Annotated in this window: 431 protein-coding genes, 10 tRNA genes, 1 other RNA gene, 1 pseudogene and 2 riboswitches; of the genes and pseudogenes, 163 read left to right on the top strand and 280 right to left on the bottom strand. The window is 60.4% G+C overall.

What is annotated here, in order from left to right:
- Positions 1-28: 28 nt before the first annotated feature.
- Together HAV21_RS05180 and HAV21_RS05175 are read left to right on the top strand one after the other, a co-directional pair.
- Positions 29-955, top strand: a complete 927-nt coding sequence (locus HAV21_RS05180) for an alpha-E domain-containing protein (RefSeq protein WP_142939199.1) — start codon at positions 29-31, stop codon at positions 953-955.
- On the top strand, positions 952-1,803 hold the full coding sequence (locus tag HAV21_RS05175; protein WP_142939198.1) for a transglutaminase family protein: 852 nt from the start codon (positions 952-954) through the stop codon (positions 1,801-1,803). Before HAV21_RS05180 ends, HAV21_RS05175 begins: the two co-directional genes overlap by 4 nt.
- A 73-nt stretch (positions 1,804-1,876) precedes the next feature.
- Here the strand turns inward: HAV21_RS05175 and HAV21_RS05170 are convergent, their stop codons facing one another.
- Both HAV21_RS05170 and glgC read right to left on the bottom strand, forming a co-directional pair.
- Positions 1,877-3,328 carry an SDR family NAD(P)-dependent oxidoreductase gene (locus HAV21_RS05170; protein WP_142939197.1) on the bottom strand — a complete coding sequence of 484 codons (1,452 nt, stop codon included), beginning with the start codon at positions 3,326-3,328 and terminating at the stop codon, positions 1,877-1,879.
- A gap of 73 nt (positions 3,329-3,401) precedes the next feature.
- The gene (glgC, locus tag HAV21_RS05165) at positions 3,402-4,814 is read right to left on the bottom strand and encodes a glucose-1-phosphate adenylyltransferase (RefSeq protein WP_347877606.1); all 1,413 of its coding nucleotides are present in this window, start codon (positions 4,812-4,814) and stop codon (positions 3,402-3,404) included.
- Between the two features lie 93 nt (positions 4,815-4,907).
- Between glgC and glgA the strand changes: the two genes are divergently transcribed.
- Positions 4,908-6,104, top strand: coding sequence for a glycogen synthase (gene glgA / locus HAV21_RS05160; protein WP_166840731.1), 1,197 nt, complete (start codon positions 4,908-4,910; stop codon positions 6,102-6,104).
- Positions 6,105-6,220: 116 nt separating this feature from the next.
- Here the strand turns inward: glgA and HAV21_RS05155 are convergent, their stop codons facing one another.
- Together HAV21_RS05155 and HAV21_RS05150 are read right to left on the bottom strand one after the other, a co-directional pair.
- Positions 6,221-8,320 (bottom strand): acyl-CoA dehydrogenase, encoded by a 2,100-nt coding sequence (locus tag HAV21_RS05155; protein ID WP_142939194.1) that lies wholly within the window; start codon positions 8,318-8,320, stop codon positions 6,221-6,223.
- 46 nt (positions 8,321-8,366) lie between these two features.
- Complete coding sequence (locus HAV21_RS05150; protein ID WP_166840729.1) at positions 8,367-9,155, bottom strand: TetR/AcrR family transcriptional regulator; 789 nt, start codon at positions 9,153-9,155, stop codon at positions 8,367-8,369.
- Here HAV21_RS05150 and HAV21_RS05145 point away from each other — a divergent pair.
- The 3 genes from HAV21_RS05145 to HAV21_RS05135 are packed head-to-tail and all read left to right on the top strand — an operon-like array spanning position 9,154 to position 12,793.
- Positions 9,154-10,506, top strand: coding sequence for an acetyl-CoA C-acetyltransferase (locus tag HAV21_RS05145; protein WP_142939192.1), 1,353 nt, complete (start codon positions 9,154-9,156; stop codon positions 10,504-10,506). The genes HAV21_RS05150 and HAV21_RS05145 overlap by 2 nt on opposite strands.
- Positions 10,507-10,517: 11 nt before the next feature.
- Positions 10,518-11,870: a 3-oxoacyl-ACP reductase gene (locus HAV21_RS05140; protein WP_166840727.1), complete on the top strand. Its 1,353-nt coding sequence runs from the start codon at positions 10,518-10,520 to the stop codon at positions 11,868-11,870.
- Complete coding sequence (locus HAV21_RS05135) at positions 11,867-12,793, top strand: MaoC/PaaZ C-terminal domain-containing protein (RefSeq protein ID WP_166840725.1); 927 nt, start codon at positions 11,867-11,869, stop codon at positions 12,791-12,793. The genes HAV21_RS05140 and HAV21_RS05135 overlap by 4 nt, the downstream gene beginning before the upstream one ends.
- A gap of 186 nt (positions 12,794-12,979) precedes the next feature.
- Here the strand turns inward: HAV21_RS05135 and HAV21_RS05130 are convergent.
- A tRNA-Leu gene (locus tag HAV21_RS05130) sits at positions 12,980-13,065 on the bottom strand.
- 269 nt (positions 13,066-13,334) lie between these two features.
- Between HAV21_RS05130 and HAV21_RS05125 the strand changes: the two genes are divergently transcribed.
- Positions 13,335-14,639, top strand: coding sequence for a M20/M25/M40 family metallo-hydrolase (locus tag HAV21_RS05125; protein ID WP_142939189.1), 1,305 nt, complete (start codon positions 13,335-13,337; stop codon positions 14,637-14,639).
- Between the two features lie 16 nt (positions 14,640-14,655).
- Positions 14,656-15,816: an acyl-CoA dehydrogenase family protein gene (locus HAV21_RS05120; protein ID WP_142939188.1), complete on the top strand. Its 1,161-nt coding sequence runs from the start codon at positions 14,656-14,658 to the stop codon at positions 15,814-15,816.
- Positions 15,817-15,848: 32 nt separating this feature from the next.
- Here HAV21_RS05120 and HAV21_RS05115 read toward each other — a convergent pair whose 3' ends face one another.
- Positions 15,849-16,082, bottom strand: coding sequence for a DUF5703 family protein (locus HAV21_RS05115; RefSeq protein ID WP_011774832.1), 234 nt, complete (start codon positions 16,080-16,082; stop codon positions 15,849-15,851).
- A 39-nt stretch (positions 16,083-16,121) separates the two neighbouring features.
- On the opposite strand from HAV21_RS05115, the gene HAV21_RS05110 reads away from it, so the two are divergent.
- The 14 genes from HAV21_RS05110 to HAV21_RS05045 all read left to right on the top strand — a co-directional run bounded on the left by HAV21_RS05110 (position 16,122) and on the right by HAV21_RS05045 (position 31,944).
- Entirely contained in the window at positions 16,122-16,379 is a 258-nt protein-coding gene (locus HAV21_RS05110) for a hypothetical protein (RefSeq protein WP_142939187.1), read from the top strand.
- 267 nt (positions 16,380-16,646) lie between these two features.
- Positions 16,647-18,326 carry a sugar transferase gene (locus tag HAV21_RS05105; protein ID WP_166840723.1) on the top strand — a complete coding sequence of 560 codons (1,680 nt, stop codon included), beginning with the start codon at positions 16,647-16,649 and terminating at the stop codon, positions 18,324-18,326.
- A gap of 57 nt (positions 18,327-18,383) precedes the next feature.
- Complete coding sequence (locus HAV21_RS05100; RefSeq protein WP_166840721.1) at positions 18,384-19,493, top strand: Gfo/Idh/MocA family oxidoreductase; 1,110 nt, start codon at positions 18,384-18,386, stop codon at positions 19,491-19,493.
- The gene (locus tag HAV21_RS05095) at positions 19,490-20,509 is read left to right on the top strand and encodes an NAD-dependent epimerase/dehydratase family protein (RefSeq protein ID WP_166840719.1); all 1,020 of its coding nucleotides are present in this window, start codon (positions 19,490-19,492) and stop codon (positions 20,507-20,509) included. The genes HAV21_RS05100 and HAV21_RS05095 overlap by 4 nt, the downstream gene beginning before the upstream one ends.
- Complete coding sequence (locus HAV21_RS05090) at positions 20,506-21,669, top strand: DegT/DnrJ/EryC1/StrS aminotransferase family protein (protein ID WP_142939183.1); 1,164 nt, start codon at positions 20,506-20,508, stop codon at positions 21,667-21,669. The genes HAV21_RS05095 and HAV21_RS05090 overlap by 4 nt, the downstream gene beginning before the upstream one ends.
- Positions 21,666-22,328: an acetyltransferase gene (locus HAV21_RS05085; RefSeq protein ID WP_142939182.1), complete on the top strand. Its 663-nt coding sequence runs from the start codon at positions 21,666-21,668 to the stop codon at positions 22,326-22,328. The genes HAV21_RS05090 and HAV21_RS05085 overlap by 4 nt, the downstream gene beginning before the upstream one ends.
- Complete coding sequence (locus tag HAV21_RS05080; protein WP_208095874.1) at positions 22,325-23,398, top strand: glycosyltransferase family 2 protein; 1,074 nt, start codon at positions 22,325-22,327, stop codon at positions 23,396-23,398. Before HAV21_RS05085 ends, HAV21_RS05080 begins: the two co-directional genes overlap by 4 nt.
- Positions 23,395-24,891 carry an oligosaccharide flippase family protein gene (locus HAV21_RS05075; RefSeq protein WP_166840715.1) on the top strand — a complete coding sequence of 499 codons (1,497 nt, stop codon included), beginning with the start codon at positions 23,395-23,397 and terminating at the stop codon, positions 24,889-24,891. Before HAV21_RS05080 ends, HAV21_RS05075 begins: the two co-directional genes overlap by 4 nt.
- Positions 24,888-25,823, top strand: coding sequence for a DUF6492 family protein (locus HAV21_RS05070; RefSeq protein WP_223940333.1), 936 nt, complete (start codon positions 24,888-24,890; stop codon positions 25,821-25,823). The genes HAV21_RS05075 and HAV21_RS05070 overlap by 4 nt, the downstream gene beginning before the upstream one ends.
- The gene (locus tag HAV21_RS05065) at positions 25,820-27,061 is read left to right on the top strand and encodes a glycosyltransferase family 4 protein (protein WP_166840713.1); all 1,242 of its coding nucleotides are present in this window, start codon (positions 25,820-25,822) and stop codon (positions 27,059-27,061) included. Before HAV21_RS05070 ends, HAV21_RS05065 begins: the two co-directional genes overlap by 4 nt.
- A gap of 17 nt (positions 27,062-27,078) precedes the next feature.
- Positions 27,079-28,509: an O-antigen ligase family protein gene (locus HAV21_RS05060; protein ID WP_166840711.1), complete on the top strand. Its 1,431-nt coding sequence runs from the start codon at positions 27,079-27,081 to the stop codon at positions 28,507-28,509.
- Positions 28,497-29,336 (top strand): chain-length determining protein, encoded by an 840-nt coding sequence (locus HAV21_RS05055; protein WP_208095871.1) that lies wholly within the window; start codon positions 28,497-28,499, stop codon positions 29,334-29,336. The genes HAV21_RS05060 and HAV21_RS05055 overlap by 13 nt, the downstream gene beginning before the upstream one ends.
- A gap of 20 nt (positions 29,337-29,356) precedes the next feature.
- A complete protein-coding gene (gene epsE / locus HAV21_RS05050; RefSeq protein ID WP_166840709.1) occupies positions 29,357-30,580 on the top strand; it encodes an exopolysaccharide biosynthesis GT4 family glycosyltransferase EpsE in 1,224 nt (407 codons plus the stop codon).
- 23 nt (positions 30,581-30,603) lie between these two features.
- The gene (locus HAV21_RS05045; RefSeq protein WP_166840707.1) at positions 30,604-31,944 is read left to right on the top strand and encodes a hypothetical protein; all 1,341 of its coding nucleotides are present in this window, start codon (positions 30,604-30,606) and stop codon (positions 31,942-31,944) included.
- On the opposite strand, the gene HAV21_RS05040 is transcribed toward HAV21_RS05045, so the two are convergent.
- From HAV21_RS05040 to rfbB, 4 genes are all read right to left on the bottom strand, one after another.
- Positions 31,945-32,781 (bottom strand): glycosyltransferase, encoded by an 837-nt coding sequence (locus HAV21_RS05040; RefSeq protein WP_166840705.1) that lies wholly within the window; start codon positions 32,779-32,781, stop codon positions 31,945-31,947.
- On the bottom strand, positions 32,778-34,676 hold the full coding sequence (locus tag HAV21_RS05035; protein WP_243753140.1) for a WecB/TagA/CpsF family glycosyltransferase: 1,899 nt from the start codon (positions 34,674-34,676) through the stop codon (positions 32,778-32,780). Before HAV21_RS05035 ends, HAV21_RS05040 begins: the two co-directional genes overlap by 4 nt.
- A 191-nt stretch (positions 34,677-34,867) precedes the next feature.
- Complete coding sequence (locus HAV21_RS05030) at positions 34,868-36,277, bottom strand: bifunctional dTDP-4-dehydrorhamnose 3,5-epimerase family protein/NAD(P)-dependent oxidoreductase (RefSeq protein WP_166840701.1); 1,410 nt, start codon at positions 36,275-36,277, stop codon at positions 34,868-34,870.
- Between the two features lie 3 nt (positions 36,278-36,280).
- A complete protein-coding gene (gene rfbB, locus HAV21_RS05025; RefSeq protein WP_142939171.1) occupies positions 36,281-37,279 on the bottom strand; it encodes a dTDP-glucose 4,6-dehydratase in 999 nt (332 codons plus the stop codon).
- Between the two features lie 53 nt (positions 37,280-37,332).
- Here rfbB and rfbA point away from each other — a divergent pair, with 53 nt between their 5' ends.
- Positions 37,333-38,199 (top strand): glucose-1-phosphate thymidylyltransferase RfbA, encoded by an 867-nt coding sequence (rfbA, locus tag HAV21_RS05020; protein ID WP_142939170.1) that lies wholly within the window; start codon positions 37,333-37,335, stop codon positions 38,197-38,199.
- Positions 38,200-38,205: 6 nt separating this feature from the next.
- Here the strand turns inward: rfbA and HAV21_RS05015 are convergent, their stop codons facing one another.
- The gene (locus tag HAV21_RS05015; RefSeq protein ID WP_142939169.1) at positions 38,206-39,138 is read right to left on the bottom strand and encodes an aldo/keto reductase; all 933 of its coding nucleotides are present in this window, start codon (positions 39,136-39,138) and stop codon (positions 38,206-38,208) included.
- 52 nt (positions 39,139-39,190) lie between these two features.
- Here HAV21_RS05015 and HAV21_RS05010 point away from each other — a divergent pair, with 52 nt between their 5' ends.
- Both HAV21_RS05010 and mshC read left to right on the top strand, forming a co-directional pair.
- Positions 39,191-40,024, top strand: coding sequence for an undecaprenyl-diphosphate phosphatase (locus HAV21_RS05010; RefSeq protein ID WP_166840700.1), 834 nt, complete (start codon positions 39,191-39,193; stop codon positions 40,022-40,024).
- Positions 40,025-40,039: 15 nt separating this feature from the next.
- Entirely contained in the window at positions 40,040-41,317 is a 1,278-nt protein-coding gene (gene mshC / locus HAV21_RS05005) for a cysteine--1-D-myo-inosityl 2-amino-2-deoxy-alpha-D-glucopyranoside ligase (RefSeq protein ID WP_142939167.1), read from the top strand.
- A 74-nt stretch (positions 41,318-41,391) separates the two neighbouring features.
- On the opposite strand, the gene HAV21_RS05000 is transcribed toward mshC, so the two are convergent.
- Complete coding sequence (locus HAV21_RS05000) at positions 41,392-42,297, bottom strand: PAC2 family protein (protein WP_166840698.1); 906 nt, start codon at positions 42,295-42,297, stop codon at positions 41,392-41,394.
- Between the two features lie 30 nt (positions 42,298-42,327).
- Here HAV21_RS05000 and HAV21_RS04995 point away from each other — a divergent pair, with 30 nt between their 5' ends.
- From HAV21_RS04995 to HAV21_RS04910, 18 genes are all read left to right on the top strand, one after another.
- Positions 42,328-43,140, top strand: coding sequence for an HAD family phosphatase (locus HAV21_RS04995; protein WP_166840697.1), 813 nt, complete (start codon positions 42,328-42,330; stop codon positions 43,138-43,140).
- Positions 43,141-44,307 (top strand): site-2 protease family protein, encoded by a 1,167-nt coding sequence (locus tag HAV21_RS04990; protein WP_166840696.1) that lies wholly within the window; start codon positions 43,141-43,143, stop codon positions 44,305-44,307.
- Between the two features lie 118 nt (positions 44,308-44,425).
- Positions 44,426-45,490 (top strand): tRNA (adenine-N1)-methyltransferase, encoded by a 1,065-nt coding sequence (locus HAV21_RS04985; protein WP_142939163.1) that lies wholly within the window; start codon positions 44,426-44,428, stop codon positions 45,488-45,490.
- Positions 45,491-45,587: 97 nt separating this feature from the next.
- The gene (gene arc / locus HAV21_RS04980) at positions 45,588-47,396 is read left to right on the top strand and encodes a proteasome ATPase (protein ID WP_347877605.1); all 1,809 of its coding nucleotides are present in this window, start codon (positions 45,588-45,590) and stop codon (positions 47,394-47,396) included.
- 50 nt (positions 47,397-47,446) lie between these two features.
- Positions 47,447-49,066, top strand: a complete 1,620-nt coding sequence (gene dop, locus HAV21_RS04975; RefSeq protein WP_166840929.1) for a depupylase/deamidase Dop — start codon at positions 47,447-47,449, stop codon at positions 49,064-49,066.
- A gap of 119 nt (positions 49,067-49,185) precedes the next feature.
- Positions 49,186-49,389: a ubiquitin-like protein Pup gene (locus tag HAV21_RS04970; protein WP_142939162.1), complete on the top strand. Its 204-nt coding sequence runs from the start codon at positions 49,186-49,188 to the stop codon at positions 49,387-49,389.
- Positions 49,390-49,468: 79 nt separating this feature from the next.
- Positions 49,469-50,278, top strand: coding sequence for a proteasome subunit beta (gene prcB, locus HAV21_RS04965; RefSeq protein WP_142939161.1), 810 nt, complete (start codon positions 49,469-49,471; stop codon positions 50,276-50,278).
- Position 50,279: 1 nt separating this feature from the next.
- Complete coding sequence (prcA, locus tag HAV21_RS04960; RefSeq protein WP_142939160.1) at positions 50,280-50,987, top strand: proteasome subunit alpha; 708 nt, start codon at positions 50,280-50,282, stop codon at positions 50,985-50,987.
- A 1-nt stretch (position 50,988) separates the two neighbouring features.
- Positions 50,989-52,353, top strand: a complete 1,365-nt coding sequence (pafA, locus tag HAV21_RS04955; RefSeq protein WP_142939159.1) for a Pup--protein ligase — start codon at positions 50,989-50,991, stop codon at positions 52,351-52,353.
- A gap of 129 nt (positions 52,354-52,482) precedes the next feature.
- Positions 52,483-53,415: an FKBP-type peptidyl-prolyl cis-trans isomerase gene (locus HAV21_RS04950; protein WP_347877604.1), complete on the top strand. Its 933-nt coding sequence runs from the start codon at positions 52,483-52,485 to the stop codon at positions 53,413-53,415.
- A 70-nt stretch (positions 53,416-53,485) separates the two neighbouring features.
- A complete protein-coding gene (locus HAV21_RS04945) occupies positions 53,486-53,881 on the top strand; it encodes an FKBP-type peptidyl-prolyl cis-trans isomerase (RefSeq protein ID WP_017200957.1) in 396 nt (131 codons plus the stop codon).
- Between the two features lie 97 nt (positions 53,882-53,978).
- Positions 53,979-55,997: a WYL domain-containing protein gene (locus HAV21_RS04940; protein WP_347877603.1), complete on the top strand. Its 2,019-nt coding sequence runs from the start codon at positions 53,979-53,981 to the stop codon at positions 55,995-55,997.
- Positions 55,998-56,006: 9 nt separating this feature from the next.
- Complete coding sequence (locus HAV21_RS04935; protein ID WP_166840692.1) at positions 56,007-56,357, top strand: hypothetical protein; 351 nt, start codon at positions 56,007-56,009, stop codon at positions 56,355-56,357.
- Positions 56,358-56,393: 36 nt separating this feature from the next.
- Positions 56,394-56,663: a Sec-independent protein translocase subunit TatA gene (gene tatA / locus HAV21_RS04930; protein WP_142939155.1), complete on the top strand. Its 270-nt coding sequence runs from the start codon at positions 56,394-56,396 to the stop codon at positions 56,661-56,663.
- 6 nt (positions 56,664-56,669) lie between these two features.
- On the top strand, positions 56,670-57,506 hold the full coding sequence (tatC, locus tag HAV21_RS04925) for a twin-arginine translocase subunit TatC (RefSeq protein ID WP_142939154.1): 837 nt from the start codon (positions 56,670-56,672) through the stop codon (positions 57,504-57,506).
- A gap of 24 nt (positions 57,507-57,530) precedes the next feature.
- A complete protein-coding gene (locus HAV21_RS04920; RefSeq protein ID WP_166840690.1) occupies positions 57,531-60,506 on the top strand; it encodes a DEAD/DEAH box helicase in 2,976 nt (991 codons plus the stop codon).
- A gap of 47 nt (positions 60,507-60,553) precedes the next feature.
- Positions 60,554-62,212: an amidohydrolase family protein gene (locus HAV21_RS04915; protein WP_166840689.1), complete on the top strand. Its 1,659-nt coding sequence runs from the start codon at positions 60,554-60,556 to the stop codon at positions 62,210-62,212.
- Positions 62,213-62,361: 149 nt separating this feature from the next.
- On the top strand, positions 62,362-63,105 hold the full coding sequence (locus tag HAV21_RS04910; protein ID WP_166840687.1) for a polyprenol monophosphomannose synthase: 744 nt from the start codon (positions 62,362-62,364) through the stop codon (positions 63,103-63,105).
- A gap of 100 nt (positions 63,106-63,205) precedes the next feature.
- Here HAV21_RS04910 and HAV21_RS04905 read toward each other — a convergent pair whose 3' ends face one another.
- The 4 genes from HAV21_RS04905 to HAV21_RS04890 form a co-directional block, all read right to left on the bottom strand.
- Complete coding sequence (locus tag HAV21_RS04905) at positions 63,206-63,553, bottom strand: RNA polymerase-binding protein RbpA (protein ID WP_011774875.1); 348 nt, start codon at positions 63,551-63,553, stop codon at positions 63,206-63,208.
- A 256-nt stretch (positions 63,554-63,809) separates the two neighbouring features.
- Complete coding sequence (locus HAV21_RS04900; RefSeq protein WP_166840685.1) at positions 63,810-64,787, bottom strand: SPFH domain-containing protein; 978 nt, start codon at positions 64,785-64,787, stop codon at positions 63,810-63,812.
- Between the two features lie 92 nt (positions 64,788-64,879).
- Positions 64,880-65,341, bottom strand: coding sequence for an NfeD family protein (locus HAV21_RS04895; protein ID WP_166840927.1), 462 nt, complete (start codon positions 65,339-65,341; stop codon positions 64,880-64,882).
- An 80-nt stretch (positions 65,342-65,421) separates the two neighbouring features.
- Entirely contained in the window at positions 65,422-66,264 is an 843-nt protein-coding gene (locus tag HAV21_RS04890) for a putative RNA methyltransferase (RefSeq protein ID WP_166840684.1), read from the bottom strand.
- Between the two features lie 68 nt (positions 66,265-66,332).
- Here HAV21_RS04890 and HAV21_RS04885 point away from each other — a divergent pair, with 68 nt between their 5' ends.
- Positions 66,333-68,348 (top strand): S9 family peptidase, encoded by a 2,016-nt coding sequence (locus HAV21_RS04885; RefSeq protein WP_166840683.1) that lies wholly within the window; start codon positions 66,333-66,335, stop codon positions 68,346-68,348.
- Between the two features lie 6 nt (positions 68,349-68,354).
- Here the strand turns inward: HAV21_RS04885 and HAV21_RS04880 are convergent, their stop codons facing one another.
- Complete coding sequence (locus HAV21_RS04880; protein ID WP_142939148.1) at positions 68,355-69,029, bottom strand: peptide deformylase; 675 nt, start codon at positions 69,027-69,029, stop codon at positions 68,355-68,357.
- Between the two features lie 53 nt (positions 69,030-69,082).
- Here HAV21_RS04880 and HAV21_RS04875 point away from each other — a divergent pair, with 53 nt between their 5' ends.
- Positions 69,083-69,490 carry a nuclear transport factor 2 family protein gene (locus tag HAV21_RS04875; protein WP_142939147.1) on the top strand — a complete coding sequence of 136 codons (408 nt, stop codon included), beginning with the start codon at positions 69,083-69,085 and terminating at the stop codon, positions 69,488-69,490.
- A 16-nt stretch (positions 69,491-69,506) separates the two neighbouring features.
- Here the strand turns inward: HAV21_RS04875 and HAV21_RS04870 are convergent, their stop codons facing one another.
- From HAV21_RS04870 to HAV21_RS04860, 3 genes are read right to left on the bottom strand one after another with little or no spacing between them, the layout of a single operon-like run.
- On the bottom strand, positions 69,507-70,637 hold the full coding sequence (locus tag HAV21_RS04870) for an NAD(P)/FAD-dependent oxidoreductase (protein ID WP_166840681.1): 1,131 nt from the start codon (positions 70,635-70,637) through the stop codon (positions 69,507-69,509).
- A complete protein-coding gene (locus HAV21_RS04865) occupies positions 70,630-71,343 on the bottom strand; it encodes a class I SAM-dependent methyltransferase (protein WP_142939145.1) in 714 nt (237 codons plus the stop codon). Before HAV21_RS04865 ends, HAV21_RS04870 begins: the two co-directional genes overlap by 8 nt.
- Positions 71,340-72,476, bottom strand: a complete 1,137-nt coding sequence (locus HAV21_RS04860; protein WP_142939144.1) for a type III polyketide synthase — start codon at positions 72,474-72,476, stop codon at positions 71,340-71,342. The genes HAV21_RS04865 and HAV21_RS04860 overlap by 4 nt, the downstream gene beginning before the upstream one ends.
- A 131-nt stretch (positions 72,477-72,607) precedes the next feature.
- Here HAV21_RS04860 and HAV21_RS04855 point away from each other — a divergent pair, with 131 nt between their 5' ends.
- The 3 genes from HAV21_RS04855 to HAV21_RS04845 all read left to right on the top strand — a co-directional run bounded on the left by HAV21_RS04855 (position 72,608) and on the right by HAV21_RS04845 (position 77,079).
- Entirely contained in the window at positions 72,608-75,001 is a 2,394-nt protein-coding gene (locus tag HAV21_RS04855) for an excinuclease ABC subunit UvrA (RefSeq protein ID WP_208095862.1), read from the top strand.
- Between the two features lie 348 nt (positions 75,002-75,349).
- Positions 75,350-75,511: a hypothetical protein gene (locus tag HAV21_RS22165; protein ID WP_238703413.1), complete on the top strand. Its 162-nt coding sequence runs from the start codon at positions 75,350-75,352 to the stop codon at positions 75,509-75,511.
- Between the two features lie 599 nt (positions 75,512-76,110).
- Positions 76,111-77,079, top strand: coding sequence for an Lrp/AsnC family transcriptional regulator (locus HAV21_RS04845; protein ID WP_208095860.1), 969 nt, complete (start codon positions 76,111-76,113; stop codon positions 77,077-77,079).
- A 21-nt stretch (positions 77,080-77,100) separates the two neighbouring features.
- On the opposite strand, the gene HAV21_RS04840 is transcribed toward HAV21_RS04845, so the two are convergent.
- On the bottom strand, positions 77,101-77,523 hold the full coding sequence (locus tag HAV21_RS04840) for a VOC family protein (protein WP_142939131.1): 423 nt from the start codon (positions 77,521-77,523) through the stop codon (positions 77,101-77,103).
- A 159-nt stretch (positions 77,524-77,682) separates the two neighbouring features.
- On the opposite strand from HAV21_RS04840, the gene HAV21_RS04835 reads away from it, so the two are divergent.
- Positions 77,683-78,072 carry a DUF3054 domain-containing protein gene (locus tag HAV21_RS04835; protein WP_142939130.1) on the top strand — a complete coding sequence of 130 codons (390 nt, stop codon included), beginning with the start codon at positions 77,683-77,685 and terminating at the stop codon, positions 78,070-78,072.
- A gap of 72 nt (positions 78,073-78,144) precedes the next feature.
- Positions 78,145-78,423: an Lrp/AsnC ligand binding domain-containing protein gene (locus tag HAV21_RS04830; RefSeq protein WP_017197606.1), complete on the top strand. Its 279-nt coding sequence runs from the start codon at positions 78,145-78,147 to the stop codon at positions 78,421-78,423.
- Positions 78,424-78,441: 18 nt separating this feature from the next.
- On the opposite strand, the gene trpD is transcribed toward HAV21_RS04830, so the two are convergent.
- On the bottom strand, positions 78,442-79,500 hold the full coding sequence (gene trpD, locus HAV21_RS04825; protein WP_142939129.1) for an anthranilate phosphoribosyltransferase: 1,059 nt from the start codon (positions 79,498-79,500) through the stop codon (positions 78,442-78,444).
- A gap of 148 nt (positions 79,501-79,648) precedes the next feature.
- Here trpD and HAV21_RS04820 point away from each other — a divergent pair, with 148 nt between their 5' ends.
- The 4 genes from HAV21_RS04820 to HAV21_RS04805 all read left to right on the top strand — a co-directional run bounded on the left by HAV21_RS04820 (position 79,649) and on the right by HAV21_RS04805 (position 83,979).
- Entirely contained in the window at positions 79,649-80,287 is a 639-nt protein-coding gene (locus tag HAV21_RS04820; protein WP_142939128.1) for a heme-copper oxidase subunit III, read from the top strand.
- Positions 80,288-80,375: 88 nt separating this feature from the next.
- On the top strand, positions 80,376-81,164 hold the full coding sequence (locus HAV21_RS04815) for a c-type cytochrome (RefSeq protein WP_142939127.1): 789 nt from the start codon (positions 80,376-80,378) through the stop codon (positions 81,162-81,164).
- Between the two features lie 93 nt (positions 81,165-81,257).
- Complete coding sequence (locus HAV21_RS04810) at positions 81,258-82,328, top strand: Rieske 2Fe-2S domain-containing protein (RefSeq protein WP_142939126.1); 1,071 nt, start codon at positions 81,258-81,260, stop codon at positions 82,326-82,328.
- Positions 82,306-83,979: a ubiquinol-cytochrome c reductase cytochrome b subunit gene (locus HAV21_RS04805; RefSeq protein WP_142939125.1), complete on the top strand. Its 1,674-nt coding sequence runs from the start codon at positions 82,306-82,308 to the stop codon at positions 83,977-83,979. The genes HAV21_RS04810 and HAV21_RS04805 overlap by 23 nt, the downstream gene beginning before the upstream one ends.
- An 82-nt stretch (positions 83,980-84,061) precedes the next feature.
- Here HAV21_RS04805 and HAV21_RS04800 read toward each other — a convergent pair whose 3' ends face one another.
- On the bottom strand, positions 84,062-84,850 hold the full coding sequence (locus tag HAV21_RS04800) for a GntR family transcriptional regulator (protein ID WP_142939124.1): 789 nt from the start codon (positions 84,848-84,850) through the stop codon (positions 84,062-84,064).
- Positions 84,851-85,006: 156 nt separating this feature from the next.
- Between HAV21_RS04800 and HAV21_RS04795 the strand changes: the two genes are divergently transcribed.
- Positions 85,007-85,300, top strand: coding sequence for an HPr family phosphocarrier protein (locus HAV21_RS04795; protein WP_166840678.1), 294 nt, complete (start codon positions 85,007-85,009; stop codon positions 85,298-85,300).
- Between the two features lie 141 nt (positions 85,301-85,441).
- Here the strand turns inward: HAV21_RS04795 and HAV21_RS04790 are convergent, their stop codons facing one another.
- The 5 genes from HAV21_RS04790 to HAV21_RS04770 form a co-directional block, all read right to left on the bottom strand.
- A complete protein-coding gene (locus HAV21_RS04790) occupies positions 85,442-85,843 on the bottom strand; it encodes a cytochrome c oxidase subunit 4 (RefSeq protein ID WP_142939122.1) in 402 nt (133 codons plus the stop codon).
- On the bottom strand, positions 85,840-87,564 hold the full coding sequence (ctaD, locus tag HAV21_RS04785) for a cytochrome c oxidase subunit I (protein ID WP_011774899.1): 1,725 nt from the start codon (positions 87,562-87,564) through the stop codon (positions 85,840-85,842). Before ctaD ends, HAV21_RS04790 begins: the two co-directional genes overlap by 4 nt.
- Before the next feature lie 10 nt (positions 87,565-87,574).
- Positions 87,575-88,447 carry a cytochrome c oxidase subunit II gene (coxB, locus tag HAV21_RS04780; protein ID WP_062069602.1) on the bottom strand — a complete coding sequence of 291 codons (873 nt, stop codon included), beginning with the start codon at positions 88,445-88,447 and terminating at the stop codon, positions 87,575-87,577.
- A gap of 183 nt (positions 88,448-88,630) precedes the next feature.
- A complete protein-coding gene (locus tag HAV21_RS04775) occupies positions 88,631-89,023 on the bottom strand; it encodes an iron-sulfur cluster assembly accessory protein (protein WP_011774901.1) in 393 nt (130 codons plus the stop codon).
- A gap of 164 nt (positions 89,024-89,187) precedes the next feature.
- On the bottom strand, positions 89,188-90,621 hold the full coding sequence (locus HAV21_RS04770) for a dipeptidase (RefSeq protein WP_142939121.1): 1,434 nt from the start codon (positions 90,619-90,621) through the stop codon (positions 89,188-89,190).
- 133 nt (positions 90,622-90,754) lie between these two features.
- On the opposite strand from HAV21_RS04770, the gene HAV21_RS04765 reads away from it, so the two are divergent.
- Positions 90,755-91,348, top strand: a complete 594-nt coding sequence (locus tag HAV21_RS04765) for a DUF3043 domain-containing protein (RefSeq protein WP_142939120.1) — start codon at positions 90,755-90,757, stop codon at positions 91,346-91,348.
- Between the two features lie 84 nt (positions 91,349-91,432).
- Here HAV21_RS04765 and HAV21_RS04760 read toward each other — a convergent pair whose 3' ends face one another.
- The gene (locus HAV21_RS04760) at positions 91,433-92,512 is read right to left on the bottom strand and encodes a quinone-dependent dihydroorotate dehydrogenase (protein ID WP_166840677.1); all 1,080 of its coding nucleotides are present in this window, start codon (positions 92,510-92,512) and stop codon (positions 91,433-91,435) included.
- A gap of 68 nt (positions 92,513-92,580) precedes the next feature.
- Between HAV21_RS04760 and HAV21_RS04755 the strand changes: the two genes are divergently transcribed.
- From HAV21_RS04755 to HAV21_RS04745, 3 genes are read left to right on the top strand one after another with little or no spacing between them, the layout of a single operon-like run.
- Positions 92,581-94,263, top strand: a complete 1,683-nt coding sequence (locus HAV21_RS04755; protein WP_166840676.1) for an FAD-binding dehydrogenase — start codon at positions 92,581-92,583, stop codon at positions 94,261-94,263.
- Between the two features lie 9 nt (positions 94,264-94,272).
- Positions 94,273-95,298 carry an alpha/beta hydrolase gene (locus tag HAV21_RS04750; RefSeq protein WP_166840675.1) on the top strand — a complete coding sequence of 342 codons (1,026 nt, stop codon included), beginning with the start codon at positions 94,273-94,275 and terminating at the stop codon, positions 95,296-95,298.
- Positions 95,295-96,368, top strand: a complete 1,074-nt coding sequence (locus HAV21_RS04745) for an alpha/beta hydrolase (protein ID WP_166840673.1) — start codon at positions 95,295-95,297, stop codon at positions 96,366-96,368. Before HAV21_RS04750 ends, HAV21_RS04745 begins: the two co-directional genes overlap by 4 nt.
- A gap of 31 nt (positions 96,369-96,399) precedes the next feature.
- Here the strand turns inward: HAV21_RS04745 and HAV21_RS04740 are convergent, their stop codons facing one another.
- From HAV21_RS04740 to leuA, 3 genes are all read right to left on the bottom strand, one after another.
- Positions 96,400-97,224 (bottom strand): isoprenyl transferase, encoded by an 825-nt coding sequence (locus HAV21_RS04740; protein WP_142939143.1) that lies wholly within the window; start codon positions 97,222-97,224, stop codon positions 96,400-96,402.
- A gap of 2 nt (positions 97,225-97,226) precedes the next feature.
- Positions 97,227-97,979 carry a DNA repair protein RecO gene (recO, locus tag HAV21_RS04735; RefSeq protein ID WP_142939115.1) on the bottom strand — a complete coding sequence of 251 codons (753 nt, stop codon included), beginning with the start codon at positions 97,977-97,979 and terminating at the stop codon, positions 97,227-97,229.
- Between the two features lie 85 nt (positions 97,980-98,064).
- The gene (gene leuA / locus HAV21_RS04730) at positions 98,065-99,804 is read right to left on the bottom strand and encodes a 2-isopropylmalate synthase (RefSeq protein ID WP_166840672.1); all 1,740 of its coding nucleotides are present in this window, start codon (positions 99,802-99,804) and stop codon (positions 98,065-98,067) included.
- 249 nt (positions 99,805-100,053) lie between these two features.
- Between leuA and HAV21_RS04725 the strand changes: the two genes are divergently transcribed.
- A complete protein-coding gene (locus HAV21_RS04725; protein WP_166840671.1) occupies positions 100,054-102,006 on the top strand; it encodes a M13-type metalloendopeptidase in 1,953 nt (650 codons plus the stop codon).
- Between the two features lie 73 nt (positions 102,007-102,079).
- Here the strand turns inward: HAV21_RS04725 and HAV21_RS04720 are convergent, their stop codons facing one another.
- From HAV21_RS04720 to HAV21_RS04700, 5 genes are all read right to left on the bottom strand, one after another.
- Positions 102,080-103,642, bottom strand: coding sequence for an LCP family protein (locus HAV21_RS04720; protein WP_166840669.1), 1,563 nt, complete (start codon positions 103,640-103,642; stop codon positions 102,080-102,082).
- A gap of 106 nt (positions 103,643-103,748) precedes the next feature.
- A complete protein-coding gene (gene era / locus HAV21_RS04715) occupies positions 103,749-104,744 on the bottom strand; it encodes a GTPase Era (protein WP_166840668.1) in 996 nt (331 codons plus the stop codon).
- Complete coding sequence (locus tag HAV21_RS04710) at positions 104,695-106,026, bottom strand: hemolysin family protein (RefSeq protein ID WP_166840666.1); 1,332 nt, start codon at positions 106,024-106,026, stop codon at positions 104,695-104,697. The genes era and HAV21_RS04710 overlap by 50 nt, the downstream gene beginning before the upstream one ends.
- Positions 106,023-106,496, bottom strand: coding sequence for an rRNA maturation RNase YbeY (gene ybeY / locus HAV21_RS04705; RefSeq protein WP_142939110.1), 474 nt, complete (start codon positions 106,494-106,496; stop codon positions 106,023-106,025). The genes HAV21_RS04710 and ybeY overlap by 4 nt, the downstream gene beginning before the upstream one ends.
- A complete protein-coding gene (locus HAV21_RS04700) occupies positions 106,493-107,593 on the bottom strand; it encodes a PhoH family protein (RefSeq protein WP_166840665.1) in 1,101 nt (366 codons plus the stop codon). Before HAV21_RS04700 ends, ybeY begins: the two co-directional genes overlap by 4 nt.
- 443 nt (positions 107,594-108,036) lie before the next feature.
- Here HAV21_RS04700 and HAV21_RS04695 point away from each other — a divergent pair, with 443 nt between their 5' ends.
- Positions 108,037-108,909: a GerMN domain-containing protein gene (locus HAV21_RS04695; RefSeq protein WP_166840923.1), complete on the top strand. Its 873-nt coding sequence runs from the start codon at positions 108,037-108,039 to the stop codon at positions 108,907-108,909.
- A gap of 11 nt (positions 108,910-108,920) precedes the next feature.
- Here HAV21_RS04695 and HAV21_RS04690 read toward each other — a convergent pair whose 3' ends face one another.
- Genes HAV21_RS04690 through hrcA form a run of 3 tightly spaced genes read right to left on the bottom strand, consistent with a single transcriptional unit; the run spans position 108,921 to position 111,879 of the window.
- The gene (locus tag HAV21_RS04690; RefSeq protein ID WP_166840664.1) at positions 108,921-109,694 is read right to left on the bottom strand and encodes a 16S rRNA (uracil(1498)-N(3))-methyltransferase; all 774 of its coding nucleotides are present in this window, start codon (positions 109,692-109,694) and stop codon (positions 108,921-108,923) included.
- A gap of 2 nt (positions 109,695-109,696) precedes the next feature.
- Complete coding sequence (dnaJ, locus tag HAV21_RS04685) at positions 109,697-110,821, bottom strand: molecular chaperone DnaJ (RefSeq protein ID WP_166840662.1); 1,125 nt, start codon at positions 110,819-110,821, stop codon at positions 109,697-109,699.
- A gap of 50 nt (positions 110,822-110,871) precedes the next feature.
- Positions 110,872-111,879, bottom strand: a complete 1,008-nt coding sequence (gene hrcA, locus HAV21_RS04680) for a heat-inducible transcriptional repressor HrcA (RefSeq protein ID WP_062069563.1) — start codon at positions 111,877-111,879, stop codon at positions 110,872-110,874.
- A gap of 191 nt (positions 111,880-112,070) precedes the next feature.
- On the opposite strand from hrcA, the gene HAV21_RS04675 reads away from it, so the two are divergent.
- Both HAV21_RS04675 and HAV21_RS04670 read left to right on the top strand, forming a co-directional pair.
- Complete coding sequence (locus tag HAV21_RS04675) at positions 112,071-112,922, top strand: DUF3097 domain-containing protein (protein WP_166840661.1); 852 nt, start codon at positions 112,071-112,073, stop codon at positions 112,920-112,922.
- A gap of 122 nt (positions 112,923-113,044) precedes the next feature.
- On the top strand, positions 113,045-113,458 hold the full coding sequence (locus HAV21_RS04670) for a DUF4870 domain-containing protein (RefSeq protein ID WP_026005318.1): 414 nt from the start codon (positions 113,045-113,047) through the stop codon (positions 113,456-113,458).
- A gap of 52 nt (positions 113,459-113,510) precedes the next feature.
- On the opposite strand, the gene hemW is transcribed toward HAV21_RS04670, so the two are convergent.
- Positions 113,511-114,740: a radical SAM family heme chaperone HemW gene (gene hemW / locus HAV21_RS04665; protein ID WP_166840659.1), complete on the bottom strand. Its 1,230-nt coding sequence runs from the start codon at positions 114,738-114,740 to the stop codon at positions 113,511-113,513.
- The gene (gene lepA / locus HAV21_RS04660; protein ID WP_187697191.1) at positions 114,741-116,594 is read right to left on the bottom strand and encodes a translation elongation factor 4; all 1,854 of its coding nucleotides are present in this window, start codon (positions 116,592-116,594) and stop codon (positions 114,741-114,743) included.
- Positions 116,595-116,753: 159 nt separating this feature from the next.
- Between lepA and HAV21_RS04655 the strand changes: the two genes are divergently transcribed.
- Both HAV21_RS04655 and rpsT read left to right on the top strand, forming a co-directional pair.
- Positions 116,754-117,296 (top strand): type II toxin-antitoxin system PemK/MazF family toxin, encoded by a 543-nt coding sequence (locus HAV21_RS04655; protein ID WP_166840657.1) that lies wholly within the window; start codon positions 116,754-116,756, stop codon positions 117,294-117,296.
- Positions 117,297-117,474: 178 nt separating this feature from the next.
- The gene (gene rpsT / locus HAV21_RS04650; RefSeq protein WP_011774926.1) at positions 117,475-117,735 is read left to right on the top strand and encodes a 30S ribosomal protein S20; all 261 of its coding nucleotides are present in this window, start codon (positions 117,475-117,477) and stop codon (positions 117,733-117,735) included.
- Between the two features lie 122 nt (positions 117,736-117,857).
- Here rpsT and holA read toward each other — a convergent pair whose 3' ends face one another.
- The 8 genes from holA to HAV21_RS04610 all read right to left on the bottom strand — a co-directional run bounded on the left by holA (position 117,858) and on the right by HAV21_RS04610 (position 129,584).
- Positions 117,858-118,874 (bottom strand): DNA polymerase III subunit delta, encoded by a 1,017-nt coding sequence (gene holA / locus HAV21_RS04645; RefSeq protein WP_166840655.1) that lies wholly within the window; start codon positions 118,872-118,874, stop codon positions 117,858-117,860.
- Positions 118,793-120,466 carry a ComEC/Rec2 family competence protein gene (locus HAV21_RS04640; RefSeq protein WP_208095854.1) on the bottom strand — a complete coding sequence of 558 codons (1,674 nt, stop codon included), beginning with the start codon at positions 120,464-120,466 and terminating at the stop codon, positions 118,793-118,795. The genes holA and HAV21_RS04640 overlap by 82 nt, the downstream gene beginning before the upstream one ends.
- A 64-nt stretch (positions 120,467-120,530) precedes the next feature.
- On the bottom strand, positions 120,531-121,349 hold the full coding sequence (locus tag HAV21_RS04635; protein ID WP_166840653.1) for a helix-hairpin-helix domain-containing protein: 819 nt from the start codon (positions 121,347-121,349) through the stop codon (positions 120,531-120,533).
- A gap of 73 nt (positions 121,350-121,422) precedes the next feature.
- Positions 121,423-122,457, bottom strand: coding sequence for a DegV family protein (locus HAV21_RS04630; protein WP_166840651.1), 1,035 nt, complete (start codon positions 122,455-122,457; stop codon positions 121,423-121,425).
- Positions 122,458-122,465: 8 nt separating this feature from the next.
- Positions 122,466-124,991 (bottom strand): leucine--tRNA ligase, encoded by a 2,526-nt coding sequence (gene leuS / locus HAV21_RS04625; protein ID WP_166840649.1) that lies wholly within the window; start codon positions 124,989-124,991, stop codon positions 122,466-122,468.
- Positions 124,992-125,283: 292 nt separating this feature from the next.
- The gene (gene glpK, locus HAV21_RS04620; protein WP_142939098.1) at positions 125,284-126,798 is read right to left on the bottom strand and encodes a glycerol kinase GlpK; all 1,515 of its coding nucleotides are present in this window, start codon (positions 126,796-126,798) and stop codon (positions 125,284-125,286) included.
- A gap of 80 nt (positions 126,799-126,878) precedes the next feature.
- Positions 126,879-127,631 (bottom strand): MIP/aquaporin family protein, encoded by a 753-nt coding sequence (locus HAV21_RS04615; RefSeq protein WP_142939097.1) that lies wholly within the window; start codon positions 127,629-127,631, stop codon positions 126,879-126,881.
- Positions 127,632-127,802: 171 nt separating this feature from the next.
- Positions 127,803-129,584, bottom strand: coding sequence for a glycerol-3-phosphate dehydrogenase/oxidase (locus HAV21_RS04610; RefSeq protein WP_142939096.1), 1,782 nt, complete (start codon positions 129,582-129,584; stop codon positions 127,803-127,805).
- 122 nt (positions 129,585-129,706) lie between these two features.
- Here HAV21_RS04610 and HAV21_RS04605 point away from each other — a divergent pair, with 122 nt between their 5' ends.
- From HAV21_RS04605 to HAV21_RS04590, 4 genes are read left to right on the top strand one after another with little or no spacing between them, the layout of a single operon-like run.
- A complete protein-coding gene (locus HAV21_RS04605) occupies positions 129,707-130,669 on the top strand; it encodes a sugar-binding domain-containing protein (RefSeq protein ID WP_166840647.1) in 963 nt (320 codons plus the stop codon).
- 34 nt (positions 130,670-130,703) lie between these two features.
- Positions 130,704-131,600 (top strand): aldo/keto reductase, encoded by an 897-nt coding sequence (locus HAV21_RS04600; protein WP_166840645.1) that lies wholly within the window; start codon positions 130,704-130,706, stop codon positions 131,598-131,600.
- 10 nt (positions 131,601-131,610) lie between these two features.
- Positions 131,611-132,555: an alpha/beta hydrolase gene (locus HAV21_RS04595; RefSeq protein WP_166840643.1), complete on the top strand. Its 945-nt coding sequence runs from the start codon at positions 131,611-131,613 to the stop codon at positions 132,553-132,555.
- Entirely contained in the window at positions 132,552-133,652 is a 1,101-nt protein-coding gene (locus HAV21_RS04590) for a glycosyltransferase family 1 protein (RefSeq protein ID WP_166840641.1), read from the top strand. The genes HAV21_RS04595 and HAV21_RS04590 overlap by 4 nt, the downstream gene beginning before the upstream one ends.
- On the opposite strand, the gene HAV21_RS04585 is transcribed toward HAV21_RS04590, so the two are convergent.
- The 13 genes from HAV21_RS04585 to pyrR all read right to left on the bottom strand — a co-directional run bounded on the left by HAV21_RS04585 (position 133,619) and on the right by pyrR (position 148,632).
- Positions 133,619-135,730 carry a primosomal protein N' gene (locus HAV21_RS04585; protein WP_166840639.1) on the bottom strand — a complete coding sequence of 704 codons (2,112 nt, stop codon included), beginning with the start codon at positions 135,728-135,730 and terminating at the stop codon, positions 133,619-133,621. The two genes, HAV21_RS04590 and HAV21_RS04585, sit on opposite strands and share 34 nt — an antisense overlap.
- Positions 135,731-135,891: 161 nt before the next feature.
- The gene (gene metK / locus HAV21_RS04580; RefSeq protein WP_142939090.1) at positions 135,892-137,121 is read right to left on the bottom strand and encodes a methionine adenosyltransferase; all 1,230 of its coding nucleotides are present in this window, start codon (positions 137,119-137,121) and stop codon (positions 135,892-135,894) included.
- 76 nt (positions 137,122-137,197) lie between these two features.
- Positions 137,198-138,448 carry a bifunctional phosphopantothenoylcysteine decarboxylase/phosphopantothenate--cysteine ligase CoaBC gene (coaBC, locus tag HAV21_RS04575; RefSeq protein WP_166840637.1) on the bottom strand — a complete coding sequence of 417 codons (1,251 nt, stop codon included), beginning with the start codon at positions 138,446-138,448 and terminating at the stop codon, positions 137,198-137,200.
- Positions 138,449-138,475: 27 nt separating this feature from the next.
- Positions 138,476-138,736, bottom strand: a complete 261-nt coding sequence (rpoZ, locus tag HAV21_RS04570) for a DNA-directed RNA polymerase subunit omega (RefSeq protein WP_017197559.1) — start codon at positions 138,734-138,736, stop codon at positions 138,476-138,478.
- Positions 138,737-138,775: 39 nt separating this feature from the next.
- Complete coding sequence (gene gmk, locus HAV21_RS04565) at positions 138,776-139,348, bottom strand: guanylate kinase (protein ID WP_011774946.1); 573 nt, start codon at positions 139,346-139,348, stop codon at positions 138,776-138,778.
- Positions 139,349-139,369: 21 nt separating this feature from the next.
- Positions 139,370-139,696, bottom strand: a complete 327-nt coding sequence (mihF, locus tag HAV21_RS04560; RefSeq protein WP_142939088.1) for an integration host factor, actinobacterial type — start codon at positions 139,694-139,696, stop codon at positions 139,370-139,372.
- A gap of 97 nt (positions 139,697-139,793) precedes the next feature.
- Entirely contained in the window at positions 139,794-140,669 is an 876-nt protein-coding gene (gene pyrF, locus HAV21_RS04555) for an orotidine-5'-phosphate decarboxylase (protein ID WP_166840635.1), read from the bottom strand.
- Positions 140,662-143,970, bottom strand: coding sequence for a carbamoyl-phosphate synthase large subunit (carB, locus tag HAV21_RS04550; RefSeq protein ID WP_166840633.1), 3,309 nt, complete (start codon positions 143,968-143,970; stop codon positions 140,662-140,664). Before carB ends, pyrF begins: the two co-directional genes overlap by 8 nt.
- The gene (carA, locus tag HAV21_RS04545; RefSeq protein ID WP_347877601.1) at positions 143,970-145,193 is read right to left on the bottom strand and encodes a glutamine-hydrolyzing carbamoyl-phosphate synthase small subunit; all 1,224 of its coding nucleotides are present in this window, start codon (positions 145,191-145,193) and stop codon (positions 143,970-143,972) included. Before carA ends, carB begins: the two co-directional genes overlap by 1 nt.
- Positions 145,194-145,197: 4 nt before the next feature.
- Complete coding sequence (locus HAV21_RS04540; protein ID WP_166840629.1) at positions 145,198-145,719, bottom strand: hypothetical protein; 522 nt, start codon at positions 145,717-145,719, stop codon at positions 145,198-145,200.
- The gene (locus tag HAV21_RS04535; protein ID WP_166840627.1) at positions 145,719-147,044 is read right to left on the bottom strand and encodes a dihydroorotase; all 1,326 of its coding nucleotides are present in this window, start codon (positions 147,042-147,044) and stop codon (positions 145,719-145,721) included. The genes HAV21_RS04540 and HAV21_RS04535 overlap by 1 nt, the downstream gene beginning before the upstream one ends.
- Positions 147,044-148,051, bottom strand: coding sequence for an aspartate carbamoyltransferase catalytic subunit (locus HAV21_RS04530; protein WP_166840626.1), 1,008 nt, complete (start codon positions 148,049-148,051; stop codon positions 147,044-147,046). The genes HAV21_RS04535 and HAV21_RS04530 overlap by 1 nt, the downstream gene beginning before the upstream one ends.
- The gene (pyrR, locus tag HAV21_RS04525) at positions 148,048-148,632 is read right to left on the bottom strand and encodes a bifunctional pyr operon transcriptional regulator/uracil phosphoribosyltransferase PyrR (protein WP_024816826.1); all 585 of its coding nucleotides are present in this window, start codon (positions 148,630-148,632) and stop codon (positions 148,048-148,050) included. Before pyrR ends, HAV21_RS04530 begins: the two co-directional genes overlap by 4 nt.
- A gap of 110 nt (positions 148,633-148,742) precedes the next feature.
- Here pyrR and HAV21_RS04520 point away from each other — a divergent pair, with 110 nt between their 5' ends.
- The gene (locus HAV21_RS04520) at positions 148,743-150,038 is read left to right on the top strand and encodes a PrsW family intramembrane metalloprotease (RefSeq protein WP_166840624.1); all 1,296 of its coding nucleotides are present in this window, start codon (positions 148,743-148,745) and stop codon (positions 150,036-150,038) included.
- A gap of 54 nt (positions 150,039-150,092) precedes the next feature.
- On the opposite strand, the gene nusB is transcribed toward HAV21_RS04520, so the two are convergent.
- The 14 genes from nusB to HAV21_RS04450 all read right to left on the bottom strand — a co-directional run bounded on the left by nusB (position 150,093) and on the right by HAV21_RS04450 (position 163,766).
- The gene (gene nusB / locus HAV21_RS04515) at positions 150,093-150,503 is read right to left on the bottom strand and encodes a transcription antitermination factor NusB (RefSeq protein WP_011774956.1); all 411 of its coding nucleotides are present in this window, start codon (positions 150,501-150,503) and stop codon (positions 150,093-150,095) included.
- Positions 150,503-151,066 carry an elongation factor P gene (gene efp, locus HAV21_RS04510; protein ID WP_011774957.1) on the bottom strand — a complete coding sequence of 188 codons (564 nt, stop codon included), beginning with the start codon at positions 151,064-151,066 and terminating at the stop codon, positions 150,503-150,505. The genes nusB and efp overlap by 1 nt, the downstream gene beginning before the upstream one ends.
- Positions 151,067-151,219: 153 nt before the next feature.
- A complete protein-coding gene (locus HAV21_RS04505) occupies positions 151,220-151,741 on the bottom strand; it encodes a tetratricopeptide repeat protein (RefSeq protein ID WP_142939080.1) in 522 nt (173 codons plus the stop codon).
- Positions 151,738-152,829: a 3-dehydroquinate synthase gene (gene aroB / locus HAV21_RS04500; RefSeq protein ID WP_166840622.1), complete on the bottom strand. Its 1,092-nt coding sequence runs from the start codon at positions 152,827-152,829 to the stop codon at positions 151,738-151,740. Before aroB ends, HAV21_RS04505 begins: the two co-directional genes overlap by 4 nt.
- Positions 152,826-153,335, bottom strand: coding sequence for a shikimate kinase (locus HAV21_RS04495; RefSeq protein WP_208095849.1), 510 nt, complete (start codon positions 153,333-153,335; stop codon positions 152,826-152,828). Before HAV21_RS04495 ends, aroB begins: the two co-directional genes overlap by 4 nt.
- A 47-nt stretch (positions 153,336-153,382) precedes the next feature.
- Positions 153,383-154,582 (bottom strand): chorismate synthase, encoded by a 1,200-nt coding sequence (gene aroC, locus HAV21_RS04490; protein ID WP_142939077.1) that lies wholly within the window; start codon positions 154,580-154,582, stop codon positions 153,383-153,385.
- Positions 154,583-154,608: 26 nt separating this feature from the next.
- Positions 154,609-155,463 (bottom strand): shikimate dehydrogenase, encoded by an 855-nt coding sequence (locus HAV21_RS04485; RefSeq protein WP_166840620.1) that lies wholly within the window; start codon positions 155,461-155,463, stop codon positions 154,609-154,611.
- The gene (gene mltG / locus HAV21_RS04480; protein ID WP_166840618.1) at positions 155,460-157,253 is read right to left on the bottom strand and encodes an endolytic transglycosylase MltG; all 1,794 of its coding nucleotides are present in this window, start codon (positions 157,251-157,253) and stop codon (positions 155,460-155,462) included. Before mltG ends, HAV21_RS04485 begins: the two co-directional genes overlap by 4 nt.
- A complete protein-coding gene (ruvX, locus tag HAV21_RS04475; protein ID WP_166840616.1) occupies positions 157,250-157,840 on the bottom strand; it encodes a Holliday junction resolvase RuvX in 591 nt (196 codons plus the stop codon). The genes mltG and ruvX overlap by 4 nt, the downstream gene beginning before the upstream one ends.
- Before the next feature lie 2 nt (positions 157,841-157,842).
- The gene (gene alaS / locus HAV21_RS04470) at positions 157,843-160,521 is read right to left on the bottom strand and encodes an alanine--tRNA ligase (RefSeq protein ID WP_166840614.1); all 2,679 of its coding nucleotides are present in this window, start codon (positions 160,519-160,521) and stop codon (positions 157,843-157,845) included.
- Between the two features lie 114 nt (positions 160,522-160,635).
- Positions 160,636-160,866, bottom strand: coding sequence for a hypothetical protein (locus HAV21_RS04465; protein WP_208095847.1), 231 nt, complete (start codon positions 160,864-160,866; stop codon positions 160,636-160,638).
- A 48-nt stretch (positions 160,867-160,914) separates the two neighbouring features.
- The gene (locus HAV21_RS04460) at positions 160,915-161,289 is read right to left on the bottom strand and encodes a DUF948 domain-containing protein (protein ID WP_142939072.1); all 375 of its coding nucleotides are present in this window, start codon (positions 161,287-161,289) and stop codon (positions 160,915-160,917) included.
- 158 nt (positions 161,290-161,447) lie between these two features.
- Entirely contained in the window at positions 161,448-162,068 is a 621-nt protein-coding gene (gene rpsD / locus HAV21_RS04455; protein ID WP_142939071.1) for a 30S ribosomal protein S4, read from the bottom strand.
- A 204-nt stretch (positions 162,069-162,272) separates the two neighbouring features.
- Positions 162,273-163,766, bottom strand: coding sequence for a replication-associated recombination protein A (locus HAV21_RS04450; RefSeq protein ID WP_166840612.1), 1,494 nt, complete (start codon positions 163,764-163,766; stop codon positions 162,273-162,275).
- A gap of 41 nt (positions 163,767-163,807) precedes the next feature.
- Here HAV21_RS04450 and HAV21_RS04445 point away from each other — a divergent pair, with 41 nt between their 5' ends.
- Positions 163,808-164,407 carry a Vms1/Ankzf1 family peptidyl-tRNA hydrolase gene (locus tag HAV21_RS04445; protein WP_166840610.1) on the top strand — a complete coding sequence of 200 codons (600 nt, stop codon included), beginning with the start codon at positions 163,808-163,810 and terminating at the stop codon, positions 164,405-164,407.
- A gap of 26 nt (positions 164,408-164,433) precedes the next feature.
- On the opposite strand, the gene HAV21_RS04440 is transcribed toward HAV21_RS04445, so the two are convergent.
- The 3 genes from HAV21_RS04440 to hisS form a co-directional block, all read right to left on the bottom strand.
- Positions 164,434-165,216 (bottom strand): GNAT family N-acetyltransferase, encoded by a 783-nt coding sequence (locus HAV21_RS04440; RefSeq protein WP_166840608.1) that lies wholly within the window; start codon positions 165,214-165,216, stop codon positions 164,434-164,436.
- A gap of 87 nt (positions 165,217-165,303) precedes the next feature.
- A complete protein-coding gene (gene aspS / locus HAV21_RS04435; protein ID WP_142939067.1) occupies positions 165,304-167,097 on the bottom strand; it encodes an aspartate--tRNA ligase in 1,794 nt (597 codons plus the stop codon).
- 109 nt (positions 167,098-167,206) lie between these two features.
- Complete coding sequence (hisS, locus tag HAV21_RS04430; protein ID WP_166840606.1) at positions 167,207-168,556, bottom strand: histidine--tRNA ligase; 1,350 nt, start codon at positions 168,554-168,556, stop codon at positions 167,207-167,209.
- A 205-nt stretch (positions 168,557-168,761) separates the two neighbouring features.
- Here hisS and HAV21_RS04425 point away from each other — a divergent pair, with 205 nt between their 5' ends.
- The 3 genes from HAV21_RS04425 (at position 168,762) to HAV21_RS04415 (ending at position 171,978) form a co-directional block, all read left to right on the top strand.
- Positions 168,762-169,556, top strand: a complete 795-nt coding sequence (locus tag HAV21_RS04425) for a peptidylprolyl isomerase (RefSeq protein WP_208095845.1) — start codon at positions 168,762-168,764, stop codon at positions 169,554-169,556.
- 66 nt (positions 169,557-169,622) lie between these two features.
- Entirely contained in the window at positions 169,623-171,263 is a 1,641-nt protein-coding gene (locus HAV21_RS04420) for a DUF349 domain-containing protein (protein ID WP_166840604.1), read from the top strand.
- Positions 171,264-171,366: 103 nt separating this feature from the next.
- Positions 171,367-171,978, top strand: a complete 612-nt coding sequence (locus HAV21_RS04415; protein WP_142939064.1) for a hypothetical protein — start codon at positions 171,367-171,369, stop codon at positions 171,976-171,978.
- Between the two features lie 22 nt (positions 171,979-172,000).
- Here the strand turns inward: HAV21_RS04415 and HAV21_RS04410 are convergent, their stop codons facing one another.
- The 9 genes from HAV21_RS04410 to pdxT form a co-directional block, all read right to left on the bottom strand.
- Positions 172,001-174,394 carry a bifunctional (p)ppGpp synthetase/guanosine-3',5'-bis(diphosphate) 3'-pyrophosphohydrolase gene (locus HAV21_RS04410; protein WP_024816847.1) on the bottom strand — a complete coding sequence of 798 codons (2,394 nt, stop codon included), beginning with the start codon at positions 174,392-174,394 and terminating at the stop codon, positions 172,001-172,003.
- A gap of 165 nt (positions 174,395-174,559) precedes the next feature.
- On the bottom strand, positions 174,560-175,555 hold the full coding sequence (gene secF, locus HAV21_RS04405; protein ID WP_142939063.1) for a protein translocase subunit SecF: 996 nt from the start codon (positions 175,553-175,555) through the stop codon (positions 174,560-174,562).
- On the bottom strand, positions 175,555-177,306 hold the full coding sequence (gene secD / locus HAV21_RS04400; RefSeq protein ID WP_142939062.1) for a protein translocase subunit SecD: 1,752 nt from the start codon (positions 177,304-177,306) through the stop codon (positions 175,555-175,557). Before secD ends, secF begins: the two co-directional genes overlap by 1 nt.
- 114 nt (positions 177,307-177,420) lie before the next feature.
- Positions 177,421-177,804: a preprotein translocase subunit YajC gene (yajC, locus tag HAV21_RS04395; RefSeq protein WP_024816850.1), complete on the bottom strand. Its 384-nt coding sequence runs from the start codon at positions 177,802-177,804 to the stop codon at positions 177,421-177,423.
- A gap of 143 nt (positions 177,805-177,947) precedes the next feature.
- Entirely contained in the window at positions 177,948-179,024 is a 1,077-nt protein-coding gene (ruvB, locus tag HAV21_RS04390) for a Holliday junction branch migration DNA helicase RuvB (RefSeq protein WP_024816851.1), read from the bottom strand.
- Entirely contained in the window at positions 179,017-179,661 is a 645-nt protein-coding gene (gene ruvA / locus HAV21_RS04385; protein ID WP_142939061.1) for a Holliday junction branch migration protein RuvA, read from the bottom strand. Before ruvA ends, ruvB begins: the two co-directional genes overlap by 8 nt.
- Before the next feature lie 113 nt (positions 179,662-179,774).
- Positions 179,775-180,353, bottom strand: a complete 579-nt coding sequence (gene ruvC / locus HAV21_RS04380) for a crossover junction endodeoxyribonuclease RuvC (RefSeq protein ID WP_166840602.1) — start codon at positions 180,351-180,353, stop codon at positions 179,775-179,777.
- 65 nt (positions 180,354-180,418) lie between these two features.
- Positions 180,419-181,174: a YebC/PmpR family DNA-binding transcriptional regulator gene (locus tag HAV21_RS04375; RefSeq protein ID WP_166840600.1), complete on the bottom strand. Its 756-nt coding sequence runs from the start codon at positions 181,172-181,174 to the stop codon at positions 180,419-180,421.
- A gap of 3 nt (positions 181,175-181,177) precedes the next feature.
- Positions 181,178-181,879 carry a pyridoxal 5'-phosphate synthase glutaminase subunit PdxT gene (gene pdxT / locus HAV21_RS04370; protein WP_142939058.1) on the bottom strand — a complete coding sequence of 234 codons (702 nt, stop codon included), beginning with the start codon at positions 181,877-181,879 and terminating at the stop codon, positions 181,178-181,180.
- A gap of 103 nt (positions 181,880-181,982) precedes the next feature.
- On the opposite strand from pdxT, the gene HAV21_RS04365 reads away from it, so the two are divergent.
- Positions 181,983-183,314 (top strand): Mur ligase family protein, encoded by a 1,332-nt coding sequence (locus HAV21_RS04365; protein WP_166840598.1) that lies wholly within the window; start codon positions 181,983-181,985, stop codon positions 183,312-183,314.
- Entirely contained in the window at positions 183,311-184,081 is a 771-nt protein-coding gene (locus HAV21_RS04360; RefSeq protein ID WP_166840596.1) for a glutamine amidotransferase, read from the top strand. Before HAV21_RS04365 ends, HAV21_RS04360 begins: the two co-directional genes overlap by 4 nt.
- A 3-nt stretch (positions 184,082-184,084) precedes the next feature.
- On the opposite strand, the gene HAV21_RS04355 is transcribed toward HAV21_RS04360, so the two are convergent.
- Positions 184,085-185,350: a CapA family protein gene (locus tag HAV21_RS04355; protein WP_166840594.1), complete on the bottom strand. Its 1,266-nt coding sequence runs from the start codon at positions 185,348-185,350 to the stop codon at positions 184,085-184,087.
- Positions 185,351-185,423: 73 nt separating this feature from the next.
- Here HAV21_RS04355 and HAV21_RS04350 point away from each other — a divergent pair.
- A pseudogene (locus tag HAV21_RS04350) lies at positions 185,424-187,436 on the top strand (M3 family metallopeptidase).
- Positions 187,437-187,497: 61 nt separating this feature from the next.
- On the opposite strand, the gene pdxS reads toward HAV21_RS04350, so the two are convergent.
- The 7 genes from pdxS to HAV21_RS04315 all read right to left on the bottom strand — a co-directional run bounded on the left by pdxS (position 187,498) and on the right by HAV21_RS04315 (position 197,056).
- Positions 187,498-188,424 (bottom strand): pyridoxal 5'-phosphate synthase lyase subunit PdxS, encoded by a 927-nt coding sequence (gene pdxS, locus HAV21_RS04345; protein WP_017197521.1) that lies wholly within the window; start codon positions 188,422-188,424, stop codon positions 187,498-187,500.
- Between the two features lie 255 nt (positions 188,425-188,679).
- Positions 188,680-189,309 carry a phosphatidylinositol phosphate synthase gene (gene pgsA / locus HAV21_RS04340; RefSeq protein ID WP_142939052.1) on the bottom strand — a complete coding sequence of 210 codons (630 nt, stop codon included), beginning with the start codon at positions 189,307-189,309 and terminating at the stop codon, positions 188,680-188,682.
- Positions 189,299-189,892 carry an HIT domain-containing protein gene (locus HAV21_RS04335; RefSeq protein ID WP_166840592.1) on the bottom strand — a complete coding sequence of 198 codons (594 nt, stop codon included), beginning with the start codon at positions 189,890-189,892 and terminating at the stop codon, positions 189,299-189,301. Before HAV21_RS04335 ends, pgsA begins: the two co-directional genes overlap by 11 nt.
- A gap of 19 nt (positions 189,893-189,911) precedes the next feature.
- Positions 189,912-191,921, bottom strand: coding sequence for a threonine--tRNA ligase (thrS, locus tag HAV21_RS04330; protein ID WP_142939050.1), 2,010 nt, complete (start codon positions 191,919-191,921; stop codon positions 189,912-189,914).
- Positions 191,922-192,072: 151 nt separating this feature from the next.
- Entirely contained in the window at positions 192,073-195,573 is a 3,501-nt protein-coding gene (gene dnaE / locus HAV21_RS04325; protein WP_166840591.1) for a DNA polymerase III subunit alpha, read from the bottom strand.
- Positions 195,574-195,576: 3 nt separating this feature from the next.
- Positions 195,577-195,921 carry a DUF6504 family protein gene (locus tag HAV21_RS04320; protein ID WP_166840589.1) on the bottom strand — a complete coding sequence of 115 codons (345 nt, stop codon included), beginning with the start codon at positions 195,919-195,921 and terminating at the stop codon, positions 195,577-195,579.
- 79 nt (positions 195,922-196,000) lie between these two features.
- Positions 196,001-197,056: an FAD-dependent monooxygenase gene (locus HAV21_RS04315; RefSeq protein ID WP_166840587.1), complete on the bottom strand. Its 1,056-nt coding sequence runs from the start codon at positions 197,054-197,056 to the stop codon at positions 196,001-196,003.
- A gap of 58 nt (positions 197,057-197,114) precedes the next feature.
- Between HAV21_RS04315 and HAV21_RS04310 the strand changes: the two genes are divergently transcribed.
- Together HAV21_RS04310 and HAV21_RS04305 are read left to right on the top strand one after the other, a co-directional pair.
- Entirely contained in the window at positions 197,115-197,651 is a 537-nt protein-coding gene (locus HAV21_RS04310) for a TetR family transcriptional regulator (protein WP_166840585.1), read from the top strand.
- 46 nt (positions 197,652-197,697) lie between these two features.
- Positions 197,698-198,087, top strand: a complete 390-nt coding sequence (locus HAV21_RS04305; RefSeq protein ID WP_014921999.1) for a hypothetical protein — start codon at positions 197,698-197,700, stop codon at positions 198,085-198,087.
- 21 nt (positions 198,088-198,108) lie between these two features.
- Here HAV21_RS04305 and HAV21_RS04300 read toward each other — a convergent pair whose 3' ends face one another.
- Positions 198,109-198,855, bottom strand: coding sequence for an SOS response-associated peptidase (locus tag HAV21_RS04300; RefSeq protein WP_243753094.1), 747 nt, complete (start codon positions 198,853-198,855; stop codon positions 198,109-198,111).
- Positions 198,856-199,023: 168 nt separating this feature from the next.
- On the opposite strand from HAV21_RS04300, the gene HAV21_RS04295 reads away from it, so the two are divergent.
- From HAV21_RS04295 to HAV21_RS04285, 3 genes are all read left to right on the top strand, one after another.
- Positions 199,024-199,281, top strand: coding sequence for a mycoredoxin (locus tag HAV21_RS04295; RefSeq protein WP_018777778.1), 258 nt, complete (start codon positions 199,024-199,026; stop codon positions 199,279-199,281).
- Between the two features lie 142 nt (positions 199,282-199,423).
- Entirely contained in the window at positions 199,424-200,509 is a 1,086-nt protein-coding gene (locus HAV21_RS04290; protein ID WP_142939044.1) for an S-(hydroxymethyl)mycothiol dehydrogenase, read from the top strand.
- Entirely contained in the window at positions 200,506-201,144 is a 639-nt protein-coding gene (locus HAV21_RS04285; RefSeq protein WP_166840581.1) for an MBL fold metallo-hydrolase, read from the top strand. The genes HAV21_RS04290 and HAV21_RS04285 overlap by 4 nt, the downstream gene beginning before the upstream one ends.
- A gap of 37 nt (positions 201,145-201,181) precedes the next feature.
- On the opposite strand, the gene HAV21_RS04280 is transcribed toward HAV21_RS04285, so the two are convergent.
- The 3 genes from HAV21_RS04280 to HAV21_RS04270 are packed head-to-tail and all read right to left on the bottom strand — an operon-like array spanning position 201,182 to position 203,254.
- Entirely contained in the window at positions 201,182-201,931 is a 750-nt protein-coding gene (locus HAV21_RS04280) for a lipoate--protein ligase family protein (RefSeq protein ID WP_166840580.1), read from the bottom strand.
- Positions 201,931-202,734 (bottom strand): thioesterase family protein, encoded by an 804-nt coding sequence (locus HAV21_RS04275; protein WP_166840578.1) that lies wholly within the window; start codon positions 202,732-202,734, stop codon positions 201,931-201,933. Before HAV21_RS04275 ends, HAV21_RS04280 begins: the two co-directional genes overlap by 1 nt.
- A gap of 31 nt (positions 202,735-202,765) precedes the next feature.
- The gene (locus tag HAV21_RS04270; RefSeq protein ID WP_166840576.1) at positions 202,766-203,254 is read right to left on the bottom strand and encodes a VTT domain-containing protein; all 489 of its coding nucleotides are present in this window, start codon (positions 203,252-203,254) and stop codon (positions 202,766-202,768) included.
- A gap of 79 nt (positions 203,255-203,333) precedes the next feature.
- Here HAV21_RS04270 and HAV21_RS04265 point away from each other — a divergent pair, with 79 nt between their 5' ends.
- Entirely contained in the window at positions 203,334-204,323 is a 990-nt protein-coding gene (locus tag HAV21_RS04265; protein ID WP_166840574.1) for a hypothetical protein, read from the top strand.
- Here the strand turns inward: HAV21_RS04265 and HAV21_RS04260 are convergent.
- Entirely contained in the window at positions 204,320-205,822 is a 1,503-nt protein-coding gene (locus tag HAV21_RS04260; protein ID WP_166840572.1) for an FAD-dependent oxidoreductase, read from the bottom strand. The genes HAV21_RS04265 and HAV21_RS04260 overlap by 4 nt on opposite strands.
- 67 nt (positions 205,823-205,889) lie before the next feature.
- On the bottom strand, positions 205,890-206,381 hold the full coding sequence (locus tag HAV21_RS04255) for a DNA alkylation repair protein (protein ID WP_166840570.1): 492 nt from the start codon (positions 206,379-206,381) through the stop codon (positions 205,890-205,892).
- A 60-nt stretch (positions 206,382-206,441) separates the two neighbouring features.
- Between HAV21_RS04255 and HAV21_RS04250 the strand changes: the two genes are divergently transcribed.
- Positions 206,442-207,530, top strand: coding sequence for a PDDEXK nuclease domain-containing protein (locus HAV21_RS04250; RefSeq protein ID WP_166840568.1), 1,089 nt, complete (start codon positions 206,442-206,444; stop codon positions 207,528-207,530).
- A gap of 18 nt (positions 207,531-207,548) precedes the next feature.
- On the opposite strand, the gene HAV21_RS04245 is transcribed toward HAV21_RS04250, so the two are convergent.
- Positions 207,549-208,532 (bottom strand): dienelactone hydrolase family protein, encoded by a 984-nt coding sequence (locus HAV21_RS04245; protein WP_166840566.1) that lies wholly within the window; start codon positions 208,530-208,532, stop codon positions 207,549-207,551.
- A gap of 429 nt (positions 208,533-208,961) precedes the next feature.
- Between HAV21_RS04245 and HAV21_RS04240 the strand changes: the two genes are divergently transcribed.
- From HAV21_RS04240 to HAV21_RS04220, 4 genes are all read left to right on the top strand, one after another.
- Positions 208,962-210,170, top strand: coding sequence for an exodeoxyribonuclease VII large subunit (locus tag HAV21_RS04240; RefSeq protein ID WP_166840564.1), 1,209 nt, complete (start codon positions 208,962-208,964; stop codon positions 210,168-210,170).
- A gap of 68 nt (positions 210,171-210,238) precedes the next feature.
- The gene (locus HAV21_RS04235) at positions 210,239-211,567 is read left to right on the top strand and encodes an HNH endonuclease signature motif containing protein (RefSeq protein ID WP_166840562.1); all 1,329 of its coding nucleotides are present in this window, start codon (positions 210,239-210,241) and stop codon (positions 211,565-211,567) included.
- Positions 211,568-212,513: 946 nt separating this feature from the next.
- Entirely contained in the window at positions 212,514-213,155 is a 642-nt protein-coding gene (locus HAV21_RS04225) for a hypothetical protein (protein ID WP_166840560.1), read from the top strand.
- Between the two features lie 512 nt (positions 213,156-213,667).
- Positions 213,668-214,441 (top strand): hypothetical protein, encoded by a 774-nt coding sequence (locus tag HAV21_RS04220; protein ID WP_166840558.1) that lies wholly within the window; start codon positions 213,668-213,670, stop codon positions 214,439-214,441.
- Positions 214,442-215,278: 837 nt separating this feature from the next.
- Here HAV21_RS04220 and HAV21_RS04215 read toward each other — a convergent pair.
- The 6 genes from HAV21_RS04215 to HAV21_RS22155 all read right to left on the bottom strand — a co-directional run bounded on the left by HAV21_RS04215 (position 215,279) and on the right by HAV21_RS22155 (position 227,315).
- Complete coding sequence (locus tag HAV21_RS04215) at positions 215,279-216,622, bottom strand: hypothetical protein (RefSeq protein WP_166840556.1); 1,344 nt, start codon at positions 216,620-216,622, stop codon at positions 215,279-215,281.
- Positions 216,623-216,624: 2 nt separating this feature from the next.
- Positions 216,625-218,385, bottom strand: coding sequence for an Hsp70 family protein (locus HAV21_RS04210; protein WP_166840554.1), 1,761 nt, complete (start codon positions 218,383-218,385; stop codon positions 216,625-216,627).
- Positions 218,382-219,761, bottom strand: a complete 1,380-nt coding sequence (locus tag HAV21_RS04205; protein WP_166840552.1) for a hypothetical protein — start codon at positions 219,759-219,761, stop codon at positions 218,382-218,384. Before HAV21_RS04205 ends, HAV21_RS04210 begins: the two co-directional genes overlap by 4 nt.
- Positions 219,761-220,894 (bottom strand): hypothetical protein, encoded by a 1,134-nt coding sequence (locus tag HAV21_RS04200; protein ID WP_166840550.1) that lies wholly within the window; start codon positions 220,892-220,894, stop codon positions 219,761-219,763. Before HAV21_RS04200 ends, HAV21_RS04205 begins: the two co-directional genes overlap by 1 nt.
- Before the next feature lie 462 nt (positions 220,895-221,356).
- Entirely contained in the window at positions 221,357-226,174 is a 4,818-nt protein-coding gene (locus HAV21_RS22555; protein ID WP_166840548.1) for a DUF3883 domain-containing protein, read from the bottom strand.
- 394 nt (positions 226,175-226,568) lie between these two features.
- Complete coding sequence (locus HAV21_RS22155) at positions 226,569-227,315, bottom strand: transposase family protein (RefSeq protein ID WP_243753093.1); 747 nt, start codon at positions 227,313-227,315, stop codon at positions 226,569-226,571.
- A 60-nt stretch (positions 227,316-227,375) separates the two neighbouring features.
- Between HAV21_RS22155 and HAV21_RS22150 the strand changes: the two genes are divergently transcribed.
- Positions 227,376-227,831: a hypothetical protein gene (locus HAV21_RS22150; protein ID WP_243753092.1), complete on the top strand. Its 456-nt coding sequence runs from the start codon at positions 227,376-227,378 to the stop codon at positions 227,829-227,831.
- A gap of 220 nt (positions 227,832-228,051) precedes the next feature.
- Complete coding sequence (locus HAV21_RS04185) at positions 228,052-229,602, top strand: hypothetical protein (protein WP_166840546.1); 1,551 nt, start codon at positions 228,052-228,054, stop codon at positions 229,600-229,602.
- Positions 229,603-229,642: 40 nt separating this feature from the next.
- Here HAV21_RS04185 and HAV21_RS22550 read toward each other — a convergent pair whose 3' ends face one another.
- Both HAV21_RS22550 and HAV21_RS04175 read right to left on the bottom strand, forming a co-directional pair.
- The gene (locus tag HAV21_RS22550; RefSeq protein WP_347877600.1) at positions 229,643-229,900 is read right to left on the bottom strand and encodes a hypothetical protein; all 258 of its coding nucleotides are present in this window, start codon (positions 229,898-229,900) and stop codon (positions 229,643-229,645) included.
- Positions 229,901-230,320: 420 nt separating this feature from the next.
- Complete coding sequence (locus HAV21_RS04175) at positions 230,321-232,423, bottom strand: zinc-ribbon domain-containing protein (protein WP_166840543.1); 2,103 nt, start codon at positions 232,421-232,423, stop codon at positions 230,321-230,323.
- Here HAV21_RS04175 and HAV21_RS04170 point away from each other — a divergent pair.
- Positions 232,306-232,701 carry a hypothetical protein gene (locus tag HAV21_RS04170; protein ID WP_166839769.1) on the top strand — a complete coding sequence of 132 codons (396 nt, stop codon included), beginning with the start codon at positions 232,306-232,308 and terminating at the stop codon, positions 232,699-232,701. The two genes, HAV21_RS04175 and HAV21_RS04170, sit on opposite strands and share 118 nt — an antisense overlap.
- A gap of 205 nt (positions 232,702-232,906) precedes the next feature.
- On the opposite strand, the gene HAV21_RS04165 is transcribed toward HAV21_RS04170, so the two are convergent.
- The 6 genes from HAV21_RS04165 to nrdH form a co-directional block, all read right to left on the bottom strand.
- Positions 232,907-233,422, bottom strand: a complete 516-nt coding sequence (locus HAV21_RS04165) for a hypothetical protein (RefSeq protein WP_166840541.1) — start codon at positions 233,420-233,422, stop codon at positions 232,907-232,909.
- Between the two features lie 479 nt (positions 233,423-233,901).
- Positions 233,902-234,912, bottom strand: coding sequence for a hypothetical protein (locus HAV21_RS04160; protein WP_166840539.1), 1,011 nt, complete (start codon positions 234,910-234,912; stop codon positions 233,902-233,904).
- A 598-nt stretch (positions 234,913-235,510) separates the two neighbouring features.
- Positions 235,511-236,485, bottom strand: a complete 975-nt coding sequence (gene nrdF / locus HAV21_RS04155; protein ID WP_166840537.1) for a class 1b ribonucleoside-diphosphate reductase subunit beta — start codon at positions 236,483-236,485, stop codon at positions 235,511-235,513.
- Between the two features lie 116 nt (positions 236,486-236,601).
- Entirely contained in the window at positions 236,602-238,743 is a 2,142-nt protein-coding gene (nrdE, locus tag HAV21_RS04150) for a class 1b ribonucleoside-diphosphate reductase subunit alpha (RefSeq protein WP_347877612.1), read from the bottom strand.
- 11 nt (positions 238,744-238,754) lie between these two features.
- Entirely contained in the window at positions 238,755-239,225 is a 471-nt protein-coding gene (nrdI, locus tag HAV21_RS04145) for a class Ib ribonucleoside-diphosphate reductase assembly flavoprotein NrdI (protein WP_142939032.1), read from the bottom strand.
- A 62-nt stretch (positions 239,226-239,287) separates the two neighbouring features.
- A complete protein-coding gene (nrdH, locus tag HAV21_RS04140; protein WP_142939031.1) occupies positions 239,288-239,530 on the bottom strand; it encodes a glutaredoxin-like protein NrdH in 243 nt (80 codons plus the stop codon).
- Positions 239,531-239,927: 397 nt separating this feature from the next.
- Here nrdH and HAV21_RS04135 point away from each other — a divergent pair, with 397 nt between their 5' ends.
- Together HAV21_RS04135 and HAV21_RS04130 are read left to right on the top strand one after the other, a co-directional pair.
- Positions 239,928-240,893 carry a LysR family transcriptional regulator gene (locus HAV21_RS04135; protein ID WP_142939030.1) on the top strand — a complete coding sequence of 322 codons (966 nt, stop codon included), beginning with the start codon at positions 239,928-239,930 and terminating at the stop codon, positions 240,891-240,893.
- A gap of 50 nt (positions 240,894-240,943) precedes the next feature.
- Positions 240,944-241,450, top strand: coding sequence for a DUF2004 domain-containing protein (locus tag HAV21_RS04130; protein WP_142939029.1), 507 nt, complete (start codon positions 240,944-240,946; stop codon positions 241,448-241,450).
- Between the two features lie 17 nt (positions 241,451-241,467).
- Here the strand turns inward: HAV21_RS04130 and HAV21_RS04125 are convergent, their stop codons facing one another.
- Genes HAV21_RS04125 through HAV21_RS04100 form a run of 6 tightly spaced genes read right to left on the bottom strand, consistent with a single transcriptional unit; the run spans position 241,468 to position 246,541 of the window.
- The gene (locus HAV21_RS04125; RefSeq protein WP_166840535.1) at positions 241,468-242,175 is read right to left on the bottom strand and encodes a hypothetical protein; all 708 of its coding nucleotides are present in this window, start codon (positions 242,173-242,175) and stop codon (positions 241,468-241,470) included.
- Entirely contained in the window at positions 242,172-243,173 is a 1,002-nt protein-coding gene (locus HAV21_RS04120) for a VWA domain-containing protein (protein WP_243753091.1), read from the bottom strand. The genes HAV21_RS04125 and HAV21_RS04120 overlap by 4 nt, the downstream gene beginning before the upstream one ends.
- Complete coding sequence (locus HAV21_RS04115; protein ID WP_166840531.1) at positions 243,170-244,141, bottom strand: VWA domain-containing protein; 972 nt, start codon at positions 244,139-244,141, stop codon at positions 243,170-243,172. The genes HAV21_RS04120 and HAV21_RS04115 overlap by 4 nt, the downstream gene beginning before the upstream one ends.
- Positions 244,132-244,602 carry a hypothetical protein gene (locus tag HAV21_RS04110; RefSeq protein ID WP_166840529.1) on the bottom strand — a complete coding sequence of 157 codons (471 nt, stop codon included), beginning with the start codon at positions 244,600-244,602 and terminating at the stop codon, positions 244,132-244,134. Before HAV21_RS04110 ends, HAV21_RS04115 begins: the two co-directional genes overlap by 10 nt.
- On the bottom strand, positions 244,592-245,521 hold the full coding sequence (locus HAV21_RS04105) for a DUF58 domain-containing protein (protein WP_166840528.1): 930 nt from the start codon (positions 245,519-245,521) through the stop codon (positions 244,592-244,594). The genes HAV21_RS04110 and HAV21_RS04105 overlap by 11 nt, the downstream gene beginning before the upstream one ends.
- A gap of 12 nt (positions 245,522-245,533) precedes the next feature.
- Positions 245,534-246,541 carry an AAA family ATPase gene (locus tag HAV21_RS04100; protein WP_166840526.1) on the bottom strand — a complete coding sequence of 336 codons (1,008 nt, stop codon included), beginning with the start codon at positions 246,539-246,541 and terminating at the stop codon, positions 245,534-245,536.
- 85 nt (positions 246,542-246,626) lie between these two features.
- On the opposite strand from HAV21_RS04100, the gene HAV21_RS04095 reads away from it, so the two are divergent.
- On the top strand, positions 246,627-246,860 hold the full coding sequence (locus HAV21_RS04095) for a hypothetical protein (protein ID WP_142939022.1): 234 nt from the start codon (positions 246,627-246,629) through the stop codon (positions 246,858-246,860).
- Between the two features lie 7 nt (positions 246,861-246,867).
- Here the strand turns inward: HAV21_RS04095 and HAV21_RS04090 are convergent, their stop codons facing one another.
- The 5 genes from HAV21_RS04090 to HAV21_RS04070 all read right to left on the bottom strand — a co-directional run bounded on the left by HAV21_RS04090 (position 246,868) and on the right by HAV21_RS04070 (position 252,584).
- Positions 246,868-247,686 carry a carbohydrate ABC transporter permease gene (locus HAV21_RS04090; RefSeq protein WP_166840525.1) on the bottom strand — a complete coding sequence of 273 codons (819 nt, stop codon included), beginning with the start codon at positions 247,684-247,686 and terminating at the stop codon, positions 246,868-246,870.
- Entirely contained in the window at positions 247,683-248,552 is an 870-nt protein-coding gene (locus HAV21_RS04085) for a sugar ABC transporter permease (RefSeq protein ID WP_142939020.1), read from the bottom strand. The genes HAV21_RS04090 and HAV21_RS04085 overlap by 4 nt, the downstream gene beginning before the upstream one ends.
- Positions 248,549-249,937, bottom strand: a complete 1,389-nt coding sequence (locus tag HAV21_RS04080) for an extracellular solute-binding protein (RefSeq protein WP_166840524.1) — start codon at positions 249,935-249,937, stop codon at positions 248,549-248,551. Before HAV21_RS04080 ends, HAV21_RS04085 begins: the two co-directional genes overlap by 4 nt.
- A gap of 101 nt (positions 249,938-250,038) precedes the next feature.
- On the bottom strand, positions 250,039-251,238 hold the full coding sequence (locus HAV21_RS04075) for an ROK family transcriptional regulator (RefSeq protein ID WP_166840522.1): 1,200 nt from the start codon (positions 251,236-251,238) through the stop codon (positions 250,039-250,041).
- Between the two features lie 224 nt (positions 251,239-251,462).
- Positions 251,463-252,584, bottom strand: a complete 1,122-nt coding sequence (locus tag HAV21_RS04070; RefSeq protein ID WP_243753130.1) for a methyltransferase — start codon at positions 252,582-252,584, stop codon at positions 251,463-251,465.
- Between the two features lie 206 nt (positions 252,585-252,790).
- On the opposite strand from HAV21_RS04070, the gene HAV21_RS04065 reads away from it, so the two are divergent.
- A complete protein-coding gene (locus tag HAV21_RS04065) occupies positions 252,791-253,168 on the top strand; it encodes a cupin domain-containing protein (RefSeq protein ID WP_166840520.1) in 378 nt (125 codons plus the stop codon).
- 62 nt (positions 253,169-253,230) lie between these two features.
- Here the strand turns inward: HAV21_RS04065 and HAV21_RS04060 are convergent.
- Positions 253,231-253,303: transfer RNA gene (locus tag HAV21_RS04060), tRNA-Ala, on the bottom strand.
- Between the two features lie 390 nt (positions 253,304-253,693).
- Between HAV21_RS04060 and HAV21_RS04055 the strand changes: the two genes are divergently transcribed.
- The gene (locus HAV21_RS04055; protein WP_166840519.1) at positions 253,694-254,284 is read left to right on the top strand and encodes a ScbR family autoregulator-binding transcription factor; all 591 of its coding nucleotides are present in this window, start codon (positions 253,694-253,696) and stop codon (positions 254,282-254,284) included.
- A 79-nt stretch (positions 254,285-254,363) separates the two neighbouring features.
- Here HAV21_RS04055 and HAV21_RS04050 read toward each other — a convergent pair.
- The 12 genes from HAV21_RS04050 to HAV21_RS03995 form a co-directional block, all read right to left on the bottom strand.
- A tRNA-Ala gene (locus HAV21_RS04050) sits at positions 254,364-254,439 on the bottom strand.
- A gap of 116 nt (positions 254,440-254,555) precedes the next feature.
- Entirely contained in the window at positions 254,556-254,960 is a 405-nt protein-coding gene (gene rsfS / locus HAV21_RS04045; protein WP_142939014.1) for a ribosome silencing factor, read from the bottom strand.
- Positions 254,961-255,062: 102 nt separating this feature from the next.
- Positions 255,063-256,304, bottom strand: a complete 1,242-nt coding sequence (locus HAV21_RS04040; RefSeq protein ID WP_166840517.1) for a hypothetical protein — start codon at positions 256,302-256,304, stop codon at positions 255,063-255,065.
- Positions 256,305-256,311: 7 nt separating this feature from the next.
- Positions 256,312-256,941: a nicotinate-nucleotide adenylyltransferase gene (nadD, locus tag HAV21_RS04035; RefSeq protein WP_279538991.1), complete on the bottom strand. Its 630-nt coding sequence runs from the start codon at positions 256,939-256,941 to the stop codon at positions 256,312-256,314.
- 46 nt (positions 256,942-256,987) lie between these two features.
- Positions 256,988-257,227, bottom strand: a complete 240-nt coding sequence (locus HAV21_RS04030; RefSeq protein ID WP_142939011.1) for a hypothetical protein — start codon at positions 257,225-257,227, stop codon at positions 256,988-256,990.
- Positions 257,228-257,311: 84 nt separating this feature from the next.
- Entirely contained in the window at positions 257,312-258,676 is a 1,365-nt protein-coding gene (locus HAV21_RS04025; RefSeq protein WP_142939010.1) for a glutamate-5-semialdehyde dehydrogenase, read from the bottom strand.
- Positions 258,673-259,854: a glutamate 5-kinase gene (proB, locus tag HAV21_RS04020; protein WP_142939009.1), complete on the bottom strand. Its 1,182-nt coding sequence runs from the start codon at positions 259,852-259,854 to the stop codon at positions 258,673-258,675. The genes HAV21_RS04025 and proB overlap by 4 nt, the downstream gene beginning before the upstream one ends.
- Positions 259,844-261,430: a GTPase ObgE gene (gene obgE, locus HAV21_RS04015; RefSeq protein ID WP_142939008.1), complete on the bottom strand. Its 1,587-nt coding sequence runs from the start codon at positions 261,428-261,430 to the stop codon at positions 259,844-259,846. Before obgE ends, proB begins: the two co-directional genes overlap by 11 nt.
- Positions 261,431-261,584: 154 nt before the next feature.
- Positions 261,585-261,848 carry a 50S ribosomal protein L27 gene (rpmA, locus tag HAV21_RS04010; protein WP_003803426.1) on the bottom strand — a complete coding sequence of 88 codons (264 nt, stop codon included), beginning with the start codon at positions 261,846-261,848 and terminating at the stop codon, positions 261,585-261,587.
- Positions 261,849-261,909: 61 nt separating this feature from the next.
- Positions 261,910-262,218: a 50S ribosomal protein L21 gene (gene rplU / locus HAV21_RS04005; protein ID WP_018777818.1), complete on the bottom strand. Its 309-nt coding sequence runs from the start codon at positions 262,216-262,218 to the stop codon at positions 261,910-261,912.
- A gap of 398 nt (positions 262,219-262,616) precedes the next feature.
- Positions 262,617-264,161 (bottom strand): bifunctional hydroxymethylpyrimidine kinase/phosphomethylpyrimidine kinase, encoded by a 1,545-nt coding sequence (gene thiD, locus HAV21_RS04000; RefSeq protein ID WP_142939007.1) that lies wholly within the window; start codon positions 264,159-264,161, stop codon positions 262,617-262,619.
- A riboswitch (TPP riboswitch) is annotated at positions 264,152-264,250 on the bottom strand. Its footprint overlaps the gene before it by 10 nt.
- Before the next feature lie 183 nt (positions 264,251-264,433).
- Positions 264,434-267,622, bottom strand: coding sequence for an Rne/Rng family ribonuclease (locus HAV21_RS03995; protein ID WP_166840514.1), 3,189 nt, complete (start codon positions 267,620-267,622; stop codon positions 264,434-264,436).
- Positions 267,623-268,094: 472 nt separating this feature from the next.
- On the opposite strand from HAV21_RS03995, the gene HAV21_RS03990 reads away from it, so the two are divergent.
- Positions 268,095-268,763, top strand: a complete 669-nt coding sequence (locus tag HAV21_RS03990) for a vitamin K epoxide reductase family protein (RefSeq protein WP_142939005.1) — start codon at positions 268,095-268,097, stop codon at positions 268,761-268,763.
- A gap of 80 nt (positions 268,764-268,843) precedes the next feature.
- Here the strand turns inward: HAV21_RS03990 and ndk are convergent, their stop codons facing one another.
- Genes ndk through ileS form a run of 4 tightly spaced genes read right to left on the bottom strand, consistent with a single transcriptional unit; the run spans position 268,844 to position 274,420 of the window.
- Complete coding sequence (gene ndk, locus HAV21_RS03985; protein WP_142939004.1) at positions 268,844-269,263, bottom strand: nucleoside-diphosphate kinase; 420 nt, start codon at positions 269,261-269,263, stop codon at positions 268,844-268,846.
- Between the two features lie 41 nt (positions 269,264-269,304).
- Positions 269,305-269,757, bottom strand: coding sequence for a DUF4233 domain-containing protein (locus tag HAV21_RS03980; RefSeq protein WP_166840513.1), 453 nt, complete (start codon positions 269,755-269,757; stop codon positions 269,305-269,307).
- Between the two features lies 1 nt (position 269,758).
- Positions 269,759-271,120 (bottom strand): folylpolyglutamate synthase/dihydrofolate synthase family protein, encoded by a 1,362-nt coding sequence (locus tag HAV21_RS03975; protein ID WP_166840512.1) that lies wholly within the window; start codon positions 271,118-271,120, stop codon positions 269,759-269,761.
- A gap of 3 nt (positions 271,121-271,123) precedes the next feature.
- A complete protein-coding gene (gene ileS / locus HAV21_RS03970) occupies positions 271,124-274,420 on the bottom strand; it encodes an isoleucine--tRNA ligase (RefSeq protein WP_166840510.1) in 3,297 nt (1,098 codons plus the stop codon).
- Between the two features lie 325 nt (positions 274,421-274,745).
- On the opposite strand from ileS, the gene HAV21_RS03965 reads away from it, so the two are divergent.
- Positions 274,746-275,807 (top strand): endonuclease/exonuclease/phosphatase family protein, encoded by a 1,062-nt coding sequence (locus tag HAV21_RS03965; protein ID WP_166840509.1) that lies wholly within the window; start codon positions 274,746-274,748, stop codon positions 275,805-275,807.
- Between the two features lie 61 nt (positions 275,808-275,868).
- On the opposite strand, the gene HAV21_RS03960 is transcribed toward HAV21_RS03965, so the two are convergent.
- Positions 275,869-276,660 (bottom strand): SDR family oxidoreductase, encoded by a 792-nt coding sequence (locus tag HAV21_RS03960; protein ID WP_166840508.1) that lies wholly within the window; start codon positions 276,658-276,660, stop codon positions 275,869-275,871.
- 73 nt (positions 276,661-276,733) lie between these two features.
- On the opposite strand from HAV21_RS03960, the gene valS reads away from it, so the two are divergent.
- Positions 276,734-279,355, top strand: coding sequence for a valine--tRNA ligase (gene valS, locus HAV21_RS03955; protein WP_166840506.1), 2,622 nt, complete (start codon positions 276,734-276,736; stop codon positions 279,353-279,355).
- A 343-nt stretch (positions 279,356-279,698) separates the two neighbouring features.
- Entirely contained in the window at positions 279,699-280,574 is an 876-nt protein-coding gene (locus tag HAV21_RS03950; RefSeq protein ID WP_165450190.1) for an Fpg/Nei family DNA glycosylase, read from the top strand.
- 32 nt (positions 280,575-280,606) lie between these two features.
- Here the strand turns inward: HAV21_RS03950 and HAV21_RS03945 are convergent, their stop codons facing one another.
- From HAV21_RS03945 to HAV21_RS03920, 6 genes are all read right to left on the bottom strand, one after another.
- Positions 280,607-281,251, bottom strand: a complete 645-nt coding sequence (locus HAV21_RS03945; protein WP_142938996.1) for a DsbA family protein — start codon at positions 281,249-281,251, stop codon at positions 280,607-280,609.
- Between the two features lie 78 nt (positions 281,252-281,329).
- Positions 281,330-282,619 carry an ATP-dependent Clp protease ATP-binding subunit ClpX gene (clpX, locus tag HAV21_RS03940; RefSeq protein ID WP_024816917.1) on the bottom strand — a complete coding sequence of 430 codons (1,290 nt, stop codon included), beginning with the start codon at positions 282,617-282,619 and terminating at the stop codon, positions 281,330-281,332.
- 182 nt (positions 282,620-282,801) lie between these two features.
- Positions 282,802-283,461, bottom strand: coding sequence for an ATP-dependent Clp protease proteolytic subunit (locus HAV21_RS03935; protein ID WP_142938995.1), 660 nt, complete (start codon positions 283,459-283,461; stop codon positions 282,802-282,804).
- 38 nt (positions 283,462-283,499) lie between these two features.
- Positions 283,500-284,111 carry an ATP-dependent Clp protease proteolytic subunit gene (locus HAV21_RS03930; RefSeq protein ID WP_014922040.1) on the bottom strand — a complete coding sequence of 204 codons (612 nt, stop codon included), beginning with the start codon at positions 284,109-284,111 and terminating at the stop codon, positions 283,500-283,502.
- Between the two features lie 220 nt (positions 284,112-284,331).
- Complete coding sequence (gene tig, locus HAV21_RS03925; RefSeq protein ID WP_166840505.1) at positions 284,332-285,714, bottom strand: trigger factor; 1,383 nt, start codon at positions 285,712-285,714, stop codon at positions 284,332-284,334.
- A gap of 68 nt (positions 285,715-285,782) precedes the next feature.
- Positions 285,783-285,857: transfer RNA gene (locus HAV21_RS03920), tRNA-Pro, on the bottom strand.
- A 128-nt stretch (positions 285,858-285,985) separates the two neighbouring features.
- Here HAV21_RS03920 and HAV21_RS03915 point away from each other — a divergent pair.
- Positions 285,986-286,059 (top strand) — tRNA-Gly (locus HAV21_RS03915).
- 56 nt (positions 286,060-286,115) lie between these two features.
- Here the strand turns inward: HAV21_RS03915 and HAV21_RS03910 are convergent.
- From HAV21_RS03910 to HAV21_RS03900, 3 genes are all read right to left on the bottom strand, one after another.
- Positions 286,116-287,003 (bottom strand): DNA glycosylase, encoded by an 888-nt coding sequence (locus HAV21_RS03910; protein ID WP_142938993.1) that lies wholly within the window; start codon positions 287,001-287,003, stop codon positions 286,116-286,118.
- Positions 287,003-287,485, bottom strand: a complete 483-nt coding sequence (locus tag HAV21_RS03905) for a ribose-5-phosphate isomerase (RefSeq protein WP_011775062.1) — start codon at positions 287,483-287,485, stop codon at positions 287,003-287,005. The genes HAV21_RS03910 and HAV21_RS03905 overlap by 1 nt, the downstream gene beginning before the upstream one ends.
- A gap of 88 nt (positions 287,486-287,573) precedes the next feature.
- On the bottom strand, positions 287,574-288,569 hold the full coding sequence (locus HAV21_RS03900; protein WP_166840503.1) for a hypothetical protein: 996 nt from the start codon (positions 288,567-288,569) through the stop codon (positions 287,574-287,576).
- Between the two features lie 131 nt (positions 288,570-288,700).
- Here HAV21_RS03900 and pepN point away from each other — a divergent pair, with 131 nt between their 5' ends.
- Together pepN and HAV21_RS03890 are read left to right on the top strand one after the other, a co-directional pair.
- A complete protein-coding gene (gene pepN / locus HAV21_RS03895) occupies positions 288,701-291,262 on the top strand; it encodes an aminopeptidase N (protein ID WP_166840502.1) in 2,562 nt (853 codons plus the stop codon).
- A 58-nt stretch (positions 291,263-291,320) separates the two neighbouring features.
- The gene (locus HAV21_RS03890; RefSeq protein WP_142938990.1) at positions 291,321-291,800 is read left to right on the top strand and encodes an OsmC family protein; all 480 of its coding nucleotides are present in this window, start codon (positions 291,321-291,323) and stop codon (positions 291,798-291,800) included.
- Here HAV21_RS03890 and HAV21_RS03885 read toward each other — a convergent pair.
- Entirely contained in the window at positions 291,797-292,810 is a 1,014-nt protein-coding gene (locus tag HAV21_RS03885) for an NAD-dependent epimerase/dehydratase family protein (RefSeq protein WP_166840500.1), read from the bottom strand. The two genes, HAV21_RS03890 and HAV21_RS03885, sit on opposite strands and share 4 nt — an antisense overlap.
- Positions 292,811-292,897: 87 nt before the next feature.
- On the opposite strand from HAV21_RS03885, the gene HAV21_RS03880 reads away from it, so the two are divergent.
- Positions 292,898-293,596, top strand: a complete 699-nt coding sequence (locus HAV21_RS03880) for a mechanosensitive ion channel domain-containing protein (RefSeq protein WP_142938988.1) — start codon at positions 292,898-292,900, stop codon at positions 293,594-293,596.
- Positions 293,589-294,065: a globin gene (locus HAV21_RS03875; RefSeq protein WP_166840499.1), complete on the top strand. Its 477-nt coding sequence runs from the start codon at positions 293,589-293,591 to the stop codon at positions 294,063-294,065. The genes HAV21_RS03880 and HAV21_RS03875 overlap by 8 nt, the downstream gene beginning before the upstream one ends.
- Before the next feature lie 3 nt (positions 294,066-294,068).
- Here HAV21_RS03875 and HAV21_RS03870 read toward each other — a convergent pair whose 3' ends face one another.
- Entirely contained in the window at positions 294,069-294,740 is a 672-nt protein-coding gene (locus tag HAV21_RS03870) for a hypothetical protein (protein ID WP_142938986.1), read from the bottom strand.
- A gap of 63 nt (positions 294,741-294,803) precedes the next feature.
- On the opposite strand from HAV21_RS03870, the gene HAV21_RS03865 reads away from it, so the two are divergent.
- Entirely contained in the window at positions 294,804-295,709 is a 906-nt protein-coding gene (locus HAV21_RS03865; RefSeq protein WP_166840498.1) for an acyl-CoA thioesterase II, read from the top strand.
- A gap of 96 nt (positions 295,710-295,805) precedes the next feature.
- Here HAV21_RS03865 and ettA read toward each other — a convergent pair whose 3' ends face one another.
- From ettA to HAV21_RS03850, 3 genes are all read right to left on the bottom strand, one after another.
- Positions 295,806-297,488: an energy-dependent translational throttle protein EttA gene (gene ettA, locus HAV21_RS03860; RefSeq protein WP_142938984.1), complete on the bottom strand. Its 1,683-nt coding sequence runs from the start codon at positions 297,486-297,488 to the stop codon at positions 295,806-295,808.
- Between the two features lie 56 nt (positions 297,489-297,544).
- A complete protein-coding gene (locus HAV21_RS22015; RefSeq protein ID WP_238703414.1) occupies positions 297,545-298,060 on the bottom strand; it encodes a hypothetical protein in 516 nt (171 codons plus the stop codon).
- 136 nt (positions 298,061-298,196) lie between these two features.
- Positions 298,197-298,269, bottom strand: a tRNA-Arg gene (locus tag HAV21_RS03850).
- Positions 298,270-298,488: 219 nt separating this feature from the next.
- Here HAV21_RS03850 and HAV21_RS03845 point away from each other — a divergent pair.
- Entirely contained in the window at positions 298,489-299,043 is a 555-nt protein-coding gene (locus HAV21_RS03845) for a single-stranded DNA-binding protein (RefSeq protein WP_166840496.1), read from the top strand.
- Positions 299,044-299,311: 268 nt separating this feature from the next.
- On the opposite strand, the gene map is transcribed toward HAV21_RS03845, so the two are convergent.
- Positions 299,312-300,079, bottom strand: coding sequence for a type I methionyl aminopeptidase (gene map / locus HAV21_RS03840; protein WP_166840495.1), 768 nt, complete (start codon positions 300,077-300,079; stop codon positions 299,312-299,314).
- A 98-nt stretch (positions 300,080-300,177) separates the two neighbouring features.
- Between map and HAV21_RS03835 the strand changes: the two genes are divergently transcribed.
- Positions 300,178-300,864: a DNA alkylation repair protein gene (locus tag HAV21_RS03835; protein ID WP_166840494.1), complete on the top strand. Its 687-nt coding sequence runs from the start codon at positions 300,178-300,180 to the stop codon at positions 300,862-300,864.
- A gap of 33 nt (positions 300,865-300,897) precedes the next feature.
- Here the strand turns inward: HAV21_RS03835 and mptB are convergent, their stop codons facing one another.
- Positions 300,898-302,508 (bottom strand): polyprenol phosphomannose-dependent alpha 1,6 mannosyltransferase MptB, encoded by a 1,611-nt coding sequence (gene mptB / locus HAV21_RS03830; RefSeq protein WP_238703409.1) that lies wholly within the window; start codon positions 302,506-302,508, stop codon positions 300,898-300,900.
- Between the two features lie 93 nt (positions 302,509-302,601).
- On the opposite strand from mptB, the gene orn reads away from it, so the two are divergent.
- From orn to HAV21_RS22545, 4 genes are all read left to right on the top strand, one after another.
- The gene (gene orn, locus HAV21_RS03825; protein WP_142938980.1) at positions 302,602-303,237 is read left to right on the top strand and encodes an oligoribonuclease; all 636 of its coding nucleotides are present in this window, start codon (positions 302,602-302,604) and stop codon (positions 303,235-303,237) included.
- A gap of 133 nt (positions 303,238-303,370) precedes the next feature.
- Positions 303,371-303,446, top strand: a tRNA-His gene (locus HAV21_RS03820).
- 151 nt (positions 303,447-303,597) lie between these two features.
- Positions 303,598-304,170, top strand: a complete 573-nt coding sequence (def, locus tag HAV21_RS03815; protein WP_166840492.1) for a peptide deformylase — start codon at positions 303,598-303,600, stop codon at positions 304,168-304,170.
- Between the two features lie 3 nt (positions 304,171-304,173).
- The gene (locus HAV21_RS22545; protein WP_166840490.1) at positions 304,174-304,986 is read left to right on the top strand and encodes an acyltransferase domain-containing protein; all 813 of its coding nucleotides are present in this window, start codon (positions 304,174-304,176) and stop codon (positions 304,984-304,986) included.
- Here HAV21_RS22545 and HAV21_RS03805 read toward each other — a convergent pair.
- From HAV21_RS03805 to rnpB, 4 genes are all read right to left on the bottom strand, one after another.
- A complete protein-coding gene (locus HAV21_RS03805; RefSeq protein WP_142938977.1) occupies positions 304,971-305,771 on the bottom strand; it encodes an HNH endonuclease family protein in 801 nt (266 codons plus the stop codon). The genes HAV21_RS22545 and HAV21_RS03805 overlap by 16 nt on opposite strands.
- Positions 305,772-305,892: 121 nt before the next feature.
- Positions 305,893-306,102 carry a hypothetical protein gene (locus HAV21_RS03800; RefSeq protein ID WP_166840488.1) on the bottom strand — a complete coding sequence of 70 codons (210 nt, stop codon included), beginning with the start codon at positions 306,100-306,102 and terminating at the stop codon, positions 305,893-305,895.
- Between the two features lie 73 nt (positions 306,103-306,175).
- Positions 306,176-307,663, bottom strand: a complete 1,488-nt coding sequence (locus HAV21_RS03795; RefSeq protein ID WP_142938975.1) for a glyceraldehyde-3-phosphate dehydrogenase — start codon at positions 307,661-307,663, stop codon at positions 306,176-306,178.
- 263 nt (positions 307,664-307,926) lie between these two features.
- An RNA gene (rnpB, locus tag HAV21_RS03790) (RNase P RNA component class A) lies at positions 307,927-308,319 on the bottom strand.
- A 57-nt stretch (positions 308,320-308,376) separates the two neighbouring features.
- On the opposite strand from rnpB, the gene HAV21_RS03785 reads away from it, so the two are divergent.
- The gene (locus tag HAV21_RS03785; RefSeq protein WP_166840486.1) at positions 308,377-309,141 is read left to right on the top strand and encodes a peroxide stress protein YaaA; all 765 of its coding nucleotides are present in this window, start codon (positions 308,377-308,379) and stop codon (positions 309,139-309,141) included.
- A gap of 24 nt (positions 309,142-309,165) precedes the next feature.
- Here the strand turns inward: HAV21_RS03785 and HAV21_RS03780 are convergent, their stop codons facing one another.
- Together HAV21_RS03780 and HAV21_RS03775 are read right to left on the bottom strand one after the other, a co-directional pair.
- Positions 309,166-309,903, bottom strand: coding sequence for a C4-type zinc ribbon domain-containing protein (locus tag HAV21_RS03780; RefSeq protein WP_166840484.1), 738 nt, complete (start codon positions 309,901-309,903; stop codon positions 309,166-309,168).
- Positions 309,904-309,991: 88 nt separating this feature from the next.
- Complete coding sequence (locus HAV21_RS03775) at positions 309,992-310,903, bottom strand: Nif3-like dinuclear metal center hexameric protein (RefSeq protein WP_166840482.1); 912 nt, start codon at positions 310,901-310,903, stop codon at positions 309,992-309,994.
- Between the two features lie 145 nt (positions 310,904-311,048).
- On the opposite strand from HAV21_RS03775, the gene msrA reads away from it, so the two are divergent.
- The 3 genes from msrA to epsC all read left to right on the top strand — a co-directional run bounded on the left by msrA (position 311,049) and on the right by epsC (position 313,201).
- Positions 311,049-311,573, top strand: a complete 525-nt coding sequence (gene msrA / locus HAV21_RS03770) for a peptide-methionine (S)-S-oxide reductase MsrA (protein ID WP_166840480.1) — start codon at positions 311,049-311,051, stop codon at positions 311,571-311,573.
- A 66-nt stretch (positions 311,574-311,639) separates the two neighbouring features.
- Positions 311,640-312,575 (top strand): cysteine synthase A, encoded by a 936-nt coding sequence (gene cysK, locus HAV21_RS03765; protein WP_062069167.1) that lies wholly within the window; start codon positions 311,640-311,642, stop codon positions 312,573-312,575.
- Between the two features lie 41 nt (positions 312,576-312,616).
- Positions 312,617-313,201, top strand: a complete 585-nt coding sequence (gene epsC / locus HAV21_RS03760) for a serine O-acetyltransferase EpsC (protein WP_062069163.1) — start codon at positions 312,617-312,619, stop codon at positions 313,199-313,201.
- On the opposite strand, the gene HAV21_RS03755 is transcribed toward epsC, so the two are convergent.
- Positions 313,198-314,037 (bottom strand): oxidoreductase, encoded by an 840-nt coding sequence (locus HAV21_RS03755; RefSeq protein WP_166840478.1) that lies wholly within the window; start codon positions 314,035-314,037, stop codon positions 313,198-313,200. The genes epsC and HAV21_RS03755 overlap by 4 nt on opposite strands.
- Positions 314,038-314,141: 104 nt before the next feature.
- Positions 314,142-315,578, bottom strand: coding sequence for an NADP-dependent phosphogluconate dehydrogenase (gene gndA / locus HAV21_RS03750; RefSeq protein ID WP_142938968.1), 1,437 nt, complete (start codon positions 315,576-315,578; stop codon positions 314,142-314,144).
- Between the two features lie 233 nt (positions 315,579-315,811).
- Between gndA and HAV21_RS03745 the strand changes: the two genes are divergently transcribed.
- Positions 315,812-316,540, top strand: a complete 729-nt coding sequence (locus HAV21_RS03745) for an FCD domain-containing protein (protein ID WP_142938967.1) — start codon at positions 315,812-315,814, stop codon at positions 316,538-316,540.
- Positions 316,541-316,543: 3 nt separating this feature from the next.
- On the opposite strand, the gene HAV21_RS03740 is transcribed toward HAV21_RS03745, so the two are convergent.
- Genes HAV21_RS03740 through HAV21_RS03730 form a run of 3 tightly spaced genes read right to left on the bottom strand, consistent with a single transcriptional unit; the run spans position 316,544 to position 319,311 of the window.
- Positions 316,544-317,593 carry an L-idonate 5-dehydrogenase gene (locus HAV21_RS03740; RefSeq protein WP_166840476.1) on the bottom strand — a complete coding sequence of 350 codons (1,050 nt, stop codon included), beginning with the start codon at positions 317,591-317,593 and terminating at the stop codon, positions 316,544-316,546.
- Positions 317,593-318,363 carry an SDR family oxidoreductase gene (locus HAV21_RS03735; protein ID WP_166840913.1) on the bottom strand — a complete coding sequence of 257 codons (771 nt, stop codon included), beginning with the start codon at positions 318,361-318,363 and terminating at the stop codon, positions 317,593-317,595. The genes HAV21_RS03740 and HAV21_RS03735 overlap by 1 nt, the downstream gene beginning before the upstream one ends.
- Before the next feature lie 36 nt (positions 318,364-318,399).
- Positions 318,400-319,311 carry an NAD(P)-dependent oxidoreductase gene (locus HAV21_RS03730; protein ID WP_166840474.1) on the bottom strand — a complete coding sequence of 304 codons (912 nt, stop codon included), beginning with the start codon at positions 319,309-319,311 and terminating at the stop codon, positions 318,400-318,402.
- 68 nt (positions 319,312-319,379) lie between these two features.
- Here HAV21_RS03730 and HAV21_RS03725 point away from each other — a divergent pair, with 68 nt between their 5' ends.
- The gene (locus tag HAV21_RS03725; protein WP_166840472.1) at positions 319,380-320,447 is read left to right on the top strand and encodes a D-2-hydroxyacid dehydrogenase; all 1,068 of its coding nucleotides are present in this window, start codon (positions 319,380-319,382) and stop codon (positions 320,445-320,447) included.
- Positions 320,448-320,452: 5 nt separating this feature from the next.
- On the opposite strand, the gene HAV21_RS03720 is transcribed toward HAV21_RS03725, so the two are convergent.
- The 8 genes from HAV21_RS03720 to HAV21_RS03685 form a co-directional block, all read right to left on the bottom strand.
- Positions 320,453-322,510 carry an acyltransferase family protein gene (locus tag HAV21_RS03720; protein ID WP_166840470.1) on the bottom strand — a complete coding sequence of 686 codons (2,058 nt, stop codon included), beginning with the start codon at positions 322,508-322,510 and terminating at the stop codon, positions 320,453-320,455.
- A gap of 176 nt (positions 322,511-322,686) precedes the next feature.
- Entirely contained in the window at positions 322,687-324,045 is a 1,359-nt protein-coding gene (locus HAV21_RS03715; RefSeq protein WP_166840468.1) for an MFS transporter, read from the bottom strand.
- Between the two features lie 141 nt (positions 324,046-324,186).
- Positions 324,187-324,981, bottom strand: a complete 795-nt coding sequence (locus tag HAV21_RS03710; RefSeq protein WP_142938961.1) for an IclR family transcriptional regulator — start codon at positions 324,979-324,981, stop codon at positions 324,187-324,189.
- A gap of 221 nt (positions 324,982-325,202) precedes the next feature.
- The gene (locus HAV21_RS03705) at positions 325,203-325,493 is read right to left on the bottom strand and encodes a hypothetical protein (RefSeq protein ID WP_166840466.1); all 291 of its coding nucleotides are present in this window, start codon (positions 325,491-325,493) and stop codon (positions 325,203-325,205) included.
- Between the two features lie 125 nt (positions 325,494-325,618).
- Positions 325,619-325,694, bottom strand: a tRNA-Val gene (locus tag HAV21_RS03700).
- A 66-nt stretch (positions 325,695-325,760) separates the two neighbouring features.
- Positions 325,761-326,690, bottom strand: coding sequence for an NAD-dependent protein deacetylase (locus tag HAV21_RS03695; RefSeq protein ID WP_208095840.1), 930 nt, complete (start codon positions 326,688-326,690; stop codon positions 325,761-325,763).
- 29 nt (positions 326,691-326,719) lie between these two features.
- Complete coding sequence (locus HAV21_RS03690) at positions 326,720-327,217, bottom strand: peroxiredoxin (protein WP_166840463.1); 498 nt, start codon at positions 327,215-327,217, stop codon at positions 326,720-326,722.
- Positions 327,214-327,633, bottom strand: coding sequence for a DUF3052 domain-containing protein (locus HAV21_RS03685; RefSeq protein WP_024817136.1), 420 nt, complete (start codon positions 327,631-327,633; stop codon positions 327,214-327,216). The genes HAV21_RS03690 and HAV21_RS03685 overlap by 4 nt, the downstream gene beginning before the upstream one ends.
- Before the next feature lie 381 nt (positions 327,634-328,014).
- On the opposite strand from HAV21_RS03685, the gene aceE reads away from it, so the two are divergent.
- From aceE to HAV21_RS03655, 6 genes are all read left to right on the top strand, one after another.
- Entirely contained in the window at positions 328,015-330,807 is a 2,793-nt protein-coding gene (aceE, locus tag HAV21_RS03680; RefSeq protein WP_208095836.1) for a pyruvate dehydrogenase (acetyl-transferring), homodimeric type, read from the top strand.
- Between the two features lie 192 nt (positions 330,808-330,999).
- A complete protein-coding gene (locus tag HAV21_RS03675) occupies positions 331,000-332,244 on the top strand; it encodes a helix-turn-helix domain-containing protein (RefSeq protein WP_166840460.1) in 1,245 nt (414 codons plus the stop codon).
- An 88-nt stretch (positions 332,245-332,332) separates the two neighbouring features.
- Positions 332,333-333,262, top strand: coding sequence for an ACP S-malonyltransferase (locus HAV21_RS03670; RefSeq protein ID WP_347877599.1), 930 nt, complete (start codon positions 332,333-332,335; stop codon positions 333,260-333,262).
- The gene (locus tag HAV21_RS03665) at positions 333,259-334,320 is read left to right on the top strand and encodes a beta-ketoacyl-ACP synthase III (RefSeq protein ID WP_142938954.1); all 1,062 of its coding nucleotides are present in this window, start codon (positions 333,259-333,261) and stop codon (positions 334,318-334,320) included. The genes HAV21_RS03670 and HAV21_RS03665 overlap by 4 nt, the downstream gene beginning before the upstream one ends.
- A 121-nt stretch (positions 334,321-334,441) precedes the next feature.
- Positions 334,442-334,687 (top strand): acyl carrier protein, encoded by a 246-nt coding sequence (locus HAV21_RS03660; protein ID WP_011692310.1) that lies wholly within the window; start codon positions 334,442-334,444, stop codon positions 334,685-334,687.
- Positions 334,688-334,819: 132 nt separating this feature from the next.
- Positions 334,820-336,055: a beta-ketoacyl-[acyl-carrier-protein] synthase II gene (locus HAV21_RS03655; RefSeq protein WP_142938953.1), complete on the top strand. Its 1,236-nt coding sequence runs from the start codon at positions 334,820-334,822 to the stop codon at positions 336,053-336,055.
- Between the two features lie 99 nt (positions 336,056-336,154).
- Here the strand turns inward: HAV21_RS03655 and HAV21_RS03650 are convergent, their stop codons facing one another.
- The 4 genes from HAV21_RS03650 to HAV21_RS03635 all read right to left on the bottom strand — a co-directional run bounded on the left by HAV21_RS03650 (position 336,155) and on the right by HAV21_RS03635 (position 339,818).
- A complete protein-coding gene (locus HAV21_RS03650) occupies positions 336,155-336,658 on the bottom strand; it encodes a DUF3145 domain-containing protein (RefSeq protein WP_018776197.1) in 504 nt (167 codons plus the stop codon).
- Positions 336,659-336,895: 237 nt separating this feature from the next.
- The gene (locus tag HAV21_RS03645) at positions 336,896-337,822 is read right to left on the bottom strand and encodes a tyrosine recombinase XerC (protein WP_347877598.1); all 927 of its coding nucleotides are present in this window, start codon (positions 337,820-337,822) and stop codon (positions 336,896-336,898) included.
- A gap of 60 nt (positions 337,823-337,882) precedes the next feature.
- A complete protein-coding gene (gene dprA, locus HAV21_RS03640; protein ID WP_166840456.1) occupies positions 337,883-339,115 on the bottom strand; it encodes a DNA-processing protein DprA in 1,233 nt (410 codons plus the stop codon).
- A 22-nt stretch (positions 339,116-339,137) separates the two neighbouring features.
- The gene (locus HAV21_RS03635) at positions 339,138-339,818 is read right to left on the bottom strand and encodes an ATP-binding protein (RefSeq protein WP_243753090.1); all 681 of its coding nucleotides are present in this window, start codon (positions 339,816-339,818) and stop codon (positions 339,138-339,140) included.
- Between the two features lie 62 nt (positions 339,819-339,880).
- Between HAV21_RS03635 and HAV21_RS03630 the strand changes: the two genes are divergently transcribed.
- Together HAV21_RS03630 and HAV21_RS03625 are read left to right on the top strand one after the other, a co-directional pair.
- Positions 339,881-340,384 (top strand): HNH endonuclease signature motif containing protein, encoded by a 504-nt coding sequence (locus tag HAV21_RS03630; RefSeq protein WP_166840454.1) that lies wholly within the window; start codon positions 339,881-339,883, stop codon positions 340,382-340,384.
- Positions 340,381-341,811: a recombinase family protein gene (locus tag HAV21_RS03625; protein ID WP_166840452.1), complete on the top strand. Its 1,431-nt coding sequence runs from the start codon at positions 340,381-340,383 to the stop codon at positions 341,809-341,811. Before HAV21_RS03630 ends, HAV21_RS03625 begins: the two co-directional genes overlap by 4 nt.
- Here HAV21_RS03625 and HAV21_RS03620 read toward each other — a convergent pair.
- Complete coding sequence (locus HAV21_RS03620) at positions 341,774-342,391, bottom strand: hypothetical protein (RefSeq protein ID WP_166840450.1); 618 nt, start codon at positions 342,389-342,391, stop codon at positions 341,774-341,776. The genes HAV21_RS03625 and HAV21_RS03620 overlap by 38 nt on opposite strands.
- A gap of 155 nt (positions 342,392-342,546) precedes the next feature.
- Here HAV21_RS03620 and HAV21_RS03615 point away from each other — a divergent pair, with 155 nt between their 5' ends.
- The 3 genes from HAV21_RS03615 to HAV21_RS03605 all read left to right on the top strand — a co-directional run bounded on the left by HAV21_RS03615 (position 342,547) and on the right by HAV21_RS03605 (position 345,620).
- Positions 342,547-342,861 (top strand): hypothetical protein, encoded by a 315-nt coding sequence (locus HAV21_RS03615; RefSeq protein ID WP_166840448.1) that lies wholly within the window; start codon positions 342,547-342,549, stop codon positions 342,859-342,861.
- A 209-nt stretch (positions 342,862-343,070) separates the two neighbouring features.
- A complete protein-coding gene (locus HAV21_RS03610; RefSeq protein WP_166840446.1) occupies positions 343,071-343,268 on the top strand; it encodes a hypothetical protein in 198 nt (65 codons plus the stop codon).
- Positions 343,269-343,355: 87 nt separating this feature from the next.
- A complete protein-coding gene (locus tag HAV21_RS03605; RefSeq protein ID WP_166840444.1) occupies positions 343,356-345,620 on the top strand; it encodes a type IV secretory system conjugative DNA transfer family protein in 2,265 nt (754 codons plus the stop codon).
- Positions 345,621-345,682: 62 nt separating this feature from the next.
- On the opposite strand, the gene HAV21_RS03600 is transcribed toward HAV21_RS03605, so the two are convergent.
- The 10 genes from HAV21_RS03600 to HAV21_RS03555 all read right to left on the bottom strand — a co-directional run bounded on the left by HAV21_RS03600 (position 345,683) and on the right by HAV21_RS03555 (position 353,959).
- Complete coding sequence (locus HAV21_RS03600) at positions 345,683-346,012, bottom strand: Lsr2 family protein (protein ID WP_166840442.1); 330 nt, start codon at positions 346,010-346,012, stop codon at positions 345,683-345,685.
- A gap of 102 nt (positions 346,013-346,114) precedes the next feature.
- Complete coding sequence (locus tag HAV21_RS03595) at positions 346,115-346,333, bottom strand: hypothetical protein (RefSeq protein WP_166840440.1); 219 nt, start codon at positions 346,331-346,333, stop codon at positions 346,115-346,117.
- A 94-nt stretch (positions 346,334-346,427) separates the two neighbouring features.
- Entirely contained in the window at positions 346,428-347,477 is a 1,050-nt protein-coding gene (locus HAV21_RS03590; RefSeq protein ID WP_166840438.1) for a CHAP domain-containing protein, read from the bottom strand.
- A complete protein-coding gene (locus HAV21_RS03585) occupies positions 347,477-347,842 on the bottom strand; it encodes a hypothetical protein (protein WP_166840436.1) in 366 nt (121 codons plus the stop codon). The genes HAV21_RS03590 and HAV21_RS03585 overlap by 1 nt, the downstream gene beginning before the upstream one ends.
- 8 nt (positions 347,843-347,850) lie before the next feature.
- On the bottom strand, positions 347,851-348,732 hold the full coding sequence (locus tag HAV21_RS03580) for a hypothetical protein (RefSeq protein WP_166840434.1): 882 nt from the start codon (positions 348,730-348,732) through the stop codon (positions 347,851-347,853).
- Positions 348,733-349,179: 447 nt separating this feature from the next.
- Complete coding sequence (locus HAV21_RS03575) at positions 349,180-349,626, bottom strand: hypothetical protein (protein WP_166840432.1); 447 nt, start codon at positions 349,624-349,626, stop codon at positions 349,180-349,182.
- Complete coding sequence (locus HAV21_RS03570) at positions 349,626-350,156, bottom strand: hypothetical protein (protein ID WP_166840431.1); 531 nt, start codon at positions 350,154-350,156, stop codon at positions 349,626-349,628. The genes HAV21_RS03575 and HAV21_RS03570 overlap by 1 nt, the downstream gene beginning before the upstream one ends.
- Positions 350,149-351,288, bottom strand: coding sequence for a hypothetical protein (locus tag HAV21_RS03565; protein ID WP_166840429.1), 1,140 nt, complete (start codon positions 351,286-351,288; stop codon positions 350,149-350,151). Before HAV21_RS03565 ends, HAV21_RS03570 begins: the two co-directional genes overlap by 8 nt.
- 2 nt (positions 351,289-351,290) lie before the next feature.
- Complete coding sequence (locus HAV21_RS03560) at positions 351,291-352,148, bottom strand: phage tail domain-containing protein (RefSeq protein ID WP_166840427.1); 858 nt, start codon at positions 352,146-352,148, stop codon at positions 351,291-351,293.
- Positions 352,145-353,959: a hypothetical protein gene (locus tag HAV21_RS03555; protein ID WP_166839767.1), complete on the bottom strand. Its 1,815-nt coding sequence runs from the start codon at positions 353,957-353,959 to the stop codon at positions 352,145-352,147. Before HAV21_RS03555 ends, HAV21_RS03560 begins: the two co-directional genes overlap by 4 nt.
- Positions 353,960-354,142: 183 nt before the next feature.
- Here HAV21_RS03555 and HAV21_RS03550 point away from each other — a divergent pair, with 183 nt between their 5' ends.
- The gene (locus HAV21_RS03550; RefSeq protein WP_166840426.1) at positions 354,143-354,313 is read left to right on the top strand and encodes a hypothetical protein; all 171 of its coding nucleotides are present in this window, start codon (positions 354,143-354,145) and stop codon (positions 354,311-354,313) included.
- Here the strand turns inward: HAV21_RS03550 and HAV21_RS03545 are convergent.
- The 6 genes from HAV21_RS03545 to HAV21_RS03520 are packed head-to-tail and all read right to left on the bottom strand — an operon-like array spanning position 354,310 to position 357,839.
- On the bottom strand, positions 354,310-354,756 hold the full coding sequence (locus tag HAV21_RS03545; protein ID WP_166840424.1) for a hypothetical protein: 447 nt from the start codon (positions 354,754-354,756) through the stop codon (positions 354,310-354,312). The two genes, HAV21_RS03550 and HAV21_RS03545, sit on opposite strands and share 4 nt — an antisense overlap.
- Before the next feature lie 35 nt (positions 354,757-354,791).
- Positions 354,792-355,763 carry a phage tail tube protein gene (locus HAV21_RS03540; RefSeq protein ID WP_347877611.1) on the bottom strand — a complete coding sequence of 324 codons (972 nt, stop codon included), beginning with the start codon at positions 355,761-355,763 and terminating at the stop codon, positions 354,792-354,794.
- Positions 355,750-355,929: a hypothetical protein gene (locus HAV21_RS03535; protein WP_166840420.1), complete on the bottom strand. Its 180-nt coding sequence runs from the start codon at positions 355,927-355,929 to the stop codon at positions 355,750-355,752. Before HAV21_RS03535 ends, HAV21_RS03540 begins: the two co-directional genes overlap by 14 nt.
- A gap of 37 nt (positions 355,930-355,966) precedes the next feature.
- Positions 355,967-356,443, bottom strand: coding sequence for a hypothetical protein (locus HAV21_RS03530; protein ID WP_166840418.1), 477 nt, complete (start codon positions 356,441-356,443; stop codon positions 355,967-355,969).
- Positions 356,444-356,487: 44 nt separating this feature from the next.
- Positions 356,488-356,943 carry a hypothetical protein gene (locus HAV21_RS03525; protein WP_166840416.1) on the bottom strand — a complete coding sequence of 152 codons (456 nt, stop codon included), beginning with the start codon at positions 356,941-356,943 and terminating at the stop codon, positions 356,488-356,490.
- Between the two features lie 2 nt (positions 356,944-356,945).
- The gene (locus HAV21_RS03520; RefSeq protein ID WP_166840414.1) at positions 356,946-357,839 is read right to left on the bottom strand and encodes a hypothetical protein; all 894 of its coding nucleotides are present in this window, start codon (positions 357,837-357,839) and stop codon (positions 356,946-356,948) included.
- 61 nt (positions 357,840-357,900) lie between these two features.
- Here HAV21_RS03520 and HAV21_RS03515 point away from each other — a divergent pair, with 61 nt between their 5' ends.
- From HAV21_RS03515 to HAV21_RS03505, 3 genes are read left to right on the top strand one after another with little or no spacing between them, the layout of a single operon-like run.
- Positions 357,901-358,566, top strand: coding sequence for a hypothetical protein (locus tag HAV21_RS03515; protein ID WP_208095829.1), 666 nt, complete (start codon positions 357,901-357,903; stop codon positions 358,564-358,566).
- Between the two features lie 45 nt (positions 358,567-358,611).
- Positions 358,612-359,244, top strand: coding sequence for a hypothetical protein (locus HAV21_RS03510; RefSeq protein WP_166840410.1), 633 nt, complete (start codon positions 358,612-358,614; stop codon positions 359,242-359,244).
- A 13-nt stretch (positions 359,245-359,257) separates the two neighbouring features.
- A complete protein-coding gene (locus HAV21_RS03505) occupies positions 359,258-359,749 on the top strand; it encodes a hypothetical protein (protein ID WP_166840408.1) in 492 nt (163 codons plus the stop codon).
- 58 nt (positions 359,750-359,807) lie between these two features.
- On the opposite strand, the gene HAV21_RS03500 is transcribed toward HAV21_RS03505, so the two are convergent.
- The 9 genes from HAV21_RS03500 to HAV21_RS03460 are packed head-to-tail and all read right to left on the bottom strand — an operon-like array spanning position 359,808 to position 367,083.
- The gene (locus tag HAV21_RS03500) at positions 359,808-360,224 is read right to left on the bottom strand and encodes a hypothetical protein (protein WP_166840406.1); all 417 of its coding nucleotides are present in this window, start codon (positions 360,222-360,224) and stop codon (positions 359,808-359,810) included.
- Between the two features lie 2 nt (positions 360,225-360,226).
- A complete protein-coding gene (locus HAV21_RS03495; RefSeq protein ID WP_166840404.1) occupies positions 360,227-360,493 on the bottom strand; it encodes a hypothetical protein in 267 nt (88 codons plus the stop codon).
- Positions 360,494-360,497: 4 nt separating this feature from the next.
- Positions 360,498-361,436 carry a hypothetical protein gene (locus tag HAV21_RS03490; RefSeq protein ID WP_166840402.1) on the bottom strand — a complete coding sequence of 313 codons (939 nt, stop codon included), beginning with the start codon at positions 361,434-361,436 and terminating at the stop codon, positions 360,498-360,500.
- 17 nt (positions 361,437-361,453) lie between these two features.
- Positions 361,454-361,828, bottom strand: coding sequence for a hypothetical protein (locus HAV21_RS03485; protein WP_166840400.1), 375 nt, complete (start codon positions 361,826-361,828; stop codon positions 361,454-361,456).
- Between the two features lies 1 nt (position 361,829).
- The gene (locus HAV21_RS03480) at positions 361,830-363,047 is read right to left on the bottom strand and encodes a phage protease (RefSeq protein WP_166840398.1); all 1,218 of its coding nucleotides are present in this window, start codon (positions 363,045-363,047) and stop codon (positions 361,830-361,832) included.
- Between the two features lie 49 nt (positions 363,048-363,096).
- Positions 363,097-363,906, bottom strand: coding sequence for a hypothetical protein (locus HAV21_RS03475; protein WP_166840396.1), 810 nt, complete (start codon positions 363,904-363,906; stop codon positions 363,097-363,099).
- Positions 363,881-365,284 (bottom strand): DUF935 family protein, encoded by a 1,404-nt coding sequence (locus HAV21_RS03470; RefSeq protein ID WP_166840394.1) that lies wholly within the window; start codon positions 365,282-365,284, stop codon positions 363,881-363,883. Before HAV21_RS03470 ends, HAV21_RS03475 begins: the two co-directional genes overlap by 26 nt.
- Positions 365,285-365,300: 16 nt before the next feature.
- On the bottom strand, positions 365,301-366,611 hold the full coding sequence (locus tag HAV21_RS03465; RefSeq protein WP_166840392.1) for a PBSX family phage terminase large subunit: 1,311 nt from the start codon (positions 366,609-366,611) through the stop codon (positions 365,301-365,303).
- Entirely contained in the window at positions 366,586-367,083 is a 498-nt protein-coding gene (locus HAV21_RS03460) for a terminase small subunit (protein WP_166840390.1), read from the bottom strand. Before HAV21_RS03460 ends, HAV21_RS03465 begins: the two co-directional genes overlap by 26 nt.
- An 863-nt stretch (positions 367,084-367,946) precedes the next feature.
- Between HAV21_RS03460 and HAV21_RS03455 the strand changes: the two genes are divergently transcribed.
- The 3 genes from HAV21_RS03455 to HAV21_RS03445 all read left to right on the top strand — a co-directional run bounded on the left by HAV21_RS03455 (position 367,947) and on the right by HAV21_RS03445 (position 373,298).
- The gene (locus tag HAV21_RS03455; protein ID WP_166840388.1) at positions 367,947-369,983 is read left to right on the top strand and encodes a site-specific DNA-methyltransferase; all 2,037 of its coding nucleotides are present in this window, start codon (positions 367,947-367,949) and stop codon (positions 369,981-369,983) included.
- Positions 369,980-372,922 carry a DEAD/DEAH box helicase family protein gene (locus HAV21_RS03450; protein WP_166840386.1) on the top strand — a complete coding sequence of 981 codons (2,943 nt, stop codon included), beginning with the start codon at positions 369,980-369,982 and terminating at the stop codon, positions 372,920-372,922. Before HAV21_RS03455 ends, HAV21_RS03450 begins: the two co-directional genes overlap by 4 nt.
- A gap of 103 nt (positions 372,923-373,025) precedes the next feature.
- Positions 373,026-373,298 carry a hypothetical protein gene (locus tag HAV21_RS03445; protein WP_208095826.1) on the top strand — a complete coding sequence of 91 codons (273 nt, stop codon included), beginning with the start codon at positions 373,026-373,028 and terminating at the stop codon, positions 373,296-373,298.
- 211 nt (positions 373,299-373,509) lie between these two features.
- Here the strand turns inward: HAV21_RS03445 and HAV21_RS03440 are convergent, their stop codons facing one another.
- Together HAV21_RS03440 and HAV21_RS03430 are read right to left on the bottom strand one after the other, a co-directional pair.
- Entirely contained in the window at positions 373,510-373,821 is a 312-nt protein-coding gene (locus tag HAV21_RS03440; RefSeq protein WP_166840382.1) for a hypothetical protein, read from the bottom strand.
- A gap of 415 nt (positions 373,822-374,236) precedes the next feature.
- Complete coding sequence (locus HAV21_RS03430) at positions 374,237-374,446, bottom strand: hypothetical protein (protein WP_166840380.1); 210 nt, start codon at positions 374,444-374,446, stop codon at positions 374,237-374,239.
- 895 nt (positions 374,447-375,341) lie between these two features.
- Between HAV21_RS03430 and HAV21_RS03425 the strand changes: the two genes are divergently transcribed.
- Complete coding sequence (locus HAV21_RS03425; RefSeq protein ID WP_166840378.1) at positions 375,342-376,127, top strand: hypothetical protein; 786 nt, start codon at positions 375,342-375,344, stop codon at positions 376,125-376,127.
- Here HAV21_RS03425 and HAV21_RS03420 read toward each other — a convergent pair.
- From HAV21_RS03420 to HAV21_RS03375, 10 genes are all read right to left on the bottom strand, one after another.
- Entirely contained in the window at positions 376,124-377,071 is a 948-nt protein-coding gene (locus HAV21_RS03420; RefSeq protein ID WP_166840377.1) for a hypothetical protein, read from the bottom strand. The genes HAV21_RS03425 and HAV21_RS03420 overlap by 4 nt on opposite strands.
- Before the next feature lie 69 nt (positions 377,072-377,140).
- A complete protein-coding gene (locus HAV21_RS03415; RefSeq protein WP_166840376.1) occupies positions 377,141-377,590 on the bottom strand; it encodes a CAP domain-containing protein in 450 nt (149 codons plus the stop codon).
- A gap of 45 nt (positions 377,591-377,635) precedes the next feature.
- Positions 377,636-378,010, bottom strand: a complete 375-nt coding sequence (locus HAV21_RS03410) for a hypothetical protein (RefSeq protein ID WP_166840374.1) — start codon at positions 378,008-378,010, stop codon at positions 377,636-377,638.
- Positions 378,010-378,441 (bottom strand): hypothetical protein, encoded by a 432-nt coding sequence (locus HAV21_RS03405; RefSeq protein ID WP_166840373.1) that lies wholly within the window; start codon positions 378,439-378,441, stop codon positions 378,010-378,012. Before HAV21_RS03405 ends, HAV21_RS03410 begins: the two co-directional genes overlap by 1 nt.
- 29 nt (positions 378,442-378,470) lie before the next feature.
- Positions 378,471-378,935: a hypothetical protein gene (locus HAV21_RS03400; protein ID WP_166840371.1), complete on the bottom strand. Its 465-nt coding sequence runs from the start codon at positions 378,933-378,935 to the stop codon at positions 378,471-378,473.
- A 124-nt stretch (positions 378,936-379,059) separates the two neighbouring features.
- Positions 379,060-379,452: a YopX family protein gene (locus tag HAV21_RS03395; RefSeq protein WP_166840370.1), complete on the bottom strand. Its 393-nt coding sequence runs from the start codon at positions 379,450-379,452 to the stop codon at positions 379,060-379,062.
- Positions 379,449-379,850 carry a YopX family protein gene (locus HAV21_RS03390; RefSeq protein WP_166840369.1) on the bottom strand — a complete coding sequence of 134 codons (402 nt, stop codon included), beginning with the start codon at positions 379,848-379,850 and terminating at the stop codon, positions 379,449-379,451. The genes HAV21_RS03395 and HAV21_RS03390 overlap by 4 nt, the downstream gene beginning before the upstream one ends.
- Entirely contained in the window at positions 379,847-380,098 is a 252-nt protein-coding gene (locus tag HAV21_RS03385; RefSeq protein WP_166840367.1) for a hypothetical protein, read from the bottom strand. The genes HAV21_RS03390 and HAV21_RS03385 overlap by 4 nt, the downstream gene beginning before the upstream one ends.
- Before the next feature lie 38 nt (positions 380,099-380,136).
- Positions 380,137-380,649 carry a hypothetical protein gene (locus HAV21_RS03380; protein WP_166840366.1) on the bottom strand — a complete coding sequence of 171 codons (513 nt, stop codon included), beginning with the start codon at positions 380,647-380,649 and terminating at the stop codon, positions 380,137-380,139.
- Positions 380,642-380,914: a hypothetical protein gene (locus HAV21_RS03375; RefSeq protein ID WP_166840364.1), complete on the bottom strand. Its 273-nt coding sequence runs from the start codon at positions 380,912-380,914 to the stop codon at positions 380,642-380,644. The genes HAV21_RS03380 and HAV21_RS03375 overlap by 8 nt, the downstream gene beginning before the upstream one ends.
- A gap of 230 nt (positions 380,915-381,144) precedes the next feature.
- Here HAV21_RS03375 and HAV21_RS03370 point away from each other — a divergent pair, with 230 nt between their 5' ends.
- Together HAV21_RS03370 and HAV21_RS03365 are read left to right on the top strand one after the other, a co-directional pair.
- Positions 381,145-381,579, top strand: a complete 435-nt coding sequence (locus HAV21_RS03370; RefSeq protein ID WP_166840363.1) for a hypothetical protein — start codon at positions 381,145-381,147, stop codon at positions 381,577-381,579.
- A 41-nt stretch (positions 381,580-381,620) separates the two neighbouring features.
- Positions 381,621-382,004: a sulfite exporter TauE/SafE family protein gene (locus HAV21_RS03365; protein ID WP_166840362.1), complete on the top strand. Its 384-nt coding sequence runs from the start codon at positions 381,621-381,623 to the stop codon at positions 382,002-382,004.
- Positions 382,005-383,200: 1,196 nt separating this feature from the next.
- Here the strand turns inward: HAV21_RS03365 and HAV21_RS03360 are convergent.
- From HAV21_RS03360 to HAV21_RS03350, 3 genes are all read right to left on the bottom strand, one after another.
- Positions 383,201-383,626 (bottom strand): hypothetical protein, encoded by a 426-nt coding sequence (locus HAV21_RS03360; protein ID WP_166840360.1) that lies wholly within the window; start codon positions 383,624-383,626, stop codon positions 383,201-383,203.
- Positions 383,626-384,036 carry a hypothetical protein gene (locus HAV21_RS22010; protein ID WP_208095819.1) on the bottom strand — a complete coding sequence of 137 codons (411 nt, stop codon included), beginning with the start codon at positions 384,034-384,036 and terminating at the stop codon, positions 383,626-383,628. The genes HAV21_RS03360 and HAV21_RS22010 overlap by 1 nt, the downstream gene beginning before the upstream one ends.
- A 97-nt stretch (positions 384,037-384,133) precedes the next feature.
- On the bottom strand, positions 384,134-384,847 hold the full coding sequence (locus HAV21_RS03350) for a replication-relaxation family protein (RefSeq protein WP_166840359.1): 714 nt from the start codon (positions 384,845-384,847) through the stop codon (positions 384,134-384,136).
- 260 nt (positions 384,848-385,107) lie between these two features.
- Here HAV21_RS03350 and HAV21_RS03345 point away from each other — a divergent pair, with 260 nt between their 5' ends.
- The 6 genes from HAV21_RS03345 (at position 385,108) to HAV21_RS03320 (ending at position 389,809) form a co-directional block, all read left to right on the top strand.
- Positions 385,108-385,392 (top strand): hypothetical protein, encoded by a 285-nt coding sequence (locus HAV21_RS03345; RefSeq protein ID WP_166840357.1) that lies wholly within the window; start codon positions 385,108-385,110, stop codon positions 385,390-385,392.
- 87 nt (positions 385,393-385,479) lie between these two features.
- Entirely contained in the window at positions 385,480-386,391 is a 912-nt protein-coding gene (locus HAV21_RS03340; RefSeq protein ID WP_166840356.1) for an ERF family protein, read from the top strand.
- On the top strand, positions 386,388-386,669 hold the full coding sequence (locus HAV21_RS03335) for a hypothetical protein (RefSeq protein WP_166840355.1): 282 nt from the start codon (positions 386,388-386,390) through the stop codon (positions 386,667-386,669). Before HAV21_RS03340 ends, HAV21_RS03335 begins: the two co-directional genes overlap by 4 nt.
- Complete coding sequence (locus HAV21_RS03330) at positions 386,670-387,101, top strand: hypothetical protein (protein ID WP_166840353.1); 432 nt, start codon at positions 386,670-386,672, stop codon at positions 387,099-387,101.
- Positions 387,102-387,167: 66 nt separating this feature from the next.
- The gene (locus tag HAV21_RS03325) at positions 387,168-387,953 is read left to right on the top strand and encodes an HNH endonuclease signature motif containing protein (RefSeq protein ID WP_166840351.1); all 786 of its coding nucleotides are present in this window, start codon (positions 387,168-387,170) and stop codon (positions 387,951-387,953) included.
- 1,076 nt (positions 387,954-389,029) lie between these two features.
- Positions 389,030-389,809, top strand: a complete 780-nt coding sequence (locus HAV21_RS03320) for a prohibitin family protein (protein ID WP_208095816.1) — start codon at positions 389,030-389,032, stop codon at positions 389,807-389,809.
- Positions 389,810-389,862: 53 nt separating this feature from the next.
- Here the strand turns inward: HAV21_RS03320 and HAV21_RS03315 are convergent, their stop codons facing one another.
- On the bottom strand, positions 389,863-390,198 hold the full coding sequence (locus tag HAV21_RS03315) for a hypothetical protein (protein WP_166840348.1): 336 nt from the start codon (positions 390,196-390,198) through the stop codon (positions 389,863-389,865).
- Between the two features lie 102 nt (positions 390,199-390,300).
- Between HAV21_RS03315 and HAV21_RS03310 the strand changes: the two genes are divergently transcribed.
- From HAV21_RS03310 to HAV21_RS03270, 9 genes are all read left to right on the top strand, one after another.
- Positions 390,301-390,519, top strand: a complete 219-nt coding sequence (locus tag HAV21_RS03310; RefSeq protein WP_166840347.1) for a helix-turn-helix domain-containing protein — start codon at positions 390,301-390,303, stop codon at positions 390,517-390,519.
- Positions 390,516-390,827 carry a hypothetical protein gene (locus HAV21_RS03305; RefSeq protein ID WP_166840346.1) on the top strand — a complete coding sequence of 104 codons (312 nt, stop codon included), beginning with the start codon at positions 390,516-390,518 and terminating at the stop codon, positions 390,825-390,827. The genes HAV21_RS03310 and HAV21_RS03305 overlap by 4 nt, the downstream gene beginning before the upstream one ends.
- Positions 390,815-391,072: a hypothetical protein gene (locus tag HAV21_RS03300; protein WP_166840344.1), complete on the top strand. Its 258-nt coding sequence runs from the start codon at positions 390,815-390,817 to the stop codon at positions 391,070-391,072. The genes HAV21_RS03305 and HAV21_RS03300 overlap by 13 nt, the downstream gene beginning before the upstream one ends.
- Positions 391,069-391,506, top strand: a complete 438-nt coding sequence (locus HAV21_RS03295) for a hypothetical protein (RefSeq protein WP_166840343.1) — start codon at positions 391,069-391,071, stop codon at positions 391,504-391,506. Before HAV21_RS03300 ends, HAV21_RS03295 begins: the two co-directional genes overlap by 4 nt.
- A 522-nt stretch (positions 391,507-392,028) precedes the next feature.
- The gene (locus HAV21_RS03290; RefSeq protein ID WP_166840342.1) at positions 392,029-392,823 is read left to right on the top strand and encodes an ArdC-like ssDNA-binding domain-containing protein; all 795 of its coding nucleotides are present in this window, start codon (positions 392,029-392,031) and stop codon (positions 392,821-392,823) included.
- Positions 392,824-393,492: 669 nt separating this feature from the next.
- A complete protein-coding gene (locus tag HAV21_RS03285; protein ID WP_166840340.1) occupies positions 393,493-393,753 on the top strand; it encodes a hypothetical protein in 261 nt (86 codons plus the stop codon).
- The gene (locus HAV21_RS03280; RefSeq protein WP_166840339.1) at positions 393,750-394,286 is read left to right on the top strand and encodes a hypothetical protein; all 537 of its coding nucleotides are present in this window, start codon (positions 393,750-393,752) and stop codon (positions 394,284-394,286) included. The genes HAV21_RS03285 and HAV21_RS03280 overlap by 4 nt, the downstream gene beginning before the upstream one ends.
- A 70-nt stretch (positions 394,287-394,356) precedes the next feature.
- A complete protein-coding gene (locus tag HAV21_RS03275; RefSeq protein WP_208095813.1) occupies positions 394,357-394,857 on the top strand; it encodes a DUF3846 domain-containing protein in 501 nt (166 codons plus the stop codon).
- Between the two features lie 7 nt (positions 394,858-394,864).
- Complete coding sequence (locus HAV21_RS03270; protein WP_166840337.1) at positions 394,865-395,332, top strand: hypothetical protein; 468 nt, start codon at positions 394,865-394,867, stop codon at positions 395,330-395,332.
- A gap of 136 nt (positions 395,333-395,468) precedes the next feature.
- On the opposite strand, the gene HAV21_RS03265 is transcribed toward HAV21_RS03270, so the two are convergent.
- From HAV21_RS03265 to HAV21_RS03180, 18 genes are all read right to left on the bottom strand, one after another.
- Positions 395,469-395,765, bottom strand: a complete 297-nt coding sequence (locus tag HAV21_RS03265) for a hypothetical protein (protein WP_166840336.1) — start codon at positions 395,763-395,765, stop codon at positions 395,469-395,471.
- Positions 395,766-396,000: 235 nt separating this feature from the next.
- Entirely contained in the window at positions 396,001-396,684 is a 684-nt protein-coding gene (locus tag HAV21_RS03260) for a hypothetical protein (protein ID WP_166840334.1), read from the bottom strand.
- Positions 396,681-397,427 (bottom strand): hypothetical protein, encoded by a 747-nt coding sequence (locus HAV21_RS03255; RefSeq protein WP_166840332.1) that lies wholly within the window; start codon positions 397,425-397,427, stop codon positions 396,681-396,683. The genes HAV21_RS03260 and HAV21_RS03255 overlap by 4 nt, the downstream gene beginning before the upstream one ends.
- 219 nt (positions 397,428-397,646) lie before the next feature.
- Positions 397,647-399,008 carry a hypothetical protein gene (locus HAV21_RS03250; RefSeq protein ID WP_166840330.1) on the bottom strand — a complete coding sequence of 454 codons (1,362 nt, stop codon included), beginning with the start codon at positions 399,006-399,008 and terminating at the stop codon, positions 397,647-397,649.
- Between the two features lie 29 nt (positions 399,009-399,037).
- The gene (locus HAV21_RS03245; RefSeq protein WP_279538984.1) at positions 399,038-400,045 is read right to left on the bottom strand and encodes an ATP-binding protein; all 1,008 of its coding nucleotides are present in this window, start codon (positions 400,043-400,045) and stop codon (positions 399,038-399,040) included.
- Complete coding sequence (locus HAV21_RS03240; protein ID WP_142938912.1) at positions 400,045-400,410, bottom strand: YraN family protein; 366 nt, start codon at positions 400,408-400,410, stop codon at positions 400,045-400,047. The genes HAV21_RS03245 and HAV21_RS03240 overlap by 1 nt, the downstream gene beginning before the upstream one ends.
- A 110-nt stretch (positions 400,411-400,520) precedes the next feature.
- Entirely contained in the window at positions 400,521-400,865 is a 345-nt protein-coding gene (locus tag HAV21_RS03235) for a DUF2469 domain-containing protein (protein ID WP_018776202.1), read from the bottom strand.
- Positions 400,866-400,931: 66 nt separating this feature from the next.
- Positions 400,932-401,714, bottom strand: coding sequence for a ribonuclease HII (locus HAV21_RS03230; RefSeq protein ID WP_166840905.1), 783 nt, complete (start codon positions 401,712-401,714; stop codon positions 400,932-400,934).
- Between the two features lie 17 nt (positions 401,715-401,731).
- Positions 401,732-402,598 carry a signal peptidase I gene (lepB, locus tag HAV21_RS03225; RefSeq protein ID WP_142938772.1) on the bottom strand — a complete coding sequence of 289 codons (867 nt, stop codon included), beginning with the start codon at positions 402,596-402,598 and terminating at the stop codon, positions 401,732-401,734.
- A complete protein-coding gene (lepB, locus tag HAV21_RS03220) occupies positions 402,599-403,276 on the bottom strand; it encodes a signal peptidase I (protein ID WP_142938771.1) in 678 nt (225 codons plus the stop codon).
- An 80-nt stretch (positions 403,277-403,356) separates the two neighbouring features.
- The gene (gene rplS / locus HAV21_RS03215) at positions 403,357-403,710 is read right to left on the bottom strand and encodes a 50S ribosomal protein L19 (RefSeq protein ID WP_014922079.1); all 354 of its coding nucleotides are present in this window, start codon (positions 403,708-403,710) and stop codon (positions 403,357-403,359) included.
- A gap of 265 nt (positions 403,711-403,975) precedes the next feature.
- Complete coding sequence (trmD, locus tag HAV21_RS03210; RefSeq protein ID WP_166840328.1) at positions 403,976-404,776, bottom strand: tRNA (guanosine(37)-N1)-methyltransferase TrmD; 801 nt, start codon at positions 404,774-404,776, stop codon at positions 403,976-403,978.
- Entirely contained in the window at positions 404,777-405,331 is a 555-nt protein-coding gene (gene rimM, locus HAV21_RS03205; protein ID WP_166840326.1) for a ribosome maturation factor RimM, read from the bottom strand. It abuts the gene before it with no gap.
- Positions 405,332-405,461: 130 nt separating this feature from the next.
- A complete protein-coding gene (locus tag HAV21_RS03200) occupies positions 405,462-405,704 on the bottom strand; it encodes an RNA-binding protein (protein WP_011775119.1) in 243 nt (80 codons plus the stop codon).
- A gap of 1 nt (position 405,705) precedes the next feature.
- Positions 405,706-406,125, bottom strand: a complete 420-nt coding sequence (gene rpsP / locus HAV21_RS03195) for a 30S ribosomal protein S16 (RefSeq protein ID WP_166840903.1) — start codon at positions 406,123-406,125, stop codon at positions 405,706-405,708.
- A 235-nt stretch (positions 406,126-406,360) separates the two neighbouring features.
- The gene (locus tag HAV21_RS03190) at positions 406,361-406,813 is read right to left on the bottom strand and encodes a hypothetical protein (RefSeq protein ID WP_142938910.1); all 453 of its coding nucleotides are present in this window, start codon (positions 406,811-406,813) and stop codon (positions 406,361-406,363) included.
- A 90-nt stretch (positions 406,814-406,903) separates the two neighbouring features.
- Positions 406,904-407,776 (bottom strand): VOC family protein, encoded by an 873-nt coding sequence (locus tag HAV21_RS03185; protein WP_142938768.1) that lies wholly within the window; start codon positions 407,774-407,776, stop codon positions 406,904-406,906.
- A 78-nt stretch (positions 407,777-407,854) separates the two neighbouring features.
- Complete coding sequence (locus tag HAV21_RS03180; RefSeq protein WP_166840324.1) at positions 407,855-408,937, bottom strand: amidohydrolase family protein; 1,083 nt, start codon at positions 408,935-408,937, stop codon at positions 407,855-407,857.
- Positions 408,938-409,020: 83 nt separating this feature from the next.
- Positions 409,021-409,128: riboswitch (TPP riboswitch) on the top strand.
- Positions 409,129-409,171: 43 nt separating this feature from the next.
- On the opposite strand from HAV21_RS03180, the gene thiC reads away from it, so the two are divergent.
- Positions 409,172-410,929 carry a phosphomethylpyrimidine synthase ThiC gene (gene thiC / locus HAV21_RS03175; protein WP_243753089.1) on the top strand — a complete coding sequence of 586 codons (1,758 nt, stop codon included), beginning with the start codon at positions 409,172-409,174 and terminating at the stop codon, positions 410,927-410,929.
- A 17-nt stretch (positions 410,930-410,946) separates the two neighbouring features.
- On the opposite strand, the gene HAV21_RS03170 is transcribed toward thiC, so the two are convergent.
- A complete protein-coding gene (locus HAV21_RS03170; RefSeq protein ID WP_166840320.1) occupies positions 410,947-411,669 on the bottom strand; it encodes an alpha/beta hydrolase in 723 nt (240 codons plus the stop codon).
- A gap of 68 nt (positions 411,670-411,737) precedes the next feature.
- Entirely contained in the window at positions 411,738-413,318 is a 1,581-nt protein-coding gene (gene ffh, locus HAV21_RS03165; RefSeq protein WP_142938764.1) for a signal recognition particle protein, read from the bottom strand.
- Between the two features lie 30 nt (positions 413,319-413,348).
- On the opposite strand from ffh, the gene HAV21_RS03160 reads away from it, so the two are divergent.
- Complete coding sequence (locus HAV21_RS03160) at positions 413,349-414,887, top strand: glucose-6-phosphate dehydrogenase (protein ID WP_208095806.1); 1,539 nt, start codon at positions 413,349-413,351, stop codon at positions 414,885-414,887.
- A gap of 89 nt (positions 414,888-414,976) precedes the next feature.
- Here the strand turns inward: HAV21_RS03160 and HAV21_RS03155 are convergent, their stop codons facing one another.
- Both HAV21_RS03155 and HAV21_RS03150 read right to left on the bottom strand, forming a co-directional pair.
- A complete protein-coding gene (locus HAV21_RS03155; RefSeq protein ID WP_166840316.1) occupies positions 414,977-415,315 on the bottom strand; it encodes a P-II family nitrogen regulator in 339 nt (112 codons plus the stop codon).
- A complete protein-coding gene (locus HAV21_RS03150; RefSeq protein ID WP_142938762.1) occupies positions 415,312-416,646 on the bottom strand; it encodes an ammonium transporter in 1,335 nt (444 codons plus the stop codon). Before HAV21_RS03150 ends, HAV21_RS03155 begins: the two co-directional genes overlap by 4 nt.
- A gap of 275 nt (positions 416,647-416,921) precedes the next feature.
- On the opposite strand from HAV21_RS03150, the gene HAV21_RS03145 reads away from it, so the two are divergent.
- Complete coding sequence (locus tag HAV21_RS03145; protein WP_166840314.1) at positions 416,922-418,160, top strand: MFS transporter; 1,239 nt, start codon at positions 416,922-416,924, stop codon at positions 418,158-418,160.
- Here HAV21_RS03145 and ftsY read toward each other — a convergent pair.
- Positions 418,153-419,358 (bottom strand): signal recognition particle-docking protein FtsY, encoded by a 1,206-nt coding sequence (ftsY, locus tag HAV21_RS03140; RefSeq protein ID WP_142938760.1) that lies wholly within the window; start codon positions 419,356-419,358, stop codon positions 418,153-418,155. The genes HAV21_RS03145 and ftsY overlap by 8 nt on opposite strands.
- A gap of 20 nt (positions 419,359-419,378) precedes the next feature.
- The gene (smc, locus tag HAV21_RS03135) at positions 419,379-422,957 is read right to left on the bottom strand and encodes a chromosome segregation protein SMC (protein WP_208096126.1); all 3,579 of its coding nucleotides are present in this window, start codon (positions 422,955-422,957) and stop codon (positions 419,379-419,381) included.
- A gap of 349 nt (positions 422,958-423,306) precedes the next feature.
- Between smc and HAV21_RS03130 the strand changes: the two genes are divergently transcribed.
- Positions 423,307-428,223 (top strand): DUF4082 domain-containing protein, encoded by a 4,917-nt coding sequence (locus HAV21_RS03130; protein WP_166840310.1) that lies wholly within the window; start codon positions 423,307-423,309, stop codon positions 428,221-428,223.
- Between the two features lie 5 nt (positions 428,224-428,228).
- On the opposite strand, the gene HAV21_RS03125 is transcribed toward HAV21_RS03130, so the two are convergent.
- From HAV21_RS03125 to coaD, 9 genes are all read right to left on the bottom strand, one after another.
- Positions 428,229-429,257, bottom strand: a complete 1,029-nt coding sequence (locus tag HAV21_RS03125) for a PD40 domain-containing protein (protein ID WP_166840308.1) — start codon at positions 429,255-429,257, stop codon at positions 428,229-428,231.
- Positions 429,254-430,477, bottom strand: coding sequence for an MFS transporter (locus HAV21_RS03120; RefSeq protein WP_142938909.1), 1,224 nt, complete (start codon positions 430,475-430,477; stop codon positions 429,254-429,256). Before HAV21_RS03120 ends, HAV21_RS03125 begins: the two co-directional genes overlap by 4 nt.
- Before the next feature lie 80 nt (positions 430,478-430,557).
- On the bottom strand, positions 430,558-431,289 hold the full coding sequence (locus tag HAV21_RS03115) for a hypothetical protein (RefSeq protein WP_166840306.1): 732 nt from the start codon (positions 431,287-431,289) through the stop codon (positions 430,558-430,560).
- Positions 431,286-431,423: a hypothetical protein gene (locus HAV21_RS03110; protein WP_160147638.1), complete on the bottom strand. Its 138-nt coding sequence runs from the start codon at positions 431,421-431,423 to the stop codon at positions 431,286-431,288. The genes HAV21_RS03115 and HAV21_RS03110 overlap by 4 nt, the downstream gene beginning before the upstream one ends.
- A 46-nt stretch (positions 431,424-431,469) precedes the next feature.
- Positions 431,470-432,441: a bifunctional DNA-formamidopyrimidine glycosylase/DNA-(apurinic or apyrimidinic site) lyase gene (gene mutM / locus HAV21_RS03105; protein WP_166840305.1), complete on the bottom strand. Its 972-nt coding sequence runs from the start codon at positions 432,439-432,441 to the stop codon at positions 431,470-431,472.
- Between the two features lie 6 nt (positions 432,442-432,447).
- Positions 432,448-433,158, bottom strand: coding sequence for a ribonuclease III (gene rnc, locus HAV21_RS03100; RefSeq protein ID WP_142938754.1), 711 nt, complete (start codon positions 433,156-433,158; stop codon positions 432,448-432,450).
- A gap of 23 nt (positions 433,159-433,181) precedes the next feature.
- Positions 433,182-433,385, bottom strand: coding sequence for a 50S ribosomal protein L32 (gene rpmF / locus HAV21_RS03095; RefSeq protein WP_011775139.1), 204 nt, complete (start codon positions 433,383-433,385; stop codon positions 433,182-433,184).
- 33 nt (positions 433,386-433,418) lie between these two features.
- The gene (locus tag HAV21_RS03090; protein WP_142938753.1) at positions 433,419-433,946 is read right to left on the bottom strand and encodes a DUF177 domain-containing protein; all 528 of its coding nucleotides are present in this window, start codon (positions 433,944-433,946) and stop codon (positions 433,419-433,421) included.
- A gap of 166 nt (positions 433,947-434,112) precedes the next feature.
- The gene (gene coaD / locus HAV21_RS03085) at positions 434,113-434,613 is read right to left on the bottom strand and encodes a pantetheine-phosphate adenylyltransferase (protein ID WP_142938752.1); all 501 of its coding nucleotides are present in this window, start codon (positions 434,611-434,613) and stop codon (positions 434,113-434,115) included.
- A 77-nt stretch (positions 434,614-434,690) separates the two neighbouring features.
- On the opposite strand from coaD, the gene HAV21_RS03080 reads away from it, so the two are divergent.
- Complete coding sequence (locus HAV21_RS03080) at positions 434,691-435,914, top strand: aminotransferase class I/II-fold pyridoxal phosphate-dependent enzyme (RefSeq protein ID WP_243753123.1); 1,224 nt, start codon at positions 434,691-434,693, stop codon at positions 435,912-435,914.
- A gap of 131 nt (positions 435,915-436,045) precedes the next feature.
- Positions 436,046-436,705: a fused MFS/spermidine synthase gene (locus tag HAV21_RS03075; RefSeq protein ID WP_142938750.1), complete on the top strand. Its 660-nt coding sequence runs from the start codon at positions 436,046-436,048 to the stop codon at positions 436,703-436,705.
- Positions 436,706-436,717: 12 nt separating this feature from the next.
- On the opposite strand, the gene rsmD is transcribed toward HAV21_RS03075, so the two are convergent.
- The 4 genes from rsmD to HAV21_RS03055 are packed head-to-tail and all read right to left on the bottom strand — an operon-like array spanning position 436,718 to position 441,669.
- The gene (gene rsmD, locus HAV21_RS03070; protein ID WP_223940465.1) at positions 436,718-437,284 is read right to left on the bottom strand and encodes a 16S rRNA (guanine(966)-N(2))-methyltransferase RsmD; all 567 of its coding nucleotides are present in this window, start codon (positions 437,282-437,284) and stop codon (positions 436,718-436,720) included.
- Between the two features lie 33 nt (positions 437,285-437,317).
- Positions 437,318-439,573 carry an ATP-dependent DNA helicase RecG gene (locus HAV21_RS03065; RefSeq protein ID WP_166840301.1) on the bottom strand — a complete coding sequence of 752 codons (2,256 nt, stop codon included), beginning with the start codon at positions 439,571-439,573 and terminating at the stop codon, positions 437,318-437,320.
- Complete coding sequence (locus tag HAV21_RS03060) at positions 439,563-440,633, bottom strand: DAK2 domain-containing protein (protein ID WP_166840299.1); 1,071 nt, start codon at positions 440,631-440,633, stop codon at positions 439,563-439,565. The genes HAV21_RS03065 and HAV21_RS03060 overlap by 11 nt, the downstream gene beginning before the upstream one ends.
- Positions 440,634-440,655: 22 nt before the next feature.
- A complete protein-coding gene (locus tag HAV21_RS03055) occupies positions 440,656-441,669 on the bottom strand; it encodes a thiamine-phosphate kinase (protein ID WP_166840297.1) in 1,014 nt (337 codons plus the stop codon).
- A gap of 168 nt (positions 441,670-441,837) precedes the next feature.
- Between HAV21_RS03055 and HAV21_RS03050 the strand changes: the two genes are divergently transcribed.
- Positions 441,838-442,347 (top strand): DUF3515 family protein, encoded by a 510-nt coding sequence (locus HAV21_RS03050; protein WP_142938745.1) that lies wholly within the window; start codon positions 441,838-441,840, stop codon positions 442,345-442,347.
- A 13-nt stretch (positions 442,348-442,360) separates the two neighbouring features.
- Here HAV21_RS03050 and HAV21_RS03045 read toward each other — a convergent pair whose 3' ends face one another.
- The 6 genes from HAV21_RS03045 to leuC form a co-directional block, all read right to left on the bottom strand.
- Complete coding sequence (locus HAV21_RS03045) at positions 442,361-443,497, bottom strand: D-alanine--D-alanine ligase family protein (RefSeq protein WP_142938744.1); 1,137 nt, start codon at positions 443,495-443,497, stop codon at positions 442,361-442,363.
- Entirely contained in the window at positions 443,497-444,549 is a 1,053-nt protein-coding gene (locus tag HAV21_RS03040; RefSeq protein WP_166840295.1) for an NAD(P)H-dependent glycerol-3-phosphate dehydrogenase, read from the bottom strand. The genes HAV21_RS03045 and HAV21_RS03040 overlap by 1 nt, the downstream gene beginning before the upstream one ends.
- On the bottom strand, positions 444,546-445,319 hold the full coding sequence (locus HAV21_RS03035) for a lysophospholipid acyltransferase family protein (protein ID WP_142938742.1): 774 nt from the start codon (positions 445,317-445,319) through the stop codon (positions 444,546-444,548). The genes HAV21_RS03040 and HAV21_RS03035 overlap by 4 nt, the downstream gene beginning before the upstream one ends.
- Positions 445,320-445,330: 11 nt before the next feature.
- Positions 445,331-446,656, bottom strand: a complete 1,326-nt coding sequence (gene murA, locus HAV21_RS03030; RefSeq protein ID WP_091468167.1) for a UDP-N-acetylglucosamine 1-carboxyvinyltransferase — start codon at positions 446,654-446,656, stop codon at positions 445,331-445,333.
- A 207-nt stretch (positions 446,657-446,863) separates the two neighbouring features.
- On the bottom strand, positions 446,864-447,472 hold the full coding sequence (leuD, locus tag HAV21_RS03025; RefSeq protein ID WP_142938741.1) for a 3-isopropylmalate dehydratase small subunit: 609 nt from the start codon (positions 447,470-447,472) through the stop codon (positions 446,864-446,866).
- Positions 447,473-447,481: 9 nt separating this feature from the next.
- Positions 447,482-448,933 (bottom strand): 3-isopropylmalate dehydratase large subunit, encoded by a 1,452-nt coding sequence (gene leuC, locus HAV21_RS03020; RefSeq protein ID WP_166840899.1) that lies wholly within the window; start codon positions 448,931-448,933, stop codon positions 447,482-447,484.
- 122 nt (positions 448,934-449,055) lie between these two features.
- Here leuC and HAV21_RS03015 point away from each other — a divergent pair, with 122 nt between their 5' ends.
- Positions 449,056-449,775 (top strand): IclR family transcriptional regulator, encoded by a 720-nt coding sequence (locus tag HAV21_RS03015; protein WP_014922101.1) that lies wholly within the window; start codon positions 449,056-449,058, stop codon positions 449,773-449,775.
- 2 nt (positions 449,776-449,777) lie between these two features.
- On the top strand, positions 449,778-450,314 hold the full coding sequence (locus HAV21_RS03010) for a DUF1697 domain-containing protein (protein ID WP_166840293.1): 537 nt from the start codon (positions 449,778-449,780) through the stop codon (positions 450,312-450,314).
- Here HAV21_RS03010 and HAV21_RS03005 read toward each other — a convergent pair.
- The 9 genes from HAV21_RS03005 to HAV21_RS02965 all read right to left on the bottom strand — a co-directional run bounded on the left by HAV21_RS03005 (position 450,311) and on the right by HAV21_RS02965 (position 459,701).
- Positions 450,311-451,930: a GTPase gene (locus HAV21_RS03005; RefSeq protein WP_142938739.1), complete on the bottom strand. Its 1,620-nt coding sequence runs from the start codon at positions 451,928-451,930 to the stop codon at positions 450,311-450,313. The genes HAV21_RS03010 and HAV21_RS03005 overlap by 4 nt on opposite strands.
- Positions 451,927-453,708: a dynamin family protein gene (locus HAV21_RS03000; protein WP_142938738.1), complete on the bottom strand. Its 1,782-nt coding sequence runs from the start codon at positions 453,706-453,708 to the stop codon at positions 451,927-451,929. The genes HAV21_RS03005 and HAV21_RS03000 overlap by 4 nt, the downstream gene beginning before the upstream one ends.
- Before the next feature lie 112 nt (positions 453,709-453,820).
- Positions 453,821-453,893, bottom strand: a tRNA-Glu gene (locus HAV21_RS02995).
- 127 nt (positions 453,894-454,020) lie between these two features.
- Positions 454,021-454,092 (bottom strand) — tRNA-Gln (locus tag HAV21_RS02990).
- A 137-nt stretch (positions 454,093-454,229) separates the two neighbouring features.
- Complete coding sequence (locus HAV21_RS02985) at positions 454,230-454,958, bottom strand: HAD family hydrolase (protein WP_166840291.1); 729 nt, start codon at positions 454,956-454,958, stop codon at positions 454,230-454,232.
- A gap of 14 nt (positions 454,959-454,972) precedes the next feature.
- Positions 454,973-456,493 (bottom strand): glutamate--tRNA ligase, encoded by a 1,521-nt coding sequence (gene gltX / locus HAV21_RS02980; RefSeq protein ID WP_142938736.1) that lies wholly within the window; start codon positions 456,491-456,493, stop codon positions 454,973-454,975.
- A 123-nt stretch (positions 456,494-456,616) separates the two neighbouring features.
- Positions 456,617-457,393, bottom strand: coding sequence for a fumarylacetoacetate hydrolase family protein (locus HAV21_RS02975; protein WP_011775161.1), 777 nt, complete (start codon positions 457,391-457,393; stop codon positions 456,617-456,619).
- A gap of 23 nt (positions 457,394-457,416) precedes the next feature.
- Positions 457,417-458,238 (bottom strand): MBL fold metallo-hydrolase, encoded by an 822-nt coding sequence (locus HAV21_RS02970; protein WP_166840897.1) that lies wholly within the window; start codon positions 458,236-458,238, stop codon positions 457,417-457,419.
- A 350-nt stretch (positions 458,239-458,588) separates the two neighbouring features.
- Positions 458,589-459,701 (bottom strand): branched-chain amino acid aminotransferase, encoded by a 1,113-nt coding sequence (locus HAV21_RS02965; protein WP_166840289.1) that lies wholly within the window; start codon positions 459,699-459,701, stop codon positions 458,589-458,591.
- Positions 459,702-459,803 lie beyond the last annotated feature (102 nt).

Here is a 459,803-nt window from a genome sequence, read left to right as displayed (position 1 = left end):
ATCTGCACCACGCGAAGGAGGCAGTTCCATGCTGAGCCGCATTGCTGAGTCACTCTTCTGGATCGGACGCTATGTTGAGCGTGCCGACGGTACTTCCAGAATTTTGGATGTACACCTTGAGCGTTTGAACCACCTGCCCCTTGAGGAACAGAGAAGCGTCGCGCGGGAGCTCCTTGCCGTGATGGGTGCCAAGCCGCAAGGGGAAGAGTTCGGCCTCCCCGAACTCCTCCATGCGCTGGCCTATGACAAGCACAGCGCATCCTCCATAGCGGGTTCTTTGGGCGCAGCCCGTGAGAATGCACGCCGGGCCCGCGAGACTGTCTCACAGTCCCTTTGGGAAAGCCTTAACACCACTTATTACGGCCTCAATCAGCATCGCAAGGACGTTGTAGGAACCTACCGCTTCTGCAATTGGGTTTTGGAGCGCACCGCCATGGTCCGCGGGCTCGCGGACACCACGGTCAGCCACGATGAGAGCTGGTTGTTCATGGTGCTCGGCCGCTCACTGGAACGCGCCGATATGACGGCCCGCATGTTGTCCACGCGCGATGTCCAATCCGCTGGGATGTCATGGGTCAACATGCTCCGGTGTGCGGGAGCGTATGAGTCGTTCATCCGGACCCGCAGGGCTGCATTCGGGGACCAGCACGCGGCAGAATTCCTGCTCCTGGACCGATTGTTCCCGCGTTCGATTGTGTATGCCTTGCGTGATGCCGATGATTGCCTGGCCAAGTTGGATCCTTCGGCGCAGCGCGTCGGGTTCATCAACGATGCCCGACGGATCGTGGGCCAGGCCCGCACCTTCCTGGAGTTCCACCGCACGGACGATCTCATGTCCGAACTGCCCGAGCACATGGAACGTGTGCAGAAGGCAGTGACTCAAGCGTCGGACGCAATTTCCCGTAAGTACTTCAATCAGGCTGACGAGCACGCCTGGGTGGGAGAAGTTTCATGACCCGGCTGAGCATCGTTCACAAAACCGCCTACAAGTACAACCGACGCGTGACCTTGTCCTATAACGAGGCCCGCATGACCCCGCTGACCGACGGTCAACAAGTGGTCCTGGAGGCGTCGCTGAAAGTTTCACCCCATCAGGCATCCGTCAGCACCTACCGTGACTATTGGGGAACGCGTGTCACCGCGTTCGATATGCAAATGCCGCACGAAAGCCTTGAAGTCCTCGCTACAGCCACTGTTGAGGTGCACCGCACGGAACGGGTGGCAACCGAGGATGACATCGTGGGATGGGACGTCATAGCCTCGGAGAAGGTCCAGGACGAGTTCAGCGACTGGCTGCCTCAGTCCCGTCTTAGCGGGCCAGGCGAGGAAGTCCTGGGGATCATTCCCGACGTTGTGCGGGGAAAGAACCCCCATGAGGCCGCTCTCGCAGTGTTCGCGTGGATGGCCGGTGAGATGACGTATATGAAGGGCACTACCGGCGTCACCACGAATGCCGAACAGGCCTGGTCCCAACGCCAGGGCGTGTGCCAGGACCTGGCACACCTGGCGATCGGTGCCTTACGCTGCAGCGGCATTCCGGCGCGGTACGTCTCCGGCTATATCCACCCCCGGTCCTCGGCGGACATCGGCGAAACCGTAGCCGGCCAATCACACGCCTGGCTGGAATGGTGGGATGGAGAATGGCGCAGTTGGGACCCCACCAACCACAAGCCTGCAGGGGATTACCACGTCACAGTGGCACGCGGCCGTGACTACCGGGACGTTCCGCCCTTGAAGGGCATCTTGTCAGGGGGAGGCGGTTCGGGACTCTCTGTATCCGTGGAGATTACCCGCCTCGCCTAGGAGTTTATGTACAGACAAGGCCCTTAAGAGTCGCTCTTAAGGGCCTTGTCTGTACTCAAAATTTAACGTCTTTCTACCAAGGAGACGGCTTGTAGTCCTTGAGGAAGACCCCGTACTGGTCCTCGCCCTTTTCACCCATCACGATGGGATCGTAGACACGCGCAGCACCGTCCACCAGGTCCAAAGGAGCATGGAACCCTTCCTCCATGAGCCGGACCTTCGTGTAGTGCGGCCGTTCGTCAGTGATCCATCCGGTATCTACCGCGGTCATGAGGATGCCATCGGAATCCAGCATTTCCTGTGCGCTGGTCCGGGTCATCATGTTCAACGCAGCCTTGGCCATGTTGGTGTGAGGGTGTCCCGGGCCTTTGTAGGCGCGGGAGAACTGGCCCTCCATGGCAGAGACGTTAACGATGTACTTCCTGTGGGCTGTGGACCGTTTCATGGCGTCCCTGAGACGGCTGACCAGCAAGAAGGGCGCCGTAACGTTGCACAACTGGACCTCGAGCATCTCCAAGGGATCCACCTCGTCCACCACCTGGGTCCAGCTGTTGATGGCGGCGAGGTCCGGAACCAGGCCGCCGGCGTCGATCGCTGTTCCCGATTCAATGCGTTCCAGAGATGCTGATCCCGTGGAGAGCGCCAGAGAGGTGATCGCATCGCCGGCCAGCACCGGGTGTTCGGTGACGCTGCTGGCGAGGGCAAGCGGGTGCTTGTCATGTGCGTGCCCGAAGGTCACCAGCTCGGGCCCACCGTTGGCAACTTCAAGCGCCGCCGGCAAGGGCTCGTCTTCTGCATCGACCAAGGGCTTGTACGCATTGCCCGAGCGTCGCACGGTCTGAGCTGCATTGTTGATGATAATGTCCAGCGGGCCGGCTTCATTAAGAGAGTCGGTCAGAGCCATCACTTGTGCCGGGTCACGGAGATCGATGCCCACAATCCGGAGCCGGTGCAACCATTCGCCGCTGTCTTCCATGGCAGCGAATCGACGCGCAGCGTCCTTGGGAAAGCGGGTGGTGATGGTGGTGTGGGCGCCGTCCCTGAGCAGGCGCAAGGCAATGTACATGCCGATCTTGGCGCGCCCGCCGGTCAACAATGCGCGCCGTCCCGTGAGATCAGTGCGGGCATCGCGCTTGCTGTGGCTGAAAGCCGCGCATTCGGGGCAAAGCTGGTGGTAGAACGCGTCAACCTGCGTGTAGTGCTTTTTGCAGATGTAGCAGGGGCGGGAGCGAATGAGGTGCCCTGCAATTTCCCCGGTGGTGGAAGGGGCCAGCTTGTTTCCGCGGGTTTCGTCGTCGATGCGGTCCGGGGCGGCGGTAGCAGTGAGGGCAATGACAGCCCTGTCTGCTTCCGCGATGGAGTCGCGCTTGGTGACGCGCCGGTGCCGTTTGACGGCTTTGAACATCTTGCCGGTGGCACGGCGGACAGCAACGTAGTCCGGGTGCTCTTCGTCGTAGACGTGGATCGTGGTCAGAACCTTGAGGCAGGCCTGGATCTCTTCAGGCGTCAGATCGGTGGAGCTCATTGACCTGATTTTACAGCCTTGGGAGCCAGTGGCCTGCCTCGGGTTCTGTGGGTGCCGGCGGTGCGCCTACGGGCTAATGCGACGCACCCTGCGCAGCGGCGTCCGCTACGCGTGATTGGATGCCGGCTGCCACCTTTTCCGCTGAGTCGCGGATATCGGGATCGTCATGCGTGGCCGCTTTGACCGCTTCCGGCAACCCACGCCGATGCTGTGCGGACAACGCAAGTTCGGCTTCACCGGGCTCGGGGACAACCTGACCCTTTGCCAGCACGGTAATGCCGGATTCGGTGACCTTGTAGCCTCGGGCCTTATCCAAGGCGGGGTCCAGGCCGATGGCCGCGCCCGCAGGCACCTTGACGTTTTTGTCCAGGATTGCCCTCTTGATGACGGCGCCCTCGCCCACACGGACCTTATCCATGAGCACGGAGTCCTGGACCCGGCTGCCGGCAGCCACATAGGCGTCGTTGGAGAGGACGGATCCCTCAACGATTCCGCCGGAAACCACCACGCCGCTGGCAACGATGGAATCCAGGGCTGTTCCCACTGTGTTGTTCTCACCACGGACAAACTTCGCTGGCGGCGAGATGCTCTGGCGCGTGTAGATCGGCCACTCGGAGTTATAGAGGTTGAAGATCGGCACGGGGGAGATCAGGTCCATATGAGCGTCGTAGAACGAGTCAATGGTACCGACGTCGCGCCAGTAGGTCCGGTCGCGGTCGGTGGCACCGGGAATGTCGTTAAGGGTGAAGTCATAGACGCCGGCTTCTCCCTGGTCCACGAAGTAAGGAATGATGTCGCCACCCATATCGTGCTTGGTATCGAGGCGTTCCGCGTCCACATGCAGCGCTTCAACGAGGGCGTCTGCGTTGAAGACGTAGTTGCCCATGGAGGCCAGGAACTGCGTGGGGTCGGCTGCCAGCCCGGGGGTGCTGGCCGGCTTTTCCACGAACGCGGCGATCTTCCGGGGATCGTTCTGGTCTACCTCGATCACGCCGAACTGGTTGGCCATGTTCAGCGGTTGCCGTACTGCAGCAACCGTGGCTTTGGCGCCGCTGGCAATGTGTTGCTCCACCATTTGGGAGAAATCCATGCGGTACACGTGGTCAGCGCCGACCACTACCACGATGTCCGGGGCGTCATCGTGGATGAGGTTCAGCGACTGATAAATTGCATTGGCACTGCCAAGGAACCAACTTTTGCCCACGCGCTGCTGCGCCGGTACAGATGCCACATAGCGGCCCAGCTGCGTTGACATGCGCCAGGTTTCCGAGATGTGCCGGTCGAGGCTGTGCGATTTGTACTGCGTCAGCACGACGATTTTCAAATATCCCGAATTAACGAGATTGGACAGTGCAAAGTCAATTAACCTGTAGCCGCCTGCGAACGGAACGGCTGGTTTGGCCCGATCCGCCGTTAGCGGCATGAGTCGGTTGCCTTCCCCGCCTGCCAATACGATTGCCAAAACTTTCTTCAACGCCATGGTCACAGCTCCCCGTACGTCTTCGTATCCCCCAAAAGTCCGATTTTCCGGACTCTTTCACACTAGAACACATACGCCGGAACGACTACGTTGGTTAGCGTGCGAATAGACATTGTGACTAAAGAATTCCCTCCGGAAATTTATGGCGGTGCCGGTGTCCACGTTGCCGAGCTCAGCCGGGTGCTGGCAAAGCACGTCGACCTTCATGTTCGGGCGTTCGGCGCGCCCCGTGACACCGACTATCACGGGGCTTCGGTGGCGTCCTACGCCACACCCGAAGACCTCGGCGATGCCAACGCTGCCATCCAGACCCTCGGCGTCGACTTGAGGATCGTTCCGGATATTGCGGGGGCGGACCTTGTCCACTCGCACACCTGGTACGCCAACATGGCTGGACACCTCGCCTCGCTGCTCCATGGCATTCCGCACGTACTCAGCGCTCACAGCCTGGAGCCGCTGCGTCCGTGGAAGGCCGAACAGCTGGGTGGCGGTTACGCCTTGTCTTCCTGGGTGGAGAAGACAGCCTATGAGGCTGCGGCGGCGATCATCGCCGTCTCCGATGGCATGCGGCAGGACATTCTGCGCAGCTACCCTGACGTGGACCCGGACAAGGTGCGCGTCGTCCATAACGGAATCGATGTCTCCCTGTGGGAACGTGATGAAGAGGACGATGCAATCCGGGCCTTGGGCATCGATCCCGCCAAGCCCAGCGTGGTCTTCGTTGGCCGCAATACACGTCAAAAGGGCGTGCCGTACCTGCTGAGAGCCGCCTCAAGCCTGCCTGACAACGTCCAGTTGGTGCTCTGCCTCGGCGCTGCGGACACTCCCGAGCTCGCTGCCGAAACCGCACGCCTCATTGAGGAACTGCAGGCCAAGCGTGAGGGCGTCATTCTCATTGAGCGGATGTTGCCGCGTAGGGAACTCATCCAGGTCCTCAGCCACGCCACGGCCTTTGCCTGCCCGTCGATCTACGAGCCCCTTGGCATCGTGAACCTCGAAGCCATGGCCTGCGGTGCCGCAGTGGTGGCCAGTGCCACGGGCGGCATTCCCGAGGTTGTCCAGCACGGCGAAACGGGCCTTCTGGTGGAACTTGAGCAGGTAACCGATGGCACGGGTACGCCGTTGGAGCCGGAAAAGTTCGTCAGCGACTTCGCCGCGGCATTGAACCAGGTTGTGGCCGATCCCGCCCGTGCCCGCGAAATGGGCATCGCAGGACGGCGCCGCGCTGAAGAGCACTTCTCCTGGGAGTCCATCACGGAAACAACGCTTGAGGTCTACCGGTCGGTTTTGCGCTAACCCTCGGCTCTGAAGAACAGCAAAACCACGACGGCGCCGTCCCCCTCAGGTGGGGACGGCGCCGTCGTGGTTTTCAATAGTTCCGCAATTGTTCACCGCTCGTAAGCGGCCTGCTGCTAGCGGCTCTTCGAGGCCTTCAGTGCCATTAGCGTCTTCTCATCCGCAGGAGCACTGCCGTTGGCTCGCTGCTCGCGGAAGTGCTCACGCGCCGCATCCTGCCGGGTTGCTTCCGCGCCGGTGGCAATGGAGGCACGCAGGTGCTCAGGACCATAGCCAAAGGCGTCCACAAGGTCCACCGCGTGCGGGCGGATCTTCACCAGCAAGCGGTTGATGTACGTGCCTACGGTACGGCCACGCTGCATCGACAACCTTCCGTTCATGAGGTACCAGGACAGATGCTTCTCGATCAGGGACAAGCCGAACAGGTCCCGGAGCCAGGTCAGGACCCGCTTGGTTCCCTCATCCTTGACCTCCGCGAGGGCCTCGGTGAAGGCTTCCCACTGCAGGAGTTCAGCATGTGCCTGGGCAGCTTCAATGAGCTCATGCTGGTGCTGGTTGAAGAGAGCAGCGGCCTGGTGTTGGGGAAGCTTGTTGGCCCCCTTCAGTGCAGCACCGACTTCTGCAACCATGGACTGGACGCGGTCAGCCAGGAGGGTTCGCTGGCCTTCCTCGTCCCGCAAAGCCAGTGCTGCCTTCTGGACTGAACCGGTATCGGCCACGAACTGGGCAACTTGCCGCAGACCCGTCCGGTGCAATGCGACACCCGCGGCTTGATCTACCACGTAGCGGGCCAGGACGCCAAAGTCGGCACTCCGGAATTCCTTGGCATAGTCGGCCAGCAACCGCTTGGCCACCAGCTGCAGCAGGACGGTGTTATCGCCTTCAAACGTGACATAAACGTCCAGGTCCGCACGAAGCGACGCAAATCGGTTCTCGATCAGGAAGCCCGCGCCGCCACACGCTTCGCGGCACTCCTGCAGGGTGTCCAAGGCATGCCAGGTACTGAGTGGCTTGAGCGCGGCCGCCAATGTCTCCAGGTCCTGACGGTCCGCGTCGGTGTCGTGGGCGCCGGAAAAGACGTCGTCGAACTTTTGCAGGAGCTGCTCGTGGGCAAAGCTGGCCGCGTAGGTAGTTGCCAACCGGGTGAACAAGCGTCGCTGGTGCCGCTGGTAGTCCAAAAGGACCTCTTCGTCGGTGCTGGACGAGGCATTGAACTGTCGACGCTCGGTGGCGTACTGGATGGCCGTTTTCAGCGCCAATTTGCTCGCGGCCACTGCGGCACCGTCAAGGGAAACGCGGCCCTGGACCAGCGTTCCAAGCATCGTGAAGAAGCGGCGTCCGGGGCTCTCAATGGTGGAGGAGTACGTGCCGTCCACAGCTACATCGCCGTAGCGGTTCAGGAGGTTGGTGCGCGGTATGCGAACCTCGGTAAAGTGCAACCGGCCGTTATCGATGCCGTTCAGGCCGCCCTTGATGCCGTCGTCCTCGCCGCCGATACCCGGGAGGAATTCTTTGGTAGCTGGATCGCGGAGCTCCACATAGAAAGCGTGGACACCGTGATTGACGTTCTTTGTGATCAGCTGGGCAAAGACCACTGCGGCAAGGCCGTCGTTTGCCGCGTTGCCGATGTAGTCCTTCCACGCCGCCCTGAAGGGGGTATTGATAATGAATTCCTGGCTGGCTTCGTCATACGTCGCCGTGGTTGCAATGCTGGCGACATCCGAGCCGTGGCCTGTTTCAGTCATGGCGAAGCAACCGGGAATCTCCAGGCTCATGATGCCCGGGAGCCACTTATCCTGATGTTCCACCGTGCCCAGGTGCATCACTGCAGAGCCGAAGAGGCCCCACTGGACGCCGGCCTTGATCTGTAGGGACGGATCAGCAGTGACGATCTCTTCGAAGCCGGCGATGTTGCCGCCGTGGTCATCCGAACCGCCCAGACGGGTGGGGAACGCGCGATGGACAGTGTTGTTGTCCACCAGGAACTTCAGCTGCTCGAACACGCGGGCGCGGTGCTCGGTGTGATGCAGGCCTTCGATCTTCTGCACCACCGGGTTCCCCGCCACCTTGCGGGCTTCGTGGCGGATATGCGCCCATTTTCCAAGGAGCTGCTCTCCGAGGGCGGCTACGTCCACCACCGGCTCGGCGCCTGGGGTGGCTTCTTCGCGGCCGGAGGGTTGCTGGGCGGATGAAGCCCGGTCCACTACTTCAGTCATGTTGCTTCCTTCTTTGGTTCCGACAACTGATGAGTCATTGCTGATGTCAGGTGGTGCTTCTAAGTTCCGGGGCGATGCCCAGGCACAGCCAGTCCGTGATCTGGGCGGCCATGGTTGCCTGATCGGGTTTGGTGCTGCCTGCGGGGCTGCCGAGCCACATTTCGCCGGCATTCCTCACGAGTCCAATAGCGGCTGTGGGCCAGTACACGATGACCGCTTCCTTGTCTCCGCCAAGGTGCTCCCGCATGGGAGTTGCGATCATGTCCGTGATTTGTTCGAAGAAGTTGCCCAGGGCGCCCGAGGCCGCGATGGCATCCTGGGCCGAAGCCTCCCCGGGAGTAAGCCGGGTGATGAAGGCGTAGACGTTAGGGCTGGATTCGGCCATCTGCAGATATGCCGACACCATGGCAAAGAGTCCCTCGCGAGGAGTTTGCGCCAGCTGGGTGGCCTCCTGCATGCGTCGCTGCATTTGCCCCAGCACTACTTCACCCATGGCTTGCTGGAGACCTGCCTTGTCCCCGAAGTAGCGGTAAAAGACTGATTTGGATGTTCCGGCGGCCCCGGCGATCTCCTCCATGGAGGCATCGCTTCCAAGACTGTGGACGGCTCTTCGCGCGGTTTTGATGAGTTCGCGCCGGCGCTCTTCACGGTGGGACTGCCACCGGGCTGCACGTCCATCCACTACCGCGTCTGCGTCCACTGCACCGGGTACTTCAACGGCAAGCTGCGGGGAGCCGGCGGCTTCGGCGGATTCTTCGTGGCGACTGTTCACGATACCCAGCGTATCAGGTACGCTGGGTATCAGTAACTGGCATTGATCGAAGGAGACAAGCATGGCTGCAGCAGACGTGACGACGAACGGGCCCTTGGAACCGGCTACCACCCCACAAGCATCGCGTTCGGCGGTCATCGTGGGCGGCAATCGCATCCCGTTCGCCCGCACCGGCGGCGCCTACGTAAAATCCTCCAATCAAGACATGCTGACCGCGGCCTTGGAAGGACTCATTGCCAGGTTCGGGCTCCAGGACGAACGCATCGGTGAGGTAGCAGCCGGGGCGGTCCTCAAACACTCAAGGGACTTCAACCTCACCCGGGAAGCTGTGCTCGGCTCTGCTTTGTCTCCGGAAACCCCCGCATACGACCTCCAACAAGCCTGTGCCACAGGTTTGGAGACAGTCCTGGGACTGTCCAACAAGATCAAGTTGGGACAGATTGATTCAGGTATCGCCGGTGGGGTGGACTCGGCATCCGATGCCCCGATTGCTGTCAGTGAAGGATTGCGTGAAATCCTGTTGGATCTGAACCGGGCAAAGACCACGGTGCAGAAACTAAAGATCATCGGCCGGATCCGGCCCAAGGATCTGGCCCCGGACGCGCCCAACACCGGAGAGCCCCGCACGGGATTGTCCATGGGTGAGCACCAGGCCCTCACAACCGCACAATGGAAAATTACCAGGGAAGCCCAGGACGAGCTTGCTTACAACAGCCACCGCAATCTGGCGGCCGCGTACGAGCGGGGCTTCTTTGATGACCTCATCACCCCGTACCGCGGCCTGAACCGGGATTCAAACCTGCGCGCGGACACCACCTTGGAGAAGCTCTCCACCCTGAAGCCCGTCTTTGGTAAGACGCTCGGCTCCGAGGCCACTATGACCGCTGGCAACTCCACACCCCTGACAGACGGCGCATCAACGGTCCTCCTGGCAACGGGGGAATGGGCGGACGCCCACGGCCTGCCCAAGCTCGCTACGGTCCTGGACGGCGAGGCGGCCGCCGTGGACTTCGTCCATGGCAAGGACGGCCTCCTCATGGCGCCGGTCTTCGCTGTGCCACGCCTCCTGGCCCGCCACGGCCTTACCTTCGAGGACATCGACTTCTTCGAAATCCATGAAGCCTTCGCCGGGACGGTGCTCAGCACCCTTGCCGCGTGGGAGGACGAAGATTTTGGCAGGACGCGTTTGGGCCTGGATGGCGCACTGGGAAAGGTGGACCGTGCCAAGCTCAACGTCAACGGATCCTCGCTAGCTGCGGGCCATCCGTTTGCCGCTACAGGTGGCAGGATCGTAGCTTCCCTTGCAAAAATGCTGCATGAGAAGGGCAGCGTAGACGGCCGCCCTGCCCGTGGCCTCATTTCCGTGTGCGCCGCCGGCGGTCAGGGTGTCGTTGCGATTCTGGAAGCAGCTTAAGGGGGAGCGCGATGACTGATAAGTACACACAGCTTGTAAGTCAGGGACTAGGGAAGGACGTGGCCAAGAAGCTCGGTCTGCCTCAACCGGTGGTTCTTCGACGCCACGAACCCGGCGCACCCCTCGTTACCGGTCCGGTCCTGGTAAGCGGCGACAGCGCCGGCGCAGATGACCTTGCCACCACAATGCTTGGATGGGGTTTGGACGTCAGGCGCAACGCGTTGCCTAAGGAAAAGCTGGGGGCTATCATCCTGGTCCTTGATGCCGTCCAGCACCCCGAGGACCTGGGCAAACCAGTACTGACCGCGGCCGCTTCCTTGCGGGACCTATCGCCCAACGGTCGTGTCATCACTATCTCCCGGACATCGCAGTCAGCCCGTAACCCGGGATCGGCTGCTGCGCGGCAGGGCATTGATGGGATGTTGCGCTCCCTTGCCAAGGAACTGCGGGCGGGCGCCACAGCCAACGGCATTCTCCTGGACGAGCACTTGGACGAGCATCTGGCAACAACCAGTCCCTCAGCACTGGGGGCGCTAAGGTTCTTCCTCTCAGGCCGATCCGCCTACGTGGACGGACAGTTCATCACCGTCCGCTCAACGTCCGGCAGCTTGCCGAACGACGCCTACAAGCCACTCGCCGGCAAAGTAGCAGTTGTTACAGGCGCGGCCCGCGGCATTGGTGCAGCAATCGCCAGAACCCTGCACCGCGACGGAGCCAAGGTGGTAGCTGTGGACATCCCGGCAGCCGGGGATCATCTGGCAGCAGTAGCCAACGAAGTACGCGGGACCGCCCTGCAGCTTGATATCAGCCGGGATGACGCAGGACACCGGATCATCGAACACGCGGTGGAACGCCATGGCCGGCTCGACATCGTGGTCCACAACGCAGGAATCACCCGTGACAGGCTGCTGGCCAACATGGACGAGGGCCGCTGGCAGTCAGTCATCGCGGTCAACATCGCCGCCCAACTGAGGATTAACGAAGCCCTTCTGGCATCGGAGCATTTCAAGGAATCACCGCGCATCGTCTCGGTTGCTTCCACCAGCGGCATCGCTGGAAATAGGGGGCAGACCAACTACGGCGCGTCCAAGGGTGGCGTCATAGGGATGGTCAGGTCCACAGCGGCCCTGATGGAACCTTTCGGCGGGACAATCAACGCCGTAGCTCCTGGTTTCATTGAAACCGAGATGACGGCAAAAATGCCCTTCGCGATCCGTGAGGCCGCCCGCAGGCTCAACTCCCTCAAGCAGGGGGGCCAGCCCCAGGATGTGGCCGAGGCCATCGCCTTCCTGGCAAGCGACGCTGCCGGCGGAATCTCCGGAGAAGTACTGCGCGTATGCGGGCAGCAACTGGTGGGAGCATGAACCATCCGCAGCCAGTTGTCCTGGGCGAACTGCCGTCCTTGTCCAAGCTGTACGTCAATGCAGCGGCCGCGGCAGCCCGCCGTCGGGTCCTTGGATCCTCCACCGGCAAGAAGCGGCTTCCAGCTGTCAGCCACGAGGTCAGGGGAGTGCGGGCCGACGTCGAGAACCTCACCGCCTACCAACATCTGCTGGGGGAGACAGCCAGTGATACCCTCCCCGCCGGCTACGTGCATGCTTTGGCATTTCCTGTGTCCATGAGCGTCATGAACCGCGAGGATTTTCCGCTGCCGCTTCTTGGCATGATCCACCTGAAAAACCGCATTGAACAGCTGGCTCCCATTCAGTTCGCCCAGGAACTGGACATCCGATCCTGGGCGCAGAATCTTGCCGGGCATAGAGCAGGAACCCAGCTGGACGTAGTTTCCGAAGTCCGTGCGGGTTCCAGCGATGATTTGCTGTGGCGGGGCGTTTCAACCTATTTGGCCAAGGGTGTCTTCCTGCCGGGTATCGACAAAGCGGGCAGTCCGAACGGTGCCTTGGATGCCAGCGATTTTGTCCCTCCGCATCCCACCGCTCTGTGGCAACTTAACCTGGACACCGGCCGAAGCTACGCCGCGGTTTCCGGCGACTTCAATCCGATCCACTTAAGTGTGCTTTCGGCGAAGGCTTTGGGGTTGCGGGGATCCATTGCCCACGGCATGTACCTGGCCTCCCGCGCGCTGGCCGACGTCGGAGCCGTCAAGGCGGACTCATTTGCCTGGAATGTCTCATTCGAAGCCCCGGTCTTCCTTCCAGCGCGGGTTGCCTTGGACATCACCACGCTGCAGGCGGATTCGGGGCATTGGGAACGCTCGGACTACGTGGCGTGGAATCCCCGCAGCGGCAGGCGGCACTTCACCGGAAGCGTTACTGCCTTGCCATGATCCACCAGCAACAACGGCGGCGGCCACCACCAGGTGCCCGCCGCCATTGTTCGTTAACGGCAACTAAAGAAACTGTTCATTAATGACAACTAAAGAAACAGTTGTGATGAAACTCGCATTGTCTCGCATGGTTGTCTTCATACAAACAAAACAAGGCCCGGAATCCATAGATTCCAGGCCTTGCGATGGTGCGCGGAGGGGGACTTGAACCCCCACCCCCTTTCGAGGACTAGCACCTCAAGCTAGCGCGTCTGCCATTCCGCCACCCGCGCAGGTGGTGTTCAGATGGTTTGTTGGGCACCTTCCGGTGCTTTACTTTCCTCCGAAGCAGCGAGAAAAACTCTAACACGGTTTCAGGTCGCTGAAAAATCGGCCCTGGTCCGGGCACGGGTGTCATCATCTCAGGCCTTTGCCACGGCGAATATTCCGGACGCCGGCAACCGCTGATGGGTAGGCTGATGGAACAAGGGACGCCAGATGCCGCGAAGACCGCAGCGTGCGTCGCCGGAACCTGCAGCCCAGCCACGCAAGGAGAGTTTCCATGTCTGTCATCCGCCCTGAAGATGAAGTTGTCCGGATCTGCCAGGAACTCATCAGGATTGACTCCTCCAACTTCGGCGACGAAACCGGCCCGGGTGAGCGGGCAGCAGCAGAGTACACGGCCGGCCTGATCACCGAAGTCGGCCTCGAAGCCGAGATTTTCGAGTCGGCCCCGGGCCGCGCGAACGTGATAACCCGCATGGCCGGGGAGGATCCTTCAGCCGACGCGCTGGTAGTTCACGGTCACTTGGACGTCGTTCCCGCCCTCAAGGATCAATGGAGCGTTGACCCCTTCAGCGGCGAACTGAAGGACGGACTGATCTGGGGGCGCGGCGCCGTAGACATGAAGGACATGGATGCCATGATCCTTTCAGTCATGCGCAACTTCGCCCGGACGGGCCGCAAGCCAAAGCGCGACATCATTTTTGCTTTCTTCGCCGACGAAGAGGCCGGCGGCACCTACGGGGCACGCTACGCCGTCGAACACCGACGTGAACTTTTCGACGGGGCCACCGAGGCGATCTCGGAAGTGGGTGGATTCTCCGCCACGATCGGTGGCCAGCGGACTTACCTGCTGCAGACCGCTGAGAAGGGATTGTCATGGTTGCGTTTGGTTGCGCATGGCAGGGCGGGCCACGGCTCTCAAATCAATACTGACAATGCTGTCACCCGGTTGGCAGGGGCCGTCACCCGGATCGGGGAATACAAGTGGCCCGTGGAACTGACACCCACCACTCGACAGTTCCTGGACGGCGTGACTGAACTGACCGGCGTCGAGTTCGACGCCGACAACCCGGACATCCTCCTCAAGGAGCTTGGTACTGTAGCTCGCTTCGTCGGCGCCACCCTTCAGAACACTTCCAATCCCACGTACCTGCGCTCCGGTTACAAGCACAACGTCATCCCGGAGTCAGCCGAGGCGTTCGTTGACTGCCGCACGCTGCCGGGCCAGCAGGAGTTGGTGTTCGAGACCATCAAGGAACTCGCCGGCGACGGCATCGACATCAGCTATGTCAACAAGGATGTTTCCTTGGAAGTGCCCTTTGCAGGGAACCTGGTGGATTCCATGATCGATGCCCTGCACACTGAAGATCCGGGCGCGAAAGTCCTTCCCTACACACTCTCAGGGGGCACCGACAATAAGTCGTTGAGCAAGATTGGTATCACCGGTTATGGTTTCGCCCCGCTGATGCTGCCCGACGAGCTCGACTTTACGGGAATGTTCCACGGGGTTGACGAGCGCGTGCCGGCCGAGTCCCTCCAGTTCGGCGCACGGGTCCTGAACACCCTGCTAAGCAACTACTAACGAGGAGGTCCCCGCCGTGAGTCCCGAAGAAATCCTTCCCGACGAACTGCTTGAACGGCTCCGTGGCCGCGCGGCAGGCTACGACGACAACAACCAGTTCTTCCACGAAGACCTTGATGAACTGGCCGCTGCCGGTTACCTCAAGCTGTTCGTGCCAGAGGCCGACGGCGGTTTTGGGCTCGGGCTCGAAGCGGTGGCTGCGTTGCAGCAGCGTCTCGCCACGGCCGCGCCCGCAACGGCATTGGCCGTCAATATGCACCTGGTCTGGACCGGAGTCGCGCAGGTCATGACCGCGCGCGGGGACACGTCATTGGATTTCGTGTTGAAGGAGGCGGGGCAGGGTGAGATTTTTGCGTTCGGCATTTCCGAGGCCGGCAACGACTCCATGCTGTTCGATTCCGGCACGGTTGCCGAGCCGCTGCCGGACGGAAGTTACCGGTTCACGGGCAGGAAGATCTTTACCAGCCTCTCCCGTGGCTGGACCCGGCTGGGAACCTTCGGCAAGGATGCCGACGCCCGGGACGGTGCAGGGGAGCTGGTCTTCGGCTTTCTCAGGCGAGATGAGCCGGGCCACGAAACACTGAGCGACTGGGACACCCTGGGAATGCGTGCCAGCGCGTCCAACACCACCCTCCTGCACGGTGCTGTTGTTCCGCCGGAGCGGATCTTCCGCAAACTGCCGGTGGGTCCCGGTAAGGACCTGCTGTTCTTCGCGATTTTCGCGTGCTTTGAGACGTTGCTCGCCGCTGTGTATACCGGTGTTGCCGAGCGTGCGTTCACCCTTGGGGTAGCGAACGTCAAGCGCAGGGTTTCGGCGAAGCACGGTGGCCGGAGCTACGCCCAGGATCCCGATATCCGTTGGAAGGTGGCCGATGCCGCCTTGGCGATGGACGGCATTTCCCCGCAAATCTCGTCCCTGGCCAGGGATGTGGACAACCTGGTGGACCACGGAGCCCAGTGGTTCCCCAAACTTGTGGGACTCAAGTCCCGGGCAACGGAAAACGCACGCCACGTGGTGGATTTGGCCATTCGGGTGACAGGAGGATCAAGCTACTTCCGCGGTTCCGAGATGGAGCGCCTTTACAGGGATGTCCTGGCGGGAATCTTCCATCCTTCCAACGACGAATCCGCCCATAACACTGTGGCAAATGCATGGTTGGGGCCGCTGGAGGACTAGCTGCATCAACCCGGCCGGTGGTGTCGCAGGGTTCAGACGGTTCGCTGCACGGAGTAGACCTTCCGGCGAAGCCAGAAGCGCCGCCCGCCTCCCAGGTAAAGCACGCTGCGTTCGAGTTCCCACTTGCCGTATTCGGAATGTTCGGCCAGCCGGCGCCGGGCGTCCGGCAACGAATCGTCAGGCCCCACCGTCAGAACGAGGTATTCGTACTGACGTGCATAGTCTCGTTGGCGCTCTACGGAGCTGCCTGGAAATTGTTCTCTCATCCCTCTCCATTTTCGTCTTTTTCCGGCTAACGTGAAGTCATGAGCATCGATCCGCGTGTCGCGCTTCAATCACTGACCGCCGCCCTGGAAGAACATCTGGCCGCCGCATCGGCTCGGAGAGGTGAAGGTGACCCCAACGTTGAGTCGGCCTTTTTCGCCGTCGCTGATGCCTTTGAGGTCTATGAAGATGCGCTGTACGAGGCCTACTCCGAGGTTACTCCGCTGCAGGTCTTCGATGACGAGGATGAAGAAGACGACGATGTCCTGGACGAAGATTTGGAAATCGTGGAGGACTGAACACCCTCATGAACCGGCCACCTTGGGTGGCCGGTTTTTTTATGCCCCTCCCGGCGTCAAAAGATCCCACTCCCGCCTGGATTTCTGCCGTTCGCGCCACAGGGAATGACACCAAAAACACGTAGTCCCGTCCTCCCCGGATAGGTACTCGCACGTAGGCGTGATGGGTAATACTGCGCAAACTTGAGTACCGACTACTGGTGCGTCACCACAGAGCCGCCGCTTCACTGATATGTAGGCAATGGCAGGTCTGCGAAGAAGGCTGACATGGTGAAAGTTCCAGTCTTGCGTACGGGCAAGGTAGCGGCACCCCAAGGTGCGGACCGTGCCTCAGCGCATTCAGTCTTTCCAGCAAAAACTGCCATCGTCGACGTCAATCCGCCGGCGTCTCCCTGGATTGACAAGTCCGTTGCTGCACAACGGGCTGAAAAGGCGGGACTGGCGGCACCAAGGTCCGAGGTCACCCTGGATTTCGTGCCGCCAGTCACCCGCAGAGCGCCGAAAGATAAGTCCACCGCCCGGGGCGGTGACGATTGGGCGCACTCGCTTACCAACAGTCTCCGCATGACAGACACCGCGTTGGTCGCTGCTGCGGTCTTCGCCGGCTTTGTTCTCAACACCGATGGCCTGTCCCTTTCCGCCCAAAGCCCTGGCTACTCACGGCACCTGGTGTTGGGGCTGATACTTGGACTCCTTTGGTTGGGTTCGCTGGAGGTCTACCGCACCCGCGATCCTAAGGTCCTTGGCGTTGGGCCGGAGGAATACAAGCGCGTTCTGTCAGCCAGTTTCCGCGTCTTTGGTTTCCTGGGCATTGTGGCCGTGGTTTTCCGTATTGATGCCGTGAGTTCATTTGTCATCGTTTCCTTGCCGCTTGGCCTGGTGGCGCTCACCGGCAGCAGGTGGAGTTTCCGCCGATGGCTGAGTCACGAGAAGTCCCGTGGACGCTGCCTTTCCCGTGCAATCGTTGTTGGCGAACCCCAGGATGTCCGGTACGTCATCAAACAGATCAACCGAAAGTCCGGCACCGCCTACGACATCCTCGGAGCATGCCTCCCGGGCGCCCGTCGCGGTGCGGTCCTGAAGGTTGACGAACGTCGCGTCCCCGTCCTGTCATCGATCTACGGTATTGCCGACACCGTCCGGCAGACAGGTGCCAACGCGGTCATTGTGGCTGGCCCCGTGCCCGGGGGAAACCAATTCATTCAGGAGCTCGGATGGCGGCTGGAGGAAAACGCGGCAGAACTTGTCCTCGCGGCCGCCCTGACCAACGTAGCCGGCCCCCGCATCCACTGGCGGCCTGTGGAGGGACTTCCACTGATGCACGTGGACATCCCGCACTACTCCGGGGGGAAGCACACTCTGAAGAGGTTGATGGACATTACGGTTTCGGCGTCGGCATTGCTGGTCCTGTTACCGGTCCTGCTGCTCCTGGCCGCCATAGTTAACCACGACAGCCCCGGGCCCGTCCTTTTTCGCCAGGAGCGGGTTGGCCGGCGTGGCAGCACCTTCCACATGCTCAAGTTCCGGTCCATGGTGGTGGACGCCGAATCCCGCTTGGAGGAGCTCAATACCCAGGACGAGGGCGCGGGCGTCCTGTTCAAGATCCGCGGGGATCCGCGTATCACCCGGTGCGGGCGTTGGATGCGTAAGTATTCCCTGGATGAACTGCCACAGTTCTGGAATGTCCTGGTGGGCAATATGAGCCTGGTGGGGCCCCGGCCGCCGCTGGCCAAGGAGGTGAGCGGCTATGAACGTCATACACACCGCCGGCTCCTCATCAAACCCGGCATCACGGGCCTGTGGCAGATCAACGGGCGATCCGACCTTCCATGGGACGAGGCCGTTCGACTGGACCTCTACTACGTGGAGAACTGGTCCATAGCGGGAGACCTGATGATCATGTGGCGGACTTTCAGGGCAATGATCCAACCGACCGGAGCCTACTAGCCAAGAGCTGACCAACACCAAACGAATCGCGCTGTCAACACAGAAGCAGAGTGGGAAATGACCATACGAACCATTCCATCAGGACAATTGAACGGCCACGGGCTGTTGCCCAGGCTCCGCATCGCTGTGGTCGGGGCAGGGTACTGGGGCCCCAATCTTGCCCGGAACCTTAAAGCCAGCCCGGACTGGGATCTCGTTGCCATCTGCGACCTCGACGTCGAGCGGGGCCTCAAGCTCGCGGAGACGGTGGGCGGGGTGGCCGTCGTCGAATCCCTGGACGAGCTGTTGGATACCTACAATCTGGATGCCGTAGCCGTAGCGACTCCCGCGCATACCCATCATGGAGTGGTGATGACAGCCCTGCGCGCAGGCAAACACGTCCTGGTGGAGAAGCCACTTGCCGACAGCCGCACCAAGGGCCTGGAAATGGTGGAAGAGGCAAAGGCGCGGGGATTGGTCCTCATGGCAGACCACACCTACTGCTTCACTCCAGCGGTCCTCAAGATTCAGGAGCTGGTGGCCAGTGGCGCCTTGGGCGACATCCTGTATGTCGACTCCGTCCGCATCAACCTCGGCCTCGTCCAACCGGATGTCAACGTTTTCTGGGACCTGGCACCGCATGACCTGTCCATCCTGGACTTCGTCCTGCCCGGCGGGCTGCATCCCACGGAGATTTCCGCCCACGGCGCGGATCCGCTGGGAACCGGCAGGGACTGCGTTGGACACCTGACCTTCGGTCTGCCCAACGACGCCATGGTCCATATCCACGTGAACTGGCTCAGTCCCACCAAAATCCGGCAAATGGTCATCGGAGGGTCAAAGAGGACCCTGGTGTGGGACGACCTCAACCCCCAACAGCGCCTCAGCGTCTACGACCGCGGGGTCAGCCTGGAGCACCAACCCAGGTCTGCCGCAGACAAACGAACCTCAGCCATTTCCTACCGGCTGGGGGACACATGGTCCCCGGCCCTGCAGGAACGGGAACCCCTGGGCCAAGTAGTAAGCGAACTTGCCTCCTCCATCCGCAACCGGACAACACCACGGACCAGCGGTGAATCCGGGCTCCGCGTCCTGTCTGTGCTCGAAGCCGTCACCCGAAGCTTGAGCACTGACGGACAATCAACCATTGTCGCCGGGAATGAAGTCTCCCTCCAGGTTGTACGGTGAAAGAGCTTCCAGGAGCACACGTGCTGGTTACCGGAGGCGCCGGGACCATCGGATCGACGCTGGTTGACCAACTGCTCGACGCCGGCGCGGCGCACGTCGACGTGCTCGACAACCTCGTCCGCGGCCGCCGTGCAAACCTCGGCGATGCCCTCGCCACTGGCAGGGTGCAGCTGATCGAAGGAGACCTGCGCGACCGCGACCTCGTCCACGATCTCACCCGGGGCAAGGACCTCCTCTTCCATCAAGCGGCCATCCGCATCACCCAATGCGCGGAAGAACCACGGCTTGCCCTGGAGGTCCTGGTAGACGGGACCTTCAACGTCTACGAGGCTGCTGCAACACACAAAGTGGACAAACTCATCTCAGCATCAAGTGCCTCCGTTTACGGCATGGCCGAGGCATTTCCCACCAAGGAATCCCACCATCATCACAACAACGACACCTTCTACGGCGCGGCAAAGTCCTTCAACGAAGGAATGGCCAGGAGTTTCCGCGCCATGTCAGGCCTGAACTACGTCCTCCTGAGGTACTTCAACGTCTACGGGCCCCGCATGGACGTCCACGGCCTCTACACCGAGGTACTCGTCCGCTGGATGGAGCGAATAGTCGATGGCCTGCCCCCTATGATTTTCGGCAGCGGAGACCAAACCATGGACTTCATCCATACCGAGGACGTTGCCAGGGCCAATGTCCTTGCTGCCGTCTGCAACGTACGTGAGGGCGTCTACAACGTAGCCAGCGGTACCGAAACCAGCCTGGCGGAACTGGCTCAAACGCTGCTCAAAGTCATGGACTCACCCCTTGATGTGGAACACGGCCCGGAACGGACTGTCAACGGAGTTGCCAGACGCCTCGCAGACGTCACGGCAGCACGCGAAGACCTGGGCTTCGAGGCCGCCGTAGCGTTGGAAGACGGTCTGCGCTCGCTGGTCTCCTGGTGGCGTCCGCTGCGGGAAGAGATCGCCGCAGGCCGCGCGGTAGCCCGCCCCACGGCTCCGGCAGTGGGTGTGCGATGACTATCTCCGAAACCCAGCTGGGCCGTATTGATGTCATGAAGCCATGGTTGGGCGAGGCAGAGGCGCAGGCGCTTGCTGAAGTTGTCGCCTCCGGCTGGGTAGCCCAAGGCCCCAAGGTGCGGGAATTCGAGGACGCTTTTGCAGCTGGCCAGCATGCCGGATTCGCCATCGCAACCTCGAGTTGTACCTCCGCACTGCACCTGGCCCTTGTTGTTGCCGGCGTAGGAGCCGGTGACGACGTCGTGGTGCCGTCCTTCTCCTTCATTGCTACCGCCAATGCTGCTGCATACGTCGGCGCCAGGCCGGTTTTTGCCGATGTCGATCTTCATACAGGCTGCGTCACCGCTGCGACCATCAAAGCTGCACTGACTCCTGCCACCAAAGCGGTCATAGCCGTTGACCAGGGCGGAGTCCCGGTTGACTTGGAACCCATCCGGGCACTCTGCGATCCTCTCGGAATCATTGTGGTGGAGGACGCGGCGTGCGCCATCGGCTCCCTCTACCGCGGACAACCGGTGGGTTCCACCGCGGAGCTGTCAGCGTGGTCATTCCACCCGCGGAAAATCCTCACCACCGGAGAGGGCGGCATGCTCACCACTGCGCGCCAGGACTTCGGTGACAGGGCACGGCGACTTCGTGAACATGCAATGAGCGTTTCCGCCGCCGACCGGCACGCCAGCCTCCTCGCCGCCCCGGAGGAGTACCTCGAAATCGGGTTCAACTACCGCATGACCGATCTTCAGGCCGCCGTCGGAATCGTCCAACTCAGCCGCCTCGAAGCGGTTGTCCGGCGTCGCCGCGAACTCGCAGCGACCTACGCCCAAGCCTTTGCCGGCGTGGAAGGTCTCCGCCTGGTGAGCGATCCGGAGTACGGCATGAGCAACTTCCAGTCGTGCTGGCTTGAGGTGGGCCCGGCCTTCCCCGTCGGACGCGAGGTTCTGATGGCACATTTGGCCTCGGACGGGATATCTGCCCGTCGCGGGATCATGGCCGCGCACCGGCAACCTGCCTATGCAGGCGCCGATACAGGTGCCGCTGAACTGGGAGTCACTGAATGGTTGTCCGACCACACCCTGATCCTCCCGCTTTACCACGAACTTGCACTGCACGACCAAGTTAGGGTCATCGACTCCGTACTGCGCGCGGCGGGACAGCCATGAGCGAGCTACTTCTCATTGCTGCAAGCGGCCTCGCCCGGGAGGTGCTTGCCATGGTCCGCAGCAGCGGGCCGTTCGACGTCGTAGGGATCCTGGACGACGACGAGGACAAGCTGGGCCGCGTCGTGGACGGCGCCCACGTGCTCGGTCCGATCCGTGAGGCCATGAATTACCCCCACGCATTGCTGCTGATTTGCATTGGAACGGGGAGCGGCCGGGAAAGCGTCGTGCTGAGGCTCCGTGCTTTGGGCTTGGCTGAAGACCGCTATGCCACGGCGATCGATCCGTCGGTGCATGTTCCCGAGGGCTGCGTGATTGGCCGGGGAAGCATCATCCTCGCCCACGTGAGCATGACGGCGTCCGTGACCATCGGCAACCATGTTGTTGCCATGCCGGGGGTTACCTTCACCCACGACGACGTGATCGGCGACTATGCCACGTTGGCCTCCGGCGTCTCGCTCGGAGGAAACGTCCACATCGGCAGGGCGGCATACCTCGGAATGAACGCCAGTGTCCGCGAGCGCCTGAGCATTGGGGCGAAAGCGACCATCGGCATGGGGGCCGCTGTCCTTGCCGATGTTCCTGAGGATGAAACCTGGGCGGGTGTGCCGGCCCGGGTGATTCGGCGGGGTAATTCTCCTGAGCTGGAGGGCGTGAAATGAAAGTGATGCGGCCCAGGCCCCTGGTGAACCGGCCGACGGTGACGGTGGTGATTCCCTGCTACAACTACGGGCGGTATCTGCCGGAGGCTGTCAATAGTGCGTTGTCGCAGGAGATGGTGGAAGTGGACGTCATCGTGGTCGATGACGCGTCCACGGATGGCAGCGCAGCGATCGCGTGGGGGCTTGCCGCAGCGGATCCCCGGGTTTCGGTGGTCCATCATGGGCAGAACCAAGGGCATATTGCCACTTACAACGACGGACTTTCCAGGGCCCGGGGCCGTTACGTGACGCTGCTTTCGGCCGATGATGTGATCGCTCCCGGTGCACTGGGGCGTGCTGTGGCTTTGATGGAGGCCAACCCGAACGTGGGGATGGTTTATGGGTTGCCGAAGGACTTCGTTGATCAGCCCCCGCCTGTTGCCTTGCATGGGCGCACCACGTGGACGGTGTGGGAGGGTAGCCGGTGGCTCGCACTTGCGTGTGCCCGCGGACGGAACTTCATTCTGTCCCCCGAGGTGGTAATGCGGACCGAGACGGTGTTGAGTGTTGGCGCTTACAGTGCCTCGCTGCCACATTCGGGGGACTTGGAGTATTGGTTGCGTGCGGCTGCTTCCTGGGATGTTGGGCGGGTCAACGGGCCGGTGCAGGCTTTCTACCGGGTTCATGGGAACAACATGCACCAAACGGAGTTCGCTGCGGCGGCGGTGGACCTCCAGCATCGGCTTGAGGCCTTCCGGGTTCTTGAAGATGTCCGTTTTCCGATTACGTCAGAAAAGCGGGTTCGCCAGTTGCGGCGGGCCAAGGGTGCGCTCAGCAAGGAAGCCTCGCATTTGGGGGCAAGGGAAGTCATCCGTGGCGGCTCGCTGGAAACTGCCATTGAGTTGCGTAAGTTCATTGAGTGTCTGCAGGATGTCCCGGGGAATGTCTATAGGGCGAACGCGCTTCAGGCCAGGATCACACGTGTCTCACGTGGCGGTCGGCCACGGCCGGCAACGAGTGCTGCCGAGTTTGTCCGGAGCCAGCTTGAGCGCGTCCGCTGGCGTTTGTGGGCCATGACAGGAATTTCATGACGACCGGTAGCGGTGCGGACCGCACTCTGGGCGCCCGGTCCGCGAGCGCCACGCTGTGGGGCGGGGTCAACATGGCCCTCGGCAGGATCGTCCAATTCGCCACCACCATCATCGTGGCCCGGATGATTGCGCCCGAGCATTTCGGTGCCCTGGCCGTGGCTATTGTGGTGCAAACCATCGCCACGAACATGGCAGAGCTGGGTGCTACAGCGGCGTTGGCCAGGGGCAACGGGGATCCGGACAGGATCGGACCAACTGTTTTCTCCATTTCTTTGGTGACCAGCGCAGTGATGACTGCCGGAGCCGTGCTCCTGGCTCCTGCTTTGGCTGCAGCTTTTGACGACCCCGCGGCGACTCCAGTGATCCAGGTACTCTCTTTGACCATCCTGTTCCAAGGTATTGGTGCTGTTCCGTCCACCATGGTGTGGCGTGAGTTCCTGCAGAAGCCGCGGGTTGTCGTTGACGTTGGCAGTGTGGCGGTAGTGCTGGCGCTCGTTGTTCCCATGGCGCTGGATGGGTGGGGGGCCATGGCGCTGGCCTGGTCCAGGGTGGGCGGCCAGTTCTTCGCCATGGTTGGGTATTGGGTCATCACGCCAAGGAGGTATGCCCCCGGCTTTGACCGCGCGGTGGCCAAGGAGGTCCTGCGCCTGGGCATGCCGTTGGCCATGGCCAACCTGGTGGTGTTTGTGACCCTCAACATGGATTACCTCCTCATTGGCCGAATGTTGGACCCGGCCGCCCTGGGTCTTTATCTGTTGGCCTTCAATTTGGCCGGTCTTCCGAGCTCGGTGATCACGGCAGTCATCCGTGCCACCGCGGTGCCCACTTTCGGCAGGCTATTCGCCGAGGGCACCCTTGGGGAATTGGCGGGGCGGTTTGTTGCGGGGGTCTCGTATTGCGCGTTCCCTATCTCGGCGATGATCATCGCACTTGCAGAGCCGCTGATGGTCACAGCCTACGGACAAGCGTGGGCGCCTGCAGGCATCGCGCTGGCGACCCTCGGCGTTTTTGGGGCCGCACGGATTCTTGTGGAACTCTTTGCCGACTTGAGCGTGGGTGCAGGGAGGACTGTATGGCTCTTTTGGGTCCAGGTGGCGTGGCTTGTTGCCCTCACACCCGCACTGTATTTCAGTATCCGGTGGTGGGGGATTGCCGGCGCCGGCGTGGCCCACGCGGCTGTTGCCTGCCTGATTGTCATACCTATGTACGTCATGGTTCTTGCGTCAGTGCTGGGCGTCCGCGCCGGGGAGTTGTTGCGTGGAAGTATTGCCCCTCTTGCGGCGGCCGTGGTTGCGGGATCCTCGGCCCGGATCGCCACGTTCAGCATCACGGACCCTGTGATGGCACTCGTGTTGGGATGCTGCTTGGGCGGATTCGTTTATGCCCTGCTGACGTTCCGGCAGGGCAAAGTACTCCTGCGGACAGTGCGTGGCCTGCTCCGTAAAGGCCAACCCCTGCCCGGGAACACGCCAGCGATGGAGGGTCGGTCATGATTCCGAACCTGCCGATCATGGGTCCAGGCCCGGTTCCAGGTGCCGATCTGGCAGTGGTTACCCCGAGCTATTTGCCTGACCGGGAGTTGTGCTTGGACCTGAACCGATCCGTCCTTGAGATGACTGCGCCCGGCGTCACTCACCACATCATCGTGCCGGATCATGACCTCCATGCTTTCGCCGGCCTTGGCGGGCCCAGGACAGAGGTGCACGGTGCCCGGGAATTTCTTCCGCGGTCTTTCACCAGGCTCCCGGGAGTCAATGTATGGATCAATTCCGCCCGCCCCTGGCCGCCGATCCGCGGCTGGATCGTCCAACAAATCATCAAACTGGCCGTAGTTGCGAGGCTTAATGTTGACGGGGCGTTGCTTCTGGACTCCGACAGCATCCTTATACGCGAGACAACCCTCGATACATTCCGCAAGGACGGTCGAGTGACTCTGTACCGCGCTCCCGGTGCCGTTGATCACACCCTTCCAGGGCACAGACTCTGGCATGTAACGGCACGCCGGCTCCTTGGCCTTGCGCCCCCACCGGCCTCCGACTTGGCGGACTACATTTGCTGGCCGTGCCTATGGGAGCCCGCTGTAGTGAGAAACATGCTTCAGCACATCCAAAATGTCACGGGTAGGGACTGGCCCACAGCAGTGGGAGCACAACTGCATTTTTCCGAAATGATGTTGTATGGCCTCTACGTAGATGAAGTCTCCGGCGGAACGGTCCCGGCCGTCAGCGAAATGCTGGGGATTGTCCACACCGCCGAGGTACCCCTGAGCCAGGCAGAAATCGAACGCCTCCTCAGCGGGGCAACCCAAAACAAGAATGTGGTGATGCTCTCCGCCAAGGCCGGGATACCGCTGGACGTGCGCAGGCGTGCGCTGCGGTCGTACCTTGACTCCTCGCTCGGGTCCGAACGGGGTGATCTCCAGTGAGAAGCATTTACCGCCGCGTTCTTACCCACGCCAGAGAGCATGGCTGGCGTTCGGTCACTAAGAAGGTGCTGCAAAGGACAGCCGCCAAAGCCCTTGAAAACCTGGCATTGGATGAGCCTGTGCTACCCCTTCGTCCTGAAGACATTATGGAGGCGGCAAGGCGAGGCGCTGTGGACAAGCCACGTCCCAGAACGGGCAGCCTTGACGTCGGGTGGGTGTGCACGCCTCCGGGACCTGGCTCGGGCGGACACACCACTTTCTTCCGCATGGTCCAGGGCCTGGCTGACCGCGGCCACCGCTGCACACTGTATCTCTACGATCGAAACAGCGACGACGTTTCCCGTCACGCCTCCGTCATCCGGCAATACTGGCCGGACGTTGATGCCGGCATCAGAAGTGTTGCCGAAGGTTTCGAAGGTTTGGACGCGGTGGTCGCAAGTTCGTGGCCAACCGCATATGCGGCCGCGACCCGTCGGGGACCGGACGTGCATGGCTTCTACTTCATCCAGGACTACGAGCCCTACTTCTACCCCCGGGGAACGTTGTATTGGCTCGCTGAGAACAGTTATCGCCTGGGGTTCACCAACATCGCCCTCGGAGAAATGATCACCCCCGTCATGAAAGCGGAAATAGGCCAGGAACCCGCCGCGACGGTGCCCTTCGCCTGTGACACCGCAACGTACCGACTGTTGGACGCCGGAGAACGTCAGGCGCCCCGCCAGGGGGTGGTCTATTACGCGAAGCGTGCTGTGGATCGACGCGGGTACCTCCTGGCCAAGCTGGCCTTGGAGCAGTTCCACTCCTTGCACCCGGAGCAGGAGATCCACGTATACGGGGACAGGATCACAGGATGGTCCATCCCTGTGAACAACCACGGCAATCTAAGCCCTGCCGAATTGAACAGACTGTACAACCGCACCATCGCCGGACTTGCGATCTCCTACACCAACATCTCCCTTGTCCCCGAAGAGTTGATGGCTGCCGGCAATGTTCCCGTCATCAATGAATCGACGTTCTCGGAACAGGTGATGAGGGACCCCGACGTCGTGTGGGCTCCGGCAACCCCCGGCCGGATGGCCGAGGCTCTTGCACAAGCAGTGGAAGCCCCCAACATAGCCGCACGTGCGGCGGCCATTGCGCAACGGGGGCGTCTGGACTGGTCAGTGTCACGGGAGAACTTTGCCAGGGTTATTGAATTGGTCTGCGCCAACGAGCCCGGAAGTCCGGGGTTGTTATGAGGATCTCCAGGAATCGCATGAATCTCCAGCCCGCGCCGGCGCCCATGGGGCTGGATGATCTCAACGTCAGCGGACTATCCCCCCGCGCACACGTGCCGTTGTTGATTAAATTTGCCGCTTTCGCCATCTTCTTCTTTCCCTCCAATATGGTGCTCAAACCGCTGGGAGCTGTAGGGACGTTGCCGCTGATGATTGCGTTGCTTCTTTTGGCGGTTTGGCTGTGCTCTGTCCTTTTTGGCCTGACCAACCCCCTGGACACCCGCCATCCCGGCCGCATGGGCTTGGTTATCCTCTGGGTGGGAACATGTGCCTCCTATGCGGCCATGTACTCCGGCTACACGGGAGGAAGCGAAAGCCCTGCACGCGCTGCAGCTGACAGATGGCTGATTCTCCTGCTGGCCAGTGCAGGAATCATTCTGGTGACGGCGGAAGCCGTGAGGACGCTGAACGCAGCCATGGCCTTGACGCGGGCCCTGTTGGCTGGTGCGGCATTTTGCTGTCTCGTGGCGGCTGTTCAATTCTTCTTCCGTGTTGATCCCATGCAGTTCCTGCAAATGGCGATGCCCGGGTTCACCAACAACGGGGGAAACACAACATTCCAGATACGTGGGTCGTTGATGCGTGTCTCGGGGAGCACCTTCCATTCAATCGAGATGGCTGTTGTCTGCGCAATGCTTCTTCCGCTGTCCATATGGCGGAGCCTGTACGATCAAAAAGGCCGGAAATGGGTGCATTGGACCATCACAGCACTCTTGGTTTTCGCCATCGCCTCAACAGTCTCGCGCTCAGGGATCCTCGGCCTGCTGGCCGGAATGGCTGTTTTCCTGCCTTTCCTGCCCCGGGTTGCCAGGCGTTGGGCTTTCGTTGCGGCCCCCGTGATCGTAGCCGTCTTGTTTCTCGGCGTCCCTGGCCTGGTTGGCACTCTGGGAGCATCGTTGACAGCGGGAGAAAGCGACCCGTCCATTACCACGCGAACCAACAACTACCCCCGGGTGGCGGCAATGGTGGATGAACATCCGTTCTTCGGCGTAGGTCCGGGAAACTACATGCCAACCAACGCCATACACATCCTCGACAACCAATATCTGAACGCAACAGTCACCATCGGTCTGGTGGGTCTGGTGGGCATGATCGCCTACCTGACGTTCCCAGGCATATCCGCCCTCCTCGCCGCCCGTGCTTCCCGCCTTCCCGCATTGCGATGCTTCGCGGGCGCCGTCGCCGCTGCCGGAATCGTTGCCGCCATCTGCTCCCTGACGTTCGACTCCATGTCATTCCCGGTCTTCGCGCTCGCCTATCCCTTCATCGTCGGGCTGTCCGGAGGAACGTGGAACATGGTGCGGCGGGAGCTCGAACATCAAAAAGATCCTGCTGCAACAGAGGGCCGAACGCGGCCGCCGCTTAACACGAAGAAACTACTCCCCAAGGAGAGATCATGGACCCCGTAGCCGTCATCAAAACCCTGTGGCGTTACAAAATCTTCGTACTCCCCGTCCTGTTGCTGACGGCGGTGGCGGCGGTCTACATGTTTTCCTACGCCCCCAGAACATACGAAGCCCGCACCACCTACGCCATAGTCGCCCCACCGGTACCAACGGCGGAACAGATCGAAAAGGATCCTGCCCTGGGCTTGCTCAACACTGACAACCCCTACCTGCGCTCTGCCGACACTTCCCTCGTAGCCCAGGTAGCTGTGACCCGTCTGAACGATGTTGCTACGGGCGATTTCCTTGCAGAACAAGGGCTCAGCACGGACTACAAGGTAGAACGGCCCTCGGACGCCTTCCTCATCGACATCTCCGGAATCTCAGATGACAAGGCCCAGGCAATCAGCACCGCCAAGGCGCTGGGGGTGCGCCTGGAGCAAGACCTAAGGACCATCCAAGCGATCAACGGCGCCTCTGATAGATACCTGTTCACGGCACTGGTCGTAGCTTCACCAGAGAAAGCCACAGAACAGTTCTCCAGCAGGTTGAGGTCCGTCATCGTCGTGGTGGTTGCCGGTCTGGTTCTCACACTTGGCGCAGTCTCGCTGGCGCGCGCGGTGGAGACCACCAGGAATCGGGAGAGTAAATCAAAAAACGATCCCCGCAAGCGCAGCTTGCGTAAGATCTCCGAAAGCAACCCGACGCTAGTACTGCCGGGTAAGGACCCAACCTTCGACGACAAGGCTCTGCCGATTTCGGAGCCCCTGGTGGCAATCCACCCACTTGAACCCCACGAAGATAGAAGAACCACCACCACACCATCTGTTCAACCAACCAACAGCCGCTAACGGTTGGGGACGATGCAGCAATGACCAGATTTGGTTACCTGGTGCCGGAATTCCCAGGTCAGACGCACAGCTTCTTCTGGCGTGAACTCAAAGCACTGACCGACCTCGGGCACCAGCCGGAGCCAGTTTCCACCCGCCGTCCACAGCAGCCCGGGACCGTGCCTCCCTGGGCACAGGACCAACTACCTAAGATTCATTACCTGGTCCCACCGGGCCTGTCCGGCATCGGCGGCACAGCCAAGACGGCCTTGGCCGGACTCCGCCACCTTGACACGCTGGTAGCAGCGTCCGGCATCCACCGGCAGCCCGCACTGACCCCGGCTCAGACCCGCGACGTTCTGCAAACGGCAGGACTGCTCTGGGCAGGAGCCGCCCTGGCCCGGCACGCGCGCACCAGAGGGTGGCAGCACATACATGTCCATTCCTGCGCCCACGCCGCCCAGGTAGCCCTGTTCGCCCATATGATCACCGGCATCACCTACAGCCTGACGCTCCATGGCCCCCTCAGCGACTACGGCCCAAACCAGCACCAGAAATGGCTCAACGCCAAATTCTCCCTCGTCATCACCGAACGGCTACTGAGTGAAACCCTGCAGCAACTTGAGGACGTCATGCCTGCGGACGTCAGTGTCGCCCCCATGGGGGTGGAACTGGCCGCCTTCACACGCACCGCACCTTACGTCCCGTGGGACGGTGCAGGACCTGCACGGCTGTTCTGCTGTGCCCGGCTCAACCCCAGCAAAGGTCACGAGGAACTCCTCACAGCGGTCCGTCTGATCACAGACACCGGAATAGACGTCGAGTTGACCATCGCAGGCGAGGACGAAATCGGAGGAAAGGGCTACAGGCAAGCCATGGAAAACCTCATCAAGGAACTCGATCTCACACAGCGGGTAACGCTCCTCGGTGCCGTTCCGGAGCACAGGGTCAAGGAAGAACTTCAAAGAGCACACATCTTCACCTTGGCCAGCCACCAGGAACCACTGGGTGTGGCCATCATGGAGGCCATGGCCATGGAGGTTCCCGTGGTAGCCACATCAGCCGGGGGCGTCCCGGACCTGATAGCTACCGGACAGTCCGGCACCTTGGTCGATCCCGGTAATCCCGCATCCCTGGCAGCGGCAATACTGCACACCCTCCACAACCCCTCGCGCTCTGCAGCCATGGGACAGCGGGCGCGGATAACTCTTGGCGAATCCTACGACGTCTCCAAGAGCGCCCGCATCATGGCAGCACGGATCTGAACCAACTCCCGGAAAGGGAAACAATGAAGGGCAAAACAGTTGGCCTCTGGGCCGGTTCTGCGCTCGCAATCGCGGCCGTCAGCCTGATCGCCGTCGTGGGATCAAGCCGGACCCCCACGCCCTCAGCCCTGCCGGTTCCCGGAAGTTCCCCCGGCAGCGGGTCCGCGCCCGGAACGTCCCTGGCACTGCGCGACGTGGACGGAGGACCGGACTACTACGGGAAATTTGCCAACAGCCTTCCAACAGACCCATCCTTCTTTCCTCTGGGGGTGTGGCTGGAAAGCGTCCTGGACAAAGGCAACACAGCCATGGACTCGGCAGCCGGCATCAACACCTACGTTGAACTGACAGGGAACTCCGACGTGCAGTTGATCAAAGACTCCGGCATGTATGCGCTGCCAACTTTTCGGCACGCTGCTGCCGCGGGCTACGTCTTGAGCGACGAAGTGGACATGTGGGCAGGCCCGGGGGACGCCCGATGGACCGGCAGATACCCAGGGGACGGCGCACCGTGTTTTCCCGAAGGCACACCATGCGGGTACACCATACAGAAGGAACGGCGGGCATACGCACCACAGAACGTCTTGCTTTACTCCAACTACGGAAAAGGCGTCACCTTCTGGGAATCCGACCAGGAAGCCCACGGATTCATCAGGGGAGTCCAGGATGTGGTCTCCGCGGATAACTACTGGTTCACCGATCCCAACATCTGCGGCAAAGGCGAAGGAGGTGCCATTGTTGGCTATGCAAGAGACCTGACGCGAGAGGAATGCCGACTAGCTGCCAACTATGGCTGGACCATCGACAGGCTACGGAATCTGCAGGACCCCGCCACCAGAATTCCTGTGTGGGCGTTCGTAGAGAATGGCCATCCTTCAGGCGATGTCCCCAACACCACAACAATCACCGGCCCTGAACTCAAGGCCGCAGTCTGGAGCAGCCTCATCCACGGCGCCCGGGGAATCATCTATTTCAACCACAATTTCGGCGGCCCATGCGTCACCCAACACGTCATTAGGGACTGCGGCAAAGACATAGTGCCCACACTCACTTCCGTGAACAAGCAAATCACAGACCTCGCACCCGTCCTCAACGCCCCCTTCCTTGACGGCGCCACCACAGTCACCGGCCCGGTAGACCTCGCCACCAAACTCCACAACGGCCACGTCTACATCTTCGCGGGAGCGAACAAGAACACCGGCGGCGCAGCGACCTTCACGCTGAAATGCGGCGGCAGCACCGCCGTCGTCATCGACGAAAACCGCACCATCCCCATAGTGGCCGGAACCTTCACCGACACTTTCGCCGACGGCAACGCCGTCCACCTTTACAGCATTGAAGGCGGGGGCAGCTGCGGCTTCTGACTAACGGCTGGTGTCGTCCCGCTCCCAACCAGGCAGCGCCTGAGGGCCAAACAGCGCACGACGGCGGCCCGCACCGGCGAACACGACGTAAACGGCGGCATCAAAAACGCTCAGCGGCCCCCTGACGGAGGCAAGCAACTGCCGTACAGTCCTCGCCGTGGAGGCACCGCCGGATACGAGATCCTGCTCCGCATTGCCCCGATACGTGCGCCTAAGAACAGACATCAACGCCTTGCACGTCCGGGGCGTCCGCACCACCACAGGAACCGTAGCCAACACCGCCTTCTCATGGGCAGAGAAGAGCCGATCCACATAGTAGTCATCACCAGTAAGAGGGGGAAAAGACCCCAGCCGCTCATGCCCGGTGAAACTCAACCCATAAGCACCCGCACCCCAAAGCGCCTCGGCATTGCCCGGTATACGGGAACGGGCACGGTAATACGAGCGCACCAATACCGAAGCGCCCTCGGTGTCATAGCGAAAAGCCGGACGGGCAGCCAGCAAAGTCCCATCCTCCAAAGCAACAAAAACTGCATGAAGCGCAGGGGCACTGACTTCAATATCGGCATCCAGGTACACGCGCGGCCATCGCTGCGTTGCCTGATCGGCAGCGTTCAACGCCGCAGTCTTGGAAGCCTCCGGCACGTGAAGCACCTGAACACCCCCGTACCTCGACGCGATAGCCTCCGTGGCATCCTTACACCCGTTACATGCCACCACCACATCAACTGTGCCCCACGCGATGACCTCGCTCAACGCCTCAAGCGTCCTGCTGATAACACCGGCCTCATTATGCGCCGGGATGATCACCGCACCGGAAGGATGGGTAACAGTCATGGCGTGGCTGCCGTCGTGGTCCGCGTCGCGTGCGGGAGCCTCTCCCAACGCCGCTGCATAAGGACCGCCAATGCAGCATCCCGATGCCCGGCTTTGTTCAACCGCGCAATTTCCGCAGCCAACACAGCACCACGGAATGCCAACGCCCGCCCACGTCCAAGATACTTCTCTGCATACCGCACCCTGTTGACCGACATCAAAGCAGTCAACTGCGGAGATGACCCCGAACCACCACGTTCATGCCACATCCGGGCAGCGGGTTCGAACCAAATGGAGAAACCCGCCGACCTCACCCGATGGCAATAGTCCGTCTCCTCCGAATACAAAAAGAACTGCTCATCCCAAGCACCCACCGCCTCCGACGCCGCAGAGCTAATCAGCAGAGCCGCACCCGTGGCCCAATCAACCCGGTGCCCGTGCAAATAGCTCTCAGTGTCAAAGTCCATCTCCGACAACCAACCCGGCCTGCCCTTCGCATGGCTACCCAAAGCAGCATCACCCAGCGCTCGCAGAACGCCCGGTTCACGGCGTAGCGACGGGTAGATGCTTCCGTCATCGTCCAACAGGACCGGTACCACCATGCCGGCTCCCTGCTCATCCATCCGCTGGAGCATGGCGGCCACCGCGCCTGGTTCCACGCGGAGGTCCGGGTTCAGGATGAGGTAGCTTCCTGCTTCCCCTGCAACAGAGAACGCAGCGTTGATTCCGCCCGCATAGCCGAGGTTTCCGCCCGTTCGCACTGCTGTGATGTCGGGGTGGTGTGCGAGCTCACGCAGCGTGCTCTCATCCGGGGAGTTGTCCGCCACTACCACTTTGATGGAAACATCGGCTGCTTCCTTGCGCAGGCTCGCCACCAGCGGCCCGACGTCGTCAGCGTTGTTGTAGGTGACAACCACGACGGCGACGTCGGCCGCTTCGGTGGCCGGGACGAACGATCCCGGAGCCCGGCTGGGCACGGGTTCCGGGACAGCGTATGCGGCGCTGGAAAGCAGCTTTCTTGGCTCGACGTCGGAACTGCTGGCGGTCCGCAACTTCACGTATGCCTCCGGCCCCTCCACCAAATAGCGGCGTGCCAAGCGGCGTGGCTCCAGCATCAGGCGCCATGCCCACTCAAGGCTGTGCGAACTGGCCCAGGAGGGAGCCCGCCGGACGTTCCCCGCCAGGAAATCGACCACGGCACCGAATGCCAGCAGGACCTTGGCGCCGGTCAGGCGACCGTACTCGGCTATCCACAGTTCCTGTCGGGGTTTTCCCAAGCAAACAATCAGGACATCGGGCGATGCCGCCCGTATCTCCCGGGCGAGCCTGCGGGAGGCTGCTGCGTCTCCCAGCGTGGACCTGGCGGGAGCCCACCAACCAACTACCTTCAGCTCAGGCCGCTCGGTTGCGAACTTGCTTGCGATCAGTTTTTGGGTCTCTTCCGAACCTCCCAGGAAACCCAGGCGCAAGCCGCGTGCCGCTGCTCCTGCCAGGAAGGGGTGAATGAGGTCGCTGCCGGCAAGCCGGGGCCATGTCTTTGACGTCAGGCGCCGAGCCTGGGTGGCCAGGGGGGCGCCGTCAATCAGGGTTAACCATTCAACAGGTGCGGGCGGGTCCAAAGTGCCTATCCAGCGGCTTCCGGTTCCGAAGTGTCGGATATGGTCCAGGTTTGCGGAGCAGACGCCCAGAGGGGGAGCATCGGGGGAGCCGGCGCGATCCAAAATTTCCCGAAGCGCGCCCTCAGCCTCCATGAGCTTGACCGGGACCCCGCCCAGATTCACCCAAGGAGCCTTAGCCACCGTCTCTGCGGAAGCGGCCACACTGTGGTGGTCCTCGCCCTGGGGTACGCCGGCGGGGACGCCGCGACGCGGGTAAAAGTGGGGGACTGCCCTGTGGAGGAGATCTCCCACGGGCATGATTTTCGGTAGCAGCATTCTCGGCTCCAACTCAAGGCATCACCATGTGGCCGACGATCCGAGGCTGCTGCACTGCCTGGATCGTCGGTGGCGGACCAGTGCCGCCGTGTCAACATGTTTATTTGAGTTGTCTCCCGGCCTCCTGCAAGAGGCTGCCGTACGGCTACTTTAGGACGTTTCGCAGGACTCCGCTAGAGTTCCAGGCCTTTGATGTACTCGGCCAGACGCTGTGCTGCCGGGGGTGGATCGAATCCGGTCGCGCGGATACCGGACAAATCCAGGACGCTGCTGCGCGGCCTTGGAGCAGTGTGGGGTCCTGCGTAGTCGGCGGTGCCGATCGGACGCACCAGATTCGGATCGGCGCCCACAAGGCGGTAGACATCGCGGGCCAGCTCAAACCAGGTCTGGGGGTTGCCACCGTTGCTGAGGTTGTACGTCCCGTACGGGGCTTTGTTGAGGAGCAGGTGACGAATGCCCGCTGCGATGTCGGACGCGAAACTCAATCGCCCCCATTGGTCATTCACCACCGTTGGCGAGGCACCCTTCGCGGCCAACGACGCCATGGTTCGAACAAAGTTCCTGCCGCTGCCCACTACCCAACTAGTCCTGACGATGTAATGCCTTGGCGCGATGCCCGCCGCGAGGTCGCCGGCAGCCTTGCTTTGGCCGTAGACCCCCAGGGGAGCTGGAAGCTCATCCTCGAGGTGAACCTCTGCTGTGCCGTCGAAAACGTAGTCACTGGAGATGTGGACAAGAGTTAGTGAATGCTCGACGGCGGTACGCGCCAAGCGGGAAACGGCGGCGGCGTTGATGCTCCAGGCAGCAGCCCGGCCTTCCGGTGTTTCGGCGACATCTACCGCGGTGAACGCGGCGGCGTTGATGATGGCGGAATATTCGCGCCAGTTCACAGCCCGATAGGAGTCCTCGGAGGTGATGTCGAACCGCGCGCGGCCCGCGAACTCCACTGTGGAGTCACCCGCGAAGGCACTCCGAAGGCCAGTGCCCAACTGGCCGTCCGCTCCAAGGACCAGAGTGCGCCGCCTGGGCACTGGCACGACGTTTGCCAGCCGTGGGTGCTTCTGGTCCGGCGCGGAGATTACGCAATGATCCAAGGGGATCGGCCAGGGAACTGCCACATCCTCGTCGGCGAGGTTAAGGAACGTGTAGTCCTTCTGTGCCTCCGTGCTCCAATGGTCGTTGACCAGGTACGTGTAGGCGGTGTCGTCCTCCAGGGTCTGGAATGCGTTGCCCACGCCGCGGGGGACGTAGATGGCCTCGCCGGGGGTCAGTTCTGCGGTGAACAGCCTCCCGAACGTTGGCCCCTCCCGCAAGTCCACCCACGCGCCGAAGATCCGTCCGGAGGCCAGTGAAACGAACTTGTCCCAAGGCTCCGCATGGATACCGCGAACCGTTCCACGAACTGCGTTGAAGGAGATGTTGTTCTGCACCGGGCCAAAGTCCGGCAACCCGGCATCAAGCATCTTGCCCCGGTGCCAGTTCTCTTTGAACCATCCTCTGCCATCCCCATGAACAGGAAGCTCAAACAGCAGCAGTCCGGGGATGGGCGTGGCCCGTGAACGTAGCTGGCGTCCCTGTTCCACGCCTTAGTGCCCTTGACCTGCGTACTTGGATTCCGTGGCCGCTTTCTGCGGTCTCCACCACTGTTCGTTGTCCTTGTACCACTGGACGGTGTCAGCCAGTCCGGCGTCGAAGTCCGAATAGCGGGGCGCCCAACCGAGCTCACGCCGAAGTTTGCCCGAATCGATGGCGTACCGCAGATCATGACCTGGCCTGTCCGTGACCAGGTCATATGCTTCGCGCGGCCGTCCTGCGAGGGAGAGCAGCATCTCAACCACCTCCCGGTTGGACCTTTCGCCGTCTGCGCCTATCAAATAGGTTTCGCCCACGCGTCCGCCCTCCAAAATTGCCAAGACTGCGGAGGAATGGTCTTCCACGTGGATCCAGTCACGAATATTCCGCCCGCTGCCGTAAAGATGTGGCCGGTTCCCGTCCAGGATGTTGGTTATCTGCCGCGGTATGAATTTCTCCACGTGCTGGTACGGGCCGTAATTGTTGGAGCAATTGCTAATGGTTGCTTTGAGGCCGAATGAGCGCACCCACGCGCGCACCAACATATCCGAGCCGGCTTTCGTTGCCGAATAGGGACTCGTCGGCCGGTACACGGAATTCTCCGTAAAGCGGTGGGGATCGTCCAGCGCCAAGTCGCCATAGACCTCATCGGTGGAAATGTGATGGAATCGCGTGCCGTGCGTTCGTGCGGCTTCGATCATGGTGAACGTTCCCGCAAGATTTGTATCAAGAAAGGGTCGGGGATCCTGCAGCGAATTGTCGTTATGGGACTCTGCTGCGAAATGCACCACCGCTTCAACGGATTCCGTCAGCTTGTCAACCAACACTGCATCGCAAATGTCTCCCTTGACGAAAGTGAAGCGCTCCGGCGGCAGCCCGGAGAGAGATTCGATGTTCCCGGCATACGTCAGTTTGTCCAATACCGTGACATGAAGCCCGGTGTGCTCCATGATGTAGTGGACAAAGTTGCATCCGATGAATCCGGCCCCGCCGGTGACAAGGATTCTCTGCATGGCCCTAGAGTAACCGCCAGCGGCAATACTGGGCACAGGTGAGGACGGCAGGTTTGCGAGGAATTGTTCTTGCAGGTGGAACGGGTTCAAGGCTTCATCCCATCACGCTCGGAATCAGTAAGCAGCTGGTTCCGGTGTTCGACAAGCCGATGATCTATTATCCTCTGTGCACGCTGATGCTGGCGGGAATTCGCGACATTCTTGTCATCACCACGCCCGGCGATGCCGCGCAGTTCCAGCGGCTCCTCGGAGATGGTTCACAGTTCGGCATCAATCTCAGCTACGCAGAGCAGCCCACCCCGGACGGCCTTGCCCAGGCGTTCATCCTGGGCGAGGACCACATCGGAAACGGCAACGTGGCGCTGATCCTGGGTGACAACATCTTCAATGGACCCGGCATGGGCAACCAGCTGAGGCACTACACCGACGTCCACGGCGGTGCGATCTTCGGCTACTGGGTCAAGGATCCATCCGCGTACGGCGTGGTGGAGTTCGACGATCATGGAATGGCCGTCTCCATTGAAGAAAAGCCCGCAGTCCCCAAAAGCAACTATGCCGTTCCAGGGCTCTACTTTTATGACAACAACGTTGTTGCCATGGCGAAAGACCTGCAACCGTCGCCGCGCGGGGAACTGGAGATCACGGATATCAACCGGAAATACATGGAACTTGGCCGCTTGCATGTGCAGAAGTTTCCACGGGGCACTGCCTGGCTGGACACCGGCACCTTCAGCGACCTCAATGACGCTTCAAACTACGTCCGGACCACGGAGAACCGGCAGGGTTTGAAGATCGGGGCTCCCGAAGAGGTGGCTTGGCGCATGGGATACCTGAGCGACGACGGACTCCGCCAGCAGGCTGCAAAGCTCGCAAAAAGCGGCTATGGAAGCTACTTGCTGGACATTCTGGACCGCCAGTAGACCCAGCTACGCTGCTGAAACGTCCTCCAGGGCGCGGGCAATCTCAGCCGGCAGAACCGTCAGTTGCGCGTCCAGCAGTTCCTTGAGCTGAACAGCGTTCCTGGGGCCAACGATTGCGGTGGCTACCCCCGGCCGGGCGAGCAACCAGCTGAGGGACACGTCCAGGGGAGTGCGGCCCAGTCCGCGGGCTGCCATCGCCACTGCTTCAACCACGCGCGACGCCCGCGATTCCAGATAGGGCTCAATGTAACCGGCAAGGCGGCTTTGTGCGGCACGGGAATCGGCAGGTATTTGTCCACGATATTTACCGGACAGCACACCACGGCCCAAAGGCGCCCAGGCCATCAGACCCAGTCCGGCGTCTTCCACGGCAGGGATGAGCTCTTCCTCGGCTTTGCGTTGGACGAGGGAGTATTCGGACTGGTTTGCCACCAGGGTAAAACCGGCCACGGCCGCTGCCTTGGCTGTCTGCCAGCTGTTGTAGTTGGATATCCCAACGTAGCGGGCACGTCCGCTTCGCTGGGCTAGTTCCAAGGCAGAGAGAGTTTCGTCCAGTGGTACATTCGGATCCCACTCGTGAGCGAACCAGATATCAATGTAATCAGTGCCCAGCCTGGCCAGGCTGGCATCAAGGGCGGACAGCAGTGCACCCCGCGATGCGTTGACGCTTCGCCTGGAGTCTGCTGACGACACGCCGGCTTTGGTGGAGATCACAATCTCGGACCGGGCCACTACATCGCCCAGCATGGATCCCAACATGGCTTCTGCCCGCCCTTGCGCGTAGGACGCTGCTGTGTCCACCACGGTGCCGCCCCCGGCAACGAATGCGTGGAGGAGTTCAGCAGCGTCCTGTTCGTCGGTCTCCTGTGCCCAGGACATGGTTCCGAGGGACAATGAGGACACACGGAATCCGCTGTTTCCGACATAACGCTGCTGCATAGCAGTTAGCTTACGGGGAGTTAGAGGACTTCATGACGTAGGGTCTATTCACGTGAACTGGATAGAAGCAGCCTTGCTGGGCCTGGTGCAGGGCCTCACCGAATTCCTCCCGATTTCCTCGAGCGCACACCTGCGGATTGTCGGCTCGTTCCTTCCCAATGCCTCAGACCCCGGCGCTGCCTTCACGGCGATTACGCAGCTGGGAACTGAAACCGCCGTGATTGTCTACTTCTGGCGCGACATCGTAAGGATCGTCCGGGCCTGGTTCGGCTCCCTCACAGGGAAGGTAGAGCGGAACAACCCGGATGCCCGGATGGGCTGGCTGGTGATCATCGGCAGCCTGCCGATCATCATCCTCGGCCTGTTGTTCCAGGACCAGATCGAGTCAGTGCTGCGCAGCATGTGGATTGTGGCCACCATGCTGATCGTGTTCGGCATGATCCTTGCTGTAGCCGATGCCATTGGCCGGCAGGAGAGGGATCTCACCCAACTGAGCTATAAGCACGGCATTCTTTACGGCTTCGCCCAAGCGATGGCCTTGATCCCCGGCGTGTCACGCTCGGGCGGCACCATCACCGCCGGCCTCCTGATGGGGTACACCCGTGAAGCCGCCGCCAGGTACTCCTTCCTCCTGGCCATACCGGCAGTGTTCGGCAGTGGCCTGTACCAGCTCTACAAAACGGTTTCAAACGAAGGCTTGGGCGGGCCCTACGGCCTCCCGGAGACTGCGCTGGCCACGGTCATCGCCTTCGTGGTGGGTTACATCATCATCGGCTGGTTCCTGAAATTCGTCTCCACCCGCAGCTACCGCCTGTTCGTTTGGTACCGGATCCTCCTGGGTCTGGCCTTGTATGTCCTCCTCGGTTTCGGCGTGATCAGCGCCTAGCACTAAGGTTAAGTCGTGAAATCGTGGACCTCCCGCCCTGTACCTGAGCTGCCCGGCAGCCTGCCGCAACTACGGCTGTATGACACAGCCCTTGGGCGGGTGGTGGACGTTGAGAAGCAGCCGGAGCAGTCGATGTATGTCTGCGGTATCACCCCGTATGACGCGACTCATATGGGACACGCAGCCAGTTATGTGGCGTTTGATCTCCTGAACCGCGCTTGGCGCGATTCCGGCGTCCGGGTCTCCTACGTCCAAAACGTCACGGATATTGATGACCCCCTCTTGGAGCGGGCTACAGCTACCGGAGTGGATTGGCGTGACTTGGCCCAGAGCCAAATCGAGCTGTTCCAGACAGATATGGACGCCTTGAACGTCCTCGCGCCGAACCACTACATCGGCGCTGTGGAGGCCATCCCGGACATTGTTCCGGCCATTGAGCAACTGATCGCCGACGGCGTTGCCTACCGGGTTGCCGGCTCCGAAGGAGAGCCCGACGGCGATGTTTACTACGACGTCGAGACCGCCGGCAAGCGCTCAGACGCCACAGACGCCTGGACGCTGGGCGATGTTTCCGGCCTGGGTGAGAAGGACATGCTGGAATTGTTCGCTGAACGCGGTGGAGACCCGGCCCGGGCGGGCAAACGCCACGCCTTGGATCCTTTGCTGTGGCGGGTTGCCCGTGAGGGCGAGCCGAGCTGGCCCGGCGCCACCCTCGGCGACGGCCGTCCCGGCTGGCACATCGAATGTACGGTGATCGCGCAAAAGTATCTTCCTGCACCCTTCACCGTTCAGGGTGGCGGCTCCGACTTGGTGTTCCCGCACCATGAAATGGGCGCCGGCCATGCTTATTCACTCTCCGGAGTTCCGCTTGCGCGCCATTATGCGCACGCCGGAATGGTGGGGCTGGACGGAGAGAAGATGAGCAAGTCCAAAGGCAACCTGGTTCTTGTCTCAAAACTTCGCGCTGCCGGTGAGGAACCCGCGGCAATACGTCTGGCAATCCTGGCCCATCACTACCGCTCCGACTGGTCATGGACCGATGCCGGGTTTGCAGAAGCCAAAGACCGTCTCAAGCGGTGGCGCATAGCCGTGGATCACGCCCCTGCTGGATCTGCTGCGGCCTTGACAGCGGCCATGCGTGGTGAACTGGCCAACGACCTCAACGCCCCGGGTGCCATCGCCGTCGTCGACCATTGGGCAGGGGAAGCGATTCGCGCCGACGCGGTCAGCTCGGCTACGGATGCCGCCCTTGTTGCTGACGCCATTGATGCTCTGCTCGGGGTTGAGCTCTAAGCGACTCCCAAGAAAAACCAACAACGGCCCTGGCATCATGCCAGGGCCGTTGCTTGTTTGAGGGGTTTGTCCTCTTAGGGACGTTCTTTACCGCGCCGTTTCAGGTACCGCTCGAATTCACGGGCAATGGATTCGCCTGAGGCCTCCGGCAGGTCAGCTGTATCTTTCGCTTCTTCCAGCTGCCGCACATAGGCGGCAATCTCAGGGTCTTCTGTTGCAAGCTCGTCTACTCCGCGTTCCCATGCCTCAGATTCTTCAGCCAATGGCTGGCTGTCCAAAGGAACTTGGAGGAGGTCCTCGATCCTGTGCAGAATGGCCAGCTGTGCTTTGGGGGAGGGCGGCTGGGCGACATAATGAGGTACTGCTGCCCACAATGAGACTGTGGGCAGCCCTGCCAGCATTGCAAACTCTGCGAGCACACCCACAATGCCCACTGGTCCCTCGTATTGGGATGCCTCCAGGTTCAGGCGCTCCCGCAGTGAACTGTCCTCGGTGGTAGTACTCACCGGAATCGGACGGCTGTGGGGGACATCGGCCAGCAGTGCGCCCACCAAAATCACGGAGTCCACTTTGAGCGCTTCCGCATGGACCAGCAATTCTGTGGTGTAAGCACGCCAGCGGTATGAGGGTTCGGTGCCGAGAACCAGGACCACATCCACGTTGCTGTCCGGAACTTCAGCCTTGTAAATCCGGGTTGACGGCCATTTCACCTTTCGGGCACCCGAGGACGTACGCCGCACCGTGGGCCGTGTGAACTGGAAGTCGTAATATTCCTCGGCGTCCACCGTGGCAACCTTCTTGCCGTCCCAGAGCTTGTTCAAGTAGTGCAGCGCATCGCTGGCGGCCTCACCGGCGTCGTTCCAGCCCTCAAACGCGGCGAGCATTACGGTGACACGCTGGCCGTCCGCGGGTTCCTTGAGGAAACGCTCGGGCTCCGCTGTGATGTCCTGCCCTTCGGGGGTCCCGTCCACACTGTTCATCCACTCACCCTACGTCCAAGACCCTGATGGATGCATGGCATTTCACGCCGAAGCGTGTCCGCGATTCGCCCACAGCGCAACCCGCGGACGGCCGCCCGCCAGGTTCCACGTAGACTGGAAACCATGCATTCCTCACCCAGCCAGCCCCTCCTCAAAGCCGTGCTCTGGGATATGGACGGCACACTCGTGGACACCGAACCCTATTGGATCGCGGCCGAGCGTGCGCTGGTGGAGTCCCACGGTGGGACCTGGTCCCACCAGCAGGCCATGCAATTGGTGGGGCAGTCCTTGCTGCATTCGGCAGCAGTCCTCCAGCACGCAGGCGTCAAGCTTGAAGCCCGTGAAATCGTTGACACTTTGAGCGCACAGGTCATCGCCCAGGTCCGCCAAGAGGTCCCGTGGCGGCCAGGCGCCCGCGAGCTGCTGGATGAACTCCACGAGGCAGGCATTCGCTGCGCACTGGTGACCATGTCCGAAGGGCCCCTGGCCGGTGTGGTGGTGGAAAGCCTACCCAAGCCCTACTTCGAGTTCATGGTCACCGGCGATACTGTCACCCACGGAAAACCGCACCCGGAGGCCTATCTCACGGCAGTTGAACGGCTCAAGCTGGACGACCCCTCCGTGAGCATCCACCACTGCGTCGCGCTCGAAGATTCCATCCCAGGCGCAACGGCAGCCATTGCTTCGGGGGTGATTACTGTGGGAATTCCCCATCAGGTGCCCCTTCCGGAAGATCCACGAATGATCATGTGGCCCACGTTGGTTGGCCGTGCCGCTCCCGATCTGCAAGAGCTGGTAGCTGACCGTTTCGCAGCAGCGGACTTGCTTGAAGGGGCCAGCTAGGTGACCAGCCCGTCCACACCGCACCATTCGCAAAGCAAAAAACGTGACGGCATCCCTCTGGGGAAGATTGCCGGCGTGCCGGTCTACCTCGCGTACTCGTGGTTTGTCATAGCAGCCATCACCGTGTTCTTCTACGGTCCGTTCATCATGGATTTCATACCAGGACTGGGCAACTGGGCTTACCTCGTTGGGTTGGCGGTCGCGTTACTCCTGGCGTTATCAGTTCTTATCCATGAACTCGCCCATGCCCTCAGTGCGAAAGTCTTCCACTGGCCCACCGAGAAAATCGTCATCAACCTTTGGGGCGGCCACACACAGTTCGAGAACTTCACCGCCTCTCCGGGGCGTTCCGTGGTTGTGGCGTTGGCCGGCCCGGCATCCAACTTCGTGGTAGCCGCAGTGATGTTCTCGATCGACTCCGTTGCCCAGTTCAAGGGAGTTGCCGGGACGCTGACAGACATAGTGGTGATGGCCAATCTGCTGATTGGAATCTTCAACATTCTCCCGGGGATGCCGCTGGACGGGGGTCGATTGGTTGAATCTGCGGTTTGGAAAGCTACGGGCAGCCAGGACAAGGGCACCATTGCAGCAGGATGGTCCGGCCGGATCATTGTGGTGGCACTTGTTATCTGGTTCATCGTGGTCCCTTTCCTGAGGGGGCAATGGCCGGATCTGACGTACACCACCGTCACCGTGCTTGTCTGCGGTTTCCTCTGGATGGGCGCCTCCAGCTCCATCCACCACGCTAAGCTCCGCAGCCGCCTCTACCTGGTCAGTGCTGCCGGCCTCGCTGAGCCGGCAGTAGGTGTGCCGAACTCGGCATCCGTGGCTGACGTCCTGGACATTTCACCGACCGGAAGTCCCGCCGTCGTGATTTGCGGTCCTGACGGCAAGCCACAGGGTGTGGTGGATTTCGGTGCAACGCTCGCTGTACCGGCCGCACATGCGACGACGACGCCGGTCACCGCCGTGGCTCATGCCCTGGCCGCCGGGGCTTACGTCCCGGAATGGTCGAAGGGCCAGGAATTGATCCAGTACCTGGCTCGCCTGGACGGCGGCGAATACGCTGTGGTGGACCACAATGGAATCGTCACCGGGCTGCTTCGACAGCAGGCAGTAGTGACCGCCATAACAGGTAAGGAAGCACGCAGGAGCGGGCGCGCCTGACTGTCTTGCCGGTAGAGTTACTTGCCGGCCGATATGCATAACAAGAGCCAATGATTTTTTGGCGCCCACCAGCCGGTCACACACCGCGGCCAAGCCGTACAGGAGCGAGGAACACCACATGAGCAGCGAAACCGCCGCCCCCGCAGCAAGCACAGGCACTGACCAGTCAGCCATCGGCTCGGCTGTACAGCCGACGGGCGCTGCACGACGCCGCGGGCCTTTCCGTGTGGGCGAGCGGGTCCAGCTCACGGACGAGCGTGGCCGGATGAACACCATCACACTGGAAGTAGGCGGCGCTTTCCACACCCACCGCGGTTTCCTGAACCACGATGAAATCATCGGGAAAGTTGATGGTTCCGTGGTCAGCAACAACGTCGGTCAGCAGTACCAGACGTTGCGTCCGCTGCTCTCTGATTTCGTGCTGTCCATGCCCCGGGGCGCTGCTGTGGTTTACCCCAAGGATGCCGCCCAGATTGTTACCATGGCGGACATCTTCCCCGGCGCGCGGGTTGTCGAAGCCGGTGTGGGTTCGGGCGCTCTGTCCATTTCCTTGTTGCGCGCAGTCGGGGACGGGGGCTACCTGCATTCCTTCGAGCGCCGCGAGGAATTCGCGGACATCGCCCGGGGAAACGTAGAAACCATCTTTGGCGGCCCCCATCCCGCATGGCAGATCTCCTTGGGCGATTTCCAGGAAGAGGTCATCAAAGCCGAAGCTCCGGGCTCCGTGGACAGGGTTGTCCTGGACATGCTCGCCCCATGGGAGTGCTTGGACGCGGTAGCCACTGTCCTGGCTCCGGGCGGGGTTTGGATCAACTATGTCGCCACCGTCACCCAGCTGTCCCGCACCGCCGAAGCAATCCGCGCGGACGGCCGCTTCACCGAACCGGATGCCTGGGAATCGATGGTTCGTGGTTGGCACCTCGAGGGCCTCGCGGTCCGTCCTGATCACCGCATGGTCGCCCACACCGGATTCCTGCTGGTCACACGCCGTCTTGCTGACGGTGTCACCGGAATTACCGTGAAGCGCCGTCCATCCAAGACCGAGTTCAGCGAAGAGGACCTCAACGCGTGGACCCCTGCAGCGGTGGGGGAGCGCTCCGTGTCTGACAAGAAACTTCGGCGCGCAGCACGTGACGCAATCGCAGGGACCAATGTTCAGGATGACCCTCCAGTCACAACCTGACAAAGGTCACAATAGGGTTCGCATTCCGAATGTCACCCGGCGCCCTGAGCTTTTCGGGACTAAGGTCTTGTTAAGCGCAGGAAGGGGCTGATGAATCGTGGATACGTCAAACAACGACCTTGGACGGCCGACGCCGGACGATGCAAACGGCGAAGCGGAGACTACGGCAGGCCGGAGGTTCAGCGCCGTTCAACCGCCGGAGACCTCGGGTGAACTGACGGTTGCCGAACGGCAAATCAATATCCTTCGGGACAAGCTTCGCCACATCGACCGCCAGTTGGCAGCCGCGACCCAGAACAACAGCAAGCTCGTCAGCATGCTGGAAACAGCCAAAGCTGAGATTCTTCGCTTGAAGGGCGCTCTGGAGCAGGAGGGTCAACCTCCTTACAGCTTTGGGACCGTGGTGCAGATCAACCCGCGGAAGCAGCCCGCCCCTGGCAGTTCAGGGCAGGCAGCTACCGAAGAGTCCGTGGACATCTTCAATGCCGGGCGCAAGATGCGTGTAGGTGTCAGCCCGCTCGTGAACCTCAACCAGCTTGCGGTGGGGCAGGAAGTCCTGCTTAACGAAGCGCTGCTGGTGGTGGCAGGCCTCGGCTACGAACGCGCCGGCGAATTGGTCACGCTCAAGGAAATGCTTGGCAAGGACCGTGCGCTGGTGGTTGGCCGCGCCGATGAAGAGCGGGTGGTCCGATTGTCCGGGGCGCTCCAAGGCCTTCACCTGAAGGTGGGCGACGCCTTGTCACTGGATTCACGGACGGGCTACGCGTTGGAGAAGGTACCGCGCGCCGAGGTGGAGAACCTCGTCCTTGAAGAAGTTCCGGACATCACCTACCAGGATATCGGTGGCCTTGGCCCGCAGATCGAGCAGATCCGGGACGCCGTGGAGTTGCCGTTCCTCCATCCGGACCTCTACCGCGAGCATGGGCTCAAAGCGCCTAAGGGCATTTTGCTCTACGGCCCTCCAGGATGCGGCAAAACCCTGATCGCCAAGGCAGTAGCGAATTCCCTTGCCGCCAGGGCAGCAGAGCGTGCCGGCAATACCGATCTCAAGAGCTACTTCCTCAACATCAAAGGTCCAGAACTCCTGGACAAGTACGTGGGTGAGACTGAGCGCCACATCCGCTTGATCTTCTCCCGTGCCCGCGAGAAGGCTTCAGATGGCAGCCCCGTGGTGGTCTTTTTCGACGAGATGGACTCGCTGTTCCGCACCCGCGGCACCGGCGTTTCTTCGGACGTTGAGACCACCATCGTGCCTCAGCTGCTCAGTGAAATCGACGGCGTGGAGCGTTTGGACAACGTCATCGTCATTGGTGCCTCCAACCGTGAGGACATGATTGATCCTGCCATCCTGCGTCCAGGTCGCCTCGACGTGAAGGTCAAGATCCAACGGCCCGACGCCGAAGCTGCAGCCGACATCTTCGCAAAGTACATCACCACTGACCTGCCCTTCCACCCCCAGGATTTGGCCGAGTACGGCGGCGATGTGCAGGCCACGGTGGATGCCATGGTCCAGCGCACAGTGGAGGCCATGTACTCCACTGAGAAGTCCAATGAGTACCTTGAGGTGACGTACGCCAACGGAGATACGGAGATGCTGTACTTCAAGGACTTCAACTCCGGCGCGGTGGTGCAAAACGTGGTGGACCGTGCCAAGAAATACGCCATCAAGGACTTGCTGACCTCACAGCAGAAGGGTCTTCGGATCGATCACTTGCTCCGCGCCGTGGTGGATGAATTCCGTGAGCATGAGGACATGCCCAACACCACCAACCCGGATGACTGGGCAAGGATTTCCGGTAAGAAGGGCGAAAGGATCACCTACATTAGGACCATCGTCCAGGGCAAGGCAGGCCAGGAGCCTGGCAAGTCCATCGAAACCACTGCCAACACGGGTCAGTACCTGTGACAGCAAGGCCCGAAGGTTCACCCGCAGAGAAGCTTCCCGCAGGCGGCGCCATGCGCGTCATGGGCTCGGAAACTGAATATGGGATCCATGCGCCGTCAGCTCCGGGGGCCAACGCCACCATGATGTCCGCCCGGATCATTCAGGCCTACGCCACCGTGACCCGGCAACGGGCGGCTGGCGGGGCTGAGACCCGGTGGGACTACTCGGATGAGGAACCGCTGCACGACGCCCGCGGTTGGACCGTGAACAGGGCAGCGGCGGATCCCAGCCAACTGACGGATCAACCGCCAGTGCTCGACGCCGAAGCGGTCGCCTTGGCTTATGGCCGCCAGGAGCTGGAGCTGGACGGCGCAGACGAGTCCGGTTCACTGTTGATGAACATGGTCCTCGGCAATGGTGCACGCCTTTACGTGGACCACGCGCATCCTGAATACTCCAGTCCGGAGGTCACCAACCCACGCGACGCCGTGGCATGGGACGCCGCCGGGGATCTGGTGGCCCTGGCCACGGTACGGAAGGTAGCTGCCGACGCCTCGCTCCCGGCGATCAACCTGTACAAGAACAACACTGACAACAAGTCCGTGTCCTATGGCTCGCATGAGAACTACCTCATGCCACGCTCGGTGCCCTTCGGGGACATCATCCGCGGGCTCACGCCTTTCTTCGTCTCCCGCCAGGTCATCTGTGGCGCGGGCCGGGTGGGGCTGGGGCAGGATAGCTCCACGCCCGGTTACCAGATCAGCCAGCGGGCAGACTTCTTCGAAGCAGAAGTGGGACTGGAGACAACCATCCGCCGGCCCATCATCAATACCAGGGACGAGCCCCACGCGACAGCGGACAAGTACCGTCGCCTCCATGTGATCATTGGGGACGCAAACCTCAGCCAGGCCTCCAACTTTTTGAAGTTTGGCACCACGGCCATGGTTCTTAGCCTCATTGAAGCGGGGCAGGCTCCCAGGATCGAGGTTCACGAACCCGTCCAGGCGCTCCAAGCCGTCAGCCACGACACCACGCTGGCCGCAACCGTCAGGCTCCTCGACGGAAGGCGGGTAACAGCCCTCGATCTGCAGTGGATGTATTTCGAGGCAGCTTCCAAGCTGGCCCAAGAGACAGGGGTGGCGGATTCCGTCACCGGAGATGGCCACACGCACCAGGTCCTGTCCCAGTGGGAGTCCACGCTGACAACGCTGGGGATTGATCCTGATGCCGCTGCCTCTACAGTCGAGTGGGTGGCCAAGAAGTCACTACTCGAGGGCTACCGAAACCGCGACGGGTTGGCATGGGACGACGCCAGGCTCGGCTTGGTGGATCTTCAATGGTCTGATATCCGGCCTGAGAAGGGCCTCTACTACAGGCTGCTCTCCAGGAACCGGATGATGCGCGTCGTGGACGAAGGCGACATCACCCGGGCGGTGACCGAACCGCCGTCGGACACCCGCGCTTATTTCCGCGGGCGGTGCGTCTCCAGATTCGGAAAAGATGTTGTAGGCGCCAGTTGGGACTCGGTGATTTTTGATGTTCCGGGGCTGGGGAAACTGCAGCGGGTGCCTACCCGGGAGCCTTTGAGGGGAACCCGGGCTTTGACCGGCGCCCTCTTTGACCGTCACCCGGATGCTGCTTCTTTCCTGGCCGAATTGTTGGGTCAGACGCCGCCACCGGCCAGGAGCTGATGGATGCCCGCCACAGGATTATTCGCCGTTGGTTAAAGCCGTCCGCAGCATCGGTCGGCGTGGCACTATGGCAGTAGGAAGTCTCCGTCAACAGGGGACTGACAGTAGGGAGAAAGAAAATGGCAGCACAGGAGCAGCAACAACCGCAGTCGCGGGAAACCGAGACCGAAGTGGACGCACCCGAAGCGCCCCCGGCAGCACCGGAGGCACAGGCCTCGGACGCGACGCAAGGAGTGGATGACCTTCTCGACGAAATTGACGGCGTTTTGGAATCCAACGCCGAAGAGTTCGTCAGGGCGTTTGTCCAAAAGGGCGGACAGTAGGCGGACCCGCCAGAGGATGTACTGCCCGGTCGGCGTAAGGCCGCCGGGCATCGGAATGCAGAGTCGAAGGAGTGCAGCAATGCAGGACCCATCAACCGGCCCCCTGGCCACCCAGGCAACGTCTTCTTTCACGGAGCATCTTCAACGCTCGCGTCCCGAACTCCTTCCCTTTAATCAATCGTTACCCGCCGGCATGGTGCCGTCGTCCCCGCACGCCACCACCATCGTTGCCTTGACGTACGCAGGTGGAGTGCTGATGGCGGGGGACCGGCGCGCGACCATGGGCAACATCATCGCCAGCCGCCACATCGAGAAAGTGTTTCCGGCGGACGAGTATTCAGTCCTCGGCATAGCTGGTACGGCCGGCCTGGCAATTGACATCACGCGGCTCTTCCAGGTTGAGCTGGAGCATTACGAAAAGATCGAGGGCACGCTCCTCAGCCTGGTCGGCAAGGCTAACCGCCTGGGCGCCATGATCCGCGGAAACCTGCCCATGGCGATGCAGGGGATGGCAGTCGTTCCCTTGTTTGCAGGCTTCGACCACAGCTCCGGTGTGGGCCGTTTGTTCTCCTACGACGTCACAGGCGGCCGGTACGAAGAACAGGAGCATCACTCCGTCGGTTCCGGTTCCGTGTTCGCCCGCGGCGCGCTCAAGAAGCTCTGGAAGCCTAATTTGTCTGCGGAAAACGCCGTAGCAGTAGCTGTTGAGGCACTCTATGACGCCGCAGATGACGACTCCGCCACTGGCGGGCCCGACCCCGTTCGCCAATTGTGGCCGGTGGTTTATACCGTCGATCGATCCGGCAACCGGCGGGTCCCTGACCGGGATCTGGCCGCGGTTGCCGGCGCAATTGTTGAATCGCGGGCTGCCGCCGGACGGGAGGCCTGATATGACACAGCAGTTCTACGTCTCTCCCGAGCAGTTAATGAAGGACCGTGCGGACTTCGCGCGGAAGGGCATAGCGCGTGGGCGATCTGTTGTGGTCATCAGCTGCTCCGATGGCATCGCGCTGATCGCCGAAAACCCTTCACCTTCGCTTCACAAGATCGGTGAAATCTACGACAAAATCGCCTTCGCTGCGGTGGGCAAGTACAACGAATTTGAAAGCCTCAGGCAAGCAGGAGTCCGCTATGCAGACGTCCGCGGCTACTCCTACGACCGTGAGGACGTGACTGCCCGCGGCCTGGCAAGTGTCTACGCTCAGAGCCTCGGAGCGGTGTTTACCGCCGAGCAAAAACCGTTTGAGGTGGAATTGGCGGTGGCCGAGGTTGGTCTCACCCGGGAGGAGGACCACCTCTACCGTTTGACCTTCGATGGATCAATCGCCGATGAAAACGGGTTCGTGGTGATGGGCGGGCTCGCTGACCAGATTTCCGACGTCGTCAGCGGGGAGTGGGAGCCGGAACTCACCTTGGCGGGGGCCATGCGACTGGCTCTGCGTGCCCTGGCCACCAACAAGGAAATCGACGAGCTGCCCGCCACCGCCGTCGAAGCTGCCGTGCTGTACCGCGCTTCCGAAAGCAATCGCGGATCACGCAGGGCGTTCAGGCGGCTGTTGCCGGAAGACATGACCCGGTTGCTCACAGAGGAGAGCTGAGATGGATAAGCGGATATTTGGCATCGAAACGGAGTTCGGAATTTCCTATTCCAGCCCTGATTCCCGCCCTTTGGCCCCCGAGGAAGTTGCACGGTACCTCTTTCGCAAGGTGGTCAGTTGGGGCAGGTCCTCCAACGTTTTCCTTACCAACGGTTCACGGCTTTACCTTGATGTGGGGTCGCACCCGGAGTATGCCACCGCAGAGTGTGACGACCTCGCACAGCTGATCGCCCATGACAGGGCCGGTGAACTGATCCTTGATGACCTCGTGGATGAGGCTCAGGCAAGGCTCGCCGCGGAGGGTTTCAACGGAACTGTGTACCTCTTCAAGAACAACACCGATTCTGCGGGCAATTCCTACGGCAGCCATGAGAACTACCTCATACCGCGGCGCGGGGAGTTCTCCCGCCTTGCCGAAATATTGATTCCCTTCCTGGTGACACGTCAATTGATAGCCGGTGCCGGCAAGGTACTAAAGACACCCCACGGTGCCACGTTCGCTTTCTCCCAGCGCGCCGACCACATCTGGGAAGGCGTGTCCTCCGCCACCACCAGGTCCAGGCCCATTATCAACACCCGCGATGAGCCTCACGCAGATGCCGAGTTTTACCGTCGCCTGCATGTGATTGTGGGGGACTCCAATATGTCCGAAACCTCGGCTTTGCTGAAGGTCGGAACGGTGGACCTCATCCTTCGCATGATCGAGGCGGGCGTCATCATGCGCGACATGCGCATGGAGAATCCCATCCGCAGCATCCGCGAAATCTCCCACGACCTCAGCGGCCGGGCCTTGGTCCGCTTGGCCAACGGCCGGCAGCTGACTGCGTTGGATATCCAGCGCGAGTACCTCAATAAGGTCACCGAGTTCGTAGCCGCCAATGGTGCCCACAACGCCCACGTTCCACTCATCCTGGACTTGTGGGAGCGAACCTTGAACGCCATTGAAAGCGGCGATACCAGCACCATTGATACCGAAGTGGACTGGGCCATCAAAAAGAAGCTCATGGACGGTTACATGCGGCGGCACGACCTCAGCCTCGACTCACCGCGCATTGCCCAGCTGGACCTCACCTACCATGACATCTCACGGCAACGCGGCATCTTTTTCCTGCTGCAGGCCCGTGGTGCAGCACGCAGGCTGGTCACCGAAACCGATGTCAAAGATGCCGTGGACGCTCCACCACAGACAACGCGCGCGAAACTGCGGGGAGATTTTGTGCGACGAGCACAGGAGCTGGGCCGCGACTACACGGTGGACTGGGTGCACCTGAAACTGAACGATCGCGCACACCAAACCATCTTGTGCAAAGATCCGTTCCGGAACGTTGATGAGCGGGTGGATGCCCTCCTGGATTCCATGGGCTAAAGGGCTTTGTAAGCTGACTCCCAGCTTCACGGGCTACTCTGGATAGTGGTCTCTTACCGAGATACACCCTGCTTGGATGCGCTATGCGCCTTTCCGAGTGTCCCTTTGCCCCGACGAAAGTGTCTTTTTGTGCGCCGACTCCTAGCAATTCTCCTGCCCGCCCTGTTGCTCGTGACCGCGTGCGGAGGTGGAGACACCCCGGCTACTGAGCCCACCAGCAAGTCAGTAGGTGACGTCTCCAAGCTCGACTCCCTAAAGATCACGGACAACGGCAATGACAAAGCGCCCGGCATTGAATTCTCCAAGCCTCTGGCCGTGACTGGACCCACCGTCAAGGTGGTCAAAGAAGGTGACGGCGAGCCGGTCAAGATGGGTCAAATCGCTGAACTGGTGTTCATCGCGGTCGATGGTACCGATGGCAAGACACTTGAGGACGGTTACGCCAAGGGGCCCCAGGCGATCGAACTTTCCGAACAGATGAAAAGCGGCAATGAACTCATCTTTGACGCCATCATCGGCGCCAAAGTGGGCAGTCATGTAGCCATCGCTGCTCCGGGCAACTCCTCTGCTTCGGCGCCTGCCTCCTCCCAGCTGGTGGTCTTCAAGATTGCCTCAGCCAAGAACGCGCCTGGTCTTCTCAGCAAGGAGGAGACCGATCAGCTGGACAAGGACGGCAAACTTCCCAAGGTGACCTTCGATGACAAGGGCGCACCCTCGGTGGAAATTCCCAAGACTGATGCCCCGGCAGGCCTTTCTGTTAAGGTCCTCTCCGAGGGTACGGGTGAGGAACTGAAAGACACTGACACGATCGATGCCAACTACACTGGCTGGCGCTGGGAAGACAGCACCAAGTTTGACTCCAGCTATGATCGGGGCGAGGCCGCTACGTTCGGCTTGAACCAGGTCATCAAGGGCTGGACGCTTGGACTTACAGGCCAGAAGGTCGGCTCCAAGGTTCTCCTGACGATTCCCACTGATCTTGCGTACGGTGCAAGCGCTGCTGCCCAGGGCAAGCCTGCGGGCCCGCTGGTGTTCGTCGTTGAGATCACCGCTAAGAAGTAAAACCCCGCGCGGGTTCTGGCTAAGCTGGTTCCTGAAATCTCTCTCCGCCCCCATAACCTAAGGAGCAACCATGTCATTTGGTCAGCGCGACTTTGACCGCACCAAGCCCGAAATCGACTTCCCGGAAGGCGACGTCCCCACAGACCTCGTCATCACTGACCTGATCGAGGGCACTGGTCCCGAAGCCAAGGCAGGGGACACCGTGTCCACTCACTACGTGGGCGTTGCCTGGTCCACGGGAGAAGAATTTGACGCTTCCTGGGGCCGCGGCGCTCCTCTGGACTTCCGCGTGGGCGTCGGCCAGGTCATTCAGGGCTGGGACCAGGGCCTGCTCGGCATGAAGGTCGGCGGCCGCCGTCGCTTGGAGATCCCCTCGGAACTTGCCTACGGCTCACGTGGCGCCGGTGGAGCCATCAAGCCCAACGAGGCCTTGATTTTCGTCGTCGACCTCGTGGCTGTCCGCTAGGACTTATCGGTTTTTCGCAGGGCGCGTTACCTTCCGGTTTTGCCGGGCGGTGACGCGCCTTGCTGCTTTCCGGCTGGTTTTTAGTAACGTAGCAAGGGTGTCCGCATCCCGCACTGAACGCCTCCTGAACCTTCTCCTTGCTTTGCTCAACACCAAAGTTGGCCTTCCACGTGCCGTGCTGCGTGAAAAGGTGTACCACGATTCAGCTGAGAATGACGTCGCCTTTGGACGGATGTTCGAGCGCGACAAAGTGGATCTCAAACAGTTTGGCTTCGAGATCGAGACTTTGATGGATCCGCGAAACTTCGGCGCGGACGACCCCGCCTCTGCGCGTTACCGCATCGGCAAGGACTCCAACCGGCTACCTGATGTGAACCTGACGCCTGCGGAGAGCACCGTGCTCTTGCTTGCTGCACAGCTGTGGGAACGGGCCGCGCTGGGAACGGCAGCGGCCAACGCCGTCCGCAAGCTGCAGGCCGCAGGAGGCTTCACGGACGTGGATCTCCCTGCTGGAGTTCAGCCACGGATCAAACCCGCTGGACAAGCCTTCGACGACGTCGTTGCGGCCATGCACGGCAAGCACCCGGTCCGCTTCGGCTACCTTGCGGTCAGCACGGGGCTGGAGGAAGTCCGGGAAGTGGAGCCTTGGGGCTTGGGCAGCCGCTTCGGCCAGTGGTACCTCGTGGGCCTGGACCGGGGGAGGGGAGCCAAGAGGCTCTTCAGGCTCTCGCGGATGACCACCGCAGTTAGCGTGGTCGCCACCAGCACCTTCCACCCCCCGGAAGGCTTCGACGCCCGGGCTGAGCTGGACGAACTCAACGAGCTCCCTATCCGGCAAGCCACCTTGGATGTCGAAAAGAACAGGTTGCTTGCCCTGCGCAAGAGGTCTGCTCCCGCCGAAGGGTCCCCGGAGCACAGTGACCGTGACCGCATAGTGGTGGATTTTAGGGATCCGGAGCAACTGGCAGTAGAGCTGGCATCCTATGGCCCCCACCTCAAGGTGGAGGGACCCGCCGAACTGCGCTCCGCCGTCGTCCGCCGCCTCCAAGCTGCTGCAGACTTTGATGATGCTCCGCCAGTGCCTGTTGAATTTCCTGAAGCGGGCCGTACGCCCCGGGCACGGAAGCGCACGTCCGAAGATCAACTTGCCCGCATGCTGCAACTGGTGCCGTTCCTGGTCCACCATCAGGGCCTGCATATCCAACAGGTCGCTGATCACTTTGGCATCAGCCGCAAGGCGTTGATCGATGACCTGAAGATCCTGATCTGCTCCGGCCTGCCCGAGGGGTATCCGGACGATCTTCTGGACATCCAATGGGAAAACGATCACGTGTACATTTCCGAACACCTGGATCTGAATCGTCCCGTGCGTTTCAGTGAAGACGAAGCCGCAGCGTTGCTGACCGGACTGGCCATGCTGGGAGACCTGCCTGCCTTGGCAGGCATGCCCCAGGACGAGTCAGCCAGTGCGCTGGAGTCAGTCACCATCAAGCTGACAGGTGCTGCGGGGCAGGCAGCGAGACTGGCCGGCTCCGTATCCGGCCAATCCGTGGCGCCAGAGCAATCACAAGCCTTTGCCGCGATAACCCAGGCAATCAGGGAAGGCAGGCAGCTGCGGCTCAGCTACTTCTCGCTGCAACGCGACGAAGTGACCGAGCGCGACGTCGACCCCCTGAGGCTCTACTCCCTGGACAATACCTGGTACTTCGAGGCCTACTGCCACAGCAAGGCCGGCATCAGAAACTTCCGGTTGGACAGGGTGGAAGCCCTGGAGGCCAATGGCCGGGCTGTCTCCGTGGCTGCAACTGCCGGGCAGGACTTCCCGGCCCGGTTGTTCACGCCCGGTGACGACGACGTCCTGGTGACCCTCCAACTGACCCGTCAAGGTGCCGGCCTTGCCGATGACTACTACGCCGAAAGAACCGCACAACTGCCCGACGGCGGTCTGCTCGCCGAGGTCAGGTTTGGCGACGCAGGGTGGCTGCCCATGTTTGTATCCCAGCATGGCGGCGCGGTCCGGATTCTCGAACCGCTGTCCGTGCGGGAGGAAACCCGGAAGTGGATCGACGCCGCCCTGGCTCAGTACGACTCACCGTCGGGCACCAAGGCTGGCTAGACTACTCAAATGCCTTGGTGGTTCTGGATCCTGTTGTGGATCGCGCTTATAGCCCTTTCGTTGCTCCTTCACCTGACACTGGGTTACCGCTTGTACAGAAAATTCATGTCAACTGTTCACGAGTTGGGTGCCGCGGGTAAACGTTTCAGCAATCTTTCCCCTGTCCCGGAAACCTCCGACGTTGAAGCAACGGAACCGCGTCCTGAACCGGGGTCCGCAATTTTTGCCTCCCCGGAGCAGATGCGTCATGATTACCAGACGGCCAAAGCCTTCCGTCAGGAAGTTCGTCGTCAACGGCGCGTCAAGCGCAAAGCCGAGCGGGGTCAGCCGCAGTCCCTGCACGACATTGAATTCAGATAGACGTAGGATGTATCCAAAAGGAAAGGACCTCCCCATATGAGGCTCGAAGGCTGGCATCTCATCATCATCATCGTTCTTGCCCTGGTGCTCTTTGCAGCGCCGAAGCTGCCGTCCATGGCGCGCAGCATCGGGCAGTCGATGCGTATTTTCAAGTCTGAAGTCCGGGAGATGAAGAAGGATGGTTCCCCGGAGGCAAAGGACTCCCAGGACGCTTCCGACGCCGTCGAAGGCAAGGTTGTAGGCCACCCGGACGTCAAGGCCAAGAACAACGGCGAAACTGACGTACCGCCCTCCAACCGCGTCTAAAGAGAAGTGGTAGAAACGAAGGGGCGCAAAGCCAACCCCGAAGCCCGGATGGCGCTCCTGGATCACCTCAAGGAGCTGCGCAACCGGCTCTTCAAGGCTGCAATCGGCGTCATCGTGGGGACCGTGGTGGGCTTCATCGTCTACCAGCCCCTCCTGGAAGCATTGATCAAGCCGATCAAGGACCTCAACGAAAAAGAGGGACGGGCTGCCACACTGAACTTTGATGGCGTGGCCAGTTCCTTCGACCTCATGGTCCAGGTCTCGGTCTTCCTCGGCGTCATCCTTTCCAGCCCTGTCTGGATCTACCAGCTGTGGGCCTTCATTGTCCCCGGACTCCACAAGAAGGAGCGGCGTCTTGCGCTGTCCTTCGTGGCAGCTGCGGTACCGCTGTTCATCGGTGGTGTGCTGCTTGCGTGGCTTGTGCTCCCCAACGCCGTGCGGGTGCTGACCGATTTCACCCCGGTGGGCGGTTCAAACTTCATCAGCGCTGAAATTTATTTGGCCTTTGTCCTCCGGCTCCTGCTGGCCTTTGGTATCGCCTTCCTTATACCCGTGGTCCTGGTGGGGTTGAACCTTGCTGGAATCATCAAGGGCAAGCAACTCATCAAGAGTTGGCGAATCACTATTTTCCTGGTGTGCCTGTTCGCTGCGATGGCCGCTCCGGGGGCCGACGCTATGAGCATGTTCTATCTCGCTGCCCCCATGCTGATCCTGTTCTTCGCGGCAATCGGTATTTGCGTGCTGAATGACAGGCGCCGTGAGCGCAGGGCCATCAAGCGCGCCGCTGAGACTGAAGCCACGGCAGACATCGCAACCCCGGCCTCGGATCTGGAGAATCTCTAGACCTTGGCCCACTAGGCTTGATGCATGTCCTCCATTTCCGGGTCTTCATCTCCATCAGACCGTTACCAGGCGGCAGCCCAGCGGGCGGCTGAGTCAAAAACTTACCTTGGAGCGTTCGCCCGCTCCCTGGACTTCGAACTGGACGACTTCCAACGCGAAGCGTGCAGGTCGCTTCAGGAGGGCCGCGGCGTCCTTGTAGCAGCTCCCACCGGCGCCGGAAAGACGATCGTTGGCGAGTTTGCGATCTATTTGGCGTTGGAACGGGGACTCAAAGCCTTTTACACCACTCCCATCAAGGCATTGAGCAACCAGAAGTACTCGGAACTGGCCGCGAAATACGGTGCGGCAAACGTTGGTCTGCTGACGGGCGACACCACCATCAATGGCGAAGCTCCTGTGGTGGTTATGACCACCGAAGTCCTTCGGAACATGCTCTACGCCGATTCTGAAACTTTGGGAGACCTGGGCTATGTGGTGATGGACGAAGTCCACTACCTGGCCGACCGTTTCCGCGGCGCAGTGTGGGAAGAGGTCATCATCCATTTGCCCAGCGAAGTGCAGGTTGCCTCGCTGAGTGCCACAGTGTCCAACGCCGAAGAGTTCGGCGCGTGGTTGGACACTGTGCGGGGCGATACAGACGTGATCGTTTCCGAGCACCGCCCTGTGCCCCTCTGGCAGCACGTCATGGTGGGGCGGGAGATAGTGGATCTCTTTGCCGGTGACACCTCTTTTGACGAAATCGCGCCCCAAGCCCCGGGAGCACAGGAAACGGAGGTGCCTGACCTCTCCGATGCAGAAGAGGTCATGGCCGAGCCCACCACCACGGATCGCCGGCGCGTCTCATCCAAGCGCTCGTCAGCCGTCACGGCTCGTCAGGCAGTTACCGGCCCCGAATTCGAGGTCAACCCGGACCTGCTGGCCATGGCCCGTTCGGAAAGCCGGATGAGCATGAATGGCCGGTTTGGACACGGCGGCAGAAGCCGCCGTCGTCAGGACCGCTATCGCGACGAGCGGCAACAGTCAGAGCAGCGTAGTCCAGTCCGCAAGGCAAGCCGTCCCCAGGTGATCGAGAGCCTCAGGCGCCAGGACCTCTTGCCTGCCATCACGTTTATTTTCTCCAGGGCAGGTTGTGACGCAGCCGTAGCGCAGTGTGCAGCATCAGGCCTCTGGCTGACCACCGAGCAGGAACAACAGATCATCGCCCAGCGGGTGGACGAGGCCAGCCACGAGATTCCGGCTGACGACCTCGATGTCCTCGGGTTCTGGGGTTGGCGGGACGGGCTCATCAGGGGCCTCGCTGCCCACCACGCGGGCATGCTTCCAACCTTCAAGGAAGTGGTGGAGAAGCTCTTTGCCGACGGCCTGGTCAAGGCTGTGTTCGCCACCGAAACGTTGGCTCTTGGTGTCAACATGCCAGCGCGCTGCGTGGTGCTTGAAAAGCTGGAAAAGTTCAACGGGGAATCTCACGTCAACATCACGGCGGGGGAGTACACCCAACTCACCGGGCGTGCCGGACGTCGCGGCATCGACGTCGAAGGCCATGCCGTGGTGCTTTGGCAGCCGGGTACAGACCCCGCCGCAGTGGCCGGACTGGCCTCCCGACGCACCTATCCGTTGAACTCCAGTTTCCGTCCTACGTACAACATGAGCATCAACCTGATTGCCCAGTTCGGACGGGTCCGGGCACGTGAGATCCTCGAATCCTCTTTTGCCCAGTTCCAAGCTGACCGATCCGTTGTTGGACTTGCCCGGCAGGTGCGTGGGCGTGAAGAGTCGCTGGCAGGCTACGCCAAATCCATGCAGTGCCACTTGGGCGACTTCACAGAATACGGCAAGCTCCGGCGCGAACTCAGCGATGCTGAGAATTTCGCCGCCCGCGACCACCAACGCGCCCGGAAGTCCCATGTTGCTGATTCCCTCACGCGATTAATTCCCGGCGATGTGATCAGCATTTACAGCGGCCGGCTCGCGGGACACGCTGTGGTGCTGGAGGTGGACCGGAATGCGCGTGAACCGCGGCCCTCGGTGCTCACCTCCGACAACCAGCTGCGACGCATCGGCGTCCACGACCTCGATGGCCCGGTGTCTCCGGTGACGCGTATCCGCATCCCGAAGTCCTTCAACGCCAAGGTTCCCAAGGCGCGCCGGGACCTCGCTTCATCCATGCGGCACGCCATCAGCGAAGACGCTCCCCACAGCCGGCGTAACAGCAGGCACGAAGACTTTGGTCTCGGAGCCCGCCTGCCGGATCAGGAAAAGAAGATCGCGGATCTTCGGCGGGCGCTGAGGGCCCATCCTTGCCATGGCTGCAGCGAACGCGAAGACCACGCACGGTGGTCGGAGCGTTGGTGGAAGCTGCGCCGGGAGACCGACGGGCTGGTCCGCCAAATCCAAAGCAGGACCAACACTATTGCCAAGACGTTCGACCGTGTGTGCGATGTTCTTTCGGTTTACGGTTACCTGGAAACGAACGACGCCGGACACGTCACCATAAGTGCCGACGGACAGAGGCTTCGCCGGATCTACGGCGAGAAGGACCTGCTCATTTCCCAGACAGTTCGTCGCGGCGCCATCGACGACCTCGACGCTGCTGAACTGGCCGCTCTGGCGAGCACCTTGGTGTACCAGGCCAAACGGGAAGACCGCGGGCTGCGGCCCAAGATGCCTTCTGTGTCACTGGAATCGGCCGTCGACATCGTTATCCGCGAGTGGTCCCAACTCGAAGATACTGAGGAACGCAACAGGCTGCCTTTGACCGGCGAACCGGAACTTGGACTGGTGTGGCCCATGTACAAGTGGGCCAGAGGCCGCCACCTTCAGGACGTGCTGAGCGGCACCGACCTCGCAGCCGGAGACTTTGTACGGTGGGCCAAGCAAGTGGTGGACCTCCTTGACCAGCTGGCCAAGATCCCGCAGCTGGACCCACGTGTGGCACGCATATGCCGGGAATCAATTGATGTGGTCCGCCGCGGTGTGGTGGCCTACTCCACGGTGGCTTAGCCCACCTTCCCCGAAAGACAGCTTTCCATGTTCAAGGAGCAGAACGCATGAACCAGCCAGGCGCGCCAACCGGCCCGGACCGCAACACCACGGGCCGCAAGGTCACTATGTACAGAAATGGTTCGATCTATACTGCGGCAGATCCCTTTGCCACAGCCATGGTGGTGGACGGCGATACCGTTGCCTGGGTGGGCTCCGAGCAGGCCGCGACGTCCATTGCCGACTCGTCCATGGAGATCATCGACCTCCGGGGCGCCCTCCTTGCTCCGGGCTTTGTCGACTCCCATGCACACCTGACGGAGACGGGCCTTGCCCTGTCGGGACTCCAGCTGGACGCGGTCCGCTCATCGAGGGAATTGCTCGACGCCGTTGCCTCCGCCGGCGGCACTGGTCCGGTGCTGGGCCATGGTTGGGATGAAACGACGTGGAACGATCCCAGCCTCCCAACGTTGGAAGAGATCGAAAGAGCGGCCGGCGGACGGCACGTCTACCTCTCACGCATCGACGTCCATTCAGCCCTCGTTTCGGCCTCGCTTGCTGCGGCAGCTGGGCTTACCACCTTGGACGGCTTTTCCGGGGAAGCCCGCGTGGTCCGGGCAGCACATACGGCCGCCCGCCTCACTGCCAGGAATTTCAAGGAGCCGGACCGGCGAAGCTACCAGGAATCGGCGCTGCAGGAAGCAGCTTCCCACGGCTACGTTGCCATGGCCGAGATGTCCGCACCTCACATTTGCGGGCCTGAGGACCTGAGAATGGCCACGTCCTGGAACGAGCTCGCGAACATGCCGGAGGTTCTCCCTTACTGGGGCGAGCTTGCCGCCTCACAGGAGCAAGCGCAGGCCATTCTGGATAGCTTGGGCACCAAGGTGCTGGGCCTCGCTGGTGACCTCAACATGGACGGCTCAATCGGATCCCGCACGGCGGCCCTCGCAGAGGATTACTCCGATGCCGGCGGTCAACGCGGGAGTTTGTACCTTTCAGTGGACGAGGCCGCCAACCACCTTGTAGCCACGTCGCTGCTGGGGATCCAAGCCGGCTTCCACGTCATAGGTGATGCCGGTCTGGGCGCTGTGCTGGACGCCTTTGACGCCGCAGCGGCCGAGGTGGGGGAGCAGCGTATCCGGGCAGCCGGCCACAGACTCGAACACGTGGAAATGGCCGACCAGTCCGCCATCGATCGTTTGGCCAAGTACTCCGTGTCGGTCAGTGTTCAGCCTGTTTTCGACGCCTTATGGGGTGCTGCAGGTGGTCTCTACGAGCAGCGTTTGGGTGCCCGCAGCCAGAAGATGAATCCGTTTGCTTCCTTTTACGCGAGCGGCGTCCCCATAGCCTTCGGAAGCGATAGCCCGGTAACCCCCCTCCGCCCGTGGGCGAGCGTTCGAGCCTGCTTGGAGCACAGCAACCCGGAACAGAGAATTTCGGCTCGTGCCGCTTTCCTGGGGCACACGCGGGCGGGGTGGCGGGCTACCAAGCACCGGAACCCCCTCATGGGGCAGCTGGTACCAGGCGCTCCGGCGAGTTTCGCCGTGTGGGAAGTGGATGAACTGATGGTCCAGGTGGCTGATAGCCGGGTGCAGTCATGGAGCACGGATCCCCGCGCTCGGACGCCGCTCTTGCCGGCCCTGGACACCGGCAGCGACCCCCGTTGCCTACAAACCGTCCGGGAGGGACACGAATTGTTCGCCCACGAGTCACTGCGGGTCTGATGTCCGCGGCGACGAAAGCGTGGCCTGTGTCTGTCATCACAGCCGCCAAATGCGTCCCCGCCGTCGTCCTATAATGGAGAGTTGCGCCAGATTGCAAGCCGCCAGGCTGCTCGGGCGCACTGACCGCTCCATCAAGGAAAGGCCTCTTCTTGCGTGTCTTGACGATCATTCCCACCTACAACGAGCTGGAATCGCTCCCCGTGACATTGGGACGGTTGCGCGCAGCAGTGCCGCACTCCGATGTCCTGGTGGTCGACGACAACAGTCCTGACGGCACGGGAAAGCTTGCCGACGACTTCGCAGCAAAGGACAGCCAGGTGCATGTCCTTCACCGCAAAGGGAAGGAAGGCCTTGGAGCTGCCTACATCGCAGGCTTCAAGTGGGGACTGGCCGCAGGCTATGACGTCCTGGTGGAAATGGATGCCGACGGTTCGCACAAGCCGGAGCAGTTGCCTCTTCTGCTCAAGGCCGTGGAGGACGGGGCAGATCTTGCCATGGGCTCCCGGTGGGTTCCAGGTGGCAGCGTAGTTAACTGGCCGCTCTACCGCCAGGCAATCTCCCGCATCGGCAGCACCTACGCCCGCATTATGCTGGGCGTCAAGATCAAGGACGTCACCGGGGGCTACCGAGCCTTCCGACGCAGCACGCTGGAAGCGTTGAACCTGGACGAGGTGGAGTCCGTTGGCTATGGCTTCCAGGTGGATCTTGCATGGCGCGTGGCCAAGCTTGGGCTCCGCATCGAAGAGCGCCCCATCACGTTTGTCGAGCGAGAGCTCGGTGCATCGAAGATGAGCGGCAACATCGTGGTTGAGGCAATGATCAACGTCACCAAATGGGGACTCGCAGCCCGGTGGGCAAAGCTCACCCGCAAGTCATCGGCAGAAGCTAAGTAACCCCAACACGCAACTCCACACTTTCAGAACACAGAAAGGCCGGGTCCGGCTCCCGTGAGGGATTCCGGACCCGGCCTTTCTGTTGACAGTCTGTGACCGTCTAGGCGGAGCGGCGCTCTCCGCGGCGCTCACGCAGGATGTTCAGACGATCCTCAAGGATCTGTTCGAGCTCGGGAAGGCTGCGGCGTTCCAGAAGCATGTCCCAGTGGGTGCGGACAGCTTTCTCGTTGGCATCCACAGGACGCTCGCCATCAACCAGCAGCGCTTCTTTGCCGGTCTTGGATACCCAAACGGGGGGAATTTCGGCTTCGGAGGAGAAGGTTACGAAGACCTGCTCGCCATCCTCGCAACGGTACTCGACCCGCTGGCGCGGTGCCGGTTCAACGCCGGATTCTGTTTCCATGCTTTGGGCGCCAAGACGCATACCCCGCAGGCTGCGATCGCTCATGATTACTCCCTCTGTCTGTTCGCGGAGCAGGAACCCCGCGCTAGCCGTAAGCCGTTTTCACGTCCCTTACGGACTACTTCTGCACACCTTGCATCACTAATTGCAACGCCTGGCCAAGCTTTTATGTTCCATCCACGCTGAACCAGCCGGACAAATATCCCATTATACGCGGATCTTCGCCCACTACTCAAAAGAAGGAACAAACAGCGAGCGGCCAGCCTGGATGGCTGACCGCTCGGAGGCGTTGCGCTTTGCGTTATTCAGCAGGCCGTGGCTGCTGGGGTGTTCCCGCAGGCTCGGACGCCCTGGCCTCTTCAGCACCGCCGAAGAGCCCGACGGGGGAGTCCCCGTTGTTGCCTCCGAGTGCACCGCCGATGCCCTTGAGTGCCTCGCCGACTTCACTGGGAATGATCCAGAGCTTGTTCGAGCTTCCCTCAGCGATCTTGGGAAGCGTCTGCAAGTACTGGTACGCAAGGAGCTTCTGGTCCGGGTTGCCCTTATGAATGGCATCGAAGACCTTCTGAATGGCCTGGGCTTCACCGTCAGCCCTCAGGATGGCCGCCTTCGCGTCACCTTCAGCCGCGAGGATGGCAGCTTGCCGCTGGCCTTCGGCGGTAAGGATCTGCGACTGCTTGGTGCCTTCGGCGGTCAGGATGGCTGCACGACGATCACGCTCAGCGCGCATCTGCTTTTCCATCGAGTCCTGGATGGAGTGGGGCGGATCAATCGCCTTCAACTCCACACGGGACACGCGAATGCCCCAGCGACCCGTTGCTTCGTCCAGGACACCACGCAGTTGACCATTGATCTGATCGCGGGATGTGAGTGCTTCTTCAAGGTTGAGCCCGCCCACCACATTACGAAGTGTGGTGGTGGTCAGCTGTTCCACAGCCTGGATGTAGTTGGCGATCTCGTAGGTTGCGGCCCGGGGATCGGTAACTTGGAAGTAGACAACGGTGTCGATCGAGACCACCAAGTTGTCCTCGGTGATGACCGGCTGAGGCGGGAAAGACACTACTTGCTCGCGGAGGTCGAGCAACGGCAGGAGCCGGTCGACGAACGGGATCAGGATGGTCAGTCCCGGGTTGAGTGTCCGCTGATACTTGCCGAGGCGTTCAACGACGCCGGCACGTGCCTGCGGGATGATCCTCACCGAACGGACCAACACGATGATGACAAAAATGACGAGAACAATCAGCACAATTGCTGCTGCTGTTCCTCCTAAGCCGTCCATACATCTCCTTCATTCCCCAATTGCGTGGTTTGATGCGGCTGAACGCGGGCAGGCTGCCCGCATCGGCAACCGCTGAAATTCAAAGGCGCGCTTTAGCGCGGGCTGTTCTCGGGGGGCGAGGCTACTACCGCCGTCGCACCGTCAATCCGTGTGACCTGGACTGTTGCACCGGCATCAAGAACGCCGGCCGTGCTGCGGGCGCTCCACACGTCGCCGCCGATCTTGACCAGTCCGCTGGTTCCACTCACGGCTTCGATGACGAGGGCGGACTGACCGATGAGTCGGTCGATATTGCTGCGCTGTTCCGCAGGCCCCTTATGCAGGTGCTTCATGGCAACAGGCCGGACAAAGACAATCATCAGGAGGGAGACCACGGAGAAAATCACGATCTGAAGCCAGAAATCGGCTCCCGCGAAGTCGGCGATCAGCCCGGCCAGGGCTCCGCCGCCCAGCATGATGAAAAAGAGGTCGAGGGTAAGCATCTCCACCACTGCGAACGCGAGGAAGACTGTGAGCCAGAGAGCCCACCAATTCTCGCCGAGCCATTCGAACATCATTTCCCCCTTGGTCCCGGATCCCGCGGGCGGGATCACAGTCGCTGTTCCTCCATCCTAGCCCGACGTTCCGTCCCACGTCAGGACACGGCGAATTCGCTGATCCGGAACTTCGCAGTGGTGGCCACTGAACCTTCCACAGCGGCCAACTCCGCCAACTCTTCGCGCTGCACGTGGTGTCCGGCCGGACCCATGTAGGCGAGGTCGGCCACCTCCGGGCCGCTCAGTGTCAGGGGAAGGTCGAGGTTTTGGCTGGTGCCGGAGTCGAAATATTCCCGCATGGAGTCCACCAGCCGCTCCTCTTTGCCATCCTCAATGCTGAGCATGCCTGCCCGGGCTGCGATCTCGGCAAGGTGGCCGGGCCGGGGCGTCACAACGATCAACGAGCCGCCCGGCCGAAGCACCCGGGCAAACTCGGCGGGGTTTCGCGGTGCGAAAACTACCGTGACAACGTCCGCGGTGTTGTCCATCATGGGCAGCGGACGCCAGATGTCCCATACCAGGTTGGCTGCTTCCGGATTGAGCCGGGCGGCACGCCTCAGCGCGAATTTGGAGATGTCCACACCGATTCCTGATGCCCCGGACCGTTCAAGGACCGCCCGCAGGTAGTGGCCTGTGCCAGTACCTGCGTCGAGAACCACGGCCCCCGGGCGCTGAAGTGATCCGGCGGCCGCTGCTGCAACAGCCTGCGCGAGGCCGGAGTAGTGCCCTGCGTCCAGAAACCTGTACCGCGCGGCAACCATGTCTGCCGAGTCCGCTTCGAAGACCGTGCCTTTGCCCGTCAGCAGGTTGAAGTAGCCCTGTTTTGCGGCGTCGAACTGGTGCCCGGCCTCACAGGCGAGCGTTTGCTGTTGGCCCTGTCTGAGTTGGAGCACCCCTTGGCAAACAGGACAACGGAGGGCAGCAACGGCATCGGACAACATGGCTCCAATCCTACGGCGGCCGGAGTGTCTAGGGCCTGGGGCCGAAGTGCCGGGCTAGGCTCACCATCGTGAAACCCGAGCAACTGCATCTGCTGAACTCCGTATCCGCCCCGGCAATCCACCCCGATGGCACCAAGGCGGTGGTTTCCGTCACGCGGCCGGATTTTGATGCTGACAGTTATGTGGGTCAGTTGTGGAGCATTCCCTTGGACACCACCAAGTATTCGCGACGCATCACACGAGGATTCAGGGACAGTTCCCCGGCGTTCTCCCCGGACGGCCTTGTTCTTGCCTTCCTGAGGTGCGATCCGGACGGTAAGCCGCAACTCTTTGTCGTGGAAGCCGCAGGTGGCGAGCCGCAGCAGATCACCGAGCAGCACGCGGGCGTAGGTGGGTTCGTGTGGGCACCTGATTCCCACCGCATTGTGTTCCAATCCCGGGTGCCGGAACAAGGACGCTACGGAACTATGGATGGGGTCACCTCCGGCGGAGAAGACGCCCGATTGATCACCGCCAACCAGTACCGGATGAACGGCATCGGCTACACCGCTGACCAGCGCCAGCAGTTGTTTGTGGTCGAAGTGCCGGAACTGGGCGGCGAGCCGGCAGTCGCTGCGAGGGGTAGGGCTGCGCACGAACAGCCCGCACATGGGATGACAGGACTTCCCTCTGCACGGCAGGTCACTTTTGGTGACTCAGACCATGAGTCACCATGCTTTTCAGCCGACGGCACCCGCCTTTACTTCGTCGCCGCCCTCCATGAAGGACACGACGACGATCTTGTCACCTCCGTCTATCGGGTGGACGCCGACGGCGGCCAGCCAACCGCCGTCGAACCTTCCAACAAGAGCCTGCAGACCGTCACGGCTGTGCGCCCCTCCACGGATGGCCAGTGGCTCTTTTACACCGCGCAGGACCTGGGTGACACCGGCAAGGACTTCGTGGCCCGGAACGCGGTTCTGTATGCCATGCCCATTGCTGGGGGAGAAGCGGTGGCGCTGACCGACGTCGAGCATTTGGATGTGTCGGGACCGCTGGAGCCCAGCGGTCCCGACAGCGTTCTGGTTCTGAATACAGCGCTGGGAAGCGTCGAGCTGCTCGATGTCACCGCAATCGGCGGGATCACACCCCTGGTTCATGGCGCCAAGGTGGTTACCGGGGCCACAGTGGCTGCAAACGGCGAAATGGCCGTGAGTTTCTCGGACGCTTCCACGGTGGGGGACGTCGCCTCCCTGGAACGCGGCGAGATCCGCCTCCTCACGGACTTCTCCGCCCCCATGCGCAACAACTCCCGGGTGGTGGAGCCCTTGGATTTCGATGCCGAATCCGCCGATGGGCACCCTGTGCACGGTTGGGTGGTGTTCCCTGACGGACCTGGTCCCCACCCCGTCCTCCTCTCCATCCACGGCGGCCCTTTCGCCCAATACACCGGTGCTTTCTTTGACGAAGCCCAGGTCTATGCTGCTGCCGGTTACGCCGTTGTGATGTGCAATCCACGTGGTTCATCCGGCTACGGACAAGCCCACGGCCGCGCCGTCAAGGAGCGCATGGGGACTGTGGACATGCAGGACGTGCTGGCATTCCTGGACTCAGCGTTGGCCTCGTTTGACTCCTTGGATAAGGAACGCGTGGGAATCATGGGGGGCTCCTACGGCGGCTATCTCACCGCCTGGACCATCGCGCACGACCACCGGTTCAAAGGCGCGATCGTGGAGCGCGGTTTCCTGGACCCCGTCAGCTTTGCAGGTTCAGCTGACATCGGCTGGTTCTTCGGGACCGAATACACCGGAGGAACAGCGGAACAAATGGAGGCTCAAAGTCCCATGGCCGTAGTCTCAAGTGTCGATACACCCACCCTGGTCATTCACAGCGAGAACGATCTTCGGTGCCCCATCGAACAGGGCCAGCGGTACTACTCGCATCTGAAGGCGAAGGGAGTGGACGCCTCCTTGCTGATCTTCCCCGGCGAGGATCACGAGTTGTCACGGTCCGGCACCCCCCATCACCGAAGGCAACGCTTCGAGCACATCCTCCGCTGGTGGGCACGGTACCTCCCCACCGAGGTCAATAACCTGGATGACTAGCCGGAGTCAGCGAAAGAATCCAAGCGCCCGGCGAGCCTCGTCAATCTCCGGAGCAGACCAGCGCGCCGAGTGCTCGGCATTGCTGGATAACGATCGCAGTTCGGCCCGGTCCAGGTAAAGGATGCCGTGAAGGTGATCCGTTTCGTGCTGCACAATGCGAGCCTGCCACCCTGAATACCAGGCTTCCGTGGACTCGCCCGTTGGACTGGTGTAGCGCAATTCCACGTTCCGGTGACGGGTCACTACCGCCTGATACCCGCTGACCGAGAGGCACCCCTCATAGAACGAGGCGGTCTCGGTTCCGAGCGGGCGGTACTGCGGGTTGACGATGGCCAGGAATTCCAGCTGCTCCCGGTGACGCACGGCAGCTGACTCCGGTTCCACCGGGTATTTGTCCTCCAGTACGGCCACTTGCAATGGGATGCCCAGTTGGGGAGCTGCCAAACCGACTCCCGGTGCGGCATGCATGACAGCCCTCATCTGCTCAATGAAAGCCGCCAACTCCGCATCGTCGAGCTGGCCTTCGTATGGCGCTGCCAGCTGACGCAATACGGGGTGTCCGGCCTGAACAATGGGCGGAAGCCCCTCCGTATCCAGCAACCGGCGAACAGCGTCACGAATGCGGATCGGGTTGTAGTCCGTGGCAGGGCTCGTGGCCCCCGGATGAGGTTGGTGCGTCATACAGTGAGCCTAACGCTCCACAAGGCGTTCCCGAGTTGGGCTAGGCTCAATGGATGATCGATTCCACCCCTTTGGATTGTGTACTCGGGTTCGTTCGAACGGTGGAAGCCGGCGGCGGGGCCGCTGAAATCCGACCCTTCCTGGCGGACGATTTCAAGCTCACCGAGTGGCCGCATGCTCTGTCCAAAACCGGCTCAACGCGGAACCTTGCCGAGACCCTGGCCGGCGCCGACCACAGCAAGGACATCGTTTCCGATCAGAAGTTTGAGGTGGTCCGGACAACGAGCCAGGACAACCGTGTGGTGCTGGAAATGAACTGGTCTGCCACCTTGCTGCTTGACCTTCCACACTGGGACCGTGGCGATACCATCCGAGCCAGGAGCACTGCTGTCTTTGAGCTTCGGGACGGGTTGATCACCAGCCAGGATACGTACGACTGCTATTACACAACCCCCGAATAGCCCAGCCCCGGAGCACCTAACGCATGGTGAAGCGTCGCTCCACCAGCCCTGAAATTGCCGGCATGTCCAAGGCCATTGCGAAAGCTGCATTCCTGACTGACATCACGTAAGGCGGGAGAGGTCTTCCCAGAGCCATGTTGAGTCCAGCCTGGCGCGATGCGCGGCGCGCCGCCTTTCTGCGGGACTTCTCAAAGTCCGCTAGGTCGGGCCCGACGTCGGCACCGCGGAAAGAAGCATCGATGATCGGGGCCAGCGCCGCAGCATCCAACCAGCCAAGGTTCATGCCCTGCCCTCCGATGGGGCTGATTTCGTGGGCTGCGTCCCCCAACAGCACCACTCTGCCGTGAACCATGAGTTGAGCCAGGCGCGACCGTACTTCGAAGGCGCTGAGCATCGAGTTGCCGGGAACATGGAGCACCTCACCGGTCCTGGCCAGGACCAAGTCGGCCAGCTTATCCGCCGTCGGGTTCTTTTCCGGCGAGCCCAGCCTCACCACCCATCTGCGGAGACCTTGTGGCAGGGGGAAGGACTCCACGATTCCGGCAGGCTCCAAGTACAGCACCGCATCGGAGCCATGGCCGGTGGCATCCGGGAAATCGCCCATAATGTAGCAGTCCGGATAGCCCCGTGCCTGCAAACCCGGCAGGTAATGGCGGCGAATGGCTGAGTGCGCGCCGTCGGCAGCCACCACCAGCTGGCTTCTGAACTCCTGAACGCCGCCAGGACAATTCGCAACGGTACGCACGGAGCCGCGTTCTTCCGCAACCTCCCGAACATGGGCACCCCGGACAATGGCTCCGACGTCCAGATCATGCACCGCCAGCTCCAACGTCTTCTCAGTGACCGTCTGCGGCACAGCCAGAATGTAGGGATAGCGGGCATCTCCGTCGAACCCGAGTTCGGCCACCCTGCGCCTCTGACTGTAAGCGACACCCCGATTGATGCGGACACCGGCTGCTATCAGATGGTCCGCAACACCTGCGCGCGCCAGCTCCGCCAGTGCCGGCGGGTGAATTCCGATAGCCCGCGAACGGTTGCTCCTGCTGCTCCGGCGCTCAAGGATCCGGACCTGATGCCCCTGCTGAAGCAACAGCACGCCCATGAACAGCCCTACCGGCCCGGCACCAACGATCACGACGTCAGTCACGATCATCCTCGAGCGCACGGACGAGCAAGTGGTGCCACGGGCCGTTTCTCTCAACCGACCACGAGGCCGGAACGGCAGCTCTTAGTTCCTCCGCGGTGTAACTGCGCCTGATGGACGTCAAGCCATCACCACAGATGTATGAGCCCACACCCAAAGGCCAGAAGCCTGCCATGAACAGCATGTATGCGATGTTGCTTCGGTTGAGATCGTTATGCAGGCACAGCCCCCGGCTCAGCGACTCGGAATCGTGAAGGACCTCCGCAAGCTGCCCTGGGTCGAGGTGATGAAGGATGTGGTTGGAGATGACGACGTCGAACTTCCGGCCGTCAGCGACGAGCTCGGAACTGTGGGCATTGAGGTACACGACCCCCTCCACTGGAGGCTTGCGGGACGCAAAGGTGAAGGCCCTCTCGTCCGGATCGATTGCCGTCACCGTAAGCCGGAATCCGTCCCGCCGGGCCCACCGAACCAGGCTCCGGGCTACGTCGCCGCTGCCACACCCGATGTCCAGCACCGAAACCGCACTGTGCTCGGCCAGCAACGGAAGGAGACGTTGACGATACGTCCCGTGCCATCCCGACAGCAAGGCGTTCACCACCGGGAAGCGCGCATAAGTCCTGTAGAGGCGTGTGGGGTCGCAATCGGCCCTGTCCATCTCCTCGACGGCTTTCACATCCCTGACCCGCAGGGACCCAAATGGACTCACAGAGCAGGGGAGACCAGCGTGAAGAGTCCCGTTTCCACCGTCAGACCCGGGCCGAATGCCATGGAGCAGATCCGTTCCTCATGTTCGGCTGCTGCCCTCTCCAACATGTACTTGAGGACGAACAACACCGTGGCGCTGCTCATGTTGCCGTATTCCCGTAAAGTCTCCCGGGCCGGGACCAGCTGCTCCTGCGTCAGTTCCAGTTTGGACTCGACTTTGTCCAGGATGCTTCGGCCGCCAGGGTGTATGGCCCAGTGGGTAATATCTCGGTAGGGCAAGCCATCCAACGATGGCTCTTTGGCGAGCAGTGGCGCCAAGGCACCGGTGATGTGTTCTTCAATGATGTGCGGAACGTACGATCCCAAGACCATTTCGAATCCTTCGTCCCCAATGTTCCAGGCCATGGCTTCCTCGCCCACCGGCGTCAGGACCGTTTCGAAGTGATCGAGCCGGATGGCCGGTTCCGGCCCTTGCAGCTCCCGGGCACTTACGACCGCGGCCGCCGCGCCATCACCGAAAATCGCCGATCCCATGATGGTGTCGGGATCGTTCGACGTCCTCACATGCAGGGAACAGAGTTCTACGCAGATCACCAGGACAACCGCTGTGGGGTCTGCAACGCAGAACTGCTTGGCTGCTTTGAGGGCAGGGAAGGCCGCGTAGCAGCCCATGAATCCCAGGTGGTACCGCTGCACGGCAGGATTGAGGCCTAAAGCGCGGACCACCTTGTAGTCAGGACCGGGGTTGAAGAAACCGGTGCAGGACACCGTGATCACGTGGGTGATGTCATCAAGATCTATACCCGGCGCCTGGGCCACTGCAGCTTTGCCGGCCTCGACGAACAACTTGGTGGCTTCGGTTGCGAAGATCTCATTCCGGACCTTGGTGCTGGGGCTGAGGACCTGGTTGGTTTCGGGGTCAAAAAACTGCGGATTTTCGGGGTGCGCATCTAGGCTGAGTTCGGCTACGGCGGTGTATCGGGTGTCTATGGCTGCTGAGTCGAAGCATGTGCTGACTAGTCGGGTTCCCAGCCGTGTCAGTCCGGGCTGTGATGCGAAGACGTCTCGGGCTTGCTGCTGGACAAGGATGGTTTGCGGAACTGCGGTTTCAAGGGACCTCATGTATACCGGCATGCTTCATTCTTAGCGAGTAAACCTTGGAAGACAATGGCAGAATCGAAGCTACTGGCCGAGGCTGGTCAGTGTAAGCCAGGCGACGCCGACGAGGGACTGTTTTGCAGCGCCGCCTAACAGATGGAGAAATCATGACTATTGCCGCGAGCACGGACACACAATCTCCGGGGTCCCACGTTGCGGATACCCACGATCTGATCCGGGTCCAAGGTGCACGTGAAAACAACCTCAAAGACATCAGCATCGAAATCCCGAAGCGCCGGCTCACTGTCTTCACAGGCGTCTCCGGCTCCGGGAAGAGTTCACTGGTTTTTGCCACTATCGCGGCAGAGTCACAACGCATGATAAACGAAACCTATAGTGCCTTTGTGCAGGGTTTCATGCCCTCCCTGGCCCGCCCCGACGTCGATGTCCTTGAAGGTTTGACCACCGCGATCATTGTGGACCAGGAACGGATGGGCTCCAACCCGCGCTCCACAGTGGGTACCGCAACAGACGCCAATGCCATGCTGCGGATCCTGTTCAGCCGCCTCGGCCAACCCCACGTCGGCTCACCCAACGCCTACTCTTTCAATGTTCCCACGGTGAAGGCCAGTGGCGCCATCACCGTCGAACGCGGCGAAGGCAAAACGAAGACCGAGAAGGCCTCGTTCAATCGCCTGGGCGGAATGTGTTCCCGATGTGAGGGCATGGGGGCGGTCAATGACTTTGATCTCACGGCCCTCTATGACGACTCCAAGTCCTTGAGCGAAGGCGCGCTCACCATTCCCGGATACACCATGGATGGCTGGTACGGGCGAATCTTCAGCGGCTCAGGGTTCTTCAACATGGACAAACCCATTGCCAAATTCACCAAGAAGGAACTCCACGATCTCCTGTACCGGGAGCCCACCAAGATCAAAGTGGAGGGCATCAACCTCACCTACGAAGGCGTCATCCCCAAGATCCAGAAGTCGATGCTCAGCAAGGACGTAGACGCCCTGCAGCCCCACATCCGCGCGTTTGTGGAGCGTGCCATCACCTTCACCACGTGCCCGGAATGCGAAGGTACACGCCTTAGCCCCGAAGCCCGGTCCTCCAAGATCAACGGCAAGAGCATCGCCGACGTCTGCACTATGCAGATCAGCGACCTCGCAGGCTGGGTCCGCTCGCTGGATGAACCCTCCGTTGCTCCATTACTGAAGGGCCTCCAGCACCTTCTGGATTCCTTCACCGGAATTGGTTTGGGTTATCTGTCCCTTGACCGGCCGGCCGGCACGTTGTCCGGGGGAGAGGCCCAGCGGACCAAGATGATCCGCCATCTGGGTTCATCACTCACCGATATCACTTACGTCTTTGACGAACCCACCATAGGCCTTCACCCCCACGACATCGAGCGCATGAACCAACTGCTGCTACAGCTTCGGGACAAGGGCAACACTGTGCTGGTGGTCGAACACAAGCCGGAGACGATCGCGATTGCCGACCACGTGGTTGACCTTGGGCCCGGTGCCGGTACCGGAGGCGGCACAGTATGTTTTGAGGGCGACCTCGAGGGATTGCGGGGGAGCGACACCATCACGGGACGCCATCTGGACGACCGGGCGGCCATCAAGGACAGCTTTCGTTCCGCTACGGGCCACATGGAAATCCGGGACGCCTCAACGAACAACCTCAAGAACGTCGACGTCGACATCCCCCTTGGCGTTCTTTGTGTCCTCACCGGGGTGGCCGGCTCCGGCAAGAGTTCCCTGATTCATGGTTCCGTAGCCAAGCGGGACGGCGTCCTCGTGATCGATCAGGGTGCCATTCGGGGCTCGCGCAGGAGTAATCCCGCCACGTATACCGGACTGCTGGAACCTATCCGAAAGGCATTCGCCAAAGCCAATGGCGTTAAGCCGGCGCTCTTTAGTTCGAACTCCGAAGGCGCCTGCCCCACGTGCAATGGTGCAGGTGTCATCTACACGGATCTCGGCGTCATGGCCACCGTTGAATCACCCTGTGAAGAATGTGAAGGAAAGCGCTTCCAGGCGGCTGTTCTTGAGTATCAGTTGGGGGGCCGGAATATTGCAGAGGTGCTTGCAATGTCTGTAGATGAGGCGGAAGTCTTTTTCAGCGAGGGGGAGGCCCGAACCCCGGCTGCCCACAAAATTCTCGATCGCCTTGCCGACGTTGGGCTCGGTTACCTAACACTCGGCCAGCCCCTCACCACACTGTCCGGCGGTGAGCGCCAGCGACTCAAGTTGGCCACGCAAATGTCTGAAAAAGGTGACATTTACATTCTCGACGAGCCAACCACCGGCTTGCACCTGGCCGATGTCCAGAACCTGCTGGGCATGCTGGATCGACTGGTGGAGTCGGGAAAATCAGTGATTGTGATCGAACACCACCAAGCTGTAATGGCACACGCGGACTGGATCATAGATCTCGGACCTGGCGCGGGTCACGACGGCGGCACGATCGTTTTCGCCGGAACGCCCGCAGAGCTTGTGGCCGGGAAATCGACGCTGACCGGCAAACACCTGGCAGCGTACGTAGGCGCCTGACACCTCCGCGAGCTGCCGGCTGGCATAGAACCCGCTGGCCGGCAGCTACTTCTACTCCCGCGCTTTGAACGCCGATAATCTACATTATGTAAAGTAGTCTGAAAGTGACCCTACCCCGTCGATTTTCCTGAACCCTTTATTGCGCTGCGCATCTGGTGCAGAGTAGCTAGTGCCGCCTCGCACTTCGGGCACTCATCCACATGCCGTCGAATCCTGGCGCTGCCTGGCATTCGTCCGTCGTTGAGGACGAATTTCCCGAAATGCTGCGACACGTCAGCACAAGAGTCCGTTGCCTTTACGAGAACGTGATCCTGGAAATATGCCTGCCGAAGTCCTTTCCGCGCGCGTATGAGCAACGCCGATACACCGTTCGGCGTCAATCCCATGATCGGCGCCACCGCTGCCGGTTTCATGGTTTCCACCTCGCTGTACCAAAGCACAGCCTGCCAACGCATCGGCAGGGACCGGAATGCTTCAATGAGCGAGGACGTCTCCAAGGAACGGAGATAGGGATCCTCATATCCGGTGTCGCCATCCCCATTCAGGAGGTCGCTCAAGAAGCCAGCGCGCCTAGCCTGTACGTTGCGACGATGTGCCGTTCTTCGCACAGTGGTCACCAGATAGGCCCTGAAAGAGTCCGCCGGTCCCCTGCCACTAGCCAGAGCCTGAAACACAGACGCAATTGCCTCTCCCACAACATCGTCCACGTCCGACAGATTGTCGGTCTCCACCCGGGCCACGTACGCGGCGAGTTTTTTGTACCTCCCAAAAAGTTCGGCAAAGGCAGAAAACTGCCCAGCCCGCACCGCGGAAACTAAAGACACGTCACACCACCCAAGCGGCTCGGCCCTCTCCAGACCCTCGACCGCCTGCAGGCCGGGGTTCGGCACGGTCGCCCCACTCCCCCGCCGCTGGCCGCACAATGTCCCTCCGCAGGAGCATGGCTTTGGATCCGCGGCTAACTGCAGGTAGATCAGGTTCGCAGCGCACATGGCCCCTCTTGGTCGTCAGAGTTCTTCGCGGACCCTAGAATCTAGGCAGCACGATCAAAACGCCACGGAAAACGCAGCGAATTGAGGGGAAGTGGGTGTTCAATGCAGGATTACGACTTGGACAGCCGTGACCTGAGGCTTCTTCATGCCCTGCAGATTCGTCCGCGAGCACCTTGGGCCACACTCGCGCCCATCGTCGGGGCAGACGCTGTTACCCTCGCCAGGCGCTGGAGCGCTCTTCAGGATCAGGGGCTGGCCTGGTTGGCAAGCTACCGGGGACCCGGAGCGAAATATGTGGGCGCAATCATTGAGGTGGAATGTACACCTTCACGCATTGCCGAGGCAACAGAGGATCTCGCCCGCGACGACGAAGTACTTTCCATTGACCAAACCATCGGCGGCCGGGATCTGGTGGTGACGTTACTGTGCCGGACTGACGCCGACTTGGCAGGGTTTGTGCTGGACCGGCTTACAAACGTGACAGGCGTGATCGGCACCCGTACACACCGTGGTATCCGGCTCCTCGCCGATGCCCAGCTCTGGCGGCTGCGCTCGCTCCAGGACCACGAGGCGCGCCAACTGGAATCGAGTATTCCACAGCCTGCAGCCGCCCCAAGAGGCATCTCCGCAGAGATCGAAGACCAACTTGCCGGCATTCTGCGTTCCAACGGCCGAGCCTCCGTGGCGGAGATTTCCGAAACGCTTGGGATCAGCACCACGCGGGCAAGAAACGCGCTGTCCACCATCCTTGCCGAGAAGCGCATGGTGTTGCGCTTGGAGGTGGCGCGACCCTACTCCCCCTGGCCAGTCGCCGTTTGGTACTTCCTGCGCGTTCCGGCCACGATGGTGGAATCCGTTGCAGAAAAGCTCGTCGGCCTGCACGAGGTCCGTCTGGTCGCCACCACCGGCGGGCTCTACTCAATCCTGATGCTGGTATGGCTTCGGCGGGTTGAAGACATGACACCCCTGGAGAGGCAGCTGGGCGAGAGGCTTCCGTTCGCAGAGATCCTCGACAGATGCATAGTGCTGCGAACTCCCAAACACATGGGCAACAGGCTCACCTCTGACGGAAGGCGCATCACCTAGGGTGATCACAGCGCCCAGCTACTACTCCTGGGCCCCTGCAATGTTGACCAACCAGCCGATCCCGAATCTGTCGACGCACATTCCAAAGGTGTCACCCCAAGGGGCCATCTCGAGCGGCACGGTGACCGTACCGCCGTCGACGAGTTTGTCCCAGTAACCGCGGAGCTCGGCTTCATCCGACGACTCTCCGCTCAAGGAGACGGAGATATTGTCGCCGGGGTTGTACTCCATGCCATTCGGGGTGTCGGCAGCCATCAACGTCAATCCGCCGGGAGTTTCCAACATGGCGTGCATGACTTTGCCGGCCTCTGCTGGATCGTCACTGGCTTGGTAGTCGCCGAAAGTGCTGATGTTCAGTTCACCGCCAAAGACGGACTCGTAAAACGTTATGGCGTCCCGAGCATTGTCCCGGAATGAAATGTACGGATTGAGGCGGGTTGTCATTGGTCGGCTCTCCTTCTTGTTGAGACTCCTTGGTCCCCCGTCAGAGGCTAATACCGTGGTATCGCCCACACAACGGCCGACGCGAATTCCCCTGATCACCGCAGCAGCACCTGGAGGTAACTTTCGCGTGGGAGGGATGCCCCGGATAGTGTCGGGAGTATGTCTTCACCCTCACGACTGTGGATACCCGCAGCCCTTGCCGATCTTTTCTTGATTCTTGCCTTCGCCGCCGTTGGACGGGACGCGCACGCCCGCGGTGACATCATCTCGGGAGCTTTTGCCACAGCGTGGCCGTTCTTGGCCGGGGCAGCGATCGCCTGGGTGGTTGCACGTGCTTGGCGGGCGCCCATGGCTGCATGGCCGTCCGGAGTTTTCATATGGCTCGGCGCAGTCGCTGTGGGAATGCTGCTGCGGGCTGTTACAAGCCAAACCGTCGTGCTGCCTTTTGTCCTGGTGGCTTTGGTCACCCTTGGCATTTTCCTGCTCGGATACCGGCTTATCACTTCATCGCTCATGAGGGTATCGCGCCGACGGCAACGCCGGGTCTGATCAACCCCCTGTACAAGGGAATGCACTAGGCTGGAAAACGTCCGCAACGATGCATTTTCGGAAAGGCCCCACGTGATCACCGCTTTCGTCCTGATCAAAACCGATGCCTCACGCATACCGGAGACCGCCGAGCAGATTTCGGCCATTCAGGGCATCAGCGAGGTGTACTCCGTCACCGGAGAGTGGGACCTCATTGCGGTGGCCAGGGTGACTAAACACGACGAGCTTGCCGATGTGATCGCGGACCGCCTGTCAAAGGTTGCCTCGGTGGTCCACACCACCACACACATTGCCTTCCGCGCCTATTCCCAGCACGACCTCGACGCAGCCTTCGCACTCGGCTTCGAGTAGCAGCGGGACGGCTGGTCTTCAGCTTTGGCTAAGAGCAGTCCACTTGGCGAGCACTCCGGCAGCCTTGCCTGAATCCACGGATTCCGCCGCCCGGGCAAAAGCGGTCCGCATCCGGTCCTCAAGGCTCCCTTCGGCGTCCAGATCGATTGACACCAATCCAGCAGCCGCATTCAGTAGTACGGCGTCGCGTACAGGCCCCTGTTTGCCGTCGAGGATATCGCGCACTACGGCCGCATTGGCAGCGGCGTCCCCTCCGCGAAGGTCAGCAACCGTCGAAGGACGAATACCGAGGACCTGAGGCGAGAAGATTTGCTCCCTGACGGTTCCGTTCCTGATTTCCCAGACCGTCGATGACCCTGTGGGGGTCAACTCATCGAGGCCGTCGTCTCCTCGGAATACCAGCCCCCGGCTGCCGCGGCGGGCCAGGACTCCTGCCACCAACGGCGCCATGCGGGCGTTGGCAACACCCACAGCCGAAGCTTGAACGTGCGCGGGATTGGTCATCGGCCCAAGGAAATTGAAAGCCGTGGGAACAGCCAGTTCACGGCGCGGAACAGCGGTATGCCGGAATGAGGGGTGGAAGACCTGCGCGAAGCAGAAAGTGATTCCCGCCTCCTCTGCGTTCCGGGCCACCTGCTCGATTGACAGATCCAAACGAACGCCCAGCGCCTCTAGAACGTCGGCCGACCCGGAAGTGGAAGATGCAGCCCGGTTGCCGTGCTTTACCACTTTGGCCCCCGCGCCGGCAGCAACAAGGGCAGCCATGGTGGAGATATTTACCGTGTTCAGGCGGTCTCCACCGGTTCCGACAATGTCCAGCTTCTCACCGGAAATATTGATGGGGTTGGCATGCTGGACCATGGCCTCAACAAGACCGGCCAGCTCTTCGACCGTCTCGCCCTTGGCACGGAGCGCAACAAGGAACCCCGCAATCTGAGCCGGCGTCGCCTCTCCGGACATGATGGTGTTCATGGCCCACTCTGTGTTGCCCACTGCAAGGTTGTCGCCGTTGATCAGTGCTGAGATGAGCCCTGGCCAGGTATTGCTGGCTGCAGGTGCCGTTGCCGGAGAAGTCACTCCCTGATGCTATCGACCCAGCCACGCCGATGACCAATGTGAACGCGACCGGGAACTTTTCCGCGCGAATTCGCGTCTTTGTAGAAAAAGTCTCCTGAATCGGTGGTTTGCATTGGGAAGTCTGGACTTTTACAGACATAATGTCCTTGTGACATCTGCGACCCATGCCCCCAGTACCCCGGCGCACCCGACGCTGAACCGCCCCAACTTGGTTTCTGTTGGAACCGTTGTTTGGCTGTCCAGTGAGTTGATGTTCTTCGCCGGCCTCTTTGCCATGTACTTCACCCTGCGCTCCACATCCGGATTGATGTGGGCCGAGGAGACGGCCAAGCTCAACTTCCCGTTTGCGCTCGTCAACACCATCGTCCTTGTGGCAAGTTCCTTTACTTGCCAGATGGGCGTCTTTGCCGCCGAGCGACTCGAGCCGCGCCGTACCGGCGGGCTCCTGCAGTTCACACGGTGGGGAATGACCGAATGGTTTGCCCTGACGTTCATCATGGGAGCTTTCTTCGTGGCCGGCCAGACCACGGAATACGCCATGCTCGTCTCAGAGCACGTGTCCCTGTCGTCCAACGCCTATGGCTCTGCCTTCTACATGACTACCGGCTTCCACGGCCTGCACGTCATTGGCGGACTGATCGCGTTCCTGTTCATCATGGGTCGAGCCTTTGCAGCCAAGAAGTTCGGCCACTTTGAAGCAACATCGGCGATCGTCACCTCGTACTACTGGCACTTCGTCGACGTTGTGTGGATCGGCCTCTTCCTGGTCATCTACGTACTCAAGTAAGCCCGGCCTTGACTCTTTTTCTACAAGAGGCAGAATTTCAAGAAGCGGCTCGCGGAGCCGACGCAGGATCGAAAAAAGGAACCACCACGTGAAGGCACTATCGCAGAAGCGACGTCACCCACTGGCAGCCATTGCGCTGTTGCTGATGGGCCTCCTCCTCACTGGTGGGCTGTACGCCGTTGCCACAACTGTCAACCAGGCCAAGGCCGACACCACAAGCTTCAGCGCGAGTGACGTAGAAGAAGGCGGCAAGCTTTTTGCCGCCAACTGCGCCACCTGCCACGGCATGGGTGCCAGCGGAACCCAGGACGGCCCCTCGCTGGTCGGCGTGGGTGCTGCTGCAGTTGACTTCCAGGTTGGCACCGGCCGTATGCCCATGCAGATGAGTGGCCCGCAGGCCCAGAAGAAGCCCGCGCAGTTCAACGCGGAGCAGACCAAGCAACTTGCTGCTTATGTTGCATCCCTCGGCGCAGGTCCGGCCATTCCCGAGGCAAACCTCCTCGACGGAAAGGGAGACGCAGCCAACGGTGGCGAACTCTTCCGCGTCAACTGCGCCATGTGCCACAATGCCGCAGCTGCCGGTGGTGCCCTGACCCGGGGCAAGTTTGCCCCCGCGTTGGCAGGCGTGAGTGCTGAACACATTTATGAGGCCATGGTTACCGGTCCGCAGAACATGCCCGTCTTCAGCGACTCCAACGTCACGCCTGAAGACAAGCGCGACATCATCACCTTCCTGAAGACCATTGAATCCAACGGTTCTCCCGGCGGCGCGGATCTTGGCGCACTCGGTCCGGTATCCGAAGGTCTGTTTGTCTGGGTCGCCGGGTTGGGCGTCATCATCGCATTCACCATCTGGTTGACGTCCCGCACGTCCTAATCCGGACACGAAACTTCTGCTGCACGGTCAGCAGTTTGAAACTGAAAATAACTCGGCCCCGGCCGAGACAACGAGAGAAGGATGAGGCGAATTATGGGCAACCATAGTGACGGCAGTCCGAACCACTCGGGCACCGTAGCTACGGCTGGTCAGAATGAGGTGGAGAAGTTCCAGGATCCTGGACTTCCTCCGCATCGTTTGCGCCTGGCTGACACGGACCCGGTAGCCGCAAAGCGCGCCGAGCGTCAGGTAGCCATTCTGTTTGGCACCTCCGTCATCGGTACGCTGGTGTTCCTGGTGGCATACTTTGCCATCGATTTGGGCGACGATACCTCGATTGCGACCATCCGCACCCAGAACCTCCTTCTGGGTCTGGGCACTGCGTTCGCAATGCTGGGTATTGGCACTGGAATCGTGCACTGGGCCAAGGCCCTGATGCCCGATCACGAAGTGTCGGAAGAGCGCCACGCTATCCGTACTGAAGAAGATCGCCAGGCTGCTGTGCGAATCGTTGACGACATCGTGGACGAGACCGGCATTAAGCGTCGCCCGCTGATCCGCAATACCCTTCTTGGTGCCGTTGCCCTCGCTCCCCTGCCTGCCCTCGCTATATTCGGCGATCTGGGTCCGCGGCCGGACGACGCTTTGGCACACACAATGTGGGCGCCTGAGGGCGACAAGCTTAAGCGCCTGACCCGTGATCCTGATGGCACCCCCATCAAGGCCTCGGACGTCACCATTGGTTCTGCGTTCCACGTGATCCCCGAAGGTCTCAATGAACTCCACGAAGGCAAACTGAACGAGAAGGCTAAAGCTGTCGTTCTGTTGATGCGCCTGGACCCGGACTCCTTGAACCCCTCAGAGGGTCGTGAAAACTGGAGCTACAACGGCATCGTTGCTTACTCCAAGATCTGCACGCACGTCGGTTGCCCGGTTGCTCTTTACGAGCAGCAGACGCACCACCTTCTGTGCCCCTGCCACCAGTCCACATTCGACCTGACGCAAGAATGCAAGGTCATCTTTGGACCGGCAAGCCGTCCGCTCCCGCAGCTGCCCATCGCAGTTGACGCAGAGGGCTACCTCGTCGCTACCAGCGACTTCAGAGAACCTGTAGGACCGAGTTACTGGGAGCGTGACGAGCATGAGCGCCTCATCAACAGCTGAAGCCCCCTTCGTTCCGAAGACCAAAGTTGGTAGTTTCACCAACTTCGTGGACGAGCGTGTTGGCGGTTCCGGCATCCTGCGCGAGTTCGGCCGGAAGGTCTTCCCTGACCACTGGTCGTTCATGTTCGGTGAGGTGGCGCTGTACTCCTTCGTCATCTTGCTGATGTCAGGTACCTTCCTGACCTTTTTCTTCGACCCGTCCATGGCGGAAACCCACTACCAGGGTTCGTACACGCCGCTGTACAACGTCGAAATGTCCGTTGCTTACAGCTCGTCGCTGAACATCTCGTTCGACGTTCGCGGCGGCCTGTTCATGCGCCAGGTTCACCACTGGGCAGCACTGTTGTTCGTGGCCTCCCTCGGTGTTCACATGCTGCGTGTCTTCTTCACCGGCGCGTTCCGTAAGCCCCGTGAAATGAACTGGGTTGTGGGCGGCGTGCTGCTCATCCTCGCAATGGCTGCCGGCTTCACCGGCTACTCCCTCCCCGATGACCTTCTGTCCGGCAACGGCCTGCGCATCATTGATGGTGTTATCAAGTCCATCCCGGTCATCGGAACGTACACGTCCTTCTTCCTCTTCGGTGGAGAGTTCCCGGGCACGGCCATCATCGGCCGTCTTTACGTTCTGCACATCCTGTTGGTACCGGCCCTCATCCTCCTGATGATTGTCATCCACCTGTTCATGGTGGTTGTTCACAAGCACACCCAGTACCCCGGCCCAGGACGCAATGACGGAAACGTCGTCGGCTACCCCCTCGGACCGGTGTACGCTGCCAAGGCCGGCGGATTCTTCTTCATCGTCTTCGGTGTCCTGGCACTCATGGCTGCTGCATTCACGATCAACCCGATCTGGAACTACGGCCCGTACGATCCCTCCCCGGTTTCGGCCGGTACCCAGCCTGACTGGTACATCGGGTTCGTTGATGGTGCCCTGCGCCTCATGCCCGGTGTCATCAATGACTTCCACTTCGAATGGGTCATCTTCGGTCGCACCCTCACATTGAACGTCCTGCTTCCCGCTCTTGTACCGGCCGGAATCATCTTCACTGTGCTGTTCATGTACCCGTGGATCGAGCGCTGGGTTACCAAGGACAACCGCGAGCACCACGTCCTGGACCGTCCGCGCAACGCCCCTACCCGCACTGCTATCGGTGTTGCCGGCTTCACCTGGTACTGCGTGATGTGGGCAGCTGCCGGTTCGGACCTCATTGCCACGCACTTCCACGTTTCGCTGAACGATGTGACGTACTGGCTTCGGACCCTGTTCTTTATTGGCCCCATCATCGCCTTCATCGTGACCAAGCGAATCGCACTTGCCCTTCAGCGCAAGGACCGCGAAATCGCACTTCATGGCCGCGAAACAGGCCGTATCGTGCGGCTCCCCCACGGTGAGTTCATCGAGGTCCACGCCCCGCTGGATGAATACAAGCGCTACAAGCTTGTCGGGTTCGAGTCACCGGCTCCCATCCCGGCCCAGCCGAACGAGCATGGCGTTGTTACCCGTAAGGAGAAGCGCCGTGCGGCACTCTCCCGCTGGTTCTTCGAAGACCGTGTTGCCCCTGCAACGCCTGCGGAACTCGAAGCAGCCCACGCTCATGGCCACCACGAGGCCATAGCAGCTGGAGAAGAGCAGAAGAGTCTGAGCCACTAGCGGTTCATTACTCAAACCACACGAAGGGCCCGGTCCACATGGACCGGGCCCTTCGTTTGTGCCGCTACAGGTACTGCCGGGGTTATTGAGTGCGGTACCCCGAGGAATAGTTCCGTGTGGGACGGATGCCAGGCCGCTGCAAGGGCACCCAGAGCTTGTATCGGTCAGCCCGGTAGTAGGAAACCGAATAGTCCACCATCGCACGGGCTACAAACGCGTGACGTTGTATTTTGAGCAGCGGTGCTCCGACGTCAACATTCAGAAGCCTGGCAGTGGACGGAGAAGCCGCAGTGGCCTCTATCATGTCTTCGCCCCACTCCATAACCAAGCCGAATCGTTCGCTCAGAACGTTATATAGCGAGGTTGGAGGTGCCTCGTCGAGCAAGCCAGGCACTCGATGGGCAGGTATGAAGTTCTCGTCTACGCTCATAGGCTCGTTATCGGCAAGCAGTAAACGCCTGAACCGCACCAGTGGAGTGCCCTCGTCCAGTTGAAGTTCCCTGGCCAGGAAAGCGCTGGCAGCAATCTGTTCGAAGCTCAGGACCTTGGCGGCGGGCACCATCCCGCGACGCTGCATCTCCTCGCTGTAGGAGGTCAACTTCACCTGCAGATCCAGCTTTGGCTTCCTGACAAACGTTCCGAGGCCGACCACCCGCTCAATGACCTCTTCGCCCACGAGGGCGTCAATTGCCTGCCGGACGGTCATTCGCGCCAACCCAAACCGTTCCGACAGGTCCCGCTCGGATGGAAGCGCGGACCCGGGCGGGCAGGACTGGACAATGAACGTCCTGAGGATCTCGCGGAGCTGAACATAGATGGGGGTGCCGCTGGCGCGGTCGATCTCACCGGCTATGCTTGCTGCCTCAGCCACGGCAGATGTCCAGCAATTGAGTCATGTTCCAAGGATAATTCAGCAGGACCGCAGGTCTAGACCACCGAAGTCCGCGGTGGAAGACCACCACCCCGGCGGCTAGGCTTGTGTGAAACATTTTTCAGACGGAGTCCGTCGCGTATCAAAGGAGCCGGGTTGCCGGAGCAGAAAACCTTCGTGGCCGCCGAGATTGGCTTGCATGCACGGGCGGCCGCGGTATTTGTTCGTGCTGTGACGGAAACCGGGCTGCCGGTGACCATCCGCAAGCACAACGGAGCACCCGTTGATGCCCGTTCTCTTCTTGAAGTAATGACCGAGGACTTCGACCAAGGTTGCGAAGTCTACCTAAACATCGCTCCTGAGGATCTCAGCGGCGATCAGACTATCCCGATGGCGGAGAGGGCGCTCTTCGCTCTTTCAGCCGTCCTGGAGGGCACACAGGCCCGCTAAGAGCCATCTCGGCGACCTCGCGAGACGCCTCTGGCCCCTTGGGCGGACGCGCTCGGCCCTGTGGGCAACTGACCTACGGGATGAAGTTAAAGAAGATGGGCCCCACCACAAGGTGGGGCCCATCTTTGTGTCACCAATTACTTAGTGGGCGTGGTCTCCACGGCTGTATTCGAAGACCCAACCAACCAGGGCGATGATGGCGAGGCCACCAGCCACGTAGGTGATCCAGAAACCCACTGCCAATCCGAGGAAGCCACCGGCACATGCCAGGCCCAGAACCAGCGGCCACCAGCTCCAGGGGCTGAAGTGGCCCTGCTCACCGGCGCCCTCATGAATCTCAGCGTCGGGGCGGTCCTCGGGCCGAAGACCAATGCGCTTACCGGTGAACCCGAGGTAGGCGCCGATCATGCCGGCCAGACCACCCACCAGGAGGATTCCCAGTACGCCGACCCATTCAGTCCATTCCGTCAAGAAACCGTAAACGATGGTTACGGGGATGAAGAAGAAGACTCCGGCCCCAAAGAGCCACGATTCGATTTTCATTTGCTGACGTCCCTCTGGTCTGCGTTACCCAAAACAGCTGCTGCGGGTGACGGGGCTTCGGCGGTGTGAACCTGGGCCAACTCCGGGTGGTGAAGGTCCAAGGCCGGGCGCTCGGAGCGGATACGGGGCAAGGAGGTGAAGTTGTGGCGCGGCGGCGGGCAGGATGTTGCCCATTCAAGCGAAGCGCCGAAGCCCCAAGGATCATCCACTTCAACCTTCTTGTTGCTTCGCCACGTGATGTAGACGTTCCAGAAGAACGGCAGGAGCGAAGCACCCAGGACGAAGGAGGAGATGGTGGAGAACTGGTTCATCCACGTGAAGTTGTCCTGCGGCATGTAATCCGCGTATCGACGCGGCATGCCTTCAACACCGAGCCAGTGCTGGATCAGGAAGGTGCCGTGGAAGCCCAGGAACAGGAGCCAGAAGTGAATCTTGCCAAGGCGCTCGTTGAGCATCTTGCCCGTCCACTTGGGCCACCAGAAGTAGAAGCCTGCGAACATCGCGAACACGACGGTACCGAAGACGACGTAGTGGAAGTGAGCCACCACGAAGTAGGAGTCGGAGACATGGAAGTCCAGTGGCGGCGACGCCAGGATGATGCCGGTCAGACCGCCGAAGAGGAATGTCACCAGGAAGCCGATGCTCCACAGCATGGGAGTTTCGAACGTGATGGAGCCCTGCCAGAGAGTACCGATCCAGTTGAAGAACTTCACGCCTGTGGGAACAGCGATGAGCATGGTCATGAACGCGAAGAACGGCAACAGCACGGATCCGGTCACGTACATGTGGTGAGCCCACACGGTAACGGACAGAGCGGCGATGGCGATAGTTGCGTAAACAAGACCCTTGTAGCCAAAGATCGGCTTCCGGCTGAAGACCGGGAAGATCTCCGAGACAATACCGAAGAACGGCAGCGCGATGATGTACACCTCGGGGTGTCCGAAGAACCAGAACAGGTGCTGCCAAAGGACTGCACCGCCGTTCTCGGGATCGAAGATGTGCGCTCCAAAGCGGCGGTCGGCACCGAGCGCGAACAGGGCAGCTGCAAGCGGCGGGAAGGCCATCAGAACCAGGATCGCCGTAACAAGCGTGTTCCAGGTGAAGATCGGCATACGCCACATGGTCATGCCCGGTGCACGCATGCAGATGATGGTGGTGATGAAGTTGACGGCACCAAGGATGGTTCCGAACCCGGACAGCGCCAGGCCAAAGACCCAGAGGTCACCACCTACGCCGGGGCTGAACGTCGTGTTGGACAACGGCGCGTAAGCGAACCAGCCAAAGGATGCAGCACCCTGCGGGGTGATGAAGCCGGACACGGCGATGGTGGAACCGAAAAGGAAGAACCAGAACGCCAGAGCATTCAGACGGGGAAAGGCGACGTCGGGGGCGCCGATCTGCAACGGCATAATGACGTTGGCGAAGCCGGCGAACAGCGGCGTTGCGAACATCAGGAGCATGACGGTGCCGTGCATGGTGAACATCTGGTTGTACTGCTCTTTGGTCTGCAGGATCTGCATGCCGGGTTCGAACAGTTCAGCGCGGATCAACAGCGCCATGACGCCACCGAGGCAGAAGAACACGAAGGACGCGATCAGGTACATGTACCCGATGGTCTTGTGGTCGGTGGAGGTGATCCAGTTGACGACGATGCGCCCCTTGGACTTAGGAACTACCGGAGCTTCGAGAACCCCCGGTGCGGATTGAGTGTACGTAGCCACGTCGCTTCCCTTACTTGGATTCGTTCAGGTTCGGGTTGCGGTCATATTCCGCACCGAGGAGGCCCGTGTTGCCTTCCTGGCGAAGCTTGTCCATGTGAGCCTGGAATTCAGACTCGGAGACAACCTTGACGCGGAAGAGCATTTCGGAGTGGTATTCACCGCAGAGTTCGGCACACTTGCCATCGAAGGTGCCCTCCTTGGTGGGGGTGAACCTGATGTAGTTCGTCTTGCCCGGGATCATGTCGCGCTTCTGAAGGAAGGCGGGTACCCAGAATGAGTGGATGACGTCGCGGGAGTTGAGCTCCAGGTCCACAGACTTGCCTACGGGCAAGTACAGGGTGGGGAGCAGTTCCTTGTCGACTTCATTGCCGGTCAGGTGGGCCTGAACGCCCGCCTCGTGGAGGTCTTCATTGATGACCTCACCTTGCTTGTAGTTAAAGTCCCATGCCCACTGCTTGCCGCGGACGTCAACAACGACGTCGGCAGGCTGGGAGCGGTCATCGATCGCACGCTGGTCCTGGTCGGTGAAGTAGAAGAACACCAGCACCATGAAGAGCGGGATGGTCAAGTAGAAGACCTCGAGCGGCAGGTTGTAGCTGAGCTGCTTGGGGAAACCCGTGGTGCCCTTGCGGCGACGGTAAGCGATGATGCACCAGACCAGGAGGCCCCACGTGATGATACCGACTGCCAAGGCGGCGATCCATGAGTTGACCCAGAGGTCCATGATCCGGTCAGTGTGGTTGGTCGTGCCGCGCTCTGTAGGCAGCCAACCCTTCTCTACCTCTGGTGAACATCCGGTCAAAACCAACGCGCCGGCTAGTGCCAAGCCAGTGATCGATGTGATCTTTATGCGTCGGCTGCCGGTTCGGTTCTGCGAACTCACAGACGGCCCTTCCTCTTGTTGCTGTCTCCCGGCAGGCCGAAGGCTCACCGGGCACACTAAAAGTTTTACTACCCGATGTAGAGCTTACCGCTATCACGCGGTTTTCGCGCACATGTCAGCGCCGTGGCTCCGAACGAATTCAAACTCGCTCGAAGGGGCGCCGACATGCGGCGATGGCTCACATCAGTGGAACGAATCGCCGCAGGCGCAAGACCCGCCGGCGTTCGGGTTATCGATGGTGAATCCTTGCTTCGAAATGGTGTCTTCGAAGTCGATGCTGGCACCACTGAGGTAAGGAACGCTCATCTTGTCCACTACCACCTCAACGCCGTCGTAATCGCGCACAGCATCTCCGTCGAGCAAGCGCTCATCGAAGTAGAGCTGGTAGATCAGGCCCGAGCATCCGCCAGGCTGGACTGCAACGCGCAGTCGGAGGTCTGTGCGCCCTTCCTGCTCGAGGAGGCTGCGGACCTTGCCCGCGGCGACGTCGGTCAGATTGACCTCGTGCGTGGCCAGTTCGTCGTCGTTGGTGACGAGCTGTGCTCCGGTGCTGTTTTCGTTGGTTGCAGTGCTCATTGGCCTACCTTCTTATGAAGCTCTTGGCGGCGGCGCCGGAACGCTGCCTGCCCTTACCCAATTACGTACGGGTTATAGCTAATGCTACGTCGCGCAGGCCCTTAGCTATAACTCTTGACGTAACCACAGACTGCAAGTGGTTGTTCCCCGCGCGCCGCAGGAGCCTACCCGGCCAGGCCTTCGGCGTTCAGCCGGGCCAACATCAAGGCCTCCGCCAACACTGCATGCCGGAAGTCTCCTATATGCAATGATTCGTTGGCACTATGCGCACGGGAATCAGGGTCCTCGACGCCGGTGACCAGGATCTGGACATCCGGATACATCTCCAGGAGATCGGCGATGAACGGGATGGAGCCTCCGATCCCCATTTCCACCGGCTGGACTCCCCACGATTCCCCCAGCGCCCACAAAGCCACCCGCGCTGCAGCGGACGTCGTATCGGTGGAAAAGGCATTGCCCCTCTCCCCCGGCGTGAACGTCACCCTGGCGCCGAACGGGGCATGGGATTCGACGTGCTGCTTGAGCGCCGTCATGGCGGCTTCCGGGTCCTGCCCCGGCGCCAACCGCATGCTGAACTTTGCCCGCGCCGACGGTATGAGGGTGTTGGATGCAACATCTACGGCCGGGACGTCCATGCCAATGATGGACAATGCCGGCTTGGTCCACAAACGCGAGGCGATGGTTCCACTTCCGGCGAGCCTCACGCCGTCGAGCACGGATGCATCGGCCCGGTAGTCAGCTTCGGTGAGATCAACTGCCACCTCGTCCCGGCCGACGAGGCCGGCCACTGCGACATTCCCGGCGTCGTCGTGAAGGGTGGCTATGAGCCGCGACAAAAGAGTAGGGGCATCGAGCACGGGGCCGCCGAACATGCCTGAATGGACCGCGTGCTCCAAGACGCGCACTTCGAAAGTTCCGTCAACCAGGCCGCGAAGGCTGGTAGTGAGGGCAGGCACGCCCACCTTCCAGTTGCTGGAGTCGGCAACGACGATCACATCGGCCCGGAGAAGTTCCTGGTGCTCCTCAAGGAAAGTGCGGAAGGTAGGTGATCCGGCTTCTTCTTCGCCTTCAAAGAAGAAGGTCACGCCGAGCCCGAAGTCGTCCCCCAGGACTTTTGTCACGGCACTGTAGGCGGCAAGGTGCGCCATGATGCCTGCTTTGTCGTCGGCGGCACCCCGACCATACAAGCGGCCATTCCGCTCTTGAGCGACAAAGGGCTCGGAGTTCCAGAGGCTGCTGTCACCCGGAGGCTGGACGTCGTGGTGGGCGTACAGCAGGATGGTCGGCTTGCCTGCGGCGGCAGGTCGGCGCGCGACGACGGCAGGACCACCGGGCGTACCGTCAGCCTTGTTGCATCGAAGGATACGGACGTCCTCCATACCGGATTCCTTGACCAGGGAGGCGACGGCGTCAGCGCTCCGGTCAAGTTCCTTGGGATCAAAACTCGGCCACGCAATACCGGGAATAGCCACCAGGTCTTCCAACGATGCGACAGTAGCGTCAAAGGATTCGTTGACAGCCGTGGTCAGTGCCTCGACAGGAGTGGAGCCGGAGAGCCCTTGCTTGTTCTGCGGGATGTCCGCATGTGCTGAAGTCATGGGCCACACTTTACCGTCGGGGATTCTCCCCCGAGGCAAGCACGGCCCGAACCACAAGGCTGCACATAAGCCAGAGGGTCCGGGCTATGGGACACGTAACCTGCACCACCTTCCCGAGGGGTATTCTGTATGGGTGTTCGGACGCAAAAAGGAAGAGCCCAGCGCTCAATCAGTAGTAGATCAGGCCTACGCCACCGCACCGGAGCCCGGTGCTGGAAAGGGCGCCCCTACGCCCAAGCGGAAGGACCAGGAAGCGGCCCGCAAGCGCCCTTTGGTTCCCACCGATCGTAAGGCCTCCAAGGCAGCGGAAAGGGTGGCCATCCAGGACCAGCGGCAGAAAATGCGGCAGGCCCTTGATACGGGAGACGAGAAATTTCTCCCCTATCGGGACAAGGGCCCCCAGAAGCGGTACACACGTGACTACGTTGACGCACGCTTCAGCCTGGGTGAGTACCTCATGTTCGGCGCTTTGCTGTTCGTAGTGATCTCCCTGATCATCCCGCCCACCAGCGCCGGCATCAGCTACGTCCTTATTGGCTTCTGGATCATGTTCCTTGCAGTCTTTGTGGACGTCTTCATCCTCTCCCGCAAACTTCGCAAGCGCCTTACGGAGAAGTTCGGTGAAGTGGAACGTGGTTGCATCTGGTACGGCTGCATGCGCGCCCTTCAGTTCCGCAAGCTACGTCTTCCGAAACCTCAGGTGAAGCGCGGACAGTACCCCGCCTAGGCGCCACAACCCTCAAGCAAATAAAGAGACCCAGGACCATTGGTCCGGGGTCTCTTTGTATGCTTCCAGGTTAGGTGGCCACGATTATGCGGCCGCCCGTCGGCGAAGTTTCACAAGACCTTTGTTGATTCTCGAAGCCCAGAAAGGACCTTCGTAAAGGAAAGCAGTGTAGCCCTGCACCAACGTGGCCCCGGCATCGAGCCGGTCCTGAACATCCTGCGGGGTGGCAACGCCACCAACTGCAATGAGGACAAGCTGATCCCCTACCGAGTTCTTGAGCCTGCGCAACACCTCGAGGGATCGCTGCTTGAGGGGCGCACCCGACAAGCCGCCCGCGCCAAGAGACTCCACCTTCGCAGCGTCGGAGACGAGCCCGTCGCGGGAAATGGTGGTGTTGGTGGCTATGATTCCGTCAAGTTTCAGGTCCAGGGCAAGCCGCGCGACGTCGTCGATATCTTCATTGGAGAGGTCCGGCGCAATCTTGACCAACAGGGGAACGTGCCGCCCGGCCGCTTCGTCGGCGGCGTCGCCAACAGCGCGGAGAAGGGGCCGCAGGCTTTCCACGTTCTGCAGCAGACGCAGCCCCGGAGTGTTGGGAGAGCTTACATTCACCACCAGGTAATCTGCCGCGGGCGCCAGGCTCCGGGCACTGACCAGGTAGTCCTCGGTAGCGTCCTCGAGCTCAACCAGCTTGGTCTTGCCGATATTGACCCCGATAATCGGCCGGACGTCCGGGTGCAGCCGCTGCAAAGCAGCCCGTGCTGCCTTGAGTCTGGGCGCGACTGCGGCGGCGCCGTCGTTATTGAACCCCATCCGGTTGATGACCGCTTGGTCCTCTATCAAGCGGAAGAGGCGCGGCTTTTCATTACCGGGCTGTGCCTGGCCCGTAATGGTCCCCACTTCTACATGTCCGAATCCAAGCTCGGACAAGGCTTCGATGCCGTGGCCCTCCTTGTCGAATCCTGCCGCCAGGCCGAACGGGGAGGGAAAGGTAAGCCCCAGCGCCTCCGTGCGGAGGGAAGGATCAGGAGTTGTCATTTTGGCAAGGATCCTCCCAACACCGGAACGGTGGGCCGCACGGATTCCTTGGAAGCCGATCTTGTGGGCCTTCTCGGCATCCATCCAGGAGAAGGCCAACTTAAAGAATGTGGGGTAAACACGCATGATCCTAGTTTTCCCGCTTACCCACCACTCACCAAACCCGTGACCTGCCCTGGCGCTAGCATGTAGGCATGCCGCTGGATAATCGTGATGCAGATCATGGAACCCAAAAGGTCAGTGCAGACATTGTGGTGATAGGCGCGGGCTTAGCCGGGCTGGTTGCCGCTGCCACGGCGTATGCAGCCGGCAAGACCGTGGCAGTCCTGGACCAGGAACCGGAGGCATCCGTCGGCGGCCAGGCGCACTGGTCATTTGGCGGACTCTTCATGGTCAACACGCCGGAGCAGCGGCGGTTGGGAGTGAAGGACAACACTGAACTCGCCCTATCAGATTGGCTTGCGTCGGCAGCATTTGATCGGATCCAAGACGGCAACGCAAGGAAATGGGCCGAAGCATACGTCGACTTCGCGTCAGGCGAGAAACGTCAATGGCTGCGGAGCCTCGGTGTTGGCATTTTTCCGCTGGTGCAATGGGCGGAGCGTGGCGGCTACGGGCCGCGGGGCCACGGCAACACAGTCCCCCGGTTCCACGTCACGTGGGGAACCGGACCCGCGCTGGTAGAGCCGTTCCTCGCCAAGGTGCGCGAGGGCGTTGCTACCCGCAGAATCAGTCTCCATTTCAGGCACCGCGCAGCGTCGCTGACCACGGCAGCGGGCAGGGTCACCGGCGTTTCCGGCGACGTACTGGAGGGGTCGACGGCGGCGCGAGGCCAGCAGTCCGGACGCAGGGTCGCAGGCAGCTTTGAGGCAAAGGCAGGCGCCGTGGTGGTGACGACCGGCGGCATCGGAGGTAACCACGCAGCAGTCCGCCGGCAATGGCCGGGCAACACTGCACCGGATGACATGCTCAGCGGAGTACCGGCGTCCGTTGACGGCGACTTCCTGTCCGCGGTTGAATCCGCCGGCGGTTCCTTGATCAACGGCGACAGAATGTGGCATTACCCTGAAGGAATCCACAACTACCACCCCGTGTGGCCCAATCATGGAATCCGGATTCTGCCCGGGCCTTCCTCCCTATGGCTGGATGCAGAAGGCCATCAGCTGCCCGCGCCATTGTTCCCGGGCTTTGACTCACAGGGAGCACTTCGACACATCGTGGGTACGGGACATGGATACTCTTGGTTTGTCCTGAACCGCACCATCGCCCTCAAAGAACTGGCACTGTCCGGGTCCGAGCAGAATCCTGACCTCACGAATAAGGACGTACGTCTGCTCGCATCGCGTCTGCGACCCACGACGGACGCGCCCATTCAACGCTTCCTGGACCGGGGCGCTGACTTCCTTCAGGCATCATCTCCTGCGGGTCTTGCCGAACGTATGAACCAGCTCGCAGGAGCCTACTTGATTGACGCTGCTGAACTTGGGGCAGTGATCCGTGCACGGGATGACCAGGTGAGCAGCGGCTTGGGCAAAGACCCCCAGCTGGCCGCCATCAGGGCGGCGCGCCGATTCGCTACCGACAAACTCATGCGGGTTGCTCCCCCGCACCGACTGACAGATCCCCAACACGGTCCCCTGATTGCCATCCGCCTTTCTGTGGTGACGCGGAAAAGCCTGGGCGGAATCACCACGGATCTGCACTCCCGGGTGCTTGACGGAGACGGTATGGCCATCCCCGGCCTCTATGCTGCCGGCGAAGCGGCCGGCTTTGGAGGCGGTGGTATCCACGGTTACCGGGCCTTGGAAGGGACATTCCTGGGAGGTTGCCTCTTCACCGGGAGGGCTGCCGGCCGGCACGCCGCTGCCAGTGTCTAAGCTGGAGCCATGGAGTGGACCGCTGACATATTGGGAACCGACTTCCAATCCTGCGGCCTTGAGGCCGCGGGCCCGGATGGCGTCATCCGGCATGCCACGCTGATCCGGTACAGGGCCCAGCCAGGAATTCAGGCCAGCGACGACCCCCAGCCACCGGCAAAGCGCTACGGCGCCATACTTTTCCTGCACGGTTGGAGTGACTACTTCTTCAATACGGAGCTGGCGGGCTTCTGGGCCGACCAAGGCTACGATTTTTACGCGCTGGACATGCACAACCATGGCCGGAGCCTCCGTGCCGACATGCCGGGCGGCTATGTTGCCAACCTGACCGACTACGACGCCGAGATTGAAGAAGCCATCACCACCATTCATGCGGATCGTGGTGTTTCCCCAACCGGAAGCCTGACACTGATGGGCCATTCAACCGGGGGTTTGGTGGCAGCGCTGTGGGCCAGCCGCCATCCCGATAGGGTCCAGTACCTGGTCCTCGACAGCCCATGGCTGGAGATGCACGGCAGTTCACTGGTGCGACGCGCCGCGCAAGCCATGGTGTCTCCGCTTGCTAGGATCCGCCCCGAGACCATCTTGAGGCTGCCTGAGCGCGGCTTCTACTTCCGGAGCATCAGCAGTACCGCTGAAGGGGAATGGACCCTGGATGAAAACTACCGGCCTCCGCTTGCGTTTCCGGTCCGAGCCGGCTGGCTGAGTGCTGTGTTTGCCGGCCATGCACAAGTGGCCCGCGGCTTGATGCTGGAGATGCCGGTCCTCGTGCTGACGTCCACCACCAGCGCCAACGGTATGGTGTGGCAGGAATCGATGCGCCGTTCCGATGCCGTGCTCGACGTGGGTGTCATCGCTTTGCGGGCCATGGCTTTGGGGCGGACAGTTACCCTGGAACGCATCGATGGAGCCCTCCACGATGTCTTTCTCTCTGCCCCGGCCGTGCGGAAAGACGCCTATGCACGGCTTGCCCGGTGGGTCAACGGATTCATGGACAACAAGGAGCCGGAGCGTCGGCGGGGAGGAGACACATGACCACCACGGAGGAGCCGGTTTCGCTGTGGCAACCGGACATTCTTGGCCACGGATACGAGTGCATGCGCTTGCCTATGAAAGCCGATGAAGAAGGGCCGGTCACGGCCACGCTCGTCAGGTACGCACCGCCGGCAACCCAGCCGTCCCCGCCAGGGATGCTTGACTTCCTGGCCTCCTTTACGAAGCGCAAACGACGCCCCGCACCAGCTGATCCGGGCGGAGCACCCAGAGTAGTTCTCTATTTGCACGGGTGGGCTGACTATTTCCTGCAAACCGAACTTGCCGAGTACCTGACGGCATCCGGCTTTCATTTCTATGCCCTGGACCTGCGGAAGTTCGGCCGCAGCCTGCTGCCAGGGCAGACACCTGGCTATACCTCGGACCTCGGCGTCTACGACGAAGACCTCGCAGCGGCCTTACGCGAGATCGAACGGGATGTCGCGCGAAGGACGGGTAGTTCCACGTCGCCTACCATCCACATGCTCGCCCACTCCTTGGGCGGGTTGATCGCTGCCCTCTGGGCGGACCGCCATCCCGGCCGGGTGGGTACACTCGTCCTGAACTCGCCATGGCTCGAACTCCAGGGAAGTAGCTTGGTCCGCAGCATCGCCATGCATCTGGTTGAACCATTCGCCCGGACCGATCCCAAGCGTCCTTTCAGATTTCCGGAAATGCCTGCGTACTGGGAAAGCGTCAGCAACGAGGGACATGGTGAGTGGATCCTGGATCCGGTGTGGCGGCCGCGGGCTTCGTTTCCCATCCGGGCTGGATGGACAAAAGCGGTGCTGGCAGGCCACGCAGCCGTAGAGCGCAAGCTCAACATCGACGCGCCCGTGTTGGTTCTTCTGTCCGGGCGGACACGGATCCAAGCCGAATGGACTGCGGACCTAATGCGCGCCGATGCGGTCATCGACGTCGAGGAGACCTCACGGAGGGCCCTGGGCCTTGCCCGGCGGACTGCTGTGTTCCGCTATCCCGGAGCCCTGCACGACGTCTTTCTCTCACGGCGGACCGTCCGCCAACAGGCTTACCGGGACGTGGCGGTGTGGCTGGCTGCTTATCCGTACTGATTTAGCAAGTGCATGCTACTTCGCTGGCGCGCTACTTCACGGCCGTCGCAGCGTCCACGGCCCCACCATAGCGACGGTCCCGTTTTGCATAAATTTCGACGGCGTCCCACAACGTCCGCCGGTCGACGTCCGGCCACAAGGTGTCCATGAAGACGAACTCCGCATAAGCGGATTGCCACAGGAGGAAGTTGGACAGCCTCTGCTCCCCGGAGCTGCGGAGAAAAAGATCCACGTCAGGAAGGTCCGGTTCATCCAAGTACTTCTGAATAGTCTTCTCCGACACCGATCCCGGCTTCAGACGGCCGGCGGCGACGTCGTGCGCGATGGCTGAGACGGCGTCGGCAATTTCTGCGCGGCCGCCGTAATTAACACACATGGTCAGGGTGCAGGTGTCATTGGCGCGAGTGTAGTCCTCGGCCTCTTCCAACTCCTTGATCACCGAACCCCACAAGCGGGGTCGGCGACCGGCCCAGCGGATCCGCACACCCCACTCGTCCAGCTGGTTGCGCTGGCGGCGTAGTACATCCTTGTTAAATCCCATGAGGAAACGGACTTCCTCGGGTGATCGGCGCCAGTTCTCTGTGGAGAACGCATAGACGCTGACGTACTTGATTCCGAGTTCAATGGCTCCTGCCATGACGTCCAGGAGGGCCGGCTCTCCCGCCTTGTGCCCCTCTATCCGCGGGAGACCACGCTGATTGGCCCACCGCCCGTTGCCGTCCATGACTATCGCCACATGCTGCGGGATGAGCTCACTTGGAATGCTTGGCGGTACCGCCCCGGAAGGGTGCCTGTAAGGGGCGACTACCGGAGCCGTCCTAGCCATGGTTGCTTTATTCTTCTTACCAAGTGCCACTGTCAGCTTCGCTCCACGTGTTTGAGTGATTTCAAGGCCCGTTCCAAGTGCCATTGGAGGTAGCTTGCCACTAAGCCCGCCGCCTCCCGTCTGTGCCGCGGGTCCGACGCATCAGCGACGCTCCACGTGCCAGTCAGCAAGGCACCAAGCAGCACCACAGTCTCCGGCGCGGGGGCCGGCGAACCCGGGGGCCTGCAGTCGCTGCAGACCATGCCTCCCACGGGAGCTGCAAATGCTGTATGAGGGCCGGGGCGGCCACAACGTGCGCAATCGGTGAAGCTCGGTGCCCAGCCACCTGTGGCCAACGCCCGCAAAAGATAGGAATCGAGAATCAGTTCCGGCGGATGGTCCGATCGGCTCAAGGCAGCCAAAGCACCCACCAGCAGATTGTAGTGCGCAGTCCCTGATTCGGTGTCGACATCAGTGAGCTTCTCAGCAGTCTCTGTCATGGCTGCAGCCACGGTGAAACGTCCGTAATCGGCGGCGATGCTGCTTCCGTACGCACCCTTCGCTACGGCCTGCGTCACAATGTCCAAGGTCCGGCCTTGAACAAGTTGCAGGTCAGCCACCATGAAAGGCTCAAGCCGCGCCCCGAAACGGCTGCTGGTCCTTCGGACGCCCTTGGCCACGGCACGAACCTGGCCGTGGTGTTTAGTCAGTAAAGTAATGATGCGATCCGCCTCGCCCAACTTGTGGGTGCGGAGCACCACGGCATCGTCCCGATAGGACCGTGCTGCAAACGACGGATTGGCCACAACTAATCTTCGCACTTTGCCGGGGTCCGGCAGTGTTCGCCGGACCGTGTGGTGACGGTATTTCCCGTCACCACACGGCATGTGCTTAAGCCTGAGCGTCGCGGACAGCCCGGTTTACGGCCGAAATCAGCGCCTTGAGGGAAGACGTGGTGGTGCTGGGGTCAATTCCAACGCCCCACAAAACGCGCTCTCCAACAGCACATTCGACGTACGCCGCAGCACTTGCGCTGCCGCCCTCGGACAGGGCATGCTCGCTGTAGTCCAGCACCCGCACGTCAACGCCGTCGTGGTGCAGGATGTCCAACAATGCCGCTATGGGACCATTGCCGTGGCCGGTCCGGCGGACTTCGACGCCGTCGATGCGCAGGTTTGCGTTCATGGTCATAGCACCCGACTCGTCAGTCTCAGTGCTTACACTGCCCAGTCCATATCGGCCCCACTGTGCTTGCTCTTCTTCAGCGGGCAGGTATTCGTCCTGGAAGATTTGCCACAGCTGGGCGCCGCTGACCTCGCCACCCACGGCGTCCGTGCGACGCTGGATAACTCCGGAGAACTCGATCTGGGCCCGCCTGGGCAGATCGAGGTTGTGCTCGTTTTTCAGCAGATAAGCCACGCCGCCCTTGCCGGACTGCGAGTTGACGCGGATCACGGCTTCGTAGCTTCGGCCCAGATCCTTGGGATCGATGGGGAGGTACGGCACCTGCCAGGTGAAGTCATCAACCGATTTTCCGGCGGCAGCTGCGTCCTTCTCCAGCGCCTCGAAGCCTTTCTTGATGGCGTCCTGGTGTGAACCGGAGAAGGCGGTGAAGACGAGGTCGCCACCGTAGGGTGAACGCTCCGGAACGGGCAACTGGTTGCAGTACTCCACGGTGCGGCGGATTTCATCAATATCGGAGAAATCGATCATGGGGTCCACACCCTGGACGAACATGTTCAAGCCCAGCGTTACCAAGTCCACGTTGCCCGTACGTTCGCCGTTGCCGAACAAGCAGCCTTCGATGCGATCGGCACCGGCCAGATAACCGAGTTCAGCAGCAGCGACGCCGGTGCCGCGGTCATTGTGCGGGTGGAGGGAAATGATGATTCCCTCGCGAGGGTGCAGGTTTCGGTGCATCCACTCGATGGAGTCGGCGTAGACGTTGGGCGTTGCCATTTCGACAGTGGCCGGCAGGTTGATGATGACCTGCTTGTCAGCCGATGCCTCGAAGACGTCGGCAATGGCGTTGCACACGCGAGCGGCGTACTCGAGCTCGGTTCCGGTGAAGGACTCAGGCGAGTACTCATACGTAATGTGCGTATCCGTCAGGGTCTCTTCGTACTTCTTGCACAAGCGCGCACCCTGAAGCGCAATGTCCAAAATGCCGTCCTCGTCCTGGTTGAACACCACGCGACGCTGCAGAACGGACGTGGAGTTATACAGGTGAACAATTGCCTGCTTGGCGCCAACCAAAGACTCGTACGTGCGCTCAATCAGATGCTCACGTGCCTGCGTCAGAACCTGGATGCTGACATCATCCGGAATATGGCCACCCTCAATGAGTTGGCGAACAAAGTCGAAGTCGGTCTGCGACGCTGACGGGAAACCAACCTCGATCTCCTTGTAGCCCATCTTGACGAGCAGCTGGAACATCTTCAGCTTGCGAGCCGGGCTCATAGGATCAATCAGCGCCTGGTTGCCGTCCCGCAGGTCAACTGCGCACCAGCGCGGAGCCTTGGTGATGACTTTGTCGGGCCAAGTACGGTCCGGAACCTCAACGGAGATCTGGTCCTGGAACGGCAGGTAGCGGTGAATCGGCATACCGGAGGGCTTTTGTGCATTACGCATGACGTGTGGCCTTTTCTCTAAGAACTAAGTGAAAGCTTAGCCGGACACAACGGAACTCCGCGGCGAGGATGGCCCAGCTTCAGATAGCTTTCAGGCCTCGCCGCGGCAGCTAAGAAGAAGCATCGCCGTACGCACAAATTCACAGTAACACGATGCGTATGATGACAGTGCAACACCTCATGCAACGTCCACTATGCAGACGCCGCGACGGTGGCAACGCCGGCTGCAGTGTCCACACAAGGAGCCACAGTGCCACAATCGGGGATCTCTCTTTCGAATATCGATCACAGCGTCCGGCCCCAGGACGACCTTTATCAGCACGTCAACGGTGCGTGGCTCAACAGCACAACGATCCCCGACGACAGGCCGCTGGAAGGTACCTTCACCGCCTTGCGGGATGGCGCCGAATTGGCCGTCAAGGCGATCATCGAAGAAGCGGCCGCCAAGGGAGAGTCAGCCACCGGCGTCGAACAGAAAGTCGGCGGTCTCTACGCCAGCTTCATGGACGAAGAAGCAGTCGAAGCAAAAGGTATGGACCCCGTGCGAAGCCGCCTTGATGAGGTGCAGGCGGTGGGCTCTGTGGAGGAACTGGCTGCCCTGATGGGACGCCTGTTCCGCTCAGACGTCTCCGGGCTCTTCTCCATCTATCCTGCTCCGGACGCCGGGAACCCCGAACGCATCCTCCTGTATATCGGGCAAGGGGGCCTGGGCTTGCCGGACGAGTCCTACTACCGCGAAGAAAAGTTCGCGGGCATCGTGGCTGCCTACGGTGAATACATTTCAAAGCTTTTCAATCTCGCGGGCATCGCGGACGCGCAAGTTTCCGCACAGCGCATCGTCGCACTGGAAACCGCCCTGGCGTCCCACCACTGGGACAACGTCACCCTGCGCGACCCCCAAAAGACCTACAACCTCAAGACCGCAGATGAAGCAGTGGCAATCTTCCCCCTGCTCGACACGTGGTTCCAGGCAGCGCGGGTAGACGCAGCAAAGCGGAGTGAAATAGTGGTGAGCACTCCGGACTTCTTTGCGGGCGCTGCGGCTTTGCTGGAATCCGAGTCGCTGGAAGCATGGAAGGAATGGCTGACACTCCGGGTTCTCAGCTCGGCCGCCCCGTACCTGTCATCAGGGTTCGTCTCCACGAACTTCGACTTCTACGGCACCACGCTCAGCGGTACGCCACAGAACAAAGAGCGGTGGAAGCGCGGGGTGGCAGTGGTCGAAGCAGCCCTCGGCGAGGCCGTGGGCCAGATCTATGTTGATCGGCACTTCCCTGCGGGACACAAGGCAAGGATGGAGACGCTGGTCTCAAACCTGATCGAAGCCTACCGGGAGAGCATCTCCTCCCTGGCGTGGATGGGTGCGGAAACCAAGAAGGAAGCCCTGAAAAAGCTGGACGCATTCCGTCCAAAAATCGGCTTCCCGGAAAAATGGATCGACTACTCTGCCGTCGAGATCGACCCCACGGATCTTCTTGGCAACGTCGAGCGTGCCCATGATGCGGACGTGAACCGGCACTTGGATGAAATCGGCAAGCCGGTCGATCTGACAAAGTGGCTCATGACACCCCAGACGGTCAACGCCTACTATCATCCAATGCTCAATGAGATCGTCTTCCCTGCGGCTATCCTTCAGCCCCCGTTCTTCACTGCGGATGCAGACGACGCAGTGAACTATGGCGGCATCGGCGCGGTGATCGGTCACGAAATCGGCCATGGTTTCGACGACCAAGGATCCCAATTCGATGGCAGCGGCGCGCTCCGCAATTGGTGGACCGAGGACGACCGGACAGCCTTCGAAGCCCTGACGGCGAAGTTGGTTTTCCAATACGACGCTTTGTCCCCCTATGCTGCGCCGGAGCATAAGGTCAACGGCAAGCTGACCCTGGGCGAGAACATCGGCGACCTCGGAGGCCTGACGATTGCCTACAAGGCCTACCTCCTGAGCCTGAACGGAGCCGAGCCGGAGGTCATTGACGGCTTCACGGGATTCCAACGATTCTTTATGTCGTGGGCTGCCGGCTGGCGCCAAGTGATCCGCACTGAAGAAGCCATCCGGAGACTGGCTACCGACCCCCACTCCCCCAACGAGTTCCGCACCAACGCCATTGCCCGTAACCTCGACGCATTCCATGCAGCATTCGCCGTGACTGAAACCGACGGCATGTGGATGGAACCCGGGGAACGCGTCAGCATCTGGTAGTACCCGCATGACACAACGGCCGGCCAGTTCAAAAACTGGCCGGCCGTTGTTGTTTGCTCCTAATGCATGGAACCTATTGCTGATCGATGTACAGGGGATTCACCTGTTGGCACACGGCATCGTTAGCTGTTTGGTTGACTACATCGGACGGCACCGAAGCCGCACCGTAAGCGGTCCCCGTGCCGAAGTCAGTACCCACGTAAAGCTGCACTCCCGCCACACCCGGGGACTCCTGAACCTGAGCGGCAGGGATGCCGAAAAGTGTAGCTACGTCAGCAGCAACGTCCGCAAAGCCCGGTCCGTAATAAAGCACAGTCTGATCCACCGGATTAGCCAAGTAGGACACCGTCTGGGCGAAGCCGTTGCCAGTGAGCACGGTCATGAGCTCCTGCGCCCTGGTTGGAACGCCGCTGCCGTTGGCGACGGCCACCGGCTGAATCGCTTTGTCATACGCAGGTGCGGCAGGCGTAGTAGCCGTGGGCTGTGGGGCCGGGCTTTCGCTCGGTGCAGGAGTGGACGTCGCACCAGGCGTCGTGAGGTCAAGATCGGCACGAAGCGCGGCGAACAGCTGTGACGCTTGGGGCTCGACGAGCTCCAACCTGTTAAGGTCCACCGCTGCCTGCTGCGTGGGCACCGCTACGAACGCCACCTTGGAAACATCAATGTCCTTGAGTCGCCCGCCAATGGTCAACAGTGAAGGAACGGACGCCAGGCCCTCGTCCACGGTCAGGTTCTGCGTGACCACATCTGCGATCTGCAGCAGCCTCTGCGGGTTACCCAGAGTCCCCTCATCCTTAAGCTTCCGGGTGAGGGATGAAAGGAACGCTTGCTGACCCTTGATGCGGCCAAGGTCACCTCCATCGCCGAAAGCATGCCTGGTCCGGAGGAATGCCAAAGCCTGTTCGCCTTCCACCAATGAATCCCCCTTGGCGAGGCGGAGCCGGGAATCCGGGTCAAAGACCGGATCACTGACGCAAACGTTCACGCCACCCACAGCATGCGAAAGCTCCTTGACTGCGTTGAAATCGGCCATCATGAAGTGGTCGATTTCCAAACCGGTGAGCTTGTTGACCGTATCCACGGCGCAACCGATTCCAGCTTCAGCCATGGCCTCGTTGATCATCACGCCGCTGCGGGCAGGGAATGTCTGGTTGTTGGTGCGGTCGGTGCACTGCGGCACATCCACCAACAGGTCTCGCGGGAAACTCAGCACATTGACGCGTTTGTTATCCGCGGAGATGTCCAACAGCATCATGACATCGGAATGGCCGTAGCCGGTGGAGTCCTCGGTGCTACCGTATTCGGCATTCTTTCCGTCACGGGTATCGGAGCCAAGGATCAGGATCTGCAGTCGATCCGTTTTGTCATCCACCAGCGGGTCACCGGCATTACGGGTTTCCCCGGCGCTCAAGGGCGCCTTGGTGATGTTGTTCTGCAGCCGGATAAACCAAAAAGCAGCAAAGGCAACGCCGGCAACCAGGGCAACGGAGACTACGCCGGTGACAATCTTCAACCAAAGTGGCAGCCCCTTGGGCACCCTCATATGGCGAGGGGTGCCGTCGGCATCCTCACCATGGCGTGCCCCCGCGGGGCCAGCGGTGCCGGTGCCCTGCGGGCGGGCGTCACGACGTCGCACTATTCGGTTTACCTTTCATCAAACAGCTGGATCCCCGCAATCATAGTTGCCGTTTCTGGGAAGTTCCTTATCGGGCCTCAAGCCACGCCGGATCCAGCGACGCGAATCAGAAGCCGAGTTTGACCAATTGCTTGGGATCGCGCTGCCAATCCTTGGCCACCTTGACGTGAAGATCGAGATAGATGCGGATGCCGAGCAGAGTCTCAATACCCTTTCGGGCGTTGGTTCCCACCTCTCGCAAACGGCTTCCGCCCTTGCCGATGATGATGGCCTTCTGGGAAGGCCGCTCAACGTAAAGGTTCACGCGAACATCCAACAGCGGGTTGTCCTCGGTCCGGCCTTCGCGGGGAACGATTTCCTCCACCACCACAGCGAGCGAGTGGGGAAGTTCATCGCGGACGCCCTCAAGGGCTGCTTCGCGAATCAGCTCTGCGATCATGACGGCCTCAGGCTCGTCAGTCAGCTCGCCGTCAGGATACAGCGGAGGTGAGGACGGCATGTGGCTGATCAGGACGTCTGCAACAGTGGAGACCTGAAAACCGTCGGCGGCAGAGACAGGGACGATGTCGGCCCAGCCCTGCTCGCCAAGAACCTCGCGGCCCAAAGCGGCGACGGCGAGCAATTGCTCCGTCAACGCCTGACGATCCACCAGGTCGGTTTTGGTCACCAGTGCCACGATGGGCTTGCGTCCGACGGCGGCCAGCTGAGCGGCGATGTACTTGTCGCCGGGGCCGATTTTTTCGTTGGCCGGCAGACAGAAACCGATTGCATCGACTTCCGCCAGAGTGTCTGCAACAAGTTCGTTGAGCCGCTTCCCCAGCAGGGTACGCGGGCGGTGAAGGCCGGGAGTGTCCACAAGGATCAATTGGGCATCATCGCGGTGGACGATACCGCGAATGGTGTGCCGTGTAGTTTGCGGTTTGGCCGAGGTGATGGCCACTTTCTGGCCAACCAACGCGTTGGTCAGCGTCGACTTACCCGCGTTGGGCCGGCCCACCAGCACCGAGAAGCCAGCGTGGAAGCCACCGAAGTCTGCATCGGCGTCAAATTTATTATTTTGCTTGCTCACGTGGAACTCCCTGTTGCGTTGAGTCGGCGTCATCGAGTAGGTCTTCAAAGTCAGTGTCTTCCTTTGGCATGGCTGCCGCAATGATGTGGCTGACTCTGTTTCGGCGACCCTCCAGCCTATCTGCCCGGAGCGATATTCCGTTCACTTCAACGGCGCTCCCCACAATGGGAACCTGCCCAAGGGCCTTTGCGAGCAGACCGCCTACTGTATCCACCTCGTCGTCGTCCAGATCGATGTCGAAAAGTTCACCCAAGTCATCGATGCTCATGCGGGCGCTTACACGATATGTACCATCATCGAGGTGAACGGCCTCTTCGGCGGCGGCGTCGTACTCATCCACGATCTCGCCAACAATCTCCTCGATAAGATCCTCGAGGGTGACCAACCCGGCGGTGCCGCCGTACTCGTCGATGACAATCGCTACGTGTGTGGACTCTTTCTGGAGTTCCCTGAGGAGGTCGCTCACGGGCTTCGATTCCGGGACATACCGCACGTCCCGGGCGAGTGAATCAACATCGTGAACTTGCAGTCCAGGTTCCCTCCGATGCATGGCCGCAGCCACATCCTTGAGGTACAAAATCCCACGGATCTGATCGGTGTTCTCCCCGATGACGGGGATCCTTGAGTAACCGGACCGCAGGAAAAGGCCCATTGCCGTTTCGAGATTCGAGCCCGTACCGATGCTCACAATATCGGTGCGGGGAACCATGACGGAACGCACCAAAGTATCACCAAAATCAAAGACCGAATGAATGAGTTCTGCCTCATTGTCTTCGATCATGTCCGACTCGGCGGCACGATCGACGAATTCGCGAAACTCTTCCTCGCTGACGAAAGCGTCGTCGCCACCTGGGGCGCCGGGGGCGACTGCCTGTCCCAGCGCCACCAACCAGCCGGGGATGGGCCCTAGTATCCAGCAGAGGAACCTGATGAGCGGTGCAGTGAAACGAACGACGGGTCCGGAGTGCGCCCGGCCCAACTGCCGGGGCGAAACGCCGACCAGTACAAACCCGATCACCGCCATGATCCCCGTAGCTGCAAGTCCGGCGAGCCAGACGTTGTCCAGCAAACTGTGGAGGACCACGGCGACGGCGACTGCTGCCGCCATTTCAAACCAGACCCGCCAAAAACGCAGAGCGCGCATATGTGCGATCGGGTTCTTGAGGATACCGCCCAGGGCCTTGCCCTTGCTCCGCACTATGGATTGTTCTGCCTCATGCCGGGGCAGGAAGTTCAATGCAGCCTCGGCTGCAGTCAGCAGTGCAACGAAGCTGAGGAACACCAGCGCCATGCCGACCAGGATGATCGAGGTCACTGCATGGTCTCCATGGGGGCATCCTTGCCCAGGAATTCAGACAGCAGTTCCCGCTGCAAACCGAACATCTCTTCTTTTTCCTCCGGCTCTGCGTGGTCAAAGCCAAGCAGATGCAGAATTCCGTGGGTGGTCAGGAGCAGCATCTCATCCTGCGTCGCGTGGCCTGCGTTTGCTGCCTGCACCTCTGCCACCTGCGGGCAGATGGCGATGTCACCCAGCATGCCTTGTGGCGTGGGCTTGTCCGGGGTGCCCGGCGTCAATTCGTCCATGGGTACGGACAAAACGTCCGTAGCCCCGGGCTCGTCCATCAGTTCGATGTGCAGTTTCTCCATGGCCGGTTCATCGACAAGGAGGATGGACAGTTCTGCCTGGGGATGGATGTACAAACGCTCGAAGATGAAGCGGGACAACGTCACCAGTTGGGCCTCGTCCACCGCTACACCGGACTCGTTGTTTACTTCAATGCTCATTGACGTTCTCCACGTTTGTAGTGCGCTCCGGGTTTATATTGTGTGCTCGCGACGTCGCTGCCATGTGCGTCATCCCATGCGCTGTAGGCGGAAACGATGTCGGCAACCAAACGGTGCCGCACGACGTCAGCCGCTTCCAGGATCGAGAAATTGACATCGTCGATTCCCTTCAGGATTTCCCTGACGATTCGCAGGCCGGACGTCGATCCGGACGGCAGGTCGATCTGCGTGACATCACCGGTAACCACCATTTTTGAACCGAAACCCAGACGTGTAAGGAACATCTTCATCTGCTCCGGTGTGGTGTTTTGGGCTTCGTCCAGGATGATGAAGGCGTCGTTCAGCGTGCGTCCGCGCATATATGCCAACGGGGCTACCTCGATGGTTCCTGCAGCCATCAGGCGGGGAATGGACTCGGGATCCATCATGTCGTGCAAGGCGTCATATAGTGGGCGAAGATAGGGGTCGATCTTGTCGCTCAGCGTGCCGGGGAGGAAGCCCAGCCGCTCCCCCGCTTCCACGGCTGGCCGGGTCAGGATGATCCGGCTGACTTCCTTCGTTTGCAAGGCTTGCACCGCTTTGGCCATTGCAAGATAGGTCTTGCCGGTACCTGCCGGGCCGATTCCAAAGATGACGGTGTTCTCATCAATGGCGTCAACGTAATTCTTCTGATTCAGCGTCTTGGGCCGGATCGTCTTACCGCGGCTTGAGAGGATGTTGTGGGTCAGCACATCGGCAGGATTCTGCACGGACTGGGCCCTCAGAAGGGACACGAGCTGCTGAAGGATGTCCGGAGTCACCACGGTCCCCTTCGCCACGAGCCCACGGACTTCCTCCAACAGACGCATAACGCGTGGAATGACGGTGGAAGGGCCTGTCATGGAGAGCTCGTTGCCACGGACATGGAAATTGACGTCCTGGAACTGTTCCTCGATGTACCGCAAGGCTTCGTCGTGGCTGCCCAACGAGTGAACCATCTGGTCGGAGTTGTCGAACGTGACAACTTCCGTGCGCGTACCCGGTAGTGTGTGCGGGAACTCGGTGGGCGGCTGGTTGCCGTTTCCGGTCCTAAGCCGCCCGTTCAAAGATTCACTCATAGTGTTGGCCTTAGGCCTTTTCTCCTCCGGTTGGTCGTGTTACCTGCCATCGATTCGGCATTCGTGGCCGCTGTATGGGGCACGTCCGGATGCCGGAATGTCTTCAATCCTACGCCAGCCCGGCCTGCGATGAACCGAAACCATCGGCATCATCCGGCGCCTGCCGTCATGGCGTACATTTTGTCTCAACTCGGCATCAAGCGGGTATCAATCATGTTTCAGTTGGCGCTGATCCGCGCAATCCCGGCCGACCGCCGTCGACGATGTGCCAAGCTGGCATAGCGGGTGGCATCCAAGCACCCTGCGGCCCGGCTCCGTTGGCTGGGAATCGGCGGCTGGGGCCGCCATGAGACACAAGGTTAGGCAGGACACCCATTTCGGAGCCAGGAAGCATTGGAGATGGCGCGCGCAGACGGACAAAATCCGTTATCGCTGTGCCGGCGATGCTTGCTGTCCTGTTGCTCACTGGTTGCATAGCCAACGGGGGCGATTCCCAAACCGGCACGAGTTCGCCATCCGTCAGCGTTAACGACGCGCCAGCCAGCCAGGCACCGCTGGAAACTACGCAGGCTTCCACGAAGATCCCGGTTTACTGGATTGGACGCAGCAAGGAACAGGTTTATCTCTACCGTGAGTTCAGGGATATCTCCAGCGACGGAAACCCCGTGACCACCGCACTCCGGATCATGATGTCCGAAAAACCCCTGGACCACGACTTCTTCACCCCCTGGCAGGCCCCCGAAAGCCTGGCCACCTCCATCTCCGGCAAGAACGTCATCACCGTAGATATCTCGCGGGATGCCTTCAACTCAAACCTCGACGCCGGAATGGCGCAGCGCGCTGTCCAGCAATTGGTCTATACGGCGACGGCGGCAGCCTCGTCCTCGGGACTCATCAACTCCGGCCAGCAGATCCAGGTTGTCATCCTGGTTGACGGACACACGGACTACATGGCGTTTGGGGAGGTAAAGCTCGGCCAACCCATGGAACGGAACGCATCCTTGGTGGCACCTCTGTGGATCATCGATCCGCAAGAGGAAACAACACTGCCTACCGGAGTGGTCAAGTTCAATGGCCGCAGCACCGACAGTTCAAAGCCGGTCAGCTGGCAGATCCTGCAGGAAAATGGCAAGGGCGAAAAGAGCAGCCTGCTCACCGGGAGAACGCAAGCAACCGGTGAGCCTGGTCAATACGGAGCCTTCACCTTCAGTGCCACATTGAAGGCCGGCAAATATGAGCTGCGGGTTTCACAAGTGGATGAGGCCGGCGCAACCATCGAAACGAGCACCGACACCCGCCTGTTCAACGTCGGTTAGCTGCGGGGCGGCTACCAGCGGCCCAGGACGTCACTTGCAAGAACGACGGCGGCGGGTCCCGCCGTCGAGGACCTCAACACGTGGTGACCCAGAAGTGCCGTGACGGCACCGGCGTCACTGAGCCGCGTTACCTCTCGTGGTGAGATGCCACCCTCCGGTCCGACAATCAAGAGGACCTCGCGAGGGGTCCCATCATCTCCAGTCCGGACCGCAACCGACTCTTCAAGGACGGTCCGCAGGGGGTTCTTGGCGTCTTCATGCAGGATGATGGCCACATCAGCGGCCGCGACGGCCTTCGCCAAAGCGGCAGTGTCCATCATGGACCGTACCTCAGGAATCCAAGCACGCCGCGCCTGCTTGGCTGCCGCCGTGACCACGGACTGCCACTTCGCGTGCGCCTTGGCGGCCCGTTCGCCTTTCCAACGCACGATCGCCCGCTCGGACTGCCACGGAATGACGGCGTCTATTCCGAGTTCCGTGGCAGTCTCGATGGCGAGTTCGTCCCGATCGCCCTTGGCAAGTGCCTGAACCAGCACCAGCCGGACCTCAGGCTGGTCCTCGAGGACCACCTCGGATGCCTTCACTGTGAGGGTGCTGGAACCGGCGTCAACCACGGCGCCAGTCAACCGCATGCCCGAACCGTCGGCTATGTCCACGGGCTCACCCACGGCCAGTCGCTTGACCGTGACGGCATGGCGCGCCTCAGCACCTTCCAACACAAATGTGGACCCGGGGATCAGCTGGTTAAGGCTTCCCGCCGGTGTAAAGAAAACCGGATTGCTCACCGCTACAGGTTACCGAGCTTGTCCCGAAGCTTCGCGAACATTCCGCCGCTTGCCACCAGCTTTCCTTCGGTGAACTGCTCACCGCGCAATTTGGCGAGCTGCTGCAGGAGTTCCTCCTGGGCCGGGTCGAGCTTGGTCGGGGTCTCCACGTGCAAGTGCACCTTGAGGTCGCCGCGTCCATAACCCCGGAGGTGCGTAACACCCAAGCCGCGCAGGGTAATGATTTCTCCGGATTGGGTACCGGCCTTCACGTCCAAGTGCTGTGCGCCGTCGAAGGTGTCCAACTGCAGCTCCGTGCCCAGTGCCGCCGCGGTCATGGGCACACTCAGCGTGGCGTGGAGGTCGTCGCCTTCACGCATGAACATGGAGTCGTTGTTGACCCGGATCTCCACATAGAGATCGCCGGCGGGGCCTCCAGCGGGTCCCGCTTCACCCTGCCCGGACAGCTGGATGCGTGTACCAGTGGCGACACCGGCCGGAACCTTGATGGTGAGGGAACGACGACTGCGGATGCGGCCCTGTCCATTGCACTCGTTGCAAGGGTCCTTAATGACTGTGCCGAAGCCTTCACACGAACCGCAAGGGGCGGCAGTCATGACCTGGCCCAGGATGGAACGAACCGCCCGTTGGACCTGGCCGCTGCCACCGCAGATGTCGCAGCGTTCCGGGTGGGTGCCCGGGCGGCAGCAACTGCCATCGCACGTGGGGCAGATCACGGCGGTATCCACTTCAAGCTTCTTGTTGACGCCGAAGACGGCATCCTTCAAATCGATGCGGACGCTGATGAGCGCGTCCTGGCCCCGCCGGACCCGGGAGGCCGGTCCGCCCTGACCGCCGCCACCAAAGAAGGTGTCGAAGATGTCCTGGAAGGCAAAACCCTGGCCGGCGTAGCCGCCACCGAAACCGTTGTCAGTGCCGTTTTCATTGCCGGTGGCATCATAGACCCGGCGCTTTTGGGGATCGGACAACACCTCGTAGGCGTGGGTCACGGCCTTGAACTGTTCCGCGACATCTTCACCGGGGTTTACGTCGGGGTGCAGTTTCCGCGCCAACTTGCGGTACGCCTTTTTGATCTCTTCCCCGGTGGCTTCCGGCGAGACTCCCAAAACGTCATAGTGGCTGCTCAAAGTCGGTATCTCTTCCTTGTTGTACTACGGATGTTTCCTCGGACCGGTGTTTAGCCGCCGAGAATGCGGGAAAGGTAACGGGCCACGGCTCGTACTGCTGCCATGGTGGTGGGATAGTCCATGCGTGTGGGACCAAGAATCCCCACCTTGGCACCGGAGCCATAGCCCGTAGCTACGACCGAGGCCTCCGCCAAGCCATCGTAGGGATTCTCGCGTCCAATGCTCACGGTAACGCCGCGGGGATCATCCCCCATGTCAGATAACAACCGGAGCATGACAACTTGTTCCTCGAGTGCCTCCAGCACAGGGCCTATGCTCAGGGGGAAGTCAACGTTGGAGCGGGCCAGGTTTGCCGTTCCAGCCATCAGGATGCGCTCTTCGCGGCTGGTGTCGCTCAACGATTGAAGGCCCTGGGCCAACGTCTGCGCCAGACTGCGCAGCTCCGGCGGACACAGCGCAACGACAGAAGGAAGCACTTGAGGCAAAAGCGCCAGCTGTGTGCCGGCAATGTTGCCCAGGAACCGGGACCTCAGGAGCATCAGGGCCTCATTGCTCACATCGGAGCCGGCGTCGATGACCTTCTGCCCCACGCTGCCGGTGTCCGCAATCAGGACCACGAGGACCTGTTGAGGAGCCAAGAGGACAAACTCCACGTGGCGAACAAGCGCGCGGTTCGAATGCGGGTACTGCACAACGGCCACCTGGTTGGTCAGCTGTGACAGAAGCCTTACGGTGCGCTCCAAGATGTCGTCGACATCATCGGGGCCTTCGAGCAAAGAATGGATGGCCCTGCGCTCGGCCGCTGAGAGCGGTTTGACCTGCGATATGCGGTCAACGAAAAGGCGATAGCCCTTGTCGGTGGGAATTCGCCCGGCACTGGTGTGAGGCGCCGCAATCAGGCCTTCCTCTTCCAAAACCGCCATGTCATTCCTGATGGTAGCGCTGGAAACGCCAAGATGATGCCGCTCCACGAGGGCCTTGGACCCGACAGGTTCCCTGGAATGCACGTAATCCTCAACGATGGCACGCAGCACTTCGAGCTTGCGCGGCTCACTCAAGGCTCCACCTCCTGACGACTGCCATGGTTCTTCCGACCGGTCAACGCGGGATCCCGCTCAGACCTCCACACTTAGCACTCAACATGCCCAAGTGCTAACAAGTCTAGTATGAGCCACCCCGTTGTTAGCATTGAAACCTGCCGCGGGCGGCTTCGGCCCGCACCGTAAACCAGCACAAAGGTAGGAATCCCTTGGCTTTGAACAATTGGGGCCCGCAGGATCTGTCCGCTCCGGCCAAACAGAAGCTGCCGGAAGTAGCCGTGCAGCGGGGAATGGTCCTCGAGGACGTGCAGTCGGGCTGGGTGGGTGAGGTGACCCGCATTGAGAAGTCGGGCGGAATGCACGTGGTCTCCTTGGAAGACCGGCGTGGAAAGACCAAATCGTTCCAGCTGGGTTTTGGCTTCCTGCTCGAAGGTCAGGCTATCCGCTTGATGCCTCCCGCCCCCCGCACCGCTGCATCCGGGGTTCCGTCCGGCCGGACGGCCTCGGGTTCCGTCAGGGTCCAGGGGCAACGGGCACAGGTAGCCAAGGCCAGCCGCATTTGGGTGGAAGGAAAGCACGACGCCGAACTGGTGGAGAAGGTCTGGGGTGATGATCTCCGGGTGGAGGGCATCGTGGTGGAGCCATTGCACGGCGTTGATGACCTGAAGTCCGCCATCGCCGACTTCAATCCCGGCTCAGGCCGCCGGCTTGGAATCCTCGTGGACCACCTTGTGCCCGGGTCCAAAGAGTCCCGAATTGCCGCCGAGGCCATGACGGTCCCGGGGGCTGCGGGAAACGTCCTCATTGTTGGACACCCCTACGTGGATGTCTGGCAGGCGATCAGGCCCAAGGTCCTGGGCATTGAGGCCTGGCCCTCCGTACCCCGCGGGATCGATTGGAAGACCGGAATCCTCAGCGCGTTCGGCTGGCCTCATGAGACCCCTGAGGACATAGGCTTGGGCTGGCAACGCCTTCTGGGCGCAGTCCGCACCTATGCCGACCTTGAGCCATCGCTCTTGGGACGGGTGGAAGAAGTCATCGATTTTTTGACGGTTCCTTGAGGTGGAGTCCTTCAGGTATCAGCAACTACCGTGTCAACGGGGCGTTGGTCCCGGCAAGTGCGTCGGTGCCGGTATTCTGGGACAGCAACAACGCAGCATCTTTAAAGCAAAGGGAAGACAACGTGGCAGATAACGCTCCTGAAGAACCGGGCAGCGCCGCAGGCCGGCCCCAGTACCATGGCGCGCCTGCCAACGCACTCCCGTTGACAGCCAGCGAGGACAGGCAATGGGCTACTCTGGCCCACTTTGGCGGCATCCTGGGATGCCTGCCGTCCCTTCTGATCTACCTGATTTTCCGGGATCGTGGACCGTTCACCGCACAGGAATCCAAAGAAGCGCTGAACTTCACGCTGCCTCCCACCATCGCAGCAGTTCTGGCCAACATTTTGGTCCTGCTTCCTGTGGTCGGCAACATCTTCGCCGTCATCGCCACCGCGATCTGGGTTGCCCTGACGTGTTTCTCCGTATCGGCGGGCATCAGGGTAAACCACGGGCAGCCTCACCGTTACAAGGTCAACCTGCGCTGGATTAAGTAGCTCACCTTCGCTCGTCCAGGACTGCTTGCTCCGACGGGCATGAGCCCGCGGGTCAGTCGGGCAGGATCCTTCGAACTACGGCGTCAGCCAGGAGACGACCCTTCAGCGTAAGGACCAAACGGCCCTTGAACGCCTGAACAGGGTCCACCAATTCGTCGGCAATAAGCCCGGCCATCGCGTGCCGTCCGATCGCGTCCAAGGCATCTACGGACAACCCTGTGCCGAGCCGTGCCTCCAGCATGATGCGTTCGACTTCCCGGGTATCGGCGTCGAGGGTTTCCCGCCCGGCAGCCGGAGAGCTAGCGCTCCCGAGCCTCGAGGCGTACGCCGTGGGGTGCTTGACGTTCCACCACCGGACACCCCCCACGTGGGAGTGGGCGCCTGGACCGATGCCCCACCAGTCATCTCCCCGCCAGTAGGCAAGATTGTGCCGGCAAGCCTGGTCCGGCGTCCGCGACCAGTTGCTGACCTCGTACCAGTGCAAGCCCGCTTCGGAGATCATTTTGTCGGCAAGCTCGTATTTGGAGGCGTGGTCGTCGTCATCAATCCCGGGCACCTCGCCCCGGCGTATCTGGGCGGCCAGCTTAGTGCCATCCTCAACGATCAGAGCGTAGGCACTGATGTGGTCGGGCTGGTACGACAAAGCGGTTTCGAGTGACAGCTGCCAGTCAGCCATGGACTCTCCAGGGGTGCCGTAGATAAGGTCCAGGCTTACGGAGAGGCCGGCTTCCCGCGCCCACTGCACAACAAGAGGCACCCGGCTCGGTGTGTGGGTGCGGTCCAGGACCTTGAGCACGTGCGGTACGGCTGACTGCATGCCGAAGGAGACCCTGGTGAAGCCCGCGTCGGCCAGAAGCTTCAGGGATTCAGGAGTTACTGAATCCGGGTTGGCTTCGGTAGTTACCTCGGCGCCGGGTTCCAGCCCCCAATGGCCGATGGCGGCCCTAAGGATCCGGGCCAGGTCCTCTGCCGGGAGAAGGGTGGGCGTGCCACCCCCAAAGAAAACAGTACTGAGGGGACGACGGGGTAACCCCGAGGCGTCCAGTGCCAGAAAGGCGAAGTCCAGTTCAGAGACCGCCGTAGCGGCGTACGCGTCCTGGGAGGCGCCGCCACCGAGTTCGGTGGCAGTGTAAGTGTTGAAATCACAGTAGCCACAGCGCACGGCGCAGAACGGTATGTGGACATAGAGCCCGAACTTGCGGTGCTCGACGCCGGCCAACACCTGCGGAGGCAAGATGCCATCCGCAGGTGCCGGGTCGCCCAAAGGGAGGACGCTGGGCATTTACTTCTTGGCCTTGTCCTTGGACTCATCGGTGGTCAGGGCTGCGATGAATGCCTCCTGGGGCACCTCCACGCGACCGACCATCTTCATGCGCTTCTTGCCCTCTTTCTGCTTCTCGAGCAGCTTGCGCTTACGGGTGATGTCACCGCCGTAGCACTTGGCAAGAACATCCTTACGGATGGCCCGGATGCTCTCGCGGGCAATGATGCGGGATCCGATGGCGGCCTGGATGGGCACTTCGAATTGCTGCCGGGGAATCAGCTCACGGAGCTTGCCGGTCATCATCACGCCGTAGGCGTAGGCCTTATCGCGGTGGGTGATGGCGCTGAAGGCATCAACTTGTTCACCCTGCAGCAGGATGTCGACCTTGACCAGATCGGCCACCTGCTCGCCGTCAGCCTTCCAGTCCAGTGAGGCGTAACCGCGCGTCTTGGACTTCAGGAGGTCGAAGAAGTCGAAGACGATCTCCGCCAGCGGGATCCAGTAGCGGAGTTCAACGCGGTCCTCGGACAAATAGTCCATGCCTCGCATCTGGCCACGGCGGCTTTGGCACAGTTCCATGATGGAACCGACAAACTCGTTAGGTGCGAGGATGGTGGCGGACACCATGGGCTCCCGGACCTCGGAGATCTTACCGGTGGGGTATTCGCTCGGGTTGGTGACGTGGATGACCTTCTTGTCCTCAAGCGTTACCTCATACTCCACGTTGGGTGCAGTGGAGATAAGGTCCAGGTTGTACTCGCGTTCGAGTCGATCACGCGTGATTTCGAGGTGCAGAAGGCCCAGGAATCCAACGCGGAAGCCGAAGCCCAGTGCAGCGGACGTCTCAGGCTCATAGACAAGCGCAGCGTCGTTAAGCATCAGCTTTTCAAGAGCGTCACGCAGGACCGGGTAGTCCGTACCGTCCAAGGGGTAAAGACCGGAGAAGACCATCGGCTTGGCGTCAGCGTAACCGCTCAGCGACTCCGACGCGGGCTTGGCGAGGTTGGTGACAGTATCGCCCACCTTGGACTGGCGGACGTCCTTTACACCGGTAATCAGGTATCCCACTTCCCCCACACCCAGGCCTTTGGAAGGTGTGGGCTCCGGGGAGCTGACACCAATTTCCAGGAGTTCGTGAGTAGCCCGGGTGGACATCATCTGGATGCGTTCGCGGGGATGCAGCATGCCGTCCACCACTCGGACGTAGGTAATGACGCCGCGGTAAGTGTCATACACAGAATCGAAGATCATGGCACGGGCCGGAGCATTGGGATCGCCCACGGGGCCGGGGAGGTCGCGGACGATTTTATCCAGCAGCGCCTCAACGCCTACGCCGGTTTTGCCGGAAACCTTGAGGACGTCCTCGGGGTCACCACCGATGAGGTTGGCAAGCTCCGCCGCGTACTTCTCAGGCTGGGCGGCCGGGAGGTCGATCTTGTTCAGCACGGGAATGATGGTGAGGTTGTTTTCCATCGCCAAGTAAAGGTTGGCAAGAGTCTGAGCCTCGATGCCTTGGGCAGCATCCACCAGGAGCACTGCACCTTCACAGGCCGCTAAGGAGCGGGAGACCTCGTAGGTAAAGTCAACGTGGCCGGGTGTATCGATCATGTTCAGCGCATAGCTCTGGCCATCGAGTTCCCACGGCATGCGGACAGCCTGGGACTTGATGGTGATGCCGCGCTCACGTTCGATATCCATACGGTCCAGATACTGGGCCTTCATGTCGCGTTGCTGAACGACGCCGGTGTACTGCAGCATGCGGTCGGCCAGGGTGGACTTACCGTGGTCGATGTGGGCAATGATGCAGAAGTTCCGGATGATGGCCGGATCTGTTGCGGCGGGCACCGGTGCGGTGCGGGCCATGGGAGACACGCAGGATCCTTACTGTCGACACTCGCACGGCAATTCCTGCAACTGGGCAAAGGCCAGCCGGAACACGCCGCGCATCTGATCCTCTAGTCTCCCATGAACCGGCGCTTCGCCGTACATTGCGAGCCCGGCTTCAGCCGTAGACGGTTGTAGCGTTGTCACATGGCTTTCGACTTGCGCCCCTTGGGCAAACTCCTCCTGCGATCACTCAAGGCTCTGGGAGGCAGCACCACCAAAGCCGGCACCCCCTCCGGCACCACCGGTCAAGGTCCCTCCAGCCAGCGAAGCCGGCGGACCGCCGTCGAGCGTCAACCGGGTCCCTACCCCGGCGACTTCCGCGGTTCGGTCAGGATCAGCTACTCCCCCAAGCCCGATGGCCAACCGGATCCTGGTGAGATCGTGTGGAGCTGGGTCCCGTACGAAGAAGACCACACTAAAGGAAAAGACCGCCCCGTACTCCTCATTGGGCGGGACGGGCAGTGGCTTCTAGGGCTCATGCTGACCTCCAAGGACCACGACAACGGCAACAGCGCCGGAAACTACGTTGATATCGGTGCAGGTTCCTGGGATCGGCAAGGCAGGCCAAGTGAGATCAACGTGGGCCGCATCATTCGCCTGGATTCGGAGGCAGTCCGGCGCGAAGGCGCCGTCCTGGAAAAAGCTCAATTCCAAGAGGTAGTACGCGCCCTTCAAGAGCGGCATTAGCTGCACTGAGACCAGGAGTCGGCGCGAGTCCCGACTTTCTGCTATCCTTTATAGCTGTGTGTCCGTGCAGGTCGACGGCCACGCATGGTTGGCTGCCATAGGCATCCCCACGCCGCTCAGTCGATGGCCAACCTGAAAACCCTCTAGACCATTTCCGCATTAAAAAGAGAGTTCATACGTGGCTAATATCAAGTCCCAGAAGAAGCGCATCCTCACCAACGAGAAGGCTCGCCTGCGTAACAACGCCGTCAAGTCTGAGCTGAAGACGGCCATCCGCGCCGTCAACACCGCCGTTGAGTCTGCCGACAAGGATGCTGCTGGAACTGCACTTGTTGCTGCCAGCCGCAAGCTGGACAAGGCTGTCAGCAAGGGCGTTATTCACAAGAACAACGCTGCAAACCGCAAGTCGGCGATCTCCAAGAAGGTCAACGCACTCTAAGGTTTTTCCAGTTCGACTGAGCTGATCAAAAGGCCGGCGCCCAGTGGGTGCCGGCCTTTGGGTTTAACCGCCCTTTGGGTTATGCAGACCAGTCAGGACCGACGCGCACAGGCCGGCCGACATCACCGGCGACTGGCCGAGGTGGCAATAACGGTGACCGCGTGCTCAACTGCGTAGACAGGGTCCCGCGACTCGCCTTTCACTTGGGCATCGGCTTCTGCAATGACTTGGATGGAGCGGATCAAGCCTTCAGGGGTCCAGCGCCTGACATCCCGCTGCGCCTGCTCCACAAGCCACGGCTGCATTCCCAGATTCCTGGCTATGGTGGCCGGCGAACCATTGGCGCCGGCAACTTTGGCCAAGGTCCGCAGTTTGGCAGCAAGAGCCGCTACCAAGGGAACCGGATCAACACCGGTGGCCAGGGCGTGCCGCAGGGTGGATAAGGCCACCGGCCCGTTGCCGGCCATGGCGGCATCGGCAACTTTGAAGGCCGTGGCTTCCACCCTGCCACCGTAGTAGCGTTCCACGGTTTCGGCCGTGACAGCAGTGGTGGCATCAGCAATGAGCTGGCTGCAGGCAGCAGCAAGCTCGGACAGATTGGCACCCACCGCGTTCACCAATGCCTGGACAGCTTCGCCCTCTATGCGTCGTCCACCAGCCCTGAACTCCGAGACGACAAACGCGGTCTTGTCAGAGTCCTTCTTAAGCGGTTGACAGTCAATGACGGGCCAGCCGGCGGACTTCACGGCGTCGAGGAGCTTCTTGCCCCGGACTCCCCCGGCGTGGCGAAGGACGAGGACTACGTCCGGGTCCGGATGCCGGAGGTAGGCCAATCCGTCGGCCAGAAAGGCGTCGTTCATTGACTCAAGGCCCTCAACCTCAATGAGCTTTCCCTCGCCGAAGAGGGACGGCGTCACGGTCATGGCCAGGGATCCGGACTCGTAGGAGCCCGCGTTCAGCCGACTGAGCTCAACCTCCGGGTTAGCACTTCGCACGTGGCTACGGATGCCGTCCATTGCGCGGATCCCCAGATACTCTTCCGGGCCCACGATCAGGACTACGGCAGCCGGCGCGGCATCCCGCCAGCTGACGGTGTTTGCCGCGACGCTCTTGGCCCGGGTGTTTTGGGCAGCAGCCACAGGTAGTTCCTTCCGGACGGTTTATTGCAGGATTCAAGTCTGCCATGTTTACCTCTGGCACCGCGCTCCAGCGTCAGCATCACCGCGCGGTGCAGCATCCTGACGTGATGCATGACTCCTGTCGGGTGCAGCATCATCCAGAACACCGCTACTGATACAACTGAAAGAGCCACCATGGCAATGACTCCGGCCGGGCCCTCGGCCCACGGCAGTGCCGCCCCGGGCAAATGGGCGAAGAACCGCGCTATCCCGGCCACCGCTCCCGCGCAGACTCCAGCCACAGCGACGGGCACCACCGCCAACCACGGAAAAAGGGTGGCAAGCGGAACGGCAATGGTTCCAAAGATGGTTACCGGCGCTATCAACGGACCAGCCACCACGTTGGTGATCAGGGCATAGGGTGTGAACTGCGGCTGGAGGGCCGCGATGACCGGACCGCACAGCACTTGCGCGGAGAGCGGTACTGCTATTCCCGCGGCCAGCCAGCGCGGCACCACGGAAGGAATCCACGAGGCAATTCGTGCGGCCAGCAAGACGATACCCAGAGTTGCCAGAACAGAGAGCAGGAACCCGACGTTTAACGCCATGCTCGGATCCAGCAGCAGCAGGGTGATGGTGGCCACGCAAAGGAAGGTCAGGGATCGTCCCCTCAAGCCCCCCACCATGGCTGCCAGGCCTACGCTCCCCATGACGGAAGCTCGTAGAACGCTCGGCTCCGGACCTACCAGGACAACAAAAGCCATCAGTCCGCACACAGCAATAGCGCCGGCTACCGGACGGCTTACCCTGAGGCATCTCGCCAACAGGATGAAGCCACCCAGCAGCAAACTACAATTCGCCCCGCTGACGGCAGTGAGGTGCGTCATTCCTGTTGTCTTCATATCTGCCTCTAGACTCTCCGGGAGCGCACTGGTATCCCCGGTGACCATTCCGGGCATCAGACCGGCCGGGTCCGAAGGCAACCATGCAGAGGCCGCGACGAATTGTCTTCTTGCCTCGGCGGCGGACTGGCGGACATCAAAGCCAGAAGCGATGACAACGGGTGCGGATGATGCGGACAAGAGGGCCGCCTGCTCTTGTCCCTCCCGCACAGCCTTCAACGTTCCTGAGGTTCTGACGATCTGCCCGGGCTGTACGTCTTGCCAAGCACTTCCGCCGACCACCATCACGTCCGCAGAGCCTTGTGTCACAGAACCCTTGGACGTGACCTTGACCAAACCCGCGGCCACCGACCACCGGTTTCCACCGGAATGGCCCGGCGCAGACACCTCCGCAGGAACTCCGGTGATTCGAACTTCAATGAGGACACCGTTTCCCTCCGCCACAGCTTTAGCCAGTGGCCCACCTTCTTGCGTGTTGGCGGTGACAGCACAACTAACAGCCACGGCTGCACCCAGGACGGATGCCACGGCCAGGGTTGCAGAAATTGTTCTTGCCCGTGGCACTGCCCGCCGGTGCCGCCATGTCCTGAGCAGCAGCAATACCACCACCAGCGCCAAGACTCCCGCCAGTGCTGCGGACCATGCTGCAGCGATGAGAGATCCTGCGCAAGCAATGGACCAGGTGACCAGCACGGCAGGGACCAGTCTCAAGTCCGCGCGCTTTGATGAACCAGTGCCGCCTCGAGTCCGGGCGACCCCGGCCACCCCCGCTGACTCAGCCACCCTGCACCGTCACAAGTTCTTTAAGGGACTCCATGAGTTTGGGTCCAATGCCGTCAACGGCGTCAAGTTCATCTACAGAAGCGAAGGGGCCATGCTCTTTCCGCCAGTCAATGATTCCTTGCGCAGTCACGGGCCCCACTCTGGGTAGGGTGCCCAGTTCCTCCAACGATGCAGTGTTGATGTTGACCTTGGCCCCCTTTGCCGTAGGGGCGGCGGTTCCACCGGGGCTGAGGGAACCGCCGGCAAGTGGAGAAGGTGCGGATTGCATCTCGCCGACCAGCGGCACATGAACTTTGACGCCGTCACTTAGCTCCTCAGCAAGGTTGAGACCATTGAGTTCCGCGTTGGGTACAGCACCCCCGGCGGCTTCTATTGCCTGAAAGACCCTGCTGCCTTGCGGCAATGACACGATTCCGGGCTTATGCACCGCACCGGCCACGTGCACGACCACGCTCCCGGAGGCAGCCGCCTGCGGAGACTCCGATGACTCCGGCACAGCAGGTCCGGAAGAAAACGTGGAACTCAGGGGTTCGGAACTGGACTGTCCCACAGCAGACTGCCATAAGTGCCAGGCGATAAAGCCAACTCCTACGATGGCCAGGAGGACAGCAACCGGCCACGGGGTCCGCCACCGGGTGCGTGCGTGATGCACGCGGCTTTCAGGGTTTGAATCATCAAAGGCCTGCCCGGAGTCCTGGGGCAACTGCAGCAGCGGAAGGGTTTGGGTATCCTTACCCAAGCGGGATGCGTAACGCTGACGGGCCGCATGCATGGCGGCATCTGGGGAGGCATCCCGGTTCCGGCGTGGCATCTTTCGAGCCTATGGCTCGTACTGCGGGAACGATGGGGGTGAGGTGCCCTATGTGGATAAGAGAGCCCAAGGATCAGTCCGTTGGCGTGCTGCTCTCCCCAACGATGACCGCGAGCACGCCCAGTCCTGCATGTGCTGCCAACACGGCCGGGAGAGCGCTGATTTGGGGTGCCGGGCACTCCGGGCATTTCTCGTTCAAGCGGGCCGCCAATGCTTCGGCTTCCAGTTGATTACCAAAATGGTGAACCGCCAACCTTTGCTGGCCGGCCGGCCTGGAGGCCACGTCGGCGGCAACAATCTCCTCAAGGCGAGCTATGGCGCGCACAGCGGAACGGACCTTTTCCAGCGGGACGATCCTTCCGTCGTCCACCGCCAGTATGGGCTTTATAGCCAGGACGGTACCGAACAGGGATGCTGCCGCACCGATCCGGCCACCCCGCCTCAGTTGCTCGAGGCTGGGCACGTAAAAATAGACCTTCGTGCGCTCCATGCGCTTTTCCGCGAAACCGCGGACTTCGGCCGCCCCCTGACCATCGGCTGCCGCTACGACGGCACTCTGCACGCCCATTCCCTGGGCCATTCCCACCGTGCGCGAATCCACAATTTCGACCGGAATGGTGACCCTCGCAGCGGCTAGCCTTGCGGCATCGGCGGTTCCGGAGAGTTCGGAAGAAATATGGATGGACACCACGGATTCGAAACCCCGGCGTTGCGCAGCGAGGTAAGCCTGCTCAAACTGCCCGGGCGATGGCCGTGACGTTTTCACCGAGGCGCCTGACGCAAGAGCCAGCGACAGGATTTGGGTGATGTCGTCTTCGCCCTCACCGTAGATTTCGGTCCCTACCATCACTGGCATGGGAACAACGGCGAGGCGCCCATCGGCTGTGAAGGCGGACACCCAGTCCGGCGGCAGGGCTGCCGCGGAATCGGTAACGATTGCGGTTTTGACGACGGCGGCCAACGGCACGTCCGCCACAGTAACCGGCGCCGTGGGCTGGCGAAGACGCGCCACTCTTTCCTTGAGCCAAATCCATGCGGGTGGTTCTCGCTCAGGCACGCGACCTCCAAAGATGATGGCCGGCCGCCGGCAGTCTGCCGGCGGCCGCACTATCCCTGCTAGGCAGGAACGATGTTCACCAGTTTAGGTGCCCGCACGATGACGGTGCGGATACCGCGGCCGTCCAAGGCGCGCTGGACGTTGTCCGAGGCCAGGGCGAGCTCACGCAGTTCGCCCTCGGTGATGTCCGGCGAAACGTCCAAGCGGTCACGAACCTTACCCTGGACCTGGACCACAGCTGTGACGGTGTCCTGTACCAGCAGTGCGTCGTCGTGCTTCGGCCAGCCTGCATTTGCTACCGAAGCCGGGTGGCCGAGGGTGTTCCACAGGTCTTCAGCGGTGTAGGGCGCGAAGAGGCTCAGGATCACTGCAACGGCTTCCACCGCTTCACGAACGGCCGGGTCAGCGGCACCTGCACCCGAGTCGATGGTTTTACGGGTTGCGTTGACTAACTCCATCAGGCGGGCAACCACCACATTGAACTTGTTGTTGTCCAACAGTTCGGCGGCGTCGGCGATGGTTTTGTGCGTGACCGTGCGCAGGGTCCGGTCACCGGTAGCAGGATCGACACCGGGTTCGCTGCTGACGTCCTGGCCAAGGCGCCAGGCACGGGCGAGGAACTTGGCCGAACCCGACGGCGAAACGTCGGCCCAGTCGACGTCGTCCTCCGGCGGGGAGGCAAAGACCATGGTGAGACGGACGGCGTCCACGCCGAACTTGTCCAACTGCTCTCCCAAATCCACACCGTTGCCGAGGGATTTGCTCATGGCCTTGCCACCGTTGAGTACCTGCCCCTGGTTGAGCAGTGCTGAGAACGGTTCGTTGGCTTCAATCAGGCCAATGTCCTTGATGACCTTGGTGAAGAAGCGCGCGTAGAGCAGGTGCAGGATGGCGTGCTCCACACCGCCCACATACTGTCCTACCGGCATCCAGTTGTTGATCTTTTCGGGATCAAACGGGCCCTCGGTGTAGTCGGGTGACACGAACCGCAGGAAGTACCAGGACGAGTCCACAAACGTGTCCATGGTGTCGGTGTCCCGCTGCGCAGCTCGTCCGCAGTTGGGGCATTCAACGTTGACCCACTCGACTGCGGCGGCCAGCGGCGAAGTTCCCTTGGGCGACAACGCCTCACCGCGCAAATTGTCCGGCAACCTGACCGGGAGCTGGTCATCGGGCACAGGGACTTCGCCACATTCACCGCAGTGGATGATGGGGATGGGGGTACCCCAGAAGCGTTGACGGCTCAGCAGCCAGTCACGCAGCCGGAAGTTGACGAACTTCTCGCCGGTTCCCAGCTTCTCAAGGATCTCAATCGCTGCGGGGATGCCTTCAGACTTGGTGAGCCCGTCCAGTTCGCCGGAGTTCTTGAGCGTGCCTTCGCCAGCAGTGGCAACGCCCGTCTCCGCCGGATCTTCGGCGCCGGTGTCCAGGACAGCGCGGACGGGAAGTCCGAAAGTCCTGGCAAAGTCGAGGTCACGCTGGTCGTGCGCCGGCACGGCCATGATGGCACCAGTGCCGTAGTCCGCCAGGACGTAGTCAGCGGCCCACACCGGCAGCTTTTCGCCGTTGAGGGGGTTGATGGCGTAGCGGCCGGTGAAGACGCCGGTCTTCTCGCGCTCGGTGGACTGGCGCTCGATTTCCGAGAGCGCCTTGACCTTTTCGCGGTAGGCCATGAGTTCATCATGTTGTTCCGGGGTTACCAGGTCCAGCGCCAAGTGTGCATCTGCTGCAACCACGAAGAACGTTGCACCGTAGAGGGTGTCCGGCCGCGTAGTGAACACGGTGACTTCGCGCTCGGCACGGTCTTGCGTGGCTTCGATGACGAAGCGCACGTGGGCGCCCTCTGAGCGGCCGATCCAGTTGCGCTGCATGGCCAGAACGCGCTCGGGCCAGTGGCCTTGGAGCTGGTCCATGTCCTCGAGCAGACGGTCGGCGTAGTCGGTGATCTTGAAGTACCACTGGTTCAGGGACTTTTTGGTGACAGCAGTTCCGCAGCGCTCACAAGCCCCATTGACTACTTGCTCGTTAGCCAGGACGGTGAGGTCCTTGGGGCACCAGTTGACGGGCGAGTCCTTGCGGTAGGCCAGGCCACGCTCGTAGAAGCGCTTGAACAGCCACTGCGTCCACCGGTAGTACTCGGGGTCCGATGTGTGGATGCGGCGGGACCAGTCGGCAGAGATGGCGTAGCGCTTGAACGAGGCCGCCTGGGTGTCGATATTGGCGTACGTCCACTCGCTGGGGTGGGCGTTTCGTTTGATCGCAGCGTTCTCCGCGGGCAGACCGAACGAGTCCCATCCGATGGGGTGCAGAACGTCGAAGCCCTTCTGGCGCAGGTAACGCGCAACGACGTCACCCATCGCGAACGCTTCGGCGTGGCCCATGTGGAGGTCGCCGGAGGGGTAGGGGAACATGTCCAACACGTAGCGGCGTTCCCGCGAACCGTCGTCGGCAGGCGTGAAGACTTTGAGGTCCTCCCAAACCTGCGGCCATTTGGCTTCCATCGCAGCGAAGCTGTAGACGCCCTCTTCAGGCGCTTCGGCTGCGGCTGTTGGTGCTGTTCCGGTTGTCTCCGGCTGAACGCTCACTGCTGCCCTCTTCTGTTCTTCGATGGCGGTTCTGACTCCTGCTCTGGCACCGGAATGTCCCGGACACACAAAAGCCCCTCAACAATGGAGGGGCGGCCGCACGGCTATGTATTGCCGGGCGGCTAGCTAAGCAGAAGGATCGCACGCATACCAATACCTTACCCCACCAAACCCATGGGCCGGGTGTAAGACGGCCGTGCGCCAAAAGAGGTTCCGGGGACTCCCCGCCATGGTGTGGTGGGCACCGCGAAGCGGGCGGGCGGGAGTCCCCGGAACCTCTGTCGGGAGATGACTACTTAACGTCCTCGTCGACCCAGTCCATGGACTTTGTCACGGCCTTCTTCCAGAGCCGCAGCTGACGCTCCTGCTCTTCTGCCGGCAGCTGCGGCTCCCAGCGCTTGTCTTCGTTCCAGTTGGCGCTGAGCTCGCCCAGGTCTTTCCAGAATCCGACGGCCAGGCCGGCCGCGTACGCAGCACCGAGGGCCGTTGTTTCAACAACCTTCGGACGGACCACCGGCACGCCCAGGATGTCTGCCTGGAACTGCATGAGTGCCTCGTTGGCGACCATGCCGCCGTCGACCTTCAGCTCGGTGAGCGGAACTCCCGAGTCTGCGTTGACGGCGTCGAGGACCTCGCGGGTCTGGAAGGCGGTGGCCTCCAGTGCGGCACGGGCGATGTGGCCCTTGTTGGCGAAACGCGTGAGGCCCACGATGGCGCCGCGTGCGTCTGCCCGCCAGTAGGGTGCGAACAGGCCTGAGAAGGCCGGGACGATGTAAACGCCGCCGTTGTCCTTTACGCCGGCAGCGAGTTCCTCCACCTCAGGGGCGGAGCTGATCATGCCGAGGTTGTCGCGGAGCCACTGGATCAGGGACCCGGTGACGGCGATGGAGCCTTCAAGCGCGTAGTGCGGCTTGGCGTCGCCCAGCTTGTATCCGAGGGTGGTGAGGAGGCCGTTCTTGGAGTGAACGATTTCCTCGCCGGTGTTGAAGATCAGGAAACAGCCGGTGCCGTAGGTGTTTTTGGCTTCGCCGGGCTGGAACGCGGCCTGGCCAAAGGTTGCCGCCTGCTGGTCACCGAGGATGCCTGCTACAGGCGTTTCCCGGAGCAGTTGCGAGGTGTGGACGTGGCCGTAGACCTCGGAGGAGGACTTGATGGCGGGCATCATGGACGCCGGTACACCGAAGATGTCCAGGATTTCCTGGTCCCATTGCAGGGTCTCGAGGTCCATGAACAGGGTGCGGGAGGCGTTGGTGACGTCGGTGACGTGTACACCGCCGTCGACCCCGCCGGTCAGGTTCCACAGAACCCAGGCATCGGTGTTGCCGAAGAGAAGGTCGCCGGCCTCGGCGCGTTCCCGGGCACCGTCCACGTTGTCCAGGATCCACTTGATCTTGGTACCGGAGAAGTAGGTGGCCAAGGGCAGCCCGACCTTCTGTTTGAAGCGTTCCACTCCCCCGTCCTGTGCCAGTTCGTCGACGATGGGCTGCGTGCGGGTGTCCTGCCAGACGATGGCGTTGTAGACGGCCTCGCCGGTGTTCTTGTCCCAGACGACAGCGGTTTCGCGCTGGTTGGTGATGCCGACGGCGGCGATGTCGTGCCGGGTCAGGTTCGCCTTGGACAGGGCGGCAGCAATTACTTCGCGGGTGTTGTTCCAGATTTCGGCGGGGTTGTGCTCCACCCAGCCGGCCTGGGGGAAGATCTGCTCGTGCTCCATCTGGCCGGTGGAGACGATGTTGCCCGTGTGGTCGAAGACGATGGCGCGGGAGCTGGTGGTGCCTTGGTCGATGGCGATGACGTATTGATTCATGGTGACGTCCTTGTCTTTTGTTGTTGGTGCTCAGGTGGTGATTTACGACGTGCGGGTGGGTGTTGCGAGTGTTTGCAGTATTAGCCGGCGAGTGCAGGCATGATGTCGGGAACCCACAAGGCCACGAGCCCTGCGAGGGCGCCACCAACCAGCGGTCCGACCACCGGGATCCAGGAGTAGGCCCAGTCACTGCTGCCCTTGCCCTTGATGGGGAGGAGGGCGTGGGCGATGCGGGGGCCGAGGTCACGTGCAGGGTTGATGGCGTAGCCGGTGGGACCACCGAGGGAAACGCCGATACCGACAACAAGCAGTGCAACGGCAAGCGGGCCGAGGCCGGAGGGTGTGCCGCCGAAGGTCAGGATGACGAAGACCAGGACGAACGTGCCGATGATTTCTGTGATGAGGTTCCACGGGGTTGAACGGATGGCCGGACCGGTGGAGAAGGTGCCCAGCTTGTTCGCAGCGAGGGGTTCTTCATCGAAGTGCTGCTTGTAAGCGAGCCAGCAGACAACTGCGCCCAGGAAAGCGCCCAGTAGTTCAGCACCGAAGTACGTCAGGGTGGATGCGAAATCCACGGGCACACCGGGGGCGTACTCTGCTTTTTGATTGACCAGCAGGCCCAGGGTGACAGCCGGGTTAAGGTGCGCACCGGACTTTGCAGCCACGAAAACGCCCGCGAAGACCGCAATACCCCAGCCCCACGTCACCATCAAGAATCCACCGTTGTTGCCCTTGGTGCCTTTGAGCGCAACGTTTGCCACGACGCCGCAACCCAGCAGGGTCAGCATCATGGTTCCGAATACTTCGGAAAGGAAAACAATTCCAAGAGACATCTTTGACTCCTCATTTTTCTGTTGTCAGCCTCCTCGCGGGTGAAGAGGCTGTTGGGACGGTTCCGTTGTCTCCGGAACCGTCCCGGTGTGGTGGTCCCCTGGCGGGCCCACCTACCCCATTCCGTCCCTACCGCACGCTGGGACGGTCAAGCTGTTTTCCGCTGCTTGAGCTCAGGCTACGAGACTGTGCACGTCAACCTTGTGGAACCGCTGCAGTACTTCCTGGGCGTGGCGGATTTCCGCTTCACGGGTGGCTGCGTCCCAACCGAGCGGCTCGGCCAATGCTGCAGCGATCTCGTTGAGCAGCTCGCCGGTAACCAGCCCACGGAATGCCAGCGAGGTCCTGCGGATGAGGACATCCACCAGGTGCCCGATTTGCTCATGTTCGGCCATGTAAGTCAGCTCCCGGACACTGAGCTCGCGCGTGGCACGCAGCAGCGTGTCCTGTCCCGCGTTCAGGTACTCGATAACTGCATCTGCCCGGGTTCCGTAGCGGGTCAGCAGGACAGCTACGCGGTCGGCGTCCAGGCCAGGACCCATGTGCTTTTTGATCCATTCCTGTTCGCCTTGTTCAGTGGCCGGGAAGCCGGCGCCGCCGCCGATGGCGAGCTTCGCCGTCGAGACTTTCCGTTCCATGCCCAGTTCGCGGAGGACGTCGTTGGTCATGTGTTCGGCCAGGGCGCGGAAGGTGGTCCACTTGCCGCCCACCAAGCTGAGGACGACGGCGGCCTTACCGCCCGGCGTTGTGACGGCGTCGCGGCCGGTGCGGACGCTGCGTTCGATGCGGTAGTCGCGTGAGACGAATCCCGGCTGGGTTTCGTCGTGGCGAGGCAACGGACGGACGCCAGCGAAGCTGTAGACGATCTGTTCGCGTTCCACCTTGATGGTAGGGAACACGTGCCCGACGAGGTCGAAGAAGTAGTCGATTTCTTCTTCGGTGCACACTGCGTCTTCGGACATATCAGCGTCCACGTCCGTGGTACCTACCAGGACGCGGTCTCCCATGGGGTAGATGAGGACGATGCGGCCGTCGGTGTGCTCGAAGAAGATTTCCCGGCCGTTGCATGCTGCGAGCAGTTCCGGGTGGTCCAGGACGATGTGAGATCCCTTGGTGCCTCCCATGAACTTGCTGACGGCCCCCATGGATTGGTTGGTGAGGTCTACCCAGGCACCTGTGGTGTTGACGATGACGTCAGCCTGGAAGTCGAATTCCTTGCCCGTCAGTTCATCACGAAGCCGGGCTCCGTCCGAGCCCATGGACACGAGCGAGACGTAGTTGCTGGCGCGGGCGCTTCCTCCCGGCAGTCCCCCGCCGCGGCCTGCCTTTTCTCCGTCCTGCAGGACATCAAGGGTGAGGCGTTCCGGGTTGTGAACCGAAGCATCAAAGTAGGTAGCCGCGTACTTGATACCGGAGTGAAGCTTGGGAAGCTCGGCCAAGGCCCTGGTGCGGCCGCGGAACTGGTGGCGGGGTACGCTTCCGCCGTCGCGGGAGAAGAAGTCGTACATGCTCAGGCCAACCTTGATGAGGAACGCGCCGCGCTCCTTGGGCTTGCCCTGTTTGTGGGTGAGGAAGCGCATGGGTGCGGACAAGATGCCTGAGAACGTGCTGAAGATGGGGATGGTGGTCTGCAGGGGCTTCACGTAGTGCGGCGCAATCCGCAGGAGGCGGTTGCGCTCAACCACTGATTCCTGGACCAGGCGGAACTCGCCGTTTTCCAGGTAGCGGATGCCGCCGTGGATCATGTGCGAAGAAGCGCCGCTGGCACCTTGGCAGTAGTCCCCGCGTTCAACAAGCGCCACGTCGACGCCTTGAAGGGCAAGATCGCGGAACGTTCCGACACCATTGATGCCACCGCCGATGATGAGTACCTTGGCCGAGGGCCGCTCCTGCAGTGCAACGACGGAGTCGCGCTGTGTGTGCTGTGAGGTACCGGAAATCTTGTTGTGTCCCAAAACTGCTCCCTTGGGCTTGGTTCGTGCGCCGCGCCACTCGCTGCTGCACCGTTCACCACTAATCTGGCGAAGGTGGAAAATGGAGTCAAGCTATTTGCACAAACGTGCAGGAAGGAAATGAGATGGCACGATCACGTCACTCGGATGCACTCCGGGCTGCACAGATGTATTACCTGCAGGACCTGACCATGGATGCTATTGCCCGCGAGCTCCGGACGTCCCGATCCACAGTGTCCAGACTGTTGTCCTCGGCGCGGGAAACCGGCTTGGTTCAGGTCCAGATTCGAAGCCCTTTTGATACCGGCCCGGAGCTGGAAAGCCAGATCCGGAACCAATACGGAGTGGACGTCCACGTGGTTCCGGTGCTGGATACTCTCAACGAAGCAGAGACCCTGGACCGCGTAGCCATGCAGGCTGCACGAACAATCGGACCCCTTGTGGACTCAAATGCCATCATCGGCGTGGCCTGGGGCGCAACACTGAGCGCGGTCAGCCGGCACCTAACCCGCAAGGTCACCCATGACAGCATCGTGGTTCAACTCAACGGCGCCGGAAACATGCAAACCACCGGCATTACCTATGCCAGCGACATCATGAGACGCTTCGGCAGCGCGTACGGTGCGCGCGTGGAGCAGTTCCCTGTTCCGGCCTTTTTTGATCATGCCTCCACCAAGACCGCCATGTGGAATGAGCGCAGCGTTCAACGCATCCTGGACTTGCAGGCCCGCATGAGCATCGCCATTTTCGGCGTCGGATCCGTTGATTCGGACTACCCCAGCCACGTGTACGCCGGTGGTTACCTCGATGAATACGATCTCACCATGCTGGCCGCAGACGACGTCGTTGGCGACGTGGCGACCGTCTTCTTCCGGAGCGATGGGTCATCGGACGGCATCACCTTGAATGCGAGGTCAACCGGTCCAAGCCATGAACAGTTGCGCCAAGTCAGGCGCCGGATTTGCGTGGTCTCCGGGGCCTCCAAGATCAACGGACTCCAGGGAGCCCTGGCAGCAGGACTGGCAACTGACCTTATTCTGGACGAAGCCTCAGCCCGACGCCTGGTGAGTTTCAACAACCATTCCTGAAGCAATCGTGCAAGGAATGGGTAGAGTCGTTGCTATGAGATCCCCCACCAAGCTGACATCGAACAAGTTGGCACTCAACAACGGCGTACAGATGGACCGCATGGGATACGGACTCTACAAAGTTCCCGCCACAGACGCCGAGGCATTGGTTGCCACAGCCTTGGGCGAGGGCTACCGGAGATTCGATACAGCAGCGATGTACGGCAACGAAGTGGGGGTGGGCCGGGCGCTTGGCGGTGCGATCGGAGACGCCGCTGAAGCGAACAGAGGTACCGGAGGCTCCGGCGAATCCGTGCACGCACTTGCGCGCGAAGACGTCTTCGTCACCACCAAGGTATGGAACGATGACCACGGCTACGATGCCACGCTCCGGGCGTTCGATAACTCCATCTCCAACCTCGGGCTGGACTTTGTGGACCTCTATCTCATCCACTGGCCCTGTGCCGGGCGGGGACTGTTTGCAGAGACCTACAAAGCATTGGAGACCCTGTACCGGGAAGGCAAAGTGCGGGCGATCGGTGTTTCCAATTTCCAGCCCGGACACCTTGAAGAACTCATGCAGAAGGCAGAAGTTGTCCCCGCGGTCAACCAGATCGAGCTGCACCCTTGGCTGCAGCAAACCAGACTGCGGACGTTGCATGATCAGTTGGGAATCGCCACCGAGGCTTGGAGCCCCCTCGGCCGCGGGCAGGTCCTGGCTGACCCTGCCATTGTGTCGCTCTCCGATAAGTACGGAAGAACTCCGGCACAGGTCATTTTGCGTTGGCATCTGCAACTGGGGAACCTGGTCATCCCCAAGGCAAGCTCGGCAGGAAGGATCAAGGAAAACTACGCTGTCTTTGATTTTGAACTGGACGCCGCGGACATGGACGGCATAGCCGCGCTCGAACGGCACCATCGGACCGGGTCCCACCCGGACAACGTGAACTAGGAACCAAGCAATGGACAATGTGGACACCGCGCACTCCCCCCAGGGTGCACAGGCCCCCAGTGAATTCTTCAGCAAATCCCTGGCGGGGCGGACGCGTGCCTCGGACGTTGAGGTGGACGGCAGCAACGTAGCGTACTGGACGTACGAGCCGGTCACTGTCTCTCCGATGACACGCACCATTCTGGTCATCCATGGCTTCCGGGGAGACCACCACGGGCTGTTGCGCGTCGCTGATCAACTTCCGGAAATGCGCATCATCATGCCGGACTTACCTGCCTTCGGCAGCTCAGAACCTTTCATTGAGGACGAACACAGCGTTGAACGCTACGGAAAGTTCATCTTCGGTTTCATGGCGGCGCTCGGCTTGGATGACAAAACTGTCCTGCTCGGGCACTCCTTCGGATCAATCGTCGCCAGCCATTTTGCCGCGGCGAATCCGGGAGCCGTCTACCCGCTGGTCCTGATCAACCCAATCGCTGCGCCGGCATTGGAGGGACCCAAGGGCCTCATGACAAAGCTTGCGGTGCTCTACTACCAGGCGTCCGCCAAACTTCCCCGCCCTCTGGGACTGGCGGTACTGAGGAATCGGCTGATCGTTCGCATTATGAGCATCACCATGGCCAAAACCAACGACAAGAACCTGCGCCGTTTCATCCATGCCCAGCACGACGCCTACTTCAGTGCCTTCGCAGACAGAAAAAGCCTGCTCGAATCGTTTAAGGCTTCCGTCTCAGGCAACGTGGCCGAGGTCGCCGAACAGCTAACTCTTCCCGTGCTGCTGGTCGCCGGCGAGAAGGATGAAATAGCCACCCTTCCCAACCAGTACAAACTCATGGGACGCCTACCCGAGGCAAAGCTGGAAGTGATTCCCGGCGTCGGGCATCTAATCCACTACGAGACGCCGGTTCCGGCGGCAGAAGCAATCCGCACCTTCCTGGAGGAACATCCCGCGTGAAAATTGTCATCGATGCCCGCTTTACCCGAACGGACCACCACGATGGCATCAGCCGCTACGGTTCCAGCCTCATAGCCGCAACGTCCAAAATCGCCGACGTCACCATGCTGATCAGCGACAAACGCCAACTGGCCCTGCTGCCCGACGTTCCGTATGTGATGGTCAACAGCCCCTTGTCTCCTTTGGAGTTGTTCGTCGCGCGCAAGGTCAACCCCTTGGGCGCTGACGTGGTGGTGTGTCCCATGCAGACCATGGGCACCTTGGGCCGCCGGTACGGGCTGGTATTGACCCTCCACGACCTCATTTACTACGAGCACCCGACTCCCCCGGGCTTCCTGCCTGCCCCGGTGCGCCTGTTGTGGAGGCTTTACCACAAGGCCTTTTGGCCGCAGCGGCTCCTACTCAACCGCGCGGACATCGTAGCCACCATCAGCCGCACTACCGAGGCGCTCATGGCCAAGTACAGGCTGACAAAGCGGCCCGTGCGGATTGTGGGCAACGCACCCCAACCCGGTCAAAAGCCTCGCGCGCCTGAAGCCGGCGCGGACAAGTCCCTGCTCTACATGGGTTCTTTCATGCCGTACAAGAACGTGGAAACCATGATCCGGGGCATGTCCGGCCTGCACCAGTACACCCTTCACCTGCTGAGCAGGATCACTCCGCAGCGCAAGGCAGAATTGGAGGCGATGGTTCCCGAAGGAGCCAAGGTGGTATTCCACAACGGTGTCACTGATGGAGAGTACGACGAACTCCTGCTCAGGGCCACAGCGCTGATCAGCCTCTCACGCGCCGAGGGCTACGGCCTGCCGTTGGTGGAGGCCATGGCCCTGGGAACCCCTGTGATCGCAAGCGATATACCGATCTTCCGTGAGGTCGGCGGTGATGCCGTCAGCTACGTAGACCCGGAGTCACCCGTGGAGTTCGCGGCGGCTGTAACTGCGCTGGGCGAGGAATCTCTCTGGCAGGAACGCTCCCGCAGGTCCGCAGAGCGTGCGGCAGAGTTCAACTGGGACGAATCGGCGCGGCAGCTCCTTGCTGCAGCCGAGGAAGTCGTAGCCCTGCGTCAGAGGACGTCCACCCCGTCCAGGCGCAACTGAACGGGTCCTGAGGTCCGCTTGGCGGCGCTGGCTGCCTTCACAGCCCGCATGGCACGCGTGGTTTCCGCAGCATCTCCGTAGGGAATGAAGTAGAGCGACCTGACGTCAGCATCAGCCTCAGCGCCTGATGATTGCCCGCCGGACAGTTGACCGCTGCCGGAGAACACTACGGGCGCAGGCCCGGCTTTCCGGAGTTTTGCTACGGAGGCCAGCCCGGCGTTGGACTCCAAAGCGTCGCTGAAATGCGCGACGTCGGCCCGTGCCCCGGTCACGGAAGCTACCCTGACTGCAGGCGGCAGCTGAAGTTCCTTCCGAAGCGCCAGTTCACGTGAGGCAAAGCCGGAGGCGTCCCACCGCAACAGTGCCCCCGTCGCCGCGGTGTCGTCAGCGGTGATCACTACGAGTCCACCTTGAGTGGCCGGCTTCACCAGGGAGGCGGCGTTGAACCATCGGCGAACCGTATCCTCTCCCGCCCGCAGGTTCTCCCGCCGAAGTAACGAGTTGCCGTCCAGCAACAGGGCGGCGGCGTAACCGTTGGGCGCAACAGGCTCAGCGCCCACCGTTGCGACCACCAGAGCTGGAGTATCCGGCACACTTGCCTTGACGTGCTCGCCTGAAGAGGTCACCACCGCTTTACCGGGAAAAGCCCGTCCCAGTTCCTCTGCCGTCCGCATCACGCCAGCTGCTCCCCGGCGTAGTCGTGTTCCACTACAGTGCGTGCACCGCCATTGCGGGGCCGGCGTGGAGCACCACCGGCATGCCGGCATGGCCGAGCTGCTTGATACGGCCAGCGGCCCCTGACAGGCATTGCAGCGGGCAAGTTCCCGGCACGTCTCGCATACCAACGACGGGGCGTATCCGGCGCGGGCCACTTGGACCAGGACAGGACCCCGCTCCAGGCCCTCCTTGGCCGCCCGCCACGCTGCGCCCGGCAAGCGCGCAATACGTGCCAGAGGATCACGTTCTTGTTCAAAACTGTCAGCGGTATTGAGAACTCTGGGTGCTGTGGCGCGGACAGTACGTCGCGGCGCTTCAAGGGGCACCGCCCACTGCATCTCAACAAGGCGCTGGAGCTCGGTGCTTCGGTTGTGGGAGGCCATGAGGCATGCGGCGTTCTCCTGCTCGGCACGCAACAGCAGGACTTCCCTGGTGTGCGCATATGGTGCCCGTTGCTCGATGTGGAGGTCGTCGCCGTCGTCCCAACACACCACCAGACCCAGATCGCGAACAGGAGCATAGGCCGCCGAACGGGTACCAATGGCCACTCCCGCTGTCCCGCTCAGTAGCCGCAGAAAGTTCCTATAGCGGGGAGTTTGCCCGTCGTCCGCCGTCAGCCGGGCGACGTCGGAAGACGGCAGGACGTTGGCAAGCGCCGCCTCCAACTGCTCAAGGTCCCTATAATCCGGCACCACCACAACCGCGCCACGTCCCGATTTACGAACTGTGGCAACGGCCGTAGCAATCATGGCCGGCCAACCATCGGGGCCGAATCCTTGGAGAGCTGTGAGGACAGCTTTGGGTGAACCACCACTGGCAAGGTGCTGCAGGTACGGCGCTCCGTTGGAGTACGCCGCCCACGCGCGGGCCTCCGTGAACGGTTTCAGGTCCGCTGCGTCGGCGTCGAGGTCCCCGGCCAAGAATTCCTTCTCCACCTTGGCCACACGGGGAGGGACAGCCGTCCGGAGAACATCGCTGAGCGTACCGGCGTACCGGGCAGCGACCCTGCCGCCCAACTCGTTGATAGCCGGGGTCAGGACAGCAACCGGGGACACAACTTTATGCAGGGCCGTCAGCGGGTGGGCTGCATCCGAGTCCGCACGGCGCTCGACGATGTAACCATTGAGCTCCTGGCCGTTGAACTTCACTTTCACCCGAACACCGGGGACCGCAGTTTCGGAGAGCTCCGCGGGAACACTGTAGTCAAAAGGCCTGTCCAGGTGCGGCACGGAAGACTCCAGGACGACGCGCGCAACGGGATTCACAGCTGCCAACGGAGGTCCGTTGACAGGACCCCGGTCCGGGAAACCCTGCAGCAGCGATGGTTGAAGCAACGATGGCTGGGCCTCGTGTCCTGCCATACTTCACCTCCAACTCTGAGCGCAGAAAATGCACCACGCATTCTTAACCGGGAATGCCCACAGCGGGATTGACCCGCTGCGGGCATCTCTCTGGCTTCAGCCAACCACGAAGCACCGACAAAACAACATCAACAATCAGGACGGCTTGCAGGAACAACACCTCAGGCGTTGAAGTATTCCTTCAGGTCCGCCACCCGGTCCAGCCGTTCCCACGTGAAATCCGGGTCGTCTCGACCAAAGTGACCGTGGGCCGCCGTCTTGGCGTAGATGGGCCGTTTGAGATCCAGGGCGTCGATGATGGCCCGCGGACGGAGGTCGAACAGCTCATCGATTGCTTCACTGATGCGGGCCGGATCAACGGTTTCCGTGCCGAACGTCTCAACGTAGGTTCCAACAGGGCGTGCCTGGCCGATTGCGTAGGCAATTTGGATCTCAGCACGCTTGGCCAGTCCGGCGGCCACAACATTCTTGGCAACCCACCGCATGGCGTAAGCTGCCGAGCGGTCCACCTTGGACGGATCCTTGCCGGAGAATGCGCCACCGCCGTGGCGTGCGAAACCACCGTAAGTGTCCACGATGATCTTTCGGCCTGTGAGCCCGGCATCGCCTACCGGACCACCAATGACGAACGCGCCCGCGGGGTTCAGAATGTTCGCAGCGTGTGCGATATCCAGGTTGGACGCCGACATGACGGGGTCGATCACATAGCTGGCCAAGTCCGCGCGCAGCTGCTCGAGGCTGGCGTCTTCAGCGTGCTGGCTGGAGATGACCACCGTTTCCACGGAAACCGGCCGGTCGCCGTCGTAACCTACCGTGACCTGTGTCTTGCCGTCCGGACGCAGGTAGGCCAGCTCGCCGTTCTTGCGGACTTCGGTGAGGCGTTCTGACAAACGGTGCGCCAGCCAGATGGGAGTTGGCATGTAGGACGCCGTCTCGTCGCTGGCATAGCCAAACATGATGCCCTGATCGCCGGCGCCCTGGAGGTCGTAGTCATCCTCCTGGCGGCCTTCGCGGGCCTCAAGTGAGTTGAACACGCCACCGGCGATGTCGTTTGACTGCTGGCCGATGGACACGGACACACCACAACGGGCGCCGTCGAAACCGTTGGCGGACGAGTCGTAGCCGATGCCCAGGATGGTTTCGCGGACAATCTGCGGAATTTCTACGTAAGCGTCGGTGGTGACCTCACCAGCCACGTGCACCAAACCTGTAGTGGCCATGGTTTCAACGGCCACACGGGATTCAGGATCGGCAGCCAACAGGGCGTCCAGGATGGAGTCGCTGATTTGGTCGCAGATCTTGTCCGGGTGCCCTTCGGTGACCGATTCGGACGTGAAGAGCCTGAGCTTGGACGGGGTGCCATGGTGTTCATGGTGCAGCGGTAAAGTCACTCGACCACCTTACTGGGTTGCGGGACGGCGGTATTTGCCGTGTGTCCCTTTGCTAAGAATTGGGGTGTGGGCTCAGTTACATGGCCGGGAAGACCCGGGTGAGTTCAGCCCCTACCCGATCAATGACGGCAGCGGCGACGTCGGCCTTCGAGCCGGCGGCTGACTCAGGGTCCGCACCGTGACCGGACAAGATAACGACGGAATTCTCATCCTGTCCGAACACCCGGCCAATGCCCACCTGGTTCACCACCAGGAGGTCACAGCCCTTGCGCTTGAGCTTGGCTGTTGCATGCTCCAGGACGTCGCCTTGGGCGTCACCGGTTTCGGCTGCGAACCCTACAATCAACTGTTGGCCGCCGTCGGCATTACGCCGCTCCACCAGCTCGCGCAGGATGTCCGGGTTCCGGATCAACTGCACAACGGGCGCGTCCTCGCCGTCCACCTTCTTGATCTTCGTATCCGAGACCTCTGCCGGACGGAAGTCTGCCACGGCGGCTGCCATAATCACGACGTCGGAATCCGCCGCCGCCTTCAACGCTGCCTCACGCAGTTCCAAGGCGGATTCAACGCGGACGAGCTCGACGCCAGCAGGCGGCTCAACGTCCATGTGAGCCGCGATAAATCTCACAGTTGCTCCGGCAGCCAAGGCTGCAGCAGCCAGTGCCACACCCTGCTTGCCGGACGAGCGGTTTCCGAGGAACCGGACCGGGTCCAGAGCTTCACGCGTGCCACCGGCAGAGATCGTCACGATCCGCTCTGCCAGTGTCTGCTCCGCGGCGGGAACAGCCGGCGCCTCTATTGCAGCTTCAGTCAGAGCCATGGCCGCAGCAAAAATTGCCTCGGGCTCGGGCAGGCGTCCGGGACCCGAATCGGCACCCGTCAGGCGACCGGAGGCAGGCTCGAGCACGGTGACACCACGGCTGCGCAAGGTCTCCACGTTGGCTTGGGTTGCGGCGTGCTGCCACATTTCCGTGTGCATGGCGGGCGCAAACAGAACTGGCCCGTGGGCCATGAGGAGGGTGTTGGTAAGGAGGTCGCCCGCTTGTCCGGTTGCTGCTTTAGCCAAAAGGTCAGCGGTAGCAGGAGCAACTACTATCAGGTCTGCCTCATGCCCTAGACGGACATGATTGACCTTCTCGACGTCGTCAAAGACGCTGTTGCTCACAGGGTTACCGGAGAGGGCTTCCCACGTGGCCACTCCGACGAATCGGGTAGCGGCTTCCGTAGGGATGACCGTCACCTTGTGACCGGATTCAGTAAAAAGCCGGAGGAGCGATGCAACCTTATAGGCTGCGATCCCTCCCCCGACTCCGAGGACTATGCGCACGTGACCTCCGTCAACAGGCAGTCTTTATTATTCTGCGGGCTCGATCGGCGTGGAAACCAGCAAGCCTTCGTTGATCTCGCGCAGAGCGATGGACAACGACTTCTCGTTCAGCTTGGTGTCAACCAACGGGCCGACGTACTCGAACAGGCCCTCGTGCAGCTGAGCGTAGTAGGCATTGATCTGGCGGGCGCGCTTGGCGCCGAAGATGACCAGGCCATACTTGGAATCAGCAGCCTCAAGCAGCGAATCGATCGGCGGGTTGATGATGCCTTCAAGGTTCGTGGACACGAATTCTCCAAATTTTAGCGGGCCAACAAATGCAAGCGCTTAGCGCTGGTGCGGGGTAAGCCCCATGAGTGAAACAAGCTCGTCCGCTGCCCGGCGAACGTCGTCATTGATGACGGTGTGGTCAAACTCCGGTTCAGCAGCAAGTTCCAGTTTAGCGGTTTCCAGCCTGCGCTGCTGTTCCTCGGGAGTTTCGGTGCCGCGGCCCACCAGGCGGCGAACCATTTCGTCCCAGCTGGGCGGCGCCAGGAACACGAAATTCGCGTCCGGGACGGCAGCTTTTACCTGTCGCGCGCCCTGGAGGTCGATCTCCAGAAGTACAGACTTACCGTCGGCAATAGCGGCATCAACTGTGCTTCGAAGGGTCCCGTAGCGGTTCTGGCCATGCACCACAGCCCACTCCAGGAGTTCACCCTCTGCCACCAGGGAGTCGAACTCCTCAGCAGACTTGAAAAAATAGTGGACCCCGTCCTTTTCACCCGGACGCGCAGCCCTGGTGGTTGCCGAGACTGAGAGCCAAACCTCTGGATAGTTGTCCCTGATGTAGGTGGATACGGTTCCCTTGCCAACGGCAGTGGGGCCTGCAAGGACAGTCAGTCCGGGTTTCTTGCTCACGGATTCCTTCGGGGAGATGCGTCAAACGCTTTGCTGGGTATCCATAAAATCTACCAGCGCCCGGGCCTGATGAATTCCCAGGCCTCTGATGCGCCGCGATCCTGCAATGCCAATCTCCGCCATAATCCCGGCAGCCCTGACGGGCCCGATACCCGGCAGGGCCTCCAACAACTCCACTACCCGCATGCGCGCAATCGCGTCGTCGGTGGCTCCGGAGGAAATCAACTCAGCAATGCTGACTTCGCCGCGCTTGAGTCTCTCCTTGGCGGCGGCACGCACTGACCGCGCCTTGGCAGCTTTCTCAAGCGCATCTGAACGCTCCTGCGGTGTCAGCTCTTTAAGGCCCACTGCCAAACCCCTGTCAGATCGCACATGTGATCCAGATCACGCGGACTGATCCTGAACTTACCGGCAGGGGCCCGGTTGCGCAATGAGCATGGACAACTTACTCGAAGCGAAGTCCGCGCAAAGTTTCCTCAGTGGCAGCACGGAGGCTTGCCAAGGACGGTCCTGCCGCCAGGATCCCCCGGCTGGAAGTGGCCAGGACCGTGGGGTAAGCAGCGCCAAACGTTGTGCGAAGGTCAGCTGGAGTGGCGCCCTGGGCACCGAGGCCAGGGGCCAATATTGCACCGCGCACAGGCGCGAGTTCAATACCCAGATCATCCAAGGCAGAGCCGATGGTTGCCCCTACCACCAGGCCAACTGACCCCATGGAACCGCTGTACCGCTGGTTCTCGAGGGCTGCGGCAGCGGCAATCCTACGCGCCACGGAATCACTTCCACCGACGTGCTGCACAGACTTTCCTTCAGGGTTCGATGTCAGTGCAAGCACAAACACTCCCCTGCCATACTGCGCAGCAAGGTCCAATGCCGGGCGCAGCGACTCAAAGCCTAGGTACGGGCTAAGCGTCACCGAGTCCGCGGCCAAGGAAGAACCGTCACGCAGCCAGGCATCCGCATAGGCGGCCATAGTGGAGCCGATGTCGCCACGCTTGGCGTCGGCGATGCTGAGCACGCCCGCATCCGCGGAGGCGGTGAGCGTCCGTTCCAGCACAGCCATGCCGGCCGAGCCGTGGCGCTCGTAGAGCGCCACCTGCGGCTTGACCGCGGCAGCGAGGGAAGCCACGGCCTCAACCACCGTCAGCGAGAAGCGCTCCAAGCCGGCGACGTCGTCGGTCAATCCCCAATCGGCCAAGAGCTGCGGGTGGGGGTCGATTCCGACGCAGAGCGGGCCGCGCGCGGCCATGGCCGCAGCCAGCCGGGATCCGAAAGACTCCCCGGCCGGCTGCTGGCCTTGCTGTGGTGAAGCAGACTCAGGCATTGGCTGCTTCCATTGCCGCTGACAGGTTGGCTGCGTGCTCCTGCAGGCTGGTCACCGACCATTCGTAAGTGCGCAGTGCCTCAATGGCCTGCACTGCGGCATTGAACTCGGCAACGGTGGTGATGCAGGGAATGCCAATGGACGTTGCCGCAGCACGGAGTTCGTAACCGTCGCTGCGGGCTTCGCCGCCGGAGGGTGTGTTGAAGACCATGTCGATCTCGCCGGCGATGACCAGATCCGCAATGGTGCCTTCGCCCTCTGCGCTGCTGCCTTCGGCCACCTTACGCACAGGGGTTGCCTGAATGCCGTTGCGGCGTAGGACGTCAGCGGTGCCACCGGTGGAAACGATCTCGAAGCCCAGGTCCGAGAGGCGCTTGACGCCCATAATCACTGAGCGCTTGTCACGGTTGGCTACCGAGACGAAGATCTTGCCCTGGGTGGGCAAGGCGTTGTTCGCTGCGGCCTGGCTCTTGGCGAATGCGGTGTCGAAGTGCTTGTCGATGCCCATGACTTCACCGGTGGAGCGCATTTCCGGGCCGAGCAGGGAGTCCACAACCTTGCCCTCAGGAGTACGGAAGCGGCTGAACGGAAGGACCGCTTCCTTGACGGCAACCGGTGCGTCCAAAGGCAGGGTGGAACCGTCACCGGTTTCCGGCAGCATCTTGTAGGCGCCGCGGAGCTGGTTGATGGTGACACCTGTGCCGATGAGCGCAGCGGCCTTGGCCATTTGCACGCCTGTCGCCTTGGAAACGAAAGGAACGGTGCGGGAAGCACGCGGGTTGGCTTCAAGGACGTACAGGACATCGGAGGCCAGCGCGAACTGGATGTTGATGAGGCCTCGGACGCCAACGCCTTCGGCGATGGCCCGGGTTGCCGTGCGCACACGCTCGATCACGTTGTTGCCCAAGGTAATCGGCGGAAGCACGCATGCGGAGTCACCGGAGTGGATGCCGGCTTCCTCGATGTGTTCCATGATGCCGCCGAGGTACATGTCGGTGCCATCGAAAAGTGCGTCGACGTCAATTTCGACAGCATCTTCGAGGAAGCGGTCAATCAGCACCGGGTGGTCCGGGGTGATTTCCGTGGCATTGGCGATGTAACGGGAGAGGTTTGCTTCGTCGTAGACGATCTCCATGCCGCGGCCGCCCAGGACGTAGGACGGGCGGACCAGCACCGGGTAACCGATTTCGTCGGCGATCTTCTTGGCGTCCTCGAAGGACACGGCGGTGCCGTTCTTCGGGGAGGTCAGTCCGGCTTCATCCAGGACGCGGGCAAAGGCGCCGCGGTGCTCCGCCAGGTCGATCGCTTCAGGCGAAGTGCCCAGGATCGGAACACCGGCATCGGCGAGCTGCTGGGCCAGCTTCAGCGGGGTCTGGCCGCCGAGCTGGACGAAGACGCCCATGACTCCACCGGTACGCTCCTCTGCAGCAATGACCTCAAGGACGTCCTCGAGGGTCAGCGGCTCGAAGTAAAGGCGCGTGGAGACGTCGTAGTCCGTGGAGACGGTCTCCGGGTTGCAGTTGACCATGACGGTCTCGTAGCCGGCCTTGCGCAGCGCCATGGAGGCGTGGACGCAGGAGTAGTCGAACTCGATGCCCTGGCCGATGCGGTTGGGCCCGGAGCCCAGGATGATGACGGAGGGCTTGGCGTGCAGGCCTACTTCGTCTTCCTCGTCATAGGACGAGTAGTGGTAGGGCGTGTAGGCAGCGAACTCAGCGGCACAGGTGTCCACCGTCTTGTAGACCGGACGAATACCCAGTGCTTGCCGGACGCCCCGGACTACTGCCTCATTGTTATGTGTCAATGCACCGATCTGCTCGTCGGAGAAGCCGTGACGCTTGGCGTTGCGCAGCATCTCCTCAGTGAGAACGCCGGCCTTGCGGATCTCCTGCGCCGTCTCATTGAGGAGCTGCAGCTGGTCCAGGAACCAGGGGTCGATCTTGGTGGCTTGGAAGACCTCTTCCACCGTGGCGCCACCCAGGAGCGCGCGCTGCACCTGGTGCAGTCGTTCCGTGGTGGGGCGCTTGGCCTTCTCGATGAGCTCGGCGACCTCGTACTCCGGTACGGAGCTGAAGTCCAGCTGTGAGCCCTTCTGTTCCAATGAGCGAAGGGCCTTCTGCAGGGCTTCGGTGAAGTTGCGGCCCATGGCCATGGCTTCGCCCACGGACTTCATGGTGGTGGTCAGGGTGTTATCCGCTGCCGGGAACTTCTCGAAAGCGAAGCGCGGAACCTTCACTACCACGTAGTCCAACGTCGGCTCGAAAGAGGCAGGGGTTTTCTGGGTGATGTCGTTGGGGATTTCGTCCAAGGTGTAACCAAGGGAAAGCTTGGTGGCGATCTTGGCGATGGCGAAGCCGGTTGCCTTGGAGGCCAACGCGGAGGAACGGGATACGCGGGGGTTCATCTCGATCACCACTACACGGCCCGTTGCGGGATCGATGGCGAACTGGATGTTGCAACCACCGGTGTCCACGCCAACTTCGCGGATGACCGCGATGGAGACGTCGCGCAGCTTCTGGTACTCGCGGTCCGTGAGGGTCAGGGCCGGAGCTACCGTGATGGAGTCACCGGTGTGGACACCCACAGGGTCGAAGTTCTCGATGGAGCAGACCACAACGACGTTGTCGTTCTTGTCGCGCATCATCTCAAGCTCGTATTCCTTCCAGCCGAGGATGCTCTCTTCGAGCAGGACCTCGGTGGTGGGGCTGTACTGGAGGCCCTGGCCGACGATGCGGCGGAGGTCGTCCTCGTTGTAAGCCAGCCCGGAGCCCAGGCCACCCATGGTAAAGGACGGGCGGACCACCATGGGGTAGCCGAGGTCCTCGGCAGCAGCGAAGGCTTCTTCCATGGTGTGGATGATGTGGCTGCGTGCGGACTCTGCGCCACAACGCTCCACGACGCCCTTGAACTTCTCACGGTCTTCGCCGAGCTCAATGGCGGCGATGTTCGCGCCAATGAGTTCCACGTTGTACTTCTCCAGCACACCGTTCTTGTCCAGCGCGATGGCCGTGTTCAACGCCGTCTGGCCGCCGAGGGTGGGCAGGATGGCGTCCGGGCGCTCCTTGGCGATGATCTTTTCCACCACCTCTGGAGTGATGGGCTCTACATAGGTGGCATCGGCAAATTCGGGGTCCGTCATGATGGTGGCCGGGTTGGAGTTCACCAGGATGACCCGCAGGCCCTCCTCCTTCAGGACGCGAAGTGCCTGGGTACCGGAGTAGTCGAACTCAGCCGCTTGGCCGATAACGATGGGGCCGGAACCGATGACAAGGACGCTCTTGAGATCTGTACGCTTGGGCATTACTTCTTGTCCTCAGTCTTGGAGTCGTTGGAGTTGGCGCCTGTGGCCTTGGACTTGGTGTCGGCCATGAGGTCGATGAAGCGGTCGAAGAGGTACGCAGCATCGTGCGGTCCGGCCGCAGCTTCGGGGTGGTACTGGACCGAGAAGGCGGGGATGTCGAGGCAGGCGAGTCCTTCGACGACGTCGTCATTGAGCGAAATGTGGCTGACTTCCACACGTCCGTATCGTTCTTCCGGTGCCACGGTGGCCCCGTTCAACGGGGCGTCAACGGCGAAGCCGTGGTTCTGCGAGGTGATTTCCACCTTGCCGGTCCGGCGGTCCATGACGGGCTGGTTGATGCCGCGGTGGCCGTAACGGAGCTTGTAGGTGCCAAAGCCCAGGGCCCGGCCGAGGATCTGGTTGCCGAAGCAGATACCGAAGTACGGGAGCTTCTCATCCAGTACCGAACGCAGCAACGAAACCTGGTTGTCAGCGGTTGCAGGGTCTCCTGGACCGTTGGACATAAAGAAGCCGTCGGGCTTGACAGCGTTGACATCCTCCAGGGTGGAGGTGGCCGGCAGGACGTGCACGCGCACGCCACGCTCTGCGAAACGCACTGGAGTCATCGCCTTGATGCCGAGGTCAACGGCTGCGATGGAGAAGCGCGGTTCCCCTTCCCAGCCGTGGTCCTTTGGTTCCACGACGTAAGCCTCGTCAATGGAGACTTCCTCCGCCAGGGCTGCGCCTTCCATGGGAGCGCTGGCGAGGACAGCGTCCAGCAGTTCTTTGTCGGTGGCGTGCGCGGCCTCACCGGAGAAAATGCCGGCCCGCATGGTCTTGTGCTCACGGAGGTGGCGGGTAATGGCACGGGTGTCTACGCCCTGGATGCCAACAATGCCCTGCTCCACCAGTTCCTCATCGAGGCTTCGCTCGGAACGCCAGTTGGAGGGCCGACGCGCGGCGTCGCGCACGATGTACCCGGCAACCCAGATACGGCGGGATTCAGCGTCTTCGCTGTTGACGCCGGTGTTGCCGATGTGCGGCGCTGTCTGCACCACCAGCTGGCGGGCGTAGGAGGGATCGGTAATGGTCTCCTGGTAGCCCGTCATGCCGGTGGCGAAGACTGCCTCACCGAGAGCGGTGCCCTGGGCTCCGTAGCTGCGTCCGCGGAACATGCGGCCGTCTTCGAGCACGAGTACTGCTGCTGAGGGGGTGGGTTTGGTGGCTGCTTTACTATCCGTCACTTTATTACTTTCCACTATCGGCTTCTGCCTGAGGGGCTGCGGAGATCAATTCTTGGAGGGCTTCGAGGAGGAGCTGCTTGTCGGCTGCGTGCCTGGAACGGAATCCGGTGTCCAGTTCCCGGGAGCCAAGCTTCCAGTTGATGACCAGGAGTCCGTCTTTTTCGACGAATTTTCCGGCCATGCCATTGGTTTCCCGGCTGTCGACCAGAGCTGAGCGCGGGATGAAGACCGGAGCGGCACCGGCTCGATCGAACAGCACACCTTCGGTGTGGATGCTCAGTTCAGCGTTGGTGCGGATACCCAGGCCTTGGACTGCTATCCGGTCCAGCCAATCGCCGGCCGTTGTGGTGGCCACGTATTGGCCGTCTGCCACTACCGTGGCCGGCGTCAGCTGCTTCGGCACCTCGGGGAGGCGTTCGACGTCGGCTTGTCGCCTTAACCGGTTCCGCCATCCCAGCCAGATCATCGCCAGGACGATGACAATCAGCGGCACCGTGATGAGCACGGTCAGTGTTTGGTTGTCCATTAGTTGCTGCCGACCGCCGGGTACCTGTAAGGCGTGTTGAGCTGGCCATCGAGGACCGTGGGGTGGCCTTTGAAGAAGGTTGCCACCACGGATCCGGGCAGCTCCTTGCCCTTGAACGGTGAATTGCGGCCCATGGTTGCCATTTTATGCGGGTCAACAGTCCAACGCGCAGCCGGGTCCACCAGGATGACATTGGCAGGTTCGCCAACCTCCAAGGGACGGCCCTGATCGGCAACGCGCCCAATGACTGCAGGGGTGAACGAGGTAACCCTGGCGAAATCAGCCCACGTCATGAGGCCGGTTTCGATCATGGTCTCCTGCACCACGGACAGCGCGGTTTCAAGACCGGTCATGCCCATGGCTGCCTGCGCCCATTCGCATTCCTTATGCTCGCTGGGGTGCGGGGCGTGGTCTGTTCCCACGACGTCGATGGTGCCGTCGGCCAGGCCCTCCCGGAGCGCCTGCACGTCGGCATCGGTGCGCAGCGGGGGGTTGACTTTGTAGACGGGGTCGTAGCTGCGGACCAGCTCATCAGTGAGCAGCAGGTGGTGCGGAGTGACCTCGGCGGTGACATTGATTCCACGGGCCTTGGCCCAGCGAACGATCTCCACGGAACCCGCCGTGGAGACGTGGCACACATGGAGGCGGGAACCAACATGCTGGGCAAGCAGAACGTCGCGGGCGATGATGCTTTCCTCGGCAACAGCGGGCCAGCCGGTGAGTCCAAGCACGGCCGACACCGCGCCTTCATTCATCTGTGCCCCGGCGGTGAGGCGCGGTTCCTGCGCGTGCTGGGCCACTACGCCGTCGAACGCTTTGACGTACTCCAATGCACGGCGCATAAGCACGGGATCGTGGACGCAGATGCCGTCGTCGGAGAACATCCGGACCTGGGCGCGGGAGTCCGCCATGGCGCCCAGCTCTGCCAGTTGCTCGCCCGCCAAACCTACAGTGACCGCACCGACGGGGCGGACGTCCACCCAGCCCGATGCTCGGCCAAGGCTATGAACCTGCTCCACGACGCCGGCAGTATCAGCCACCGGGTTGCTGTTGGCCATGGCATGGACAGCTGTGAAACCGCCCAGGGCGGCAGCGCGGGTGCCGGTCTCCACTGTTTCGGCGTCTTCGCGGCCGGGTTCGCGCAAGTGGGTGTGCACGTCCACCATGCCGGGCAGTGCAACGAGGCCCTGGGCGTCGATCTCTGTTGCGTCGTCCGCAGACAAGTCCGTACCGCGGGCTTCAATGACACCGTCGCGGATCAAGAGGTCTTCAGCTGCGCCGCCGAGGATGGCGGCCCCACGAATCAGGTAGCTGTTCTGGGCCATCAGTTGGTCTCCTTGCTGGACTGGCTTGCGTTCGGAACGGCTTCACGGGAATCCCCGGAGAGCAGCAGGTAAAGAGCGGCCATACGGACCGAAACACCGTTTCGCACCTGGGCGAGAACAGTTGAACGCGGCGAATCTGCGGCTGCCGATGAAATCTCCAGACCCCGGTTCATGGGGCCGGGGTGCATGATGATGGTGTCCTTCATACCGAGATCATCCAAGGCGCGGAGCCTTGCGTCGTCGAAACCCCAGCGGCGCGAGTACTCGCGGGTAGAGGGGAAGAACGATGCGTTCATGCGCTCACCCTGGACACGCAGCATCATCATGGCGTCAACGCCCGCTTCCAACGTCTCATCCAGGTTGTAGCTGACCTTGCAAGGCCAGTGCTCGACGCCGATGGGCAGCAGGGTGGGTGGCGCCACCAACGTGACCTCGGCGCCGAGGGTCTTGAGCAACCAGACATTGGAACGGGCAACGCGGGAGTGCAGGACATCGCCGGCAATCGCTACGCGCATCCCTTTGAGGTCTGCGCCCGTGGACTCAATGCCATTGACCCGTGACCAGTGCCGACGCATGGTGAAAGCATCCAGCAATGCCTGGGTAGGGTGCTCATGGGTACCATCGCCGGCGTTGATGACTGCTGCATCAATCCAGTCAGTGGCTGCAAGCCGGTGCGGCGCGCCGGAGGCCCAGTGGCGGATGACGACAGCGTCCGCGCCCATGGCTGCCAGCGTCTGTGCAGTGTCCTTGAGGGACTCTCCCTTGGATACCGAGGATCCCTTGGCGGCGAAGTTAATGACATCGGCTGACAGTCGCTTGGCTGCTGCTTCAAAGGAGATACGGGTACGGGTGGAGTCCTCGAAGAAGAGGTTCACCACGGTGCGGCCGCGCAGGGCCGGGAGCTTCTTAACCTCACGCTCGCCGACGGCGGACATTTCTTCTGCCGTGTCCAGAACCCGGATGGCGTCGAAAAGGCTGAGGTTGTCGGTGGAAAGGAGATGTTTCACTTGCCGGCCTCAATAACTACCTCGTTGACGGGCACGCCGTCCACGGAGTCGATCTCCTCGAGGTGGACCCGGACCTTTTCCGATGAGGAAGTGGGCAGGTTCTTTCCCACGTGATCTGCCCGGATGGGAAGCTCGCGGTGTCCCCTGTCCACCAGCACAGCCAGGCGGACAATCCGCGGGCGGCCAAGATCGACCAAGGCGTCCAAAGCGGCTCGAATGGTCCTGCCTGAGTACAGGACGTCGTCGATCAGGACAACAACCTTGTTGTCTATGCCTGAGAGTGGAAGCCGGGTGTGGCGTGGGGGCCGTGTGGGCTGATGTGAGAGGTCGTCACGGAACATGGTGACATCCAACTGGCCAACCATAGTGTCGGCGTTCACCGTGGGGTCGGCTGCTGCGATCTTGTTGGCAAGCCGCACGGCCAGAGGGTAGCCCCGGCTTGGAATGCCCAACAGGACCAGGTCCTGGGAGCCTTTGTTGGCTTCGAGGATCTCGTGGGCGATACGAGTGAGCGCACGATCAATGTCCGCCTGATTGAGGACAACCCGCGACGGCACGTGTGCTGAAGTGACTTCAGTCATCGCTCGTCTCCCCTTTCCCCGCCTCACGGGACGGAATTAAAAAAGGAATATTTGCTTTTCAAAACTACCACAGCGCCCCTTTCCCACCTCAGCGGGGACCCCAGTGACGCGTGAGTTTAAGCTCACACTCCGTGCTGTGGAATAGGCTCTTGCCCATGACCATGAACCACCACGGCCAACCAGGCGGACAACCTTATCCGCGTCCTTACCTGGAACCTGGCGCCAACCCCACGTGGATTGGCCGCGTCCAGCCCGGTAATTACCAACCGGCCCCCGGCAACCCGACGACGCTCCCACAGCAAACCTGGGCCATGCCGCCAGCGCCGCAGCCTCGCCGGTCCTGGGGGACGCTCCCTTTACTCATCGGAGCAACCGTGCTGGTCCTCGGCAGCCTGTTCCTGGTGGTGCCGTTTCTCCTCGGCAACACCGGCATCAGCGGGTTTGTCATCGGCTTCATTGCCTCACTGATTCCACTCTCCGTAGTGCTGCTGACGGTACGCCTGATAGATCGCTGGGAACCCGAACCAAAAAGGCTCCTGTGGTTCGCTTTCACGTGGGGTGCCGCGGTTTCCATTGCCGGGACACTGCTTATCCAGCCGCTCTTCGCACTTGCAGCTCCCACCTCCAGCGAAGAAGCATTCACCTACTTCATGGCAACGGTCCAAGCCCCCATCGTGGAGGAATTCACCAAGTCGCTGGGGTTGCTGGTCCTGATCCTGGCAGCACGCAAATATTTTGACGGACCTGTTGATGGGGTGGTGTTTGCCTTCACCATTGCCGCGGGCTTTGCCTTCACGGAGAACATCCTCTACTTCGGCCGCGAAATAGCCTCATCATCAGATCCAAGCACTGACCTCATCCGGATCTTCATCCTCCGGGGTGTCATGTCGCCCTTCGCGCACGCAGTTTTCACGGGTACAACCGGACTGATCATGGGTTTCGCTGCCCGCAAATGGCATTCGGGGTACGCGGTCCTGGCCTTCTTCATCGGCTTGTTGCCTGCGATGTTCCTGCACAACCGTTGGAACAGCATGGGACAGAACTTCCTGGTGGAGTACTTTGTGGTCCAGGTCCCGATCTTCCTGGTGGCAGCAGTGGGCATCATCCTCCTCAGGGTTGCCGAAGGAAAACTTACCCGGCAACGTCTCCTCGAATATGCCCGGGCAGGCTGGTTTACTCCCGCAGAAGTGGAGATGCTGGGTACCTCCCGAGGCCGACGGCACGCCATTGGGTGGGCGTCCTCGCGCGGGCGTGGTGCGCAGATGAGGGCCTTCATCAAAGGGGCCACAGCCCTGGCATTTACCCGCCAACGGATTCTCAGCGGTCGCGACGTCCATGTCCATCAGCATGACGAGTTCGAGCTCCTCAGGAAGATCCCAACGCTTAGGGCAGCGGTCCTCCAGTAAACACAAAAGAACCCGCATCCAGTGGATGCGGGTTCTTCAGCGGCCAACAACTCCTTATGCCAGGAGCGAGGGCTTCAGCTTCTGGAGCCGGCCAAGCAGCCCATTGATGAAGGCAGGCGACTCGTCCGTGGACATGGTCTTCGCGAGAGCCACAGCTTCGCTGACGGCTACGCCGTCGGGAACCTCGTCATTGTAGAGAAGTTCCCATGCGCCAATACGAAGGATGATGCGGTCAACCGAGGGCATCCGCTCCAACGTCCAGCCTTGGGCGTACGTCTGCAGGAACTCATCGATGGTTGCCTGCATGGAAACAACACCCTCGACGATTTCCACCGTGTAGGGGTTGATGACAAGGTCGGTCTTCTCCCGCCGCGCTGTCATCGCGTCGAAAGCCGAAACGGAACGCTGCTCCGCCTCGAAAAGTACTTCAAGAGCCCTGCTACGGGCTTTACCGCGTGCGCTCACTAGTCGTTGACCCGGCCCAAGTAGCTGCCATCGCGGGTGTCGACCTTGACCTTGGTGCCCTGCTCAACGAACAGCGGAACCTGGATTTCGTAACCGGTCTCGACAGTTGCAGGCTTGGTGCCTGCCGAGGAGCGGTCGCCCTGAAGGCCCGGCTCCGTGTAGGTGATTTCGAGGACAACACTCGGGGGCAGTTCAATGTACAGCGGCGTGCCCTCATGGATGGCGATGTTGACCATCTGGTTCTCAAGCATGAAGTTTGTGGCGTCGCCCACCGTGGCACCCGATACGGTGATTTGGTCGTAGTCCTGGGTATCCATGAACACGAAGTCTTCGCCGTCCTGGTACAGGTACTGGTAATCGCGGCGGTCCACCGTAGCGGTTTCAATCTTCAGGCCGGCGTTGAAGGTCTTGTCAACCACCTTGCCGGACATGACATTGCGCATCTTGGTACGGACGAAGGCACCGCCCTTGCCTGGCTTGACGTGCTGGAACTCGATGATGTTCCAGAGCTGGCCCTCGAGCTTCAGTACGGTCCCGTTCTTGATGTCGTTTGTGGTTGCCACTCGTATCCTCTGGTTATCGCACTGGTTCTGACTGCCAGCTATCTATGCCAAGCAGGCGTACCAATCGGCCCGCCAGCGCGTATTTATCAAAAATCCAAGAACCATTCTACCGGCAAATGTGCCAAAGGCTTGCGGGGAGTGTTCCACCCGGCTTCAGGAAGCGAGTTCCAGCACATTCCGTGCCCTCTGAAGGGCAACAGCTGAGGAATATATCAGCGCAGCATCAGCTGCCATGGCTACTCGCAGGTCCAAGGCCCTGGCGAATTCTTCGGACGCTGCCAGTGCGTTGCCGCTGACGAAATATGCCCGGCCAAGATACTGGTGCACAATAGCTTCCTTCGGGCTGCCCTGGACATCCTGCAACAGGTGCCTGAACAACTGGACAGCACGGTCCAGCCGGTTGGTTGCCCGATGGACTTCGGCCTCAAAAATCCTCAACCGGAACGACTCCGGATCTTTGTAGCGGGCCTCAGCCAGGAGCTCCGCTGCCTCCTTGGGCTGATTGTCCAGAAGAAGGGCCATGATGCGATCTGCAGGGTCCTCCGAGGCCGCAAGGGCGGACTCCATGGCTTCCTCATTGACAACCACTGGCAGCAAAGTGTCCGGGTTCAGGCGGACTCCCGGGAATCCGGCTGTTGGCCAGTCGCTGACGCCTTCACGAAGAGTGACGGTCATGATGCGATCTCCTGGTAGGCGGCAAACAGGAGCGAGGTGTCAGGAACTTCCAGAATGCCCGGTTTGGCCACGCCATCGAGGACAACAAACCGGAGCAGGTCACCACGGGACTTCTTATCCCGGCGCATCCCATCAAGAAGGCCTTGCCAGCGGTCCTTGCGGTAGGTGGTGGGCAGACCGAGGCTTTCCAGAATAGTGCGGTGCCGGTCGGCGTCAGCGTCGGACAAACGGCCCACGCTTCGCGACAACTCGGCTGCAAACATCATGCCCACGGATACAGCGGCACCGTGACGCCACGAGTAGCGTTCCACGAGTTCGATGGCATGGCCCAGGGTGTGCCCGTAGTTCAGGATTTCGCGGAGGCCCGATTCCTTCAGGTCCTGGGAGACGACCTCCGCCTTCACAGCGATGGCACGTTCGATAAGCTCCCGGACAACATCCGATCCGGGGTCCATCACGGCGTCGGTGTTCTTTTCGACGAGGTCAAGGATGGCCGGATCTGCGATGAAACCGCATTTGATCACCTCTGCCATTCCGGAAATGAGCTCGTTCTTCGGCAGGGTCTGAAGAGTGTCAAGGTCAGCCAGGACAGCAGCCGGCGGGTGGAAAGAGCCCACCAGGTTCTTGCCCTCGGCAGTATTGATGCCGGTCTTGCCACCCACCGAGGCATCCACCATGCCGAGAAGGCTCGTTGGCATATGGATGACTTTGACCCCTCGAAGCCAGGTTGCAGCCACAAAGCCGGCAAGGTCAGTCACAGCACCGCCGCCGACAGCCACGATGGCATCAGATCGAGTGAAGTCGTTCTGACCCAGCACCTGCCAGCAGAACGCCGCCACCTGGATGTGCTTGCCTTCTTCGGCGTCCGGGATTTCGGCCGTGAGCGCAGTGAAGCCTGCAGCTTCGAGCTCGTCCCGCACAGTATCGCCGGTCAGGCGAAGCGCCCGCGGGTGGATCACCAGAACGCGGCGGACACGTTCGCCCAGCTTCGCCGGCAGGGTGCCCAACAGGCCCCGGCCCACCACGACGTCGTAGTTTTCATTAACGGACTGGCCGGTCACCTTGATGACAGTTGCTTCGGTGCTCACTTTTCAACTTCCTCTTTCAAGGCTGCATGCTGGAGCAGCCGCTCCTCCAAGTGGAGGCCGATTTCAGCCACGGATCCGGTACGGACATCCATGACAATGTCTGCTAGACGCTCATAAACCGGACGTCGGGTGGCGAACAAGGCCTCCCAACGGGTCATGGCGTCACCCTGCAGCAAGGGCCGGCCGGTGTTGCGCGCAATTCTGTCAGCGACCGTTTCCGCATCACACTCCAGATAGACCACGGTGCACTCCCCCAACAATTGCTGGGTCCCGGAGTCGAGCACTGCTCCGCCGCCGAGGGAAATAATGGCCGGATCGATCTTCGCGGACTCGATGGCCTTGGCCACAGCCCGCGCTTCAATCTCGCGGAAGGCGTGTTCTCCCCTGCCTGCGAAAATATCGGCAATGCTGCCATGGGCGGCAACAACCACAGCATCAGTGTCCACAAAAGGCAGACGCATCTGATGGGCCAGCTGCTGACCTATCGCCGATTTTCCGACGGCCATGGGTCCAACCAGAACTATGGGCCGGCCATCCGGGATAGAGCGGACCACTACCGGCCGACCGTGTCCAAGGTAGCCGGGATGCTTTCAAGGTAGCTTTGCAGGTTGCGCTGGGTCTCAGGCACAGAATCACCACCGAATTTCTCGGCCACAGCCTCAGCCAGCACCAATGCCACCATGGCTTCGGCCACAACGCCGGCTGCGGGCACTGCACAAACATCCGAACGCTGGTGATGTGCCTTGGCAGGCTCCCCGGTGCTGACGTCAATGGTGCGCAACGCGCGCGGGACTGTGGCGATCGGCTTCATGGCAGCCCGGACGCGAAGCACTTCACCAATGCTCATGCCGCCCTCGATGCCACCGGCTCGGTTGGTCTGGCGAACGATCTTGCCGTTGTCATCCTTGAGGATCTCATCATGGGCAGCAGATCCACGGCGGGCCGCCGTCAGGAATCCATCGCCTACTTCCACGCCCTTGATGGCCTGGATGCCCATCAGCGCGGCGGCCAGACGGGAGTCCAGTCGACGATCCCAGTGGACGTAGCTGCCCAGTCCCGGCGGAAGGCCGTAAGCCAGTACCTCTACCACGCCACCCAGCGTCTCGCCTTCTTTGTGCGCGGCATCCACCTCTGCCACCATCGCATTAGAGGTCTCGCGGTCGAAGCATCGCAAGGGGTCGGCGTCGAGGGCTATGACGTCCCTCGGCAACGGAAGGGGCCTGCCCTCGGGAACGGTCACGCTGGCAATGGACACGGTATGGCTGACCAATTCGATGCCCAGCTGCTTCAGGAACTGGGCGGCAACGGTACCAAGGGCCACGCGTGTGGCCGTTTCGCGCGCGCTGGCACGCTCGAGGACCGGGCGGGCTTCGTCAAAGCCGTATTTTTGCATACCGGTGAAATCTGCGTGCCCAGGGCGTGGACGGGTCAGCGGTGCGTTGCGGGCCTGATCGGCGAGGACTTCAGGGTCCACAGGATCAGCTGACATGATCTGCTCCCATTTGGGCCACTCGGTGTTCCCAACCTGGATGGCCACAGGGCCGCCTTGGGTAAGACCATGCCTGACACCACCCATGATGGTGACCTCGTCCTGCTCAAACTTCATGCGGGCACCACGTCCATAGCCCAGGCGGCGACGCGCCAGCGCGTCACGAATCTGCCCGCTGGTGAGTTCAACACCGGCAGGCACGCCTTCAACAATTCCGATCAGGGCCGGACCATGGGATTCACCGGCAGTCAACCAACGCAACATATAACCAATCCTGCCATGTAGGGCGTCTAGAACACTCGCCGGGGAAGCCCGACTGAGTCGCACATCACATCTATGACGGCGGCGTCGACGTCACAGCCGCTAAAGCGCCTGATCTGCTCGGCCGCCTGGTACATCAGCATCTCCAGGCCCGGGACCACCGCTCCCCCATGGCGTTGCCACACTTCCGCCAGGCGGCTTGGCCAGGGATCGTAAGCGACATCCAGCAGGACCCCGGCGCCGCTGCCGGGCAGCGCCGCCAGCTCCTCCGCCAAGGAATCGGCGGCACGGGGTGGAAACGTGGAGATGACCAGGTCCGTCCCGGCCACAGCAGATGCCGCTTCCGTCAAGGGCCGGACGGCAAGGGAAATTCCGGCGGCGGCCGCGGCGGCTCTCGCATCCCCGGCCCGTCCCGCATCACGAACGAAAACGTCGACGTGGTGGGCGCCTAGTTCCTGCGCAGCAGCGACGGCCGCAGCCGATGTGCCGCCACCGCCAAGGATGGCCGCATGAGGTGCGGCAACCACGCCCGCATAGCGGACCGCTTCGACGATGCCAGCCACATCGGTGTTGTACCCCACCCGACGCACCTGTCCGGCGTCGCGCTCGAAAACGACTGTGTTGATGACACCAAGATGGGCGCCGGCGCCGCGGACTTCGTCCACTTCCTTGACCATGGCCGACTTCAACGGCATGGTCACTGAAAGGCCGCACCAGGCGTCATCACCGCGAAGTGACTCCATGAACGATGGGAGCCTCTCAACAGTGACGTCGATCGCCGAGTAGTAGATGTCCACACCCAACTTTGCATAAGCAGCGCAGTGCAGTGCCGGAGACTTCGAATGTGAAATCGGGTGCCCCAGGACTGCGGCACGACGACTCACACACACCGTCCCGCATTAGCCTGGCACCACGCGTTGTATTGCTCAACATAGGTGTTGTGCTCAGCCAACGTCTTGGAGAACTTGGTCTCCTTGGTGTCCAGGTTGATGGTCACCCAGTAGAGGTAATCGTTCTGGGTGGGTTTGGCCGCAGCATCAATGGCCGTTTTGCCCGGCGAGCCAATGGGCCCTACCGGAAGCCCAACGTTGGCGTAGGTGTTGTAGGCGTTGGACTTATCAGCCTTTTCCTCCTCAGTGAGGTGGAACGACTTCTTGCCCAGACCGTACGTCACCGTGGCATCAGACTGGATCAGGCCGCTGGTCTCAACGTTGTTGGGCTTGAGCCTGTTGTAAATTGCTCCAGCCACGTTTCCGTAGTCCGCCTGACCACCTTCGGCCTGAACAATGCTGGCGATGGTCACGGTGTCGTACTGCTTGGCGGGGTCGGTAACGCCTTGGGCCTTGAGTTCATCGAGGGTGGTGGTCACCAGCTTCCGGATGATGTCCTTGGCGGATGTACCGAGTTCGAACCGATATTCGCCCGGAGCGAGGAAGCCTTCCAGGCTCTTGGCCTTGGGGGGAACACCAAACTGCCCGGGTGCCTGATTCAAGGCGTTGAGCTCCTGCATGGGAATGCCCGAACCCTTGGAGATAGCCTCCAGGGATTCATTGATACGCAGGCCCGCGCTCAGCGCAAAGTACATCACCTTGGATGCGTCCTTGTTCACCAGGACGGCCACAGCATCCGAATTCTTCATCTCAGTCCGGAAAGTGAAGGATCCAGGCGAGAGTTCGCCGCCTTCGTTGAGGAACTCCTTGACGAAAGCATCGGAATCGGCAACCACGCGATTTGCAACCAGATCGTTTGCAACAGCCTTGGGACCGGAGCCTTCGGGCACCGTGATGGTTACCGACCCCGTGCCCGGGCCGGGGTAATCAGTCACTTTGTCCATACCCAGCAAGGGCTTCAGGAACTGCGCACCAATGGCTATTGCGGCTACGAAGACACCCAGCGTGATCAGAAGAGCCACAACACGACGCCGACGCCGGGCTCTTTTCGCGGCAGCCTTGGACGCCGGACTCGCCGCGGAGGCAATGAGGTCATGGGGGTGCTCGTCATGAAGAAGAACGTCATTGTGGAGTTCGTCATGGATGCCGAGCTGGTAGTGGGCATCGTGTTCAGCGTACTCGTGGCCGTCGGCGTGTGCTTCGGGATGCTCTGCCGAAAGGGCTTCATGTTCCACATCACCGTGATGGGCATCATCGGGGTGAAGATTACCGTGCGGAGTATCTCCGTGATCAACCCCGCCCTGCTCGAAAGAGGGGACGTGTTGCTCCTGATCGTGTTGTTCCTGGACGTCTTGTTGCTGGCGGTCCTGCTGATGCCCATAGGGCTCATCGTGCGCTTCAACCATATGAACCGGGGCATCATCAGCCACAACAACAGGCGACTGGGCCTGCGACGGGGACGCTGCGGACGTTGGCGGTGCAACTGGAGTCGGCGGTGCAACTGGCGTTGGCGGTGCCACAGGCGTTGGGGGTGCAACAGCGGCAGGAGTATCCGCCGGGGCGGGCTTAACCCCCGGGGCAGGCTGTACCGCAGGGACTGGTCGGGGCAACTCGGGCTCACCCTCCGCCGAGGGAGTCGCCTCCCCCGGAGTCGCTTCGGGAACGGGTACCACATTGTGGTTCTGCGTGGCGAGGAATCGTTCACGCGCCCGCAGCTCTTTGCGGGTGAGCGGCATACCGCCGCCGGCGGTGCCGCTTGAGGGGTCGTTGTTGACCGGGCTCACAGTTGCAGTCCCCTCTTAGAAGAATCGGATTCACTACCGGAGGCAGCCCGCAGCGTTGGGGCACTGCTGGGTTTTTCGGACTGCACCGGTGCCTGCACTCGGCGGCCAACGTCCGTTCCTCTGGCTTTTTGCATGTCGATTGCGTGCTGCAGTATTCCAGCAGCGGCAACCTGATCAACCACTTTACGGTGGTTCTTGCTGCTCATGCCAGCTTCGTGCAGGTTGCGGTGTGCCGTAACAGTTGAAAGTCGCTCATCGACGAGGTTTACGGGAACGTCCAAACCAGCACGTTGAAGCTCGCTGGTAAGGAGATCCGCATAGTCCATGGCCATCTGCGCGGACGCACGTTCCTCGCCCTTCATGGTGCGGGGAAGGCCCACAAAAATCTGTACCGCCGGCAGTTCGACAGCGAGTTTGACGACTACCCGCACATCGGAATTTTTCTTGCTGTCCCGGCCAACCGTCTTGAACGGCGTGGCCAGGATCCCGTCCGGATCGCAGATGGCCAGACCCACCCGAACGGTACCGACGTCTACCCCCAGCTTGATGCCATGGGGGTAGACGTCACTGTCAGAACTGGAATCCACCGTCAGCGCTTGGCAATCGCATCCACCACCGCTGTGAGGGCCTCAGAGACCTTCCCAGCGTCGGTGCCGCCGCCCTGGGCGACATCGTCCTTGCCACCGCCGCCGCCGCCGAGAATCCCTGCTGCCAAACGCACCAGCGCTCCGGCCTTTACCCCTGCTTCGCGGGCAGCCTCGTTGGTGGCAATCAGTATGACGGGACGGTCATTGCTGACACCTGCAACAGCCACGGTGGAGGCTTCCGAGCCAAGACGATTGCGGAGATCGAGGGCAAGGTTGCGCAGATCATCAGCGCCGCCCACCTGGCCGGCGTCGTGGGCTACAACCCGAACACCGGCAGCATCCTTGGCAGTACCCGTAAGGTTTGCGGCCGCTGCGGCGAGCTGCTCTTTGCGGAGGCGATCAAGCTCCTTCTCCGCAGCCTTGAGCTTGTTCAGGGTGCTGGAGATGCGGTCAGCAAGCTGTCCGGATGGAACTTTCAGCAAATCCGTAAGCTCGGAAACCAGAGCCCGCTCTGCCGCCAGATGGCGGAAGGCGTCCAAGCCAACAAAGGCCTCAACACGGCGGTTTCCCGAGCCAACAGACTGCTCGCCCAGCAGGGAAAGGCTGCCGATCAGGGACGTATTTGCCACGTGGGTACCGCCGCACAACTCACGGGACCACGCGCCGTCGATCTCCACCACGCGCACTTCGCTGCCGTAGTTTTCCCCGAACAAAGCCATAGCGCCCAGCGCCTTGGCTTCGGCGAGCCCCATCACCTTGGTGTCAACCCGGTAGTTATTCCGGATGGCGATGTTGGAGACCTCTTCAATTTCAGACCGCGTTGCTGTGCTGAGGCCTTCGCCCCAGGCGAAGTCAAAGCGCAGGTATCCGGCCTTGTTGAAGGAACCGCGCTGGGTAGCTTCAGGGCCGAGGATCTGGTGCAATGCAGCATGCACAATGTGCGTGCCGGTGTGGGCCTGCTCAGCAGCGTGACGACGTTCACGATCGACGGCGGCGCGCACCAAGGCATCGGAAGCGATCTCACCTTCGCGGACAATCGCCTTGTGCACGCTGAGCCCCTTGATGGGACGCTGCACGTCCAGGACCTCCACCACGAACCCGTCACCGGTGATGAGGCCGGTGTCAGCAGACTGGCCACCAGCTTCGGCATAGAACGGGGTCTCGTTGAGGACAAGCTCGATTTCCTCGCCGGTGGAAGCGTGGGCTACCGGCCGGCCACCGCTGACGATGCCGCGGACCTTTGCTTCGCCCTCAAGTTCGTTGTATCCGGTGAAGACCGATTCGCCCTTACCCAGAAGCTCCTGATAGGCGCTGAGGTCGGCGTGGCCACCCTTCTTGCCCTTCGCATCGGCTTGGGCACGCTGGCGCTGCTCGAGCATGAGAGCACGGAAGCCTGCCTCGTCCACCTTGAGGCCGGCTTCCTCGGCCATTTCCAGGGTCAGATCGATCGGGAATCCGTACGTATCGTGCAAGGCAAAGGCGTCAGCACCGGAAAGGGGAACGCCGGCAGCCTTAGACTCCGCTACAGCATCTTCCAATCGTGCCGTACCTGAAGCGATGGTGCGCAGGAATGCCTTTTCTTCGGCGTAGGCAATGCGGCTGATGCGCGCGAAGTCGGTCTCCACCACCGGGTAGACACCCTTCATGGCGTCACGGGAGGCAGGGAGCAGCTCCGGCAGGCAGGCTTTTTCGACGCCGAGCAGGCGCATGGCGCGGACGGCGCGGCGAATCAGGCGGCGCAACACATAGCCGCGGCCTTCATTGGACGGTGCGACGCCATCAGCAATGAGCATCAGGGCAGAACGAATATGGTCACCAACAACGCGCATGCGGACATCGTCGGTGTGGTGCGGATCATCCGGGGATTCAGCTGAGGTGTACTCGCGGCCGGACAATTCAGCGGCTTTATCGATCACAGGACGGACCTGGTCGGTCTCGTACATGTTTTCAACACCCTGGAGGATCATCGCAAGACGCTCCATGCCCAGGCCGGTGTCGATGTTCTTCTGCGGCAGTTCACCGACGATGTCGAAGTCCACCTTGGAGCGGACGTTTTCGATCTGGTACTGCATGAACACGAGGTTCCAGATTTCGATGTAGCGGGTTTCGTCGGCCAGGGGGCCGCCTTCGATGCCGTAAGCAGGGCCGCGGTCGTAGTAGATCTCAGAGCAGGGACCGGCCGGGCCGGGCTGTCCGGTGGACCAGTAGTTGTCGGCCTTGCCCATGCGCTGGATACGCTCGGCAGGAATGCCGGTGTTCTTGAGCCAGAGTTCTTTGGCTTCGTCATCCTCTTCGTAGACAGTCACCCAGAGGCGCTCGGCAGGAAGTCCGTAACCGCCGTCATCAACGCTGGTGGTCAGCAGCTCGAAAGCGAACTTGATGGCGTCTTCCTTGAAGTAATCTCCAAAGGAAAAGTTGCCGCACATCTGGAAGAACGTGCCGTGGCGGGCAGTCTTGCCTACTTCTTCGATGTCTCCGGTGCGGATGCACTTCTGGACGCTTGTGGCACGGCTGTAGGGAGGCTCTTCGCGCGCAGTGAGGTAGGGAATGAAAGGCACCATTCCGGCCACAGTGAAGAGAAGTGACGGGTCGCTGGAAACGAGCGACGCGGAGGGAACGGCGGTGTGGCCCTTGTTGACAAAAAAGTCCACCCAGCGCTTGGTGATCTCCTGCGACTTCATTAGCTGATTACTTACCCTTCTCAATTCACTGCACACGATGTGCGCGGTACCGGCTGGTGCCGTTCCGCAGCTTTCCATTCTGCCCTGTTGAGGGCGCGGGGGCGAACCGCTCCGCTAGAGCCGCGACGATACGGCGTCGTCGATACCCAACGCGGCCCGCAATTCCTCTTCGCGTTGGTGCGTCCCCGTACGCACCGCATCGGCAAAGTCGAACAGGCCATCAGCCATCCGGCCAACAGCCCGGTTCAGCCCTTCCGGACCAAGATTGGCCTGGGCTTCGGTGATCTTACGGAAGGCGATGACGCCGATGGCGACGCCGATGCCCATCCACACAATTCGTTTCATGAGGTCTCCCTGTAGTTCAGCGGCTGATTGGGGAAGCGGCTGGTTGGGTCAGCGGCTGCGGCGGCCGGAGGAGGTGGTGCGGCGTCCAGCAAACGCCGAACGGACGCCGTAGCTGAAGGCAGCCACCTTAATCAAGGGTGAACCTACCGTTGCTGCTACAAGCGAGGACAACGCGGAGATGTTGGCCGAGGCATCAGAGACGTTGGAGGCAATGCCGTCAACTTTCTTCAACTGCTGGTTGGTGGTGGTCACCGTGGCAGTCACTTCATCCATCAGGGGCGTGGCGCCATCGCTGATGGAACGGATGGAGGTCCGCACTTCGTCAAAAACGCCACCCAGCTTCAAAATGGGCACGGCCAAAAGCAGGACGAGGAGTGCAAACACTCCTGCTGCGATGAGGCCGGCGATGTCGCCACCAGACATAGAACTCTTCTCCTTGGATCGTTTCGCTGCCTCGCACCAGCCGATTCCGGGCTTTGGGCAAGGCCTCCCCCAGTACCTTACCTATATTGGCCCGGTACCTTACATACAAAGAAGCCCGCGGCGTGTGCCACGGGCTTCTCTGTATGCGCTGCTGAAATTTAGCGAGCGTAGAATTCGACGACGAGCTGCTCTTCACAGATCACGGGGACCTCGGAGCGCTTCGGGCGACGAACCAGGCGGGCCTGGAGGGCGTCAATCTTGACGTCCAGGTATGCCGGCACGTTGTTGAGCACGTGTGCGCCAGCAGCTGCCACCTGGAACGGGGGCATAACCTCGGAGCGGCTGTGAACGTGGATGAGCTGGCCTTCGCCAACGCGGAAGGACGGGCGGTCCACGCGGACGCCGTCAACCATGATGTGGCGGTGCACAACCAGCTGGCGGGCCTGTGCGATGGTGCGGGCGAAGCCTGCACGGAGCACCAGGGCGTCCAGACGCATTTCGAGGAGCTCAACCAGGTTTTCACCGGTGAGGCCCTTGGTGCGGCGTGCTTCTTCGAAGGCGCGGGTCATCTGGGCTTCGCGGATGCCGTACTGGGCGCGCAGACGCTGCTTTTCGCGCAGACGTACGGCGTAGTCGGAGTCCTGCTTCTTGCGGGCACGGCCATGCTCACCGGGGCCGTACGGGCGGCGCTCCATGTACTTGGCGGCCTTGGGGGTCAGAGCAATGCCGAGTGCACGCGAAAGACGTGCGGTACGGCGAGCACGAGTGTTGTTAGCCACTTGTGTCCTTCCAATTACTGCGGTGTGTCAGTGTTACTGGCCTCCATCAGGGAGAGCATCGGCCAACCGCTACCTCTTGCTACTAGCCCGGGCGCACAGCTCTATTGAAGGAATCTTCAGTGGGATTGTGCGTCAGGCCATGCCAGACAAGGATCAAGCCTACCATGGGCAGGGCTATCATCTGCAGGCGTCGTGATCAGGGCCCTACTCCCCGCGCACGATTTTGCGGAGCCGTTCCAGCCTGGCGGCGATATCGCGTTCGGCTCCGTTACCAGTGGGTTGGTAATAGTCCTTACCCACCAGGTCATCCGGTGGATACTGCTGGGTTGCCACGCCGTGTGGTTCATCGTGGGCGTACTTGTAGCTCTTGCCGTGACCCAACTGCTTTGCCCCCGGGTAGTGCGCATCGCGCAGGTGCATGGGGATGCCACCGCCGAATCCGGCACGAACATCTGCCACGGCTTTGTTCAAACCCATGTACGCGGCGTTGGACTTGGGTGCTGTGGCCAGGTGAACCACCGCCTCAGCCAGCACAATCCTGCCCTCCGGCATGCCGATCAGTTGCACTGCCTGCGCTGCGGCCACCGCGGTCTGCAGCGCCGTGGGATCGGCCATTCCAATATCTTCCGCAGCGGAGATCACGATCCGCCGTGCAACAAACCTCGGGTCCTCACCGGCTTCAAGCATCCGCGCCAAATAATGCAAAGCAGCATCGACATCCGAGCCCCTAATGGACTTGATGAACGCGCTGGCCACATCGTAGTGCTGATCGCCGGCGCGGTCGTAGCGAACGGCCGCAGCATCAAGGGCACGTTCTGTGTGGCGGAGCTCCACCAGCACGGGAGCCTCAGGAAGGCTGTCCTTCGCGAGCCCGGTTTCGCCGTCGGTGTCGCTGAACTCATCAGTTCCTGTCGAATCGTCGTCGGAAATCTCGACGGCGGCTGAGTCACCGAAGGCTACTCCGGCAGCGGCTTCCAACGCTGTCAGAGCCCTCCGGGCGTCCCCTCCGGAGAGGCGGACCAAATGGTCCAGCGCCTCGGAACTGAGTTCAACGCGGCCGGCAAGGCCACGGGCGTCAGCCACGGCCCGCTGCAGCAAACCCGAAATGTCGTCATCGGTGAGCGGCTTCAGGGTGAGCAGTAGCGAGCGGGACAGGAGTGGCGAGACCACGGAGAAGGACGGGTTTTCCGTGGTGGCCGCCACCAGCACCACCCAACGATTTTCCACACCAGGGAGCAGGGCATCCTGTTGGGCTTTATTGAAACGATGGATCTCGTCGAGGAAGAGCACGGTGGTCTTCTTGTAGAGGTCGCGGGCAGTCAAGGCATCGTCCATAACGCGGCGAACATCCTTGACGCCGGCGGTGATGGCAGACAATTCAACGAACTTACGCCCCGGTCCGCGAGCAATGACATGGGCGAGCGTCGTCTTTCCAGTGCCGGGTGGACCCCACAGGATGACCGAACTTGGGCCCGCCGGGCCTGCGGCATCAGCACCCGCGGCCAGCTGCCTCAACGGCGAACCCTGCCCCAGCAAATGCTGCTGCCCCACTACCTCGTCAAGAGAACGCGGGCGCATTCTGACGGCGAGCGGACTCCGCTGGGAAGCCATCCAGTGAGCATCGGAGGGACCCCCTGACACGGGCAGATCCTCGGACTCGTCGTCATCCACTGCACCGGCACCAAAGAGATCTTCCACATGGATAGGCTACTCATAGTTCCAGCAAAGGAGACATCGACGTGGATCGCCGATCATCTGCCCCTCGTCAGAGGCCCGGCAGCCGGACCGCTTTGGTACCCGCGGACAGATTGCAGGGCTGGGTGGACCGTTTTGTGGCGAGCCATGGTCCTGTTGGCGAAGACCTCGACGACGGCGGGGTACTTCTGAGGGCGGCCGATGGTGCGAGTGCGCTCCTGAAGGCACCCTGGCCCGCCGACGGGCGTCCTGGCCGGGGAACAACCGAAGTGGCCCGCATGGCTTCGCTGGCAGCCCAGGAACGGGGGCTTGGCTTGCTGCTGGTACGCAAGGGCGGTTACGCCCTGGCCGCCGCTAGCGGGTCCGCCATCCTCGCTTCGAAGAGCGGCAACCGATTCCTCGACGCCAAGGCCACGGCAGAACACGCTGCGCGCATTTTCAACGATCACCGCGTTGAGTACATTGTCCCGGGCGGCGACCGCGCACTGGTGGATCAGGTTCTTGCCCAGCCCCTCCTTGGCACCATTGCCGGGCGTACGCGCCTGGCCTTCCTGGACGTTCAGGCTCCAAAGGCATCAGTGCTGGCAAAGTGCGCTGCCGACGCCTGCGCCGTCCGCATTACGGTGACTGATCCGCCGGCCTGACACCAGGCGGAGGAGCAGCCGCGGAACTAGCAGCCGCTGGACGCACGCCTCAGAGGTGCCTGCCGGTACAGGTAGCTGCCGTAGTCAGTGAAACCGGTGTGGGAGTAAAGCCGCTGTGCTCCGTGATTGGCCTCGGTGACCAGCAGCCAGAATCCTTCAAGATCTTGATGGGTCCCTGCGTTCAACAACGCCGCCAGAACCGTGGTCCCGTATCCGCGCCTCCGGTGCCCTGTTGACGTCGCCATGCTGTAAATCCCGCCCCAGCCACCAACCAAAGCGAGTCGTCCTACGGCGGCCGGGACGCCGTCGTCGTCCCTCACCAGTGCGTACAGCGCAGGGCAGGCGCTGAGAATCCTGTGAGCGACCGACAGTTCAGCGTCGCCTCCCCGGCCGTCGACGGCCCACCACACCCGTAGCCATTCCTCGGATGGTTCATCAGTGATTTCAACGTCCCGGCCGGAGGAGTCCACCGGCAGAGATTCCGTGCCCCGGACCATGATCTTCGTTGCCGACTGCCGCGTGTAGCGCTGCCTATCCAGGTAGGCATTAAGGGCGGCGCTGCGGGAGTCGTCAAAGACCTGAAAGATCAAGGGAATCCGGCGAAGCCGGTACCACTCCGCCGCAGCACGTACGGACTGCGCCATGCCCGGGCTTTCCTCCTGCCCACCGGCAGGGTTCCTTGGCCACACCGAATTGGCCCGCTGGGTCACACCGCCCGAAGCACGCAGGACCCACTCCCCCGTATCTTCACGTTCCAGCGCAGGCCAGGCCTTGTCCATGAGGGATTCCAAAAATGCTTGCTCCACCATTCAGCGGCACCTTTTCGTCAACAGGAGGGTTTCGGCGGCGGGAACACCAAAGGCCCCCCACCGTGGTGGAGAGCCTTTGGCTACCGTTTACTCGGACTTCGTGTCCGGCTTGGCGGCAGGCTTGGCCTCGGGCTTGAAGTCGACGCCCGCTTCCTTGCGCTGCTGGGGAGTGATCGGTGCCGGCGCAGCTGTCAGGGGGTCGTAGCCGTTGCCCGATTTCGGGAAGGCAATGACGTCGCGGATGGACTCCACTCCGGCGAGCAAAGCAACCACACGGTCCCAGCCCAAGGCCATTCCACCGTGCGGAGGCGCGCCGTACTTGAAGCCTTCCAGCAGGAAGCCGAACTTGGTTTCAGCGTCTTCCTTGTCCAGGCCCATGAGCTGGAAGACGCGTTCCTGCACTTCGCGCTCATGGATACGGATGGAACCGCCGCCGATCTCGTTGCCGTTGCAGACGATGTCGTAGGCGTAGGAGAGAGCGGACTCCGGGTCCTTATCAAAGGTGTCCAGGAACTCCGGCTTGGGCGAGGTGAAGGCGTGGTGAACAGCCGTCCATTGTCCCCCACCCACCGCGACGTCACCGGAGGCGACAGCTGCGGCAGCGGGCTCGAACATGGGAGCGTCCACGATCCAGACGAAAGCCCAGTCCTTGGGATCGATCAGGCCGGTACGGTGACCGATTTCCACTCGCGCAGCACCGAGCAAGGCGCGGGCTGCGGACTTCTCGCCGGCGGCGAAGAAGATGCAGTCGCCGGGCTTGGCGCCAACGGCGTCCGCCAGACCTTCGCGCTCGGCGTCAGTAAGGTTCTTGGCCACCGGGCCAGCCAATTCGCCGTCTTCCTTGAAGAGGACATAGGCCAGGCCCTTGTGACCACGCTGCTTGGCAAATTCCTGCCAGCCGTCCAAGGTACGCCGCGGCTGGGAAGCACCGCCCGGCATGACCACGGCGCCAACGTACGGTGCCTTGAAGACGCCAAAGTTGGTGTCCTTGAAGAACTCGGTCAGTTCAGTCAGCTCGACGCCGAAGCGCAGGTCAGGCTTATCTGAGCCGTACTTGGCCATGGCGTCCAGGTACGTCATGCGGCGGATCGGCGTGGGGATCTCGACGTCGATCAGCTGCCACAACGCCTTGACGATCGCTTCACCGAGCTCAATGACATCATCTTGGTCAACGAAGCTGGCTTCGATGTCCAACTGCGTGAACTCCGGCTGACGGTCGGCACGGAAGTCCTCGTCACGGTAACAACGGGCAATCTGGTAATACTTCTCGAAGCCGCCCACTTGGAGGAGCTGCTTGAAAAGCTGCGGCGACTGCGGCAGGGCGTACCAGGAACCCGGGGCAAGACGAGCCGGAACCACGAAGTCGCGGGCGCCTTCCGGCGTCGAACGCGTCAGCGTAGGTGTCTCAATTTCGACGTATCCGCGCTGGTGCAGCAGTTCGCGTGCCACACGGTTTGCCTCTGAACGCAGGCGCATGTTGCGTGCGGGGCCGGGGCGGCGAAGGTCAAGGTAACGGTGCTTGAGCCGGGCTTCCTCGCCGACCTCCACGTGCTCGTCAATCTGGAACGGGAGAGGCTCGGAGGTGTTGAGGATAACAACGTTGTCCGCGATAACCTCGATGTCGCCCGTGGCCAGAGCCGGGTTCTCGTTGCCTTCAGGACGCTTGTTGACGGTACCCGTCACCTGCAGCACGTACTCGTTCCGAAGGCCGTGGAAGACCTCTTCCTCACGGACAACCACCTGGGCGACACCGGAGGCATCACGCAGGTCAACGAATGCAACGCCACCGTGATCACGGCGGCGGCCCACCCAGCCGGCCAGGGTAACGGTTTGTCCAATGTGCTCGGAGCGAAGGGATCCGAGGTCATGTGTGCGCAGCACAGCATTCCTTTCAGCATGAAATTTAGAGGGACCGCTGCAAAGCGGTCCCGTCCGAGTTTACCCGCCCCGGCCACGGCTCCCGCCACAACCAGGGAACAGTGGTTGGCGCCTAGCTGGCCGTGGTGATCCGGACGTGCAGATCCTCTTCCGACGGTGCCCAGCTCGCAGGGTCCGCGTCTACCTGCTCGCCGGAGCGGATGTCCTTGACCTGGTGCTTGCCGTGGTCGTCGGTGAACCACACGAACGGAATGCCGCGACGGTCCGCAAACTTGATCTGCTTGCCGAACTTCTCCGCTTTGGCGGCAACTTCCGTGGCAATGCCGCGGCCGCGCAACTGGGCGGCGATGTCCTGCGCCGCGTACCAGCTGTCATCTGAGTTCAAGGCAACCAACACCGCCGTGGGCACCGATCGGGAGGCCGTGGCCAATTCCTGGCTGAGGATGCGGGACACAAGTCGGGTCACGCCAATGGAAAGGCCGACGCCGGGGAACTTGCGGTTGCCCTTGCTCGCCAACGCGTCGTAGCGGCCTCCGGAACAAATGGACCCCAGCTGCTCGTGGCCCACGAGCACCGTCTCAACAACGGTTCCGGTGTAGTAGTCCAGGCCGCGGGCAATGCTGAGGTCGGCAATAACCTTGCCAGGGGCCCGCTGGACGGCAGCCTCAATAACCTGCTGAAGCTCATTCAGGCCCTCTTCCAGGAGGTCGTCCTTGACTCCAAGTGCACGCACTCGTTCCACGAATGAGGTGTCTTCCGTTCGGATGCCAGCCAATTCCAGCGCCAATGCAGCCTGCTCGTCCGTGGCTCCGAGCTCACTCTTCAGCAGCTCAGCCACCTTGGCGGCGCCGATCTTTTCCAATTTGTCGATGCTGCGCAGCACCCCGGCCGTGTCAGTGAGCCCAATGCCGCGATAAAAGCCTTCGGCCAGCTTGCGGTTATTGATCCGGAGCCGGAAGTCCGGGATCGGCAGGGCGCTCAGAGCTTCGGCGATCACCAACGCAATTTCGACGTCGTAGCGGAACTGCAGTTCGCCGTCGCCCACAACATCGATGTCTGCCTGGGTGAACTCACGTGCGCGGCCTTCCTGGGGCCGCTCCCCCCGCCAGACTTTCTGGATCTGATACCGGCGGAAGGGAAATGCCAGGTACCCCGCGTTCTCCACCACGTAGCGGGCAAAGGGGACGGTCAGGTCGAAGTGGAGGGCCAGGGCGTTAGGGTCGGCCTTGTTCGATGTGGCGTCCTCACCCTCATCGTCCTGGAGCCTGCTCAGGCCATAGACCTCTTTGTCGATCTCGCCTTTGCGCAGCAGCTGGCCCACTGTCTCAACCGCACGGGTCTCAATGGAAGAAAAGCCGTGCAGTTCAAACGTCTTCCGGAGCGTATCCAGCACATGGAGTTCCACCAACCGCTCCTGGGGAAGCCACTCGGGGAATCCGGACAGGGAGGCGGTACGTGCCATGGTGGAAAGTCTCCTCAAAAAAGGCTGACGCTGGCATCACACCGCAGCTTTAAACGCCCTTTCGGCGTTTACAGGGCGGACGACCAGCCGGTCATGCATAAACTATGTGCGGCAGCCAGTTTATGCTTTCCGCGCGTGCACATCTAATGCAGCATGCCCGGTTCCTGTCGGCCGCCACCAAAAGTGGACACAATCAGGAGGACTCTTGGCAACAAGGTCGCGGGATGACCGCGAAGCGAAACGGCGCATCAGGCAGATGGAAGCCAAGCGTGCCCTGCGGCAGGAACAGGGCAAGCGACGCAAACGCGACAACACCATCGCCGCGAGTGCAGCCGGCGTGGCGGTTGTGTTGGCCGTAGTGCTGCAACTGACAGTCTTCAGCTCCAACCCCACCGAGGCGGAGTTCGCCGCTGCCGAAGCAGGGCTCAGCTCACCGTCCGCTTCCCCGGCAGCATCGAACAGCGCCGACGTACCCGGCCCGGAAACGGCTGCTGGAAAGACCTTCACCGGCGAACTCGCCTTGAACAGTGGCGTACTCGGCATCGAACTGAACGGAACTGCGGCTCCGCAGGCTGCTGCCGTCTTCAAGTCCCTCAGCGACGCCGGCTACTACAAGGGAGCGTTCTGCCACCGGTTGACCACATCCGAAACATTCGGACTCCTTCAATGCGGCGCCAAGACCGAAGACGGGTCCGAAGACGGAAATTACCGGTGGGGCCCACTGGAAAATACTCCCGCGGACAATAAATACCCCGCGGGGACGATTGCCGTGGCACGTACCGGCAACAACGCTTACGGCAACGGACACCAATTCTTCATCGTCTACAAGGACACCACCATTCCGGCTGACACTGCCGGCGGTTACACCGTAGTGGGTAAGGTGACCAGCGGCCTGGACGTCGTTGCCAAGATTGCGGCAGCAGGCCTTAAACCCGGTGAAAACGCCAGCGACGGCGCCCCTGTGGCACCTGTCACGATAGACTCGTTTTCTCTGAAGTAACCAGCTCCAGGCCCGGCCCGGAGTGCATTACCTGAGCAGTTCCCTCCAAGCGAAAGACTTTTAGCGGTGACAGACAGTCAGAAATCCGACGAAACAGCAGTAGTGGCCAACGAAGAAGCCGTCGAGGCAACCGGCAACAACGGTTCCGGCGCGCCGGCTCCCGGGGAGAATGCTCCAGCCAGCGAGGCACCTCAGGCAGACGCAGCCGCTCCAGCCGACGAGGCAGCTCAGGTGGCTGGGGAAGCTCCGGCCGACGACGCAGCCGAGTCAGCTCAGGCAGCCGAGGAAGCTCCGACTGCCGGGGAGATCACGGAGGAAGCGCCGACCGCCTCGCCCGCAGCACCGGCTGCTCCTCGTCCGACGCCGACGCCGGCGCCCTCCCCCGCTGCTTTCGCTGCCCGCCCCAAGGCTCCCGCCGCCGTCGTTCCTGCTGCACCCGCGGTTTCCGCGGCCTCGCTCGCCGAGGCAGCCAAATGGGGACGCGCCGAGGGTGACGGCCATGTGTTCCTGACATTGGACGGCGAAGAAATCGCCGTTGGTCAGTACCCCGGCGTCAGCAAGGACGAGGCACTTGGCTACTTCGCCCGCAAGTTCGACGACGTCATTGCGCAGGTTGTTCTGCTCGAACACCGCGTGGAGTCAAAGGCCCCTGCCACGGACATGCAGAAGACGGTCACACACTTGCGTGAGCAGCTCGCGGAGCGCAACATGGTGGGCGACATCCGTGCTGCCGAGGCCCGCTTGGATGCTCTGTCAGCCCAGATCGTTGAACTGGAAAAGTCGGAGAAAGCCGCCCACGATGCAGTGCGCGCCAGTGAACTCGCAGCACGCGAAGCAATCGTTGCCGAAGCTGAGACAATAGCCGGTCAGGACCCCGCGCAGATCCAATGGAAGACCTCCAGCGCACGAATGAACGAGTTGTTTGAAACGTGGAAGGCCGCGCAGAAGAGCGGGGTCAGGCTCGGTCGCAGCAACGAAGATGCTCTGTGGAAGCGCTTCCGTTCGGCTCGGACGGTCTTTGATCGTCACCGCCGCGCCTACTTCTCCCAGCTGGACAGCAATAACTCCGCTGCAAAGTCCGCCAAGGAAGCCCTCATCGCAGAGGCCGAAGCACTCTCCACCTCCACTGACTGGGGATTCGCCGCAGGCGAGTACCGCCGGCTGATGGACCAGTGGAAGACCACTCCTCGGGCAAGCCGCAAGGACGATGACGCACTGTGGGGCCGCTTCCGCGCCGCCCAGGACGTCTTCTTCAGCAACCGCCAGGCCGCCAATGACCAGATCGACCAGGAATACACGGCGAATCTGGTCGTGAAGGAACAGTTGGTGGCTGAAGCGCAGGCACTCCTGCCCATCAACGACCTCAACGCTGCCAAGAAGGCCCTCCAGTCAATCCGGGACCGTTGGGAAGATGCCGGCAAGGTTCCCCGCGCCGATATGGGCAGGATCGAAGCCGGGCTTCGCAAGGTTGAAGACGCTGTCCGTGAGGCCGAGGAAGACAAGTGGCGCCGGAGCAACCCGGAAACCAAGGCCCGCACCAACAGCGCCTTGTCACAGCTCGAATCAGCCATTGCGGGCCTCAAGGACGATCTGGAGAAGGCTGAAAAGGCCGGCGACCAGCGCCGGATCAAGGCCGCGCGCGAAGCCCTGGAAGCACGTCAAGCATGGCTCGATCAGATCCAGCGCTCCGCCAGTGACCTCGCTTAGCGATTTCTGAGAAGGCACTTTTTCTGCAGGCTCCGCCCCGGGTTATCCACATAACCCGGGCGGAGCCTGTACTCGTAAGGTGGCCACGCGGAATGATCGGTGAATGGTCCTCGCTGTTACCGCCCCCCAATTGCAGGAGCCGGTCATATCCGAGCTCTATTCCCCCAGCCGCATCTTCTCGTGGAACGAACTGCAGGGCATGGCATTCGATGGCATCCTGCTGCCCCTCTACGGGAAGAGTTATGCCTCACCTGGTGTGACTGTCACCCACCGCCTCAGAGCCCGCGCAGCGGCCCTTACACTCCCGGAACGCATCCGAACCAAGGTTGTCGCCGGTCGGCTCACAGCAGCGTGGATTTACGGTTGCGCCAAAGCACCCGAGCACCTGTCTCTGCTGGTTGACGCGAAACACCGCATCTCCAGCATGCGGGGCAGCATCGCATGCACCCTGCACGAAGTCCGGCTAGGTCAGATGGACGTCGTCAGCCTGGGAGGAATGCTGGTCAGCAGCCCGCTTCGGACCGCAGCTGACATCGCCCTCCATGTGGAAACTGACCGGGCTCTACCTGCGCTGAAGCGTCTTCTGGCACGGGAAGAGCTCGGCATCAAGCTCCGGCTGCTCGTTCTGGCCGTCGAAGCGAGTCCGCGCGTCCCTCACAAGAGGCGGGCCCTGGCCACCCTGGCTCAACTTGCCTCACCAGAGCCCGCTAGCTGAGACCCTGACAGCTGAGACCCTGTTAGCTGCGCCTGCGGTTTCCAGTGGTCCTATAAACGTCGAAAACTCCGTCGATCCGGCGGACGGCGTTCAAGACGTGGTGCAGATACTTGGGATCACCCATCTCGAAGGCAAATTTAGAGATTGCCACCCTGTCACTGGAGGTATGCACCGACGCTGCCAGGATGTTGACATGATTCTCGGACAAAATGCGGGTGACATCCGACAAAAGGGACTTCCGGTCCAGGGCTTCTACCTGAATTTCCACGAGGAAAACACTGGACTGGGTGGGTGCCCACTCAACTTCAACAATTCTGTCCGGCTGGTCCCGGAGACCCGACACATTGGTGCAGTCCGTCCGGTGGACAGAGACTCCTGAACCACGGGTCACAAAGCCAAGAATGGGATCCGGCGGTACCGGGGTGCAGCACCGGGCCAGCTTGACCCAGACATCGCCCACACCCCGCACAATGACGCCGGAGTCAGAGAACTTCGACTTCGCAACCTGGGTGGGGATACTGACTTCGTCCAGGTCTTCGTCGGGTGTCTCATGACCGCCCAGGTGCTCAACGAGCTTTTCCATGACCGACTGAGCTGACGTGTGCCCGTCACCTACGCCGGCGTACAGCCCGGAAATGTCAACGTAGTGGAAGTCCTCTGCCACGGCGGACAAAGCATCGTGCGTCATCAGGCGCTGCAGGGGCAGGTTCTGCTTGCGCATGGCCCGGGTCAGCATGTCCTTGCCACGCTCAATCGCTTCTTCGCGGCGTTCCTTGGTGAACCACTGGCGAATCTTGTTGCGTGCACGGGCAGATTTGACGAAGTGCTGCCAGTCCTGGCTGGGGCCGGCGCCTTCTGCCTTGGAGGTGAAGATCTCAACCCAGTCGCCGTGGTTGAGCTCGCTGTTGAGTGGAACCAGCTTCCCGTTGACGCGGGCGCCGATGGTTCGGTGGCCCACCTCGGTGTGCACAGCGTAGGCGAAGTCCACAGGAGTTGACCCGGCCGGAAGGGCCATGACCTCGCCCTTGGGGGTGAAGACGAAGACTTCGCGGGCGTTGATCTCGTAGCGAAGTGAATCAAGGAATTCTCCGGGATCGGACGTCTCCTGTTGCCAATCAACCAGCGACCGCAGCCAACCCATGTCACCGTCACGCGGGCTGCCGGGGCCCTGTGCGGTCCGGTTGGGTTGATCCTTGTACTTCCAGTGGGCTGCCACACCGTATTCTGCACGCCGGTGCATCTCGTGGGTGCGGATCTGAATCTCCACGGGCTTGCCGCCGGGGCCAATCACGGTGGTATGCAGGGATTGGTACATGTTGAACTTGGGCATGGCGATGTAATCCTTGAACCGGCCCGGAAGCGGGTTCCACCGTGAATGCAAAGTCCCCAGCGCGGCATAACAATCTCGCACGGAATCCACCAGAACCCGCACGCCCATGAGGTCGTTGATGTCGTCGAAGTCCTTGTCGCGGACGATCATCTTCTGATAAATCGAGTAGTAGTGCTTGGGCCGGCCTGTGATGGTCGCCTTGATCCGAGCGGTCCGAAGGTCATCAGCGATCTGGTTGCGGATGACGCTCAGGCTCTTTTCGCGTTCTGGAGTGCGGTCGCCCACCATTCGCACGATTTCCTCGTACACCTTGGGGTACAGCGCTGCGAAGGAGAGGTCTTCAAGTTCCCACTTGATGGTGTTCATACCCAGGCGATGCGCCAGGGGTGCGAAAATCTCCAGAGTTTCGCGGGCCTTGCGTGATGAGGACTCCGCGGAAACGAAACGCCAGGTCCGCGCATTGTGGAGGCGGTCCGCCAGCTTGATCATCAGGACGCGAATGTCCTTGGCCATCGCCACGACCATCTTACGAACGGTCTCAGACTGGGCAGCCTCACCGAAACTGACTTTGTCCAGCTTGGTGACACCGTCCACCAACATGGCAACTTCGGGGCCGAAGTCCCGTGTCAGGTCAGCCAGTGTGTACGGGGTGTCCTCCACGGTGTCGTGGAGCAACGCAGCCGCCAGGGTTGTCCCTGTCATACCGAGTTCAGCCAGGATGGTGGCCACTGCCACCGGATGGGTGATGTAGGGATCACCACTCTTGCGCTTTTGTCCTTGGTGGCTCTGCTCTGCCACCGCGAAGGCGCGTTGGATCAGATCGAAATCCTCTTTGGGATTATTTGCCCGGACTGTACGCAGCAGTGGTTCCAAAATGGGCGAGTAAGGAGCAATGCCCCGGCCCGTCAGGCGGGCAAGCCGGGAGCGGGTGCGTTCCCTCCGCCCCGGAAAGGTGGGACGCACGCCGGGAGCATCGACCGGAACCGCAGCAGCAGTCCGTCCGGGCACACTCGTTGCCGGAACTGCCACAGCTTTGCGGCTGTCATCCCCGCCCGCCGGTGGTGCCGACGTCGCACGTTCTTCCACAGAAGTACCCCTCACAAGCGATTTAATTCTCCCAGTCTATTCCCGCAGGTGAATCCTTCTGCAACCGGGCAGCACATGACGATGACACGGGCAAGTCAAAGAGCCGGCCTCCGCACTGATGCGGGGACCGGCTCAAGGCAACCCAACTAGCTGTTCGGGCTAAGTTCAGACCTGGACTGTGGCTTCATTCCTGCGGTGAGCCACCTTCTTGGCTTGCTTCACCAGTTCAGGCTCGCCCTGCCGCAGCCAAGCGTACAGCGGTGCGGCGATGAAAATCGTGGCGGCAGTACCGATGAGGATGCCCACGAACAGTGCCAAGGACAGGTCCCGCAGCGTGCCGGCACCCAGGAGTCCGGCCCCAATGAAGAGGATCGCCGCAACCGGAAGGATAGCCACCATCATGGTGTTGATGGAGCGGACCAACGTTTGGTTGACAGCCAGATTGACCTCTTCGCTGAACGTGCGGCGCGTTGACGTGGAAATGTCCGCGGTATTTTCACGGATCTTGTCGAAGACCACCACTGTGTCGTACAGCGAGTAGCTGAGGACGGTCAGGAACCCGATGATTGCCGACGGCGTGACTTCAAAATCGCTCAGCGCGTAGACACCCGCCGTGGTGAACATCGTGACGAGCATGCCAACAAGTGCGGACAGCGACATCTTCCAGGTTCGGAAGTACAGCGCCATCAGGACAGCGGCCAACCCAACAAAGACCACCAAACCAATAAGGGCTTGACGCGTCACGTCCTGGCCCCAGGTTGGTCCCACGAAGTTGGACGTTACCTCGTTCTCGGTCACCCCGTAGGCGCTTGTGAGACCGTCTTTGATGCGGTTCGTCTCGTCGTCGGTCAACTGGTCCGTTTGGATGCGCATGGTGTTGCCTGCCACGTTGGCAACGCGCGGGATGGCTCCGGGCACGACGTCATGAACAGCCTTCTCGCCGAGTGCCGCATCCGTGGTGCTCACGTTTGAAACAGTGAATTCGGAACCGCCACGGAATTCGATTCCGAGGTTGAAGCCGCCCTTGGCGACAGGAACCAGGATGGAGAGCGCTACGGCGACCGCAGCGATGATGAACCAAATCTTCTTCGACTTTACGAAGTTGTACGAGCGCTTGCCCGTGTAGAGCTCATGGCCGAAGGTTGCGAAGCTCGTAGTCATTACTTCTCCTCCTTGGTGCCGTTCGAAGTACCAGTGAGCTGGCCCTTCTCGGCAAGGCGCCTCTCGGCAATGGTCATGCGACGTTCGGCTTCGGCAGCCGCACCGGTGTTGCGCGGGCGGACCACAGCGGGCTTTTCGTCCGGCGTGCGTAGCCGGCCGGCGCCACGGTAGAGCGGAACTGCGCCGAGACGGTCGGGAGAAAGCCCGGAGAAACGGTGTCCTTCACCAAAGAACTTGGTGCGGGCCAAAACCTGCAGCATGGGGTGCGTAAACATGAACACCACCAGAAGGTCGGCCAGGGCGGTCAGGCCAAGGGTGAAGGCAAAGCCGCGGACGTTGCCAACAGCAACGAAGTAGAGGACCAGGGCCGCGAGGAGGTTGACGGCCTTGGAGGCCAGAACTGTCCGTTTGGCACGCTTCCAGCCGTTCTCGACAGCGGAAACCAGTCCACGGCCCTCGCGCAGTTCATCCCTGATGCGCTCGAAGTAGACAATGAACGAGTCCGCGGTCTGGCCGATGGCCACAATCAGACCAGCCACACCGGCCAGGGACAGACGGTAGTTTTCCGTCCACCCGAGGATGGCGATCGCCAGATAGGTCAGCACACCCGCCACCACAAGGGATGCGATGGTCACGAGCCCAAGGGCACGGTATTGGAAGAGCGAGTAGACAACAACAAGCAACAGGCCGATCATCCCTGCAAGCAAGCCGAGGCGAAGCTGGTCGCCACCCAGCGTCGCGGAGATCTGCTCTTGTGACTGGATCTCAAAGCTGATGGGCAGGGCGCCGTAGCGGAGTTGATCGGAGAGGGCCTTTGCCGACGCCTGGGTGAAGTTACCAGTGATCTGGGGCTTTCCATCAGTGATCACAGCCAAGGCGCGCGGGGCGGAAAGAACTTTGTCGTCCAGGACAATGGCGAACTGTGACTTTGGATCATCAGTACCCTGGGCCTGCGCCGCAGCGTAGAACTGGTTGAGGCGTTCGGTGACTGCTTTGAACTTTGCGGTTGCATCCGCGTTGAACACGATGTTCACGCCCCAGGAATTGGTCACGGAGCCCTGAGCGCCCTGAACCTGGGTAAAAGTGGAATCGCTGATGTCCTGGCCTTTGACCTCCACGGGCCCAAGGATGTACTTGATTGCCGGAGTCTTGTCCGTGGCTGCCTCGCAGGTGACCAGCGGTTTGGCGGGATCCGAACGATCACGTTTTTCCGGTGACGGGTTCACACAGTCAAGCGCTTCGAATTCCCGGACAATGTCCGCGGTGACCCAGTTGATGTCGCTGGCATTCGCCGGCTCCGCCGTGGGCTTGGGAAGCTGGTCCTCAGGTGTGCGCTGCTCCGCAGGAACGGCTGCCGGGTCGCCATAAGTGATGACTGGGCGGAAGTTCATGTCAGCCGAAGCTTGAATGAGGTCGCGGGTCTCCTTGGAAGGCGTACCCGGAAGACTGACCACAACGTTCCGGCCGGACTGGGTGCTAATTTCAGCTTCGGCAACACCGGAGCCATCCACACGCTGCCGGATGATGGCTACTGCCTGGTTGAGTTGCTCCTCATTGATCTCGCTGGAACCCTCTACCCGGGGGGCCAGAATCATCTGGGTTCCGCCTTCGAGGTCCAGAGCGAGCTTGGGAGCCCAACTGGCGTTGCCAGTCACTACTCCGCCAGCCAGGACAGCGGTTAATACAACGAAAATTGCTCCAAGCCAGGTCAGCACCCTGCGGGCTGAGTTTTTGGGGCCGGTCCGTGCCATTATCGATCTTCCTGTTATCGCCGGACAGCCGCCGGCCGACGCTGGTAAGCGTCTGCCGGCGGCTCTCCGCTGCCGTAGAAGTTGCCTTGCGCGGTGTCGCCGCGACTGACGGTGCTAGTTGTCCTTCTTGTCCTCTTTGTTGAGGCGCGCGATGGTTTCTTCCGGGGTCTCGACGGCGGCAGGAGCTTCCGTCTGCGCGGCGGTCAGGGATGACGCATCATCCGGAACAACGGGCGCTTCCTCGGGGGTGGTCTCGACCACCTTGGTGACAGCCTGACGGTGAACCGTTGCCTGGTTACCCGGCGAAAGCTCAATCACGACTTTGTTCTCGGCTTCGTCGATGGACACGATGCGGCCAAAGAGACCGAAGCTGGTCATGACGTCAACCCCGGGAGCGAACTTTGACTGCATCTCAGCCTGCTGCTGCTGGGTCTTCTTGTTGCGGCGGAACATCATGAAGACAAAGAGTCCCAACATGACGAACAGCAATATGGTCATTGGATCCACAGGGAAGTTCCGTTCTGTACTTACGTTTTGGTTCACGGCAACGTCCCTGGCAGATCCGCAGAGCGGGCATGGATCAAGGACTCGAACGTGCCGAGCGTCATACCAGTCTAGTGGGAAAAGCTGAACAGAGGGTGTTAACCCACGGTATCCACGCTTTCGGCGTGGTTTTCATCCTCACCAAACAGTGCCAGTGTCTCCTGACCGAACACCCCGGCCGGGACGGCGTAGCCAAGGTGCGTCCAGGCGGACGCCATCGCGATCCGGCCCCGCGGAGTGCGTCCCAAAAGACCCTCACGGACCAGGAACGGCTCAGCCACGGTCTCCACCGTCTCGGGCTCTTCCCCCACGGCGATAGCCAAAGTGGACAATCCCACTGGACCGCCGTTGAACTTGGTGATCAGGGCTTCAAGAACGGACCGGTCAAGCCTGTCCAATCCACGCTCGTCTACTTCATACATATCCAGAGCCGCTGAAGCTGAACGTGCATCAATCTGCTCAATGCCATGAACCAGCGCCCAGTCACGGACACGGCGAAGCAGTCTGTTGGCGATACGTGGCGTTCCCCGGGACCGGCCCGCTATCTCCGTAAAGCCCGCAGAGTTGACCTTCAGGTCCAGTAGGCCCGCGGAGCGCCGCAGGACGAGCTCGAGTTCGGCGACGGAGTAGAACTCAAGGTGCCCGGTGAATCCGAATCGATCCCTCAGAGGCCCCGGAAGAAGCCCAGCTCGGGTTGTTGCGCCCACCAAGGTGAAAGGTGGCAGTTCCAAAGGAATGGCGGTTGCACCAGCGCCCTTGCCCACCACAATGTCCACGCGGAAGTCCTCCATGGCCATGTACAGCATTTCTTCCGCCGGCCTGGACATGCGGTGTATTTCGTCGAGGAAAAGGACCTCCCCCTCCGATAGGGAGGAAAGGATGGCGGCAAGATCTCCCGCGTGCTGGATGGCCGGGCCGCTGCTGATACGCAACGGCGCGTTCATTTCCGCTGCGATGATCATGGCAAGGGTTGTCTTGCCTAGTCCTGGCGGCCCTGACATCAGCACGTGATCGGCGCTGCGGCCACGCATTTTGGATGCCTCGAGTACCAATGCCAGTTGTTTGCGGACCCGATGCTGTCCCACGAAATCGTGCAGGTTCTTGGGCCGGAGTGCGGCTTCAATGACCCGCTCTTCCGGTTCCTCTCCCCCGCTGACGAGTGACTGCTCAGCCACGGCTGCCTACACGATTGCCTGCGCGCGCCCCATCCTGACCCAACCAACGCAGCGTTGCCCGGAGGATTTGGGCCACGTTTCCTGCGTCCACGAGTTCCGGGGAGTCGGCCATTGCTTTGTCGATGCTGCCGTTGGCGTCCTTCTCGGACCAGCCCAAGCTGGTCATGGCTGCGACAACCTGCGGCTTCCATTCGGCGTTTGGGGCAGCGGCGGGCGCAGTGCCTGTGCCGGTTCCGTGGGGAACCAACTTACCGGCGAGCTCAAGGACAATCCGGCCGGCCACCTTGGGACCGATTCCCGGCACCTTGGTAAAGGTCTTGCTGTCTCCAGTGTGCGCCGCCACCCGGATGGCCTCCGGTTCATGCACGGCAAGGACGGCCAAGGCCAGACGTGGCCCTACCCCGCTGACGCTGAGCAGGACATCGAAGACTTCCCGTTCGTCGTCGTCGGCGAAGCCGAACAGTGTCAGGGAATCTTCACGGACGATCATGGACGTGAAGAGCTTGGCTTCTGTTCCTGTCTTGAGGTGGCTCAAGGTCTGCGGCGTGGCAAAGACACTCATTCCCGCACCGTTGAGGTCGATGACAGCGGTGGACAAACCAACGTGGGCTACCGTTCCACGGAGAAAACTGATCAAGACCCGGCTCCTGAAATACTGCCTGCTCCATTGCCGCAATACTGTGTTAATACTGCGGCCAAAGCGGACTATCCGAACATATCTACGAATACCCTAGCAAGGCGAGCCGACAATCACCGTGTGCGGCGCGCTTTTGCTTCCGCGTCAGCCCATGCTTTTTGGGCGGGAGTGAGACCGCCCTTACCGTTCGCGCCGGTAGCTGAACCCATTCCACTACCTGCGCGCCATGCATGGGTCAGGGCAAGCGCAAGAGCGTCCGCAGCATCAGCAGGCTTCGGTGGAGCATCCAGGCGCAGGATCTTGGTAACGAGCTTGGTCACTGCATCCTTATTGGCCGTGCCGCTGCCTGTTACCGCGGCTTTGACCTCCGACGGTGTGTGTAACGCGACGGGGATGCCACGGCGTGCGGCCGCAGCGATGACGACGCCCGAAGCCTGGGCCACACCCATGACCGTGCTGACGTTCATCTGCGAGAAAACACGCTCGACGGCGACGACGTCCGGCTGATGCAGGTCCAGCCATTCATCAATGGCTTGGGCAATGACCAGCAGGCGCTTATCCAGAGTGAGCTCAGCAGAGGTCCCCACTACTCCAACGGCCACCATGGTGGCCCTGCGGTTCTTTTCAATGTCCACCACACCTATACCGCAACGGGTGAGGCCCGGATCGACTCCCAATACGCGAAGAGTCAAGTCCGGGCCTTCCTGGTGGCTGTGAAGCTGCTAAATGTCAAAATGACGCGCTGCGCCGTGGCCGGCTATTCGGCGTCGAGGGCAGCCTGGACTTCCTCGCTGAGGTCCGCATTGCTGTAGACGTTCTGGACATCGTCAAGATCTTCCAGGGCATCCACGAGTTTCATGAACTTCTTGGCGCCGTCGACATCCAGTTCCACCTGCATGGAGGGAACGAACTCGGCTTCATCTGTCTCGTATTCGATGCCCGCTTCTTTCAGGGCGTCGCGGATGGCCTGAAGATCAGAGGGTTCGGAGTGGATTTCCCAGTTCTCTCCGCTGTCTTTGACTTCTTCGGCTCCGGCATCGAGGACCGCCATCAGGATGTCGTCCTCGCTGAGGCCGTTCTTGGGCAGGACCACAACACCCTTGCGGGCGAAGAGGTAGCTCACGGAACCGGGATCGGCGATAGTGCCGCCGTTGCGGGAGATTGCAAGGCGCACCTCGGACGCAGCGCGGTTCTTGTTGTCCGTCAGACATTCGATCAACAAGGCCGAACCCTGGGGACCACGAGCCTCGTACATGATCTCCGTGTAGTCCACCACTTCGCCGGTGAGGCCAGCGCCGCGTTTGATGGCGCGGTCGATGTTGTCATTGGGAACCGACGTCTTCTTGGCCTTCGTGACGGCAAGTTCAAGTCCCGGGTTGCCGGCGAGGTCCGGACCACCCATGCGGGCAGCAACTTCGATGTTCTTGATCAGTTTTGCGAACGACTTTGCACGCCTGCCGTCAATGATGGCTTTCTTGTGCTTGGTGGTCGCCCATTTGGAGTGGCCTGACATGCTTTACGCTTCTCCTCTGATCATTCGAATAAAGAGTTCATGCACGCGTTTCTCTCCCGTCACTTCCGGATGGAAGGAGGTGGCCAGTAGTTGACCGGAACGCACTGCAACAATTCTAGCCACTCCATGCAAAGTAGCCGTGTGGCTGGCGTGGTCGGGGTCAACCTGGGCAAGGACTTCCACGCCCGGACCTACGCGTTCCACCCAGGGGCCCCGGATAAATACAGCGTGAACGGGATCCACACCGGACTCCCCTGCGCTGAATTCAAGCCCCCTGAAATCCAGGTCGGTCTCGAAGGACTCCCGCTGGCGGCCAAAGGCATTCCTGCGCACGGTGATATCCAGCCCACCAAAGGTCTGCTGCGGATTTCCGTGCAGGTCAGTTGCAGGGTCCGCGATTTCATCGGCCAACAGGATCATGCCGGCACAGGAGCCGTAGACCGGCAGGCCGTCCGCGATCCGCTTTTGAAGTGGATCACGGACTTCGAAAATCCGGGAGAGCTTGTCAATGGTGGTTGATTCGCCGCCGGGGATGATCAAGCCGTCAATGTCGTCAAGCTCTGACGGGCGGCGTATACCCACGCCGGTGGCGCCAGCGGCCTCTACAGCGTGGATATGCTCGCGGAAATCGCCCTGAAGAGCCAGCACGCCGATCCGGAGTCCTGAACCCACGCGCGACGAAGCGTCAGAAAGGGGGTTGGTCATTCGACCATCATAGAGGCCCAGGGCGATATGGCGCTGTCAGCGTTGACCAAGCCCACACGCGAGGTAGCCGGTTCCATGCCCTGACTGGGATATATTACAGAGCATGCTTTCCTTCAGCGTTCCCCTCGGCAAGCTGGTCCGCACACTGTCCCGGCTCCGGGGCGGGGGCTCAGCTTTTCCCGGCTTGGTGGTTGAGAAAATCGATCCCGGCTTCATGCAGCGAACGCTGGCTTCGCTCCCCCTGGGCGTAGCCGTGGTCAGCGGCACCAACGGCAAGACCACCACCACCAAGATGGTGGTGGAACTCCTTGAAAGCCAAGGCCTGAAAGTCTTCACCAACCGCAGTGGCAGCAACTTCACCCGTGGGGTGGCCGCTTCGCTCCTGGGTGATGTGGACTGGCGCGGTCGGCTGGACGCAGACATTGCCATTCTGGAATTGGACGAAGCCCATGCCGTGCACTTCGTCAACAAAGTTCAGCCGCGGTACAGCCTCCTGTTGAATGTCCTCCGCGACCAATTGGACCGCTTCGGGGAAATTGACAAGACCGCCCGGCTACTGGAGCACATCGCATCCAAGACCACCGGCACAGTTGTCCTCAACCGGGAAGACCCACGCGTCGCCCGGATTGCCAACGCCATCAATACCCTCGATGCCGTCCACCACCCCGAAGTCCGATACTTCGGCCTCGACGAATCCTTGCGCAGCACCTTCCCCAACGACGACGAAATGCGCACAACGGCAATCGGCCCGTCCCCTTCGGGCACTTCCGTTGCCGCTGAAACAGGTGAGGATGTAGATCTGCCGGCGGCCGACGTCGTACTCCGACGCGTTGGAGCCCAGGACGCCGACTTTGAGTTCGACGGCGAAACCGTCACCACAACGATGAAACTACGCGGCGTGTACAACATCTTCAATGCAGCGGCGGCTTTGTCCCTGGCGAGGTCCGTCTTGGGAACCGGGCCCGTTGATACACCTAAGCTCGTGAAGGCTTTGGGAGAAGTTGCTCCCGCGTTCGGCCGTGGTGAGAGCCTCACCGTGGACGGACAGCCTCTGGAGCTGGTGCTCGTGAAGAATCCCAGCGGTTTCCGTCTCGGGCTGAAGTCCTTCCCCGCCGGCGGCTACGCCACCATGATCGCCATCAACGACAACTACGCCGACGGCAGGGACATGTCCTGGCTGTGGGACGTTGAATTCGACTCCCTGCGCGAAGATGGCGTGGAGGTCCTCACCGGCGTTCGCGCCTACGACATGGCGCTGCGTCTCCAGTATGACGATGTTCACTTCGGAGTGGTCGAACCGGACATCACGGCCGCCCTGCGAACGTTCATCGACGGCTCGCGAGGTAAGCCAAAGCGCGTTTTCTGTACCTACACTTCCATGCTCGCCATTCGCCGCGAACTGGCCAAAATCACCATAGTTGAGGTGGTCTCATGACCTCGGACGTACAGCCCACGCCGCACGCAACGCCGGAAGTACAGCCCAGCAAGGGGACCATCCGCGTTCTCCAGCTCTACCCGCGCGAAATGAACATCTACGGTGACTGGGGCAACGCCCTGGTCCTGAAACAACGGATCAAGTGGCATGGCTACACTCCGGAGCTTCTCGAGTACAACGTGGGCGACGACTTTCCGGACGACGTCGACATCATTGTGGGCGGAGGCGGGCAGGACAGCGGCCAGCTGGTGATCCAGGACGACCTCCAATCGCGTGCCGGCCAGCTGAAGAAGCTGGCGGACGAAGGCGCTCCCATGCTGGTGATCTGTGGGCTATACCAGCTTTTCGGGAAGTTCTTCAAGACCAGCACGGGCCCGGTCATTCCGGGCATCGGCATCCTGGACGTGGAAACCCATGGTACTGACGAGCGCCTCATTGGCAACGTGACCATGAAGTCCACTGAGTTCGGCGACATCCTTGGCTATGAGAACCACAGTGGGCAGACTACGTTGGGGCCCGGCGTCGAGCCATTGGGCACGGTGACAAAAGGCGCAGGCAACAACAGCAAGGACGGGCACGAGGGCGCCCGTTACAACAATGTTGTAGCGAGCTACCTGCACGGTTCGTTGCTCCCAAAGAACCCGGCCATTGCGGACTTCCTGATCCGCACAGCAGCCGAACGTAAGTTCGGCAGTTTCGTGCCAGGAAAGCCCGACGACGGTTACGCCCGCCTTGCGCGCGAACACGCCGCCCGCCGGCCGCGGTAGCCGCTACTTTTCCTTGGTGATCAGCAGTTCGTGCGCTCCCGCGGTGGCTGCTCCCATGGACTCTACAACCGCTTTAGTTCGCTGGTGGGTTGCGGCATCGGCCGCAGGGGTCGCGCAGACTCCTTGTGGTGAGTCGCTGGCTACGGAACACCATCGATAGGGGTCCCGAACAATAACCGAGGGGGCCCATGCGAGGTCAGAAGCAGTCCATACACCTGAGGTGTTTCGACTGAATTGTGCCCTGACCAACAATCCTTCGTTGTTCAAGACGTACCACGGTGACAATTCAGTGACACCATTGCCGAGCCCGTACACAATCCACGTGCCTTTGTAGTTCTCGATCGGCAGCACCGAGTGCGTGTGGTGGCCGTAGATCATGGTGAACTGGCCGCTGTCCACCAACGCGTGCGCAACCTCCTGCTGCTGGGCATTGGCTTCGCTGGCGTACTCGTCGCCGGCGTGCATGACTCCCAGGACGATGTCGGCCCCAAGGGCCTTGGCTTGTTTTGCCTTCGCGATCATGGCCGCCGGATCCAGCTCGTCAACCAGCCACGGGTATTCCGGGATCTGACCATTGTGGCCATACGTTCCAATAATCACGGCCACTTTGGCTGCGTCCGTCTGGAGCATGAGTATCTCCTTGGATGCCGCCTCCGTCCGGTAGGAACCGGTGTGCTTTAGGCCCGCTGCGTCCAGGGCGTCCAGCGTCCGGAGCAAACCTTCGGTGCCGCGGTCAATGGTGTGATTGCTGGCCGTCGTGCAGGCCTTGTATCCAACATCCTTTGAGGCCGTAATGATTTGCGGCGGTACGTTGAAGGACGGGTAGGCAGAGAACGGCCCTTCCGGACCAGCCACGGGTGTTTCCTGGTGGCAAATGGCGAGGTCGCTGTTGCGAATGTAGCGTCGTTGTCCTTCGAGAAGCGGGACGAAAGTGTAGCCGGGCTGACCCGCCACAGCTGCGTCAGCTCTCGCTTGTTGCCAGAGCTGGGTATGAACCAGCATGTCACCTGTCACCGTGATGGAGGTGCAGCGGAGCTCCGGACAGGCGGGGCCTTTGCCCGGGGTGGGGTTTGGTGCCGGAGTGCGCGTCGGACTGGGTGTCTGGGCAGCAGGGGCCGAGGCGCCGGTGCTGCGTTCAGCGTCATCGTTTTCTGCAAGAACACCGCAGGCGCTCAGGGACAGGGCTAGAGCTATACCGCTCACCACGAGTGCCGACCGGTGAGTACGGAACCGTCCCATGGAAAATGTGATCTTGCCCATGAATTTCATCCTACGGCGCTGGCCCGACGTATCCGGGCGTGCCGCTCTTGAGGACACGATTCTTACGTGAAAGAGTCACTTCATGACCAACCCACTCTTAGGCCCCAGCCCTCTGCCCTATGGGCTTCCGCCCTTCGCCGGCATTTCGGCCGAGCATTACTCCCAGGCCGTAGAGGAGGGTTTGAGCGCACATCTGGATGAAATCGCCAGCATCACGAACAACCCGGCGCCCGCCACCCTGGAAAACACAGCCGTGGCCATGGAACGGTCAGGACAACTGCTCAGCAGGGCTGCCGCAGCCTTCTTCACACTGGTTTCCGCCGACGCTTCGGACGCCATCAAAGCGCTGGAAACAGAGCTGTCCCCCAAACTGTCAGCACATCAAGACGCGGTTTACCTGAATCGCGGACTCTATGAGCGATTCGCCGCAATCGACACAGCAGGATTGGATGCGGAGTCGTCCCGGCTGGTGCAGGAGTACCTCAAAGAGTTCCGGCAGTCAGGCATCCAGCTCGATGCCGCCGGACAACACCGCCTGCGTGAAGTCAACGCCGAGCTCTCACGATTGGGCACTGAATTTGGCCAACGCGTCAAAGAGGCCATGAAGTCTGCCGCCCTTCTCCTGAACGACGCCGAGGAGCTGGCAGGGCTGCCGGCTGAAGCGATCACCGGCGCCGCGGAAGCAGCCAGGAATGCAGGGCATGACGGCAAGTACTTACTGACCCTGATCCAGCCCAGCAACCAACCCGCTTTGGCGTCCTTGGAAAACCGGGCCATCCGCCGTCGGCTTTACGAAGCATCCCTGGCACGCGGCACCGATGGCGGCGCCTTGGACGTTCGTGACCTGGTGAAGGCCACTGCCCGGTTGCGGGCTGAGAAGGCGGCGCTCTTGGGATTTGCCAACTTTGCTGAGCTGGTGATTGACCAGCAGACGGCACCCGGGTTCAGTGAGGTCAAGGCAATGCTGGCTCGGCTGGCCCCCGCAGCCGTGAGGAATGCCGAATCGGAGGCGGAGGCTTTAGCGGAAGTCGCCGGCCACGAACTTGAGCCGTGGGATTGGGCGTACTACTCTGCGCGGGTTCGCAAGGAAAAGTTTAAGGTAGATGAACAGGCTCTCCGCCCCTTCTTCAGCCTCGACGCTGTGCTCAACGACGGAGTATTCCATGCTGCGACACAACTCTTCGGGGTGACTTTCCATGAGCGCGATGATTTGGAAGGCTATCACCCTGACGTCCGCGTCTGGGAGGTCCGACATGAAGACGGCAGCGGGCTCGGCCTGTTCCTGGGCGACTACTACACCCGTGAGTCAAAGCGCGGAGGTGCCTGGATGAATTCCCTAGTAGAACAATCCAGCCTGCTGGGAACCCGTTCCGTGGTGATCAACAACCTCAACATCACCAAACCGGCACCGGGTGAGCCCACGCTCTTGTCCTTGGACGAAGTTCGTACAGTTTTCCATGAGTTCGGCCACGCGCTGCACGGCCTGTTTTCCGACGTGACCTATCCGCGGTTCTCCGGGACGTCCGTACCACGGGACTTTGTGGAGTATCCGTCCCAGGTCAACGAAATGTGGATCATGTGGCCCGAGGTCCTGGCCAACTATGCTCGCCACTATTCCACGGGGGAGGCACTCCCCCATGACACCGTGGACAATCTCAACGAGTCATTGCTATGGGGAGAAGGGTTTGCGACTACCGAATACCTCGGGGCCGCACTTCTGGACGTGGCCTGGCACGTGCTGTCCGAGTCCGAAGTTCCGCAGGACGTTCTCGCCTTCGAAACCAAGGCGCTGGCTGATGCGGCGATCGTGCACCCGCTGATCCCGCCGCGGTACCGCACCGGGTATTTCCAACATATCTTCGCCGGTGCGGGGTATGCAGCGGGCTACTACTCCTACATTTGGAGCGAGGTGCTGGACGCCGACACTGTGGAGTGATTCAAGGAACACGGTGGCCTCACACGCGCGAACGGCGATCACTTCCGATCAGAGCTGCTTTCCCGGGGCAACAGCCGCGATCCCCTGGAGTCGTTCCGCGCCTTCCGGGGCCGCGACGCAGAGCTGGAACCCCTCCTGAAGCGCCGCGGACTGGACTAGAACGACGCCGGGCCGGTCACCTTGGAAGGTGACCGGCCCGGCGTCGTACTTCTTTAGCTGGTTACCAGCCGCGCTCTGCGAGGCGGTGGGGCTGGGGGATGTCGTCGACGTTGATGCCGACCATGGCTTCGCCCAGGCCGCGGGAGACCTTGGCGATGACGTCGGGGTCGTCGTGGAACGTGGTGGCCTTCACGACGGCGGCGGCGCGCTCTGCCGGGTTGCCGGACTTGAAGATACCGGAACCGACGAACACACCGTCCGCGCCGAGCTGCATCATCATCGCAGCATCAGCCGGGGTCGCGATGCCACCAGCGGTGAACAGCACCACGGGCAGCTTGCCGGTGGCGGCAACTTCCTTGACCAGCTCGTACGGGGCCTGCAGTTCCTTGGCCGCAACGTACAGCTCGTCCTCGGGCAGGGCGGCGAGTTTGGCGATCTCGGAGCGGATCTTGCGCATGTGCCCGGTGGCGTTGGAAACATCGCCGGTGCCGGCTTCGCCCTTGGAACGGATCATGGCCGCGCCCTCGTTGATGCGGCGCAGGGCCTCACCAAGGTTTGTGGCACCACAAACGAAGGGAACGGTGAAGTTCCACTTGTCGATGTGGTTGATGTAGTCGGCCGGGGTCAGGACCTCGGACTCGTCGATGTAGTCAACACCGAGTGACTGCAGGACCTGGGCTTCGACGAAGTGGCCGATGCGGGCCTTGGCCATGACCGGGATGGACACGGCGGCGATGATCGCATCGATCATGTCCGGATCGGACATGCGGGACACGCCGCCCTGGGCGCGGATATCGGCCGGGACACGCTCGAGAGCCATGACGGCCACGGCACCGGCATCTTCGGCGATGCGGGCCTGCTCGACGTTAACGACGTCCATGATGACGCCGCCCTTGAGCATCTCCGCCATGCCCCGCTTAACGCGGCTGCTGCCCGTGACGCTGTTCGCGGACGAACCGGCTTCGTTGCTTACATCTGGTGTAGACACAAAAACCCCTATGGGTAGATAAACGACCTTTTTGCCGGAGGCACGCGCAGCCACACGACCGCAATCAGCGCACACCGGGTTTCAGGTCAAGGTGACCAAGTACTAGTAATAGTAGTCGCACCTTGCATGCTGGCAGTACATTCATTACCACCTTGGAGGGCAACAAAACGGGCTGTGGTAGGTCAAGTGCACAACTGCGGCCGAGCGACTCTGGTCGGTTGCCAGTTCCACACGTGAGCTATGGTTCTCTGGCCTTTACGCCGGCGCAGTTCCATCGGCTTCGGCCATGGCTTGCCGCCGGACGGTGGACATGCGCTGAACAATGGTGATGACACTCGCCAGGGCCAGGAGCACCAGGGTCCCGAATAACACCACCGGTGGGAGGCCCAATCCCGTAAGCCCGGTGATGAGCAACACTGATGCCAAACGTTCCGCGCGTTCGGCGATTCCCACGCTCGCCTGGTACCCCAAGGACTCGGCTTTAGCCCGGGCATAGGAAACAACCATGCCGAGTACCAGGCAGATGACGGCGGCAGTACCAATAGCAGGATCTTCACCTCCGGTGAAATACCAGATGGTGAGGCCTGCAAAGATCGCACCATCGGCGAGCCTGTCCAGGGTGGAATCCAGAAAATTACCCCAGCCACCGCTGCGGCCCTGCAGCCTCGCCATGATGCCGTCTACAACGTCCGAGAAGGCGAAGAAGGCGACCACCACAGAGCCCCACCATAGGAAGCCCAGCGGGTAGAGGACGAGTCCGCCCAAAATCACCCCTAGGGTCCCGGCAATAGTCACGGCGTCCGGAGACACACCGATCCTCAGGAGCCAACGCGCTAAAGGAGTAAAAAGTGAAGTGAAGAAGCCGCGCGCATGCCTATTGAGCATTCGACTCCCCCGGCCAGGCTTCAGCCACAAGCTTGCGGACCTCATCGAGTGTCTGCGTGATGGCCTTGGTCTGTGCGATGATCGGGAAGAAGTTTCCGTCCCCGCCCCACCGAGGAACCACGTGCTGGTGCAGATGCGCGGCGATGCCGGCACCCCCTGTCACCCCTTGGTTCATGCCCAGGTTGAAGCCGCTCGGATTTGAAACCTTCCGTAACACGCGCATAGCCGTCTGAGTAAGGTCGGCGAACTCGGCGGTTTCTTCCACGGTGATGTCTGTGTAATCGGGAACGTGCCGGTAGGGGCAGATCAAGAGATGACCCGGGTTGTAGGGGAACAGGTTCAGGACGACGTAACAGGTCCGCCCGCGGTGGACGATCAGGGATTCCTCATCTGAGCGCGTGGGTCCTACACAGAACGGGCAGTCGTCCTTGTTCTTGAATTGATCCTGCCCGCCCTTGATGTAAGCCATCCGGTGTGGAGTCCACAGGCGCTGAAACGCGTCCGGTACGCCGGCCAATCCGAAGTCATCGGTTACGTCGGCGTCACCCGGAAGGCCAGCTGCCGCGCCTGTGTTCTCCTGCACCGTCTATGTGTCCGTTCCGTCAGCTCTCGCGGTTCTTGACGGCGTCAACGATCCTGCGGACCGCCTCGGCCACGGGCACGCCGTTGTCCTGGCTGCCATCCCGGAAGCGGAATGACACGGCACCTGCCTCGGCGTCCTCACCGCCGGCAATCAGGACGAACGGGATCTTGTCCTTGCTGGCTGTACGAATTTTCTTGGGGAACCGGTCAGAGGAGATGTCCACCTCGGCACGGATGCCCGCTGCCTTGAGTTGGCCGACGACGTCGAACATGTAGTCATTGAAGGTCTCGGCCACAGGAATGCCCACTACCTGGACAGGAGCGAGCCAAGCCGGGAACGCTCCGGCGTAGTGCTCGGTGAGCACACCCATGAAGCGTTCCACCGAACCGAACAGTGCCCGGTGGATCATGACAGGCCGCTGGCGTGTGCCGTCGGCCGCCTGGTACTCCAGTTCGAAGCGCTCCGGCAGGTTGAAGTCCAGTTGAATGGTGGACATCTGCCAGGTCCTGCCAAGGGCATCCTTTGCCTGGACGGAGATCTTGGGGCCATAGAATGCTGCTCCACCCGGATCCGGAACGAGTTCCAGACCCGAGGCTGCGGCGACCTCGGAAAGAGTGCGCGTGGCTTCCTCCCACGCAGCGTCGTCGCCAACGAACTTCTCTTCGTTCTTGGTGGAAAGCTCCAAGTAGAAATCATCCAGCCCGTAGTCCTTGAGCAGGCCCAGAACGAAATTCAGCGTGGTGGTGAGCTCGTCCTTCATCTGCTCGCGGGTGCAGTAGATGTGGGCGTCGTCCTGTGTCATGCCGCGGACGCGGGTCAGCCCGTGCACAACGCCGGACTTCTCGTAGCGGTACACCGATCCGAATTCGAACAGGCGCAGCGGAAGTTCGCGGTAAGAGCGCCCCCGGGAGCGGAAGATCAGGTTATGCATGGGGCAGTTCATCGGCTTCAGGTAGTAATCTTGCGCCGGCTTCCGCACTGTGCCGTCTTCGTTGAATTCGGCGTCCACCTGCATCGCCGGGAACATGCCGTCCTTGTACCAGTCAAGGTGGCCGGAGACCTCATAGAGGTGGCCTTTGGTGATGTGGGGTGTGTAGACGAACTCGTATCCGGCGTCCACGTGGCGCTGGCGGGAGTAATCCTCCATGGCCTTGCGGATGATTCCGCCCTTGGGGTGGAAGACAGGAAGGCCCGAGCCCAGTTCGTCGGGGAAGGAAAAGAGGTCAAGTTCCACGCCGAGCTTGCGGTGGTCGCGTCGCTCTGCTTCGGCGATGCGTTCCTGGTATGCCTTGAGGGCTTCCTTGGTGGGCCACGCCGTGCCGTAAATGCGCTGCAGTTGCTGGTTGTTCTGGTTGCCCAACCAGTACGCAGCTGAAGAGCGGGTCAACGCGAAGGCGTTGGCGATGATTTTGGTGTTCTGCAGGTGCGGTCCGCGGCAAAGATCGCACCAGATGCTCTCGCCGCTCTTGCGATCCACATTGTCGTAAATCGTGATGTCGCCGGCACCGACCTCAACGTTGACGCCCTCAGCGGCGTCGCTTGCATCGTTCTTCTTGCCCAGCAACTCAAGCTTGTAGGGCTCATTGGCCATCGCCACGCGGGCTTCGTCTTCAGTGACAACACGGCGAACGAATTTCTGGTTCTGGTTGATGATTTTTTGCATCATCTTTTCCAGCGTGCGCAGGTCTTCCGGGGTAAACGGATCAGCAACGTCGAAGTCGAAGTAGAAGCCGTCAGTGATGTAGGGACCGATGCCGAGCTTGGCGTCGGGGCGCAACTGCTGCACAGCCTGTGCCATGACATGGGCCGTGGAATGGCGAAGAACGTTGAGTCCATCAGGGGAATCGATGGTGACGCCCTCGACGTTTGCACCCTCGGTGAGGACCTGGTCAAGGTCCTTGAGTACACCATTGACACGGGCTACAACGACGTCGCGGCGCTCGAAGAAGAGTTCCGCGCCGGTAGTCCCTTCCGTCACCTTGGTCTCTTCGCCATCGACGATGAGGGTGATCTGTTGGGCATCTGACACGGGTGTCTCCTATTCATAGTTAAGGCTTCATAGCTTGTGGCGTACGGGGACCACAGCCAGCCACCGTCAATCGTATCCGCTGCAGCGAAGGTGGCCAAAGCAGCGCGCCGGGGCTAAATCAGGCTACTCAAGGCAGGGTTGTGCCAAGGTTTCAGCTTCCCAGACCAGTAATGGCAAGGTTCCTGGAAATACCGTGGAGCGGCCCATGGTGGGTGTATCCATCAGGTAGCCCGGTTTCGGCGGGGAGAAGCTCGGCATAAGGCAACGCTTCCGGACGGCTGAGGTCCCAGGCTTTGCTGGCACTGAGGCTGATTCCTTTGGGGCCGGTCCTTCTGGTGGTCCCCCGGATGAGCAAGAGGCGGGTACCAAACAACAGAGGCCCGGAGTCTTCCTGAGCCTCATGGAAGAAGACCGAATCCACGCAGCCAGTACCGTCATCGATGCTGATGAAGACAACGCGACGCCCGCCACGCATGGGCGGGGTTTGAGTGGCAATTCGGACCCCTGCTACCAGGACTTCGGTCCCGTTGCGCAAGCCCAGAAGCTTGTCTGCCGTGGTGACCCCCAATTTGTCCAGGAGTGGCCGATGACTTTCCATCAGATGTTCGCTGACATCCACCGCCATGAGATCAAGTTCTGCCCTGACGTTATCCACCATGGTTGGCTCAGGAAGCTCTGGGGCAATGTTTCTCAGTTCGACATCGCCCAGCGCAAAGGACAGCTGCCCTTCTATGACATCGGGGGCTTTCTTGGAGGGGCCGCTTTGGAGCGCTTGCAGATGGTGCACAAGGTCAGCACGGTTCGCAGTTCCTCCGGAGTCCTTATGCAAAGCATCAAAGGCGCCCAGCTGGGCCAGTCTTTTGATGTTCGGTTTACTGACCCGCGCCCGCGCCCTCAGGTCTGCCAGGGAATCGAAAGGTTGCCCGGCAACGATCCTCTTGAGTTCCACTCCTGAAAGCCCGTAAATACCAGTCAGGCTCAAGCGGATACCCAGCTTGCCCTGATCCGAGCCATGATGGATTTTCTCCACCCTGTATTCAGACTTGCTCCTGTTGATATCCAAAGGCAGGATGGGGATCCCCAGCCTGCGCGCTTCAGCGACCAGCAGCCGTTTGGGATACATCCCGGGATCGTGTTCCCACAATCCGGCAAGAAAGGCCTCGGGATGATGGGCCTTGAGCCAGGCTGACTGATAGGTAGGTACGGCAAATGCAGCACCGTGGGCTTTGCAGAAGCCAAAACTACCGAAGGCTTTCAGGGTCCCCCAAACTTTATCCACCACTTCTGGAGGGTATTTTTTGGTTGCTTCCCGTCGGAAGTACTTTTCTACTCCCGGCTCATGTACTTCGTCGCCCAGGGCTCGACGAAATTCGTCGGCCCTGTCCAAGCCGCAATTGGTCATAACGTGGAAGGTTTTCAAAATCTGCTCATGGAAAACCGTGACCCCGTGCGTTTCCTGGAGAACTGGCTTGAGGTCCGGGTGGGGGTAAATCTCAGGAGCAAACCCATGGCGATGCTCCAGGAAGGGCCGCACCATGTCCGACTTCATGGGTCCAGGCCGGAAAAGAGAGATATCGATGATGAGGTCATTGAATTCCCGGGGAGCCATCTTTCCAATGAGTTCACGCTGCCCCGGGGACTCGATCTGGAAGCAACCAAGTGTGTGGGTACTACGTATCAGCTCAAAGGTGGCCTGATCGTCGAAAGGGACGGCATTGAGGTCAATCCTGCCGTCATGAGCAATGTAGTCGGGACCATTCCCGCCCGGCTCCACGGGGTGCTTACCCGCTGCGACAACCTCAGCTTTGGAAGGATGAAGCCGAATCACTTCCCGGACCGCAAAGGCCATGGCACTTTGCATGCGCACTCCCAGGACATCCAGCTTTAGCATGCCCATGGGGTCCATATCGTGTTTATCGAACTGGCTCATGGGCAGACCCAAACCGCTGGGTTGGACCGGAGTTCTATCCAGGAGGGTGGCATCTCCCAAAATCACTCCGCAAGGGTGCATGGAAATATGCCGGGGCAAGCGATCCAGCCTTTCTGTAAGATCCACCAGCAAATCCAGCTGCTGGTTCTCCTCCAGGGCTCCTCGTTCCACCCGCCCCGCAAAATCCCGAAGCTCCGGCTTCTCCACCAGGGCTTCACGGAATTTGCGCGCAGAGAATCTCCACAGCTGCTTGGCAATTTCACCCACTTCTTCGTCAGGCATCCCCAGTGCCATGCCCGCATCCCGCACGGCACCACGTGCCCTGTACCCGTTTTGCATGCTCATCAGGGTGACGCGTTCAGCCCCGAAGCGGTCAAAAATCTTTCGGTAGACGTTATGCCTTTCAGCACTTTCCACATCAATGTCGATATCAGGCAGGGTGGACCGCCGGCCGGAGAGAAAACGTTCAAAAATAAGGTCGTGGCGTATCGGGTCAACCTGACTGATATCGATCAGGTAGTTGACCAGACTTGACGCGCCGGATCCCCTTGCAGCAACACGGACACCCATATCGAGGATCATTGTGGTGACCTCTGCCACGGTGAGGAAGTACGAAGCAAAACCGAGTCCGGCAATGATTTCCAGCTCATGCTCCAACCGCGAGCGCAGGTTTTTTTCCAGGTTTCCGTGGATGCCTGGGAACCGTCTGTTGATTCCTGCTTCACAGCGTTGGGTGAGTTCCACCATGGGGTCTGCGGTGATGCCGATGATGGAGGCTTCAGGGACTACCGGCTTCTTCCAACCCATGTCGAGAATGGGGTCGATGCGGCATTTGTCGGCGAGCGCTTCTGTGTTTGCGAGGAGTTTGGTGAGGTCGGCTTTCCCCTGGCCCGCGGCGTTCATGATTTCTTTGCCGAGTTGGTGCATTTGTTGCGGGGTCTTCAGCCATCCCTGCCCTGTTGGCTGGAGGAGGGGCTCTGTTGAGAGTTCCGGAAGGGATTTGAGGGTGCGTGCGGAGTCGAGTACATCTGCAGTGGCGGCGCCGTCCTGGGCGCAGTAGCGGACGGCGTTGCTGAGTATTGCGGGGGTGTTGAATTCGAGGGCGAGTTTGAGCATGCGTACGGCGTGGGCTGTGCTGAGTGGTTGTCCGGGGGCGCTGAGGTGGGAAACGACTTCGGCCACCATGGTGCCGGGGGGCATGGCGTCGATCCATTGTTTGAAGAGGGTTCTAGGCTGGAGGTATTTGCGTCCGCCCATGGCCCGGCCTACGTCGGAGTCGGGCCCTATGAGTACGGTGAGCACTGGTTTGAGGGTTTTGGGGTCCAGGGTTCTGGAGGCGAGTTCGCCTCGGGTGACCGCAGGTGGGATTGCTCCCCCGGCTTTCCCGGAGGTGCGCGCGTGGGCGTCGGATATGAGGCGGCACAGTGCCCTGTATCCGGCGCCGTTGTTGTTTCCGTGGGCGAGTACGACGACGCGGCCCGCCACTTGGGTGCGGTGGTCGCCGTCGTCGTCGAATACTGCCAGGTCTACCCCGACGATGGGGTGGATGCCTGCGTCCATGCATGCTTTGAGGTGTTTGATGGTGCCGTACAGGCCGTCACGGTCGGTACAGGCGAGAGCTGTGGCTCCGTTTGTTGCGGCTGTTTGGGCTAGTTCATCCGGCCAGGAGACGCCGTAGTGTGCGCTGAAGGCTGTGGAGACGTGCAGGTGGGTAAAGCTCAAGGTTCACGCTGCTTCTTCTGGTTCTACGGCGCTGGATGGCGCGGCGTCGTGGATGCGCAGGAGTCTCCAGCGCCCGCTGCCCAGGTGCCGGACGAGGTCGAGGGTGATGGTGTGGCTGGTTTTCGATTCGACGGTGGCGGGCAGGAGCTGTACCCGCCAGATCTCGTGGTCGACCAGGCCGGCTCCGGCACCCAGGGGTGCGCGGCTTTCTTCCAGCCACCATTGCCGGCGCTCGTACCAGCGAACGGGTTCGTTGGTGACGGTGTACTGCGTTCCTTTCCAGTGGACTTCCTGCGGCTGGCCGGTGTCCGTGCAGCTCACGCCTACTGACTCGCTGAACAGCCCCATGTCTTCACCTCTTACGCCGGAATAATGATTCGAAAGTATGTTCGAATAATTTCAGTTTACGCCGACGCCCTGACAAAACCTAGTTCGAAGTTGATGCCCTTTCCCGGGTTCGCGATACTCGCTTTCCAACTTGCTTGAGCAAGGCGTCTCGCCATGGTTGTGCACCCCGGGCGAGGGCGACAGTCCCCATGAGGGAAGAAGCAACCCGGAGTAGTTGCGTGCGCATGATGCGCTTCCTGCCATAGGCTGCGAGCGCCTTTTCACTGGGCAGCCCATTTAGAAGTTTGCCCAGTGTCACTGCATCGATCAGCGCTTCACAGGCGCCCCGCCCCAGGTTTGGTGTCATGGCGTGGGCGGCATCCCCTATCAACACAACGTTTCCCTGCGAGTATTTGATCAGGGGAGGGCAGATCCAGATGCGTTGGGCAAGCGTGGTGTCCGGCCTGGCCTTTGCGAGTACTTCCTGTACGGCGCTCGCGTGGTTTGCGTAGCGGTTTCGTGTCACTTCGAGGGCTTCTGCGACGTCTACTTTGTCCGGCCCCAGGTCTGAGCGGAATGAAGCGTACCAGTTGCTGCCGCCCTCGGCTGGCGCCAAGCCGAATATCTCGCCACGCCCCCAGTATTCGCCGATGTCCTCCGGGAGCGGGGTTCCGGGGATGACTCCCCTGACGGCCAGGAATGGTGTTGGCCTTGCTTCGCTCTGCGGGCCTCTGAAGTGCCGCCGGACAATGCTGTTGACGCCATCTGCGCCCACGGTCAGCCCGGCAGTACCCGGCAGCTTGTCCACTCTGGCTACTGCCCGGCTCACGGAACGAGGCACTGCCGTGTCCAGCAGCCTCAGGAGTTCGGGCCGGGATATTCCAAGGAGGCCTTCACCTTCCATGGACAGCAGAGGTTCTCCCGAGGGGCGGCGGAGGGCGCCGGTTTTGATCTTGGCTCCGCGACTCCGTACAGCTCCGAGTATCCCCAGCTCTGAGAGCGCGCGTTGGGCTTCCGGCCACATGGCGAGGGTTGTTCCAACAGTGGGGAGTTCGGGGCGCTGCTCGTAGATGGTGACGTCGAACTTGCCGGGGTCCAGTATTCCTGCGAGCGCCAGCCCGGCGATCCCTCCACCAATGATGTCCACCTTTTCCATGGGTTCACAGTACTACTACATTTGTAGTGCCGGTAGGGGTTGAAGCTAGACTTTCGCCATGCCGGACCGCCGAAGTGAACTAGCCGACGCCGCCCTCGCCGTCGTTGCTGCCAAGGGACTCAAAGGACTCACGCACAGGGCCGTCGACGCCCAGGCAGGTGTCGCCGTCGGAACTACCTCGAACTATTTCCGCAACCGGGCAGCACTCATGGGGGCCGCCGTCGACCGCGTTGAAGAACGTGACCGCCTCCTGCTGCAGCAGGATGGAACGGACATCCCGACGTCGGTAGCCGACTTGGCAGATCAGATCGCCGGAGCAGTCATGGGACTGGCGCACCGGAACGCCGAACTGACCCGCGCCAGGTTCGCCTTTGCCCTTAACCAGCCAGGTGTTGTCACTGCCGGGCACGAGCGGCTGGTATCAGCCTTGGCGCAACTGCTCGACGCCATGGGCATATCTGAAGCACGCAGCCGGGCGGAAGCAATCTCCGACTACAGCGACGGGCTCGCCCTTCACCTGCTGACCGCGAGGACGGGGCAGGACATTGACACAGCCATAGTGGCGCGCAACATCCTGCGTCTGTTGGAGGGATGAAAGTCAAGGGGTGGACGGCAGCCGGTCCACAGAGCAGGATTGTGGCATGAGCACCAATGACGCACTCCTGAAGCAGGTCAACATCTCGGCCGAAGACGACAACCTCGTGGCAAGGTTCGAAATCGATGGCAACATACCAGGCTCCGGCGCTTACGTCGTGGGCCTTGTTGCTGCCAGCGAGGACTATTCCTCACAGCGCAGGCTCGGCATAGAGTTCATGAACGGCGAGGCGATCTCCTTCTATTCGTTCAACCACTCCCTCAGTGCCGAGGAGAACTACGACATCAAAGGCGTAGAGCATTCCGGCAACGTCATCACAGGGAATTTTCCGATGTCTGCCATCCACGGGCTTAGCAAAGGCCACGTCATGACAGGCTTCAGCGAAGCCGATGGCCGGGAGTTCCAATCCGGCGTGCCCGTCACCGAAGCTCTGTAGGTCCTGGACGCTTTGTAGTTCCTAGAAGAGAGCTTCCACCGGTTCAATGAGTTCCGGTGAGTTATTGCGGACATTTCCCACCGCTGCGCCCACAGCGTCCAACCTCCACCCGGCCGCGGCACCGTGCGCCTTGGAGCGGACCAGATCCACCAACCCTTGAGCGTCCTTCTCCCTCGGATCCAACCACGCTTCCATCGTCTCAGTGCTCATCGGCAAGGGAACGCGGTCATGGAGGGCAGTCAGTTCGTCAAATACCGAGGCACTGCGCCGGGTCTTGGCCTCATCCGCCGTTGGGGTATCGGCAGTCAGGATGGACATGGACAGCAACCAACGCCCCGGATCATCATCGGATGCAGACTGGTCACGCCACCACTCATACAAGCCTGCAAAGACCAAACCGTGGCCATCCCCAGGGTGCACATAATACGGTTGCTTGTTCTTACCCTCGCCCTTCTTCCATTCGTAATAACCGTCTGCCGGAACTGCGCAACGCCTGGCAACGGCGGCCTTCTTGAAGGACGGCTTTTCCAACAGCGTCTCGCTTCGAGCGTTGATAAGCCTGGCACCAGCCTTGGGATCCTTCGCCCATGATGGAACCAGACCCCACTTCGCCACATGGAGCTGCCGTTTCACGTCCTCGTCAATCAGCCTCTCCAGAACAATGGGAACGGCATCGGTCGGAGCCACATTCCACGACTTCTCCAGCGCAATCTCGTTCTCAAGTTCGGCGTCAAAATCAGCGAGGAGGTCCCCCACCGCACGAGCCATTACATAACGTCCACACATGGCAACAGTCTGCCCTCTCCTCGGACAACGCACCAGCACCGGCATGTGACGTAACCCGGCCCTGCTGCCGAACGGGAATTATTCGGACGCGGGTTACCGTTGTTACCGACGAACCACCCTGCATTAACAACCCATACTGAGGAGAGCTCTGTGGACTTCACTCCCGACTCCGGCACCATCACCATGTTCTCGACCACCTGGTGCGGTTATTGCAACCGCCTCAAAAAGCAGCTGGACGCCAAGGGCATCGGCTACACCGAGATCAACATCGAAGAAGTAGATGGCACGGCCGAACTCGTCGAGCAGCTCAACGGAGGCAACCGCACCGTACCCACCGTGCTTTTCCCTGACGGAACCGCGGCCACCAACCCGTCCGCTTCCGAGGTGGAGAGCCGACTGGCCGCATAGTCTGCCACACCACCGCTGTTGGGCCCGCACGGAACAATCCCACTCTGTCTGCCACCTGTGATAGACAGAATGGGAATCCGTAGCGGGCCCTTTTTGCACCACAGAAAGGACCCGCGCCCCAAAAGCCCGAAGGGAACATCCCATGGTCCACGCAGTCAAAGGTGTCGTCGTCCGCTCCAAAGGCGCCCCCGCAACCCTGGAAACCATCCTCGTCCCGGAACCCGGCCCCGGCGAAGCCTTGGTGGACATCCTCACCAGCGGCGTCTGCCACACCGATCTCCACTACAAACTCGGCGGCATCAGCGACGACTTTCCGTTCCTCCTCGGCCATGAAGCCACCGGCGTTGTCAGCGCAGTAGGCCCCGACGTCACAGACGTAGCCCCGGGCGACCGTGTCGTCCTGAACTGGCGTGCAGTCTGCGGCAACTGTCGCGCATGCAACCGCGGCCAAGCCCAGTACTGCTTCAACACCCACAACGCCACCCAAAAGATGACCCTCGAAGACGGCACGGAACTCTCACCGGCCCTCGGCATCGGCGCGTTCATCGAAAAGACCCTGGTCGCCGCCGGCCAATGCACCAAGGTAGACCCTGACGCCGATGCCGCCGCAGTCGGCCTGCTCGGCTGCGGCGTCATGGCAGGTTTGGGCGCAGCGCTCAACACCGGCAACGTCAAGCGAGGCGACTCCGTTGCTGTGATCGGCTGCGGAGGAGTGGGCGTAGCAGCCATCGCCGGCGCCGCGCTCGCAGGGGCCACCACCATCATTGCCGTCGACATCGACGCAAAGAAGCTCCAGCGTGCCAAGGACCTCGGCGCAACCCACACCGTGGACTCATCAGCAGCGGACCCCATCGAGGAAATCCGGGCCTTAACAGCCGGCTTCGGCGCAGACGTGGTGATTGACGCCGTCGGACGTCCCGAAACCTACAAGCAGGCGTTCTACGCCCGCGACCTCGCAGGCACCGTTGTCCTGGTTGGTGTCCCCACACCGGAGATGACCCTGGAACTGCCGCTGCTGGATGTCTTCGGCCGCGGCGGCTCACTCAAATCCTCATGGTATGGCGACTGCCTGCCCTCCCGTGACTTCCCCATGCTCGTGGACCTGTATAAGCAGGGCAAACTGGACCTGGACGCCTTCGTTACAGAGCGCATCACCATCGACCAGGTGGAAGAGGCGTTCGACAAAATGCATGATGGCGCAGTCCTCCGATCGGTGGTTGAACTGTGAGCGCCGGCAACCTCACGATCGATCAGGTAGTAACCTCCGGGACATTCTCCCTCGATGGCGGAACCTGGGACGTGGACAACAACGTCTGGATCATCGGCAACGCCATCGAATGCATCGTCATCGACCCCGCCCACAACCCCGAAGCAATCCGTGCGGCCGTGGGTGGCCGAGACGTCAAAGCCATCCTGCTAACACACGGCCATGACGACCACATCAGTTCCGCAGGTGCTTTCCGGGAGCTCGTCACGGCCCCCATCCACCTGCATCAGGACGATTGGATGCTGTGGAAGGCCGTGTTCCCCCACGCTGACCCTGATGTGGCGATCGTGGACGGTGACGAGTTCACCGTGGCCGGCGCAACGCTGAAAGCGATCCACACTCCCGGACACTCTCCAGGATCCGTTTCGTTCCACCTTGCAAGCGAAGAGACACTCTTCAGCGGAGACACGCTCTTCCAAGGCGGACCCGGTGCGACCGGAAGGTCCTACAGCGATTTCCCCACCATCATCGAGACCATCCGGACAAAGCTCCTTACACTGCCGGAGGAAACCGTGGTCCGCACGGGACACGGCGATTCCACCACCATCGGCGCAGAGAAGCCACACCTGGATGAATGGATCGCCCGCGGGCACTGACACCAAGCGCAAAATGGTGGGGTACGGGCTGACGCCCCTACCCCACTAGGCTGCGGAAGTCGCCGTCGAGAACTTCCGCGTACCCGCGGTAAGCCTCAACAACGGCGTCCTCCACCGACTGAACATCCAGGTGCGGGAGCAGGTCATTGGCCGCACCAGCAGTAGCAGGATCCCACTCCAATCCAAGCGCCGCGTAGCTCGCAGCCAGGACTTCACGAATGGGCTTGGAATCCTCCACCACAATCACCGAACTGAACAACCACCCGCCGGAAACCACACGCTGGGCTGTACCAATCAGTTTGATGCGGTGTGCAGGGAAATCGGGGTCCTCGCCGTGGACACTAAACTCCCCCGGACAGTATTCACCGGGAATCTCACCGACGGCGGCATGAACGCCTACGCTTCTCAGCGCTCCGGCCAGCAGCTCACCAAACTCGGAAAAACGGGCTTTGGCGCGAACGATCGCGTCAGGGTGAGGCTCAATGTGATCAATGACCAAGGTCCCCTGGTGATACGCAGCGGCGCGGCCTCCGGCTTTGCGTATGAGCGGCTCGAACCCCAGCTCCCGGCACGCCTCTGCCGCAGCCTGAAACCCTGGCAAGTTGGCGTCGCGCTGACCGAAAGCAACCGTGGGCTGTGGTCGATACAGGCGAAGGGACGGGCCCAGATTTCCGCTACGGGCACGCTGAAGCAGCTCCAAAGCGAAATCAAGGTCCGCAGCCGCACCCATGGATTCCTTCTGGCGGTAGACAGTGAGCTGGCGGGCCCCTGCTTCCAACCCGCTCATCAGCTTTTCCTCAGGGTCAGGATCTGCTCGGCCCGCCCGAAGGGTCCGTTGAGGTCATGGAGCACAGTGGAGGTAAGGCCGATGCCGTCCGCTCCGAAAGAGACCTTGTTATCCAGACCCAGCCATTCACCGGCCGGAGCGCGATACATATGGATTTGAAGATCCACGTTAGGAAAAATGTAGCTGTTTTCACCCGGAGGAACGCGTGCTGCTATGCCATTCGCGGTGTCCACCAGGCCCAGCAGGCGGGCCACATCAGAGCTGTCGTTGTGGTTCGTCAGCGGATGGGACGTCCGGATCCAAACCTTGCCTGATCCAGGACGGTGTCCCTCAGCGATGCGCATCTCCAAAGACCGGATGTAACCGCCGGGCCACACGCTCGCCCCGTCCCATGGCTTGCATTCATCAGGGGCCGGCATGGACTCATCCTCCACCGCGGCCACGGCGCTGGTGTCGCTGGTGATCATGCGCCACCCGGCGGCACGGATAGCCACGCGACCCCCTGCCGAAAGCTCTGCCTGAAGGAGTTCAATGGTCCTTCCCGGCCTCAGCGTCGAGGTGGTGACCTGGAATTCACCGCCGGGAATCAGCCCGAGTATTTCGTAGCTGATCCGCGCCAGGCGGACGTCGTTCCGCGGCTCATGGCGGACCAAGGCATCTGCGATGATGCCCGACGCCGGAGCCATATGTTGTTCGTGGGGATTCCAGGCACCTTGGGCGTGAAGGGTGGACCGGTAGCGGCCCCCACCCAGTGATTCGTAGTAAAAGTCGCCGTCCGCCAGTTCCGGTAATGCAGTAGTCAACCCAGGCCTTTCGCCGATCCAGCTGTAGAACTCAGACCACTGTATCCGCTGATTTGGCCCGTGCCCGACGCCGACGGAACACAACAACCCACGTAATGGCGGCCACCAGGACCGCCACGCCCACAGCAGCTCCACCAGGTGATGCCGCGGCTACCGCCAACCATGCCTCCAGAGCGGCAAGACCAATGGTTGCGTAGAGCAGGGCCCAAATCACAGAACCCGCCACAGCGGCGGGCAAATAGCGTCGGAGGGGCATACGGGCGGCACCGGCTGCGAGGTTAATGGCAGTTTGGAGGCCAACAGTCAGAAAAGACAGTACGACGGCGTACGGGCCCCAGCGCTGGATCAGCGCCTGGGCGCGGGCAGCTTTGGGCCGCTCCAAAGAACCACCGAAGCGGGTATGTGCGAACCCGGCCACGGCCCCCCGCCCGATCCAATAAGTTACGTTGACACGGATCATGACAATCGCGAAGAGCGCTGCGAGTGCGACGCCGAAGGGCAAACTCATGATCTGATCCACTCGACTTAGGCTACCCTAAGCAGTGCCTCGCTGAAGACCAGGTCCCCGGACTCCTACGGTCAAACCCTAGGATGATTCCATGGACCTCCGCGACGCCGCCCAGGAGCTGTACGCCGTGACACCTCGTGAATTCACGGCGGAACGTACTGCTCTGGTGCGCAAAGCGAAGGACGCCGGGCAAAAAGACTTGGCTCAAGAGATCGGCAGCCTTCCCAAGCCGGCAGCCGGAGCCTGGGCCATCAACATCCTGGCCGTTCACAAACCCGAGGTAATTGACGGCGTCGTACGTTTTGGCATTTCGTTACGAGGCGCCCAGGAGGAGCAGGACACCGAAGCATTCCGTGAACTCGGGCAGCAACGCCAAAGTCAGCTGACAACAGCCGTCCATTCGGCCAGGGATCTCGCTGCAGAGCTGGGGGCTCCACTGAGCGCGGCCGCAACGTCCGATGTTGAGCAGACTTTCAGGGCGGCCATGGCCGATGCCGGGGCAGCCGCCGCGGTACGAACGGGCAGGCTGGTCAGGGGGCTCACCGGCAGCGGCTTCGAAGCAGTGGACCTTGCAGGAGCAATAGCTGCGGCAGGTCCCGATGACGAAGCACCCGAAGCTACACAAGAGCGATCAGTCGAGAGATCAGTCAAGAAGGGGCCCCCACCACACGCCAAGAGCACTCCGACGTCCCAAGACACTCCGCCCAAGGGGAAGGCACCGCAACAGAAGTCCTCCAAGGAAGAAGCGACGTCTTTGGCCGATCGGCGCGCCGCCAAGCAACAAGCAGCACTGAAAGAGGCCCGCAGCGAGTTCGACGTCGCCGACCAAACGGCCAGGGAAGCAGAAGCGGCAGCATCCGAAGCGTGGGACACCGTCAATGCACTGGCTGATCGCCGAACCAAACTCAAAGCCGACATTGAAGACCTCAAGAAACGTCTGGCAACCCTTGAAGCCGAACTCATTGGAGTCACCCGTGATGCAGAATCCGCGGAATCAGAAAAGAAACGGGCCGTACGGGCCGCAACCCAGCAACGACGCACCGCCGATCAAGCCCAACGGCGCATCGATCGGCTGAGTTAGTCCTTCTTCTTGACCGGCGACTCCTGCAAATGATGGGTTGCAGGACCCTCAAGATATTTGCCCTCGGGGGTGAAGCGCGAACCGTGCAGAGGGCAGTCCCACGATTTTTCGGCATCATTCCACGTCACGATTCCACCCAGGTGTGAGCACCTGGCCGAAACCATGCAAACGTTGCCGTCCACGGTGGACACTGCGGCCGGTTCACCCTTGTACAGCCCCACAACGCCGGTTCCTTCGGCTGGACGCGTTTGATCCGTGATGTCAGGATTGGCCTTGATTCTTGCCCTATCCTCCACCATTCGCTTGGTGGTGCTCGCGTTCAACCGCACGGCTTGGAGCGCGCCTTGGGGCGAGGTGACGCGGTGATGGATGGTGGTGGCCCAATCGGATTGGCCGCCCAGGATGTCCGAGGTAATGGATAGGGCTGCCGCTACCCCGTTGCTCATCCCCCACTTGTTGTAGCCGGTGCCGAAAAAGATGCGTCCGTGGCCGCGGGGAAGCTTGCCGAAGAACGGCATCAGGTTGGTGGCTTGGTAATCCTGAGCCGACCACGTATGGGTGACTTCGGCTCCGGGGTAGTGCCGGGTGGCCCACCCCAGCAGGTCATCCAAATGCGACTTAGGTGATGCAGCCCGGCCCGCCGTGTGACCATAACCACCGACCAGGAGCAGCTCTCCCTCGGGTGTAGGGTGGGTGCGCTGCGAGCGGGTAGGTGAATCGATGGACAGATACATGCCCTTCGGAAGATCGCCCGGGACCTTCAACGCAGCCGCATAGGAGCGGTTGGGCTCAAGCTTGGCAAAATACAGTCCGCGGTCCAGGATGGGGGTGCCCGTAGCTATCACCACAGTCTCTGCAGTGAAAGTGCCCTTGCCCGTGGAGACCTCCATAGGCTGCCCGGAAGCTACGTTCTCCACCTGCATGCCCTCGACAATGAGGCCGCCATGGCCTCGAAAGTCCCTGGCAAGGGTTTCCAGCACATCCATAGGGTGAATCTGGGCCTGGCCTTCGAGTTCCAAAGCCTCCACTACGGGGAACGGCAGCCCGGCGTCACGGCTGAAGTGGACGTCCAAACCTGCGTCCCGCGAAACCGCAGCCTCCTTGCGGAGCCGCTGGCCGCCGTCGTCCGTGGTTGCGAAGGTGACCGCGGTCCGGCGTTGAAACGGGGTGCCCTGCTGCTCCATATACTGCGCCAGCCAGGCCTGGCCGGACTTATTGGCCTCCACATAGGCCTGCACCACCTTCAGCGAATACTGGCCGCGCAAGGCCGAAAGGGCTCCTCCTTGGAGGAGGCTTAACTTACCGGTGGTGTTACCGGTGGTCACAGCGCCGAGTGTCCTGGCTTCGAAGACCACCACGCGCTGCCCGGACCTGGACAACAGCAGGGCAGCCACCATACCGGTGAGCCCCGCGCCCACCACTATGGTGTCAAAGTGCTTTTCTTCGGGAATTGAGTCGGACATGAAGCGGGATTCCCGGTCCAACCACAGCGATTTCATCAACGAACCTGCCTCTCAATTCACCGGCCTGTGGTGAGGCAAAGGGTAGGCGCGTCGTTGGTGCTTATCAAGGGGTCGCGGCGCCTACCGCCAAAGCCGCTGCGTGCCGTAGTTCAGCGTCCGGATCAGCGGCCCAGCGCTCCAATACGCGTTCCGCGCGTTCCTTAGCGAGGCCTTCCAGCCGGTCCATTAATGGGCGGACCACATCCTTGGCGAGGGGATCCACCAGTTCCCGTGTCCCGGACTGCCTGATGAAACCCTCTATACGGGTGAGGTCCGTGTTGACCAGAACGCTGACTTTGGTCTGCAGCAGAACCACTGCTGCAAGTCGCCTCTCGAACACAGGCTCAGCCCACAACTCCGAGCTCAAGGCAGTAACGTCGTCATGGTCCAGGGTTTTGTACCGCTTGAGCGTGTCCCTCACGGTTCCCCGTACGGCGCCCACCGACGCGCCATACACCGTCAAGGTCCCGCCCAAACGCTCACTGGCCTCTGCAGCTTTCTCCCAGGTGGACTCCATCTGCAGTGTGTAGTCCACGAATTCACCGGCTTCACTCACCCGTCTATTTTGTCAGTGCCTCCCCATAGCGTGGTGCCACCAGCAATCGACAGGAGCAACATGCCGTCCCAAGAGCTCGCCACCGAGGCATCATTTCCGGGTGTCCCGGCGGCTTCGTCCATGCCTCACTGGTACCCCACACTGCTCAACACGGTGGCTGACCAGGTCCGCGTCGGCAGGACCCGGGCTCTGGCGGCCGCCAACAGTGAGTTGCTGAACTCCTACTGGAGCATTGGCCGGCAGCTGGCCGAACGTGAATCCGAGCAAGGCTGGGGTGCCAAAGTAGTCACCCGGCTGTCCGCCGACATCCGCACCCGGTTCCCGGACGCGAAGGGCTTCTCCCCTAGAAACCTGAGGTACATGAAGAGCTTCGCCCAAGCCTGGCCGGACTTCCCAATGTTGCAAGCACCGCTTGCAACATTGCCCTGGTACCACCAGATCGCGCTGCTGGAAAAGCTCGACGACGCCGCCACGCGCCTTTGGTACGCATCGGCAGCGGCCCAACACGGTTGGTCGCGCAACGTGCTGACGCACCAGATTTCAACGCGTCTCCATGAGCGATCAGGCCAAGCCATCACCAACTTTGCGGCCACTATGGTCCCTGCAGATTCGGATCTCGCGCAGCAGGCAACCAAGGACCCCTACGTCTTTGACTTTTTGTCCATGAGTGACCGGCACACTGAACGGGACCTGGAGCTGCAGTTGGTGAAGCATGTGGAAAAATTCCTGTTGGAGCTGGGCCAGGGTTTCGCCTTTGTGGGCGAGCAGGTCCGGCTGGCGATTGCCGGCGACGAGTTCTTCGCGGACCTGCTCTTTTACCATCTGAAGTTGCGCTGCTACATGGTGATAGAGCTCAAAGCCGTGAAGTTCGAACCCGGGTTCCTGGGCCAGCTTGGGATGTACATGGCTGCGGTGGACGATCTCCTGGCGCACCCGGACGACAAGCCCACCATCGGATTGCTTTTGTGTAAGGAGAAGAACAGCGTGGTGGCCGAGTACGCACTGCGTGGGTTCAACGCTCCCGTGGGCATCGCAGAGTGGCGGACCTCCCTCGCGGATTCCTTGCCTGACGAATTGGTGGCGAGCCTGCCCAGTATTGAGACCTTGGAGGCCGAGCTGGCAAGTGAGGCTGCGCGCTTGCAGCGTTGAGTTCTCGGGCAGGGTCCCTTAGACGTTGTCCTTGAACCACGCCAGGGTGTCGGTCCAGGCTGCTGTGGCTTGGGCCTCCACGTAGCGTTCACTGGTGTCGTTGTGGAAGGCGTGGTCAACTCCGGGGTACACCTTGAGCTGGTGCTTGACGTTGGTTTTATTCAGCGCCTCTTGAAGTTGAGGCATGGAGCCGGTGATGCGGGCATCCTTCTCGGCGTAGACACCGAACACAGCCGGCTTGATAGTGGGGACTTTGGCCAAGTCCGGTGCGGGGCCGTAGAAGGCCGATGTGGCCTTGAGCCCGCCTATCTCTGTTGACGCCTGCCACGTGATCCCGCCACCGAAGCAAAAGCCAACCATCGCGATCCGGCCCTCCTCCACATAACCCTGGCCATTGAGGTACTCAAAGGCGGCTTTAAAGTCACCCACGTGCCTTTGGGCACCCGCCTGCGTCAGAGCGCCCGGGACGGCATCCGGGTCCATCGACGCTGTCCCGCCCTCCCTGCTGAGGAGGTCCAGTGCCAACGCCGCATACCCTTCCTTGGCAAAACGCCGTGCGACATCCTGGATGTGCGGGGTGAGGCCTCTGTTCTCGTGGCAGATCAACACGCCTGGGCCCCTCTGGCTTCCCTCAGGCCGGGCGAGGTAACCGCTGATCTCCGTCCCGCCGGAGTCGAACTTCACTGTGGCAGTAACCAGACCCGCCGCGCCCTCTGGAACGGACAACGGGCTCTTGGCGTTGGGAACCGCGGTAGTGGCGTTCACGGTGTTCCCTGGAGAAGCCGCCGACGACGTGGTCGATGGCGTGGGCATCGGGTCCGTGGTCTTGGGAACCTCCTCCGGCGTGCAACCCACCAAGGCCATGGCCGCCCCGGCAGCCGTCATGCTTCCCATGATGAACGCCACCCGCCGGGTGAATGTCTTATGCGACATCTCTCCCGAGCGGTAGTCATCGTAGAACTCTTCGATCAAGTACTTCTCGAACTTCTCCAGCTGCACCACGGCGATCCTCCCGAAGTTTGGCCAACATCTTTCCCTGAGGTTGGGACGCAAACAAGGGCGGGACGGTTTTTACCGTCAGAAATGGCCGCCTCACCTCACTACTATTCAGACGTAGCCATGACCGACGGAGGGGAGAATTCGGGAATGACGGGAATCGATGACGGATTGGAAGATTGGCCGTCATCGGCCAAAAGTGTTCAACAAGTGTACGAGGAGATTCGCGGTCCCCTGCAGGCGCTGGCCCTCACCGTCATTGCCGAGTGTCGGAACGCAGAGCCCAAAGCATCGGGATGGACCTTTGACTTGGTAACGGTGAGTGGCGAGCGGACCTTTGTCCTTCCAGCGAGGGTGTGGAATGACGAACTGACTGCGATCAAGAAGGCCTTCGCTGCGGCTGGAGAGAGCTTCAGGGCCGCCATGATTGACGGCATGGAACTGGAGGTTTCCGGACAGCTGCGGATGTGGCCCGAGAGCGGCGACATTTATTTGAAAGTCACTGACATTTCATCAGATTTCTCTCTGAACGGTGCGATGCTCCTGAAGGATCGCCAAACGCTTCACGCGCTCAAGGAAGAATTTCCGGGTCACTGGAGACTGCACGCCGATGATGACGCGATATATGAGGATGCCAAAGACGGTCTTTCGTGGGGACGATTACGCAAAGTCACTGTGATCTCGCCGGAAAAATCTCAGGGCGTCGAGGACTTCAAGCACTACCTGAGCATTTCGAAGAGTGGTGCAAAGCTGGAAATCACGTATCGCCACATGAGCTTAGGCGGTAAGGCGGCAGCCGCGACGCTCCGAGACTTTTGTGATGAAGCGCGCAGGAACGGTCATGATCTTGTAGTCATTACGCGCGGCGGCGGGCACTGGCGGTCGATGCGGGGTTTCCAGGATGAAGGATTGGCGCGGGCCATTCTTGAATCGCCGGTGCCTGTTATCACCGGCATTGGGCACCGTCAGGACGTATCCATCGCTGACAGGGCAGCTACGGCGTCTTTCACCACACCGACAGCAGCCGCAGTGGCCATCACGACCCAACCCAGCCAGCCTTCCGCACCATTGCAAAAGTACGGGAGCTCATTCAAGGAACGGCTTGGCACCGAACGTCAAAAGGTTGCAAGACTTGAGAGAGAGGTATCGTCCATCCGGCAATCGCTCGCCCGTTCCCACGATGAGCTGGCATCGACCAATGCGGCTCTTCACCGATTTGAGGCGGATCTTGGAGCATGCAACGGCGCCCTCAGGGAAAGCCAGGCGTCACGAGGCGCCTCTGAGCGTCAACACGGACGTGACTTACTCGAGCTGGCGTCCCAACGTGTCCGTGGATACTCATGGCTGCTGACTTTAGCGACGGCGGGCCTGGCAACTGCGCTCCTGTTCAACTCAATGCTCATTGCCTCTTGGATCACCGGTTCGGACGATCACGGGATCGGGATTTGGCTGATCCTCGCCGTCGTGGCCGTTTCGACCGTTGCCCTCGGTGCGCAGTTCTCCTCGCGAAAGCGAATTAGCCAAAAGCACAGGAGACCCCTGAAGCTACCACCGGAATCTGTCCGCGAGTGGGAGATCCGAATCATGAACGTACGGACAATTCGTGCACTCCGGAAACTACTGCACCATCTGCCGATGGGCTGATCAGACATCGTGGCTGGCCCGCCATTGCAAGTGCTAATAATGTCGGTGGTCCCTGACAATGTTGGGACATGGAGCAAATCCGGGAAAGACAAGCGCCAACAACTGTTGCGTCGATGCCAGCTCCTCCTGCGGGGTGTTCCCCTCAGGGTGTCCCACGGGCTCCACTGGTGTCCTACGCCGGTAGCGCGGATGCCCGCACCATCAGCAGCGATCTCATAAACCAGTTGCGTGCTTTGGAGGACATGAAGTCAGCCATCTCAAGTTTGCAAGCCAAGATCGCTGTGGCCTTTGACGTGGCGCAACGACAGGAGCGGGCGGAGGCCGGCGTTCCATCCTCCGAACAAGGTCAGGGTGTGGCAGCGCAGATTGCGCTGGCCCGACGTGAGTCCCCGAACAAGGGCTCCCGTCTTCTCGGTCTTGCCAAGGCACTGGTAACTGAAATGCCGCGCACTATGGCTGCTCTTGAAACGGGGCAATTGAATGAGTGGCGCGCAACTTTGTTGGTAAAAGAAACAGCGTGCCTCTCCCCCGAGGACCGCTGCGCCGTGGACGGGGAACTCGCGGCCGACACGGGAACCTTCGATGGCGCCGGGGATAAGGCCATCATCGCTGCAGCCAAGAAGGCAGCCTATCGCCGGGATCCCAGGTCAGTAACGCAACGGGCAGCCCACGCCGCCTCCGAGCGCTTTGTCAGTCTGCGGCCGGCACCGGACACCATGACCTACCTGACGGCCCTGCTTCCCGTAGCTCAAGGGGTCGCTGCGTACGCAGCACTCACTCGATTGGCTGGCACCGCCCGGTCAGAGGGAGACACACGGTCCAAGGGGCAGGTCATGGCAGATGCATTGGTCGAGCGAGTCACGGGCACCGCGGCTGGCTACTCAGGAATCGACTTGCAACTGGTGATGACCGACCGAACCCTCCTGGCAGGCGACACCGAACCCGCACGGCTGAACGGCTACGGGATCGTCCCCGCCGGTTGGGCCCGGGAACTTATAGCGGCCGAACCCGCCCGCACGGATCAGGAGCACTACATCTGGCTACGCCGACTCTACACCGCACCCGGAACCGGTGAACTGCTCGCTACCGACTCGCGGGCCCGGTTCTTCCCACCAGGAATACGCAGGCTAATCGAAACCCGCGACAACACCTGCCGCACGCCCTACTGCGACGCGCCCATTCGGCATTTGGACCACATCATCCCTTGGCACGCTGGAGGAACCACTACTACCCACAATGGCGCCGGACTCTGCGAAGCCTGCAACCACACCAAAGAGAACGCTGGCTGGAGCACCAAACCCCTCCACAGCAACACCCACTCCATGGAAGTCACCACACCCACAGGCCACAGGTACCAATCCAAGGCTCCCCCACTGCCCGGATACCGAAGAACTTAGCTCGCAGGATCGTACTGGAACTCCCTGAGTTCCTGGGTGCACGGGTCGGCAACTCAAGAACTGTGTAACCACCGTTGAGCACCCTATGCCCTGGATAGGTGCCAGGCTCGACGTCCTCATTGATACCGCCAACGAAGACGTAAACACCTGCTTATTGAGCCTCTTAGATCACTGCGTGTGCGGCATCTGCGACAGCTTGGAATTCCCTTTCCGGGATCACCATGGCCTCGCCGGGAAGATACTTAGTCACGCGGGTCTCCGTCAGCTAACGTCAAAGCCCCTGACGCGGGATTGCGTCAGGGGCTTTGAGAAGTTGTAGATGGACAGGCTACTTGGTACCGAGGACCACTTTTGCTACCGCGTATTTCCGCGATCGCAGGAGCCCGTGCGCGCCATGACATGGACAAACCAGATGGTCCTTTATGCTCCCGTCGTGGTTCCGGATCCGCCTCCTTTTGCTCGCCCTGAGATTTAGAGGCGGCCCAGTCGTGACACCAGGGACTCAATTCTCCAACTCCCGCACTGTACGGCCGGAACCTCTCGCGATGCCGAGGGTTTATGTCCCACGTCGGTAGCGAGCCACCGATGACCTGACACAGACTGGGCCGTGCTCCAATTCCGGCCAGAACGGAATGAAGGTGCAGGGTGGAAATGGGCGTGGTCCTGACTCAAACCGTTACAAGCAACCGGCGAGTCGTGGGTGGTCCTGGTTCAAGCCGTCACACCGGTCCTGAATCAAACTGCCATAGTCAGAATTGGGACTGAGGACCACGCGGCGCCTATGGTCGGTGAGTCGCAATAGTAGCTTCAGGTGACCCCAGTTGGCCCCTCTTTACAGCTAGCCCGGCCTGGATCGCTCCGTTACACGGAAGAAGCGAGCCTTAATGAGGCGGCCAGCATAGTCGGCGCAGGGTATAAGCTCATCCATGAGCTTATTGGAGGCGCGATGAATATTGACAATTCGGAGTTCCAGGAAGTGCTGGTAGACGTTCCGAAGCACGATAAGGACGGAAACCCCATCTCCTTCGATTCGCTGGGCCCGGGCGGCGCCCGGAATGATAACGGTACGCTCAAAGTTCAGTACCGGAACCCGAGGCGTCCGAAGCCGGCCAACCAGCCTAGAGCCGACGAGCGGTCGAGCCGCGAGAACGACGCGCGCCGCAGGCGCGAGAACGACGCGCGCCGCAGGCGCGAAGAAGAGGCCGAAGAGCGTCGCCGCCAGCAAAACTTCGACCGCGCTCTGCTTCTCATTGACAAGTACGTGATTCCGTTGACGAAAAATTACCTCATTCCGGGTGCGACTAAGTTGTGGGACACCAAGGGCAGACCATTGTGGGACACCAAAGTCGTGCCCGGGGGGAAACGGCTTGCGCAGCGATTGTTCCGCCCGAAGCTGAGCGAGCCAGAGGTCCCAACCGTGAACGGAGATGCTCCTGAGTTCGCAGCCGAGACCGCCAACCCGCCCGCGGCCTTCCGGCACAGTACCAATCACACAGTCGAGATGTCGGCCGAAAAAGAGGCCGTTGAAGACACGGCCGTCGCTGACGTCATCCAGATAGATAAATACCAGGACCGCCGGTCCGCGTAGGGGGTCGGCGGCGTTTGACCTTATGGAGGGCAAGCTGACGTACTGCCTCGAACGTCAGAGTCACGGCGCTGGGCAGGGTGGCCTCACTGCCCGGGAAGCGGCGCAAGTGTTGTGCGCACCAGCAGATGCCCGCCAGCGGGACGCGGTAGGACGGACGGCCATACAGGGAGAGCGGGGTTGATCTGGCCAAGTATGGTCAGCAGCTTGATTAGTTCGCGTTCGATCAGCACGCAGCACAGTGAAGCGGAGCCAGGCTAGCCCGTGTGGGAAGGCGTGGATATAGGGGAACTCATCAACCAGAGCAAATCAGGGCGAAGCTTGTCGTAGGCGGCCCGATGCTCTGCAAGTCCGGCGCCAGGTTCTCACCAAGGGATTGGCTAAAGGGGTGGCCCCGGGTCCTTGGAGGAGCCCAATGCCGCCGACGATTATCATCCAAGTGCTTGCGCGACCGTGCAGTTGTTTCAGCTGCAGGTTCCGCGGTTCGCAAAAGGCGGGCACATAGACTTCCTTCCATGCGCGTCTTCGACATTGCCTTCAACTACATGCTCGTCACCACGCCTCCAGGAAGGGACCCGGACTCCCATAGTCCGCGGCTCAAGGCTGACCATCGGCTGCTCTGGAAGAAGGAGCTATGCGAGGGGCAGCTGTTCGAACTGGCGGTCTCGGAAGTTCGCAAGGTGCGTCGGAAAAACTACCTGATGTTCGAGCAGACGCCCGACAAGTCGTTCACGGTCGGCAGTGACGCCATCACGAACTCCTACACCAGGTGGGGGAAGCCCAAGGCCTTGGTCGAGGCTAAGGCCAAGTTGAGTGAGGAGCAGAAGCGCCGCTATTTCGACCCGCCGTACACGATCGGCATCGCCATGGTCTGGCCCGTCAGGACAATACACCTGCCCACCCTCAACACCGCCAGGGGAATGCGGATACGGATTGCGGACCGGATGGACTTGACTCTGGAATGCATCCGGCGCCACTACGCCAAGGAGCCAGGCAGCCCCCTCGCCGACGTCACCACTGACTATGGGGACTTCTTCGAACTCTTCTGTACGTTCGAGAAGTTCGTGGAGTTCTTCCACTTCCAGGATCTCGTGACGCCGGAGAGGAAGATCGACTTCTTCCTCGAGGAGGATGAGGACAAGGTCTTCACGCGCCTCGGCGTCCCGGTCACGAAGGACGAGTACATCAGCGTTCAGGAAGCCTCGCTGAAGTTCATAGCGCTGAGGGGCGACCGGAAGGCCGACTGGGTCGAGAAGAACCACCGCGACATTGAGGTCCGACGGCAATAAACACCGGCCTGTCCCTACTCGAGAATGCGAGAACAGGCGACGAATCACGGCGCTCCGCGTGTCACAGCATCTAGGAATCTCCCAGGAGATCGGCCAGTTCGCCTTGCTGGCCTCTCGTCTGAGCAAGTGCTGCAATTTGGTTGCAGGAGAAGCCTCGAAACGTGGTAGTTGTCTCCCCTATTCCAGGAACCGAGCAGGCGGAAAACTAGCCTGCTGCCGCTTCCAGGCGGTCCGAAATTAAAAGTTGTTAAAGCGCGGAAAATGTACACGCGGAACTGTTAATCTTCGGGCGTACTGGACAACCAGACCATTGGTCCGAACTAGGCCAGCGGGACCACCAGCAGCAAAGACAGAAAAGTGAATTCCACCACCCCGCTCCCCCGCTCAGAGCCGTTGTCCCCGATGGCATCGTCAGGGCCGGATGGCTGTTTGCCCTCAGTGGAAGACTTCTGACTGGATGAGGAAGAGTGCACCCACATAGGTCGGGACGGGTTCTTCCACTTACGCGCCATCTCACCTGAGGCGCCAGATTCGGACCAAGTTGCACCGAGGTCAAGCTGACCAGAATTGGTCCAACTTGGTCCGAAAGAAATCAACTGGCTCCGAATTTCACAAGTGCACAAGGGCCGCTCTCAGCCGATTAAGACCGAGAAATTGAAGCTGATGATGTGTAGATGGACAAGCTATTTGGTAAAGGCCCATTCTGCTCCCCGCGTGGTGCTGGGCACCAGCAGCCCATGGAAGTCCCCTCATGGACAAGCTAAATGGTCCTTTATGTCTCGTGCCATACATGACGCCCCTTCGGCAGGCCTGATGCCGCCGCTCGGTAGCGCCACCTCAAAGGGACCTAAGTCGCTCTATATGGCGGCGCTGTTCTTTGTCGTCCTGTTTGACGTGAACGCTGACCAGGACACAGTTGCCGTCTGGCTTGTAGTAAACGCGGCCCATGTCCTCGCTGCCAGCGATCCCGGTAGCAAGCTTGGAGACTTCTCGCCATCCGCGTATGCCTTCAAGATCCTTCCCCACGATCTGCCCCATATCAATCTGCACGAGTGCCCGGAGCACCGACGCGGGTGCGTCGATATTAGCCAATACTTCGACACTGTCGAGAACGAAGGAAAGCCGCGCAAACGCCGTGTCCAGGAACCCCGGAACGCCGCGACGAGGCGCTATATGAGCGGCAGCAGCTCGACGGCGCTCTCGTTCCTGTCCCCCGAGTTCTTCGAGCCTCTCCTGAAGGCCGGCTAATGTGGCCTCCAAGGTCAGGATCCTTGAATCACTTCGCTCTGCTTCATTGCGAAAGTTTGCGAGACTGTTGTGGAGGTCGGAGTTTTCGGCCAGAGCAAACTCGAGAAATTCTTCGGTCTCCGACTGCTTCGCTATGAAGGCCTTTGTCTCGGCTGTGTGCTCCGGGGCGCGGCCCAACTCGACAATCTGAACGTGCAGCGATTTTTGATGCTCCAGCGCCCGATCGAGATCTCCCGCCAGTTTGGACTCGCGGCCGGTCGCCGCCTCCAGCCTCTGGCGGAGGAGTGCAGCTTCGATCTCTGACGCGTTGAGGCTGGCTCTGAGGTCGACCGTGAGTTCCAGCAGTTGCTCGACCTGAGCTGCAAGGTCCTCAATACGGGTGACTACCGGGGTTGGTGCAATATCAACAGTCAGGGATGCCGACGTGGGCGAGAATACCGTCGAGACTCGGGACACGACATCGGCATGGGTTCCCTGCTCCCGGAGACGGGCGAACCAGTCATAGAACTTGCCGTCACTCGCCGGCCGGTGGCTGACATCCCATCGCTGTACGGAGACGCCTCCCGCTTCCAGTGCATCGACGACGGCGGCCGCAAGTCGCTCCGAGGCGTTGAAGACCAGGTAATGACCAAAGCGATTAGTCTCAATGTCCCACTCACCGCGGAACCCTCTAAACTCCTGCTGCGCTGCCGCGTCGTCGATTTTTGGCGCATACGGGACAGCGACGCCGGCGAAGAGGAACCGGTTACAGTCCTCGACCTCCCACGAGGCTCCAGAAATGTTGACCACGTTGTCTGCGAACACCGGGTAAACTGCTCCGGCGAACACGATGCCGGCGTACCCGTCCGGGGTCAGCCGAACGGGCCGTCGAACGGATTCCTCGACAACGGACGCGCCATCCACTACGCGTACAACGACTTGCTGTGACGCCATCCTCAGGCCACCGAGGCGCACCTACAAGCAGGGTCGCCCCACTGACGCTTACAGACTGCACATGGCGTGTAGTAGAGATGTTCGATAAGTTGCTCTCCGGTGGCTTGGTCTGAATGCCTCGAAAAGGCCGAAGGGTTGTGCTGATACAACACGTCCCCGGGGACCAGCCGTGTGTCCTTCTGGTCTGCAACGTTGGCACGGGCTACAAGACCGTCATTTGGCACCCAGACGTCCTTGTCGGCAACATCGACGGGGCCGAGGTCATTGCTTCCAGGGAGCCCGATGCCAAACTCCAAGTCGAAGTAAGATGCGCCAGCCTGGTCGCCGTGCTGCTTGGACATGGCGCTGACAGACAAAATAAGGTCGTCATCAACCTCGACTTCAAGTTCGAGGCGCTCGACCAAGGGTGGTGCGGTCTTGTCCACATTAATGGTCACGATGCCAAGCGACGTTCGAGGATCACTTGCTTGAGGTTGTTCGGCAAGCTCGGAGGGCGCCACGATGGAGAACTTCGCTACACCGTCAGTCGGGTCCGTGCAGTACAGGTGGAATCGTTCCCGGCGCACCTCGCCATCAAGTGGCATCGCGGTTCCGGCCCGTAAGAGTGGAAGCCTCGACCCACGTGCCATTTCCAGCTCAATCCGCTTTGCCAGAACCAGCCGCTGCGAGTCATGGGCGATCCACGCCGCTCCTTGGGAAACAAGCGTTGCACTGTTCTCTGGGACGAGGACCCGCTCCGGCCCGAACAGTTCGTGCAACCGGCTGCGGATGCTGGGCATCGCAGCCATACCACCCGCGACCAGGCAAAGCGACACCTGGGCGGGAGCCATGCCGACACTTTCTAGAAGCGACTCAATTTCCCGAATGCCTGAGGTCACAAGTGGTCGGGTGATCCCATCCAGTTCCTGCCGGGACAGTGAATATTCTAGTGTAGTGCCGGAGACGGGGAAGTAGCTCGGCCTGTAGAACGTGACGCTGGCTCGCTCTGAGAGCTCGATCTTGTTCCGTTCGGCGTCTTGCAGGAGGCGTAGTCGTGCGTCTCGGGTCGGCTGGTCCGATGCGGAGATACCCTGCTGAACGGAGAACTTAGCGACTACCTCGTCGCGGATGACTTCATCAAACTTGTCGCCGCCCACGTTGTCCGTCCCACCGTTGCGGAGTTGAAGGATGCGACCGGGTTCGATTCGGCACAGTGTGAGGTCGAGTGTTCCGCCACCCCAGTCAACAACAAGTACATTCCGTCGCATGAGCCCCCGGATCTCACCTTCAGGGTCCGAGGCGCCGCGCAGGTGGCCGTACAGCGCGGCGAGCGGTTCGTGAACGAACTGAGTCACGGACATTCCTTCCCGGGCGAACGCCTCACGGAGGGCCGCGCGTCTCGGGCCGTTCATATTCACAGGGATAGTGACTACTGCGCGATCCAGCTCTCCCAAGACTTGACGTTGGCGGCTTTGGCGTGACTCAGTCCGGACATGTCGAATCACGTCCGCAACGATGTCGACAGGGCTGCGGTGGACACCACCGACACTGACGGCCTCCTGCCCTAAGAGGAACTTCGGCGAACGCACGGTGTTGCCGTAGACCCCAAGCCCGACTTCCTCTAACGCATGGCGCGCCTCTCTGCCAACGATTACGTCCTCGCCCTCGTAACGGACAACGGAAGGGTGGGGGCGGCCCTCCTCATCAAAGACGTCGATAACCCGATCACCGACCACCACAGATACCAAGCTGTTGGTGGTTCCGAAGTCAAAACCTACAGTCACTGCACCCCTCCATCAAGATCCTTGAGGCGCGTGACCTCACCGGCAATTGCACTCAAAGCCCGGTCAACGAACTCCTCCGCCACGCCTGTGCTTCCATTGCGTAGCGCGTGAAGTCCGTCGCTGAGAAGCTCGACCTGGGTTGTTAGTCGCCGGATAACCTGCGTTCGGAGCGCTTCGTAGTCATCTACATGGTGGCTCTTGTCCACTACACGGCTGTTTTGCTCTGCGGAGAGCCGTTGGGACAGATGATTGACGTCTGCGACCAGTTCAGCCATGCGATTTCTCGCATCCTCCAGCTCAGCCGATTGCTTTTTACTGAAAGCTTCGGCCTCTATGGCACAGAGTTCTTGCGTCCGAATCCGAGCAAGTGCGTTGTCTGTCTCTCGCTTCGATTCACGCAGACGAAGCTCAAAGTGCCGCGACAGCTGGCTGAACGCGTCGGTATTTCTGGCAGCTACGAGGATTGCAGCTGCTTTGGAGGTGCTCTGCACAGGTTCCGCGTCCCAGACCAGTGCGGTCATATCCTCAATAAATTGATCTGCCGTCCTGTGTCCATGGAGAACGTGGAAAAGCTCAACTGCAGTGACGGCGTTCCATCGCAGCCGCTCCCGCGTCGCTTCACTGAAGTCGGACGGCATTTTAAATCCGAGTGCATCGAACGTGAGTGCCTTAACCGCCTCATTCACCTCATGGGCAGTAGGCAAGTCTTGGGCCTGCGGCTCAACCAGCCGTTCCATTCGCCTCTTAAAGAGCTTGTGGCTCCCGAAAGCCACCAAAACCAGATCCAGGATGTGACGACGGACACGCGGCTCCGCTCCAAGCTCCGCCACGGCGCTTAGTAAACTGAGCGGCACCGCAAGGAACGGATCGTCAGCGGCCAATAGCTGAACAGTGTCAATCTCAGCTTGCTTGGCGTTGGGTTGCAGGGAAAGCTCCTGCAAGTCCCGGCGCACAAGGTTCAGTTTGCGACCCTCTTCCCCGTACGCGAACTCAATTAAACCGAGGACGGTCTTGGGCCGCTCCTTTTTCTTGCTGCTGCCCTGGGTACGCGTCTGGGCCCCGGTCTTCTCCCCACCGCCCTGGGTACGCGACTGCGCGCCGGTCTTCTCCCCACCGCCCTGCGTACGCGACTGCGCCCCGGTCTTCTCCCCACCGCCCTGCGTACGCGACTGCGCCCCGGTCTTCTCCCCACCGCCCTGCGTACGCGACTGCGCGCCGGTCTTCTCCCCACCGCCCTGCGTACGCGACTGCGCGCCGGTCTTCTCCCCACCGCCCTGCGTACGCGACTGCGCCCCGGTGGCCATGGATTCCTGGTTCGCGGTCGAGTCAAGGGCCTCCTCAGGCCGAGCCCCTTCGGATGCGGTGTTCGTAGTCACTATTTTGAAACTCCTTGAAATTGAACTCGTTCTCGAAAGGCTGCGTACCAGCCCTCGGTGAGACGACTGTGGCGAAGGTGTTCTGCATGCTGCTTGGCTGAGGCGATGTCCCCTGCAGCAAATGCATGCTCTGCAGCGATTATGTGCAGCTTGAAAGCGTCGTTTGGTCGCTGTGCACCTATGTTGGCCGTCAGGTCAGCAATATCGCCTACTGCGGTGCCGTCAAGCGGCAGAGCGCTCCACCCCAGGACTTGTTCGATCACTGAGTCGCTGAGCGCCATGTCCAAGCTTGAATGCGACGACTGTGACAGATCGCCGGGCAACCAAATTTGCCCCTTTACAAGCGACTGAAAGCGGAGCGAAACTTCGGCGACGCGTTGACTCTTAGTCTTGGTCATGGCACGTTCAAACTGGTTGTAGTGGAAGGCAACTATGCCGCATATAGCCTCAGCTGGCGGACGATCGAAACTTCCCAAGATTCCCACAGCCTGGTCGTATTTGCCCTGATAACCACCGCCATCGTGCGATTCGTCGCGGACTCCTAATTCGGTGACACCTTCGCGGGCCAACACGCCGTATAAATAGTTCGCAAGGCCGGAAAGGTACCTGACGGACGTCGGGTACCGTTTCGAGCGCATAATAAAGTCGTCGATGGCGCGAACACTCAACTCACCTCCGTCGATCAAGCGTGCCAAGGCAGCATCCACGCCATTGAGATCGTCCTCATCAGCGAGGGTGAACTCGAATTGGAAGGACTGAACCACATCTCGGTTGGCTAGCGTCACATCGACAACGCCGCTCCGCGTCGACGACAAAACCTTGGCAGCGCTGACAACGGATGTACGAGCGCCGTTTAGGGTGATTGTGTCAGCGCTGCGAATCGCCCAATCTTCAGCTGCCGTCTCGCCGGTAATGGTCAGGCGGCTCCTGCCACATTCCCGTCCCTTCAACACCAAAACGGGCCGCTGTATGCGATGTCCCTCAAAGGTATGCACCCGCAGGTCAGGTTCGGTGGAGAATTCCACACCACATGTCAGGCAGGGAAACAGGTCCGGCAACACGCTAACGAGGTGTCCCGTTCCTTCTCCTGTCGGCTCATGAAACTCCATGTATCCGGTATGCCAAAAACCCATGCCTCCCCCTACCTGTCGCCGACCGCGACCGCGATGGCTCCGGTTGGCAGCTTCGTAGGCATGGCGGGCACAAGACTGAAGCCGATGGCATTTATCGAATCAACGAGACCTGAGGTGCACCATAGCACACGGCATCCTTGCTCGGCGACGAACCCACCCACGCTTTTCCCTTCCGACGAACCCCCAACGCCGACCAGCCATGGCTGGGCAAGCCGTTTTGATATTCCGCGATCATATCGCTGTTGTGAACCGCACAGCCGACGCCACGCTTCGAGTACCTGCTGGTGAAACAGGCGTCATCATTGGCTGCCGATGCTGTCTCTCCGTGTATGTAAGTGGCAGGTTCGGCGCCTTTAACGAGGAGCAGATGAAGCCACCACGGCCCCCTCGGTCAATGAGATTCTTTGGAGGGGTCGAGGAGCGAGGCAACGGTAGACTCGGCCATCCTGCTCAGGTGTCGTCCTAGGCTGGCGCGTCTTCCTCGTGTCGCAGCTCCAGGGTGAGTTGATCGGCAGCGGCGAACTCGCGTACTCGGAGTTGAACGGTCCGCTTGCGTATGACGTCTTCCGACTTTGATGAGGCAAGTGTCCCGAATGGGTCTTGAACGGCTCTCACGAAGGGCGGGGCGTTTTCGAGATCCGCGCGAAGATTGCCGACGAGGTAGAGCCAGAAATGACCTCTCAGTTCGCCCCCGGCCGTCTTCCACTCGTTCCAACTCATGGCTTGAACTTGCGCGTCGACTCCGGACGACTTTAGTTCAATCATTCGATCGATTGAACCACCCTCGATGGTCAAGACGTCGAAGCCCGGGTAGACCTCGCTGACGCCCTGCTCCGCGAGCTGGTCAAACACTCGCTCAACCGCGGTGGACTGTTCGATAGCGGCTCGGATTTTCTCCGGCGAGCTGACGTCGACGATGAGCAAGTCCGCGTTCTCAGAGGGTGTCTCTCCTGGGAGTACGACGGTCTTCTGCCCGACGAATCGTCGCTCCTCAAATGCGAAGGTTATTCGCATGCCAAGTTGGTCAAGTTCGTTCAGGTCGGTGCCGGCGGCTGCCCTTGGCGCGCCTGAAGAACCACCCCCTTGATCATCATCACGTCCGTCACCTGCGGCTCCGGGTTGATCGTTGCTTCCTGTGGTCTCGTGTTGGGGACCGGATCCCTCGATGCGGATGACTTCTCCGTCTATCATGAGGTCCTCATAGCGGTGCAGCGGGATACGCGGAGCGGCACGGGTCCCAGCGGGAGGGGTTCGGTCTGCGTGCCCGGTGGCCGCTTCTGTTGACTCGCCGTCTGTCGTGTCGAGCTCGTTGCCTTCTGTGCGGTTTGCCAGTTGATCGACCTGATACGCATCACCTCCGAGATCGGCAAGGTCTTGCTGCACCTCCTCCAGCTTCTCCGCGGCACCGGCCAGATCGAGTAGTTGCTGTCGCTGCGCGGGGTTCGCATTGATGAATGATAAGAAGGTCTCGACAGTGTTGACCTCCAAGGTCTCTGCGAGAGCCATAGCCAAGGTATGAGCGTCCTCCGCTATCGGAGGCCAGGCAGGGCCGGACCACACGGCGAAGCCTTGGAATCCCGAGTCCTCCGAGCGCCGCACGTAGTACGTCCGCTGCGGAATCTGACCGAGGTTCTGACCGCGGAATGAACAGCTCAGACTGAGCGTATCCACGGGTTCCAACTTCTCAGCGAATTCAGTCAAAGCCAGACGGTCGGCCCTACCCCGGTCAGCTCGATCGGCACTGAGGCGAGCGAGTAGCGGTGCGACCAGGTCTCGGAGTCCCTGGCGCAAAGTGCCGAGGCCGGATGCTTCAAGAGCAGTCTCGCCCGGCATCACCGACCACTCCAACGCGCTCTCAAGGAGTGGGGTTCCGAAGAGCTCGCGGAGCGGACGAAGTGCTCCCGGCTCGGCCTCAAGAACGAACAACGGTACCTTGTCCTGCACACCGCTCCGTTCTCGGCTGCCAGACACCGACGCGTACACGACGTCTCGGGCGGCGAGGAACTCGTACCCGGCCGCAGTGCGCGCGGCAAGCGGGGTGTCAGTCAGTGGCGCCCCGTTGTCCACAGTGCTGCCGACCAGGAGTTCGAACATCTGGCGGTAGATCGGCCGCAGTTCCGAGCGCAGTGCCTGGTCAGTGATGCCCGACGGGTGGAGGTGCGAAATGCGTACGCAGAGATCGTGTGCATCCTCGACATTGAACGCGGCCGGAGTGAGCTCGCCGCGGACTTGCAGTTCGTCGAGGCAAGCGCGGAGTGTCGACGTCGGCACCCCAGTCGGTTGTTTGAGGACTGGAAGGTAGTCGTCGGCGTCGCGCCCACTGCGGCCCAGACGACGAACGAGCTCCTCGGATCGACGCCAACTTTGGTTTGGACGCCGCGGACCATGGCTCGTGGGGCAAATCGCGTGGTGACGAAGTCGGTAGAGCCATAGATCCGGGCCAGCATTGACGAGTTCTTCCGACGTTGCTCGCGGAGGAGCCGTGCGCGTCGACGGCCATTTGCCGGCTCCGACGAATGCCAACTTGGCCTGGGTGTGGCTGGCGTAGGTGTTCCAGTTGCGAACGAGGTGGTCGAGCAGCTTCTCGGCCACGTCGTTGTCCCTGCGGAGGGCGACCCTGGCGATCTCATCGAGCCGATCAAGATTGTGAACCTGGTAGAGATAGTGATCCGTCTGCTCCCACCGTGGATCAGACGAGAGTGCCCCGACGAGATCCGCTTGGTACTCGGACCAGACCTTGTCCAGGCCTGAGAAAGCCCAACCACCAGGGAGACCGAGACCCTTCGTGTTTGTCCACCCGGTCCCGGTGTCGTCAACGTCGTGAAAGTGGATCAGTCTCAAACCGCGGCTGACTCCGAGCCAAGCGAAAAAGTTGCGCCACCGATCATCGACGGTGGTCTCAAGTGCTTCGTCGGTGTCATCATCTAGGTCGACTTCTCCCTCATCGGGATCGATTGCCGCTGGACTCGCGTCGTCTTCCTCGTTGACCCCGATGGTGGAAGAGAACTCGGCGAACACGTCGGGCGATGCAAGAAATCGGACTTGCATGACCTCGCCCGCAGCGGCCATTGCTTCAACGATCGACTCGACCGAGTCATCGCCAACCCAGTCGCTTCCGAAGTAAACTTGATGGGCCGGTGCCCAGGTCAACTCCCCAGTGGCATCGGCTCGACACGGAACATCAAGGCGGCTGAGATTGAAGAACGCTCGATCCGAACCAAGCCTCCCCATGGGGAGAGGCTGATCGGGTTTCGTGGTTTTTCCGGCCAAACGACAGATCGTGGCGAGTGCTTCGATGGTGCGGTTTGACTCCCGCAACTCGGCATCGGCCCCGGCCGTGCGCGTGAGACCTGGGAGGACCGCAGCGCGCATGACCTCCTCGAAGCGGAACTCCTTAACGTCGAAGAGCGCATCCCACGCCTTCATCTGGCGCTCCAGGACCGACCTCTGTTCGGTCCTGCCGAGCATGCCCCAGCAGACCGCATGTGCGAGGAACTGCAACTTACGAAGGGGAAGTTCCTCTGCGGAAGAGCGCGGCGGGTAAAACGCACTTTCACCTCCCAGGGTTATCCGCCTGACGGTGCCATCGTCGTTCTCGCCGACAGGGAAGACCGGTTCCAGCCGGGCGCTCTCCTCCAATGCCTGGCGATCCGCCGCATCCGATCGTTCCCAGAGGAGCGCACAGAGATCAAGCACTGGGTCAACCCGATAACGAGAGTCGGGGCCTGGTCTTAACGCTGTCTTCCCTGTATCGAGATTGTGCGCAAGGGCACGTAGTGAGTCAATCGGGCTCAATGCCACTGACCCATAGGCCGCACACACCCTGGCAAGCGTACCTTCACAGAACTCCGGATCAGGGAACTGTCTGCCGTTCACAACGCAGTCCGCCTTGAGCAGGTCAGCGAAGTCGAACCCCTCCGCGTCGAGAACGGGCGATGGAAAAACCGCCTCATTGAGGGCGAGTTCATTCGGTCCTGATGGCAGGAAGCGGGCACTTGTCATTGCGCCAGCAATGGCGCCGGCGAGGAGTCCGCCGGCCGACCCTGAGTCACTTTCTTCTCGATCCAGAACTCGCAGGACGTACCGTGGGCCACCCACGGCAAGGAGGTGAGGCACGAGCACCTGCACGAATGTCTCGGCCGCGCGGCGTACGAGATACCCGTTGTAGTTCGACGCGGTGTCCGCAACTTTAACGTGCTGGCGGGAAAGATCGGTCGTGAAGGCCCCGTTGACCAGTAGCGAGCAGGATAAAGGCTCCTGCGTAGGCAGGAAGACGTGAAACCGGCGGTCCTCTGTCTTAACCCGCGGGTCGTCGGAATCCCGGACTGCGACCGACACTTCGGTGACGTCCACGCCCTCCCATGCGGGCCCAGTCAAGCCATCACGGTAGTCGCCGATTCGCACGTTACCGTCGTGAGCGACCCAGTAGCGGTCACCCGCACCTTCCCGGTTGACCACGTCGACCCTGAAGAGGCCCGATTCGGTCAGGCCGACACACCGCTCGACGCCAGCGGACGTCACTCGGTGCCTCTCCAAGAGCCACTGACGGCCTGACTCCTCGCTGGAGGTCACAACCTCAATGACCACTTCTTCAAGGTGCTTGAGAAAGAGCACGCTGGTCATCGGAAGGTTCAATAATTGGTGCGCGAGTGCTGCCTTCTGTTCGGAGCTGACGCGCTCGTGAAACGGGAATCGAAACGCACTGTGATAGCCGGCTGCACGGAGCTCGTCCCAAGTCTTGTGCACCTCGGCGATCGCCCACGGGAACCGCATCGCCGGCACCCCGCGGACCTTGCCTCGGTCAAACTCCTCCCAGAGCAGAGACACCTGCGCTTCCGCCCGCTCCCGCCCCAGCCGGAAACTCACCGTCTCGGAGTAGGCCTCGGGGCTGTCGGTGATTTCGAGGACAGACTTGAAGCCCAACCCCTTATGACCGATGCTGGCACGCTTAGGACCGTCTGACTGGGCCTTGGAACTGGCTCCCAAGCCGCACAGTCCCCGAATATCGGCCTCGGTGAAAGGGCGCCCCGTGTTGGCAACCCACAGCTCCTCATCGGTGAGTCGAAACAAGGCCCGGTCCTCGGTCGTCGCAACCCCGACCAGTGCGTCATCCGCATTCTGAAGGAGCTCGTACACGAGACGCCCGCGATAGTCATGGGCGACTTGCGCCTCTTGGCTGACGTCCTCCTGGAGCCGGCCCTGTGACTCTCGGTACACAGCGAGGTTCTCACGGCAAATGCGCTCCAGGATGTCATCGGGCGGGGTCGTCGTCGCAGTCACGTACGCTATTCCACCACATGGGTCCGACAGACCGCCCAACACTTGATCAGCGGCGGCAGCAGATCCGGGCCGTAGACCGGCGCCCGCCCAGGTCGGGGCTTCACGATCTTAAGGACCAGAGCCTCGCGGGCGTAGTCGCGGTGCCAACCGGTCAACTCGACCAGCTCGTTCAGGAGCAGGCTCTTCCCTGCGGATCGGCGCTCTAGTGGGCGAGGGCTTTCTTCTTTGTCACAGCCGGGCGCTGGCCCATCGTTAGCTCCATGAAAACGCGCACAACCCGAATCCGCCGCCACCGCCGTGAACCGCGCCGCTACGCGGAGGTTTTCTATGAGTCAACGGGTTGTCCGTGGTGCCTCATGTCAATGTGCTCGCGTGAGGGCGACGGGTGCCTCAGCTAAATTGCTCGCGAAATCCGGGTGGTGCCGGTCCCTGCGCGAAGTTTGACGCGGGTGATGAGCTTGGTTTGGATCTGGTTGATTTGTCGGGTGATCTCGGCCGGGTTGAGTGAGTCGTGGATGCCCTTGAGCTCTGTGGCCGCTGCGGGGTCCAGGATCCCGGTGTCCAGAAGCCGCAGGTACGCGGTGCGGGGCTGGTCATAAACGCGCCGGGTCCGGCCTGAGTTGCGTTTGTTCCAGCCCGCGGCCTTTTTCATGGGCAACAGGTAGTTTTTCCGCTGGTTCACTAATTCCCAGAGTTCGTTGAGCAACACCATTTCCTCGGGTCCTTCGTACCGGTACCGGAACGCATGCCGGCGCACCCAGTCGTTGTTGCGCTGCTCGACGTGGGCGTTGTCGTTGTGCTGGTACGGCCGGGCTCGGGTGAGCGGGATGTTCTCCTCGGCGGCCCAGGCCACGAATTGGTGGTTGACGAATTCTCCGCCGTTATCGAAATCGATGCCCGTGACCGGGTAGGGCAGTTCCTCAATGATGGCTTTGATGGCATCGAGCACAAGGCGGTGTCCTCGGCTTCTGATGCACACGGTCCTGGTCCACCCCAGAAACACGTCCGTCGCCGTAAGGGTCCACAGGTAGTCCCCGGCCAGATTGTCGCCGCAATGGGCGACCGTGTCGATCTCCAGGAACCCGGGCCGTTGTTCCATCGGAGTTCCCGTCCACCGCACCGGGATGTCCTGCCGGAGCATCGTCCCGGCCTTCGTCGGCGAGGGCGGTTTCGGATACCGGGCAGCCTTGACCGGTCAATCGTGGCCCCCGACATCGACAAGAGCTCACTGCGGACCTCACCGGTGAGTAAAGCAGCGACCGGGCCAAGTTCATCAAAACGCTCCAAAGCCTCCAGCGAATCCTCCATCACCACGGCCAGATACTTCCCGCACGGCTCCCCGACAAGACTCCACACCCGGGCCAGGACGGTCACCGCAGCGGCCGAATACTTCCGCTCCCGGCGCCTGGGTATCTTCCGCGGCACCCCGCGCCGCTTCGCCGCCACCGTCAACTGCCGCCGCGCGTTCGCCCGGGACCAACCCGTCACGGCCATGACCAAATCCAGAATCTCACCCTTGCGCTTCTTCCCCGCCCGGGCATACTCCAAACCCTGCTTCTTCGTGATCTCCCGACGCGCTTCCATCGACAACTCGCCCATCCCTCAAGGACACCGCGCCCACCCCGGACCCGGCCAGCACTTTCGCGAGCATCCCTAACTGAGGCACCACCAGGATTTCGCGAGCACACTGGCTGAGTCTCGTCGTTGTCTTGCCGCTATGGTGTGTGCCGCAGTAGCATGTCGAACGAGCGCTCATTAGGACCGGGACCATCGGAGTCGACGGGATCCTACGGGGCGTCGAGGCTAATGCCGACTTCCCCTGAGTTTCGCACGAAGGGGAAGTGTGCCCAATTCGACATGATCAGTAGACTCGGGGAATGCTTGCGACCTACCGGCTGCCCCTATTAGACGCTCGGAGCTTTGCCGCTGACGAGCGCGTCGCTAAATCCGTGATGCTCCCCCGAATGTGGCGGGATGGAGACTTTGTTCGGGGAATGGGTAGAGTCACGAAGCGCCCCAGCAAAGCCATTGAGCGATGGCCACACGAAAATGCTTTCGCCGATCTCAATCGGACGCTGACATTTCCGCCATTCGAAGTACAAGCCCTGAATCGTCAAACCGAGCACTGTCATGTGTATGCAATTCGAAAGCGCGCATGGCTCGCCCTTCCTGGGACAACTGCACTATTGGACGTTGATCTTGGTTTGCGGATTGATCTGGTGGGTTTGGGTGGGCAGGCCTACCCCCGTAGTGGACAGTTCGATCTGGAGGAATTGTTTGACCTGATCGCCTCAGGAGCCACCCTGCCAGTACACCTTCGTTCAGACGAACCCGGGCGTACGCACCCCCTCTTCAAGCTGGGTAAACCGCTCGCGAGACATTATGCGTTGAGTACGTCAAATGAGCGCGGGGGTGATCCGTTGGTCGACTCCGGGCTGATGGCGGTCGTGGTGGAGGCGCCGGGTCTCACGGCCCTACTTCCCAAATCCTTCCGCGCCAAACGAATTAGAGGGACCCAGATTCAACTAGCTAGCCGCGATGTGACGCTGCCGGATGGGAGAAAACTACGGGTGCACGTGCTATCGAGCGAGTGGGGCACGAAGGCTGTCCGTAAGCGGATCCGAGAGTTGCGAATACACCTCCTGCGACTGCACTCGGCCTCGGAGTTGATGGGCTTTATCGCATCCTTGACACAGCATTCCCTGCCGATTGCCGAAAAGAAGGGGGAGTATGGCTTTGACGCGCTGCAGTTTGCGCTTCGTGAATGTGTGAAATCCCTGCAGGATGACAAGGCCATCGGAGACGCATCACCAGAGTCCGTGCTCCGCGCAGTGTCCTCGAGAACCTTTGGTGACGACCTTGGGCTAAAGTACGAACGCATGCTGGGGGCGATGCGCCCGAAGGTTGGTCGCGAGATCAACCGGTTCCTTGAAAGTGTGCTCGTGGACAAGCAGCCCATCGTCAGCATGGAAAGAGCCAATCAGATACACCAGCAGGCTCCAACGACCAACCACCACCATTACTACGGAGGCGTTAATACGATGAATTTCCAGTTCCATGGCCAGGTCACCGCCGGCGCGATCGGCCCCGATGCAAAGGTCGAGATCGGTGTATTCGGCAATGATACGAAGGTAGAGGGTGACATCGTCACCGCGGATACTTTGACCATCGGTAACAAGGAGTTCGATCGCGAGACTCTCCTGAAGGAACTCATCCAGCTTCGTGATCACTTCCGGGCCAGCAACGATGAGGGTGCTACTGAGGCCGCGGATCAGCTAGCCCTGGCCGCAAGTGAGGCTGAGAGAAAGAACTCGAGCGGGATGATTGGACTCCTCAAGAGCACCGGCACTTGGATCGCTGACGCCGCTGGGTCGATTGGTGCGGGTGTAGCTCAGGCCGCAATTCAAGCAGCTATCGGCCTCTCCTGACATCTAAGCCAACCGTGTAAGGGGCATGCATCGGGCAGCATCAGGGGTCGTCCAGATTTCTGAGAGTGGGTGATATTGCCTCGCGCGTATCCCAGCCCTGCCTGGCCCGGTCGAACGTTCGCTCCGGTTGTGCCACCCTGTCCTCCGGCGCACAGTCAGTGCAGCCCCCGGCGCGACGGCGGCTGGCCACCGTTGTGTGCTGGTCGTGCCCAAAGGCGCACGTCCACCACCACGGGTTGTTGGTGGCGACCGTCTGCGAAGGCTGCATTCCGTTCCTGGCAGTGTTCCAGTCAGTCACTAAGTTAGGTTCCTTGGTCGCGATTTCGTTCACTCCCCCGAGCAACCACCAACCTGTGTCCACAGAGCACGTCCTGTTCTTCTGCCGGCATCTGTAGTCAATGTCGGCCGGGAACTCATGTCCGTCATTGCACAGCCACCACACCCTCCGGCCGCTGCCCGGCGTGACCATTTCCGGGGCGAGGTCACCGTTTTTGTGTGGATGCCACCAAGCTGTGACATCTGGCCGAAGCGTAGCCAGATCGTTGACCCCCGGCACTACTGTGCGGCCGTGGCAGGTCGGGCAGCGCCCCTCGGTTTTTACAAGGTTTGCAGGCGTGCGGGGGAAGGGATGCCCTTTGTCGCAACGCCGGTGGATGTTGTCTTTCGAGTTTCCAGCTGAAACCTGTGTGACTTTCCGGTCGCTGTTTGCCTCGTCGTCTCAGAGGGCGGCCAACTGGGGATGCGTAGTGGTCAAATCGTTAAGGCCGGCCAGGACCGCCTTCGCTGCACAGAATGGGCATCCGGTGCCCTGCAGGGTCCGGTTCGGGATCCATGCGTCGTAGTGGTGACCGTTGTCGTCGATCCAACCGACTTTTACGTTGGCTCCCGGAGTAACCATGAATGGAGTTAAGTCGCCGTTCGCTGCTTGATCGCAGTCAGCAGCGATTTTAGACATCAGGTCCGCCAAGGAATTCAGCCCGGCTACGACTCGTTGGCCGGTGCATATGGAGCAGCGGAAGTCTTCGCCCTCGATCCGGCGAGCGTGGTGCTTTAGTGTCCTTTGAACATGCCCGTTGTCACACATCAGCAGCGGGGCCTCGACGGGCGAAGACTGAACGACCATGTAACGGTCCTGCCACCACTCGTCGGCGTTCGTTCCGGCCGTCCGAAGGCAGGCCATGGATCGGCGAAATGGCTCCAGTGGATAGCGGGCTAAAGGGAGTCTGAGCGAAGGCTCCGGCACGATGATGGGCTCGAACCCATCCACGGGGGCTTCGTTGAAGAAGGTCGTACGGGTCCATGCGATGGTCTGCCTCAGTAGGAGCCATAGCCGGTCGCACAGCCCCGGGCTGAGTGCCGCACCGGAGTCCACCAGGACGGTCCAAAGCCTTGCGTATCGTTCCGCAAACGAAAGCGTCTCGTCGAGAACGATGGAGTGAATGTCAGGATCGGTGAGCGCAGCCAAGGCTGCGGCGGCTACAGGAAGATCGCAAGGACGGGGGATCCCCCAATGTTCTTGGCCGCGGGCCGAGTCGATCCGGCGTACAACCTCGTCGATCAGCGCAACTGAAATCCGACCTTCGGCGAGGAGCTCCGCAATGCGGAGGTCAGCGTCGACCACGGGCTGGCTAAGTTGCGTCAGAGCGTAGTCTCCAGGGGAATGGGGTTCAATTGCCGAAGGTTTTTTCGGTGAAGGGCCGGGTGCTATCCATCTGCGGTGTCGTTCGCAGGTATACCTTCCGCCGTTCCACTCGTGCTCGACGGCAATTCCTCCGACGCACTCGCTGCACAGGTGTGAGGAAAAGGGGCGGTTGTTCACCGGAGCTACCCGGGCCAACGTGCCGGGCGGCAGAACGCACATTGCCTCGCAGATGCTGATCATTCGTTCGGCGGTCTGCCGCGGCGTTGCGTTCTTACCGAGGACCCGGGTGGCGTCGCAGTAGGCGAGGTGGTTGATGACTCGTTTTGTGGCCTTTAGTTTGCGCTCAAGTCGGCTGGCGAAGCTATAGACGGTTTCCCCCGGCCAGGCCTTGATTCGCAGCGCCGCTGGCAACGTGGGGGTCTGTTCAGTTTCCGGCATGGCCCAGTCTTCTCCGGTTGGCCGCTCCCTGCAGGGGGCCGACGGCGCCGCGTTCGTTTTCCCGGTTTCTGTCGCGTAGTCACGTACGGACAGTTCCAGTAGTCCTTGGGCAATCGTCTCCTGTCCTGGTTTGTCCTCCAGAATGAGACTGGCGGCGGCGTCGAGCAAGACGGCCTTCAGCGTTCCGATGTTGCCCCCGGTAAACCAATGGAGCCAGTTTGCCTCTGCCCCCAGTAGTTCTGCACTTGTTGCGTATAGGGGCAGCTCGGCGGCGAATCCAGCGACGATTTTGGCCCATTCGTCCGTCTTCTTGTTAGTCATCTTCCCGGTGAAATCGATGACCTCGACGTTGAAGACGCGGCGCTTGAGCTGCAGGCCCTCGTCGTTCTGCAGAAGCTCCGAGTCCTTCAGGTCCAGCCCTGAGTACACGATGGTGCCTTCAAAGTAGTTTGTCAGGTCTTTCAAATTGTTCACCGCTGGGCGGGAGATTGATGCAACATTAGCCAGCATTTGAACCTCGTCGAGGACGATCAGTTTTGTGGATACGGCGGGCAGCGCCGCCTGCAGCATGGCTGCTAAGTCAGTTTCGGTGTCTGAATTCTTGAAGGGCAGCGCCAGGAATCGTGCGATCCGCTGGAGGACAGTCCTGGCCCGCGAGCCGAACGGGAGACTACGCTGGTGGACTTGGGCCCGGCGCCCGCGCGAACGCCGTGCTGGTCGCGGGGTTGCTTGACCTAGCATCTGCTTTGCTGGACGAATCTCGGGCCTACAACAACTGGCAAATCGGATTGCGCGGAGACACTACGACTCCGGCTCTGGCCGAGGCCACTCGCAAGGTCCGGGATGTGCTTCGGAACGAGCCTCAACGGGTCCTGCCGCAGGTTGATGAGCGCGCCCTCAGAACACTGAAGTTCGCGGAACTACTGCCTCCTTCATTGGCTGCGAGCACCTTGGCGGAGCGAAACAGCGATCACGCGGGTGCTTCGGTGGTCGCCGCAAGATCCGTCGTGTCCGTTTAGTTCCAGATTGAGGGAGTTGACTGCGACTATCCCCGATGGCGCTGCAGGGCCTATAGGGCTCAAAGGCTCTAAACTCCACTCTGCCGCCGGAGCGAAAGACCCTGGAGCCATCCTCACCGCGCCTCGCTCCGTCCGAGGCTGCGAGTGACGCGATGCTCCTCAAGGACACGACGGCGCCGCGGAAGCAGCACAGAGTTCGGTTCGCTTAGCGTGCCCACCAGGGGCTTATTTTGGCAAGGTGTTGCGCCACAGCGGCCCTGTATGCTTCTTCGGCTTGCTTGAGACCCGAGAGGTTGACGTCGGAGGTTGGAATAACCATGTTCGAATCCTCGGTGATCGGGGGGACGCGCCAAGCGTCCTTCATAGCTGTACCCGCCACTGCGCGCATCTGGCCTACCAGCTCAGCGTACTTATTGCCCACCTCAGATGATTCTGCTGCCGCCCAAGCCAGGTAGTAGCTAAGCTTCTCCTGGGTTGCGCGGATCTGTTCGGAAATCCGGACCCGTTCCTCGGCCGGCTTGTCGGCGTTCCGCCGACGTATGACGTAGGGATACTCCTTGTACTGTGCGTACGCAGCGAAGGCTTCGGCGAAGACCGTGCGCACACGCGCTCGTTCTTCTTCCCGGCTCCTACGACGAGCGAGGACGATGTTGATCGTTGCCGTCAGGAGGGCTGCGATGACTGCACTGGTGAGAAGGAGGGAGGGGTTGATGCTAATCATGGCCAGCGGGTGTCGTTCTTTCTATTCGTTCCGGTTTCAGCGAGGGGTATGGGCGATTTCATCACCGGGCCATTCCCCGGTTCGGCGATACCACTCTTCTTTGATGAGGTGGGCCGCGACGTGGCCAAGGAGGATTTCCGCACCGTCCGTTGGCCACCATCGCGCCTCAGGTGGGTCGTAGGGGTACCACATACATAGGCTTTGATCGGGATAACGGTGAGGGGATTCTTCCGGGCCATCGACGAACAGGCGTGGTACTCCGGGTGATCCCGGAGAGAAATAAATTTCCACACGTCTCAAGGGCAGATCTGGCGGCCGGATAGACAGCTGAAGGCCGAACCCGCCGCGGTAGGCATACCGCGGCCTGATGCCGCACGCTGTCGGGTCGATTCGGTTGATCGCACGGAGGAAACTGATCCTTTTCGCCGGGGCCGCGAACCACGGCGGCTCGCGCCAAGGCTGCTTGGCGGTTATCGTGCTTATCCTCCGTAGGAGCGGGTGGGCGGGATGGTGGCCGTGATGCCGGAAAGGCCAAGGGCAGCTGCAGCTACCGGTTGGCGACGCGAGAGAGACTGGGCCGCTGCCGCCAGTCCCCGCGACTTTTCTGAATCGACGTAGTTCCAAAAGACCCGGTTCAACGCTGCATAAACATCACTTTCATCCGTGTCGTTTTCAAGCGCCTCGGCAAGCGCATCAGCGGCCTTCCGAAGGCGTCGCCTCACATCGTCGGCGGGCCGGAGAAGTTTGAGGTTTGCGGATACACCGAGCGGGTCCGGAGTTGCCTGGTGCGATTCGAGCCTGCTCGCTGCACCACTGAACAGGGCGTGGAGGCCGACGGGCACTCCCATCCCTTGTTCGACGAATTCATGGGCCCACACACTCAGCTGGAATGAAGAAACTCCAGGGAACACAAACTGCATATTCCAGGCCTTTGCCAGACGGATGACCTTCCGGCGGATGGACCGCGGCGAAGAGCCAACGGAGTTGAGCAGTGCAACATGGCCCTCAGGGTCAGAGGGCTCCCATGTGTTCTTTTTCAGGTTTGGAATCCACAGCCCGCCGCCTTCTTTCCGGGTCAGGGCAACAACCAAGTCGACGGTGGGATTCTGGTTGTTTACCGGCGCCCCGAACGTGACTTTCGGACCCCGTTTGGAAGTATAGATGCGTGCATTCGGATACTGCTCTCGAACAAGGGGGCCGATCAAGTCACACAGTTCTGCCACAATCTCAAAGGGCGGTTCATCCCTGCCTTCGGGTCCAAGCGCCGGATAGAAACGCCGGTCGAGAACGACGCCACCGTCCCCGTCAGAGACAGGGTTGATCATAGTGTGGGCGGCCAGCGACCCACTGGCATAGGTACGCAGCCTGCCGTATAGCCCAGCAGAGGCATCACGGACAAGCCGAAGACGGTTTCGTGCTCCACCCAGCGCGTCCGGGTCGGCATCAATCTGGGTCCTGACGTCATCGAGGACGTCGGCCGTGATTCCCAAGGAGATCTCCTGTCAGTAGTTTCCTTCTCAAAGCGGATTCTTGTGCGCTGCACCGCGCCCGCCTTACCCGGCGGGTCGACCTGGCCCACGCAAGAACCTTGGACGCTGGGGGCCTTGCTCGATAGGTATTGACGAAGCGATTTTGTGACGTGCCTTCACCGGGCCCTCTCCGGTCGATAGAGGTCCCAAGGACCTGCCGGAAGAAATAGCCCCGAAGAAATGCGCACGCCACCAGCCAGACAAGCTGTTGCCCACGATGAGCCAGAGTTCGCAGACGAATCGGGTCGCACGCCATATCGAGGGAGTGATGACTACTCACGAGTTGGGAGACTTCCAGCTACCCGCGCTGTTTTCTCCGAACCAGCGTCTCATGTCTTCCAACTGGCCTGCATCGCAACCCAACTTCACGTTGTCGAGTTTTAGTCCCACTTACTCAGGTAAGGCCTGGTCTCAGCAACGGGCATGGCCGGCCAAGATAGTTGGCCCCGCGCCACTCTGTTTGTCAGGGCGCCGACTATCTTGTCAGTTATGCCAACTAAGTCGTCATCTCACACTAGGTTGTCCAAAGGACCAAACAGGTTGTCCATCTACAGAAGTCTTAGAACTCCCAGTCCTCATCTTCCGTGTTGACAGCCTTGCCAATCACGTAGGAGGAGCCTGAGCCGGAGAAGAAGTCGTGGTTCTCGTCGGCGTTCGGGGACAGGGCGGAGAGGATGGCCGGGTTCACGTCGGTGACGGAAGCCGGGAACATGGCCTCGTAGCCCAGGTTCATCAGCGCCTTGTTGGCGTTGTAGTGCAGGAACTTCTTGACGTCCTCGGCCAGGCCGACTCCGTCATAGAGATCGTGCGTGTACTGGACTTCGTTTTCATACAGCTCGAACAGGAGCTCGAAAGTGTAGTCCTTGATTTCCTGCTTGCGGGCCTCGGAAACCTTCTCCAAGCCCTTCTGGAACTTGTAGCCGATGTAGTAGCCGTGCACGGCCTCGTCGCGGATGATGAGGCGGATGAGGTCAGCCGTGTTCGTGAGCTTGGCCCGTGAAGACCAGTACATGGGCAGGTAGAAGCCCGAGTAGAACAGGAAGCTCTCCAGCAGAGTGGAGGCGACCTTGCGCTTCAGGGGATCGTCGCCCTGGTAGTAATCCATGACGATCTGAGCCTTCTTCTGCAGGTTCTCGTTTTCGAGGGACCAGCGGAAGGCGTCGTCAATCTCCTTGGTGGAGCACAGGGTGGAGAAGATGGACGAGTAGGACTTGGCGTGCACCGACTCCATGAAGGCGATGTTGGTGTACACGGCTTCTTCGTGCGGGGTGATGGCGTCCGGGATCAGCGAAACAGCGCCAACGGTACCCTGGATGGTGTCCAACAGGGTGAGGCCCGTGAAGACGCGCATGGTGAGCTGCTGCTCTTCCGGGGTCAGCGTGTGCCACGACTGAACGTCGTTGGACAGCGGCACCTTCTCCGGCAGCCAGAAGTTGTTGACGAGGCGGTTCCAGACTTCCACGTCCTTATCGTCCTGGATCTTGTTCCAGTTGATGGCCTCGACGTGTGTCAGCAGCTTGACCTTCTCGGTCATGTCATCCCCTTAAGCGATGGTGTTCTTGAGGTAAGCCTACGACGGCGGGTGGTGACCCGCCGTCGTACTCTTTAGTTTTTGCAGCGGCAGTCGCCGCAGAAATCAACCGATTTCGGTTACAACATGCACGAAACACAGCCCTCAACCTCAGTCCCTTCCAGCGCGAGCTGGCGGAGACGGATGTAGTAGAGGGTCTTGATGCCCTTGCGCCATGCGTAGATCTGCGCCTTGTTGATATCGCGAGTGGTTGCAGTGTCCTTGAAGAACAGCGTCAGGGACAGGCCCTGATCCACGTGCTGCGTGGCAGCGGCGTAGGTGTCGATGATCTTCTCGTAGCCGATTTCGTAGGCATCCTGGTAGTACTCCAGGTTGTCGTTGGTCAGGTACGGAGCCGGGTAGTAAACGCGACCGATCTTGCCTTCCTTGCGGATTTCGATCTTGGCGGCCACCGGGTGGATGGAGGACGTGGAGTTGTTGATGTAGCTGATGGAACCGGTAGGCGGTACAGCCTGGAGGTTCTGGTTGTAGATGCCGTGCTCCATGACGGAAGCCTTCAGCTCACGCCAGTCATCCTGGGTGGGGATGTGGTGGCCGGCGAAGAGCTCGCGAACGCGCTCGGTCTCCGGAAGCCACTCCTGCTCGGTGTACTTGTCGAAGAACTCACCGGAAGCGTAAGTGGACTTCTCGAAGCCGCCGAACTTCTGGCCGGTCTCGATAGCGAGGCGGTTGGAAGCTCGCAGAGCGTGGAACAGCACCGTGTAGAAGTAGATGTTGGTGAAGTCCAGGCCCTCTTCGGAACCGTAGTGGACGTGCTCACGGGCCAGGTAACCGTGCAGGTTCATCTGTCCGAGGCCAATCGCGTGGCTCTGGGCGTTGCCCTGGGCGATGGACGGCACCGAGTTGATGTAGGACATGTCGGACACAGCGCTCAAGGCGCGGATGGACGTCTCAATGGAGCGGCCAAAGTCCGGCGAATCCATGGTCTTGGCGATGTTCATGGAACCGAGATTGCAGGAAATGTCCTTACCCACGGTCTCGTAGCTGAGGTCCTCGGCGTAGATGGACGGCGAGGAAACCTGCAGGATCTCTGAGCACAGGTTGCTCATGGTGATCTTGCCGTCGATCGGGTTAGCCCGGTTCACGGTGTCCTCGAACATGATGTACGGGTAGCCGGACTCGAACTGGATCTCCGCGAGGGTCTGGAAGAACTCACGGGCGCTGATCTTGGTCTTCTTGATCCGGGAATCGTCAACCATCTCGTAGTACTTCTCGGTCACCGAAATGTCGGAGAACGGAATACCGTAGACCTTTTCCACGTCGTACGGGGAGAAGAGGTACATGTCCTCATTCTTCTTGGCGAGCTCGAACGTGATGTCCGGAACCACAACGCCCAAGGAGAGGGTCTTGATGCGGATCTTCTCGTCAGCGTTCTCACGCTTGGTGTCCAGGAAGCGGTGGATGTCCGGGTGGTGGGCGTGCAGGTACACGGCACCTGCACCCTGGCGGGCACCAAGCTGGTTGGCGTAGGAGAAGCTGTCTTCGAGGAGCTTCATCACGGGGATGACGCCGGAGGACTGGTTCTCGATCTGCTTGATCGGGGCGCCGTGCTCACGAATGTTGGTGAGCGAGAGAGCTACACCACCGCCACGCTTGGAGAGCTGGAGCGCGGAGTTAATGGCGCGGGCGATCGACTCCATGTTGTCCTCGATGCGGAGCAGGAAGCAGGAAACGAGCTCGCCGCGCTGTGCCTTGCCGGCGTTGAGGAACGTGGGAGTAGCCGGCTGGAAACGGCCGTCGATGATTTCATCAACAAGGCGGTTGGCCAGGTCTTCGTCGCCGCGGGCCAGGTGCAGGGCGACCATGCAGACGCGGTCTTCGTAGCGCTCCAGGAAACGCTTGCCGTCAAAAGTCTTCAGCGTGTAGGACGTGTAGAACTTGAAGGCGCCAAGGAAGGTCTCAAAGCGGAACTTTTTCTTGTACGCGCGGTTGAAGAGATCGCGGATGAAGTTCATCGTGTACTGGTCGAGGGTTTCGCGCTCGTAGTACTGGTTCTTCACCAGGTAGTCGAGCTTCTCTTCCAGGTCGTGGAAGAACACCGTGTTGTTGTTCACGTGCTGCAGGAAGTACTGGTGCGCAGCTTCACGGTCAGCTTCAAACTGGATCTCGCCGTTAGGGCCATACAGGTTCAGCATGGCGTTGAGCTCGTGATAACCCAAGCCCTTGAAGGCCTCAGGCAGCGGCTTCTTGACCGTGTCCACAGCGCCCCCGGTTACTTCTGTTTCTGCGACAGTTGTGTCCAAAACTTTTCCAGCCCTTCGTTGACCCGCTGAACGTCTTCCGGCGTTCCCATGAGTTCAAATTTGTAAAGATGCGGCACCCTGCACTTAACGGAGATGATGTCCCCTGCTGCGCAGTAGTTGTCCGCGAAATTGGTGTTCCCTGCTCCAATAACACCGCGGATCAGTTCCCTGTTCCTGGGATCGTTGAGAAATCTGATGACCTGCTTTGGCACGGAACCTTCGCCGTTTGTCCCGCCATAAGTAGGCAGCACGAGGACGAAGGGTTCCAGAGCTTGAAGCGGAGCGTCCTGGGCATAAAGCGGGATGCGTGCTGCATCCATACCCAGTTTCTGGACGAATCGTTTGGTGTTCTCGGAGGTCGAGGAAAAGTAGATGAGGTGACTCCTCGTGGTCACAGCTTCCGCAGCATCGCGTACGGGTGCCGCTGCCAGCGGTGCCATGGGAGTCACCTCTACTACATAGGAATTCTTAGTGTGATGTGGTGGCGAAGTTTGAATAAAACTTAGGCCACGGAGGAAACGGCCTGGGCCAGTTCCTCGATCTTGTCCGGGCGGAAACCAGACCAGTGGTCCTGCTCGGTGACGACAACCGGCGCCTGCAGGTAACCCAGTGCCTTGAGGCGCTCGAGGGCCTCGGCGTCCTGGGAGATGTCCACACTCTGGTAGGCAATGCCCTTCTTGTCGAGTGCTCGGTAGGTTGCGTTGCACTGAACACAGGCCGGCTTCGTGTAAACCGTTACGGTCATGATCCCTGTCCCCTAAGTTGAAGTCTGATTCTCTTCGTATCTGGCGGGCTCAACCGGAACTTTATTACTGAATCCGATACCGGCCCGCGGGCTGCCGTGACAGCCAACACGCTCTGATTTTGTCTTGTGCTGGTTTCCCGCTCAATCCGTAAATCGATACTACATGTAGTGCAAGCGCCGAACTGGAACCCCAAGATGATGTATTACAAGTATGTCATTCAATCCACCGCTCGTCCACAGGCAAGGGCCCTCAAAATGTCCGTGATTCCGCGAAATTGAGAGATGTCATCCACACCCTGTGGACTACTTAGCCACATTTAATCTTCAGCGTGTCGCCCGGATACGGCGTGTCGTGACAGTTTGAAAATGTGGCGTGGCGAACAGCTAAAATCGCCTGATGGTCAACCTTCTCCATCTCCGCACGTTGATGGAGGTCACCCGGCTGGGTTCCTTCGCCGCAGCGGCCGCCCAACTCGGCTACACAGCGTCGGCAGTGTCCCAACAGATGGCCGCGCTGGAACGCGATACCGGCGTCGAACTCTTCCAACGCTCAGCCCGCAGCGTCATTCCCACCGAGGCCGCGGTGACCATGACCCGGCACGCGTCCAAGGTGCTGACCGACGTCGAAGCCCTCATGGCCGCGGCTTCAAGGACCAACGACTCCCCCGCCCAGGAGCTGAGACTGGGTATTTTCCCCAGCCTCGCCACTTACGTACTGCCGGAGATCCTCCGGAACGATCGGTGGAAGAGACTGGGCATTGAGCTCCGCGTCTCAGTGGCCGAACCGGCCCAGACCATCCAAGGACTTCGCACCGGCGGTGAACTGGATGTGGCATTGGTTTATCAAGTGGGGCAATCCGGTCTGGCCTGGCCGCACTCCCTGGAACGTCAGTGGATTGGCGACGACGACTTCCGAGTGGTGCTGCCTGCATCATGGAAAATCCGGGAAGACGCCGAGATCGAAGCGGCTCACCTCTCGGACATGCCATGGATCGTCCACCACCCCGGCACCAGCGATGCTCTGGTCATCGAACGCCTCTTCGCCAGCTGCAACCTGCACCCCCGCGTGGTGGCTTACAGCGATGACTTCCATGCCAGCCTGGAGATGACCGCAGCCGGCCTGGGGGCATCGCTGGTACCGGAACTGGCGCTGCGCAACCGGCCACCCGGCGTCGTAGTTCTTGATGTTCCGGACATCCGCCTGGCCCGGAACGTCTTCGCTCTTCTCATCAATGAAAAGAGGACGGCCCAAGTGCAGTTGTTCACACAGCTGCTCGCTGACACCCTGAGGGACACCTCGGGAAAGAGTGGCCTCCACCCCCTGAAATCCGCTCCTGTCAAGGGCCGGAACCCCAAAGGGTGAATTGGAGCGAAGTGCTGGAACCCGCCGGTTGATGGGGTTAGATTGATCACATGGGCAAGGTAGCGAGCAAACATTTTGGGGAGATCGAGCTCAACCACGGGCGTGAACATTGCTTCGTTGCGAGACACGAACTTGGCGGCAACCAGCTTGAGTTGGACCTCAACGTCACTGCGCACGACCACTTCGATGAGGCGGCCATGCGCAAGGTGGACTACAGGTTGCGCTTCCTGCCCGAACTCGTGGACCAAGTCAGGGAAATGATCGCCGACGAACTGGACCAGGACGGCACCAACCCCCAACAGTTCCTCCATTTTCACTGTTCGCAGCTCAAGGAAGAGCAACTCCAATCCGTCTTCGGCGTCAAAGACAAAGGCCAGCTCACCAACGACGTCTTCCTGAAAGCCCTCAAGCTTGGCCACGTGGCCATCTATCCCGGCCAGCCGGAACGCTACTTCGTACTGGATTTCACCCTCGGCTCACACTTCACCGACGAACTCCTAGTGGCTGCAGCTGACGAGGACGGCGTGGTGGACGACGAAATTCTCTGGGAGTCGTAACTACGTCGTGTAACAACTCACCACGGACGGTCCACCCCCGGGGCTTTGTCCGGACCCCGCAGGTACTCGCCCCGCTCTTGACCTTCCGAACGTTCAAGCTGTGCTTGCCGCCCGCTTTCTTCAAGCTGCTGGAGTTGCTCCTGGTTCGGGGGCAGCTGCGTGGCCGGCCCGGACGTGGATGGATCGTTGCGCGGCGACTCATCCGCTGAGATCTTCCCGTTAATTCGATCCCGGGCCGCATCCAGGTTCTCACCCTCACCTGCGGAGTTAGCCGGACCCACAGCATGGCATTGCGGCGGTGCGCTTTCTACCCCGGCCTTGGCCTCCCTGAACAAGCGGGCCGCTACTTCCGGCTCCCCGGCCGCATCCCCCAGCTTCTCGATGCTCAACACAAGGTTGACTCGCACCCTGCATTCGTCCACACCAGGGCCGGCCTCCAACGCCGCTTCAAAGTCCTCCCGCGCGGCGGCAAAGTCTCCCGCAAGAACATGGGCATCACCGGAGGCGAAGAGTCCCTTATGTGGCTCCACAAGGTTTGCTACCTGCAACCACGATGCCGCACCGGCCACCCCCTCCTGCTCCCCGGCGTCGAAGGACTGCCCGGCAGAGGCGCCAAGGACACCAACGCTCAGGAGCTTCGCCGCAACCGCGAGCGCCAGTAGCGCAGGTGGTGCTGAGTAGAGCGCCAGCCGACGTCGCCGTCGTCGTGCGTTGTCGTCGTTCATGGGGTGGGCTCCTTCCGCACGGCGGGCCGAAGCGATTGGAGGGCGGTGAGATGCCGCAACGGTTCGTGGATTGCCAGCAGGAAAGCGGCCAGGGCCAGCAGCCAGTAAAGTTCCACGCGGCCCGGACCGTCGGGGGTCATTGCGGTCATGGTGCCGGGGCGGGCCTGGCTCAGCATGTCCGAGGTTGGCTCGGTGCCTGTCCTATGGGCGTAGGGAACGTGGAGCTGGTCTGCGATGGCGCGCAGCTGTCCTTCGTCGATTCGTGAGACGGCGTCCTGCGGGGTGTCGGAGGTTTTGTCCTGCACGTATGCGGCGTCGGGGGTGGAGGTTTCCTTCATTCTGCCGCCCTGCCCGGTACCGTACCCGAGTACTGCTCCCCCGGCCACATTGCCGGCGTTCATGGGAGCCGGCGCTTCCGCGCTGGTGTTCTCACCGTCGCCGGCGTAGAAGACCAGTGCAGGGCGCCCTGGGTGTTGCTCACTTGCCGCTTCGAGTCTGTCTTTCAGGAGTTGGGCCGCGCCGGTGACGCTGCTTCCTTTGGCGTACCTGCTGTTTTGTGGTTGCAGGGTTGCCATGGCGGTTTGCAGGGCTGTTGCATCCTGTGTGAGGGGCATGCGGACGTTGGCTTTGTTATCGAAGGTGATGAGCGAAAACTTGGCTCCGGCCAGTTCCTTGGCAATGGCCATGACGTCCTGCTGGACTCCTGAAAGCCGGGTGCTGGTTCCGTTGTAGTCTTCTGCGGCCATGCTGGTGCTGGTGTCCACGACGAAGAACACGTCCATGTCTGCGGTGCCGGTTTGGGCTTGGCCTCCAGCCCAACCGGGACGTAGAGCGGCAAGAAGCAGAAGGACGACGGCGGCACCGCGCAGGGCTGCAGGCTTAGAGGTCCGCCGCGGCCGGGTTGACTCACGACGCACGTAGGTCCAAGTCGTGAAACCGAGCAAGGCTGCGAAGGCCAGGGCCAGCAGGGGCCACGGAACGATGGGGGCGAAGGTCATGGTTCCAGCCGCCAACCGAGCAGCAGCATCCCCGCACCGGCAATCAGTGCAACGCCCAATGGCCAGTCAGGGGCGTCTGCAATCACTACCCGCGGCGCTGCAAGGTAGCTTGTAGCTTCGGTTTCCTGCACTTTCTGGACGATGCCCTGAACGGCGTCCGGGCTATCCAAGGTGAAGTAGGTGCCGCCGGTTCGTTGGGCTGCTGCTTTGAGCTGGGCCCCTGGCTGATCGGGTTGCCCGCCATAGTCCATGTCGCCCGGATTGAGCGCGTGCACTTTCACCTTTTTCTCGGCGGCCAGGGCCGAGGCTTCGTCCAGGGTGAAGATCGGTTCTCCGGAAAGGAAGTTGTCCGTGGCCAGGACCACGGATCGCGAGCGCTCCCCTGCGTCAGTGCCGGGGAAGCTCTGCACGCAGCTTGCCAGCCCGTCGCCTATGAGCGAGGAGCCTTCCCCGTTCCACGTACCGTCAAAGAAGGACCCGGCTCCGCTGTCCAAGGCTTCCTTGGCGTTGGTGAGTTGTTCGGCGGCGAACTGGTAGTCGTCGGTGAGGGGGAAAAGCTGCACGCTGCTGCTGTCGAAGATGACCATGCCTATTCTTTCGCCATCGAATTCCTTGGCCAAGTCTTCGAAAACGGCTGCGATGGCGGCATCCGTGCTGGTCATTGACCCGGACACGTCAAGGCACAGCACAATGTCCCTGTTCCTGATTTCCGGTTGCTCTGTTGTGCGGTGGACCGGTCTTGCCGCGGCTGTGGCGGTGGCGGCGAGGAATACGGCGCCCAACACCACGGCGAGCGCCAGGCGTGTACGGTGCCGGCGTATCGCCTGCTGGTATTCGGGGAGGTCAGTGAGCCGCTCACCGTGGGCGATGGGCCTGGTCTGTGGGGCACGACGACGGCGGGACAGCCACGCGGTGACTGTCCCCGCTGCTGCGGCCAGGGGAAGTATCCACCAGTAGCTCAGTTCCATGCGAGCACCACCTGACGTGCTGCTTCTGCGGATTGGCTCACGGAGTGGACCGGCAGGGGCGCGAATTCGTTGGGATAGATGCCGGCTATTCCTGCCGCCAGCTCCTTGAATTCGTGGCGCTGGAGGTCTTGGAGGGTCATGGAGGTCATAGGCAGGCCCGTGGCCGCTCCGGCGAACTCCCGCACGAGGAAGCTGAGTCTCTGGTGCGCGTCGCGCTCCGTCAGGCGACCGGCGTCGGCGTCCGCTGAGGTGACCTCGATTGCAGACAGGCAGGCGGCTCGTAACGTGTCCAGGTCAGGAACTTGGCGGACCGGCGCGTCTTGGCGGACGGGAGCCTTCTTACGGTCCGAGAAGAGAACCCAGGCGTACCAGGCTCCGATGAGGATCACGAGCATAAGCCCGAGCCATAACCATTGCGGTTGGTATCGCAGGGGCGAATAGAAGCCCGCTTCATCCTGCACGGCTACCGCCCTTGGTAGGGGTCCTTGCCGTGAAGGCGCGGGAACGGTGCTTTTCGAGGAGAGCGAAGACTGAACCTAGGACGTCCTCGCTGCCGGTGGTTTGTTCCTCGGCGATTCCCAGCCGGTAGAACACATCCTGACGCCGCCGCTCGCGTTCCAGCGTTGCCGCAGCGTAGGCGGCACGTACCGTGGGATCCACGGCCAAGGACAGGGGAATTCCTTGCCCGGTGCCCACATCCGTGCTTTCCTGCATCCGGTTCCCGGGTTCGGCGGCGAGCTCGGCATCGCAGACTGTCAGCCACAGCACCTCGTGCCGGCCGCGCAGCCTCCGCATCAAGGTCTCCGTGCGGGCGTCCGGAAGGAACTCGTCCGCCACGGCGACGATGAGCAAACGCCCCTTCAGGTACCGCAACACATAGTCCAGCTGCTCGGCGATCCCACTGGCCTGTCCGTCCAGGGAAGCGCTCGCATCCACTTCGCGGAGCAGCCGTTCCAAATGCTCCTCACCACTGCGGGGCGGGATGTACGTGGACCTTGTGGCGTTCCCGTGCAGGAGACCTACGTCGTCACCGTGCCGGGAAGCCAGGTAACCCAGCACTCCGGCCGCATGCACGGCGATGTCCTTCTTGGTTTCCCCGGACAATGCCTGTGCGACCATGTTCCTCCCGGTGTCCACCAGGAGAAGGACTGTGTGCCGGCGGACTGCAACGTAGCGCTTCACAAGGGGGGATCCGTGCCGTGCCGTGGCCTTCCAATCGATGTCGCGGACCTCGTCACCAGGGACATATGCGCGGAGTTCATCGAAGTCCAGGCTGCGGCCTTTGAAGACCGAACCGTACTCGCCGTCCAGAAGGGTCAGTGTCCTACGGTGGGCGAAGATGAACATCTTCGATTCAACGCGTCGGAGGAGGCTGGGCACGTCCGGGCCCCGCTACGGCGTCTGCACGGACGCCACCACGGCATCGATCACGGTCTCCACGGAGATTTCCTCCACCACGGCATCGAATCCGAGGATGATGCGGTGACGCAGGATCCGATGCGCAAGGTTCTTGACGTCCTCGGGAATGACGTGGTCACGCCCCTTGAGCAGCGCCATGGCGCGGGCTGCCTGGCTGAAGGCTATGCTCGCCCGCGGGCTGGCCCCGAATTCCACCACGTTAGCCAGCCGGGGCTCCAAGTACTGGGAAGCGTTACGGGTGACATAGGCGAGTCCGACGATGTACCGGACGATTGCGGGATCTATATATACCCGGCGCACGAGTTCCTGGACTTGGACCACGGCGTCAAGGGAAGCAGCGGCCGGAGGCTTCTGCTCTGCACTGAAAACGCCTGAGTCAATCCGGCGGATGACTTCCGCTTCCTCCGCAGGGCTCGGATAGTCAAGAACGTCCTTGAGCATGAACCTGTCCATCTGTGCTTCGGGAAGACGATACGTCCCCTCCTGCTCAATGGGGTTCTGCGTCGCGAGCACCAGGAAGGGCTTCGGCAAAGGATAGGTTTCGCCCCCAATGGAGGTCTGACGCTCCTGCATGGCCTCCAGCATGGCGCTTTGCGTCTTGGCGCTGGACCTGTTGATCTCGTCCAACAGAACTATGTTTGCGTGAACCGGCCCCAGCTGCGTGACAAATGTCCCCTTGGCGGCGTCGAATATCTGCGTGCCTGCGATGTCGCTGGGCAGTAGGTCCGGCGTGCACTGTATCCGGCGGAACTCCGCACTGACCGATTCTGCTATGGCTTGGGCCGCTGTGGTCTTAGCCAGACCGGGAACACTTTCCAACAGCACATGGCCGCCGGTCAATAAGCCGATAACCAATGTCTCACGCAGCCTGGCCTGGCCTACCACTTTGTTTTCGAAGCTGCGGACGATGCTACCCACGAGTTGCTGGGCACGGGCCATATCCGGTGCGTCGATTCCGGCCATGGCTGTGATCTGTTGCACTCGTGGTCCCCTCGCTGGCGTTGATGTGAAACGGCCACTCTATCCAAGCCTTCCTGAAGCAGCGTGGCAATGGGGACCCCTCCCCATGTGGACTTTGGAGGTCTATCCTTTTGCCATGCATCAGCTACCAGCCGCCTATCAGAACTACCTCGCTTCCCAGGACCAGCATGTCATCGACGCCGTACGGCCGGTCCTGCTCCAATCCGCAGCAGACCAGCGGCACGGCGTACGAATCACTTTCAACAGGGGCCCTACCGGACATCAAGCCCACCTGGACGAGTCCATACCGTATGGCGAGATCATCGAGGACATCGACTGACAGAAAGCTAACCCTTCATAGCACCGGACAGGGCAAATGAATTTCCCATGCCACGGGATACCAGCGCGTAGAGCACCAGCACGGGGACCGAATACAGGATGGAGAACGCGGCCAGTTGGCCGTACGCAATTGCACCGTGCTGGCCAAAGAAGCTGAAGATTGAGACAGCGGCTGGTTGCTTAGCGCTGGATAACAACAGGATGAACGGGACGAAGAAGTTCCCCCACGCCTGAATGAAAACGAAGATGAACACCACTCCGAGTCCTTGCCGCATCAGCGGCAACACGATGCTCCGCAGCGCCGCCAGCGTCGATGCACCGTCCACCCATGCCGCTTCCTCCAACTCACGAGGGACCGAATCCATAAAATTCTTGGTCATCCATATCGCCATGGGCAAAGTTGTGGTGGCCATGAAAAAGATGGTCGCCGCCATTGAATCCAGAAACTGCAGCTGAACAAACAGGCCATAGACCGGCACCATGATGGCCGTCACGGGGAGCGATGTCCCAAAGAGAACCGTGTACAGGAAGGGCTTGTTGAACCTGGACTGATACCTGGACAAATGGTAGGCGGCAAGCACAGCTGCAAGCACATTCACCACAGCAGTGCCCGCCGATAACAGGAAACTGTTTGCCAAGGGCTGGAACAACAACTCAGGAGTCATCACCGCTCGAAAATTCTCAGTGGACGGCGCCACAGGAACTTTGGTCTGGTAACCGGCCTGGGGATCAACGGAAGCCAACAGCAACCACAGCAGGGGCGCAACAAAGCACACCCCGATCACCGCAAGGGCGACGTCCGCGCCCAGCTTCGCCTTGGTAGTCATGTCTTTTGCTCCCGTAGCAGCCTCACGTACACCGCGCCGAAAACCATTCCCAGCAGAATCAGTACAGACGCCACAGCTGTGCCGTAGCCGATGTCACCGAACTTGAAGGCCTCCTGGTAGGCCAACACGGGCAACGTGGTACTGGCATTGGCCGGACCACCTGCAGTCATCACCCAGATGAGGGTGAACACTGCCAACGTCTGAAGGGTGATCAGCATCAAGTTAGTGGCGATGCTGCTCCGGATCAGCGGGAGCGTGATGAACGCGAGGCGTTGCCAGCCGCGCGCTCCATCCATGAGCGCAGCCTCCGCCACATCCCGGGGAACATCAGCCAACGCCGCACGGTAAACCAGCATGGAAAACGCAGTTCCACGCCACGTGTTCGCCAGCACGATTGCCACCAAGGGGAAGGAGTACAACCAATCCGGCCCCTCACCTCCCAAGGCGCCCACTACCTGGTTGAGCGTCCCGTCCCGGTTGAAGTAGGCGTACGCGGCAAATGCCGCCACGATCTCCGGAAGCACCCAGGCCGCCACCACTGCAGTACCCACCCACGCCGCCACTGCCTTGCGCGAACGGGTCATCAGCAGGGCAATGAGTAAACCCAGCACATTCTGGCCCAGCACTGCGGAAGCCACGACGAACACCACCGTGAGCCAGGCGGAGAAAGGAAAGTCATCATCGCTGAACATCCGGACGTAATTGTCTGCTCCCACCCACTGCGGATCCCTGGCAGCCTTACCGGACAACGCGGCGTCCGTGAATGACGCATAAAAAGACCACGCCACAGGAGCCAGCAGGAACACCAGGAGCAGAAGAACGGCAGGAAATACCGGCAGCAGCCGCAGGAAGCGGCGAATTCTCATTTCTCCAGAACCTTGTCCTCACCTACCAGTTTCCGAACGGTGGCATCGTATTCAGCTGCTGCTTCCTCAGGACTCTGCTTACCGGTGATCACAGATTCCGTAGCTACCTGGACGGCTGTGGAAATTCTGGGGTAATCGGCCGTCGCGGGCCGGTAGTGCGTCACCTTCACCAGCTCTGAAACGTCCTTCACGAACGGGTTGGCCGCCAAGTATCCCGGATCCGATGCCACATCCGTACGCACGGCGATCTGGGAATTATTGACGTCGAAGGCAAGCGCATTCTTTTTGTTCAGCGCCGTGGTGAGGAAGCTGAAGGCGAGCTCAGGGTTCTTGCTCTTCGCCCCCACAGCCAGTGTCCAACCGCCGGACATGCTCACACCTCCGGGATCCTGTCCCTTCTGGGTGGGGAACATCGCGACACCCATTTCCTGCTCGTACCCGGCCCACTCATACGCGCCGCCCTTCTGCCAGAACGACGGCGAATAGGAACCCTCCACGGTTGCGCCCAGTTTGCCTTGCGGGAACCACTCGCCAAAAACCTTCTTCCAGACGTTGGCGTCCAGGGCTTCGGCAGGACTCACGGCCAGTTTCTCGTCATAGAGGGTTTTGAGGAAAGCCAAGGAATCCCTGAACCCTTGGGAACCCACCACCCATTTCTTCTGGTCCCCGTCATAGAAACTGCTGTCAGTGCCATACAGCAGCTCGTAGAAGCTCTGCATGACCGTGCCCTCGCCGGTCCCCTTACCTGCGTACATGGTGAAAGGGATGACCTGGGGATCAGAAGCCTTGATGGCGCGGGCGGCCGTGAGGATCTCGTCCCAGGTCTTTGGTTGCCACGGCACCGGAATTCCAGCCTTCTGAAGGACGGACTTGTTGTACCAGATTGCCCGGGTATCGGTGCCCAGCGGGACCGCGTAAATACCGCCGTCGTCCGCACGTCCGGCCTCCTTGGCTGCGTCGTTGAACGACTTCCAGTCATCCCACTTCTCAAGGTAACTGTCCAGCTTGAGCAGGTACCCGGCGTCGACGTCGGAACGCACCTTGAAGGTGTCCTCATAGAAAACGTCAGGTGCCGTATCAGCTGACCGCTGGGCCAAGGCTAATTTGGTCCCGTAGTCGTCGTCGTTGGCCTGGATGGGTTGAAGGTCCACTGTCACACCGCTGTTGGACGCTTCGAATTCCTTTTTTGCGTCCTGCATGACCATATCCAGGGCCGTGAACGAGTCACTCTTCTGATAAACGATCTTCAGGGTCTTGCTCACCGTGGCCTCAGGCGTAGGCGAACAGGACGTCGCTGCCGCAAATACGGCAGCGACGGAAACAAGTGCTGCGGCAAACTTCACTGGCGCATACTTCAGTGGCGCTTTGATCACAGGACGGCGCATGGTGCTCCATTCAGTCGAACGTGGCTACAGCCCCCATACTTCACCGTGACACACCTGCGACGTGGCCGAGCCTTATGGTTATTCAGTTGTCCTACTACTAACTAGCCCTCCAGCAGGAGCCTTTGCGCCCGTGGTGCCAGCATGTGCTCCAAAACCAGGCAGGCGGCACCGATGGCTCCAACGTCCTCGCCCACGCCAGATCCCACAACTTCGAGATCGTGGATCATGCGGGCCGCGTTGTTTTTGTCCAACAGTTCCGGAACACGTTCCATGAAGTAGGGCGACATCCGCCCCCAGAACGGGCCACCGAAAACGACGCGCTCCACGTCCAGGGTGTTGGTCACTATGGACACGGCACGCGCAACGAGGGTTGCGGACTTGTCCAAGATGGCGATTGCCCTGCCGTCACCGGCGTCGGCTGCGTCGCACAACTGGGCATACCGTTCCTGGACTTCGGGGCCGTCCGCACCAGCCCGATGCCCTTCCAGCACACCAGCGGCTTCGGCTTCGGCCACCAGCACCTGCGGGATGCAGGAAGACTTTACGCAGCCACGCAGTCCGCAATCACACAGCGGACCCTGCGGGTCCACCACGATGTGGCCGATTTCGCCGGCATTGCCCGAGGTCCCGCGCACTACTTCATCATTGAGGACAATGCCGCAGCCGATGCCTGTTCCCATGTACATGAACACGAAGCTGCCTGCACCGCTGGCGCCGCCTGCCCAGGTTTCCGCAACGGCAGCACTGGTCACGTCCTTGTCCACCAAGGTTTCCATGCCGGTGGCCTCGGCTAAGGCCTCCCGGATGCGCACACGGTTCCACCGTGTCAGGAGCGGAGGCTCCACCACCGAACCTTCGTCAAGGTCGATGGGTCCGGGGACAGCAACGCCCAGCCCGGCAATCTTGGACGCATCGACCCCTGATTCCTCAATGAGGATATTGATCTGCCCGGCGATGCTGGTGATCACCCCGGCCGGATCACCACCGGGAGTTGCCATCCGGGAATGCTTGACGACCTCACCCAGCAGGTCCAGAACTACGAAGGTGATGACTGCCGGATCCAGATGAACGCCCACAGCGTACATTCCGGCCGGGTTCAGGCGCAGGATGGTCCTGGGCTTACCCGGACCAGAGCCCTCCTTGCCGGCCTCCACGATCAACTGCTGATCCAGCAGACGCCTGGAAATGTTGGAAATGGTCTGCGGGGAAAGTCCCACGATCTGAGCCAACTCCACACGGCTGAGCCCACCTGATGAGCGGCGGATCGCCTCCAGAATGACAGTTAGATTAAAGTCCCCCATGCGGGGAAGGTTGGTTCCGCGCCTCGGTGTCGGCTGCCGGATCTCAGTCACTGATGCCCCTAGTCATTGGGATGAACTTCGTCGAAGTTGGTCTTTGTCTGAATCGTACGATACCGCCGCCGTTGGGGATATGAGCACACGCTGACACCGGCATCAGGGCTTGGTAACGATGCCGGTTGAGTGTGCCAGCGGCAGCCATGTGCTCAGATCCTTGATGGCACCGCTTAAGACTTCCGACTCCGCGTTACCGTGAATTTTGGATTCCGGCCTTCCTCCACCGTCGGCCCGATATGCCGTTCAAGTGCCGCGCGGTACTGCAGATGGCTGTTGTAGACGGTCCACAGCTCTCCACCAGGGGCGAGAACCCGCGCAGCAGCCTGGAACATTTTCAGAGCTGCGCCGGCGTGAACACTGGCGCCCAAGTGGAACGGCGGGTTCAGCAGGATGAGGTCCGCGCTGCCTGGTTCAAGGGTGGACATGGCGTCATCGTGGATCACTGCCACCCGCTCCCCCAGTCCGTTGGCCTTCGCTGTTGCCTTTGCTGAAGCGACGGCCGCAGCGGATTGGTCGGTGGCGACCACAAGGGCATCCGGATGGCGAAGTGCGTACATCGTGGCGAGGATACCGGTCCCGCAACCGAGGTCAACAGCCTGCCGGGCAGCCGGTATACGGTCCATGAAGGTCAGCAAGTAGCGCGTGCCAATGTCCAGGCGTGCGCCGGAGAAAGCAGCGCCATGCGCACAAACCGTAATCCCCAATTCCGGAAGGGACTCCACCACCGGAAAAGGGTGATCATTCGGCGCTGCTTTGGGCTCACGCGCCACCAGAACCCGGGACTTTTGCCGGGCAAGTTGCGGCTGGACTGATGCGAAGTACCGTTCCAGGACTGCATTCATGCCGAGCGACATGTGCTTGACGCGACCTCCGGCGAGCAGGACCGCATCCGGGGCAGCAAACCTGGCTACGGCGTCGGCGATTTCCTCCAACTCAGCCAGCGACTTAGGCAACTGCAAAAGCACTACGTCGGCGTCGTCCAATAGCTCCCGGCTCAGCTCGTGTCCGGTGAAGCGACCCTCCAAGCCGGCAGAAACTGCGTTGCGTTCCAGCGCCAGCCTTCCGGAGAACAGATCCTGGTTTACGCGTACATGCCCGACGGCGAGTCCGGCCAGGGCGCCCAACGTCAGGGCGCCGTAGCGGTCGCCAATGACAACCACCTTGGAGTCGGGGCCAACCAGATCTGTAGCCGTCTCCAGCAAGAGCCTGTCTGTGGCATCAAAAGCCTGAAGGTTGTCCGCCTCGACGTCAGGAAGCCTACTCAACCCGCCCAAGAGCGCTTCAACATCCATTACCGTCACGTTGAGTTTCTCGCTTTCATGCATAACTGTCTCGACTTTACGGTGGCGTGGGAGGAACCTAGTGCTTGCAGGACGCAAACACCTGTCATGCATTCCAGTGGCAACCACGGAGGCGGCAGGCACAGGTCACGGCGGCCCCTGGAGCCAGGCACCGGGATCTACCCATCATTTGGGCTCCCCTCCCTCTGTGAGAAGCCATGAGTGTCAATGTTGTCACGAACCTTGAAGTAAAGTCCCACAACTCTCCCGACGAAACGAGGCGACCCAACAAGACGGTGCTGGACCTCGTCACCGTGGGCGAATACACAATCGGCCGGATGACCTTCGAACCAGGCTGGACGTGGGCCGACTGCATCAAACCTGTAGTGGGCACCGACTCGTGCGAATTGAGCCACGTAGGATTCTGCGTTTCCGGCAACTTGGAAGTAGAAACCAACGACGGCGGCAAGATCAACATTTCAGCCGGTGATTCCTACAGCATCCCACCGGGTCATAACGCCCGCGTGGTGGGCGACCAACCGTTCCAAGGCGTCGAGTTTGTCAGCGGCGCCGAATTCGCGCGCCCCGCCGAGTAATCCCGAATCCACACGGACAACGAAAAAGACCCCGCTCAATGAGCGGGGTCTTTCAACCGAAGTGGAGCTGAGGGGACTCGAACCCCTGACCCCCTGCATGCCATGCAGGTGCGCTACCAGCTGCGCCACAGCCCCGGATTTATAGTGCAAATCCGCTACTTCCAAGCGGTAAGATTTCTCTTCCCGTCGAAGCAACTCGTCAATACTAACCACAATCGCTTGAGAAGCGAAATCGTCTGAATATGACCTGCATCACCGCGATAGGTTGGCCTGCCGAGGTTGCCGCAGCCGAGGTGCGTTGGATCATCCCACCGCACCTCCCCCCAAAACCAGCTGCGCTGGAGCCGCCCACAACCAAACGGCATGGCTCCCCCTGAAGTCTAGAATTTCCTGGCACTAAAACCAAACCGTTCAGTCGGTTTAGGATTGCTGCGGCCCGTCGCGCCCACGGTGGTAGCGTTGTGGAGTCTCGACGGCGGCCCACCCCTCCGTCTCCTGACTCACCCGAGAGGCCACCCACCACCGATGCAGCAACGTGCGAAAGACACCAGGCTTTCCGTCATTGAAGGTGCCGCCCGGGTTTTCGCGGAAATCGGTTACGGCAACGCAAGCCTGACCGACATCACCAAGCGCGCCGGCGTCACCAAGGGTGCGCTCTACTTCCACTTCACCTCGAAGCGGGAGTTGGCATTGGCTGTCATCGAGGAACAGCACGCAATCGTTCAGGCGGCAGGATCTGAAATAGCAGCCTCGGAAGCCCCTGCCTTGGACAGGCTCATAGGCCTCTGCAGGATGTTCGGGCAACAACTCCTGGACGAACCCTTGGTCCAAGGCGGCATACGACTGACTTTCGAAGCCTCCGCGTTCGACGCTGACGTCTCGGGCCCCTACCAGGATTGGATCAACACAGCGGAGCAGCTGCTGCGACAGGCAGCCACGGACGGCACCGTCCGTGCCGACCTGGATGCCGCCGCCTTTGCCAGATATCTGGTTGCATCCTTCACTGGAGTCCAGATGGTTTCCGAGGTCCTTACATCACGTGAAGACGTCCTGCTGAGGATCGAACAGATGTGGGAGTTCATGCTGCCGGCTCTGCAGCCAACCAGTTCCAGCTAGCCAGTTTTCCGCGGGGACGTTTTTCCAACGCAAAAAGGTCCTGCCCTCTTCATGAATCATGAAAAAGACAGGACCTCGTTGGTGGAGCTGAGGGGACTCGAACCCCTGACCCCCTGCATGCCATGCAGGTGCGCTACCAGCTGCGCCACAGCCCCATATTCTTGCTGCTTCGCGATCAGCTTTTCGGCTACCCGCGCCGAAGCAACTCAAATATCTTAGAACAGCATTTCCGAAAATTCCAAATCGGACATATTTCGGCAGGCTGCTGCTCCTAGTGCCCGGAATCCTCCGCGGTAACAGCCTTGGCAGAAGCGTCATCGCCCAATTCGAGGTCCACCACAGGGCAGTCCTTCCAGAGCCGCTCCAAGGCATAGAACACCCGGTCCTCGGAGTGCTGGACGTGGATCACGATGTCGGCATAGTCCAAGAGGACCCAACGACCTTCGGACCGGCCCTCGCGGCGTACAGGACGAAGGTCCTGCTTCATCAGTTCTTCCTCAATACCGTCAACAATGGCGTTGACCTGACGCTCGGTGGGAGCCGACGCAATCAGGAAAACGTCAGTGAGCGCCAAACGCTCGCTGACATCCAATGCGACGATGTCCTCGGCAAGCTTCTCAGCCGCGGCACGCGCAGCGTGACGAGCGAGTGTGATGGATTGTTCATGTGCAGACACGGGGTACTCCTTGTTGTGGCCAATGGCCTGTGTTTGGCGTGAGCCATTTGTACAGCGATAGTTCGTGAGCCATTTTGCAGCGATAGTTACTCTCCAGCGGAACTAGCCGCTGGTGATCATGATGATGCCGACGATGAGGGCCACAAGGCCCAGCGCCAGGACGCCGAATTGCAACAGCCTGTTACGTTGAGCGCGGGCCAAGCCCGCAGTGTTGGCATCCAAAGGATCAAGGCCGTACGCCGCGCTGGCCGAAACTGGTGTGCGCTGGGCTTCTTCGTTGGGCTCCCCCGCCGGCTCAGGACGTTTCCTTGCCGATTTCGCTACCGCCTCTGCACGGGCCAGAACGCCGGCGCGGCCACGGGATCCCGACTTTTTGGCCTGGGTTTGTCCGGAGTCGACTGTAGGCCCGGCTGAGGTAATCAGCGGAACAAACGTGGTGCTGGGGCGCTTCATGACGGGACGCTCAATCCCCGGCATCTTCACGAACTCCAGTGGAGTCACCATCGCGAGGTTGTTTGCCGTGGACGGTCCTGCGTCCGCCGTGGGCGACTTCCCGTTCCCGCCGGAACCCGAAGGGGTCTTACCGGAATCCGAAGGGGTCTTACCGGAATCCGAGGTGGTCTTTCCGGAATCCACCTGGGTCTTCTCAGCAAGCTTCTGCTTGGCAGCAGCACGCTTGTTCAAGACTGCAGCACGCTCCGCGAGGGCAATCTGCTGAGCCAGCACATCAGGATCCACGGCCAAGGGATCCTGCTCGGCGATATGTTCCAGCTTAGCCGTCTGGTTTTCCACCTGGGCGGCGATCAGTTGCCGAACTGCAAGCGCCTGTTCCACGGACATTTCGGACTCCGCGGGAGCGCTGGAAGGCTTGTTGGCGGCCTCCGGCTGGGGTGCCTCTTGTGCGGTTTCGTCCTCTTTGGCCGCATCCTTTGCAGTCTGTTGCGTGGCTGGCGCGGACGCAGCGGACGAGCCGGCAGGCATGGGGACAACCGGATTCATAGAGGTGGCAACTTCAGCCTGAAGTTGCTGGAGGCGCAGCTGGCGACGCGTGGGCGGACCCCCACCGGAGAGCTGCTCCTCCTTGTCGGCCAGCTCCTTGATGGTGCGCAGTGCGGCACGATCCCGGGCACGGATCTGGGAGGACCGTTCCTGGGCCGCAGGCCCTACGGCATCCACCGGAACATCGGCGGCGCGGCGATTGCGGCCGTTCGGACGGTCGGCATGTGGAGGATTCTCTACCTTCTCAGGCGCGGAAATATCCACGTGCTGTTCCTCGGGGCGCTCTTCACGGGCACGCCGAAGCTCACGCCTGCTGCGGATGGGTCGCTGGTCCTGGCTGCTCATTCAAAACTCATTCAGTACGTGCTTGGTCGTCTGATCCGGACAGTGCGGGTGTCAGATCTGCTTCGATGGGTGGCTCCGCGTACAGTCCATACTTTGCGATGTATTGCACCACTCCGTCAGGCACGAGGTACCAAACCGGATTCCCTGCACCCACGCGGGTCCTGCAATCCGTGGAGGAGATTGCCATGGCAGGAACTTCCAACAAGCTGACGTCATCCCTGCCCATGTCGTGCAGTTCATGCCCGGGACGAGTAACGCCAACGAAGTGGGCCAAGGACCACAACTCGTCCACGTCCTTCCACGAAAGGATCTGAGCCAAAGCGTCTGCGCCGGTGATGAAGAAAAGGTCGGCGTCAGGACGCTCTGCACGGAGATCGCGGAGGGTATCAATGGTAAAAGTAGGCCCCGGACGGTCAACATCCACCCGGCTTACAGTGAACCGGGGATTGGAGGCTGTAGCGATGACCGTCATCAGGTAGCGGTGCTCAGGCCTGCTGACCAGCTTGTGGGACTTCTGCCACGGCTGGCCTGTGGGTACGAAGACCACTTCATCCAGGCCGAACTTTGCTGCCACTTCACTGGCAGCAACAAGGTGGCCGTGATGAATGGGATCGAACGTTCCACCCATCACGCCCAGCCGGAGCCTGCGCCCCGCCTCCCCACGCGGTGTTGCGGCGATAATGTTAGTGGCCTTGGCCGTGCGTGTGCTTGTTCGGGTGCTGGCGGTGCGGATCGGCGTGCTCTTCCACAGCCTCATGGCGGTTGCCAAGGTTGGTGTAGGCGAGGGTTACGAACAGGAGAACCAGCATGAGGGCGAACATCACTGCGCCGAAGACCCACGGCTCGGCCCACAGCGGAGCGAGTTCCTCGTGGCCGCCTTCAGTTTGGGCGGCAATGGACGTGGCGATCTGCTGAAACAGCATCTTCTCCCCTAGTTGGTTCTCAAAGGATTTTTCGACGGCGGGACTCCCCGCCGTTCCGGACTTCTGTTCTATGTTACCGCGTTGCTAGCCGCGGATCTGGCCCTCGCCCTGGACGATCCACTTGGTGGTGGTCAGCTCCGTGAGGCCCATGGGACCCCGGGCGTGCAACTTCTGGGTGGAAATACCCACCTCGGCTCCGAGGCCTAGCTCGCCGCCGTCAGTGAACCGGGTGGAGGCATTGACGATCACAGCTGCGGAATCTATGTCCGCGATGAACTTCTCAGCGTTTGCCAGGTTGTTGGTGAGGATCGCTTCAGTGTGTCCGGTGGTCCAGGTACGGATGTGGTTGACTGCTTCATCCAAGCTGTCCACCATAGCGACGGCCAGATCGAGATCCATGTACTCGGTGGCCCAGTCCTCGTCGTCGGCAGGAACGGTTTCCACGTCCTTGCCCAAAGCAGCAGCGATCCGATCATCCACGTGGAGGGTGACACCGGCCGAACGCAAGGCTTTGGCAACGGCAGGCAGAACCGTGGACCCGGAATGCACCAGCAGGGTCTCTACGGTGTTGCAGACGCTGGGCCTCTGAGTTTTGGCGTTGAGGAGGATCTCTACGGCCATCTCTTCACCCGCGGACTCGTCGATGAAGATATGGACATTCCCTTCGCCGGTTTCAATGACAGGCACGGAAGAGTTGGTCACCACCGTTTGGATGAGATCGCGCCCACCGCGGGGAATGAGGACATCCACACGGCCGCGGGCTCGCATCAGCACGTTGGCTCCTTCGCGGCCGTACTGGTCCACGGTCTGCACCGCGTCAGCGGGCAGGCCAACGGAATCCAACGCTTCGCGAAGAATCCGGACAAGTGCCTCGTTGGTGTTGGCCGCGGCGGAACCTCCACGAAGGATCACAGCGTTGCCGCTCTTCAATGCAAGGCCGGCAATATCTACTGTGACGTTCGGCCGGGCCTCATAAATGGCGGCCACAACACCCATGGGGACGTTTACTTGGCGCAGGCGCAGTCCATTGGGAAGTGTCTGGCCCCGGACCACGTTGCCCACAGGATCGGGCAATCCGGCCAGGTTTTCCAAAGCAGCCACCAAGCCGTCAATACGGGCGGGGGTCAAGGTCAAACGGTCCAGGAGTGCTGCTGAGGTGCCGTTTGCCCGGCCTACGGCAACATCCTTGGCATTGGCTTCCAATACATGCTTCCGGTTCTCCACCAAGGCAGCTCCGATGGCGCGCAGCGCGCGGTCTTTCCATGCGCGGTTTGCCTGTCCCATACGGCGGGCAGCCTTACGGGAGCGGTCCGCTATGGCGTGAACGGCAGCCTGGACATCTTCCGGTGACAACGGCGCGCCGCCTGCTGCAGGGTTCTCCGGCGTCTGGCCGGGGGTACCGGAAACATCAGAGATCACAGGGGCGTCAGGGGTCAGCGCTTCAGTCATGCTCCAAGTTTAGATGAGCGCGATGCCCTCAGGAGCACCAGATCATCAACATGAACAACTTCGCGGTCATAGCCGCGGCCCATGGCTTGGCCCAGCTCCTGGGTGGTGCGGCCCAACATGCGCGGGAGTTCATCGGAAGAGTAATTCACCAAGCCGCGCGCCACCACCGTTCCGTCGTGGGCAACCATCTCAATGGGGTCGCCGGCTTCGAAGTCACCGCTGATGTCCGAAATGCCTGCGGGAAGGAGTGACCTGTGCCGGTCGCGCACGGCTTTCACTGCGCCGTCGTCGAGCATCAACCGGCCCTGGACCGTGGCCAGGTGCGCCAACCAGAGGAGGCGGACCGGCTTGCGATTGCCATTCACGGCGAACCAGGTTCCCACATCCCCGCCGGACAAGGCTGCCGCAGCGTTGGCCGTGGACGTGACCAAGGCATGGATGCCCGAGCCGGCAGCAATGGACGCAGCTTCCACTTTGGTCATCATGCCGCCGGTTCCTACGCCGGCTTTGCCTGCCTTGCCGATGGTCACATCCTCAAGGTCCCGCGGACCTCGGACCAGCGGAATGCGTTGGGCGCCTTGGGAAGGCGGGCCGTCGTAGAGGGCGTCGACGTCGGAGAGCAGCACGAGCGCGTCGGCGCGAACCAGGTGCGCCACCAAGGCAGCCAGGCGATCGTTGTCGCCGAAGCGGATCTCGTGGGTGGCCACGGTGTCGTTCTCATTGACTACCGGCACCACGCCGAGGTTCAACAATCGGTCCAGCGCCCGGAAGGCATTGGTGTGTTGCGTTCGGCGCATGAGGTCATCGGCGGTCAGCAGAACCTGACTGACGGTCACGCCGTGGGCGCTGAACGCCTGCGTGTACCGCGCCATCAGGAGGCCCTGCCCAACACTCGCGGCAGCCTGCTGCGTGGCCAGGTCTTTAGGCCGCTTGGCCAAACCCAAGGGGGCAAGACCGGCGGCGATGGCACCCGAGGACACCAGGATGATCTCCGTGCCTGCATTGCGCTTGTCAGCAAGGGCATTAACCAGCCCGGTGAGGGACTTCTCGGAGATGCCACCCTTGATGCTGGTCAGCGAGGATGACCCCACTTTGACAACAATTCGTTTGGCGGTGGCGAGAGCTTGACGCTCGAGTCCTTCAGCGGTGTCCGGAGCGTCGACAGTCCTAGTCGTCATCACCGGAATCCAGGTGACTTTCCTTCACTGCCTGCGCGCGCCGACCACTGACGGATTCGGTCCAGATACCAGCCTTGCGCTCCGCTTCGAGCTCGGCCCTCGCGGCAGCCTTGGCCTCACGGCGCTCGATCTGCTCATCGCGCTTCTGTGAACGTGTGGGACGGTCACCGATGTCCGCGACGCGGATGTCAGTCCCGCGGGGCGTTGCGAGGAGTTCAGCGCCAGCCATCATGGTGGGCTCCCAGTCGAACACCACGCCATCGTCTTCACCGATGACCACGGTGTCGCCGGGCTTGGCGCCAACCTTGAACAGCTCAGTTTCCACACCAAGCTTGGCAAGACGATCGGCAAGGTAGCCAATGGCTTCCTCGTTGGTGAAGTCAGTCTGCTTGACCCAGCGCACAGGCTTTTCACCCAATACGCGGAACAGGGGCTCGAGGTTCTTCTCCTCGCGGCGGATCTTGAATCCGGACTCGTTGACGGCGCGCGGACGCAGGACGGGAGGTGCCACCTTGGGAGGCGCGGTCTGCACGGCGTTACGTGCTGCTTGGACGATCTCAGCCATGGCAAAGCCGAGCTGACGCAAACCTTCGTGGCTTGTTGCCGAGACTTCAAAAACTCGGTATCCGCGGGCTTCAAGGTCCGGACGGACGAACTCGGCCATATCCTTGCCGTCAGGAAGATCCACCTTGTTGAGGACTACCAACTTGGGGCGCTCATTCAGTGGCACCACTTCACCGTCAACGCCGGCATAGCTCATGTCTACCGCGTACTTCTCGAGTTCGGCTTCGATGATTGCGAGGTCGGAAAGGGGATCACGGTCTGATTCAAGGGTTCCGCAATCAAGGACGTGAACCAGCGCAGCGCAGCGCTCTACGTGCCGCAGGAAGTTATGGCCCAGGCCCTTGCCTTCGCTGGCGCCTTCGATCAGACCAGGAACATCGGCGATGGTGAAGCGCACGTCGCCGGCCTGCACCACGCCAAGGTTGGGAATGAGGGTGGTGAAGGGATAGTCGGCAATCTTGGGCCGGGCAGCAGACATGGCCGCAATGAGGCTCGACTTACCGGCAGAGGGGAAACCGACCAAGGCGATGTCTGCGATGGACTTCAGTTCCAGGACGATGTCACTGGATTCACCTTCGATGCCCAGCAGGGCAAAGCCCGGCGCCCGGCGCTTCTGCGATGAAAGGGATGCGTTGCCGAGGCCGCCTTGGCCACCGGCGGCCGCAATGTACTCAGTGCCCTCGCCAACGAGGTCAGCCAGGACTTCGCCGTCCTTGGTCTTGACCACGGTGCCATCGGGCACGGGAAGAATCAGGGTTTCACCGTTCTTGCCGCCTCGCCAGTCACCCATGCCTGGGCCGCCGTTGGTGGCGTGGCGGTGGGGAGCGTGGTGGTAGTCGAGCAGCGTTGTGGTCTGGGCGGAGACGCGAAGGATGACATCGCCACCGTTGCCGCCGTTGCCGCCGTCAGGGCCGCCGAGGGGCTTGAACTTCTCACGCTTGACAGAGACACAGCCGTGGCCGCCGGTTCCGCCGGATACGTGCAGGACTACCCGGTCTACAAAGCTCGCCACGTGGATCTCCTCAGTTGCTGTCTTACAGCGTTTGTTGCTGTTGCCAGCGCTGTTGCAAAAACCAGTGCGCTACGGCGCCCTAGTCGATTGTAATGCGGTTAAAAGAACGGTGGAGCGGGCCGTTTGGCCCGCTCCACCGGTTCAGAACTTGTTGTTACTCTGCAGCTGCAGCAGCAACAATGTTCACTACGCGACGGCCGCGGCGAGTACCAAACTCAACCGCACCGGCCTGCAGTGCGAACAGGGTGTCGTCGCCACCGCGACCGACGCCTGCACCCGGGTGGAAGTGGGTTCCACGCTGGCGAACGATGATCTCGCCAGCGGAAACTACCTGACCACCGAAACGCTTGACGCCCAGGTACTGAGCGTTGGAGTCACGACCGTTGCGAGTGGAACTCGCGCCTTTTTTGTGTGCCATGTGAAATGCCTGCCTCTAAATTTCTGGGGAAACTGAAAAACCTGAACAGCGGTAACGAAAGTTACGCGATGCTGGTGATCTTGATCTTGGTCAGTTCCTGACGGTGACCCTGACGCTTCCGGTAGCCGGTCTTGTTCTTGAACTTCTGGATGACGATCTTCGGACCACGGAGGTCTTCGAGGATCTCAGCCGTGACCTTGACGTTGGCCAGTTCCGCAGCAGCGGAAGTGACCTTGTCGCCGTCAACCAGGAGCAATGCGGGCAGCTCAAGCGTGCTACCGGCTCCACCGGGGACGCGGTTCAGCGTTACGTAGTCTCCAACGGAAACTTTTTCTTGGCGGCCGCCTGCGCGGACAATCGCGTACACCACTTGGGTACTCACTTCTCTCGACGTTTATTACAAAATTTGCGTGCGGAACCTTGAACCGGAATCAGGCCTGGTTCGCGCTGTGCCTCAACGCCGTGGACTTCTGATCGAAGCCCGCGAGTCATCCCATGAACAATTCCAAGGGGCATAACCCAAGTGTTGGCGTAAGCACCGAAGATCAAGATTACGCTAGTTTGACCTTCGTCTGCAAATGAGGCCGAGTCCGGAGGCTACCTCGTGACTTGCGTCACCAGTTGATACGGACTCTCCCGGCACCGTGCCCATACAGCCTACCGTGTTTGCGCGAGATTAACGCGATTCGGCCAGCGACGCGCGGAAGTGTCCCCGCAATCGCATCGAATCCGCCCAAGGGAACCCTGCCAAAGTGACGCCCGGCAAACTCAGGCAAACAGCCTGGGAGCATCGAAGAATGCGGTCTCGTAACGGCAGGACTGGGTGAAGGCCTCCATCATCGCGGCCCTCTCCGTATCAGAAGCCGCGACCGCCGCAGCATCCGTGAGGCTGATCGCTTTCCGCGTTGCCGCGGCGAAGTCCTCGTCAGCGTAGGTCGTCAGCCAGTCGGCATACGCATGGTCCGCCGCGGCGCCCGCATTCAGGTAATTGGCATGGAGCTGCCGCCCCACCTCCGCGTACAACCAGAAGCAAGGAAGTATTGCGGCGAGAACCACGGCGTAACTGCCGGAAGCGGACGTTGCCAGCAAATGGTCCACGTAGGACTTGGTGACCGGCCCCAGTGCGGTCGGCGCTTCACGGCTGCTTAGCCACGTCCTGTGCAACTCCGACTCTACCTCCAGGCATTGCTGCGATGACCTGGCCCAGAACAGTTGCTCTTCTTCCGTGGGGGCCAGGGCGCCGGCACGTGCCAAGACCCGGGAGTACCCGTTGAGGTAGATCGCATCCTGGGCGAGGTAGTAAGTGAAATCACGTTCAAGGAGTTCGCCGGATTGGAGTTGCTGAATAAAGGGAAGTCCATGAATGGATTCGAGTTCCGGAACGGCCGCCTCCCACAAAGCCGCAGCGAAGGCGCCCGGGGCTGACGCTCGCTGGAGGTGATGGAAGTGATGCACCGGACCGTTCCCCCGGCCTACCTGGAGTTCCGCCGAGGCTGTCAAAGCTCCGAGTAGCCAGGGCTTTACTTCCCGCAGTGATGTTTCCCAGTTGCCCGTGCGGGCCTGGACGGTGGCCAGGGCGGACGAAAGAGAGCAACCTGTTCCGTGGCTGTTGCGCGTCGCCACGCGGGGACCTGATACCTCCACAACATCCCGTGACAAAAGCCCTGTGGTGTTCACCAAGGCATCCGGGCATTCCGGGCCCGGCAAGTGGCCACCCTTGACCAGAACTGTGTTTCCGTACTCCGCAGCAAGCCGCTTGCCTTGCTCCAGTGCCGAAGCCCAGTCTGCTGCCTCAGGCTCCCCCAGCAGCATGGCAAGCTCAGGAACATTGGGAGTAATGAGGTGGGCAAGGGGTAGCAGTGAACGCAGGGCATTCTCCGCGGACTCCCGCAGCAGCCGGTCGCCACTGGTGGCCACCATCACCGGATCAAGAACCACGACGGCGGGGCGCACCTCTTCGAGCCAGTCCCGGACCTGGGCAATGACGGCAGCATCGCCGAGCATTCCGATCTTGACGGCATCAACGATGATGTCGCCGCTAATTGCTTCCAGTTGTTGACGCAGGAAATGCGCCGGAGGGACGTGGACTGCGCTCACCCCCACTGTGTTTTGCGCGGTGAGAGCCGTAATGGCAGCCATGCCGTACCCACCCAACGCTGCAATGCTCTTCAGGTCCGCCTGAATTCCGGCACCGCCGGAAGGGTCCGAACCGGCAATAGTGAGAACGCGCGGGACCTGGCGGGCTGACGTGTGAGCGTCCAGCGGGTATACCGAGTGGAGCGGGTACACAGATGAATGTAGTGATGCAGCCATGAGGACATCCCTTCGCCGGTGCTAACCGGACAGGTTCAACGGGTCTGGATCTCAGCCGGGCCCATCGCCCGGCACCCCGTGTCAGTCCCCTAGCCTAGCCGGGAAGCCTGGTGCTGCAGGTACCGAACCATCCGGGAGCCCGGATGTGACCGTGGAACGCGTCCCCCGCCAAGGATTCAAGGCAACGCGAAAGGGCCCTGCGCTACCGCCGGAGGCAGGTAGCGCAGGGCCCTTTCAGCCGATGTTGGCCGCGGAGAGCGGCTCGGCCGTGACTAAAGCTCCGAGGCTGGAACCCCGACTCCTAGAATGATGGGCTCGGAGGCCGGCGCCTTCTTGACTGGCTCCACGGGCGCCTTGGCCTCATGGGACGAGCCCTGGGGGGCCGAGGCCGTCACCACATGGTGCTCGACGCTGGTTTCATTGGCCGCACCCTGAGCCCGGCTGGCACTGCGGTTGCGACGACCACGACGACCCCGCGGAGATGCCGAAGCCTCAGGATCTTCCTCAACCCGCGCCGGTGCGTCAGCCTTCCGGGCCACAGCAGGCTCCTGTACGGCCAGCGGAGCGGGTTGTTCCTCAGATGCCGGAGCGGCGCCAAGGTGGGAGAACGCTTCCGCCAGGAGGTCCAGGCTCATGGCAGGCTTGTTTGCCTGCGGTTCCTCGTGATGCTCCACGAACGGCAACGCAACTTCTTCTCCGCCGAAGCGCAGGACCGGAGTGGACCTGGCTTCCTGGGCGGCTGCATCGCGGTTGGCGGCTTCATGTGCTGATGCCCCCGCTTCGTTGCCGGCTGAGGTTCCGGATCCGGCGTCGGCCGTCCCTTGGTGTTGGCCGGCCGCCCGTGCCTGCTCTTCTGCACGGTGAACTTCGTCGTCGTGCAGGTGCGCGGCGTGCGCCGCAGCGGCAATGGTTGCCAGGGCAGCCCTGGTGGCCTCCGCCTTGGCCTGCCGGGCAGGATCCTGCGGTTCAGTCGGGGTCGCGGGGGCAACCGGGGTAGTCGTCGTCGTATGGACCTGTGCAGGGGTTTCGGCTACGGCCTGTCCCCCACCCTTCCCGCGGCGGCGTTTGCGTTCCGTCCGTGCAGCGGGCTGCTGTACCTCGGAGTGCGGGCGGTGTTGCTCGGCTGCCACCACGTTGGCGCGCCGGTGTTCAACGGGCTCGTCGTGCGTGACAACGCCCCGGCCGGCGCAGTGCTCGCACTGCTCACCGAATACCTCAAGAAGGCCGGTGCCCATGCGCTTACGTGTCATCTGGACCAAGCCCAGGGACGTCACCTCGGCCACTTGGTGCTTGGTGCGGTCCCGGCCCAGGCACTCCACCATGCGTCGCAGGACGAGGTCGCGGTTGGATTCGAGGACCATGTCGATGAAGTCGATGACGATGATGCCGCCGATGTCGCGCAGACGGAGCTGGCGCACCACTTCCTCGGCCGCTTCAAGGTTGTTTTTGGTGACCGTTTCTTCAAGGTTTCCACCGCTGCCGGTGAATTTGCCGGTGTTGACGTCCACCACAGTCATGGCCTCGGTACGGTCGATGACCAACGAACCACCGGACGGGAGGAAGACCTTACGTTCCAGGGCTTTATGGATCTGCTCGTCGATGCGCCATGCAGCGAAGATGTCCTGATCCTTGGTCCACTTTTCGAGGCGGCCCACCAGATCAGGGGCAACGTAGGTTACGTATGCCTCGATGGTGTCCCAGGCGTCGTCACCGGAGACGATCAGCTTGGAGAAGTCCTCATTGAAGACATCACGGACCACCTTGATAGTGAGGTCCGGTTCGCCGTACAGCAGTTCAGGGGCAAGGACCTTGGTGGAGGAGGCCTGACCTTCGATGCCTTCCCACTGGGCACGCAGACGGTTGATGTCGTGCGTCAGCTCTTCCTCCGACGCACCCTCAGCGGCTGTGCGGACAATGACACCTGCGTTTTCCGGCAGGCGGTCCTTCAGGATGCGCTTGAGTCGGTTGCGTTCGACGTCGGGCAGCTTGCGGGAGATGCCGGTCATGGAACCACCGGGCACGTACACAAGGTAGCGGCCGGGCAAGGAGATCTGGCTGGTGAGGCGGGCACCCTTGTGACCCACGGGGTCTTTGGTGACCTGAACCAGGACGGAGTCTCCGGACTTCAGGGCGTTCTCGATCCGGCGCGGCTGGCCTTCGAGGTTGACCGCGTCCCAGTTGACTTCACCGGCGTACAGGACGGCGTTGCGGCCGCGTCCGATGTCCACGAAAGCAGCTTCCATGGACGGCAGCACGTTCTGGACCTTGCCCAAGTACACGTTGCCGATCAGGGAGTCCTGCTGGGTCTTGGACACGAAGTGCTCGGCGAGCACACCGTCTTCCAGGACACCGATCTGGATTCTGTCGTCGCGCTGGCGAACGATCATTTGACGGTCCACCGATTCGCGGCGGGCAAGGAATTCGGCCTCGGTGATGACCTGGCGGCGGCGGCCGGTCTCCCGGGACTCACGGCGCCTCTGCTTCTTGGCCTCCAACCGGGTGGAGCCCTTGACACCCGTCACGCGGTTTGACGGAGCTGTCTCGGTGATGGGGCGGGGGGCACGGACGCGGGTGACCGTGTTGGGCGGATCATCATCCGCGCCGCCCGTCAGTTCAAGATCCTGGTCTCCACGACGACGACGGCGACGACGACGAGACGTCACGCCTTCCTCAAGGGCTTCAGGTGTCGGCGCTTCTTCATCGTCAGTCTCGGTGCCGTCCTCGGCCTCGTTCTCATCGCGTTCGGTTCCGCGGCGACCACGGCGGCCCCGGCTTCTGCGACGACGACGGCTACCAGCGTCTTCCAGCTCGCCGTCGGCAGGGACTTCGGCTTCTTCTTCGGGCTCCTCGGCTTTTTCTTCAACCGGGGCAACGCGGGGAACGGTGGTGAGGTCCGGGGCCTGGAAGATCATGGACGTGATGGAAACCGGCTCCATGAACAATGATGTGGAGGCGGCAGCAGCGGCTTCCTCGGCGGGTTCCTCGGTGGCGGCTTGGGCTTCAGTCTCGTCAGCAGCTGCTTCAGCGGCAGGTGCCTCGGGCTGGGAGGCCTTTTCCGGCGTCGTGCTGTCCGCCACGGCTTCCGCAGCTGCGGGTGCCTCGGCTACCTCAGCTTTGGGCTTGGCGGTACGACGGCGGCGGACCGGCTTTTCGGGGGCAGGTTCGGCCATCGCTTCGGGCGCGGCTTCTGCGGCGGCTTCGGGCGCGGCAGTGGCGTCATCCCCCAAACCGGGCAAAGGCTCGGCAGGCTCTGCCTTCTTGCGGGAGCGGGTGCGGCGCACCGGCGCTTTGGTGGCCTCCGGGGTCGCTTCCGGCGCCGGCGTGTCAGCCGCAGGCGCCTCTACGTCAGCAGCAACCTTCGGCGCTGCCTTGCGCCGGGTCCTGGTGGCTTTCTTGGGCGCTTCCGCAGTTTCCGCGGGAGCTGCCTCGTCATTAACGGCTACAACCTGGTCATTATCCATATGTGGCAACACTCCTGCCCCAGCGACGCCGCCACATCCGGCGCCCAGTGGAGCAAATATTGTCAAAACCCGCAGGCGTTGACAGAAGTCGGCAGTATGCCTCCCGGTTCGCACCAGCATTGGGGTGCGGCAGCCCTGGAAGGCCGGCGGCTTTATTCTGGAACCCGTTGTTCTGCTGCCACAACCAGGTGCCGTCCATTGTCATGGCGGGCCCACCGAGGATCACGTGATCCGGGCATGCCCAGCTCATACTGGCGGTCTTGGGAACAAAGTCACCGGACCGGGTGTCGAATGTGGATCGACGTCCGGCCATGTTCATTCTCTCACACCCCTGCACATTCGCGGCGAAGGCCGCTGTGTCGCGGTACTCCGCCAGCGAAGCTGGGGGCGGCGCCCAGTCTTCGGAGTTACAATCCTCCCAAGAGCCCTTCCCGGCTTGCCGGGCCATTTGTCGAAAAGGACCACATCCACGATGCCAAGCACCGCCAGGGAAAACCTGGCCAATCAAGCCACAGTCCATGTGGAGGACATGTCCACCCCTCAGGACTCCCTTCCCGCGACGGTCCGGGACAGGCCCTTTGCCTGGCTGTTGCTGATCACCGGTGTTATTGGATGGTTGGCGTCCGGAGCCCTGGTACTGGAGAAACTTGAGGTGCTCAAGGATCCCAACCATGTAACCGTGTGCGATGTAAATCCCTTTATCTCCTGCGGTGCCGTGATGCAGACACCGCAGAGCTCTGTGTTCGGTTTCCCTAACATGTTCATCGGCATCGTCGCCTTTGCTGTGATCATCACTACGGCCATGGGCATCCTCGCCGGAGCTAAGTATTCACGGGGTTACTGGCTGGGTCTCCAAGCCGGCGTGACCCTCGGGTTCGCCTTTGTTGTGTGGCTGTGGTCGCAGGCCCTCTACGCAATCCATGTTCTGTGCCCGTTCTGCATGGTGGTGTGGGCCGCCATGATCCCGCTTTTCGTCTGGGTGACCATCCGCAACGTCACCAGCGGGGTCATCAAGGCGCCACCCGCAGTGGTCAAGCTGCTGTCCGGTTCAGGCTGGATCATCGTTGCCCTGCTGTATGTGGCCGTCATCGCCACTATTTTCTTCTCTTTCATGCACCTCTTCGTGCCGTCCACAGCGTAGAACCACCACTCGCCGTAAAACAGTTAAGGCCAATGTTCACGACGAACATTGGCCTTAACTTTTTTCCCGAAGGGCTTTGCTTAGCCCTTGAACCAGATCTTGATCTCACGTTCGGCAGAGTCGACTGAATCCGAGCCGTGGACGAGGTTCTGCTGGACTGCCAGGCCCCAGTCGCGGCCGAAGTCACCGCGGATGGTGCCAGGCGCAGCCGTCGTGGGATCCGTAGTTCCGGCCAGCGAGCGGAAGCCTTCGATCACGCGGTGGCCTTCGAAGACTGCTGCGATGACCGGTCCGCTCAGCATGAACTCAACCAGTGGCTCATAGAACGGCTTGCCCACGTGTTCCTCGTAGTGCTGCTCAAGTAGCTCACGGGTCGCGTTGACCTTCTTCAGCTCCGCCAGGGTGTAGCCCTTGGCTTCGATCCGGGCGAGGATGGTTCCGCCCAGGTTGCGGGCGACGCCGTCGGGCTTGACCAGAACAAGGGTCCGTTCAATGCTCACAGTTGCTCCAATATGGTTGGTCGGTGGTTTTCCCAGCCAGTTTACGGGGTTTGCGGGTCTGCTTGGTCACCATGGGCTGCGTCCCATTCGGCCTGCTCACGGTCCCGTTGTGCCACCTCGCGGTCAATCCGCATTCCAGCCCTGATTCCATACCACCAGCAGATGGCAAACAGGATCCCCACAATGAACATGGTGGGCTCGGCAAAGCCTGTCAGGATCAGCACCACCTGCAGCCCCCAGCCGAGGGCGATGCCCCACGGCTTCGAGAGCACGGCACAGGCCAGAACCAGCACCACTGTCAGGGCTATACCGACACCCAGGATGATGCCCGGATCAACTTCCCCGCGCCTCAAGCCGAAAACCGCCAGGGTACCGAAGAACGCGACGAACGCTTCAAGCAGGAGCACGGTGGAAGCGAACATTACTTTGGTGGACCGGCGCTTCTTGGGCATGCCGGGCCGCCATTCGCGCTGGGCCTTGGTCATTTTCGCCATGTTAGGCACTTGCCTTTCCGAGCAGGATCCTTGCTTCGGCCACCACGGTGATGGAACCCGTCACCAGGACGCCGCCTGCAAGGTCATCTTTGGATTCAGCGCGTTCCACAGCCCACTCCAGGGCATCGTCCAACTTCTCGGCGATGTGAACGTTGTCCTCGCCGAATCCGAGGTCGACGGCGAGTTCGGCAAGTTCCGCTGCAGGCACGGCGCGGGCCGAGTTGGATTGGGTGAAGCAGAATTCCTCGGCCAGTCCGCCGAGGGACTCCTTGAGGGTCTTGAGGATCTCCTCGGCATCCTTTTCCCGCAGAACGCCAACTACAACCACCAGCTTGCTGAAGCTGAAGGCCTCCTGGATTGCTTCGGAGGAGACGCGGATTCCGTCAGGGTTGTGCGCAGCGTCCACCACGACGGTGGGCGCAGTGCGCACTACTTCGAGCCGGCCAGGTGACGTCACGGTGCCAAAAGCGTCCTTGAGTACATCGGCGTCGAGTTCTTTCTCTCCTCCGCCAAAGAATGCTTCCAAAGCCGCAACGGCCACAGCCGCGTTCTCAGCCTGGTGGGCGCCGTGCAGTGGCAGCAGCAGGTCTTCGTAACGTCCTGCAAGGCCCTGAATAGTCAGGACCTGGCCCCCCACTGCAACGCTACGGGACTCCACCCCGAATTCAACGCCCTCGAAGCGGAACGGCACATCCACTTCCCGGGCTTTCTCCAACAGGACCTGCGCAGCGTCCACCGGCTGAGCGGCGCTCACCAGGAAGCCGCCCGGCTTGATGATGCCGGACTTCTCGTAGGCGATGTCCTCAGTGGTGTCACCCAAAAGATCCGTGTGGTCCAAGGAGATCGGCGTGATCACTGAGACTTGGCCGTCGCCGACGTTCGTGGCATCGGTGATGCCCCCAAGGCCAACTTCCATGACGGCAACATCAACAGGCTGGTCGGCGAACACCGCGAAGCCCAGGATGGTTAGGCATTCGAAGTAGGTCAGCCGCGGCTGGTTATCGGCAACCAGTTCGCTATCCACGATTTCCAGGTAAGGACGGATCTCGTCCCAGATACGCACGAAGGTCGCATCCGGCACCGGCTCACCGTCAATGCTGATGCGCTCAGTCACTTTGGACAGGTGCGGGCTGGTGTAGCGGCCGGTACTCAGCCCGTGGGCACGAAGTCCAGCTTCTATCATGCGGGCCGTAGACGTCTTGCCGTTGGTGCCCGTGATGTGGATGATCGGGTATGCCTTGTTGGGCTCCCCCAGAACATCCATGGCGCGGAACAGCGGAGCAAGGCGCGGTTCCATCTTGTTTTCCGGGGCACGGCCCAGGAGTTCTGCATAGACGCTTTCAACCGAGAATTCGTCAGACATGGATCAGGCACCTGCCTTTGCGACCGTTACCTGCGGTTCGTCGACACTGGCCAACAGGACTTCCAGTTCCAACGTCAACGTTTCGGTCTTAACGAGCTCCGAGTTGGCTTCCAAGGCATCCACCACGTCCTGCCCGGCCGCCACGGAAGTGCGGATGCGGTCGCTCACGTTGAGCCCGGCATCCTTGCGGGCCTGCTGGATGGCGCGGACCATGTCACGGGCCAGCCCCTCGGCTGCAAGTTCAGCAGTGACCTCGGTGTTCAGGACCACGAAGCCGCCGCCGGGCAGCACCGCGACTGCCTTCTTGGCGGCAGCACCGCCGTCGGCCGCTTCTGCCACCACGGTTTCCAGCGTGTATTCCTGCGGCTCGAGCTCCAGTCCACCAGCCACCACCACCCCGGCGTCACTGACAGACCAGTCGCCGGACTTGGATCCCTTGATGGCCTGCTGCACGTTCTTTCCGAGGCGCGGGCCAGCAGCCCGGGCATTCACCACGAGCTTCTGCTCAATCCCGAACTCCTCCGGTGACGCAGTAGCGGCGTCGAGCAAACGGACCGAACGGAGGTTCAGTTCATCAGCGACGACGGCGGCGAAGCCTTCCAGCGCATCCGCACCGGGTGCCACCACAGTCAGTTCCTGCAGCGGCAGGCGAACGCGCAGGTTCGCGGCCTTGCGCAGGCTGGAACCAGTGGAGCAGATCTGCTGGACCCGGTCCATCGCCTCGACCAGCTTAGGGTTGGACGGGAACAACGCAGCGTCCGGCCAGTCCGCCAAGTGCACGGAACGGCCACCCGTCAGCCCGCGCCAGATCTCTTCCGTGACCAAGGGCAGCAAGGAAGCAGAGACACGGCACACCGCTTCGAGGGCTGTGTACAGGGCATCGAAGGCGTCAACGTTCTCGTCGAAGAAGCGCTGGCGGCTGCGGCGGACGTACCAGTTGGTGAGCATGTCCAAGTAGCTACGCAGCTCATCGCAGGCGCCGGAGATGTCGTAGCTGTCCAAGCTGGTAGTGACGTTGCGGACCAAGTCCCCGGTGTTGGCCAGGAGGTACTGATCCAGCGTGTCGGCGTAGCCGTCATAGCGGAGCTGGGCTTCGTAGCCGGAACCACCGTTCGCGGCATTCGTGTACAGCGTGAAGAAGCTGTACACGTTCCACAGCGGCAGGATGACCTGACGCACGCCGTCGCGGATGCCCTGCTCAGTGACCACCAAGTTGCCGCCGCGGAGGATGGGGCTGGACATGAGGAACCAGCGCATGGCATCGGAACCGTCTCGATCCAGGACCTCAGATACGTCCGGGTAGTTGCGCAGGCTCTTGGACATCTTCTGCCCATCAGAGCCCAGCACGATGCCGTGGCTGATTACGTTGCGGAACGCTGGCCTGTCGAACAATGCAGTGGACAGGATGTGGAGCATGTAGAACCAGCCACGGGTCTGGCCGATGTACTCCACGATGAAGTCCGCGGGGTTGTGGGTGTCGAACCACTCCTCGTTCTGGAACGGGTAGTGGACCTGTCCGTAGGGCATGGAACCGGAGTCGAACCAGACATCCAACACGTCTTCCACACGGCGCATGGTGGACTTGCCTGTGGGGTCGTCCGGGTTGGGACGCGTCAGCTCATCGATGAACGGGCGGTGCAGGTCCACCTGTCCTTCGTTGTTGACGGGCAGACGGCCGAAGTCGGCTTCCATCTCGGCCAGCGAACCGTAAACGTCCGTGCGCGGGTACTCGGGGTCGTCCGACTGCCACACCGGGATGGGCGAACCCCAGTAGCGGTTACGGCTGATGGACCAGTCGCGGGCGTTGACCAACCACTTACCGAACTGGCCGTCCTTGACGTTGCCGGGGATCCAGTTGATCTCCTGGTTCAGCTCGGACATGCGGTCCTTGAACTTGGTGACCTCCACGTACCAGGAGGACACAGCACGGTAGATCAGCGGGTTCCGGCAGCGCCAGCAGTGCGGGTAGCTGTGCTCGTAGCTGGCCTGGCGGACCAAGCGGCCATCGGCGCGGAGCACCTGGGTGATGGGCTTGTTGGCATCGAAAACCTGAAGACCGACGATCGAAGCAAGCTCGCCATTGGCGAACAACGGCAGGAACTTGGCACCCTCGTCCACGGACAGGACCACGGGGATCCCTGCGTCTTCACAGACCTTCTGGTCATCCTCGCCATAGGCCGGAGCCTGGTGGACGATGCCCGTACCGTCGGTGGTGGTGACGTAGTCGGCCACTAGGAAGCGCCAGGCATTCTGCGTGCCGTACTTTTCAGCATCAGCGAAGTCGTTCCAGAGCGGTTCGTACTCCAAGCCAGCCAGCTCGGCACCCGTGTGGGTGGACACCACAGCGGCAGTTGCGGCAGCGGCGTCGTCGTACCCCAAATCCTTGGCGTAGGACCCCAGCAGGTCAGCCGCGAGCAGGAAGCTGCCCGTGACCGGTGCCTCAGCGGAAGCAGCCTTGACGCCGTTGGGTCCTGCGGGCAGGACAGCGTAAGAGATGTCAGGCCCGACGGCGAGCGCCAGGTTGGTGGGCAACGTCCAGGGCGTGGTGGTCCATGCGAGCGCTTGGACACCTTCCAGAGCCTTGGAGAGTTCAGTGTCCCCCGCCTTAATGGGGAACGTCACGGTGACCGTCTGGTCCTGGCGGTTCTTGTAGACGTCGTCGTCCATGCGGAGTTCGTGGTTGGACAGAGGGGTCTCGTCCTTCCAGCAATACGGCAGTACACGGTAGCCGTTGTAGGTCAGGCCCTTCTCGTGCAGTTGCTTGAAGGCCCAGAGCACGGACTCCATGTACTCAACGTTGAGGGTCTTGTAGTCGTTCTCGAAGTCCACCCAGCGGGCCTGGCGGGTGACGTAGGCCTTCCACTCGTTGGCGTACTTCATCACGGAGGCGCGGCAGGCGTCGTTGAATTTGTCGATGCCCATGGCTTCGATCTGGGTCTTGTCCGTCATGCCCAGCTGCTTCATGGCTTCGAGCTCTGCCGGAAGTCCGTGAGTGTCCCAGCCGAAGCGTCGCTCAACCCGCTTGCCGCGCTGGGTCTGGTAGCGGCCTACGAGGTCCTTGGCGTAGCCGGTGAGGAGGTGGCCGTAGTGCGGAAGGCCGTTGGCGAAGGGAGGGCCATCGTAGAAGACGAACTCGTTGCTGCCGTCCTTGCCCGCATCGCGTTGGTCGATGCTGGCCTGGAAGGTGCCGTCTTCGTCCCAGTATTTGAGGATGCGCTCTTCGATTTCCGGGAATTTCACGGAAGCGGACACGCCGTGCGTGCCGGGCGAAGACGCTGAGGCCTTGGGGTAGTGGGTCATCTCATATCCTGTGATAGCTGGTTGACTGTCAGGATGCGAGGACGGCGTCTGTGCTGCCTGTCGGCTGCGCAGGTACCGCGGTACCACCTCACTTACCGGAAAGAATTTTCCGGCCTCTCATTACTGCTGTGACGGGCTTACCCGCCCGGTTCTACTGGGCGCATTCCACCGTGTTGATGGTCAGTGCTGTTCTTCCGGAAGCTCACCGGTGATGGCCGGGTCAAAGCTGGTCCTTCAAGTCTAGCGTCAGTGGGGCAACTGCTCTACCCGAGGTTCATCCCGTAGATGGAGTGCGGTACGTGTGGCGGTGCATAGACTCGAGGCCATGACGCACCCATCCCCCGCCCCTCCAGCAACCGGACCGGCTCGACGCCAGCCTTCGGTGGCATGGTCCGTGCTGGCTCTGCTGATGGTGATGCCGGTGGCGGGGGTATCAATGTTCCGGGCAATCCCTGTGGAATGGCCCCTCATCGTGGTGCAATTGCTGTCCTTCACACCTTGGATGGTGCTTCCGGCAGCGTTTGCCGTGGCGCTTGCTGTGGTGGGGCGCAGGCTTTGGGTCATCTTCACGACGACGGCGCTGTTGGCAGTCCAGCTGTTGTGGCTGTTCCCATTGGACGCTGGAAAGCCGGAAGCATTACCTGCAGGCACTGTATCCGTCCCGGTGGAAGTGATGAGCCTGAACTCTGAATACGGGGAAGCGGATGCCGCGAGCATCGTGCGGCTTGTCCGTGAGAACGGCATTCAACTGCTGGCTATCCAGGAACACACTCAGGGACTTGAGGACCGCCTGCAGTCCGAGGGCTTGGATCAACTGCTGCCCAACCGGCTCAGTGAGCCCAGTGAGGACGCCTCCGGTGGGGCCGTGTATTCGGTGTTTCCACTCGAGGCCATGGGACTTTTGCCTGATACCCCGTTCCGGATGGACGTCACGCGGGTACTGGTCACGGATGCGGGGGCCGGTACAACGGCCACCTTGAACCTCACCAATGTCCACGCCCTTCCGCCCGTTGATGAGCGAATCGGTCAGTGGCGAAGCGACTTGGACAAAGTGGCCCGCCAAGCATCCCGCCCAGGACGTCACCTGCTGATGGGCGACTACAACGCCACGTACGATCACTCCGAGTTCCGGGCCATGCTGGATACTGCACTGGGTCGGCAAGGAACCCTGGCAGGTCAACAGGGAGGCACGCTAGTGGACGTCGGAACAGCCTCCGGGGGACGGCTTTCTCCCACATGGCCCATGGAAGGGTTACCGCTTCCGGGCATAGTGATCGACCATATGGTCACCTCGCCCGGAATCAGCAGCAGCGACTACTCCGTCCACCAGGTTCCCGGGAGCGATCACGCAGCCATCATGGCCCGGCTGATCATTCCGGCCGATTAGCTCGTCGCCAAGCCGCTAAACCGTCGTGGGCCAGCGACGTCACAGCGGCTTGGCAACGTCTTTAGCCTTCTTTGCGGACCAGCTTATGGTTGGCGGCCTGCGCCACCGGGCGGACCACGATCTGGTCGAGGTTGATGTGGTGAGGAAGTGAGACGGCGTAGTTGACCACATCTGCCACGTCATCAGCGGTCAGGGGCTTCTCGACCCCGGCGTAGACCTTGGCCGCTGCGTCTTTGTCTCCGAGGCGGTTCAGCGCGAACTCTTCGGTCTGTACCAGCCCTGGAGCCACCTCGATGACCCGGACGTTGTTGCCCACCTCTTCAAGGCGCAGGGCGTTGGTCATGGCGTGCTGGGCGAACTTGGCGGCGTTGTAGCCCGCGCCGCCCTCGTAGGCGGACAGCCCTGCGGTGGATGTGAGGTTCAGGACTGTTCCTTCGCCGTGTTCCCGCAGCATGGGCAGGAAGGCGCGGGTGATCTTCATGGTGCCCAGGACATTGACCTGATACATCCAATCCCAATCTTCGGTGTCAGCGTTGGCGATGGTGTCAGCGCCGCGTGCGCCGCCGGCGATGTTGATGAGGGTGTCAGCACCTCCGGCCTCGGAGACGGCCGCGAGCAAGGCGGCGACGTCGTCGTCGTTGGTGATGTCGGCGGGAAACGGCACGGCGCCAGTGCCCGCGCTCAAGGCGTCGAGCCTGTCGGCCCGGCGCGCCACGGCGAAGACCTTCCATCCGGCGGATACGAGCGCCTTCACTGTGGCCTCGCCAATGCCGGTGCTGGCACCGGTGACCACCGCCGTCTTGTTGTTCCTTGGGTTCTGTCCGGAAGGCGTGCTGTGCGCTGGCAAAGTCATGGAACAACCTTATCCGGGGCGTGGGCTCCCTTGACGGGCGGGCTGTAACGCCAGGCCATGAAACAATTGACCCATGGCTGAATCAACGCAGGGTACAGACACGCCCGCCACCGCCCCCATCAACGTTCCCGACAAGCCGGCCCTTGAAGGCCTTGAGGCTGCCTTGACAAAGCGCTGGCTCGAAGAAGGAACCTACAAGTTCAACCCGGACACCACCCGGGAGCAGGTCTACTCGATCGACACTCCCCCGCCCACGGCGTCCGGCTCGCTCCACGTGGGCCACATGTTCTCCTTCACCCAGACTGACGTCCAGGCCCGCTACATGCGCATGACCGGCAAGAACGTCTTCTACCCCATGGGCTGGGACGACAACGGACTGCCCACCGAGCGCCGCGTCCAGAACTACTACGGTGTGCGTTGCGATCCCGCCATCCCCTACAAGGCCGATTACACGCCCCCGGCACAACCGGCCAAGAACCAACGCGATTTCGACGTCGTTTCGCGCCAGAACTTCATCGAACTGTGTGAAGAACTCGCCGTTGAGGACGAGAAAGTCTTCGAGAACCTGTTCCAGACGCTCGGCCTTTCGGTGGACTGGGATCTGACGTACCGCACCATTGACGACACTTCCCGTGCGGTGTCCCAGCGTGCCTTCCTGGCGAACCTCTCTGCCGGTGACGCGTACATGGCAGAAGCACCCACACTCTGGGACGTGACATTCCGCACCGCGGTGGCACAGGCCGAACTTGAGGACCGCGAAGTTGCCGGCGCCTACTACCGCTACCCGTTCTTCACCGAAGACGGCGACAAGATCTTCATCGAGACCACCCGCCCCGAACTTCTGGCTGCATGCGCGGCTCTGGTGGCAAACCCCGACGACGAGCGGTACCAGCCGCTGTTCGGCAAGACCGTCACGTCCCCCCTGTTCGATGTGGAGCTCGAGGTCAAGGCCCACCCCCTCGCCAAGGCGGACAAGGGCTCGGGTATCGCCATGGTTTGTACCTTCGGTGACCTGACCGACGTCACCTGGTGGCGTGAACTTCAGCTGCCTACCCGCGCCATCATGGGCCGCGACGGCCGCATCATTGCCGAAGCCCCGGAGTGGATCACCACCGAGGCCGGCAAGGAAGCTTACGCCGCGATCGCCGGCAAGACTGCCTTCTCCGCCAAGGAAGCCGTGGTTGAACTGCTCAAGGCAGCGGACCTGCTTGATGGCGAACCCAAGAAGATCACCCACCCGGTGAACTTCTTCGAAAAGGGCGACAAGCCCCTGGAAGTTGTGACCTCCCGGCAGTGGTACATCCGCAACGGTGGGCGCGACGAAGAACGCCGCGAACGCCTGATCGGCCGGGGTCAGGAAATCACCTTCCACCCCGCGTTCATGCGCTCACGCTATGAGAACTGGATCGCCGGCCTGAACGGCGACTGGCTGGTATCCCGCCAGCGCTTCTTCGGTGTGCCGATTCCCGTCTGGTATCCCTTGGATGCCCAGGGAAACCCAGACTACGACAACCCCATCCTGCCTTCGGACCAGATGCTCCCCGTGGACCCTGCCGCTGATGCCGCACCTGGTTTTGAGGAATCACAGCGCGATCAGCCCAACGGCTTCACCGGCGACGCCGACGTGCTGGATACCTGGGCAACGTCCTCCCTGACCCCGCAGATTGTGGGTGGCTGGAGCCGCGACGAGGACCTGTTCTCCAAGGTCTACCCGTTCGACCTCCGTCCGCAGGGACACGACATCATCCGCACCTGGTTGTTCTCCTCTGCCGTTCGCGCCGATGCCCTGCAGAAGAGCGCCCCGTGGAAGCACGCGGCCATCTCCGGCTGGATCCTTGACCCGGACCGGAAGAAAATGTCCAAGTCCAAGGGCAACGTGGTGGTGCCCACGGATGTGCTGAACGAGTACGGTTCGGATGCCGTGCGCTACTGGGCAGCTTCGGCCAAGCTTGGTGCGGACACGGCCTACGAAATCGCCCAAATGAAGATCGGCCGCCGCCTGGCCATCAAGCTGTTGAACGCTTCGAAGTTCGTACTGAACCTCGGTGCTACTGAGAACTCGGTGGTGTCCAGCGACCTCTCGGTGCTGACCAACCCGTTGGACCGTGCGCTGCTCGCGCAACTGTCCGACGTCGTTGCCCAATCCACCAAGGCATTCGAGAACTACGACTACTCCCGTGCACTCCAGATCACCGAGTCCTTCTTCTGGCAGTTCACGGACGACTACGTGGAGCTCATCAAGGACCGTGCCTACGGTGCCGCTGGCGAAACCGAGCAGGCATCCGTCCTGGCCGCCTTGGCCACAACGCTTGACTCCCTGCTGCGCCTGTTCGCACCGTTCCTGCCCTTCGCCACCGAAGAGGTCTGGGGCTGGTGGCGCACCGGATCAGTTCACCGCGCACAGTGGCCGGCAGCCTTGGAGATCACCGATGGTGACACCACCATGCTCGGCACCGTGGGCGTAGCACTCAGCGGTATCCGCAAGGCAAAGTCCGAGGCCAAGGTCAAGCAGCGCACCGAGGTGCTTTCGGCATCCATTACCGCTTCGGAAGTGCTGGTAGCCCAGTTGAAGGCCGGCCTGGGTGACTTGAAGGCAGCCGCGAACGCACAGGAGATCACTCTTCAGTCCGGCGAAGGCGAACTGACAGTCAGCGATGTTGTCCTGGCACCTGTCGAGGAGCAGCCCGCGTCGTAGCCAGAGTCGGTCCCATCCAGGGATTTCGGGCAAAGGGGAAGCCCCATCAGCGTTTTGCCGTTGGTGGGGCTTCGACTTTTCGGCTGTCTGGTGATGACTTGACAGTCTGGCGGAATCCTTGGAATTTCAGGTCTTCCTACCTCATCACTGGTAGGTTGCTTCCAACTTTGCCAAAGGCTGCGTCGGTTGCAATCACTGAATCTTTGGTTTCCGTGTCCCTCTTCTTTCGAAGTGGGTAAGAACCATTGTTGTCCCGTTGGGGTTGATGCACAAGGCTTTCGCGAGAACTACAAACCTGTAGTTTGTGTGCCGCTGGAAGGCCAGCTGTGGCAGAGTATTGACCATGCCGGAACTACCCGAAGTGCACGGCCTGTGCATGTACTTGGACACCCAACTCCATGGAGCCGTGCTGACCGAGGTCCGCATCAACTCCTTCTCTGCACTCAAGACGGCCGATCCCCCTTTCACTGCACTCGAAGGCCGGACCATCCTTGGTGCGCACCGCATCGGCAAGTTCGTATGCCTGGACGCCGATGGACTGTTCTTTATTTTCCACTTGGCAAAAGCCGGCTGGGTCAGGTATACCGAACACCCGTCATCTGCAGGGCTGCGCATGGGCAAAAGCAACATCTCGGCACGGCTCTTGCTCCACAGGCCTGCCGACGATGCCCACATCGGGGTGGATCTGACCGAAGCAGGAACCAAGAAGAGCCTGGCCATCTACGTGGTGAAGGATCCTCAGGACGTTCCTGGAATAGCCACGCTGGGACCGGAGCCCCTGAGCCCCGATTTTGACCTGGACGCACTGGCCGGCATTGTGGGCTCCAGCTCGCAACAGATCAAAGGCCTGCTGCGCAGCCAGAGCGTGATCGCAGGGATTGGCAACGCCTACAGCGACGAAATTCTCCACGCCGCCAGGATTTCCCCGTTCGCCACCGCCAAGTCCCTCGACCAGGCAACGGTGGCCCGCCTCTATGAATCCATGCAGGAGGTTCTGGTCGGCGCCGTCAACGCAGCAGCCGGCAAACCTTCCAACGAGCTTAAAGACACCAAGCGCAGCAACTTCCGGGTCCATGCCAGAACCGGTCAGCCCTGCCCGGTGTGCGGGGATACCGTCCGCGAGGTGTCCTTCGCGGACACCTCGCTTCAGTATTGCGCCACCTGCCAGACCAACGGGAAGATCCTCGCCGACCGGCGCACGTCACGGTTCCTCAAGTAGGCCGGTCATGTCCTCTGGAGGGCAACAAGCCGTTAGTTGAATTCAGGGCTTTCAGTGCGGCTGCGCTTCAACTCGAAGAAGTGCGGGTAGCCGGCCAGAGTCACGGTTGCATCCCAGATCTTCCCGGCTTCCTCGCCACGCGGAATGCGGGTGAGCACCGGACCAAAGAACGCCGTGCCGTTGACGGATACCACGGGAGTTCCTACATCCTGGCCGACCAATGAAATTCCGGCCTCGTGGCTGGCGCGCAGCTTGGAATCATATTCATCGGAAGTGGCAAAACGTGCCAGGTCCGCGGGAAGCCCGGTGTCCGCCAGGGCTTTCTGAATCACGGATGCGCGGTCCTTGTTGCCCTCATGGTGGATCTGTTCACCCATGGCATCGTAGAGGGGCTTGACGTAACTGCTGCCGTGGAGCTCCTGCGCTGCGATGATCACACGAACGGGCCCCCAGCTGTCGTCCATCATGGCCCTGTAGTCGGCAGGTAGATCGCGGCCTTCGTTCAGCACGGAAAGGCTCATGACGTGCCATTCGGTCTCGATGCCCCGCACCTGCTCCACTTCACCGATCCAACGCGAGGTAATCCACGCGAAGGGGCAGACGGGATCGAACCAGAAATCTGCCTTGTTGACGGTTTTGTGGGACGCGGTCACTTCAGACACAAGCTGTTCGGACACAGAGAACTCCTCGGAAGAGTGGAAACGTGGCTTTAAAGGCAGCTCGCAACCAAGCCGCTCCCTTTTTCCAACGGCAGTCTAGGCGGACTTATTCCGCCGCTTTGCCACTACGTCGTGGGCAATCATGGTGGGCTGTGCTGTCTTGGCAACGACGTCGGCCGTGATCACCACGGTTGCGATGTCGTCTCTGCTGGGAAGATCGAACATGACGGGGAGCAATACATCTTCCATGATGGCCCGCAGGCCACGTGCGCCCGTGCCACGTTCAAGAGCCTGGTCCGCTATGGCATCCAGGGCGTCGTCGTCAAACTGCAACTCCACGCCATCAAGTTGGAACATCTTCTGGTATTGCTTCACCAAGGCGTTCTTTGGCGTGGACAGGATCTGAATCAATGCCGGCCGGTCCAGGCTGGAGACCGTAGTGATGACCGGGAGCCTGCCGATGAATTCCGGAATCAACCCGAACTTGAGCAAGTCCTCAGGCATAACTTCGCCGTAAGTATCCACGTTGTCCCGGGCTTCGTTGAGCGGCGCACCGAATCCGATGCCTTTGCGGCCGGAACGCGAACCAATGATGTCTTCCAGTCCCGCGAAGGCTCCGGCCACAATGAACAGGACATTGGTGGTATCGATCTGAATGAATTCCTGATGCGGGTGCTTCCTTCCACCCTGGGGTGGAACAGAGGCCACGGTGCCTTCAAGGATCTTGAGCAGAGCCTGCTGCACGCCTTCGCCGGATACATCGCGGGTGATGGACGGGTTCTCGCTCTTACGGGAGATTTTGTCGATCTCGTCGATGTAGATGATGCCTTGCTCGGCCTTCTTGACATCATAGTCAGCGGCTTGGATGAGCTTGAGGAGGATGTTCTCTACGTCCTCGCCAACATAGCCTGCTTCCGTCAGGGCAGTGGCGTCGGCCACGGCGAACGGCACGTTGAGCCGACGGGCGAGAGTCTGGGCGAGGTAGGTCTTTCCGCAGCCTGTAGGGCCGATCAGAAGGATGTTGGACTTGGCGATCTCCACATCCTCGTGATGGGATCCCTCACCGAGGCTGCCGGCCTTGGGAGCGTGACCGGCCTGAATGCGCTTGTAATGGTTATAGACAGCTACCGCAAGGGAACGCTTGGCCGGCTCTTGGCCGATCACATATTCCTGCAGGAAGTCGAAGATCTCACGAGGTTTGGGCAGTTCAAAACTGCCGAGATCGGAAACTTCCGCGAGCTCTTCCTCGATGATCTCGTTGCAAAGCTCGATGCACTCATCGCAGATGTATACACCGGGCCCGGCAATCAGCTTCCGTACCTGCTTTTGGCTCTTTCCGCAGAAAGAACACTTCAGCAGATCCGTGCTCTCGCCAATCCGAGCCATGTGTGAATCCCTTCGTTGCATGCGGGTGATGCGGCTCCGCGCCGTACTCAAGTGTGCGGCTGCGCCGCGGCTGGCACCACCGTGACAAGATCCACTCTAGGTCACAATGGGCTGCTTGGGTGGAAACAGAACGCCGGTGCGGTCCATATTTCGTGAACCGCACCGGCGTCCAAATCCGTGTGCTACCGGGTGATTGCCTGGGGCTTGATCTTCCGGGAGTCCAGAACCTGGTCAATGAGACCGTAGTTCAGGGCATCCGCAGCGGTAAGAATCTTGTCTCGCTCGATGTCATTGTTGACCTGTTCGGACGTACGGCCCGAGTGGTGTGCCAATGTATCTTCAAGCCAGGTGCGCATGCGCATGACTTCCGCCGCCTGGATCTCGAGGTCGGACGCCTGTCCACCTTGACCGCCGGAAAGCGCCGGCTGGTGGATCAAAACGCGGGCGTTCGGCAGTGCCAGACGCTTACCGGGCGTGCCGGCGGCAAGGAGGACTGCGGCCGCGCTGGCTGCCTGACCCAAGCACACCGTCTGGATCTCCGGACGAATGTACTGCATGGTGTCGTAGATGGCCGTCATTGCCGTGAAGGAGCCACCCGGCGAGTTGATGTACAGGGTGATGTCGCGGTCCGGATCAGTCGACTCAAGGACCAGCAGTTGGGCCATGATGTCGTCAGCGGAAGCGTCGTCCACCTGTACACCGAGGAAGATGATGCGGTCCTCGAACAGCTTGGTGTACGGGTCCTGGCGCTTGAAGCCGTAAGGCGTGCGCTCCTCGAACTGGGGCAGGACGTAACGGCTGGACGGGAGATTACCGGCAGACCATCCGAAGTTGTAGTTCATGTTCTTTACTCCTGGGGTTTCAGTGGTTCTTGTGCCGGTTAGTTTTCGGAGTTCGACTGGTTGGCCGTTCCGCCGCCACCGGCAACAGAACCGGCATGCGCCGAGATCTTGTCGAAGAAGCCGTACTCCAATGCCTCAGTCGCGGTGAACCACTTGTCGCGGTCGTTGTCCTTGAGGATGGTCTCCACGGACTGCCCGGTCTGTTCTGCCGTGAGCTCAGCCATGACCTTCTTCATGTGCAAGATCAGTTCTGCCTGGATCTTGATGTCCGAGGCGGTACCGCCGATGCCACCCGAGGGCTGGTGCATCAGGATGCGGGCATTGGGCGTCGCGTAACGCTTGCCCTTGGTTCCGGAGGACAGGAGGAACTGGCCCATGGAGGCGGCCAGACCCGTTGCCACGGTGACGACGTCGTTCGGGATGAACTGCATGGTGTCGTAGATCGCCATGCCGGCGGTCACGGAACCACCCGGGGAGTTGATGTACAGGTAGATGTCCTTCTCAGGGTCTTCAGCCGAGAGGAGGAGGAGCTGAGAGCAGATGGCATTGGCATTCTCGTCACGGACTTCAGAGCCGAGCCAGATGATGCGCTCTTTCAGCAGGCGGTTGTAGATGTAGTTGTCCTGGGCTGCGGGATCGACAGTTGCCATCCGGGGAGCCTCTGATTGCTGTGACATAAGTACTTACCTCTCGCTGGTGCCAGTGACCTCACTGAACTTCACTACTTGGACACTAACCGTTTTCACGGGCGATTTGTTCGCTGAAATCGCACTGTTCGCTGACGGCGCACGTCGGCGATCAGGACCGCTGTTCAGCCTTAAAGCAAACCGGCCCCGGATCATGTGATCCGGGGCCGGTAGGAGTCGTTGACTAGAACTTCACTGCTGCGGGGTCATCGCTTGCGGAAACCTCAGCTTCTTCGGTTGCTTCAACTGCTGCGTCCTCTTCGGCTGCTGCTTCGCCTGCAGGGCGGACGAAGTCGGTGAGGTCAACCTTGTTGCCTTCGGAGTCCACTACCTCTGCCTGGCCCAGCACAACTGCCAGGGCCTTGCGACGGCGGACCTCGGAAACCATCATGGGAACCTGGCCGCTTTGATCGATGATCTGGGCGAACTGGTTGGGGTCCATGCCGTACTGGCTTGCGGTGGTGACGATGTAGTCGATCAGCTCATTCTGGCTGACGTCCACTTCTTCCTTGTCCGCAATGGCGTCGAGGATGATCTCGTTCTGGAAGGCGCGCTCGGTGTTGGCCTTGACTTCGGCGCGGTGCTCCTCGGTGTCATGGTCACCTTCGCCGTGTGCGTTTTCCGGGTTGAAGTGAGCCTCGATCTGCTCTTCAACCACGGAGTCGGGAACAGGAACCTCAACCAGCTCAACGAGCTTGTCAAGAACCTTGTCGCGAGCTTCAACGCCCTGCTCCACTACCTTGGAATCAGCAGCCTGCTTGGCGAGGTCCTCACGAAGTTCAGCGAGGGTGTCGAACTCGGAGGCAAGCTGCGCAAAGTCGTCGTTTGCCTCGGGGAGCTCGCGCTCCTTGACGGCCTTGACAACAACCTTCACCTGAGCGGCCTCGCCGGCGTGGTCGCCGCCAACCAGCGTGGTCTCGAAGAGTGCTTCCTCGTCGGCCGACAGGCCGGTCACGGCTTCGTCAAGGCCTTCGAGCATGGTGCCGGCACCAACCTGGTACGAAAGGCCGGAAGCGGAATCGATGTCTTCGCCGTCAATTGTGGCGGTGATGTCGATGGTCAGGAAGTCGTCGTTCTTGGCAGGACGCTCAACGGACTTCAGCGTGCCGAAGCGGCCGCGAAGTTCGTCCAGCGCCTTGTCGACATCAGCTTCGGAAGACTCCGCAGCAGCAACCTCAACCTTGATGCCGGCGTAGTCCGGCAGCTCGATCTCGGGGCGGACATCGATCTCTACCTGGAACTTGAGCTCGCCATCGGTTGCGGACGGATCCGGAACCTCGGTGATTTCAACTTCGGGGCGGCTCAGGGGCCGAACACCGGTTTCCTGGACTGCGGCCTGGTACCAGCCATTGAGGCCATCGTTGATGGCGGTCTCCAGAACGTAGCCGCGGCCAACGCGCTGGTCGATCAGCTTGGAGGGAACTTTGCCCTTGCGGAATCCGGGAACCTGGATCTGCGAAGCAACGGTCTTGTACGCGGCATCGATGCTCGGCTTAAGTTCCTCATAGGGAACCTCAACGTTGAGCTTGACCCGCGTTGCGGTGAGGTTCTCGACAGCGCTCTTCACAGTCTAAGTACTCCTGATTTCGTGGGTATGGGTTTCTGTTGTGCCCCTGAACAGACACAAACACAGAGTCGGGGTGACAGGATTTGAACCTGCGACTTCCTGCTCCCAAAGCAGGTGCTCTAGCCAAGCTGAGCTACACCCCGAAGGCACAGGACAGTCTACGGGCAAGCGGGCCAAGAATGCACATTTGACACTGCGGCCGGAATTAGGTTTAGTTGTACCCGGCTTGAACAGCCACCGGGAAGATGTCCAAAACAAGGATATCCGTCCTGGGGACGTAGCTTAATGGTAAAGCCTCAGTCTTCCAAACTGATTACGCGGGTTCGATTCCCGTCGTCCCCTCCATACAAAAGGGCCCCGATCCACGGATCGGGGCCCTTTTTTGTTGACCAGGAACTTTCCTAAACCTGGCAGCCGGGACACCAGTAGAGTTTGCGGGCGCCAATTTCAGTTACCCCCACCAGCGTCCCGCAGGCGCGGCAGGGCAGGCCCTGGCGCTTATAGACAAAGTGGGCGTCGGCGTCGGGCGCCATCACGCCACCGCCGGTCCACAGCGTGGACGGCGTCGTAACAATCCGTCCATCACGGACGCCGTCCGACATGGTGACCACGGTGTCATCCCAGAGCCGACCAGCCGTTTCGGCATCAATGCCGCTTCCCGGCGTCCACGGGTCCACAGCCTGCCGGAACAAGACTTCGGCCCGGTAGATGTTCCCCACCCCGGCCAGCACCGACTGGTCCATCATCAGCAGCGCTACTGCCGTCTTACGCCGACGCAGGCGTCGAATGAACTCATCACGGTCTCCGGGCCGGTTATGCAGCGGATCCGGGCCCAGGCGCGCCAGCACGGCCGCAGCCTCAGCAGCGGTGATGGCTGCACACGTGGTGGCGCCCCGGAGATCGGCCCAACCGTGGTCAGAGACCAGGCGGACGCGCACTGCGCCTACCGGCGGGGGCGGGCCGTCGTACGCATCGTCGTCCGCCACAGAGGCGCTTTCCCGTTCACCGATGCGCCGCGGGGCGCCGATGCTGGACGCACCCGTGAAGGTACTGTCGCCGCCGAAACTCCACGCCCCGTAAAGACCCAGGTGGACGTGGAGGAAGAGATCGTGGTCAAACCTGAGAAAGAGCTGCTTTCCGTGGGCAGTGGAGTCAACCAGGATGTGCCCGGTGAGGAGCTCCGCGCCCGCCGTGAACCTGCCTTGCGGGCTGGAAACTTCCAGACGCCGGCCCCCAAAGACGTCCTGGAATTGGCGGGCCAGCCTGTGGACCGAATGCCCCTCAGGCACTACTCGACGATCTCGCCGGTGGTTTCGTACACCGCGATTTTTCCGATGCGGCGAACGTGGCGTTCGTCGTTGCTGAAGGGCTCCTGCAGGAAGGCCTCAATGAGCTCGGTGGCTTCTTCGACGGTGTGCTGGCGTCCGCCAACAGCTACGACGTTGGCGTCGTTGTGTTCGCGGGCCAGCTTTGCAGTGGAGAGGTTCCAGGCCAGGGCAGCGCGGACGCCGTTGACCTTATTCGCAGCAATTTGCTCGCCATTGCCCGAGCCGCCCAGCACAATGCCAAGGGCGTGCACTCCGGCCTTCTGGTCTGCAACAACGGCAAGGCCGGCATTGATGCAGAAAGAAGGGTAGTCATCCAGGGCGTCGTACTCCTTGGGCCCGTGATCCACCACTTCGTAGCCCTTGGCCGTGAGGTGGCTGACCAAGTGGGCACTGAGTTCCATACCGGCGTGGTCTGTAGCAATGTGGACGCGGGGTGTAGTCACAGGAAGTCCATTCTTTCTGGCGCGCGGGTGCGGCGTGCGGCCGGGCCCGACGATGAGGGATGCGCTACCTAGGGTACCGCTACCGGGGTTATAGGGGCGGCCCGTCGCCCCGGGCACGATGCGCCGCCCGGTTCAAGACTCCCGCAAGTTTGTCCGCGGAGGCCTGCGTGCCGGCGCTCAGCGCCACCCGGCCACCGTTAAGTTTCCTTACGACGACGGCCGGGCCGCTGCCGACCAGCATCGCGGTGGCATCATCGTGGTGCCGCCAGCCCCACCCGCCATAATCTGCGGCCTTGACCTCTGCGGGGGCGGCTGCGGCGATGTCGACGGCGGGTACTGTCAAGACGCGTACGATCCCGCCGGCGAATACCTGGAGCCCTCCACGATCAGCCCGCACCCGCGCGAACAGGAACCCTGCGCCCACCAACGCGGCCGCCGCAACCAGGGCCCCAAGCCATGGGACAGCCACCGCTATCAGTGCAGCGGGGAACAATGCCGAGACAACGATCATGATGAAGACGGAACTCCTGGCATGCACCCACAGCCGGAGCGTATCGCGGGCAAGATCGGGATCTTCAAGAAGCCGCAGCTCTTCTTCGAGCGCCACGTCATCCTCCCGGGTCCACCGCGGGTCCGGCTTGAACGCGAACATCATCACCACGCCCAAAGCCACGGCGGCGCCGCTGCCCATGGCCAGCACAATGGGGTCCACATGGGACTCGCGCGCGTCCGGCAGACCTGATTGGCCCACTAGTCCGGCCGCCACCACGGTGGTGATGAAGAGGCTTACCGTCAGGCCCAGGCCCATCATGACCCGCCGCATGACTACAGGCCTGGTTATTGACACTGCTTGAAGAAAGACTGCCCAGCCGCAGAAAATGATGAGGGCAGCGCCGCCAGCCACATAGGCGCCGAACGGCGCGAAAGAACTGCCGCCGTCGGCGTTCCACATCACCGCAACAGGATTGGGGAGCTCGTTGCGCAACATCTGGGCGCACACCACAAACCCGACGGCAAGAAGCAGCGGAAAGGCAACCGCAAACCTCAGTGCGCGGAAATCCAGAGTTTCCCGGAACGATGCCATAGTCCAACGCTACTCCGTAGGGCGACACTGTGGTGTCCGCTCCTTGCCTTCCCGGCGCGGAGTGAAAGAATGGCTTCACACCAGCGTCCGGCCACGACAGGCCGGCCATCCCAAATCTTCGGAGGCACCACTTGCCAGGCCTGAACCTCACGCGCGACGAAGCTGCCAAACGCGCCGAACTGCTCAACGTCGAGTCTTATCACGTCACCCTGGACCTGACTCAAGGTTCAGAGACCTTCGGCTCCACTACGGTGGTTAGGTTTTCTGCAGAGCCGGGTTCGTCGACGTTCATCGACGCCATCACGGCGGCAGTCCACAGTGTGACCTTGAACGGGACGGAACTGGACCCGGCTGAGGTCTCCGACGGCGTCCGCATCCAGCTCCCTGACCTGGCCGCGAACAACGAATTAGTGGTGGTGGCGGATGCTCCGTACATGAACACCGGGGAAGGCCTGCACCGCTTCGTAGACCCCGTGGATGGCGAGGTTTACCTGTATACGCAGTTCGAAGTTCCCGACTCCCGCCGCATGTTCGCAGTCTTCGAGCAGCCGGACCTGAAAGCCAGCTTCACGTTCACGGTCACTGCGCCATCGCACTGGGACGTTATCTCCAACTCCCCCACCCCGGTTCCCGTTGAAGCTCCTGCTGCCGGCGATGGCACCGCACGGTCCGTGTGGAACTTCGCCTCCACCCCGCGCCTGTCCTCCTACGTCACGGCTTTGATCGCCGGGCCGTACCAATCAGTTCGCTCCGAGGTCACCAGCTCCGACGGCCGGGTGATTCCGTTGGGAGTCTTTGCCCGCAAGTCGCTCATGCAGTACCTCGATGCGGACAACATCTTCGAGCTGACCCGCCAAGGCTTCGAATTCTTCGAGGCACAGTTCGGGTTCCCGTACCCGTTCGAGAAATACGACCAGCTGTTCGTCCCGGAGTTCAACGCCGGAGCCATGGAAAATGCCGGTGCCGTGACCATCCTGGAAGGCTACGTCTTCCGCGGAAAAGTCACAGGCGCCCAGATTGAACGTCGCGCCATCACGGTCCTGCATGAACTGGCGCATATGTGGTTCGGGGACCTGGTGACCATGCGCTGGTGGAACGACCTCTGGCTCAACGAATCCTTCGCCGAATACATGTCGCACCTGGCCGCCGTGGAAAACACGGAATTCGACCGGGCCTGGACCACTTTCGCCTCCGTGGAGAAGTCATGGGCCTACAAGCAGGACCAGCTTCCCACCACACACCCGATCTTCGCCGAGATCAACGACCTTGAAGACGTGGAGGTGAACTTCGACGGCATCACCTACGCCAAGGGCGCCTCGGTGTTGCGGCAGTTGGTGGCCTGGGTGGGTCCGGAACAGTTCATGGCCGGCGTGCGCACCTACTTCGCCAAGCATGCCTGGAAGAACACCGAGCTCGCCGACCTCATGGTGGAACTCGAAGCCGCCAGCGGCAGGGACCTGGACGCATGGGGCAAGCTGTGGCTCGAAACTGCCGGCGTGAACACCCTGGCGCCCGAGCTGGAAGTTGCCGGTGACAGCACCATCACCGGCTTCGCGATCCTCCAGACTGCCATCGAGGAACAGCCCACCCTCCGCCCGCACCGACTCGCCGTCGGCTTCTACTCACTCTCCGACGACGGCAAGCTGGAGCGGACGCATCGCGAGGAACTCGACGTCGATGGCCCCCGCACAGAAGTACCCGCGTTGGTGGGCAAAGCCCGGCCGGACTTGATCCTGCTCAACGACGACGACCTCGCCTATGCCAAGGTCCGCTTGGACGAACACTCCCTCGCCACCGCCAAAGCCCATCTGAAAGACTTCGCAGCCAGCCTGCCGCGCACCCTGGTGTGGGGCTCGGCATGGGATGCAGCCCGTGACGGGGAAACCCCCGCCCGCGGCTATGTTGATCTGATCCTGGCGAACATCGCCTCGGAAACGGACTCCTCGGTGATCCTGGTCCAGCTGCGTCAGCTCGCCACCACCTTGACGTACTTCGTTGCGGCAGAACACAAGCTTGCCTCGACGATTGCGGCCGCAGACAAACTGTGGGACCTCGCTTCGTCCGCGGCGGCGGGCTCGGACGCCCAACTGCAGTTCGCCAAGTCATTCGCCCAGCTGGCACGCAGTGGCGGGCAGTTTGACCGTATTCAGGCCCTCTTGGATGGCACGGAGACACTCGAGGGCCTCTCTATCGACCAGGACATGCGGTGGGAGCTCCTCACGGCGCTGGTGGCCGGCGGACGGAAGGATCAGGCCCGCATAGACGAAGAACTCTCCCGCGACAACACTTCCAACGGCCACAACGCGGCAGCACTGGCCAAGGCGGCCATACCCACGCCGGAGGCAAAGGCAGCAGCCTGGGATTCAATCGTGGTCAAGGGGGACCTCTCCAACGCCCTGCAAGCCTCAGCGGTGGCCGGCTTCATGCGCGTGACGGACACCGCCTTGCTGGAGCCTTTCGCGGAGAAGTATTTTGAGGCAGTGCCTGGAATCGTCGAGGAACGCACCCATGCCTTGGCACAGCAGATCGTGGTGGGTCTCTACCCGGCACAGCTCACAACACAAGCTACGGTGGACCGCACCGATGCCTTCCTGGCCGGACTTCCCGAGGAGAGCGCAGCACTGCGCCGGATGATGCTGGAAAACCGTGACAGCGTGGCCCGGGCCCTGCGGGCAAGGGCAGCGGACGTCTAAGCCCCGCCCCGTGTGAGGCCCGTGCGGATAGTGGGCGCCCCAAAGCTAAACTGTCCGCATGGGCCTCCACGAACACCATTACGCACTGACTGTCCGCTGGACCGGAAACCTCGGTGAAGGCACTGCCGGGTATCGGGCGTATTCCCGGGATCACGACGTTGAAATCAATGGCCTTCCGACGCTAAAAGGTTCAGCAGATCCCACTTTCCATGGGGACCGGACCCGCTACAACCCGGAACAGTTGCTACTCGCAGCACTCTCCCAGTGCCACATGCTGTCCTTCCTGCATGTGGCCGTCAAACACGGTGTGGTGGTGACCGGTTACGAGGACAAAGCCGAAGGCCTCATGAAGCTCAACCGGGACGGCAGCGGGCAGTTCGAAAGTGTCACGTTGAGGCCGCACGTCACCATTACCGATCCCGCCCACGCAGACGTGGTCCCGCAGCTTCATCATGAAGCCAACCAGGTTTGCTTCATTGCCCGCAGCGTCAACTTCCCGGTTCTCCACGAACCGCTCACGACGACGGCCGCCGCCTAACGCTGTTCACGGCGCCACAGTGCCACGAGCCTCTGCTCAGAGTCACGGCGCAGCCCGGCTTTGCGATCCCTGTCCAAGCCTCGCTGACGTTCATCATCAAGCGTGGCTGCCAAGGTCTCCTGCCACGGGCGCAGGGCCATGCCACGCTCCCGTGCGGCGCGGTTGGTCCGAGCTTGAAAGCCATCATGGCCTTCCGGCAGCCAGAGGGGCATGGAATCCGGACCTGCCCAGTACTCCACGCCATGGCCCACCAGCCAGTCCTCATCAGCCCGGATGACCTCCTCAGCGGCACGATCACCCACTGCGGTTTCAGCAGCCCGCCGCGACTCGTCGATGTAGTCCTCGAACCGCACCACGTCTCCCAGGGCGTTGTAGGTACCGGCCAGCCCTTGTTCAGCGGACTGTAGAACCCACGCCGCGAGGTCCCGGACATCAATGATCTGTGTGGCGGCGTCCGGGATATCCGGGACCAGGACAGGGTCAGTGTTCGCAGCGAATCGAGCCGGCCAGTAGCCGTATCTGTCAGTCCCGTCCCCTGGTCCCCCAATGAGTCCGGCACGGACGATGTGCGCCTTCTCCCCCACGGCAGCAATCGTCATCTGCTCAATCGCCGACTTGGACTCCCCATAAGTTTCCGGGGTGCCTGCCTGACCCGCCGGCAGGGGTTCGAGCAGTGTAGCGCTCTCATCGGCACCAGGTATGGAATGGTCTGCATAGACCGAGCAGCTGGAGACGAACGTCCAATGCCCTGTTCCTGCACTCAACGCTTCGAGGGCCTCACGGGCCTGGACCGGATCGCGGGACACCTCTACCACCGAGTCCCAGTGTCCCTCGAGGTCGGCGAAGGCTGCGGCACCCAAGGCGCGGTCGCTCCTGACCCACGTGACGCCGTCGGGCGGTCCAGCCGAAGTACCACGTGCCAAACAGGTGACGTCGTGCCCGGCAGCAACAGCCTGCCGGGCGATTTCTGCTGACAGGAAGGCGGTGCCGCCCAAGACCAGGATGCGCATACCGTCACGCTACGGCGCTAGGGTTGTAGGTGGACAGAGTGTTCCGCGCCCGGCGAACACGGGCCGACGACAGGGAGTTATTCCACCTTGACCTCCATCCCCCTTGCAGAAACCATCACCTTGGAACCTGAAAAAATCGATCTGATGTCCATCCTCATCACCTTGGGCGTGGGCCTGGCTGTGTGGGTCGTGGCACGGTTCATCATCCTGCGCATCACGCGACGAGTGTCCGCCGGCAGTTCCTTCTTCAAAAAACCGCATTTCAAGTGGGTCCAACCGGCCATCCGCGCACTGGACCACGAACGCCGATCGCAACGCGCCGAAACCATTGGCACGTTGTTGACCAGCTTGGTGAGCGTGGTTGTTGTGGTGATCGTCATCATCTACGTCCTCAAGTACATGAACGTTGATGTCGCACCACTCTTGACCAGCGTGGGAATCCTGGGTGTCGCCATTGGTTTCGGTGCCCAGCAGCTGATCCGCGACTTCCTCGCCGGAATCTTCATCACCATTGAGGATCAGTACGGGATCGGCGATGTCATCGTCACCAGTGAAGTGATTGGTACCGTTGAATCGGTGGGACTGCGCATTACGCGGGTCCGTGCTGAGGACGGAGCCATCTGGTATCTGCGCAACGGCGAAATCCTCCGCGTGGGCAACCGATCACAGGGCGACTACGTGCCATTGGAAACACCGGACACCGGCGACCAACCCGGCGCAGCAGCTGCCACCGTCACAGCAGGCGCACCGCGCGTCACCAAAGCCGAGGAGAAGTCCAATGAGTAACACTGCAAGTGGGCAGCCACCGACTCCGCAGACCGGCCCCCGACGCCAGCTGATGCAGAACGATCCGTTCAGCCAACCTGCTTACACGGACAGCTTCTACGCCGCAGTTGGCGGTCACGAGACGTTCGTCAAGCTCATCGACGTCTTCTACGACGGCGTTGCCACGGATCCTTTGCTCCGGCCCATGTACCCGGAGGAAGACCTCGGACCTGCCAAACGCCGTTTCCTGATGTTCCTGGAGCAATACTGGGGCGGCCCCACAACCTACGGCGAAGAACGCGGCCACCCACGGCTGCGCATGCGCCACATGCCGTTCCGGGTGACACCCGAAGCCAAAGACCGTTGGTTGTTCCACATGCGCAAGGCCGTTGACTCTTTGGAGTTGTCGCCGCTGCATGAGGGCACCCTGTGGGACTACATGGAGCGGGCTGCGCTGACCATGATCAACAGTCCTTCAGCCGGCGCCTAGTCCTTAGAAGCCGAGCCCCAGGCCTGCACCGGTCCTGACCAGCACATGGCCGCGGGGTCCGCTCAGACGGAACCAGCGGCCATTGCGGAAGACCTTTTGCTCAGCGTCGCCCAGGAAACCCAACGCGAAGGCAGCGAAGGCGGCGCCTGCCGGCAGCCCGGCCGCGCCGGGAAGTTCACGGCCCCAAACAGCTGCCCGTGCGCTATTGACCACGGCGGCACCCGCTGCTGTGGGAATCACGCCAGCCACCTCCGCAATGCCGGCTTCGGCTGCCACCTTGAGGTCGGCGTCGGGCATGGCGCCATGGGCCTCCCAGCCGCTTCGGGGCGCGCCAACGCCCGCCCAGGACTCGGAAACGGTCGACGGCGGGATGGGCAGCTCCACGTCATCGGCACCGGACCTGGCCAACCGGTCCATAACGGAGGCGAGCGTCACGGTGACGTCTGCGTGGGCCGGCTCAGCAAGGGCCATGGTCCGCAAGCCAAGGATTGTTGGGGTGGACTCACCCAATATGCGTGGCCTCAGCACGCACACATATGCGGCCAGGACGGTGCCTGCGGCCTGGAGGCGGATGGCGCCGTCGTCGATGCTTTTTGCCCTGGTGACGAACGTTCGCAGGTCTGCGAGGTCACGGGGATCGGCGAAGCGGAAGGACTGGGTCAAGACGTCTGTCACATCATCGACTCTACCGGCATGTCCGCGGTTGAGAGGGGTCGGGGCGGCGTCTAAAGTCGAACCATGACTGAGACGAATGCTGGCCTCGAGGTGGAAGCACCCGTAGAAGACCCCATGGAAGTGCTGATCGGCCTGCTGGACCTTGGTGATTTTGATGGAGCCCGGACCAATGAGGACATCTTCCTGGGCCCGTCCCAAAAGCAGCCACGGCACCGTGTTTTTGGGGGCCAAGTGTTGGCGCAATCCATGATGGCCGGCATGCGCACCGTGGACCCTGACAGGGCTGCGCACTCCATGCATGGCTACTTCCTGCGTCCCGGTGACGCCAACAAACCGATCACGTTCGGGGTGGAAAGACTGCGCGACGGCCGATCTTTCTCGGCCCGCCGCGTCCATGCCTACCAGGACGGTGTGCCCATTCTCTCCATGATCGCTTCCTTCCAAGTGGAAGACAGCGGCTTGGACCATCAGGCGGAGATGCCCGAAGGCATCCCGGATCCGGATTCCCTGCCCAGCACCGCCGAACTTTTATCCCACTACGATCACCCCATGGCACGCCACATGTCATCGGAGCGGCCCTTCGATGTCCGGCACATCGACCCCGCACTGTACGTATCCCCGCCGGCCGATCACGTGGCGACCAACGCCGTGTGGATGAAGACCATGGGGCCCCTCCCGGATGACCCCAACCTCCACCGGGCAGCACTGGCCTACGCGAGCGACTACACGCTTTTGGAGCCGATCCTCCGCAAGCACGGCCTCGCCTGGATGACGCCGGGCATGAGCGTTGCCAGCCTTGATCACGCCATGTGGTGGCACCGCCCTGTGCGCGTTGACGAGTGGATGCTCTACGTCCAGGAATCCCCCAGCGCCCAAGGTGCCCGGGGACTCGCCACAGGCCGTATCTTCAACCGTGACGGACAGCATGTGGCTACCGTTGCCCAAGAGGGAATGGTCCGGGTTCCGTAGGCGCTGAAGAGCCTCCTGCCCGGGACGCGTTGGAACAGAAAGGCCGGTCCCTGACGGGACCGGCCTTTCTACGTTCGTGCCTGAGGCGATGAGATTCTAGTCGCGGGTCAGTCGGCGGTGCGTGACGCGGTGCGGCTTGGCAGCATCGGGGCCGAGGCGCTCCACCTTGTTCTCCTCATAGGAGTCGAAGTTGCCCTCGAACCAGTACCACTTGGAGGGGTTCTCGTCGTCACCTTCGTAGGCGAGGATGTGCGTCGCTACCCGGTCCAGGAACCAACGGTCGTGCGAGACCACCACAGCGCAGCCGGGGAATTCGAGAAGGGCGTTCTCGAGGCTGCCCAGAGTTTCGACGTCGAGGTCGTTGGTAGGTTCGTCAAGGAGGAGAAGGTTGCCACCCTGCTTGAGCGTCAGTGCCAGGTTAAGGCGGTTGCGCTCACCACCGGAGAGAACACCAGCCTTCTTCTGCTGGTCCGGGCCCTTGAAACCGAACGCCGAAACGTAGGCACGCGAAGGCATTTCGACCTGACCGACCTGAAGGAAGTCATGGCCTTCGGAGACAACTTCCCAGAGGGACTTGTTGGGGTCGATGCCGCCACGGGACTGGTCCACGTAGGAGATCTTCACGGACTCGCCGATCTTGAGCTCACCGTCATCCAGAGGCTCCATGCCGACGATCGTCTTGAACAGCGTGGACTTACCCACACCGTTGGGGCCGATGACGCCCACAATGCCGTTACGGGGAAGCGAGAAGGAGAGTCCATCGATCAGTACGCGATCGTCGAAGCCCTTCTTCAGGTTCTTGGCCTCGATAACCAAGGAGCCCAGGCGCGGTCCCGGCGGAATCTGGATCTCTTCGAAGTCCAGCTTGCGGGTGCGATCAGCCTCTGCCGCCATCTCTTCATAGCGGGCCAGACGTGCCTTTGACTTGGTCTGGCGGCCCTTGGCGTTGGAGCGCACCCACTCAAGTTCTTCGGTAAGGCGCTTGGAGAGCTTCGCGTCCTTCTTGCCCTGGACCTCCAGACGGGCTTTCTTCTTCTCCAAGTAGGTGGAGTAGTTGCCCTCGTAGGGGTACAGGTGCCCGCGGTCGACTTCCGCAATCCACTCGGCCACGTGATCCAGGAAGTAGCGATCGTGGGTCACGGCAAGGACTGCGCCGGGGTACTGGGAGAGGTGCTGCTCCAGCCAAAGAACGCTCTCAGCATCCAAGTGGTTGGTGGGCTCGTCAAGGAGCAGAAGGTCAGGCTTCTGCAAGAGAAGCTTGCAGAGCGCTACGCGGCGGCGCTCACCACCGGAGAGGACGGTGACATCGGAATCGGCAGGCGGGCAGCGCAGCGCGTCCATGGCCTGCTCAAGCTGGGAATCAATATCCCATGCATCCGCAGCGTCAATGGCTTCCTGAAGCTTGCCCATCTCATCCAGGAGTGTGTCGTAGTCAGCATCCGGGTTGGCCATTTCTTCGGAGATCTCATTGAAGCGCTGGATCTTTCCATAGATCTCGCCAACGCCTTCCTGAACGTTGCCCAAGACGGTCTTTTCCTCGTTCAGCGGCGGTTCCTGCAGGAGGATGCCCACGGTGTAGCCGGGGCTCAGGCGGGCCTCGCCGTTTGACGGGGTGTCCAGTCCGGCCATGATCTTCAGGATGGTGGACTTACCAGCACCGTTCGGGCCCACAACGCCGATCTTCGCGCCAGGGTAGAACGACATGCTGACATCGTCCAGAATAAGTTTGTCGCCAACGGCCTTGCGAGCCTTGGTCATCGTGTAAATGAATTCCGCCATGCCCTTAAATCTAATGGGTAGGCGTACTTAACTCACATTCGAGCGCTGCGGTGGAACTAGCGGGCGTCTCCCACGAAGCATTTTCCCGTGGCCAACACGGGCAGCACGGTGACCACTACCCCACCATCGCGGATTTGCCCCATGATGCAACTATCGCCCGTCCGGGCTGCGGCCTCCATGGCGTCAACGTCCAATCCGGTGGGCGTGCGGCTCACAGACACCTCCACATTGTCTGCAGGGATGCCCGCTGAAACCAAGGCAGTCCTTAGCGCCTCCCGGTCCGGCTTGGGATTGCCGGCCACCAGGGTTTTCAGGGTGGACTCCACGGCGGAGGTGGTTGCCGCAACAGCGGGATCAACCGTGGCTGTGGCCTGTGGGCTGGCGGAGTTTTCCGGGTTGGTGGAGGCTTCAGGGCGGGTGGAAGGCTGCACGGGCTGATCGGCGGATGACGTGGCCGGTGGCGTGCAGGCCGTCATCGTCAACGCGGCAGCGATTATCAGCGTCAGTCCTGCGACGCGGACTTTCCATGCGTCTGCTGCCCTGCTTTTTGTCTGTGCCGTTTGCCTGCTCATCACGTAGCCATTGTGCCATCCACGCAGCAGTGCATTTCACACAGAGTGCAGCCTGCAAGGCCCGTGGCAATTCGCGGCAGACTTAACGGAGAAGAGGTCCTGACCTGCGTTTATGCAGGCCAAGACCCCTTATATGTGCCCCAGGAGGGAATCGAACCCCCGACCGGCGGATTAGAAGGCCGCTGCTCTATCCCCTGAGCTACTGGGGCGCACTGGCGCCCTGACCACCGTGGGCCGCTGGCGCCACAAAGAGTTTACAGTGCGATCGCCTCACAGCTTGCCACCACCACGCTACAGCTTCTACTCCTCCACAACGGCTGTACAGCCAAGGTTATTCACATAGGCCATTACAGACCTCCCCTCCCGGTCTTTCCTGGATGAAGCTGAAAGCGCCGGACAGGCACTCCCTACACCGAGAAGGACCACCAATGAATGACATGATCAGCGTCCGGGGCTTCGTGGCCTCGGAGGTCAAGAGTTCCACTACTACGCGGGGCACTGCCACCGCATCATTCCGCCTTGGAACCACGGAGCGCCGCTACGATCGCGCTACCAGCACCTGGGTGGACGGAAACACCAACTGGTACACCGTTCAGTCATTCCGCTTCCTCGCCGGGCACGTTGGATGCAGCATCAAAAAGGGACAACGGGTGCTCGTCATTGGGAGGCTACGGCTGCGGCAATGGGAACATGAGGGCCGCGTCTACCATGTGGCCGAAATCGACGCCGAATCAGTAGGGCATGACCTCATGTGGGGCTCCGCCAACTTCACCCGAATGAATGGCACCTCAGCCCCTGCTGACTCCGTTCCTGCCGTGGAAGCGCCTGGGACCCCTGACCGCAACAATGAGTGGGACTCCGAAGGCCAGGAGATAGATCCTCCCGAAGACGAGTCCATCTCAAGCACCGTAGAGAACCCTGACGGCACCGGCCCCCTACTGGTCAACACCACAACGGGGGAACTGGTGGGTGCCGGCGTTTGATCGGCGCGCCAAGACCCGGAGGCCAGCGGGACCAGCCCTGCATGCCGGGCCTCTTCTGGGCCCATGCCACACGACCATGCTCCTTCGAGGATCGAAACGGCTCCTGCTACCTGGGCGGCCGTTGAGGAATTGTTCGGAACAAAGGGCGAACCGTCCCGGTGCTGGTGCCGGTGGTTCGCCCTTGCCGGAAAAGTGCCCGAATCTGCTCCAGGCCGGCCAGTTGTGCGGCTCCGCAAACAATAATGCGGTTCAGTAACCGGAACCGTCATCAAGGCAGCGTCAGGATGACCGGCCCTTCAGCCGTGATGGCCACAGTGTGTTCGCTATGGGCGGCGCGTCGGCCGTTTGCCGAACGAAGAGTCCATTCGTCCTCGTCGTGGTAGTAGTCGTCCTTGCCGCCCAATATCAACATGGGTTCAATGGCAATGACCAGGCCCTCTTCGAGCTTCATGCCCCGGCCAGGCCGGCCCAGGTTGGGAACGGGAGGTTCGGCATGCATTGTCCGGCCGATGCCATGCCCACCGTGATCAGCCAACAACCCAAAGCCCGCACGTTTCGCCTCACCGCCGATTGCATAGGCAAGGTCGCCCATCTTGCTGCCTACCCGCGCTGCCTCGATGCCGCGCGTCAGTGCTGCCTCTGTAGCTGCCACCAGCTCCTGATCCACCGGGTCGCCGGTCCCGACGACGAAGCTGACGGCCGAATCACCGCACCAACCTTCCAGGAAGGCGCCACAGTCAACGCTGAGCAGATCGCCGTCCTCAAGTACGTATCCATTCGGGATCCCGTGGACCACGGCGTCGTTGACGCTGGTACAGATCACCCCGGGGAACGGCACGGCCGCCCAGCGTGGGTGGTAGTCGAGGAACGCAGGTTTTGCGCCGGCGTCGTAAATCACGGATGCCGCGACGTCGTCGAGCTCCTTCAGTGAAACGCCCACATCAGCTCGCTCCCGCACCGCGGACAGGGCGTTGGCCACCACGCGACCGGCCTCGCGCATCATCGAGATTTGGTCCGGTGATTTCAGCATTGACATCTCCCCACTCTACGGCGGCCCCACAGCGGGAGCGAGGCCCACAGTCCCTGGCTACCCTTGGACACTGCGGGCGGCAATACCCGCTCTAGAGTTGTGGCATGACCAACAATGTCCTGGTGCACGCAATCCGGTCTACCCTCCGATCTTCGGCCGACTCCGAGCGGGGAATTGGTGCCCAGGCGTATATGAAATCGGAGATGCCTTCTTTGGGTGTCCGGGTCCCCGAGGTACGCAAGATCGTGAAAGAAGCGGCGAAGCAGTACCCTGTGGCGTCTCCGGATGATCTGCGAAAAGCCGTTCTTGAGCTCTGGCGCGAAGCTGGGGTCCGGGAAGAGCGGTACGCCGCCATCGATCTGACGGGCCTGCGAATGGTCAAGGACGACCCGCAGATGTTGCCCATCTACGAAGAGATCATTCGTACCGGCGCTTGGTGGGATCTCGTCGATGGAGTCGCGCATCGGATCGGCGGACTCCTGCTCGCCCATCCAGCCACCTTGACTCCGGTCCTTCGTCAGTGGTCCACGGACGGCGACATGTGGGTCCGGCGGGCCGCTATCACTGCCCAACTTGGAGCCAAAGCGAAAACTGACACCGACCTCCTGGCAGCCGTCATCTCCTCGAACTTCTCCGACAACGAGTTCTTCATTCGCAAGGCCATCGGATGGGCGCTACGGGAGTACAGCAAAACCGACCCCGCCTGGGTCAGGGCTTTCGTTTCCAATAACGCGGGTGCTCTGAGTCCACTCTCCACCCGCGAAGCACTGCGGCTGTTGCCGGACGGCTAAGCCGGTAGCGGCAGGGCTCGACCCACGAACTGCTCAGATGATGGGACGCAGACCGGCTTCATCCCTCACCCGGAACAAGCCCTTTGTCTTCGGATCCACGAAGATCAGATAGACCGCGAACAAGAGCGCAATGAGGGCCGCACCGTAACGGGCCAGAATGAGGGCCAGTCCCAGGTCTTCGCTTTGAAGGTAAGGGAACACGTCCAACTGGTCCGAGATCGCGTAAACCATAAAGAACGACACGATGAAATAGAGCGCTTTGACCTGCCAGTCGTTGCGGATACCCGTCACGGCAAACAGCGGTATCAGCCAAACTACGTACCACGACTGGATCATGGGGGCGAGCATGACAATAACAGCAAAAGCCAAGGTAAGCCGTCGCATCAGGCGATCGTACTCGCCTCGGAAAATCAGCCATGCCACGGCCGCAACCATCAGCACCTTGCCGGCGTCGTAAACCCACTTCGCCAAAGCCCAGCCGTCCAAGCCAAAGGCATTGAAGATCAGGGCAACAACCATACCGATGAGACCGACAGGCGCGTACCAAATCCACACGCTGCCAGGAGCCGACAGACCGTTGATCCAGCCGAATCCGAAACCGTTGACCAGACTCAAGGCGTAGAGGAGACCGAAGCTCAGCGCGGCCGTGAGGAACCAATAAAGGAATTTGCGCCGCCACGAGGCATGCTTGCCCGCCCACAGGAGTCCGATAAAGGGCAGGAACACCACGGTGATCGGCTTGATGGAGATGGAGAGCGTGACAAGCACCAGCCCTCGAATGACGCGACGGGTAGCACAGTAGTACAGGCCAGCCAGTGCCAGCCCGATCATCAAAGCATCGTTGTGAACACTGGCAATAAAGTTGGTGAGGAAGAGCGGGTTGGCCGCTGTCAGCCACAGTGCCCTGTGCGGATTCACTCCGTGAAGCTCCGCAAGCTTGGGCACGTAGATGATGCAGAGGACCACGCCCGCCGCAGCAACAAGGCGGAAAAGCATAATGCTTGCTTCGGGCTGTACGTTGGTCACCCACACCACGAACTGCTCTATCCACAGGAACAACTGGCCGTAGGGAACAGGCGCCTCGGTCCACATCTTGTCGGCGCCAAGCTGGAAGTAGTTGGGCAGGGCTGAAATCCCGTTCTCATAAGGGTTTATGCCTTCCACCATCAACCGGCCTTGACCGATGTAGGCGTAGACGTCCCTGCTGAAGAGCGGAACAGTGAACATCATGGGCAGCCCCCAGGCCGCCACGGCCTGCAGCGTCGCCTTTCGGGCTTCCAATCCCCACACCCGGACGCGCTGGCCCAATCGCAGCCAGGCGCGGACAAGCAGCATGCCACCGATGGCCAACAGCACAATCGACAGACCAACGCCAACACCTTCGGTGCGCATCCAGATAAAGAGCGGCAACCTACGCAGTTCCGAAACGGGGGCAAGCCAGCCAACGCCCAAGGAGCCGAACACCATGAACATGGAACCAATGAAGCCGGCGATCAAAGGCGAACGTGCGTTATCTACCTCGCCGCCTACAGCGTCGGCTGACGGCGTTGCTGCCCCTGCCAACTGGGCGGCGGGTATTGGCACCGTCATGTGGTCGTCATCCAATCGTTCACCCGCTGCGGTCGGGTCAAAGTTCTGCGTCATGGGGGCGTTCGGCAACAGGACGAAACGACGCTGCCGCGCTCAAAAATCGTACCATCGGAGCACTTGGAAGCCACTGAGCGATAGGCTGGGCGAGTGCCTATTACTAATGAACGCATCGTCTGGATCGACTGCGAAATGACCGGCTTGGACCTCATAAACGACGCCTTGATTGAGGTCGCTGCGCTGGTGACAGATTCCGAACTCAATATCCTGGGCGAAGGCGTGGATGTGGTTATCAAGCCCGATGATGCCGCGCTCGAGCAAATGAACGACTTCGTGCGGGACATGCACACCCGCTCCAAGCTCCTGGATGAGCTTCCCCGGGGAAAGACCATGGCCGAGGCCGAGGCGCAGGTCCTCGAATACATCGAAAAGTGGGTCCCGGATCCCCGCAAGGCACCCTTGGGCGGCAACTCCGTGGGAACTGACCGGATGTTCCTGGCCCGGGATATGCCCAACATCGTGGAACATCTTCACTACCGCGTGATCGATGTCAGCACCATCAAGGAGCTCTCACGCCGCTGGTTCCCCCGCGCGTACTTCCAGTCCCCCGCCAAGCATGGCGGCCACCGCGCATTGGGCGACATCAAGGACTCGATCGACGAGCTGCGTTACTACCGCCAGGCTGTTTTCGTTCCTACGCCGGGACCGGACACCGCCACAGCACAGCGCATTTCCAAGGAGATCATGGCCACCGCTGAGACCTTGGGATCCAGCGAACGGGTGTGATCTGCACCATTTTTCAAGGTTTTTTCGCCAAAAACGGCAAAAGTGGACTTTGCACCCCAAAACAGCAGGTAAGCTATTTGTCGTTGCCTTGGAGGAAAGCCGGTCAAACGGTTCAGTCCCGATAAGGCGCATGGTGGGCTTAGCTCAGTTGGCAGAGCGCCTGGTTGTGGTCCAGGAGGTCGCGGGTTCAACCCCCGTAGCTCACCCCACCGAGATTGGCTCCAGAGCCGGTTTCCACAAAGGCCGCACCGGTTATCCGGTGCGGCCTTTGCTTTTAACCCGGAGCGGGTCACGCGGCCACGTCCGAGGCCGCGGCCGGACCGCCACCGGACTACCGCGCTAAACGAAGGAAATGCTGAGATGACCGTCCTGCCAGTCACTATCTGGGGCGAACCTGTGTTGCACCGCCGGGCAAGCGAGGTGGAGGTTTTCGATGATGAACTCCGCCGCTTGATCGCGGACATGTTCGAAACCAATGATGCCGCCAACGGGGTTGGACTCGCCGCTCCTCAGATCGGCGTGGGTAAGCGACTCTTTGTCTACAAGTACGCCAACGATGACGACGTGCCGGAGCAGGGCGTGGTGGTCAACCCGGTGCTGACACTTTCCAAGGTCTCGGGGGCACTTCCGGATCCCGACGAACATGTTGAAGGATGCTTGTCCTTCCCGGGCGAGTACTACCCGTTGCAACGCGCAGAATGGGCACGGGTTCAGGGTTTTGACGGCAACGGCAACCCCTTGGATTTCGAAGCGACAGGGTGGTTCGCCAGAATCCTGCAACACGAGTTCGACCACTTGGACGGCAAACTGTATGTCAACCGCCTTGTGGACCGGTACTCCAAGAAGGCGTTGAAGCAGGCCAAGAAGAACGGCTGGGGTGTTCCTGGACTGACTTGGATGCCTGGCGTCGATCCAGATCCGTTCGGGCACTGAGCCGTGGCCGCCAGCCCGTACACGGAGCTTTTCGAGCTCTTGGATATCACCGGAGACGACGCCGCTGAATGCGCGCACCTTCTGGACACGCCTGCGGATGAGCCCGTTCTTCAGGCTATGGAGGCGATGCAGGAGAGGCTTGGTGCCTTTCCGGTAGACAGCATCCGGGCAGAAGGCGCCGTGGAGGCGGTCTGGATCGAAGCCCTGCTCCGTTTTGCCCCGTCAGTTCACGCTTATCATGTGGGTCTCGGAATCAGTCCGGCGGTTTCGGCTGCTTCCTTGGCAGACCTGGGTCTACAGCTCCGCATCAACCGACGGGTCCATGGACGGTTTGGACTGGATACCTGGGCCTGGCTGACATTGCACATGGCAGGAAATCTATTCCGGCTGGGACGGCTACAGTTCCATTTGGTGCCCGCCGCAGATCCAAGCTCAGAGTGGGTTCTGGGGGTCCACATTCCCGAGGATGGGTCGCTCTCCCCCGAATTAGTGGATGCCAGCTTCTCGCTGGCTCGGGCTTTCTTCACCCGGTATTTTCCGGACAAGCCTGCCCACAAAGCCATATGCGATTCCTGGATGCTGGACCCGTACCTCGTGGAGCGCCTGCCTAAGAGCAACATCGCGTCCTTTGCTCGTCGCTTCACCTTGGATCGCTGCACTGATGCTCCTACGGATGCCATCTACTTCACCTTCAGGCAGCGGGGACTGGACAACCTGGATAGGCTTCCGCGGGAAACCTCACTTCAGCGCGTGGTCCTGGAGCGGATCGACGACGGCGGCACCTGGCAGCTGGGGCACGGTCACCTGGCACTGTAGATGGTTTGCTGGTCCGGGCAAGAGGAAAGGACCCGCTTCATGGCGTCTTTTTCGGCTTGCGTAATCCACAGTTGATACGCCGCCTTCACCGAGACTTGCCGCGCGACGTAATGGCAGCGGAAATTTTTGTTGGCCGGCAGCCACGTGGCGGCATCTCCTGCACCTTTCTTGACGTTGGCGGGTCCGTCCGCGGCGATCAGGTTCAGGGGGTCGTTCGCAAACATTTGCCGCTGTTGGACAGTGAGCTGCTGGGCCCCCTTCTGCCAGGCGTCGGCGAGGGCTACTACGTGATCGATTTGAACGGCGGCGCTGGTGTCCTGGCCTCTTTGGAATGTTACCTGCGCCCCTGTGTAAGGTTCGTGGAAGCTACCTCCAGAGACCTTGCACGATGAACCCTTCGTGAACTCGACTGCGGAGAGGTCCCTCCGCAGAATGTCATTTCTGGTATCGCATCCATTGCGGTCAGCGTCTGCCCAGGCTTGGCCGAAGGCGGCTCTGTCGTAGTCCGACTTCTGCGCACGTCCTTTGACCGGGAGATGTTCCAAAGCATCGCTTGCCTTCTCGGGGGGAACAAGTGCCGCCCCGCGAAGGGGTTTCATCCAATCAGGATTGAAGACGGGTGCTTCGCTGGGGCCGGCCGCCCACGGTTCTGCGGCGTTGAATTGGCCGGCGGTGAAGTACCAGGAAAGCCCTGCAACGACGGTTGCAGCTGCCAATCCAAGAATGGCCCACGCTTGACGTGACCTCCGCCGGGCGCGTTTGTAGGCAGACCAAGTGGTACTCAAGGGACTCCGTTCAGTGGGACTGGCGACGTCCTTCGAGCGTAGGACAAAGCCCCGACATCAGAGTCGATATCCACAGTGTGTAGGAGAAGTCACACTGAAGTGAGGTGTCGCGTGACCGGGTCTATTGCTCCCGTGCCACGCGTTGCAGGTCCTCGGTTGCCAGGGCGAGGAGTCCTCGTAGTTGTTCTACACGTTCGTCCGGCACATCACCTGCGGCGTTTCCCGCCACCGCCTGGTCCAGAAGCTTCTGCGCTTGTTTGTGGTTGGCCTTGGCTACGTCCAAGGCGTGTTCAAGCGTGGTCTCATGTTCCAACGTTGATTCGTTTTCCATGAACCCATTTTGATCAGGTTTCCCGGCTGATACCAGTGACTCAGCCGGGAAACCCGCGAATACTTCGGAGCGCCTAGGCTCCTGCCCCTTCAAGTACTGCGATGGGAGCAATCACGTCACGCGCGGGGAACGACGGCGGGTTCACACCGGCCATTTCTTCCATGACACGCACAACCTGGCAGGAGTAGCCGAACTCGTTGTCGTACCAGACGTAAAGAACCAGGTTCTTGTCGTTGGAAATCGTTGCGAGGCCATCAACAATGCCGGCGCGACGCGAGCCAACGAAGTCAGTGGACACCACATCGGGAGAGTCAATGTAGTCGATCTGCTTGCGAAGATCCGAGTGCAGGGACATTTCGCGGAGGAAGTCGTTGACTTCATCGCGCGTGGTGCCGTTCTCAAGGTTGAGGTTCAGGATGGCCATGGAGACGTCCGGGGTGGGCACGCGGATGGCATTGCCCGTGAGCTTGCCCTGCAACTCGGGCAATGCCTTGGCTACAGCCTTGGCGGCACCGGTCTCCGTGATGACCATGTTCAGTGCTGCCGAACGGCCGCGGCGGTCACCCTTGTGGAAGTTGTCGATCAGGTTTTGGTCGTTGGTGAACGAGTGAACCGTTTCCACGTGGCCGTGAATGATGCCGAACTTGTCGTTGATAGCCTTCAGCACCGGCGTAATGGCGTTGGTGGTGCAGGACGCCGCGGTGACGATCTTGTCGTCATCGGAGATGTCCTTGTGGTTGATGCCGTGGACGATGTTCTTGAGGTCGCCCTTGCCTGGTGCCGTCAACAGGACGCGGGCAACGCCCTTGCTCTGCAGGTGCTGGGAGAGGCCATCGGCGTCGCGCCAACGGCCGGTGTTGTCCACCACCAAGGCATCCTTGATGCCATATGCGGTGTAGTCCACAGTGGCGGGGTTGTCCGAGTAAATGACCTGGACCTGCACACCGTTGGCGGTGATGGTGTTGGCTTCCTCGTCCACGCGGATGGTGCCCTCGAAGGAACCGTGAACGGAGTCGCGGCGCAGCAGGCTGGCACGCTTCACAAGATCGTTCTCAGCGCCCTTGCGAACAACGATGGCGCGGAGCCGCAGGCCGTGTCCGCCACCGGCCTTTTCAATGAGGATGCGGGCCAGGAGACGGCCGATACGGCCAAAGCCGTAGAGAACGACGTCGGTGCTGGTGCGGTCGTCAGCGCCACGCTTTCCCACGATCTCCGCGAGCTCGGAGCGCAGGTATTCATCCAGGGAGGCACCATTGCCTTCGGCCCGGAACTTCTCAGTCAAGCGTGCAATGTCAATGGCGGCTGCGCCGAGCTCCAACTCAGACAACGCGTTCAGCAGCGGCGCAGTCTCTTCTAGCAGCAGCTCGTGGTTGCTCATCCGGCGCGCAAAACGGTGGGCCTTGAGGATGTTCATGGTGGACTTGTTGATCAGGCTCCGGCCGTGGATGCTCGTGACCACATTATTTTCCCGGTACAACCGGCCGATTACCGGAATCATGGCCTCGGCGAGAGCCTCCCGGCCCATCCACTTATCAAGACAAGAATCTGACGTCTGGCTCACAGAACTACCTTCCTTGGGTCAACCACATACGTCCTCGTATGTAGATGGCAGCGGCCGCCCGGAGTAGTCCTGCGGCACATGCGCCAGCGGGCTTCGGTCCACCCACAGCGCCTTGAACGAGAGCAAAGAAAATCCGCCGGCTGCGAACGCAGTCCCGGCGGCAGAACATCTACGTTCAGTAACCATTCTAGGGCGGAAGGAAGGGCTGCAGGCCGCCCCGGGGCGTGAAATCACTCACACGGCACAAATCCGGGAGTCATAAATGGATGGGTCGACCGATACGCCGGGTTCTGTCATCCCCTGCCGTTACCGGCAAGGGAGTGGCGGCCATCCATCTACGAACGCCGTTGCCGACGCCCTCCAGCAGCCTACCCGGACACTCGGGCGAGCAGCCCTCAAGCGTGTCCTGTCTGGCCTTGCTCCGGGTGGGGTTTACCTAGCCTCCCCGGTCACCCAGGGAGCTGGTGGTCTCTTACACCACCGTTTCACCCTTACCTGCTGCCCCGCGATGCAAAACATCACAGCGCGCAGGCGGTCTGTTCTCTGTGGCACTGGCCTGCGGGTTACCCCGAGTGGGCGTTACCCACCACCCTGCTCTTCGGAGCCCGGACGTTCCTCGAGCCACTTCCGTGACGCGCGACCGCCTGGTCGACCCATCCGCCGTCCAGTCTACCGGCGTTGGGGCCTACCAAAGTCCCCGGTAATATCGACTGGTGCTGATTCTGCTGCCGCCTTCCGAAGGCAAGACCCCCGCTGCCAACGGTCCCGCCATTAACTGGGAATCGCTCAGCTTCCCCGAACTGAACCCCTACCGTGCAAAAGTACTCGAAGCTCTGGGTACGGTGAGCGCGCACGAGGATGCACTGGCGCTGCTGGGGGTCGGCGCCTCGTTGCGGGACGACGTCGAACGCAATACCCGGCTGCATGCCGAACCAGCCGCTCCCGCACATCAGGTCTATTCCGGAGTCCTCTACGACGCCTTGGGCTACAACAGCATGACGCCAACGCAGCGCCGCAAGGCGAACGAATCCGTCCTGGTGGTTTCCGCCCTGTGGGGCGCCATAGGCTTCGGCGACCACGTGCCTGCCTATCGCCTGTCCATGGGAACGGCACTGCCCGACGTCGGCCGCCTCGCCACGTACTGGAAGCCGCAGCTTAACGCTGCCCTCGCCTCACGCGCCGACGGCGAACTGTTGGTGGACTGCCGCTCCAGTACCTACGCTGCTGCCTGGGCTCCCCCGGCGACGCAAACAGTCAACATCAACGTTTTCAACGAAGCGAACGGCAAGCGCACGGTTGTCAGTCACTTCGCCAAACACACCCGGGGCGAACTGGCCCGCCACCTGCTGACCCGGCGCGGTAAGGCCCCGGCAACCCCGGATCAGCTCTTGAAGGCTGCCCGGGAGATCTGGACTGCTGAACTCGTTGAAGGCACGGCCCGCAAGCCGCACGCGCTCAACATCATCCTCACCACCTGAGCGTCCAACTGATGTTGGGCTGCGTCAGTTCCACTCCGCCGAACGGACCAGTATGACACCTGAATCCGGGCAAAACACGATATCGTCCTCAGCGGCGGCTTTGACTTCGGCGAGGTCGCCAGGGCTGAGCATCATGCCGGAGCCTTCGGACTTTCCGTGGAACAGCCGTGCTGCCCCGACTCCACGTTTGGCAATGGTCTTCTCGTAGATGGCGAGAATGCCCGCATCCAAGGATTCGGCGAAGGCGGCGCGCTGCCCCCGAACCACTGTTTCCTCGGCGGCGATCTCGGCAATGGCTTCATCCAGTTCAGCCCGGATGCTGCCAAAGGAACCCTGAATGTCGTCAACGATCGACTGCTGGGCTGCCTGCCGCTCGCGCAAAGTATCCAGGCGCTCCAGGATTTCGAGTTCAACGTCCTCAAGGTCCGAGCGACGCTTGTTGAGAGAGGCAATGTCACTCTGCAGCGCCACAAGATCCTTGGACAGCCCGGTGCCGCTGTTCAGCCGGGTCTCGTCGCGTTGGATACGGGTGGCTACCTGTTCCACATCGGCTTCCGCGCGGCGAAGTTCGGCTTCGGCGTCGTGAACGGCAACCTTGGCCGAGCCGAGCTCGCCGTTGGCCACGCTCAGCGCATCCGTGAGGTCAGTGATGCGTGGATCCGTTTCCAGAACCTTCCGGCGGCCCGCAAGCGACCTGAGCTTGGCATCCAGTCCCTGCAGTTCAAGCAACTTCAATTGTTCTGCCGGTGCTGCTTTCGCCACGCTTACCTCCGCTATTAGCTGCCGGCCTGGGGATCAGGTCCGGCCGGACCGCCTCTGACTGTCAGGGCTGTCCATATCTTTCTAGACTCTAGTCCCCGCCGGAAGTGAGTATGAAGTCCCAGGGATCACTGTTGGTGCCGCTGACGCGGATCTCGACGTCGTAGCCCTGGTCCGCCAGCACGTTGCCCAACGCTTCAGCGGCAGCAGGCAGCCACAGCCACTCACTGGCGAAGTGCGAAACGTCAATCAAATAGGGCCGGCCATTGGTGGCGCCCTCACGGGCTTCGGATGCTGGATGGTGACGCATGTCTGCTGTGACGTACACATCAGCGTTGGCGGCTCGAACTGCGTCGAACAAGCTATCACCGGCTCCGCCGCACACCGCAACGCGCCGGATCAGGCCGTCTTTGTCTCCAGCTACCCGGACACCGCCTGCGACGGCCGGCAACATTTCAAAGACGCGGGCAGCGAAGTCACCGAGTGTCTCAAGCTCAGGGAGGTCTCCTACCCTGCCAATACCCTCCTCAGGCAAACCGTTGCTTGCCGGCGTCAAGGGCGTGACGTTTTCCAGGCCGAAGGCATCAGCCAGAACATCTGAAACTCCACCCACGGCTGAATCTCCATTGGTGTGCACGGTCAACAGCCCTGCCCCTGCCTCTATCAGCCGGTGCACCGCTAGGCCCTTCGCTGAGGTGGCCGCAACAGAGTTCACGCCTTTGAGAAGAAGCGGGTGATGGGTGATCAGCAGGTCCGCTCCCCACTCCACGGCCTCATCGATCACGGCCAGCGTGGGATCCACGGCAAAGAGAACTTTGGTGACGGGAACATTGGGCCGGCCAACAACAAGGCCAACCTCATCCCAGTCTTCAGCCAGGGACTCCGGCCACAGTTCCTCCACAGCCAGCAACACCTGACCGAGCGTAGGATCAGCGTTGCCGTCCTCTGTTTCGTCCTCTTCGACGGAATCCACATCAGAAATGTGGGTGTTTACTGCTTCCATGCTCTTATTCTTCCCTACTGAGCCAGATTTCTTCCCTACTGAGCCCCCATCAGGTAGCCGCCACTCCGTGGCACCTCCCTGGTGCCGTAATTCTCCCGTAAGGTGAAGCGGGAATCATCAGGCCCTCCGATCCATTGAAGAGAACATGAAAACTTTCGTACTTGGCGGCGGCTGCTTCTGGTGCCTTGATGCCGTTTACCAGAAGACCCGCGGCGTCAGCTCTGTGGTATCCGGCTACACCGGGGGCCACGTCCGCAATCCTGATTACTACGAGGTATGCTCCGGGACCACCGGCCACGCAGAAGTCGTTGCGGTGACCTTCGATGAAACCGTAGTTCCCGAAGAAGTCATCCTGGACATGTTCTTTGCCCTCCACGACCCCACCACCTTGAATCGCCAGGGGTATGACGTCGGCACCCAGTACCGTTCATCAATGTTCTACACAACGACGGAAGAAAAGGTCCTCTTCGAAGAAGCCATCGAGCGTGCCCAGTCCCTGTGGTCTGATCCGATTGTGACCGAGGTCAGCCGACTTCCCGAGTTTCACGAGGCCGAGGAAGTGCACCAGAATTACTATGCAAAGTACCCTTATCAGGGCTATTGCCAGGTGATCATCAACCCGAAGTTGGCAAAGGCCCGGAAATATTACTCTGCATGGCTTACTGCTTAGCGAGGTTTCGATCCCGCTGGTTAGGCTGACCTCAGCAATCCCTCTTCAGAGATAGGCGTAATTTTCATGGCAAGGATCTACGACGACGTCACGCAGCTGGTCGGCCGCACCCCGCTGGTTCGTTTGAACCGGCTCACCGAAGGCCTCGACGCCACGGTTGCCGTCAAGCTCGAGTTCTACAACCCGGCCAACAGCGTCAAGGACCGCATCGGCGTGGCCATTATTGATGCTGCCGAGAAGTCCGGCGCCCTGAAGCCGGGCGGAACCATCGTCGAAGGTACATCGGGGAACACCGGCATCGCACTTGCGCTGGTGGGCGCAGCACGCGGATACAAGGTCATCCTGACCATGCCTGAGACCATGTCCACCGAGCGCCGCGTCATGTTGCGCGCCTACGGTGCCGAAATCGTCCTGACGCCCGGATCCGAAGGCATGCGAGGTGCCGTCGAGAAGGCACAGGAAATCGTTGCCAACACGGAGAACTCCATCTGGGCCCAGCAGTTTGCCAACGAGGCCAACCCAGCCATTCACCGCGCCACCACTGCCGAGGAAGTCTGGGAAGACACCGACGGCGAAGTAGACATCTTTGTGGCCGGCGTAGGCACCGGCGGCACCATCACCGGTGTTGGCCAGGTCCTCAAGGAGCGCAAGCCCGGTGTGCAGATTGTTGCGATCGAGCCCAAAGATTCGGCGATCCTCAACGGTGGAGCCCCTGGCCCGCACAAGATCCAGGGCATCGGCGCCAACTTTGTTCCGGAAATCCTGGACACCAACGTCTACGACGAAGTCCTTGACGCCACCCTGGAAGACTCGGTCCGCGTAGCCCGTGACCTCGGCGCACGTGAAGGCATCCTCGGCGGCATTTCCTCCGGCGCCATTGTGTGGGGTGCCCTCGAGTTGGCCAAGCGCCCTGAGAATGCCGGCAAGTTGATCGTGGCCGTGGTCTGCGACTTCGGGGAGCGTTACATCTCCACGGTGCTGTTCGACGACATCCGCGGCTAACACCACGCCGGCACGCCTTCATTTCCTGTAGAAAGGTCTTTGTGAGCTTCTTCGCAAGGCTTAAGGAAGACCTCGATGCCGCCCGGTCCCACGACCCGGCGGCTCGAGGCTCTTTTGAGAACTTTTTCGCCTACTCCGGACTGCACGCCATTTGGGCGCATCGGATAACTCATCGGCTCTGGCAGAATCCGGCGCTCCGTTTTCCTGCGCGCCTGATATCCCAGTTGGCTCGATTCCTCACCGGCATCGAAATCCATCCCGGCGCGACCATTGGCCGGCGGTTCTTCATTGATCACGGCATGGGAGTGGTGATTGGTGAAACAGCCGAGATCGGCGAGGACGTGATGATTTATCACGGAGTAACGCTCGGCGGACGATCGTTGGCCAAGGTCAAGCGTCACCCAACCATCGGCGACCGCGTCACCATTGGAGCCGGTGCAAAGGTCCTGGGTCCCATTACCATCGGTGCCGGCAGCGCTATCGGCGCCAACGCCGTGGTGGTGAAGGACGCACCACCGGAGTCCATCATCACAGGCATCCCCGCCACGTGGCGGCATCGTGATGCCCGGTCCGAAACCAAACCGGCCGTGGATCCGGCGGAGTACTACATCGAATACCGGATCTAGCCAGCCAGCCTTCGGTAGAAGTTCCAGAAGACAATGTCGAAGGCGCGGTCCGGAAGAATCTTACGCATCGCCAGGACGCTCCAGGCGCCCCTGCCCACCGGGTAACGGGTTCTGGGGCGTTTTGCCGTTGCGGCGCGAGTAATGGTTCTGGCCACAACCCCCGCCGGCGTAGACAACACATGGCCGGTTCCGGACGTGGATGCCAACGCGGCAGCCACAACGTGCGCTTGTTGCCTGTAGGGCCCGCTGCCCGAGGCCATGAGCAGGCCCTCCCCCGCAATGCCGCCCCACTCACTGTCTGTTCCCGATGGTTCAATAATGACCACGTCGATTCCGTGTGGCTTCAACTCAAGCCGCAACGAATCACTCATGCCCTCCACCGCAAACTTGGTGCCGTGGTACCAGGCGCCCAACGGCTCATATATTTTGCCGCCTATTGAGGTGATGTTGATGATCCGGCCTGATCCGGCCCTGCGCATCCCGGGTATGACGAGTTGGCTCATCCTCGCCAGACCCATGACATTGACCTCAAATTGCCGCCGGCCCTCAGCCAACGGAACTTCCTCCAGTGAGCCATAGGAACCGTAGCCCGCGTTGTTGACCAGCACGTCAATTGGTCCATGGGCAGCTTCGATCAGCGCCACCGCGGACGCCATCGATTCCTCCGACGTGACATCCAAAGACAGAACACTAATGCCGTGTTGCTTCAACGGCTCCATCTTGCCCACACGTCGTGCGCCTGCATAGACAGTGAAACCAGCTGACCTGAGTGCTATGGCCGCGTCGAAACCGATCCCGGTGGACGCCCCGGTGACAAACGCGATACGGGGTGCCATGGCTGGTCTCCTTGAGTTCGGTAAGGAACGGAAAACAATTCACTACGGCAAAGGCCGGCCCACCCAGCGTAACTGGGAGGAACCGGCCTTGCGGAATGGTGCTGCTAGTGGGTGTCGACGGCCGAGATCTCGGACTTGTCTTCGCCCCAGAGGGTGTGGAACGTACCCTCGGTGTCCACACGACCGTAGGTGTGTGCACCGAAGAGGTCGCGCTGGCCCTGGATCAGGGCGGCGGCAACGCGCTTGCGGCGCAGGCCGTCGTAGTACGCCAGGGAGGACGAGAACACCGGAACGGGGATGCCCAGCTGGACAGCCGTGGCTACAACCCGGCGCCAAGCCGGAAGCGCTTCAGCGATGGCCTTGGTGAAGGCCGGCGCAAACAGCAGGTTGGCGGGCTTCTCATCGGCAGCGTAGGCCTTGGTGATGTCCTTGAGCAGTTCTGCGCGGATGATGCAGCCGGCGCGCCACAGGGAAGCGATCTCGTCCAGCTTGAGGTCCCAGCCGTACTCCTTGGCGGCGGAGGTCAGCATGTCCAGGCCCTGGGCGTAGGAGACCAGCTTGGAGGCGTAGAGAGCCTGGCGGACGTCCTCGACGAAGGTTTCGGGGATTTCCACGGAAGCTTCTTCACCGGCGAGCAGTTCCTGGCCGAGCTTGCGCTGCTCTGTCTGGGAGGACAGTGCGCGCGCGAAAACGGACTCAGCGATGCCGGAGACCGGGGAACCCAGTTCCAGAGCGGAGATGACCGTCCAGCGTCCGGTGCCCTTCTGACCTGCGGCATCCACCACGACGTCAACAAACGGCTTGCCGGTCTTAGCATCAACGTGGCCCAGGACCTCTGCGGAGATTTCGATCAGGAAGGAGGACAGATCGCCCTTGTTCCACTCAGCGAAGATCTTGGACTGCTCGGCGGGCTCAATGCCTGCACCGGAGCGGAGGAGGTCGAATGCTTCACCAATAACCTGCATGTCGGCGTACTCGATGCCATTGTGGACCATCTTGACGAAGTGGCCGGCGCCGTCGGTGCCGATCCATGCACAGCACGGTTCGCCGTCCACCTTGGCGGAGATTTTCTCCAGCAGGGGTCCGAGGGCGTCGTAGGACTCCTTGGAGCCGCCGGGCATGATGGACGGGCCGTTCAGGGCGCCTTCTTCGCCACCGGAGACACCGACGCCGACAAAGTGCAGATCCTTCTTGGCCAGGGCAGCTTCGCGGCGGCGGGTGTCCTCGTAGTGCGAGTTACCGGCATCGATGATGATGTCCCCGGCTTCAAGCAACGGCTCGAGCTGCTCGATCACGTTGTCAACGGGAGCGCCTGCCTTGACCATGATGAGGACGCGGCGGGGCTTTTCAAGGGAGTCGACGAGTTCCTGCAGTGTTTCCGTGCGGATGAAGTCGCCGTCCGTGCCGTGCTTTTCCAGCAGGGCGTCAGTCTTTTCCACGGAGCGGTTGTGGAGAGCCACAGTGAAGCCGTTGCGGGCAAGGTTGCGGGCCAGGTTGGCGCCCATCACCGCAAGGCCGGTGACACCGATGTGTGCTGACATCAAAACTCCATTTCGTTCTTGTACAAGTTCGTGTACAAACAGTCGCCCGATACCCAATGGGGCACGCGGGAAGCGATTTCAAAACCAGGGGCTGTAATAAACCATACGTATTTAAGCCAGGTGCGGGAAAGCGGCGCCCACGTTTTGGAACGGTGCCGCGTCATAAACAGTCTATGATGCCGCCCCGGATTCCTCTGCGCACCTGAGGTCGCCGCGCCACTATGCTTACCACTATGTCAACCAGCCTCCACCACCGCGCCGTAGAGCACTTGGGCACCAAAATCGTCGGCGGCGCCCTGCCCACGGGCCATGTCATGCTGGCCGAGCACTTGGAAGACGAACTCAAAGTTTCGCGTTCAGTGGTCCGTGAAGCCGTCCGTGTGCTGCAGTCGCTGGGACTTGTGGAGACCATCAAGCGAGTAGGCATCAGGGTCTTGCCGGCACATCGTTGGAACCCTTTCGATCCTCTGGTGATTCGTTGGCGGCTGGCCGGCGAAGGGCGCGGCGCCCAGTTGAGGTCGCTCGCTGAGCTGCGTTCCGCCGTCGAACCTGTAGCAGCGGAACTGGCCGCCGGGAACGCCCCGGAAAGTCTTCGGAAGGAGCTGGTGGGCATCTCCCTTGCCATGAAGGAAGCCGGCGATGCCGGTGACATGGCCCGGTTCCTTGACCTCGACATCAGGTTCCACGCGTTGGTCCTCTCCGGCTCCGGCAACGAAATGTTCGCCAACCTGATTGGCCAGGTCACGGAGACCCTCACAGGTAGAACTGTGCACGGACTTATGCCGGAACATCCCCAGAAGCAAGCGCTTCAGTGGCACATGGACGTCGCCCACGCGATTGATGCGGGCGACGGGTCCGTTGCGCGCGAAGCCGCAGCAAAAATCATGAAGCAGACCATTGCGGAGCTGGCACCCAGTTGGAATGACCAGCCCCGCGTGTTCGTCCCCGTCGCCAGGAACTAGTCTTTATCCCTGAAAGTTCAGCAGCACTTTTCCGGATTCAGCGGAGTTCTTCGCCACCTCAAAAGCCTCCAGGCCCTGGGCAAGGCCGAACTCGTGGGTTACCACGGGGTCGACGAACAGCGAACCATCGGCCAGTGCAGCAATGACCTCATCGATCTCGCCGTTGAAGCGGAACGAGCCAAGGAGTTCCAGCTCGCGGGTGATGGCGAGGGAGATGAACACCGGCTGGGGTCCGGACGGCAGGAGTCCCACCATCACCACCTTGCCGCCGCGAGTAGTGCCCTTGATGGCCGAGGCAAGGCCAAAATGGCTTCCAGAGGATTCAATAACGACGTCGGCGTCCACTGCCGCGATGGCCTCGGTGTTGTCGCCTTTGAGGATCTCATCGGCGCCAACGGCAAGGGCGATTTCCAGGGGCTTGTCATGCATGTCGACGGCGACAATCCGGGCCGCGCCGGCACGCTTCAGGACGGCAACGGCGAGTGCACCGATCGGACCGCTGCCAATCACCAGGGCTGTCTTTCCCCTGACGTCTCCCGCGCGGCCTACGGCATGCCAAGCGACGCTGGCGGGCTCAACCAGTGCGGCCGTCCTCAGGTCCAGGTTCTCCGGCAGCGGGCGCAGCATCCTTGAGGGAAGGGTGGCGTAGCGGCTGAACGCGCCGTCTGTGTGGGGGTACCGGGCAGCACTGCCAAGGTAGGTGCAGCCCGGGGAGAGGTTGGGCCGTTCCTGGGGGTATCTGACATCGCCGGGTGCCGGGGTTGCCGGGTGGACGGCCACGGGGGTTCCCTCGGCGGGGCCGGTACCGTCGGCTGCCTGCTGGACCACTACGCCCACGATTTCGTGTCCAAGGACCATGGGCTCTTTGAGGATGGACTCCCCTGCTGCTCCGTGCAGCCAGTAGTGAAGGTCCGATCCGCAGATCCCGCCGTAGGCAATCTCCACGATCGCTTCATCCGTAGCCGGCACTGCCAAGGGGATGTCTTCAATCCTAAGGTCGCCCTTGCCATGGGCAACCACGGCGGGGCCTGAGGCCGGGAGAATAATGCTCATCAGACCACCACCGTCATTCCACCGTCGACGAAGATCGTCTGGCCGATCACGAAGTTCGAGGCCTGGGAGGCGAGCCATACGGTGGGCCCGGCAAGGTCTGCCGTAGTGCCCCAGCGATTGGCCGGGGTCCGGCCAAGGATCCAGGAATTGAAGTCAGCATCGTCCACCAGGTTTTGGGTCATTTCCGTGTGGATGTACCCCGGCGCGATTCCGTTGATCTGCAAACCGGAGGCGGCCCATTCTGCCGTCATGGCGCGGGTGAGGTTGCGGAGTCCGCCCTTGGCAGCCACATAGGGGGCGATGGTGGGGCGCGCCAGGTCCGTTTGGACCGAGCAGATGTTGATGATCTTGCCGTGTCCCCGGGAGATCATATGCCGTGCCGCTTCCCGGCCTACCAGGAAGGCGCTGGTGAGGTCCGTGGTGATGACACGGTCCCAGTCCTTGACGTCGAGCTCCAGCATGGGGACACGGTGCTGAATTCCGGCGTTGTTAACCAGGATGTCCAAAGGCCCCACGTTCTGTTCAATCCAAGCCACACCCTCAGCAGCGTCCGTTGCGTCGGTGACATCGAAAGCCCGGCTATGGACCCTTTCCACCGGATAGTCAGCGGCCATGGCCTGGTGGGCTTTCTCCAGGCGTTCAGTGCTGATGCCATTGAGCACCACCGTCGCGCCGGCATCGGCAAGGCCCCTGGCCAGGGCATTGCCGATACCGCGGCTTGAACCAGTGACCAAGGCAACCCGCCCGGTCAGATCAAAAAGTCCATTCATAGTTTTGTTCTTCATTCCTTCTGGTGTTGCGCCGGTTCAGTTGCTGTTCGACGTCGCGGCTGGTGAAAGGCTGAGGTTTGCGATGGCCTGACGGACAACGGCGAGGTCTTGATCACCGAGTCCTTGGCGTTTGAGTTCGGCGTAAAGGTCGATTGCTGCCGATGCCATGGGGACCGCGGAACCAACGGCTTGTGCGCTGGTGAGCACGAAGCCGAGGTCCTTGTGCATGAACTTTGCCGGCCCGGTGGGCGCATAGTCCTTGGCGGCCAGGCGTGGGCCAACGTTCTCCAGCACCCGGCTTCCGGCCAGCCCTCCGGAAAGGACCTCAAAGAGTGCCCGCACGTCCATACCGGAGCGTTCCGCGAGTTCAGCCGCTTCGGCGAGGGCCGCCGTCGTTGTCCCTACGATGAGTTGGTTGCAGGCTTTGGCGAGCGACCCCGAACCCAGCGGCCCCATGCGCCGGACCGTGGTCCCCATGGTTTCCAGAAGCGGCTTGAGCGCTTCGAACTGGCTTTGGGTGCCGCCCACCATGATGGCAAGGCTTCCGCTGTGCGCCCCGGCGGTACCGCCGCTGACCGGCGCGTCCACCACCGCGGCGTTACCGCCGGATGCCTCGTGAACGGTGTCGCCAAACAGTTGGACCGCGGTGGGGGAAACGCTGCTCATGACGACGACGGCGGTACCCGGCCGGGGTGCCTTGTTCCGCCATGATTCGAGAAGGTCCGCGGCGGCTTCCTCGATGAAGGGCAGATCGGGGAGCATAAAGATGATGGTGTCCTCGTCCCGCAGCTCCGCCACGGCTGCTGCGCGCCGCACGCCGGAGAGGCCTTCAAAGACGGCCCCGGAGCGATTCCAGGCGGTGACGTCCCAACCGGCTCTGGCGATGTTTGATGCCATGGGGGCTCCCATGAGACCTAAGCCTACGAAGCCTACGCGTTTGCTTGTCATGGTGGGTAACCTCACTTCTTTGTGGTCATCTATAGAAATTCTGTTCAATATCCTAGCCGTCATTCAGTATGATGAACACTATGACGACTGATGAACTTACCATCGCCATCGCTGTACCCCTCGAAGCCGAGCATGTAGAGCTGATCCGCGCCGTAGATCCTTCCATAACAGTTCTCTACGAACCCGAGCTCCTGCCGCCGGAACGCTTCCCGGCCGATCACGCCGGCGATCCGGAATCCACGCGCACACCCGAGCAGGAGGAACGCTACTGGGACATGCTCAACCGGGCACAGGTCCTGTACGGCTTCCCCAATGAAAGCCCAGCCGGATTGGCGCGCATCGCTGCGAGCAACCCGCACTTGCAGTGGATTCACGCCATGGCGGCAGGAGCCGGTGGCGCGGTCAAGGCTTCAGGGCTCGACACCGAAACCCTGCAGAAGTTCCGCGTGACCACGTCCGCAGGTGTCCACGCGCTGCCGCTGGCAGAGTTTTCAGCCTTCGGCATCCTCAACGGCTTCAAGCGCAGCGCCGAAATGGCGCGGGATCAAGCCGCCAAGGTTTGGCCAGAGCTGAGAACACCCACCAAACTGGCCAACGGCTCGAAAGTGGTTATCGCCGGCCTCGGTGAAATTGGCATGGAAACTGCCCGAATCGTGCGGGCGCTGGGCATGAAAGTCAGCGGAACCAAGCGCACTGTGGAATCCATCGAGGGAATCGAGGAGGTCACCAACAATGATGGTCTTCCCCGCCTGGTGGCTGATGCCGATGCCGTGATCAATACACTTCCCGGCACGCCGTACACGGAGAATCTTTTCAACAGTGACATTTTCTCCGCCATGAAACCGGGCACCGTGTTTGTGAACGTGGGCCGCGGAACCGTGGTGGATGAAGACGCCTTGCTGGAGGCGCTGAACAACGGCCAGCTTTCATACGCCTGCCTGGACGTTTTCGCGGTGGAACCGCTCCCCCAGGACAGCCCCTTATGGAACCACCCCAAGGTCCTGGTGTCCCCGCACACTTCTGCATTGAGTGCTGCCGAAAACCGGCTCATCGCGGAACGCTTCTGCAGCAACCTGCGTTCATTCCTGGACGGTGGAGAACTCCCGCACGTGGTGGATCCGGTTCACTTCTACTAGGCCTGCTACCAGCCCGTGGCGTCAAGCCACCTCTCGGACAACGTGTCGGTCATGGTCCTGACATAAGTGCTCGAGAGGTGGTTGTCGTCGAGGTAAACATAAACGTTGCCCACAATGCCTGGACAGGCCGTGCCGTCACAGATCAGGTCCGTCATGTCCAGGATGGACAATCCCGTGAAAGTCCCTTCCAACTGATCCAAAGGATTGGTCTCGGCGAGCACCGAAGACAGGGCAGGGCGGCACCGCGGATCATCCACTCCGGAGGCCATGGCACATTCACTGGGGCTAAAGGAGAAACGCGGGTTGTCCCGCATGGCGATGACTTTCACGCCCTGATCAGTAATTTCACCCACCAACTCGTCGAGCCCCCACGTGAGGTCCTCGTCAGGTGAGTCGGGAACTGCCGCTGTTCCTACCAGGAAGACAGCATCGGGCCGATGGATACGGATGTGTTCCCTGACGTTCCTGTTGAACGCATTGCATTCGTCCCCTACCTCATCGGTTTCAGTCATGAAAGGGCAGGCACCGAAGGTGACTGCCTGGACACGCCAGCGGTTCTCCTTGGCCAGCGGACCGATCGCTCCGAGCCATTGCAGCGAATGGGACTGACCCACCACAAAGACGGTCTTCTCTGCGTCAGCGCCGACGTCGTTCTGCTGGCACTCTGCAAAAAGCACCGGATCCGTGGGGCGGAGCTCACCGGTACACGGGCCATCGAGCTTTCCCCAATCTTCCGGAAGCTGCTCAGGGGTGGGCAGCGTCCGTGCGCCGTCGCCAACCCGGTCAACGTAGCCAGGTAGCAAGGCCCGCGCTCCGGGGTTGTCATCATCACTTTGCTTGGCAATAAGGTTCTTCTCCGCCTGTTGCTGGAATCCAAACTGCGCCATCGGGGCTGCAGCCACTGCCAGGCAAACCAGCACAGCCACAGCCAGACGACGTTTCCTAGCTTCCGGCCACCTCCATGCACGCAGGGGCTGCTCTACAAACCTGGTGGTGAGAAACGCCAACACCAAGGACGCACCCACAATCAAGGTGCCGGTGATCGCATCTGCGTGGTCTTGGCCGATCCACACCAAGGTGATCACCAACAGCGGCCAATGCCACAGGTAAAGGGCATATGAGGTGGAGCCCAGCCCCACCAGCAGCTTGGACGAAAGGATCCTGTCAACTCCGAAGCGGCTTCCAGATTGCCCCGCGACGATGACAGCCACGGCCGCGAGGGTCGGCCACAGCGCCACGAAACCCGGAAACGCGGTCTGGACCTGCAGGACAGCACCACAGCTCAGCATGGCGGCTATGCCCACCCACCCCAGCACGCCCCTCAGCCCCCGGCCGGGCCGAAGATAGGGAAGCAACAGCGCCACCAGGGTTCCCAACGCAAACTCCCACAGCCGGGCAAACGTATCGAAATAAGCAAGTTCCTGATGGGCGGCCGTGAAATAGACCGAATAAGCCAGCGAAACTGCAAAAATCAGTCCGAACACTCCTAGCAGCACGGCCCGATACCGCAAGCTGAACCGGCGGCACGCCCAGGCCGTAGCAACAAAAATGGCCGGCCACAGGATGAACACTTGCCCCTGAATGGACAGGGACCAGAAGTGCTGAAAAGGGCTTGCCACGCTGTGGTCTGCAGCGTAGTAGTTGACCACCTGGCGCTGAAGCAGCCAATTTTGAACGTAGAAGAGGGACGCCCAGCTTTGGTTGACTATCTCGATCCATCGCGTGCGGGGAATGACCACATACGTGGCCGCCAACGTGCCAAGCAGCACCACCACGACGGCGGGCAGCAGTCGCCAGAACAGGTGCAACCAGTGCCGCACCAGTGATACCGGCCGGGCATCCTCGAAACGGCTCACGAATTGCAGGGTCATGAGGAACGCCGAAATCAGCAGGAAGACATCCACCCCACCGGAAACCCGGCCAAACCAGATGTGATATGAGACAACCATGAGAACGGCCAAAGATCGAAGGCCCTGGATCTCGGGCCTAAACTTTGTACCCCGTCCGCCCGCCCGGACCTGACCAGGACTTTCCGGTGATGTGAGGCCCTTGGTAGCCGTCATGGACACGCTCCTCATTCGCTGCACCAATTCTGCACTGCCACCGGGGTTTTGCCATCACACTCCTCGGACGCGTTTTTGTGTCCAAGACAAAGCAGCGCTGCACCCTCCACAAGGAAGGTGCCGCGCTGTTTCTGTTGGTTTTCAGGTATTCCTGCGCCCGGTTGTTCGTTGGGGAACTATTTAGCGTCTTCCGTGCTGACGAGGTCCCTGCCTGCAGTTTCAGGCGTGAAGAACGTGGTCACGAAGGAGATAAGAGCCAGGACCAGCGAGTAGATGGCCAGGACCAGCCATGAGTGGTTTGTAGCAGCCAACATGAGCGCGCCAAGCAGCGGCGCCAAGCCACCAGCCAGAACCGCTGAAATTTCGCGGCTCATGGCCACGCCGGTGAAACGGTATTGCGATCCGAAGAGTTCGGGGAGCAGAGGGCACTGTGGGCCGAGCATCGACTGGACACCGATTGCAATGCCCACCGCCATGACTACCCAGACCAGAGTGACGTTTCCGAGAGTGACCAGATAGAAGGCGGGAACCGCGATGATCGCCTGGAAGAGAGCTCCATAGCGGTACACGGGAACACGACCGTAGCGGTCGGACAAGGCACCAAATGTCACCACCATGACAGCCGCGAAGCCGGCAGCAATCAGGAGGCCAACCGGACCGATGGAGTTGTTTCCTGCGAAGACTCCCGCCGGCATGCTCATAAAGGACACCAGCAGCGCGGAGTAGATCGATGAGTTGCCGTTCTCTCCCATGCGAAGACCAATGCCCAGCAGGACATTCTTCTTTGAGTGCTTCCAGAGCGCGCCAATCGGATTCTTGACCACGTTCTTGTGCTTCTCCAGCTCCTGGAAGGCCGGGGTTTCCTTGAGCTTGAGGCGGATGAAGATGGCTACTGCGATCAGAATGAAACTGGCAAGGAAGGGCACTCGCCACAACCAGCCCTGCAGGACGGACTTATCCGCCATCGCAATAAGAGCAAAAGTTCCGGCACCGAGGAGCGTGCCTAACTGGATGCCGACGAACGGCAGCGAAGCGAAGAACCCACGACGGCGACGCGGAGCCACTTCCGAGATCAAAGTTGTTGCGCCGGCCTGCTCCGCCCCGGCTCCCAGTCCCTGAACGATTCGCAGCGTCACCAGCAGAACAGCGCCGAGCATTCCGGCCTGCTCGAACGTAGGGAGCAGGCCGATGGCAAAGCTCGCCGTCCCCATCAACGCGATGGTCAGGATCAGCACCATTTTCCTGCCAAACCTGTCCCCGATGTAGCCGAAGATCAAACCACCAAACGGCCGTGCGGCGAAGCCAACGCCGTAGGTTGCGAAGGAAGCAATCAGTGCGCCATCGGGGCCCAGCGGCGAAAAGAACAGTGGACCAAAGATCAGCGCCGACGCCAAGCCGTAAATGTAGAAGTCGTAGTACTCCAGCGCCGATCCCACAGAGCTGGCCAGTGTAGCCCTGCGGAGCTGTTCCGGCTCAACTACGGCGTCGTCAGCCTCGGCTGCGAGCTTTTCATTTGCACGAGTTATCACAAGCACTCCCTCAAAATCACCCCGGGCCCCCGTTGGCCCAGTGAGATAGTGATGGCATCACCGCCAAGATCACTATGATGAACAGCGTACAGCTTGTTGAACGCGCTGCCAAGGTTGTAATCAGATTTATTAATTCGGCCGGTCAGACTAGCCCATGGGGTTGCCCAATGACCGTGCCAACTCCTTGAGTTCCTTGACCATGAGCGCGCCTTGCTCGTCCGAATATGTAGCCTTCAGTGCTGTCACGGACAGACCGAGGCTGGGGCCATGGGCTCCATGAGTGGGGACAGGAACGGCCAGGCACACCACCCCCACGGTGGACTCTTCGTCTTCGAACGCGTACCCCTGCTTACGGATAGCGGAAATCTGCGCCTTGAGCTCCTCAGCAGTCTTGAGGGAGTTGGCAGTCATGGTGGGGAGCGCCATGCCATCAGGGAACATGGAGTCGATATCGTGATCGTGCAGCTGCGCAATGAGCGCCTTACCTACGCTGCACAGCGAGACGGGCATCTTGTCGCCGATATTGGACGTTAACCTAACGGCCGGGTGACCCTCGTACCGGGCCAGGTAGATGACGTGATCACCGTCGAGCATCGCGATCCTTACGGTCTCCCCGGAGAGCGTAGGGGCCTGCTCACAGTATTTATAGAACTCCTGGACCTCGTCGAGTCGACTGAGATAAGCAGCACCGAGTTCAACGAGCTTTCTACCCAAGGCAAAATCCGCGCCCTGCCTGGTGATGAGGCGGGCCTCTTCGAGCGCCAACAGCAAATTGGAGGTAGAAGACTTGGGGATGCCGAGTTCACGCGAGAGGTCGCTGAGCGTCAAGCGGCCTGCAGGCGACTCCGCAAGCGCCTCCAGCACCGCAGCGGCACGAGTGACGGCGGGCGCCGGCGATGAGGCGCCCAGCCCTTCGGAACGGGAGGAGCGGGAATCGGCCATGATTCTCCTTCAACATCGCAATTCGGTGTCCATTCTGCTGAACATTACTCATCATAGTGGAATGAGGACCGCGAGAAGGGCTGGAACCCGACCGCCCTAACCCTTGGGCATGGGCCATACTTTTCAAACCCAAAAGTTCTCTGTATATTCATCTTCGAGCTCTCCACCGCGGCATCCCCCAATAGTCGTGGTGGAGAGCTCATCCATTTCCCCGACCAGTTCTACGCAGCAGCGAGTTCCTCACCCCGTATGGACCAGCTGCCACCGGAACCGTCCCGCACCAATTCCCAGGTGACGATGCCAGACTCCGGGTTGTCTCCCAAGCGAATCTGAACCTGCCAGACTTCAACATCTACCCGCCCCTGCCCCCGCGGCATCCGCCGGGAATCCTCCCACCAGGCAACCCGCTCAAACCAGCGGACAGGTTCCACAACCATGGGCCACTCCCTACCTCCCCGCACTATTACTGCCGGGGCACCTTGCTCAACTGTGGGGATGTATACCTGCTCCATGCAAAGAACCGTAGGGGGTGGCTCTGACATTTAAGGTTTGCGGAAGCTATCGATCCGAGCCGGGATTCGGAGGCACAAAAAACCCCGCCGCCCAAGCCTTGTGACTTGAACAGCGGGGTTTTCCTTGGTGGGTCCTACCGGGATCGAACCGATGACATCCACGGTGTAAACGTGGCGCTCTACCAGCTGAGCTAAAGACCCAATGTGCTGTTTCCGCGCTTCGCAACTTCCTCCGCGCTTCGACCAACGAACAATGACTCTACATGATCAACCGCCGGAAACACCAATCGGCTCATGAGCCCGGGGAAGATCCGGCAAAGTGCGTGCCAGGTAGTCCAAAGCGCCGCTCACACCCAGCTCCAGTTTCAGCTGTGCAAAGTCATCCCCACGGGTAGTTCCGCGGTTGATGATAACCACTGGCTTTTCCGCTTTAGCAGCGTGCCGCACGAACCGCAGTCCACTCTGAACCGTCAGTGACGACCCCGCCACGAGGAGTGCCTCCGCATCATCCACCATCCCGTAAGCGCGGGCCACACGGTCCTTGGGGACGTTCTCTCCGAAGTACACAAAGTCCGGCTTCAACGTCCCGCCGCAGATGGGGCACACAGCCATAACGAACGAGGTGATGAGCTCAGAATCCTCTACCGTGGCATCGGCATCCGGAGCCATTTCCACCACTCCGGATTCCAACGCGGCTTCCAGGAAACCGGGATTGATTTCTTCAAGGATTGCTGCGATCAAGCGCCTGCTGAAGGTGTGCCCGTTATCCAGGCAAATGACCTGGTCAAAGCGCCCATGCAGGTCCACCACGTTGAGGCTTCCGGCGTCCTCGTGCAACCTGTCAACGTTTTGGGTGATAAGACCTGTCAGCAAACCTCGCCGCTCCAGAAGGGCGACGGCCACATGCCCGGCATTAGGATCGGCGTGCCTGAGATGGGACCACCCAAGGTGGTTCCGCGCCCAATAACGGCGACGATTCGGCTCACTTCCTATGAACTCCTGGTAGGTCATGGGGTTCCGAGGCGCAGAACCCGGTCCTCGGTAATCAGGAATTCCGGAATCGGTACTCAACCCGGCCCCCGTGAGAACAGCCAAGCGCTTCCCCCCAAGGAGATCCAAGGCAGCCCTCAGTTCTTCCAGTTCCTTGGGGCTCAGTTGCGCGGCCGGCGCAGGGGCCATGCTGGCAAATCCAGTCATACCCACCCCGGGGCTGTGACGGCTCACGACTACTGCCCTGCCAACGCCGACAACGCCCGACGGTACTCGGCAAAGTCCCTTGCCTGGCCGCGAGGGTTGATAACCACATATTGGACGAGTCCCGAAGCGTCGATGATGAACGTCCCCCTCAACGCCATGCCACTCGCTTCGTCGAAGACACCGTAGTTTCTTGCTACCGCCCCGTGTGGCCAAAAGTCTGCCAAGAGATCAAAGCCGAACTGCTCGTGCTCAGCGTAGGCCCGCTGGGCGAACTTACTGTCAACGGAAATGGCCAATACCGTGGCGTTCGAATCCTTGAAGGCAGCGATGTTGTCGCGAATCTCACAAAGTTCCCCCGTGCAAATCCCGGAGAAGGCAAAAGGAAAGAACACGACAACAACGTTGCGGCCTTGAAAGTCGGTCAAGCGCACAGGCTCACCGTACTGGTTCAGCAGTTCAAAATCCGGTGCGAGCTGCCCTACTTGGGGAGCGAGCATGGAGGCAGCTACCTGTTGGACTTCGGTCACTTGTTCTTCTTGGGCACCAAACGCGTGGCGCTCCAGTCCTTTGAAACCCCTGCCGATGTAGTCAGGTGCAACCCGGAGGTGGGTGCGGCATCCTGGATGTCTGCCGGAGATACGTAGTTGTCACGGCCTGACTTTGGCGTCAGCACCCAAACAACTCCGCCTTCCTTCAGGTTGGTGAGAGAGTCCATGAGGGCATCAACAAGGTCACCGTCGCCGTCACGCCACCAGAAAACAACAGCATCCACGACATCATGATCATCTTCATCCAACAACTCGGAGCCAGTGACATCTTCGATGTCCTCACGCAAGTCGAAATCGACGTCGTCGTCGTAGCCGCGTTCCTGAATCAGATCCCCATCTTTGAAACCCATTCTTTCCGCCACATTTACCGATGTGGCGGCGTCGGCCTCGCTCACGTTTCCTCCTTTTGCAGTGACTTCCATTACTAACAGCCAACACCCTTTGGGCGTGTGCTTCAAGCCATTGTCCCAGCCAGCGGCCATATTCCGCATTCCACACGGTGTTTTGGGTCCTCGAAGATCGCGTGCTTTGCGTCACGGAGGGGCCCGGACTGTGACATACAACGCTCCTCAGGTCCCGCGGCTACGCATCGCGACGCCGCGAAAGCTAGAGTGGCCATGAGTGCTACGGCTGCAGGGCGATCGCCCCGGGAAGTTCCCAAAGGCAGCCACGCGCTCACAAGACCTGCCCGGCGCATCCGACCGGGCTGTTGAAACAGAGATGTCGCACACGACGCGTTCACGACGGGCAGATACCCTGCCGGACTTGAGGCGCCGATGCATGCGCCTAAAGGAAGGTTGGACGTGGCTGCAGGAGAAGAGACCTCACACATCCTCAGCGGGTTGACTGCCCAGCTGCCTGATCGTGATCCGGAAGAGACCGCGGAGTGGATTGAGTCCCTTGATGCGTTGATCGCGGAGCAGGGTACCGAGCGTGCCCAGTACATTATGCGTTCGTTGTTGCAGCGTGCTGGTGCGAGGTCGGTGGGTGTGCCGATGGTGACGACCACTGATTATGTGAACACGATCCCGGTGGACCAGGAAGCACAGTTCCCGGGGAACGAGGAGTTCGAGCGCCGGTACCGGGCTTATATGCGCTGGAACGCTGCGGTGATGGTCCATCGTGCGCAGCGTTCCGATATTGGTGTGGGCGGGCACATTTCCACCTATGCCGGTGCTGCGACCCTGTATGAGGTGGGGTTCAACCACTTCTTCCGCGGCAAGGACCACCCCTCGGGCGGGGATCAGGTGTTCTTCCAGGGCCACGCCTCGCCGGGCATGTACGCCCGGGCGTTCATGGAAGGCCGCCTCACGGAAGAGGACTTGGACGGGTTCCGTCAGGAAAAGTCCAAAGAAGGCCACGCCCTGTCCTCCTACCCGCACCCGCGCCTGATGCCGGATTTCTGGGAATTCCCCACCGTGTCCATGGGTATCGGCCCGATGAACGCGATCTACCAGGCCCAGTCCAACCGGTATTTGCAGAACCGTGGCATTAAAGACACCTCGGATCAGCAGGTCTGGGCGTTCCTGGGGGACGGGGAAATGGACGAGCCCGAGTCCCGTGGCCTGCTCCAGCTCGCCGCGAACGAGAACCTGGACAACCTGAACTTCGTGATCAACTGCAACCTCCAGCGCCTGGACGGACCGGTCCGCGGTAACGGCAAGATCATGCAGGAGTTGGAGGCGTTCTTCCGCGGTGCGGGCTGGAACGTGATCAAGGTCGTCTGGGGCCGTGAGTGGGATTCCCTCCTGGAAGCGGACAAGGACGGGGCGTTGGTGAAAATCATGAACGAAACCCCCGATGGTGACTACCAAACCTACAAGGCCGAGTCCGGCGGGTTCGTCCGGGAACACTTCTTCGGCAAATCCCCGCAGACCAAAGACATGGTCGCGGACCTGGACGACGAGCAGATCTGGGGCCTCAAACGCGGCGGTCACGACTACCGCAAGGTCTACGCCGCCTACAAGGCAGCCACCGAATTCAAGGGCAAACCCACCGTGATCCTGGCCAAAACGGTCAAGGGCTACGGCCTGGGCCCCCACTTCGAGGGCCGCAACGCGACCCACCAAATGAAGAAACTCACCATGGAAGACCTCAAAGCCTTCCGTGACCACCTCCGCATCCCCATCAGCGATGACCAACTCGACGCTGACCTCTACCGTCCCCCGTACTACCACCCCGGCATGGACGCCCCCGAAATCAAATACCTGATGGACCGCCGGGCAGAACTTGGCGGGTTCGTCCCCGAACGCCGCCGCACCCACACCGAAGTCACCCTCCCCGAAGCGAAATCCTACGAAGTGGCCAAACGCGGATCCGGGAAACAACAAGCCGCCACCACCATGGCCTTCGTCCGGCTGTTGAAGGACCTCATGCGGGATAAAAACTTCGGCGCCCGGTTCGTGCCCGTCGTCCCCGACGAATCCCGCACCTTCGGGATGGACGCGTTCTTCCCGACCGCGAAAATCTACAACCCCAAAGGCCAGAACTACCTCTCCGTGGACCGCGACCTCGTCCTGGCCTACAAAGAATCACCCGCCGGACAACTGATCCACCCCGGCATCAACGAAGCCGGCGCCGTCGCAGCGTTCACCGCCGCCGGGACCTCCTACGCCACCCACGGCGAACCCCTGGTCCCGATCTACGTGTTCTACTCCATGTTCGGCTTCCAACGCACCGGAGATTCGTTCTGGGCCGCAGCGGACCAAATGACCCGCGGCTTCATCATCGGCGCCACCGCAGGACGAACCACCCTCACCGGCGAAGGACTCCAACACGCCGACGGACACTCCCCCATCCTGGCCTCCACCAACCCCGCCGTGAAAACCTACGACCCCGCCTACGGCTACGAAATCGGCCACATCATCCGCCACGGCCTCGAACAAATGTACGGACCCGACAGTACAGACGGCACCGGTGAAGACCGGAACGTGATGTACTACCTCACCGTCTACAACGAACCCATCACCCAACCCGCGGAACCCGAAAACCTCGACATCAACGGACTCCTCAAAGGCATCTACCGCCTCGCAGAAGCCCCGCAAGGCGACTCAAACCGGCCCACCGCGAACATCCTCGCCTCCGGCGTGTCCGTGCCCTGGGCCATCGAAGCAGCCCGGATCCTGAACGAAGACTGGGGAGTCGCCGCCGAAGTCTGGTCCGTGACCTCCTGGAACGAACTCCGCCGCGACGGACTCGCCGCCGAAGAACACGCCTTCCTCAACCCCGGCCAACCCGCCCGCACCCCGTTCATCACCGAACAACTCAAAGACACCACCGGACCCGTCATCGCCGTGTCCGACTACATGAAAGCCGTCCCCGACCAAATCCGCCAATTCATCCCCAACGACTTCGCCTCCCTCGGAGCAGACGGCTTCGGCTTCTCCGACACCCGCCAAGCCGCACGCCGCTACTTCAAAAACGACACCCACTCCATCGTCGCCAAAACCCTCCAGCTCCTCGCCGCCAAGGGAGAAGTTGAAGCAGGTGCGCTGGAAAAGGCGATCGAGAAGTACCGGCTCCTGGATGTGAACGCCGGCACCACCGGCGGAGCAGGCGGCGACGCCTAACTGATAGTGGGTGACTCACGCAGTCACCAGCTACGCCAGCACTAACCGCGACGGCGGCCTTCACCGAAAGGTGAGGGCCGCCGTCGGGTTTTAACCGGGCTGGGCGTGCCGGCAACGACGTGACCAGCAACAACAAGAGTTGTAGCCTTCGCACAAATGGAGCTTGTCCGGGATGGGCCGTATGCTCGTTCCATGGCAGAGCCGAGCAAAACCACTACCAAGCGCAAGGCAGCGCCCCGGGCATTGTCACCTGAAAAGGCCGAAACCCTGCGGCAACTCCGCGCCAATGTGGGCCAATTGTCCACCAGCACCATGCGCCAACTGGAGAAGTCTTTGCCGTGGTATGGCCGTCTGAGCTCCGACGAGCGTTCGGCCTTGGGACTGGTGGCCCAGAACGGTATTGCCGCCTTTGTGACGTGGTACGAGAGGCCCAGTTCACCGTCGTGGATTCTCACCGACGTCTTTGGCAACGCCCCTACTGAGCTGACCCGCTCCATCAGCCTGCAAAAGGCCCTGCAACTGATCCGCATCGTTGTGGAAGTCGTGGAGGACCAGGTACCTGTCATTGCGCCGGAATCGGACCAACCCTCACTCCGCGAAGCCGTCCTGCGCTATTCGCGGGAGGTAGCCTTCGCGGCCGCCGATGTGTATGCACGGGCTGCCGAATCCCGAGGTTCATGGGATACGCGCCTTGAGGCGCTGATCGTTGACGCTATTCTGCGGGGCGAAAACACTGATGCCCTGAGGTCCCGAATCGCCGCCCTTGGCTGGAAAGCTCAGGAGCGATTCACCGTAATGGTGGGAAATTCGCCCTCGGAACCAAGCGCAAGTTACGTTAGCGAACTCCGCCGCACTGCCGGCCGCTTCGCCGAGGACGCACTCGTAGGAATCCAGGGTGATCGGCTCATTCTCATCCTTGGCGGCCTGCAGGACCGCGACACCGCCTACGTCAAGCTCAGTGAGCTTTTTGCCCCTGGCGCCGTGGTCTACGGACCGGAAGCAGGTTCCTTGCTGGAGGCGAGCGGTTCAGCCCAGGCGGCGTTCGCAGGGCTCACTGCGGCCCGTGCGTGGCCTTCCGCACCACGGCCCGTAGCTGCCGACGATCTCCTTCCGGAGCGGGTTGTTTCCGGTGATGACGCCGCCCGCAGATCACTGATCAAAAACATTTACAGGCCTCTGCTGGCCGCCTCCAATGGCCTCGTTGAGACCTTGGGAACGTACTTGGAATTGGGGCACTCACTGGAAGCCACTGCGCGTGAACTGTTCGTCCATGCCAACACTGTGCGCTACCGTTTGAAGCGTGTCTGCGACGTAACAGGGTGGGATCCCCTCCTCCCGCGGGAGGCGTTTGTGCTGCAAACGGCGCTGGTGGTAGGCCGTCTTTCAGCCCAACCAAAAGCCGCTCCCGAACGTCACGCGTCACGTTCACAGAACTGAACCGTTGTAGACTTCCTACAAACTGACCCAGTGAGCTTGGTGTACCAAAACACCAGTGGATCACGCGCCAATTTGGAAAGCTGGATACGTGCTTGCAATCGTCTGCCCTGGACAGGGCTCCCAGACCCCCGGATTTTTGGCCCCTTGGCTGGAACTCCCCTCCGTCGAAGGCCAATTGGCCGCACTAAGCGAAATCGCAGGCATTGACCTCAAGGCCCACGGAACCACGTCGGATGAAGAGACCATCAAGGACACTGCCGTAGCGCAGCCCCTGATCGTCGCTGCCGGCCTGGTGGCTGCCAAGTCCTTGTTCGATGTCGAACTCAGCACACTTCCCGTCATCCTCGCCGGGCACTCCGTCGGCGAAATCACGGCGTCAGCCCTTGCCGGTGTGCTCACCGAGCCCGAGGCAATGACCTTCGTTCGGGAACGCGCAAACAGCATGGCCGCAGCAGCTGCCGTGACGCCCACGGGCATGAGTGCAGTTGTGGGCGGAGACCCCGCGGAGGTCCTGGCAGCTATTGAAGCCGCGGGCGCCACTCCGGCCAACGTCAACGGGGCCGGACAAACAGTTGCCGCGGGGACGTTCGAACAGCTCAAGGCTTTGGCGGACAACCCACCGGCGAAGGCCCGCGTCATCCCGCTGAAGGTTGCCGGCGCCTTCCACACTTCCCACATGGCACCGGCGGTCAGCGCCCTCGAAGCCCTCAAGCCGTCCTTGTCGCCGCAGAACCCGGCTGTTCCGCTGTTGTCCAACTTCGACGGCAAGGAAGTTACAGCAGGTCCTGCAGCCGTGGAAAGCCTGATTGCGCAGGTCTCACGGCCGGTCCGCTGGGATCTGTGCATGGAAACGCTGGTTGAGCGCAGCGTCACCGGCGTCATTGAACTGGCACCGGCCGGCACACTCGCAGGGCTCGCAAAGCGCGGCATGCCTGGCGTCAAGACTGTTGCCGTGAAAACCCCGGATGACCTGTCCGCGGCTCTCGCGCTCTTCGCAGAACTGGAGGGACAGGCATGAGCACTCCCGTATTGAACAAGGCTGTTGTCAACGAGAATGCCCGCATCCTGGGCATCGGTGCATACCGCCCGGATGTCATCGTCACCAACGACGACGTCTGCCAGTGGATCGACTCCTCGGATGAATGGATCCGCCAGCGCACCGGAATCATCACCCGCCACCGCGCTGCTGCTGACGTCAGCGTCATCGACATGGCAGAAGGCGCTGCACGCGAAGCGCTCAAGCAAGCCGGAATCGAAGCCTCCCAACTGGGCGCCGTGATCGTGTCCACCGTGACACACCCTTACGCCACTCCGTCGGCCGCCGCTGCACTCACCGACCGTTTGGGCGCGACGCCGGCACCGGCCTTCGACATTTCGGCCGCCTGTGCAGGGTACTGCTACGGAGTGGCCCAGGCCGATGCCCTGGTACGTTCAGGTGCAGCCCAGTACGTCCTGGTTGTCGGTGCGGAGAAGCTCTCCGATGTCATCGATAACCACGAGCGCACCATATCCTTCCTGCTCGGCGACGGCGCAGGTGCCGTTGTGGTTGGCCCATCTGAGACTCCCGGCATCGGCCCCTCGGTCTGGGGCTCCGATGGAAGCAAGTGGGACGCCATCGGCATGACCCACTCCCTGGAGGACGTCAAAAAGCTGGGCGAATCCGCGCGGCACTCCGATGAAACTGACGACCCCGCCATTCTTTCGGCAACCCAGGATGTTTGGCCCACCCTGCGGCAGGACGGTCAGACCGTTTTCCGCTGGGCCGTCTGGGAAATGGCCAAGGTAGCGCAGCAGGCTCTGGACGCCGCCGGCATCGAAGCCAGCGACCTCGCTGCCTTCGTTCCCCACCAGGCGAACATGCGCATCATTGACGAGATGGTCAAGAAGCTCAAGCTTCCCGAATCTGTTGTCATCGGCCGCGACATCGCCCAAGCGGGCAACACGTCCGCGGCATCCATCCCGTTGGCAACACACCGCTTGCTCCAGGAAAACCCTGAGCTGAGCGGCGGCCTGGCACTGCAGATCGGGTTCGGCGCCGGACTGGTCTTCGGCGCCCAGGTAGTGGTTCTGCCGTAGCCGGGCCTCCTCCCGGTCACCTGGCAACAGCCCAACTGAATACGACTTACAAACCCAAGCCGCAACCCGCGGTTTGCCCCCTTTCCGGCAGTAGCCGGTCCAACAAGAAAAGGAGCCAACAATGGCTAGCAACGAAGAGATCCTGGCCGGCCTGGCTGAAATCGTCAACGAAGAAACCGGCCTCGCCACCGAAGCCGTGGAGCTGGACAAGTCCTTCACCGAGGACCTGGACATCGACTCCATCTCCATGATGACCATCGTCGTGAACGCTGAAGAAAAGTTCGGCGTACGTATCCCGGACGAAGAGGTCAAGAACCTCAAGACCGTCGGCGATGCCGTCAGCTTCATCGCCAACGCACAGGCCTAGTCCTGTCACCAGCTGTGCCGGGCCGGGATCCCTATCCTTGCGCCCGGCACAGCCGCAGTAACACCCATAGATTTTCTTGCCTCCCCCTGTGAACCGCGCATGCGGGACGGCTATCCGACAGAGAGTGATCGCATGGCACGCAAAGTAGTCATAACCGGTCTGGGGGCCACCACTCCCATCGGCGGCGACGTACCCACAATGTGGCAGAACGCGCTGAAAGGGGTCTCCGGCGCCCGCACGCTTGGCGACGAGTGGGTGACCAAGTACGACCTCCCCGTCCACTTTGCTGCACGGTGCTCGACGCCGGCACTCGAGGTCCTGAGCCGCGTTGAGGCCAAGCGCATGGACCCCTCCACGCAGTTTGGTGTCATCGCAGCGCGTGAGGCATGGTCTGACTCCGGGATCGAAGAAATCGACCACGACCGGCTCGCCGTAGCATTCGCCACCGGCATCGGCGGTGTCTGGACGCTGCTGGATGCGTGGGACACGCTCAGGGACAAAGGCCCCCGCAGGGTCCTGCCCATGACTGTTCCCATGCTCATGCCCAATGGCGTGGCAGCCGCTGTCAGCCTCGACCTCGGTGCCCGCGCTGGCGCGCACACTCCCGTTTCGGCCTGCGCATCCGGCACCGAGGCCCTCCACCTCGGATTGGACCTGATCCGCTCCGGCAAAGCAGACGTTGTGGTGTGTGGTGGTGCTGAAGCTGCCATCCACCCGATGCCCTTGGCTGCGTTCTCCTCCATGCAGGCCTTGTCGCGTCGCAACGACGAGCCGGAACGTGCCTCCCGTCCATACGACATCGACCGTGACGGCTTTGTCATGGGCGAAGGCGCCGGCGCCTTGGTCCTCGAGGCCGAGGAACACGCGATCGCACGAGGGGCGCGCATTTATGCCGAACTCGCTGGGACGTCCGTCACTGCCGATGCCTACCACATCACGGCACCGGACCCGGAGGGCCTGGGCGCAACCCGTGCCCTGAAGGCGGCCATGTTCGATGGCCGGATCCAAGCGGAGGACGTGGTGCACGTCAACGCACACGCCACCTCAACTCCCGTTGGCGACAAGCCTGAGTACACGGCCCTACGTGCCGCCCTGGGCACGCATGTAGACAACGTGGCGGTCTCCGCTACCAAGTCGCAAATGGGTCACCTCCTGGGTGCTTCAGGGGCCGTTGAGGCTGTCCTGACCGTACTGGCCGTCTACGAGCGCAAGGCACCGGTAACTATCAACCTCGAAAACCAGGATCCCGAGATCCCCCTCGACGTCGTGACGTCCGTTCGCGATCTTCCCGCCGGCGACATCGTGGCCCTGAGTAACTCCTTCGGCTTTGGTGGGCACAACGCCGTCATCGCTGTCCGGAACGTCTGAGCGAGGATTTACGCAGCCATCCCAATGAGACAAAAGAAGGGCCCCACCAGCAGGCGGGGCCCTTCCTTTTGCTATGGGGAAACGCTTAAATCGGTTTTGTTACCCGACCTGGTGCAACCAGCGCACGGGCGCACCCTCAGCTGCGTGACGGAAGGGTTCCAATTCCTCATCCCACGCTTCGCCCAGCGCCAGGGAAAGCTCATGGTAAACGGCGGAGGGGTCTCCTGCGCCGGACTCGTAGGCGTAGCGGATGCGGTCCTCCGTCACCATGATGTTGCCATGAACATCAGTGACGGCGTGAAAGATACCTAGCTCGGGTGTGTGGGACCAACGTGCACCGTCTACCCCCTGGCTGGGTTCTTCAGTCACCTCGTAGCGCAGGTGTGCCCAGCCTCTGAGAGCGGACGCCAATTGGGCCCCCGTACCCGGAGCGCCGGTCCACGACAACTCCGCCCGGAACATTCCCGGCGCGGCAGGTTGAGGGGTCCACTCAAGATCGGTTCGCTTATCCACGACCGATCCAATGGCCCACTCAACGTGCGGGCAAAGTGCCGTTGGGGCCGAGTGCACGAACAAGACACCGCGGGTTGTTGCAACAGACATTCCATCCTCCATAGCTGTAGGTACGTCTTCCCCAACGACCTCTGCCTGGATGTTTGCTGTTGCTGCCGGATGCCATGTAAATCATGCGGGCCCTGACAGGCTATTTAGTTTTCTTGGTACTAAAGACGATATTGGCACAGATTTAACCCTCAACCATGAATTGAAGGTTTCCCCCGTGGTGCTTTCATTTTGCCGTACCCTGCCCGTTTCCGCCAGTATCGCACGTGCGGGGCATACTCAGGCCCTTGGGTGCGCTTGCTGGTAGCTCTTCCGGAGCCGGTCCACCGAAACATGGGTGTAAATCTGCGTGGTTGCCAGACTGCTGTGACCGAGTATCTCCTGAACAGCGCGCAAGTCCGCTCCCCCGTCCAGCAGGTGGGTGGCCGCGCTGTGCCTGAGCGCGTGCGGCCCAGTGGCAGAGGTGTCACCCAATGCCTGCAGCAGCTCACTCACCACAGCTCGGATTTGGCGCGGATCAACACGCTTGCCACGCAATCCCAGGAACAAGGCTGGCCCGCTCGTGGAAGTCACTACAGCCGGCCTGCCCCGCCTCAGCCAGTCATCCACCGCCACAGCTGCCGGAACACCGAAAGGAACAGTACGCTCCTTGTTGCCCTTACCTAGCACACGCAGCGTGCGTCGATCGGGATCAAGATCGTCGATGTCCAGCCCGGCCAATTCACCCACACGGACACCAGTGGCATACAAGAGCTCCACCATTGCCCTGTTGCGCAATGCCATTGGACCACCATCGGCGGCAGCAGTATTCAGGTCATTCACCATCCGGGAGACCTGCTGCTGCTGAAGGACACCCGGCAGGGACTTCTCCCGCTTGGGTGCCTGCAGACGGACTGCGGGGTCCGTCCCGATGAGTTCTTCCCGCAACAACCATGCAGTGAAAGACCGGGCCGTTGCGGCCCGGCGCGCCAGCGTGGCCCGCGCCATGCCTGACTCGCTCTGCGCTCCGAGCCAGCGCCGCAAGGAGCCCAAGTCCAGTTGCCCAAGTTCCTGAACACCCTCCAACGCGGCAAAGCCAAGGAGACTCTCAACATCGGAAATGTAGGCGCGGACTGTGTGCGCAGACCTTGCCCGCTCCCCCTCCAAGTAGCGTCGAAAGTCGTCGACCGCATTTTGAAGCGGTGCTGGTAGTGATTGTCCGTCCACCCTTCCCACTGTGCCAGCCGCAGGTGCCAACCAGGCGCATCAACATGCATCCTCCAAGGGCTAAGAAGTGTTGGTCCGTTTCCAGGCGCCCCGTTCCGAGGTGGCCAAACCCAGAAGCCCCAGCCGGCCCAGGCCCGCGCGGACGGCATCCGCGCTCAGGCCTGCCACCACCGTCAGCTTTTCCACCGAGCTTGTGGATCTAAGCGGCAAGGCATCCAGGAGAATGAGGTCCTCCAAGGACAAGCCGTCATGCACGGAGGCGTCGGAGGCCCGTCCCTCACTTGTGCTCTCGCCGATGGCGCCGGCAAGCTCTGCAATCTCCCCGACGTCGGTGACACAGACGGCTCCCCCGTCACGGAGAAGGCGGTGGCATCCGGCCGAGTTGGCACTGTGAATGGATCCGGGGACAGCGGCAACAACCCTTCCGATGGTTTCGGCATGATGGGCCGTATTGAGGGCTCCCGATCTCCATCGTGCCTCCACGACCACGGTTACTGATGCCAAGGCTGCGATGATCCGGTTCCGTTGCAGGAACCTGTACCTGGTGGGTGCGGACCCGGGCGGGACCTCTGACAGGACAGCCCCCTGTGTGGACACTGCCCGAAGGAGGTCCTCGTTACCCGATGGATAGAAGCGGTCCACGCCTCCTGCCATGACGGCGATGGTGGGCAGGCTGGCTACTCCGCCGCTCAAGGCACCGCGGTGGGCATGGGCGTCAATGCCATAGGCCCCGCCGGAGACCACGGTAAATCCGCGCTGCGCCAGGCCGTAGGCGAAGTCGCCCGTGACGGAGGCTCCGTAGCTGGTGCTGTCCCGCGATCCAACCAGGGCAATGGCCTGCCCGACAGACGGCAGAGGCTGTTCCCCTCCCCGCCACCACAGGCAAAGAGGTTCCTGAAGTCCCAAGCCTTCCAATTGTTCGGGCCATAGCTCATCGCCCGGGACGATCAACCGCCCTCCCAGCCTGTTCATGGTTTCCAGGTCCCGGTCCGGCGCGAGATCAGCAATTCGGGGTGCCCATCGTCGAAGGCTCGCCGGTAGCCCTGCCCATGACGAAGGTCCGCCTCCTTCCATCAACAGCCCTGAGATCTCCCGCTCGAGGTTTGGCCCTGCGCGCAGTTCACCGGTTGCGACACCCAGAGCATCTATTGCACCTACTGCCCGCACCAGTGCCAGGCCTACAGAGTCCTGCGGCTCCATGAGCCTGGCCAATGCCGCCCTGGCAATTCGTTCTCTCTCTTGCTTCCCTGCACCAGCCATGGCTGTGAATCCTTTCGCGTCTCTTTTACTCATGTGCCGGTGGCAGCTTGATGACTCATGTGGCAGTCGCAGCTTGGCGCAAGCCCAAAGCCTGACCAATATGGTCGATGTCCGGAGCATCCCGGTGCCCCAGATCTGCCAGCGTCCATGCCAGCCGCAGGACGCGATCGTAGCCGCGTGCAGTGAGGGTGCCCCGCTCGAGTGCAGTGTCCAGAATCCGGGTGGTCCCTGGGGCCAGCCGCAGCTCACCCCGAAGGGTGCGCCCCGGCACCTGCGAATTGGTCTCGAGCCCCATCTCCACCAGACGCTCAAGTTGCCTCTCCCTGGCCGCCAACACCCGTGCAGCGACAGCGCGTGTGTCTTCTTCCTCGCCGGCATGGCCAAAGTCAGCCAAAGACACCCGCTCAACCTGTAACTGGATATCCACGCGGTCCAGCAGAGGCCCGGAGATCCGCCCGAAATATCTCCGGCGCATCATTGCCGTGCACGTACAGTCCATGCCTTTCCCTGAGGCTTTGCCGCATGGGCAGGGATTTGCGGCGAGTACCAGCTGAAACCTGGCGGGGTACGCCGCCGTGCCCGCCGAACGGTGGATGACCAGCTCCCCGCTCTCCAGAGGCTGCCTGAGGGCATCCAGGACCCGGCGCTCATATTCCGGAGCCTCAGCACAAACTCGCAGAACATACCCCACTCGGATACAAGAAACCGCCCCATGCAGGCAAGCGTGGGACGGCATAACCATTGTATCACTATTCACACTTCTGTATACTTATGCACAGAAAGCAGGCAAGCAATCAAATGAAGAAGGTGAAACTCAGCGGTAAGCACGGCGAGGGCAAGTTTGCCGTCGTCGATGACGATGTTGCTCAACGGCAGGACATTGCCAGATATAAGTGGAACTTAGACCCGAAAGGCTACGTCCTAAGGTACAAGTACATCGGACAAAAGAACGGTCGGAGCAACTACACTCCGCTTCTTCTGCACCGACAGGTCATGGACGCCCCGAAAGGCACCGAGATTGATCATGCAAACGGCGATCGACTCGACAATCGGCGGTCGAACCTCCGGTTTTGCACTCGGCAACAGAATATGCGGAACCGGACCGTGTCCAACCAGACCGGATACAAGGGAATCTACTGGAGAAAGCAGAGCCAGGCCTATGTGGCTCGACTAACCGTAGATGGCCGATCAATCCATGCGGGAATGAGCCGCGACCCAGAGCTCGCAGCAATCCTGTACGACGTCGCCGCGCTCCAGATTTTCGGCGAATTTGCGAACTTGAATCTGGTAGGCAAATCATGAAATTTGCCGTCTACGGTCGTATTTCTAGAGATCGAGTAGGGGCGGGCCTTGGCGTCGAGCGTCAGATTGCTGACTGTAGAGAACTAGTACGAGCTCTAAGCGGAGAAGTGGCTGCCGTCTTCCGCGACGACGACATTTCCGCATACTCGGGAAAGCATCGCCCTGGCTATGAAGCTCTTCTAGAGGCAATCAAGAACCGCGAAGTGGATGCTGTTGCTGTCTGGCATCAAGATCGACTCCTCCGTCGCACGATAGATCTCGAGAACTACATCGAAGTCTGCCAGCCCCTTAACGTCGCCACTCACACAGTCAAAGCAGGTCAGCTGGATCTGACGACACCAGCAGGGCGTGCGGTAGCCAAGACGCTCGCCGCCTGGGCATCGTACGAAGTCGAGACATCAACAGACCGCGTTAAGGCCGCCAAACTCCAAGCTGCCAAGGCCGGAAAATCTTCTGGAGGCAATCGCGCCTACGGTTGGCTCCAGAACGGTATGGAACAGCACCCGGATGAAGCTCCAGTTGTCCGTGAGATCATCAAGCGATTCATCTCGGGTGACTCCTGGAACAGCATCGCCTTAGACCTGAACGAGCGCAACATCCCCACCGCCAAGGGCAAGATGTGGACGGCTATCAACGTCAGCAACGTGGCCCAGCTTCCGCGTCACTACGGCTTCCGCTCCCACAACGGCCAGGAGTACAAGGCCGCATGGGAACCACTGCTGAGCCAAGACACCCGAGAAGACTTGTTACTCGCCATCAAACGGGGTCAGGCGATACATGGAAAGCGCACGTACGCACGAAAGCACTTGCTCACAGGCTTCATCTTCTGCGGCGTCTGTGGAAACAAGATGAGCATCATCAATGCGCAGCAGCGCGATGGTAGCTACTCCCCTGCTTTCAACTGTCGTAAGAAGGATCACCGCGGCCAGGAAGTCGGCTGCGGCAAGGTGAAGCGAAAGAAGGACCCAGTAGAGGATCTCGTCATCGACTGCATCATGTACCGACTTGATACGCCTGAGCTGGGCGAGTTGCTGGCCGGCGGTGAAGCTGAGACCCCAGAGCTGAAGCAGCTCATGCGCGATCACGAGTCTCAGTCTCAGCGGCTCCAAGAGATCTTGTCGCTGTATTCAACAGGTGAAATGGATTTCAACGAGTACAAGGTCGCCAAGACCACTGCACAAGACCGTTTAGAAGCTCTAGGGCGCGAGTTAGAACGAAAAACGAGTAAGCGTACAGTTGCAAACATTCCAGCGGGTCAGACAGTGCGAGAAGCATGGGAGAAGTCAGACCTTATGTGGAAGCGTCAGCTTGTTGACGCGCTCATTGAGAAGGTACTCATTTATCCAAAGCAGCCCGGGGACGGGAAGGCCCGATACAAGCAGTGGATATTTAATCCTGATCGGGTCGAGATTCGTTGGAAAGCGTAGGCGTCAAGATAATAAGTTCCTCTCCGAGCAAGGGCACTTCTCCTGGCCGAAGTGGTCGCTTCAATGCTCCCGGATACTTCTCAATCCTCGCCGTCAGCATCACCTTATCCTCGCCGGAGAGCGGGGCAAACTGTATCAAGTTCTTAGTGATCGCGGATAAATGACGCACGGCCATTTCCAGCGCATCAATCCGCTCATAGAGGTTGCGGCTGTCTATGCGCTTACGGCCAGTGTCTAGTAAGAGCGTGGCTATCTCCTTGAACCCATCATCTTCATGACGGCGTATGTTCTGCTGGACATCTCCGAACTCTTCAGACTGAACGCCAGCATTGTGCAGCCTTCTGGTCTTCAAGTCCTTCATCGGCTCATATCCGACAGCCAGTGCAACAAGTGCGGCCTTGCATTTGGGTTTGTTCATCACAGGGATCGTCGTCTCTTCCAAGAAGCTGATGAACTCAGCACCCGTCTCGATGTTGAACTCGGCCAACAGATCTGGGCGATTCTGCAACTTATCCACGGTAATGCCGCGATCACGACGGAGCTCTTGAAACGCCTTCACTAGCTGCTCGACGGTCATCATCTGGAAGTCCCCATGTCGCTAAGTTGTCGTGTCCATCTTCGGGGCTAACTCTAAAGTGTCGCCTGACGGCCTAGCTACATCTGCTGATTTCCTGCTTGCTGTGTCCCAGTGTGGAAGTAGCCCAACCGGGCATCACCCCCACTGAAGGAGTCGTAATGACCAACGCCCTGGTTCGTCTTTTGACCGGCGAAGAAGACAACAGCAGGAAGATGCCCACCGAGCTTGAGCTGGCCACGGCCGAGTACCGGGACGTTCTTCAGTTCCGTGCCTACGCCACTGAAGGCGATGCGCATTTCACCAAGTACGCGATGGAGAAGGCGGTAGAGGTTGACTCCTACCGCCGGCAGCTAGCCGGTGACGACGAGACCCTCAACCGTCTCCTGGCTCCGCTTGAGCTGGCGTTTATTGAGCGAGCCGCCGCACGCGCTAATGGTGGAAAGTCACCTAACGAATCCAAGTGGGGCTTCTAAATGGACGTGACTCTATTGCTGATCAGCATCATGGGTGGCTTCGTTGGCTATCACGTGGTCGCCGCCATTGAGAGAGCGTCCATGCGAGTTGAGCCCAATAGAACTGCGGCCGGGGCTCCTCACCCGTGCACGACCTTGGCCATAGATGCCAATCAAACCAAGGCTCGCATGTATCAGACAGTCACGGCCTATAGGAAGGAAGTGAAGCGATGAACGCATTGATGGTCTACACGACAACTACTACGAACGCCGAAGACTTCAACAACAGCGTCATGCAACTCATCACCGCTCTTTTTGGCTGGCTTTACACCGCCACTTCGCCATTCTTCGCGGTAATTGGATTCTTCCTGGTGATCTACGTTCTGGTAAAGCGAATGATCAACGGATCGCTACGAGGTAGGCGCTAGTCGAGTTGGTCGCGTTGTGTCAAAGTAAAAGTGGCATGACGCGACCTTCTCTTTACCCAAATTCAATCCACCAAACGGGAGGGTTTTGTGGGACTGATTAAGTCGCAATCAGAGTACGACCACGAGCGCAAGGCTTATATAGTCCGCTTTCCGACAGACCTGCCAGTCGAGAATGTGTACGCGCTTCTCCGAGTGCTGAATACGACGTTGCCGTGCCAGGTTATGGATACCCTCGTCAGCCGGCCAAGCTTGGTATTCGAAGCCTGGGCATCAGGTCAAGGAATCACCTTCCGTTTACAGGTTCCCTGGCCATACGCAGTACAAGTCACGAGCCAGATCAGGCATCAGATACCCGGCACGGTTATAGAGGATGACACCACTCGCCCTCGCAAGGCATGGAGCTACGTCGATGAGATCGGCATCTCCAACAAGAGCCGGACGCTCAACGTCTCAAACCCTTCCGTCATAGCTACAGATATCTTGTCGGCTCTAGCTCAAGCGCTTACTGGCGAAGAGACGGCGGTGCTCCAGTGGGTCTTCGCACCAGCTGGTTACGAGAACAAGCCGTCCACTGAGGCTCCTGTTTTGTCGACGCGGCACGGAGTGCTGTCAGGTCTCATAGGCCAGCAGGCAAGCCGCGAAGAAATAGAAGATCGTCGTCGCAAGCTAGATCATGAGCGCTACCTCGTAGTTGGTCGCATCGCTGCTAAAGCGAGCACGCCAGCCAGAGCAAAGTACTTGGTAGACGGGCTGTTCAAGAGCCTCAAGTCCGCCAATAGCCTGGCAACGAGCTTCGTTGCGAGAGTTCCAACCGGCGATATCGATGACCACTGCGATGCCGTCAACAACGCAAAGACGCCCTGGCGCTTCCCAGCTGTCTTGAACGTCATGGAGCTGGCTGCAGTCGCCGGCTTTCCCCTAGGCTCACAATCCGTGCCAGGTCTACCCAAGATGCAGGGTCGGCAGTTCTACGCCACGGAGGAAGTGGCGCGTATTGGGCGAGTCCTGGGCAAGAGCAACTACGCCAACTCTGGGCGCCCAATTGCACAGGGATACGACCAGGCAATCCTCCATTCCCACATTGCAGGGAAGAGCGGCACCGGTAAAAGCGTCTTGCTGGCTAACTCGACGGCTCAAGACATGGCCAAGGGCTTCGGCGTGGTGGTCATCGATGCAAGCAACAGCAACTCGCCAGAGACTCTCTTCAACCGCGCATTGAACTACGTACCTCGCGAACGACTGAGCGACGTCGTCGTGATGGATGTCAGCAACACACGTGAACGTCCTGTGGGCTTCAACATCCTCGATCAAGGCAACCCACACATGGTGGTAGATCAGTTCTCCGCCCTAATACAACAGCTGTATCCCGACAGTAAGGGCGTTTGGACTCGAGAGCTCATCCACCATGGCCTCTACGCACTTATCGAATACGGCAACGCCACGTTGATTGATCTACTCCCACTTATCCGCCCTCGCACCCCTGAAGAGACAGTCTGGGCAAGATCAGTTGTGAGGTCGATCAAGGACCGCCAGATCAAGTTCTTCATGGATGACTGGTTTGAACTCAAGGATGAAGAGCGACGGGTGAGGTCTCAGCCGCTCTACGACAGGCTCTGGCAGCTCAGTAGCCGGCCCGAGATCTACAACATCCTGGGGCAGTCAAAGTCCGGGTTCAACATCAGGGACGTGCTTCTCGGTAATCAGATCCTGTTCATCAACTTGGCTGGACTACCGGAAGACACTGCCGGTCTGCTCGGAACTCTGATCTTTCAGGCGCTCTGGACTGAGGCCCAGAACCTCACCCCGGATAAGGCCAACTTTGTTTATCTCGATGAGCTGCAGCAGATGACCAAGATCGATGTGGGGCTTCATGACATCTTGGCCCGCGGCCGCAAGCACAAGTTCACCCTGACGACGTCGACGCAATTCCTGGCCGATTCGAAGCAGGTGGACGACGCAACGCGCTCAGCCATCCTGAACAACACGGGCACAAAGGTCTTGTTCGAAAGCAGTGGCTCTGAAGCCAAGATGTGGCTCAAGGCAGTAGGAACCACTCATGTGACCGAAACAGATATCACCGGGCTACAGAAGTACGATGCCATTGCCTGGATCGCCAATGAAAAAGGAACCGGCGCTCCGGTTACGTTCACCGCACTTGAACCATTCAAGTCGCTTGGAACCGCCGAGCTTGCGGTCAAGCTCTCCGCTACCAAACATGGCACGCCGTTAGACGCTGTTCATCGCGACATCGATCAACGGCGAACTGCCAGAGTTGACGACACCCAAAAGCACCCAGCTATGGGCCGAAGGAAGCTGAATGATGACCAGCAAGACGCGAAGGTCTCTACGTAGCTACTGTCAGATGCTAAGAAGCCCCATCTCAGACTCGAGATGGGGCTTCTTAGTGGTGAAAATTAGTGAGCGTCTTCGTATGCCCTCAAGACCTCACCACTGATACGACCACGAGGGTTCACTTTGAGACCCTCCTTTGCGGCCCATTCACGGACACGTGCCAGTTCTTCTTTGTTGCTCTTAGGAGCAGATGATCCACTTGAGCGCGGAAGGCGAGCTGTCACCTTGGCAGCAGCGTCGATGTACTTACCAAGGAAGCCTTCCAGCTCCTTAGCGTTCTCATCGCTCAAATCGATCTCGTACTGGTTGTCTCCCCAGCCAAACTTGTACGACTTTGCGTTTTCCGTACCATCTAGGTCATCCCGGATGATTATTTTCGTCTCTTTAGCCATCTTTCAAGACTACACGTAAAAAGCTCTCCAGCAGCGTGGAGAGCTTTGAGTGGGTAAGTTATCGTCTTTCAGGGCAGGAGCGCTTAGAAACGACGTCAGGCACTAATTAGAGCCTATATTCGGTGTGCTCGGCGTTAAGAATGTCTGCTTGATGAGCACTAAGACAATGTTCACGATCGGCGTAACGATTCCGAAGAGCTGCGGATCACTCGCCATAGCTGAGATGAACCCGCCTACTACTGCTGAAGCTCCGAGATAGAGTGCCGCCTTCGCTGTCTTGCCTACGTTGGTTTCCCAGAATGATGTTTTGGTTGTGGTCATATGCCTCCTTAAAGGTGTTCGTTAGGTTTGCCGCCGCACCGGTAGCCGGCACGGTTCTTCTTGCATAGGCCGAAAGCATGAAGTAGTCCTTGCATTACTTTGCCCTCCACTTGCTGACTGCTTCGATGACTGCGGTGAAGAAACTCTTGATCCAGCTCACGTCTTGGCCGGTCTGGTTGATGGTGTCTTTCGTGGCTTGATCGAGCTCGCCGCCTATGGGCACAGCCTTCAGCTTCTCGTTCGCAGCATTGAGTTCGGTCTGAGCCTTGGCAAGTTGCGTGCGCAGTTCGTCTCGCTCATGCGCCGTTGAGTCAGCAATGGCGTTCAGGTTCTTCTTATCGGTGGTGAGCTGGCTTACCTGATTGTTCAAGGCATTGATCTGGCTGATCTTCGCAGCAGCGTCCTTTGCGGCCGAAGCCAAACGTGCGTTGATCCCTTGAATGCTGTTCGGATCTTGGCTGTCTCGCCATTGACGACCTTCGCCTGAGAGGAAGAGCCCTTGCAAGTACTCGTTGGTCAGCTCTTGACCAACATGGTGTGACTTGAGATCCGGATCGTATCCGCCATCAAGAGAATTGCCACGGCCCGAAAGGCCATTTCGAGCCAAGACTCCGTGAGTCAAGATCCGGGCTGTATCTAGGTTGATTCTTACGGGCATGTCACCTCCTTTTGGTGGGTTAGCTGGTGGTTGTTGAATCGGTTGCGTTAGGCGTGGGCGAATGACGCCTCTGAATATTCCGTAGCCGTGTTTCACCCAGGCAGCCGGCGATCCTTTGGTTGCCGAAGCATTGATGTAGTTCTGAGCCAGGGCATCTACAACGTTCAAAGTGCAGTTGTCCCCTGCAATCTCGATGTGGCCAACGCTTGAGCCGAATGAACCAGCTCCATAGACCAGAATGTCGCCAAGCTGCGGGACGAACGTCGCCGAGTTAGGGATGACCTCGTACTGTGAAAACTGCTTCGCGTTATCGAACAGCTGGTACGCGTAGAGTCCACCAATACGGGGATAGCCGAGCCAGGCGGTGTATGCGTTTATCAGGCCTACACACTGAGCTCCGATTGAGTTTCCGTTACTGTCGTAGGTGACGTGTCGAGCACCTACATTGGCTACGAGCCATCTTCTTACTTCGTCTCGCGTAGCCACTACAGACTGTTCCTGTTTACAATCACCAACCCGAGTACAGCGGCAATGACAGCGCCAATGATGATGCGTCCTGCCCAGGTGAGCCATGACTCAACTTTGCTGACACGAGTTGCCAGTCGTTCCTCGACCTCCGCAATCTCCTTCTCAAGTTCCAACTTGGTTGCAAAGTTTGAACCGAAGGTGTCCATCTTGTCTTTGAGTTCCTTGACGCCCTCTTTATGGGATTCAGTACTTTCACGCTGAGCCAGGGCTGCATCTTTTAGTGCTATTTCTAGTTGACCTACACGATAGGCGAGGACTGGTTGGTTGTCGCGATCGCTCACCTCTTCCGTCTCCTTGATAATGGTTTTAGTTTTTTGGCTCATTACCGCGGCTAAACTTTCGTATAATAAATGGTTATATAGCAGGTTGCGTACGCCGTTCGGTCAGAGGCTGTCAGTACATTGATGTTCGTCGAATCCGCCCATGCCTGGTGAGCTTGGGCGAGTGTGGTAGCGGCGAATGGCATTGGAAGCCTTATACCAGAGGAGTTCATAGAAAAACCTTCCAGACTGACCAGAGTCTCCATGCCACTGACACCGTGCGCTACAGGTTTTGTTGTATTGTTCGGCAGCGCGCCAAAGTTGATCGTCTTCTTGTAGATCGGTTTGCCATCAATCCAAGTGAAGCCCGTATTTACTTCGCTCGTAGTGTAGTTATCGGTTGGGGCGATGTTCGCGGCCGGCAACTTGGCCATAACTCGCCTATCAGAGATCTTGTTGGCAGCGATGGTCGTCACTGTAGCGTCGACTCGGACTGAGTCCACGATGATGTACGGGTTGGACGCTCCGATCGTTGTCTGAATCGCGCCCACGGTTGGATCTATAGGGCTAGCGTTGGGCGTGCCCTTCACAAAGGTCGCTTTCACAACTCCAGGCCCATCTAAGTTCGCGATTGTAGGCGCTCCACCAGGAAGGCTAACGGCCATATCTACATAGATGACAATGAGGTCAATGCGAGGGTTGCTGGCGTCTGCCGTATCGAGCGTGATGTCGAAGTCTGCGACCAGGCTGAACTCGCGAGCTGAAGCTGTAGCTCCGGAGCCGTATGGGATGAAGCCATTACCTGATTGTAAGGTGACGGTGAGGCCAGTCTTTGGGACTACGAGAAGGCCGTCTACGACGTTGCCAGTAAAGAGGCGGGATAGATGCCGAGCGTACAACTCAGGTGATACGAGTGAATTGCTGTAGTTGAGTAGTTTGAAGTTGTCGTACATCTAAGTTTATTGTTCCCCTATAACCTTATGATATTAAATTAGCCGTAAATGTGCCAGAGGCTTGTGCAAAGAAATAGAACTTTAGGTTAGTCGAAGAGAAATTCGAGATGTTGTAGATCCATCGCTGACGGCCATCGACTACCGTTAGTCGCTGAAACTTGAATATGTCGATGTACTCACCAGCTGTTCCTGGATTCACTACAACGTAGGCGCGGTAGCAGAGTGATCCACCGAACTGCATGTTGTCTGGCAGGAACTCAACCATTACGACGTTCTTTGCGTAGCCGCCCGGGACAGTCAGGTCATAGGCATCCTCAGAGGACAGTCGGTGGTTGATCACGCTGGCGCTAGTACGAGTCTGAGCCGATTTGATCTCTCGTGAGACCTGGTCGACTTCCCGTAGAAGTGCGATCGGCTTGTGCTCTGGCAGTTGGTCAAGCACGGACATCAAGCGGTACCCGCCCCGTCAGCCAAGATCTGAATCTTCAGTCGAACCCATGTATTGGCCGGCACGTCCATGATCCTGATTCCCCACTTGGATATCTTCGGCGTGAAGACTGCGCCGCGCGCATCGAACACGTAGTAGGACGGCGTTCCAGGCTCCACGTAGTTCGGTTGCCCAACCCAGTTGACTCCGTCTGACGATGTCTCTAGCTCAGCGACTAAGTCAGCAAGCGGTGTGGTGACGAAGTCAGAGGTAAGCACGGCATCGACAATGATCGGATCGGCGGTTACCTTGAAGGCCGACCACGACGTAGTCACCCGGTAGTAGCGAATGTTGTTGCCCGACACTGGCTGAAACGAGCCCTTTTGCTCGGCGAGCAGCTGCCGCGCGTCGTTCAATCTTGAAGCCACGATGTTCTGCGGCAGGTTGTCGAAGTTAGTGACGCCCATCAGATCGTCCTCGCCACGGTCAAGACGCCAGGACAAGTGCCCCTGGCTCGAAGCTTGAGACGGTAGGTTACGTTGCCGACGTACTGGAAATAGATCTTCCATTTCAGCTGGTACGTGCTCCCGAAAGAGGAAGCAACAGGCTCGTCATAGGCAACTGCACTGACGTTATCGCCCGGCCAGGCACCGTACGTCCAGGCGTTGTAGAAGCCGTCGTACTGGACCATGTTCGCGTCAGCCGTTCCATTGATTCTGAGATCGCTAGCAGGGAAAGCGAACGGAAGCTTCTGAGATCCGTCACCAGTAAAGGTGAGGGTCAGTTCAACGATGCCAGATCCCCCGCCCATAGGGTCGACGTAGGGCAGCGTCTCAGTTCTATCCCAAGTAACACCCTCGTTCTCGGACGCATAGGCAAGGACTCCACTCGCTCCACTGGCTACTTGAGGTGCCTTGAACTCTTGACCCACACGGCCAGCCGTTCGAATGCGCTCTTGAAGGACGCCGCTGATGAGTTGGCCCGAAGCGCTATCCAAAGTACTCCCCCGTTTTCTCGAAGTAGAGCGTCACCGCCTTCTGGAAGTGGTTCTCATCCACGTGAGTCTCTTTGCGCTCGATGCGGTAGTAGCCGGTCATGTCTTCTAGGAGCTTCCGGCCGGTCAGCTTCACAGGAATGATGTCGCCTATTTCAAGACGAACAGTCGGCATGTCCGCACCCGATAGCGTTATCTGCGGCATCCGAAGTAGCTGTTTGACGCGATCTAAGCGCGCCTGAGCGTTTTCATCGAGCGTGTCTTCATCAGACACCTCATTGAACTGCACAGGCAGCTCACGCAGCCCGAACTCGTTCTGAGAGGGTATGTCTGACTTGGTAGTGGTCAGCTGATCCTTGCCGAAACCAGAACCAAGGCCGTGGATTTGGTTGTAGAGGTTGTTCGCTCCCCTATTGAGCGTTGCGCTGTCGAATGTAGAGCGGCCGTTGGTGCGATCGAACTCGAGTCGGAAGTCAGTGCGCGGTGAACCGATCTGGGCATAGGTCATTGCCGTTTTGTCGTGAAGGATCTTGAAGTCGAACTTGCCATCGACCAAGTTGGTGAGGCGCTGCATGTTGAGCTTGGTACTAGAGGTATAGGTCTCGAATGACTTGTCTCGCACTTTTCCAGTGACGTAGTAGCCACTCGCCGGAATGATGATGCCATAGTCCCCATAGGTGGCGAGCTGAGCTTTGCGGATCAAGTCGTAGAAGATCTCCACGCTCTCCATGCCCGTGTAGACCTGTGTTGGGCTCGGATAGCGATCCTTGAAGAAGTTGAGGTAGCCGGTCGCTTGGACACTGATAGTAATGGCGTCTGTCGTGATGTTGAACGGCGCGTAGTAGAGCTGTGTGCCAAACAGATACTCGCCGTTCTCCTTGATCTTGATCTCTGTCTGGCCCTCGCGGAAATTGCTGACCGGATCGGCGCCAACCTTGTCGATCATGTAGGTCTCGAAGGCGTCTAGATCCATGCTGAACTGAAGCGACTCCGCTTCGTTGCGCTCTTCCGTCCAGTAGAGGTTCCTAACCAGATGCGTGATCTCGCAGATACGGAGTCCGCTCTTCGTCCAAAGCTCCACGTCGTACCGAGTGGAGTTCGAAGCCGTGAATGCTGCTAGTTGCTCGGGCGTCATGACTAGATACCCATGATTCCTGGCCGCCAGAATATCTCTGCCGTTGATACGTCTGATCCGGAGCCACTGTCGAAGACGATGACGTTTGGACCAGGAATGAGGCCCCACCATTCAGCATCTAGCGGTACGTATGAGAAGACGCTGCCGTCGTTGAGCGTCACTGCGTGGCCCTGAGGGCTCATGTCGATTTTGGTTACTGAGTCCGCGGCCACCGAGTAGCCAGCCAAACTCCAGACCTGCCCCGTAGCGAGGTTGGTCAGCGTTGGATTAGTCGTCTTGCCCGTGATCTTGATGACCGGGTACACAGTAATCGCGCTGTCGTTCACGATAGATGCACTGGTCTGACCTGAAGTGAAGTAGAAGCTCGAACCAAACTGAGGGCTCGTAGTCGTAAACTGCATACCGCCAGAGATGGCCTTGTAAACCGTGGCACTCAGAGCTTCGCCGGCTGTGTCGTCATAGATGGTTGGATCGTCAGCCTTCAGCTCCAGCTTGAAGATGTGCTTGAAGTTCGACTGTGTCAGCGGCATCTTGAAGTCCCGCACCTGGGCGTTGAACACGTAAACATAGCCGTCGTCGTCTTCGATTCGCACGACTATCGGAGTCGGGTAGAGCGGAAGAGCGTTCTGGATCTCGCGTCGCTTCTGCTTGGCTTCAGCTATGGTTGCGGCGAAGATATGGCCGTTCAGCGTCAAGAACCTGGCGTCGTAGAATTGTGCGCCTGTGTAGCTGCCATGCTGACCTGATCGTTGGCCATCACTCGTACGGATGCCAGGGAGCTCTAGACCCTCTATTGGTTCCTTCAAGTAAGTGCGATTGCTCTGGTCGTTCAGTAGGTAGTCGTTTAGCCAAATCTTCATGATGCGAGCTCCAGGGCGAACCCGATTTCTTCAAATATTCTTCGTGGATTTTCTCCGTTGTTGACGTTCATGTTTTGGATGATCACTGTGTGGCCGCCCGCGCCGCTAGATCCTTGGTTGCCGCTCCTATAAGCGGGAGTCACCTGAGCACCTCGTGGCAGATAGACGTTCTCAGGACCATGCTCACCTACTCGGGCCATGCCGCCAGGTGCGTAGCTTGTTCCAGTAGCGAATCCACCAAACCCACTGCCCTTGAGGGATTCCTCTCTACCTGTGATGCGCCCGAATAGGTTGTCCAAGGAGCGATTCATAGGACCAAAGAACCCGTCGTACATGTGGTTCATATCTTGAACCGAGTTCCTTGCGGTCTGAGTCGTCTTCTCTATGTAGCCTTGGTAGGTCTTCTCGCTGATCTCACCGTTCTCAAAACGCTTCTTCATCATTGCGTCTGTTTCACTGCCCTGCGTTTTAGTGCGGTCGAGCTGATCAGCAAGATCAGAGATCACACCTAAGGTCTCGAGGGTCTTATCGATGATGATCTGAAGAGCGATACTTGCCGCTGTTCCAGCAGCCGCCCACCCGATGCTTCCGAGGTTAGTGTTTAGGCCGTTTAGCTTCCCTGATGCCCCGTCAATCTTGCCGTGGATGATGTCCATTGCTTCGCTGAAAACCTTCTTGCCTTCTTCGATGGCAAGCGCGCCCTTGAATGCAGCGAACGCTCCCACAGCGCCCCATATGATCCACTGATTAGCTGACAGGAAGTCCAACAGCCCGCTTATCGCGCCTAGGAATATTCCAGAAAGATCAGCCGCTGCGCCCAGCGCTACTACGAGGGTTGTGCCGATGACCGGCATGAGTGGCTCAAGGACTTCCTTCCACAGTCGGCCGAGTGCCGGAATGAGCTTCTCAGCAACGACAGACCAGAGTCCTTGCATCTTCGGCCCCAGATAGTCGCCTACCTGCCTGCCAAGTTCGACTGCCTTAGGTATGAACTCATCGAAGGCCGTGATTGCACCAGAGACGATGCCAGCGAGATTATTACCAAGGCCTGTATAGTCGAACCCTCCAAGGATTCCGAGTTCTTGTGACACCCGATCAAAGATTGGTTTGGTCGCTTGGCCAGCCATCATGCGGAGCTTGTCGGTTATCTGCTCCCATCGAGCGGAGACGGTCTGGCCCTGCTTGGCTACCAGTGAATAGTCGATACCCATTTCTTGGAGGGTGCGGCTGATTATCTCCATGGCCGGAACGCCCTCAGCCTTTAGCTGGTTGATCCTGGTACGCGGGATGTTGAACCGGTCCATAATCGACATCCAGTCGCCCGACAATGCCTCACGCAGCGAGAACATCGCACCACCCAGGCCTTGCTCTGGATTTAGAGCTGCGAGTATTTCGGCTTGACGAACCAGGTCTTCGAGGGAGTGACCAGACGAGTTAGCGACTGGAGTCAGATTGGCCGCAGCGTCAGCCAAGTCGGTGAAACTGAACTGCGTACCAGCAGCTTCTGTTTTTACCCAGGAGAGGGTCTTGGCAACCTTGTCGCCGTCCTTCATGAAGGCCATAAGTTTGGTCTGAGCCTGCTCGACCTGGCTGTTGAACTCAAAACCCTGTTTCAGCCCGAAGACAGCACCTGCGAGCCCTGCTGTGCCAACGGCCGCAGAAGCGATGGCCGCGACCTTGCCGAGTCCTGATAACGCCTGGCTGAACTTTTCAGACTTACCGCTGGCGCCGTCCATTTCATCAGCCACGCCTCGAATAGGCTTTGAAGCCTTGTCCTCTGCTGAAATAACGATATTGATCTTATTAGCCACGTGGTATTGCTCAGTGACAGTTGTTTATATCTGTCTCTATATCTTCAATTTAACATGCAAAACGACTAGCTGCTATAGCTAGCCGTCTATTGAGTATTGTTATTCAAAGCCCCAGTTATCGTCGCTACTATCACCCGGAGCTTGTTGCGCTGATTGTCGTTCAGCCACTAGCCTCCACTTGAGGTGAGCCAGATAAACGGCTTCCCACGGCTCGCGATCGAACTGTTCTACGCTGAGATTGAACCTCTCCCGGTACTCAAGGTCGAGGATGTCCTTCTGTATGTCTTCTGGGAGCGTCCGGAGTTCGACGCGATGCTTGAAGTAATCCTCGAACGCTTCGCCGTACCTGGCTAGTTCGTCTTCGCTTTTAAACGGTCAGTACCGGTGGCCACACCCACGATGTCGTTGAGCCATGCAAAGCCTAGCGCCTCGATAACTTTGGGAGCATCAGACTTTTCAAATGCAACGAGCTCAGCTACGCCCTCATCGTTAGTACTCATCACCATGCCGCTCTGTATGAGTTCAAGGGCGAACTCCTTGACTGCTTCCTCGGCAGCAGCATCCAACTCAGAACCAAGTGCTTGGATCTTCGCGTTGTCCTGCTCAGCGATCGCCTGCTGCATCTCCGCTCGCTTGGTCATGAGGCCATCTGCATAGCTCCTGCGCTGGCTCTCATTAGCAGCTTTCACAATAACGAAGCAGTCGTCCCATCCTTGAGCAAATCCCTTTAGGCTGTACTTACGCGTTGCAACAATGTTTAATCCCATATAATCCTTTCTAATAAAAATAGACGCCACTAGTTAATCATGCGGCGTCTATTAGGGCAATGGAATTAGGCTTCGTAAGATGCAACGTCGTTGGTGACGGTCATCTCGATGTCTTTACCAGCGTTGTTTTCATCTGCTTCAAAGTACAAGCTGATCTCTTGCGTCACAATGTCATCGCGGCCGTCAGAGTCAGTCAGCTCGCGGAAGCGCACCTTAGTTCCGAGCCACTCGACCTTTGATGTGCCGTTAGTCGCTATAACCTTGAGTGCATGGATCTTGTTGGTGAAGTAACCATCCTCGTAATCAGTCTTGCGGTACTTGATCACCATTGAGCCCTTGGCTTCAGCTGGAGCGCTATCGAACTCTGGATCGTCATCGACTTCACCGAGCGAGTGGTCGACTGTGACGCCCTCTTCCATCTGTATGTTGATGCTCTTCGGCTTGATCTTGCCTGCTGTTAGGCCGGCAACGTCATCAGCTAGGAACACCTCAACCTGGCGGCTGGTGAACTCTTTCTCGCCGATCTTGAAGGCTGGAGTCACACCAGTAGTGTCTTCGTGCTTCCAGCCCTTTAGCGCTGTGCTCGCTTCGAGCCATGCACCCTGCTCACCTACTTCAAGGCTGACCGAGAGGTTGTCCATGTAGCAGGACTTGTAGAGACGGGTACTAACAGGTCGAACGTCCCAGACTGACAGCGTGCGGCGAGCGACGGTCTTGTCGCGGCTGAAGACGTGGACGTATGGACCCGCTCCTGTGGTTGTCACCTTGTTGAACATGCCGGTTGCGAGCCAACCGATGCCATCCTCAGTCACCTTGCCGCCGAGTGGCCCTTCGGAGTGCCAGAGGTCGATCGCGCTGTCGTTGATCTTGACGTCTGAGCCCATAGCGCTTTCATTCTCGATGATGCCTGGAATCGCTTTTAGACCCTTTTCGAGCCAACGGAACGAATACTGCTTGGTGGCCACTGTTCCTGGCGCGCTTTCAGGACCGATAACGATCGCCTCGCGCCTCTTCTTGTATGAATTAAATGCTGTCATCACCTACCTCTGCTTCTTTCTGCTGCTTTGCTTTTTTGGCAGCCTCTAGCTCATCGTCAGCTTCAACGGTTACGCCTTCTATTGGGAGAAAGTATTTTCGTTTAGGTGCAACGATGGCTTCAGCTACTTCAATGTTTGACTTATGATCTTGGGGTTGCTTTGCCATGACTTCAATGTATATCAATCACGTTACTTGTTAAAGGCTAATCAGTATCGAGCGAGTATCGAATAGAGAACGTGACGTGTCCTTCTGATGTTAAATCCGCGTAGTCGGCGTTAGCAGCGGGGCGAGGATTTATTCCGAATTCAATCTTGAGGCTAGGCGCAACGGCATCAATGCCCTCGTCCTGACGGGCGCCATCTATCCCATAGTTTCGGATAGCACCGACAACGGTCTTTGTGTCGTACTTTCTAGTCTCTAGATCCCGCATCATCACCAGGTCACGGATCTTCTTATCGGTGAGATTGAGAGGGTCTACCTTGTCGCCAGTGAAGTCATCACGCTTGTTTAGGACCACCTTTACAGTGATCTCATCTGTCACGTCGTCCTCGTTCATGGCACCCTCCGTGATATCCGAAGTCGTTTGGGTGACGACGATGCAGGGCAAGTTGAACGTAGGGATCGCCTCAGGATCACCGTCGTAGTAGGTCGTGAATCGTTCGCCAAAAGTGTCCTTCATCAATTGAAGGATTCGGCTGGTGCTGCTTTCCGATTCCGCAAACACTAGATCAGCCCCTGTTGATCCATTTGCGTGGTCAGGTCAGAGGCGATGTACTTCACGATCCTGGCTTCACGGGTCTGGTCAATACGCATCATCACGCGCTGCGGAACGCCCCGGCCATCGTTGTGGTAGTCGAAGTATTGGGCTTCGTTCCAGAGCGATGTCGTGAGTTGTGTGGACTTGTGTTTGAAGCTGCGGTTCATAAGACCGGTGCGGATCAACGGTGGACGGCCTGGCCAGCGGCGGGCTTTCCACTCGGCATAGTTCTCATTTAACCGAGGCCATCTCTTACCGATGACGCCACCACGAGAAGCGAAAACCTCGCCGGCGAAGAAGCGCGTCAGGTAGAGGCCGGTTGCACCCATTGAGCGAGTTAGGTCTAGCTGACCACCAGCGAAGTCGCGCAACTTCTGCACGAGCTCCTTGTCGCCCTCAATCCGTACGTTGATCGTGCTCATCGCTAGAATCTCTGCCCGATGTAGAACGATCGGGGTGCGTTTGCGTCTGGATAGCCGGTGACTGAGTTCGATGTCGAGAGAGATTGCCCGTTTTCGTCCGTGACAACTGCTGTTTTGTCTCCGTATGCAGTCACTTTGGCCCTGGCGTCCTTAAGGCGAGCTCCGTAAGCGCCGTTGCCATAGGCATCCACCAGAAGAAGTGCAGCAGCGAGCTCTAGAGTCAGGCTCTTCACGATGGCCGGCGCTGGGTTGAACGGCACCGTATATGCGCCAGCCAGTGCACTGTTGATCTCAGTTTCAGCGATACCGCGCCACAGTTCGACGGTGCGATCTGCTAGGTTGAACGCGTTCTGAAGCCCCGCTGCTTGCCGAATGTCTCCGAGAGAGGCGTAGTGAGGGAAGTCCTGGCCACGAACAGCATCGAGAGCAGTCAGTGGTGTTTCCGCCATAGTTGTCGGGTCGAAGTAGGTGAATCGGTACCAGTACCCTGATGAGCCAGCTGAGTCCGCGAAGTAAGTAGATTGCTGGTCGGGATCGATTGCACGTGTTGCCAGGACTGAGAAACTCCCGTCGTCAGGCACAGCGTCTTGGACATTGACGGCTCGATAGACATGGATCTGATCGCCAAGTACGGCTGTGACCGCGTCGTAGCGCGCGTGTGGCAGTTTGAGTGCTTCAGTCAGGTTGATAGTCGTCTCATCAGCAACCGACTCAACGACGGCCTTCTCCACGCCTTCACGAGCTAACGCGCCCACGTAGATAGTCTGGCCAGCTACGAAGCCTTGTGTGCTCCTGAGAAGGATCGCTGTCGCTTCAGCAACGTAGTCCGAACTAAGCTCACCGCGCTCAACGATGTTGATTTCATGGAATGAGTCGATGCGGAGCTTACTTGCCATATATCCCCATTTAAACACCAACGCACTGCAATTAAAAGAGTCGCACTAGCTGAATGGTAGTGTGCGCAAGATGTGGGAGTTTCTAACAGCTAAAGAGGGACCATGGTGGGGCGAAGCAGCCATCGCCGGAGGCTTCCTCATCATCGGTGCCTTGATCAGCCTTATCACGGCCGCGATCGTAGAAGCAGTGAAGTCCAAGCGCGAACTGTCGCGTCGCTTTGACGCCGAGATTCGCGAAGCTGGCGCAGCCTTCCTTACCAAAGCTGACGCCTACTGGGAGTCGGAGAAGGAATACGCCAAGATCTTGGCGCAGAAGACTTCCCGCGACAAGGTAGAGAGGCTCTCAGAGGCAGGAGAAGCGAACCGTGTTGCCCGTAACGCTGCTTCTAAGGCTCTACAGCCGCTTTCGTTTGTGGCACCTGACCCCTTGATTGGCGCAGCCAGGAAGCACTACGTAGTTATCCTTCAAGCCGGCATAGGCGATGACCCCGGGGAACACTCGAAAGAGTACTGGGCAACTCGGCAGAAGGTTGTAGATCAAGTACGCCTGACGTTGAAGTTGCCAGCGTCCAAGATAGGAAAGAAGCGCTGGTACAAGAGGTTTGGTCCTTGGATGAAGTCTCACCTGCCGTCGTGGAAAGGGCTCAAAGATGCCACCAATGACAAGGGTCTCCTGATTGTTGGCGGCATCTGCCTACTGCTCGCTGGTTACTTGCTGGGGCGCTGACGCCAACAACATGAGCCACCACGCCGGGCATGAGAAGATCACTTCGTGCTCGCAACCCCTCCCCCTGTCATCATCAACATGCCCGACACTGGTGCGCCCTGGTGGGGCGTTCCCCTTATGGCAGGCGTCTTCCTGCTCATCGGTGCCGTCATAGCGTTTCTCTCGACGCGAGCAAGCGATAACCGCAAGGCAAAGCGAGATAAGGCCGAGCGCATCATGATCGACACACGGTCAGTTGGCCTGGAGTATCTCGAAGCAGCTACTCATTTGGCTGAAGTGGTAAAAGGGCAGGAGTCTGAGCACCGAGCGCTCCCCTCGAGTGAGTACCTGCTCGCCATTCACGATGCGCTTATCGACCTCCGTGCCAAGTGGCGGAAATTCGAGTTATTTGCTCAGGAAGATGCGCTGAAAACCGGGCAAGCCCTCTTCAACGCCTGCCTAATCTTGATGATTCCAGGCTTTGAAAAAGAAGAAGTAGCTGGCAGCATTCGAGACTTTGAGAGTGCGAAGCTGAACTTCATCAACACGCTCCGTGCCGCCAGCGGTGTTGGCATCATCGAGGTCAAGACTCTGGACCCTGCTACCGAGAAGGCGCTCAAGGAGGCTTCCGGTGCACTGGTGAATGACATAGGTGAACGACTAACGCACGCGCATGGCGGATCGGGGCATAAACAGTAAGAAGAGTTCTCTCGTGACGCAACTCGCTACACTTAAGAAAAACGTTTGGGGGAAACAGTTGTCTGTTGAATTAACGTTTCTGGGCAAGTTGGGCACGAGCATCATGAAGGTCGTGAACATCTTCCAATCTGAGAAACGGGCGGATGCACGGCAATGGCATAAAGAGATACGTAAGCAGTGCCTGATCATCGAAGATGAGGCCATGCCTTTCACGGACCCAACGTTCTACCACAAGTGGGACTCCATGGGGAATGACACGGAAGCCGTGAGACTCTCCAGACACAGTTTGGCGATTAGCGAAGCCCTCAAGGAGCTACGTGACATCGCAAATGATGACGTCGGAGAGAAAGCGTACCGGCTCCATCAGAGCTGCATGACAGTGTTAATGGCCCACGGCGTTGCGGGAAGTACAGGTTCCATGGAGTTGACCGGGCAAGTCATTAAGGACATCGGTCAGCTGCGCGATGCACGTCAGAAGCAACTAGGCATGAAGCGCAAACGCTAAGAGAATTGAAAGAGCGCCCGTATTGGGCGCTCTCGTGTGCTGTGTGACGTTCGGGCTTCTATTTAGTAGCAGCGGTCGTCTTTGTCTCAGAAGCCTTCTTAGCGGCCTCCTGTGCATCTTTCACGATCTTGTCTGCTTGAGCCTCTGCGGCAGCGATGAGCTTTTCAGCTTTAGCCGTTGCTTCAGTTAGAGCAGTGTCAGTCACTTCCTTAGCCTGAGCTTCAGCTGCTTTCACAATCTTGTCTGCTTCAGCGGTCGCTTCGTCCGTGATCGCCTTAGCCTGAGCTTCAGCTGCTTTGGTCTCAGCCTTGGCAGCTTTTTCTGCTGCTGCTTTGACTGCAGGATTTTCGAGTACTCCGATACGGATCAATCGCTTGATAGTCGCTTTCGGGGCTTCGAGGGTATCCCCTGCCTTGTAGACAACACCGTCGAGCTTGATCTCGCTCTTGGCTGTACCTTTTACTGTGTCCGCCATGGCTATACCTCCAGCACGGTTACGTTGAAAGTGTTGTTCGCAGTCGCCGCGGCGCTAAGGGTAACGGTGAGGGTCGTGTCGCTTAGCGCTACGTTGTCAACGAACTGATCCTGGTTGCCTGCTGGCAGGATGCCGAGGATCTTGGCGCCGGCTTTCACCGTTGCAGAGCCGCTGGTTGCGGCTGCATTCACGGTGACGGCTACGGTCCTGAGGTTGGTAGGAGCGATTGCTCCCACCATGTACTTGATCTTGCTGATTCCACTAGCCATACGACTAAGCTCCAGTCGCGAACGCGTCCTTTAGTAGGTACCAAGCGTCGGCCATGATCATCTCGTAGTTGTAGTAGTCAGTGACCACGATTTCTGAATGAGATGGGTTGTTTTTCGCTTCCTTCGTGACTTCACGAGCGTCTTTGAGCTGGAACTTGTAACCACCGTTGACGCTCTTGCGGCTTGGCTTGTCGGTTACGTAGCCAAAGAGTACGTCGTCGCCCCAGATGTTCTGGATGTCATCATCGAGACCTTCTTCACCGAAGTTGGCGCGAGCCTGGCCGATGTAGATGTTCTTGATACCGAACGGACCAAACAGTTGCTTGAGCTGTTCAAGGCTCACTGCACCGCCCTGTGCCCATTTGAGGCGGTCCAAGATGTCTGGGTGGCTGATCAGTGAAAGGTAGCCTTCACGGCTCAAAGCCATTGTGTTGTACTTCAAGAACTTGCTAGAAGTAACCGCTGTCTTGATGTCTTCAAACGGATTCGAGTTAGCGTAGTCAGACCAACGGCTTGTACCTGTGAGGGTGCGGTTGTTAGTGACGACTGCCGTATCAGTTAGCTTGTCAGCAAGCGCCTTCTCGTCGATGAGGGCCATGACAGACAAGATGTTTTCTGTTTCATCTGACTCAGGGTTGAACGGATCGTCAGTAAGTTGGTAGTCCTCTTTAGTGACGTAACCCGAGAGAGCGTGCTCTTCAAGTGGCTGAGCGTTCTTGTATGAACGAGTCTGTGAGATGCTCTTAGCCTTCGAGAGACCTGTGCGCACAGAGTTAGCTGGAAGGTTGAGGTTTTCCTTGCCGAACTCTGGGATTAGGAACGTTGGTTTGGTGACTGGCACCACTGGGAATAGCTTCTCAGCGATGAAGTCTTCTTGATCGTTGAACCACGCGTTGGCCACATTTGTAAGTGGTTGATCGACGTAGGTAGGTTGATTGGCCATATTCAGTTATGCCTTCCTTAGAACTTTTCGTTTAGTTTGATGTATTCGGCGATCGCACCGGCTGAGCCTGCACGAACCAGACGACCGATGACACGGTTACCCGCGGTCGACGTCACGACTGCTTCACCGCTGCCGTTGGTAGTGATGTAAGCGTCTTTTGCAGTGTTAGCTGCGAGTTTCACTTTGAATGAGCCTGCACCGTTGAGCAGAACCACGTCTGCTGTGCGGCCTGCTACTGGAGCGTTGTCCAAGACACCAAGAATGGCGTCAGTAGCTGCTGTCGCAAGAACGACTTTGCCGTCTGCGTCTAGTTTGACGATGTGATACTGCTTGCCGGTCAGGTCTGCACCTGCGGTAGCGCTGTAGCGTTCACCTGGTTGGAATGCTGCCATGTTATTGCTCCTCCTTGAGCTGATCTTTTAGTGTTTCGTCGGCGTCGAGCACCTCCTTACGGGCCTCGGCGTATGTCTTTGACTTGCCGCCTGCTGCGCGAGCGTCCGCCAGAACTTTCTGGACTCGCTCATGCACAACCTGGGCAGCGTCAGCCACCACGTTTGCGCCACCGTCGCCAAGTTCGCCGGCTGTGACGAGCTTGTTCTCTGGTAGAGATTCGAGGAACGTCTCCAGTGTCTTGCGATCGTCACCGCGTGAGGCGAGAAGGATCTTGACTAGGTCAGCCTTCTGTCCGCTTTTAATCTGGCCTGCTTTGATGCGGGCTGATGCAAAATCACTTGCTTCGCTTTGTGCGAGCTTTTGCTGTGCCTCACGGCCAGCAGCTGCGTCTGCACGGAGCTGAGCTAGCTCGTCTGCTGTGATTCCCGTGATGGCACTAGCTTCAACCTTTGTAGGCTCTGTTGGTACTTCAGGGGTTTCAGGTGTTTCTGGAACCTCTGGAGTTTCTGGCTCTTCGGGAGTCTCTGGTACTTCAGGGGCTTCCTCTGCCAGTCCGAACGTAGTCAGCTGTTCAGCTGTCAGCTCGGCTTTGTGCTCGCCCAGGAACGTCTTTTCTTCGTCGTTCAAGTCGGCAACTTCTTTGGCAAGAATTTCTTCTAGCTTCATGTGTTCTCCTTTACTGTTATCACTGTTGCCAGCGGCACTCGCCTTCACTTTCTTGTTGGGCAAACGCGATGCCGTGATTGGCTTCAGTTTCTTGAAAAGAGGGATGTTGGTGAGTGCAGCACCCGTGAGCACGTTGCTGACAAAGTTGTACTCTTGCTCGGGGTCTTCCCATGGGTAAGAGCGAGGGTTGAATTCCGGAGAAATGAATTTCCACTCACCGTCTTTGATCGCTTGTTCAGCGGCGGGAGTCCATTCAGGATCAGCAAGTAGAGCGGAGCCATCTTCGCTGGCGTAGAGCTTCGGCATCCAACCGGCTGCCTTGTCCCAAGAGTCGTGGCCGTAGTTCAGAGGAATCTTAGGATCTGCCTCTACAAGACCAACACCCTGGTTAGCGTTGATGATGAACTGCTGGATGTCATCAGGAGTGATCTCAAACTCGCCGTGCCATGGTGTGTTCCATGTACCGGTGCGAAGTAGCTCGATAGTCTTAGGCGCATTGCCTTGAGAATCTGCGCTAATTTTTACTAGGTTGTGAAATGCTTTTATTGCCATATGTCCTTAATGTCTTAAATATGGCAACAGAAGTCAATAGTAATAATTCCTAATAGTCATAGATCAGAGAGCATCTACAACGAACGTGGCCGGCAGGCCTATCAATTTCCTTCCCATTGGGCAGCTGGAACAGATCGTCAATGGGTATCGTCTTACCGATGAGCGGCGAGCAGATCTTGCAGGCGCTGCTGAGTCCGTCCCAGGTTTTAGTCACCGCCCCTGTCTGCTTTGCATAGTGCTTGAGCCCTGTCTGGTAAGCGTTGACTGGCTCCGTCTGTGCAATGAGTTCAGCTCGTATCGGGTTGTCGATGACTTCCAAGATTCGAAGCCTGGCTTCGTGAACGTCCTCCCTCATAGCAATGCTCTTAGCCACCGCCTGGCGAATGAGATCGCGGCTCGTGTTCGTAACTTGGGAGACCAGCTGTGCGGTATGCCAACGGGCGGCACTCTGAATGGCAACGTCGAGCGTGGCGTACTCCATGGCTGCGTAGCCTGCTGGATATCCGTAGAGGGCTTCACCGGCTACAGCTCCGGTGGCCACTAGCTCGGTGATGATGTCGATGATGGCAGCAGTCAGAATGACTTCTTCAGCTTTCCAGACTGGATCGTCGTTATTGAGCACTGGCCCGCTGTCGGCTTTGATCGGCTCAGGCAAGCGGGACCAATCAACGTAGCCCTGCGCTCGGGTAGCCAGCTCATGAAGGTATTCGCCTGAGGCTGTTTCTAGGCGCGCCTCAAGCACGAGAAGCTGCCGGAACGTGTCCTGGTTCGCCTTGTAGCTTTCCTGCCACTCCTCGGCTGCGTGGATGGCTACGTGCAGCTCTTCGCGTGCCTTAAGAAGTTCTGCTCTTGTTGCCATAGAGAAGCCTCGTTAGTGATGATGAGACTTTGCCGGCCATCGTCTTGAGCTTGCCAGCTTCAGTTGGGATTGCCACGTCAGTAGGATCGTCGTCGTTGATTTCCTGGTGCTGACCAGAGGCGTCGGCCGCGACTTTGAGCTTCGCAGCTGCTGCCTGATTCTTTGTGCGTAGAGCCTTCTCTTCATCGCTCAGCTTTGGGAACTCGATCAGTTGCCGCACGTGGTCTTCATCTGCCTCAGTAGGAGTGATAACCCCAGACTTCACGAACTTCTCTACGGCGCCGGCAAGGGCGACAACGTCTTTTTGGTTGACGTCGCCATGCTTGATAGTCGGGTATTGGTCAACGGTGAAGTTGAGATCAACCAGTGTCTTCACGACGTAGCCGAGCGTGTCAGCTACATAGTCGAGTACAGACTCAATGGATTGGTTGAGCAGTATGTGCTGGTCCTCGCTCACCGCGCGACCACCGCTGGCGCCGCCTGAACCAAGCTCCAGGAATTGAGCTAAGACGTTCTTGGAGATCTGCCGGTCGTGATGGTCGCGGCTTGGCCCGATGTCTTTGAGGCTATGTGCCTGCATATCCATGAAGTTGATGTCCCAGCCCTCTGGCTCCTCAACATACGATTCCTCGTTGGCACGGAGGTTGCGCACGACATTGCGCGCTGCTTCGCGTTCAGCGTCAGTTGCTGTTCTCGGATACTTGATCTTTGGTACGCCGAGAGAGTGGCGTTCATGACCCACCGCGTCGATCTGGTCGAACTTATCTACGTAGTACCAGTGCTTGTAAGCCGTACGCAGGATGCTGACACCCTCATAGTTGTCACCCTCTTGCTCGTTGGTGAATACGATCAGCTTCTCGAGTGGGATCGCTACGCTCTTGCCATCAGACTTTCGGAACGTGATGCCTGGCGTGTCCGGGCCTGCCAGCCAGGATTCGAGACCTGTCTGCTTACGGAAGCTGAGCTTGGTGAGAACGATGCGCTCAACGCCGTCGACATCTTCAACCTCAAAGACCATCTCAAAGATGGCATAACCCATCTCTAGGTAGGTGAGGATCTCCCCTAGGATTTTCTTCCACTTGAGACGGCTGAATAGGTTCCAGTGCACAAAGTCAGAGACGTCTAGGTCTGCATCGTCGTCGGACGCTGGAGCGGCAAAGAACTTGGTTGCCTTGATCGGGTACTTGATCGCCTTGAGCGATGTGCCAACACTGGCGTCACCACGGCGCATCTGCTCCCACACCTTGAGAGCTTTGCGGCCGGTTAGGTCAAAGTTGTACTCTTCACCGGTAATAACGCCAGAGAAAATATGAGTTCCAGAGTCTCCCATTTCTGGGCTGATTATTAGTTTCTTTTTCTTTGTAGAATTACTGGCCATCTACTTGCAATATAAACTAGAAGCGGCTGTTTAACAATCCTGATGTGATGCCACCGCCAAAGGCATTAGACGTAGCCTCAGGCGTGTATTCGAAAGGACCAATAGCGTTGTTGTAGAAACACATGATCAGCGCATCGGCCTTATCCGGCGACCTAAACCCACGCTTCTTGTAGTCGTCCTTACTCTCGACAGCGCGCCGGCCCTTCGAGTCCATCTTCCACTGGCGGCTGGATAGCTCCATGAGCAGATCGTCGTCCATCTCGATGCTGATCGTCTCGATGATGCTGGCTAAGTAGAACCAAGCTTCACTGATGAGGTTCGGATACTTGTCAGGGTCTGATGCTTTGGCTCCAAAGTTGATTGGCATGACCTTGTAACCGCGGCGGATCATTTCGTCAGTGACTCCCCCGCCGACGCCAGTGTCGTCCACCTTGATGAGCACCGTCTTGTCGTGGTCCACAAACAGCTCAAGCTTGTCGCACACTTCAGTCGTCCTGAGCTTGGTGTAGGACTTCATGCGGACATCTCTGAGCCCCTTACGCATCTTGAAGATCGTGCGGTCAGTACCCATGCGAGCCACGTCCACGCCGACTTCCACAGCCCCCTCATCGTTGACAGTGCGCTCCATGGCTCCCAGGATCGCTTGACGGCTAAGAATGGCATTGTCACCTTGGGCCACCGGCTCGCCGAGCCACACATGAGCGTAGAGATCCAGGGACGCCGACTTGTCTGCTTCCATCTCTTCGCGCAGCTCAACTGGGAAAAGGCCGGCACGTTCCAGAACGTCGTAGTTGACCTTGCGAACGTAAGTACGGGCACGCTCCGTTTTGCAGTAGCGGACATATACAGGGTCCAGCTCGTTCATGCGGTTGAAGGTGTAGATCAGCTGGCTGCCAGGCTTACGGACGGTTGGCACGAGCAGCTTGAGGCTCGACTCGCTAATGCTTTGCGCTTCTTCCACCCAGGCGATGTCGATGCCTTCGGTGGATTTGATCTCAGTCGAGTTGTGGCGGAGACCCTTGAAGAAGAACTCAGTTCCCGTGATCGTATTCCGGATGATCTTGTCGGTGATCTCGTAGTCCGTGAACCCGTTGTTGTTAATGATGTCGGATAGGAGCTTGTGTACGGAGTCAGCGATGGTGTTTTGCAGCTCACGGGTACAAAGGATGCGCAGCTGCTTCTGTCGACCACGAAGGATCAATGCCAGGGCGACGTGCTGCGACTTTCCAGAGCCACGGCCACCGTAGAAGACGATGTTGCGCCAAAACTCGTTGAAGAGCTCCTCGTATTCTTCGAGGAACTTAATCCGTACTTGGTTTGTCCCCACTACGGACGATCTCCACAAGTGCCTGCATCGGCTTACCGTCAGTCGTGTGGTCTATCTCCTGACGCTCTTTCCAGCCCCAGTTGTTCTTGAGGCTGAAGGCAGCACCAGTGGCACTCTTCGTAAAGAGGGCGTTCTCAGCCCACTCGTGGCAGCGATCGTAAGCGGCCATGACCGAGTCGGAAAACTGGTCGCTTTCCTTGTAATTGACGAGCGTTTCACGATGAATACCCAGCGCTCTTGCCAGGCCTGAGACGGTGTATGGCTTCTGCTCGGTCATCACCTTGCGCTGGGCAAAGATTGTTTCGCCACGTTCGTTGATGCCTGACTCCACCAGACGAGACTCCAGGTGTGGATCGCACGCATCAAAGTAGGAGTCGATCGCTACTTGGAGCTCGTCAACGGTCTTGAACTTGAGTGGGCGTCCGCCCTTGTTCTTTTCTTCTGGTGTGTCTGGTGTCGTTTGGTCTGGCATATCTTGCCACTATTTATGCACAGACGGCTTCAAATTAAAAGAGTGATCTATCCAGCCTGAGCGGCCTCAATAGCAGAGCGAACCCTGTCTCGGCTGCTTTTCCAAGCCTTCTCCACGTCGCGGTCAGGAACGGGAATCCTGATAACCGGTGGCAGACCAGCGGCGGGAATGGATAGATCCCTAAGTGCGTCATAGAAGGCGCGGTGTCTTCCACGGCTTCTAGGTCCAAACGTCGGGGTATATTTTCCCGCCCATGCAGTGTCACCACGTACTGAATGCTTGCGGCATAGGTCCCGGTACTCATCCACGTCGAATCCCCAGGGCGAGTCAAGTGGGTAGCTTTCAAACGTCGTCAGGCGATGAGACGTGAAGTGTTGGATCTCATCCACTTCGATGATGACCCCAGACTCCTTGTGCATCAGGTCTGCCCTAGGCCGTGAAATGCGCTTGGCCAGCCGCATTGCGTCCAAGTCAGCCCCGAGAGCTACTGCTATCTCCATGATCGGTTCGAAGACCTGATGAGTGTCACCGCTGAGGCCGTAAGGCCCCTTTGTCCCGATCCAGTCAAAGGCAATTCCAGGCGACAAGTAGAGCCCGTCTTTGGCGGCCTCAACTGCTATGCCAACTTCGCACTCGCAGGACAAATTTTTGCCTCCCAGCTGTTCAGATGTTTGACGTACGCGCGCTTCAGTACTCGCGACTCCGGTACGTCAAAGCCTAAGTTTGTCACCACCCCGCTGTAGGCTGCCGGCACGGCGCCCCGTCAAGGTTCGGGATGTGGAGCTGGTAGCACCGGCCGGGGGCTACCGCCCATACAGGCCACCGGTAGAGTTTGACGAGCACCGAAACATAATGGAGGACAGTTGAGCAAGACACTGCTGGAGTACTTGCCTGGCATCGTGGCCGATGGCAAGCGTAGGGCATCCCAATACCTGGAGCAGCTAGAGGGACGTAACCGCGTGACGCTCCAGACGCGTGAGCTGGTGATACCAAATAAAGACGTGACTGGCGACGACCTCATCCGCCTCCTGGAGCGTGATGAATCAGAGGGTAAACAGCCCAACCAGCTCATCTATGGCGACAACCTGCTGGCTATGGCTGCGCTCCTGGCAGGGGATGACGATCGTCCGTCTCTTCGCGGCAAGATTGACCTCATCTACATCGATCCCCCATTCGACTCCAAGGCAGACTACCGAACAAAGATCACTCTGCCTGGGACGACTATTGACCAGAAGCCGACTGTCTTAGAGCAGTTCGCTTACTCGGATACATGGTCAGATGGCACAGCGTCATACATCGCGATGATCGTTCCCCGCCTTGTTTTGATGCGTGAGCTGCTTGCCGAAACCGGCTCCTTGTACGTTCACATCGACTACCGTGTAGCTCACTACCTGAAGATCATCCTCGATGAGGTCTTTGGACGAGAGTCCTTCGTAAACGAGATCGTTTGGCCAGGTGCGATTGGCGACTCCTCTGCTAAGAACAAGAAGTTCATCAAGTCGCACGACACGATTTTCTTCTACCGTAAGAATCCCAAGAAGATCGTTTGGAATGACGTATTCCAATCCCATGCTGAATCGAATGAGAAGCGTCTAAAGACTGACGAGATCGGTCAGTACCGCCTTGGTCCGATCGATAACCCTGGCGGTGGCGGCTACATCTACGACCTTGGACTAGGCGAGAAGACCCCGGCCGGCGGCTACCGCATGCCAATGGAGACAGCTCTGAAGTGGCTCGAAGAGGGCCTGCTCTGGGTCAAGGCTGGCCGGGTTCCCCAGAAGAAGATCTACCTCAACCCCGAAGGCGTCCGCTCCCGTGACGTTTGGACGGATATCCAGACCCTTCAAAAGGGCGAGACACTCGGGTATGGCACACAGAAGCCAGGGCGACTTCTAGAACGCATTATCCAAGCGTCTACGGATGAAGGCGATATCGTCGCTGATTTCTTCTCTGGCTCGGGCACAACCGCTTCCGTGGCAGAACGACTTGGCCGGCGTTGGATAGTGAGCGACCTTGGTAAGCCCTCCGTGATGATCACGAGGAAGCGTCTCATTGACCAGGATGCTCGCCCCTTCGCCTACGAAGCCATTGGCGACTACCAGGTAGAGCAGGCGAAATCGGTACTTGGCAGGAAGTTCAGGGTTGGGCAGCTCGCTCAGGTAGTCTTGCGACTTTTCGGGGCTGTACCGCTCCCAGCTGAAGTCAATCAGCATGGTTCACTGGGACGCATTCCAAATGAGAAGGCGCTGGTTATCGCCACAAGCCCGAACGCTCAGGTCACAGGTGCCGTGCTGCGTCGCGCCCAGCAAGCCAGGGTGTCCGTCATGGGTGGCTTCGATAAGGTCTACGTTCTTGGTTGGAACTTCGCGGACTCTATTGGCCACGATATTGACGCCCTCAATGATGAACGACTTGAGGTGCGGGTAATCCCACCGGATCTCCTTGACCGGATCAGCAAGAAGAGCTCAGTCGATAAGTTGGCTGATGACGTGCGCTTCTCTACTCTGCAGTATCTCAACGCCAGCGTCGTAGGTCGGCAAAAATCTGGCCTTGGCGAAATCATCACGGTGAACCTGGATAACTACGTCTTGTTGTCACCGGATGCGATCAACCTCGATGAGAAGAACCGTGCCCAGTTGCTTGATGTCATGAACAACGAACCGCTGGCGCTGATCGAATACTGGGCCATCGATCCTGACTACGACGGTCAGGTCTTCCGCTCGGTCTGGCAGGACTACCGCGGCAACACCGAGAACGATGCTGACGAGCTGCGCGTCATAACCAAGGCTGAAGTAAGCGTGCCCTTCAAACCTGCGGGGCGGCGTGTCTGTGTCCGCGCAGTTGATGTGTTCGGCTATGAATCTGAGGTCATCATCGAGAATGTAGAGGTTGATTCATGACGGTAGTTGGTCCCGGCAACTTTCCCCTTGCCGTCGCGCTTAGGGATGTCGTTGGCAGTCAGATCGCAGACATTGCTCAAGGCCAGCCCACCGCCTTGATGGACGAGGTTACGCCTGTCACGGCCGAGCTGTTGAAGTTCTGGTTTCAGGATGACTACGTTCGCCTGAGGAACGTAAACTTCCACGACGGACAGCGTGAAGCCATCCTGCACGTGATCTATGCCCACGAAGTACTGAAGGCACCAAACCTCGCAGCGTTGTACAGAGAGCTGGCCACTGAAGCACTGCTTGATGGGGACATCTTGGGCGACGTTACTCGCCCCTCCAATAACCATCCGAAGTACGCCGCCAAGATGGCTACGGGTACGGGCAAGACCTGGGTACTGAACGCGCTGCTCGTGTGGCAGTACTTGAACCACAAGGAGTACCCCGAAGACGAGCGCTTTACGTCCAACTTCTTAGTGGTTGCTCCTGGCCTGATAGTCTACGACCGGCTGCTTGATTCCTTCCTTGGTAAAGAACGGAACGGCGTCCGTGATTTTGAAACGTCCGATATCTTCCTCAATCAGGACATCTTTATCCCGGACAACTACCGCGAGAGCGTCTTTGGCTTTGTCCAGTCATCGGTCGCGACAAAGGAAGAGATTGGCAGCAAGGTAACCGGCAACGGCGTTATCGCCATCGCAAACTGGCATCTGCTGGCAGGCGTCGAAGACCCTGACTTCGTGGGTGATGACGACGACGTACCAGGCGCGGCTATCGATGCCAAAGCGGCTATCGATAGTTTCTTCCCTGTGCGACCTGGTACGACTGCTGGTAACTCTCTGAGTTCACTGGACCGGAAGTTCACTCGTGGCGGCCCGCTGGAGTGGCTGAAAGATTTGCCGGCTCTCATGACGTTCAACGATGAGGCTCACCATATCCACTCGATCAAAAAGGGCCAGCAGGTCAGCGAAGTCGAGTGGCAGAAGAGTCTCACTGAGATCGCTTCTACCAAGGGACGCAGGTTTATCCAGGTCGACTTCTCGGCAACGCCTTACAACGAGACGGGCACTGGCGCTAAAAAGGGGCGCAAGTGGTTCCCGCATATCGTTGTTGACTTCGATCTCAAACAAGCCATGGCGCAGGGATTGGTGAAGTCCCTGGCACTGGATAGGCGCAAAGAGATCGCCACCATGCCGCTCGATTTCAACGCAGAGCGTGACAGCAAGAACAGAGTCATCGGCCTGTCGTCTGGCCAGCGAGTGATGATCCGAGCAGGCCTAACCAAGCTTGCGATGCTCGAAGAGAAGTTCGAAGGCGTCGACCCAAATAAGCACCCGAAGCTCATGGTTATCTGTGAGGAAACGTCCGTCACTCGGTTTGTGGAAAGCTTCTTACTAGCTGAAGGGCTTGCTGCGGAAGACGTGCTGGTTATCGACTCTGACCGTAAAGGTGAGCTGTCAAAACCTGAATGGGACGCCGCCAGGGAGCGCCTCTTCGACGTTGACCGGCACAAGTCCCCAAAGGTGATCGTCAGCGTTCTGATGCTCCGTGAGGGCTTTGATGTCAACAACATCTCGGTGATCGTGCCACTTCGCGCTAATACCTCCGGCATTCTGTTGGAGCAGACGATTGGCCGCGGTTTGCGCTTGATGTGGCGTGGTGACGAACAGATCGATGAGATGAAACAGGAGAACCGCCGGCGGATCGCGCAGCGGCTAGAACCTGATAACTACTTCGATGTCCTGTTTGTCGTTGAGCACCCGGCTTTCACACAGTTCTATGACGAACTGATGGAGGCAGGCCTCGCCGGGACGGTTGGCGACGACACTAACGGAGGTTCGACCGCCACGGGCGACCTTGAGGTTATCGGACTGCGCGAGGGCTATGAAGCGTTCGACTTCCACATCCCGATGATGGTCAGGGACAGAGAAGAAGAAATCACGGCGCCAATGCTCGATCCCTACCAGCTTCCGCGCTCCCGCGTTGAATTTGCGGAAGCTAAACGCATCGTGGGCCTGGGTGATCGTTTCGTATCCGAAGACGCCCAGACGAAGACACAGTTCGGTGATTACCGTGTTAACGGCGGCGTCATGACGGCCACTGGATATAACGACTTCCTGAGCCGAATGACTATCCGCATTGCTGAAGCCCTTGGTGGCCGTCGTGCTTCGATGACCAGCAGCCCCAAGAAGTACAGCGATCTTTCCGAGTACCCGTTGTTGCAGATGTATCGACCTCAATTGCTCGGGTGGATCGATACCTATATTCGCCATCGCTTCTTCGATATGGAGTTCAATCCGCTCGAGGAAGAGAACTGGCGAATTCTGCTCTGGGATGCCGTCACAAATGATCTGGCCGGTAACGTCGCAACCGCGCTGGTCGAGGCCCTAAACCAAGAGGTTGTCGCTGTTGCGGAAGTGCTGCACCGCAGCCTTTCCGAGGTTAGCTCGATCAGTATTAGAACGTCATCCTGCGTTTCGATGACAAAGTGTATCTATCCGAAGCTGCCTGTACCGACCCACGGCGGCGGTCTGGAGCGGAAGTTCCTGGAGTGGTCCGAGAAGGACACCTACGTCGAGGCCATCTGCAAGATCAGCGAGTACAAGCACACCTATGTTCAGCGTCCGTACCTCAAAGCAGACGGCATGCCTGCCCGGTACTCCCCTGACTTCTTGGTGCGCACCGAAAGCATGATCTACGTGGTCGAGACCAAGGCCGATTCGGATCTCTCGAACATCAACGTCCAACGGAAGCAGGCTGCCGCGATTGCCTGGTGCGATCAGATCAATGAGCTTGAACCAAGCCAGCGGGGACACAGACGTTGGGCGTACGTCCTCCTGGCCGAGCAGACAGTCTTGGGATCAATAGCGGCCAACGAGCGGGCCAGCGATCTTCTGGACAGAAGCCGACTCCGCAGCGCCGAAGAGGAAGAAGCTGCTCAGCAAATCTGGTAAGTAATACGTGAGGTACGGCAAGGCCGTGAGTGGGATGACTCACGAGCCTTGCCGTTCCTTCGCTGCTGCCATCGGCGCTCCGCGTGTTCGAACATATGTTCTAATGGATGTCGTGAACAAGCACGGCTCCCCTGAAGACATGAACCGGATGATGGCGCGCCTAGAAGCGGAACTTGCACGTCCCGATCCAGACGACGGAGCGATCATCGACTTCCCCCGTGGTGGGGCTCCCGTAGTCCAGGTCGGCAAGCTTCGCGGCACTGCCGTTCCTTATACGCGCCACTATGGGTTGGTCGAGATCACCGAACAGGCCGGCTCTCGCTTCCAGTGGTTCTTAGGGAGCGAGATCAAGCGGATACAAAAAGAGGGAGCTTAGTTGCTCCCCTTGGGTTCTTCTTTGAATCTCAAAACTGATCTGCAGTTTGCGTGCTTACCGTCCATAGGTAGCTTCATCGCTGCTACAACTATTTCTAGGGCCGTTTGAAAGTCAACATCCAACATGGTCATTGTGCTCTCTATACGATGATGAAGAACCTGGATGTTTATCAGCACGGCTGCGCTCTCGCCCTGAAGCAGGATTGTGTGGCTCATGAGAACTGCCCGTTCATGAACTTATAGCCATCAATAACCATGAAGTGACCTTGTTCCGGATCGACCGCGACCTGCTTGCTCTCGATCATCTTCCAGAAGTCGTCCTGAGTCACGGGCTCGTCGTACTCGTTGAATATCTGCTTGCCGTTAAGCCAACCCTTCAGCTCCGTGATGTCCTTGTAGTAGTCACCGTCGTTGTAGGCGAACAAGAACTGCCAGCCGTAGCTACTTTTGCCCAGGTGAATTTCTTCCTCTGGCCTATGACATGTGGGACATGTGTTGATCCTCGCATAGTAGTTAGTTCCCATTGATCACCTCCTTACAAAAATTTCTTATAGCTTCCGTTATTGAATGCTGACCAAGCTCGCCAGCCACTGCCTTGGTAGATCGCGTAGGCCGCTGCGACGTTCGCCGTTGGGCTGAACCGTTCTTGGTCCCCGATGAGCCGGCCGACGTGCACACTGTTGATTTGGAACAGTCCTTTATCGTCCGAGCCGTTTGTATTGGCGGGGTTGTGAGCGTCCGCTCGTCCTCCACTCTCTGCCTGGCACACCGCTAAGGCAGTATCGAGATCCCAGTCGTACTGTGCGATCAGGTCTCGATACTGTACGCAGCCCCTAGCTTGTATATGTGCTTTGGCTTGTTCTGGCGCGCTCTGTGGCGCTTTAGCCGTCTGAACCGATATATGAGCCGTCTTTGATTCTTGAACGCGACTGGCGGCTTCTATTGCTGTCGCGCTTGCTCTTTTGACACGAGCTGGAGATCCGCGTGGACTGACTGGCGGGCTTGGCTCTGGATGTTGATCAGCAGGAAGTATCCGATGATGACTCCTAGGATCAGCGTCAGCACTGTGTTGAGTGCCATCGACAGCCAGAAGGTGCCGGCTTGGACCGTCTTAGGTTCGTTGTGTTCTGTTGTTGGCTTCGTTGCCATGGTTGTAGTGTCCTTTGCCCAAGATGGGCGTTATTTGTTTGTGTTGGCTCGATGAGCCGCTTCCGTCCAGGTAAGGGTGGGCATCACCTGGACGGGAGTGGATGATCGAACTGTTGAACGTATAAGGCAGGGATTTGACGAGTGTGGTTCTTGACCTAAATCTTGTGTCGAACTCGTATAGTCACCCTGCCCCGGATAGCCTGGCCTTTCGGAAACCGTTGGGCCTCTATCCTTCCTGTGGTCGTGACTCTTATACGCCCACGCCAGCGCACCAGGTAGTTGAAAACAAAAGAACCTTTCGAAAAGATTAGTTAGTTTCCTGATACGCCTGCGTGGCTATCGCCTAGAGCGTATGGTGCTAGTAGCAATCAAAACACGTTAGTCATCAAACATCTCTGTTCTTGCCCGAAAGCCTACTTGGAGAATAACTCTATCCGCAGTGGGCTTTTGATACCCGCTTACTACCAGCACTACTACGCTCTAATTGTCAATGTGCCGCTCAATAGCCTTTACCTGAGCACCTCGGCAACATTTCGACTCTCACGTTATCGAGTCTTGGAGCGGATTACACGCTCGACTGTGCTGGTCGTCCAGGTAGGGACTATTGAACTGATCGTATAACCGCTATTGCTGTCCAGCCTTTATTCGCTGCGCTTTGGTTATGTTTTTACTATAGCAAAATACGTTGAAAGTTCAAGAGTTTTGGTGTAGTGGAATATGCAACACTAAAGAGCGCTATAGAAGGGCAGCTCCTAGATAAGCCATATAAACGTCAGTTCGTCGCAGCTAAAGTGCTGCCTCTCTCTATGTGCCGCGGCCTCCACTTCGCCAAAGGCTTCAGTCGGCGGAGGCAGTCGTCCCCCAAAATGTCAGTACCCGTCAGTACGCTTGAAGGGTGACTTCAAATAATCCGCTAAGCGAGACCAACTCCGTCCTCAACTCGGCCACGTCGGCCGGTCTTGCCAGCGTATGGGCAACGATGGACGCATCGCCTCTCTTGGCGAAGCCCTTCATGTTTGACGTGAGTTCCCTCATGCCCGACTACAACAAGATGATGTCGCCAATGCTTGCAGACATCTCGAAGACCGTGGCATCGGCTATGGACATGGCATACCCCTCGGCCCAGCTTGCCGGCATCCAGAAGATGATCATCGACGCTTCCGGTGTGAATAACGTCGCGAAGATGTTCCTCGACTCTCACACGCAGATGATGCGCGGGCTCTACCCTTCGCTCAACATCATGGCTGGATTGGGCCTGCAAGAGCAGTTCCAGTTGCCTGTTGCAGCACTCGCCAAATCCCTGGCTGCATCCATCGACACCTCCTACATCAACGGCGTCCTGGCCGACGCCATCAAGTTCCGCGCCGAAGTAGCTGAGCAGGATCTAGATGACCTGACCGATGACTTCTTCGAGAATCACCCCGACCTCGCGGAATCCATCGAAGAGCTTCCCGCCCTATATGCGCTGTCTAAGGCTGACCGAACCGTTGTGGTCTGGTTCGTGCGCTTTGCAGTGATGATGGCAGTCACGTGCGTAATCTTGAACATCAACACCGAGTATCCCGACCTGGAAAAGATTGTCGCTGCACTTGGTCTCAGCGGAGGGTGGGAAGCAGGTAAGAAGGCTGGCGAGGTCACGGGCAAGGCACTGGATAAGTTGCCGCAGGCTGAGGAGTCTTAGCCCAAGCCATCGATGGCTTGCTGTGTCATAGCACCGAGCGCGTCAGCTGCTCCGCCGGCTGTGCCAAGTGCAATGAGCTCCAAGGACTTGAAGAGGAGGTTCTTGATGCGGCTCTGCTTCGGTTCAGGAGACGAAGTTTCTTCCTCCAACTCGGCGATGACTTGTTGTGCTTCACTTTGCTTCTCATCCGGAACACCAAGGATCGGCAACATCTGACGGAAAGCCGTGGCAACCTTATGCGCTGCGTCAACCTGCTCCATAGTCAGGGTGTTGGACTGGACAGCACCAGGACTCCCTACTGCGAGGTTGATGGAATGTGAGTTCTCAAAGCTGTAGTTGTTCACAGTCATTCCTTCGGGCTTCGCCGCTGAGCCGGCCGATTCTGTCAGTTCGACGATATGGATGCCACTGGCCGTGATCCTGGGTGACATGACCTTCCCGGTTATTGGAGTCCAAGCCTGAATGTAGCCCTTGTCCTTCAACCACTTGGCCGTACGAGTGATCTCTTCATCGCTGTAAGCAAGGCCTAGATAGCTGCCCGCAGGATCGGTCTTGAAGGGCAGGAAGTCTTTCGGTTCTTCCCCCGCCAGGTACTGATCGTAGAGCCAGTTGAGGAGTGCAGTTCGCAGCGCTGAGGCTCGCAAGCGAGGGCTGCTTCGCTTCTCCCGGTACTCCAGGGCAACGTCGATCCCCGCTTGCTCCAGCCTGACGTCAGGGATTTGCCCAGACGGTATCTCGGTGTAGATCCATCCATTGGCTAACAAGGCCTTGAAATCGCCGCGGAGTGCAGAGACGTCGATACCCCATTCGTGTCCCTCGTTGTATAGACCTGCAGTGGGCACATCCAAGCGGCCCCACTCTTCGGACAGCCTGTAGATCTCCCCCAAGAGGTGTAGCTGCCGAAGCTTTGATGGGGATTTTGCTGCAGCTTCTAGATCGACCATTTACTTCGAGACACCTAACGTGCGTGGATCAGTTCTTGATCGGAAGCCTACCTGTGGGGGCTGACATCTTTAGTTCACGTCTTTACTTCGCGCGGTCAGACGGCCGTAGTGAACGGCGACATATGCCTCACCGTCCAGCTGCGACATGCCGACACCAATGTGCTCCATTGGCCGGAGGATGTTGACGCGGTGACCAGGACTCTTAGTCAGGCCGTTGAAGGCGTCGTCTATGGTCCAAGCCTTGCGGCTCATGTTCTCGGCGAACTCCGTGAAGTCATAGCCAAGGTCTAGAACATAGCCACTTGATCGCCTACCGTCGCGGTGACCGTGAGCAAATAGTCCGGTCGCAACCACGTCATCCACCTTGGCCTGGGCTGAGGCCATCAAAGTCTGGTGGACTGCCAGCGCACCGATACCGTGCATGGCTCTGTAGCCATTGTGCAGCGCCACTAGTCGATCTATCTGTTCATGGTGTAGGCCTCGTGAGAGTGCGTCAACGATTTTGAGTTGCTCGGTCAACGGTTACTCCTGGCTAGCATGAGGTGATGCTAACAAAAGAGGGAGCTATGCGCTCCCTGTGTCCTTATCTTTGAGGGCGGTGAGTTCGGCTATGCGTTTATCAACAAATTCATCAGTAAGGTGAGTACGTACGATAGCTCTTGGCCCAGACTCGACAGCTAGCGCATCCTTGATTCTGAACGACACGGGCTTTAGCTCATCTATCCGCTCTTGTATGCCGTAAATCGTTATAAAATTGTCGAGCTTTATATGGTCGCTATGACTCAACTTGTCGAACATTCCAGAGTTCCATAAGAAATCCCGTAAGCTGTCGTTCACTAGCTCGCCTTGTAACTCACGGACTAGCTGTGCGGTTACGGGCATCCCTATATCGTCAAAGGACTTTGCTAGCTCTGCGTCTTTGCTATTAGCGTCGGACATTACTTTAGCTCCCCTGTATCGTCTAGGGCGATGACTAGTTCCAAGACGGCGTTTACGAGAGTCCGGTTGCTCTTCTGAAAAGATTTGAGCGGTCTACTTGCGGCGATCCCCTCATGACAATTGATTAGCCAAAAGTTTCCAGTTGATCCGAACTCTATAGTGAAGACGAAGTTTGACTGCCCACTATTGTGATGGGGCGCCTTATGAAGTTCTTTCAGCTTCTCTAGTAGGTAGTCGGAGGTGTAAAGAGGGGCAAACTCGCACTCAGGTTCATGTGGGTTAGTCGGTTCAAATACATCTGTTGTCGGCTCAACCTCATCGTTATGGAAAAAGTATTGAGGTCGGTCATTAGTGCCCGCACCCCACCCAGTCCGCTTATACACTTCCTTACATAGTTCAAATAGTTCTGTATCCATTACATTGACCTCCATATGACAAAGTCTGGTTGATATTTACTCATCTATTCTTCCTCCTTATCTTGTTCTCGTTGGCGGTTGGTGAGGGTGGCAACATCAGGGTATTTTCGTGGGTAATCCTTCACACTCTCTTCAATCGCTTGGGCAAAAGTGTCTAGGCGTGCTCGGTCGATTGCACTTGTAAGCTCCATTTTTCTGCTTTTTAGGTGGCGTCTTACTCCCACAAATTGTTGCTGGTGGTCGGCTACGTTCTTTAGCTTTAGAACCTCATCGAGCCGTATCTCCCACTCCCGCTGTTCGTCATGAGCTGCCACGAAGGTCATGATGCAGTCTGCTACTCGATGATTTAGCCCGACCATCTTCTGACACACGCCGCAACCGCATCCTGCACCCTTGTGCTCGGGAAAGTCAGCCGCCCTACTCGTTATCCATTCTTGGTCAAATCTGAAACCGTCAACGATACGAACGATCGCCGTGTGTAGCTCTACGTCTTCTTGTGGGGCGGTCATGACCTATCACCCTTTCGAAGCTCCTCGATAATCTCAATGGCTTTCTCTGTCCAACCCTTGTGGTACCAGTACCAAAACCAGTTGCTGATTATGAGAGCCATAGCCAGGATGATCGCTAAGGCACTCATGACTTGGCCTCCAGCAGCTCAGGATGCTCGATGACGTTTCCGACAATCTGCATATCCTCATCGGCGCCTATCAGGCCGTCCATCCCTTGGTACTGAGGGCTGCCATTCTTCAACCAGGCAGCGTAGAAGCCATGGCCGCGCCACTCAACGACGTAGGAGTCGCGAGGCAGCTCGTCTTCTATGGGTGAGACGTACTCAAGAATGTCGCCGTCGAAGATGTCTGCTCCATGCATGTCCTGGCGTCCAGTAGAGAGCCGGCGTGCCAGTATCTCCAGGTCGTACACGAACTCGTCTGTTTGGATCTCGTCTAGGGTCACTACTTCGTGGAGGATGGAGCCCGCTTCGTCGCGGTTCCTGTAGACGTAGTCGAACTTGATGGGGTGGTTCATGAGGCTTGCTCTAGGAGTTGGCCATGCTCATACACGTTCCCGATGACTTCCCACTCGATGTCAGCCAGCTGATAGTGGTCGTCAACTTCCTCGTTAGACGCATAGAAACATGCGTCTTCGTAGTCGACTATGTACGGTCGCTCATCGTCATCAAATCGAGTCCAAGGAGACTTTAGGACATCCCCTTCGAAAATCTCCACACCATTCTTGTCGTTGAGTCCAGTGCCAAGCATGATCACAAGATCACCGGAGTCGATTGCATTGTCGTCCCATAGGTAGTGGTGGGCAAACGAGCCAAGGGTCTCTATATCTGCATCCCCCTGGTAGGCCATGGAAAACTCAGGGTCGTTCTTTGGCCAGCGCTTATCCCAGGCCCTGAACTTGATAGGCCGACTCACGACTTGGCCTTTCGATTCACGGCAAGGATTCGGTCAATTTCATCCCTAACATCATCACTGAGAGACTGGCTCTCATCGACGGTCACTGTGATCGGGTCAGCCCTCTTGATCAGCTCGTCATACATGTTCCGGCTCATAGCCACATAGTTCTGTCCGTGCATCTCAACGCGAAGGCCGGCGTTGGCCGCGGTGACGAACTCTTGAAATTGCTGCGCCGTTTTGCCAAGTGCTCGTGTACGCGATCGCATCGACCTCGACGATGACTCTGGATGCATGATGCCCATAGCTAGAAGTTCCCCACCGTCACGTACTTGGAATGCGCTGCTGCCCAATCACCGCCGTAGTTGACTTGGACGTACAACTTCACTTGAGAGAGTTGCTCAGTCAGAGTGCCCTGGGTTCGGCGTGCCAGGTGCCATACAGGCTTATCGCGTTGGAAGGTGCGCCAGCCTTGAGCGTCTAGGACCATCTCATTGACGTAGCGGTAGTCAGCTTCAGCGAAGCCGGCGGCTGCCATCTCAGCTGCGAACACATACAGCTCAGCTTGCTCCACGGGAGCTGGCGAAGGTGTAGGAACCGGTTCAGCAACTATTGGTGCTGGTTCTACTGCTACTGGTTGAGTGTCTTGGGGTTGTGGGCTATCCGAGGTTGATTCGTGAGTGACGGCGCTTGAGTCGCGTGCCTGGATCTGGACCGCCTGATTCTCTTCTGGTTTCGGTTGCTCCTGGTTCATGTAGGTGATTACTCCTGCGCCAATGATGGCCGCGGTTACTGCTGATATGAGGAGAGGCTTACGCATGGGTCTGCTCCAGGCCAAGCGCAATCTCTAGCTGTTCTAGGCGGTATTCCTTGAACTCGTTCATGTCCCAGCCCGTATTGATTGCTTGTACTAGGAGATCGAGCTCAACTAGACGTGCTTCATAGCGGGATTGGTCGATGTAGGCAGACAGTGCCTCGGATCGTTTCTTGATGACCGTCTTGAGCTTCACGCCGCAGTCATCGTAGGAGATGTTGAATATGAGCTTGGCAGTTAGGTCGAGAAGCTCTTTGTCTGGAGCGCTCATGACTTAGCTCCTGCCTCGATCAGAACTTCGCGAATATCTTCGAGTGTGATCCCTTCTTCAAACTGTTGTAGCGTCTGTTTCTTCATGGCGTTTGTCCTGCTTAGTTTTCTGTTGGGATTATGCGCCAGTTTGATTGATTGTTCAATAGTTTTGTTGGTGTGAAATAGTCAACACCCGCCAACGTGCGAGTTGGACCATGGACCAGCGCCACGCACCAATAGGATCTATCCATGACTGAGAAAATTGGGGATAAGACTGCTGATACACATCCGCTGGATGGAGGCGGAGCGGATGATCAAGCGCCAGAGACGGTGCCTACCAACGAAGAGCTACTAAAGCAGCTGGGCAACAGGACATTTTGGGGAAATGTACTTGCCGGCGTTCTGGCATCTGTCGTGTTCTTTCTGCTCACCAAAGCATGGGAAGAGATGCAGAACGTGTTCGTTCAGGTTTCCGAAGGATTCACGATCTGGACGGCAGTCGTCCTGGTGACGTTCCTAGCGCTCATCGGCGTCAATATCTGGCAGACCTCCCGTCATACTCGGGAGAAGAAGGCTATGGGCACCTTGGCGTTCATCATCCTGCAGATGGCTTTTGGCCTAGTGGGCATCGCTTTGGTGATCCTGATTCTCACGGTGTCGGCTTCTACCGGCAGCTCAACCTGACCCTGGCCGGCAGATAGCTACAGCTCGAATACGATTGCCTGATGAGCGAGACGGTCGAGACAGAGACGAAGTCCAAGCCTTGGCAGTGGCTAGGCGAGTGGATGCGAGACGAAAAGTTCTGGCGTGATGTCGCAAGCCGGACACTAGCCGGCGCTTTGGTCGTCGCAATGGGCTACCTAGTAGCCGTGGCCAACGGGCTCCTAGCAGTGCCATCAGTCGCCCAGATCTTCGTAGGCGTAGTCTTCATTGCACTCGGCGTGGGTATCTTCTGGCTATTCGTAGCTAAGTACCTGAGGTGGATCGCACCTCTCGTGAATAGGATCTCGCGCCCGTGGGGTGACATCCTAGACACACTCATAAAGTTGGTCGTAATCGGACTGTCCGTGTGGATGCTGATAGCCGGCATCCTCAGCTTTCGCCCGTAGGCACTACTCCCCCACTCCCTACTACTTGAGGGGCGAGACCAGGACAAACCAATTACAAGCTATTCTCTACTCCCTGCCAATGCTCACGTATCTTCATACGGCTTGCCAGTTGGGATCTGTTCCAACAGGGAGATCAATAGTTCAGCGCTCAGTAAGTCAGGTGAGTCAACATTTAGTCACGGTTCACCAAGCCTGTGAGGGCTGCACCAACAGTTTTGATTGAAAGCATGTGAGAGGGGCTGTTCTTGGAACAGCGGGGACTACCCGTCTTGCGCCTCTCGGAAGTGGCATCAAGAGCGAACCTCGGCTTGGGAGCGACCCATATCATCTTTGCCGACCCTCACAGCTACCTTCAAGTGTTATAGGCAGATGGCCCACCGCTACGGTCTTTGGTTCTTCTTTAGAGTTGAACCATCACACGTACTTGCTATCACCTATCGCGCTAGATGTAGCTACGGCGGGTAAGCTGCCTATAACATAGACTGCGAACTATTCTATTGTAAAAGTATTTGCATAAGTAAACAACACTGCTAAAATAGAAAGCAGATTAGGTTGTCAAGCAAGAGTCTCCACAGCAGGAGGCTCTACTTATTTCTTATACCCCCGTTCGACAATGATTAGGTCGCCAAGCGGTTACTAGTCATTATGAAGCGCATGTGATTTAAGTCAATCTTGACATGTGATTAAACGCACTCTCATTGTGGAAAACTCTTGCAAAACAGTGGATAAGTCCTGGTCAAATCGCGTCCTATGCTTCACAATCATCGGCATGGATCTTCTAAAACTCACAAACAAAACGTACGTCGTTCCTGAGCTTGGCGTGCCTTACTTCGAGCCAACCTTTGCCGAGCGTCAAAAGCTCTTGAAAAAACACAAGTCATTCTTCATACTGAACTCTGGTTACAAGTCACGTACACGCGTTTCGGCAGTAGACGCTAATCCCACGCAAAAACCCTAGACGCTAAGTCCAGGGTTTTTTGTTGTGTATTCGTGCTATCCGAGGATCATCCCCAGGAGCAGGCAACTCATTCCTACTACTGCGAGCCGGCCTTCGGAAGTTCGTAACCAGAAGCTGTGATGATGATACGTCCGCATAGGCCGCTGGGAGCTCGTGTATGAGCCTCTTTGACTCATGGATGGCAGCCAGTTCGATTCTTCGACTATCACGCCTGTACGGCTATCGAGTGTGTGATACCTCACGCCACCTCTTTTATGTAGGCATCGCACACGCAACCCGACAATCCGCAGTCGATGCCGTAAACCTCGTAGGTCGTACCATTGATGGCCACGATTGCCTTTTTGCCTGATCCACGCGTATCAAGATCACCGCCCAATAGGACGACTTCAGACTTCGGGAACGAGAGCCGCTCCGTCCTATCCGCATTGAGCGGAGTGAAGACTGGTGTTGGAGTGTCGAGTAGTTTGTCGATCTCACGCTTGACGCCATCGATGGTGGGATGATTATCGCCGAAGATACCCTTGGTCAGATCCACGTAGTAATAGCCTTCAAGGTTGCACTCATCACTGTTGTTGATGGCCTCTAGCTCATTCCCGTCGTCGTCGAGTTCGTGTTGGGAAATGTTGCGAAGTTCGGCTCGAATCACATAGTTGCGGTAGATCATTACGCTGCGACCTCCAGCTTATTGATATCACCGCCTGCGATCAATGCAGTATCGTCAGTGATGTTATGCAGGATAGACGTGCCGCTTATTAGTTCCGCAGCTGCTTCAGCGTTTATAACAGAGCGTTCAACGTAGTATTCGAGAACATCCCAGTTCATACCAACTGAGGCGTCATGATGATTCTTTGCATCTTCCAGAACTTCCATAGCTTGCTCATCGCTAAGCTCAGATGCTAGGCCTTGAACGTCCTCGATCGACCATATGACGGCTACCTGGGTCGACGGGTTGTAGAAGCTTTGAATAATTTCCTTAGCCAGGACTGTTGCACATCCCTGCACGTCTGCCCATGGTTCATCAAGCGCCATCCGCGCTAATTCAAGAATCCTGTCTTCTAGTTGGTTTTGGGTCATAGTTGATACTCTCCATTTATCTTATTGACTGTTTATATTATGCTCCTTTTTGATTGATTGTTCAATAGTTTTCACCAAGGTTAAGATGTAGTTTTTACTACTTAAGCCTGTCCGCGAAACCCTCTATATGCATCAGCTCAAACATGTGCTCATAAGCCCCTAGCTTGCCATGCATGTAGCCCTGAAGGTTGCGAAGCCCTATATCCGTCTCAGCCAGGAACAGCACGCTAGGCACAGTCTCAATCTCCCCAGGGCGAACGCCATCGAATACCGCTATGTACTCGCGCAGCTTTTTTTCAATCTCCAGGCGACTTTCATTGTCGCGGTCTACCTCTATCCAAAGGCATACAAGCTCGCTCTTATCTGTCAGTTCCAGCTCTACAAAGAAGTCAGGGCGGACTGTGACGCCAGCGAGGCGCATATGAGTATCAGGTTCGCAGTAGTAGCCACGAACCTTTATCTCTCCCCTGTCCTCACGCTCACATAGTTGCGCGAACACATCCGCCACTCTTAGACGGTGCTCAGATATAGCAGTGAACCTAGGACGGAACTTGCCACGCTTGCCTAGGTATTGCCAGCCAACGGCTCCGAGCTGGTAGACAGTTTGCCCCGAGCCCATGCCGTCCCCCTGTACCTGGCGTCGTCCCATGCGCACAATGAACTTGTCCTTGACTAGTTGAGCCTGGGCTCGTGCAAAGGAAGTCCTGCTTTTAGCTTCAGGGAAATGGAGTTGCTGAATATGGCTGCTATCGAGCTGGCCGAAGCGATCCAATGAGCTGAGAATATCGGCGTGACGGCTATTGATTCGCATGCTCGCAGTATAGAACAGGTTAGTCTCGTGCCCTAGCCCGCCTTTTGCCCTTACCTGGCAGGGAATGGCTGTGTCGCCAACCACTCATCAGCAACGCGTCCAGCGACACATGGCCTGCTGGGCTTGACGTTGCATATTCTACAACTCTAAAACTATTGAACATTTAGAGCATTCATTCATAATGAACATTAGCAAACGGGCACTACCTCGACAGCGCATATTCACAACTTGGCAACTACCAATTTTTAGAAAGGAGGGATATGGATAAAGATCACACATACCCTAAACAAACCAAGAAGATCAAGCACACAATGATGAGCCTCTCAGTACCAGCAGCCTTCCCGCCGGCAGTACGTGAGTACCAACAGTGGATGATCGACAGCGGTCTACCGAAAGCTAGCCAGGGCAACATCCTGGCGACCATAGCTCTCCAGAACAACACAAAACTACGACAAATCTTCCGAGAGAAAGAAAGGACTAACAGATATGGCAAGAAATATCTTGATGCAATTAAATCGACGAAAGCAGGCGAATCCGCACGCTAAGGCTCTTGCAGCCATCCGTGAGCGCCGCCTGGCAACACACAACCAGTCATACGTTGCCAAGCGACGGGACTTTGCCAAGGAGCCCACATGGACCCTGGTATAGATTCACCCGCCGTTCAGTTGTTTGCCGAAGTTCCGAAGGAAATTGCCGCCGCTATTATCAAGCTGCAATCAACCGTTCGAGCACTAGACAAGTCAGCCAAGAACGACCACTTCAAGAACACCTATGCACCCCTCGATGAGGTGATGGACGCAGCGCTGCCACTCCTTACAGAGGTGAAGCTTGGGCTCATGCAGTGGCCGGTCACTATAGACGGCAAACACTACCTCCATACGGTATTGCTCCACGAGGACGGCCCATCTCTCCAGGCAGATATAGCGCTGCTCCTGGTCAAACAAGACCCGCAAGGACTTGGATCAGCGATCACCTACACCCGACGACAAACAGTTATGGCCATACTTGGCCTCTCCGCCAAGGATGAAGATGACGACGGCAACAAAGCGAGCAATCATCAGCAGCCACCGTCACCTGAACAGATCGAACAGATCAAAGCCATGTGCCTCGATCTCAAATATCCGGAAGAAGATGTGCAGCGCCGGCTTCGGACTATCCGTAGCTTTGATCACGCGAACCTGGCTATAACCAAGCTTGAGACGGTAATCAGCATGCGGGGGCAGCGGGCATCGAGTGAAGCGGCAACCAACATCGATATCGTGACTGTACCAACGGATGATTCTCGTGGCTCCTACAAGGCCGTAGAGAGTCGTCTGAAGAACTTTGGCTTCGTAGATAACAAGACCATCAGCAGCTTCATTTTGGCTACTACCAAGAAGCCGCTCCTGGGTAACTGTAAAGAGCCGGAACTCCGCTTGATCAATGAAGCATTAGATCGCATTGAGTCAGGTGAAGAACAGATCCCAGAAGACTGGATGAAACAAGAGCCAGCTAAGGCAGGTGCGTCGACCGTTGAAGTCACTCCTCCTGAGGACACAGCATGATTCGCCCAGATACAAGAGACCACGCCATCGACATAGTCGTTGACCGCGTGAGTCTGATGTCCCCCAAAGAACTTCGCGCTCTTGCAAGCCAGCTACCCGTTGGCGTCAGTGAGGCCGTCGAAGATTTCTGCCACGCTGTGTCGCTCTCTCAAGACGAGCGGCAACTAATCAATAAGCACAATGTCAGCATCCCCTACGAGCTCCTAGAGCTCGCCAAGTACAAGGAGATGCACGGAAACAACGTAACGGTGGAGTTACCACCAAGGAATACCAAATAGATGTCACGCAACAAAGTTACTCGTGAGGAGTTCCTGGCTATCAAGGCAACTCTCAAAAGTGGAGTTTCAACTAAGCAGGTTCAGGACAAGCACAGCCGCGGCGAATCAATCGTTCGCCGGGTTAGAAGCGCTAAGTCATGGCCTGCCTACCAAGCCAGCAACAAGGTGCTCAGGGATCGCCGTAAGGGCGATGGACTTCTCGACAGTAACCTCACCAAGGAACAAGCCAAAGCCTTCCTAGAGATGCAGACGCAGCTAGAAACAGTGAAGGGTGAACGAGACTCCCACAAAGACCGAGCAGATCGTCTTGAGCGGCACATGAAAGTTCAGTCCGGAATCATTGCTGACTACCAAAAGGCGGATCTAGATCGAAGTATCAAGCAAGCACAGCGTAGTCGCAGCATCCTTGCTGTATTCCGGAGGGGTAAGTAAAGCACTCGGTATTCCGTTGTAGATTTCACTGTATGCGCGGAACATGTTTTCGGTCATATTTAGTGCATGCCATTCATTCAGCTATCAGGAAAACGAGGAAAAGGATATAAAACTTTAGTAGATGAAGATACATTCAGAGAGTACGGCCACCTTAGTTGGTATCTCAGCGATACCGGCTACGCGATGCGTAGAACCAAGGAAGGCAATTTACGTTTGCACCGCCTGGTTGCCAACACTCCGGAGGGTCTGTTCACAGACCACAAGAACCATGATCGACTGGATAACCGCGCCAGTAACCTTCGAGTTGTAACGCAGAAGGAGAACATGGCGAACTACAAGGGTGAGAAGGGCTACACCTGGGACGCATCCAAGAATAAGTGGATGGTCAGGTACAAAGGCGCCTTCTACGGGCGCTACCTAACTGAGCAGGAAGCCAAGAATGCGTACAAGTTGGCTTGCAGCGGAGTACCTTACCCGACTTCCCGCCGCAAGCTTTGGCATTTACCCACTGGAATATCGAAGCAATTCGGACTATACCGAGTTGCAGTGCGCCAAGGAGGTGTCAAGCACTGGATCGGCGGTTTTGACACGCTAGAGGAAGCCGTTGAGGCATTAGAAAGATTCAAGCAGGGTGAACCAGCTGAGAGCCTACGCCCCCGACGTAGAACTCGTACCTCCACCGCAAAGGCTGGACTGAGCTTCGACACTAGCAAGAGCAAGGCGGGTAGACGTCCCTACAGGGTGAACTGGACGGATCAAAATGAAAAAAAGCGGTCGCGCTACTTTAAGACACATGAAGAAGGAGAAACATTCATGAAGATAGCAAACGAGAGTATTGGTGGTGAGAGGTGAGCGGCACGAAGGCCGGGGGGATCAAAGCAAGGGACAGTAACCTTGCCCGCGATCCTGACCACTATAAGCGCATCGGAAAAATCGGCGGCCAACGGGGGCGGACTGGTGGCTTCGGGGATGGTGAAGAGGGACGTGAACGCGCGAGAGTCTACGGTGCTGTCGGTGGGCGGATTAGCCGACGGAAGCCAAAGACACTTCAAGCGCAGGACTAGCGATCAGCAACCGTAGTACAACGGCGACACACAAAGACGAGGACGTCGAGCGACTCATCCCTACTCAGCTCCCTAATTGCACCTTTATAGCTGGAACGTCGATGGCAACTTGAGCAGTAGTACTCATCGAGACCCTGAGAAACCATATAGGCAACGACACGGCTGCGAACTGGGTCGTACCGTTCAATTGATTTGATCGTTGGACGGTGCCCCAGGTTGGCCGCGACGTACTTCTGGATGGCTCGCTCCCCCACGCTAAGACCAAGTGTCTCAATGATGCGTGGAGCGGAGTAGCCGGCCTGGGCGTAGGCAAGCACTTCTTCGCCGTCGAAAGTTCTATGTCGCATATGTGCTCTTATTATTAGCACACATGATCATAAGTTCGGATATTGACAGGTTATAAAATGCATGTTGTATGTACCGAACTTTTAGACTCCACCCCTGCTAGCTAACGTCGCATAGTTAGGCCATCGAATCGGCGACATTGCAAACAGCCCAAAATGGCCATTTTGCTATTGACGACAGTATCGGATCATTGCGTAAGAAGCTTATAAGGCCACAAGGTGCCGGTGATGCGCAAACTTGGCCAAAGTGCCATAAGTTCGGGTACTTTTCCACAGAATCGTCGTTCAAGCTCAGCATCGTTCAAATAACTTACATGCGCCAAGCGCACTAAGTGTCTGATTCTTACACGCGATGCTGAGCTTGGTCTGCGGACCATCAACAAGTAATAGGACTAATAAGGAGGCCTATGGCAATAGCAGCAGTAATACTCGGACTGATCGTGATCATCGTGGCGGCCGCCGTCATCATCACCCATCTCGACTCAGACCTAAGACATCAAACTAAACGGAGAAAGAAATAATGTACCAGGAGCGAATGGACTCACAACGAAAGAAGACTCGAAACATAATTGCGGGAAGCCTTGCTGGAGTAGTCGCCCTAGTCGGTCTAATCACCTTCTTCGGCGCCATGCAGACTGTTGAGACGGGAAAGATCGGCGTCGTGACGCGGTTCGGCCAGACCACCGGTCGCGAGCTCAGCGAAGGGTTCGCCTGGATTGCGCCGTGGGGCGTGGACGAGGTTTCTGTCTACGACGTGAAGATCCAGAAGGAGGAAGTGCCGAGCACGGCCGCAACTAAGGACTTGCAGGACGTCAATGGCACGGTCGTCGTGAACTACGAAGTGAAACGCGGTGAGGTCAGCACTATCCACAAGACGATCGGCGTCGACTTCAAAGACAAGCTCATCACCCCAGCGATCAACGAGGTGTTCAAGAGCGCTGCAGCGAAGTTCAATGCCGGCGAGCTCATAACCAACCGCGCCGAGCTCAAGTCCGACGTGACCAAGCAGCTTCGTGACCGGCTGAACAAGTACGGGATCTCCATCAACGATGTGAGCATCACTAACTTCAAGTTCTCGGAAGCGTTCACGCAGGCCATCGAGCAGAAGCAGGTGGCGGAGCAGGAAGCCCAGCGTGCTCAGTTCAACCTGGAACGCGCCAGCATAGACTCCCAGGCTCAGAAGGCGCAGTCAGAGACTTTGAGCGCCGAGTACCTACAGAAATTGGCCATTGATAAATGGGATGGCAATCTCCCTCAGTACCTCGGTGGCGGGACGGTATTCAACATCCCACTCAAGTAACCACAACTGGAGGCCTTAATAGGCACCATCGTGAACGAACACTGGATTCTGTCTTAGGGGCTAGGCGTCGCGGTTGACGTTGGGGAGGGCGTGGGCTTGGGGTCCCCGCCACTGTCGCCAAATAGCCCCAGGACGATACTCAGAAGAAACACGACGATGCCTAGCATGATGAGGAGCAATCCGCCCGCACGAACCTTTTTCCGGGGCGGCTCGCTCTCATCGAGGATGATTTTGACGCAATCCCTGATGAGCGTCCACATCTCCTTAAACCACGGAATATCCTCTTCTGTCCCGAACCCCTTGGGTAAGAAGAAGCTGACGATAAAGAGGACCAGTCCAGGAATCAGGAGCCATAAAGAGAATGTAACTGGGATGAGACTCTGCTGCATGAATCAAACCTCCCGATAGGTGCGGTGAATGAAGTATCCACCCGAAGTCGAAGGTTGCATAGACCGGATCAGATTTAAACCCAATACCTTGAAGGAGGTGATATGAGTGAAAAACTCTCCCAAACCGCCCGAATCTTGAAACTACTCCAGTCCAAGCGTCGGGTATCGAGCCACGAACTGAATCGGTTGGCCTACCGCTACAGCGCCAGAATCGCGGAACTACGCCAAGAAGGCCATCAGATCCTCACCGAGCGCGTGAAGGAAGGTGTGTTCGCCTACACGTACCTCGGTCATGAAGATGACCAGGAGACGGCCGCATGAGCGAGCGCTTCGTATCCATCCGCGATGAGTTCAGGCACTCCAGAGACCGTGAAGCTGCCATCAAACGCGAAGCAGCGTCCACGGATAGCTATTACGAGCTAGACGAGATACAGCTGGTCCAGCGCTATGACAAGTTCCATGAGCTCGACCAATGGCAACTCATAGACGAGCAGCGGCAGACGGTGGACTTCATCATCCAAGCGCTACTGAGCCGCATCGAATACAAGATCAGCCCAAGCTTTCGGCAGCAGCTAGAGCAAGAGGCGCAACAAACTAATCAACCTGAGGAGGTGATATGGGTGAACTAATCCATCTACATAACCGTGAACAAGAACCAACTAAATCGCTCTCACTAGAACTGCGACTCGAAGCCCGCCGGCTGGATGACTACCAGGATCTCGGACCCGTCGATCTGATCGCCAAGACTGAGTACTACCTCGAACTTGAGCAGCGCGAAGACCTAACAGAGCCTCAACTTCAGGACGTGAAAAGCATCCTGAACTACCTCCTTGGCGAAATGGAGATGCGTCAGGTAGAGGGGGTGGAACTGTGAATGTAGCTTCCCTAGAACTATGCAAGGAGCTGCATGAGCTGAGCGGGTGGGACGGCTACAGCTTCGACTGGATAGAGATTCCAACATGGAACCCTGCATTTCCTAACCCAGCCGAGCAAGTCGTCCACAACCACATCTGTGACTCCGAGCACCAGAAGTGGATAGCGCCTGCTTACGACCTTGGATGTCTGCTGCGAGAGTTGCCGCGTACCTATGAGCCCCAAAGGTCAAGACACGTCTTTCATCTGACGGTCATGAACGGAAACTACTTTCATGACAACTGGATCGCTGACTACTGGAGTCCCGCGAGTGGGTGGCTCAACAAGGGCAACCTGGCGAAGAACACGGAAGCCGATAGTCCAGAAGACGCCGCTGCAAAGCTAGCCATCGAACTCTTCAAGCAGGGCATCCTTACGAGAACCGGTGATGAGTGAGCGGTTCAACCCCCACTGGGACTGCCTGCTAGAAGAAGCATTCGGCTCAACCGTCAAGAGCCGACTTTTCCCCCGATTGAATCGACATCGACCACTCGTCGAGCCTGAGGGTTGGAGCAAGCAACGCGCCCTGGCTGCGCTAGCCATACGTGAAGTCCCGTTCTTTGGAGATCCACAGCGAGACTATGGCATCAGTGGCGGCTTAGAGTTTGGGATCAGTCCGAAGGCTCCACGACCCTTACATACGCTCTTACACGAACTTGGGCATATCTGCTTAGGGCACACGCTCGTTCGCGTTGACGAAGAGTTCACCGAGCCACTGCCGATACGGGAGTTCGCGGCTGACGGCGTCGCCTACATCTTCATGCATGACCAAGGTGTCGAAGGCCAAATGGATGTCCCTCGCACCCGGCGCCTGATGAGACACAGGCTGGCAGGCAGGCAACCAAGCGATGGTCTGAAGCAGCGGATATTCGAGGCAACTGCAACGATCATCGAAGCTGGCCGGCTAGAGGCAACGGCATGAGCGAGAAACTTACTCCCCCATCACCGTCTGAACTACTAGAGACTGCACTCAAGCTGCCGGGACGAGCTGGGGAGACGTACTCCAAGTTCCGGACACTGAGTCTCGGCAATCAGGCGCTCATGATGATGCAAAGCCAGATCATCGAACCACAGGAAACGTACAAGGGGTGGCTGGCCCTGAACCGCCAAGTCAAAAAGGGCAGCAAGGCCAAAGCCATCTACGTTCCGATGTTCCGCAAGCAGGAGAAAGACAACGGCGACGAAGAGAAGCGACTATCTGGCTTCAAGCTGGTCAACTGCATGTTCGGAGTCTCGGACACTGAGGGCGATGACCTACCAGAGTATGAGCCGCTGACTTGGAGTAAGGAGTGTGCGCTAGGTGCATTGGCGATTCGCGAAGTCGACTACGAGAGCCTGAACGGCAACGCCCAGGGGTATTCAAAAGGTCGAGACTTCGCCATCAATCCGGTAGCGGCTTACCCATTTAAGACGATGCAGCATGAACTCAGTCATATCGTCCACGGACATACGACGGAAGAACGGCTACCAGAGTATCAAGTCCACCGTGGCCTGTATGAGTTTGAAGCTGAAGGCTCCGCCTACCTCATCATGAACGAGCTAGGCGCGACGGATCAGTTCGACGCTGAGGAGAGCCGGCACTACATCCAGCAGTGGCTACAAGGCGAACAGCCAGACGAGAAGAGTATCCGCGGTGTCCTGGCCACGGCCGACAAGATCATCAAGGCCGGCAGACCTGCAGTGCAAGTGGACGAACAAGCAGATGCTGCATGAATACGTCGACATCCCGGCACAGCGTCCTGAGCTCCAAGAGATTCTCTGGAAGCGCCAGGATCTCGCTCGACGCATCGGAGAGGCCGCAGTCCGGGTGTGCTCATCAACCAAGGAATACAACGAGCTGATAGCTCAACTCATACAAGTGAATGATGAGATCCGCAGAGAAGAAAACCATTGACTAAAATAGGGCGCTCAATCAAAATGAGCGCCAGGAGGATGCTATTAGTAAATTAAGCGACCTACACCTGTACTTCGAAAAGTTAGATTCAGAAGACCTCTTGCCAACCCTGAAACGGACCAGCAAGAAGAAACAGAGCAAATAACATACGGTGCTCGCCGTCCACATTCCATAGATACTCTCCAAAGTTATCTCGTGGACATAGACCGCGCTGGTTTGGTTTTCCCAGCAGCACCGGTGCTCCATCCAAGATCACAAGCACTTGCGGGTTTGGATGGGTAGACGAATCGCTTCGTCCGCCTCGCACATTTCTCAATTCTATCTATCAGGGAAACTTTCCTTGTTACACGAACGACAGCATCAGGGCCACTCTCTCGTATACGAAGCCCTGGTGCACCTTGTCTCACCTACAATCCGAGTAGTGTCCGATTGCCGGTGAGACTGGGTAGAGCACGACCAAATAAACCAATAGAAGAAGGAGGTGATATATGACCACCAACGAGCACAATGTACCTATTGATGCGGCTAAAAGGCTAATGAATAACTTAGAACTCCGCGCGAAGGAGTACGAGACAACCGTACCTACTGACTATCAAGTGGGCCTTGTTCTGAAAGCCCTGGCTGATCACACAGCGATTATGCAGGCACTGAAGTACCGACCTGACCCAACCAGCCCGTGGGTCGACGCTACGTCGATAGGCAGATGGCTACACGACACGGGTGATGTCCTGCTGGAGGCAGGGTCATGAGCGTCTCCTCCGAAAAGGGCGTCTCACTCGAGAACGAAGTAGCCAAGATACTCAAGAAGAAGCTGGGCGCGCGAGTTTCTAGGGATAAGCGCAGTGGCGCTAGCTCACACCAGAAGATGGACCTCACCGATTACTTCCAAGACACTCCCCTGGACATCGAGTGCAAGAACCACAAGACGATCAAGATCAAAGAGTGGTTTCGTCAGGCATTGGCTGGCGCAAGCTTCAGCCGCATCCCTACGGTGGTCTTCCAGGCCGACGATGAACTCCTGGCCACGGTTCGCTTCACTGACCTTGTTGACCTTATCGCCGAGACACAGCAGACCAGGGAAGAAGTGAAGCGCCTCTCCGCTCCAATAACCATTCCCAAACCTCTCAGTAACGAGATCGATCACTTGGCAACTAAGGCAGCAGCCAGCGGCTCATACAAGACCTGCCGCAACGGCCACATCATCAGCGACGGCCAGCTCAAGTGTCTAGCCAAGGGCTGCCAGTTCAGCGCCGGATACAAGCCTAAGAAGGAAAAGAAGTAGCCCAATCGTGGGCTGACTCTTGGAGCTAATCGGCTTCAAGTACATTCCACGATTGAAGGAAGTGATTAGCGTGTTTCACGCCATCCAGATTCCCCAGGATGAGGATCGACCGCTTTACAAAGTGACCATCGAAGACTTGGCCGGTATGCAGGCAGCAGTTGGAGGCTACATCGAGATCGTCGATCTCACTCCGCTCAATGCCTCACTGGTCGTCAACGAAGAAGGCAAGCTGATGAACTTGGAGATCAACCGTCGAGCTACCCTGCTCTTCTGGCTCCTGTTCCCAAGCGTCAGAGGCCGTGACGCCATCTGCGGTGACGCCTTGATCGTCGGCTACCCCGACAGCCAGGGCAACACCACGGACGCGCCTAAGGAGGTTGTCGAACTCCTGTTTGAAACGAAGTCTTACAAGGCCGAGTTCCAGACGTTTGACGACGCCAAGAAGTTCAACGGCAACCTGCGGCGCTTCGAGGACTACTTTGAAGCAGCCAATTACGCGCTGCTGAAGGCTCAGTCTTGGACTGCAGTTCAGCGGACGCGAGTCGTTCCGGCGGGTGATGAAGTTGCCTAAAGGGATCTTGATTCCTGGTGACATCGAGAAGCCTCTTGAGGTCAAGGACTTTGCCGACATGAAGGGGCTGGAAGGCACGCTAGGCGGCTCAGTAGAGCGCTTTGTGATCAACCGTCCCGACGCGTCACTCCTGGCCGCTGAGAGCGCTTCTTACCTTGAGCTGGTGACTAACCGTAGAGCCACGCTGACACTTTGGCTGCACGCAGCAGCTAAGCGAGGCAAGCAAGTGGCTCAGGGGGATGTCGTCCTCATCGGGCCACTCACAGAGCAGGGCGACTTTCTGGACGTTCCCCAGTGGTACGTTCGGCTGTTCCTTGAGACAGACCGTTTCAAGGTTCATGCGCAGCGCATTGAAGACATGCAATGGCGAGAGCACGAGCGTGTCTTTGATGACTGGGAACAGGCCTACACGTCTGTCCTGCTACACGCGGAACGGAATGCCCTCGTTGCCAACGTCCGAGTCGTCCCTGCCTAGATCGTGGGATTAGCCTCACTCCTCGTGGAGTGGGGCTTTTCTCTTTGAGGCCCACAACCTCCTAGACCGGCTTCAAATTAAAAGACCCCGTCCAACTGCGATAAGCATCAAGCAGTTGGACGGGGCGTATGGGTGGTTAGTCGGTGGACGGTTTGAAACCATTTCTGCGTCCCCGGATGTTGTCTGCGTTGGCCAGAACTTCCGCAGTAACGACCTTGTCAAAGTCAGCCTTGCTGACGATGATCTCTTCGCTGGTGCCATCAGGCTGGCGCAGCTCAAGCTCGACGACGTTCGTCACGCGCTTGAGTCCTGCCAGTTCTTCAGACGAAGCATCGAACAGCTTTCCAGCACTACGGACGACGACAGTGATCACTTTGTCATCGGCCAAGATCTCGCCGCTGATATCAGAGGTACGAATCGACTTGTAGCCCATCTTGTTCACCTCCTTCAAGGTGCAGGTGCTAGCAATCACTGGGTGCGATCACTACTGCCGCTTGATTATGAGGCAAGGCTATTTATTGTCAATAAGATAATTGATATAATAGAAGGGAATGAAAGAGTTTGATCTACTAAGCTATCTAAAGAAGTCCACCAAAGCCAGTGGAGTCAAACTTAAAGTCGACGTGAAGAAGGTGCCGGAACTCCGACGCCTTCTAAAGAATTTCTAATCACTCTTCTACTTTGCTCTGGACTCTCCCGTCCCCGTTCCGCGCAATGACGCTCAAGCCACCGCGCGGGCCTTCTGTCCATTTCTGATGGGTCTTGCGGATTGCAATGGCTTCTTTGGTGAGATCATGAATCCCATATTTGACCATCCTGATTCGAGACTTGTAGATGGACCAATCCAGAATTGCTTTGGAAGAGAATTGTTCTTTGTAAACATCCTTCTCGCCCAAGTAGGTGATAGTTCCTTCGTGCCTGTCAGGTAGGTTAGAACCGTACCTGTCACTAGCAGAGTCCCAGTGGACGCGCCACTCTTGACCAGGAGCCATGACCGGAATCACCTCCGGGAGGTGTACGACTTCCGCACCTTCTTGAACCCTCGTCGGTGACGGGCTGAGTTCCACTCTCACGTCATAGGCCGCCGTTTGCCCGTAGTTTTTGATGACTAGGTCAATGAACTCAGGACCGATGCTCTCTTCCATGGTCATGACAACGTACGGCTGGGACTTATCGAGCTCTAGCTTCTTCGCCTGTTTCAACTGAAAGAGGGCAATCGTGGCGGCAACGATCGCGATCAACAGGGTCGCAGCCGTCGAGACTGCTGAGATCCAGTCAGTGGCGCTAGGCGCGTCGTCCTTCACTGCCTCAACGAGCTGCCGAGCAAGGTCTGCCCATTCATCCTCTGTCACTTGGCAGGCTCACCCACGATAGAAGTCACTTCTTCTTCCCGGAAGACCTCTCGTCCCGATACGTGCCGCCAGATCACGTGGTCAAGCCGCCGCGGTTGGGTCGGATAAAGCTCGGCTACCTTCTTGATCAGCTCTGCCGCCTCGGTGGGAGTCAGGCGCCGCCCACCGAGTTCAGCGTGCTCTTCAATGAAACGGATCACCATGCGGTCGGGCTTAACGGACTGGAAGCCGGCCAGGATCAGCAGGTAGTTAAAAGTGACGCCGGATCTCTGACTCGGCAGATGAAGCCAAGCTTCCTTCAAAGCCGTCAGCTCTTCGTCCTTTGCGTAGGCGTCGTGAAGGTCTTCTCGAGTCGTATAACCGAGCTCATTCTGCAGTACTTCAGCGGCTTGACGAATAACCTCTGCCTTCAGGGGAGCATTCGCCTTGGTGTGGGCGGGCTTGCGGTTATTGACTAGCTCAGCCCATCCCCCGCTGCCTCCGGCCTCTTTGAAGGTGGCCAGCAGCTCCACGGTGCCATCACGGTCAGCGTCGCCGCCTTGAGCACGTCGATATGCGCGGTACTCGTTCACCACGTTGATCACGGGCTGATAGTTCGAACCAGTCGAGTAGATCGAATCGATGATGGAGAGAGCCAGGCTATGTGGATAGCCGTCAGCAGTTATCCACCTAGATTCGTCACCGAAGATGTTGCGGCATACCCCTGTTAGCTGTTCCGCTTCTGCGGTGAAGTCATTCGTCATTTCTGGACTCTAACAATCTTTCATCGTCGAGATTGGGAGGGCTTAAGTATGTGTACCAGCGCAACTCGTCCACCGTGCTCGCATTGATGGCGAAGCCTGCCACCGGGTCGAAGGAACAGACCGCGTCGCTCCCCAATGATTCGATTGATGACGCTCCCCCATCTGTGGGTTCTGAATCGGAGTCCGTCACTGCTACCTCCCTTGTAGTTGGATACCTGGCTAGTCACCGTGTCGTGTTGGACGCCCTGACCGACGGATACGAGCCGCCAAAGTGCGGGGTCCAAACAGCAGACGATTATGGACGTCGAACGGTGAAATATATAGCTGCTCAGCACGGACCGACAGCTTTGTGCCTAACGTGGCCACTCGGTCGGCCGTAGGAGTAGGAGGTCTCAGCCCCTGCAAACCGATGCTCGCCATAACCTCCGGTTCTACCGATCTCCACGCTTCAAACTGACCATCAGCGTATTCACCCACTGACCGGATCATGAGTTGGCAATAGCGATGAAGTCTGGCATCAGGTTGGATGTGCTGTAGCTGGTTGACTTTGTCGGCAATCTCCGTAGCGAGCTGTCGCAAAACCTCCTGGCGATTCAGAAGGCCATGGTCGAACAGCACTGAAAGGACGCCCTGCAGCGTCTGGCAAAGGTCATGATAGGGATGGATGGCTAAGACAGCGCGATTTTTGTTCCAAACTATGAGGCCTAGAGTCGCGACCCCCACTGAGATTGCCGCGGATACGATGCCAGTCAGAAGGTTTACATAAATGGCAGCAGCGAGGCCCCTGGCGAAGTCCTCTGGCCGCACGAAAGCCGCAAACCAGATACCGGCAGCAGCCAAGGTCAAAGCATATGCCAGGCACGACAGCCACCTGGGGAACGGGTTCTGTACCCTCATGGCCAACATGAGATCCGGGCGGTACCCGTCTCGCAGGATGGCGACAAGCATATTCATGTCGCTAAGAACCGGCTCGACGGCAAGCCTCAGGCGGTTGAGCGCCGCGTTAACCTCCTCTTCTAAGCGCTGGTCGTCTCCTGCATGCGCATCCCTTGTGTATTGGGCAATCAGACTATTCAAGGGGTCACGTCTAAGCCGTCTACAGGCTTCCACAGCTTCTTCGACTAATGGCTGAAGCAGCGAGTAGCGCAGCTGAATGCCCCGCACGTACGGTTCATGATCGTTACTCCCAAAGTCAGCCTCGATGTCCTGCAGCTTCCAGATCAGGCGGTCCCATTGATTCCAAAGAACCTGCGCATCGACACTCTTCAAAGAGACGTCCGACGCGTTGTTTTTGTGCACGCGGAGCCTTGACCACAGCGCCGTTGCCCTTATCTGGCTCACCGCATCTGATGCAAGCTCAACCGCGTTCTGAATAGAGTCAGAAATTTCACCAGCCTGGTTCCGCAACGCACGGAGCCGCAACCACTCCCTTACCCCCACGGCCACAGGTCCGGCAATAATCGCGTTCGATACAAGCGATGCAAGAACTCCCGTAACATCAAGCGGCCAAGCAGTGGTTAGGCACAGCCAAGCGATCACCATTGACAACAAAACCAGAGGGATCGCTTTGATGGTCGACATGCCGGGATTCTCTCACGGTGTTTGCCTCCTCAACTGGAGCGTGGAGCGGTTTGACCTAAAAGTGGTTGCGTCCATAGCGTGGTATGCCCTAGATTTGACGCCTCGTCAAGGAACAAAACGCCTCGATGTGCACGCGACGCGGCCCCGGGTCTGGGAAGTCCCGAGCCTCCACCAATGATGGCGGCGGAGGTGGCGCTGTGGTGGGGATTTTCAAAGGGAGGCCTGCGGATGAGCCTCACAGCTGTTGACTGGACAGCGGCCAGCGAGTGGATGGCGGTCACCTCCATGGCCGCTGTGTCGGCCAAGTCCGGAAGCAGGCCCGGCAAGCGCTCTGCCAACATCGTTTTTCCTGCCCCGGGCGGCCCTGTCAGCAACATGTGGTGGCCGCCGGCAGCGGCTACCTCCAAGGCGCGCCGTGCCTCGCCTTGGCCCGACACGTCACAGAGATCCGGCATCAACGGGACGTGGCCCGCGTCATCCGCAGGCACATCGGCGTCAACAGGGTCGTAGTCGAGGGCGAGGTCTTTGGGATCCGCGCCGAAGTCAAAGGCAAGCCGGGCAAGGGTCTTGTAGCCGCGAACCTTCGCTCCGGGGACCAGCGCCGCTTCCTCAGCGTTGGCGTCAGCCACCACGACGTCCGGGTAACCCGCCTGAACAGCCGCCATGACGGCAGGGAGGATGCCACGTACCGGCCTCAATCGTCCATCAAGCCCGAGCTCTGCAATAAACACGGTTCCGCCAATTTCGCGGATGTCGTCGGCAGCCCGGAGCACCGCCATGGTGATGGCGAGATCAAATCCAGAGCCTCGCTTGGGAAGAGATGCGGGAATGAGGTTGGCCGTGATCTTACGCCGGCTGAGGGGAATTCCCGAATTTTGAGCGGCCGAACGAATACGCTCCTTAGCCTCATTCAGAGCGGCATCTGGTAACCCCAGGATGACGAAGTTCGGGAGCGTTTGGCCAATGTCAGCTTCTACCTCCACGATGTAACCGTTGAGCCCCACCAAGGCAACGCAGTAGCTGCGTCCGACCCCCATCAGCCGACACCGCGCAAGTGCTCAAGTTGCGGTTCACCGACGCCGCTGTCAATGACGGAAACAACATCAATCCGCGTGCGCAGAGCAGCAAGATCATGCTCGCGGCACCACGACAACGAGAGACGATGAAGACGCGCGAGCTTGGCGGCACCCACCGCCTCAAAAGGATGACCGTAGTCCAGGCTCTTCCGGGTCTTTACTTCGGCAACAACCAAGATGTCGCCCTCGATCGCCACGATGTCGATCTCACCGTCCGGGCACCGCCAATTGCGATCGACGATCCGCATTCCCTGGTTCTCCAGAAAATCTGCCGCCAATGCTTCACCGTTACGGCCAAGCAGGTCTTTTGCTCTCATGACCACCACCTCCAAGCACCAGTTTTCAGGCTGGCGTGGTGCGGCGGCAGGGTGTCAATTAGCTATGTGGGTAAACCTGCGGAAGTCAGTGCTGTGGAGGAATACTGAGGAGCGCCTGATTAGTTTCCGAGATCCCCAAGGTCCCCAAGACCGCCATCCTTCGGCAAAGCCAGGTCCTCGCTCCGCGGCAGTTCCTCTACGTTGACGTCCTTGAACGTGATCACGCGAACATTCTTGACGAAGCGGGCAGAGCGGTAAACGTCCCAGACCCAGGCGTCCTGAAGCGTGAGGTCAAAGTAGACTTCCCCGTCCGCACTGCGGGCCTGAAGGTCCACGTGGTTGGCCAGATAGAAACGCCGCTCGGTTTCCACTACGTAGCTGAACAGACCGACAACATCCCGGTACTCGCGGTAGAGCTGAAGCTCCATGTCGGTTTCATAGTTCTCAAGGTCCTCGGCGCTCATAGTTCCATCTTGCACTATCAGCCGGGCAGCAAGCGCCACATGGGATGGCGGCGTGGGTCTGAGGCATCAGGCCAGATCAGGACCGGTGAGGTTCCAGCTTGTCCGGTGATGGACACTGGGGCCTTGCGAGCGAATGACTTCACGGTGAGCGGAAGTGGCGTAACCCTTATTGACGTTCCAGCCATAGGAGGGAATTTCCGAATGCAGGTCCACCATAATCCGGTCGCGGGCAACTTTGGCCAGGACACTGGCGGCGGCAACACTGAGACAACTCATATCCGCTTTGATCCTGGTATGCACTGGCGCCTCGCACCAAGGGCCGGGGTCGGGACTGTCGAAGAGCGAGGCCTGAACGTCCGGCGAAAGCCAATTGTGACTGCCGTCCAACAGCACAACATCCGGAGTGATGCCGCCTTCAAGGATTTCAAACCAAGCACGGGTTCCGGCCAGCCGCAAGGCGGCGATGATGCCGATTTCGTCAATCTCCCGGGACGATGCATGCCCGACGGCGGAGGCCACAGCCCACTGTCGAACAAGAGGCTCCAGTCTGTCCCGATCCTCGGGTTTGAGCAGCTTGCTGTCCTTGACGTCAGCCAGCAGGCCATGCTCGGCAAGGTCTACTACGGCAATGCCAACGCTGACCGGTCCGGCCAAGGCTCCCCGCCCAACCTCATCCACTCCTGCGAGCAAACGGACGCCGGAGGATAAGAAAGACCGTTCGACATCGAGGGTGGGGACACCCACAGGGCTCTTGGCCTGCTTAGTGGATTTAGCCGTTGCCTTGCCCTGCGTCTTGCTCTGTGTCTTACTCTGCGCCTTGACCTTGGAGCCGGTAGCCGTTGATGCCATTGCTGTGCCCAAGTGCCTTACTTAGCCGGGGTGCCGTCAGGGACGTCACGGAAAACGTCCTGATAGTTGTCGAGGATGGTCCATCGGTTGATCGGCCAGGCAATAACGGTGGCTTTACCTTCAACATCCTCGATGTTGATAAATCCGCCGTTGACTTCCTGATGCATCCGGGAATCCTCGGAGTGGTTGCGGTTATCCCCCATCACCCAAACTTTTCCTTCCGGAACAACAATATCGAAGGGCTTCGGCTGCGGCACCTCGGCCGGATTGATGTAAGTCTCGTTCACAGGCACACCGTTGATGGAAAGCCTGCCTTCTGCATCACAACAGGACACCCGGTCCCCCGGGAGCCCGATGATGCGCTTGACCAGGTGCTGATCATTGTTGTCAGGAGCCAGGCCGACGAATTCCAGGCCGTCTCCCACCCAGTCCATGGGTCCGGCCGGCTTCGTGGCTACTGGCGGCAACCAAGCCTGAGCGTCCCTGAACACCACAACATCCCCGCGTTCGAGGTCGAAGGGCCCTGGCACCAGGAGGTTGATGAAGATGCGGTCATTGACGTCCAACGTGCTTTCCATGGACTCGGAGGGGATGTAAAACGCCCTGAACAGGAAAGTCTTGAGCAGGAAGGACAGCACCAGCGCAATCGCCACAACGGTGACGATTTCCTTGACCCACACAAGCACGGGGTTTTTGCGTGGTTTCTCGGCTGCGTGGGAGCCTCCTTCGGAGTCCCTGGCACGAGGCCCGTCCGATTCTTCGGGCCGAGGCGTCACGTCGTCATCCGGGCGGGACTCAGCCGTGCCGGCGGCACTGGCCGTTCCATCCGAGAGCCGGGCGTCGTCGTCGTAACGCTCGGGGTTCTCTGGAGCTTTGTCCGGCATTTACTGTCCGTTCTTCGGTGGTGTTTCGGCCTGCTCTGAGCGAGGCATCTCTGCAAATCTATCAAGTGGCCAGACGATCCGGACCGGTCGGCCTACAACCCGATCCACGGGAACCATGCCGCCACCCGGGGCACCCAGCAGCCCGCGCGAGTCAGCGGAACGTGAACGGTGGTCACCCATGAGCCAGAGGCGACCATCAGGGACCACGACGTCGAACTTCTGTTTGCTGGGCTCGTCCCCGGGATACAGATAGGGTTCCTCAAGAACCTGACCATTCACCGTGAGGTGCCCTGCCGTGTCGCAGCACTGGACGTGGTCGCCGCCCACCCCTATGACACGCTTCACGTACGTGGTGTCGCTGCCGGTGAGCCCAAACCATTGGCTGGCGGCGGACACCGCATCAACAAAAGGACCCTGTCCGCTGCTCAGGGGGTCGAAGGAACCGCGGCCGTCGAAAACCACAATGTCCCCGCGGCGAATCGGTTCAGAGGCGAAGGCCGTCCGAGAGACCAGGATCCGGTCCCCTTCTTCAAGAAGGGGTTCCATGGATTCGGAGGGAATGTAGTACACATCCAGCCATAAGGACCGGACCAGGCCGCTGATCGCAACGGCCAGCACTAGTGCGAGCAAAACAAAACGCCAGCCCTGTTTCCGGGGCTGGCGTTCTGATGTGTCCATGACTCGTATCCCTGTTGCGTTGCGGATTGCTCCGGAACAACCGGGCACGAATCCTGGACCCCTTACGTAAGTCGGAGGACTTACTTGGCGAAGTCGCGCTTTTCCTTGATCTTCGCAGCCTTACCGCGCAGTGCGCGCATGTAGTAAAGCTTGGCGCGGCGGACGTCACCCTTGGTGACGACCTCGATCTTGTCGATGATCGGGGAGTGTACCGGGAAGGTACGCTCTACGCCGACACCGAAGGAAACCTTGCGCACGGTGAAGGTTTCGCGAACGCCGTCGCCCTGGCGGCCCAGGACGAAGCCCTGGAATACCTGAACACGGGAGTTCTTGCCTTCGATGATGTTGACGTGAACCTTGAGGGTGTCGCCCGCGCGGAACTCAGGAACATCGTTACGCAGCGAGGCTGCATCTACGCTATCGAGGATATGCATTAATCCACTCCTGGTGAACGCCACAGGTCATTCACTTTGGGTTACGGCGGACAAGCCCGGGGCACAAAGGCCTACCGGAAATCTCCGCCGAAGTTTCTTAATGTCCGGTTCCGCCACTGATTGGCGTCACCGGGTTGTCCGACTGTTGGCTGAACTCCCCCTGTGGCAGGTGTCAGCCCAGCAGACACAAGGGTTAATTCTGCCATATGTGCTGCCATACGGCCAACCGCCCGGCGCCCCGCACCTTTCGACGGCGGGACGTGACTTAGTTCCCGGCGTTGCCGCCGGGCTTGGCACGCAAGCGCCCATCGACGACGTCGTACCCGAGCTCCGCGAGGGCCTGCCGGTCCGCGCGACTCAACACGCCGGCGTCGAGCCCTTCCATAAGATCCGGCCTGCGCTCCGCCGTGCGGCGGAATTGCTCATGGCGCCGCCACTGGGCGATCTTGCCGTGGTTCCCGCTGAGCAGGATCGGAGGGACGTCGTGGTCCCGCCACGCTGAGGGCTTGGTGTACACGGGATACTCCAAAAGGCCATCCGAGTGGGATTCCTCAACCAGCGATTCCGGATTGCCAACCACCCCTGGAAGAAGGCGTCCAATGGCTTCAACCATGGCCAACACTGCCACTTCACCGCCGTTGAGGACGTAGTCGCCGAGGCTGACAGGCCGGACGGTGAAATGATCCTGGGCCCACTCGATGACGCGTTCGTCAATGCCTTCATATCGGCCACAGGCGAAGACCAGGTGTTGCTCTTCGGCGAGCTCATACGCCAGGGCTTGGTTGAACTTCTCCCCTGCCGGCGACGGAACTATCAGCACCGGTTGTGAGCCTTCGCGGACGGTTGCGACTGATTCCAGGGCCTGCGCCCACGGTTCAGGTTTCATGACCATACCGGCGCCGCCACCATACGGGGTGTCATCCACCGTCCGGTGCCTGTCCGTCGTGTACGTGCGCAGATCGTGGACGTTCAGCTCCAGCAACCCGTCCTGCCGGGCCTTGCCTATGAGCGAGAGCTCCAGCGGGGCGAGGTACTCAGGAAAAATGCTGACAACATCGATCCTCATTTAGGCATCATCCCCGGGGCCATCCTTGGGCTCCTTGACGTTCTCGTCGTTGATCTCAAACAGGCCTGATGGTGGGGTGATGAGGATGTAGCCTTCCTCGACGTTGACCTCGGGAACGATTTCATCGACGAAGGGAATGAGGATTTCCTTGCCATCGGCAGCCTCGACCGTCAGCAGGTCCTGGACTGGAAGGGTGGTGAGAGCAGCTACTTTGCCCACTACCTGCGAGCCAACGCGGGCCTCCAGGCCAACCAGCTCATGCTCGTACCAGCCCTCGTCGTCGTCTTCGTCGTCTAGTTCCTCGGTTTCGATGAAGAGCTTCGCTCCCCGGATGACCTCGGCAGCATTGCGGTCGGCAATTTCTTCGAAGCCAAGCAGGAGGATGTCCTTATTCCACCGGGCACTGCGGATGGTCAATGGGCCAGCGGAGGCGGGCTCCACAACGAACTCGGTTCCAGCGACGAAACGCTCGGAGGGCGCGTCGGTGAGTACCTGCACCGTTACCTCGCCGCGAATACCGTGCGGTTTGCCGATCCGGGCCACCTGGAGCTGCATGGGTTCCTCTGAATTCTTATAGTGCCTGCGCCGCGCGGCGGCAATGACAGGAAATTGTGGATAAAGCAATCCGGCCCCTCCACCATATTCGGTGAAGGGGCCGGATCTAAGACAAGTAGTGCTGAGCGCGTTACCGGCGACGGTCGGTGTCGACGACGTCGACCCTGACCTGCTCGCCACCGGCCAAGGCTGCAACCACGGTGCGCAATGCACGCGCGGTGCGTCCCTGTCGGCCGATCACCCGTCCGAGGTCCTCCTGGTGAACTCGCACCTCGAGGGATTCCCCGCGGCGGTTGTTCTTGGCACTGACCTTGACATCCTCAGGGCTGTCAACGATCCCACGGACCAAGTGCTCGAGCGCTTCTGCCAGCAACTTACTCAGCCTCGGTGGTCTCTGCTTCAGCCTCGGCCGGAGCTTCGGCTTCGTCCTTCTTGGCCTTCTTGGTGATGGCTTCCGGAATGATAACGGAACCCTTCTCCGGGGCTACGAAGGCTTCCTTCGGAGCTTTGGTCTTCAGGGTGCCTTCCTGGCCCGGCAGGCCCTTGAACTTCTGCCAGTCACCGGTGATCTTGAGGATCGCGGCAACCTGCTCAGTGGGCTGGGCACCAACGGAAAGCCAGTACTGGGCGCGCTCGGAAGCGACCTCGATGTACGACGGCTCTTCGGTGGGGTGGTACTTGCCGATTTCTTCAATGGCACGGCCATCGCGCTTGGCGCGGGCATCCATGACGACGATGCGGTAGTACGGTGCGCGCATCTTACCGAGGCGCTTAAGGCGAATCTTTACGGCCACTTTTGTGGTCACTCCTGTTTCTGAAACGAGGTTGAACCCGACGTTCTGCACCCGTGGGGCGGGCCGTACTAGACGGTTCGAAGGACAAGATACGAGCACGGAGAGAGGGGCCGCACCGATCGAGTACCTGTCTATTGTGCCAGATGCCCGGAGCAAATACGACTCCGGTCCCCCTACCCGGCGTGTTCTTGCCCACTCCCGCGGTTGATGGTGCAGCCTGAGGCGAACAGGGGCGTCATTCGGACCAGACGTAAAGCCCGGCGCGCTCCGCCTTCTCGACGTCCGTCGCGAGGGCAGCCAACTGCTGGACATACTGGCGCGATTGCGCGGCATCGAAAGGCATATCGTCCTGTTCAGCCCATGCAGCGGCAACGTCGTCAAGAACGTTGGCGTCGCCTTCGCTCTCATAGGTGAGCAGTTCGGCAAGGGCCCGCACCATGGCTTCAGGGACACCCAGGAGGGCGTCGCTTGTGACGTCAACCAGGGCAAGCTCGTAGTCAGCTCCGGCGGCGTGAACAGCCTGTCCTGCGAGGTCGCCCAGTTGTTCGACTTCGAAATCGGTGATGCCGTCAATCCGAACGGCCGGGCCGGTTACACCTGCACCCTTCTCCAAGGCTGCAGCCCGCTTGAGCGCTTCATCGTGGGTGGCTACAAAAACTTCGGCAAAGCCCATGGAAAGTACTCTCATTCCTTCGTGCTGACGGGGCGGCGGCACAGGATCCCGGAGGTTCCGTGCCGTCATGCCAAGCCTAGTGCAGCCGGGGGCGCGGACTGGTCCTCAGCGCACGGTGACGCGCAGCTTGTTCCGCCAAGGATCATCAAAGCGCAGCTCGGCACCGGTATGGTGGCTCTGCACACCGGCAACCTTGAGGCGATCAGCAAGCGCGGCCACGTCATCGGCGCCGGGGACTTGAATCAGGACCTCCCCCAGGCCCAGCGTGTCCTTTCGCGGGCCCGCTCCACGGCTGTTCCAGACGTTCATGGCCATGTGGTGGTGGTAGCCGCCCGCGGAGACGAAAAGCGCCTGGCCGTGCCAGCCTGCGGTGCGCTCGAAGCCCAGGGTTTCAACGTAGAACTTTTGCGCGGTCTCCACGTCACCCACCTGCAGGTGAACGTGCCCGACGCCGGCCGCCGACTCACGCTGCCCGGTCACGGCAGCTTCACTCAGGTGCTGCTGCAGGAATCGCTGCGGCGGGAGAGCAACGTTGTCCATGACAACGTTCTTGCCATCCCACTTCCAGAGGTCACGGGGCTTGTCGTAGTACAGCTCAATGCCGTTGCCTTCGGGGTCGGTGAAGTAGAACGCTTCACTGACCAAATGATCGGCGCTGCCTGCGAACGCGCGGGGTTCGTATTCGGCTGCCGTGGCAATGGTGGCGGCCAATGAGGGCTGGTCCTCGAACAGAATGGCCGTGTGGAACAGGCCGGCTTCGCCCCGACCCGGAATCTGCAGGCCAGCCGCGGGAGCGAGGTGGACGACCGGCTTGCCGACACGCCCCAAATACAGCCCGCCGTCTTGCTCGGCCACCACGTCCAGGCCAAGGGCCCGCTGGTAGTAGTCACTCATGACCTTCATGTCGCCCACCTTGAGCATGACGGTGCCCATGGTGAGTTCGGCAGGCAGAAGATCCTGGCTGGATGATGAGGTCATGTGAAGCTCCCGGTTCCGAGGTGGCCGCTTATCGGCACCTTCTTACCTATCTAAATTACTTGAAGCTTCAATTTATTCCTAACGCACCACGTTCCCCCGAATCACGATGTGCCGGAGTTCGTCCATAGTCCGCAGCTGACGCCGCGGATCCTCACTGCAGAGCACGACGTCGGCGCTGGCCCCTTCACTGATGCCCTCGGCTCCCAGCCACGCACGGGCACCCCAGGATGCGGCGTTCAGGACCGCAGCCGGCGGAAGGCCGGCGTCGTGCAGTTCCTTCATCTCCTCCGCAATCCGACCGTGCCTGATGACGCTGCCGGCATCAGTCCCGGCATACATCGAAACCCCCGCTTCGAAGGCCGACAACACACGCTCATGGCGACGCTCCCACAGACGCAGCATGTGATCCGCGTACTTCGGAAACTTTGGCTCTGCCTGCGCGGCAATATCGGGAAAGGTAGCGATATTGACCAGCGTGGGAACAATCGGCACCGACTGCTCCACCAAGCGGGGAAGGTGCCTCGGGAGGAGACCGGTAGCGTGCTCAATGCAATCGATATTGGCATCGAGCATGTCGTCAATGGTGTCCTCAGCGAAACAGTGAGCCGTGACCCTGGCACCTTCATCATGTGCCGCTGAGATGGCATCCTTCACGGTCCTGGCCGGGAAGGAAACCGCGAGGTCACCGACGTCGCGATCTATCCAATCGCCCACTAGTTTCACCCAGCCATCGCCGTCCCGGGCTTCCTTTCGTACGGTCTCAACCAGTTCAGCGGGCTCAATTTCATGCCCCAAGCCGCGGAGGTACCGCCGGCTCCGCGCAATATGCCGGCCTGAACGGATCAAGCGGGGCAAGTCCGATCGCTGCTGTACCCAGCGGGTGTCCGAGGGCGATCCGCAATCGCGGATTAACAGCGTCCCGGCGTCGAGGTCTGCTTGGGCTTGGGCCAGCGTGGCGTGCTCATCAACGGCTCCTCCAACACCGAGTCCGACATGGCAGTGAGCGTCAACCGAACCCGGCAGGACCCAACCGTCCAGCACTCTGTCCGGCGCAGAAGCGGGACGCTGGAACGTCAAGGTGCCGTCCACTGACCATAGCCCCTGGCGCTCTTCGTCCGCCGAGACGAGCACGGGTCCACTGAATTCGATGATGTTGGCCATGGCAAAAGCGTAGCCGGGGTGGCATGGCAGAGCCGGTTCCCACCATGTGACTGGGCGGTGGTTCGTAGCTGTGGTAGCTTCGTCTACGACCACACGGGAGCCCTTGCAGGGGCTGAGATCGGACTGATGCAGTCTGCGACCGTTGAACCTGTCCGGGTAATGCCGGCGAAGGAAGTGAGTATTCCCTTGAGCACCGCAGAAACACAGCACAGCCCTGTCCAAAATCAGTTCGGCATGGACCAAAAACAGTCCGTCACGCAATCGTTGCAGTCCCACTCGTTGGCGTGGCTGGAAGATCCGGACAACGGCATACGCGTCCCCGTCACCGCGATCGCCTTGGAGCCCTCCCCCAACGGGCTAGCCAATCCACCTTTGCAGGTTTACCGAACAGCAGGCCCAGGCAGCGATCCGGTGGTGGGGTTGGAGCCGTTCCGTGCACCGTGGATCGAAGCCCGCGGAGATACGGAAGCCTATTCCGGTCGGCAGCGGAACCTGCTCGACGACGGCAAGTCCGCGGTCCGGCGTGGGGCAGCGTCAGCGGAGTGGAAGGGCGCGCAACCCGTGCCGCGCCGCGCCGTGGAAGGTAGGACTGTCACGCAGATGCACTACGCGAAGCAGGGAGTTGTGACTCCTGAAATGCAGTTCGTCGCCTTGCGGGAGAACTGCGATGTTGAACTCGTCCGCAGCGAAGTTGCCGCGGGAAGGGCGATCATCCCGAACAACATCAACCACCCCGAATCCGAACCAATGATCATCGGCAAAGCTTTCCTGGTCAAGATCAACGCCAACATCGGAAACTCAGCGGTCACCAGCTCCATCGCCGAGGAAGTGGACAAGCTGCAGTGGGCTGCCAAGTGGGGCGCTGACACGGTGATGGATCTCTCCACGGGGGACGACATCCACACGACGCGTGAATGGATCATCCGCAACTCACCTGTTCCGATCGGAACAGTCCCTATCTATCAGGCCCTTGAAAAGGTTAACGGCGAGGCCAACAAGCTGACGTGGGAAATCTTCCGCGATACCGTCATTGAGCAATGCGAGCAAGGCGTGGACTATATGACCATCCATGCGGGCGTTTTGCTGAGGTACGTGCCGTTGACCGCCAACCGGGTCACGGGCATCGTATCCCGCGGCGGCTCCATCATGGCCGGGTGGTGCCTTGCCCACCACCAGGAGAACTTCCTCTACACGCACTTTGACGAGCTCTGCGAAATCTTTGCCCGGTACGATGTCGCGTTCTCCTTGGGAGACGGGCTGCGTCCCGGTTCCATTGCGGACGCAAACGACGCCGCGCAGTTCGCCGAGTTGGACACCCTAGCAGAGCTGACGCAGCGGGCGTGGGAGTTCGACGTCCAGGTGATGGTGGAAGGCCCCGGGCACATTCCTTTCCATTTGGTGCGGGAGAATGTGGAGCGCCAGCAGGAGCTGTGCAAGGGTGCGCCGTTCTACACACTGGGTCCACTGGTTACCGACATCGCACCCGGCTATGACCACATCACCTCGGCCATCGGCGCCACGGAAATTGCGCGCTACGGCACTGCAATGCTGTGCTACGTAACCCCCAAGGAGCACTTGGGGCTTCCCAACAAGGACGACGTGAAAACGGGCGTCATCACGTACAAGATCGCCGCTCACGCCGCCGACCTCGCCAAAGGGCACCCCGGCGCTCATGAACGCGATGATGCACTTTCCAAGGCTCGGTTCGAGTTCCGATGGAGGGACCAGTTCGCTTTGTCCCTGGACCCCGTCACAGCAGAAGCGTTCCATGATGAGACACTGCCCGCAGAACCCGCAAAAACCGCTCATTTCTGCTCCATGTGCGGACCCAAATTCTGCTCCATGCGGATCAGCCAGGACATCCGTGCAGAATACGGTTCGGCAGAATCACAGGCAGCCATCGCAGGAATGTATGAGGGGATGCGCGAAAAGAGCGAGGAGTTCCTGGCTTCAGGAGGAAAGGTGTACCTACCGGAGCTTCGCGTCCCCTGAATTAGGGACCAGCCGAATCAGGAAGCCTGAACTGACCTTGCCCTGCCAACCTCGGCGATGAACGAACGAATGGCTTGATCGCCGTCAACCGAATCCTGGGGCCGGTGACCTCCCGCTGCTACGCGGCGAAGGGCACCGGTCTCCTGGAGGTAGCCGGCAATTTCCTCGTAGAGCGGCTCCCATCCGCCGGTGAGAACCAAAGTGGGAACCCCGGGAACAATGTGGAGCGGGGCCTCCCATGGTGGCGCCTGGAGTCTGAGCCGGCGGGCTGAACGGCGTGCTTCCGGAGTGTCCAGGCCTCCCGTTTCGGCAGAAAACGCCCTGCGGAAATACTCACGTTGGTAATCAGCGTCATTGAGTTGCATGCGGGCGTCGAATAACGGTTCCATAAGGGCCCGGTGGGAACCCGTTGCCGGAAGCTCAGCCGTCAACGACAAACAAGCGGGCTCCACCAGAGTCAGCGAGTGCACCAGATCAGGACGTTCAATGGCCGCCAGCATGGCAGAGATAGCGCCTTGTTGGTGGGCTACCACGTGCCCACCAGCCGAATCACGCAAGGCATTGATCACAATGGCAACATCGGCTGCCACATTGGATTCCGTTGGTTCGGCGACGGCATCAAAGCCGTGCCGCCGAAGGAAGAGGGCATCATAAGCGAGGGCCATGCCATGTTGCTTCGGCCATGCCGCAGCACCAAAACTGCCCAGGCCGTGAACGAAGACTACGCGCTGCTTATGCATTGGTTCAGCCTATTCCACGGCTCTGACATCCCAAGGGCCGGAAATCCCGGCTCCTTGGGAAGCACTACTTACTTTCCGAGGAACTTGTCGAAGCCCTTGGGGAGATTCAGGGACGACGGATCGAAGTCCGCGGCACCCTGTCCAAAAGCCGCGCCGGTGGGTGCTGCCGAGGCCGCGTTGGCCCGCTTGGCCTCAGCGTCACGCAGTTCCTGTGCCGCCTTTGCGGGGTTGCCCGAACGAGCCTTCTTCTTAGGGGCGTTCTTCCCGTTTTTGCGCCCGCCGCCAGGACCACCGAGACCAGGCATGCCGGGCATACCCGGCATGCCGCCGCCCTGAGCGAGCTTCTTCATCATCTTCTGGGCCTGCGCGAACCGCTCCAACAGGCCATTGACCTCGGACACGTGCACACCGGAACCCCTGGCGATACGGGCACGGCGTGAGCCGTTGATGATCTTCGGAGCAACACGCTCGTGCGGAGTCATGGAGCGGACGATCGCCTCAACGCGGTCGATCTCTTTTTCGTCGAAGTTCTCCAGCTGCTGACGGATGTTCTGCGCACCCGGCATCATCATGAGCATCTTCTTCATGGAGCCCATGTTGCGGATTTGCTGCATCTGGGCGAGGAAGTCGTCCAGGGTGAAGTCTTCCTGATCAGCGAACTTCTTCGCCATCCGGGCAGCTTCGTCTTTGTCCCACGACCTCTCGGCCTGTTCAATCAGGGTGAGGACGTCGCCCATGTCCAGGATGCGGGAAGCCATACGGTCCGGGTGGAAGAGCTCGAAATCATCCAGGCCTTCACCGGTGGAGGCAAACATCACCGGCTTACCAGTGACGGACGCGACCGAGAGCGCGGCACCGCCGCGGGCGTCGCCGTCGAGCTTGGACAGAACGATGCCCGTGAAGTTAACGCCTTCATCGAAGGCCATCGCCGTGTTAACGGCGTCCTGGCCAATCATGGAGTCGATAACGAAGAGAACTTCGTTGGGGATGATCGCCTGACGGATGCGGCGGGCCTGATCCATCATCTCGGCGTCGACGCCGAGACGACCGGCGGTGTCAACAATCACGACGTCGTGCAACTTCTGACGTGCTTCCTCAACACCGGCCTTGGCGACGGCTACGGGGTCGCCCGCAGGGTGCTCGAGCTCGGACGTTGCACCGGGGTGCGGAGCGAACACCGGGACGCCCGCGCGCTGTCCCACCACTTGGAGCTGGGTCACGGCATTGGGGCGCTGGAGATCACAAGCCACCAGCATGGGGCTGTGGCCCTGGGACTTGAGCCACTTGGATAGCTTGCCTGCAAGAGTGGTCTTACCGGCACCCTGGAGGCCGGCGAGCATGATGATGGTGGGGCCGGTCTTGGCCAAACGAATACGGCGCGTTTCGCCGCCGAGGATCTCCTTGAGTTCCTCGTTGACGATCTTGACGATCTGCTGGCTCGGGTTCAACGCTCCCGAGACTTCGGCGCCGAGGGCACGTTCGCGGATGCGGCCTGTGAACTCGCGGACCACGGAAACTGCAACGTCCGCATCCAGCAAGGCACGGCGAATTTCACGAACTGTGGCATCGACGTCAGCCTCGGTGAGGCGGCCCTTGCCACGAAGGTTCTTGAAGGTTGCTGTCAACCGGTCAGAGAGTGAATTGAACACGCGCCGTGCACTTCTTTCGATGGTCTACGAATGGCGGCCAATGCGGCACGCCATAGTCCTGATCATTCTTGCCCCGGCAAACCTGCCTCAGCCAACAATTCTGTTTCGACTACGGGACTCGACTATCTAGGGTACCAAGTCGCACCTGCAAGATGGCATGCTGGCACAGTGACCAGCAAAACAACTGTAAAAACGTTGCTCATCCTCGGCGCGTCCGGGGACCTGACGGGCCGGCTGCTTCTGCCCGGCCTGGCCGGACTCCTGGCTACCGGCCGGGCGCCCGGCCTGCGATTGGTGGGGGCGGGTTCTGACCCCTGGTCCCCCGAACAGTGGCAGGAGCGGGTCAATGGCGCCTTCGCTGCGGCGTCAGCTACCGCCGATGCCGAGGGTCGCGCTGACGTGGCTGCTGTCGCCTCCAGCACTGAATACCATCAGGTGGATGTCACCGCCGTAGGCCCCTTGGCGGACCTGCTCGCGCAGCTGGAGGGGCCCATTGCCATCTACTTCGCTCTGCCCCCGCACGTCAGCCAAAAGGCCTGCGAGGTCCTCCACCGGGATCAGCTACCCCCTGGAACGCGCCTGGTGATGGAAAAGCCATTTGGCTCGGGATCAGAATCTGCGCACGAGCTCAATAAAACACTTGCTGAGCTGGTTCCCGAGGACCACATCCACCGTGTGGACCACTTCCTGGGTAAAGCCACTGTACTGAACGTCCTGGGACTACGCTTCGCCAACAGGTTCCTGGAGCCCGTCTGGAACCGGGACCACATAGAAAAGGTGGAGGTCATTTTTGATGAGGACCTGGCACTGGAGGGCCGGGCCCGGTATTACGACACTGCCGGCGCCCTGCGGGACATGATCCAGAGCCATCTGCTGCACATCATGGCATTCCTGGCGATCGACGCCCCGGCCACCATCGAGGAACGGGACCTGCGTGACGCCGTGGCAACCGTCCTGCGGGCCAGCAGCATCAAAGCTCCGTACAGCGAATCCACTGGCCGCGCCCGCTACACGGCGGGAACACTCGGCGAACGGACAGTTCCGGATTACGCTGCCGAAGAGGGTGTAGACCCTTCCCGCAATACCGAAACCCTGGCCGAAGTCCGGGTGGAGATCGACAACTGGCGGTGGAAGGGTGTTCCGTTCATCCTTCGCTCGGGCAAGGCCCTGGGACGCCGACGCAAGGAAGCTGTGATCACCTTCCGCCCTGTCCCCCATCTTCCGAAGGGATTCTCAGGCGTGGACTCCCCCAACCAGCTGCGGATCGGTTTCGGACCCGACGTGCTGGAATTCGACATCGACGTCAACGGACCCGGCGACATTTTCACGCTGGACCGGGCAAGTCTGGTGGCGCAGCTCAGCGCAGCCGGAATGCTCCCTTACGGTGAGGTGCTGGAAGGCATCCTGAACGGCGACCCCTTGCTGTCTGTTCGGGGCGACACCGCGGAGGACTGCTGGCGGATCATCGAGCCGGTCCTCCGCGCCTGGGAGGCAGGCGACGTCCCGCTGGACGAGTACGACGCCGGCAGCGCGGGGCCGGCGAACTGGCCCACCGGCGTCGTGGACTAAAGACTGATGGCACATCCAAGACAGCGTTAACAGCACAAGCGGGCCGGGTACCTTGCCTGGTACCCGGCCCGCTTTGCTGCGTCAGGGACTTAGATCGCGGCTGCGCCGCGCTCCCCGGTCCTGACCCTGACTGCTTCGTAAACATCCACGGTCCACACCTTGCCGTCACCGGCGCGGCCTGTGTTTGAGCTGGCGATGAGGACATCCAGGATGTCATCTGCCTGCTCATCCGTGGCAAGGACCTCGATGCGGATCTTCGGCAACAAATCCACGTTGTACTCGGATCCCCGGTACACCTCGGTGTAGCCGCGCTGACGGCCGTAGCCGCTTGCCGCGCTGACCGTCAGGCCCTGGACCCCGTATGATTCGAGGCCTTCCCGGACTGCTTCAAGCTTTTCGGGACGGACGATCGCTGTGATGAGCTTCATGCCTGGACACTCTCCTTGCCTTCTGCGGGGGTCTTGGCGTCTGCTGCCGTGTCTGCCTTACCTGTCATTGCATTGTGCAACGGCTGGAAGCTGCCACCGTGGCCATTGACTCCGAACTCGTAGGCCGTCTCAGCGTGGAGGCTGAGGTCCACGCCAACGTTTTCCTGCTCAGTGGAGACACGGAAGCCCATGGTCTTGTGGATGGCGAAGGCAATGATGGCCGTCATGATGGCCGAGAAGGCAATCGCAATACCGGCTGCTGCGAGCTGTGCCCACATCTGTGCCATGCCGCCGCCGTAGAAGAGGCCACCACCCACGCCGTCAGTGGACTTGGCGATGAAGCCAAGGGCCACGGTGCCGATGATGCCGGAAACGAGGTGGACGCCTACAACGTCCAGGGAGTCATCGAAGCCCCAACGGAACTTCAGGCCGACTGCCAGGGCGGAAGCAACACCGGCAACTACACCCAGGCCGAGGGCGCCAATGGGGTCCACGTTTGCGCAGGCCGGGGTGATAGCTACCAGGCCGGCAACCACACCGGATGCCGCGCCGAGCGACGTCGGGTGGCCGTCACGGATGCGTTCGGTGATGAGCCAGCCGATCATGGCTGCTGCAGGGGCCGCCAGGGTATTGATCCAAATCAGGCCCGCTTGTTCAGCGGTTGTAGCTGCGCCGCCATTGAAACCGAACCAGCCGAACCAGAGGATTGCAGCACCGAGCATCACGAACGGGATGTTGTGCGGGCGGTGGTTCGGGTCCTTACCGAAGCCGCGGCGGTTGCCGATGATGAGTACCAGGACAAGTGCCGCTACACCTGCGTTGATGTGAACTACGGTGCCGCCGGCAAAGTCAATGGCCGGGCCGAGGGCCTTGCCGATCGCACCTTCGGGACCGAACAACCCGCCACCCCAGACCATGTAGGCCAGCGGGCAGTAAACCAGGGTGACCCATACAGGGACAAAGATGCTCCAGGCGCCGAACTTGGCGCGGTCAGCAATCGCGCCGCTGATAAGGGCTACCGTGATGATGGCAAAGGTTGCCGCGTAACCAATCTTGATCATGGCGTCGGGTGTGGTTTCCACCCCGGCAAGACCGAAGGCAGCAAAGGGGTTACCCACAATCTGCATGAAGCCTTCGCCGGAGCTCATCGAAGCACCCCAGAGCACCCAGACGACGCCCACAATGCCGATGGAGATGAAGCTCATCATCATCATGTTCAGGGCTGCCTTGGCGCGTGTCATGCCGCCGTAGAAAAATGCCAGACCAGGTGTCATGAACAGCACAAGCGCCGCCGCCACCATGACCCATACGTGACCTGCGGTAAGTTCCATGGTGCACGTTCCTCTCTTGCTAGATCTGCGGTTCAACCGCTGTCCTGACGCCGTTTGCGTCCTGCTTAAGAGTTTTGTGCCGCCGTGTTTCACCTGCGCAGGTTTTACATTGCGGGCTCGTTACAACAACCTCCCCAACGTAAATGGTGCATATCCCCGGTGTTACGGATATGTTTCAGGCGTCGGACTTCACCGGAAAAATCCGGTTTGGCACCACATGCACCTCATTTGCCCCAGAAATACCACCGTGAATCCCACCGAAGGACCAGCACCGTATGACCGAGTCGCCCAGATCCGTCAAAGCCCAAAGGATCAGGCCGGACAAGACTCCCCTTCCGCGCGACATCAAAGTGATGTTGGCCGCGGCGTTCCTCATTGCCTTGGGCTTTGGCCTGGTGGCCCCGGTTCTGCCGCAATTCGCCACAACGTTCGACGTCGGCGCTACGGCTGCCGCGGTGATCGTCAGCATCTTCGCCTTCATGAGGCTGGTCTTCGCCCCGGCGGGGGGCGCCCTGATCGGACGGTTTGGCGAACGGAACGTTTACGTCTCAGGCCTGCTGATCGTAGCGGTGTCCACGGCGGCTTGCGCCTTTGCCCAGGACTATTGGCAACTGCTGATCTTCCGCGGGCTAGGCGGGGCCGGCTCAGTGATGTTTACCGTTGCCGCCATGGGACTACTCATCCGACTCGCACCACCCGAACGGCGGGGACGGGTCTCCGGTGCTTACGCCTCGGCTTTCCTGATTGGAAGCGTCCTGGGGCCGGTAGTGGGCGGCTTGCTGGCAGGCTTTGGCCTCCGGGTGCCCTTCCTTGCCTACGCCGGAGCGTTGTTGGTAGCTGCCTTGGTGGTACGCACCATGCTTAGCGGGGAAGGCAACACGGCCGAGGACACCGCGCCTGCCCCGGCAATGACCGTGAAGGAAGCACTGGCGGACTCCGCGTACCGTGCCGCCATTTTCTCGAGTTTTGGCAACGGCTGGGTGACGTTCGGCGTCCGAATGGCCACCATCCCGCTGTTCGCCGTTGCGGTCCTGCAGTCCGCGCCGGAGACCGCCGCTTGGGCCCTGGCCATCTTTGCCGTGGGCAACGCCCTTGCCCTGACGTTCAGTGGACGGCTCGCGGACGCTTGGGGGCGAAAGCCGCTGCTGATTCCCGGCCTGCTCATCACGGGCGCAGCCACCGGCGTGATCGGACTGACCGCGGATCTCACCGGATTCCTCATCGCCTCAGCAGTGGCGGGTTTCGGTTCCGGTTTGCTGGGCCCGGCGCAGCAGGCTGCTGTCGCTGATGTCATCGGCCGCGGACGCTCGGGAGGGAAAGTACTGGCCATCTTCCAAATGGCCGCTGACACGGGTGCGATCGTCGGTCCGATCGTAGCCGGGCTCCTCGCTGACCGCCTCGGCTACGGATGGGCGTTCGGCGTCACCGGAGGCGTGCTCCTCCTTACGGCGGCGGCATGGCTGCCGGCGCGGGAGCCTTCGAAGCACTCCCCCGCCGGCCACGACGCTAGTTGAGCAGTGCGTCCACGAAGCTTTCGGCGTCGAACGGTGCAAGATCGTCCGGGCCTTCGCCCAAACCAATGAGCTTCACGGGTACTCCCAGAGACTTCTGGATAGCCACCACGATGCCGCCCTTGGCCGTTCCGTCCAGCTTGGTCAAAACGATGCCGGTGATGTTCACTACCTCTGCAAAGACGCGTGCCTGATTGAGTCCGTTCTGTCCGGTGGTGGCGTCCAAGACCAACAGAACCTCGTCCACTTCTGCCAGTTTCTCAATGACCCGCTTGACCTTGCCGAGCTCATCCATCAGGCCGGTTTTGTTCTGCAGGCGTCCTGCGGTGTCAACCATGACCACATCGACCTCCTGATCGATGCCGGCCTTCACCGCTTCGTAAGCCACCGACGCGGGGTCGGCGCCGTCGATGTCGGACTTGACGGTGGGCACACCCACGCGCTGTCCCCAGGTGGCCAACTGCTCGGCAGCAGCAGCACGGAAAGTATCAGCGGCGCCCAACAGGACATCTTTGTCTTCAGCCACCAGCACACGCGCCAGCTTGCCCACGGTGGTGGTCTTACCAACGCCGTTCACGCCTACAACAAGCACGACGGCGGGGCGGTCGCCCTTGCGCTCGACATTCAAGGAACGGTCCATGCCTGGATCAACCAGTTTGATCAGTTCTTCACGGAGCATCGCCTTGACGTCTTCGGGGCTGCGGGTGCCCAGAACCTTGACGCGCTCACGCAGGGCGTCGACCAACTGCATGGTGGGTTCGGTTCCAAGATCGGCCAGCAGGAGGGTCTCTTCTACCTCGTCCCACACGTTCTCGTCGATCTTGTCGCCGGACAACAGTGCGAGGAGGCCCTTGCCCAGGATGTTGTTGGACTTGATCAACCTGGCACGAAGACGGGTCAGGCGACCCTCCACCGGCGCCGGTGTATCGATGGCGATGGTCTCTAGCCCGGCGGCGTCATCCGGGACGTCTGTGTCCGCAACGGTTCCGTCGAAGGTCGGGGCCGGAGCCTTTACCGCATCCGGGCGGTCCTCCACAAGGGTTCCGCCGCCTGCTGCCGATGACTGGACGGGATCGTTCGCGTCACGTGTTCCGGGGTACTTTGCGCCGGTCTTCCGGGCTTTCATCAGTACCGGCACGAGTCCGCCGACCACTACGAGCGCAGCGAGAATGGACAGAATTATGGGTAGGAAATCGTTCACTCCCCTACCTTCTCATAAAGCTATGCCCCGGCACCGAGCCTCTGGCTGATCACGGTTGAGACGCCGTCGCCCCTCATCGTCACTCCGTAGAGCGCGTCTGCCACTTCCATGGTGCGCTTCTGGTGGGTGATCACAATCAGCTGGCTGGACTCACGCAGTTCCTCAAAGATGGTGATGAGTCGGCCCAGGTTGGTATCGTCCAACGCCGCCTCTACCTCGTCCATGACATAGAAGGGCGAGGGGCGGGCTTTGAAGATGGCCACCAACAGCGCCACTGCCGTCAGTGAGCGCTCCCCGCCGGAGAGCAGAGAAAGCCTCTTGATTTTCTTGCCCGCCGGACGCGCCTCCACTTCAATCCCGGTATTAAGCATGTCGTCGGGGTCCGTGAGAACCAACCTGCCCTCACCGCCGGGAAAAAGCCTGGCAAAGACGTGGTCGAACTGGGCTGACGTGTCAGCAAAAGCCTCGGTAAACACCTGCTGGACACGGTTGTCCACCTCTTTGATGATGTCCAACAGGTCCTTGCGGCTGGATTTGAGGTCCTCCAGCTGCGAGCTCAGGAACTGGTGCCGTTCTTCCAGGGCGGCGAACTCTTCCAACGCCAACGGGTTCACTTTGCCAAGGGCCCCGAGCTCACGCTCGGCTTTCTTCAGCCTTTTCTCCTGCTCTGCCCGGACGAACGGAATCCCCTCAATGATGGCGTCACCGTTTTCGTCAACAGGCGCCCGGAGTTCGGCCCACTTATCTGTAGCCGATCCGGGAGGCAGGGGCACCATTTTATCCGGACCATAATCGGCAATGAGTTGTTCGGCTGAGAGTCCCAGCTCTTCAATGGACCGGCTTTCCAAAGCCTCGATACGGAGCCGCTGCTGCGTCCGGGCCATCTCATCCCGGTGTACCGAGTCCGTTAGCTCGGCAAGCTCCCGCGCCAAGGCGTCGTTGCCCGAGCGAACCTCAGCGAGTTCCTTCTCCAACTCATCCCGCTTTTGCTCGGCAAGGTCGCGATCGTAGTCGGCCAGGTCAACTGAAACGTCGATGAACCTGAGGGTCTGCTCCACAGCGGACGCGACCGCCGCCGCACGCTGCGCCTGCGCGCGTCGGCGTTGCGCGCGCCGGGCGGCCTCCTCACGGGCACGCCGTTCGGTAGCCGCGGCGCGCTCAAGCGATGCCGCCCGGTTGCTGATGGCTCCCAACTGCTCCTCGGATGTCCGGAGGGCAAGCCGGGCTTCGGTTTCCAATGCCCGGGCAGTCCTGGCCTGGACAGCGAGTTCATCCCGCTGTTCCGTGGATGGTTCCTCGTCAGGTGCTTCCTGGGCCGCAGCGAGGCGTTCCACGGCGACTTCAAGGTCAAGTTGGGCTTCTGCGATGTTGGCTTCGGCCTTGGCCATGGACGTGGCGAGCCGTTCGCTTTCGCCCACAGCGCTGCGAAGAACGGAGTTGAGATGACCCAGGCGCTCAGCAACAGCGGCAAGGCGGGCATCCGATTCATGCAACCGCTCCAAAGCGGCGTCCGCGCGGTCCTGCGCTTCGGCACGGCGGGTTTGAGCGGCGGCCAAGGCGAAGCGTCCACGTTCCAGACGGGCCGTGACCTCCTGGAGCCGGGCAACGGCGTCGTCCACTGCCGCCTGAACTTCCAGCAGCGACGGCGCGGTGGCAGATCCTCCTGTGATGGTCAGGGAGGTAAAAACGTCACCCTCGCGGGTCACCGCCCTGAGGTGTGGATTATCTGCGATGAGAGCTGCCGCCACCGCAACATCATCAACGACGGCGGTACGGACCAGGAGCCCGAGCGCGCCTTGGGCAACAGGATCAGCGATCTTCACCACGTCGGCAGCCCAACGGCAGCCGGCGGGAAGCTCGAGGTTGGTGCCGGGATCTTCACCGGGGGAAGTACTTCCGGGAAGAAGCAGTGATGCCCGCCCCGCGTCGTTATCCTTCAGCAGGCGGATGGCTGCCAGGGCGCTGTCGGTGTCGGCAACCGCCAAGGCGTCCGAGGCACTGCCCAAGGCGGCAGCTATGGCGGCCTCGTATCCCGGCTCGATGGATACCAGCGCCGCCAACGGTCCAAGAACGCCCTCAGCCGTCAGAAGACTTCCCGACCCGTCCTTGCGGTTGAGCCCGAGTTGAAGGGCATCGCGTCGTGCCGTCAGGGCGTCCCGCTCGCGGACAGCTTCCCGCTCGGAAGCTTTCAGTTCCTCGATCTCCGCGAGGACTGCATCCAGGACCTCGTTGGCATTCTCGTAGTCAGCGTCGAGGCTCTCTTCGCCATCTTCAACGCCAGCCACTTGCGTTTCGAGGGCAGTGAACTCGCTCTGCGCCTTGCGGCGCCGTTCGTCACCTGCAGCGAGGGATTCCCTGAGGCGACCACGTTCGGCCTCGGCAGCTTCGGCCCGGGACCTGGCCGCGGCCACCTGGCCTGCCAGTCTGGCCAGCCCCTCCCTGCGGTCGGCGGCCGCCCTCAACATGGCTGTTAGGCGCTTGTCCTCCGCAGCTGCGAGCGCCTCGGCCGAGTCCTTTGCAACCGTTGCCTCAAGAAGAGCCGCCTGCTTGGCGAGGATGTCGTGTTCGAGGGCAGTCTGTTCCTCACGGACCCGGGCAGCCTGGCGCTCGAGTTGTTCGGGGTCACGTCCGGTGTCCGGTGAGGCCTCCGCGGAACCCAGGAGTCTTCTGCGTTCGCTGGCCAAGGATCCGAGTGAGCGGAGTCGTTCCCGGTTGGCCGAAAGCTGGTACCACTGCTCCCGTGCGGCATTGAGTCGCGGCGTGGCTTCGGCGGCTTGCTGCTCCAATCCCGCTTGGCGGCGCCGACCCTTCCCAAGCCCTGCCTCAACCACCCGGCGGCGCTCTTTGAGGGCGGCTTCGTCTGCAACGTCCTTTTCAAGGGTGGTTGTCAGTTGGACAAGGTCGTCCGCCAAAAGCCGGGCGCGGGCATCCCGGACGTCGAACTGGACTGTTTGGGCGCGGCGGGCTATCTCCGCCTGTTTGCCCAACGGAGTCAATTGCCGACGTATTTCTGCCGTGAGGTCACCGAGCCGTGCGAGATTGGCCTGCATGGCTTCGAGCTTGCGGACCGTCTTTTCCTTGCGGCGGCGGTGCTTGAGGATTCCCGCTGCTTCCTCGATGAAGCCCCGGCGGTCCTCGGGGGTGGCATGGAGTACGCGGTCCAGCTGGCCTTGTCCCACGATCACGTGCATTTCACGGCCCAAGCCGGAATCGGAGAGAAGTTCCTGAATGTCCAACAGCCTGCACGGGGCGCCGTTGATGGCGTACTCGGACCCACCGGTACGGAACAGAGTGCGGGAGATAGTGACTTCGCTGTACTCGATGGGGAGCGCGTTGTCTGCGTTGTCAATGGTCAGGGCGACGTGGGCCCGGCCCAACGGTGGGCGGCCAGAAGTACCTGCGAAAATGACGTCTTCCATCTTGCCACCCCGGAGGGTTTTGGCGCCCTGCTCTCCCATGACCCAGGCCAAGGCATCCACCACATTGGATTTGCCCGATCCGTTGGGCCCGACGACGGCGGTGACGCCAGGTTCAAAGTCGAAGGTCGTGGCCGACGCAAACGACTTGAATCCTCGGACAGTCAAACTTTTCAAGTGCAAGGTGCTTCGGTTCTCCTGGGTGGCCCGGGTGTCTGTATCCACTAAATCTACTGCGGTTTGTGCGAAATATGCTGATCTGCAAGCGGAAGCTCTTGCGGGCGGCATGCCACGCCCCTACACTCCTGCCAAGGGTTACTTGGCGGATTCGTTCCTGTGATCCGGCTTTTGCTTGAACTTCGGTTCGGTTATTGCTGGATCCGGTCCCGATCTACGGAACAATCATCGGTGCCAACCTTGGGTTTCATAACTGAAGATCTTGGCTTGACCCTGGCTGGGGAGCGGCAAAGCAGGGGCTGCGCTTAATTGCGTGGCCTGTCTTGGCAATTGGCGTACCACTCCAGGAGTTCTCATGCCCGGTCGTTCAGCTACCCGATCACAGCGAGTCTTCAGGGGATTTCTTGTTCCCTTGGTGATTGGCATGACGGCGGCCCTGCTGCCCCTTACCGCACCAGCTGCAGTTGCGGCAGGGCCCTGCGACCCCGTGGTGAACCTCGTGGCGTGCGAGAACTCTAAGGCCGGAAGTCCGCCGTCGGAATGGGACATCAGCGGTGCCGGCGATGACAGCATTCAGGGCTTTTCCACCGAAATCAGTGTGAATGCGGGGCAACCCATTCGCTTCAAGGTGGATACGAGTGCCCCGAGCTACACCATTGCGATTTATCGAACAGGCTGGTATGGCGGCCAGGGGGCGCGCAAGATCGCCGACGTAGTGCCTTCGGTGCTGCGGCAAAACCAGCCAGCTTGCCGGAGTGACGCCACCACCGGCATATATGACTGCGGAACCTGGGCGGTTTCCGCAACGTGGCAGGTGCCGGCCACAGCCGTCTCAGGGGTCTATATCGCCCTGCTGAAGCGGCCCGATACGGGGGCGAAGAGCCACATCACCTTCATTGTGCGCAACGACGGAAACCGTTCCGCTGTGATCTTCCAAACCGCTGACCAGACGTGGCAGGCTTACAACTCATACGGCGGTGCTGACTTCTACCAAGGCGTCAACGGCCGTGCCTACAAAGTCAGTTATAACCGCCCCGTGGCCACCAGGGGAGGACCGGATGGCCGGGATTTCTACTTCGCCAACGAATACCCCATGGTGCGTTTCCTGGAACAGAATGGTTACGACGTCAGCTACATCAGCGGCCTGGACGCGGACCGCAATGGCGCAGAGCTTCTGAACCACAAGGTGTTCCTGTCAGTAGGCCACGACGAATACTGGTCGGGACCGCAACGTGCGAACGTCACTGCTGCAAGGGATGCAGGAGTGAATCTTCAATTTCTCTCCGGTAACGAAATGTACTGGAGAACACGGTTTGAGCCGTCTGCGGTTGACGGTGCAGCCAACCGCACCCTGACGTGCTACAAGGAGACGTGGGCAAACGAAAAGATTGATCCCACTGCCCAGTGGACAGGCACCTGGCGTGATCCTCGCTTCGCGTCCCAAGCCAACGGCGGAGGCCTTCCCGAAAACGGCCTGACAGGCACGTTGTACATGTCAAACTTTTCAGACCTGCCGGTGACAGTCTCGGCTCAGGAAGGGAAGGCCCGCCTATGGCGCAATACGTCGTTGGCGTCGCTTCCGGCTGGTTCTTCGGCAGCATTGGCTCCCCACACCATCGGATACGAGTCAAATGAAGATCTGGACAACGGGTTCAGGCCTGCGGGTCTGGTCAAGCTGTCCACCACCGTGGGGAACGTTCCACAATATCTTCAGGACTTCGGCAACACAGTGGCTCCGGGAAGCACCACGCACAATGTGACTCTTTACCGGGCAGCAAGCGGAGCCTTGGTCTTTTCTGCAGGCAGTGTCCAATGGACCTGGGGCCTGGACCAGGAGCACGACGGCAATGGTGCAGCGGCCGATGTACGCATGAGGCAGGCACAGGTCAACCTACTGGCCGATATGGGTGCACAGCCCGCCACGAGGGCTGCCGGTCTGGTTGCGGCAGCACCGAGCACCGATACCACCAAGCCCACGGCCGCCATCACAGCGCCGGCCAATGGTGCAACGGTGGCCCACGGAAGCAGCGTCACAGTAACGGGAACTGCCGCCGATGTGGGCGGCGTGATCGCTGGCGTGGAAGTCTCCACCGACGGCGGCACCACGTGGCATCCTGCCCAAGGCAAGCAAAATTGGACATACAGCTACGTCCAAACGGGCTTCGCCACGGCAACCATTCAGGCCCGGGCCATCGACGATAGTGCCAACATCGGGGCGGCCACCGTCAGAAACCTGACTCTCAGTGGGCCCTACAGTGTCTTCGGCCAAACCGTTCCAACGGTCAAAGACTCCGGTGACGGAGGCGCCTATGAGATGGGCCTCCGGTTCACTCCCTCTGTGGATGGCTTCATCACAGGGGTTCGCTTCTACAAGAGTGCTGCCAACACGGGAACGCACACAGGATCCTTGTGGAGCTCCACCGGCGAGCGCCTGGCCACAGTGACCTTCACGAATGAAACGGCTTCGGGGTGGCAGACCGCACTCTTTACGCAAGCTGTTCCGGTGGCGGCCGGACAAAAGTACACGGTCTCCTATTGGGCACCCAACGGTCACTACGCCACCAAGGACTTCCAGTGGGCGAGCTTCGGATCCGCCGATCCCCCGCTGAAGGTGGCCGGAGGATTCGGGGCCGAACCGGCCGGTGTCTATGCAACATCCCAAAGCTTCCCCACCGCCAGCTATAACGGCGGCAACTACTTCGCTGATGCTCTTTTCAGCACCGTGGACAGCTCGCCTATGACCGTTTCGGGACATTCCCCCATTCCCTCGTCCTCGAGTGTTCCTGTTGACACGAAGGTGAGCGCGGTCTTCTCCAAGCCCGTCACTGCCGCCAGTGTGCAACTGACCGTGCAGTCGCCGTCGGGGCCGGTAGCAGGCACCACGGCGTACGACGCCGCCACGCGTCGGGCGACGTTCACGCCGTCGAACGCTTTAGCCTTCAGCACCCAATTCACCGCAACCTTATCCGGCACCGATTCAATTGGTGGTCCGGTAACAGCCGGCGGAACCTGGACCTTCACCACAGCAGCAACGCTGCCGGTCCCCGGCGCCTGCCCGTGCAGTCTCTTTAATGACTCGGTCACTCCCGGCATCGCCGAACTGCGTGAAGGGGTTCCCCTGACGCTTGGCGTGAGGTTCTCCAGTGTCTCGGCGGGTGAGGTTCTGGGCATGCGCTTCTACAAGTCGGCGGGGAACACAGGAACCCACAACGGCGCCCTCTACTCGGCCACCGGCCAGCAACTGGCAACGGTCGCGTTCACGAATGAGACCGCCTCCGGCTGGCAAACCGCGATGTTCAGTCAACCTGTCCAAATGGCCGCAAATACGGACTACATCGTGTCCTACAAGTCACTGACCGGCACCTATTCAGCCACAACCAATGGTTTCGGATCAGGGATGAGTGTGGGTCCGCTGAGGGCTGCTTCCGACGCAGGCGCTTACACGTACAGCGGCGATTTTGCCTCTTCCCGGTCCACCTCCAGCTACCTGGTGGATGTGGTGGTCACCGTCCCCAACCCGCCGTTTACTGTCGGTTCACAGTCCCCGCTACCCAACGCGGCCAGCGTTCCCTTGAGCTCCGCGGTCAGTGCAGTGCTCTCCGAGGAAGCAGTCGCATCCAGCGTCACACTGGGACTGAAAGTCACCGGTGGAGCCTCGGTAGCAGGGTCCGCCACCTATGATCAAGCCACCCGCAAGGTCACCTTCACCCCGGCTGCACCCTTGGCCGCCGGGACGTCCTACACGGCAACAGTTACTGCGACTTCGGTGTCCGGCCAGCCGATGTCCGGCGGAAGCACGTGGACCTTCACCACTGTTCCGGCTCCGCGAACGCCCGGGGTTTGCCCCTGCACGCTCTTCCAGGACACTGTGACTCCCACCAGTCCGGATGCGAATGACGGCGTGCCTTTGTCCCTCGGTGTCCGGTTTGCCAGCGACACCGCCGGGCAGGTCACCGGCGTGCGGTTCTACAAGGCGGCCGGTAACACCGGAACGCACACGGGCTCGCTGTACACAACGGCCGGGCAGTTACTGGCAACCGTGACTTTCGCCAACGAGTCCAGTCAAGGATGGCAGACTGCGTCGTTCAGCCAGCCAGTGAGCATCGAAGCAGATACAGAGTACGTGGTGGCCTACAAGTCTCCCACCGGCAAGTACTCCTACAGCTCCGGCGGATTTGGTGCCGGCCTGACAAGTGGTCCGCTCCGTGCGGCTTCCGATTCCGGAGCCTTCTCCTACAGCGGTGACTTCCCCAATGCATCCTCTACTGCCAATTACCTGGTGGATCTGGTGTTCACGGTGACCACGCCACCATTGACGATTTCCGAGCAAGTTCCGGCACCGGGGGCTACTGGGATTCCGGTTGACGTCAAACCGTCGATCACTTTCTCATCAGCCATACGGCCGGGCGCTTCGTTCACCCTGACGGCAAATGGCGGCCCGATCGCCGGGGCGGCAGCCCTATCCGCCGACAACCGGAGCGTGACGTTCACCCCCGCAGCGGCGCTGCCCGCCAGCACTGTGGTTACTGCAAGCGTGGCGAATGTCTTGTCCCAACAGGGGCAAGCTTTCCCCACCACTACATGGCAATTCACTACTGCGGCCCCGGCCGTCCAGCAATCCACAATTTTCGGGTCGCTGGTTCCACAGGTTGCCACAACATCGGACTTCATGCCTGTCGAATTGGGTACCGCCTTTACGGTGTCCCAAGCCGGGAACGTGACGGGAATCCGCTTCTACAAGGGAGCTGGAAACACTGGAACCCACGTTGGCTCGCTGTGGAACTCGGCAGGCACCCGTCTGGCGCAAGTGACCTTCACCAACGAGACGGCCACGGGCTGGCAAACCGCCACCTTGGCCACACCAGTGGCACTGGCGACCGGCCAAACCTACGTGGTGTCCTACCGGGCACCGAATGGCCGTTACTCTTCGACGCAGGGCTTCTTCAACCAGACCTGGACAAGTGGGGTCTTCACCGCCACCGGTCCGAACAACGGCCGGTACCGGTACGGCTCGGGAGGCGCCATGCCCACTAACTCGTGGAACGCCACGAACTACTTTGTGGACGTGGTGTACTCAACCACTGCGCCGGCCCAGCAGCAGTTGGCCGCGCCAGCTCCGTCGTCTACAGCCACCCCCACAGTGACACCGGCACCGACCCCCACGGCGACTGCGACAGGCACAGCGACGCCAACTCCTAGTCCGTCACCGAGCCCGACACCCAGTCCCACGCAATCAGGCGGGCTACTCTGCGGGCTGTTGCGGGTCTGCTGACGGCTTTAGCGAACAACGCCCGGGGACCACGCATGGGCGATGAACAAACTGGGCTGGGAGCCGGGTCCGGTTCCCAGCTTCCAGATGTTGCTGTCTCCGTCGGTGGTTTCGTCAGCCAAACCATAAAGAAGGTTCTGGTTATCCAGCCACTCGATCTGGTCATCAACGCTGCGCTTCTCTGAGAGCTCGGTTTCCTGTCCCGTGGCCAGCTCCAGCACAGCGACGTTCCATTGCGGCGCCAGCGCCCCGCCGTCATTCTTCTTATACGCAATACGTGTACCGTCCGGGGAAATGGACGGACACTCCACGTTGTCGTGAATAGCTGTCAAGGTCCTGTCGGACAGGCTCCCCCGCACCAGCCAGATGCGTCCGGAAGAAGCGGCAGTGGCGTAGAAGACATCACCCTGGCCTGGAGCGAACGTCACACCCCATATGTTCCTGTCCGTGGCAAGAACCCGCTCACCATTGACCATCAAGGCGAAGTCCTCGAGGTTTCCGGAGGTGCCGTCCGGGAAGCTGATCTCTGTGGCGGTCGAAAACCCCGCGGCGGCATAGGAATGGCCGGAGACGAATACCGTGGTGGCGATCATGGACCCATCAGGACTGATGCGGGTCCTGCTGGGAATTCCCGGGACCGGCCATGAACGCTGTTGCTGCCAGTTGCGGTCCAGGACCTCAGCTTCAAACGCGGTTACCAAGCCCCGGTTTGTTCTCAGGCACACCACTTTCTCCGGTGTTCCGTAAACACGATCGCACTCATGCTCACTCACGGCCCGGGGACCGTCAGGAGCCGACAGCGGGACTGTAGCTGCTTTGCCGTATCCCTGGCCCGACGCTGTGTTCCGAAAAAGGATAAACGGGCCTGCCGGAAGAGGCTGGCCTGCCGTGACGCCTACTGATGAAGCGGCAGTTCGGCTCTCTTCAAAACGCTGGTACGCGCCCACAGCATAGATACCGGCTGCCACCAGGACCAGCGCCGTGACAGCAAGGAGTGCGCCCCACCGCAACTTACTTTGAGCCAGCGCGCCACTCATGCCCCGTCACTCACGTCCCCTGCCGGAGCCACCCGGGCGCCACGCAGGATGAAAGCCACAGCCACCACAGCGCAAGCGAGCAAACCGGCCGCTGCCACCATGGCCGTTGGAGCACCTACTGCGTACCACAGGACACCAAAACCTGCCGATGCCGTCATCCGGGTGAGGGCCACCACCGTCTGTGCGGATGCGATGCCCATGGCAAGCTTTCCCGGGGGCGTCAGTTGGCTCGCCAAGGCCGCCAGAACTCCGTCCGTGGCCGCGTAGAACGCCCCCAGAAGGACCAGACAGCCAATGGTTGCCCAGAGCCCTCCGAAAGGTGCTGCCGCCAGGAGATACGTTGCCAGCAATGCAAGGTGCCCACCCACGAACACCGGAATTTTCCCAACCCTGTCCGCGAGCCTGCCCAACGGAACGGCGAACGCCAGGAACACCACGTTGGTGCCTACGAACAACAGGGGAAACCACTGTACGGCAAAAGAATCCCGAGCCTGCAGGACGAGGTAGATGAAGCCGTCACCAATGGTGACCAAACCCAGGAGGCCAGCAGCAACCAGCAGCTTGCCCAGCCCCGGCTCCTTCAGGTGGCTCCAGGAAAAAGCGAACAAACGCCGCTCCCCGCGGTCCTCCGTGCCTTGGAGGCCACGTGCTTTGATATCCGGCACCACCAGAGCCAGGACGGCGACACCAATCACCGCGAAAGCCAGAGACACCACAAACACCGTACTGAAACCGTTGGGAATCATCAGCAACACAAAGAAGGCGATCAACGGACCGGTTGCAGCGCCAATGTTGTCCAGCATCCTGTGAACGCCAAAGGATCGCGCCAGATGTTCAGGCTGTGCAGACACGGAAATCAGAGCGTCCCGCGGGGCTGTGCGAATGCCCTTGCCGATCCTGTCACCGGTGACTATCGCAGCGATCGCCCAGAAACCGCCGGCGAAGAGGAAACCGATCCTGGCGAGCATGGATAAGCCGTAGCCGGCCAAGGCGATTCGTTTGGGGTGGCCGCTGCGGTCGGCGGCCCAGCCGGCTGCGATCCTGACAATCGCGCTGGCTCCTTGGTTGATGCCGTCGATGAGGCCGAAGGCAATGGTGGACAGACCCAGGAATCCGGTCACGTACAACGGGAGGATCGCGGTGACCGATTCCGAGGAAACATCGGTCACCATGCTCACAATGCCCAGCCAGAGGATGACCGGGGACAAACGGAACGGCACTTCACTTGTTAGTGCCGTTCGTCCTCCCTCCGGTTTGTCCCGCTTGCCTCGGTCCGAGAGTGAAATGTACATCGCAGCTCCTAGTCCGCCGCCGTACGCAGGCTGCCCAAAAGTTGGAAACGGGAGTTGCCTGTACCTGTCGTCGTCACTGACACCGTGACCGTATCCGTGCCACGAACGAACCGTTCGGCCATCGCCCCCTCCGCCGCCGGCGCCGCCTCGAACCAGAATCCATGAGCCACCAAGGACTGGCGGAAGTTCGCCAGAACCTCAGCCTGTGGTTTGCCGATGACACCATCCGCAGCAACCTGGAGGACATCACCGGAGGTCGAGACTGACGTGGAGCCGATTGTTGTACCTTCGGGCAAGGTCAGGACGCCGGCCGGCCAACCGTCCACCACTTCACCGGCCGCACTTCCCGGCTGGGGCAAGGAGCCGGTAATCAACGGCGCGGGGGCGGAAGGTTCGGGCAAGCCGGTGGGGGTGGTCGTGACCGGCGGCAGGACCTCAAGCGGCTTAGCCGTGGAAGGGCCGCCCTCGCTGCTGGTACCTTCGGTGCTGTTGTCGCTGCTGCTGCCGCCGCTGCCTTCAGTGCCCGACGCCGGGCTGCCGGACTGGGCGGGCTCCCCGGCACCACCTGGGGTCGGGGTCCCTGAAGCGGTGGCGTTGGAGCCTGGGGTTGGGGCCGAAGACGATGTGCTTTGGGCGGCCGTCGGCCCGGGCTTCGCTGCCATCTGATCCAAAATGATGGCTACGGCGGCGATCAGCACAGCAAGGCAAATACCCGCAATGACCAGCCGCCGCGCCATCATGGCATGTCCGGGGTGACGGGCTGGGCAACAGGTTGATGGGCCGTTTCGGAAAACACTGCGGGTAGAACTGACGCCACCCGCATTGTGGTGGCGTTGACGTTTGCGATGGCGATTCGAAGCGCCAAGCTGTTCATGGGGACAGTCTGCCATTGCCGCCCCGATTCGGGAACAGTTTTGGCCCTACCAACGTCCATTTCGCGGCCGCGGCTGGCACACCGGGCAGGTGTAGGAGGAACGGTTCATGAACTGTTCCCGCTTCATGATGCTACGCAAACCTGTTGCCTCGCAGCGGCTGCACAGTTCACCAGCACGGCCGTAGGCATTGAGGGAACGGGCAAAGTAGCCTGAGTCGCCGTTGACGTTGACGTAAAGAGAGTCGAAGCTTGTTCCTCCTGCGTCAAGGGCGGCGTTCATGACGTCCTTCACAGCTTCAATCAGCCGCTCCGCGTCCGCCCTGCGAAGTGTGTCCGTTGCCCTTGCGTAATGGAGGCGGGCACGCCATAAGGCTTCGTCCGCATAAATATTGCCGATGCCGGAAATCACCGATTGGTCCAACAGCGCGCGCTTCAGGCCAGTCTTACGGCCTCTAACCTTTCGGTAGAAGGCATCGAAGGAGAAGAAGGGGTCCAACGGGTCCCTGGCGATGTGGGACGCTTCCTCGGCGATCTCGGGCAGCGGCGTTTCGCCCAGACCACCGGGACCGCCGTCGAGCGTTGGCACCAAGGACGTCACAAAGAGGCCGCCGAAAATGCGCTGGTCAACGAACCGCAGTTGTTCAGGCATGCCGTCAGCGCTGCTTAGCCTGATTCGGACTTTGAGGTGCTTTTCGTCCGCAACGTCCGGGTCCTGCATGAGGAGTTGGCCGCTCATTCCCAGATGGGCCATGAGCGCTACCTTGGGGAGGTCTTCCCGGTTGATTTCAGTGCTGGGATCCGGCGACTCCGACATGGCAAGTGGCATCCAGAGGAACTTCCCACGGCGCACAACGTCCAGAACGGTGGCGTGTTCAAGATTACCGATGAAGTCTTCGGTACCAAGGGTGTGCCGGCGGATGGAGCGTGTATCCAGCACGTCAACACCGGTGATGGTACGTCCACGCACCCAACGGGCCAAGCCGCGTCGGACTACCTCTACTTCGGGAAGTTCAGGCATGTGGGTTTATGACGTAGCGGGACCGGCGGAGGTGGGGTCCAAAGCAGTCAGAGCACGCCAGGCATCAGCGGCTGCCTCCTGCTCTGCTTCCTTTTTGGAATGGCCCGATCCCCGGCCGTAGGGCGTACCGCCAATATTAAGCACTGCCTCGAAGGTCCGGGCGTGATCCGGCCCCGAGCCTTCCACGGCATAGTGGATGGCGCCCAATTGCCTGCTCGCCGTAAGCTCCTGGATGCTCGTCTTCCAGTCGGTTCCTGCGCCAAGCGCACCGGCGTCCTTGAGGAGCGGGCCCACCAGGCGCATGACCAATTGCCGTGCGGTCTCGATGTCGTTCGAGAGGTACGTGGCACCGATCAGGGCCTCCATGGTGTCAGCCAGGATGGAGGCCTTGTTCTTGCCGTCGGTCAGCTTTTCGCCCTGCCCGAGGTAGATGAACTCGCCGACGCCGATCTCCCGGCCAATACCGGCCAACGCCCGGGTACTGACGACGGCGGAACGCCGCTTGGCGAGCTCACCTTCAGGCAGTGAGGGGTTCTCACGATAAAGAGAATCGGTGACCGAGAATCCCAGGATGGAGTCGCCAAGGAACTCAAGGCGCTCGTTGGTGGGAATCCCGCCGTTCTCATACGCATATGAGCGATGTGTCAGAGCAAGACGAAGCGTCTCGGTGTCAATCGAGACACCGAGACGCTTCAGAAGCTCTTCAGTTGAAGACATCCTTAGTCAGCCTGTACGGCAGATTAGGCGTCTGCGACCTTGCGGCCCTTGTATTCAAGGAACAGCGCGGTGCCGGCAGAGTCAGTAACGACCTTTGCCTGGTGCGGCAGGCTGTAAGTAACCTGACCGTTTTCGATGGTCTTGACCAAGTTGGGGGCAGTTGCCTTCCACTGGGCACGGCGGGCGCGTGTATTTGCGCGAGACATTTTCCGCTTGGGAACAGCCACGGCTATCTCATTTCTCTCTTAGACGAACACTTACTAATCGGTTTGCCGGTCAGTCTTAGCCAGATCAGCTAGGGCAGCCCAGCGAGGGTCAATGACCTCGTGGTGGTGCCCCGGCTCGTCTTCCAGGCGCGCTCCGCATTCGGAACACAGGCCCTGGCAGTCTTCCCGGCACACCGGCTGGAACGGCAGCATTGTGACTACTGCGTCCCGCAACACCGGCTCAAGATCGATCAGATCGTACTCGACTCGACGTTGCTCTTCATCGTCTTCCTCTTCTGAAAGCTCAGCACCTTCATAGAAGAAAAGTTCTTGCACATTGACCTCAAGGTCATACGCAAGGGGATCCAGGCATCGACCGCATTCGCCGGTTACTTCGACGACTACGGTTCCGGATACCAGAATTCCTTCGTGTACGGCCTCGAGACGAAGATCCAGCTCGACATCCGAGCCTTCCTTTACGCCAATGAGCGCCACACCAAGGTCACTCGGTGCAGGTACATGCTCGTTGAGTGTCCGCATGGTCCCTGGACTACGTCCAAGGTCCTTGACTACCAGCGCCAAGGGCGAACTTGCATCTCGTTTAATGAGAACTCCTGTAGAACATATGACCGACGTACCATCTTAGCCTGATCACGCTTGAGGACTCAAACCGGCCCCGGGCACAGGTAAATGCGCAAGGGTTTCAGCTTTGGGAACTCCGCGCTAAGGCGCAAGGTACCCGTCAAGCCTACCCCTTACGAGACTGTTCCGCTGGCGGCTCGCCTGCCAGAAGCCTTTTCAGGACAGATTTAGGGACGAAATCGGAGATGTCACCGCCAAGCACATTGATTTCCTTAATCAAAGTGGAGGAAAGGTGCAGGTAATGCGCTTCAGCAGGCAGGAAGACCGTTTCGACGCCAGTCAGCTGGCGGTTCATGGTGGCCATGGGAAGCTCGTAATCGAAATCCGAGGATGACCGCAGACCCTTGACGATGGCTGAAACACCCCGGTGACGGCAGTACTCAGCCAAGAGCCCTTCGCCCATGGGCTCAACGATGATGCCCCGCAACGAAGCCAGCGTTTCACGGGCCATCTCCATGCGGTCCTCAAGACTGAACCTGTACTTCTTGGCGTAATTCGTTGACACGGCCACGATGACTTCGTCAAACAGGCCGGCGGCCCGGGCAATGACTTCGAGATGTCCGTTGTGGATGGGGTCAAAGGATCCAGGGCATACCGCGCGTCTCATGAGACGAACCTACCCCATGACTTTGCCGGGATACCATGGCTGACATGGCATCCGCAGGCAGTAGCCCCTCCCTAGATATGAGCGCCGGCACCCCCGGAGGCAACCGACCGGCACCGTGGCAGCGGGCCGCCACAGGAGCCAACCTGCTCGCCCCGGGAGGACATCTGGGAGTGACAATCTTCGAGGAAATGACCACCTTGGCACTGTCCACCGGCGCCATCAACCTCGGCCAGGGCTTTCCCGACGAAGACGGCCCGGCGGAGATCAAGGCCGCGGCGAGGTCAGCGATCGCAACCGGCGTCAACCAGTACGCGCCCGGCAAAGGCGTTCCCGCCCTCAGGGAAACCATCACCTCACACCAGCAACGCTTCTACGGGTTGGAGCCGGATCCGGACACTGAAGTCCTGGTCACAACGGGCGCAACGGAAGCCATCGCAGCTACCCTGCTGGCTTTCATCCAGCCTGGCGACGAAGTCCTGACCTTCGAACCCTTCTACGACTCTTACGGGGCCATCATTGGCATGGCCGGAGGCCGGCACGTCACAGCCCCCTTGCTCGCCCCGGATTTTCTTCCCGACCTCAACGTCTTGGAAGAATCCTTCAGCAGCCGCACAAGAATCGTCCTTCTGAACAATCCGCACAACCCCACAGGTGCCGTCTTCCCGGAGCCCGTCCTAGCCAGGATCGTGGAATTGGCCGAAAAGTACGATGCCATGATCGTCAGCGACGAAGTGTACGAGCACCTCACCTTCGGCGTGGCGCACCTGCCCATCACATCACTGCCCGGCGCCGCAGAACGCACCATCACCATTTCTTCTGCCGGTAAGACCTTCTCCTTCACCGGCTGGAAAATTGGCTGGCTCACCGGACCGGAGCAGCTGGTGGCCGCCGTTCGCACCGTCAAGCAATTCCTGACCTATAGCTCGGGCACACCCTTCCAGGGCGCCATCGCCGTGGGCCTCGCCCTTCCAGACGAGTTCTATACAGGCATCGCTGCCACCCTCCGCGAAAAACGCGACATCCTCGCCGAGGGCCTGCGCGCTGCCGGATTCGGTGTGTACAACCCGAGCGGCACGTACTTCATCAACGTCGATACAGCACCCCTGGGCATCCACGACTCGGTCGACCTCGCAAGGCGCTTGCCCGGGCTCATTGGAGTGGCAGCCATTCCGGTTCCGGTGTTTTGCCACCCGGCAGGAGCCGAACGCACGCGCAGCCTGCTGAGATTCGCCTTCTGCAAGAAGACCGATGTCCTCCAGCAAGCCGCCGAACGGCTCGCCACCTTGAAGGACAGGCTCTGAACGCCGCAGGCTCCGGCCAGCACCAGGCCACGCGCTTCCTCCGAACCACAGGACAGCACGCCACGATCGAGGCCGACACCCTGGTTGCGGGCGGGTTCATCCTGAGCATCGGCGGCGCCGAGCAATCACATGTGAACCTGGCCGATCCCTCAGAGATCTTCTACGAATACCTGCGCAGGATCGGGCATGTGGTGGACCTGGCGGCCGAGCCCGGACAACCCATCAACGCCCTCCATCTTGGTGCCGGTGCCCTTACCTTGGCGCGCTATATCCAAGCCACCCGCCCCGGCTCGGAACAGTACGCCGTGGAGCTTGAGCGCGAACTTCTGGACTTCGTGCTTCAGAAGCTGCCCATGCCTGACGGCACCATCCTCACCACGCACATCGGCGATGCCCGAGACTCCCTAGGTGAGCTTCCCGCCCAAGTGGGGTTCGACGTCGTGATTCTCGATATTTTCTCCGGACCGGAAGCCCCTGCCCACATCGCCTGCAGGGAATTCTACGAAGAAGCAGCGGCGCGGCTGCGGCCCGACGGCGTGTTGATCGTCAACGTGGGCGACGAACCTGCGCTGACTCTGGTACGCAGCCAAGTGAGCGCACTGCGCCAAGCCATGGCTGATGTTGCAGCCTTCGCTGAAACAGGAATGTTTGCCGGCCGCTACCCCGGCAACATCATCCTGGTGGGCACCCGCAAGCAGTGGTCTCCGGAATGGACAGCTCAGCTACTGGCCCGCGGCCCCCACCCCGCAACCGTCCTCACGGGCGTGGAGCTGGACAAGATTACTGCCTAGGGCCCGCGAGCGTTAGGCAGGCTCAGCGAACCACAGTTTGGTCTCCCCGTACTTCTTGTCGGCAAAACACTCCAAACCCTGAGGCCAGAGCGGTTCCGGGCTCCGCGAACTCCGTTCCACCACTACAACGGCACCGTCTTCCATATGCGGCGCCAGTTTCTCCAGCACAGCACTCAGCGCCGCCTCATCCAAAGGGTACGGCGGGTCAAGAAAGACCAGATCCCACCTGTCTGCATCGCTTGCCCGCTCCAGGAATGACTCCACCTTGGATCGGTGCACGGAGACCGCCCTGCTGCGCAGCAGCTGGTTCACCAAGTCCGCATTACGCTGGCAGACATCGCTGGCCTTGGCATCGAACTCCACCAGATCCACGCTCCGGGCGCCTCGGCTGGCACTTTCAATACCCAAGGCTCCAGAACCGGCATAAAGGTCCAGAACCCGGGCGTCGTCAATGACGGCCAAGGATTCCAGACGGGAAAACAGAGCCTCCTTGACCCTGTCCGTGGTTGGTCGCGTGGCCGTCCCAGGGACGCTGGTCAGCGGGTTTCCACCCCCAACGCCGGCAATAATGCGGCTCACCGGGATTCTCCGCGTGCGAGCATCCAGGAATCTCTAACCGCGCTCAAGGAACGCCTCCTTCTCAGGGTTCAAATATTCGTCAATAGCGGCGGCCAACGCCGGCTGATGGTCCAAGGACACGTCTTCCGATACGAGGCGTTGGGCGTCAGTACGTGCACGGGCGATGACGTCTTCGTGCTCAAGTACGCGGAGCAACTTCAGCGTGGACCGTCCGCCCGATTGCGAAGCACCCAGGATGTCCCCTTCCCTTCGGAGTTTCAAGTCCTCCTGGGACAGCTCAAAACCGTCAGTTGTTGAAGCAACGGCATCGAGCCGCCGACGACTCGGATGCCCGGGTTCCAAAGTAGTCACCAACAGGCAAGTGCCCGGCAATCCCCCGCGGCCCACCCTGCCACGCAGCTGGTGGAGCTGCGAGATACCGAAACGGTCGGCATCGAGGATCACCATGAGCGTGGCATTGTGGACGTCCACGCCCACCTCAATGACGGTGGTGGACACCAGTACTTTGGTGTTGTTGGATGCGAAGGACGCCATGGTCTCGGACTTCACCTGGGGATCCTGCCTCCCATGAAGCGGGGCAACGGGGACGCCGGCCAGCGCCGGCTCCTGCAGGAGGGCGTCGACGACGGAGGTCACCGATGCCAGTTCCCGCGCCGGGCCTTCGTCCGCGAGCTCGGCCTCGCTTGGTTCCGCTTCGCCCGGACTGAAGTCGCCGTCGTCGTCCGAACCGATCTTGGGACACACCACGTAGACCTGGTGACCGGAGTCCACTTCTTCGCGTGAACGCTTCCAGATGCGGTCCACCCAGCCTGGATTTTCAGCGAGTCCCACCACGTGCGTGGAAATAGGTGCGCGCCCGGCGGGAAGCTCATCAAGAATGGACGTCTCAAGGTCGCCAAACACTGTCATGGCAACCGTACGAGGAATCGGAGTGGCCGTCATGACCAGCAAATGTGGAGGCCGCTGAGCCTTTGCGCGGAGGGCATCACGCTGCTCCACGCCAAAGCGGTGCTGCTCATCCACCACGATTAGTCCGAGGTCCTGGAAGCTGGTTTTGTCGCTCAGCAGGGCATGGGTGCCAATGACGATTCCCGCATTCCCGGAGGCCGCATCCAACATAGCCTGCTTGCGTGCAGCCGTGGGCATGGAACCGGTCAGGAGCGTTACTTGCACGGCTTCCTGAGCCGCGTCACCGCCAAGCATGCCCGCACCGCCAAAGATCTGATCGCGGGCCAGCACCCCTAGAGTCTTTCGGATGGAGTGGAAATGTTGGGCCGCCAACACCTCAGTGGGCGCCAGCAGGGCAGCCTGGCCGCCTGCGTCAACCACCTGCAGCATGGCCCGTAGGGCGACGATCGTCTTGCCCGAGCCCACTTCACCCTGCAGCAGCCTGTTCATGGGAGTATCTCGCCCGAGCTCTTCAGCCAGTGTCTTTCCGACGGCGGCCTGGCCGGAGGTCAGCGTAAAAGGGAGGTTTTGATCGAACTTGCTGAGCAAACCGCCCGCGCGCGGCCGGCGCGCAGTGGCTTCCTCAGCGGCGAGCTGCGCGCGCCGGCGTGCCAGCGCCGTTTGCAGCACGAGGGCTTCCTGAAATCGGAAGCGTTCTTGGGCCCGTTGCCAGTCCTTGGCTGTTTCGGGTGAATGGATCAGACGGTATGCCTCAGCCACGCTGAGCAATGCGTCCCTTCGGACGATGCTTTGCGGCAAGGGATCCTGCAGGGAATCCAGGTCCATGGTCTGGAGCAACGCTGTTATCACTTTGTGAATGGACCAGCTGGTCAGCTTAGCCGTTGCAGGATAGACGGGAATAGGCATGGCCGCGAGCTTTTCGGGGTCTACGGCGCCCTCGGCTTCAGGGTCCTCATCCAGCAGAAGGAAGTCCGGGTTGGTCAGGCCAAGAGCCCCACCGTACCGGGACACCTTGCCCGAGAACATGGCCCGCCGCCCAGCCAAAAGTTCTGCCTTCGCCCGGAATCCGTTGAAAAAGCTGACCTTCAAGGTACCTGGTACGCCGCCGCCCCCGGCCTCATCGGTGACCACCACATCGGTGATGGAACCACGCCGGGCCCGCATCTGGCGCGTGCTGTTGGACAGCACGCGGGCAATCAACGTGACCTCCTCATCCAGGGGGAGTTTACTGATGGGCGTCAGCTCTCCGCGGCTCAAGTACCTGCGCGGGAAATAGTTCAGCAAAGCCCCGGTGGTCTTAAGGCCCAGGTGTTTGTCGATGACAGCCGCAGAGCGCTTTCCAATCCTGCGTTCGAGGGGCAGTTCCAGTTCAGAATTCATGCCGTGACTGGCCTGGGACGTTGACGGCTTCGATACCGCTGCCATTGGCACCACCGGAGCTTTCCTGAGAGGCCGGCTCGTTGTCGCGGGGTATCGCCAACTGGCTTACCGCGATATCCGTCGGTTCTCCCAATGAGCGGATAAGGGCGACAGCCGGCTCCGGATCGGGAACATGTACGTGAACGCGCCAACGATAGCTGACTTCGACGCCGGATTCGTCGTCGTCATCATCGCTGCTTTGGGCACCGCCAACCTGGCTCATAATCACGGATTCGCCCATCTCGTCCAAACGTTGGCGGAGAATAGCCGCATTCAAGGGCGAAAGGTTGATGGTGCACATGACTTCCACACCGTCATCGGCAGGCATGTGCTCATGGATGTGGGGGTCCTGCATTTTGTATCCGTGGAGGCCGTCCAGAAGTTCATCCTGAAGTTCCTCCCCCAAAACGGCAGCACGAAGGCAATCGAGCACCAGCAGCATGCCCACGCCCCCTGCATCCACAACGCGCGCTTCATGCAGCTGTGCGAGCTCGTCCTCTGTCCGGACAACAGCTTGGTAGGCGGCCTCCACCACGGCGTCAAGTGAAAGCCCCAAGGCATGGTTGCTGTCATCGCCGCTCTGGGAGGCGTCCACTGCTTGGGCAGCATGGGCGGCCGCCTCCAGGACGGAGAGCATAGTGCCGGCAACCGGCTCACTGAGCGCGGACCAGGCCCTGATCTGCGCCCTGTTCAATGCGGTGGCAAGCAGTGGTGCACTGAGGCGCGATTTACCAACCAGAGGCTCTGCGGCGGCGCACAGGAAAACGGCAAAGAGCGTGCCCGAGTTACCCCGTGCTTGTTCCATGGCTGCCTGCCCGGCACGCGACAGCAAGGCGCCGACATCGTTGCCGGTTTCCGCGGCATCAGTTGCCGTGCCACCCAAAGCAGTGACGGCTGCCCGGACGGTGAGATAGAGGTTGGTTCCGGTATCGCCATCGGCAACAGGAAAAATGTTAATCGCGTTGAGACGGTCGCTGTGATTGCCGAGGACCACCTCCGCCTTGCCGAGCCAACGTTTCATGGCGTGCGCATTCGCGGCGATCTTAGTCTGCAAAGTGATCCCATCCAACGGTGTCAGCAGTTTGCCCGGAAATCCGGACGCCACTGCCTGGCGGCTCGACAACGGCTTGAACCGAGCCTATCGCAGTGAAGCCCCGCGGCAGCTGTATATCTGCCGGGAAAGTGGCAAGCAAACCATGGTCTTCTCCCCCGCCCAGTACCCATCGCATAGCGTCATCGCCAAGCAAGGCAGCTGCTGGTTCCAACGTGGCTGCATAAGTCTCCAAGGCCGCAGAATCGAAATTCAGGATCACGCGGCTTGCTGCGGCCAGGCGGCTGCCGTCGCGCATCAGGCCATCGGAGATGTCCAACATGGCGGTGGCACCCGCGCGCGCAGCCAGAGGCCCGGCGAGCAGTGGTGGCAGCGGCCTGCATTGGTTGTCCACCAGGATCCGCAAGTCAGCAGACAAGCTGTCCAAGGAAATCTCGCTTTCCAACAGCGCCCACCCGGCAGCTGCCCTTCCCAGCGTTCCCGAAACAGCCACTATGTCCCCGGGTTTGGCGCCGGACCTCAGCACCGGCGCGAGGCCGGCGAGCGTGCCGACGACGGCGACAGTCACTGCAAGCTCCCGGCCACGGCCCAGGTCCCCGCCAGCCACGGAGCAGTCCGGTGCTCCCAGGCCACTAATCGCCGCCGTAAGGCCATCGGCAAACGCTTCAACCCATTCGACGGGCGTGTCCGGTGGCAGGGTAAGGCTCACCACCATACTGGTGGCACTGCCACCCATGGCGTTGATGTCGCTGAGGTTTTGCGCCGCGGCCTTCCAGCCGACGTCGTATCCGGTGGTCCGATAGCCGTTGCGCCACTCAAGCCTGAAGTCCTGGTCCTGGGTCTGGGTGTCGATGGAGATGAGGGTACGGCCGTCCGGTGCTGCGATCAGGGCAGCGTCGTCGCCGGGTCCCAGGAGAACGCCGGGGCTATGGTGCAGTCGCGGGAAGATCCGGGCAAGGAGCGCGGACTCCGTTAGGTCCTGGACGGTCAACTGATCTACTGGCACTGCACTCGATTCTTCTCTTGACACGGATCTCCACCCTTTTCCAGGTACTGCATAACGCTATCGCGCTCCACCGACAGGATAATGCGGCACTCCCTCTGGCGTTCCAGCAGGAATGTGACCCTGGCAACGCGTATCTTCCAGCCCGCGCGTGCGGGATAGGCTGGATGGATGCACCGTAAGACCCTCCGCCGGACAGCTCTGGCCATCGCCCTGGCTTCGGCATCCGTCACCGCTTTGTCGGCCTGCTCCCCGGCCGTGGACGTCACGGCCGCCGCGGACGCGGCCAATCCTGCTTGCGCACCCATGATGGTGGCCCTGCCAGACCAAATCGGTGATGCGGCCCTTCGCAAAACCAACAGCCAGGCCACAGCCGCATGGGGAGATCCTTCTCAGGTTATTCTCCGCTGCGGCGTGAACGTTCCAGGTCCCACCACAGACCGTTGCGTGAGCGTCAATGACATCGACTGGGTCATCAAGGAAGGCGATCCCGTCTATACCCTGACCACCTTCGGGCGCGAACCCGCCACGGAAATCCTGATTGATCCGGTCAAATTGGAGGCAGCGAACATCAGTTCGGCTACCGTGCTCACCGAACTGGCAGCAGCTGTTGGCAAGATCAAGGCAACCGGAAAGTGCGTTGGCCAGGAAGACCTTCAGAACCTGCCGTCAGCGCAGTAGGCAATCAACCAGGTCAGCGCAGGCCCGTTTTGCGGGTCAGCGCCAGATGGATCAATTCGTCAATCAGATCCCCGTAGGCAAGGCCGGATGCGGCCCACATTTGCGGGTACATGCTCTTAGGCGTGAAGCCGGGCATCGTGTTGATCTCGTTGATGATGAGCTCGCCGGCCGGGGTGTAGAAGAAGTCCACACGGCTGAGGCCTTCTGCCCCGACGGCGTCGAAAGCGACGGCGGCAAGTTCGCGCACACGCGCGATTGCCTCATCCGGCATATCGGCAGGGCAGCTCAGGGCTGCGGCCCCGTCCTCCACGTATTTGGCGGCAAAGTCATAGAACTGATGCTCTCCTTCTGCCACGGCAATTTCACCGGGCATTGAAGTACGGGGAGCATCGGTGCCACGGCCTTGAAGGACCGCGCATTCGATCTCACGGCCCACGATGCCGGCTTCAATGACAAGCTTCAGGTCGTGGCGTCGCGCTTCCTCTATGGCAGCGTCCAGCCCATCCATCGAGTCCACTTTGGAAATACCCATGGACGAACCCGCGCGGGCAGGCTTGACGAACACGGGGAACCCAAGCTTGTCCACCCGCTTACGAACTGCCTCGGAGTCAGTGCTCCATTCGCGGTCCGTGACAGCCACGTACGGGCCCACGCTTAGTCCGGCGGATTCAAACACCACCTTCATGAAGTGCTTGTCCATTCCCACAGCCGAGGCCAGCACACCGGCTCCGACATAGCGGGTGTCCGAAAGCTCCAGGAGGCCTTGGACTGTACCGTCTTCTCCCCACGGCCCATGCAGCAGGGGAAAGACCACGTCCACGGCACCCAATTCCAAGGGAACGGCGTTGGGCTCGGTCACGATGAGCTGATGCTCACCACCCACCTCGGCCAAGGTGACGGTTTTACCCGACGGCGCCACCTCGGGAAGCGCTGCGGAGCTCAAGGACCAGTCGCTGGTGTCGCCCGAAGCGAGAACCCACTGACCGGATTTGGCGATGCCGATCGGTATGACCTCGTACTTGTTTTTGTCGATCGCGCCCATCACGCCAGCGGCAGTGACGCAGCTGACTGCGTGTTCGCTGGAGCGCCCCCCGAAGAGGATTGCTACACGGGGACGGCCCGTCACGGGGGTGGATTGGTCAGTCACCATCAGTAGTCGCCTTCGGACTTCAGTGCCCGGGCCAGCAGTCGCGGTCCCAGATCATCAACGGACATTCTGCCTTCCAGCACTGCCACGACGGCGGCCGTAATCGGCATTTCTACATTCAACTTGCCAGCGAGCTCATGTACAGCCGGGCCCGATTTGATGCCCTCGGCTGTTTGTGTCATTTGTTCGGCAACTTGCTCGAGGCTGAGGCCTTCTCCAAGCAACCTCCCGGCGGTGTGGTTGCGTGAGAGAGCTGACGAGCATGTGGCAACAAGATCCCCCAGCCCGGCAAGGCCGGCCATGGTGTGAGCTTCTCCGCCGAGGGCCAGCGCAAGCCGGGACGTCTCGGCGAGTCCTCGTGTGATCACCGACGCTTTGGTGTTGTCGCCCATCTGCTTGCCTTCGCAAATTCCAACGGCAAGGGCAATCACGTTCTTTACGATCCCGCCGATTTCCACGCCCACAACGTCAGTGCTGGTGTAGGGCCTGAAGTACGGTGCCGTGCAGCACAAGGCTATGGCAGCAGCGGTGTCCGCGTCGCTGCAAGCAACAACGGATGCTGTTGGTTGCTCCCTGGCGATCTCCATTGCCAGGTTAGGACCGGAGACCACTGCTACGCGGGACGCGGGAAGACCCAACTCCTGGGCGATGACTTCGCTCATCCGGGCGTCCGTGCCCAGCTCGAGGCCCTTCATCAAAGAGACAACCACGGCGTCGGGTGCAAGCAAGGGCTTCCATTCCCCGAGTTGTGGCCGCAGGGATTGGGCGGGCACGGCGAGGACCACCAAGGTGGCGTCCTTGAGCACCTCGGCCACATCCGTGGAGGCGGTGACTGAAGGCGGGAGCACTATGTCTTTGAGGTATTGCTCGTTGCGGTGCGAAGAGTTGATCTGCTCAACCACCTGGGAGCGGCGACCCCAGATCCGGATGCTGCGCTCGGATCCGGTTGCTGCAGCGGCATCGGCCAAGACCTTGGCAAACGTGGTTCCCCAGGACCCCGCACCCAAAACTGCCACGATATCCGGTGTATTGACGGTACCGTCCACAGTGGTCATTTGCCGTCATCCCCTTCGTGCTCGTCAAGGGAGCCCTCCTGGGTGAAGCGGCCGTGCTTGGACTGTTTGTGGACAGCCGGATCCCAGCGCTCAGCCGGCGCATCTTCTCCGCGAAGGGTTTCAAGAAGTTCCGTGATCGCATCCATGATGACCTCCGTGGCCGCCGTCAGCGTTGTACGGTCCATGGGCCGGTCGCTGAACGCACTGAGATCAACGGGCTTACCCACAAGCACGCGCACAGTTTTGCGAGGGAAGATGTGGAACCGCTTGGCGTACCGCGGAAAAACTTCCTGTGCACCCCAGTGCGCCATGGGTACCACGGGCGCGCCGGTCTGCAGGGCAAGCCTGGCGGCCCCGGTGTGGCCCTTCATCGGCCACAGATGGGGGTCGCGGGTCAGGGTGCCCTCGGGATAGATAATGATTGCGCCGCCGGCGTCCACTACCTCTTTGGCGACTTGAAGCGAGCGGTTCGCTCCCGCCGTCGAGCGTTCAACCGGAATTTGCCTGGTGGCGCGCAACAGGGCACCCAACACGGGAACCTTGAAGAGGCCCGTCTTCGCGAGGAAGTGCGGTGGCCGCTTCTGGTTGTACACCATATGCCCGATCACGATGGGGTCGATCTCGGTGCAGTGGTTTGGTACTGCGATGAAGCCGCCGGATGGCAGGTTCTCCATGCCTTCCCACTTCTTGGCCATCAGGAGATTCATCAGCGGACGCGCGAGACCGGCCAGCAGCATGAATGTTGCACGGCTCTTGGCCGATTCCTTCAAAGGAGCCCCCGCTACTTGGTGGTGGTGATATCGAAATCGGCGCCCAGGCCGGCCAACTTCTCGGTGAAGCGCTCATAGCCGCGATTGATGATGTCGATGCCCGTAACCCGTGAAGTTCCCGTAGCAGCAAGCGCTGCGATGAGGTGGCTGAAACCGCCCCGGAGATCAGGGATGTCAATATCGGTGCCCCTGAGTGGAGTGGGACCTGAAATGACTGCTGAGTGGAGGAAGTTCCGCTGTCCGAACCGGCAGGGAACACTGCCCAGGCACTCACGGTGTACCTGAATGTTCGCACCCATTCGCGCAAGGGCTTCGGTGAATCCGAACCGGTTCTCGTAGACCGTCTCGTGGACGATTGAGACGCCCTCGGCCTGCGTGAGGGCAACCACCAACGGCTGCTGCCAGTCCGTCATGAATCCGGGGTGGACGTCCGTCTCCAGGACGAGCGGGGAGAGTTTGCCGCCCTGATGGTAGAAGCGGATGCCGTCATCGCCAATGTCCATGCCACCGCCCACTTTGCGGTAGGTATTGAGGAAGGTCATCATGTCCCGCTGCGAAGCGCCCTCAACATAGATGTCGCCCCGGGTCACCAAAGCAGCCGAAGCCCAGGACGCGGACTCGTTGCGGTCCGGGAGTGCGCGGTGGTTGTATCCACGCAGGTCCTTGACGCCTTCGATCCGGATGGTCCGGTCCGTCTGGACGCTGATGATGGCGCCCATTTTCTGCAGGACAGCTATGAGATCGATGATCTCCGGTTCCGTGGCCGCGCCAATGAGTTCGGTGATGCCCTCCGCACGCGTTGCACTCAGCAGCACCTGCTCGGTGGCCCCAACCGAGGGGTATGGCAGGGAAATTTTGGCTCCGTGAAGGCCGTTCGGGGCAGAGATGTGGATGCCACCGGGGCGCTTTTCCACCACGGCACCGAACTGCCGCAAAACGTTCAGGTGGTAGTCGATGGGCCTGTCGCCGATCTTGCAGCCACCCAGATCCGGGATGAATGCCTCGCCGATCGCATGGATCAGGGGTCCGCACAGCAGGATGGGAATCCTTGAATCGCCCGCGTGTGCATCAATTGCTGTGCTGGAGGCCGTCTTCGCATCCTTGGGATCCAAGGTGAGGTCGCCCGAAACCGGATCCTTAACGACGGTCACGCCATGCAGCTGCAGCAGGCTGGTGACTACCTCTACGTCCTTGATTTCCGGCACATTCCTCAGCACCGATGGCTCGCTGCCCAGCAACGCCGCCACCATGGCCTTGGGCACCAGGTTCTTGGCACCGCGAACGGTCACTCGTCCGGTTAACGGGACGCCACCGCGGATTGTCAGAACACTACTCATCTATACCGGTTTCCTCACGACTACTCGCCCCCCAAACTTACAAAGGCTCCAGCTAAGCATAGAAGCTCGCTTTACCGATCCGAAATGGAACCGCCCAACGGCCCGCCGATCAGGCCCCTGAAGCACACCGACGAAAAAGGACCGGCCGGCCCTCCCAAAGGGGCCCGCCGGTCCGTTATCCGCAAGGTTGCGACCTCACAGCTGAGGCTACTGGGCTTGAACCTTCGCTGGCAGCGTCTTCGGCTTGAAAGACGGGCGCGTGGCCTCGTACGCCGTGATGTCTGCCTCATGCTGAAGGGTCAGGCCGATGTCGTCGAGGCCTTCCAGCAGGCGCCACCGGGTGTAGTCGTCAATCTCGAACGGCGCCACTACATTGCCGCACTCAACCGTCTTGGAGACCAGGTCCACCTTGACTTCGGTACCGGGGTGGTTTTCCAGGACCTTCCAGATCAACTCAATGTCGTCCTGGGCTACCTGCGCCGCCAGCAACCCCTGCTTTCCGGAGTTTCCGCGGAAGATGTCTGCGAAACGTGATGACAGAACAGCTTTGAAGCCGTAATCCTTCAACGCCCAGACGGCGTGTTCGCGGGATGACCCCGTACCGAAATCGGGGCCGGCCACCAGGACGGAGCCTGCGCTGAACGGGGCTTGGTTCAGGATGAAGGACTCGTCTTTCCGCCAGGCGGCGAACAGCGCGTCCTCAAACCCTGTCCGGGTGATGCGCTTAAGGTACACAGCGGGGATGATCTGGTCCGTGTCCACGTTGCTCTGGCGCAGGGGAACGCCGATGCCGGTGTGGGTAGTGAATGCTTCCATGGGATCCTCCTAGACTGCGGTTCCGGTCAGTGTGCCTGCGGCAGCGGACTCGAGGTCCGACGGCGAGCTCAGCCTGCCTCGGACCGCCGTGGCGGCGGCCACCACCGGCGAGACCAAGTGCGTGCGGCCGCCCTTACCTTGGCGTCCCTCGAAGTTGCGGTTGGATGTTGAGGCGCAACGCTCCCCCGGCTCCAACTGGTCCGGGTTCATGCCCAAGCACATGGAACAACCAGCAAAACGCCATTCAGCGCCAAAGTCCTTGAAGACCTTGTCCAGGCCCTCTGCTTCGGCTTCGAGCCGGACACGGGCTGATCCGGGAACCACCAGCATGCGAATGTTGGGGTCCTTTTCACGGCCACGGATGATGTCTGCAGCAGCGCGCAGGTCTTCAATCCGGGAATTGGTGCAGGAACCCAGGAAGACCGTATCCACACGGATGTCCTTCATGGGAGTGCCGGCCTCCAGGCCCATGTACTGCAGTGCGCGCTCAGCGGCTGCCTTGGCATTCTCATCACCGAAGTCCTCGGGCGAAGGCACCTTGGCGGACAGCGAGACGCCTTGGCCCGGGTTGGTTCCCCAGGTCACGAACGGCTCCAGGGTGTCAGCGTCGAGGTCAACTTCGACGTCGAAGGTCGCGTCGGCGTCCGTGTTCAACGTGTTCCAGTACTCGACGGCGGCATCCCAGTCGGCGCCTTCGGGGGCGTGGGGGCGGCCCTGCATGTAGTCGTAGGTGGTCTGGTCCGGAGCCACCATACCGGCGCGGGCGCCGGCTTCGATGGACATGTTGCAGATGGTCATGCGGGCGTCCATGGACAGCGCACGAATGGCGGAGCCACGGTATTCCAGGACGTATCCCTGACCGCCGCCGGTGCCGATCTTGGCGATGACGGCCAGGATGATGTCCTTGGCGGTGACGCCGGGGCGCAGGGTACCTTCAACGTTGATGGCCATGGTTTTGAACGGCTTCAAGGACAGGGTCTGGGTGGCCATGACGTGCTCCACCTCGGACGTGCCGATGCCCATGGCCAACGCCCCGAAGGCCCCGTGGGTTGAGGTGTGCGAGTCGCCGCAAACCACGGTCATACCCGGCTGAGTCAGGCCCAGCTGCGGACCCACTACGTGCACGATTCCCTGTTCCTTGTCACCGAGGGAGTGCAAGCGGACGCCGAATTCCTTGCAGTTTGCGCGGAGGGTTTCAATCTGGGTACGGCTGGTCAGGTCCGCAATTGGTTTGTCGATGTCCAGCGTGGGAGTGTTGTGGTCCTCGGTGGCAATCGTGAGGTCTACCCGGCGCAAAGGCCGGCCGGCCAGGCGCAGGCCTTCAAATGCCTGCGGGGACGTTACTTCATGGACAAGGTGCAGGTCGATGAAGAGAAGGTCGGGCTGGGCATTGGCTCCTTCGCCTTCACCTTTGCGCACTATGTGCGCGTCCCAGACCTTCTCGGCCAGTGTCTTTCCCACGGCCTTGCTCCCTTCACTGCGATTGGCTTGTTGCATGTTCTTGTTCCACTGAAGCAGCCCGGCGTCAAAATAGGCCAGCGAAACAACTTGCATCTCAGATATTGAGACGGCAATATCATTACATGGACAATTCTAGTGGAGTCGGTGTCATTGATAAAGCGGCCCAAGTACTCGATGCCCTTGAGGCCGGGCCCACCACTCTCGCGCAGCTCGTGGCGGCCACAGGCCTTGCCCGGCCCACAGTCCACCGGCTCGCGCTGGCCCTGGTTCACCACCGCCTGGTAAGCCGCGACATTCAAGGGCGCTTCGTCCTGGGCAGCCGGCTGGTGGAACTCGCATCCGCTGCCGGTGAAGACCGGCTCATCGCCTCCGCCGGTCCCGTTCTCATTCAGCTCCGCGACGCCACGGGCGAAAGCGCGCAGATTTTCCGCCGCCAAGGCGACTGGCGTGTCTGCGTGGCGTCGGCGGAACGCCCTATCGGCCTTCGCGACACCATTCCCGTCGGCACCCAGCTGTCCATGAAGGCCGGCTCCGCCGCCCAAGTACTGCTGGCATGGGAAGACCATGACCGCCTCCTTGAGGGGCTGCAAAACGCCCGCTTTACGCCTACCGTCCTGGCAGGAGTACGACGCCGGGGCTGGGGTCAGAGCCTCGGCGAACGCGAACCTGGGGTCGCCTCGGTTTCGGCCCCCGTGCGCGGACCCTCCGGAAGGGTCATTGCCGCAGTATCGATTTCCGGTCCTATTGAGCGACTCACCCGCCAGCCGGGCAGGCTGCACGCCGAAGTGGTCTGTAACGCCGCCAGGGTACTGACCGAGGCCCTCAGGAAGAACAACGACTAGCCATGGAAAACTACGCCGTCTTTCTGCGCGGCATCAACGTGGGCGGCATCAACATCAAGATGGCCGATCTCTCCGCAGCCCTGAAGGACTACCCGTTCACCAAGGTCAAAACGCTCCTGGCCAGCGGAAACGTGGTGCTTCAGAGTGACCTCAGCCCAAAGTTCGTCAAAGCGCAGTTCGAAAAGTGCTTGCGGGAAACCTTCGGATACGACGCCTGGGTGGTGGTCCTCACCGCCGCGCGGGTCAGCGAACTGGTGGACGCGTGCCCATACCCGGCCGACGACAAATCCACGCACACCTACATCACTCTCGCCTCGGACACCGCAATGCTCGACGAACTCTTTGAAGCAGGCGAAAACCTGGGCGGCGTAGAACAAGTGCGCCTTGGCCCGGAGGCCTCCGCTTGGCTGGCACCGGCTGGCGGCACGCTGGACAGCCCTTTCAGCAAGCTCTCCGCCAAGGCACGCTACAAAGCCGGCACCACTACCCGGAACTTGAGAACACTCATCAAAGTCAGGGACGCAGCCGCGGCCCTCTAGCCGGAACGTGCGGCCTTGAGGGCTGCGTTGAACGCCTTCAAGCGGGTAATTTCCACCTCGACGGGCTCTACAATCCGCTTCTCGGCAACCGCCGCCACGGCAGCTTTCAACCGTTTCCCTGCCTTCGACGCCCTAACCCGAGCGGCCCATCCACCAAGAATCCTCCCGGTGATGGCAAGGGCAATTCCCAGCGACACTCCCCCGGCAACCATCAGGGTTGGCCACGGCCACCCTTCTGTTCGAGGCACCTCAGGCACCGGCATTTGGAAGTAGCCGAGCACGGCCAACACACCCAGCCAGCCCAGGCCCCCTGCTGCGAGCACAAGCGCGATCCATTGGAGGGTATTGAAAAGAAGCCACCACAGGGGACGTTTGCCCGCCAAGAGGTCAGTGCCTGCAATCGCTTGGTCCAAGGCGTCGGGCAGCTCCTCCCGCCCGTCCCTTGCCGCGCTGCGGATGGCTGCGCGCCAAGGACCCGGGGCACCCGTCGAGGCGTCGTCGGCAAAATCCCTGACGGCCGCATCCGTGCGTGCCCGCTCGGGTGCGCCTGCAGGTGGCAGCGATGTCCTGTTCAGCTCCGGCCTGGTGTCATCCCTGCCAAGGTTCAACCGCCGGAGCGGGTCGGGCCGGAAACGCAAGAGCCAGCGGGTGACGGGCCACCCCGTCCTCTTGGCGGACTCTCTTTGGAAAGATCGCTGAACGGCGTCCACCACCACCGGTACATTTGCCGCCGTCGACAATTCAGACGCCAGGCGGGCTTTCGTACCTACCTTGACGCCCCGGGCTTCGCCTTCGCCGGAGGCGCGGGCGAGTTCCCCGGCCGCCTTTGCAACGTCCGCCGCCAAGCGTTCTGTGGTTGCCTCCCGTTGGACCACCACCTTCCTGATGGCACTGCGGAGGGCTTGGACGCCGTCGCCAGTCAGTGCTGAGGCACTGAGGACCCGAACTTTCCCCAGTCCGTCCCGCGCCAGGATAGCTTCCAAAGACTCCATCACCGCAGAGGCGTCGGCAGCACTGAGTTTGTCCACCTGGTTCAGGACAACCAGCGTGACTGCACCGTGGGAGGCCATGGGGCGAAGAAAGTCATTATGCACTGCGGCGTCGGCGTACTTTTGTGGGTCCAAGACCCACACCAGGACGTCAACCATGCCCACCATCCGTTGGACGATCTCCCGGTTTTCCACCTTGGTGGAATCGAAGTCCGGTAGGTCCAGCAGCACCAGGCCGGTGTGTTCGTCCGCGAGACCTGGAACTGGCGGCAGCGTGTGCCGCTCTTTGACATCCAGCCAGTCGAGCAACGGCCCGCTGCCTTGCTCTCCCCAAATGCCCGCCAAAGGTGCTGACGTTGTGGGACGCCGCGCGGTGGCAGTTGCCAGCCGACTGTCCGAAACAGCATTGAACAGGGAGGATTTTCCGCTGCCTGTCGCTCCGAAGAATCCCACCACCGTGTGATCGGCCGAGAGTGACCGCCGCGAGGTGGCACGCTCCAGGACCTCGTAGACGGATTGCAACTCCGGATCCGGGAGGACGCCCTCGGCCAGCTCCCGTGCGGCATTGAGCGATTCAAGCCTGCGCTGCAACCGGGACGATTCGCGAACCTGGCTGTGCCGGCTCATGCGACCCCCGCCAAGCCGCGCAATGCTTGAGCATGCCGGGCGAGGTCAACTCCAGATCCAGGAAGTGCTGCCTCGAGGCGGCCAAGGAACCGCTCCCTCTCATCATCAAGGAGCCGTTGGCACTGAGTATGCAGATCGTCCCTTGCCTGCTGGGCCAGTCGACGTACTGCGTCCTCACCGAACACCGCTTCGAGCAGCTTCTGGCCAACAACGGCCGTTCCGCCGGCAATGCCGATCTCCAAGCCGCTCAGACCGGCAGTCATGGAGAACACCACCACCATGAGCGCGGCGCCAAGCCCGTTGACGCCCAAGGATAGCCACCGTGCCTGGGTTCGCTTGCCCTGGCCCTGGGTACGGATCATCTCCATCAGCCCTTCCTGCCAGGATCGAATAGCCGCTGCGGCCTTCGCGTCAAACCCCTCGCTGGTTCCCGAAAGATCCTCAGTGCCAAGGAGTTCCCGACCAGCCATGTCCGAACGCCACCGCCTGTCCACGTTTTCGGCTGCGTTCGCGGCTTCGTCCAGGATCACCGCCTGCAAGCCGGTCTCAATGGCGGTCTCAACTTTCACAGCAGGAGCGGGTTCGCCACGGAAGAACGCTCCTACGCGGTCCCGCATCCTGCCGATATTCTGCTCGAGCGCACGGAAGAACTCTCCCGTACCTACGAAGTCCTGCCATCGCGCCAATACCTCGCCGCGGAGCAATGCTCCGTCTCTGGTGGCCTCAAGAATACGTTGGAGCGCCTGCTCGTACTCTGCAACGCAGGCTGCCCGGAGATTGTGCGCAGCGGTGTCCTGGACGGCAGCGGCCTCCGCGATTCCCTCCAAACGGACGCTGACTGCTTTGACGGCGCCATTAAGCGTGCGTCTGGCGACCTCTGCCCGGCCGGCTGCATTGGCTGCCAAAGCGCCCAGCCACTGACGCAGGGGAATCACGGATTCCTCCGGGAGCATCCCCAGCCCATTCAAGGCACTCTCCGGAACGACAAAAAGCTCCGCCTCACCCAAGCCTTGCCGATCCAGCATTGCCTGGAGGTCAGTCCTGACCTCTTCTTCCGCGGCGACGGGCACACGGTCCAGCACCACAGCTACGGTGATGTCCCTCGAAGCTGCGTCCAAGAGCAGCCGCCAGGGCACGGCGTCGGCGTAGCGGTTTGCTGTGGTGACAAACACCCAAAGGTCGGCGGCGGCAAGAAGCTGACCGGCGAGCCTGCGGTTGTCATCGGAGATGGAGTCGACGTCGGGCGCATCCAGGAGCGCGATTCCCTGCGGCACTGCCTCGTGTCCCACCAGTACCAATGACGTGATGGCCTGCGCGTCGGGAGCGGCACCCGCCTGATGGGCCGGCAGCGGGCTCGCTGACACGGTTCCGCGGATACGGTCCAGGCCCGGAAGGATCCGGTGGCCTTCAAACCACTCAGCGTCCAACGGATGATGCAGGAGGATGGGTTGGCGGGTGGTGGGCCTGATAGCGCCGGCACGCGTCACCGGATAGCCGATCAGCGCGTTAACCAGCGTTGACTTCCCCGCCCCGGTGGAACCGCCTACGACTGCCAGTAGCGGAGCGTCGAGGCTGCGGTAGCGGGGAATCACATAATCGTCGAGCTGGGCCAGGGACTCACGGATCCACTGACGGGCTTCCCGAACCTCCGGCACGGCGAGCGGAAGGGTTGTGGCCGCAAGTTCAGTGCGGGCAGCTACCAGGGTCTCGACGGCGGCTGCCGCGCCCGAGGCAGCTGGGGTAGCCCGGGGTCTTGCCTCATCATCATTTGCGGTCACAGCATCATCATGCCAGCCCAATCCCCGTCACAGGAGCGGCGCCGCAGGCACAGAGGATAAAACCAAGGAAAAAAGAAATCCCCCGGAACCGTGGTTCCGGGGGATTTGTCTGTGACCCCAGCGGGATTCGAACCCGCGTTACCGCCGTGAGAGGGCGGCGTACTAGGCCGCTATACGATGGGGCCTTGCACTTTTTGTCACCGTTTCCGGCGATCAAGCTGAATGAGTATTTCATACTTTCAGCTTCTCTCCAAATCGCTTCAGCGACTTGGAGGTTCTGAATTTCCGGCGTATTCACGCGGATTTTCAGAGCTGGGATACCAGGACTCGAACCTAGAATGACGGTACCAGAAACCGTAGTGTTGCCAATTACACCATATCCCAAAGTGACTTTCGGACCGGAGTTCAGCGCTTTGGTTTCCCTCAGCTTTTCCCTCCGTGCCCCTCAGCACGAGTAATGACTCTACCGGAGTCTGGCCACCTGCACAAATCGGAAAGCCGTTACCTGCATCACACCATTCTCACGCCGCAGCAGGAGCTGTTACCAGCAGCCGGGACAGAGAGTCCACCTGGCGCCCGGTGAACTCTTCCACCACTTCTCCCGTCCTGTTGAGCCAAACGCCGATCAGGCCCGCCGCCGTTGCACCGTCGGCATCAAGCAACCTGTTGTCGCCCACATACAACGTCTCTCCCGGCACCGTGCCCAGCAGACGCACACCTTCGAGGTAGATCGCCGGATCCGGCTTTGGCACGCCCACCGTGTCCGTACCCACCAGGACCTTGATCCTTGACAGGTCTGCACCGTCCAGCTTGGCCCGCTGGTAATCATGCACGTTGTTACTCACGGCGCCGTAGGGAATCCCTGCGGCATCGAGGGCGTCGAGTACGCCTTCAACGTCGTCAAAAGCCCGCACATACGCCGTCTGGCGTTGATGGTACTCGGCTACCCAGGCTTGGGATTCCTCGCCGTCCTGAAGCTCCACGCCAAAGTGTCCCAAAGCAGCCCTGCCCCGCAGGAGCCGCTGCTCATTGAAAGTCAGCTCCCCGGCCAGGTAGCGGTCGTAGAAGTGCGTTGTTTCGTGCGTGAAGATACGTCCGAACTTCACCCACCCGGCCTGATCCAGGCCGGGCAGGAGATGTTCGCTGACATCCCGCAGTGCCGTTGTCATGGCGTACTCAAGGTCCACCAGGGTGTCATCAATGTCGAAGAGGACGCCGCGGACAGTTCCGAACGAGCTGGAGATAGCCATGACTGCTTCTGCCTCTAGCCGCGGAAGGCGCGGACACGAGCGAGCGAGGAATCCTTGCCGAGGATCACCATCGACTCGAACAGCGGCGGAGAAATGCGGCGTCCGGAAATGGCCGTGCGCACGGGCCCGAATGCTGCCCGCGGCTTGATGCCAAGATCCTCAACCAGAGCCTGCTTGAGCGCGGTCTGAATGTTCTCCGCGGACCACTCCCCAATCGGTTCCAAGGCAGCCAAGGCCGCATCGAGTACTTCCTCCAGGTTCTCCGGAAGGCCCTTGCGGGCATCGTCGGCAACATCAACGGCGTCATCGGCCTTGAACAGGAAGGCCAGCATCTCGGGAGCTTCGCCCAGGAGGGTGATGCGTTCCTGGACCAGAGGCGCCGCCTCGGCGAGGATCTCCTCCTGACGCGGAGTGAGGATTTCCCCTACGAAACCTGCAGCACGGAGGTAGGGAACCAAGCGTTCCTTGAAGTCCTCCGGTGCGAGCATCCGCACGTGGGTTCCATTGATGGCCTCAGCCTTCTTGATATCGAAGCGCGCCGGGTTGCCCAGGACATCGTGGATGTCGAAGTTGGCTACGAGCTGCTCCACCGTGAAGATGTCCTCGTCAGCGCTGAGGGACCAGCCCAGCAGGGACAGGTAGTTGAGCAGGCCCTCAGGGATGAAGCCACGTTCACGGTGCAGGAACAGGCTGGACTCGGGGTCACGCTTGGAAAGCTTTTTGTTGCCCTGACCCATGACGTAGGGCAGGTGGCCGAACTCCGGCATGTACTCGGCGACGCCAATTGCATAGAGGGCGCGATACAGCGCAATCTGACGCGGAGTGGAGCTCAGCAGGTCCTCGCCACGAAGGACGTGGGTGATTCCCATGAGAGCGTCGTCCACGGGGTTCACCAGTGTGTAAAGCGGGGCACCGTTGGCGCGGACAACAGCAAAGTCCGGAACCGAACCCGCTTTGAACGTAATCTCTCCGCGGACCAGATCGTTGAAGGTCAGGTCCTCGTCCGGCATGCGGAGGCGGAGCACGGCTTCGCGGCCCTCGGCCTTGAACTGTGCCAGCTGCTCATCCGTCAGGTGGCGGTCGAAGCCGTCATAACCCAACTTCGGGTCGCGACCGGCGGCCTTGTGGCGGGCCTCAATCTCATCCGGCGTGGAGTAGGACTCGTAAACGTGTCCCCCGGCTTTGAGCTTGGCGATGACGTCCTGGTAAATCTCGCCTCGCTGCGACTGCCGGTACGGCTCGTGCGGTCCGCCAACCTCTACACCCTCATCCCAGTTGATGCCGAGCCATTTCAGGGCGTCCAGCAACTGGTGGTAGCTCTCTTCACTGTCACGGGCCGAATCTGTGTCCTCGATGCGGAAGATCAGCTTGCCGCCGGTGTGGCGTGCATAGGCCCAGTTGAACAGGGCGGTGCGGATCAGGCCAACGTGCGGTGTACCCGTAGGCGACGGGCAGAAACGGACGCGGACCGGAGTCTCGGCGTTGACGGCAGGAATGGCGCTGGAGGCAGCGTTCGACGCAGAAGCAGTAGTCATAGTGGTTCCAACTTTACCGCTTGGCGCCGCTTCGGTTTCCCGGCCGGGAAAGCCCGACGGCGGTACGCGCCTTTCGAGCGAGAGGCGCGTACCGCCGTCGGGGTCTGGCGTTTTGCGTGATGCCTAGCGGCGGACCACCGGGTTGGAGAGCCGGCCGATGCCCTCGATCTCCACCTCGAACCGGTCGCCCTCACTGACCAGGCCTACGCCGGCGGGGGTGCCGGTCATGATGACGTCGCCCGGAAGGAGGGTGAATGCGTGCGAAACGATCGAGACAAGCTCGCGTACACCCCGGATCATCTGGTTGGTGCTGCCATCTTGGCGGAGTTCGCCGTTGAGGCGGCCCTGGATGGACAGGTCCTCGTGGTCCAGTTCGGTTTCGATCCACGGACCCAGCGGCGCGGAGGTATCGAATCCCTTGGCACGCGCCCATTGAAGGTCTGTCTTCTGGACATCGCGGGCGGTGAGGTCGTTGCCGCAGGTGTAGCCGAAGATGACGTCGTCCGCACGGTCCTCGGGAACATCCTTGCAGATCCGGCCGATCACCACGCACAGCTCAGCTTCGAAGGAAACTTCCTCCGAGAACTCAGGAAGGATGATGGGATCGTTGGGGCCGATCACCGAGGTGTTGGGCTTCAGGAAAAGCAAGGGTTGCTGGGGAACCTCGTTGCCGAGCTCAGCAGCGTGCTCTGCGAAATTCCGGCCTACACCGATGACCTTGCTTCGGGGAATGATCGGAGCGAGGAGCCTCACGTCCTCGAGCTTGTGCTTCACGTGGGTACGCTCAACACCATTAAAGAAGGGGTCGCCGTTGATGACAGTGATTTCCTCACTGCCGGGCTCGCCTTCAACAACGCCATAAAGGGGATCAGAATCAACTACAAACCGGGCGATACGCATGGGCTCAAGCCTACAGTCCGCCTCTAGCTTCGGAGGTAATCCAACTGTGCTGCCACGGAAGTCTCCGCCGCCCACCTGACGGATGGGTCGACGTCGGGATAAACGGCATCGGTGACCGCTGGAATCGAGGCGTCCTGCCCCAGGTAGTCCAGCGCGGCCCTGATTTGATCGAGCCGCTGCTCACGGTGATCACGATACTCGCGGCACTTCTCGTCCAAAGCCGGGAGCACAGGCCCATGGGCGGGCAGCAGAGTTGCGGGCCCCATCGCTTCCAGCTTGTCCAAGCTTGAAAGGTAGTCGCCTAATCGGCCATCAGGGTAATCCAGCACGGTGGTTCCCCTGCCCAGAATGGTGTCCCCGGTGAGAACGGAACCGGTGGGGCCGTCATCCGGAAGATGGAAACAGAGAGAGTCGGACGTATGACCAGGGGTTGCCACCACGCGGATTTCCACGCCACCCGCCATCAGGACCTCGCCGTCCATCAGCGGCTCGCCGCCATGGCAATGTTCCGGCAACGCAGCACGCACCGGCGCCCCGGTGATCTGATGGAACCGCGCTGATGCCTCAGTGTGGTCAGCATGCCGATGCGTAATGAGGACCACCTCCACAACGCCCGCCGATGCCAGCACGGCCAAGTGGTGTTCGTCTTCAGGGCCCGGGTCCACCACCGCGATGTTGGGAGAATCCGGGGCGCCAATGACATAGGAGTTGGTGCCGTCCAGGCTCATCGGTCCCGGGTTTGGAGCCAATCGGTAGCGGGTGAGCTCGCTGCTGCGCTGCAAAGACTCCCCGGTGGGCCCAAGAGAGGAGCCATCGCCGGAAGGTGTGGTGCCGGAAGTCGCCATTGATTCAGAAGTCACTGTCCCATCTTGGCACTGAACCCACGCTCTCTCACATCCGGCGCCCAAACCACCAACCCTCACTCACATCCGGCGCCCAAACCACCAACCCTCACTCACATCCGGCGCCCAAACCACCAACCCTCACTCACATCCCACACCCTTCCCGGGCTAGACGCCTTGAAGTGCCAGAATTGACAGCGTTAGAACGCCCCCAGTGAACTGCAAGAGGGCCCGCCCCAAACCCGAGGGATCTGCGAGAGCGTCCGGGGAAGCAGAACGGCGGCCCGTCCGCTTGTCTGCCAAGGGGACGGGCCGCCGTCGTGCGTCTTTAGTTTGTGCAGGGCACCCGGGTACTAGACCAGGCGGGTCAGCCAGCCGTGGGTGTCCTCAACGGTTCCGGTTTGGATGCCAAGGAGCTGCTGGCGGATGGCCATGGTGGTCTCCCCGGCCTTCGCGTCCTCGGAACCGATGAATTCCGTGGCGTCCTTGAGCACACCGATCGGCGTGATCACTGCTGCAGTGCCGCAAGCGAAAACTTCGGTGATCTCGCCGGAAGCGACGCCTTCGCGCCACTCGTCCAGGGTGATCTTCCGCTCGGTGACCTCACGGCCCATGTCCTTGGCCACCTGGATGACGGACATACGCGTCACGCCTTCCAGGATGGTGCCGCTGAGTGCGGGAGTAACCAAGGAACCGTCCTTCATGACGAAGAAGACGTTCATTCCGCCGAGTTCTTCCACGGCGTCGTCGTTGAAGTGGTCCAGGAAAAGTACCTGCTTACAACCGTTCTCTTCGGCTTCCTGCTGTGCGATCAGGGACGCTGCATAGTTTCCGCCGCACTTGGCCGCACCTGTTCCACCGCGGCCCGCACGGGCGTATTCGCGGGAGATCCAGATGGAAACAGGCTTGAGCTCGCCACCGAAGTAGTTGCCGGCAGGGGAAGCGATGACCCGGAAAGACACTTCGCGGGCAGCACGGACACCAAGGAACGCTTCTGTGGCGATCATGAACGGGCGCAGGTACAGGGCTTCACCGTCGCCGGACGGCACCCATTCCTGGTCCGCCTGTACGAGTTCGCGGATGGCACCGAGGAAGTACTCCTCGGGCAGCTCCGGAAGGGCAAGGCGGCGTGCCGACTTGTTCAAGCGCGCGGCGTTGGCCTCAGGCCGGAAGGTCCACACGGATCCGTCGGCGTGACGGTAGGCCTTCAGACCCTCAAAGATTTCCTGACCGTAATGCAGCACGGCAGCGGACGGGTCCAGGGAGATGGGTCCGTAGGGCTCGATCCGGGCATTCTGCCAACCGCCATTGCCATCGGCGTCAACCTTGTAGTCAACGACGGCGGTGTGGTCGGTGAAGTAGTCGCCGAAGCCTGGGTTCGCCAGGACGGCTGCACGCTCCTCAGCAGATTTCGGGGTTTCCGAAAGCTGCTGGCTGAATTCGACGCCATGGGCAGTCTGAGTCATGTTTCCTCCACAGTCAGCTACCTGGCAGTGCGAACCGGATCCCCAAAAGGGTGTGGTTCAGCGATGGACCAGGGAAGCAGGTAAATAATTCAACACAAGCTT

Source organism: Paenarthrobacter sp. MSM-2-10-13 (assembly GCF_011605365.1).
Lineage (GTDB): Bacteria > Actinomycetota > Actinomycetes > Actinomycetales > Micrococcaceae > Arthrobacter.
The sequence above is the reverse complement of the archived record's forward strand: the minus strand, read 5'-3'. Positions and strand labels throughout refer to the sequence as shown.

What these genes read in the sequence shown, in the direction of transcription:
- HAV21_RS05180 (WP_142939199.1), top strand. Translation starts at nt 29, where the DNA reads ATGCTGAGCCGCATTGCTGAGTCACTCTTCTGGATCGGACGCTATGTT.
- HAV21_RS05175 (WP_142939198.1), top strand. Translation starts at nt 952, where the DNA reads ATGACCCGGCTGAGCATCGTTCACAAAACCGCCTACAAGTACAACCGA.
- HAV21_RS05170 (WP_142939197.1), bottom strand. Translation starts at nt 3,328, where the DNA reads ATGAGCTCCACCGATCTGACGCCTGAAGAGATCCAGGCCTGCCTCAAG.
- HAV21_RS05155 (WP_142939194.1), bottom strand. Translation starts at nt 8,320, where the DNA reads ATGACTGAAGTAGTGGACCGGGCTTCATCCGCCCAGCAACCCTCCGGC.
- HAV21_RS05145 (WP_142939192.1), top strand. Translation starts at nt 9,154, where the DNA reads ATGGCTGCAGCAGACGTGACGACGAACGGGCCCTTGGAACCGGCTACC.
- HAV21_RS05150 (WP_166840729.1), bottom strand. Translation starts at nt 9,155, where the DNA reads ATGCTTGTCTCCTTCGATCAATGCCAGTTACTGATACCCAGCGTACCT.
- HAV21_RS05140 (WP_166840727.1), top strand. Translation starts at nt 10,518, where the DNA reads ATGACTGATAAGTACACACAGCTTGTAAGTCAGGGACTAGGGAAGGAC.
- HAV21_RS05135 (WP_166840725.1), top strand. Translation starts at nt 11,867, where the DNA reads ATGAACCATCCGCAGCCAGTTGTCCTGGGCGAACTGCCGTCCTTGTCC.
- HAV21_RS05125 (WP_142939189.1), top strand. Translation starts at nt 13,335, where the DNA reads ATGTCTGTCATCCGCCCTGAAGATGAAGTTGTCCGGATCTGCCAGGAA.
- HAV21_RS05115 (WP_011774832.1), bottom strand. Translation starts at nt 16,082, where the DNA reads ATGAGAGAACAATTTCCAGGCAGCTCCGTAGAGCGCCAACGAGACTAT.
- HAV21_RS05110 (WP_142939187.1), top strand. Translation starts at nt 16,122, where the DNA reads ATGAGCATCGATCCGCGTGTCGCGCTTCAATCACTGACCGCCGCCCTG.
- HAV21_RS05105 (WP_166840723.1), top strand. Translation starts at nt 16,647, where the DNA reads ATGGTGAAAGTTCCAGTCTTGCGTACGGGCAAGGTAGCGGCACCCCAA.
- HAV21_RS05100 (WP_166840721.1), top strand. Translation starts at nt 18,384, where the DNA reads ATGACCATACGAACCATTCCATCAGGACAATTGAACGGCCACGGGCTG.
- HAV21_RS05090 (WP_142939183.1), top strand. Translation starts at nt 20,506, where the DNA reads ATGACTATCTCCGAAACCCAGCTGGGCCGTATTGATGTCATGAAGCCA.
- HAV21_RS05085 (WP_142939182.1), top strand. Translation starts at nt 21,666, where the DNA reads ATGAGCGAGCTACTTCTCATTGCTGCAAGCGGCCTCGCCCGGGAGGTG.
- HAV21_RS05080 (WP_208095874.1), top strand. Translation starts at nt 22,325, where the DNA reads ATGAAAGTGATGCGGCCCAGGCCCCTGGTGAACCGGCCGACGGTGACG.
- HAV21_RS05075 (WP_166840715.1), top strand. Translation starts at nt 23,395, where the DNA reads ATGACGACCGGTAGCGGTGCGGACCGCACTCTGGGCGCCCGGTCCGCG.
- HAV21_RS05070 (WP_223940333.1), top strand. Translation starts at nt 24,888, where the DNA reads ATGATTCCGAACCTGCCGATCATGGGTCCAGGCCCGGTTCCAGGTGCC.
- HAV21_RS05060 (WP_166840711.1), top strand. Translation starts at nt 27,079, where the DNA reads ATGAATCTCCAGCCCGCGCCGGCGCCCATGGGGCTGGATGATCTCAAC.
- HAV21_RS05055 (WP_208095871.1), top strand. Translation starts at nt 28,497, where the DNA reads ATGGACCCCGTAGCCGTCATCAAAACCCTGTGGCGTTACAAAATCTTC.
- epsE (WP_166840709.1), top strand. Translation starts at nt 29,357, where the DNA reads ATGACCAGATTTGGTTACCTGGTGCCGGAATTCCCAGGTCAGACGCAC.
- HAV21_RS05045 (WP_166840707.1), top strand. Translation starts at nt 30,604, where the DNA reads ATGAAGGGCAAAACAGTTGGCCTCTGGGCCGGTTCTGCGCTCGCAATC.
- HAV21_RS05040 (WP_166840705.1), bottom strand. Translation starts at nt 32,781, where the DNA reads ATGACTGTTACCCATCCTTCCGGTGCGGTGATCATCCCGGCGCATAAT.
- HAV21_RS05035 (WP_243753140.1), bottom strand. Translation starts at nt 34,676, where the DNA reads ATGCCCGTGGGAGATCTCCTCCACAGGGCAGTCCCCCACTTTTACCCG.
- rfbB (WP_142939171.1), bottom strand. Translation starts at nt 37,279, where the DNA reads ATGCAGAGAATCCTTGTCACCGGCGGGGCCGGATTCATCGGATGCAAC.
- HAV21_RS05015 (WP_142939169.1), bottom strand. Translation starts at nt 39,138, where the DNA reads ATGCAGCAGCGTTATGTCGGAAACAGCGGATTCCGTGTGTCCTCATTG.
- HAV21_RS05000 (WP_166840698.1), bottom strand. Translation starts at nt 42,297, where the DNA reads ATGAACAGTGTGGACGGGACCCCCGAAGGGCAGGACATCACAGCGGAG.
- HAV21_RS04995 (WP_166840697.1), top strand. Translation starts at nt 42,328, where the DNA reads ATGCATGGCATTTCACGCCGAAGCGTGTCCGCGATTCGCCCACAGCGC.
- HAV21_RS04985 (WP_142939163.1), top strand. Translation starts at nt 44,426, where the DNA reads ATGAGCAGCGAAACCGCCGCCCCCGCAGCAAGCACAGGCACTGACCAG.
- dop (WP_166840929.1), top strand. Translation starts at nt 47,447, where the DNA reads ATGCGCGTCATGGGCTCGGAAACTGAATATGGGATCCATGCGCCGTCA.
- HAV21_RS04970 (WP_142939162.1), top strand. Translation starts at nt 49,186, where the DNA reads ATGGCAGCACAGGAGCAGCAACAACCGCAGTCGCGGGAAACCGAGACC.
- prcB (WP_142939161.1), top strand. Translation starts at nt 49,469, where the DNA reads ATGCAGGACCCATCAACCGGCCCCCTGGCCACCCAGGCAACGTCTTCT.
- prcA (WP_142939160.1), top strand. Translation starts at nt 50,280, where the DNA reads ATGACACAGCAGTTCTACGTCTCTCCCGAGCAGTTAATGAAGGACCGT.
- pafA (WP_142939159.1), top strand. Translation starts at nt 50,989, where the DNA reads ATGGATAAGCGGATATTTGGCATCGAAACGGAGTTCGGAATTTCCTAT.
- HAV21_RS04945 (WP_017200957.1), top strand. Translation starts at nt 53,486, where the DNA reads ATGTCATTTGGTCAGCGCGACTTTGACCGCACCAAGCCCGAAATCGAC.
- HAV21_RS04935 (WP_166840692.1), top strand. Translation starts at nt 56,007, where the DNA reads ATGCCTTGGTGGTTCTGGATCCTGTTGTGGATCGCGCTTATAGCCCTT.
- tatA (WP_142939155.1), top strand. Translation starts at nt 56,394, where the DNA reads ATGAGGCTCGAAGGCTGGCATCTCATCATCATCATCGTTCTTGCCCTG.
- HAV21_RS04920 (WP_166840690.1), top strand. Translation starts at nt 57,531, where the DNA reads ATGTCCTCCATTTCCGGGTCTTCATCTCCATCAGACCGTTACCAGGCG.
- HAV21_RS04915 (WP_166840689.1), top strand. Translation starts at nt 60,554, where the DNA reads ATGAACCAGCCAGGCGCGCCAACCGGCCCGGACCGCAACACCACGGGC.
- HAV21_RS04905 (WP_011774875.1), bottom strand. Translation starts at nt 63,553, where the DNA reads ATGAGCGATCGCAGCCTGCGGGGTATGCGTCTTGGCGCCCAAAGCATG.
- HAV21_RS04900 (WP_166840685.1), bottom strand. Translation starts at nt 64,787, where the DNA reads ATGGACGGCTTAGGAGGAACAGCAGCAGCAATTGTGCTGATTGTTCTC.
- HAV21_RS04895 (WP_166840927.1), bottom strand. Translation starts at nt 65,341, where the DNA reads ATGTTCGAATGGCTCGGCGAGAATTGGTGGGCTCTCTGGCTCACAGTC.
- HAV21_RS04890 (WP_166840684.1), bottom strand. Translation starts at nt 66,264, where the DNA reads ATGTTGTCCGATGCCGTTGCTGCCCTCCGTTGTCCTGTTTGCCAAGGG.
- HAV21_RS04880 (WP_142939148.1), bottom strand. Translation starts at nt 69,029, where the DNA reads ATGACGCACCAACCTCATCCGGGGGCCACGAGCCCTGCCACGGACTAC.
- HAV21_RS04875 (WP_142939147.1), top strand. Translation starts at nt 69,083, where the DNA reads ATGATCGATTCCACCCCTTTGGATTGTGTACTCGGGTTCGTTCGAACG.
- HAV21_RS04860 (WP_142939144.1), bottom strand. Translation starts at nt 72,476, where the DNA reads ATGCCGGTATACATGAGGTCCCTTGAAACCGCAGTTCCGCAAACCATC.
- HAV21_RS04855 (WP_208095862.1), top strand. Translation starts at nt 72,608, where the DNA reads ATGACTATTGCCGCGAGCACGGACACACAATCTCCGGGGTCCCACGTT.
- HAV21_RS22165 (WP_238703413.1), top strand. Translation starts at nt 75,350, where the DNA reads ATGAGCAACGCCGATACACCGTTCGGCGTCAATCCCATGATCGGCGCC.
- HAV21_RS04840 (WP_142939131.1), bottom strand. Translation starts at nt 77,523, where the DNA reads ATGACAACCCGCCTCAATCCGTACATTTCATTCCGGGACAATGCTCGG.
- HAV21_RS04835 (WP_142939130.1), top strand. Translation starts at nt 77,683, where the DNA reads ATGTCTTCACCCTCACGACTGTGGATACCCGCAGCCCTTGCCGATCTT.
- HAV21_RS04810 (WP_142939126.1), top strand. Translation starts at nt 81,258, where the DNA reads ATGGGCAACCATAGTGACGGCAGTCCGAACCACTCGGGCACCGTAGCT.
- HAV21_RS04805 (WP_142939125.1), top strand. Translation starts at nt 82,306, where the DNA reads ATGAGCGCCTCATCAACAGCTGAAGCCCCCTTCGTTCCGAAGACCAAA.
- HAV21_RS04790 (WP_142939122.1), bottom strand. Translation starts at nt 85,843, where the DNA reads ATGAAAATCGAATCGTGGCTCTTTGGGGCCGGAGTCTTCTTCTTCATC.
- HAV21_RS04775 (WP_011774901.1), bottom strand. Translation starts at nt 89,023, where the DNA reads ATGAGCACTGCAACCAACGAAAACAGCACCGGAGCACAGCTCGTCACC.
- HAV21_RS04770 (WP_142939121.1), bottom strand. Translation starts at nt 90,621, where the DNA reads ATGACTTCAGCACATGCGGACATCCCGCAGAACAAGCAAGGGCTCTCC.
- HAV21_RS04760 (WP_166840677.1), bottom strand. Translation starts at nt 92,512, where the DNA reads ATGCGTGTTTACCCCACATTCTTTAAGTTGGCCTTCTCCTGGATGGAT.
- HAV21_RS04755 (WP_166840676.1), top strand. Translation starts at nt 92,581, where the DNA reads ATGCCGCTGGATAATCGTGATGCAGATCATGGAACCCAAAAGGTCAGT.
- HAV21_RS04750 (WP_166840675.1), top strand. Translation starts at nt 94,273, where the DNA reads ATGGAGTGGACCGCTGACATATTGGGAACCGACTTCCAATCCTGCGGC.
- HAV21_RS04745 (WP_166840673.1), top strand. Translation starts at nt 95,295, where the DNA reads ATGACCACCACGGAGGAGCCGGTTTCGCTGTGGCAACCGGACATTCTT.
- leuA (WP_166840672.1), bottom strand. Translation starts at nt 99,804, where the DNA reads ATGCGTAATGCACAAAAGCCCTCCGGTATGCCGATTCACCGCTACCTG.
- era (WP_166840668.1), bottom strand. Translation starts at nt 104,744, where the DNA reads ATGACGCCGACTCAACGCAACAGGGAGTTCCACGTGAGCAAGCAAAAT.
- ybeY (WP_142939110.1), bottom strand. Translation starts at nt 106,496, where the DNA reads ATGAGCATTGAAGTAAACAACGAGTCCGGTGTAGCGGTGGACGAGGCC.
- HAV21_RS04700 (WP_166840665.1), bottom strand. Translation starts at nt 107,593, where the DNA reads ATGAGTGAATCTTTGAACGGGCGGCTTAGGACCGGAAACGGCAACCAG.
- HAV21_RS04695 (WP_166840923.1), top strand. Translation starts at nt 108,037, where the DNA reads ATGCTTGCTGTCCTGTTGCTCACTGGTTGCATAGCCAACGGGGGCGAT.
- hemW (WP_166840659.1), bottom strand. Translation starts at nt 114,740, where the DNA reads ATGCCCAGCGTCCTCCCTTTGGGCGACCCGGCACCTGCGGATGGCATC.
- HAV21_RS04655 (WP_166840657.1), top strand. Translation starts at nt 116,754, where the DNA reads ATGGCTTTCGACTTGCGCCCCTTGGGCAAACTCCTCCTGCGATCACTC.
- HAV21_RS04635 (WP_166840653.1), bottom strand. Translation starts at nt 121,349, where the DNA reads ATGCCACGCCGGAACCGGGATGCCTCCCCAGATGCCGCCATGCATGCG.
- glpK (WP_142939098.1), bottom strand. Translation starts at nt 126,798, where the DNA reads ATGAATCAATACGTCATCGCCATCGACCAAGGCACCACCAGCTCCCGC.
- HAV21_RS04615 (WP_142939097.1), bottom strand. Translation starts at nt 127,631, where the DNA reads ATGTCTCTTGGAATTGTTTTCCTTTCCGAAGTATTCGGAACCATGATG.
- HAV21_RS04605 (WP_166840647.1), top strand. Translation starts at nt 129,707, where the DNA reads ATGGCACGATCACGTCACTCGGATGCACTCCGGGCTGCACAGATGTAT.
- HAV21_RS04600 (WP_166840645.1), top strand. Translation starts at nt 130,704, where the DNA reads ATGAGATCCCCCACCAAGCTGACATCGAACAAGTTGGCACTCAACAAC.
- HAV21_RS04595 (WP_166840643.1), top strand. Translation starts at nt 131,611, where the DNA reads ATGGACAATGTGGACACCGCGCACTCCCCCCAGGGTGCACAGGCCCCC.
- HAV21_RS04585 (WP_166840639.1), bottom strand. Translation starts at nt 135,730, where the DNA reads ATGGCAGGACACGAGGCCCAGCCATCGTTGCTTCAACCATCGCTGCTG.
- pyrF (WP_166840635.1), bottom strand. Translation starts at nt 140,669, where the DNA reads ATGCCTGAGTCTGCTTCACCACAGCAAGGCCAGCAGCCGGCCGGGGAG.
- carB (WP_166840633.1), bottom strand. Translation starts at nt 143,970, where the DNA reads ATGCCCAAGCGTACAGATCTCAAGAGCGTCCTTGTCATCGGTTCCGGC.
- HAV21_RS04540 (WP_166840629.1), bottom strand. Translation starts at nt 145,719, where the DNA reads ATGGACAACCAAACACTGACCGTGCTCATCACGGTGCCGCTGATTGTC.
- HAV21_RS04535 (WP_166840627.1), bottom strand. Translation starts at nt 147,044, where the DNA reads ATGGCCCAGAACAGCTACCTGATTCGTGGGGCCGCCATCCTCGGCGGC.
- pyrR (WP_024816826.1), bottom strand. Translation starts at nt 148,632, where the DNA reads ATGACTGAAGTCACTTCAGCACACGTGCCGTCGCGGGTTGTCCTCAAT.
- HAV21_RS04505 (WP_142939080.1), bottom strand. Translation starts at nt 151,741, where the DNA reads ATGACCGTCACTCTTCGTGAAGGCGTCAGCGACTGGCCAACAGCCGGA.
- HAV21_RS04495 (WP_208095849.1), bottom strand. Translation starts at nt 153,335, where the DNA reads ATGGCCGTCGGAAAATCGGCGATAGGTCAGCAGCTGGCCCATCAGATG.
- aroC (WP_142939077.1), bottom strand. Translation starts at nt 154,582, where the DNA reads ATGTTGCGTTGGTTGACTGCCGGTGAATCCCATGGTCCGGCCCTGATC.
- alaS (WP_166840614.1), bottom strand. Translation starts at nt 160,521, where the DNA reads ATGAAGTCGCAGGAGATCACCAAGCGCTGGGTGGACTTTTTTGTCAAC.
- HAV21_RS04465 (WP_208095847.1), bottom strand. Translation starts at nt 160,866, where the DNA reads ATGAAACGAATTGTGTGGATGGGCATCGGCGTCGCCATCGGCGTCATC.
- HAV21_RS04460 (WP_142939072.1), bottom strand. Translation starts at nt 161,289, where the DNA reads ATGTCTGGTGGCGACATCGCCGGCCTCATCGCAGCAGGAGTGTTTGCA.
- HAV21_RS04440 (WP_166840608.1), bottom strand. Translation starts at nt 165,216, where the DNA reads ATGGTGGAGCAAGCATTTTTGGAATCCCTCATGGACAAGGCCTGGCCT.
- hisS (WP_166840606.1), bottom strand. Translation starts at nt 168,556, where the DNA reads ATGGCACGTACCGCCTCCCTGTCCGGATTCCCCGAGTGGCTTCCCCAG.
- HAV21_RS04415 (WP_142939064.1), top strand. Translation starts at nt 171,367, where the DNA reads ATGGTCCTCGCTGTTACCGCCCCCCAATTGCAGGAGCCGGTCATATCC.
- secF (WP_142939063.1), bottom strand. Translation starts at nt 175,555, where the DNA reads ATGACTACGAGCTTCGCAACCTTCGGCCATGAGCTCTACACGGGCAAG.
- secD (WP_142939062.1), bottom strand. Translation starts at nt 177,306, where the DNA reads ATGGCACGGACCGGCCCCAAAAACTCAGCCCGCAGGGTGCTGACCTGG.
- yajC (WP_024816850.1), bottom strand. Translation starts at nt 177,804, where the DNA reads ATGACCATATTGCTGTTCGTCATGTTGGGACTCTTTGTCTTCATGATG.
- HAV21_RS04375 (WP_166840600.1), bottom strand. Translation starts at nt 181,174, where the DNA reads ATGTCAGGCCACTCCAAATGGGCGACCACCAAGCACAAGAAAGCCATC.
- pdxT (WP_142939058.1), bottom strand. Translation starts at nt 181,879, where the DNA reads ATGACCAACCCCCTTTCTGACGCTTCGTCGCGCGTGGGTTCAGGACTC.
- HAV21_RS04365 (WP_166840598.1), top strand. Translation starts at nt 181,983, where the DNA reads ATGCTTTCCTTCAGCGTTCCCCTCGGCAAGCTGGTCCGCACACTGTCC.
- HAV21_RS04360 (WP_166840596.1), top strand. Translation starts at nt 183,311, where the DNA reads ATGACCTCGGACGTACAGCCCACGCCGCACGCAACGCCGGAAGTACAG.
- HAV21_RS04355 (WP_166840594.1), bottom strand. Translation starts at nt 185,350, where the DNA reads ATGAAATTCATGGGCAAGATCACATTTTCCATGGGACGGTTCCGTACT.
- pgsA (WP_142939052.1), bottom strand. Translation starts at nt 189,309, where the DNA reads ATGCTCAATAGGCATGCGCGCGGCTTCTTCACTTCACTTTTTACTCCT.
- HAV21_RS04320 (WP_166840589.1), bottom strand. Translation starts at nt 195,921, where the DNA reads ATGGGGCTGTTCAGCGAGTCAGTAGGCGTGAGCTGCACGGACACCGGC.
- HAV21_RS04315 (WP_166840587.1), bottom strand. Translation starts at nt 197,056, where the DNA reads ATGGAAAAGGTGGACATCATTGGTGGAGGGATCGCCGGGCTGGCGCTC.
- HAV21_RS04310 (WP_166840585.1), top strand. Translation starts at nt 197,115, where the DNA reads ATGCCGGACCGCCGAAGTGAACTAGCCGACGCCGCCCTCGCCGTCGTT.
- HAV21_RS04305 (WP_014921999.1), top strand. Translation starts at nt 197,698, where the DNA reads ATGAGCACCAATGACGCACTCCTGAAGCAGGTCAACATCTCGGCCGAA.
- HAV21_RS04300 (WP_243753094.1), bottom strand. Translation starts at nt 198,855, where the DNA reads ATGGCTCGTGCGGTGGGGGACCTCCTCGCTGATTTTGACGCCGAACTT.
- HAV21_RS04290 (WP_142939044.1), top strand. Translation starts at nt 199,424, where the DNA reads ATGGTCCACGCAGTCAAAGGTGTCGTCGTCCGCTCCAAAGGCGCCCCC.
- HAV21_RS04280 (WP_166840580.1), bottom strand. Translation starts at nt 201,931, where the DNA reads ATGAGCGGGTTGGAAGCAGGGGCCCGCCAGCTCACTGTCTACCGCCAG.
- HAV21_RS04265 (WP_166840574.1), top strand. Translation starts at nt 203,334, where the DNA reads ATGGACCTCCGCGACGCCGCCCAGGAGCTGTACGCCGTGACACCTCGT.
- HAV21_RS04260 (WP_166840572.1), bottom strand. Translation starts at nt 205,822, where the DNA reads ATGAAATCGCTGTGGTTGGACCGGGAATCCCGCTTCATGTCCGACTCA.
- HAV21_RS04250 (WP_166840568.1), top strand. Translation starts at nt 206,442, where the DNA reads ATGCCGTCCCAAGAGCTCGCCACCGAGGCATCATTTCCGGGTGTCCCG.
- HAV21_RS04240 (WP_166840564.1), top strand. Translation starts at nt 208,962, where the DNA reads ATGGAACTGGAGGTTTCCGGACAGCTGCGGATGTGGCCCGAGAGCGGC.
- HAV21_RS04235 (WP_166840562.1), top strand. Translation starts at nt 210,239, where the DNA reads ATGGAGCAAATCCGGGAAAGACAAGCGCCAACAACTGTTGCGTCGATG.
- HAV21_RS04225 (WP_166840560.1), top strand. Translation starts at nt 212,514, where the DNA reads ATGAATATTGACAATTCGGAGTTCCAGGAAGTGCTGGTAGACGTTCCG.
- HAV21_RS04220 (WP_166840558.1), top strand. Translation starts at nt 213,668, where the DNA reads ATGCGCGTCTTCGACATTGCCTTCAACTACATGCTCGTCACCACGCCT.
- HAV21_RS04215 (WP_166840556.1), bottom strand. Translation starts at nt 216,622, where the DNA reads ATGGCGTCACAGCAAGTCGTTGTACGCGTAGTGGATGGCGCGTCCGTT.
- HAV21_RS04200 (WP_166840550.1), bottom strand. Translation starts at nt 220,894, where the DNA reads ATGGGTTTTTGGCATACCGGATACATGGAGTTTCATGAGCCGACAGGA.
- HAV21_RS22155 (WP_243753093.1), bottom strand. Translation starts at nt 227,315, where the DNA reads ATGCTCCGGCAGGACATCCCGGTGCGGTGGACGGGAACTCCGATGGAA.
- HAV21_RS04185 (WP_166840546.1), top strand. Translation starts at nt 228,052, where the DNA reads ATGCTTGCGACCTACCGGCTGCCCCTATTAGACGCTCGGAGCTTTGCC.
- HAV21_RS04175 (WP_166840543.1), bottom strand. Translation starts at nt 232,423, where the DNA reads ATGCTAGGTCAAGCAACCCCGCGACCAGCACGGCGTTCGCGCGGGCGC.
- HAV21_RS04165 (WP_166840541.1), bottom strand. Translation starts at nt 233,422, where the DNA reads ATGATTAGCATCAACCCCTCCCTCCTTCTCACCAGTGCAGTCATCGCA.
- nrdF (WP_166840537.1), bottom strand. Translation starts at nt 236,485, where the DNA reads ATGACCGAGAAGGTCAAGCTGCTGACACACGTCGAGGCCATCAACTGG.
- nrdI (WP_142939032.1), bottom strand. Translation starts at nt 239,225, where the DNA reads ATGGCACCGCTGGCAGCGGCACCCGTACGCGATGCTGCGGAAGCTGTG.
- nrdH (WP_142939031.1), bottom strand. Translation starts at nt 239,530, where the DNA reads ATGACCGTAACGGTTTACACGAAGCCGGCCTGTGTTCAGTGCAACGCA.
- HAV21_RS04135 (WP_142939030.1), top strand. Translation starts at nt 239,928, where the DNA reads ATGGTCAACCTTCTCCATCTCCGCACGTTGATGGAGGTCACCCGGCTG.
- HAV21_RS04130 (WP_142939029.1), top strand. Translation starts at nt 240,944, where the DNA reads ATGGGCAAGGTAGCGAGCAAACATTTTGGGGAGATCGAGCTCAACCAC.
- HAV21_RS04125 (WP_166840535.1), bottom strand. Translation starts at nt 242,175, where the DNA reads ATGAACGACGACAACGCACGACGACGGCGACGTCGGCTGGCGCTCTAC.
- HAV21_RS04120 (WP_243753091.1), bottom strand. Translation starts at nt 243,173, where the DNA reads ATGACCTTCGCCCCCATCGTTCCGTGGCCCCTGCTGGCCCTGGCCTTC.
- HAV21_RS04115 (WP_166840531.1), bottom strand. Translation starts at nt 244,141, where the DNA reads ATGGAACTGAGCTACTGGTGGATACTTCCCCTGGCCGCAGCAGCGGGG.
- HAV21_RS04095 (WP_142939022.1), top strand. Translation starts at nt 246,627, where the DNA reads ATGTGGACTTTGGAGGTCTATCCTTTTGCCATGCATCAGCTACCAGCC.
- HAV21_RS04090 (WP_166840525.1), bottom strand. Translation starts at nt 247,686, where the DNA reads ATGACTACCAAGGCGAAGCTGGGCGCGGACGTCGCCCTTGCGGTGATC.
- HAV21_RS04085 (WP_142939020.1), bottom strand. Translation starts at nt 248,552, where the DNA reads ATGAGAATTCGCCGCTTCCTGCGGCTGCTGCCGGTATTTCCTGCCGTT.
- HAV21_RS04080 (WP_166840524.1), bottom strand. Translation starts at nt 249,937, where the DNA reads ATGCGCCGTCCTGTGATCAAAGCGCCACTGAAGTATGCGCCAGTGAAG.
- HAV21_RS04075 (WP_166840522.1), bottom strand. Translation starts at nt 251,238, where the DNA reads ATGGGGGACTTTAATCTAACTGTCATTCTGGAGGCGATCCGCCGCTCA.
- HAV21_RS04070 (WP_243753130.1), bottom strand. Translation starts at nt 252,584, where the DNA reads ATGGATGTTGAAGCGCTCTTGGGCGGGTTGAGTAGGCTTCCTGACGTC.
- HAV21_RS04065 (WP_166840520.1), top strand. Translation starts at nt 252,791, where the DNA reads ATGAGTGTCAATGTTGTCACGAACCTTGAAGTAAAGTCCCACAACTCT.
- HAV21_RS04055 (WP_166840519.1), top strand. Translation starts at nt 253,694, where the DNA reads ATGCAGCAACGTGCGAAAGACACCAGGCTTTCCGTCATTGAAGGTGCC.
- HAV21_RS04040 (WP_166840517.1), bottom strand. Translation starts at nt 256,304, where the DNA reads ATGAGCAGCCAGGACCAGCGACCCATCCGCAGCAGGCGTGAGCTTCGG.
- HAV21_RS04030 (WP_142939011.1), bottom strand. Translation starts at nt 257,227, where the DNA reads ATGCTGTTTCAGCAGATCGCCACGTCCATTGCCGCCCAAACTGAAGGC.
- HAV21_RS04025 (WP_142939010.1), bottom strand. Translation starts at nt 258,676, where the DNA reads ATGACTGAAGCGCTGACCCCTGACGCCCCTGTGATCTCTGATGTTTCC.
- proB (WP_142939009.1), bottom strand. Translation starts at nt 259,854, where the DNA reads ATGACGACTAGGACTGTCGACGCTCCGGACACCGCTGAAGGACTCGAG.
- rpmA (WP_003803426.1), bottom strand. Translation starts at nt 261,848, where the DNA reads ATGGCACACAAAAAAGGCGCGAGTTCCACTCGCAACGGTCGTGACTCC.
- thiD (WP_142939007.1), bottom strand. Translation starts at nt 264,161, where the DNA reads ATGGCTGCATCACTACATTCATCTGTGTACCCGCTCCACTCGGTATAC.
- HAV21_RS03995 (WP_166840514.1), bottom strand. Translation starts at nt 267,622, where the DNA reads ATGGATAATGACCAGGTTGTAGCCGTTAATGACGAGGCAGCTCCCGCG.
- HAV21_RS03990 (WP_142939005.1), top strand. Translation starts at nt 268,095, where the DNA reads ATGCCAAGCACCGCCAGGGAAAACCTGGCCAATCAAGCCACAGTCCAT.
- HAV21_RS03980 (WP_166840513.1), bottom strand. Translation starts at nt 269,757, where the DNA reads ATGGCGAAAATGACCAAGGCCCAGCGCGAATGGCGGCCCGGCATGCCC.
- HAV21_RS03975 (WP_166840512.1), bottom strand. Translation starts at nt 271,120, where the DNA reads ATGTCTGACGAATTCTCGGTTGAAAGCGTCTATGCAGAACTCCTGGGC.
- ileS (WP_166840510.1), bottom strand. Translation starts at nt 274,420, where the DNA reads ATGACCCACTACCCCAAGGCCTCAGCGTCTTCGCCCGGCACGCACGGC.
- HAV21_RS03965 (WP_166840509.1), top strand. Translation starts at nt 274,746, where the DNA reads ATGACGCACCCATCCCCCGCCCCTCCAGCAACCGGACCGGCTCGACGC.
- HAV21_RS03960 (WP_166840508.1), bottom strand. Translation starts at nt 276,660, where the DNA reads ATGACTTTGCCAGCGCACAGCACGCCTTCCGGACAGAACCCAAGGAAC.
- valS (WP_166840506.1), top strand. Translation starts at nt 276,734, where the DNA reads ATGGCTGAATCAACGCAGGGTACAGACACGCCCGCCACCGCCCCCATC.
- HAV21_RS03950 (WP_165450190.1), top strand. Translation starts at nt 279,699, where the DNA reads ATGCCGGAACTACCCGAAGTGCACGGCCTGTGCATGTACTTGGACACC.
- clpX (WP_024816917.1), bottom strand. Translation starts at nt 282,619, where the DNA reads ATGGCTCGGATTGGCGAGAGCACGGATCTGCTGAAGTGTTCTTTCTGC.
- HAV21_RS03935 (WP_142938995.1), bottom strand. Translation starts at nt 283,461, where the DNA reads ATGAACTACAACTTCGGATGGTCTGCCGGTAATCTCCCGTCCAGCCGT.
- HAV21_RS03930 (WP_014922040.1), bottom strand. Translation starts at nt 284,111, where the DNA reads ATGGCAACTGTCGATCCCGCAGCCCAGGACAACTACATCTACAACCGC.
- HAV21_RS03900 (WP_166840503.1), bottom strand. Translation starts at nt 288,569, where the DNA reads ATGGCATCGTTCCGGGAAACTCTGGATTTCCGCGCACTGAGGTTTGCG.
- HAV21_RS03890 (WP_142938990.1), top strand. Translation starts at nt 291,321, where the DNA reads ATGGGCCTCCACGAACACCATTACGCACTGACTGTCCGCTGGACCGGA.
- HAV21_RS03885 (WP_166840500.1), bottom strand. Translation starts at nt 292,810, where the DNA reads ATGCGCATCCTGGTCTTGGGCGGCACCGCCTTCCTGTCAGCAGAAATC.
- HAV21_RS03875 (WP_166840499.1), top strand. Translation starts at nt 293,589, where the DNA reads ATGAGTAACACTGCAAGTGGGCAGCCACCGACTCCGCAGACCGGCCCC.
- HAV21_RS03865 (WP_166840498.1), top strand. Translation starts at nt 294,804, where the DNA reads ATGACTGAGACGAATGCTGGCCTCGAGGTGGAAGCACCCGTAGAAGAC.
- ettA (WP_142938984.1), bottom strand. Translation starts at nt 297,488, where the DNA reads ATGGCGGAATTCATTTACACGATGACCAAGGCTCGCAAGGCCGTTGGC.
- HAV21_RS22015 (WP_238703414.1), bottom strand. Translation starts at nt 298,060, where the DNA reads ATGAGCAGGCAAACGGCACAGACAAAAAGCAGGGCAGCAGACGCATGG.
- HAV21_RS03845 (WP_166840496.1), top strand. Translation starts at nt 298,489, where the DNA reads ATGAATGACATGATCAGCGTCCGGGGCTTCGTGGCCTCGGAGGTCAAG.
- map (WP_166840495.1), bottom strand. Translation starts at nt 300,079, where the DNA reads ATGTCAATGCTGAAATCACCGGACCAAATCTCGATGATGCGCGAGGCC.
- HAV21_RS03835 (WP_166840494.1), top strand. Translation starts at nt 300,178, where the DNA reads ATGACCAACAATGTCCTGGTGCACGCAATCCGGTCTACCCTCCGATCT.
- mptB (WP_238703409.1), bottom strand. Translation starts at nt 302,508, where the DNA reads ATGACGCAGAACTTTGACCCGACCGCAGCGGGTGAACGATTGGATGAC.
- def (WP_166840492.1), top strand. Translation starts at nt 303,598, where the DNA reads ATGACCGTCCTGCCAGTCACTATCTGGGGCGAACCTGTGTTGCACCGC.
- HAV21_RS03800 (WP_166840488.1), bottom strand. Translation starts at nt 306,102, where the DNA reads ATGGAAAACGAATCAACGTTGGAACATGAGACCACGCTTGAACACGCC.
- HAV21_RS03775 (WP_166840482.1), bottom strand. Translation starts at nt 310,903, where the DNA reads ATGGAAGCAGTAAACACCCACATTTCTGATGTGGATTCCGTCGAAGAG.
- msrA (WP_166840480.1), top strand. Translation starts at nt 311,049, where the DNA reads ATGAAAACTTTCGTACTTGGCGGCGGCTGCTTCTGGTGCCTTGATGCC.
- cysK (WP_062069167.1), top strand. Translation starts at nt 311,640, where the DNA reads ATGGCAAGGATCTACGACGACGTCACGCAGCTGGTCGGCCGCACCCCG.
- HAV21_RS03755 (WP_166840478.1), bottom strand. Translation starts at nt 314,037, where the DNA reads ATGGCACCCCGTATCGCGTTTGTCACCGGGGCGTCCACCGGGATCGGT.
- gndA (WP_142938968.1), bottom strand. Translation starts at nt 315,578, where the DNA reads ATGTCAGCACACATCGGTGTCACCGGCCTTGCGGTGATGGGCGCCAAC.
- HAV21_RS03745 (WP_142938967.1), top strand. Translation starts at nt 315,812, where the DNA reads ATGTCAACCAGCCTCCACCACCGCGCCGTAGAGCACTTGGGCACCAAA.
- HAV21_RS03740 (WP_166840476.1), bottom strand. Translation starts at nt 317,593, where the DNA reads ATGAGCATTATTCTCCCGGCCTCAGGCCCCGCCGTGGTTGCCCATGGC.
- HAV21_RS03735 (WP_166840913.1), bottom strand. Translation starts at nt 318,363, where the DNA reads ATGAATGGACTTTTTGATCTGACCGGGCGGGTTGCCTTGGTCACTGGT.
- HAV21_RS03730 (WP_166840474.1), bottom strand. Translation starts at nt 319,311, where the DNA reads ATGACAAGCAAACGCGTAGGCTTCGTAGGCTTAGGTCTCATGGGAGCC.
- HAV21_RS03725 (WP_166840472.1), top strand. Translation starts at nt 319,380, where the DNA reads ATGATGAACACTATGACGACTGATGAACTTACCATCGCCATCGCTGTA.
- HAV21_RS03720 (WP_166840470.1), bottom strand. Translation starts at nt 322,510, where the DNA reads ATGACGGCTACCAAGGGCCTCACATCACCGGAAAGTCCTGGTCAGGTC.
- HAV21_RS03710 (WP_142938961.1), bottom strand. Translation starts at nt 324,981, where the DNA reads ATGGCCGATTCCCGCTCCTCCCGTTCCGAAGGGCTGGGCGCCTCATCG.
- HAV21_RS03705 (WP_166840466.1), bottom strand. Translation starts at nt 325,493, where the DNA reads ATGGAGCAGGTATACATCCCCACAGTTGAGCAAGGTGCCCCGGCAGTA.
- HAV21_RS03695 (WP_208095840.1), bottom strand. Translation starts at nt 326,690, where the DNA reads ATGACTGGATTTGCCAGCATGGCCCCTGCGCCGGCCGCGCAACTGAGC.
- aceE (WP_208095836.1), top strand. Translation starts at nt 328,015, where the DNA reads ATGCATGCGCCTAAAGGAAGGTTGGACGTGGCTGCAGGAGAAGAGACC.
- HAV21_RS03675 (WP_166840460.1), top strand. Translation starts at nt 331,000, where the DNA reads ATGGCAGAGCCGAGCAAAACCACTACCAAGCGCAAGGCAGCGCCCCGG.
- HAV21_RS03665 (WP_142938954.1), top strand. Translation starts at nt 333,259, where the DNA reads ATGAGCACTCCCGTATTGAACAAGGCTGTTGTCAACGAGAATGCCCGC.
- HAV21_RS03660 (WP_011692310.1), top strand. Translation starts at nt 334,442, where the DNA reads ATGGCTAGCAACGAAGAGATCCTGGCCGGCCTGGCTGAAATCGTCAAC.
- HAV21_RS03655 (WP_142938953.1), top strand. Translation starts at nt 334,820, where the DNA reads ATGGCACGCAAAGTAGTCATAACCGGTCTGGGGGCCACCACTCCCATC.
- HAV21_RS03650 (WP_018776197.1), bottom strand. Translation starts at nt 336,658, where the DNA reads ATGTCTGTTGCAACAACCCGCGGTGTCTTGTTCGTGCACTCGGCCCCA.
- dprA (WP_166840456.1), bottom strand. Translation starts at nt 339,115, where the DNA reads ATGAGTAAAAGAGACGCGAAAGGATTCACAGCCATGGCTGGTGCAGGG.
- HAV21_RS03635 (WP_243753090.1), bottom strand. Translation starts at nt 339,818, where the DNA reads ATGCCGTCCCACGCTTGCCTGCATGGGGCGGTTTCTTGTATCCGAGTG.
- HAV21_RS03630 (WP_166840454.1), top strand. Translation starts at nt 339,881, where the DNA reads ATGAAGAAGGTGAAACTCAGCGGTAAGCACGGCGAGGGCAAGTTTGCC.
- HAV21_RS03625 (WP_166840452.1), top strand. Translation starts at nt 340,381, where the DNA reads ATGAAATTTGCCGTCTACGGTCGTATTTCTAGAGATCGAGTAGGGGCG.
- HAV21_RS03620 (WP_166840450.1), bottom strand. Translation starts at nt 342,391, where the DNA reads ATGATGACCGTCGAGCAGCTAGTGAAGGCGTTTCAAGAGCTCCGTCGT.
- HAV21_RS03615 (WP_166840448.1), top strand. Translation starts at nt 342,547, where the DNA reads ATGACCAACGCCCTGGTTCGTCTTTTGACCGGCGAAGAAGACAACAGC.
- HAV21_RS03610 (WP_166840446.1), top strand. Translation starts at nt 343,071, where the DNA reads ATGAACGCATTGATGGTCTACACGACAACTACTACGAACGCCGAAGAC.
- HAV21_RS03600 (WP_166840442.1), bottom strand. Translation starts at nt 346,012, where the DNA reads ATGGCTAAAGAGACGAAAATAATCATCCGGGATGACCTAGATGGTACG.
- HAV21_RS03595 (WP_166840440.1), bottom strand. Translation starts at nt 346,333, where the DNA reads ATGACCACAACCAAAACATCATTCTGGGAAACCAACGTAGGCAAGACA.
- HAV21_RS03585 (WP_166840436.1), bottom strand. Translation starts at nt 347,842, where the DNA reads ATGAGCCAAAAAACTAAAACCATTATCAAGGAGACGGAAGAGGTGAGC.
- HAV21_RS03580 (WP_166840434.1), bottom strand. Translation starts at nt 348,732, where the DNA reads ATGTACGACAACTTCAAACTACTCAACTACAGCAATTCACTCGTATCA.
- HAV21_RS03575 (WP_166840432.1), bottom strand. Translation starts at nt 349,626, where the DNA reads ATGGGCGTCACTAACTTCGACAACCTGCCGCAGAACATCGTGGCTTCA.
- HAV21_RS03565 (WP_166840429.1), bottom strand. Translation starts at nt 351,288, where the DNA reads ATGACGCCCGAGCAACTAGCAGCATTCACGGCTTCGAACTCCACTCGG.
- HAV21_RS03560 (WP_166840427.1), bottom strand. Translation starts at nt 352,148, where the DNA reads ATGAAGATTTGGCTAAACGACTACCTACTGAACGACCAGAGCAATCGC.
- HAV21_RS03540 (WP_347877611.1), bottom strand. Translation starts at nt 355,763, where the DNA reads ATGACAGCATTTAATTCATACAAGAAGAGGCGCGAGGCGATCGTTATC.
- HAV21_RS03535 (WP_166840420.1), bottom strand. Translation starts at nt 355,929, where the DNA reads ATGGCAAAGCAACCCCAAGATCATAAGTCAAACATTGAAGTAGCTGAA.
- HAV21_RS03530 (WP_166840418.1), bottom strand. Translation starts at nt 356,443, where the DNA reads ATGAAGGACACTTTTGGCGAACGATTCACGACCTACTACGACGGTGAT.
- HAV21_RS03525 (WP_166840416.1), bottom strand. Translation starts at nt 356,943, where the DNA reads ATGAGCACGATCAACGTACGGATTGAGGGCGACAAGGAGCTCGTGCAG.
- HAV21_RS03520 (WP_166840414.1), bottom strand. Translation starts at nt 357,839, where the DNA reads ATGGCAAGTAAGCTCCGCATCGACTCATTCCATGAAATCAACATCGTT.
- HAV21_RS03500 (WP_166840406.1), bottom strand. Translation starts at nt 360,224, where the DNA reads ATGGCGGACACAGTAAAAGGTACAGCCAAGAGCGAGATCAAGCTCGAC.
- HAV21_RS03495 (WP_166840404.1), bottom strand. Translation starts at nt 360,493, where the DNA reads ATGGCTAGTGGAATCAGCAAGATCAAGTACATGGTGGGAGCAATCGCT.
- HAV21_RS03490 (WP_166840402.1), bottom strand. Translation starts at nt 361,436, where the DNA reads ATGGCCAATCAACCTACCTACGTCGATCAACCACTTACAAATGTGGCC.
- HAV21_RS03485 (WP_166840400.1), bottom strand. Translation starts at nt 361,828, where the DNA reads ATGGCAGCATTCCAACCAGGTGAACGCTACAGCGCTACCGCAGGTGCA.
- HAV21_RS03480 (WP_166840398.1), bottom strand. Translation starts at nt 363,047, where the DNA reads ATGGCAATAAAAGCATTTCACAACCTAGTAAAAATTAGCGCAGATTCT.
- HAV21_RS03475 (WP_166840396.1), bottom strand. Translation starts at nt 363,906, where the DNA reads ATGGCAACAAGAGCAGAACTTCTTAAGGCACGCGAAGAGCTGCACGTA.
- HAV21_RS03470 (WP_166840394.1), bottom strand. Translation starts at nt 365,284, where the DNA reads ATGGCCAGTAATTCTACAAAGAAAAAGAAACTAATAATCAGCCCAGAA.
- HAV21_RS03460 (WP_166840390.1), bottom strand. Translation starts at nt 367,083, where the DNA reads ATGCCAGACCAAACGACACCAGACACACCAGAAGAAAAGAACAAGGGC.
- HAV21_RS03450 (WP_166840386.1), top strand. Translation starts at nt 369,980, where the DNA reads ATGACGGTAGTTGGTCCCGGCAACTTTCCCCTTGCCGTCGCGCTTAGG.
- HAV21_RS03445 (WP_208095826.1), top strand. Translation starts at nt 373,026, where the DNA reads ATGGATGTCGTGAACAAGCACGGCTCCCCTGAAGACATGAACCGGATG.
- HAV21_RS03440 (WP_166840382.1), bottom strand. Translation starts at nt 373,821, where the DNA reads ATGGGAACTAACTACTATGCGAGGATCAACACATGTCCCACATGTCAT.
- HAV21_RS03430 (WP_166840380.1), bottom strand. Translation starts at nt 374,446, where the DNA reads ATGGCAACGAAGCCAACAACAGAACACAACGAACCTAAGACGGTCCAA.
- HAV21_RS03420 (WP_166840377.1), bottom strand. Translation starts at nt 377,071, where the DNA reads ATGGTCGATCTAGAAGCTGCAGCAAAATCCCCATCAAAGCTTCGGCAG.
- HAV21_RS03410 (WP_166840374.1), bottom strand. Translation starts at nt 378,010, where the DNA reads ATGTCCGACGCTAATAGCAAAGACGCAGAGCTAGCAAAGTCCTTTGAC.
- HAV21_RS03405 (WP_166840373.1), bottom strand. Translation starts at nt 378,441, where the DNA reads ATGGAGGTCAATGTAATGGATACAGAACTATTTGAACTATGTAAGGAA.
- HAV21_RS03400 (WP_166840371.1), bottom strand. Translation starts at nt 378,935, where the DNA reads ATGACCGCCCCACAAGAAGACGTAGAGCTACACACGGCGATCGTTCGT.
- HAV21_RS03395 (WP_166840370.1), bottom strand. Translation starts at nt 379,452, where the DNA reads ATGAACCACCCCATCAAGTTCGACTACGTCTACAGGAACCGCGACGAA.
- HAV21_RS03385 (WP_166840367.1), bottom strand. Translation starts at nt 380,098, where the DNA reads ATGCGATCGCGTACACGAGCACTTGGCAAAACGGCGCAGCAATTTCAA.
- HAV21_RS03380 (WP_166840366.1), bottom strand. Translation starts at nt 380,649, where the DNA reads ATGCGTAAGCCTCTCCTCATATCAGCAGTAACCGCGGCCATCATTGGC.
- HAV21_RS03375 (WP_166840364.1), bottom strand. Translation starts at nt 380,914, where the DNA reads ATGAGCGCTCCAGACAAAGAGCTTCTCGACCTAACTGCCAAGCTCATA.
- HAV21_RS03370 (WP_166840363.1), top strand. Translation starts at nt 381,145, where the DNA reads ATGACTGAGAAAATTGGGGATAAGACTGCTGATACACATCCGCTGGAT.
- HAV21_RS03365 (WP_166840362.1), top strand. Translation starts at nt 381,621, where the DNA reads ATGAGCGAGACGGTCGAGACAGAGACGAAGTCCAAGCCTTGGCAGTGG.
- HAV21_RS03360 (WP_166840360.1), bottom strand. Translation starts at nt 383,626, where the DNA reads ATGATCTACCGCAACTATGTGATTCGAGCCGAACTTCGCAACATTTCC.
- HAV21_RS22010 (WP_208095819.1), bottom strand. Translation starts at nt 384,036, where the DNA reads ATGACCCAAAACCAACTAGAAGACAGGATTCTTGAATTAGCGCGGATG.
- HAV21_RS03350 (WP_166840359.1), bottom strand. Translation starts at nt 384,847, where the DNA reads ATGCGAATCAATAGCCGTCACGCCGATATTCTCAGCTCATTGGATCGC.
- HAV21_RS03345 (WP_166840357.1), top strand. Translation starts at nt 385,108, where the DNA reads ATGGATAAAGATCACACATACCCTAAACAAACCAAGAAGATCAAGCAC.
- HAV21_RS03340 (WP_166840356.1), top strand. Translation starts at nt 385,480, where the DNA reads ATGGACCCTGGTATAGATTCACCCGCCGTTCAGTTGTTTGCCGAAGTT.
- HAV21_RS03335 (WP_166840355.1), top strand. Translation starts at nt 386,388, where the DNA reads ATGATTCGCCCAGATACAAGAGACCACGCCATCGACATAGTCGTTGAC.
- HAV21_RS03330 (WP_166840353.1), top strand. Translation starts at nt 386,670, where the DNA reads ATGTCACGCAACAAAGTTACTCGTGAGGAGTTCCTGGCTATCAAGGCA.
- HAV21_RS03325 (WP_166840351.1), top strand. Translation starts at nt 387,168, where the DNA reads ATGCCATTCATTCAGCTATCAGGAAAACGAGGAAAAGGATATAAAACT.
- HAV21_RS03320 (WP_208095816.1), top strand. Translation starts at nt 389,030, where the DNA reads ATGTACCAGGAGCGAATGGACTCACAACGAAAGAAGACTCGAAACATA.
- HAV21_RS03315 (WP_166840348.1), bottom strand. Translation starts at nt 390,198, where the DNA reads ATGCAGCAGAGTCTCATCCCAGTTACATTCTCTTTATGGCTCCTGATT.
- HAV21_RS03310 (WP_166840347.1), top strand. Translation starts at nt 390,301, where the DNA reads ATGAGTGAAAAACTCTCCCAAACCGCCCGAATCTTGAAACTACTCCAG.
- HAV21_RS03305 (WP_166840346.1), top strand. Translation starts at nt 390,516, where the DNA reads ATGAGCGAGCGCTTCGTATCCATCCGCGATGAGTTCAGGCACTCCAGA.
- HAV21_RS03300 (WP_166840344.1), top strand. Translation starts at nt 390,815, where the DNA reads ATGGGTGAACTAATCCATCTACATAACCGTGAACAAGAACCAACTAAA.
- HAV21_RS03290 (WP_166840342.1), top strand. Translation starts at nt 392,029, where the DNA reads ATGAGCGAGAAACTTACTCCCCCATCACCGTCTGAACTACTAGAGACT.
- HAV21_RS03285 (WP_166840340.1), top strand. Translation starts at nt 393,493, where the DNA reads ATGACCACCAACGAGCACAATGTACCTATTGATGCGGCTAAAAGGCTA.
- HAV21_RS03280 (WP_166840339.1), top strand. Translation starts at nt 393,750, where the DNA reads ATGAGCGTCTCCTCCGAAAAGGGCGTCTCACTCGAGAACGAAGTAGCC.
- HAV21_RS03265 (WP_166840336.1), bottom strand. Translation starts at nt 395,765, where the DNA reads ATGGGCTACAAGTCGATTCGTACCTCTGATATCAGCGGCGAGATCTTG.
- HAV21_RS03255 (WP_166840332.1), bottom strand. Translation starts at nt 397,427, where the DNA reads ATGACGAATGACTTCACCGCAGAAGCGGAACAGCTAACAGGGGTATGC.
- HAV21_RS03250 (WP_166840330.1), bottom strand. Translation starts at nt 399,008, where the DNA reads ATGTCGACCATCAAAGCGATCCCTCTGGTTTTGTTGTCAATGGTGATC.
- HAV21_RS03245 (WP_279538984.1), bottom strand. Translation starts at nt 400,045, where the DNA reads ATGGGGGTCGGACGCAGCTACTGCGTTGCCTTGGTGGGGCTCAACGGT.
- HAV21_RS03235 (WP_018776202.1), bottom strand. Translation starts at nt 400,865, where the DNA reads ATGAGCGCCGAGGACCTTGAGAACTATGAAACCGACATGGAGCTTCAG.
- HAV21_RS03230 (WP_166840905.1), bottom strand. Translation starts at nt 401,714, where the DNA reads ATGGCATCAACGGCTACCGGCTCCAAGGTCAAGGCGCAGAGTAAGACA.
- lepB (WP_142938772.1), bottom strand. Translation starts at nt 402,598, where the DNA reads ATGCCGGACAAAGCTCCAGAGAACCCCGAGCGTTACGACGACGACGCC.
- lepB (WP_142938771.1), bottom strand. Translation starts at nt 403,276, where the DNA reads ATGGACACATCAGAACGCCAGCCCCGGAAACAGGGCTGGCGTTTTGTT.
- rplS (WP_014922079.1), bottom strand. Translation starts at nt 403,710, where the DNA reads ATGCATATCCTCGATAGCGTAGATGCAGCCTCGCTGCGTAACGATGTT.
- trmD (WP_166840328.1), bottom strand. Translation starts at nt 404,776, where the DNA reads ATGAGGATCGATGTTGTCAGCATTTTTCCTGAGTACCTCGCCCCGCTG.
- rimM (WP_166840326.1), bottom strand. Translation starts at nt 405,331, where the DNA reads ATGCAGCTCCAGGTGGCCCGGATCGGCAAACCGCACGGTATTCGCGGC.
- HAV21_RS03190 (WP_142938910.1), bottom strand. Translation starts at nt 406,813, where the DNA reads ATGAGAGTACTTTCCATGGGCTTTGCCGAAGTTTTTGTAGCCACCCAC.
- HAV21_RS03185 (WP_142938768.1), bottom strand. Translation starts at nt 407,776, where the DNA reads ATGACCTCATCATCCAGCCAGGATCTTCTGCCTGCCGAACTCACCATG.
- HAV21_RS03180 (WP_166840324.1), bottom strand. Translation starts at nt 408,937, where the DNA reads ATGGCCAACATCATCGAATTCAGTGGACCCGTGCTCGTCTCGGCGGAC.
- thiC (WP_243753089.1), top strand. Translation starts at nt 409,172, where the DNA reads ATGGACCAAAAACAGTCCGTCACGCAATCGTTGCAGTCCCACTCGTTG.
- HAV21_RS03170 (WP_166840320.1), bottom strand. Translation starts at nt 411,669, where the DNA reads ATGCATAAGCAGCGCGTAGTCTTCGTTCACGGCCTGGGCAGTTTTGGT.
- HAV21_RS03160 (WP_208095806.1), top strand. Translation starts at nt 413,349, where the DNA reads ATGGCGGCCAATGCGGCACGCCATAGTCCTGATCATTCTTGCCCCGGC.
- HAV21_RS03155 (WP_166840316.1), bottom strand. Translation starts at nt 415,315, where the DNA reads ATGAAGCTCATCACAGCGATCGTCCGTCCCGAAAAGCTTGAAGCAGTC.
- HAV21_RS03150 (WP_142938762.1), bottom strand. Translation starts at nt 416,646, where the DNA reads ATGGAACTTACCGCAGGTCACGTATGGGTCATGGTGGCGGCGGCGCTT.
- HAV21_RS03145 (WP_166840314.1), top strand. Translation starts at nt 416,922, where the DNA reads ATGACCGAGTCGCCCAGATCCGTCAAAGCCCAAAGGATCAGGCCGGAC.
- HAV21_RS03130 (WP_166840310.1), top strand. Translation starts at nt 423,307, where the DNA reads ATGCCCGGTCGTTCAGCTACCCGATCACAGCGAGTCTTCAGGGGATTT.
- HAV21_RS03125 (WP_166840308.1), bottom strand. Translation starts at nt 429,257, where the DNA reads ATGAGTGGCGCGCTGGCTCAAAGTAAGTTGCGGTGGGGCGCACTCCTT.
- HAV21_RS03115 (WP_166840306.1), bottom strand. Translation starts at nt 431,289, where the DNA reads ATGATGGCGCGGCGGCTGGTCATTGCGGGTATTTGCCTTGCTGTGCTG.
- HAV21_RS03110 (WP_160147638.1), bottom strand. Translation starts at nt 431,423, where the DNA reads ATGAACAGCTTGGCGCTTCGAATCGCCATCGCAAACGTCAACGCCACC.
- mutM (WP_166840305.1), bottom strand. Translation starts at nt 432,441, where the DNA reads ATGCCTGAACTTCCCGAAGTAGAGGTAGTCCGACGCGGCTTGGCCCGT.
- rnc (WP_142938754.1), bottom strand. Translation starts at nt 433,158, where the DNA reads ATGTCTTCAACTGAAGAGCTTCTGAAGCGTCTCGGTGTCTCGATTGAC.
- coaD (WP_142938752.1), bottom strand. Translation starts at nt 434,613, where the DNA reads ATGAGACGCGCGGTATGCCCTGGATCCTTTGACCCCATCCACAACGGA.
- HAV21_RS03080 (WP_243753123.1), top strand. Translation starts at nt 434,691, where the DNA reads ATGAGCGCCGGCACCCCCGGAGGCAACCGACCGGCACCGTGGCAGCGG.
- HAV21_RS03065 (WP_166840301.1), bottom strand. Translation starts at nt 439,573, where the DNA reads ATGAATTCTGAACTGGAACTGCCCCTCGAACGCAGGATTGGAAAGCGC.
- HAV21_RS03060 (WP_166840299.1), bottom strand. Translation starts at nt 440,633, where the DNA reads ATGAAACGTTGGCTCGGCAAGGCGGAGGTGGTCCTCGGCAATCACAGC.
- HAV21_RS03050 (WP_142938745.1), top strand. Translation starts at nt 441,838, where the DNA reads ATGCACCGTAAGACCCTCCGCCGGACAGCTCTGGCCATCGCCCTGGCT.
- HAV21_RS03045 (WP_142938744.1), bottom strand. Translation starts at nt 443,497, where the DNA reads ATGGTGACTGACCAATCCACCCCCGTGACGGGCCGTCCCCGTGTAGCA.
- HAV21_RS03040 (WP_166840295.1), bottom strand. Translation starts at nt 444,549, where the DNA reads ATGACCACTGTGGACGGTACCGTCAATACACCGGATATCGTGGCAGTT.
- murA (WP_091468167.1), bottom strand. Translation starts at nt 446,656, where the DNA reads ATGAGTAGTGTTCTGACAATCCGCGGTGGCGTCCCGTTAACCGGACGA.
- leuD (WP_142938741.1), bottom strand. Translation starts at nt 447,472, where the DNA reads ATGGAAGCATTCACTACCCACACCGGCATCGGCGTTCCCCTGCGCCAG.
- HAV21_RS03015 (WP_014922101.1), top strand. Translation starts at nt 449,056, where the DNA reads ATGGACAATTCTAGTGGAGTCGGTGTCATTGATAAAGCGGCCCAAGTA.
- HAV21_RS03010 (WP_166840293.1), top strand. Translation starts at nt 449,778, where the DNA reads ATGGAAAACTACGCCGTCTTTCTGCGCGGCATCAACGTGGGCGGCATC.
- HAV21_RS03005 (WP_142938739.1), bottom strand. Translation starts at nt 451,930, where the DNA reads ATGAGCCGGCACAGCCAGGTTCGCGAATCGTCCCGGTTGCAGCGCAGG.
- HAV21_RS02985 (WP_166840291.1), bottom strand. Translation starts at nt 454,958, where the DNA reads ATGGCTATCTCCAGCTCGTTCGGAACTGTCCGCGGCGTCCTCTTCGAC.
- gltX (WP_142938736.1), bottom strand. Translation starts at nt 456,493, where the DNA reads ATGACTACTGCTTCTGCGTCGAACGCTGCCTCCAGCGCCATTCCTGCC.
- HAV21_RS02975 (WP_011775161.1), bottom strand. Translation starts at nt 457,393, where the DNA reads ATGCGTATCGCCCGGTTTGTAGTTGATTCTGATCCCCTTTATGGCGTT.
- HAV21_RS02970 (WP_166840897.1), bottom strand. Translation starts at nt 458,238, where the DNA reads ATGGCGACTTCCGGCACCACACCTTCCGGCGATGGCTCCTCTCTTGGG.
- HAV21_RS02965 (WP_166840289.1), bottom strand. Translation starts at nt 459,701, where the DNA reads ATGACTCAGACTGCCCATGGCGTCGAATTCAGCCAGCAGCTTTCGGAA.